At 62.5% G+C, this 461,373-nt stretch carries 405 protein-coding genes, 5 tRNA genes, 1 other RNA gene, 1 pseudogene and 1 riboswitch; of the genes and pseudogenes, 285 read left to right on the forward strand and 127 right to left on the reverse strand.

Annotated elements, in window-relative coordinates:
• Positions 1–21 precede the first annotated feature (21 nt).
• Positions 22–1,203: a hypothetical protein gene (locus KP003_RS03525; RefSeq protein ID WP_217300370.1), complete on the forward strand. Its 1,182-nt coding sequence runs from the start codon at positions 22–24 to the stop codon at positions 1,201–1,203.
• Positions 1,204–1,338: 135 nt separating this feature from the next.
• On the opposite strand, the gene hpnH is transcribed toward KP003_RS03525, so the two are convergent.
• The 4 genes from hpnH to shc all read right to left on the reverse strand — a co-directional run bounded on the left by hpnH (position 1,339) and on the right by shc (position 7,472).
• Positions 1,339–2,337, reverse strand: a complete 999-nt coding sequence (gene hpnH / locus KP003_RS03530) for an adenosyl-hopene transferase HpnH (protein ID WP_216500399.1) — start codon at positions 2,335–2,337, stop codon at positions 1,339–1,341.
• A gap of 123 nt (positions 2,338–2,460) precedes the next feature.
• Complete coding sequence (gene dxs, locus KP003_RS03535) at positions 2,461–4,368, reverse strand: 1-deoxy-D-xylulose-5-phosphate synthase (RefSeq protein ID WP_217300371.1); 1,908 nt, start codon at positions 4,366–4,368, stop codon at positions 2,461–2,463.
• A gap of 59 nt (positions 4,369–4,427) precedes the next feature.
• On the reverse strand, positions 4,428–5,420 hold the full coding sequence (hpnA, locus tag KP003_RS03540) for a hopanoid-associated sugar epimerase (protein ID WP_217300372.1): 993 nt from the start codon (positions 5,418–5,420) through the stop codon (positions 4,428–4,430).
• 9 nt (positions 5,421–5,429) lie between these two features.
• On the reverse strand, positions 5,430–7,472 hold the full coding sequence (shc, locus tag KP003_RS03545; RefSeq protein ID WP_217300373.1) for a squalene--hopene cyclase: 2,043 nt from the start codon (positions 7,470–7,472) through the stop codon (positions 5,430–5,432).
• A 232-nt stretch (positions 7,473–7,704) separates the two neighbouring features.
• Between shc and KP003_RS03550 the strand changes: the two genes are divergently transcribed.
• The 3 genes from KP003_RS03550 to hpnI all read left to right on the forward strand — a co-directional run bounded on the left by KP003_RS03550 (position 7,705) and on the right by hpnI (position 12,236).
• Positions 7,705–10,353 carry an MMPL family transporter gene (locus KP003_RS03550; protein WP_216500395.1) on the forward strand — a complete coding sequence of 883 codons (2,649 nt, stop codon included), beginning with the start codon at positions 7,705–7,707 and terminating at the stop codon, positions 10,351–10,353.
• Between the two features lie 144 nt (positions 10,354–10,497).
• Positions 10,498–11,085, forward strand: a complete 588-nt coding sequence (gene mnmM, locus KP003_RS03555; protein ID WP_239027606.1) for a tRNA 5-(aminomethyl)-2-thiouridylate-methyltransferase MnmM — start codon at positions 10,498–10,500, stop codon at positions 11,083–11,085.
• Entirely contained in the window at positions 11,085–12,236 is a 1,152-nt protein-coding gene (gene hpnI, locus KP003_RS03560) for a bacteriohopanetetrol glucosamine biosynthesis glycosyltransferase HpnI (protein WP_216790581.1), read from the forward strand. Before mnmM ends, hpnI begins: the two co-directional genes overlap by 1 nt.
• A 90-nt stretch (positions 12,237–12,326) precedes the next feature.
• Here the strand turns inward: hpnI and KP003_RS03565 are convergent, their stop codons facing one another.
• The 3 genes from KP003_RS03565 to KP003_RS03575 all read right to left on the reverse strand — a co-directional run bounded on the left by KP003_RS03565 (position 12,327) and on the right by KP003_RS03575 (position 15,156).
• On the reverse strand, positions 12,327–12,539 hold the full coding sequence (locus KP003_RS03565; RefSeq protein ID WP_217300374.1) for a DUF2905 domain-containing protein: 213 nt from the start codon (positions 12,537–12,539) through the stop codon (positions 12,327–12,329).
• A gap of 239 nt (positions 12,540–12,778) precedes the next feature.
• Positions 12,779–13,309 carry an epoxyqueuosine reductase QueH gene (locus KP003_RS03570; RefSeq protein WP_216500389.1) on the reverse strand — a complete coding sequence of 177 codons (531 nt, stop codon included), beginning with the start codon at positions 13,307–13,309 and terminating at the stop codon, positions 12,779–12,781.
• Positions 13,310–13,317: 8 nt separating this feature from the next.
• Complete coding sequence (locus KP003_RS03575; RefSeq protein WP_217300375.1) at positions 13,318–15,156, reverse strand: cytochrome C; 1,839 nt, start codon at positions 15,154–15,156, stop codon at positions 13,318–13,320.
• 245 nt (positions 15,157–15,401) lie between these two features.
• On the opposite strand from KP003_RS03575, the gene KP003_RS03580 reads away from it, so the two are divergent.
• From KP003_RS03580 to KP003_RS03660, 17 genes are all read left to right on the forward strand, one after another.
• Complete coding sequence (locus tag KP003_RS03580) at positions 15,402–16,706, forward strand: OprO/OprP family phosphate-selective porin (protein WP_217300376.1); 1,305 nt, start codon at positions 15,402–15,404, stop codon at positions 16,704–16,706.
• A gap of 66 nt (positions 16,707–16,772) precedes the next feature.
• Complete coding sequence (locus KP003_RS03585) at positions 16,773–17,132, forward strand: cytochrome C (protein ID WP_216500383.1); 360 nt, start codon at positions 16,773–16,775, stop codon at positions 17,130–17,132.
• Between the two features lie 5 nt (positions 17,133–17,137).
• Positions 17,138–19,342, forward strand: coding sequence for a methyl-accepting chemotaxis protein (locus KP003_RS03590; RefSeq protein WP_216790587.1), 2,205 nt, complete (start codon positions 17,138–17,140; stop codon positions 19,340–19,342).
• Between the two features lie 187 nt (positions 19,343–19,529).
• A complete protein-coding gene (gene trpA, locus KP003_RS03595; RefSeq protein ID WP_216790588.1) occupies positions 19,530–20,336 on the forward strand; it encodes a tryptophan synthase subunit alpha in 807 nt (268 codons plus the stop codon).
• A gap of 133 nt (positions 20,337–20,469) precedes the next feature.
• A complete protein-coding gene (gene accD / locus KP003_RS03600) occupies positions 20,470–21,321 on the forward strand; it encodes an acetyl-CoA carboxylase, carboxyltransferase subunit beta (protein ID WP_216790590.1) in 852 nt (283 codons plus the stop codon).
• 202 nt (positions 21,322–21,523) lie between these two features.
• Positions 21,524–22,150 (forward strand): LysE family translocator, encoded by a 627-nt coding sequence (locus tag KP003_RS03605; RefSeq protein ID WP_217300377.1) that lies wholly within the window; start codon positions 21,524–21,526, stop codon positions 22,148–22,150.
• A 63-nt stretch (positions 22,151–22,213) separates the two neighbouring features.
• Entirely contained in the window at positions 22,214–23,488 is a 1,275-nt protein-coding gene (locus tag KP003_RS03610) for a bifunctional folylpolyglutamate synthase/dihydrofolate synthase (protein WP_216500374.1), read from the forward strand.
• Between the two features lie 140 nt (positions 23,489–23,628).
• Positions 23,629–25,758, forward strand: a complete 2,130-nt coding sequence (locus KP003_RS03615) for an LPS-assembly protein LptD (RefSeq protein WP_217300378.1) — start codon at positions 23,629–23,631, stop codon at positions 25,756–25,758.
• A 135-nt stretch (positions 25,759–25,893) separates the two neighbouring features.
• Entirely contained in the window at positions 25,894–26,961 is a 1,068-nt protein-coding gene (gene rfbB, locus KP003_RS03620; protein ID WP_217300379.1) for a dTDP-glucose 4,6-dehydratase, read from the forward strand.
• A 162-nt stretch (positions 26,962–27,123) separates the two neighbouring features.
• The gene (gene rfbD / locus KP003_RS03625; RefSeq protein ID WP_216500371.1) at positions 27,124–27,957 is read left to right on the forward strand and encodes a dTDP-4-dehydrorhamnose reductase; all 834 of its coding nucleotides are present in this window, start codon (positions 27,124–27,126) and stop codon (positions 27,955–27,957) included.
• 93 nt (positions 27,958–28,050) lie between these two features.
• Positions 28,051–28,443, forward strand: coding sequence for a phosphomannose isomerase type II C-terminal cupin domain (locus tag KP003_RS03630; RefSeq protein WP_216500370.1), 393 nt, complete (start codon positions 28,051–28,053; stop codon positions 28,441–28,443).
• A complete protein-coding gene (locus KP003_RS03635; protein WP_216500369.1) occupies positions 28,444–29,595 on the forward strand; it encodes a Na+/H+ antiporter NhaA in 1,152 nt (383 codons plus the stop codon).
• Between the two features lie 62 nt (positions 29,596–29,657).
• Positions 29,658–30,731 carry a mannose-1-phosphate guanylyltransferase gene (locus KP003_RS03640; protein WP_217300380.1) on the forward strand — a complete coding sequence of 358 codons (1,074 nt, stop codon included), beginning with the start codon at positions 29,658–29,660 and terminating at the stop codon, positions 30,729–30,731.
• A 137-nt stretch (positions 30,732–30,868) separates the two neighbouring features.
• The gene (locus KP003_RS03645; protein ID WP_217300381.1) at positions 30,869–32,608 is read left to right on the forward strand and encodes an aldehyde ferredoxin oxidoreductase family protein; all 1,740 of its coding nucleotides are present in this window, start codon (positions 30,869–30,871) and stop codon (positions 32,606–32,608) included.
• A 63-nt stretch (positions 32,609–32,671) separates the two neighbouring features.
• A complete protein-coding gene (locus KP003_RS03650; RefSeq protein ID WP_217300382.1) occupies positions 32,672–33,850 on the forward strand; it encodes a class II aldolase/adducin family protein in 1,179 nt (392 codons plus the stop codon).
• A 151-nt stretch (positions 33,851–34,001) separates the two neighbouring features.
• Complete coding sequence (gene murJ / locus KP003_RS03655) at positions 34,002–35,570, forward strand: murein biosynthesis integral membrane protein MurJ (RefSeq protein ID WP_216500364.1); 1,569 nt, start codon at positions 34,002–34,004, stop codon at positions 35,568–35,570.
• A 123-nt stretch (positions 35,571–35,693) separates the two neighbouring features.
• Positions 35,694–36,257: a methylated-DNA--[protein]-cysteine S-methyltransferase gene (locus tag KP003_RS03660; protein WP_216500363.1), complete on the forward strand. Its 564-nt coding sequence runs from the start codon at positions 35,694–35,696 to the stop codon at positions 36,255–36,257.
• 256 nt (positions 36,258–36,513) lie between these two features.
• Here KP003_RS03660 and mazG read toward each other — a convergent pair whose 3' ends face one another.
• From mazG to tgt, 3 genes are all read right to left on the reverse strand, one after another.
• Positions 36,514–37,308, reverse strand: coding sequence for a nucleoside triphosphate pyrophosphohydrolase (gene mazG, locus KP003_RS03665; protein WP_216790605.1), 795 nt, complete (start codon positions 37,306–37,308; stop codon positions 36,514–36,516).
• Positions 37,309–37,526: 218 nt separating this feature from the next.
• A complete protein-coding gene (locus KP003_RS03670) occupies positions 37,527–37,883 on the reverse strand; it encodes a c-type cytochrome (RefSeq protein WP_239027607.1) in 357 nt (118 codons plus the stop codon).
• The gene (gene tgt, locus KP003_RS03675) at positions 37,883–38,989 is read right to left on the reverse strand and encodes a tRNA guanosine(34) transglycosylase Tgt (RefSeq protein ID WP_216790607.1); all 1,107 of its coding nucleotides are present in this window, start codon (positions 38,987–38,989) and stop codon (positions 37,883–37,885) included. The genes KP003_RS03670 and tgt overlap by 1 nt, the downstream gene beginning before the upstream one ends.
• A gap of 437 nt (positions 38,990–39,426) precedes the next feature.
• Between tgt and KP003_RS03680 the strand changes: the two genes are divergently transcribed.
• The 6 genes from KP003_RS03680 to KP003_RS03705 all read left to right on the forward strand — a co-directional run bounded on the left by KP003_RS03680 (position 39,427) and on the right by KP003_RS03705 (position 45,935).
• Positions 39,427–40,092, forward strand: a complete 666-nt coding sequence (locus KP003_RS03680; protein WP_216500360.1) for a succinate dehydrogenase cytochrome b subunit — start codon at positions 39,427–39,429, stop codon at positions 40,090–40,092.
• Between the two features lie 9 nt (positions 40,093–40,101).
• On the forward strand, positions 40,102–42,015 hold the full coding sequence (locus tag KP003_RS03685) for a fumarate reductase/succinate dehydrogenase flavoprotein subunit (RefSeq protein ID WP_216500359.1): 1,914 nt from the start codon (positions 40,102–40,104) through the stop codon (positions 42,013–42,015).
• A complete protein-coding gene (locus KP003_RS03690; protein ID WP_216500358.1) occupies positions 42,015–42,755 on the forward strand; it encodes a succinate dehydrogenase/fumarate reductase iron-sulfur subunit in 741 nt (246 codons plus the stop codon). The genes KP003_RS03685 and KP003_RS03690 overlap by 1 nt, the downstream gene beginning before the upstream one ends.
• A 143-nt stretch (positions 42,756–42,898) precedes the next feature.
• Positions 42,899–43,204, forward strand: a complete 306-nt coding sequence (locus KP003_RS03695) for a hypothetical protein (RefSeq protein ID WP_216498562.1) — start codon at positions 42,899–42,901, stop codon at positions 43,202–43,204.
• Between the two features lie 230 nt (positions 43,205–43,434).
• A complete protein-coding gene (locus KP003_RS03700; protein ID WP_239027608.1) occupies positions 43,435–45,186 on the forward strand; it encodes a sensor histidine kinase in 1,752 nt (583 codons plus the stop codon).
• Positions 45,187–45,197: 11 nt separating this feature from the next.
• The gene (locus KP003_RS03705) at positions 45,198–45,935 is read left to right on the forward strand and encodes an alpha/beta hydrolase (protein WP_217300383.1); all 738 of its coding nucleotides are present in this window, start codon (positions 45,198–45,200) and stop codon (positions 45,933–45,935) included.
• Between the two features lie 154 nt (positions 45,936–46,089).
• Here KP003_RS03705 and KP003_RS03710 read toward each other — a convergent pair whose 3' ends face one another.
• Entirely contained in the window at positions 46,090–46,590 is a 501-nt protein-coding gene (locus tag KP003_RS03710) for a rubrerythrin family protein (RefSeq protein WP_216498560.1), read from the reverse strand.
• 222 nt (positions 46,591–46,812) lie between these two features.
• On the opposite strand from KP003_RS03710, the gene KP003_RS03715 reads away from it, so the two are divergent.
• Positions 46,813–47,397 (forward strand): exopolysaccharide biosynthesis protein, encoded by a 585-nt coding sequence (locus KP003_RS03715; RefSeq protein ID WP_216790612.1) that lies wholly within the window; start codon positions 46,813–46,815, stop codon positions 47,395–47,397.
• A gap of 3 nt (positions 47,398–47,400) precedes the next feature.
• Here KP003_RS03715 and KP003_RS03720 read toward each other — a convergent pair whose 3' ends face one another.
• Positions 47,401–47,730, reverse strand: coding sequence for a cupin domain-containing protein (locus KP003_RS03720; protein WP_216790613.1), 330 nt, complete (start codon positions 47,728–47,730; stop codon positions 47,401–47,403).
• Between the two features lie 112 nt (positions 47,731–47,842).
• Complete coding sequence (locus KP003_RS03725) at positions 47,843–48,319, reverse strand: tRNA (cytidine(34)-2'-O)-methyltransferase (protein ID WP_216790615.1); 477 nt, start codon at positions 48,317–48,319, stop codon at positions 47,843–47,845.
• A 264-nt stretch (positions 48,320–48,583) separates the two neighbouring features.
• On the opposite strand from KP003_RS03725, the gene trpB reads away from it, so the two are divergent.
• From trpB to KP003_RS03745, 4 genes are all read left to right on the forward strand, one after another.
• A complete protein-coding gene (trpB, locus tag KP003_RS03730; protein WP_216498556.1) occupies positions 48,584–49,774 on the forward strand; it encodes a tryptophan synthase subunit beta in 1,191 nt (396 codons plus the stop codon).
• Positions 49,775–50,014: 240 nt separating this feature from the next.
• The gene (locus tag KP003_RS03735; RefSeq protein ID WP_216790618.1) at positions 50,015–50,707 is read left to right on the forward strand and encodes a lytic transglycosylase domain-containing protein; all 693 of its coding nucleotides are present in this window, start codon (positions 50,015–50,017) and stop codon (positions 50,705–50,707) included.
• A gap of 99 nt (positions 50,708–50,806) precedes the next feature.
• On the forward strand, positions 50,807–51,301 hold the full coding sequence (locus KP003_RS03740; RefSeq protein ID WP_216498554.1) for an LEA/WHy family protein: 495 nt from the start codon (positions 50,807–50,809) through the stop codon (positions 51,299–51,301).
• A gap of 126 nt (positions 51,302–51,427) precedes the next feature.
• Complete coding sequence (locus KP003_RS03745) at positions 51,428–53,326, forward strand: ABC-F family ATP-binding cassette domain-containing protein (protein WP_216790621.1); 1,899 nt, start codon at positions 51,428–51,430, stop codon at positions 53,324–53,326.
• 162 nt (positions 53,327–53,488) lie between these two features.
• Here the strand turns inward: KP003_RS03745 and KP003_RS03750 are convergent, their stop codons facing one another.
• The 7 genes from KP003_RS03750 to KP003_RS03780 all read right to left on the reverse strand — a co-directional run bounded on the left by KP003_RS03750 (position 53,489) and on the right by KP003_RS03780 (position 61,105).
• On the reverse strand, positions 53,489–54,196 hold the full coding sequence (locus KP003_RS03750; protein ID WP_217300384.1) for a DnaA/Hda family protein: 708 nt from the start codon (positions 54,194–54,196) through the stop codon (positions 53,489–53,491).
• Between the two features lie 7 nt (positions 54,197–54,203).
• Complete coding sequence (ruvB, locus tag KP003_RS03755) at positions 54,204–55,217, reverse strand: Holliday junction branch migration DNA helicase RuvB (protein WP_216498551.1); 1,014 nt, start codon at positions 55,215–55,217, stop codon at positions 54,204–54,206.
• A 69-nt stretch (positions 55,218–55,286) separates the two neighbouring features.
• Complete coding sequence (locus KP003_RS03760) at positions 55,287–57,626, reverse strand: hybrid sensor histidine kinase/response regulator (RefSeq protein WP_217300385.1); 2,340 nt, start codon at positions 57,624–57,626, stop codon at positions 55,287–55,289.
• 104 nt (positions 57,627–57,730) lie between these two features.
• On the reverse strand, positions 57,731–58,603 hold the full coding sequence (locus tag KP003_RS03765; protein ID WP_236026848.1) for a transglutaminase-like domain-containing protein: 873 nt from the start codon (positions 58,601–58,603) through the stop codon (positions 57,731–57,733).
• A gap of 371 nt (positions 58,604–58,974) precedes the next feature.
• Positions 58,975–59,574, reverse strand: a complete 600-nt coding sequence (gene ruvA, locus KP003_RS03770) for a Holliday junction branch migration protein RuvA (protein ID WP_216790629.1) — start codon at positions 59,572–59,574, stop codon at positions 58,975–58,977.
• Positions 59,575–59,657: 83 nt separating this feature from the next.
• Entirely contained in the window at positions 59,658–60,152 is a 495-nt protein-coding gene (ruvC, locus tag KP003_RS03775) for a crossover junction endodeoxyribonuclease RuvC (protein WP_216498547.1), read from the reverse strand.
• Between the two features lie 209 nt (positions 60,153–60,361).
• Positions 60,362–61,105, reverse strand: a complete 744-nt coding sequence (locus tag KP003_RS03780) for a YebC/PmpR family DNA-binding transcriptional regulator (protein WP_216498546.1) — start codon at positions 61,103–61,105, stop codon at positions 60,362–60,364.
• Between the two features lie 144 nt (positions 61,106–61,249).
• Here KP003_RS03780 and KP003_RS03785 point away from each other — a divergent pair, with 144 nt between their 5' ends.
• The 3 genes from KP003_RS03785 (at position 61,250) to KP003_RS03795 (ending at position 63,481) form a co-directional block, all read left to right on the forward strand.
• Positions 61,250–61,618 carry a hypothetical protein gene (locus tag KP003_RS03785; RefSeq protein ID WP_216498545.1) on the forward strand — a complete coding sequence of 123 codons (369 nt, stop codon included), beginning with the start codon at positions 61,250–61,252 and terminating at the stop codon, positions 61,616–61,618.
• 127 nt (positions 61,619–61,745) lie between these two features.
• Entirely contained in the window at positions 61,746–62,735 is a 990-nt protein-coding gene (locus KP003_RS03790) for an NAD(P)H-quinone oxidoreductase (protein ID WP_216498544.1), read from the forward strand.
• Between the two features lie 134 nt (positions 62,736–62,869).
• A complete protein-coding gene (locus KP003_RS03795; protein WP_216790631.1) occupies positions 62,870–63,481 on the forward strand; it encodes a MarC family protein in 612 nt (203 codons plus the stop codon).
• A 272-nt stretch (positions 63,482–63,753) separates the two neighbouring features.
• Here KP003_RS03795 and KP003_RS03800 read toward each other — a convergent pair whose 3' ends face one another.
• The gene (locus KP003_RS03800) at positions 63,754–65,388 is read right to left on the reverse strand and encodes an ABC-F family ATP-binding cassette domain-containing protein (protein ID WP_216498542.1); all 1,635 of its coding nucleotides are present in this window, start codon (positions 65,386–65,388) and stop codon (positions 63,754–63,756) included.
• A 274-nt stretch (positions 65,389–65,662) separates the two neighbouring features.
• Here KP003_RS03800 and KP003_RS03805 point away from each other — a divergent pair, with 274 nt between their 5' ends.
• Genes KP003_RS03805 through KP003_RS03820 form a run of 4 tightly spaced genes read left to right on the forward strand, consistent with a single transcriptional unit; the run spans position 65,663 to position 68,222 of the window.
• Positions 65,663–66,535, forward strand: coding sequence for a methylenetetrahydrofolate reductase (locus tag KP003_RS03805; protein ID WP_216498541.1), 873 nt, complete (start codon positions 65,663–65,665; stop codon positions 66,533–66,535).
• A gap of 59 nt (positions 66,536–66,594) precedes the next feature.
• Positions 66,595–67,206 (forward strand): DUF4124 domain-containing protein, encoded by a 612-nt coding sequence (locus KP003_RS03810; RefSeq protein WP_216498540.1) that lies wholly within the window; start codon positions 66,595–66,597, stop codon positions 67,204–67,206.
• A 38-nt stretch (positions 67,207–67,244) separates the two neighbouring features.
• Positions 67,245–67,898 carry a CBS domain-containing protein gene (locus KP003_RS03815; RefSeq protein ID WP_216498539.1) on the forward strand — a complete coding sequence of 218 codons (654 nt, stop codon included), beginning with the start codon at positions 67,245–67,247 and terminating at the stop codon, positions 67,896–67,898.
• A 15-nt stretch (positions 67,899–67,913) separates the two neighbouring features.
• Entirely contained in the window at positions 67,914–68,222 is a 309-nt protein-coding gene (locus KP003_RS03820; RefSeq protein ID WP_216498538.1) for a hypothetical protein, read from the forward strand.
• Positions 68,223–68,317: 95 nt separating this feature from the next.
• Here KP003_RS03820 and KP003_RS03825 read toward each other — a convergent pair whose 3' ends face one another.
• From KP003_RS03825 to KP003_RS03835, 3 genes are all read right to left on the reverse strand, one after another.
• A complete protein-coding gene (locus KP003_RS03825) occupies positions 68,318–69,994 on the reverse strand; it encodes a methyl-accepting chemotaxis protein (RefSeq protein WP_216790633.1) in 1,677 nt (558 codons plus the stop codon).
• A gap of 334 nt (positions 69,995–70,328) precedes the next feature.
• Positions 70,329–71,009, reverse strand: a complete 681-nt coding sequence (locus KP003_RS03830) for a response regulator (protein ID WP_216790635.1) — start codon at positions 71,007–71,009, stop codon at positions 70,329–70,331.
• Positions 71,006–72,454 carry an ATP-binding protein gene (locus KP003_RS03835; protein ID WP_216498535.1) on the reverse strand — a complete coding sequence of 483 codons (1,449 nt, stop codon included), beginning with the start codon at positions 72,452–72,454 and terminating at the stop codon, positions 71,006–71,008. Before KP003_RS03835 ends, KP003_RS03830 begins: the two co-directional genes overlap by 4 nt.
• Positions 72,455–72,690: 236 nt before the next feature.
• Between KP003_RS03835 and KP003_RS03840 the strand changes: the two genes are divergently transcribed.
• Positions 72,691–73,314 carry a hypothetical protein gene (locus tag KP003_RS03840; RefSeq protein ID WP_216498534.1) on the forward strand — a complete coding sequence of 208 codons (624 nt, stop codon included), beginning with the start codon at positions 72,691–72,693 and terminating at the stop codon, positions 73,312–73,314.
• Positions 73,315–73,550: 236 nt separating this feature from the next.
• The gene (locus KP003_RS03845; RefSeq protein WP_216790636.1) at positions 73,551–74,975 is read left to right on the forward strand and encodes a DEAD/DEAH box helicase; all 1,425 of its coding nucleotides are present in this window, start codon (positions 73,551–73,553) and stop codon (positions 74,973–74,975) included.
• A 77-nt stretch (positions 74,976–75,052) separates the two neighbouring features.
• On the opposite strand, the gene KP003_RS03850 is transcribed toward KP003_RS03845, so the two are convergent.
• From KP003_RS03850 to KP003_RS03860, 3 genes are all read right to left on the reverse strand, one after another.
• Positions 75,053–75,241 carry a hypothetical protein gene (locus KP003_RS03850; RefSeq protein ID WP_216498532.1) on the reverse strand — a complete coding sequence of 63 codons (189 nt, stop codon included), beginning with the start codon at positions 75,239–75,241 and terminating at the stop codon, positions 75,053–75,055.
• A gap of 366 nt (positions 75,242–75,607) precedes the next feature.
• Positions 75,608–76,525: a universal stress protein gene (locus KP003_RS03855; protein WP_216790638.1), complete on the reverse strand. Its 918-nt coding sequence runs from the start codon at positions 76,523–76,525 to the stop codon at positions 75,608–75,610.
• A gap of 5 nt (positions 76,526–76,530) precedes the next feature.
• Positions 76,531–77,826 (reverse strand): Nramp family divalent metal transporter, encoded by a 1,296-nt coding sequence (locus KP003_RS03860; protein ID WP_236026835.1) that lies wholly within the window; start codon positions 77,824–77,826, stop codon positions 76,531–76,533.
• Between the two features lie 256 nt (positions 77,827–78,082).
• On the opposite strand from KP003_RS03860, the gene KP003_RS03865 reads away from it, so the two are divergent.
• Both KP003_RS03865 and KP003_RS03870 read left to right on the forward strand, forming a co-directional pair.
• A complete protein-coding gene (locus KP003_RS03865; protein WP_216790639.1) occupies positions 78,083–79,690 on the forward strand; it encodes a HEAT repeat domain-containing protein in 1,608 nt (535 codons plus the stop codon).
• Positions 79,683–81,053, forward strand: coding sequence for an HD-GYP domain-containing protein (locus KP003_RS03870; RefSeq protein ID WP_216498528.1), 1,371 nt, complete (start codon positions 79,683–79,685; stop codon positions 81,051–81,053). The genes KP003_RS03865 and KP003_RS03870 overlap by 8 nt, the downstream gene beginning before the upstream one ends.
• Positions 81,054–81,141: 88 nt before the next feature.
• Here KP003_RS03870 and KP003_RS03875 read toward each other — a convergent pair whose 3' ends face one another.
• Positions 81,142–81,516 carry a desulfoferrodoxin gene (locus KP003_RS03875; RefSeq protein ID WP_216498527.1) on the reverse strand — a complete coding sequence of 125 codons (375 nt, stop codon included), beginning with the start codon at positions 81,514–81,516 and terminating at the stop codon, positions 81,142–81,144.
• Between the two features lie 67 nt (positions 81,517–81,583).
• A complete protein-coding gene (locus tag KP003_RS03880; protein WP_236026834.1) occupies positions 81,584–82,288 on the reverse strand; it encodes a DUF4350 domain-containing protein in 705 nt (234 codons plus the stop codon).
• Positions 82,289–82,521: 233 nt separating this feature from the next.
• Here KP003_RS03880 and KP003_RS03885 point away from each other — a divergent pair, with 233 nt between their 5' ends.
• The gene (locus KP003_RS03885) at positions 82,522–82,812 is read left to right on the forward strand and encodes a Dabb family protein (protein ID WP_183349410.1); all 291 of its coding nucleotides are present in this window, start codon (positions 82,522–82,524) and stop codon (positions 82,810–82,812) included.
• 33 nt (positions 82,813–82,845) lie between these two features.
• Positions 82,846–83,337 (forward strand): YchJ family protein, encoded by a 492-nt coding sequence (locus KP003_RS03890; protein WP_216791894.1) that lies wholly within the window; start codon positions 82,846–82,848, stop codon positions 83,335–83,337.
• 319 nt (positions 83,338–83,656) lie between these two features.
• Here the strand turns inward: KP003_RS03890 and KP003_RS03895 are convergent, their stop codons facing one another.
• Complete coding sequence (locus KP003_RS03895) at positions 83,657–84,940, reverse strand: O-acetylhomoserine aminocarboxypropyltransferase/cysteine synthase family protein (protein WP_216790641.1); 1,284 nt, start codon at positions 84,938–84,940, stop codon at positions 83,657–83,659.
• Between the two features lie 179 nt (positions 84,941–85,119).
• Here KP003_RS03895 and KP003_RS03900 point away from each other — a divergent pair, with 179 nt between their 5' ends.
• The 6 genes from KP003_RS03900 (at position 85,120) to KP003_RS03925 (ending at position 91,576) form a co-directional block, all read left to right on the forward strand.
• Complete coding sequence (locus tag KP003_RS03900; RefSeq protein ID WP_216498524.1) at positions 85,120–86,313, forward strand: pyridoxal phosphate-dependent aminotransferase; 1,194 nt, start codon at positions 85,120–85,122, stop codon at positions 86,311–86,313.
• Positions 86,314–86,324: 11 nt separating this feature from the next.
• On the forward strand, positions 86,325–87,698 hold the full coding sequence (locus KP003_RS03905) for a sigma-54-dependent transcriptional regulator (RefSeq protein ID WP_216498523.1): 1,374 nt from the start codon (positions 86,325–86,327) through the stop codon (positions 87,696–87,698).
• A gap of 9 nt (positions 87,699–87,707) precedes the next feature.
• A complete protein-coding gene (locus KP003_RS03910) occupies positions 87,708–88,103 on the forward strand; it encodes an FxsA family protein (protein WP_216498522.1) in 396 nt (131 codons plus the stop codon).
• Positions 88,104–88,227: 124 nt separating this feature from the next.
• Positions 88,228–89,433 carry a methionine adenosyltransferase gene (locus tag KP003_RS03915; RefSeq protein ID WP_216498521.1) on the forward strand — a complete coding sequence of 402 codons (1,206 nt, stop codon included), beginning with the start codon at positions 88,228–88,230 and terminating at the stop codon, positions 89,431–89,433.
• A 120-nt stretch (positions 89,434–89,553) separates the two neighbouring features.
• Positions 89,554–90,054: a chemotaxis protein CheX gene (locus tag KP003_RS03920; protein ID WP_216498520.1), complete on the forward strand. Its 501-nt coding sequence runs from the start codon at positions 89,554–89,556 to the stop codon at positions 90,052–90,054.
• Between the two features lie 217 nt (positions 90,055–90,271).
• Positions 90,272–91,576 carry a hemolysin family protein gene (locus KP003_RS03925; protein WP_216498519.1) on the forward strand — a complete coding sequence of 435 codons (1,305 nt, stop codon included), beginning with the start codon at positions 90,272–90,274 and terminating at the stop codon, positions 91,574–91,576.
• 152 nt (positions 91,577–91,728) lie between these two features.
• On the opposite strand, the gene KP003_RS03930 is transcribed toward KP003_RS03925, so the two are convergent.
• The 3 genes from KP003_RS03930 to KP003_RS03940 form a co-directional block, all read right to left on the reverse strand.
• On the reverse strand, positions 91,729–92,655 hold the full coding sequence (locus KP003_RS03930; protein WP_216498518.1) for a TerC family protein: 927 nt from the start codon (positions 92,653–92,655) through the stop codon (positions 91,729–91,731).
• Positions 92,656–92,667: 12 nt separating this feature from the next.
• On the reverse strand, positions 92,668–93,507 hold the full coding sequence (gene htpX / locus KP003_RS03935) for a zinc metalloprotease HtpX (protein ID WP_216790643.1): 840 nt from the start codon (positions 93,505–93,507) through the stop codon (positions 92,668–92,670).
• A gap of 248 nt (positions 93,508–93,755) precedes the next feature.
• Positions 93,756–94,331 carry an ANTAR domain-containing response regulator gene (locus KP003_RS03940; protein ID WP_216498516.1) on the reverse strand — a complete coding sequence of 192 codons (576 nt, stop codon included), beginning with the start codon at positions 94,329–94,331 and terminating at the stop codon, positions 93,756–93,758.
• 297 nt (positions 94,332–94,628) lie between these two features.
• On the opposite strand from KP003_RS03940, the gene KP003_RS03945 reads away from it, so the two are divergent.
• From KP003_RS03945 to KP003_RS03955, 3 genes are read left to right on the forward strand one after another with little or no spacing between them, the layout of a single operon-like run.
• Positions 94,629–97,424, forward strand: coding sequence for a PAS domain-containing hybrid sensor histidine kinase/response regulator (locus tag KP003_RS03945; protein WP_216498515.1), 2,796 nt, complete (start codon positions 94,629–94,631; stop codon positions 97,422–97,424).
• A 2-nt stretch (positions 97,425–97,426) separates the two neighbouring features.
• Entirely contained in the window at positions 97,427–98,554 is a 1,128-nt protein-coding gene (locus KP003_RS03950) for a hybrid sensor histidine kinase/response regulator (protein ID WP_216498514.1), read from the forward strand.
• Positions 98,555–98,597: 43 nt separating this feature from the next.
• Complete coding sequence (locus tag KP003_RS03955; protein WP_216498513.1) at positions 98,598–99,014, forward strand: (deoxy)nucleoside triphosphate pyrophosphohydrolase; 417 nt, start codon at positions 98,598–98,600, stop codon at positions 99,012–99,014.
• Here the strand turns inward: KP003_RS03955 and KP003_RS03960 are convergent.
• The gene (locus KP003_RS03960) at positions 98,996–99,826 is read right to left on the reverse strand and encodes an HDOD domain-containing protein (RefSeq protein ID WP_216498512.1); all 831 of its coding nucleotides are present in this window, start codon (positions 99,824–99,826) and stop codon (positions 98,996–98,998) included. The two genes, KP003_RS03955 and KP003_RS03960, sit on opposite strands and share 19 nt — an antisense overlap.
• A gap of 220 nt (positions 99,827–100,046) precedes the next feature.
• On the opposite strand from KP003_RS03960, the gene mnmA reads away from it, so the two are divergent.
• Positions 100,047–101,126, forward strand: coding sequence for a tRNA 2-thiouridine(34) synthase MnmA (gene mnmA / locus KP003_RS03965; RefSeq protein WP_216790647.1), 1,080 nt, complete (start codon positions 100,047–100,049; stop codon positions 101,124–101,126).
• Between the two features lie 161 nt (positions 101,127–101,287).
• On the opposite strand, the gene rdgC is transcribed toward mnmA, so the two are convergent.
• Positions 101,288–102,481, reverse strand: a complete 1,194-nt coding sequence (rdgC, locus tag KP003_RS03970) for a recombination-associated protein RdgC (protein ID WP_216498510.1) — start codon at positions 102,479–102,481, stop codon at positions 101,288–101,290.
• A 372-nt stretch (positions 102,482–102,853) separates the two neighbouring features.
• Here rdgC and KP003_RS03975 point away from each other — a divergent pair, with 372 nt between their 5' ends.
• The 15 genes from KP003_RS03975 to KP003_RS04045 all read left to right on the forward strand — a co-directional run bounded on the left by KP003_RS03975 (position 102,854) and on the right by KP003_RS04045 (position 116,456).
• Positions 102,854–103,135, forward strand: a complete 282-nt coding sequence (locus KP003_RS03975; protein ID WP_216498509.1) for a DUF503 domain-containing protein — start codon at positions 102,854–102,856, stop codon at positions 103,133–103,135.
• A 77-nt stretch (positions 103,136–103,212) separates the two neighbouring features.
• Positions 103,213–104,430: an efflux RND transporter periplasmic adaptor subunit gene (locus KP003_RS03980; RefSeq protein ID WP_216790649.1), complete on the forward strand. Its 1,218-nt coding sequence runs from the start codon at positions 103,213–103,215 to the stop codon at positions 104,428–104,430.
• A 2-nt stretch (positions 104,431–104,432) separates the two neighbouring features.
• Complete coding sequence (locus KP003_RS03985; RefSeq protein WP_216498507.1) at positions 104,433–105,122, forward strand: ABC transporter ATP-binding protein; 690 nt, start codon at positions 104,433–104,435, stop codon at positions 105,120–105,122.
• Positions 105,123–106,289 (forward strand): ABC transporter permease, encoded by a 1,167-nt coding sequence (locus KP003_RS03990; protein WP_216790651.1) that lies wholly within the window; start codon positions 105,123–105,125, stop codon positions 106,287–106,289.
• Between the two features lie 30 nt (positions 106,290–106,319).
• On the forward strand, positions 106,320–107,477 hold the full coding sequence (locus KP003_RS03995; RefSeq protein ID WP_216498505.1) for an ABC transporter permease: 1,158 nt from the start codon (positions 106,320–106,322) through the stop codon (positions 107,475–107,477).
• Positions 107,478–107,679: 202 nt separating this feature from the next.
• Positions 107,680–108,423, forward strand: coding sequence for an MJ1433 family protein (locus tag KP003_RS04000; RefSeq protein WP_216498504.1), 744 nt, complete (start codon positions 107,680–107,682; stop codon positions 108,421–108,423).
• 93 nt (positions 108,424–108,516) lie between these two features.
• A complete protein-coding gene (gene pheA / locus KP003_RS04005) occupies positions 108,517–109,596 on the forward strand; it encodes a prephenate dehydratase (protein WP_216498503.1) in 1,080 nt (359 codons plus the stop codon).
• A 12-nt stretch (positions 109,597–109,608) separates the two neighbouring features.
• A complete protein-coding gene (locus KP003_RS04010; protein WP_216790653.1) occupies positions 109,609–110,469 on the forward strand; it encodes a prephenate dehydrogenase in 861 nt (286 codons plus the stop codon).
• Positions 110,470–110,671: 202 nt separating this feature from the next.
• Complete coding sequence (gene aroA / locus KP003_RS04015; protein WP_216790655.1) at positions 110,672–111,961, forward strand: 3-phosphoshikimate 1-carboxyvinyltransferase; 1,290 nt, start codon at positions 110,672–110,674, stop codon at positions 111,959–111,961.
• Positions 111,958–112,659, forward strand: a complete 702-nt coding sequence (gene cmk / locus KP003_RS04020) for a (d)CMP kinase (protein ID WP_216498500.1) — start codon at positions 111,958–111,960, stop codon at positions 112,657–112,659. The genes aroA and cmk overlap by 4 nt, the downstream gene beginning before the upstream one ends.
• Before the next feature lie 2 nt (positions 112,660–112,661).
• A complete protein-coding gene (ispH, locus tag KP003_RS04025; protein ID WP_216498499.1) occupies positions 112,662–113,513 on the forward strand; it encodes a 4-hydroxy-3-methylbut-2-enyl diphosphate reductase in 852 nt (283 codons plus the stop codon).
• Positions 113,514–113,581: 68 nt separating this feature from the next.
• On the forward strand, positions 113,582–115,336 hold the full coding sequence (locus KP003_RS04030; RefSeq protein WP_216498498.1) for a 30S ribosomal protein S1: 1,755 nt from the start codon (positions 113,582–113,584) through the stop codon (positions 115,334–115,336).
• A 53-nt stretch (positions 115,337–115,389) separates the two neighbouring features.
• Complete coding sequence (locus KP003_RS04035) at positions 115,390–115,671, forward strand: integration host factor subunit beta (protein WP_216498497.1); 282 nt, start codon at positions 115,390–115,392, stop codon at positions 115,669–115,671.
• 23 nt (positions 115,672–115,694) lie between these two features.
• A tRNA-Leu gene (locus tag KP003_RS04040) sits at positions 115,695–115,781 on the forward strand.
• 75 nt (positions 115,782–115,856) lie between these two features.
• Entirely contained in the window at positions 115,857–116,456 is a 600-nt protein-coding gene (locus KP003_RS04045; protein ID WP_216790657.1) for a DUF3109 family protein, read from the forward strand.
• 223 nt (positions 116,457–116,679) lie between these two features.
• On the opposite strand, the gene KP003_RS04050 is transcribed toward KP003_RS04045, so the two are convergent.
• Positions 116,680–117,102, reverse strand: a complete 423-nt coding sequence (locus tag KP003_RS04050) for a pyridoxamine 5'-phosphate oxidase family protein (RefSeq protein WP_216498495.1) — start codon at positions 117,100–117,102, stop codon at positions 116,680–116,682.
• Between the two features lie 224 nt (positions 117,103–117,326).
• On the opposite strand from KP003_RS04050, the gene KP003_RS04055 reads away from it, so the two are divergent.
• A complete protein-coding gene (locus tag KP003_RS04055; RefSeq protein WP_216790658.1) occupies positions 117,327–117,686 on the forward strand; it encodes a VanZ family protein in 360 nt (119 codons plus the stop codon).
• Positions 117,687–117,702: 16 nt separating this feature from the next.
• On the forward strand, positions 117,703–117,876 hold the full coding sequence (locus KP003_RS04060; RefSeq protein ID WP_216498493.1) for a hypothetical protein: 174 nt from the start codon (positions 117,703–117,705) through the stop codon (positions 117,874–117,876).
• A gap of 91 nt (positions 117,877–117,967) precedes the next feature.
• Here the strand turns inward: KP003_RS04060 and KP003_RS04065 are convergent, their stop codons facing one another.
• The gene (locus KP003_RS04065) at positions 117,968–118,408 is read right to left on the reverse strand and encodes a BON domain-containing protein (RefSeq protein ID WP_216498492.1); all 441 of its coding nucleotides are present in this window, start codon (positions 118,406–118,408) and stop codon (positions 117,968–117,970) included.
• A gap of 220 nt (positions 118,409–118,628) precedes the next feature.
• Between KP003_RS04065 and fusA the strand changes: the two genes are divergently transcribed.
• On the forward strand, positions 118,629–120,701 hold the full coding sequence (gene fusA / locus KP003_RS04070; protein ID WP_437178064.1) for an elongation factor G: 2,073 nt from the start codon (positions 118,629–118,631) through the stop codon (positions 120,699–120,701).
• Between the two features lie 8 nt (positions 120,702–120,709).
• Here the strand turns inward: fusA and KP003_RS04075 are convergent, their stop codons facing one another.
• Positions 120,710–123,514 carry a hybrid sensor histidine kinase/response regulator gene (locus tag KP003_RS04075; RefSeq protein ID WP_239027609.1) on the reverse strand — a complete coding sequence of 935 codons (2,805 nt, stop codon included), beginning with the start codon at positions 123,512–123,514 and terminating at the stop codon, positions 120,710–120,712.
• A gap of 313 nt (positions 123,515–123,827) precedes the next feature.
• Between KP003_RS04075 and KP003_RS04080 the strand changes: the two genes are divergently transcribed.
• From KP003_RS04080 to KP003_RS04140, 13 genes are all read left to right on the forward strand, one after another.
• On the forward strand, positions 123,828–124,013 hold the full coding sequence (locus KP003_RS04080; RefSeq protein ID WP_217300387.1) for a hypothetical protein: 186 nt from the start codon (positions 123,828–123,830) through the stop codon (positions 124,011–124,013).
• A gap of 85 nt (positions 124,014–124,098) precedes the next feature.
• Positions 124,099–125,055: a YbgA family protein gene (locus KP003_RS04085; RefSeq protein ID WP_217300388.1), complete on the forward strand. Its 957-nt coding sequence runs from the start codon at positions 124,099–124,101 to the stop codon at positions 125,053–125,055.
• Between the two features lie 94 nt (positions 125,056–125,149).
• Positions 125,150–127,171 (forward strand): heterodisulfide reductase-related iron-sulfur binding cluster, encoded by a 2,022-nt coding sequence (locus tag KP003_RS04090; RefSeq protein WP_217300389.1) that lies wholly within the window; start codon positions 125,150–125,152, stop codon positions 127,169–127,171.
• 123 nt (positions 127,172–127,294) lie between these two features.
• Positions 127,295–129,106, forward strand: a complete 1,812-nt coding sequence (locus KP003_RS04095) for a transporter substrate-binding domain-containing protein (RefSeq protein WP_217300390.1) — start codon at positions 127,295–127,297, stop codon at positions 129,104–129,106.
• Positions 129,103–130,509, forward strand: coding sequence for a sigma-54-dependent transcriptional regulator (locus tag KP003_RS04100; RefSeq protein WP_216498485.1), 1,407 nt, complete (start codon positions 129,103–129,105; stop codon positions 130,507–130,509). The genes KP003_RS04095 and KP003_RS04100 overlap by 4 nt, the downstream gene beginning before the upstream one ends.
• 399 nt (positions 130,510–130,908) lie before the next feature.
• Positions 130,909–132,222 carry a dicarboxylate/amino acid:cation symporter gene (locus tag KP003_RS04105; RefSeq protein ID WP_216790667.1) on the forward strand — a complete coding sequence of 438 codons (1,314 nt, stop codon included), beginning with the start codon at positions 130,909–130,911 and terminating at the stop codon, positions 132,220–132,222.
• Between the two features lie 135 nt (positions 132,223–132,357).
• A complete protein-coding gene (locus KP003_RS04110; RefSeq protein ID WP_216498483.1) occupies positions 132,358–134,607 on the forward strand; it encodes an NADP-dependent malic enzyme in 2,250 nt (749 codons plus the stop codon).
• 497 nt (positions 134,608–135,104) lie between these two features.
• Complete coding sequence (gene sucC / locus KP003_RS04115) at positions 135,105–136,274, forward strand: ADP-forming succinate--CoA ligase subunit beta (RefSeq protein ID WP_216498482.1); 1,170 nt, start codon at positions 135,105–135,107, stop codon at positions 136,272–136,274.
• 10 nt (positions 136,275–136,284) lie between these two features.
• Positions 136,285–137,157: a succinate--CoA ligase subunit alpha gene (gene sucD, locus KP003_RS04120; RefSeq protein WP_216790670.1), complete on the forward strand. Its 873-nt coding sequence runs from the start codon at positions 136,285–136,287 to the stop codon at positions 137,155–137,157.
• A 40-nt stretch (positions 137,158–137,197) separates the two neighbouring features.
• Entirely contained in the window at positions 137,198–137,359 is a 162-nt protein-coding gene (locus KP003_RS04125) for a DUF6290 family protein (RefSeq protein WP_216498480.1), read from the forward strand.
• A gap of 59 nt (positions 137,360–137,418) precedes the next feature.
• A complete protein-coding gene (gene nifJ / locus KP003_RS04130; protein ID WP_216790672.1) occupies positions 137,419–141,003 on the forward strand; it encodes a pyruvate:ferredoxin (flavodoxin) oxidoreductase in 3,585 nt (1,194 codons plus the stop codon).
• 198 nt (positions 141,004–141,201) lie between these two features.
• Positions 141,202–141,792 (forward strand): DUF4124 domain-containing protein, encoded by a 591-nt coding sequence (locus KP003_RS04135; RefSeq protein WP_216790673.1) that lies wholly within the window; start codon positions 141,202–141,204, stop codon positions 141,790–141,792.
• The gene (locus tag KP003_RS04140) at positions 141,789–142,727 is read left to right on the forward strand and encodes a M28 family peptidase (protein WP_216790675.1); all 939 of its coding nucleotides are present in this window, start codon (positions 141,789–141,791) and stop codon (positions 142,725–142,727) included. Before KP003_RS04135 ends, KP003_RS04140 begins: the two co-directional genes overlap by 4 nt.
• Here KP003_RS04140 and KP003_RS04145 read toward each other — a convergent pair.
• Together KP003_RS04145 and KP003_RS04150 are read right to left on the reverse strand one after the other, a co-directional pair.
• The gene (locus KP003_RS04145) at positions 142,672–143,631 is read right to left on the reverse strand and encodes a CHAD domain-containing protein (protein WP_216790677.1); all 960 of its coding nucleotides are present in this window, start codon (positions 143,629–143,631) and stop codon (positions 142,672–142,674) included. The two genes, KP003_RS04140 and KP003_RS04145, sit on opposite strands and share 56 nt — an antisense overlap.
• Positions 143,632–143,766: 135 nt before the next feature.
• Positions 143,767–143,931 (reverse strand): hypothetical protein, encoded by a 165-nt coding sequence (locus KP003_RS04150; RefSeq protein ID WP_216790678.1) that lies wholly within the window; start codon positions 143,929–143,931, stop codon positions 143,767–143,769.
• A 183-nt stretch (positions 143,932–144,114) separates the two neighbouring features.
• Between KP003_RS04150 and KP003_RS04155 the strand changes: the two genes are divergently transcribed.
• Positions 144,115–144,477, forward strand: a complete 363-nt coding sequence (locus tag KP003_RS04155; protein ID WP_216790680.1) for a hypothetical protein — start codon at positions 144,115–144,117, stop codon at positions 144,475–144,477.
• 328 nt (positions 144,478–144,805) lie between these two features.
• Positions 144,806–145,774: a peptidylprolyl isomerase gene (locus tag KP003_RS04160; protein ID WP_216790681.1), complete on the forward strand. Its 969-nt coding sequence runs from the start codon at positions 144,806–144,808 to the stop codon at positions 145,772–145,774.
• A 98-nt stretch (positions 145,775–145,872) separates the two neighbouring features.
• On the opposite strand, the gene KP003_RS04165 is transcribed toward KP003_RS04160, so the two are convergent.
• A complete protein-coding gene (locus tag KP003_RS04165) occupies positions 145,873–147,369 on the reverse strand; it encodes a sigma-54-dependent transcriptional regulator (RefSeq protein WP_216790683.1) in 1,497 nt (498 codons plus the stop codon).
• A gap of 714 nt (positions 147,370–148,083) precedes the next feature.
• Between KP003_RS04165 and KP003_RS04170 the strand changes: the two genes are divergently transcribed.
• The 12 genes from KP003_RS04170 to KP003_RS04225 all read left to right on the forward strand — a co-directional run bounded on the left by KP003_RS04170 (position 148,084) and on the right by KP003_RS04225 (position 161,752).
• On the forward strand, positions 148,084–148,575 hold the full coding sequence (locus tag KP003_RS04170) for a tetratricopeptide repeat protein (RefSeq protein ID WP_216790685.1): 492 nt from the start codon (positions 148,084–148,086) through the stop codon (positions 148,573–148,575).
• Between the two features lie 42 nt (positions 148,576–148,617).
• Complete coding sequence (locus KP003_RS04175; protein ID WP_216790687.1) at positions 148,618–150,633, forward strand: PAS domain-containing protein; 2,016 nt, start codon at positions 148,618–148,620, stop codon at positions 150,631–150,633.
• Between the two features lie 186 nt (positions 150,634–150,819).
• Positions 150,820–150,895, forward strand: a riboswitch (cyclic di-GMP riboswitch).
• A 197-nt stretch (positions 150,896–151,092) separates the two neighbouring features.
• Positions 151,093–152,877, forward strand: coding sequence for a putative bifunctional diguanylate cyclase/phosphodiesterase (locus KP003_RS04180; protein ID WP_216790689.1), 1,785 nt, complete (start codon positions 151,093–151,095; stop codon positions 152,875–152,877).
• 24 nt (positions 152,878–152,901) lie between these two features.
• Positions 152,902–153,618 carry a hypothetical protein gene (locus KP003_RS04185; protein ID WP_216498469.1) on the forward strand — a complete coding sequence of 239 codons (717 nt, stop codon included), beginning with the start codon at positions 152,902–152,904 and terminating at the stop codon, positions 153,616–153,618.
• Positions 153,590–154,186: a DNA-3-methyladenine glycosylase I gene (locus tag KP003_RS04190; protein ID WP_216498468.1), complete on the forward strand. Its 597-nt coding sequence runs from the start codon at positions 153,590–153,592 to the stop codon at positions 154,184–154,186. The genes KP003_RS04185 and KP003_RS04190 overlap by 29 nt, the downstream gene beginning before the upstream one ends.
• Positions 154,187–154,362: 176 nt before the next feature.
• A complete protein-coding gene (pyk, locus tag KP003_RS04195; protein ID WP_216790691.1) occupies positions 154,363–155,811 on the forward strand; it encodes a pyruvate kinase in 1,449 nt (482 codons plus the stop codon).
• 329 nt (positions 155,812–156,140) lie between these two features.
• Positions 156,141–157,121: a UDP-glucose 4-epimerase GalE gene (galE, locus tag KP003_RS04200; protein ID WP_239027655.1), complete on the forward strand. Its 981-nt coding sequence runs from the start codon at positions 156,141–156,143 to the stop codon at positions 157,119–157,121.
• A 27-nt stretch (positions 157,122–157,148) separates the two neighbouring features.
• Positions 157,149–158,027: a YicC/YloC family endoribonuclease gene (locus tag KP003_RS04205; protein ID WP_216790692.1), complete on the forward strand. Its 879-nt coding sequence runs from the start codon at positions 157,149–157,151 to the stop codon at positions 158,025–158,027.
• Between the two features lie 72 nt (positions 158,028–158,099).
• Positions 158,100–158,708: a guanylate kinase gene (gmk, locus tag KP003_RS04210; protein ID WP_216498465.1), complete on the forward strand. Its 609-nt coding sequence runs from the start codon at positions 158,100–158,102 to the stop codon at positions 158,706–158,708.
• Between the two features lie 30 nt (positions 158,709–158,738).
• Complete coding sequence (gene rpoZ, locus KP003_RS04215) at positions 158,739–158,945, forward strand: DNA-directed RNA polymerase subunit omega (protein WP_085813544.1); 207 nt, start codon at positions 158,739–158,741, stop codon at positions 158,943–158,945.
• A gap of 122 nt (positions 158,946–159,067) precedes the next feature.
• Entirely contained in the window at positions 159,068–161,218 is a 2,151-nt protein-coding gene (locus KP003_RS04220) for a RelA/SpoT family protein (RefSeq protein WP_216498464.1), read from the forward strand.
• 153 nt (positions 161,219–161,371) lie between these two features.
• A complete protein-coding gene (locus KP003_RS04225) occupies positions 161,372–161,752 on the forward strand; it encodes a RidA family protein (RefSeq protein WP_216498463.1) in 381 nt (126 codons plus the stop codon).
• A gap of 73 nt (positions 161,753–161,825) precedes the next feature.
• Here KP003_RS04225 and rpmB read toward each other — a convergent pair whose 3' ends face one another.
• Entirely contained in the window at positions 161,826–162,017 is a 192-nt protein-coding gene (gene rpmB / locus KP003_RS04230; protein WP_012531640.1) for a 50S ribosomal protein L28, read from the reverse strand.
• A 105-nt stretch (positions 162,018–162,122) separates the two neighbouring features.
• On the opposite strand from rpmB, the gene KP003_RS04235 reads away from it, so the two are divergent.
• On the forward strand, positions 162,123–162,713 hold the full coding sequence (locus tag KP003_RS04235; RefSeq protein ID WP_216498462.1) for a YdcF family protein: 591 nt from the start codon (positions 162,123–162,125) through the stop codon (positions 162,711–162,713).
• A gap of 189 nt (positions 162,714–162,902) precedes the next feature.
• Here the strand turns inward: KP003_RS04235 and metG are convergent, their stop codons facing one another.
• From metG to tmk, 4 genes are all read right to left on the reverse strand, one after another.
• Entirely contained in the window at positions 162,903–164,432 is a 1,530-nt protein-coding gene (gene metG / locus KP003_RS04240; protein ID WP_216498461.1) for a methionine--tRNA ligase, read from the reverse strand.
• The gene (locus tag KP003_RS04245) at positions 164,429–165,367 is read right to left on the reverse strand and encodes a PSP1 domain-containing protein (RefSeq protein WP_216498460.1); all 939 of its coding nucleotides are present in this window, start codon (positions 165,365–165,367) and stop codon (positions 164,429–164,431) included. The genes metG and KP003_RS04245 overlap by 4 nt, the downstream gene beginning before the upstream one ends.
• A gap of 172 nt (positions 165,368–165,539) precedes the next feature.
• A complete protein-coding gene (gene holB, locus KP003_RS04250) occupies positions 165,540–166,502 on the reverse strand; it encodes a DNA polymerase III subunit delta' (RefSeq protein WP_216790694.1) in 963 nt (320 codons plus the stop codon).
• Positions 166,503–167,150, reverse strand: a complete 648-nt coding sequence (gene tmk, locus KP003_RS04255; protein WP_216498458.1) for a dTMP kinase — start codon at positions 167,148–167,150, stop codon at positions 166,503–166,505.
• 246 nt (positions 167,151–167,396) lie between these two features.
• Between tmk and rnc the strand changes: the two genes are divergently transcribed.
• The 6 genes from rnc to KP003_RS04285 all read left to right on the forward strand — a co-directional run bounded on the left by rnc (position 167,397) and on the right by KP003_RS04285 (position 174,819).
• Entirely contained in the window at positions 167,397–168,095 is a 699-nt protein-coding gene (rnc, locus tag KP003_RS04260) for a ribonuclease III (protein WP_216790696.1), read from the forward strand.
• On the forward strand, positions 168,092–169,144 hold the full coding sequence (locus KP003_RS04265; protein ID WP_216790697.1) for an elongator complex protein 3: 1,053 nt from the start codon (positions 168,092–168,094) through the stop codon (positions 169,142–169,144). The genes rnc and KP003_RS04265 overlap by 4 nt, the downstream gene beginning before the upstream one ends.
• A gap of 140 nt (positions 169,145–169,284) precedes the next feature.
• Positions 169,285–170,181: a GTPase Era gene (era, locus tag KP003_RS04270; RefSeq protein ID WP_216790699.1), complete on the forward strand. Its 897-nt coding sequence runs from the start codon at positions 169,285–169,287 to the stop codon at positions 170,179–170,181.
• Positions 170,182–170,454: 273 nt separating this feature from the next.
• Positions 170,455–171,978, forward strand: a complete 1,524-nt coding sequence (locus tag KP003_RS04275) for a NapC/NirT family cytochrome c (RefSeq protein ID WP_216790701.1) — start codon at positions 170,455–170,457, stop codon at positions 171,976–171,978.
• Between the two features lie 157 nt (positions 171,979–172,135).
• Positions 172,136–172,813, forward strand: coding sequence for a PTS sugar transporter subunit IIA (locus tag KP003_RS04280; RefSeq protein WP_216790702.1), 678 nt, complete (start codon positions 172,136–172,138; stop codon positions 172,811–172,813).
• A 2-nt stretch (positions 172,814–172,815) separates the two neighbouring features.
• A complete protein-coding gene (locus KP003_RS04285) occupies positions 172,816–174,819 on the forward strand; it encodes a proton-conducting transporter transmembrane domain-containing protein (RefSeq protein WP_216790704.1) in 2,004 nt (667 codons plus the stop codon).
• A 270-nt stretch (positions 174,820–175,089) separates the two neighbouring features.
• Here KP003_RS04285 and nrfD read toward each other — a convergent pair whose 3' ends face one another.
• From nrfD to KP003_RS04300, 3 genes are read right to left on the reverse strand one after another with little or no spacing between them, the layout of a single operon-like run.
• Positions 175,090–176,337, reverse strand: coding sequence for an NrfD/PsrC family molybdoenzyme membrane anchor subunit (gene nrfD / locus KP003_RS04290; protein WP_216790706.1), 1,248 nt, complete (start codon positions 176,335–176,337; stop codon positions 175,090–175,092).
• A 2-nt stretch (positions 176,338–176,339) separates the two neighbouring features.
• Positions 176,340–177,122, reverse strand: coding sequence for a 4Fe-4S dicluster domain-containing protein (locus KP003_RS04295; protein ID WP_216790708.1), 783 nt, complete (start codon positions 177,120–177,122; stop codon positions 176,340–176,342).
• A complete protein-coding gene (locus tag KP003_RS04300) occupies positions 177,119–177,595 on the reverse strand; it encodes a cytochrome c3 family protein (protein ID WP_216790709.1) in 477 nt (158 codons plus the stop codon). The genes KP003_RS04295 and KP003_RS04300 overlap by 4 nt, the downstream gene beginning before the upstream one ends.
• Before the next feature lie 398 nt (positions 177,596–177,993).
• Here KP003_RS04300 and KP003_RS04305 point away from each other — a divergent pair, with 398 nt between their 5' ends.
• The 9 genes from KP003_RS04305 to KP003_RS04345 all read left to right on the forward strand — a co-directional run bounded on the left by KP003_RS04305 (position 177,994) and on the right by KP003_RS04345 (position 189,353).
• Positions 177,994–179,970 (forward strand): proton-conducting transporter transmembrane domain-containing protein, encoded by a 1,977-nt coding sequence (locus tag KP003_RS04305; RefSeq protein ID WP_239027610.1) that lies wholly within the window; start codon positions 177,994–177,996, stop codon positions 179,968–179,970.
• Between the two features lie 101 nt (positions 179,971–180,071).
• Complete coding sequence (locus KP003_RS04310; protein ID WP_216498448.1) at positions 180,072–180,980, forward strand: respiratory chain complex I subunit 1 family protein; 909 nt, start codon at positions 180,072–180,074, stop codon at positions 180,978–180,980.
• 4 nt (positions 180,981–180,984) lie between these two features.
• Positions 180,985–181,626, forward strand: a complete 642-nt coding sequence (locus tag KP003_RS04315) for a hydrogenase (RefSeq protein ID WP_216498447.1) — start codon at positions 180,985–180,987, stop codon at positions 181,624–181,626.
• 4 nt (positions 181,627–181,630) lie between these two features.
• On the forward strand, positions 181,631–183,064 hold the full coding sequence (locus KP003_RS04320; RefSeq protein WP_216498446.1) for a proton-conducting transporter transmembrane domain-containing protein: 1,434 nt from the start codon (positions 181,631–181,633) through the stop codon (positions 183,062–183,064).
• Positions 183,061–184,572, forward strand: coding sequence for a hydrogenase large subunit (locus KP003_RS04325; RefSeq protein ID WP_216498445.1), 1,512 nt, complete (start codon positions 183,061–183,063; stop codon positions 184,570–184,572). Before KP003_RS04320 ends, KP003_RS04325 begins: the two co-directional genes overlap by 4 nt.
• A gap of 247 nt (positions 184,573–184,819) precedes the next feature.
• Positions 184,820–185,578 carry an NADH-quinone oxidoreductase subunit B family protein gene (locus KP003_RS04330; protein ID WP_216790711.1) on the forward strand — a complete coding sequence of 253 codons (759 nt, stop codon included), beginning with the start codon at positions 184,820–184,822 and terminating at the stop codon, positions 185,576–185,578.
• Positions 185,579–185,677: 99 nt separating this feature from the next.
• Entirely contained in the window at positions 185,678–188,215 is a 2,538-nt protein-coding gene (locus KP003_RS04335; protein ID WP_216790713.1) for a response regulator, read from the forward strand.
• Positions 188,216–188,286: 71 nt separating this feature from the next.
• Positions 188,287–189,015, forward strand: coding sequence for a hypothetical protein (locus KP003_RS04340; protein ID WP_216498442.1), 729 nt, complete (start codon positions 188,287–188,289; stop codon positions 189,013–189,015).
• A gap of 137 nt (positions 189,016–189,152) precedes the next feature.
• The gene (locus KP003_RS04345) at positions 189,153–189,353 is read left to right on the forward strand and encodes a cold-shock protein (RefSeq protein ID WP_135870683.1); all 201 of its coding nucleotides are present in this window, start codon (positions 189,153–189,155) and stop codon (positions 189,351–189,353) included.
• Between the two features lie 307 nt (positions 189,354–189,660).
• Here KP003_RS04345 and KP003_RS04350 read toward each other — a convergent pair whose 3' ends face one another.
• Positions 189,661–189,948: a hypothetical protein gene (locus KP003_RS04350; RefSeq protein WP_216498441.1), complete on the reverse strand. Its 288-nt coding sequence runs from the start codon at positions 189,946–189,948 to the stop codon at positions 189,661–189,663.
• Between KP003_RS04350 and KP003_RS04355 the strand changes: the two genes are divergently transcribed.
• Both KP003_RS04355 and KP003_RS04360 read left to right on the forward strand, forming a co-directional pair.
• Positions 189,947–190,639 carry a PilZ domain-containing protein gene (locus tag KP003_RS04355; RefSeq protein ID WP_216790715.1) on the forward strand — a complete coding sequence of 231 codons (693 nt, stop codon included), beginning with the start codon at positions 189,947–189,949 and terminating at the stop codon, positions 190,637–190,639. The two genes, KP003_RS04350 and KP003_RS04355, sit on opposite strands and share 2 nt — an antisense overlap.
• Before the next feature lie 136 nt (positions 190,640–190,775).
• Complete coding sequence (locus tag KP003_RS04360) at positions 190,776–193,274, forward strand: ATP-binding protein (RefSeq protein ID WP_216790717.1); 2,499 nt, start codon at positions 190,776–190,778, stop codon at positions 193,272–193,274.
• Here the strand turns inward: KP003_RS04360 and murB are convergent.
• The 3 genes from murB to KP003_RS04375 form a co-directional block, all read right to left on the reverse strand.
• Positions 193,271–194,236: a UDP-N-acetylmuramate dehydrogenase gene (murB, locus tag KP003_RS04365; protein ID WP_216498438.1), complete on the reverse strand. Its 966-nt coding sequence runs from the start codon at positions 194,234–194,236 to the stop codon at positions 193,271–193,273. The genes KP003_RS04360 and murB overlap by 4 nt on opposite strands.
• A 127-nt stretch (positions 194,237–194,363) precedes the next feature.
• Positions 194,364–196,058: a methyl-accepting chemotaxis protein gene (locus KP003_RS04370; protein ID WP_217300391.1), complete on the reverse strand. Its 1,695-nt coding sequence runs from the start codon at positions 196,056–196,058 to the stop codon at positions 194,364–194,366.
• 422 nt (positions 196,059–196,480) lie between these two features.
• Positions 196,481–197,683, reverse strand: a complete 1,203-nt coding sequence (locus KP003_RS04375; RefSeq protein WP_236026829.1) for an exo-beta-N-acetylmuramidase NamZ family protein — start codon at positions 197,681–197,683, stop codon at positions 196,481–196,483.
• A gap of 162 nt (positions 197,684–197,845) precedes the next feature.
• Between KP003_RS04375 and KP003_RS04380 the strand changes: the two genes are divergently transcribed.
• The 3 genes and pseudogenes from KP003_RS04380 to KP003_RS21255 form a co-directional block, all read left to right on the forward strand.
• Positions 197,846–198,133: a hypothetical protein gene (locus tag KP003_RS04380; protein ID WP_239027611.1), complete on the forward strand. Its 288-nt coding sequence runs from the start codon at positions 197,846–197,848 to the stop codon at positions 198,131–198,133.
• 28 nt (positions 198,134–198,161) lie between these two features.
• The gene (locus tag KP003_RS04385; RefSeq protein ID WP_216498576.1) at positions 198,162–198,356 is read left to right on the forward strand and encodes a hypothetical protein; all 195 of its coding nucleotides are present in this window, start codon (positions 198,162–198,164) and stop codon (positions 198,354–198,356) included.
• Positions 198,338–198,403: pseudogene (locus KP003_RS21255) on the forward strand (hypothetical protein); the annotation flags it as partial. The gene KP003_RS04385 and the pseudogene KP003_RS21255, both read left to right, overlap by 19 nt.
• A 97-nt stretch (positions 198,404–198,500) precedes the next feature.
• On the opposite strand, the gene KP003_RS04395 reads toward KP003_RS21255, so the two are convergent.
• Both KP003_RS04395 and KP003_RS04400 read right to left on the reverse strand, forming a co-directional pair.
• Positions 198,501–199,706, reverse strand: coding sequence for a M20 family metallopeptidase (locus tag KP003_RS04395; RefSeq protein ID WP_217300392.1), 1,206 nt, complete (start codon positions 199,704–199,706; stop codon positions 198,501–198,503).
• A complete protein-coding gene (locus KP003_RS04400) occupies positions 199,703–200,215 on the reverse strand; it encodes a GNAT family N-acetyltransferase (RefSeq protein ID WP_216498435.1) in 513 nt (170 codons plus the stop codon). Before KP003_RS04400 ends, KP003_RS04395 begins: the two co-directional genes overlap by 4 nt.
• 502 nt (positions 200,216–200,717) lie before the next feature.
• Between KP003_RS04400 and KP003_RS04405 the strand changes: the two genes are divergently transcribed.
• Together KP003_RS04405 and KP003_RS04410 are read left to right on the forward strand one after the other, a co-directional pair.
• On the forward strand, positions 200,718–202,487 hold the full coding sequence (locus tag KP003_RS04405; protein ID WP_216498434.1) for an autotransporter assembly complex protein TamA: 1,770 nt from the start codon (positions 200,718–200,720) through the stop codon (positions 202,485–202,487).
• Positions 202,484–206,932: a translocation/assembly module TamB domain-containing protein gene (locus KP003_RS04410; RefSeq protein ID WP_239027612.1), complete on the forward strand. Its 4,449-nt coding sequence runs from the start codon at positions 202,484–202,486 to the stop codon at positions 206,930–206,932. The genes KP003_RS04405 and KP003_RS04410 overlap by 4 nt, the downstream gene beginning before the upstream one ends.
• Positions 206,933–207,040: 108 nt before the next feature.
• Here KP003_RS04410 and KP003_RS04415 read toward each other — a convergent pair whose 3' ends face one another.
• The 17 genes from KP003_RS04415 to KP003_RS04495 form a co-directional block, all read right to left on the reverse strand.
• Entirely contained in the window at positions 207,041–207,553 is a 513-nt protein-coding gene (locus KP003_RS04415; protein ID WP_216498433.1) for a lipocalin family protein, read from the reverse strand.
• A gap of 111 nt (positions 207,554–207,664) precedes the next feature.
• The gene (locus tag KP003_RS04420; RefSeq protein ID WP_216498432.1) at positions 207,665–208,063 is read right to left on the reverse strand and encodes a hypothetical protein; all 399 of its coding nucleotides are present in this window, start codon (positions 208,061–208,063) and stop codon (positions 207,665–207,667) included.
• Positions 208,064–208,159: 96 nt separating this feature from the next.
• Complete coding sequence (locus tag KP003_RS04425; RefSeq protein WP_217300393.1) at positions 208,160–209,065, reverse strand: MBL fold metallo-hydrolase; 906 nt, start codon at positions 209,063–209,065, stop codon at positions 208,160–208,162.
• A gap of 14 nt (positions 209,066–209,079) precedes the next feature.
• Complete coding sequence (locus KP003_RS04430; protein ID WP_216498430.1) at positions 209,080–209,682, reverse strand: transglutaminase-like domain-containing protein; 603 nt, start codon at positions 209,680–209,682, stop codon at positions 209,080–209,082.
• Positions 209,683–209,700: 18 nt separating this feature from the next.
• The gene (locus KP003_RS04435; protein ID WP_217300394.1) at positions 209,701–210,939 is read right to left on the reverse strand and encodes an MFS transporter; all 1,239 of its coding nucleotides are present in this window, start codon (positions 210,937–210,939) and stop codon (positions 209,701–209,703) included.
• Positions 210,940–211,146: 207 nt separating this feature from the next.
• The gene (locus tag KP003_RS04440) at positions 211,147–211,620 is read right to left on the reverse strand and encodes a nucleoside 2-deoxyribosyltransferase (RefSeq protein ID WP_216498428.1); all 474 of its coding nucleotides are present in this window, start codon (positions 211,618–211,620) and stop codon (positions 211,147–211,149) included.
• A 180-nt stretch (positions 211,621–211,800) separates the two neighbouring features.
• Positions 211,801–212,460: a hypothetical protein gene (locus tag KP003_RS04445; protein ID WP_216498427.1), complete on the reverse strand. Its 660-nt coding sequence runs from the start codon at positions 212,458–212,460 to the stop codon at positions 211,801–211,803.
• A gap of 46 nt (positions 212,461–212,506) precedes the next feature.
• A complete protein-coding gene (locus KP003_RS04450) occupies positions 212,507–214,201 on the reverse strand; it encodes a hypothetical protein (RefSeq protein ID WP_217300395.1) in 1,695 nt (564 codons plus the stop codon).
• Between the two features lie 25 nt (positions 214,202–214,226).
• Complete coding sequence (locus KP003_RS04455) at positions 214,227–214,364, reverse strand: hypothetical protein (RefSeq protein WP_216790727.1); 138 nt, start codon at positions 214,362–214,364, stop codon at positions 214,227–214,229.
• 311 nt (positions 214,365–214,675) lie between these two features.
• Positions 214,676–215,092, reverse strand: coding sequence for a hypothetical protein (locus KP003_RS04460; protein WP_217300396.1), 417 nt, complete (start codon positions 215,090–215,092; stop codon positions 214,676–214,678).
• A gap of 73 nt (positions 215,093–215,165) precedes the next feature.
• Complete coding sequence (locus KP003_RS04465; RefSeq protein ID WP_217300397.1) at positions 215,166–215,933, reverse strand: M23 family metallopeptidase; 768 nt, start codon at positions 215,931–215,933, stop codon at positions 215,166–215,168.
• 25 nt (positions 215,934–215,958) lie between these two features.
• Positions 215,959–216,405 (reverse strand): hypothetical protein, encoded by a 447-nt coding sequence (locus tag KP003_RS04470; RefSeq protein ID WP_216498422.1) that lies wholly within the window; start codon positions 216,403–216,405, stop codon positions 215,959–215,961.
• Between the two features lie 59 nt (positions 216,406–216,464).
• Positions 216,465–217,118, reverse strand: coding sequence for a hypothetical protein (locus tag KP003_RS04475; protein WP_216498421.1), 654 nt, complete (start codon positions 217,116–217,118; stop codon positions 216,465–216,467).
• 29 nt (positions 217,119–217,147) lie between these two features.
• On the reverse strand, positions 217,148–217,498 hold the full coding sequence (locus tag KP003_RS04480; protein ID WP_217300398.1) for a hypothetical protein: 351 nt from the start codon (positions 217,496–217,498) through the stop codon (positions 217,148–217,150).
• Positions 217,477–218,646, reverse strand: coding sequence for a DUF819 family protein (locus tag KP003_RS04485; protein WP_216498419.1), 1,170 nt, complete (start codon positions 218,644–218,646; stop codon positions 217,477–217,479). Before KP003_RS04485 ends, KP003_RS04480 begins: the two co-directional genes overlap by 22 nt.
• Positions 218,643–219,749, reverse strand: coding sequence for a dipeptide epimerase (locus KP003_RS04490; RefSeq protein ID WP_216498418.1), 1,107 nt, complete (start codon positions 219,747–219,749; stop codon positions 218,643–218,645). The genes KP003_RS04485 and KP003_RS04490 overlap by 4 nt, the downstream gene beginning before the upstream one ends.
• A 164-nt stretch (positions 219,750–219,913) precedes the next feature.
• Positions 219,914–220,324 (reverse strand): YbjN domain-containing protein, encoded by a 411-nt coding sequence (locus tag KP003_RS04495; protein WP_216498417.1) that lies wholly within the window; start codon positions 220,322–220,324, stop codon positions 219,914–219,916.
• Positions 220,325–220,952: 628 nt separating this feature from the next.
• Between KP003_RS04495 and KP003_RS04500 the strand changes: the two genes are divergently transcribed.
• Entirely contained in the window at positions 220,953–221,411 is a 459-nt protein-coding gene (locus tag KP003_RS04500) for a DoxX family protein (RefSeq protein WP_216790738.1), read from the forward strand.
• 38 nt (positions 221,412–221,449) lie between these two features.
• Here the strand turns inward: KP003_RS04500 and KP003_RS04505 are convergent, their stop codons facing one another.
• From KP003_RS04505 to KP003_RS04515, 3 genes are all read right to left on the reverse strand, one after another.
• Positions 221,450–222,205 carry a substrate-binding domain-containing protein gene (locus KP003_RS04505; protein WP_216790740.1) on the reverse strand — a complete coding sequence of 252 codons (756 nt, stop codon included), beginning with the start codon at positions 222,203–222,205 and terminating at the stop codon, positions 221,450–221,452.
• 159 nt (positions 222,206–222,364) lie between these two features.
• Positions 222,365–223,354, reverse strand: a complete 990-nt coding sequence (locus tag KP003_RS04510) for a M23 family metallopeptidase (RefSeq protein WP_217300399.1) — start codon at positions 223,352–223,354, stop codon at positions 222,365–222,367.
• 253 nt (positions 223,355–223,607) lie between these two features.
• On the reverse strand, positions 223,608–226,313 hold the full coding sequence (locus KP003_RS04515) for an MSCRAMM family protein (RefSeq protein ID WP_217300400.1): 2,706 nt from the start codon (positions 226,311–226,313) through the stop codon (positions 223,608–223,610).
• A 223-nt stretch (positions 226,314–226,536) separates the two neighbouring features.
• Between KP003_RS04515 and KP003_RS04520 the strand changes: the two genes are divergently transcribed.
• The 10 genes from KP003_RS04520 to KP003_RS04565 all read left to right on the forward strand — a co-directional run bounded on the left by KP003_RS04520 (position 226,537) and on the right by KP003_RS04565 (position 235,775).
• Positions 226,537–227,454 (forward strand): PLP-dependent cysteine synthase family protein, encoded by a 918-nt coding sequence (locus KP003_RS04520; protein WP_216498408.1) that lies wholly within the window; start codon positions 226,537–226,539, stop codon positions 227,452–227,454.
• A 161-nt stretch (positions 227,455–227,615) separates the two neighbouring features.
• Positions 227,616–228,257, forward strand: a complete 642-nt coding sequence (locus tag KP003_RS04525) for a hypothetical protein (protein ID WP_216498407.1) — start codon at positions 227,616–227,618, stop codon at positions 228,255–228,257.
• Between the two features lie 184 nt (positions 228,258–228,441).
• Positions 228,442–229,317: a L,D-transpeptidase gene (locus tag KP003_RS04530; RefSeq protein ID WP_216498406.1), complete on the forward strand. Its 876-nt coding sequence runs from the start codon at positions 228,442–228,444 to the stop codon at positions 229,315–229,317.
• Between the two features lie 236 nt (positions 229,318–229,553).
• The gene (locus KP003_RS04535) at positions 229,554–229,853 is read left to right on the forward strand and encodes a DUF3553 domain-containing protein (protein WP_217300401.1); all 300 of its coding nucleotides are present in this window, start codon (positions 229,554–229,556) and stop codon (positions 229,851–229,853) included.
• Between the two features lie 159 nt (positions 229,854–230,012).
• Positions 230,013–230,237: a hypothetical protein gene (locus KP003_RS04540; RefSeq protein ID WP_216498404.1), complete on the forward strand. Its 225-nt coding sequence runs from the start codon at positions 230,013–230,015 to the stop codon at positions 230,235–230,237.
• Positions 230,238–230,415: 178 nt separating this feature from the next.
• Positions 230,416–231,303: a Rossmann-like and DUF2520 domain-containing protein gene (locus KP003_RS04545; RefSeq protein ID WP_217300402.1), complete on the forward strand. Its 888-nt coding sequence runs from the start codon at positions 230,416–230,418 to the stop codon at positions 231,301–231,303.
• A gap of 2 nt (positions 231,304–231,305) precedes the next feature.
• Entirely contained in the window at positions 231,306–232,379 is a 1,074-nt protein-coding gene (locus tag KP003_RS04550; RefSeq protein WP_217300403.1) for a PAS domain-containing sensor histidine kinase, read from the forward strand.
• An 18-nt stretch (positions 232,380–232,397) separates the two neighbouring features.
• Positions 232,398–233,048: a response regulator transcription factor gene (locus KP003_RS04555; RefSeq protein ID WP_216790754.1), complete on the forward strand. Its 651-nt coding sequence runs from the start codon at positions 232,398–232,400 to the stop codon at positions 233,046–233,048.
• A 123-nt stretch (positions 233,049–233,171) separates the two neighbouring features.
• Entirely contained in the window at positions 233,172–233,807 is a 636-nt protein-coding gene (locus KP003_RS04560) for a response regulator (protein ID WP_217300404.1), read from the forward strand.
• Between the two features lie 258 nt (positions 233,808–234,065).
• Entirely contained in the window at positions 234,066–235,775 is a 1,710-nt protein-coding gene (locus KP003_RS04565) for a methyl-accepting chemotaxis protein (protein WP_217300405.1), read from the forward strand.
• A 380-nt stretch (positions 235,776–236,155) separates the two neighbouring features.
• Here KP003_RS04565 and KP003_RS04570 read toward each other — a convergent pair whose 3' ends face one another.
• From KP003_RS04570 to KP003_RS04580, 3 genes are all read right to left on the reverse strand, one after another.
• Entirely contained in the window at positions 236,156–236,650 is a 495-nt protein-coding gene (locus tag KP003_RS04570) for a chemotaxis protein CheW (protein WP_216498399.1), read from the reverse strand.
• A 267-nt stretch (positions 236,651–236,917) separates the two neighbouring features.
• A complete protein-coding gene (locus tag KP003_RS04575; protein WP_217300406.1) occupies positions 236,918–238,954 on the reverse strand; it encodes a HAMP domain-containing methyl-accepting chemotaxis protein in 2,037 nt (678 codons plus the stop codon).
• Between the two features lie 61 nt (positions 238,955–239,015).
• Positions 239,016–239,519 (reverse strand): chemotaxis protein CheW, encoded by a 504-nt coding sequence (locus tag KP003_RS04580; protein WP_216498397.1) that lies wholly within the window; start codon positions 239,517–239,519, stop codon positions 239,016–239,018.
• A gap of 286 nt (positions 239,520–239,805) precedes the next feature.
• On the opposite strand from KP003_RS04580, the gene KP003_RS04585 reads away from it, so the two are divergent.
• The 6 genes from KP003_RS04585 to KP003_RS04610 all read left to right on the forward strand — a co-directional run bounded on the left by KP003_RS04585 (position 239,806) and on the right by KP003_RS04610 (position 246,575).
• Positions 239,806–240,273 carry a pyridoxamine 5'-phosphate oxidase family protein gene (locus KP003_RS04585; protein WP_216498396.1) on the forward strand — a complete coding sequence of 156 codons (468 nt, stop codon included), beginning with the start codon at positions 239,806–239,808 and terminating at the stop codon, positions 240,271–240,273.
• Between the two features lie 19 nt (positions 240,274–240,292).
• A complete protein-coding gene (gene buk, locus KP003_RS04590; protein ID WP_217300407.1) occupies positions 240,293–241,378 on the forward strand; it encodes a butyrate kinase in 1,086 nt (361 codons plus the stop codon).
• Entirely contained in the window at positions 241,362–242,852 is a 1,491-nt protein-coding gene (locus KP003_RS04595) for a phosphate acyltransferase (protein WP_217300408.1), read from the forward strand. The genes buk and KP003_RS04595 overlap by 17 nt, the downstream gene beginning before the upstream one ends.
• Positions 242,853–242,939: 87 nt before the next feature.
• Entirely contained in the window at positions 242,940–243,701 is a 762-nt protein-coding gene (locus tag KP003_RS04600; RefSeq protein ID WP_216498393.1) for a glycerophosphodiester phosphodiesterase, read from the forward strand.
• Positions 243,698–245,878, forward strand: a complete 2,181-nt coding sequence (locus KP003_RS04605; protein WP_216498392.1) for an alpha/beta fold hydrolase — start codon at positions 243,698–243,700, stop codon at positions 245,876–245,878. Before KP003_RS04600 ends, KP003_RS04605 begins: the two co-directional genes overlap by 4 nt.
• 40 nt (positions 245,879–245,918) lie before the next feature.
• On the forward strand, positions 245,919–246,575 hold the full coding sequence (locus KP003_RS04610; protein ID WP_216790774.1) for an HAD family hydrolase: 657 nt from the start codon (positions 245,919–245,921) through the stop codon (positions 246,573–246,575).
• On the opposite strand, the gene KP003_RS04615 is transcribed toward KP003_RS04610, so the two are convergent.
• The gene (locus KP003_RS04615; RefSeq protein WP_216498390.1) at positions 246,524–246,961 is read right to left on the reverse strand and encodes a GSU0071 family protein; all 438 of its coding nucleotides are present in this window, start codon (positions 246,959–246,961) and stop codon (positions 246,524–246,526) included. The two genes, KP003_RS04610 and KP003_RS04615, sit on opposite strands and share 52 nt — an antisense overlap.
• Before the next feature lie 298 nt (positions 246,962–247,259).
• On the opposite strand from KP003_RS04615, the gene rsgA reads away from it, so the two are divergent.
• Positions 247,260–248,180 carry a ribosome small subunit-dependent GTPase A gene (gene rsgA, locus KP003_RS04620; RefSeq protein WP_217300409.1) on the forward strand — a complete coding sequence of 307 codons (921 nt, stop codon included), beginning with the start codon at positions 247,260–247,262 and terminating at the stop codon, positions 248,178–248,180.
• Between the two features lie 18 nt (positions 248,181–248,198).
• Positions 248,199–248,921: a spermidine synthase gene (locus KP003_RS04625; RefSeq protein ID WP_216498388.1), complete on the forward strand. Its 723-nt coding sequence runs from the start codon at positions 248,199–248,201 to the stop codon at positions 248,919–248,921.
• Positions 248,922–249,058: 137 nt separating this feature from the next.
• On the opposite strand, the gene KP003_RS04630 is transcribed toward KP003_RS04625, so the two are convergent.
• The gene (locus KP003_RS04630) at positions 249,059–249,340 is read right to left on the reverse strand and encodes a hydrogenase maturation nickel metallochaperone HypA (protein ID WP_216498387.1); all 282 of its coding nucleotides are present in this window, start codon (positions 249,338–249,340) and stop codon (positions 249,059–249,061) included.
• 219 nt (positions 249,341–249,559) lie between these two features.
• On the opposite strand from KP003_RS04630, the gene KP003_RS04635 reads away from it, so the two are divergent.
• The 15 genes from KP003_RS04635 (at position 249,560) to hypE (ending at position 266,627) form a co-directional block, all read left to right on the forward strand.
• A complete protein-coding gene (locus KP003_RS04635; RefSeq protein ID WP_217300410.1) occupies positions 249,560–251,404 on the forward strand; it encodes an MEDS domain-containing protein in 1,845 nt (614 codons plus the stop codon).
• 27 nt (positions 251,405–251,431) lie between these two features.
• Complete coding sequence (locus KP003_RS04640; RefSeq protein WP_217300411.1) at positions 251,432–252,799, forward strand: sigma-54-dependent transcriptional regulator; 1,368 nt, start codon at positions 251,432–251,434, stop codon at positions 252,797–252,799.
• A gap of 358 nt (positions 252,800–253,157) precedes the next feature.
• Complete coding sequence (locus KP003_RS04645) at positions 253,158–254,078, forward strand: sensor histidine kinase (protein ID WP_216498384.1); 921 nt, start codon at positions 253,158–253,160, stop codon at positions 254,076–254,078.
• Between the two features lie 64 nt (positions 254,079–254,142).
• Complete coding sequence (hypA, locus tag KP003_RS04650; protein WP_216498383.1) at positions 254,143–254,475, forward strand: hydrogenase maturation nickel metallochaperone HypA; 333 nt, start codon at positions 254,143–254,145, stop codon at positions 254,473–254,475.
• 215 nt (positions 254,476–254,690) lie between these two features.
• Complete coding sequence (locus tag KP003_RS04655; protein WP_216498382.1) at positions 254,691–255,800, forward strand: hydrogenase small subunit; 1,110 nt, start codon at positions 254,691–254,693, stop codon at positions 255,798–255,800.
• Positions 255,784–256,710 carry a hydrogenase 2 operon protein HybA gene (gene hybA, locus KP003_RS04660; protein WP_217300412.1) on the forward strand — a complete coding sequence of 309 codons (927 nt, stop codon included), beginning with the start codon at positions 255,784–255,786 and terminating at the stop codon, positions 256,708–256,710. The genes KP003_RS04655 and hybA overlap by 17 nt, the downstream gene beginning before the upstream one ends.
• A complete protein-coding gene (hybB, locus tag KP003_RS04665) occupies positions 256,710–258,041 on the forward strand; it encodes a Ni/Fe-hydrogenase cytochrome b subunit (protein ID WP_216498380.1) in 1,332 nt (443 codons plus the stop codon). The genes hybA and hybB overlap by 1 nt, the downstream gene beginning before the upstream one ends.
• 34 nt (positions 258,042–258,075) lie before the next feature.
• Positions 258,076–259,755 carry a nickel-dependent hydrogenase large subunit gene (locus KP003_RS04670; protein ID WP_216498379.1) on the forward strand — a complete coding sequence of 560 codons (1,680 nt, stop codon included), beginning with the start codon at positions 258,076–258,078 and terminating at the stop codon, positions 259,753–259,755.
• Positions 259,756–260,044: 289 nt separating this feature from the next.
• A complete protein-coding gene (locus tag KP003_RS04675; RefSeq protein WP_216498378.1) occupies positions 260,045–260,530 on the forward strand; it encodes a HyaD/HybD family hydrogenase maturation endopeptidase in 486 nt (161 codons plus the stop codon).
• A gap of 164 nt (positions 260,531–260,694) precedes the next feature.
• Positions 260,695–260,877 (forward strand): twin-arginine translocase TatA/TatE family subunit, encoded by a 183-nt coding sequence (locus KP003_RS04680; RefSeq protein WP_216498377.1) that lies wholly within the window; start codon positions 260,695–260,697, stop codon positions 260,875–260,877.
• Between the two features lie 18 nt (positions 260,878–260,895).
• Positions 260,896–261,753, forward strand: a complete 858-nt coding sequence (hypB, locus tag KP003_RS04685) for a hydrogenase nickel incorporation protein HypB (RefSeq protein ID WP_216498376.1) — start codon at positions 260,896–260,898, stop codon at positions 261,751–261,753.
• Between the two features lie 21 nt (positions 261,754–261,774).
• Complete coding sequence (hypF, locus tag KP003_RS04690; protein WP_216790790.1) at positions 261,775–264,042, forward strand: carbamoyltransferase HypF; 2,268 nt, start codon at positions 261,775–261,777, stop codon at positions 264,040–264,042.
• A gap of 176 nt (positions 264,043–264,218) precedes the next feature.
• Positions 264,219–264,449 (forward strand): HypC/HybG/HupF family hydrogenase formation chaperone, encoded by a 231-nt coding sequence (locus KP003_RS04695; RefSeq protein ID WP_216498374.1) that lies wholly within the window; start codon positions 264,219–264,221, stop codon positions 264,447–264,449.
• Positions 264,446–265,537: a hydrogenase formation protein HypD gene (hypD, locus tag KP003_RS04700; RefSeq protein ID WP_216790792.1), complete on the forward strand. Its 1,092-nt coding sequence runs from the start codon at positions 264,446–264,448 to the stop codon at positions 265,535–265,537. The genes KP003_RS04695 and hypD overlap by 4 nt, the downstream gene beginning before the upstream one ends.
• 79 nt (positions 265,538–265,616) lie before the next feature.
• A complete protein-coding gene (hypE, locus tag KP003_RS04705) occupies positions 265,617–266,627 on the forward strand; it encodes a hydrogenase expression/formation protein HypE (protein ID WP_216790794.1) in 1,011 nt (336 codons plus the stop codon).
• A gap of 54 nt (positions 266,628–266,681) precedes the next feature.
• Here the strand turns inward: hypE and KP003_RS04710 are convergent, their stop codons facing one another.
• On the reverse strand, positions 266,682–266,954 hold the full coding sequence (locus KP003_RS04710) for a PilZ domain-containing protein (RefSeq protein ID WP_216790795.1): 273 nt from the start codon (positions 266,952–266,954) through the stop codon (positions 266,682–266,684).
• A gap of 199 nt (positions 266,955–267,153) precedes the next feature.
• Between KP003_RS04710 and KP003_RS04715 the strand changes: the two genes are divergently transcribed.
• Complete coding sequence (locus tag KP003_RS04715) at positions 267,154–268,455, forward strand: aspartate aminotransferase family protein (protein ID WP_217300413.1); 1,302 nt, start codon at positions 267,154–267,156, stop codon at positions 268,453–268,455.
• Positions 268,456–268,508: 53 nt separating this feature from the next.
• Here the strand turns inward: KP003_RS04715 and KP003_RS04720 are convergent, their stop codons facing one another.
• Entirely contained in the window at positions 268,509–269,354 is an 846-nt protein-coding gene (locus tag KP003_RS04720; protein ID WP_217300414.1) for a response regulator, read from the reverse strand.
• Positions 269,355–269,487: 133 nt separating this feature from the next.
• Complete coding sequence (locus tag KP003_RS04725) at positions 269,488–270,708, reverse strand: ammonium transporter (RefSeq protein WP_216498368.1); 1,221 nt, start codon at positions 270,706–270,708, stop codon at positions 269,488–269,490.
• 239 nt (positions 270,709–270,947) lie between these two features.
• Between KP003_RS04725 and KP003_RS04730 the strand changes: the two genes are divergently transcribed.
• From KP003_RS04730 to KP003_RS04780, 11 genes are all read left to right on the forward strand, one after another.
• Positions 270,948–272,105 (forward strand): acetoin utilization protein AcuC, encoded by a 1,158-nt coding sequence (locus KP003_RS04730; RefSeq protein ID WP_217300415.1) that lies wholly within the window; start codon positions 270,948–270,950, stop codon positions 272,103–272,105.
• Complete coding sequence (locus KP003_RS04735; RefSeq protein ID WP_216790803.1) at positions 272,083–272,886, forward strand: hypothetical protein; 804 nt, start codon at positions 272,083–272,085, stop codon at positions 272,884–272,886. The genes KP003_RS04730 and KP003_RS04735 overlap by 23 nt, the downstream gene beginning before the upstream one ends.
• 20 nt (positions 272,887–272,906) lie before the next feature.
• Entirely contained in the window at positions 272,907–273,851 is a 945-nt protein-coding gene (locus KP003_RS04740; RefSeq protein WP_216498365.1) for a tetratricopeptide repeat protein, read from the forward strand.
• Positions 273,852–274,107: 256 nt separating this feature from the next.
• On the forward strand, positions 274,108–274,512 hold the full coding sequence (locus KP003_RS04745) for a CoA-binding protein (protein ID WP_217300416.1): 405 nt from the start codon (positions 274,108–274,110) through the stop codon (positions 274,510–274,512).
• Positions 274,513–274,554: 42 nt separating this feature from the next.
• Positions 274,555–274,989, forward strand: a complete 435-nt coding sequence (locus KP003_RS04750) for a hypothetical protein (RefSeq protein ID WP_216498363.1) — start codon at positions 274,555–274,557, stop codon at positions 274,987–274,989.
• 183 nt (positions 274,990–275,172) lie between these two features.
• Positions 275,173–276,006, forward strand: coding sequence for an ABC transporter ATP-binding protein (locus tag KP003_RS04755; RefSeq protein ID WP_216498362.1), 834 nt, complete (start codon positions 275,173–275,175; stop codon positions 276,004–276,006).
• Positions 276,007–277,008: a DmsE family decaheme c-type cytochrome gene (locus tag KP003_RS04760; protein ID WP_216790805.1), complete on the forward strand. Its 1,002-nt coding sequence runs from the start codon at positions 276,007–276,009 to the stop codon at positions 277,006–277,008.
• 14 nt (positions 277,009–277,022) lie between these two features.
• Positions 277,023–279,281, forward strand: coding sequence for a porin family protein (locus KP003_RS04765; protein WP_216498360.1), 2,259 nt, complete (start codon positions 277,023–277,025; stop codon positions 279,279–279,281).
• Between the two features lie 101 nt (positions 279,282–279,382).
• Entirely contained in the window at positions 279,383–280,261 is an 879-nt protein-coding gene (locus tag KP003_RS04770) for an ABC transporter substrate-binding protein (protein WP_239027613.1), read from the forward strand.
• Positions 280,262–280,277: 16 nt separating this feature from the next.
• A complete protein-coding gene (locus tag KP003_RS04775; RefSeq protein WP_216498359.1) occupies positions 280,278–280,664 on the forward strand; it encodes a response regulator transcription factor in 387 nt (128 codons plus the stop codon).
• A 145-nt stretch (positions 280,665–280,809) separates the two neighbouring features.
• Positions 280,810–281,199, forward strand: coding sequence for a hypothetical protein (locus tag KP003_RS04780; protein WP_216790806.1), 390 nt, complete (start codon positions 280,810–280,812; stop codon positions 281,197–281,199).
• Here the strand turns inward: KP003_RS04780 and KP003_RS04785 are convergent.
• Positions 281,196–281,660, reverse strand: a complete 465-nt coding sequence (locus KP003_RS04785) for a metallophosphoesterase family protein (RefSeq protein WP_216790808.1) — start codon at positions 281,658–281,660, stop codon at positions 281,196–281,198. The genes KP003_RS04780 and KP003_RS04785 overlap by 4 nt on opposite strands.
• Positions 281,661–282,136: 476 nt before the next feature.
• Between KP003_RS04785 and sppA the strand changes: the two genes are divergently transcribed.
• From sppA to KP003_RS04845, 12 genes are all read left to right on the forward strand, one after another.
• Entirely contained in the window at positions 282,137–283,018 is an 882-nt protein-coding gene (gene sppA / locus KP003_RS04790; RefSeq protein WP_216498356.1) for a signal peptide peptidase SppA, read from the forward strand.
• 147 nt (positions 283,019–283,165) lie between these two features.
• On the forward strand, positions 283,166–283,702 hold the full coding sequence (locus KP003_RS04795) for a DUF177 domain-containing protein (protein ID WP_216790810.1): 537 nt from the start codon (positions 283,166–283,168) through the stop codon (positions 283,700–283,702).
• A 13-nt stretch (positions 283,703–283,715) separates the two neighbouring features.
• Positions 283,716–283,898 (forward strand): 50S ribosomal protein L32, encoded by a 183-nt coding sequence (gene rpmF / locus KP003_RS04800; RefSeq protein WP_015721360.1) that lies wholly within the window; start codon positions 283,716–283,718, stop codon positions 283,896–283,898.
• A gap of 53 nt (positions 283,899–283,951) precedes the next feature.
• On the forward strand, positions 283,952–285,004 hold the full coding sequence (gene plsX, locus KP003_RS04805; protein ID WP_216498354.1) for a phosphate acyltransferase PlsX: 1,053 nt from the start codon (positions 283,952–283,954) through the stop codon (positions 285,002–285,004).
• On the forward strand, positions 285,001–285,981 hold the full coding sequence (locus KP003_RS04810) for a beta-ketoacyl-ACP synthase III (protein WP_216498353.1): 981 nt from the start codon (positions 285,001–285,003) through the stop codon (positions 285,979–285,981). Before plsX ends, KP003_RS04810 begins: the two co-directional genes overlap by 4 nt.
• A 102-nt stretch (positions 285,982–286,083) precedes the next feature.
• The gene (gene fabD, locus KP003_RS04815) at positions 286,084–287,016 is read left to right on the forward strand and encodes an ACP S-malonyltransferase (protein WP_216498352.1); all 933 of its coding nucleotides are present in this window, start codon (positions 286,084–286,086) and stop codon (positions 287,014–287,016) included.
• A complete protein-coding gene (gene fabG, locus KP003_RS04820) occupies positions 287,016–287,756 on the forward strand; it encodes a 3-oxoacyl-[acyl-carrier-protein] reductase (protein ID WP_216498351.1) in 741 nt (246 codons plus the stop codon). The genes fabD and fabG overlap by 1 nt, the downstream gene beginning before the upstream one ends.
• A 137-nt stretch (positions 287,757–287,893) precedes the next feature.
• The gene (gene acpP, locus KP003_RS04825) at positions 287,894–288,127 is read left to right on the forward strand and encodes an acyl carrier protein (protein ID WP_012531540.1); all 234 of its coding nucleotides are present in this window, start codon (positions 287,894–287,896) and stop codon (positions 288,125–288,127) included.
• An 84-nt stretch (positions 288,128–288,211) separates the two neighbouring features.
• A complete protein-coding gene (fabF, locus tag KP003_RS04830) occupies positions 288,212–289,444 on the forward strand; it encodes a beta-ketoacyl-ACP synthase II (protein WP_216498350.1) in 1,233 nt (410 codons plus the stop codon).
• A gap of 2 nt (positions 289,445–289,446) precedes the next feature.
• Positions 289,447–289,893, forward strand: coding sequence for a ribose 5-phosphate isomerase B (gene rpiB, locus KP003_RS04835; RefSeq protein WP_216498349.1), 447 nt, complete (start codon positions 289,447–289,449; stop codon positions 289,891–289,893).
• 123 nt (positions 289,894–290,016) lie between these two features.
• Positions 290,017–291,264, forward strand: a complete 1,248-nt coding sequence (glyA, locus tag KP003_RS04840; protein ID WP_216498348.1) for a serine hydroxymethyltransferase — start codon at positions 290,017–290,019, stop codon at positions 291,262–291,264.
• A 91-nt stretch (positions 291,265–291,355) separates the two neighbouring features.
• Positions 291,356–292,243, forward strand: a complete 888-nt coding sequence (locus KP003_RS04845; RefSeq protein ID WP_216498347.1) for a radical SAM protein — start codon at positions 291,356–291,358, stop codon at positions 292,241–292,243.
• Positions 292,244–292,247: 4 nt separating this feature from the next.
• On the opposite strand, the gene KP003_RS04850 is transcribed toward KP003_RS04845, so the two are convergent.
• A complete protein-coding gene (locus tag KP003_RS04850; protein WP_216498346.1) occupies positions 292,248–292,703 on the reverse strand; it encodes a hypothetical protein in 456 nt (151 codons plus the stop codon).
• 369 nt (positions 292,704–293,072) lie between these two features.
• On the opposite strand from KP003_RS04850, the gene KP003_RS04855 reads away from it, so the two are divergent.
• From KP003_RS04855 to hisS, 3 genes are all read left to right on the forward strand, one after another.
• Positions 293,073–295,430, forward strand: a complete 2,358-nt coding sequence (locus KP003_RS04855; RefSeq protein WP_216790812.1) for a DNA internalization-related competence protein ComEC/Rec2 — start codon at positions 293,073–293,075, stop codon at positions 295,428–295,430.
• A 75-nt stretch (positions 295,431–295,505) separates the two neighbouring features.
• The gene (locus KP003_RS04860) at positions 295,506–296,885 is read left to right on the forward strand and encodes a GGDEF domain-containing response regulator (protein WP_216498344.1); all 1,380 of its coding nucleotides are present in this window, start codon (positions 295,506–295,508) and stop codon (positions 296,883–296,885) included.
• 240 nt (positions 296,886–297,125) lie between these two features.
• Positions 297,126–298,379, forward strand: coding sequence for a histidine--tRNA ligase (gene hisS, locus KP003_RS04865; protein ID WP_216498343.1), 1,254 nt, complete (start codon positions 297,126–297,128; stop codon positions 298,377–298,379).
• A 246-nt stretch (positions 298,380–298,625) separates the two neighbouring features.
• Here the strand turns inward: hisS and KP003_RS04870 are convergent, their stop codons facing one another.
• Positions 298,626–299,324 carry a pirin family protein gene (locus KP003_RS04870; protein ID WP_216498342.1) on the reverse strand — a complete coding sequence of 233 codons (699 nt, stop codon included), beginning with the start codon at positions 299,322–299,324 and terminating at the stop codon, positions 298,626–298,628.
• Positions 299,325–299,574: 250 nt separating this feature from the next.
• Between KP003_RS04870 and dnaE the strand changes: the two genes are divergently transcribed.
• On the forward strand, positions 299,575–303,051 hold the full coding sequence (gene dnaE / locus KP003_RS04875) for a DNA polymerase III subunit alpha (RefSeq protein WP_216498341.1): 3,477 nt from the start codon (positions 299,575–299,577) through the stop codon (positions 303,049–303,051).
• A gap of 51 nt (positions 303,052–303,102) precedes the next feature.
• Complete coding sequence (locus tag KP003_RS04880; RefSeq protein ID WP_216790813.1) at positions 303,103–304,062, forward strand: acetyl-CoA carboxylase carboxyltransferase subunit alpha; 960 nt, start codon at positions 303,103–303,105, stop codon at positions 304,060–304,062.
• Positions 304,063–304,465: 403 nt separating this feature from the next.
• Here KP003_RS04880 and KP003_RS04885 read toward each other — a convergent pair whose 3' ends face one another.
• Entirely contained in the window at positions 304,466–305,728 is a 1,263-nt protein-coding gene (locus KP003_RS04885) for a DUF445 domain-containing protein (RefSeq protein WP_217300417.1), read from the reverse strand.
• 100 nt (positions 305,729–305,828) lie between these two features.
• On the reverse strand, positions 305,829–306,800 hold the full coding sequence (locus KP003_RS04890; protein WP_217300418.1) for a beta-propeller fold lactonase family protein: 972 nt from the start codon (positions 306,798–306,800) through the stop codon (positions 305,829–305,831).
• A 219-nt stretch (positions 306,801–307,019) separates the two neighbouring features.
• On the opposite strand from KP003_RS04890, the gene KP003_RS04895 reads away from it, so the two are divergent.
• Positions 307,020–307,808: a pseudouridine synthase gene (locus KP003_RS04895; protein ID WP_216498337.1), complete on the forward strand. Its 789-nt coding sequence runs from the start codon at positions 307,020–307,022 to the stop codon at positions 307,806–307,808.
• A 187-nt stretch (positions 307,809–307,995) separates the two neighbouring features.
• Here the strand turns inward: KP003_RS04895 and KP003_RS04900 are convergent, their stop codons facing one another.
• Complete coding sequence (locus KP003_RS04900; protein ID WP_216498336.1) at positions 307,996–308,502, reverse strand: Ros/MucR family transcriptional regulator; 507 nt, start codon at positions 308,500–308,502, stop codon at positions 307,996–307,998.
• 193 nt (positions 308,503–308,695) lie between these two features.
• On the opposite strand from KP003_RS04900, the gene KP003_RS04905 reads away from it, so the two are divergent.
• The 9 genes from KP003_RS04905 to hrpB all read left to right on the forward strand — a co-directional run bounded on the left by KP003_RS04905 (position 308,696) and on the right by hrpB (position 316,277).
• Complete coding sequence (locus KP003_RS04905; protein WP_216498335.1) at positions 308,696–308,899, forward strand: 4Fe-4S binding protein; 204 nt, start codon at positions 308,696–308,698, stop codon at positions 308,897–308,899.
• Between the two features lie 142 nt (positions 308,900–309,041).
• Positions 309,042–310,112, forward strand: coding sequence for a 3-methyl-2-oxobutanoate dehydrogenase subunit VorB (locus KP003_RS04910; protein ID WP_216498334.1), 1,071 nt, complete (start codon positions 309,042–309,044; stop codon positions 310,110–310,112).
• A gap of 22 nt (positions 310,113–310,134) precedes the next feature.
• Positions 310,135–310,872: a thiamine pyrophosphate-dependent enzyme gene (locus KP003_RS04915; RefSeq protein WP_217300419.1), complete on the forward strand. Its 738-nt coding sequence runs from the start codon at positions 310,135–310,137 to the stop codon at positions 310,870–310,872.
• A 193-nt stretch (positions 310,873–311,065) separates the two neighbouring features.
• Entirely contained in the window at positions 311,066–311,620 is a 555-nt protein-coding gene (locus tag KP003_RS04920) for a 2-oxoacid:ferredoxin oxidoreductase subunit gamma family protein (RefSeq protein WP_216498332.1), read from the forward strand.
• Positions 311,621–311,661: 41 nt separating this feature from the next.
• Positions 311,662–311,735: transfer RNA gene (locus KP003_RS04925), tRNA-Gln, on the forward strand.
• Between the two features lie 38 nt (positions 311,736–311,773).
• A tRNA-Glu gene (locus KP003_RS04930) sits at positions 311,774–311,848 on the forward strand.
• A gap of 138 nt (positions 311,849–311,986) precedes the next feature.
• Positions 311,987–312,889, forward strand: coding sequence for a phosphatase PAP2 family protein (locus KP003_RS04935; protein ID WP_216498331.1), 903 nt, complete (start codon positions 311,987–311,989; stop codon positions 312,887–312,889).
• A 228-nt stretch (positions 312,890–313,117) separates the two neighbouring features.
• Positions 313,118–313,792, forward strand: coding sequence for an HAD family hydrolase (locus tag KP003_RS04940; RefSeq protein ID WP_217300420.1), 675 nt, complete (start codon positions 313,118–313,120; stop codon positions 313,790–313,792).
• 4 nt (positions 313,793–313,796) lie between these two features.
• Positions 313,797–316,277: an ATP-dependent helicase HrpB gene (gene hrpB, locus KP003_RS04945; RefSeq protein ID WP_217300421.1), complete on the forward strand. Its 2,481-nt coding sequence runs from the start codon at positions 313,797–313,799 to the stop codon at positions 316,275–316,277.
• Between the two features lie 64 nt (positions 316,278–316,341).
• On the opposite strand, the gene KP003_RS04950 is transcribed toward hrpB, so the two are convergent.
• Complete coding sequence (locus KP003_RS04950) at positions 316,342–317,085, reverse strand: peptidoglycan DD-metalloendopeptidase family protein (RefSeq protein WP_216498328.1); 744 nt, start codon at positions 317,083–317,085, stop codon at positions 316,342–316,344.
• 387 nt (positions 317,086–317,472) lie between these two features.
• Here KP003_RS04950 and KP003_RS04955 point away from each other — a divergent pair, with 387 nt between their 5' ends.
• The 3 genes from KP003_RS04955 (at position 317,473) to glnA (ending at position 321,684) form a co-directional block, all read left to right on the forward strand.
• Positions 317,473–319,521 (forward strand): glutamine synthetase III family protein, encoded by a 2,049-nt coding sequence (locus KP003_RS04955; protein WP_239027614.1) that lies wholly within the window; start codon positions 317,473–317,475, stop codon positions 319,519–319,521.
• A gap of 373 nt (positions 319,522–319,894) precedes the next feature.
• Complete coding sequence (locus tag KP003_RS04960) at positions 319,895–320,233, forward strand: P-II family nitrogen regulator (protein ID WP_012531513.1); 339 nt, start codon at positions 319,895–319,897, stop codon at positions 320,231–320,233.
• Between the two features lie 38 nt (positions 320,234–320,271).
• Positions 320,272–321,684, forward strand: a complete 1,413-nt coding sequence (gene glnA, locus KP003_RS04965; protein WP_216498326.1) for a type I glutamate--ammonia ligase — start codon at positions 320,272–320,274, stop codon at positions 321,682–321,684.
• A gap of 79 nt (positions 321,685–321,763) precedes the next feature.
• On the opposite strand, the gene KP003_RS04970 is transcribed toward glnA, so the two are convergent.
• Positions 321,764–322,438, reverse strand: coding sequence for a hypothetical protein (locus tag KP003_RS04970; protein WP_216790821.1), 675 nt, complete (start codon positions 322,436–322,438; stop codon positions 321,764–321,766).
• Positions 322,439–322,677: 239 nt separating this feature from the next.
• Between KP003_RS04970 and KP003_RS04975 the strand changes: the two genes are divergently transcribed.
• The 3 genes from KP003_RS04975 to gluQRS all read left to right on the forward strand — a co-directional run bounded on the left by KP003_RS04975 (position 322,678) and on the right by gluQRS (position 324,399).
• A complete protein-coding gene (locus tag KP003_RS04975; protein WP_216498324.1) occupies positions 322,678–323,025 on the forward strand; it encodes a hypothetical protein in 348 nt (115 codons plus the stop codon).
• Between the two features lie 72 nt (positions 323,026–323,097).
• Entirely contained in the window at positions 323,098–323,409 is a 312-nt protein-coding gene (gene ppnP, locus KP003_RS04980) for a pyrimidine/purine nucleoside phosphorylase (protein WP_216498323.1), read from the forward strand.
• Between the two features lie 54 nt (positions 323,410–323,463).
• A complete protein-coding gene (gene gluQRS, locus KP003_RS04985) occupies positions 323,464–324,399 on the forward strand; it encodes a tRNA glutamyl-Q(34) synthetase GluQRS (protein WP_216498322.1) in 936 nt (311 codons plus the stop codon).
• On the opposite strand, the gene KP003_RS04990 is transcribed toward gluQRS, so the two are convergent.
• The 3 genes from KP003_RS04990 to KP003_RS05000 form a co-directional block, all read right to left on the reverse strand.
• Positions 324,390–324,587, reverse strand: coding sequence for a hypothetical protein (locus KP003_RS04990; RefSeq protein WP_216498321.1), 198 nt, complete (start codon positions 324,585–324,587; stop codon positions 324,390–324,392). The two genes, gluQRS and KP003_RS04990, sit on opposite strands and share 10 nt — an antisense overlap.
• 8 nt (positions 324,588–324,595) lie before the next feature.
• On the reverse strand, positions 324,596–325,030 hold the full coding sequence (locus KP003_RS04995; protein WP_216498320.1) for an acyl-CoA thioesterase: 435 nt from the start codon (positions 325,028–325,030) through the stop codon (positions 324,596–324,598).
• A 100-nt stretch (positions 325,031–325,130) separates the two neighbouring features.
• Positions 325,131–325,754, reverse strand: coding sequence for a hypothetical protein (locus KP003_RS05000; RefSeq protein ID WP_216498319.1), 624 nt, complete (start codon positions 325,752–325,754; stop codon positions 325,131–325,133).
• Between the two features lie 130 nt (positions 325,755–325,884).
• On the opposite strand from KP003_RS05000, the gene KP003_RS05005 reads away from it, so the two are divergent.
• Positions 325,885–325,959: transfer RNA gene (locus tag KP003_RS05005), tRNA-Gly, on the forward strand.
• Between the two features lie 84 nt (positions 325,960–326,043).
• Positions 326,044–326,382, forward strand: coding sequence for a zinc ribbon domain-containing protein YjdM (locus KP003_RS05010; protein ID WP_216498318.1), 339 nt, complete (start codon positions 326,044–326,046; stop codon positions 326,380–326,382).
• Positions 326,383–326,525: 143 nt separating this feature from the next.
• Here the strand turns inward: KP003_RS05010 and mobB are convergent, their stop codons facing one another.
• Both mobB and mobA read right to left on the reverse strand, forming a co-directional pair.
• The gene (gene mobB, locus KP003_RS05015) at positions 326,526–327,029 is read right to left on the reverse strand and encodes a molybdopterin-guanine dinucleotide biosynthesis protein B (RefSeq protein ID WP_216790836.1); all 504 of its coding nucleotides are present in this window, start codon (positions 327,027–327,029) and stop codon (positions 326,526–326,528) included.
• The gene (mobA, locus tag KP003_RS05020) at positions 327,026–327,622 is read right to left on the reverse strand and encodes a molybdenum cofactor guanylyltransferase (protein ID WP_217300422.1); all 597 of its coding nucleotides are present in this window, start codon (positions 327,620–327,622) and stop codon (positions 327,026–327,028) included. Before mobA ends, mobB begins: the two co-directional genes overlap by 4 nt.
• A gap of 205 nt (positions 327,623–327,827) precedes the next feature.
• Here mobA and KP003_RS05025 point away from each other — a divergent pair, with 205 nt between their 5' ends.
• The 20 genes from KP003_RS05025 to KP003_RS05120 all read left to right on the forward strand — a co-directional run bounded on the left by KP003_RS05025 (position 327,828) and on the right by KP003_RS05120 (position 348,836).
• Positions 327,828–328,331, forward strand: coding sequence for a type VI secretion lipoprotein TssJ (locus KP003_RS05025; protein ID WP_217300423.1), 504 nt, complete (start codon positions 327,828–327,830; stop codon positions 328,329–328,331).
• Entirely contained in the window at positions 328,328–329,728 is a 1,401-nt protein-coding gene (gene tssK / locus KP003_RS05030) for a type VI secretion system baseplate subunit TssK (RefSeq protein WP_217300424.1), read from the forward strand. The genes KP003_RS05025 and tssK overlap by 4 nt, the downstream gene beginning before the upstream one ends.
• A gap of 2 nt (positions 329,729–329,730) precedes the next feature.
• Positions 329,731–330,396 (forward strand): DotU family type IV/VI secretion system protein, encoded by a 666-nt coding sequence (locus KP003_RS05035; protein WP_216790842.1) that lies wholly within the window; start codon positions 329,731–329,733, stop codon positions 330,394–330,396.
• A gap of 15 nt (positions 330,397–330,411) precedes the next feature.
• A complete protein-coding gene (locus tag KP003_RS05040; protein WP_217300425.1) occupies positions 330,412–333,870 on the forward strand; it encodes a type VI secretion protein IcmF/TssM N-terminal domain-containing protein in 3,459 nt (1,152 codons plus the stop codon).
• 9 nt (positions 333,871–333,879) lie between these two features.
• A complete protein-coding gene (tssA, locus tag KP003_RS05045) occupies positions 333,880–335,199 on the forward strand; it encodes a type VI secretion system protein TssA (RefSeq protein WP_217300426.1) in 1,320 nt (439 codons plus the stop codon).
• A gap of 21 nt (positions 335,200–335,220) precedes the next feature.
• A complete protein-coding gene (gene tssB / locus KP003_RS05050) occupies positions 335,221–335,745 on the forward strand; it encodes a type VI secretion system contractile sheath small subunit (RefSeq protein WP_217300427.1) in 525 nt (174 codons plus the stop codon).
• Between the two features lie 13 nt (positions 335,746–335,758).
• The gene (tssC, locus tag KP003_RS05055; RefSeq protein WP_217300428.1) at positions 335,759–337,243 is read left to right on the forward strand and encodes a type VI secretion system contractile sheath large subunit; all 1,485 of its coding nucleotides are present in this window, start codon (positions 335,759–335,761) and stop codon (positions 337,241–337,243) included.
• A gap of 36 nt (positions 337,244–337,279) precedes the next feature.
• Positions 337,280–337,777: an Hcp family type VI secretion system effector gene (locus KP003_RS05060; protein ID WP_217300429.1), complete on the forward strand. Its 498-nt coding sequence runs from the start codon at positions 337,280–337,282 to the stop codon at positions 337,775–337,777.
• 28 nt (positions 337,778–337,805) lie between these two features.
• Complete coding sequence (tssE, locus tag KP003_RS05065; RefSeq protein ID WP_217300430.1) at positions 337,806–338,306, forward strand: type VI secretion system baseplate subunit TssE; 501 nt, start codon at positions 337,806–337,808, stop codon at positions 338,304–338,306.
• 6 nt (positions 338,307–338,312) lie between these two features.
• Positions 338,313–340,091, forward strand: a complete 1,779-nt coding sequence (gene tssF, locus KP003_RS05070; protein WP_217300431.1) for a type VI secretion system baseplate subunit TssF — start codon at positions 338,313–338,315, stop codon at positions 340,089–340,091.
• Positions 340,088–341,089 (forward strand): type VI secretion system baseplate subunit TssG, encoded by a 1,002-nt coding sequence (tssG, locus tag KP003_RS05075; RefSeq protein WP_216790858.1) that lies wholly within the window; start codon positions 340,088–340,090, stop codon positions 341,087–341,089. Before tssF ends, tssG begins: the two co-directional genes overlap by 4 nt.
• Positions 341,090–341,102: 13 nt before the next feature.
• Positions 341,103–342,212 carry a Tle-like phospholipase domain-containing protein gene (locus KP003_RS05080; protein ID WP_216790860.1) on the forward strand — a complete coding sequence of 370 codons (1,110 nt, stop codon included), beginning with the start codon at positions 341,103–341,105 and terminating at the stop codon, positions 342,210–342,212.
• Positions 342,213–342,256: 44 nt separating this feature from the next.
• On the forward strand, positions 342,257–343,027 hold the full coding sequence (locus KP003_RS05085) for an ankyrin repeat domain-containing protein (protein WP_239027615.1): 771 nt from the start codon (positions 342,257–342,259) through the stop codon (positions 343,025–343,027).
• Positions 343,028–343,037: 10 nt separating this feature from the next.
• Positions 343,038–345,083 carry a type VI secretion system Vgr family protein gene (locus KP003_RS05090; protein WP_217300432.1) on the forward strand — a complete coding sequence of 682 codons (2,046 nt, stop codon included), beginning with the start codon at positions 343,038–343,040 and terminating at the stop codon, positions 345,081–345,083.
• A gap of 42 nt (positions 345,084–345,125) precedes the next feature.
• Entirely contained in the window at positions 345,126–345,692 is a 567-nt protein-coding gene (locus tag KP003_RS05095) for a DUF4123 domain-containing protein (protein WP_217300433.1), read from the forward strand.
• Positions 345,668–346,066: a hypothetical protein gene (locus KP003_RS05100; protein ID WP_217300434.1), complete on the forward strand. Its 399-nt coding sequence runs from the start codon at positions 345,668–345,670 to the stop codon at positions 346,064–346,066. Before KP003_RS05095 ends, KP003_RS05100 begins: the two co-directional genes overlap by 25 nt.
• 268 nt (positions 346,067–346,334) lie before the next feature.
• Positions 346,335–347,081 (forward strand): DUF3793 family protein, encoded by a 747-nt coding sequence (locus tag KP003_RS05105; protein ID WP_217300435.1) that lies wholly within the window; start codon positions 346,335–346,337, stop codon positions 347,079–347,081.
• Between the two features lie 47 nt (positions 347,082–347,128).
• Positions 347,129–347,419 (forward strand): DUF2325 domain-containing protein, encoded by a 291-nt coding sequence (locus KP003_RS05110; RefSeq protein WP_216498314.1) that lies wholly within the window; start codon positions 347,129–347,131, stop codon positions 347,417–347,419.
• 88 nt (positions 347,420–347,507) lie between these two features.
• Positions 347,508–348,155 (forward strand): phosphatase PAP2 family protein, encoded by a 648-nt coding sequence (locus tag KP003_RS05115; RefSeq protein WP_216498313.1) that lies wholly within the window; start codon positions 347,508–347,510, stop codon positions 348,153–348,155.
• Between the two features lie 237 nt (positions 348,156–348,392).
• Positions 348,393–348,836 (forward strand): hypothetical protein, encoded by a 444-nt coding sequence (locus tag KP003_RS05120; RefSeq protein ID WP_216498312.1) that lies wholly within the window; start codon positions 348,393–348,395, stop codon positions 348,834–348,836.
• A gap of 107 nt (positions 348,837–348,943) precedes the next feature.
• Here the strand turns inward: KP003_RS05120 and KP003_RS05125 are convergent, their stop codons facing one another.
• On the reverse strand, positions 348,944–351,220 hold the full coding sequence (locus tag KP003_RS05125) for a Tex family protein (protein WP_437178059.1): 2,277 nt from the start codon (positions 351,218–351,220) through the stop codon (positions 348,944–348,946).
• Positions 351,221–351,293: 73 nt separating this feature from the next.
• Entirely contained in the window at positions 351,294–352,928 is a 1,635-nt protein-coding gene (locus KP003_RS05130; protein ID WP_216498311.1) for a sigma-54-dependent Fis family transcriptional regulator, read from the reverse strand.
• Positions 352,929–353,168: 240 nt separating this feature from the next.
• On the opposite strand from KP003_RS05130, the gene KP003_RS05135 reads away from it, so the two are divergent.
• From KP003_RS05135 to KP003_RS05195, 13 genes are all read left to right on the forward strand, one after another.
• Positions 353,169–353,522: a cytochrome c3 family protein gene (locus tag KP003_RS05135; protein ID WP_217300436.1), complete on the forward strand. Its 354-nt coding sequence runs from the start codon at positions 353,169–353,171 to the stop codon at positions 353,520–353,522.
• A gap of 71 nt (positions 353,523–353,593) precedes the next feature.
• A complete protein-coding gene (locus KP003_RS05140) occupies positions 353,594–355,129 on the forward strand; it encodes an FAD-dependent oxidoreductase (RefSeq protein WP_216498309.1) in 1,536 nt (511 codons plus the stop codon).
• An 89-nt stretch (positions 355,130–355,218) separates the two neighbouring features.
• The gene (locus tag KP003_RS05145; RefSeq protein ID WP_216790870.1) at positions 355,219–356,400 is read left to right on the forward strand and encodes a hypothetical protein; all 1,182 of its coding nucleotides are present in this window, start codon (positions 355,219–355,221) and stop codon (positions 356,398–356,400) included.
• Between the two features lie 263 nt (positions 356,401–356,663).
• Complete coding sequence (locus KP003_RS05150; RefSeq protein WP_216498307.1) at positions 356,664–357,074, forward strand: hemerythrin domain-containing protein; 411 nt, start codon at positions 356,664–356,666, stop codon at positions 357,072–357,074.
• 5 nt (positions 357,075–357,079) lie between these two features.
• Positions 357,080–358,345, forward strand: coding sequence for an MFS transporter (locus KP003_RS05155; RefSeq protein ID WP_216790872.1), 1,266 nt, complete (start codon positions 357,080–357,082; stop codon positions 358,343–358,345).
• Between the two features lie 54 nt (positions 358,346–358,399).
• Positions 358,400–358,855, forward strand: a complete 456-nt coding sequence (locus KP003_RS05160; RefSeq protein ID WP_216498305.1) for a deoxycytidylate deaminase — start codon at positions 358,400–358,402, stop codon at positions 358,853–358,855.
• On the forward strand, positions 358,852–359,304 hold the full coding sequence (nrdR, locus tag KP003_RS05165; RefSeq protein WP_216498304.1) for a transcriptional regulator NrdR: 453 nt from the start codon (positions 358,852–358,854) through the stop codon (positions 359,302–359,304). The genes KP003_RS05160 and nrdR overlap by 4 nt, the downstream gene beginning before the upstream one ends.
• Positions 359,305–359,476: 172 nt before the next feature.
• Positions 359,477–360,568, forward strand: coding sequence for a bifunctional diaminohydroxyphosphoribosylaminopyrimidine deaminase/5-amino-6-(5-phosphoribosylamino)uracil reductase RibD (ribD, locus tag KP003_RS05170; protein ID WP_216790874.1), 1,092 nt, complete (start codon positions 359,477–359,479; stop codon positions 360,566–360,568).
• Between the two features lie 176 nt (positions 360,569–360,744).
• Positions 360,745–361,389, forward strand: a complete 645-nt coding sequence (locus tag KP003_RS05175) for a riboflavin synthase (RefSeq protein WP_216790876.1) — start codon at positions 360,745–360,747, stop codon at positions 361,387–361,389.
• Between the two features lie 136 nt (positions 361,390–361,525).
• Positions 361,526–362,728: a bifunctional 3,4-dihydroxy-2-butanone-4-phosphate synthase/GTP cyclohydrolase II gene (locus tag KP003_RS05180; protein ID WP_216498301.1), complete on the forward strand. Its 1,203-nt coding sequence runs from the start codon at positions 361,526–361,528 to the stop codon at positions 362,726–362,728.
• 305 nt (positions 362,729–363,033) lie between these two features.
• Positions 363,034–363,501: a 6,7-dimethyl-8-ribityllumazine synthase gene (gene ribH / locus KP003_RS05185; RefSeq protein ID WP_216498300.1), complete on the forward strand. Its 468-nt coding sequence runs from the start codon at positions 363,034–363,036 to the stop codon at positions 363,499–363,501.
• A complete protein-coding gene (gene nusB / locus KP003_RS05190) occupies positions 363,502–363,939 on the forward strand; it encodes a transcription antitermination factor NusB (RefSeq protein ID WP_216498299.1) in 438 nt (145 codons plus the stop codon).
• A gap of 273 nt (positions 363,940–364,212) precedes the next feature.
• Entirely contained in the window at positions 364,213–365,520 is a 1,308-nt protein-coding gene (locus KP003_RS05195; RefSeq protein ID WP_216790878.1) for a homoserine dehydrogenase, read from the forward strand.
• 290 nt (positions 365,521–365,810) lie between these two features.
• Here KP003_RS05195 and KP003_RS05200 read toward each other — a convergent pair whose 3' ends face one another.
• From KP003_RS05200 to KP003_RS05210, 3 genes are all read right to left on the reverse strand, one after another.
• Entirely contained in the window at positions 365,811–366,359 is a 549-nt protein-coding gene (locus KP003_RS05200) for a hemerythrin domain-containing protein (protein WP_216498297.1), read from the reverse strand.
• A gap of 3 nt (positions 366,360–366,362) precedes the next feature.
• Entirely contained in the window at positions 366,363–366,821 is a 459-nt protein-coding gene (locus KP003_RS05205) for an iron-sulfur cluster-binding oxidoreductase (protein ID WP_216498296.1), read from the reverse strand.
• Between the two features lie 64 nt (positions 366,822–366,885).
• A complete protein-coding gene (locus KP003_RS05210; RefSeq protein WP_216498295.1) occupies positions 366,886–367,122 on the reverse strand; it encodes a hypothetical protein in 237 nt (78 codons plus the stop codon).
• A 211-nt stretch (positions 367,123–367,333) separates the two neighbouring features.
• Between KP003_RS05210 and KP003_RS05215 the strand changes: the two genes are divergently transcribed.
• The 7 genes from KP003_RS05215 to KP003_RS05245 all read left to right on the forward strand — a co-directional run bounded on the left by KP003_RS05215 (position 367,334) and on the right by KP003_RS05245 (position 375,363).
• Positions 367,334–367,975 carry a peroxiredoxin-like family protein gene (locus KP003_RS05215; RefSeq protein WP_216790880.1) on the forward strand — a complete coding sequence of 214 codons (642 nt, stop codon included), beginning with the start codon at positions 367,334–367,336 and terminating at the stop codon, positions 367,973–367,975.
• 289 nt (positions 367,976–368,264) lie between these two features.
• The gene (locus KP003_RS05220) at positions 368,265–369,350 is read left to right on the forward strand and encodes a 6-phosphofructokinase (RefSeq protein ID WP_217300437.1); all 1,086 of its coding nucleotides are present in this window, start codon (positions 368,265–368,267) and stop codon (positions 369,348–369,350) included.
• 100 nt (positions 369,351–369,450) lie between these two features.
• A complete protein-coding gene (locus KP003_RS05225) occupies positions 369,451–371,442 on the forward strand; it encodes a methyl-accepting chemotaxis protein (protein ID WP_216498292.1) in 1,992 nt (663 codons plus the stop codon).
• Between the two features lie 400 nt (positions 371,443–371,842).
• Positions 371,843–372,646, forward strand: coding sequence for a 3-methyl-2-oxobutanoate hydroxymethyltransferase (gene panB, locus KP003_RS05230; protein ID WP_216498291.1), 804 nt, complete (start codon positions 371,843–371,845; stop codon positions 372,644–372,646).
• Positions 372,643–373,482, forward strand: coding sequence for a pantoate--beta-alanine ligase (panC, locus tag KP003_RS05235; RefSeq protein WP_216498565.1), 840 nt, complete (start codon positions 372,643–372,645; stop codon positions 373,480–373,482). Before panB ends, panC begins: the two co-directional genes overlap by 4 nt.
• Positions 373,483–373,486: 4 nt before the next feature.
• Entirely contained in the window at positions 373,487–373,891 is a 405-nt protein-coding gene (gene panD / locus KP003_RS05240) for an aspartate 1-decarboxylase (protein ID WP_216498290.1), read from the forward strand.
• Positions 373,892–374,121: 230 nt separating this feature from the next.
• A complete protein-coding gene (locus KP003_RS05245) occupies positions 374,122–375,363 on the forward strand; it encodes an amidohydrolase family protein (RefSeq protein WP_216790882.1) in 1,242 nt (413 codons plus the stop codon).
• 33 nt (positions 375,364–375,396) lie between these two features.
• Here the strand turns inward: KP003_RS05245 and KP003_RS05250 are convergent, their stop codons facing one another.
• Positions 375,397–377,784: an ATP-binding protein gene (locus KP003_RS05250; RefSeq protein ID WP_217300438.1), complete on the reverse strand. Its 2,388-nt coding sequence runs from the start codon at positions 377,782–377,784 to the stop codon at positions 375,397–375,399.
• Positions 377,785–377,869: 85 nt separating this feature from the next.
• Positions 377,870–379,057, reverse strand: coding sequence for a cache domain-containing protein (locus KP003_RS05255; RefSeq protein WP_216790886.1), 1,188 nt, complete (start codon positions 379,055–379,057; stop codon positions 377,870–377,872).
• A gap of 299 nt (positions 379,058–379,356) precedes the next feature.
• Here KP003_RS05255 and smpB point away from each other — a divergent pair, with 299 nt between their 5' ends.
• The 7 genes from smpB (at position 379,357) to KP003_RS05290 (ending at position 387,772) form a co-directional block, all read left to right on the forward strand.
• A complete protein-coding gene (gene smpB / locus KP003_RS05260; protein ID WP_199391107.1) occupies positions 379,357–379,830 on the forward strand; it encodes an SsrA-binding protein SmpB in 474 nt (157 codons plus the stop codon).
• Between the two features lie 20 nt (positions 379,831–379,850).
• Positions 379,851–380,201, forward strand: a transfer-messenger RNA (tmRNA) gene (gene ssrA / locus KP003_RS05265).
• A gap of 855 nt (positions 380,202–381,056) precedes the next feature.
• Positions 381,057–381,296 carry a GIY-YIG nuclease family protein gene (locus KP003_RS05270; protein ID WP_216790914.1) on the forward strand — a complete coding sequence of 80 codons (240 nt, stop codon included), beginning with the start codon at positions 381,057–381,059 and terminating at the stop codon, positions 381,294–381,296.
• Between the two features lie 103 nt (positions 381,297–381,399).
• Positions 381,400–382,776, forward strand: coding sequence for a chloride channel protein (locus KP003_RS05275; protein ID WP_217300439.1), 1,377 nt, complete (start codon positions 381,400–381,402; stop codon positions 382,774–382,776).
• A gap of 278 nt (positions 382,777–383,054) precedes the next feature.
• Positions 383,055–383,489 carry a hypothetical protein gene (locus tag KP003_RS05280; protein WP_217300440.1) on the forward strand — a complete coding sequence of 145 codons (435 nt, stop codon included), beginning with the start codon at positions 383,055–383,057 and terminating at the stop codon, positions 383,487–383,489.
• Positions 383,490–383,555: 66 nt separating this feature from the next.
• A complete protein-coding gene (locus tag KP003_RS05285) occupies positions 383,556–383,945 on the forward strand; it encodes a GmrSD restriction endonuclease domain-containing protein (RefSeq protein WP_217300441.1) in 390 nt (129 codons plus the stop codon).
• Positions 383,946–384,016: 71 nt separating this feature from the next.
• Positions 384,017–387,772 (forward strand): hypothetical protein, encoded by a 3,756-nt coding sequence (locus tag KP003_RS05290; protein WP_217300442.1) that lies wholly within the window; start codon positions 384,017–384,019, stop codon positions 387,770–387,772.
• A 783-nt stretch (positions 387,773–388,555) separates the two neighbouring features.
• Here KP003_RS05290 and KP003_RS05295 read toward each other — a convergent pair.
• Both KP003_RS05295 and KP003_RS05300 read right to left on the reverse strand, forming a co-directional pair.
• Positions 388,556–389,563 carry a WG repeat-containing protein gene (locus tag KP003_RS05295; RefSeq protein ID WP_217300443.1) on the reverse strand — a complete coding sequence of 336 codons (1,008 nt, stop codon included), beginning with the start codon at positions 389,561–389,563 and terminating at the stop codon, positions 388,556–388,558.
• Positions 389,529–389,699, reverse strand: a complete 171-nt coding sequence (locus tag KP003_RS05300) for a hypothetical protein (protein ID WP_217300444.1) — start codon at positions 389,697–389,699, stop codon at positions 389,529–389,531. Before KP003_RS05300 ends, KP003_RS05295 begins: the two co-directional genes overlap by 35 nt.
• 560 nt (positions 389,700–390,259) lie before the next feature.
• On the opposite strand from KP003_RS05300, the gene KP003_RS05305 reads away from it, so the two are divergent.
• On the forward strand, positions 390,260–390,523 hold the full coding sequence (locus KP003_RS05305; protein ID WP_217289324.1) for a hypothetical protein: 264 nt from the start codon (positions 390,260–390,262) through the stop codon (positions 390,521–390,523).
• A gap of 245 nt (positions 390,524–390,768) precedes the next feature.
• Positions 390,769–391,443 carry a hypothetical protein gene (locus KP003_RS05310; protein WP_216500832.1) on the forward strand — a complete coding sequence of 225 codons (675 nt, stop codon included), beginning with the start codon at positions 390,769–390,771 and terminating at the stop codon, positions 391,441–391,443.
• A gap of 237 nt (positions 391,444–391,680) precedes the next feature.
• Here the strand turns inward: KP003_RS05310 and KP003_RS05315 are convergent, their stop codons facing one another.
• Positions 391,681–392,058 (reverse strand): hypothetical protein, encoded by a 378-nt coding sequence (locus KP003_RS05315; RefSeq protein ID WP_217300445.1) that lies wholly within the window; start codon positions 392,056–392,058, stop codon positions 391,681–391,683.
• Positions 392,059–392,226: 168 nt separating this feature from the next.
• Between KP003_RS05315 and KP003_RS05320 the strand changes: the two genes are divergently transcribed.
• Positions 392,227–393,087 (forward strand): AraC family transcriptional regulator, encoded by an 861-nt coding sequence (locus KP003_RS05320; protein ID WP_217300446.1) that lies wholly within the window; start codon positions 392,227–392,229, stop codon positions 393,085–393,087.
• 250 nt (positions 393,088–393,337) lie between these two features.
• Positions 393,338–393,925: a hypothetical protein gene (locus tag KP003_RS05325; protein WP_217300447.1), complete on the forward strand. Its 588-nt coding sequence runs from the start codon at positions 393,338–393,340 to the stop codon at positions 393,923–393,925.
• Positions 393,926–394,006: 81 nt separating this feature from the next.
• On the opposite strand, the gene KP003_RS05330 is transcribed toward KP003_RS05325, so the two are convergent.
• Positions 394,007–394,906, reverse strand: a complete 900-nt coding sequence (locus KP003_RS05330; RefSeq protein ID WP_217300448.1) for a YceI family protein — start codon at positions 394,904–394,906, stop codon at positions 394,007–394,009.
• 11 nt (positions 394,907–394,917) lie between these two features.
• Positions 394,918–396,009 carry an ADP-ribosylglycohydrolase family protein gene (locus KP003_RS05335; RefSeq protein ID WP_217300449.1) on the reverse strand — a complete coding sequence of 364 codons (1,092 nt, stop codon included), beginning with the start codon at positions 396,007–396,009 and terminating at the stop codon, positions 394,918–394,920.
• A 312-nt stretch (positions 396,010–396,321) separates the two neighbouring features.
• Between KP003_RS05335 and KP003_RS05340 the strand changes: the two genes are divergently transcribed.
• The 3 genes from KP003_RS05340 to KP003_RS05350 all read left to right on the forward strand — a co-directional run bounded on the left by KP003_RS05340 (position 396,322) and on the right by KP003_RS05350 (position 403,293).
• Entirely contained in the window at positions 396,322–396,816 is a 495-nt protein-coding gene (locus KP003_RS05340) for a cytochrome P460 family protein (protein WP_216500826.1), read from the forward strand.
• A 293-nt stretch (positions 396,817–397,109) separates the two neighbouring features.
• A complete protein-coding gene (locus tag KP003_RS05345) occupies positions 397,110–399,758 on the forward strand; it encodes a putative bifunctional diguanylate cyclase/phosphodiesterase (RefSeq protein WP_217300450.1) in 2,649 nt (882 codons plus the stop codon).
• A gap of 367 nt (positions 399,759–400,125) precedes the next feature.
• Complete coding sequence (locus KP003_RS05350) at positions 400,126–403,293, forward strand: PocR ligand-binding domain-containing protein (RefSeq protein WP_217300451.1); 3,168 nt, start codon at positions 400,126–400,128, stop codon at positions 403,291–403,293.
• A 24-nt stretch (positions 403,294–403,317) separates the two neighbouring features.
• Here the strand turns inward: KP003_RS05350 and KP003_RS05355 are convergent, their stop codons facing one another.
• Positions 403,318–403,644, reverse strand: coding sequence for a hypothetical protein (locus KP003_RS05355; protein WP_217300452.1), 327 nt, complete (start codon positions 403,642–403,644; stop codon positions 403,318–403,320).
• 190 nt (positions 403,645–403,834) lie between these two features.
• On the opposite strand from KP003_RS05355, the gene KP003_RS05360 reads away from it, so the two are divergent.
• Positions 403,835–404,557, forward strand: coding sequence for a YkgJ family cysteine cluster protein (locus KP003_RS05360; protein WP_217300453.1), 723 nt, complete (start codon positions 403,835–403,837; stop codon positions 404,555–404,557).
• A gap of 57 nt (positions 404,558–404,614) precedes the next feature.
• Positions 404,615–404,965: a toxin gene (locus tag KP003_RS05365; protein ID WP_216790959.1), complete on the forward strand. Its 351-nt coding sequence runs from the start codon at positions 404,615–404,617 to the stop codon at positions 404,963–404,965.
• 63 nt (positions 404,966–405,028) lie between these two features.
• Here KP003_RS05365 and KP003_RS05370 read toward each other — a convergent pair whose 3' ends face one another.
• Both KP003_RS05370 and KP003_RS05375 read right to left on the reverse strand, forming a co-directional pair.
• Positions 405,029–407,647 (reverse strand): CHASE domain-containing protein, encoded by a 2,619-nt coding sequence (locus KP003_RS05370; protein ID WP_217300454.1) that lies wholly within the window; start codon positions 407,645–407,647, stop codon positions 405,029–405,031.
• Positions 407,648–407,770: 123 nt separating this feature from the next.
• Positions 407,771–410,380 (reverse strand): response regulator, encoded by a 2,610-nt coding sequence (locus KP003_RS05375; protein WP_217300455.1) that lies wholly within the window; start codon positions 410,378–410,380, stop codon positions 407,771–407,773.
• Positions 410,381–410,669: 289 nt separating this feature from the next.
• Here KP003_RS05375 and KP003_RS05380 point away from each other — a divergent pair, with 289 nt between their 5' ends.
• The 3 genes from KP003_RS05380 (at position 410,670) to KP003_RS05390 (ending at position 412,415) form a co-directional block, all read left to right on the forward strand.
• Positions 410,670–411,152: a VOC family protein gene (locus KP003_RS05380; RefSeq protein WP_217300456.1), complete on the forward strand. Its 483-nt coding sequence runs from the start codon at positions 410,670–410,672 to the stop codon at positions 411,150–411,152.
• Positions 411,153–411,232: 80 nt separating this feature from the next.
• Entirely contained in the window at positions 411,233–411,538 is a 306-nt protein-coding gene (locus tag KP003_RS05385) for a hypothetical protein (RefSeq protein ID WP_217300457.1), read from the forward strand.
• A 37-nt stretch (positions 411,539–411,575) separates the two neighbouring features.
• Entirely contained in the window at positions 411,576–412,415 is an 840-nt protein-coding gene (locus KP003_RS05390) for an SDR family NAD(P)-dependent oxidoreductase (protein ID WP_217300458.1), read from the forward strand.
• 9 nt (positions 412,416–412,424) lie between these two features.
• On the opposite strand, the gene KP003_RS05395 is transcribed toward KP003_RS05390, so the two are convergent.
• The 6 genes from KP003_RS05395 to KP003_RS05420 all read right to left on the reverse strand — a co-directional run bounded on the left by KP003_RS05395 (position 412,425) and on the right by KP003_RS05420 (position 417,612).
• Positions 412,425–412,679, reverse strand: a complete 255-nt coding sequence (locus tag KP003_RS05395) for a DUF6504 family protein (protein ID WP_217300459.1) — start codon at positions 412,677–412,679, stop codon at positions 412,425–412,427.
• A 3-nt stretch (positions 412,680–412,682) separates the two neighbouring features.
• Positions 412,683–413,120, reverse strand: a complete 438-nt coding sequence (locus tag KP003_RS05400) for a phosphate-starvation-inducible PsiE family protein (RefSeq protein WP_217300460.1) — start codon at positions 413,118–413,120, stop codon at positions 412,683–412,685.
• Between the two features lie 70 nt (positions 413,121–413,190).
• Positions 413,191–413,697 carry a peroxiredoxin family protein gene (locus KP003_RS05405; protein ID WP_216500515.1) on the reverse strand — a complete coding sequence of 169 codons (507 nt, stop codon included), beginning with the start codon at positions 413,695–413,697 and terminating at the stop codon, positions 413,191–413,193.
• A gap of 139 nt (positions 413,698–413,836) precedes the next feature.
• Positions 413,837–414,418, reverse strand: a complete 582-nt coding sequence (locus KP003_RS05410; RefSeq protein WP_216790968.1) for a PEP-CTERM sorting domain-containing protein — start codon at positions 414,416–414,418, stop codon at positions 413,837–413,839.
• A 173-nt stretch (positions 414,419–414,591) separates the two neighbouring features.
• Positions 414,592–416,037: a lipase maturation factor family protein gene (locus KP003_RS05415; RefSeq protein WP_216500511.1), complete on the reverse strand. Its 1,446-nt coding sequence runs from the start codon at positions 416,035–416,037 to the stop codon at positions 414,592–414,594.
• Positions 416,038–416,187: 150 nt separating this feature from the next.
• Positions 416,188–417,612, reverse strand: coding sequence for a phytoene desaturase family protein (locus tag KP003_RS05420; protein ID WP_216790972.1), 1,425 nt, complete (start codon positions 417,610–417,612; stop codon positions 416,188–416,190).
• A 682-nt stretch (positions 417,613–418,294) separates the two neighbouring features.
• Here KP003_RS05420 and KP003_RS05425 point away from each other — a divergent pair.
• The 3 genes from KP003_RS05425 to KP003_RS05435 all read left to right on the forward strand — a co-directional run bounded on the left by KP003_RS05425 (position 418,295) and on the right by KP003_RS05435 (position 420,784).
• The gene (locus KP003_RS05425) at positions 418,295–419,059 is read left to right on the forward strand and encodes a PDDEXK-like family protein (protein ID WP_216790974.1); all 765 of its coding nucleotides are present in this window, start codon (positions 418,295–418,297) and stop codon (positions 419,057–419,059) included.
• 8 nt (positions 419,060–419,067) lie between these two features.
• Complete coding sequence (locus KP003_RS05430; RefSeq protein ID WP_216500507.1) at positions 419,068–419,697, forward strand: hypothetical protein; 630 nt, start codon at positions 419,068–419,070, stop codon at positions 419,695–419,697.
• Between the two features lie 214 nt (positions 419,698–419,911).
• Entirely contained in the window at positions 419,912–420,784 is an 873-nt protein-coding gene (locus KP003_RS05435) for an FtsZ/tubulin family protein (RefSeq protein WP_216790975.1), read from the forward strand.
• Between the two features lie 163 nt (positions 420,785–420,947).
• Here the strand turns inward: KP003_RS05435 and KP003_RS05440 are convergent, their stop codons facing one another.
• The 3 genes from KP003_RS05440 to KP003_RS21465 all read right to left on the reverse strand — a co-directional run bounded on the left by KP003_RS05440 (position 420,948) and on the right by KP003_RS21465 (position 425,514).
• A complete protein-coding gene (locus KP003_RS05440) occupies positions 420,948–421,244 on the reverse strand; it encodes a MoaD/ThiS family protein (protein ID WP_216500505.1) in 297 nt (98 codons plus the stop codon).
• A gap of 265 nt (positions 421,245–421,509) precedes the next feature.
• Positions 421,510–424,407 (reverse strand): FAD-binding and (Fe-S)-binding domain-containing protein, encoded by a 2,898-nt coding sequence (locus KP003_RS05445; protein ID WP_216790977.1) that lies wholly within the window; start codon positions 424,405–424,407, stop codon positions 421,510–421,512.
• An 18-nt stretch (positions 424,408–424,425) separates the two neighbouring features.
• On the reverse strand, positions 424,426–425,514 hold the full coding sequence (locus KP003_RS21465) for an enolase C-terminal domain-like protein (protein WP_216790979.1): 1,089 nt from the start codon (positions 425,512–425,514) through the stop codon (positions 424,426–424,428).
• Between the two features lie 361 nt (positions 425,515–425,875).
• Here KP003_RS21465 and KP003_RS05455 point away from each other — a divergent pair, with 361 nt between their 5' ends.
• From KP003_RS05455 to KP003_RS05475, 5 genes are all read left to right on the forward strand, one after another.
• The gene (locus KP003_RS05455) at positions 425,876–426,556 is read left to right on the forward strand and encodes a response regulator (protein ID WP_216500501.1); all 681 of its coding nucleotides are present in this window, start codon (positions 425,876–425,878) and stop codon (positions 426,554–426,556) included.
• The gene (gene pnpS / locus KP003_RS05460; protein ID WP_216790981.1) at positions 426,553–428,304 is read left to right on the forward strand and encodes a two-component system histidine kinase PnpS; all 1,752 of its coding nucleotides are present in this window, start codon (positions 426,553–426,555) and stop codon (positions 428,302–428,304) included. The genes KP003_RS05455 and pnpS overlap by 4 nt, the downstream gene beginning before the upstream one ends.
• Positions 428,305–428,436: 132 nt before the next feature.
• The gene (locus tag KP003_RS05465; protein ID WP_216790983.1) at positions 428,437–431,277 is read left to right on the forward strand and encodes a cation-translocating P-type ATPase; all 2,841 of its coding nucleotides are present in this window, start codon (positions 428,437–428,439) and stop codon (positions 431,275–431,277) included.
• A complete protein-coding gene (locus KP003_RS05470; protein ID WP_216500496.1) occupies positions 431,274–431,924 on the forward strand; it encodes a potassium channel family protein in 651 nt (216 codons plus the stop codon). Before KP003_RS05465 ends, KP003_RS05470 begins: the two co-directional genes overlap by 4 nt.
• Before the next feature lie 12 nt (positions 431,925–431,936).
• The gene (locus tag KP003_RS05475) at positions 431,937–432,611 is read left to right on the forward strand and encodes a potassium channel family protein (protein ID WP_216500494.1); all 675 of its coding nucleotides are present in this window, start codon (positions 431,937–431,939) and stop codon (positions 432,609–432,611) included.
• Here the strand turns inward: KP003_RS05475 and KP003_RS05480 are convergent.
• Together KP003_RS05480 and KP003_RS05485 are read right to left on the reverse strand one after the other, a co-directional pair.
• Positions 432,608–435,622 carry an ABC transporter substrate-binding protein gene (locus KP003_RS05480; protein WP_216790985.1) on the reverse strand — a complete coding sequence of 1,005 codons (3,015 nt, stop codon included), beginning with the start codon at positions 435,620–435,622 and terminating at the stop codon, positions 432,608–432,610. The two genes, KP003_RS05475 and KP003_RS05480, sit on opposite strands and share 4 nt — an antisense overlap.
• Positions 435,623–435,667: 45 nt before the next feature.
• Positions 435,668–436,060, reverse strand: a complete 393-nt coding sequence (locus KP003_RS05485; RefSeq protein ID WP_216790986.1) for a PilZ domain-containing protein — start codon at positions 436,058–436,060, stop codon at positions 435,668–435,670.
• Between the two features lie 429 nt (positions 436,061–436,489).
• Here KP003_RS05485 and KP003_RS05490 point away from each other — a divergent pair, with 429 nt between their 5' ends.
• From KP003_RS05490 to KP003_RS05535, 10 genes are all read left to right on the forward strand, one after another.
• A complete protein-coding gene (locus KP003_RS05490; protein ID WP_216790988.1) occupies positions 436,490–436,867 on the forward strand; it encodes a DUF1294 domain-containing protein in 378 nt (125 codons plus the stop codon).
• Positions 436,868–436,954: 87 nt separating this feature from the next.
• A complete protein-coding gene (locus KP003_RS05495; protein ID WP_239027616.1) occupies positions 436,955–438,598 on the forward strand; it encodes a PAS domain-containing hybrid sensor histidine kinase/response regulator family protein in 1,644 nt (547 codons plus the stop codon).
• Between the two features lie 298 nt (positions 438,599–438,896).
• Positions 438,897–440,792, forward strand: coding sequence for a methyl-accepting chemotaxis protein (locus KP003_RS05500; protein WP_216790990.1), 1,896 nt, complete (start codon positions 438,897–438,899; stop codon positions 440,790–440,792).
• A gap of 158 nt (positions 440,793–440,950) precedes the next feature.
• Positions 440,951–442,564 (forward strand): ammonia-forming cytochrome c nitrite reductase subunit c552, encoded by a 1,614-nt coding sequence (locus KP003_RS05505; RefSeq protein ID WP_216500487.1) that lies wholly within the window; start codon positions 440,951–440,953, stop codon positions 442,562–442,564.
• 279 nt (positions 442,565–442,843) lie between these two features.
• Positions 442,844–443,452: a CheR family methyltransferase gene (locus tag KP003_RS05510; protein WP_216790992.1), complete on the forward strand. Its 609-nt coding sequence runs from the start codon at positions 442,844–442,846 to the stop codon at positions 443,450–443,452.
• A gap of 3 nt (positions 443,453–443,455) precedes the next feature.
• Positions 443,456–444,052 carry an MBL fold metallo-hydrolase gene (locus KP003_RS05515; protein ID WP_216790993.1) on the forward strand — a complete coding sequence of 199 codons (597 nt, stop codon included), beginning with the start codon at positions 443,456–443,458 and terminating at the stop codon, positions 444,050–444,052.
• 75 nt (positions 444,053–444,127) lie between these two features.
• The gene (locus tag KP003_RS21595; protein WP_216790995.1) at positions 444,128–447,829 is read left to right on the forward strand and encodes an MCP four helix bundle domain-containing protein; all 3,702 of its coding nucleotides are present in this window, start codon (positions 444,128–444,130) and stop codon (positions 447,827–447,829) included.
• A gap of 57 nt (positions 447,830–447,886) precedes the next feature.
• On the forward strand, positions 447,887–448,249 hold the full coding sequence (locus tag KP003_RS05525; protein WP_216790997.1) for an STAS domain-containing protein: 363 nt from the start codon (positions 447,887–447,889) through the stop codon (positions 448,247–448,249).
• On the forward strand, positions 448,246–450,357 hold the full coding sequence (locus KP003_RS05530; protein WP_216500478.1) for a chemotaxis protein CheA: 2,112 nt from the start codon (positions 448,246–448,248) through the stop codon (positions 450,355–450,357). The genes KP003_RS05525 and KP003_RS05530 overlap by 4 nt, the downstream gene beginning before the upstream one ends.
• A 174-nt stretch (positions 450,358–450,531) precedes the next feature.
• Positions 450,532–454,398 carry a PocR ligand-binding domain-containing protein gene (locus KP003_RS05535; RefSeq protein ID WP_239027617.1) on the forward strand — a complete coding sequence of 1,289 codons (3,867 nt, stop codon included), beginning with the start codon at positions 450,532–450,534 and terminating at the stop codon, positions 454,396–454,398.
• A 147-nt stretch (positions 454,399–454,545) separates the two neighbouring features.
• Here the strand turns inward: KP003_RS05535 and KP003_RS05540 are convergent, their stop codons facing one another.
• Positions 454,546–455,508 (reverse strand): Tim44 domain-containing protein, encoded by a 963-nt coding sequence (locus KP003_RS05540; protein ID WP_216500476.1) that lies wholly within the window; start codon positions 455,506–455,508, stop codon positions 454,546–454,548.
• 28 nt (positions 455,509–455,536) lie between these two features.
• A complete protein-coding gene (locus KP003_RS05545; protein WP_216500474.1) occupies positions 455,537–455,812 on the reverse strand; it encodes a ribbon-helix-helix protein, CopG family in 276 nt (91 codons plus the stop codon).
• Positions 455,813–456,230: 418 nt separating this feature from the next.
• On the opposite strand from KP003_RS05545, the gene KP003_RS05550 reads away from it, so the two are divergent.
• The 3 genes from KP003_RS05550 (at position 456,231) to KP003_RS05560 (ending at position 457,473) form a co-directional block, all read left to right on the forward strand.
• A complete protein-coding gene (locus tag KP003_RS05550) occupies positions 456,231–456,776 on the forward strand; it encodes a class I SAM-dependent methyltransferase (RefSeq protein ID WP_216790999.1) in 546 nt (181 codons plus the stop codon).
• A 95-nt stretch (positions 456,777–456,871) separates the two neighbouring features.
• Positions 456,872–457,249, forward strand: a complete 378-nt coding sequence (locus KP003_RS05555; protein WP_216500471.1) for a response regulator — start codon at positions 456,872–456,874, stop codon at positions 457,247–457,249.
• A gap of 149 nt (positions 457,250–457,398) precedes the next feature.
• A tRNA-Gly gene (locus tag KP003_RS05560) sits at positions 457,399–457,473 on the forward strand.
• Between the two features lie 280 nt (positions 457,474–457,753).
• Here KP003_RS05560 and KP003_RS21470 read toward each other — a convergent pair.
• The 3 genes from KP003_RS21470 to KP003_RS05570 all read right to left on the reverse strand — a co-directional run bounded on the left by KP003_RS21470 (position 457,754) and on the right by KP003_RS05570 (position 458,921).
• Positions 457,754–457,879 carry a hypothetical protein gene (locus tag KP003_RS21470; protein WP_268899015.1) on the reverse strand — a complete coding sequence of 42 codons (126 nt, stop codon included), beginning with the start codon at positions 457,877–457,879 and terminating at the stop codon, positions 457,754–457,756.
• Between the two features lie 153 nt (positions 457,880–458,032).
• Positions 458,033–458,173: a hypothetical protein gene (locus tag KP003_RS05565; protein WP_216500470.1), complete on the reverse strand. Its 141-nt coding sequence runs from the start codon at positions 458,171–458,173 to the stop codon at positions 458,033–458,035.
• A 229-nt stretch (positions 458,174–458,402) separates the two neighbouring features.
• Complete coding sequence (locus KP003_RS05570; RefSeq protein WP_217300461.1) at positions 458,403–458,921, reverse strand: Spy/CpxP family protein refolding chaperone; 519 nt, start codon at positions 458,919–458,921, stop codon at positions 458,403–458,405.
• Between the two features lie 564 nt (positions 458,922–459,485).
• On the opposite strand from KP003_RS05570, the gene KP003_RS05575 reads away from it, so the two are divergent.
• Positions 459,486–461,333 carry a carbon starvation CstA family protein gene (locus tag KP003_RS05575; protein WP_216791003.1) on the forward strand — a complete coding sequence of 616 codons (1,848 nt, stop codon included), beginning with the start codon at positions 459,486–459,488 and terminating at the stop codon, positions 461,331–461,333.
• The last annotated feature ends 40 nt before the right edge of the window (positions 461,334–461,373 follow it).

Raw genomic sequence — 461,373 nt, forward strand, 5'->3', positions numbered from 1 at the left:
CAAGCATCGAGAGGGTAACCTATGAAAAAAAGTTTGAGGCTTATGGGCACGGTGTTCACTATGCTTATGTCAATCTCAACCATCGCTCTTGCGGAACCGGTCACCTTTCCCAAGGGGGCCGCAACCCCGTCGGAGACCTGCGGAGAGTGTCACCAGGTGCTCTTTAAGGAATATGCCCTGGGCGTCGGCAGCGATAATCATTCCGCGAATCACTCGATACCCGCGACGGTTTCTTCAGCGGCGACCGCCCATGCCACCTCGAAATTTACGCCGCTTGCCTCCGGCGGATCAGTCGAATGGTGCCGTTCCTGCCATTTTGCCGGGTCTTTCAACATCCCCGGCAAGAATGAGGTCGGGAAACAGATGCCGAACGTGGTGAATGCGGGAGAGATCTCGATCACCTGTGCCACCTGCCACCTAACGCCCGAGGGGAAGGTACGAAGCGTCCGCAATTCGAAAAATGCACCCCATGCCTCGGTTGTCGAGCCTGCTCTGCAAACCTCGGCGGTATGCGCTCACTGTCACGTTGATACAACGAACACCAGGATCGTGGGGGGACAGTACCAGACCTATCTGGAGTGGCGTGACGACTTCCACAAGCCGGGCCTCGGCGCACAAGAGTGCCAGGATTGCCACATGCCTCGTACCTTGCGTAAAGTTGCCGAGGACTCGGATGGTGCTCCTGTCGCAGTCGGGCGGCACCTCTGGACCGGTGGTCACTCCACGCAGCGCCTGGGCGGTTCGTTGAGCCTCTCGATCATCCAGCGCGACCAGGACAAAGCCATCCTTTCTTTCAGCGTGACGAACATCGGCGCCGGACATTCGGTCCCGACCGGCCCCAATGCCCGCGGCGTGTATCTTTCGGTGGATGTGCTGGATCGTCAGGGAGTGAGCCGGGCCCGGAAAGAATGGCTCTTCGCGCCCAATTTCAGTGGCCGTCCCGACGACAAGGCGTTCCTGGAAGAGGATAAGAAGCTTTCCGGTTATGAGGCGTATGCGCAGACACGAGCTGACGCACAGGGGGTGCATGAGCCTCCGGTTCGAGCCGGCGAAGAACGTCTGCTGGACTGGAACCCGTCTTTGGCCCCTGGTTTGTACACCGTCAAGGCCAGGCTGAGGTACACGACCGATCGCTTCAGAACACCCGCAGCCGACGACGAGAAGGAGATGGGAAATGCGGCACTGCTCATAACGAACAAGTAACCGTAGGGCAGGGAACAGACACGCGGGGCGTTCTTCAGATTTCGAGATTTGATGCGCCGTCTGTCGCAAACGTAGAAGGGGCAGCCGTGAGGCTGCCCCTTCCTGTGTTTTACGGGCTGATTAAAGCTGCTGATCTCAGGTCAGGTTCCACAGGAACATTTCCCACATCTCTTTCCAGCTCTTGCCGATCTCCTCGACGACGCTCGGCTCGAAGCCGCAGTGCATCATGCATTGGGCGCAGCGCGGGTCCTTGCCTACGCCGTACTTGTCCCACTGGGTCTTCTCCATCATCTCGGCGAAACTGCCGTAGTGCTCGTCGGTGATGAGGTAGCAGGGGGCCTTCCAGCCGCGCGGGTTCCGGGTCGGGTTGCCCCACGGGGTGCATTCCAGTTCCTTCTCCCCCTTCAAAAACCTCAGGTACATGGGGGTGGAGAAGAAGCGGTACCGCTTGCTCATCTCGTAAACCGCCTCGAACTTCTTCTGGATCTCGCGCCGCTCGAGGAACAGCTTCTCCCCGACCGCCTCGTAGCCGAATCCGGGGGCTACCAGGAAGCCGTCGACGCCCAGGTCCTTCAGGTGCGAGAAGAGCATCTCGATCTCGATCAGGTCGGTTTCCTTGAAGATGGTGGTGTTGGTGCAGAGCCGGAAACCGAGCTGCTTCGCCTTTTTGATGGCGGACATGGCGATCTTGAAGGTGCCGGGGCGCTCCAGGATGCGGTCGTGGGTCTCTTCCATGCCGTCCAGGTGCACGTTGATCACGAAGTTCGGGTGCGGCTTCAGGGTGTCCAGCGCCTTCTCAAGGAGCAGGGCGTTGGTGCAGAGATAGATGTGCTTTCCCCTCTTCAGCACTTCATCGATCAGTTCGAAGATGTGGGGATAGAGGAACGGTTCGCCGCCGGTGATGGTGACGACCGGTGCCGGGCACTCGTCCACTGAGTCGAGGCACTCCTTGAGGCTCATCATCTCCTGTATGGTGTCGGCGTACTCCCTGATCCGGCCGCAGCCGGAGCAGGCGAGGTTGCAGAGGTGGGTCGGCTCCAGCATGAGGACCAGGGGGTACTTCTCCTGCTTCTTCATCTTGTTGCCCATGATGTAACGGGTGAGGTCGTAATTCAATCGCATCGGAAAACGCATTGTAGAGGTATCCTTCCGGCTGTTCTTGGGTTGAGGCTGATAAACATGGCTGCGGGACAGGCCGAGGAGATGAAGCCTTCAGCCTGTCCCGCGTCTAGCTGCCTGACTGAAACGAAAATGCTGCTACTTGACTACGGTTAGTTGCGGATGAACGCTGCCGGCACCCTTCAGGAAGGCCTGGCAGGCGGCGGCGATCCCGGCGCCGTCGAGGCCGAGGTCGGTGCGCAGTTGGGCCTGGCTTCCCTGTTCGATGAAGCTGTCGGGGATGCCGATCCGCTTCACCCGTATCCCGGTGAGCCCCGCATCGGCGACCGCTTCCAGGACGGCGCTGCCGAACCCGCCCAGAAGGGCGTTCTCCTCCACGGTGATGACGCAGCCGGTGCGCCCGGCCTCGGAGAGGATCAGCTCGCGGTCCAAAGGCTTCACGAAGCGCGCGTTCACCACGGAGGCGAAGATCCCCTTCTGCTTCAGGAGCGCGGCGGCTTCCAGCGCAGGGTAGACGGTGGAGCCGACGGCGACCAGGGTCAGGTCGGTGCCCTGGACCAGCAGTTCACCCTTGCCGATCTCGAGCGATTTGAGCTCCTTGTCCATCTCGACTCCGTATCCGGCACCGCGCGGGTAACGCAGCGAAACGGGGCGGCCGTGATAGATGGCGGTCTTCAGCATGTGCTGCAGCTCGTTCTCGTCCTTGGGGGCCATCACGGTGAGCTCCGGGAGGTGGCGCAGGTACGAGATGTCGAAGGCGCCGTGATGGGTCGGGCCGTCGTCGCCTACCAGACCGGCGCGGTCCAGGGCCAGGGTCACCGGCAGCTTCTGCAGGCAGATGTCGTGGAAGACCTGGTCGTAGGCGCGCTGGGTGAAGGTGGAGTAGATGGCGGCGACCGGGCGGAACCCTTCCACGGCGAGCCCGGCCGCGAAGGTCAGGGCGTGCTGCTCGGCGATGCCGACGTCGAAGAAGCGCTCCGGGAACCGTTCCGCGAACGGGGTGAGGCCGGTGCCGTCGGGCATGGCCGCAGTGATGGCCAGGATCTTCTCGTCCTTCTCCCCGAGCTTCACCAGGGTGTTGCCGAAGACGCTGGTGTAGGAGGGGGGACCCTGCTTGCTCGCGGTGGTGCTGGCGGGCTTGGTGGGGGCCACGCCGTGGAACTTGTCGGGCATGTCCTCGGCCGGTCCGTACCCTTTCCCCTTCTTGGTCATCACGTGCAGCAGGATCGGTCCCTCCAGCCGCTTCACGTTCTCCAGGACGCCCAGGAGGGTGGGGATGTCGTGCCCGGCGATGGGGCCCACGTACTCGAAGCCGAGCGCCTCGAAGAGGGTCCCCGGGGTGAGAAACCCCTTGAGCGAGTTCTCCGCCTTCTTGGCGAAGTGCAGGATGTTGCCGCCGATGGCGGGGATCCCGGCCAGAAGGCCTTCCATTTCCTTTTTAAGGCTGCGGTAGTAGGTGCCGGTCATCTTCCTGGAGATGAAGGAGGAGAGGGCGCCCACGTTCTTCGAGATGGACATCTCGTTGTCGTTTAGGACCACGATCAGGTTCTTCTTCAGGTGCCCGGCCTGGTTGAGCGCCTCCAGCGCCATGCCGCCGGTGAGGGAGCCGTCCCCGATCACCGAGATGACCCGGGCGTCGTCCCCCTTGAGCGCGTGGCCCACGGCGAGGCCGAGCCCCGCCGAGATCGAGGTGGAGGAGTGACCGGCACCGAAGGCGTCGTGGGGGGACTCGGAGCGCTTGGGAAAGCCGCTGATCCCCTTGTAGCAGCGCTGGGTGTGGAAGCTGTCGCGCCGCCCGGTGAGGATCTTGTGGGTGTAGGCCTGGTGGCCGACGTCCCAGACGATGTTGTCCTTTGGGGAGTCGAAACAGTAATGCAGCGCGATGCTGAGCTCGACCACACCCAGGTTGGAGGCCAGGTGTCCGCCGGTCTTCGCCACCGTATCCATGAGGAAGCCGCGCACCTCGTCAGCGAGCAGCACCAGCTCCTCGGCATCCAGCTTCTTCAGGTCGTCGGGACCGTTTATCTTGCTGAGCAGTGTGTACATGGATCTCCTTGAGAACCCGTAACGATTAAAGAACAGGGGGCTGCAGGGAAAACGTTGGGCTAACGGTTTTGGGCATAGCCGTTGTCCTTGAACCACTTCACCGCGCGCTCCAGCGCGTCTTCCACGGGAGTCTGCGGCAGCCCGAGCTCGGCCTGGGCCTTGCCGGAATGGAAATACATGAACTTCTTCGCCATCTGCACCCCCGCCAGCGGGATGAGCGGCTCGCGACCGGTGATGACGGAGAGCGCGTGGTTCGCGTAGGCCGCCATGAGGACCGGGTAGTAGGGGAGCTTCACCCGCGGCGCCTTGAGCCCTGTGAGCGCCGAGAGCATCTCGAAGATCTGCGCCATGGTCAGGTTGCGGTTCCCGAGGATGTACTTCTCCCCGACCCTTCCCTTTTGGGCCGCCAGCAGGTGTCCGCGCGCGCATGCCTCGACGTCGATCAGGTTCAAGCCGGTGTCGAGATAGGCGGGCATCTTGCCGTTCAAGAAGTCGACGATGATCTTCCCGGTCGGGGTCGGCTTCACGTCCATCGGTCCGACCGGGGTCGACGGGTTCACGATCACCAGCGGCAGCCCCTTGTCCAGGTACGACTCGGCGGCACGCTCGGCCAGGAACTTGCTCTTCTTGTAATCCCCGACCATGTCGCCGAAGTCGACCGGCGTCTCCTCGTTGCCGGGTGTGCCGTCGCCCGGGTTCCCCAGTGTTCCCACGCTGCTTGTGTAGACCACCTTGCCGACGCCGGCGGCGAGGGCCGCCGAAAGCATGTTGCGGGTGCCGAGCACGTTGGCGTCGTACATCGCCTGGGGCGTCCGGGTCCAGAGCCGATAGTCCGCCGCGGCGTGGAACAGTGCATCGCACCCCGACAGCGCCCTGACCAGCGGCTGGCGCTCGGAGAGATCACCCTCGTGGAGCTCCAGGTCGAGACCCGCCAGGTTGCGCCGGTCCGAGCCGGGACGCACCAGCACGCGCACCCGCCAACCTTCCTTCAATAGCTCGCGTACGATGCTCGCGCCTATGAAACCGGTAGCCCCGGTGACGAACGCCTTCATACCCGCCCGCTACTCCGCGCCGCCGGTGAGGGTGCGGTAGGTCCCCAGCGCCATGAGCGGGAAACAGTTGCGGTAGATGTGGTACTTGATCATGAAATACTTCGGGAACCCGGTCCCCGTGTACTGGGTCTCGTCCCAGGTCCCGTCCTGCCTCTGCGTGGAGATCAGGTACTGGATGCCGCGCACCACGGTGGAGGAGTCCGCCTCGCCGGCCGCCATGAGCCCGAGGAGTGCCCAGCCGGTCTGCGATGCCGTGCTCTCCCCCATCCCGGCCAGGGTGGCGTCGTGGTAGGATTCGCAGGTCTCACCCCAGCCGCCGTCGATGTTCTGGCGCGACTTGATCCAGTTCACCGCCTTCTTGATGTACGGCAGCTCCATGTCCTCGCCGATGGCGGCAAGCCCGCAGAGCACGCTCCAGGTGCCGTAGAGGTAGTTCACCCCCCAGCGTCCCCACCAGGGACCTTCCGGTTCCTGGTTCTTCTTGAGGAACTCCAGGGCGCGCTGCGCCGCCGGGAAGGTCTTGGCGTAGCCGAAGGTCCCCATCAGCTCCAGCATCCTGCCGGTGAGGTCGGCGGTGGGCGGATCGATGAGCGCCTCCAGGTCGGCGAACGGGATCTTGTTCAGGATGTGCCTGGTGTTGTCCTTGTCGAAGGCGCCCCAGCCGCCGTTTTTGCTCTGCATCCCCAGGCACCAGTTGATGCCCCTTTTCACCGCGTCGTTCATCGACCTGCGGTCCTTCACCTCGATCCCCTTCAGGGCGATCATGACGAAGCCGGAGTCGTCGACGTCCGGGTACCAGTCGTTCAGGAACTCGAAGGCCCAGCCGCCAGGCTCGAGCTCCGGCGACTTTATCTTCCAGTCCCCCGGCTTTCTCACCTCGCGCTCCAGGAGCCACTGCGCACCCTTCACCAGGGAGGGATGGTCCGACGGCACCCCGGCGTCGATGAGTGCCTTGAGGGCGAGCGCCGTGTCCCACACCGGCGAGACGCAGGACTGCAGCACGAGATGGTCGTCGGTCTCGATGCAGAAGTGCTCCAGCGCCTTGAGCCCCTGGGACACCGCCGGGTGTTCGTTTTCGTAGCCGAGCACGCTCAGCGCCAGTACCGCGTTCAGCATGGCGGGCTGGATCCCGCCCCAGTCCCCGGACTCCTCCTGGTGCTCCAGCACCCACTCCTCGGCCTTGGCCATGGCCCGCTTCCTGAAGGGGCGGAGGGGGCTCCGCTCGTAGACCTTCAGCATGTGGTCCAGGCCGATGAAGAAGTTCTTCCAGGTGAAGATCCCTTCTTCCTTGGTGAAGGTGTAGTCGATGGCGCGCGGCGGCCGGACGAAAAGTTCCTGCACCCTCTGCGCGGGGGGGAGCTTGTGCACCGGCCGTTTGAACATCACGATGGAGAGCGGGATGATGGTGGCCCTGGCCCAGCTGGAGAACTCGTAGATGTTGATGTAGGCCCAGTTCGGGAGCAGGTTCAGCTCGACCGGCATGCTGGGGACCCCGAGCCAGTCGAACTCGCCGAAAAGCGCCAGGAAGATCTTGGTGAAGACGCGCGACTTGATCACGCCCCCCTTCCCCAGGATGAAGGCCCGCGCCTTCACGAGCGCCGGGTGCTCGGCCGGGTACCCCGCGAGCTTCAAGGCGAAGTAGGCCTCGACGGTGGTGGAAAGGTCGCCCGGGCCGCCGTAATAGATGGTCCAGAATCCCTCCTCGGTCTGCTTGGAGAGGAGGTAGTTGCTCATCTTGCGCTCGCGCTCGTGATCGACCAGCCCAAGGAAGTGGAGCAGCATTATATATTCTGCGGTTATGGTGACATTGGATTCGAGCTCGGCCCACCAATAACCTTTGGGGAGCTGTTCGCGGAAGAAGAAGTCGCGGCTACCTTCAATGGCGAGGTCGAGGGGGCTCTTTGCCTTGCCCGGCTTACTCTTCCAGAGAGCGGGGGGGAACTGGTGGACCGTTGCCCCTGCCTTGTGTTCGACGTTCAATTCCGGCTCACTAGCGATGCCGTTGAATGAGGTGAGTGCATGTGATATGGGGTGTTTGAAGGGGGAGGTCACCACATACTCCTTTCTGCCGGATTGGGACGATTTAACCCAGTGTAGCTGGATTGTACATAGTTACAAGGGTGGAAATCTACCATGTATTTGTGAAAAGGTACACTGTTTTTTCCTGGGTTGAGTTTTTTTTCTTAATGAAAACAATGATTTGCTCTGGTGCTGTTGATTGTGCGCCCGGGGTGTGCTAGGTTGCATGCGCTTAATTTATTGTGCGGAAAAGGCCAATGATCTTATGAATGAAGCTCCGAAAACAAGTCTGCTGTTCTCCCTGGCGGCGCGCCGCCCCTGGCTGGTGCTGGCCCTGGCGCTGCTCCTGTCCGTGCTCTCCATCTGGCTCACCGCCCAGCGCATGGAGTTTCTCACCGGTCGCGACGACCTGATGCCGCAGAACACCTCCTTCAACCGCGACTATCGCGCCTTCCGTGCCGAGTTCGGCAGCATGGAGGACATCGTGGTGGTGATCGAGGGGGGCGATGCCGATAAGGTGGGGAGTTTCGGCAACCGCCTGCACGACGCGCTCGCCAGGGACAAGGCGCACTTCTCCGATGTCTTCTACCCTTACGCGCTCCCCTATTTCCGGGACAACGGCCTGCTGTTCATGCCCCTGGAGGACATCAGGGAGCTGCGCCGCAACCTGACCCTGGCGGCGCCGGCACTGCGGGCGCTCTCCGCGTCACCCTCGGTGCAGACGCTCTTCACCCACATGACCGGCAGCATAGAGCGCTACCTCGCCGGCGACCGGAAGGAGCTGCCGGGGATACTGTTCATGCTGGACAAGCTGGGAGCCGGCTTCACCAGCTTCGGGACCGGGAAGGGGAGCGTCCCCTCCATGGAGAGCGTCTTCATGAACCCGAATTCCGCCTTCGCGCGAGCGGGGCGCCAGCAGATACTGACCGCGCTCCCGGTGCGGGACATGGCGGGCTTCGTCCCGGCCCAGGCGGCGATAGCCGTGGTCCGTGCCGAGGTGGCCCGCCTGAAGGCCCTCCCCGAGTTCAAGGGGGTGAGCGTGGGGCTCACCGGGACCCCGGTCCTGGAGCACGAGGAGATGACCACCAGCGAAAAGGACATCACCCTGGCGACGGTGGTCTCCCTGGTGCTGACCGTGGTCCTGCTCCTCTTCGCCTTCCGCGGCGTGCTGAACGTGGCGGCGGCCATGGTGTCGCTGCTCGTCGCCATCTCGCTCTCCTTCGGGTTCGCCACTGTCGCGGTGGGGCACCTGAACATACTTTCCATGGTGTTCGCCGTGATGCTGATCGGCATCGGCATCGAGTACGGCATCCAGGTGGTGCTGCGCTACCAGGAGGAGCTGAAGCTGGGGGCGGGGGAGATGGTCGCCCTGGAAACGGGGATGACCAGGAACGTCTGGGCCATCGTGATGGCCGCCGCAACCGTCGCCGCCGCCTTTTTGACCTTCGTCTTCACCGACTTCCGCGGCATCGCCGAACTGGGCGTCATAGCGGCAGGTGGGGTGGTCATCTGCGTCCTGGTCACCTTCACCGTGCTCCCCGCCCTGCTGGTGCTCCTTGCCCGGTACCGCGGGTCGCGTACCCGCGCAGCGGCGGTCCGCCTAAGCGAGCACGGCGTGCTGTCCCGGCTCCTCTTCGGCCGCCCCAGGCTGGTGATCGGCCTCACCCTCGCCCTTTGCGCCGCCTCCTTCTACCCCCTGTCCCGGGTCTCCTTCGATTACAACCTCATGAACCTGCAGGCCAAGGGGCTGGAGTCGGTCACCTACGCCTACAAGCTGATGAGAAGCAAGGAGAACAGCGGCTACTTCGCCGTGGTGACGGCCAATAGCCCCGCGGAAGCGCAGGCGAAGACGGCAAGGCTGGAGCGGCTGCCAAGCGTTGACCACGTGGTGAGCCTGAGCACCCTGGTGCCGGATCATCAGCAGGAGAAGCTCGCGGAGCTGGCCGCGCTGCGCAGGGAGCTTGCCGATGTGAAGCCGGTCCCCTACGAGGAGAGCCTCTCGCTGATGGAGCTCCCCAAGGTTTTCGAGGCCTTCCGGAACGCCGCGGTGGCGCTCAAGGCGCGGCTGGAGCAGGAGCGGCTCCCGGAGGCGAAAGAGGCCGCCGCGTTCGTGGCGACCCTCGACAGGTTCTTCGCGGGACTGGAGAAGGAGAGGGACAAGAACGCGGTGGGGATGCTCCAGGATTTCCAGGGGGGGATGTTCAAGGAACTCCCCGGGAAGATCGAACTGTTGAAGCAGAGCCTGGCCGCCAAGCCGGTCACCGAGGCGGACGTGCCCAAGGAGCTTCGTTCCCGTTTCGTGGGTAAGAGCGGGAAGTTGATGCTGCAGGTGGCTCCCAAGGGGGAGATCTTCAACCGCGAGCCGCTCAAGGCCTTCGTGGACGAGGTGAGGAGCGTCGATCCGCACGCGACCGGGGAGCCGGTGATGGTCTACGAGTCGATGACCATCATGCGCGACTCCTACCGCCTTGCCTTCATCTACGCCTTCGTCGCCATCGTGGGCATTCTCCTTGTTGCTTTCAGGAGCGTCAAGTACGCACTGATCGGCCTGGTGCCGCTGCTGGTGGGGCTGCTCTTCATGGTGAGCGGCATGTGGCTCTTCGGCATCAGCTTCAACTCGGCGAACATCATCGTCATGCCGCTGGTCCTCGGGATAGCGGTCGATTCCGGGATCTACATCATCAACCGGTACCGGCGCGAGGAGGGGAGTGCGGCAGGCGTGGTTCTAAGTTCCACCGGCGTCGGGGTCCTTTTGAACACGCTGACCATCATGGCCAGTTTCGGGGCGCTCATGGTGGCGCGGCACCAGGGGGTGTTCAGCATCGGCGCCGTCATGTCGCTCGGGATGGTCGCCTGCCAGATAGCGTTCATGGTCACCCTCCCGGCGGTGCTGACGCTGGCTGCCAAAAAATAAGATCCGTAGGGGCGAATAATCATTCGCCCGTCCGCTCTTCATGTGAGGGATTGTCTTGGCCACAAGGGGCGGCCTTCGCGGCCGGGCCCTCACCCCTGCCCCTCTCCCGGAGGGCGAGGGGATATGTGGTCGTTTGGGGGACATGTGGGGAAGGCTGGCAACAAGGCTGAATCTTTGCGCGGGGCGGTGCCGCTTTCGCACTACTTCCTAAAAGAGCGGGTGCGCCCGGGAGACCTTGTGCTGGACGCCACCTGCGGCAACGGCCTCGATACCCTGCTGCTCGCGGAACTGGTCGGTGAGGGGGGGACGGTCTGGGCCTTCGACGTTCAGCCGCGCGCAATCGCGGCCACGCGCGAACTGCTTGAGCGGGAAGGACGGCTGGCGCAGGTGCGGCTGATAGAGGCCGGACACGAGCGGCTCGCCGACTTCGTGCCGCAAGGAATAACGGCGGTCGCCTTCAACCTCGGCTACCTTCCGGGAGGTGACACCGGTCTCGTCACCGACCCGGCCAATACCGTGGCCGCGCTGGGGCAGGCGGCGGAACTGCTGGTACCCGGCGGCATCGTCACCATCGCCCTCTACACCGGTCACGCCGGCGGCCCGCAGGAAGCGGCCGCGGTCGAAGGTTGGGCCGCCTCCCTGCACCCGGGGCGGTTCAACGTCTGGCGCCACCGGCAACTTAACCGCCCAGACACCGCACCGTACCTGGTGCTGGTGGAAAGGATCCGCTGATGCTGCGCGAAGCCCTCCCGTTCCTTGCCGTCACCCCTTCCCTCGCCTACGCCGCGATCACGCTCCACTGCGGCCGCAGCTTCTTCGCAAACCCCGCGGCTCTCCCCGACCACGCGCCGCCGGTCTCCATCCTGAAGCCGGTGCGCGGCGTGGACGGCGACAGCTTCGAAAACTTCTCGTCCTTCTGCAGACAGGACTACCCCCGTTACCAGATCGTCTTCGCCGTCGCCTCTCACGAGGATCCCGTGCTCCCCATCATCGAACGGCTGATGCAGGCCTACCCGGAAACGGACATCGAGCTGGTGGTCGACCCCGGCATCCACGGGGCCAACTACAAGGTCTGCAACCTGATGCACGCCTACGCCAAGGCGAAACACCCGCTGCTGGTGGTCTGTGACAGCGACATCAGGGTGGGGGAAGGGTACCTGCGCCAGGTCTGCGCCCCCTTCGCCGATCCGGAGGTGGGGCTGGTAACCTCGCTGTACCGCAGTTCGCAGGTTCGGGGCACCGGCTGCGCCATCGAGGCGCTTGGCTTTTGCTGCGAGATGATTCCGAACGTCATGGCCGCGTTGAAGCTGGAGGGGCTTTCCTTCGCGCTGGGGGCGTCGATGGCGGTGCGCAGGGAGGCGCTGGAGCGGATAGGGGGCTTCGAGGCGCTGGTCGATTACCTCGCCGACGACTACCAGTTGGGTAACATGATTCATCGGGCCGGCTACCGGTTGGAGCTCTCGCCGTACTTCGTGGAGAGCGTGATGCGGGGTGACGAGAAGCTTAGCGAGCTCCTGTCGCGGCAACTGCGCTGGGGGCGCACCATGCGGGTCTCCCGCCCGGGAGGGTACCTCGCTTCGGGGATCACGCTCCCCTTTCCGGGGGCGGTGCTCGCCCTGCTGCTTTCGGGGGGAGGCGCCGCCGGCTGGCTGGCCGCGGCGCTGCTCTACCTGGTGCGTTCGGTGGTGTCGACGATCTACAGCCGCCAGTTGGTGCAGGACCGGCTGTTGCCGCGCTGGCTCTGGCTCCTGCCGCTGCGGGACGCGCTTTCTTTCGGCGTCTGGGGGCTGTCGCTCATCGGCAACCGGGTGCGTTGGCGCGGCGATCTATTCCGCCTGGAGAAAGGTGGCAAGATCGTTGCGATGGGCGGGGCATCCGATTAACAGCGCATCTTGAGCCTGCAACCCCGTTCGTGGTCCCGCCCCCGGAGGGGGAGAGGGGCGGAGCGGAGGAGTTGAGGGAGCGCAAGAGGGCTATCTGCGGAACAGCCAGAGGATGAAGGAGAGCACCAGCGAGATGATGATGCTGGTGGCCAGCGGGAAGTAGAAGGTGAAGTTTTCCTTCTTCACATAGATGTCGCCGGGGAGCCGCCCAAGCCACTGGATCCGGCCGGCGAGGGTGAAGAGCGCGCCGATGGCGGCGATGATCAGCCCCAGGATGATGAGGGATTTGCCGAAGGAAGGCATGGGAGAGTCCTCGTGCGGTGTCGTGAAGACGAGGCGGGTGGCGCGAACCTGTAGGGGCGAATAATCATTCGCCCCCGGTGCCGCGGCGCCCAGGTCACCACAGCGGCAATAAGGGCATGAGCGGCTGGGCAAATGATTATTTGCCCCTACAACCTGTGACCGCCTTCCGCTGTCGCGTTGGTGGTAAAAAGGGGACTGGCACCTGCTGAGCCAGTCCCCTTGTAATTTCGCCTGGCTCGCTACTTCCTGACGTAGCGTTCCTTTTCGCTGTAGATGCAGCCGCAGTATTTCTGGCGGTACAGCCCCATCTCCTTGGAGAGGTTGATCCCTTCCTGCCAGCCGGTACGGAAGTCCTGGTAGTGGAACTCGACGCCGTAACGCTCGCCAAGTTTGACGCCGAATTCGCGGATCATCTCCTGGTTTTGGTAGCGGCTGTAGAGCAGGGTGGAGGTGAACCTTTTGAAGCCGAGCTCGGCCGCGCTCCTGGCCGCTTCCTCCAGCCGGGAGCGGTAGCAGTAGGCGCAGCGCCCGTCCGGCTCCCCGGCCACGTTGGAGAGAAACTCCTCCAGCAGGTATTCCTCCCGGTAGTGCACCTCCAACTCCACCAGCTTCGCGTAGGTCTTCAGCGCTTCCATGCGCAGCCTGTACTCGGTGTACGGGTGGATGTTGTGGTTGAAGAAGAACCCCGTGACATCGAGCCCGGCGGATCTCAGTTCCTTCACCGGGTAGATGGCACAGGGCGCGCAGCAGATGTGCAGCAGTATCTTCATGCTTTCCCTTACGGGCGTCCCCCACCGGGGCCGCCCAACAGCCAGTTAATGGCGTCCGCTTTCACCTTGGCGAAGGCCGCTGCGTATGCGACACCGGGAGCCTGTGCCGCAATGTAATTTCCTCCCATGATGGGATTGCTGAGCGAGACTTTTCCGGTGCTGCTGTTCACGGCCAGCGTCGCGTTGTTGATGGCAGCTTCGACGTCGTTGTCAAGCACACCGTTGTTCAGCCAGTCGATGGAGTCGTAGATGAGCCGCTTGGTGTACTGGGGGTTGTGCGCGAACGCGCAGGGCTCGTTTTGCAGCAGGCTCGCGTTGAAGAAGGCACCCATGGTGTTGGCACCGCCGCCGGGGAAGGCCGCGTTGTAGTCGGAGTTCTTGTTGGCCAAGGGACGCACCTTCGAACGCGAGGGGTTGAGCGGGTTGGCCGGCAGCGTCGAATCCGTCTTGAGGACGTTCAGCATGGCTATTGCCGCGGCGTAACCTTCCTTCTTGGTTTGCAGGACGGCCGGAGTAAGTTGCAGCGGGTCGCCGGTGTGGCAATGGGCACACGCCGTGCTGGCGATGGAGGTAATGGTACCGGTGCTGTCCTTCACCACCGGTTGGAAATCGTGCGGCGTGGGTGTCTTCATGTGGCAGGTCGCGCACGGTCCGGCGTTGCCGGTGCCATGCTCGTTGGCCACGCCGATCTTGCCGTGGAGGAACCTCGCCGGAACATAGTTCCTGCCGATGAACTCGTACCCTCCGGTACGGAAGATAAGGGTCGCTGCGGCGCGGTCGTGGGCCCCCGGCGTGGAGGTGTTGCTAAAGTCCATCCCCGCGGCCTGCGCGTCATAGATCATCGAGCCGAGGCCGCGGCCGGAATGGCAGGGGATGCAGACGTTGGAGTCGCTGAGGTCGGGATAGACGGTCACCTTGTTGTTGAGTTTCACCGTCGGGGAGCTGTTGGAGGACGAGAAGTTGTAGTAGCCGCGGTAAGCCGGTACCGCGCGGGTGGCCCAGTTGTAGGCACGGCCGGCGCCGTTGTCATGGCAGACGTTGCAGGCGGTGACTTCCTTGGTCTTGTCCGGTGAGGGGGCGTCTGCCGGCTGCGCGGCGCCGGGTGCGACTTTGACCGGATAGTTCTGCACCACCGCATAGCCGGGGCCTGCGAAGGGTTTCACGTCGGAGAAGCCGCTGGTCACGAAGTTGATGTAACCGGTGGAGGTGTGGCACCGAACACAGTAGTACTGGAAGGTCAAGTTGTACGGTTCGTAGCTGCCGCGGGTCTTGAATTCGTAGCGGGTTCTCGCGCCGGAGAGCACGTTGCCGTGCCCGGACTCGGCCCACTCCGCGTTGGCCGACATCGCCGTGGTCGGATCGTGCGGGTTGTGGCACTTGCGGCAGTTGCCCACGTAATTGGAGCTAAGGTAGGAGGCGCGGTAGGTGCTGTTGTTGATGCTCGCGGTCATGTTGCCGAAGTGCTGCGGCGCGAGCCTCACCTGGATGTCGTTGGGGTGCGAGAGCCCGTGGCACTTGTCGCACTTGCGGCTCGCGTCGGGATTCTGCGTCGCCACGCCGCTTCCTCCGCCGTGACATTTGGCACAGGACTCCGGGTGGCCGGGGTGGGGTTCGTGACAGTCGGCGCATCCCGCACCGTTGTTCGTGTTGTGCGTGGAATTGAGCCACTCCTGGACGATCAGGGCGCCCGTTCCCGGCGAGACGGAGCCGGCGTGGCAGCTTGCGTCCATGCACTTTTGGGACTGGGCAAGCTTCGAGACTCCAGTGGCGTTGTCGGCGGAACCACCTCCGCACCCCGCCACCAAGAGCGTAGTGAGAACGAGGAAAACAAGGCTTTTTAGCAGCATAGCAGGCCCTCCCAAAGATTTAAGACGCTACCTTATAGCATTTTCTACAGCAAAAAAGTAGAGAAAAATGAGTGTTAGCTCACTGCCGGCCAATTCCCTTTTTGTTAAGTTGACTTCACTTCTGCAATATTGTATTAATCATCAGTCCGATTGCGTCAAGTACGACATTTGGCGAGGGATTGAGCCGCTCTAATAGTGTTAGTGTAATCTAATTTAAACGCTGGTTGCAGTGTAGGAGACCAACTATGTTTCTGAAAAAGCATACTGTAGCGCTCATGTTCCTTCTTGGCATCTCCTGTGCCCCCCTGTTGGCCCCGGGCACGGCCAACGCCATCCCGGCTTTCAGCCGGCAGCACAAGACCGAATGTTCCACCTGTCACACCATTTACCCGGAGCTCAACGAGTTCGGCGACGCCTTCCTGAAAAACGGCTACGTTTACCCCCACAAGAAGGAGGGGGCAAAAGCGGCGGCTAAAGCCACCGAGCCGGGCAACGAGTGGTCGATCATCTCGGGTTTGCCCCAGCAGATACCGCTCTCGCTTACCGCGAGCGCCGACCTCGCCTATGACGAAGATGCGGCGGATGGCAACAAGCTCGATCTTTCCGCCAGGTCGATCACGCTGCAGGCAGGGGGCTCCTTCCGCGACCTGTTCGGGTTCTTCGCCACCTACAACCTCTACTCCCAAGGGATGCAGCGCGCCTCCTCGCTCTCCAATCCCGCCAACAACACCAACGTTCCCCCGGGCAACGACCCCGACCTGGACGAGTTGTTCCTGATCTGGCGTCAGGCCCTGGGCTCCCCGGTCAACGTGAAGGTGGGGCGCTTCGAGCCGAAACTTTCGCTGTGGAAGAAGAGTAACCGCATCCTTCCGGTCCCTTCCTATGCGTCGACCACCTACCGTGTCGGTCTCTCCCCTTTCAGCAGCGATGCCACCGAGGATGGCGTGGAGCTGAACGCCCTGCTGGGTAACCGTATCTTCGTCGCCGGCGGGGTCGTGGACCGCAACGGCCAGGACCGGGAAGACGGCTACGGGCACATCTCCTTGAAGATCGGCGGCACCGACCTGAAGGGACAGGAGCCCGAAGTCGACCTGGAGAAGGATAGCCTGTGGGACTACCTGAGTGTCACCCTCGGGTCCTTTGGCTACTGGGGACAAAACGGCGAGTTCAACGCCAACGGCGTCGCGCAGAACCTGAACAGCTTCAGAAGGATCGGCGCCGAGGCGGACATCCTTTACCAGCGGCTGCACTTAAAGGGAAGCGGCAGCTTCGGTCGTGATTCCAATCCTGAGTTCGCAGTTGTGAAGTCGGTCATCAACAGCAAGGTCTACACCCTCGAGGGCGAGTACTACCTGGGCGCGCCGGTGAACCTCGTCCCGATCTTCCGCTACGAGTACCTGAACGCCGGCGACGGCACCATCAAGCGCCTGACCCCGGCCATCGCCTACACGCCGCTGCAGAACGTGCGCATGTCGATTGAATACACCCACAGCATTGCCCCGGAAGGAATCGGCAACATCGCCTTTGCTTCCATCGCCTTCAGCATGTAGCTGACGGTCCGGACATGCCAAACGGCGGCGGCCGCCGCCGAAAAAATTTGGAGGATTCATCGTATTATGAAAAAGCTCCTCGTTACCATGCTCCTTGTTGCAGCAACCGCAACCAGCGCCCACGCCGGACTCAAAGTCGTCGGCAGAGGCGACGCCATGCGTCTCGACCCTTCCGGCTTCCCGCCGGCCATGAAGGCCAACTACGAGATCGTCAGGGTCAAGTGCGTGAAGTGCCACACCCTGGAGCGCACCATCGTTGCCATCCAGACCGGCGTGGCCCCCATCTCCGGCCAGCCTTTCGACCGTAACGCAACCAAGGCCTACGGCATCAAGATGCTCAGAAAGCCGGACTCCAACATGAACAAGGCCGAAGTGAAGGCCTCCGTGGACCTGATGAACTACCTCCTCTCTGAAGCGGAGAAGTAATCATAATGAAAGACCTGACCTTGCGTACCCGCCTGATCGGGTCCTTCCTGATCATGGCCTTGTTGGTCGCCTTCACCGGCGGTTTCGGTGCCCTCAACATCAAGAGGGTCGGCGGCCAGATCCAGAACATCCTCGAACAGCTCTCGAAGCAGCAAAAACTGGTGCTCCTCATGGGGGTCACCCAGAAGTACTGCCACGTGAGCCTGATGCAGGCGGCCCTGGTTCCCAACGATCCGGAAAAGCTCCAGGAGTACATCGACGACTACCAGATGAAACGGGACACCCTCTTGAGCCAGGCCCAGATCATCCTGGAGGGGAACAAGAAGCTGGGAGTGCTCCCGGCGACCAAGGGGAGCGTGGTCGAGAAGCGGACCCGCCAGTTCCTGGTGAGTTGGGCCGAGTTCGAGAAGGTCGCCGACGAGCTGATCGCGCGCAAGCAGACGCTCATGAAGGGGGTTCCCCCCGGCGCGGTGAGCCAGGCGGCCAAGGATGCGCTGGCGGACCAGCGGCTGAACCAGCTGGCCAACGAGGAGATCGCCACCGCCAACGATAAGGCCAAGGAGGATCTGGACGACATACTGGTCGAGGTCGGCAACCGGATGACGGCGGCGAACAAGCAGGTCAGCGACATCCAGCAGTCCGCGGGGATCACCTTCACCGCCGTGATCGTGGTCGCGGCGGCGCTGGCGGTCGCGTTGGGGCTCCTGATCACGCGCAACATCGTCTCCCGGGTCAGGGTCATGGCCGAGGCGGTCAACAGCGGCGCCGAGGGAGACCTGACCGCCACGGTCGAGATGGGAAGCCACGACGAGATCGGCAAGCTGGGGATCGACTTCAACGAGATGGTTGGCAAGCTTTCCGGGATGATCGGCAAGGTTTCCCGCTCCTCCAACGAGTTGGCGGGGATCTCGGACACCATGGCCAAGGCGTCCCACTCGGTGGTCGGCTCCGCCAGGACCCAGGCCGAGAGCGTCTCCAAGACCTCCGCTGCCATCGTGCAGATCAACACCTCGGTGAAGGGGGTGGCCCAGGGGGTCGACTCCCTCTCCATTTCCGCCTCCGAAAGCTCCTCCTCCATCCTGGAGATGGCCTCCAGCGTCGAGGAGGTGGTGCAGAACATGGAGAACCTCGCCCTGTCGGTGAACGAGGTGAGCTCCTCCATCGTCGAGATGGGGGCATCCATCAAGCAGGTCGGCAACGGCGTCGTGAGCCTCATGGAGGTCTCCACCGCCACCGCCTCCTCGGTCATGGAGATGGACAGCTCCATCAAGCAGGTGGAAAGAAACGCAAACGAAACCGCGGCGATCTCCAAGGCGGTGCGCATCGACGCCGAGACCGGCCGCGAGGCGGTGGACGCCGTGATCAACGGCATGCACGAGATCAAGCGCGCCTCCCAGATCACCAGCGAGGTCATCGCCACCCTCTCCGAGCGTGCCGCCGACATCGGCGACATCCTCTCCGTCATCGACGAGGTGGCCGAGCAGACCAACCTCCTGGCGCTCAACGCCGCCATCATCGCCGCCCAGGCCGGCGAGCACGGCAAGGGATTCGCCGTGGTGGCCGACGAGATCAAGGAACTCTCCGAGCGCACCTCCAGTTCCACGCGCGAGATATCACTGGTGATCCGGGGTGTACAGGAGGAGACCCAGCGTGCCGTCGACGCCATCGACCAGGCCGAGCGCTCCATCGCCGACGGGGAGCTGTTGTCGCAGAAGTCGGGCGAGGCGCTCAACAAGATCGTGGTGGGCGTCACCGAGGCGACCGCCCAGGTGACCGAGATCGCCCGCACCACGGTCGAGCAGGCCAAGGGGAGCCAGATGATCCGCGAGGCCATGGAGCAGGTCTCCGAGATGGTTGCCCAGATCGCCAAGGCGACCCGGGAACAGGGGCAGGGGAGCGAGCTGATCATGGCCGCCGTCGAGAACATGAAGAGCCTCACCTCCCAGGTGCTCTCCTCCACCCGCGAGCAGAACAAGGTGGGGAACCTGATCGCCCAGTCCACCGAGAGCATCACCGAGATGATCCGCCACATAAAGCGCGCCTGCGACGAGCAGACCCGCGGTTCGGAGCAGATCGTCATGTCGGTCGAGGACATCCAGCAGGCCACCGATGCCAACCTGGAGGCGACCCGGGTCATGGACGAGGCGGTCTACAAGCTGTTCCGCCAGACCGAGATGCTGAAGCAGGAGATGGAAGCGTTCAAGATCTAGGACGCCCGAAGCGCACTTTTTTGCAGTACCGACCAATCCCCCTCTCCCCGAGGGGGACTTTTTTTGTTATAAGGGGAGACCGGCCGCACGCCGGAAACGACCCAAAAGCTCGGAGCTGACGTTTGCACTCTCACGTTCAACGTAGAACGTAGAACGTAGAACGTTGAACGGGTGTTAAGGAGTGACTATGAGCAGGATTGCAGATAGATTCGCAGCATTGAAGGCGCGCGGGGAAAAAGGGCTGGTGACCTTCGTCACCGCCGGCGACCCGGACCTCGCCGGCACCGAGCAGGTCGTGCTGGAACTGGAAAAGGCGGGCGCCGACCTGATCGAACTGGGGGTTCCCTTCTCCGACCCGATGGCCGACGGGCCGACCATCCAGCTCTCCTCCGACCGAGCCCTGGCGGCGGGTACCACCCTGCCCGGGATCCTGGAGATGGTGGCCCGGCTGAGAACCCGGACCCAGATCCCCATCGTCCTCATGGGGTACTTCAACCCGATCTTCGCCTACGGGCCCGAGCGCTTCGCTCGCGACGCGGCCCAGTCGGGCGTGGACGCGCTCCTCGTGGTCGACCTCCCCCCCGAGGAGGCGGCGGAGCTCAAGGAGCATACCGACCGCTGCGGGCTCGACCTGATCTTCCTGCTGACCCCCACCTCCGACGCCTCCCGCGTCGATTCCGTCGCCCGCCAGGGGTCCGGTTTCATCTACTACGTCTCCGTGACCGGCGTGACCGGCGCGCGGACCGCGGTCGCCGATACGCTGGCCGACCGCGTCACCGAGGTGCGCAACGCGCTGGACCTCCCCCTCGTGGTGGGCTTCGGCATCTCCACCCCGGAGCAGGCGGGCCAGGTCGCCCGCGTCGCCGACGGCGTGGTGGTGGGTAGCGCCCTGGTGAAGTTTTTCGAGAAGTACCAGGGGGAGGAGCTGCTGCGCGAGCTATCTTCCTTCGTCTCCGCTTTAAAACAAGGGGTGCTGCAGGGCGCCCAGAAATAATAGATATTTTTTCAATGGTTTAGCGGCGAGCCTGCACCGTTTTGTTTGACATAGCAGGTGCGATCTGCTAAGAATCAGCGCTGATTTACGACTTAATAAAACAGCTTGGGGCTTTCCCCAAAAGAGGGCACATATGGCTTGGTTCAAAAGGGATAATCCGCCGATGGCGAGAGGGGCGGAGCACAAGGTAAAGGTTCCGGAAGGGCTCTGGACGAAGTGCGTCAGCTGTAATGAGACCATCTATACCAAGGACATCGAGAGCAACCTGAACGTCTGTCCGAAGTGTGGCCATCACTACCGCATCTCCACCAAGAAGAGGATCGAGCTGCTCATCGACGAGGGGACCTTCACCGAGTTCGACGCCGGCATGGTCTCGGTCGACTTCCTCGAGTTCAAGGACAGCAAGAGCTACCAGGACCGCATCGACCAGGCCCTCGCCAAGGGTGGCAGCAAGGACGCCATCGTTTGCGGCTCCGGCAAGATCGAAGGGACCCCGGTGCAGCTGTGCGTCTTCGACTTTTCCTTCATGGGCGGTTCCATGGGTAGCGTCGTCGGCGAGAAGATCACCCGCGGTATCGAGCGCGCCCTGGAGCAGGGCACCCCGTGCATCATCGTCTCCGCCTCCGGCGGTGCCAGGATGCAGGAGAGCATCCTGTCGCTGATGCAGATGGCCAAGACCTCGGCGGCGCTGGCGAAGCTGCGCGAAGCGGGGCTTCCCTTCGTCTCCATCCTGACCGACCCGACCACCGGCGGGGTCACCGCGAGCTTCGCGATGCTGGGCGACGTCAACATGGCCGAGCCCAAGGCGCTGATCGGCTTCGCGGGTCCCCGCGTCATCGAGCAGACCATCCGCCAGAAGCTGCCCCAGGGGTTCCAGCGTTCCGAGTATCTCCTCGACCACGGCATGGTGGACGTCATCGTGGAGCGCTCCAAGATGAAGGCGCAGCTTTCCAGCATCCTTAAGATGCTTTACAAAGCAGCTTAAGACTAAGATTAAGATTAAGACTTTTGGTGCCGGCGTGATGTCGGATCAACTATGAAAGGTTAAGGCAGCGAAAGGAATCTCTTTCAACGTTTTAACCTTTCTTTTTGCCGACTTTTGATTTCAATCTTTACCTTTACCTTTACCTTTACCTTTATCTTTATCTTTATCTTTATCTTTATCTTTATCTTTATCCGGAGTTGCCATGGTCTCCCTTTCCCAATTGGCCCTGTTCGCCGTCGCCTCAACCGTGCTCATCTTCACCCCCGGTCCCGACATCATCTACGTGATGACCCGCGGTGTCGCGCAGGGGAGAAAGGCGGCCTTGGCCGCGGCGGCAGGCTTTGCCCTGGGGAACTTCGCGCACACCTTCTTCGCCATCGTCGGCCTCTCCGCCCTGATCACCTCCTCGGCGACCGCGTTCGCCTGCGTCAGGTATGCCGGCGCCGCCTACCTCATGTACATCGGCTACAAGATGCTGAGAAGCCGGGCGTCCCTGGTGCCCGACGGCGCGGCCGGGCAACTGCAGAGCCGGGTCATCTTCCGGCAGAGCATCCTGGCCAACATCATGAACCCCAAGGTGGCGCTCTTCTTCCTCGCCTTCTTCCCGCAGTTCGTGGACCGGGGGCGCGGCGGGGTGCCATTGCAGATGCTCATCCTGGGGAGCACCTTTGTCGTCCTCACCATGCTCGGCTTCGGCGTGGTCGCGCTGCTGTCCGGCGAGATCGGGCGCTGGCTGGACCGCAGCGCCGGCGCCGGCAACCGGATCGGCCAGGCCGCCGGCTGCATCCTCATCGGCCTCGGACTGCGCCTCGCCTGGCCGGAGCGCTAGCCCCCCAGGCTCCGGGATTAATATGGACTTTTTCACCTTCTTTACCTATAATCCCGGCCTGTCATGACCTATGCCGAAACGCTTGCGCACATCTATGCCCTCGGTCGGTTCGGCATAAAGCCCGGACTGGAAAGGATCACACGTCTCCTTGCCAACCTGGGCAACCCGCAGGACGCCTTCAAGGCGGTCCACGTAGTCGGCACCAACGGCAAGGGGTCGACGGCCTCCTTTCTCTGCTCCATTCTCAAAGCCGGCGGGTACCGGACGGGACTCTTCACCTCACCTCACCTGATCTCCTTCACCGAGCGCATCCAGATCAACGGGGCCGAAATCGGGGAGGAGGACGTGGTGCGTCTCACCGAGGCGGTGATGGCCGCCGCGCCCGACGAAACCACCTTCTTCGAGATCGTCACCGCCCTCGCCATCCTCTATTTCGCGGAAGCCGGGGTGGAGATCGCCGTGTTCGAGGCGGGGATGGGGGGGCGGTTCGACGCCACCAACGTTTTGCAGGGGGTGCTCTGCGCCATTGCGCCGATCACGCTGGAACATACCGACTATCTTGGTAAAACTATCGAGGATATCGCCGCCGAGAAGGCAGGGATCTGCAAGCCCGGAGCGCCGGTCCTGTCCGCGCGCCAGGACCGCGACGCGCAGTTCATCATCGAGCACCGGTCCGCCCAGCTCGACGCGCCGCTTTACCGCCAGGGGGAATCCTTCGACGCATTCTGGCTTGACGGCCTGCTCAACTACCGAGGCGTCGGCGTCACGCTGGACGCGCTTTCCTGCGGCCTTTTCGGCCGTTACCAGAGCGGCAACGCGGCCCTGGCCCTCGCCTCGGCCGAACTGCTGCGGGCGGTGGGATTCCCGGTGACTCCCCAGGCGATGATCGCCGGCGTGGCCAACGCCCGCTGGCCCGGGAGGATGGAGTTCTTCCCCGGGCCGCCCCGACTGCTGCTCGACGGCGCCCACAACCCGGCGGGGGCGGCCGCCCTGGCCGAGGCGCTCGCCGATGTCCCGCGCCGGCAGCTCTTCCTGGTGGCCGGCGTCATGGCCGACAAGGAGCTCGCCGGGATACTGGCGCCGCTCTTGCCGCTGGTCGACCGCGTATTCGCCGTCGCTCCCGCCCTGGAGCGTGCCCTTCCCGCCGGCGAAATTGCCGCCTACTGCTTCGGCGTCGGGGTGGAGGCGATGGAGGCGGGGAGCGTGGCCCAGGGGATCGAGCTGGCGCGGAACCTGGCCCAGGACGACGACCTGATCCTGGTCTGCGGTTCGCTGTTCACCGTGGGTGAGGCGCGCAGCCACCTGAAGTCCCGAAGCTTCGAGCCATTCAGAGGGTGAAAAGGGGTGACGGCCGAACGGCGCCGAGTCCGGCGTATCGCCCAAGCCGAGGGCTGCATCGAGGGACGCAGGCCGAGAAGAGCAGTTAACGTAGAACTTGGAACGTAGAACTTAGAACGATTTTGGTTTTCTGGAGTGCGATGAAACCTGCAAGAGCCTTGTGGCTCCTTACCTACCTGCTGTTCTCGGCGGCGCTTGCCCATGGCAAGGAGAAGGCGATCTTTTCCAGCAAGCCGGTCTCCCCTGTCAGCGCGACTCCTGCCGACAAGGCCGCCTCCCCCGAGAAGGTGACCTTGCCCGACAAGGAGGCTACCCTCAAGGCCGACTCCCTGTTCGTGGACAGCCCCACCGATAGCTACCGTGCCGAAGGGAACGTTCAGATCCTGCAGGGGGGGGCCTCCCTGCTCGCGGACAGCGTCATCTACCGCCGCCTCACCGGCGACACCCTTGCCGAGGGTGACGTGCTGCTGGAGCGCGGCGGCGACACCATGAAGGGCGATCGGCTCTCTCTTAACCTGCTCACCCAGAACGGCGAGCTCACCAACGGGGAGCTGTTCATCAAGAAATCGAACTTCAGGCTGCGCGCCCCGCGGCTTTTGAAGACCGGCGAAGACGACTACCGTGTCGAGCAGGGGACCTTCACCACCTGTGACGGCGAGCATCCGAGCTGGCGCTTCGAGGCGAAGAAGGTCGACGTCACCCTCGACGAGTACGCCACGGCGAGAAACGCCGTCTTCTACGTGGACGACTTCCCCATCTTTTACACGCCGTACCTGGTCTTCCCGGCCAATACCGACCGGCAGTCCGGCCTCATGATACCCAAACTCGGTTTCTCCTCCAAGAAGGGGTTCTACCTGGACCAGCCTTACTACTGGGCCATCGACCCGAGCCAGGAGGCGACCTTCGACCTCGACCTGGAGAGCTCGCGCGGCGTCGGCACCGGTGTCGACTACCGCTACCTGAGGCCGAACGACAGCCAGGGGCGCCTGCGCGCCTTCGGCATCTACGACACTAACGAGTCCAAATTCCGTGGTGAGTTGCAGCAGAAGCACCTGGAGCTGCTGACGCCGGAACTGACGCTGGCCTCCACCGTCCACCTGGTCTCCGACCGCAGGTACTATCTCGACTACGGCGAGTTCTCCGGCGAATACAACCGCCAGCTCCTGGAGTCGTCGGTCTCCTTCGACCGCCGCTGGGAGCGCTACGGCCTGAGCGGCGCGCTGCGCTACGACCAGGACCTCGAGGCGGCCAACAACCGCGCCACGCTGCAGCGCTTGCCGACCTTCGGCTTCATCGCCGCCGGAGAAAAGGTGGGCCCGCTCTTCCTCTCCATGGATTCGAGCCTTACCAACTTCGAGCACGCCGTGGGTCCGACCGGGCAGCGGCTCGTCCTGCACCCGCGCGTCAGCTACTATGCCAAGCCTGCGGGGATCCTGGACTTCTCGCTCTTCGGGGCGTTCCAGCAGCGCCTGTACAACGCGGGGGGCGACACCCCCGAGACCGGTTGGCGCCAGATCGGTCAGGCCGACGGCGGCGGGTCTCTTTCGCTGCCGCTGGAGCGGATCTACGACGGGACCCTGCGGCACCTGCTGGTTCCCTCCCTGCAATACAACTACGTGCAGCGGCGCAGCGACGAGGACCTGCCTTTCTACGACTACGGCGACCGGGTGCTGGGGCAGAGCATCGCCTACTGGTCCGTCGCCAACACCTTCACCCGCAAGTACGCCCGGGAAGGGATGCCGGACGAGTACCGTGACATCCTCTACCTGAAGCTTTCCCAGGGGTACCAGTTCTCCGGGCAGCGTCGCGACCTGCTGACCCTGGTGGACGAAGGGAACCGTCTCACCGACCTGATGCTGGAGAGCGTGGTGAGCCCGCTGCAGGAACTTTCCCTGCTGGTCGACGGCCGCTACAACACGACCGACAACCAGCTCTCCACGGCGAACCTGGGCGTGCAGTTCAAGGGGGAGGGGCGCAACCAGGCCACCGTAACCTACCGGCACAGCCGGGACCAGCTGGACTACCTCGGAGCCGGCGTTACCTTCCCGCTCACCAGCCAGCTCACGGCGGATCTATTGGGGCGTTACTCCTTCGACAAGGGGGGCTTCCTCGAGTCGCGCTACGCGGTGGAGTACCGCCAGCAGTGCTGGAGCGTGGTGCTCGCCTACTCGGACCGCGTGAGCAGTCACCAGGTAAGCGGCGAGAAGCAGTTCACCATCAACTTCTCCCTGGCCGGGCTGGGGTCGCTGGGGCCGCTTCAGACCTTCTAACGAGGTGTTAAGCCCACGCGCCAAAGTTGCTAAGGAGTTGACACTTTTGCTTTTTCCGGTGTATCTACAATAGTCGGCTGAAAAGAGGGCACCGCCTGGTCGAGGGGCCCGGACCAAAAGCCGACCGGAGGCCTTATGCAGGATACGTTCACCCCTACCTCTTTACTTGTTACGGGAGGGGCGGGGTTCATCGGTTCCAATTTCATCAACCACTTCATGGCGGGGAACCCGCGGTGCCGGGTGATCAACCTGGACCTGCTGACCTATGCCGGGAACCTGAAGAACCTGACGGCGGTGGAGGCGAACGCCAACTACCGCTTCGTGAAGGGTGACATCTGCGACGCCGAGCTGGTGGCGCGCCTGCTGGCCGAGGAGAAGGTGGATGCCGTCGCGCATTTCGCCGCCGAATCGCACGTCGACCGCTCCATCACCGGCCCCGACATATTCGTGAGAACCAACGTGATGGGGACCCAGACCCTCCTGGAGGCGAGCCGTCTGCACGCCGAGACGCTCCCCGACTTCCGCTTCCTGCAGGTCTCCACCGACGAGGTGTACGGCAGCCTAGGGCCCGAAGGGTACTTCACCGAGGAGACGCCGCTGGCGCCCAACTCCCCGTATTCCGCGAGCAAGGCCGGTGCCGACCTCCTGGTGCGCGCCTATTTCGAGACCTTCGGACTGCCGACCCTGAACACCCGCTGCTCCAACAACTACGGTCCCTATCACTTCCCCGAGAAGCTGATCCCGCTCATGATCCACAACATCCTCAAGAAGCGCTCCCTGCCGGTCTACGGCGACGGGCTGAACGTGCGCGACTGGCTGCACGTGAAGGACCACTCCGCAGCCATCGAGCGCGTGCTCAAGAGCGGCAAACCGGGGGAAATCTTCAACGTGGGCGGCAACAACGAGTGGAAGAACATCGACATCGTGAATCTGGTCTGCGACCTGATGGACGAGCGGCTGGGGCGCGCCCCGGGGGAGAGCCGCGAGCTGATCACCTTCGTGAAGGACCGCAAGGGGCACGACAGGCGTTACGCCATCGACGCCTCCAAGCTCAAGCGCGAGCTCTCCTGGGAGCCGAGCTACACCTTCGAGCGCGGCATCGCCGAGACCATCGACTGGTACCTGGCCAACCAGGGGTGGGTCGAGGAGGTGGTGAGCGGCGCCTACCGGGAATACTACGAGATGCAGTACGGAGCGGCGTAAGGAAAAAACAAGTTCTACGTTCTATGTTCTACGTTCTAAGTTAAAATCTTTGCTTGTCTCTGGTCGCCCCAAGGCTGGGGTGTCGGTGCCACAAGCGCACGAGCTCGATGTTTGGTGTCAACGTAGAACCTAGAACGTAGAACAGGTTTTAAGGGGTTTGAGATGATTCTGGTAGTTGGCAGCAAAGGGATGCTGGGGCAGGAGTTGATGGCGCTCTATGGCGACGCCGCACGCGGGGTGGACGTAGACGACATCGACATCACCGACCTCGAGTCGGTGCAGCGGGTGCTCCTCACCTTGAAGCCCTCCGTGGTGATCAACGCCGCCGCCTATACCGACGTGGACGGCTGCCAGTCCAACACGGAGCTGGCCATGCAGGTCAACGGCGAAGGGGTCGCCTTCCTGGCCATGATCAGCAAGGAGATCGGCGCCAAGCTGGTCCAGGTGAGCACGGACTACATCTTCGACGGCAAAAAGGGCTCCCCCTACCTGGAGGACGACCTGGCGGCCCCCCTCAGCGTCTACGGTGAGTCCAAGCTCGCCGGCGAGATGAACACCTGGTTCAACCCGGACCACCTGGTCGTGCGCACCCAGTGGCTCTACGGCCATGGCGGGAAGAACTTCGTGGAGACCATGCTGAAGCTGGGCGCGGAGAAAAAGGAGCTGACCGTGGTGGACGATCAGATCGGCTCCCCCACCTGGACCCGCGACCTTGCCTTGGCCATCAAGGCCCTGCTGGACAAGGGATGCCAGGGGACCTACCACGCGGCCAACTCGGGGTTCGTGTCCTGGAACGGTTTCGCGAAGGAGATCTTTCGGCTGGCCGGACTCGACGTCGCGGTCCTGCCGATGACCACGGAGCAGTTGAATCGCCCGGCGCCGCGGCCGCTTTATTCCACCCTGGACTGCGGCAAGCTGCAGCAGGACACGGGCTTCGTGCCCCAGCCCTGGCAGGACGCGCTCAAGCGCTACCTGGAACTGAGGCCGGCACGATAAATCCCGAAGCTGGGCGAATGATTATTCGCCCCTACAGACCCGAATGCACCGGGAGAGGTTGAACAACCACCACCGAAAGACATGGAGGCAATCATGGAACGCGGAGAGCGTCCCTGGGGAACATATACCGTCCTGGACGAGCACAACGGCTATAAGATCAAGCGCATCGAGGTGTTTCCGGGGCAGAGACTTTCGCTGCAGATGCACCACCATCGCAGCGAGCACTGGATCGTGGTATCCGGTACGGCCAAGGTTACCTGCGGGGATACGGTGAAGATCGTCAACATCAACGAGTCGACCTTCATCCCGATCGGCTCGACGCATCGACTGGAGAACCCCGGCGTGATCCCGCTGGTGATCATCGAGGTGCAAAGCGGCGAGTACCTGGGCGAGGACGACATCGTCCGGTTCCAGGACGACTACCACCGTGTGGAAGCTCCTGCCGCGGAGAGCGCCGACGATACCGCCGTGGAGCCGATCGTATAGATGAACAAACAACTGAACCTGCTCAGGGAATTCTCTGTTCCCCTGGCGGCCGGCGTGATCGCCGCGCTGTTTTGGGCGAACCTGGCCCCGGAGCAGTACCACCACTTCCTGCACGACCCGCTTCTTGCGGGTCTTTCTGTTCACTTCGTCACCAACGACCTGTTCATGGCGTTCTTCTTCGGCATCGCCGCCGTCGAGATCACCCAGAGCTGTCTGCCGGGGGGCGATCTGCACCCCCTGCGGCGCGCCGTCAACCCGCTTCTTGCCACCGTCGGCGGGATACTGGGGCCGGTCGCGCTCTACCTGTTCCTGAACGGGCTCTTCGGGGAGCCCTCCCTGTACCGGGGGTGGGGCATCCCGACCGCGACCGACATCGCGCTCGCCTGGCTCGCGGCACGTTTCATTTTCGGCAGGGGGCATCCGGCCATCTCCTTCCTGCTGCTGCTGGCCATAACCGATGACGCGGTAGGGCTATTGATCATAGCGCTTTTTTACGGCGACCCCCTTGCCCCGGTGCAACCCGCATGGCTGGTTCTGTGCGGCGCCGCGGTCGCCCTTTGTTACCTGCTGCGCCGCTTGAGGGTCAATAGTTACTGGCCGTACCTCGTCTTCGGGGGGGCGCTCAGCTGGTTCGGTCTGCACGAGGCGCACCTGCACCCGGCCCTGGCGCTGACCCTCGTGGTACCCTTTTTGCCGCACCCGCCGGTGGAGAAGCGCCACATGTTCGACATGGACCCCAACGACCTGACGCCGCTCTCCCGCTTCGAGCATGACTGGAAGCTCTTCGTGGACCTGGGGCTCTTCGTCTTCGGGCTGGTCAATGCCGGCGTCGCTTTCAGTTCCGTCGGCCCCGCCACGTGGCTGGTGCTTCTTTCCCTGATCTGTGGCAAGACGACCGGCATCGTGGGGTTTGCGCTCTTGGGGAGCAAGCTCGGCTTTCCGCTTCCCATCGGCGTGGGGTTGAGGGAGCTGTTCGCGACCGGCCTGATCGCGGGGATCGGTTTCACCGTTGCGCTCTTCGTAGCCGGGGAGGCCTTTTCCGACCCCGCAGCGAGCTCTGCCGCCAAGATGGGAGCGATGCTGAGCCTGTTCGCCTTCTTCCCCGCGGCGCTCGTCATGAAGCTGCGCAGGCCCATGCAGGGAACAAGCTGATTTTGCAGTTCCTCCCCCTCCTTTGCGGAGGGGCATCTATCCGTCGCTTTGGAGGAATAACCATGTACATCGTCATCCTGGCAGGAGGCTCCGGCACCAGGTTCTGGCCGCTGTCCCGCAAAAGCACGCCCAAGCAGCTGATGTCCGTCTTCGGCGGCAAGTCGATGCTGCAAAGGACGGTGGAACGCGTCCTGCCGCTCTATCCCAAGCGGGTAATGGTGATCACCAACGCGCTGCAGGCGGCCGAGACCAGGAGCCAGCTGGCATATATCGAGGGGGTCTCGGTCGACGTGATCGAGGAACCGGTGGGGCGCAACACGGCACCAGCCATCGGCCTGGCCGCCTCCATCATCGCCCGCTTCGACCCGGACGGGATCATGGTGGTGCTGCCGGCCGACCACTACATCGTCGACGAGGAGACCTTCCGCGCCACCCTTGCTGCCGCACGCTCGGTAGCGGTGAGCGGCGCGCTGGTGACCCTGGGGATCACCCCGACCAGGCCCGAGACCGGTTACGGCTACATCGAGGCTTCAGATCCTGCCGGTTCCGGCGCCGCCCCGGTCAAACGCTTCGTGGAAAAGCCCAACCTGGAGCGCGCCCTGGAGTTCCTCGCCTCCGGGCGCTTCTACTGGAACAGCGGCATGTTCGTCTGGGGCGCCTGCGCCATACTGGACCAGATCGCGCAGCACATGCCCGAGCTCTCCCAGGCCTTGGCCAAGCTCACCTTCGAGACCGACGTGTGGGAAATTTCCGATCTGAAGCCCCAGATAGCCGACATCTACGGCGGTATCAAGGGGGAGTCGATTGACTTCGGGGTCATGGAGAAGGCGCAGGACGTGCAGGTTATTCCGGCCTCCTTCGGGTGGAGCGACGTGGGCTCCTGGAGCGCGCTCCCCGAGGTGATGGAGGCGGACGCTGCGGGGCATGTGGTGATCAACTCGAGCGGAGCGGTGTCCGTCGGGGCCAAGGAGTGTCTTGCCTATGGCAACGGTAAAATGGTAGCCTTTGTCGGCGTCAGCGACCTGATCGTGGTGGACACCCCCGATGCGCTGCTGGTCTGCTCCAAGGGGGCCGCGCAGGATGTGAAGAAGGTGGTCGAAGAGCTGGAGCGGCAGGGGAAGCAGGAACTGCTTTAGAAACCGTTCTGAGTTCTACGTTCCAGGTCCAGCGTTGACGGCTCTAACCACCGTGTTGGGTGCTGAGTCGAAGACGGGGAGACTTACCACGTAGAACGTAGAACATAGAACGTAGAACAGTTTTTTCGGGGTTTCGTATGTTTGGCTGGACCGGAAAGTTGCTGCATGTCGATCTCACCCGCGGCACCTGCGAGCGCAGGGAGATCCCCACCGAGATTCTGCACGCCTACCTGGGGGGGCGCGGGCTGGGGGTCAGGCTGATGCGGGACTACTTCCGCCTCGGCCCCTTCGAGCCGGACCTGCCGCTCATCTTTGCCGTCGGCCCCCTGTGCGGTACCAATTCCCCCACCGCGGCGCGCCTTGCCTGTGTCTCCCGGTCGCCGCTCACCGGCACTATCTACGACTGCTCGGCTGGCGGGCGCTTCGCCTGGCGGCTCAAGGCGGCCGGGCTGGACGCACTCTTCATCACGGGCAAGAGCCCCCAACCGGTCTTTCTCTGCGTCGAGGGGGAGCGTGCCGAACTGCATCCGGCCCAGTCGCTGTGGGGCAAGGGGGTGAAGGAGACGGTCGCTGCGCTCAAGGTACACGGCTCGGTGACCGCCATCGGCCCCGCCGGCGAGAACGGTGTCCTCTTTGCCAACATCATGATGGGGGAGGGGAACTCGATCGGGCGCGGCGGCCTCGGTGCCGTCATGGGGGCCAAGGGGTTGAAGGCGATCACGGTGCAGGGCGACGGCGTGACCGGGGTTGCCGACCAGGAGCGCTTCGACGCCGCCCGCGCCGACGTCATGCGCCTGTTCCGGGCCTCACCGGTCATCTTCGGCGAGCTGGGCATCGCCGAGTACGGCACCCCGGCGCTGGTCGACCTGATGGCGCAGCGGCGCATGGCTCCCACCGAGAATTTCCGCTCCACCTTCTTCGCGGAGTCCGGCAACTACTCCGGGCCGGCCATCCGCAAGGAGTGCGGAGCCAGGAAGGAAGGGTGCTACGGCTGCCCCATCCAGTGCAAGAAGGCGAGCGCTGCCGGGGAGCCGCTGCCGGAATACGAAACGGTGAACCACTTCGGCGCCCTGAACGGCATCTCCGACCTGCACGCCATCGTGAAGGCCAACTCGCTGTGCAACGAGCTCGGCCTCGACACCATCTCCGCCGCGGCCACCCTGTCGGCGTTCGGCGAGGCGCGCGGGCGTTTCCCGGATGCCGCGGAAGTGGCGGGCCTCCTCGCCGACATCGCCTACCGCCACGGCCAGGGGGAGCTCCTGAGCCTCGGTTCCCGGCGCGTAGCCGAGATTTTGGGGAAGCCCGAACTCTCCATGAGCGTGAAGTCCCTGGAGCTGCCCGCCTACGACCCGCGCGGCGCCTACGGGATGGCGCTCGCGTACGTGACCTCCAACCGCGGCGGCTGCCATCTGCGCGCCTATCCCATCTCGCACGAGATCCTGAGAAAGCCGGTCCCCACCGACCGCTTCTCCTTCTCCGGCAAGGCCAGGATCATCAAGATCGCCGAGGACGTCAACGCTGCGGTCGACTCCCTGGTCGCCTGCAAGTTCGCCTTCTTCGGCGCGACCCTGGAGGAGTACGGTGAACTCCTCTCCGCGGTGACCGGCGTGGAGTACGGCCCGGAGTCGCTCAAGGCGATCGGCGAGCGGATCTACCTCACCGAGCGCTTCTACAACTGCGCCAACGGGTTCGGCCGCGCCAACGACATGCTGCCGCAGCGCTTCTTCGAGGAGGCCGGGAGCGCCGGCGAGGGGATCGACGTTCCCCCCATCGACCGGGCCCGCTTCGAGGAGGAGCTGCAGAAGTACTACCGCATCCGCGGTCTCGACGAGCGGGGATGCTTCGGCGGCCGGGACCTCCTTGCGGAACTGCCCTGATCGGGTGCGGGGGACGAAGACCCGGGCCTCCCCTTTACTGAAACCAACATGAAACTGTGAGAGATGCGAGACCAAATCGATAAATACACGGGAAAACTCGTTGCCGACCGCTCCGCCTGTGCCGACGGCATCGCCTTCGCGGCGCAGGACGACGTGCTCATCACGGCGGGGGCGCCCGAACTGGCGGCCCTGGCCGGGAACACGCTGTCGCGACTCAACTCCCTGGCGCTCGTGGCCGCGCGTCCGTCCCTCCCCTTTGCCGACTTCCTGATCGCCCGGGCCGGTGCTGGGGAGGAGTGCATCGTGCCGCAGGACACCGAGACCCGGACCTTCCTGCACGACATACCCTTCCTGCGCCGCCGGGACCTTGCCGGGGACCCCGCCCCCATCCTTGCCAAGCTCCTCGGCAACAGGAAAGGGGTCATCGTCGAGGGGGTCGGGATCGTGGCCGTCGGTGCCATAACGGTGGAGCAGGCCTTCATCAACTACTCCTCCGTGTTCCATTCCACCTTCGTCAAGTACCTGCAGGACGTCCTCGCCGACGGCTTCAGCCTGGCCGGGGAGCGGGAGGCCTTCGATGCCTTCCGCCAGCAATGGCTGAGGCCGCTGTCGGCCGCGGGGCTTGACTTCGTCGGCGCCCTTTCCCTGGAGAAGGAGGAGATCCTCGCCGAGATCGAGCGGGTGGGGCGCTACACCGTGGAGCGGGGGCTGGTCGATTCCTTCTTCGGCAACATCTCCGCATCGGCGGGGGAGCTGATCTACATCTCGCAGACCGCCGCGAGCCTGGATGAACTTAAGGGGTGCATCGACCCGGTCCCCGCCGACAACTCGTCCACCACCGGGATCACCGCCTCCAGCGAGCTGTTGGCGCACCGGAAGGTCTACGAGCAGACCGGCGCCCGCGTCATCCTGCACGGGCATCCGAAGTTTTCCGTGGTGATGAGCATGATCTGCGACCGGAAGAAGGAGTGTGCCATCAAGGACTGCTGGAAGGACTGCCCCCACGTGCGGGAACTGGGGGGGACGCCGGTGGTCGCGGGAGAGATCGGGGCGGGTGGGCTGGCCAGGCGGGTCCCGCCGGTGATAGGCGCCAGCGGTTCCGCCATCGTCTACGGGCACGGCGTGTTCACCCTGGGGCGGGAGGGGTTCGGCGAGGCCTTCGCCGCCATGGTCGACGTCGAGAATTTCTGCCGGGAGGACTATTTCCGGCAGGTGGACAGGAAACAGGGTCAAAAGCCTTAACGCTAAGGCGCTAAGGCGCTAAGGCGCTAAGGCGCTAGGGCGCGGAGGAGCTTCAGGTTTTTGCTTTTCACCCTTTGGGTGTTTCCGGTTTTCTTTGCGACTCTGCGCCTTTGCGCCTTTGCGTTGAAGCTTTTATGTTTTAGGAGGTTGTTTGTCTGAAAAGAAGAACATAGCCCGCGCCGCCGGCGTCTTGGGCGCGGCCACCATGCTCTCCCGCATCATGGGCATGGTCCGGGACATGGTGGTCTCCCGCCTGTTCGGCGCAGGCCTCTACACGGACGCCTTCTTTGCCGCATTCCAGATCCCCAACATGCTGCGCCGCTTCTTCGCCGAGGGCGCTCTCACCTCCGCCTTCGTCCCCACCTTCTCCGAGTGGCACACCAACAAGGGGGAAGAGGAGACCCGCGCGCTGGCCAACGTCTGCTTCACCGCGCTCACCATGGTGATGGCCGCCATCACCGTCCTCGGCATCATCTTCTCGCCGCAGCTTGTGCACCTGATGTTCCCCGGCTTCTCGTCCAATCCGGAGAAGCTGTCGGTGACCATCCTCCTGAACCGGCTCATGTTCCCCTACATCTTCTTCGTGAGCCTCGTTGCCCTGTGCATGGGGATACTGAACACGCTGCGCCACTTCTTCACCCCGGCGATCTCCACGGTGTTCCTCAACATCTCCATGATCCTGTCCGCCTTGCTGCTGCACGACCGTTTCCAGGTCCCCATCGTCTCGCTGGCCGTCGGCGTGCTGATCGGCGGGGTGCTGCAACTGCTCCTGCAGTTGCCGGTGCTCTACCGGATGGGCTTCCCGCTCAAGCCGGACTTCAACCTGGACCATCCGGCCCTGAAGAGGATCACGCTGCTCATGGGCCCCTCGGTGTTCGGGGTGGGGGTCTACTACCTCAACATAACCGTCGGCTCCATCCTGGCGTCCATGCTCCCCGAGGGGAGCGTTTCCTACCTCTACTACGCGCAGCGGCTCTTCGAGTTCCCCCAGGGGATCTTCACCGTGTCGGTCGCGCAGGCGGTGCTTCCGTCCATGAGCCGGCAGGCCGCCGCGGGGGACATGGACGCGCTCAAGGAATCCCTCTCCTACGGCGTCCGGCTCACCCTGTTCATCACCATCCCCGCCATGGTCGGACTCATCTTCTGCGCCACCCCCATCTTCTCCCTCTTGTTCATGGGGGGCGCCTTCGACTACGCCAAGGCGACCAACTGCGGCATCGCCCTCCTGTACTACTCCCTGGGGCTCTCCTTCGTGGCGCTGGTGCGCGTGCTGGTCCCCGCCTTCTACGCCCTCAAGGATACCAGGACCCCGGTGCTCACCGCCTTCGCCGCTTTCGTGCTCAACCTGCTGTTCAGCCTCATCCTGATGGGGCCCATGAAGCATGGCGGCCTGGCGCTCGCCTCGTCGCTCTCCGCGCTGGGCAACATGCTGCTCCTGCTCTGGTTCCTGAGAAAGAAGATTGGACCCTTCGGCGGTCGGGCCATTTCCATTGCCGGGGTGAAGGGGATCATCGCCTCCGTCCCGATGGCGCTGGTTGTGTATTGGATCATGCGTCTCATCGACTGGTCGCCGGCCGGGAAACGGCTGCTCAAGGGGGGCGTGCTGGGCGGAGCGGTGCTGGCGGGAATGGCCATCTTCCTGGTGTCGGCGCACCTGCTGCGCTGCGAGGAGGCCGGGGACGTGATCGCCCTGGCGAAGAGAAAGCTGCTTAAAAAATAGACGGAGGCAAAACCGCGCAGGGTTGCAGAATCCGCTGGAAAGGCACAGGAACAACATGGTATCGTTTCTGCTGCGTTCTTCGGATATCGGCAATCTTGCGCGGTTTTTTTATAGGAGAAAGGTATGAGCGATCGGGCGGCAGTTACTGCGTGGACCATATATGAGACCTCCGTCGGGTACGGGGTGCTTGCGGCGAGCGGGAAGGGGGTGGTGGCCCATCATCTCCCCTACGGCACGGCGTCCGCCGGCGACGCGCTGGAACTTGCGGCGACCCTGTACCCGCAGGCAAGCGGCGAGAGCGCGCTGACCGCGCAGGGGGCGGCCTTGCTGCAGCGCTACTTCGCGGGCGAGCGTGTGGTCTTCGACCTTCCCTTGGACCTGGATGGCTGCACCCCGTTCCAGAAAGAGGTCTACCGCGTGGTGGCCTCCATCCCTTACGGCAGCGTGTTCAGCTACCAGGAGGTGGCCGACGCCTGCGGCTCGCCCAGGGGGGCGAGGGCGATCGGGGGGGCCATGGCGAGGAACCTCTTGCCGATCATCATCCCCTGCCATAGGGTGGTCGGGGCCAGCGGCGTCATGACCGGTTTCACCGCTCCGGGAGGGACGGATTCGAAGCGGGGGCTGTTGTTGATGGAAGGGGTGAATTTTGATGCCAAGGGAGGGGTGGCGCGGGCGAAAATCAGGTAGTTATGCACAGGATTTCCACCGGCCCCGTCGACTAATTAGGTTGGTTTAACTTATCGTGGGGTCGATAGACCCCGAATGTATACAATCCGGTGTAAGTTGTTGATTTTTCGTTCGAATATCGTCGTGGCGAATATTTATGCAGAACGCGGAAAGTGCTTAAAAGCCGCAGGTTTCTCAGTTTGTCAACATCGTTATCCACATCTTATCCACACAAAATGTGGATAAGCCGCTGGTCTCCCAAAAAAATTAATTAGATTCAACGTTTCTCTAATTTCTTGGCTTCTTCCCAGAGCAGATCCATCTCCTCCAGGGTGGCATCCTGCAGCTTCCGCCCGGCTCCGTGCAGGGTCTCCTCAATGTGGGTGAAGCGCCGGGTGAAACGTTTGATCGTCTTCCTGAGGGCCTCCTCCGGGTCGAGCGCCAGGAAGCGCCCTAGGTTCACGATGGCGAAGAGGAGATCCCCAAGCTCCGACTCCATCTCCTGCTGGTCCTCGGCGGCCATCGCCTCCTGGAACTCGTGCAGCTCCTCCATCACCTTGGCGAACACCTGGTCGGTGTGTTCCCAGTCGAAGCCGACCCGGGCCGCCTTTTCGGTGATCTTCTGCGCCTTCATGAGGGCAGGGAGGTGCGGCGGGATGCCGGAAAGCGCCGACTTCCGCTCGTCTCCCTTCTCCCCCTTCTTGATCTTCTCCCAGTTCTCCACCTGCGCCGCGCTGTTCTCGATCACCTGGTCCCCAAAGACGTGGGGGTGGCGACGCACCAGCTTGTCGTTGATGGCGTCGAGCACCTGGTCCATGGTGAAGGCCCCGCGCTCCTCGGCTACCGCCGCATGAAAGACCGGCTGCAGGATGAGGTCGCCTAGTTCTTCCTTCAGGAGCGCGTCGTCCTTGGCGTCGATCGCCTCGATCACCTCGTAAGACTCCTCCAGCAGGTATCGCTTGAGCGACTCGTGGCTCTGTTCGGCGTCCCAGGGGCACCCTCCCGGCGCGCGCAGTCTGCGCATGGTCTCCATGAGGCGGTCGAAGCGGTTTTGCGTGGTTTCAGTGGTCATGGCTGGGTTCTCCGGGAAGAGTGGATTGTGATCATGTGGTCCAGTGCCCCCTCTCCCCCTCGGGAGAGGGGCGGAGGGAGGGAGTCGCCACGTGCACCAGTCGCTGCGTGCAACAACCCCTCACCCCCCCTTCGGATCCCCTCTCCCGGGGGGGGAGAGGGACTGGACTGGGCAGGGGAGCAAGGGACGTGGTGACGAGCTGTGAAGGATTAAAAATATTACTTGAGCCCGCTCAGGTAGTCGACCAGTGAGTCGATCTGCTTCTTCGAGAAGGTGTCGTAGGGAGGCATGGCTGTTCCGGGGTAGACCTTGGCCGGTTCCCGTATCACCTGCTCGAGGAAACGGCGGTCCCGCTTGCTTCCGACGTGGGACAGCTCGGGGCCGACCACGCCCCCCTTGTCGTTCACGATGTGGCAGTCCCGGCAGCGTTCGTTGAAAAGGGCCTCGCCGGTCAGCTCCATCTGTGCCGGGGGGCGCTTGGCCTCGGGGGGGTGTTGCTGATCTTTCTTGGAGCAGCCGGCAAGGAGCGCCAGCGCCAGCGTCGCAATGAGATATGGGCGTTGCACGAGGTTCACTATTTCCCCTTCAGGTACGCGGCGAGGAAGTTCTGCTTGTATTCGAGGAACCGCCCCTCCTCGATGGAGGTCCGGATCTCGGCCATCATGTTCAGGTAGAAGTGCACGTTGTGGATGCTGGCCAGGATCGCCGAGAGCACCTCGTTCGAGGTGAACAGGTGGTGCAGGTAGGCCCTGGTGAAGTTGCGGCAGGTGTAGCAGCTGCAGTTGGGCTCCACCGGGTAGAAGTCGCGCCGGTAGTTCTTGTTGGTGAGCCGGATCCGGCCGCGGTTGGTGAAGAGCGTGGCGCTTCTCGCGTAGCGGGTCGGGATGACGCAGTCGAACATGTCGATGCCGCGCTCGACGCTCTCCAGGATGTCCTCGGGGAGCCCCACCCCCATCAGGTAGCGCGGCTTGTCCTCCGGGAGGTGCGGCGCGGTATACCCCACCACCTGCTTCAAAAGCTCAAGCCCCTCGCCCACGGATACCCCGCCGATGGCGTAGCCGGGGAAATCCATCTTCACCAGCGCCTTGGCGCAGCGCTTTCGCAAGTCCTCGAACACGCTCCCCTGCACGATGCCGAACAGGTACTGGTTCTCGCGCGAGTGCGCCTCTATGCACTGCTTCGCCCAGCGGATGGTCTTCTCGGTGGAGCGCTCCGCGTACGCCTTGTCGCAGGGGTAGGGGATGCACTCGTCGAAGTTCATGATGATGTCGGCCCCGAGGGCCTCCTGGATGGCGACGGCCTTGGCCGGGTCGAGGAAGATCTCCTCGCCGGTGTCCTCGTGGCGGAAGAAGACCCCTTCCTCGGTGATCCGCTTCTTCGGGAGCGAGAATACCTGGAACCCGCCGGAGTCGGTGAGGATCGGGCCGTCCCAGCACATGAACTTGTGCAGGCCGCCCGCTTTCTGCACCAGGGCTTCGCCGGGGTGCAGGTGCAGGTGGTAGGTGTTGGAGAGGATGATCTGGGCGCCGGTCTCCTTGACCTGCGCCGGGGTCATCGCCTTCATGGCAGCGTGGGTAGCCACCGGCATGAATATGGGAGTCTGGATCTCGCCGTGAGCGGTGGTCACCACGCCGCGGCGCGCCCCGGACTTGGGGTCCTTCTTGAGCAGTTTATAAATCATGAACCTTCCTGGCTTCCTAATGTTTTATTGAGGGTCGCTATCCTAATTAGCAGAGCGGGGTAAAAAATGCAACATAACGCCCGCGTAAGCATTATTTCAAAACATGGTTACTGCAGTTTAGAAGGGGCTAAGGTCGCTGAACCATTAATTGTATGCTGTATACAAAAAACTGTTGCATTTTCGTATAACGGCATTTAATATGCGCGTCTATCAACCCGCCGATTTTTATGCTATACATACCATCCACTGTTGCTAATGTGAGATTAATAAAGGAGAGATCGAATGCAGACACTGAGCCCGTGGCGTGGTCCCCCATCCTCCCCAAGCGGAAGCCGCGAGTCCGCCCCGTGATCGGGTCTTCGGGACTTGTACTCCTCCGGTGTACGCAGGCAATCCAACCCAACTGATTAATCGAAAAAAGGCAAAGGGACAAAAACATGCGAATCTTATCTAGCTCTGTGGGAAGAAAGATCCTGATGTCCATCACGGGTCAGCTCCTGATCATCTTCATCCTGATACACCTGATCGGAAACTCCACCATTTTCTTCGGCCCCAACGGCATCAACGCCTATGCCGAGCACCTGCATAGCCTGCCGCCGCTGGTCTGGGCCTTCCGCCTGTTCATGCTGGCAGCCATCGCCGTTCACATCTGCTACGGCGTCACGCTGACCCTGGAGAACAAGGCGGCCAACCCCGGCGCTTATGCGGTGAAAAGGAACCTGAAGGCGAGCTTCGCCTCGGAGAACATGATCTGGACCGGCCTGCTGGTCGCTCTGTTCATCGTGTACCACCTGGCCCAGTTCACCATTCATGGTACCCCCGACGTTGTGGTCGGCCTCGACTCCGCCAACCGTCCGGACGTGTTCAGGATGGTGGTGACCAGCTTCGGCAACGGCCTGATCGCCCTGGCCTACATGTTCGCCATGCTGATGCTGTTCCTGCACCTCTCCCACGGTATCCCGAGCTTCCTGCAGACCATGGGGTGGAACAACGAGAAGACCATCCCGGCCTTCGGTACCGGTGGCAAGGTTATCTCCGCCATCCTCATGCTCGCATACATCTCGATTCCTGCCGTCATCCTGGCCGGCTTATTGAAACTTTAGGGGGTTCAAGTGATACTCGACGGAAAATGTCCGAAAGGACCGATTCAGACCTCGTGGGACAGACACCGCTTCGACCTGAAGCTGGTTAACCCCGCAAACAAGCGTAAGTACAAAGTTCTCGTTGTAGGCACCGGCCTGGCCGGTGGCGCAGCCGCGGCTACCCTGGGCGAACTCGGCTACAACGTCGAAGCCTTCTGCTACCAGGACAGCGCGCGCCGCGCCCACTCCATCGCAGCGCAGGGCGGCATCAACGCCGCGAAGAACTACCCGAACGACGGCGACAGCATCTACCGCCTGTTCTACGACACCATCAAGGGTGGCGACTTCCGTGCCCGCGAGGCGGACGTCTGGCGTCTGGCCCAGGTGTCCAACAACATCATCGACCAGTGTGTCGCCCAGGGCGTTCCGTTTGCCCGCGACTACGCAGGCTACCTGGACAACCGCTCCTTCGGTGGCGCCCAGGTCTCCCGTACCTTCTACGCCCGCGGCCAAACGGGTCAGCAGCTCCTTCTGGGCGCCTACTCGGCTCTTTCCCGCCAGGTGAAGGCCGGCACCGTGAAGCTCTTCGCACGCACCGAGATGCTCGACCTGGTCGTGGTTGACGGCGAGGCGAAAGGGATCACCATCCGCGACCTCATCACCGGCGAGATCCGTACCCACGTGGGCGACGCGGTCGTACTCGCCACCGGCGGCTACGTCAACGTGTTCTATCTCTCCACCAACGCGATGGGTTGCTCGGTCACCGCGAACTGGCGTGCCCACAAGAAGGGCGCCTTCTTCGCCAACCCCTGCTATACCCAGATTCACCCGACCTGCATCCCGCAGCACGGTGAGCACCAGTCGAAACTGACCCTCATGTCCGAGTCGCTCAGAAACGACGGCCGCTGCTGGGCTCCGAAGAAGAAGGGGGACAACCGTCACCCCAACGACATCCCGGAAGACGAGCGTGACTACTACCTGGAGAGGAAATACCCCTCCTTCGGTAACCTCGCCCCCCGCGACATCGCCTCGCGCGCCGCTAAAGAGCAGTGCGACGACGGGCGCGGCGTCGGCCCCGGCGGCCGCGGCGTGAACCTCGACTTCTCCGACGCGATCAAGCGCGTGGGCGAGCACACCATCCGCGAGCGCTACGGCAACCTCTTCGAGATGTACGAGAAGATCACCGACGAGAACGCATACAAGCAGCCGATGCGCATGTACCCGGCACCGCACTACTCCATGGGCGGCCTCTGGGTCGACTACAACTGCGAGAGCAACGTTCCCGGCCTCTTCGTGCTTGGCGAGGCGAACTTCTCGGTCCACGGCGCGAACCGCCTGGGTGCTTCCGCGCTCATGCAGGGCCTCGCCGACGGCTACTTCGTCATCCCTTACACCATCGCGAACTACCTCGCGAAGACCAAGCCGGGCGCGGTCAAGGCGGACCACCCCGAGTGCAAGAAATCGGTCGAGGACGTGAAGTCTTACAACAACCGCCTCCTCAACATCAACGGCAAGAAGACCGTCTCCGAGTTCCACCGCGAGCTGGGCAAGATCATGTGGGAGAACGTCGGCATGGCGAGGAGCGAAGAGAGCCTCAAGGACGCCATCAAGCGGATCCCGGCCCTGCGCGAGGAATTCTGGAAGAACGTCAAGGTCACCGGCAAGGGAGAGGAGCTGAACCAGCAGCTGGAGAACGCCGGCCGCGTGGCGGACTTCCTCGAGTTTGGCGAGCTGATGGCGAAGGACGCGCTGCACAGGAACGAGTCCTGCGGCGGTCACTTCCGCGTCGAGCACCAGATGCCCGACGGCGAGGCGAAGCGTGACGACGAGAACTACTGCTACGTTGGAGCCTGGGAGTTCAAAGGTGTCGACAAAGAGCCCGAACTGCACAAGGAGCCGTTGACGTTCGAGAACGTTCATCTGGCGGTAAGGAGTTATAAATAATGAACCTCACACTACACGTATGGCGCCAAAGTGGTCCCAATCAGCCGGGCAAGCTCGAGCAGTACGATGCCAAAAATGTAAGTCCGGATCAGTCCTTTCTGGAGATGCTCGACGAAGTGAACGAGCAGCTGATCAAGGAAGGGAAGGACCCGATCGTATTCGACCACGACTGCCGCGAGGGTATCTGCGGCATGTGCTCCCAGGTCATCAACGGCGTGCCCCACGGCGGCCAGGAGCGTACCACCGTCTGCCAGCTGCACATGAGGAACTTCAGCGACGGCGACACCATCTACATCGAGCCGTGGCGCGCACTTGCCTTCCCGATCCTCAAGGACCTGATCGTCGACAGAAGTGGCCTCGAGAAGATCATGCAGGCCGGTGGTTACACCTCCTGCCACACCGGCGGTGTCGCGGACGGTAACGCCATCCTCGTCCCCAAAGTGGACGCCGACTACGCCATGGACGCCGCCGAGTGCATCGGCTGCGGCGCCTGCGTCGCCGCCTGCCCCAACGGTTCGGCGATGCTCTACACCTCGGCCAAGGTCGCCCAGCTGGCCGCCCTGCCGCAGGGCAAGGCAGAGGCAGCCGAGCGCGTCTGCGCCATGACCGAAGCGATGCAGGAAGCGGGCTTTGGCAACTGCTCGAACCACTACGAGTGCCAGGCCGCCTGCCCGAAAGGGATCAACGTCAAGTTCATCGCAAGGCTTAACCGCGAGTACCAGAAGGCCCTCTTCAAGTAAGAAAGGGCGCAAAGCTGCAAGCGGGGCGGAAGGGAAACCTTCCGCCCTTTTTTCGTCCCTGACGCACCCGTTTATTCACTTGATTCCGGCCCCGATTTGTCTTACTTTCTGGCGGCATCCGGCTTCAGCCGAGGGGAGTTGATATGGATCTGCTGACCTGCGCCTTCGTGGCCAACATATTTCTGACCTTCATCGATGCCACCATCGGGTACCACGCCGCACCGGCGCTGGCCGCGCTGGTGGGGAGTGATGCAGAGGAGGGGGAGGTATCGGCGAGGGGCATCCGCCGGCTGTTGTCCTTCGTGGTGGCCCTGTACATGTTCTTCAACTGCCTGGCCTACTTCGACCGCACGACGTGGCTTTTGTATTTCACCACAGCCGTCCTTTTGGTCGACATCACCGCACAACTGGTCATCTACCGCAAGGTGACCGGGTTCAGGGGGCGCTGAGACGGAAACGGTGATGGCCCAAGAGGTCGGTAACTCCCTCGGACGCACCGCGTCAACAGTCATCACGCAAACCCTGCCATACTATCCATCCAGTGCACTGCCCATGTCTTCCCGCGGAGTCTTCACTCTAGTTGCGGCGGCGACGAAAAAAGTGTTTATCAGTCTCGGCTAATGTGTTATTTTTAGCGCTCGCGTTTTCCGCTGCAGTCCGGCAGCGTACGAGGTAACACATGAGCGAGATGCGATCTCTCGTCGCGAGGTTCAAGTCCTGCATATGGAAAAGGGGGGGCTCCACCATGGAGCAACACCTCTTCGTGCTGCTGTGCCTGACAGCCGCCGCCGCCTCGTTTTTTGTCGTCATTCCGACCAACTACCTGCAGCACCTCCCCGCCTACGTCAACGTCTGCGTCGCCGTCTTTGGTGGGCTCGCACTGCTGCTTTTGATCGAGTCCACCCGGGAGCGCTATCACACGACGACGCTCTTCTTCATGTTCATGGCCCTGCTGAACCTTATCTGGTTTCCCAACGGCGCTTCGGAGGGGAGCCTCCCTTGCTATTTTTTCTGCCTCTTGATGTACCTCCCCATCTTCTTCAGGGGACGTGCGCGTTGGCTGCCTTCGTTGCTGACGCTCGTGGATGCCGTCGCCCTCATGGTGCTTGAGTTGCTGTTCCCCGAATGGGTCACGCCGTTTCACTCCGAGCAGGACCGCATCGCTGACAACATGGTCGGATTTGCAGTGACTGCCTTGTGTTGCGCAGTGATGCTTCGGACCCTGCTGAGAGGCCACGAAACCGAGCAGAACCGGCTGGTTGCCCTGAACGAAGAGCTGCAGCGCGCCGTCGTGGAACGCACCGCGGTGGAAGGGGCGCTGCTGCAAAATCAGGAGCTGCTCAACTCGGTGATAGATGGGACGACCGACGCGGTCTGGGTCAAGGACATCAGCGGACGCTACCTCCTTTTCAACGCGGGGGCCTGTTACATGACCGGAAGGAGACTCGAGCAGGTGCTTGGGATGGATGACCATGCGGTGTTCCCCCCAGAGGTGGCGCTCGCGGTCATGCAGGGGGACCACGAGGTGTTGAACGGCAACCAGGCGCTGACGATGGAGCGGGAGTTGAAAAAAGGCAATGGCGACTCCCTGGTTTTGGAAGTGATCAAGGGCCCTCTGCACAACAATCAGGGAGAGGTCGTCGGGCTGTTCGGCATCGGGCGTGACGTCACGCAGAGCCGACGCATGGCGGAGGAACTGCGACTTTTGAACGAGGAGCTCGAGCGGCGGGTGTTGGAGCGGACGGCGCGGCTGGAAGCGGCCATGCGGGAGCAGGAGGCATTCAGCTACTCCGTATCCCACGACCTGCGCGGTCCTTTGCGGCACATCAACAGTTACGGATCGATTCTGCTCGAGGAGTTCGGCCCCGCCCTGGTACCCGAGGCGCGGGGGTACCTGGAGCGGATACGCACCTCCAGCAAAAGGATGGGGGACCTGATCGACGACCTGCTGGAGCTGTCGCGCATCGGGCGCTCGGAGCTGAGGCGGGTCGAGGTGAGCCTGAGCGAGCTCGCCTTCGGCATCGGGTGTAAGCTGCAGGATGCCGATCCGGCGCGGCGGGTCGATTTCCTGATCGAGCCCGGCTTGAAGGTCGAGGGTGACCGGCTGCTTCTGGAGCTGATGCTGGAGAACCTTGTCGGCAACGCCTGGAAGTATTCGAGCATCCGGGAGCGGGCCATGATCGAATTCGGGCGCCGCCTGCATGACGGCGACGAAGCCTTTTTCATCAAGGACAACGGCGTGGGGTTCGACATGGCATACCAGGACAAGCTGTTCGGGGCATTCCAACGGCTGCACGGCTCCGAGTTCGAGGGGACCGGCATTGGGCTCGCCACGGTGAAACGCATCGTAGAGCGCCACGGCGGCACGGTCTGGGCAAACGGCGTCGTGGACCAGGGGGCGACCGTCTACTTCACCCTGCCGCGGGGCTAGGGGGGGATGTCATGGCACGGCTTTGCCTTTTGTTGCTGGTCTGCCTGGTGGCTCTCTTGCTGAGTGCTGCAGCCTGGCAGCGACGGCTGCTCTATTTCCCGACCCACCATGACCGCAGCAACGGGTTGGAAAACTGGCGCGCCCAGGGGGAACTGATCGGCTTCGCTCGGACCGTCCCCGCGCCGAAGAACGTCTGGCTCATGCTGCACGGCAACGGCGGGCAGGCCAGCGATCGCGCCTACGCGCTCCCCTCGTTTGCCGGCGACGACAGCGTCTATATCCTGGAGTACCCGGGGTACGGCCGACGCCCCGGGACCCCTTCGAAGGAGACGCTGAACAGGGCTGCCCAGCAGGGGTACCTGCTGCTGCGGCAGCAGTTTCCGGCAACGCCGGTCTGTGTCGTGGGGGAGTCCCTTGGCAGCGGCCCCGCCTGCTCCCTGGCCGCCATGGTTCCGCAGCCGGACAAGATCGTCTTGGTGGCGCCATTTGACAAGCTGCACCGGGTGGGTCAGTACCACTACCCGTTCCTGCCGGTGCGCCTGCTCCTCTCCGACGATTGGGACAATATCGAGGCGCTCAAGGGGTATCGGGGGAGGGTGGAGATCTTCGGCATCACCCGCGACGAGGTGATTCCGATGAAGTTCGCGAAGACCCTGGCGGAAAGCCGGCCAGCCGCGACGTTCCGGGAGATCGAGGGGGGGCACAACGACTGGGCGACGCCGGGACGGGTCAGCATAAGAAACCCGTAAGTCCCCGGGCTTTTCACGCAAAGGCGCGAAGGCGCAAAGAAAGGCGAAGGACGAAGTTTTCCCATGCCCCACGTTTTCTTTGCGCCTCTGCGTCTTTGCGTTGAGATCTGATAAAAGGAAGGGCGCCGCCGATTTCGGCGGCGCCCTTTTCATGTCAGGCGATCCTGGTGAACTTCTCTTTCGGCACCAGGCAGACGGCGCACTTGTCGGGCGCCTCGTCGTAGACCGTGTTGCCGCAGACTTCGCAGACGTAGACGGGGCGGTCGGCGAGGTCGACGCCGTTTTGTACCGCCGCCAGGGCCTGCTGGTACAGGTCGTGATGTACCTCTTCCACTGCCAGGGCGAACTTGAAGGAAGTCTCGGCGGCGCGGTGTCCCTCCTGCTTCGCCTGCTCGAGGAACGGCGGGTACATCTTCTGGAACTCGAAGCCTTCTCCCTCGATGGCCTCCTTCAGGTTGTCGACGGTGCTCTTGATCCCGTCCATGGCGCGCAGGTGCGCGTGGGCATGCACCGTTTCGGCGTGTGCCGCGGCGCGAAACAGTTTCGCCACCTGCGGCAGCCCCTCCGCTTCGGCCTTCTTGGCAAAGGCGAGGTACTTACGGTTGGCTTGACTCTCTCCGGCAAACGCCTCGGCAAGGTTATCCCTGGTCGACATCTCTTCCTCCTCGTTATGTGAAAATGTGCAGCTTGAATATAACGAGGCATCTGTCCCAGTCAAGGCGGGGGATACATTATATTTGTCTGATATGTATACGTTTTTTGGCTCAGCTCGGTGGAGCTGGAAGCCTTCTTGACATTAAGATATGCCAATGTAATCTTCGTGGGTGTTGCGGCAAGGGTGTCGGTATTGCTTGCGGCGGCACCAAAGAGGGGCAAGATGGCGCGAGAGATCACCACCCTTCAGGAGATGCTCGACCGGATCGGAGACTCCGCTGACGAAGTAGGGCGCGTTTCTTTGGGGAAAATAGTGGAATCGGTGGGGAACCGATCCTTCGGGCCGCTGCTGCTCATGGTGGGGGTGATCGCCGCTTCCCCGCTGAGCGGCATGCCCGGCGTGCCCACCGCCACCGGGGTCCTGATCCTGCTGATCGCGGGGCAGCTGTTTTTCCGCAGGGACCATTTCTGGCTGCCGAAGTGGTTGCTGCGACGCTCGTTGGCTCAGGAAAAGGTGCATAAGGCGGTCAGATGGCTGCGCCCCGTGGCGCGCTTCATCGACCGGGTGATGCGCCCACGTCTACCGGCGTTGATCAGGGGGGGGAGCATCTACCTCATCTCATTCGCTTGCGCGGCCATAGCGGTCGTCATGCCGGTCATGGAACTGGTCCCCTTCTCGGCACACGGCGCCGGGCTCGCGCTGACTGCGTTCGGGCTGGCCCTGATCTCGCGCGACGGCCTCTTGGCCCTGATCGCGTTCGCGGTTACGGCGGTCAGTTTCGCCCTCGTGATCTACCAGTTCAGCTGAGCCTTAAGGCTCAGGAAGGTACTCCTCACGCACCGGAGAGAAGACCTCGATGGCAACGGAATCCTCGAGAATCTCGGCGTTGTGCTCGGCGCCTCCTGCGATGCACCAGCTGTCCCCAGCCAGTATTTCTTCCTTGTTTCCGCCGATGTCGAGCCGGATCCGTCCGCTCACCAGGTACCCGGTCTGTTCGTGGGGGTGGCTGTGCAGCGGCAGCAGGGCCCCTTTGTCCAGCAGGAACTCCACCATCAGCGTCTTATCCCCGTGCACCAAGGTCTTCTGCCGGATTCCCGGCAGCACCTGCCGGTAACCTGCGTCGCTTCTCTTTTTGAACATGCGTTCTCCTTTATCGTGATTCCCCCTCCCCTTGCGGGAGGGGGAACGGGGGCTCGGGCCAAGAGAGAGTGGCATCAAGGAGAGATTGCCAAGGCTCCCTTCGCTTCCTCGCCTACGCCCCCTCCAGCGCGCCGGTCTGGCGTAGCGCCTCGTACAGCACGATGCCGGCTGAGGTGGAGAGGTTCAAGCTGCGCACCTTGCCGATGATCGGGATCCGCACAGTGGTCTCCGGGTTCGCTTCGATGAGCTCCTCCGGGAGTCCCTTGGTTTCCTTCCCGAAAACGATGAAGTCGCCGGGACGAAAGCCCAACTCCAGGTAGCTTTTGGGCGCCTTCTTGCTGGTGTAGATGAAACGCCCCTGGGGGAACGCCCCTCGCAGGGCCTCCAGGTCGTCCCAGTAGCGGATGTCGACTTCGCTCCAGTAGTCGAGCCCGGCGCGTTTCAGGTAGCGGTCGTCGGTGGAGAAGCCGAGCTTGCCGACCAGGTGCAGGACGGTACCGGTGGCCCCGCAGAGCCTCGCGATGTTTCCGGTGTTAGGCGGAATCTCGGGCTCGACCAGCACTATGTGAAAGGGTTGCTGCAAGGACATCGGTTACCTCGTGACGGTTACTTTTCAGGAGCAAAAAAAGACCTCTGTCAGAGAAAAAAATGGCACAGAATGAGGCCGATTTCGTGCCCGAAAATGAGCTTCCGGAACAGGTGATATTTGTAGCTCAAAGCAGAAAATAAGGCAAAGATAAACGGCTAAAAGTGTGTAACGGCGGGGGGTTGTCCGGGGGGGTGGCTCTGTAAGCTTGCAATTTATCGACAAATAGTCTATAATGCTTCCCTCATACACCTACCGGAGGCAACTTTGGATACGCCTGACAACAGTGGACACTTCGGACGTTTCGGCGGCAGATACGTCTCGGAAACGCTCATGCCGGCGCTGCTCGAACTCGAGCAAGCCTACCACCATTTTCGCAACGAAAAGGGGTTCCAGGAGGAGTACGCCTACTACCTGCGCCAGTATGTCGGCCGTCCCAACCCGCTCTACTTCGCCGAGAAACTGAGCCGGAAAATGGGGGGCGCGAAGATCTATCTGAAGCGCGAGGACCTGAACCACACCGGCGCGCACAAGGTGAACAACACCATCGGCCAGGGCCTGCTCGCCAAGCGGATGGGGAAGAAGAAGGTGATCGCCGAGACCGGCGCCGGTCAGCACGGTGTGGCGACGGCGACCGTCGCGGCGCTCTTCGGCATGGAGTGCGAGGTGTTCATGGGCGTGGAGGACATCCGTCGCCAGTCCCTGAACGTTTTCAGGATGAAGCTTCTCGGCGCCAAGGTCACCCCGGTCAGTTCCGGCACCGCGACCCTGAAGGACGCCATGAACGAGGCGATGCGCCAGTGGGTGACCCACGTGGATGACACCTTCTACATAATCGGCACCGTCGCCGGCCCCCATCCCTACCCGGTCATGGTGCGCGACTTCCAGGCCATCATCGGCCAGGAGGCGAGGGCGCAGCACCTGGAAGCCGAAGGGAGGCTTCCCGACTACCTGGTCGCCGCGGTCGGGGGAGGAAGCAACGCCATCGGGCTCTTCCATCCCTTCGTTAAAGATGAATCGGTGCAGATGATCGGCGTCGAAGCGGCCGGCTACGGCATCGACAGCGGCAGGCACGCGGCGCCTCTGTCCGCCGGCAGCGTCGGGGTACTGCACGGCAACAAAACGTATCTCCTGCAGGACGAGTTCGGTCAGATCGCCCACGCCCATTCCATTTCGGCCGGATTGGACTACCCGGGCGTGGGACCGGAACACTCGTACCTGAAGGAGATTGGACGGGCCAGCTACGTCTCCGTCACCGATGACGAGGCCCTGGACGCCTTCCAGGTGCTGACCCGCGAGGAGGGGATCATCCCCGCCCTGGAGTCTTCCCACGCAGTCGCCCATGCACTGCGTCTGGCTCCGACACTTTCCGCCAATGAGAGCATCGTCGTCTGTCTGTCGGGCAGGGGCGATAAGGACATCCATACCGTGGCCGATGTTATGGGGGTGCAGCTTTAATATAGAAAATTCGAGGCTTTAGTGGGGGAGGTCCGCTGGGCGGGGCTCCCTTTTTATTCGGCATGATTGCATAAAATTAATGTAACAGTTGCAATGCAGTCGGATTTGATTACACTAACAGGACCTCAGATTGGCGACGAGCCAATGCGATTCTAATGAAAGGAGATGATTGGCGCGGGCTTCACTACCGACATTTAGTATCTCTACCTAAAGCCGGCAAAAGCCATTCAACAGCGATCTATGAAAAGAAAACTTGCACTGCTGGTCGCGGTGCTCATGATGACGGCATCGTGCGACCAGTCCCACCTGCAGCAGGCGCAGGTCCCGGTGACTCCCTCGGTGTCGGAGTCGGACCGGGCGCTGCTCACCTGGGCGGAGGGGAGCGAGAAGCAGGGAGAGAAATCCCCCGCTGCGCCCCCGGCTGTGCAGATGGATCTGCCCAAGGCGGCAGAACTTGACGGGAGGAAGAAACTGGTTCCCGCCATCTACGCCACGTTCGCCCGCCGGACCACACCGGCCCGGGCCAAGTGGCTCGCGGAAATCTGCTACGAAAAGACGGAGGGAACGAAATTCACACCGCTGGACCTGGCTGAGATAGCCCTGGCGGAAACAGGCGGTCACAAGCTCTCATCGAGAGCGGTATCCACCAAGGGTGCCCTGGGGGTCTGGCAGTTGATGCCGGAGCGGGCGGAAAGCCACGGCTACACCCCGCAGGAGATGTGGGACGACGAGAAGTGCGCGGAGGCGGCCGTGAAGGAGCTCTACGAGAAGCTGGACATGGCCCGGGGCAACATGGCCCGCGCCAAGAGGCTCTACTGCGGCACCGGGCCGGCGGCGAGGGCCTATGACAAGATCCGCAAGCGCTTCAGGACCGAGATACTGCGGGAAATGCAAAGGGGCATGCTGATGCAGCAGGTGGCGGTCAACGGATAGTCCTTTTGCTGTTTGAGTTGAGGTTGTGCTATAGTGGGCGGGTTCTTTCGGGGACCCGCCCGCTTTGTTTTGCGGGACATATTTTTTCAGGAGAGAGTTGTGAGGAAAATCGCCTGCCTTTTGTTACTTGTCGTCCTTCTTTCCGGGTGCAGCAAACTGGTCAACGCCCCGCTGGTGACCGTGCAGGATCTCAACGTTGTGTCGGTGGACCCGACCGGCGCAGGGATGGAACTGTACCTCAGTGTGCAGAACACCAACAGCTTCGACGTGAAGCTGCAGGGGTACAGCTATGACATCAGGATCATGGCGCTGCCCCTGGCCAAGGGGGGGGCGCGGGAGGAGATCAACTTCCCCGCCAACGAGGAGACCGACGTTCGCATACCGATCCGCATCACCTATTCCGACCTCTTGGAGATCTTCAAGCGCAGGCCGGACCCGGACAAGATCCCCTACCAGCTGGCGGCGGGGCTCGACCTGGAGACCCCGGTGGGGCAGATGACCATCCCGGTCAAAAAGAGCGGCACCTACGCCATCCCCAAGAAGTACCGCCCGGCAGCCATCTTCGGCAAGCTCGCCGACTTTTTGAAATTCTAGCCACATTACGGACGAATCTTCCGCTGGTCCCCTCTCCCTGTGGGAGAGGGTGCCCGAAGGGAGAGGGGATTGTGGACGCCTGTGGCGTAAGATCACCGCCTACTAGAGAGACTTGTTGGAGATTTTATGAACGTTGTTGATATCACCGGACTTTCCAAGAGCTTCGGCTCCCGCGTCTTGATGGACGGCGTCACCTTCGCCGTGGGAGAGGACGAGCGGGTAGGGCTGATCGGCGCCAACGGTGCCGGCAAGTCGACGCTCCTCACCATTCTCGCCGGTGCCGAGGACCGCGACGGCGGTTCCATCGCCATGAAACGAGGGGCGTCGGTCGGCTATCTGAGCCAGGAGCCGGTGCTCGATGACGCGGCCACAGTCGCCGCCGAGATCGAGAGCGGCCTCACCGCCATCCGTGCCGCCATGGCGAGCTTCAACGAGCTCTCCGAGAAAATGGCGGGGAACCCACCCGACATGGACCGCCTGCTCGCCCGCCAGGGGGAACTCACGGTCTGGATCGAGCACCACGGCGGCTGGAACACCGACCACCGCGTGCTGGAGATGATGACCCATCTGCAGCTTCCCGATCCGAACCAGGTGATAGGCACGCTTTCCGGCGGCACCAAGCGCCGGGTCGCCCTGGCCAAGCTCCTTTTGCAGGCGCCCGAGCTGCTGCTCCTGGACGAGCCGACCAACCACCTGGACGCCGACACCACGCAGTGGCTCCAGGAGCACCTGAAGGCCTACCCGGGTGCGGTCATGCTGATCACCCACGACCGCTACTTCCTGGACCAGGTGGTGACCCGGATGCTGGAGCTCGAGCGCGGCGCCCTCGTCTCCTACCAGGGTGGATACTCCACCTACCTCACCTTGAGAGAAGAGCGGCTCATGAACGAGGCGAGCCGCCGCTCGCGCCTTTTGAACCTGCTGCGCACCGAGACCGACTGGATTCGGCGCGGCCCGCCGGCGCGATCCACCAAGCAGAAGGCGAGGATCGACCGCTACCACGCGCTCGAAGAAAGCGTCTCCGGCCCGGCGCGCCGCGACCTCAAGATCGGCTTCAACACCGAGGAGGGGTTGGGCGGGACCATCCTTGAACTGGACGGCGTCGTCAAAGGGTACGGCGAGAGGACACTGGTGAACCGGCTCAGCTTCGGCATGAAGCGCGGCGACCGGATCGGCGTGATCGGTCCCAACGGCTGCGGCAAGACCACCCTGATCCGGATGATCATGGGGGAGGAGGAGCCCGACCAGGGGAAGGTCGTGGTCGGCAAGAAGACCAAGATCTCCTACTTCGACCAGCTGCGCGAGGTGCTCGATCCGAACCAGACCATCTACGACTTCTTCGGCGAGGGTGACTACGTGACCACCGCCAACGGCGAGAAAAGGCACAAGATCGGCTACCTGGAGGACTTCCTGTTTTCGGGCGAGGATCGCAGGCGGCCGGTGGGGAGCCTCTCCGGCGGCGAGAAGAGCCGGCTGATCCTGGCGAGACTCATGCTGCAGGATTCCAACCTGCTGGTGCTGGACGAGCCGACCAACGACCTGGATATCCCGACCCTGCAGCTTTTGGATGCCTCCATCTCCGCCTTTCCCGGCTGCGTCCTCATGGTGACCCACGACCGCTTCTTCCTGGACAAGGTGGCCACCGCGATATTGGCCTTCGAGGGGGATGGTGAGGTGGTCTTCTACGAGGGGAATTACAGCAACTACCGGGAGCGCAAGGAGGCGGACCGGGTGGCGGCAACCGCGCAGCGGGTCGAGAAGAAGGAGGCCCAGGCGGTCAAGGTGGAGAAGCCCAAGAAGGGGCTCACCTACGCCGAGCGGATCGAACTGGAAAAGCTGGAGGGGAGCATCGAGGTGCTGGAGCAGGATTTCGCCGGGGTGCAGGAACTGTTGGGGGATCCCTCCCGCTACGACACGGTCGAGGGGGGCGTCGCCGCCATTACCGCCGATTACGGCAGGCTCGAGGCCGAACTCGCCTCGGCCTACGGGCGGTGGGAGGAGCTGGAGACGAAGAAGGGCGGTTGATCCATTGACGATCAACAATCTAAAATTGAACCAAAACCGGTGATGGCGAGCAATCGTTGTTGATACGGCAAAGGCTTCTGGAGACGCTCTCTCAGAAGCCTTTGCTTTTCGCTTTGCGGTACCGTTAAGGGGACTGGCACCTGGCGGAGCCAGTCCCCCTCGTCAATTGCTTTTGAATATTTCCTTGGCCAGCCTGAGGCTCACCTTCCGCTTGGTGGCGATGGCGGTGCGGTTGATGGTCTCAAGCGCGTAGACGAGCGACGGGATGTCGCGCCGCGCCTTCAAAAGCATCTCGTCGATCACTTCGTCGGGCAGGGTCATCTGCCGGTCTTCGGCGAGCTTCTTCAGGATCATGCGCCTGGACTCGTCGTCCGAAACGTCCATGCGCGCCACCAATCCCCACAGCAGACGGCTGGTCAGGTGCCCGTCCAGATGCGGCAGCTCCTTCGGGGGAGTAAGGCCCGATATGGCGATCTTTCTCCCCGAACTGTAGAAGGCGTTGAACAGCTCCCAAAGCTCGACCCTCAGCTCCTGGCGATCCGGCAGCAGGTCCAGGTCGTCGAGGATGAGGGCCTTGGCGCCGGCGAAGTGCTCGGCAAGACGCGAGGGGCCTTCGCTGCCGTAGCTCTTGCCGTAAAGGGCATCGGCGTCGCGGAAGGAGAAATACCTGCCGTCGATGGTGCTGGAGAGGGCGGTCAATAGGTGGGTCTTGCCGGAGCCTTCGGGGCCGTAGATGTAGAGGAGGTTCTCGGCGTCGCTGCCGCTGGCGATCCTCTGCGCGAATTGATAGGCGGTCTTGTTGCCGCCGCAGACCACGAAGTTCTCGAAGCAAAAGCGCGGCACTACCGGGAAATCGAAGATAAGCTGCATAGAACCCCTAAAACAGTCTTCCCTGAGGCGGCTCCGGAGCGACCCTGCCGAAGTGGTGGTAGGCGGCGGCGGTGGCGACGCGTCCACGCGGGGTGCGGTTCAAGAAACCGTTCTGGATCAGGAAGGGCTCGTAGACGTCCTCGATGGTGTCGCTCTCCTCGCTGATGGCCGCCGCGATGGTGTCCAGCCCCACCGGTCCCCCCCCGAACTTGTCGATGATGGTCAAAAGGATGGCGCGGTCCATGGTGTCGAACCCCATGTCGTCGATCTCGAGGAGCGCCAGCGCCTGGTCCGCCACTGCGCGGGTGATCACGCCGTCGGCGCGCACCTGGGCGAAGTCGCGCACGCGACGCAGCAGACGGTTGGCAATCCTTGGGGTGCCGCGGCTTCTGCGCGCGAGTTCCAGGGCGCCGTCGGGCGCGATCTCCATCCCGAAGATGCGCGCGGAGCGGGTGATGATGAAGGCGAGTTCGTCGTGGGTGTAGAACTCGAGCCGCGAGATCACGCCGAAGCGGTCCCTAAGGGGTGAGGAGAGGAGGCCTGCGCGGGTGGTGGCGCCCACCAGAGTGAACTTGGGGAGGTCGAGCTTGATGGTGCGCGCGCTCGGTCCCTGGCCGATGATGATGTCGAGCTGGAAGTCCTCCATGGCGGGGTAGAGGATCTCCTCCACCACGTGGGAGAGACGGTGGATCTCGTCGATGAAGAGGACGTCGTGCGGTTCCAGGTTGGTCAGGATGGCGGCCAGGTCGCCCGGGCGCTCGATCACCGGCCCCGAGGTGGACTTGATGTTCACCCCCATCTCGCAGGCGATGATGTTGGCCAGGGTGGTCTTTCCAAGTCCGGGGGGGCCGTACAGCAACACGTGGTCCAGCGCCTCTCCCCTGCCGCGCGCGGCGTCGATAAAGAGCCCGAGGTTACCCTTGGCCTTTTCCTGTCCCACGTAGTCCGCCAGCGCCCGGGGGCGCAGCGATGCCTCAAGGAGGTCGTCTTCGGATCTCTCGGCGCTGATAAAACGGGTCATACCTCTCCTTGCCGGCGGCTTGAGCCGCCCGAATGCAGGGAGCCAAATTATAACAGTTGAAGGTAAAGGTCAAGGGGCATGCCCGGCTGGCGCAGTGGACTGCATCAGCTCGTGGGTCTTGGCAAGCAGGGTGCTCGCGGAGAAGGGTTTGGCGAGGAAGGGAGCATCCCATTCGAGGATGTCCTGGAGGGAGACCGACTTCGCCGGGTAGCCTGAGATGAACATCACCCTGAGCTTTGGCTGCCGTTCCCTTATGGCCTGGTACAGCTGCGGCCCGCTCATTCCCGGCATGACCACGTCGGACACCATGAGGTCGAAGGTGGTGCCGGCGCATGCCTCTATCGCCTCTGGTCCGCTCCCAACGCTGGTCACGCTGTAACCGTTATCCTGCAGCGCACTTTCCAGGAAGTCGCGCACCGCCTTTTCGTCCTCGACCACCAGGATTTTCCCCTTCCCGCGCGGTATCGGTGCCGCCTCGGGCGCCGCCTGGGCCGCCTCGATCCTCTCGACGCGGGGCAAGTAGATGCGGAAGGTGGTTCCCTTGCCCGGTTCGCTGTACACGGAGATGCTCCCCTGGTGCTGCTTGACGACGCCGTGAACCGTGGAGAGACCGAGACCGGTCCCCTCGCCGGGCCCCTTGGTGGTGAAGAAGGGCTCGAAGATGCGGGACTTGGTGTCCTCATCCATCCCCATACCGGTGTCGCTCACGGAGATCACGGCGTAGCGCCCCGGAGGCATCCCCTCCTCAAGCCAGCGGTCCGAGCGCTGCAGCATCACGGCTCCCGTTTCTATGGTGAGAGTACCTCCGGGAGACATGGCATCTCGGGCGTTGACAGCCAGGTTGAGCAGGACCTGCTGCAGTTGCCCTGCGTCCGCTTTTATGCAGAGCTCCTCGGGGGTCAGCTTTACCTGGAACTTGATGTCCTCGCTGATCAGGCGCCTCAGCATCTTGGTCTGAGAAAGCACCTCGTCGTTGAGGTTCAGCTCCTTGATGGAGAGGACCTGCTTACGGCTGAAGGCGAGGATTTGCCGGGTGAGATCGGCGGCACGGGTGGCGGCGTCCATCACCCCGTGGATAGCCTTCGCCCCCTTCGATCCCGGCGCGATGTCGTTAAGGGCAATCTCCGCACCGCCGATGATGGCGGTAAGCAGGTTGTTGAAGTCGTGGGCGATTCCCCCCGCCAGTACCCCGATCCCCTCGAGCTTCTGTGCCTGGAGCAGTTGCCTCTCGAGCATGGCGCGCTGGGAGATGTCCAGGAAGGTGACCACGCCGCCGACCAGCTCCCCGTCACGCTGGATTGGGTGGGACCAGTATTCTACGGGGATGGCGGTGCCATCCTTTTTGCGAAAGGTCTCGTTGACGGTGTGGCTGCCGCGGCCGTCGTTGAGCATCCGGCAGATGGGGCAGTCGGCTTCCTCCAGCGCGCTTCCATCGGAGGCCGCGTGCCCCAGGAACTGGTGCATCCGGCTGCCGACGATCTCTTCGGGGTGTTCGTAGCCAAGGAGTCTCACGCAGGCGGGGTTGCAGAAGGTGCAGGTCCCCTCGCGGCTGACGGCGAAGATCGCTTCCGCGGTGGAGTTGAACAAGAGCCGGATGTGCTCCTCCCGTTCGGCCAGCGCCTCGCGCACCCGGATCTGGTCATCCAGGGCCTGCTGCAGTTGGGCCGTGCGCTTGGCCACCGTCTCCTCCAGTTCGTGTTTGAAGATGAGGGTCGTGGAAAAGCGTTCCGCCATCTCGTTGAAGGCCGCACCGATCTCCGCGATCTCCCGGTGCGGATCGGGCTGCACCCGGCTGGAAAAGTCTCCGGAACTGATCTCGCGGATGCCATTGAGCAGGGGAGTGATGGAGCGGTTAAGCAGCCTGCGCACGATGGCCAGCCCCAAAAGAAGTGCGATGAACGAGCCGAGGATCACCGCAAGGACGGTCCTGATCACCAAAGCACGTTCAGCTTTTCTGATCGGTTCCAGGTCGACGCCGACGGCAACCGTCGCGATCTCTCCGCCGTTCGCCACTGAGGTCACCGTTCCGAACGCCAGCTCGCTGCGGGCGAAGGTCTCGTGGGACTGGGCCCGTACCGGGAAGTGGTACTCCTTGACCCCGCCTGTCACACTGCTCATCCAGCGCGCCGCTATCACCTCACCGTCCAGAGACTTGACCATGACGAAGGCCACATCCCGATCGACGGTGGCGGCTTCCAGGATCCGCCCCAGGTGATGGATCTCCCCTTGCGCCAGTGCGGGGTACACCTCGCTGGTTACCTGCTGGCCGAGCAGGTTTACCCGGTGCTCCAGGTCCTCGTGCAGGTCGAGCTTTTGCTGGGAAATGAAGAAGGCGCCTATGGTGCTTCCCAAGGCGAGAATGACGGCAAGCAGGATGAGGTTGATTGAGATGTTGAGGCTAAGGCGCATGCATGGAACTCCTGGTGCGCCACTCCGGGGACGCAGGGGCGATTTCTTCACAGCGGTGCAGCGGGGGAAGGGGACGGCGGCGGCCGTCCCCCAAAAAAACGGTGTCAGCGTTCACGGAAGGTGACCGTATAGGCGAAGCTGGCCGGGCGGCAGTAGTCGAGTGCGTGGCCGTCCACCTCGGCGTAGGGGTACATGAAGTAGTTGACCGTTTCCTTGTTACCCTCGCTGAAGACGATGCCCCGCCCCCCTTTTTGCAGCACGATGCGGAACTCATCCACGGCGCCGAAGTAGTACTCGCGGTAGGGCTTGGCACCCGCCTTGTCCAGTTTCTTCGCCAACACGGCCTTGGTGACGTCGGCCGGGTCCACCGGGACCCAGCCCGTGCCGGGGAGGTAGAATTCGGCCCAGCAGTGGTGCCCGTCGGTGATGTCCGTCTGCCCCGGCCGCCCCAGCCTCAGCCCGAAGACCTCGCGGGCCGGCACGCCGGCGGCGCGGGCCAGCGCCACGTACAGCGTGCTGAGGTCGGCGCATTTGCCGCTGCGGGCTGCCAGGGTGGCCTGCACGTTTCCAACGCCGCAACCCGGCACGTTGGGGTCGCGCCGGGTGTTGTCGACCACCCAGTCGTACACCGCCCGCGCCTTGGGCAGGATCCCCTTCTTGCCCTTGGTGATCTGGCGCGCGAGCGCCTTCACCTTCTTGTCATTCGAGGGTATCCAGAACTCGGATTGCACGTATTTGGTCACCTCGGGCGGGATGGGGACAGCTTTCTCCTCGAGCCTGGTCACCTTGCGCTCCTTGGCCGTGGCTTCGAAGGTCACCGTCAGGCGACGCTCTTTTTGAGGCCCGCGCCATTGGGTGTAGAGGTAGAGCGCGCCGCTTTGTGGTTCCCTGGACAGGGTGAAGGTGGAATAGTTGCCGTTAAACTGCAGGTTGTCGATCTTTTGGTTTAGGTCTGAGGTGGGGTAGGGGAACCACATCTTCACATCTTGAGCTTCCTGGGGTGAGGTCACCGTTATGGCGAAGGTCACGGTACCGCTTCGCTGTTTGCTGGGGGCACAAACAGCTGTCAGTGGAATTGCCAGGACCATCAAGAATACTGCTGTCGCCGTTATTGCTGCGCGCATGGATTCTCCTTTCCTTGATCGAGACTCAAAACCTCGGATTGGATCAATACTCGGCTAGTATATCTCGTGGCTTTCTACAATCAATGAGCATCAGTGTTTACAGTGAAGGTCGTGGCTGGAAACATTTGAGGGGAGAACTTTGAGTTGGTGACGGAGATGAGAGTGAGGACGGGAGGAACTGCAATTGTCAGAGCCGGAGCGGTTTTTCATGCTCCGGCTCCATTTTATTTCATCAATTTCTTGAGTGCCTGCTTAAGAAGCGACTCAACGGTGGCATCCTCGGGAAATTTGAGCTCTGCCAGTGCTTTTTGTACTACATTCTCCTTGTAGCCCAGGTTGATCAACGCGGACAGGATATCCTCGCGTATCTCCGGCTTGGCCGGCGCGGCAGCAACCCCCGTGGCAGCGTGTGTCATTCCCAGCTTCATCATCTTCTCCTTGAGTTCCAGCACCAGGCGCTCGGCGGTTTTCTTGCCGATACCCGGAATGGCGGAAAGCCTGGCGATGTTGCCGCTCACCAGCGACTCGGAGAGCTCCGCCGGCTCGCTGTTGGAGAGGATGCTGTTGGCAAGCTTGGGACCGACCCCGGAGACGCCGATCAGCAGCTGGAACAGCTCCTTTTCCTGCTGGGTGCGGAAGCCGTACAGGTTGATGGCGTCCTCCTTCACGGAGGTGTGGACCTGCAGGGTCGTCGTGCTCCCTTCGGCGGGAAGGGCGTAGTAGGTGGAGAAGGGGATGAAGACCTGGTAGCCCACGCCGTTCACGTCCAGGATGACGTAGTCGGGGGCCTTGTGCGCGATCTTGCCGGTGAGAAGGGCGATCATCTAAACCTCTTGCTTCAAGTGACAATTGACGATGGTTAATGGACAACGGGACGTTGCCGGACGCACGGCCCGCCGCCGGTTCCCTACCTGAGGCTTTTCAATAAGCTACCTATGCCGGCGGAGTGGGCGTGGCAGATGGCGACGGCCAGGGCATCGGAGGCGTCTTCCTGGGCCACCTCGGGGAGGTTCAAGAGCGCCTTGATCATCTGCTGCACCTGGGTCTTTTCGGCGCGTCCGGTGCCGACCACCGCCTGCTTCACTTGCATTGCGGTGTACTCGTGGACGGGGAGCCCCACGTTGACGGCAGCGACGATGGCGGCTCCGCGCGCCTGCCCCAGTTTGAGGGCGCTCATCGCGTTCTTGGCCAAAAAGACGTCCTCGACCGCCACCACTTCCGGCTGGTACTCGGCGATGATCGCGGAGAGGCCGGTGAAGATCTTCTCCAGACGTTGCGGGAAGTCTTTTGCGCTCTGGGTGAAGATGGCGCCGTTGTCGATGTGGACCAGGCGGTTTCCCTGCTTGGAGATGAGGCCGTAGCCTGTCTTGCGGGAGCCGGGGTCTATGCCGAGAATGATCATGTCAAAACCTTAAAACCATTAGCCACGGAGAAAATCTGAGAACTTCGAAGAAACCCAAAAGCAAAAGGCTCTAAAGATGTTTTAGTTTGTTTCTCAAGACTTTGCCTTTCTCAGATATCCTCAGATTTTCTCCGTGGCCAGTGGTTTGATTCAATAAAAAAAGCGCGGGGAGTGCCCGCGCTCTTAGTACCACAAACAACCTGCTTTTGCTACATCATCTTTTCCATGTCCTCGGCGGAGATGTCGAAGTTGGCGTAGACGTTCTGGACGTCGTCGTTGTCCTCGAGACGGTCCATGAGCTTCAGCATGTTCTCGGCGTTCTTCCCTTCCAGTTTGACCATGGTCTGCGGGATCATGGTGATCTCCGCGGACTCCGGTTTGAACCCTGCCGCTTCGAGCGCGGTCTTCACCTGGTGGAACGCGGTCGGGTCGGTCAGCACTTCGTACTGCTCTTCTTCATCCACGACGTCGTCGGCGCCGGCCTCGATGGCGGCTTCGAAGAGTTTGTCGAAGTCGGTGCTCTTCGGGTACACCAGGAGCCCCTTCTTGTCGAAGAGCCAGGAAACGCAGCCGGTCTCGCCCATGTTGCCGTTGCACTTGGAGAAGGTGCTCCTGACATCGGAAACGGTGCGGTTGCGGTTGTCGGTCATGACCTCCACCAGCACCGCGGTGCCGCCCGGACCGTACCCTTCGTAGGTGGTCTCCTCGTAGGTCACGCCTTCCATCCCGCCGACGCCCTTCTTGATGGCGCGCTCGACGTTGTCCTTGGGCATGTTCTCGCCTTTTGCCTTATCGATAGCAGTTCTCAGGCGCGGGTTCCCATCGGGGTCGCCACCGCCGAGCTTCGCGGCAACGGTGATTTCCTTGATCAGCTTGGTGAATATCTTGCCGCGTTTGGCATCCGCGGCGCCTTTCTTGTGCTTGATGGTACTCCATTTATTATGACCTGACATGATCCGCTTCCTTTCCGATCAGTTTGTGAATGAAACGCGAAATACTAGCACGGCCAAAAGAGTGTTGTAAAGTGGGAAAATGGCAGTTAAACTGTGTGGCTGCACCCGCATGAAGCGGGGATTCAACTCCGTCAGGGAGAGATCATGGACCTGTTCTACCGCACGCTTAAACACTTCTCGCCTCTGTTTTTGCTGCTTTGCCTCATGCTGTCCGCCCTCGGCTGCACCAAGCTGGCCATCAGACGCGATGCCCCGCCCGTACTGGCACAGGACGAACTGCTGCGCCCCTACAAGAAGGTGGGGACCATCGAGGTGCACCGCGTGCGCTACGGCGACAAGGAGGACCTCACCCCTGCCGATTACAGCTGGGCCAACGACGCCCTGCGTGCCGAGGCGGCGAAGATCGGAGCCGATGCCGTGATCCTGCCCGAAGTCAAAGTGGAGATGGACACCTACATCTTCTTCCCCAAGAGCGAGATTACCGCCCGGGGGACTGCCATAAAATTCCGCTGACTTTTTCCTCCTCCTGAGAAAATTCCATTGATAAAGGGCGCACATTTTTGAGATAGTGTGCGCCGTATACACTATCGTGGCCGAGTGACTCGGCTGCCATGAATTCAATCGATACAGGAGGAAGGCCATGAAAGCGGTACTGATGGAAGGTTTCGGCGGCGTCGAGGTGCTCAAGGTGGGCGAGGTGGACAGACCTGCCCCCAAGGAAAACGAGGTGCTGATCAAGGTTCACGCCACCTCGATCAACCGCCCCGACCTGGTGCAGCGTGAGGGGAAATATCCCCCCCCGCCCGGCGACTCCGAGATCCTGGGGCTCGAGGTGGCCGGCGTCGTCGAGGAGCTGGGGGCCGGTGTCACCGGCTGGAAAGTGGGCGACCGCGTGGTGTCTCTGGTAGGGGGCGGCGGTTATGCCGAGTACGCCGTGGCCTACGCCAACCACCTGATGCCGATCCCGGAGACGGTCAGCTTCGAGGAGGCGGCCTGCATCTGCGAGTCCTACATCACCGCGTTTCTCAACGTGTTCATGATCGGCGGGCTCGAGGATGGCCAGACCGCGATCCTGCATGGCGGCGGCGGGGGGGTGAACACCGCGGCGATCCAGCTTTGCAAGGCCCTGGTGCCCAACGCGAAGCTGATCGTGACCGCATCCCCGGAGAAGCTCGAACGAGTCAAGGAGCTGGGCGCGGACCTGGTGATCAACTTCCGCGAGACCCCTGACTTCAGTGAGGCGGTCAAGGAGTTCACCAACAAGAAGGGGGTGGACGTGATCCTCGACCACGTCGGTGCCAAGTACCTGGCCCCCAACATGAACTCCCTGGGGTACAAGGGGAGGCTGGTCGTCATCGGCGTCATCTCCGGCATCAAGGCGGAGCTGAACCTTGCGCTCATGATGGTCAAGCGCCAGCAGATCATCGGCAGCGTGCTCCGCTCCCGTCCGGTCTCCGAGAAGGGGGAGATCGCGGCCGAGTTCGTGCGTCGCGCCATGCCCAAGTTTGCGGACCGCACCATCGTGCCGATCATCGAGAAGGTGTTCCCCATCGACCAGGTGGTCGAGGCGCACCGGATGATGGAAGAAGACAAGCACTTCGGCAAGATCGTGCTGAAGATAGCGCAATAGCGGACCTCCCCTTGGTGGGGGCAGGCGTGCGGGTGTCTGTAGGGGCGAATAATTATTCGCCCCTACCACTTTGGCCCTGCCGACTGCTTCCACTACCACGGCGGAGTCCGTAATAAAGGAGAGTTAGTTACAGGATGGAAGCTTATTCGGATTTTTTCTTCACCGTGTGGATCAGGTTCTTCTTCCTGCTCACCCCCTTCTTCGTACTCTCCACCTTCCTGGCCATGACCCCCGAGCTCACCGCCCGTGAGCGGCGCGCCACCGCCCTCAGGGTGACCCTCGCGGTCCTGGTTGCCTGCTTCGTCCTGTACTCCTTCGGCAACACCCTGTTCTCCCTGTTCGGGATCACGCTCGACTCCTTCAGGATCGGGGCGGGGAGCCTCCTCTTCCTCTCGGCGGTGCACATGGTGCACGGCGATGACAGCGCGCCTCCCAGCGAAAAGCGCGGCGCCATCTCGGTGGTGCCCTTGGCGATCCCCGTCACGGTCGGCCCCGGGACGACCGGTGCGCTGCTGGTCATGGGCGCCGAGGTGCAGCACAACTGGCAGGTCATCGTAGGTCTCGCCGCCCTCGCCATGGCGGTCCTCTGCGTCGGCATCCTGCTGGTGTGCGCCTCCTTCATCGAGCATATCGTCGGTAAGAAGGGGATCACCATCCTGAGCAAGCTGACCGGCCTCTTCGTCGCGGCGCTCGCCGCCCAGATCGTCTTCACCGGGGTCCGCAACTTCCTGAAGATCGGCGCCTAGATATTTCCCCCTTAGCCCTCCCCCTCCGGGGGAGGGTGCCCGCAGGGCGGGTGAGGGCCATGCCACGAAGGGAGATCTCGCATACTGCAGCGCCCTCACCCCTGCCCCTCTCCCGGAGGGCGAGGGGAGCCAGACAGAACACTCCGCGTCCTATGCCCCTCCCCCCGGAGGGGGAGGGGGGAGTGGGGAAGATCTTGGCGCACACAACACAAAAAAGGGGGCTCCGTTTACCGGAGCCCCCTTTACCTCTTTCCTTATCCCTTTTATCCCTGTTACAGGCTCAACTCCGCGTGACCGTTGCAGAGTCTATCGCGCTCGGCGATGACGTCGGCGTCCTCGAGGTAATCGTCGAAGTTCATGTCGCGGTCGATGATGCCGCCCGGCGTGATCTCGATGATCCTGTTGGCCACGGTGGAGACGAACTCGTGGTCGTGGGAGGCGAAGAGCACCACCTCGGTGTAGGAGATGAGCCCGTTGTTCAGGGCGGTGATCGACTCCAGGTCCAGGTGGTTGGTGGGTTCGTCCAGGATGAGGGCGTTGGCGCCGGTCAGCATCATCCTGGAGAGCATGCAACGCACCCGCTCGCCACCGGAGAGGACGCTGGTCTTCTTGGTCGCCTCGTCGCCTGAGAAGAGCATCCTCCCCAAAAAGCCGCGTGCGAAGCTCTCTCCCTCGGTGGGGGGGGAGTACTGCCCGAGCCACTCGATGAGGTTCAGGTCACTCTTGAAATAGTCGCCGTTCTCCTTCGGGAAATAGGCGCTGGTGATGGTCACGCCCCAGCGGAAGGTCCCCTCGTCCGGCTCCACTTCGCCGGCGAGGATCTGGAACAGGGTGGTCTTCGCCAGTGAGCTGCTCCCGACAAAGGCGATCTTGTCGCCCTTTCTCACGATCAGGTCCAGGTCCTTGAACACCTGCACGCCGTCCACCGCCTTTGAGAGGCCTTTCACCTCGAGAATGATGTCGCCGCAGGGGCGCTCCGGTTTGAACACCACCCACGGGTACTTGCGGGAAGAGACCGGCATGTCCTCGATGGTGAGCTTCTCGAGGAGTTTCTTCCTGGAGGTCGCCTGCTTCGCCTTCGATGCGTTGGAGGAGAAGCGCTGGATGAACTCCTTCAACTCGGCGGCCTTGTCCTGGACCTTGCGGTTCTCGTCCTGGCGCTGCTTCAGGTTCAGCTGGCTTGCCTGGTACCAGAAGTCGTAGTTGCCGACGTAGACCTGGATGCGGCTGAAGTCAATGTCGGCTATGTGGGTGCAGACCTGGTTCAGAAAGTGGCGGTCGTGGGAAACCACGATCACGGTGTTCTGGAAGCGGTACAGGAAATCCTCCAGCCAGGCGATCGATTTCAGGTCCAGGTGGTTGGTCGGCTCGTCCAAAAGGAGCACGTCCGGATTGCCGAAGAGGGCCTGTGCCAGGAGCACGCGCACCTTCTCGCCCGCTTCCAGTTCCTTCATCAGCTTGCCGCGCAGCTCCTCCGGTATCCCCAGGCCGTTCAGGAGCACCGCCGCCTCGCTCTCGGCTTCGTAGCCGTTCATCTCGGCGAACTCCGCCTCCAGTTCGGCGGAACGGATGCCGTCCTCCTCGCTGAACTCGGGTTTGGAGTAGATGGCCTCGCGCTCAGCCATCACCTCGTAGAGCTTCTTGTGCCCCATGATCACCGTGTTGAAGACGGTGTGCTCGTCGTAGGCGAACTGGTCCTGCTTGAGGACCGCGACCCTCCCTTTGCCGACCGAGATCTCCCCCTTGTCAGGATCGATTTCCCCGGAAAGGATCTTGAGGAAGGTCGACTTGCCGGCGCCGTTGGCCCCGATCAGGCCGTAGCAGTTGCCCGGGGTGAACTTTATGTTTACGTCTTTGAACAGAACCCTCTTGCCATAGGACAGGGTGACGTTTGATGCGCTGATCATGCTTGCTCCTTCTGCGAAAAATGAAAAGACCACAGGATAGCCTGTGGTCGTGAGCTTCGTATTTATACCATTGCTGCGACTGGCTGAGCAACGTCTTTTTTCTCTTCTGACACGATTTTAACCGTACCCGTGCCGCAGTACGGCGCAGTCGCTTTTCTTATAAAAAAATGCTAAAGTCACGCCCAGCGCTGTCGAGGAGTCAAAGATGCCTGCCTCGGTCGATCCGGCCGGTGCCGAAACGCCGTCCAAGGCCTGGGCAACCCGTGGAGCATACATGAAGATAGTCGACAAGATGAACTGCGGTAGTCAGTTCATCTCTTTTGAGTTTTTCCCGCCCAAAGACAAGAACGAATGGCCCGGCTTCTTCCAGGTGGTCGATCGCCTGGCCCAGCTAAAGCCGCTCTTCGCCTCGGTTACCTACGGTGCCGGCGGCAGCACCCAGGGGGACACCCTCGAGATCGTGAGCCGGTTGAAAAGTGAGCACGGCCTGGACACGATGGCCCACCTGACCTGCATCGGCGCCTACCGCGGCGACCTGCAGCTCTTCCTGGACAGCCTCGCCGAGGCCGGGGTGAACGACGTCCTGGCCCTGCGGGGAGACCTCCCCAAGGACGCTCCCCCCGAGTTCTCCGCCTGCCGGACGCTCTTGCACGCTTCCGACCTCGCCGCTTTCATCAAAGAGTCCCACCCCGGCATGGGGATCGGCGTGGCGGGGTATCCCGAGGTGCATCCTGAGGCGGTCGACGCCGAGCACGATCTGGGGTACCTGAAGCTGAAGCTGGACCAGGGGGGCGACTTCGCCATCACCCAGCTCTTTTTCGACAACAAGCTCTACTTCGATTTCGTCGCCAAGGCCCGTTCCATCGGCATTGACAAGCCTATCATTCCCGGTATCATCCCGGTGGTGAGCCTCAAGGTGATCCAGCGCATCATCTCCCTTTGCGGAGCGAGCCTCCCGGCGGCCTACCTGGCCGAGCTGGAGGCTGCCGACCGGGCGGGGGGGGCAGCCGCCGTCCAGAAGGTCGGGGTGGCCCACGCACGGAGGCAGGCCGAGGAACTGCTGGCGGCCGGCGTCCCCGGGGTGCACATTTACACGCTGAACCGAGACCAGGCGGTGCTCGACCTGGTGCAAGGACTGCTGCCGTAGGACCTGCGATGCAATTACATTGAAATGGCGGCGGCCACCCGTCGCTGCAAGGGGGGAAGGTGAACAAGTCACTGCTTTTCCTGCTGCTCGGTGCGCTCATCATCTGCGCACTTCCCTCTCGGCTCCTCGCCGACTATTACAGCTACACCGACAACCGCGGTACTGTCCACATGACCAACAAGCTGCAGGCTGTCCCGGCCAAGTACCGCTCCACCATGAAGGTGACCCGCGAGGATCCCAAAAAACAACCCGCCGGACAGGCGCCAGATGCCTCTCAAGCGGCGCCGGAGAGCCCGTCCGCGCAGCAGGAGGCGCCGGCCGCGCCGCCGGGACGCTTCGCCCAACTTACCGCGCGCCACCTCTGGCTCAAGCCGCTGCTGGTGGTCGCCGCTATCGCCGCCCTCTTCGTCGGGGTCGGCAAACTCGCCTCATGGCTCTCTTCGCCCATGCTCTCCAGGGTGATCTACATCTCCTTTTTCGTCGGCGTCATGGTCTTTCTTTACAAGAGCTACGTGGACTACATGGTGGAGAGCAGCATGAAGATCAAGGAGCGCGCGGTCAGCATGATGAAGAAAGCCTCGAACCGCGAGCTCCCCGGTCCGGCCGCCGGAGAGCCGGCCGAGCCCCAGGCGGTACCGATGCCAGCTTCTGATTCCATGAACCGGCAGTGACGCCGGCTGCAGCACAACAAACCTAGGAGGGTGCCACAATGCTTGTACGAGACAGGATGACTCAAAACCCGATAACCATCATTCCCGACATCTCGGTGACCGAGGCGTTGCGTCTGATGGGCGAAAAGAAGATCCGGCGCCTCCCCGTAGTAGACCGCTCCGGGCTGTTGGTGGGTATCGTTTCCGACCGCGACCTGCTCCAGGCCTCACCGTCGCCGGCTACCTCGCTGGCCATCTGGGAGATCCACGACCTCTTGGCCAAGCTCACCGTGGAGAAGTGCATGGCGAAGGACGTGATCACCGTCTTCGAGGACACCCCGCTCGAGGAGGCTGCCCGCATCATGGTGGATCGCAGGATCGGCGGCCTGCCGGTAGTCAAAGAGGGCAAGCTGGTCGGGATCATCACGGAATCCGATCTGTTCAACATCCTGCTTGAACTCCTGGGCGGCCGCCGCCAGGGGGTGCGCATCACCGTCGCCACTACCGGTGCCAAGGGGACCCTCGCCGACGTGACCAAGACCATCTACGAGGCAGGCGGCAACATCGTCGGCCTTGGCTTCAGCGAGGTCGACGGCAACCAGGCCGACACCTGGGTGAACACCTTCAAGGTGCAGGGGGTCTCCAAGGAAACGCTGGTGGAGGCGATCCGGCCTCACGTGCGCGAGATCATGGACGTGCGCGAGACCTCGTGACGGCAGGGGAGTGAAATGCACCTGATACAGATCCTGCTGCCGCTTTACGACAACGAGGGTAACCAGTTCACCCAGGACGAGTTCCTCAAGGTGCGTGACGAGCTCTCGGAGCGCTTCGGCGGCATCACCACCTACATGCGCTCCCCGGCACGCGGACTCTGGAAGGAGACCAAGGAGACCACGGTCCAGGACGACATCATCATCTACGAGGTGATGACCAGGGAGCTGGACCGGGCCTGGTGGAGGAAGTACCGGCAGCAGTTGACTGCCGATTTCCGGCAGGCGCTGCTGATCGTGAGAGCGAGCGAGGTGGAGCTCCTCTAGCCGCGGGAACTGCAAGGCGTAAAAAAAAAGCCGGGTGCTCAGGCGACCGTCATGGTCGCCGGGCACCCGGCTTTTTCGTCGATGCGTGACGGGTCCTAGAAGCGCTCGAAATCCTCGTCCATTTCCAGGTCGGCGCCGACGGCCTTACCCATATGACCGGCACCGACGTGGGCCGCGGGTGCCTTGGCAGCAGTTATCTGCTTCATGCCCGGCCTCTCCTTCGCCTTCGTGGTGCGGACCGTTCTCGCCTTCGCCGTACCTTCATCGCCGGTCTTGAAGAAGGCGATGGTGCTTTGCAACTGCTCGGCCTGCGAGGCGAGCTCCTCGGCGGTGGAGGACATCTCCTCGGAGGCGCTGGCGTTTTGCTGGATGACCTGGTCGAGTTGCTGGATCGCCTTGTTGATCTGCTCGGCGCCGGTATCCTGTTCGCGGCTGGCGGCGCTGATTTCCTGGACCAGTTCCGCGGTCTTCTGGATGTCCGGAACCATCTTGGACAGGAGTTCGCCTGCCTTCTCGGCGATGTTCACGCTGTTGGCGGAGAGCTCGGAGATCTCACCGGCTGCTTTCTGGCTCCGCTCCGCGAGTTTCCTCACCTCGCTTGCCACGACCGCGAAACCCTTGCCGTGCTCGCCGGCGCGGGCCGCCTCGATGGCCGCGTTCAGGGCCAAGAGGTTGGTCTGGCGCGCGATCTCCTCGATGATATTGATCTTGCTGGCGATCTCCTTCATGGCATGGACGGTTTCCTGTACCGCCTTGCCCCCTTCCTTGGCGTCTTCGGCGGACTTCACCGCGATCTTCTCGGTCTGGATCGCGTTGTCGGCGTTCTGGCGGATGTTGGACGTCATCTGCTCCATGCTGGAAGAGGCTTCCTCGGCGGCCGCCGCCTGCTCGCTCGCCCCCTGCGACATCTCCTCGGAACTGGAGGAGAGTTCCTGGCTCCCCTGCGCCACGTAGTTGGTGGCCGCTTTCACCTCGGTCACCACCTCTTTGAGCTTGTTCAGCATGGTGCGCATGGCGGCGAGCAACTGTCCCGTCTCGTCCTTCGAGGTCTGGCCGATTTCGAAGGTCAGGTCACCATCGGCAAGACGGTTGGCGGTGTCGACCCCCACCTGCAGCGGCTTTTTGATGCTGGCGGTGACCAGGAAACTGAGGGCGACTGCAAGCAGCACGGCAACTATGGAGATGGTGATTAACAGGAAGACCACCCGCTGGGTCGCTTTCAGGACCATTCCTTTTTCCTGCTGCATGGCCTTGTTTCCTTCCTGAGCCAGCTCGACAGCAGTATTCTCCATCTTGTGGGTTTCATCCTTGAAAGCGCCAACGGCGGCGTTGGCCTCGGCCGGTGTCTTCACCTTCCCATCGAGGATGGAGCCGGCCACCTTCGCAAAGCCTGCCTTATAGAGGGCGAAGTTTTCCTTTATGATCTTGGTCTTCTCCACGTCCTCCTTGTCCCGTACCACTTTCTCCAGATCCGCTACGCGCTCTACCGTCTTGCCCGCCTCCTCGTTCCACTTGGCGTAATACTCCTCGACCTTTTTAGCATCGGTGATGTTCAGGAACATGTCCTTTTCATAGCGTCTCATCCCCAATACGTTGGCCCTGGCCCTGGCTGCGTGCTCGGCGATCTTGGCTTCTCCGTCAAGGACTGTGACCATGGTGTTTTCGCCGTCTTTGACCCCCCAGTAACCGGTGCCGGCAACTCCGACCAACAGCAGGACAACGAGCCCGAAGCTGAGCATCAACCTGGTACCAATCTTCATGTTCTTGAGCATTTTTATTCCCCCCTTAGGCAGAGCGCCTATCTGTAACGTCGCTGTTAACTGACATATCGACTCTTGCATCGTATACGGAATGGTACTGATGGAATCAGTATTTTCGAAATGTCCCGTTTGGTCGGGGCGTACAAGATCAGCACATTGCCACTTTTCACGTGGGCTTATGTGAATATCGGAGCCTGTGGGATTTTCTTAAATAAAGAATGGTTTGAGAGGAAATAGGGACAGCTCTCCACAGAGAGGAGGGACACAACTCCGGCGGAAGTGACGGATGGGGCACTTTTTAGAGAAAGGGCGGAAGACAGTGAGTGTGGGGGAGGGAAGTCTCCCCCTAATTCTGGCTGGGTGGCTCGTACTTGTAGCCCGCGCCGTAGATGGAATGGATCAGCTCCTGGTCGGGGGCGACGGCGGAGATCTTCTTGCGCAGCTTCTTGATATGACTGTCGATGGTACGGTCGCTCACGATGCGCTGGTCCGAGTAGATGCGGTCCATCAACTGGGTCCGTGAGTAGATGCGTCCGGGGTTCTGGTAGAGAAAGTGCAAGAGCTTGAATTCGACCACGGTCAGGTCGAGGTCGCGCCCCTTGAACTGGGCCGAGTAGCGGTCGGGGTCCAGGGTGAGGCCGCCGGCCGAGGTGGCGGGCTGTTCCACGCTGCGGCGCAGCACGGTTTTCACCCGCGCCACCACCTCGCGGGGGCTGAAGGGCTTGCAGACGTAGTCGTCGGCGCCAAGCTCCAGGCCGAGCAGCCGGTCGATCTCCTCGACGCGGGCCGTGATCATGATGATGGGAAGCTGCGAGAAGGTGCGTATCTCCTTGCAGATCTCCAGCCCGTCGCGCCCGGGGAGCATCAGGTCGAGCAGCACGAGGTCCGGCTGCCGCTCCCGCACCCGCGGCACCACCTCGGTACCGTTGGCGATCCACACGGTCTCGAAGCCGGACTGCTTCAGGTAATCCCCCAAAAGGCTCGCCAGCTTTTCCTCGTCCTCGACGATCATGATGGTCTGTGTCATGTCCTGCTCCCCGTAAGTGGCAGTTCTATCCTGATCAGCACCCCCCCCTTGGGGGAGGGGAGTGCGGCGATGGTCCCCTCGTGCGCCTCCACGATGTTCTTGCAGATGGCCAGGCCGAGCCCGGCGCCCCCGAGGGCACGGTTCCTGGAATTCTCCACCCGGAACAGCCGGTCGAAGAGCTGGGCCAGTTCCTCGGGCTGCACCCCGGGCGCAGAGTCGGCGAATTCCACGATGGCACGGCCGCCGTCACGCTTGAGCCGCACCGAGAGCTCACCGCCTGGGTCGGTGTACTTGAGCGAGTTGCCCAAGAGGTTGCTGAAAAGCTGGTTCAGGCGCCCCCCGTCCGCGAAGACGGTCAGCTCCTCGCGGGGGAGCAGCTGCCGCAGCGCGATGCTCTTCTGGCGGAACTTCGCGGCGAACGGCTCCAGGGCGTCCTCCAGGAGTTCGGTCAGGTCGACCAGTTCCTTTCTGTAGTTGAGCGCGCCGATGTCGGACATGGAGATCTGGTACAGGTCCTCGACCAGCCGCCCCAGGTGCATAACCTCGGCGTGCAGCGACCGCATCGACTCCGGTCCAAGCGGGCGCACCCCGTCCTGCAGCGCCTCGATCTCGCCGCGCAGGATGGATAGTGGCGTGCGCAGTTCGTGGGAGATGTCGGCCAGGTAGCGCCGGCGGGCCCGCTCGTTGTTTTCCAGGGAGAGGGCGAGGGTGTTGAAGTCGCGGGCGAGTTGCCCAAGTTCGTCGCTGGATTCCACCGGCACCCTGGTGTCGTATTCGCCCGAGGCGAGTCGGTGCAGGGAGCCGGCGAGCCTCTTGATCGGCTCGACCAGGCGGTGCGCAAGGGGGAGCGAGAGCGCCGCCGACACGAGCAGCATGACGACGGCGACCAGCCCCATGGTGAGCTTTTGCTGCTGCACGAAGAGGAGCTGGTAGGTGTCGGTGAGCCGCTGCCTCGGACGCAGCGCCAGGTAGCCCACCACCTCGCCGTCGCTGGTCAGCTTCTTCACCTGCGCCGTGTCCAGGTTCCCCTGGGTCCCCTGGAGCAGGCGCTTGCCGGCGTCGAGCAGCACCACGCGCCCTTCGAAACGGTAGAGGAAGCGCTGCGGCAGGTGCTGCCCCTGGCTGCTCAGGTTCATGAACCCGCGCCGTCCCATCCTGTGCTGGGCGCCGTCGCTGTCGCCGCCTTCGCGTCCTTCGCGTGTCGCGGCAACGATGTCGAACCAGGTGGAGGGCTCCTGCTGCAGGAATTCCCAGCTGCCGTTACTGCCGTAGGACTGCTCCAGCACGCGTGCCAGCCGCTGCAGCCGGTCCTTCTCCATGGTGTTCACGTAGGCGAGGAAGCCGTGCCCGATGCTCCATTGCATGATGAGGAACATGGAAATCACCACCGCGCCGGTTGCGGCAAGCATGGTGAATAAGAGCCTGTATTTGATCTTTACCTTCATGGCATCCACCGTTTAAGTCAATCGTACAGCTTTGTATTAGCATAGTTGTGGTTAATGTGCCATTGCATCTTTGAGCCGGAAGGAAATTCCACATTTGCTCCACAATTGTTCCTTATTGTACTGTTAGCTTGATACTCAAATAATGATTGGAGCGGACCGGGAAGTCATGGCCGCCACTGAAAGCACGGCAACGATCATCTGAAAGAAAGACGGCCTGAGGCCGCAAGGAGAAGATCATGAAAAAGCTTATCGCACTGGCATTTGTCATCGTACTTGCCGGAGCCGCCACGGCCCAGGCAAGGGTGGATTTCAGCGTTAACATCGGCATTCCGGTCGCCCCGGTCCCCGTAGCCCCGCCACCAGTCGTCTACCCCGCACCTGCCCCGGTGGTCTACCCGCCCCCTGTGGCCCCGGTGGCCTACGCCGAACCGCCCAGCTTCATCTACTCGCCTGCCCTGGGGTTCTACGTGTCGGTGGGGCTACCCTACGACGTGGTCTACATGGACAACGGCTACTACCAGTACCGGGACGGCTATTGGTACGTGGCGAACAGCTACCGCGGACCGTGGACCTACGTCGCCCCGCGCCGGCTCCCCTACGGCCTGCACCAGCACCGCTACGAGCAGATCCGTTACTACCGCGACCACGAGTATCGCACCTACCTGAGCGATCGCGACCACTACCGTGGCAACTGGTACCGCCCGGTGGCGGAGCGCCGCGACGGTCGCTGGGGCGAGCGCAAGGATTACTACCGCGACGGGTACAGGGATGGCCGCCGCGACAACCGCTGGGATGACCGCAGGGACGACCGCAGGGACAACCGCAGGGACGACCGCCGCGACTACAGGGATCGCCACTGATCCCGCGGCCGGCAACCTCCTCCCGTGCCCGGGCTTCCGGGCTCTCCTCCTTCTCCTGGAGGGACGGGACGGGAGGGGGAAGCCTTTCCCACGGCGGCTGTGCAGCATTAGAGAAATTTGAGCCGTCTTTTCTCCCGTTTCGTGGTATAGTCGCAACTCTAATGAGTCACGGACCCCATGGGCCTTTCAGGCTTCTGGGGTTTTTTGTGGCGTCACACCAAGAAACAGGAGTACCAGTGGATTTCAAACAGTTTAACTTGCACCCCAAGGTCCAGGCAGGCGTAGAGGCCGTGGGGTACCAGACCCCGACCCCCATCCAGTTGCAGGCCATTCCCACGGTGATCGCCGGACAGGACGTGCTCGGGCTGGCCCAGACCGGTACCGGCAAGACCGCCGCCTTCGGTCTTCCCATGCTGCACCGCCTGGTGGAGGGGAGCCGCGGCCAGGTGCGTGCGCTCGTGCTTGCCCCCACCCGCGAGCTCGCCGAGCAGATCAACGAATCGCTCACCGCACTGGCGCAGCAGACCCGGCTGAAAAGCATCACCGTCTACGGCGGCGTCAACATCAACACCCAGATCAAGAAGCTCAGGGAGGGGGCCGACATCGTGGTCGCCTGCCCCGGGCGCCTGCTTGACCATATCTCCCAGGGAACCATCGATCTTTCCAAGGTCGAGGTCCTGGTCCTGGACGAGGCGGACCAGATGTTCGACATGGGCTTTCTCCCCGACGTGAGGAAGATCCTGCGGGTGCTCCCCGGCAAGAGGCAGAACCTGATGTTCTCCGCCACCATGCCCGACGACATCCGCCGCCTGGCGCACGAGATCCTGTGCCGTCCGGTCACCGTGCAGGTGAGCCGCACCGCCCCGGCGGCGACCGTCTCGCATGCCCTTTACCCGGTGGGGCAGCACCTGAAGACCCCGCTTCTCTTCGAGCTCTTGAAACACACCGACACCGAGAGCGTGCTCATCTTCACCAAGACCAAGCACCGCGCCAAGAGGGTGGGGGAGCAGCTCGAGAAGGCGGGCTACAAGGCGACCAGCCTGCAGGGGAACCTGTCCCAAAACCGCAGGCAGGCGGCCTTGGACGGCTTCCGGGACGGCACCTACCAGATCATGGTTGCCACCGACATCGCCGCCCGCGGCATCGACGTCTCCCTCATCTCCCACGTCATCAACTACGACATCCCCGACACCCCGGAGGCCTACACCCACCGCATCGGCCGCACCGGCCGCGCCGCCAAGACCGGCGACGCCTTCACCCTGGTGACCGGCGAGGACGAGGCGATGGTTAAAAGCATCGAGCGCGTGCTCGGCTCCAAGATCGAGCGGCGCCGGGTGGAGGGGTTCGACTACACCGTGCCGCCGCCGAAAAAGGACGCCGAGTTCGCCCGCGCCCCGCGCGAGCCGCAGCGCAAGAAGCAGCCGGCCGCCGCGACCCAGGGCAAGCCCGCCGAAGCCAAGAGCGCGCAGGGAGCGGGGAGACCCGCCCAGCCGGGCAGCAGCCGCGGTCCCGGTGCATCCCGTCCCGGCGGCAGCCGCCAGCAGGCCGGGCAGCGCCAGGGCGGCAACCGCCCGGCCGGTGCCAGTGCCGGTGCCGGTGAAGGGCAGCGCGCCGGCGCGCAGCGTCCCGGCAACCACGCCGCCCGGCGCAGCGGCAGGTAGGCTGCAGCGGCAATCAAGCGCAAAAGAAAAGGGGAAAGTCTCGCGACTTTCCCCTTTTTTCATGGTGGCTGCCGGCTTCAGTCTCCCAGCCACCCCGCTTCGGGAAGCTGTACCGGATCGCATACAGCGTCGACGTCCCTGGCCTTGGCGCCGCAGTTGCCGCATTCGACGGTAGGTTGCAGCGTGAGTTGGTGAACTTTGTCTATCTCTCCTCTCGCGGTAAGGGCGCAGATGTGCTCGCTGTGCCCCTCTTTGTTGCATGCCATGATTGCCACCTCCTAGTCAGAAATGTCATAGCCGCTTCGCCCGATGGAGCTGCATTATCTTTGTTGAGATGTTACTATTCCATTTTACCCTTTTTTGCTAAAATTGTTGTCACAGAAGAAGATAGCTACAGGCTGAGGAGGTAACCCATGCTCGCATCGAGATGCCCCAAATGCAACGGCAGAGGAAAAATCCTGATGGCTTCCCGGCAGTCCGGATATGATGTCGAGGAAGTTCCCTGCACCATGTGCAAGGGGTCGGGACGGAAATAGCAAAGCGCAGCCAGGAGAGACGAAAAGAGGGGGAGGCCACTGCGGCGTCCCCCTTTGCTCGTTACACGGAGCGTTGCCTCGGCGGACGCCGCAGGCTCAGTCGACGGGGGACGGCTCCGATATCGGCACCAGCAACAAGGGGCACCTGCTGCGACTGCAGATGCCGTGGGCCACGCTTCCGGTCCAGAAGGCTGCCATGCCGGTCTTGCCGTGGGTAGGGAGCACCATGAGGTCTATCTTCGCCTCCTGGGCGGCCCGGGCGATGGTCTCGGCCGGATCCCCCCTGAGGACGTGGGCCGAGGCACGGATCCCCTCCCGTACCAGTTCCTGCACCACCCCGTCCAGGTGCTCGGAGGCGTCCCGCGCCTCCAGGTCCAGGATGCGCGACGCCGTGGCCGGCAGGGTCCGCGCCGTCACCTTCTCGTCCGGGGGGAGCGACTCGTAGGTGGGGATCACCGTGGTGATGTGCAGGTCGGCGTTGCAGATCCTCGCCACCGCCTTGACCACCGGCAGACCCTTCTCGTGCTCCGGGTCGGTGTCCAGCGGCAGGAGAATCTGGCAGCAGCAAAACGGCGGCGGCTCGCCGCGCTCGTCGGGGTGGGTGATCAGGACCGGGAGGGTCCCCCCGGCGATCACCTTCTGCGCGATGGAGCCGAACAGCAGGTGGATTGCCTTGCCGCGCCCGTGCGAACACATCACCACGAGGTCGTGGCCGAGTTCCGCGGCATGGGCGACGATGCTCTGGGACACGAGCTGGGTCTCGGTCTCGTGTACGTGGCACTCGACCCGCGGGATGCCATCAAACCACTGCCGCGCCACTTCCTGCAGGTAGCGCTGCGCCTCTTCGAAACCGGTCAGGTGCTTCTGGCCGTGCACCTGGCTCGGCGCGTCCTTCTCCACCACGTGGAAAAGGGTCACCTGGGCGCCCAGCTTTTCGGCCATGAAGCGGGCGGCCGGGAGGGCCGCCTCGGCGAGTTTTGATCCGTCCATCGGGACGAGAATGTGCTTGAACATGGTAATCATCCTGGGAAAAAGGTCGCGTAGATCAGGTAGATGTTGAGGGCGACGATGAGGCTCGCCGCCACGCCGGCAAGGACCGTGGTAGCCCCCTTGTTGACCAGGTCTCCCATCAGGTCGCGGCGGCGGGTGAAGAGCACCAGCGGGACGATGGCGAAGGGGAGCCCGAAGGAGAGCACCACCTGGCTGATCACCAGGGTGCGGGTCGGGTCGAACCCCATGGCGATCACGAACAGGGAAGGCGCCATGGTGACGAGGCGCCTGATCCAGGGCTTTATGTGGCGCTGGATGAACCCCTGCATGATCACCTGACCTGCGCTGGTCCCCACGCTGCTGGAGGAGAGACCGGAGAAGAGCAGTGAGATGCCGAAGATGTACTTCGCCGCCGAGCCGAGGAGCGGCTCCAGGGTCCGGTACGCCTCCTCGATGGTGGCGACCGAGGTCTTGCCGGTGGCGTAGAAGGTGGCCGCTGCCATGATGAGCATGGACATGTTCACGAAGCTCGCGATCCCCATGGCGATCACCACGTCCATGATCTCGTAGCGGAACAGGGTGCGCAGCTTCGCCCTGTCCTTCACCACGATCCTCCCCTGCATGAGCGACGAGTGCAGGAAGATGGCGTGAGGCATGACGGTGGCGCCGATGATGCCCGTGGCCAAGAGGATGCTTTCGCGACCGGCGAAGGCGGGGCGCACCACGTGGCCGGCGATGTCGCCCCAGTCCGGGCTCGCGATGAAGATCTCGGCCACGTAGCAAAGGGCGATGACGGCGACCATGGCGGAGATCACCGCCTCCAGGGGTCTGAAGCCGAAGCGCTCCATGCCGAGGATGCCGATGGTGGTCAGGGCGGTGAGCAGGGCTCCTGCCAAAAGCGGGATGCCGAACAGGAGCTGGAAGCCGAGCGCCGCTCCCATGAACTCGGCCAGGTCGGTGGCCATGGCCACCGCCTCCATGATGATCCACATGGTGATCGATACCGGCTTGGGGAACTGGTTGCGGCAGTGCTCCGCGAGGTTCTGGCCGGTGGCGAGGCCCAGCTTGGCGGAGAGCGTCTGGATCAGCATGGCGATCAGGTTGCTGGTGATGATCACCCAAAGCAGCAGGTAGCCGAACTGCGCCCCCCCCTGGATGTTGGTGGCGAAGTTGCCGGGATCGACGTAGGCGACGCTGGCGATGAAGGCGGGGCCGAGGAAGGGGAAGACGCGGGCGAGTCTGGATTTCTTCGTTTCGCGCGACAGGGCCTCCAGGGCGGACTGGACGGTCCTCGAATCAAGGTTGCTGGCGCTGTTTTTGGGCAATGTGACCTCGCGGGCTGGCTCGTGGGCCGGAACGTCACCTAATTCTATCTGCGATGGCTTGAAGAGCAACTCCTGGCTTTGAAAAACATGGTCTGGCGCTGTAAGGCTGTAAAATGAGTTGGCAGCGCACCAAAGAGCATGGTAAAAGCGACGGTGAAGTAGTATAGCCGAGGCGGCCATTGCGGTCGCTGCAAAATTGTTTGATAATTATCATTATCTCGGCTAGAATCTGGCGTCCTATCAACGGGAATGGAAAATGCCGGAAGACCAACGAAATCTACTAGAAGACAGTGAAGATCTCGGCGCCGCCTGCCAGAAAGCGCTCGCCGAAACCTCCAAGGCATTGAAGGCCTTTTCCTTCTATCCCGATAACCATCCCCTGCGTTCGCAAATACTCACCTCTGCCTACGAGGCTCTTGCCAATCTGGTCAGGCGCGGCCCCGTCACCCTGATCGTGCAGCGCGGCGGTTTTGCGATCGCCGGCCGCAAGGACGCCATCGAAAACAACCCGATGACCAAGGCCCTGGCCCAGGAGCTCTTCGCCCGCGAGCTGCAGCGGCTCACCTTCCTCCCGGAGCTGTCCCCGGCGGATCTCTCCGCCCTCCTTTCTGCACTGGCGGTGTCGCCGCAGAAGATCGCCGAGGACGGTGGCGTGGCAGGCATGCTGTCCCGAAACGGCATCTCCGCCGTAATAGTGAACCAGATCGACGTATCGGCCGTGTACACCAAGAAGTCGGCGGGACAGGCCGAGGAAGAGGAGGGGGACGGCGGCGCCGAGGTGCCCGAGGAGCGCCCCCTCGAGCCTTCTCCGGCACAGGGGAGCGTGGCCGGTGAGGGAGCCGAGCCGGGCGTCGACGAGCTCCTGGCCGCGCTGGCCGCCGAGACCGATGATGAACGCTACCGGCAGCTTGCGCGCCTGCTGTTGAAAAAGGCCCTGCCGCTTAAGCTGGAGGGTAACTTCGACCGGCTCTACGTGGTGCTCGCGCGCCTGTTGGAACAGCAGGCGGACCCGGCCAGGAGTACGGTCTGCCGCGACGTGGCGCACACGGTGCTGCAACAGCTCATCCTCGGGGAGATGGCCGAACACCTGCTGAACCACCTGGAGGATGTCGATTTCCCCGACAAGGAGGCGATCTGCCGCATGCTCAGGCTCGGCGGTGCCGAGGTGGTGGACGCGGTGGTTCGGCGCTTGACCGCCACCGGGAGCAGGGGCGCTCGCAAGGCGCTCGGCACCGCCCTGGTCCGCATCGGGGTGCAGGCGCAGCCCCAACTGCTCACCCTCCTCAAGGACGGCCGGGTGCAGGTGGTGCAGATGGCGGTGGCCATCCTCGCCGAGATCGGCAACCGCGATGCGGTCAAGGGGCTGGTGCTGACCGCGTATCACCCGGAGGGGCGGGTGCGCATGGAGAGCATCCGGGCACTGGCGCGGATCGGCGGGATGGAGGCCACCGGCGTGCTCCTCTCCCTGGTGCAGGAGGGGGACGAACCGACCGCTCTGCACGCGATCTCCTGGCTTGGGACCTGCCGAAACCAGGCGGCGCTCGAGCCCCTGCTCAGGCTGGTGGCGAGGCGCGACCTGAGGGGGAAGCTGCAGGCGCTGCAGCTGGAGGCGCTAAGGGCCGTAGGACACATCGGCGACCGGCGCGCCCTCGCGGCGCTGTTCAAGGTGGTCCGCAGACGCTGCCTGCTCGGCACGACCCGCCGCCGGGAGCAGAAACTCGTCGCCCTCGAGGCCATCGCCGCGCTGGGAGGGGAACAGGCGCGGGCGTTCCTGCAGGGGTACGCCTCGGGCAACGGAGAGCTGGCCGGCCCAGCGGCGGCGGCGCTGCAGACAATGGCGCAGAAGGAAACAGGGCATGAGTGAGATCACCAAAAACGAGGTGCAGCGCGCGGCGATGCTGTTCACCGCCTCGATAAAGTCGGTGCTGCTCTATCCCCTGGCCCATCCGGCGGTGCGCCAGCCTTTGCAGGAACTGGTCGGGCTCATGGGCGAGATGATGGGGGAGCGGCATGAACTGCACCTGGGCGTGGTGGAGGGGACCTTCTTCATCGAAGGGTGCCTGCTGGTCTCCCCCAACGCGGCCGTCGCCGAACTGGTCGAGCGCCTGCTGCAGAAGGGGGTCGACGCCGTCACCATCTACCCCGGGGTCACCCCCGACGACCTCTTCGGCTTCGCCACGCTGCTGGCGAACCGGCAGGTCGGCGCGGAGACCTTCGCGGCAGAGCTGGAGAGGAAGGGGATCAGCAACGTCCGGCTGGGGATCGACGAGGTCGTCGCCGGCGAGGGGGAGGGGAAAGGGGAGGCCCTGGTCCCCGCCGCCATCTACCGCGACGCGCTGAAGGCGGTGCGCGACACCATGCGCGAGATCGATAACGGTCGGATCCCAAGCGGCGAGTGGATCAACGGTGTGGTGGAGAACATGGTCACGGTGACCATGGAGGAACCGACCACCCTGCTCGGCCTCGCCATGATCAAGGACTACGACAACTACACCTTCAGCCATTCGGTGAACGTGGGCATCCTGGCGCTCACCCTGGCCGCCTTTCTCGGCCTGGAAAAGGAGGCGCTGCACGAGATCAACACCGCTGGGCTTTTGCACGACATCGGCAAGACCAGGATCGACAAGACCATCCTGAACAGCCCGGGCAAGCTCTCGGACACCGAGTTCAAGGAGATGAAGCGCCACGCCGAGGAAGGTTCCGAGATCGTCAAGAAGATGAAGAACATCCCCACGGCGGTGGCGGAGGCGGTGCTTGGCCACCACATCCGCCACGACCGCACCGGGTACCCCGAGTGGGCCCGGGAGATGCACTTCGGTCTGTACACCGAGATCGTCTCCGTGGCCGACTGCTACGACGCCATCACCACGCTGCGCACCTACCAGAGGCCGACCCTGCCCAAGGAGGCCATGCAGATCATGCACCGCCTGGCGGGCTCCTCGCTAAACGGCGAGCTGGTGGAGCAGTTCGAGGCGATGATGGGGGAATACCCGGTGGGAAGCCTGGTGCGCCTGGATACCAACGAGATCGCCCTGGTGCTGAAGCCGCATCCGATGGAGTGCGCGGAGCCGTCGGTGAAGATCCTGATCGGCGCCCAGGGCGAAACGCTGGAGACGCCCCGGCTGGTGAGCCTCGCCGAACAGGGGGGGAGGCGCTACGCCACCATCATCGCCCCCGTCGACCCGCTCCTTAAGAACATCAACCTGGCCAATCACCTGCTCGCCTGATAAGGCAGGTTGAGGTTGAAAGGGATAAAAGAAGGGGGGACGGCTTTGGCCGTCCCCCCTTTCTGCATCTAAAGCGTGGCGTGCGTGCCTAGGCGGACCACTGGCCGTGCAGGTTGCAGTACTCGCGGACCTTGATGTCGGCGGCGCTGATCGGGAAGGTCGCTTCCGGGGCCTGGCCCGGCTGCAACTGGGCGCGGTAGACCTTGCCGTCGGCGATCACTTCGATCCACTCGATGTAGTGGGCGCTTTCCATCGGGTGCGGGATGCTGCCGACCTTGACGGTGACGGTTCCTGCGCCGCGCTCGATGACCGGTACGTGCTTCTCTTTGGAAGCGTCCACGGTGTTTTCCTTCTGCAGCTTCATCTCCTCGCCGCAGCAGACCAGTTGGCCGCCGCCGGCATGGAACACCTCGACTATATTGCCGCACATTTCACACTTGTAGATTTCCAGAGCCTGAGCCATTGAATCCCTCCTGTTTTTGTTGGTTGGTATTTTGTTGCCGCTGTATGCCGGTCGGTATTTGGTGCCGCTATTTGAACCAGGCGGCGAGGTTTGCCGCCAAAGCCCGGTTGTTCCCTTGCAGGAACTTGTTCTGAAAGATGGCGTCGTCGCCGAAGACAAGGAAGGAGCCCTTCCCCATGTCGCCGGCCACCACCACGCCGAAGGAGGCCGTTTCCTCCTTGGACTGCTTCTGGTCCTGGTCGACGTCGATCCAGGCCTGGAAGCCGGTGGCCGCGATGACCTCGGCGCCGTCGCCTTGGTTGATGAGCCCCCAGGCGCCGTGCACGCTAAAATCCTTGATGCCCCGGAAAAGCGGGTGCTCCTTCAGCCGGACGACCCGGAACCTGAGGAGGTCACCCTCGATCACGTTCTCGCGCTCCTGGATCACCCCCATGGTGTGGCTGACCTGCAGCCGGTCCAAAAGGGAAGCCATCGGGGGCGCTACGTGGAGCATCACCGCCACGCGGCCGCCGTTTTGGATGAACCGCGTCACGGCCTCGATCTCGTTGGGGTGCAGCGGGGTGAAGCCCCCGCTGATGACCAGGGCGCGCGCGCCGGCCAGCGTGGCATCGGTGAGCGGCTGGTCCACGGTGCCGACCTCGAGGCCCGCCCCCTGGAACACCTCGGCCAGCCCCGAGAGCTGCAGCGGCCCTTGTTCCTTCACCTGGAAGCGTTCGCCGTGCCCGTTGTCGAAGAGCACCTTCCCTGCGGCCAGCACGGGAGAGGTCATCATTAAGAACGCCAGTACAATTATACTCATGAATCTCAAAGCGCCAGTCATTAAATCCTCCATTGCATGAAATTTTAAAAAAGACCTTTTTGATCTTGTTGGTCCTTATAGCAGCATTGTTCCGGCCACGCAATAACTTTTTTTCGGTCTACGGGACTGCCATCGTTGACAGGGGGGCGGGCGCCGATGTATTACAGGTATCCGGAGAACGTCATCACTGATTCTGGGGGCTACACATGATCGTGCATATAGTGCTTTTCAAGCTCAAAGAGGCCACCGCTGAGAACGTCGAGGCTGCCAGGCAGCGTCTTCTGAGCATGGATGGCAAGGTGGAGCTGCTGCGTCACCTCGAGGTGGGGGTGGACCTGATCCGCTCGGAGCGGTCCGCGGACATCGCCCTGTACACCAAGTTCGACTCACTGGAAGACCTGCAGGCCTACCAGGTGCACCCGTACCACGCCAACGAGGTGGCCGCCTACATGAGGAGCGTCTGCTCCTCGGTGGTCGCCGCCGACTATGAAGTCTGATCGCAAGCAACACCAAACAACGAGGAGGAGTAACTGATGGAGCTGTGTGCCTGTGGCAGCGGTTTGGCTTACGCCGAATGCTGCCGCCCTGTCATCAAGGGGGAGCGCCGCGCTGAGACGGCAGAGGCGCTGATGCGCGCGCGTTACGCCGCGTACGCCAACGTCGAGACCGATTTCCTGTTGGAGAGCACCCACCCAAAGCACCGCGAGGGGTACGACGCTCAGGGGACGCGCGAGTGGGCCGAGAAGTCCGAATGGCAGGGACTGGAGATCGTCTCCACCAAGGACGGCGGCAAGGATGACGCCACCGGCGAGGTGGAGTTCATCGCCCGCTGGAAGGAACAGGGGGAGGACCGGGTGCACCACGAGCGTGCCCTGTTCAAGAAGGAGAAGGAGGGGTGGCTCTTTACCGACGGCAAGCCGGTGACCCGGCAGCCGGTGGTGAGGACCTCGCCCAAGATAGGGCGCAACGATCCCTGCAGCTGCGGCAGCGGGGTGAAGTACAAGAAGTGCTGCGGCAAGTAGACCGGCCGGAGCGGGAATAGGAAAGGGGCGAGTGGAATTCCACTCGCCCCTTCTTTTTTTGGCGTTGGTGCGGCAGCTGCGGGTGCCCTCATCCGCCCCTTCGGGGCACCTTCTCTCGAGGGGAGAAGGGGAAGGACTATCCTTGCCACCGGGAAACGGTGGCTGACTACCCTTGTCACCGGGAAAAGGTGGCCGACTACCCTGCCACCGGCAAACGGTGCCGACTACCCTCGCCCTCCGGGAGAGGGTGGCCGAAGGCCGGGTGAGGGCCCCCCTTTTTGCGAATGGGGTGCAGGGGGATTTCCTCCGGGCGGATCACCTACTCCTGGCTGGCCAAAAGCGCCTGGTTCACGTCCTCGATAAGGTCGTCGATGTGCTCGATGCCGACCGAGAGCCGGATCAGGTCGGGCGTGACCCCCGAGGCGACCTGCTGCTCCTCGGAAAGCTGACGGTGCGTGGTGCTGGCCGGGTGCAGGACGCAGCTCCTCGCGTCACCCACGTGCACCACCAGGGCCACCAGCTGGCAGCTCTCCATGAACTTCTTCCCGGCCGCTGCGCCCCCCTTGATGCCGAAGGTGAGCACGCCGCTCGCCCCCTTCGGGAGGTACTTCTGCGCCCGGGCGTAGCTCTTGTGGCTCTCGAGACCCGGGTAGCTCACCCAGGAAACAGCCTCGTGCTTCTCCAGGAACTTCGCCATGGCGAGCGCGTTCTCGGAGTGGCGCTGCATCCTAAGCGGCAGCGTCTCAAGCCCCAGGTTGAACAGGAAGGCGTTCATCGGGGCCGGGCAGGGGCCGATGTCGCGCATGAGCTGCACGCGCGCCTTGACGATGTAGGCCAGCTTGCCGAAGGTCTTCAGGTACTGCAGGCCGTGGTAGCTCTCATCCGGCTCGGTCATCTCCGGATACTTCCCGTTGCCCCAGTCGAAGTTGCCGCTGTCCACGATCACGCCCCCCACGCTGGTCGCGTGTCCGTCGATGTACTTCGTGGCGGAGTGGATCACGATGTCGGCGCCGAGCTCGAGCGGCCGGCAGAGGTACGGCGTCGGGAAGGTGTTGTCTATGATGAGGGGCACCTGCATCTTCTTCGCGATGCGGGAGAACTTGTCGAAGTCGAGGATGTTGAGGCCGGGGTTGCCGATGGTCTCGCCGAAGAGACAGCGGGTCTCGGGGCGGAAGGCTGCGACGATGGTCGCCTCGTCCGCCTCGGGATCGACGAAGGTCACCTCGATCCCCATCTTGGGAAAGGTGTTGGCGAAAAGCGAGTAGGTGCCGCCGTACAGGGTGCTGGCCGCGACCACGTGCTGGCCGGAGCGGCAGATGTTCATCACGGCGATGGTGGAGGCCGCCTGGCCGCTCGAAGTCGCCATGGCAGCGATCCCCCCCTCCATTGCGGCGATCTTCATTTCGAACCCTTCCGCCGTCGGGTTGGAAAGCCGGGTGTAGAAATGCCCCCCGACTTCGAGGTCGAACAGTTTGGCTACGTGCTCCGCGCTGGAAAACTTGAAGGTCGTGCTCTGGTAGATGGGCAGGATGCGGGGATCGCCGTCCTTGGGGGCGAAGCCTTCCTGGATCGCCTGGGTCTCTATGCGCCAATTCTTCTTCATGGTTCCCTCCTCCGTGAGTCTGTATAGCAAGGCAAGGCGCGTACTATAGCAGAATTGTCACCGCGTTTGCAGGGAAATATTAGAATGGCGCCTGGGTGGCCTGATCGCCGGGGGAATACGCCTTGCCCCGGTTCCGGTAATGTGCTAATAAAACGAGACACCAAAAAAGGAGGGGATGCATGCCCGTCGCTGATAAGATCGCCGGATTTATAGCGAAATCGTCGTGGATCAGGAAGATGTTCGAGGAGGGGGAGAAGCTCAGGAAGGAGTACGGCGCCGACAAGGTCTACGACTTCACCCTCGGGAACCCCGACGTCGAGCCCCCCGAGGCGTTCCAGGCCGAGTTCCAGAAGCTCGCCAATGCGCCGGTCCCGGGCATGCACCGCTACATGAACAACGCCGGCTACCTCGAGACCAGGAACGCAGTGGCGCGCATGCTTTCCGCCGCCTCCGACCTCCCGGTGCAGGGTGGCCAGGTGGTGATGACCTGCGGCGCCGGCGGGGCCCTCAACGTGGTGCTGAAGACGATCCTGAACCCCGGCGACGAGGTGATCCTGCTCACCCCGTTCTTCGTGGAGTACCGCTTCTACATCGACAACCACGGCGGCGTCCCGGTCGAGGTCTGGACCGACCGCGAGACCTTCCAGCTCGACATCCCGGCCATCGCTGCCGCGGTCACCGCCAAGACCCGCGCCATCATCATCTGCTCCCCCAATAACCCGACCGGCGTCATCTACCCGGCCGAGAGCCTCAAGGCGCTGGGCGAGATGATAGCCGCCAAGGAAGAGGAACTGGGGAGGCAGATCCTGGTCATCTCCGACGAGCCCTACGCCCGCATCGCCTACGACGGCAAGAGCGTTCCCAGCATCTTCCGCTACGTCCAGAACTCCGTCATCGTCACCTCGCACTCCAAGGACCTGGCCCTCCCCGGCGAGCGCATCGGCTACCTGGCCGCGAGCCCGCGGATGAAGAACGTCGACCAGTTCATGGAGGGGGCGGTGTTCTCCAACCGCGTACTCGGCTTCGTGAACGCGCCGGCCCTGATGCAGCGCCTGGTGGCCGGGCTGCAGCACGTTTCGGTGGACATCGACGCCTACCGCGTCAAGCGCGACCTGCTCTACGACTCCCTCACCGGGATGGGTTTCTCCATGGTGAAGCCCGACGGCGCCTTTTACCTCTTCCCCAAGTCGCCGCTGGCCGACGACGTCGAGTTCGTGAAGATGGCGCAGAAGCACCGCATCCTGCTGGTGCCCGGCGCCGGCTTCGGAGCCCCCGGCTTCTTCCGCATCGCCTACTGCGTGGACAAGGGGATGATCGAGAGAAGCATCCCCGCCTGGCGCGAGCTGGCCAAAGAGGCGGGCCTCCCCGGATAGAAGGGACCACCATGACCGAGACCATTCTGATAGTCGACGACGAGGAGGGTATCCGCTCCTCCCTGGCCGGCATCCTCGAGGACGAGGGGTACCGCACCGTCTGCGCCGCCGACGGCACCGAGGCGCTGGCCCTGTGCCAGAAGGAGCTCCCGGGGCTCGTGCTCCTGGACATCTGGATGCCCAAGATGGACGGCATCGAGACGCTCAAGCGCCTGAAGGAGCTGCACCCGGCCCTCAACGTCATCATGATGAGCGGCCACGGCACCATCGAAACCGCGGTCAAGTCGACCAAGCTTGGGGCCTACGACTTCATCGAGAAGCCGCTCTCCCTGGAGAAGGTGGTGGTCACCGTGGAGAACGCCCTCTCCATGAACCGCCTCAAGGAGGAGAACGCGGCGCTCAGGGGGCAGGTGCAGCAGGGGCACGAGATGATCGGCAACTCGGCCGCCATGCAGCAGCTCGCCGAGCAGATCCGGCTGGTCGCCCCCACCAACGCCTCGGTCCTCATCACCGGCGAGAACGGCACCGGCAAGGAGCTGGTGGCCCGCTCGGTCCACTACCACAGCCAGCGCCGGGACAAGCCCTTCATCGAGATCAACTGCGCCGCGATCCCCGAGGAGCTGATCGAGAGCGAGCTCTTCGGCCACGAGCGGGGCGCCTTCACCGGCGCGGTCGCGCAGAAGAAGGGGAAGTTCGACCTGGCCGACGGCGGCACCCTGTTCCTGGACGAGATCGGCGACATGTCGCTCAAGACCCAGGCCAAGGTGCTGCGCATCCTGCAGGAGAAGAAGTTCGAGAGGGTGGGGGGGACCAGGACCCTCGAGGTGGACGTCCGTATCGTCGCCGCCACCAACAAGCTCCTCGAGGAGGAGATCAAGAACGGCACCTTCCGCGAGGACCTCTACTACCGCCTGAACGTGGTCCCCTTCAAGGTGCCGCCGCTGCGCGAGCGCCGCGAGGACATCCCGCTTCTGGCCGGCTATTTCCTGGACGCCTTCTGCGACCTGGAGGGGCGCGAGCACAAGCGCATCGTCCCCGAGGCGATGGAGTCGCTCAAGCGCTACGACTGGCCCGGCAACGTGCGCGAGTTGAAGAACATCGTGGAGCGCCTGGTGATCATGACCCCCGGAGGCACCATCACCATGAACCACCTCCCCGACGATTTCGTCTCCGCCGGGGGGCGGGAGGGGGGGGGCGGCAAGCTCGACAGCGTGCTGGAGCTCTCAAGCCTCAGGGAGGCGCGCGAGGAATTCGAGCGCGAGTTCATCATGCAGAAGCTCGAGGAGAACGACTGGAACGTCTCGAAGACCGCGGAGGCGATCGAACTGGAGCGGAGCAACCTGCACCGGAAGATCAAGAGCTACGGCATCGACATGAAGAAGTAGCGGGGCGCCATGTTCTTCAGACTGTTCCTCATTTTCCTGATCGTCCCGGTCATCGAGATCTACCTGATCATCAAGATCGGGCAGGTGATAGGCGGCGTCGCCACCGTCGCCTCGCTGCTGTTCATGAGCCTTCTGGGGGCGTGGCTCATGCGCCACCAAGGGGGGAGGGTGCTCGGGGAGATCCGCGACGAGCTCTCCCGGGGTAGGCTTCCCGCGGCGCAGCTTCTCGACGGGGCCCTCGTCTTCGTCGGGGGCGTCCTGCTCACCACACCCGGCTTCTTCACCGACTTTTTGGGTATCTTCTTCCTCATCCCCGCCACCAGGCGCTACATCAAGCTCTGGCTCGGGCTCTGGCTGCAGGCCAGGATCGCCCGCGGCGGCTTCGTGATGCGCCGACACTTCTGATCCCTGCTTCGTCCCGGCGGCACCCTCCGTTTCCCGCTCCAATTGCACCCCCACCTTTTTGGGCTACTATTTCCCAGTGTCCGCGCGGCCGTCGGTGCGCCTGCTGCGGGGAAAGGGGAACGCCATGCTGGTCGTGGAAGAGTTTCACGGTACCCAGGTGATGCAGCAGCGGGTCGAGATGGTGGAGCGCAAGGGGACGGGGCACCCGGACCAGATCTGCGACTGCATCATGGACTCCATCTCGGTCGCGCTCTCCCAGGCGTACCTCGCCGAGTTCGGTACCATCCTGCATCACAACATCGACAAGGGGCTCCTGGCGGCCGGACGCGTGGGAAAGCGCTTCGGCGGCGGCGAGGTGCTCGAACCGATGGAGCTCACCATCGGCGACCGGGCCACCTTCACTCTGGCAGGCAAGGAGATCCCGGTGCACGACATCGCGGTCGCCGCCGCCAAGGGGTGGATCGCGGGCAACCTGCGCCACGTGGACCCGGAGCGCCACGTAACCTACCGCCTGAAGCTCGCCCCCGGTTCGCAGGAGCTGACCGACATCTTCGCGCGCCCCGGCGAGGTGAGGGGGGCCAACGACACCTCGGCCGCCGTGGGGTACTACCCCCTGAGCCCGACCGAGCGTGCGGTGCTGACCCTGGAGCGGGAGTTGAACAGCGGGCGGTTCAAGGCGCTCTTTCCGGAAACCGGCGAGGACGTCAAGGTGATGGGGCTTAGAAACGGCAAAGAACTGGACCTGACCGTCGCCATGCCTCTTCTTGCCGAGCGGATCACCTCTGAGCGCGACTACTTCGAGCGAAAGCACGCCGTCGAAACAGAGATGCAGCAGTTCCTGGCGGGGGGGTGCCGCGGCTTCGAGCGGGTCCGGGTGCACTACAACACCCTGGACCAGGCCGGGCGCGGCCTTAACGGCGTCTACCTGTCGCTATTGGGGACCTCCGCCGAGGACGCCGATTCCGGTCAGGTGGGGCGGGGCAACCGCGTCAACGGCCTGATCCCCATCGCGCGTCCGATCGGCACCGAGGCCGCCGCGGGGAAGAATCCCATGAGCCATGTCGGCAAGATCTACAACGTGCTGTCGCACCGGATCGCGCGGGAGATCTGCAAGTCGGTCGCCGGCGTGCAGGGTGCCTACGTCATGCTGCTGAGCCGGATCGGGGACCCGGTGGACCGGCCGCAGATGGCGAACGCGCAGCTCGTCATGGAACCCGGGCGCAGCGTGGCCGAAGTCGAGGGGGAGGTGCGGGAGGTCATGCAGCGGCAATTCTCCGGCATCACGGAGTTCTGTTATGCCCTAGCCCGGGGCGCCTACCCGGTCTGTTAAAAATTCGCTAAAGAGCGGCGCATTTCTGCCGAATGCAATTATACGGATCTTTATCAGCCTGCTCTTCTTTGTCGGGTGCTGGAAGACGTACCTAATCGATGCGCGTGAGGAGGACGGAACATGGGGCTTGATGCAGCGGTGCTCAGCGAGGCCAACACAACCGAGGACGAGGTAAGAAAAACCATTGCCGAGATCACCAAGGGGGTCTTCTCCACCATGGTGATGCTGGACGTGGTCGACGAGCCCCCCCTGGAGGAGCCGGTCCTGACCTTTCATGAAACGGTGACCAGCATGGTCGGGCTGGCCGGAAGCCACTCTGGGATCCTGGCCATCCACTGTCCCAAGAGGCTGGCCCTCCAGGTCACCTCGAGCATGCTGGGAATGGACGTCACCGAAGTCGACGACGATGTCAACGACGCCATGGGCGAGATCGCCAACATGGTGGGGGGGGACGTGAAGCACATCTTCTCCCCCAAGGGTGCCGACATCAACCTCTCCATACCCACCGTGATCTACGGCAACGACTACGCCCTGGAGAGCATCTCCAGTGCCGAATCGCTGGTGATGCCTTTTACCTGCGGCGATGAGCGTTTCCTGCTCTCGTTCAAGATCGGCAAGTAGCTTTTCTCTCCGAATTCGTCCCACTGGCAGCGGTCACCAACGAGGTGGCCGCTTTCTGTTTGTGGTCCCCCCGTCAAGCCGGACCATGCCCCGTGTCCAGGCTCAGTCGATACAAAAGGTTGACAAGACACCGGTTACCGTTGAAAATGAGCAACTGTTGAACTTTGGACGCCTGCGGAGCAACTGCGGGCGACCCATGAACTAACCTGGAGGGTAATTGGACACCGTCTTCGTCGAACTGCTGGTCATCGCCGTCCTCATTCTGCTGAACGCATTTTTCTCCTGCGCCGAATTCGCCATCATCTCAATTCGTAAGAGCAGGGTCGCGCAGCTGGTCGCCCTGGGGAACCAGCGGGCCGCGCTGGTGGAGTCGCTGCAAAGGGACCCGCACCGCCTGCTGGCCATCGTGCAGATCGGCGTCACGGTGGTCGGCTCGACCGCGTCCGCGGTGGGCGGCGTCATCGCCGTGGATTACATCCGCCCTGTGCTGCAGGTGTCCTCCGTCGCCATGGTCCGTAACGCGGCAGAGCCTTTGGCCATCGGCATCGTCGTGAGCGCCATCTCCTACCTGCAGCTCATCCTGGGCGAACTGGTCCCGAAGACCATCGGCCTACAGTACGCCGAGCCGGTAGCGTTGCGGGTGGTCCACACCATCACCTTCCTGGCGCGGGTGGCTGCCGTGCTGGTCTCCGTGCTCAGCTTCTCCACCAAGGCTACCCTGGCCCTGTTCGGCCTCAGGGGCGAGGGGAAGGCCTTCATGACCCGCGAGGAGGTGCAGCACATCGTCGCCGAGGGGCACGAAAGCGGCATCTTCAGCGAGACCGAGCACACCTTCATCGACAACCTCTTCGACTTCACCCACACCGCGGTACGCGAGGTGATGGTGCCGCGCACCCGCGTGGTCGCTTTCGACCTGAACCTCTCCAACGAGGAGATCCTGAACGGCGTGCTGGACAACCAGTACTCCCGCTACCCGGTCTACCTGGGGAGCATCGAGGAGACGGTCGGGTTCATCCATGGCAAGGACCTTTTGGGGCGCATGGTGCGCGAGCCCGACTTCGACATCCGTTCCATAGTGCGTCCGCCGGTCTTCGTCCCCGAGGGCAAGAAGGTGAGCGAGCTGTTGAAGGAGATGCAAAAGACCAGGGTGCATATGGCTTTTGTGGTGGACGAGTACGGCAGCATCAGCGGCATCGTGACCACCGAGGACCTGCTCGAGGAGCTGGTCGGCGAGATAGAGGACGAGCATGACGTGGGGGAACCGAGCCGGGTGCAGGTGCTGGCGGACGGGAGCTTCCAGGTCGACGCCCTCATCTCCATCTCGGATCTCGAGGACCTGTTGGAGGTCGACCTGGGCGAGGATCTTCCTTACGACACGCTGGCGGGGCTGATCCTTGACAGGATCGGGCGTTTCCCCGAGCAGGGGGAGAAGGTGCAGTTGGGCGAGTACCAGCTCACCTGCGAGGAAGTGACCCGCACCGGCATCAGCCAGGTACGGATCGTCAAGAAGGACGAGGACTAGGACTAGGGACTAGGGACTAGGGACTAGAACTGGGGACTAGAACTGGGGACTAGAACTGGGGACTAGAACTGGGGACTAGAACTGGGGACTAGAACTGGGGACTGGAACTGGGGACTGGCGGGCATTAAGCCCGCCTTTGTCGTTTTCAGCTCCTACACCCTGCCTTTATGCTTTCCGGCCAGGAAGATCGAAGTCAGGATGGAGATGGTCAGGGCGCCCACGATGACGCCCAGGGAGAGCTGCAGCGGGATCTCGACCAGGTCAGCCAGGAGCATCTTCGTCCCGACGAAGGCGAGGATCACGGAAACACCCAGCTTCAGGTGGACGAACATCTCCATGACGTGGGCCAGCAGGTAGTACAGCGAGCGCAGCCCCATGATGGCGAAGATGTTGGAGCTGTACACGATGAACGGGTCATGGGTGACCGCCAGTACCGCGGGAATGGAATCCACCGCGAAGATCAGGTCGCTCGATTCGACCACGATCAGGGTCAGAAAGAGGGGCGTCGCAGCCCAGATGCCGCGCCTCTTTATGAAGAAGTGGTCGCCCCGCGCCCTCTTGGTGATGGGGATGAAGCGCCGGACCAGCCGCACCAGCGGGTTGTGCTCGGGGTGCACCTCGTCGTCCCCGCCGAAAGCCATCTTGAACCCGGTGTAGATCAGCACCGCCCCGAAGACGTAGACCATCCAGTGGAAACGCTCGATCAGCTCGATCCCCAGCAGGATGAAGATGCCGCGCATCACCAGCGCACCGATGATTCCCCATTTCAGGATCTTGGGCTGATGCGCCCGGGCCACCTTGAAGTACGAGAAGATCATGATGAAGACGAAGAGGTTGTCGACGGAGAGCGACTCCTCGATGATATAACCGGTAAGGAATTCCAGGGCTTTGGCCGGCCCCAGGACCTGCCAGACGCCGAGGTTGAACGCCATGGCGAGGCCGACCCAGACCAGGGTCCAGGCCAGCGCCTCACGGAACTTTATCTCGTGGCTCTTCCTGTTGAACACGAAGAGGTCCAGGATGAACATCACGGTCATGATCCCCGCGAAGGCGATCCACATCATCTCTCTGTCGGTCAAAACTCCCTCCGGTTAATGCCCCATCTGCTCCAGCCGGGCGATACGCTCCTCCATGGGAGGGTGCGTGGAAAAAAGCCTCATCAGCATCCCCGCGGTGAGCGGGTTCACGATGAACATGTGCGCCGTGGCCGGCCTGGCCTCGTACATCGGCAGCGCCCGGGAAGCCTGGTCCAGCTTCCTCAGCGCGCTGGCCAGGGAGCGCGGTTTGCCGCAGAGTCTGGCGCCGCTTTCGTCGGCCAAGTATTCGCGGCTTCTGGAGACTGCGAGCTGGATCAGCATGGCGGCGATGGGCGCGATGATGGCAAGTGCCAGGCCGCCCCAGCCGCCACCTTCCTCGTCGTCGCTGCGGCCGCCGAAGATGGCGGCCCACTGCACCATGTTCGCCAGCATCGAGATGGCCCCGGCGATGGTGGCGGCGATGGTGGAAATGAGTATGTCGCGGTTGGCGACGTGGCTCAGCTCGTGCGCCATAACCCCCTCCATCTCCTCGGGGGTGAGGATGCGCAGGATCCCCTCGGTCGCGGCGACCGCGGCATGTTCCGGGTTCCTGCCGGTGGCGAAGGCGTTGGGGCTCTCCGAGGGGATGATGTAGACCCGGGGCATCGGGAGCCCCCCTTGGACCGCGAGCCTTCTGATCATGCCGTAGAAGGCTGGATTCTCCGCCTCGGTGATCTCCTGGGCCCCGTACATGCGGAGCACGATCTTGTCCGAGAACCAGTAGGAGAAGAGGTTCATGGCACAGGCCATGAAGAAGGCGAGGTACATGCCGCCCCTGCCGCCGATGGCGCTACCAAGGGCCACCATGATCAGCGTGAGCGTGGTGAGCAGGACCGCTGTCTTGAATCTGTTCATGACGTTACCTCCTTGCCGAGTCGCCTGGTCAAATAAAAAGACCTTTACCCAGGCACAGTCGCACTGGATAAAGGTCTTGCCTGCTCTGACAGGATTGTCATGCCCCATGTCCGGGCCTTGGCGGCCGTCTTGACGAACACGGGTCGGTTGCCGTGTCAACCGATAGCTACTCCCCTTTACCATGATGAAATATAGGTAACGGAAGCACGGGTGTCAATCGTTTCTTTTACCCCACTACGGACGGGGGCTCACCCGGCGATGCTCTCGGTGAGCAGGATCGCGTCGGCAAGCTGCCGCATCGATATCCTGCGGTCCATGGCGAGCCGCTGCATCCTGCGGAAGGCCTCCGCCTCGGAGAGCTTGTCTCGCTCCATGAGCCGTCCCTTCGCCTTCTCGATCACCTTCCTGCTTTCGATGCTCTCCTTGAGCGAACAGACCTCCTCCTTGAGCCGCTCCACCCGTCGCGCCGCGGCGATGGAAAGAAACAGCGCCGCCACCAGTTCCTCCTCGCGGACCGGCTTGGCCAGGATGGTGGACACAGCCGCCTCTCCCCAGGTCTGCACTTCCTCCAGGTCACGGCTCTCCGCGATCATCACGATCGGGAGGCTGAGCTTGTCCCAGAGCTTTTTCACCGTACCGACGATCTCCTGGTCGCCCGCGCGGAATTCGACGACGGCCACCTCCGGATGGTTAGCCAGAGCCTCGCTCAGCAGCTCGCCCGACCCCCCGGACGCTATTATTTCAGCAAAACCTCGCTCCCTCAGCCTGTTTTTTAGGCTCTCTAGGAGATCCTCGTCGCGAATGTACAGGACCGCTTTTCCCATGAATTTCACCTCCTTACGACGATTGGAACTGCCACGGACGGGCAGGTTGACTGGTAAAAAGCATAGAGCGTTCCAAAAAGCGGTGTTTGGCGAGGCAAGCGCACCGGTGCAGGGTGCCGGCCGTTGCTTGCCGGCGCGTGACCCGGCTCACCCGTCACTGCTAATTTCATTAATGTTTTGGACGATGCAGCCGATAACGTGGCTATGCCCCTGCAAACGGTGGGGTGACCGCTGCGTCAACCTTTGAAAAGGATGCCGCGGGATACTGTGAGCCTCTCCGGTAGTTAAAGGAGCCCCATGCTTTTTGCCACCCGATCCGCAGCAATCCATAGCCGAAGCACGTTGGCCCTTGGCATCTGCGCGTGTCTGCTGCTGGTCCTGGTCGCGGCCGTCTGCCGTCCCCAGGCCGGGTCGGTGGGAGCCCTGGCCATGGTTTTCGTGGGGGGGCTGCACGCCCTGCGCCTCAAGTGGCGCCGGCAGTCGGAGGAAGAGTTGAGGCGCAGCGAGGAGCAGTTGCGCATCTCGCAGCGCATCGCCCATATCGGGAGCTGGGACTGGGATGTCGCCAGCGGCCGCCTGGACTGCTCCGAGGAACTCTGCCGCATCTTCGCCATCCCTTTCGAGCAAGCGCCGGAAAACTTCCCCGACTTCCTCGACCTGCTCCCGGTTCCGGTGCGGGAGGCGGTGACGGCCGCGGTAGAAAGGGCGCTGTTCGGTGACGATTCCTTCACCGTGGAGTATGCCCTGGTCCGCCCCGACGGCGGCGAGCGTTACCTCTCCGAGGTGGGCGAGGTGTTCCGCGACGATGCCGGAACCGCTCTTCGCGTAGTGAGCGTGGTGCACGACATCACCGAGCGCAAAGAGGCGGAGAGTGCCCTGTTCTTCGAGAAACGCTACCGGGGGCTGATCGAGAACCTGCCTCAACGCATCTTCCTCAAGGACTGCAACCTGGTCTACCTCTCCTGCAACTCCAGCTTCGCCCGCGAACTGGGGCTCGAGCCCAGTGACGTCTTCGGCAAGACCGACTACGAGCTGTTCGAGGAGCCGCTGGCGCGCAAGCGCCAGGAGGAAGACGAGCGGGTGATGGCGGCAGGGACCGCCATAGAGCGCGACGAGCAGCGCGAGCGTGACGGCAAGTGGGTCAGCAAGGCCCTCATCCCACTCAAGGACGACCATGCGCGGGTGTATGCCCTGCTCGGCGTCCTGACCGACATCACCTTCCGCAAGAAGGCAGAGGAACAGCTGAAGGAGAGCGAGGAGCGCTTCCGCAACACCTTCGAACAGGCGGCGGTGGGGATCTGTCACATCGCCCTGAGCGACATCCTGATCCGGATCAACCGGCGCTTTTGCGACATTCTGGGCTACAGCCAGGAGGAACTTTTGGGGTGGACCCTGGAGCAGACCATCCACCCGGACGACCGCGCTGCCGAACAGGGACAGCTCTCCCGGCTGGTCAACCGCGAGATCGACAACTACAGCATCGAGATGCGCCAGCTCAGGAAGGATGGTTCCGTGGTGTGGGTGAACCTCACCAAGTCCCTGGTCTGCGGACCGAAGGGGGAGCCGAAGTATCTGATCGGCGTCATCGAGGACGTGACCGCCAAGCGCGAGGCCCAGGAACTGCGCCGGGAGCGCGACCTGGTGCAGGCAGCCAGCCAGGCCAAGAGCGAGTTCCTGGCCAACATGGGGCACGAGATCAGGACCCCCATGAACGCGGTGATGGGGTTGAGCCGTCTTGCCCTGAAGACCGAACTCATGCCCAAGCAGCGCGGCTACCTGGAGAAGATCTGCTCCGCCAGCAGGACCCTCTTGAACATCATCAACGACATCCTCGACTTCTCCAAGATGGAGGCGGGCAAGCTGGAGCTGGAAAAGACCGAACTGAACCTGCAGGAGATCCTTGGCAACATCTCGGACATGCACCACCTGAAGGCGCAGGAAAAGGGGCTCGACTTCAAGATGCGGCTCGCCCCGGAACTCCCCGGGAAACTCCTGGGCGACCCGCTGCGCCTCACCCAGGTGCTGAACAACCTGATCGGCAACGCGCTCAAGTTCACCAACCGGGGCGAGGTGGTGGTCGCGGTAAAGCCGGTCGGTCAGGAAGACGGGGCGGTGCAGGTCAACTTCTGCGTCCAGGATACCGGCATCGGCATTACTCCCGAGCAGATGGAAAAGATCTTCACCCCCTTCACCCAGGCGGACAGCTCCACCACGCGCCAGTACGGCGGCACCGGCCTCGGGCTCTCCATCAGCCGCCAACTGGTCGAACTGATGGGGGGGGAACTGAAGGTGCAGAGCGTGCCCGGCTCGGGGAGCAGTTTCTCCTTTACGGTGGGATTCGCGATCCCAGCCGCCGGCAAGCCGGTGTCTGAAGCCCGGGAAGATGAGTTGCGCAACCTGAGGCTCCTGGTCCTGGATGGCAATCCCGCCGCGGTGGAGGGGCTTGCGGAGATGTTGCAGGGGCTGCCGGTCGAGCTTCAGGCGGTACCGACTTTCGCCGCCGCCTGCGAGGCGCTCAAGGAGCAGCCGGCGGCGGACCAGATTCCCTTCGACATGGTGGTGATTGACGGTGTTACCGCCGGAGAGGAGGGGCTGGAACAGCTTTCCCGCAGCATCTCGAGCCGGTACCGCAGTGAGGTCGCGGTAGTGGCCACGGTTCCTGCGGACCAACTGGAGACGGTGCAGCAGCTCGGGGACGAGTGGGGGGTGAGCGCCGTCTACGCGGCTCCGGTGCGCCCTTCGCTCCTCGTGGACGGGATGATCCGCGCCTTGGCCCGTACCGCGGCGCACCAGGCGGAACGCGCACCGGCTGTCCCCCCCGTGGCGCGGGCGGTACCTTCGGCACCCGAAGGTCACTTCCTGCCCGACCATTTCGCGGCCGAAAAGACGAAGCTCGAACGCCTGCTGGCCAGGAACAGCCTGGACGCCAAGCGGCAGTTCGACAAGTTCTGCAGACAGGTGCCGAGCGGCCGCTTCACCAAAGAATTGCAGGCGCTCCAGGCCTGCATGGAAAAACTGGACTTCAGGAAGGCACGCCAGCTGTTGGCCATCTTTCCGGCAGGGCAGGAGCACCATCCGGATAACAGGGAGTAGCTATGAAACGCCAGACAGTGATGATAGTCGACGACACCCCCGCCAACATCGAGATCCTGAGCGAGAGCCTCGGGGACGACTACGAACTGTTCTTCGCCACTAGCGGGTTGGACGCCCTGGAACTGATCCGTGCCGACAAACCGGACCTGATCCTTCTGGACATCATGATGCCGGGGATGGACGGGTTCGAGCTCTGCGCCATCCTTAAGGGCGATCCCTCCACGCGCGACATCCCGGTCATCTTCGTGACCGCCATGATCGAGGAGGAGCAGGAGATCAAGGGGCTGGAACTGGGGGCGATCGATTACCTCACCAAGCCGATCAGCCCGCACATCGTCCGGGCGAGGGTGAAAAACCACCTGGAACTGAAGCGATACCGCGATCTTCTCGAGCAGCTGGCGAGCGCGGCGGAGCGTGCCAAGAAGGAGTTCCTGCGCAGCGTAAGCCACGAACTGCGCACGCCGCTCACACCGATCATAGGCATGACCGACCTGGTGCTCAACCAGGAAGAGGATGATAACAAGCGCAAGTATCTGGGGATGGTGCAGAAATCAGCCCTGAGGCTCCTGGGGATCGTGGAGGACCTCATCGAGACCAGCCGGCTGGAAGGGGAGGGGGGAGCGCCCGAGAATGCCACGTTCCACCTGAAGAGCTTCCTCGATATCGTGGTGATGGAGGCCCGGGCCATGGCCGATACCAAGGGGCTTGCCTTCAAGGTCCACCTGGACCCGGCGCTGCCGGAAGCGGTGGTCACCGACCAGGGGATGCTGCACAAGATCCTCGTCATGCTCCTGGGGAATGCGGTCAAGTTCACCCCCCGCGGTGCCGTGGGGCTTGAGGTGCGCCAGCAGGAGGTCGCGGGCGAGCCTATGCTGCAGTTCGCGGTTTCCGATACCGGCGTGGGGATCGACGAGGCGGACCTTGAGCGCATCTTCGGCGACTTCACCCAGTCCGACGGTTCGATCACCCGCTCCTATCCGGGGCTGGGGCTCGGGCTCACCCTGGCGCGGCGCATGACCGAACTGCTGGACGGCAGCATCTGGGCCGAGAACTCCCCCGACGGCGGCTCCGTTTTCCAGCTGCAGATCCCGCTGGTGCTCCCGGACGCCAATAGCATCCCCGCAACTTGAAAAATAGGGACTGCCGGATCATTTGGTGCTATAGTCCGACGCCATGAATACGCAAGAAAGAAAACATGTCCACGTAGCCTGCGCCATCATCGAGCGCGACGGGCTGGTGCTGTCGGCCCGGCGCAGCGCATCCATGAACCTGCCGCTTCGGTGGGAGTTTCCCGGTGGGAAGATAGAGCCCGGCGAGGGGCGCGAGGAGTGTCTGAAACGCGAGCTTGTCGAGGAGATGGGGGTGGAGATAGCGGTGGGGCGCCCGCTCACTCCGACCACCCACCGGTACCCCGGCTTCGATGTGACCCTGTACCCTTACGTCTGCAGCATCGCATCCGGCGAGATCACCTTGTACGAGCATTCCGCCCTGACATGGCTCCCCCCGGAGAGGATGCTGGAGCTGGAGTGGGCCGACGCCGACCTCCCCATCATTCTGGAGTACCAGAACTCTTACAACACCAGTTCCTGAGAATCCTCCAGGACGTCCAGAAGATCGTCCATCTCTTCCTGGCTGAGTTGCAGCATGGCCGCTTCGGTCTGTTCGAAGAGGTCGATCTCCGGGTCGTGCAGCAGGCCGATCCCCTTCATCCGGCACGCCGTGTTCACGAGCCTCACCACTGTCAGCACTATGTCCTGGGTGTCGAAATTCTCGTCGTGGTGGTTGGCGACCACGTTGTAGTACCCCTTGGGCATGTTCCAGTGCTCCATGAGCCGGCACCCCTGCTCGACGTGCAGTTCGGCGAAGATCTCCAGCAGCAAGTCCTCCTCGAGCGCCGCCTGCGCCACCCCCATCTGGTTCAGCCGCTCCAGCGCTTTCAAGAGGTACAGCTTTCCGATGTCGTGCAGAAGCCCCGCCATGTAAGCCTGGTCGCCGTGCTGCGGATAGCCGGCCCGCCGCGCCAGCCAGCGACTGCCTAGGGCGCAGGCATGGCTGTGCAGCCAGAGCGACTGCATGAAGCTGTTGATCGTTCTGTTTTCCGAGGTATGCAAACTCGCCTGCGATGCCGCCATGGAAAGGTTGGCGATCTCCTGCCCCCCAAGCCTTACCACCGCTTCCTTGATGGTCTCGGTCCGGACTCGCCCGATGTACATCGGGGAGTTGGCCATCTTCAGTATCTGGCCGGCCAGCGACTGGTCCTCGTTAGCAAGATCGGTGATCTGGGTCATGGTGAAGTCGGGAGTCTGCAGCAGGTGCAGGATCCTCACCGCGATGGGGTGGAAGACCGGGAGGTCGATCGGCTGCGTACTCAGCAGGCGTCTGATGGTGAGCGACAGGGGCATGGCGATTCTCCTTCGACGGGTACGGACCCGGAAGACAGTTTAATCCACAAAAACCAGGCATCACAATACAAATCGGTCGGCGGCCGTGGAACTTAAGTGGGATCCCGCCCCGGTGGAGACTTCTCGCCGCGACAGGAGAAAAAGGTTGCCTTGGAGCGGCGATTCGGTCAAGTATGGATGCGCAGCAAACCGCAGTAACCCGCAGCATAACGGAGCAGATATGTCAGCAGAGTACAAAGGCAAGAAGGTAGCCGTCGCCATGAGCGGCGGCGTGGATTCATCGACGGTCGCGGCGCTTCTCAAAGAGCAGGGGGCGGAGGTGATCGGCATCAACATGAAGCTGTTTCGGCGCGATGGAGAGGACCCCCAGGCCAAGGGGGACGCCCAGGTCGTTGCCGAATATCTCGGCATAGGGTTCCATCAGGTGCACCTGGAGGAGGAGTTCGGTCGCCTGATCATGGATGATTTCCGCGCCCAGTACCTGGCGGGGGAGACGCCCAACCCCTGCGTGCGTTGCAACAGGTACGTGAAGTTCGGGCTGTTGCTGGACAAGGCGTTGGAACTGGGCGCCGATTACCTCGCCACCGGCCATTACGTGAGGACCAGCAAGGACGAAGGCGGGACCTGGCACCTGCTCAAGGCGGCCTATCTGGCCAAGGACCAGTCCTACTTTCTCTACACCCTCACCCAGCGGCAACTGGCCCGCGTCATCTTCCCGCTGGGGGATATGCCGAGCAAGGACGAGGTGAGAAGGCTGGCCGCCGGCTTCGGGATCCCGGTGGCGCAGAAGAGCGACAGCCAGGAGATCTGCTTCGTCCCCGGCGACGATTACGTCGCCTTCCTGGAAAAGGGGGGCGGGCTCCAGGGGAGAAGCGGCGAGATCGTGCATGTGAACGGAACCGTGCTCGGGCGCCACAACGGCACCCACCGCTACACCATCGGGCAGAGAAGGGGATTGGGGATCGCCTGGAAGGAGCCGCTCTACGTGGTCGCCATCGACGCGGCCGACGCCAGGGTCGTGGTCGGCGAGGTCGGGGGGTTGCTCGCTGCGGGACTTGTGGCCTGCGATCTGAACTGGGTGGTCCCCGTCGCGGGGGACGCGGTGCAGACCACGTGCAAGATCCGTTACCGGCAGCAGCCCGTCGACTGCCGGGTGAAGCTTTTGGGGGAAGGGATGGGCGAAGTTTTTTTTGCCGAGCCGCAGAAGTCGGTGACCCCGGGGCAGTCGGTGGTCTTCTACCAGGGGGATGAACTGGTGGGGGGCGGCCGCATCGTGAAAGCGCTGCATGTAGGGGAGTAGCCGACCTCGGCAGGTATCTGGGAACTGTAGGGGCAAATGATCATTGCCCTGCGCTGCCCCGCAGATCTGCACCATGGCTACCGCACCGGATGCACGAAGGGCGCAGGGGAGATTCCCCGGCGCCCTTTTGCTTTACCCGTGATGCAATTCCGCCGCAGCGGTTAGGCGAGTTGGCTGTTGCAGAAGCTGCAGACGTTGAGCCATTTCTGGATGGCCTCCGACTCCTCCGCCCATCCGTTCCCCAGCCTCAGCTTCAGGAAGGTCGCGAACACCGAGTTGAAGAGCTGGGTCCCTTTCTCAAGCAGCAGCATCCTCTCGAAGAAGACCGCCTCCCGCTCCATCGCCTCGTCCACCGTGCTGTCCTTCTCCAGCTTGACCGCCGGAGACTTGAAGGACGCGAAGTGGAACAGCTCACCCTTCAACGTCAGCTTGTAGTGGTCGTCCCCCGCCTCCAGGTGCAGCGTCGCCTCGGTGATCTGCTTCTTGTTCAAGAGCGCGCTTCTCACCTCGTTGAAGTGGTCCTGCGGACCGGCCACCGTGATCTTCTGCGCGCCGTTTTCGCCGGAGCCAAGCAGCACCACGCGGTCGTCCAGGTACGACACGAAGGGCTCCTGGGCGAGCAGCACGCCCGGCTGGTTCACGCTGTACTCGGAGGACTCGTTCATGGTCTGGTACATGAGCCAGAGCATGAAGTCGGTCCCCAGCCACTGGTTCTCCTTGATCAGTTCCAGGTAGTTGTCGCCGCCGGCCTTGTTGGCCTGCTGCAGCAGTACCTTGTTCCCCTCGTCCAGCACGCTCTCGGCACGGGCGTAGGGATGGAAGGCGGAGACCCTGAGCCCCTCGAAGGTCTTCTTGAACATCTCCTCGAAGAGCTCGATGACCTTGGGAGAGAGCGAGCTGAAGGTGAGGATGCCGCTCTTCGTGTCCCAGACCGCGTCGTAGGTGGCCGGGGTGGGGAGTGTCTGCGACAGGAGCATGGCGTGCACCGCCTCCTTCAGGTCCTCCCGCTTCTGTTTGGGGACCTTGGCGAAGTTCGGGTTCTCCGCGAGGAACTCCTCCTTGGCCTTCTCGAGGTGCGCCTTCAGGACCGCGGAGGGGACGGAGCGCTTGTCGCGGCGCAGCGTGAACATGAAATAGTGCTCGCGGCAGCAGGCCGCGGGGGAGTCGAAGTCGGCTATTCTGGGGTCGTCCAGATGCGCCCAGCCGACCGAGGTTTCCTCGGTTCCCTGGTCGATCGGGTTGAACCTGTTCGCTGCCAGCTGCTTGGTGACCCAGGCGTAAAGCTCTTCCTGCGGCGGTAGATCTCCCTGGACCTTGAAGTGGCAGACGCTTACTGTGTTGGCGAGGATGCCCATCGATGTTTCTCCTTCGGTTTGCGTTTCTTGTTTCCCGCGCGGGCGGGACAGCATGGATACACCTTTTGCCTTTGAGGGGCAAGTTAAAAAGGGTAAAAGCCAACGGTTCCCGCTTCCGGCTCGGCTTTTTGGGCCGGGTAGGGGACGCCACCGGAACTCATGGTGATCCCGACGGAAGGACGGCAATCAGGATCAGTACGAACTTCTTCATGTCGCCTCCGTTTAGAGCGGCGCCAGTGTACTCAATTTGCCGCGCCAAAACAACACGTAACCGGCCCCCGTCACCACACGAGCCGCATACCGGGTCGCCTGCTCCAGCAATTACTCCGATGTGGTAGAATCGCTGCATTGTCTTTGTCAAAGGAGGACCCGATGCACGTTGCGCTGCTGCAGATGAGGCTGTTGCTGCCAAGCCGCACGCTCAAGGAGAAGAGGGCGATCGTGAAGAGCGTGCTGGCCCGTGCGCGCAACCGGTTCAACGTCGCCTGTTCCGAGAGCGCCCTGAACGACCAACCAGCCGATGCCGAGCTCTGTTTCGTCACGGTCGCCCCAAACCCCACCCGCGCCAGGCAGCTCCTGCAGGAACTTGAGTACTGGCTGGTCTCGGAACGGCCGGACCTGCAGATCATCGACCTGCAGGTCGAAGAGCTGTAGCAGCATTGTGGCTTTCCACCCATTCGAAAATGTGTTAGCTTCCGCTTCTATGAAATCGCTAATCGGGGTGACCCTGCATGGCACAAGATGACCTGAACAGACTGACCATCGACAAGCAACGCCACACCCCCGCCGGAGGCGCCGGCAAGAAGCGGCGCACGCAGGTCGTGACGGTGCTGGTGCTTTTGGCCCTGGTGCTGGCGATCTGGACCGTGGCGGCGAGGCGCAGCGTCGAGGTGGAAGTGGCCACCGTGTCCCTCATCTATCCCTCGCAGACCATCTCCCTTTTGAACGCGAGCGGCTACGTGGTGGCCCAGAGAAAGGCGGCGGTGGCCTCCAAGGCAACCGGTAGGCTGGAATGGCTCGGGGTGGAGGAGGGGAGCGTGGTGCGGGCGGGGCAACTTCTGGCACGGCTCGAAAACCGTGATGTGGCTGCCGAAAAGGGGCAGGCCTCGGCGACGCTTTCGGCTGCGCGGGACAACCTCGATCAGGCCAGGGTGGAGCAAAAGGATGCCGCCCGGGCTCTCTCACGGGCGAAGGAGCTGATCGGCCAGGGGATCATCGCCCAGGCGGATTACGATACCGCCGAGGCCCGCTACCAGCGCGCGGTCGCCGCAGTCGCCGCAGCCCAGGCCAATATCAGCGGAGCGCAGAGCGCCCTGCGGGGTGCGGAGGCGTCCCTTGACTACACGCTGATCCGCGCCCCCTTCGACGGCGTGGTGCTCACCAAGAACGCCGACGTCGGCGACATCGTCTCGCCGCTTGCCGCCTCTGCCAACGCCAAGGCTGCCGTCGTCACCATGGCCGACATGGGGTCGCTGCAGGTGGAGGCCGACGTATCCGAGGCCAACCTGGCCAAGGTCAAGGTGGGGCAGCCGTGCGAGATCCTCCTCGATGCCCTGCCGGACGTACGGTTCCGCGGCGCGCTCTACACCATAGTCCCCACGGCCGACCGCAGCAAGGGGAGCGTCATGGTGAAAGTCCGCTTCCTGGACAAGGACACGCGCATCCTCCCCGAGATGAGCGCGAAGGTCGCCTTCCTGGAGCGCGAGATGAAGCAAGGGGAGGGGACCCCGCGCGTCGCCGTCTCCCCGACGGCCGTGGTCCGCCGCGACGGCAGGGATTACGTCTTCAAGGTGGTGCAGGGCCGGGTGCAGCTGACCCCGGTGGTCCTTGGGGGGAAGATGGGCGACCTGGTGCAGGTCGCATCCGGCGTCAAGGCCGGAGAGCGGATCGCCACGAAGCCCCTGGACAAGCTGCGTGACGGCAGCCGCGTCAAGACGGCGGAAAAGTAGCCATGGCCGAAGCGAGCGAGCCGATCGTCCGTATCAGGAACCTCTCCAAGGCCTACCGCCGGGGCGCCCAGATCATCCCCGTCCTCACCGGTATCAACTTCGACATCGCCCGGGGCGAATTCGTCGCCCTCATGGGTCCTTCCGGCTCCGGCAAGAGCACGCTCCTCAACCTGATAGCCGGCATCGACAGCGCCGATGAGGGCTCCATCCAGGTGGCCGACGTCGAGATCACGACGCTTGGTGAAAGCGATCTCGCCAGCTGGCGCGCCGGCAGCGTCGGCTTCATCTTCCAGTTCTACAACCTGATCCCGGTGCTGACCGCCTTCGAGAACGTGGAGCTCCCCCTTTTGTTGACCCACCTGAACCGGCGCGAGCGGCGCGAGCACGTCGAGGCGGTGCTGGACGTGGTCGGGCTCGCCGACCGGATGGACCACTACCCCTCCCAGCTTTCCGGCGGCCAACAGCAGCGGGTCGCCATCGCCCGCGCCATCGTCACCGATCCCGAGATCCTGGTGGCGGACGAGCCGACCGGGGACCTGGACCGTGTCTCAGCCGAGGAAATCCTTCAGCTCATGGACCGCCTGGTGCGGGAGTTCGGCAAGACCGTGGTCATGGTGACCCACGACCCCCGCGCCGCCGAGAAAGCCCACATCATCCGTCACCTGGAGAAGGGCGAACTGAGCGTGACCTAGATGGGCATTCCCTATTCCTACAGCTTCCGCAATCTTTGGACCAGGCGCCTCACCACCGTCCTCACCGCGAGCGGCATGGGGCTCGTCGTCTTCGTCTTTGCCGCGACCCTCATGCTGACCGAGGGGCTGCAAAAGACCCTGGTGCAGACCGGATCCAGCGACAACGTGGTGCTGCTCAGGAAATCCTCCAACTCCGAGGTGCAAAGCGCGGTGGAGAGGGACCAGGCTTCCCTGCTGGAGAGCCAGCCCGAGATAGCCGTGGGGGCGGATGGGGAGCCGCTGCTGGCCAAGGAGCTGGTGGTTCTGATCAACCTGAAAAAGCGGGTGGGGGACAAGCCTTCCAACGTGATCATCCGCGGCATCGACCCGGCCTCGTTGAAGTTGCGCCCTGCGGTCCGCCTGAAGGAGGGGCGCATGCCGCGTCCCGGTTCCGCCGAGGTCGTCGCCGGAGAGAGCGTGGCGCGTCGCTTCAAGGGGTGCGGTCTTGGTGAGGCGCTTCGTTTCGGGATGCGCGACTGGCGTGTCGTCGGCGTATTCGATGCCGGTGCCACCGGGTTCTCCTCCGAGATCTGGGGGGACCGCGACCAGATGATGCAGGCGTTCAGGCGGCCGGTGTATTCCTCGATCATATTCCGGTTGCGCGACACCACCGCCTTCGACGCCTACAAGGCGCGGATAGAATCGGACCCGCGGCTCACCGTCGAGGCGAAGCGGGAGACCCGCTACTACCTGGACCAGTCCGAGGCCATGGCGAAGTTTCTGCGCATCCTGGGGCTCGTGCTCACCGTCGTCTTCTCCATAGGCGCGGTGATCGGGGCGACCATCACCATGTACGCCGCCGTCGCCAATCGGGTCACGGAGATCGGGACCTTGCGGGCCCTTGGCTTTCAGAGAAAGAGCATCCTCTCCGCGTTCATCGTCGAGGCGCTCCTGCTCGGGTTGTGCGGAGGGGTGCTGGGGTTGTTTGCCGCCTCCTTCATGCAGCTCATAACCATTTCCACCATGAACTGGGCCTCTTTCTCCGAGTTGGCGTTTTCCTTCACGCTCAACGTCAGCATAGTCTGGAAGTCGCTGTTGTTTTCAGCCGTCATGGGATTGGTGGGCGGGGTGTTGCCCGCCTTCCGGGCCTCGCGGATGAAGATAGTGGAGGCGCTGCGGGCCACGTGAAAAAACGTGGTGGGTGGTTTTGAGGTTTTGATGTTTATCCTGAAATACATCCTCAGGAATCTCTTCCGGCACCGGCTCCGTTCCATCCTCACCGTCGTGGGGGTGGCCGTGGCGGTGCTCGCCTTCGGCCTCTTGCGCACCCTGGTCGGCCTTTGGTACTCCGGCGCCGAGCACGCCTCGGACACGCGGCTCGTCACCCGTAACGCCATCTCCCTCGTCTTCCCGCTCCCCATCTCCTACCTCGAACGTATCCGGGGCGTATCCGGGGTCACCACGGTCTCCTACGGCAGCTGGTTCGGCGCCTACTACAAGGAGCCCAAGAACTTCTTCGCCAACTACGCCATCGAGCCCAAGGGGTACATGGAGCTCTACCCGGAGTTCATCCTCTCTCCCAAGGAGAAGAACGATTTCCTCCTGGACCGCAAGGGGTGCATCGTCGGGGAGCGCCTGGCCCGCACCTACGGCTGGAAGGTCGGTGACCTGATCACCCTGAAGGGGACCATCTACCCGGGTCAATGGGAGTTCGTGCTGCGCGGCATCTACCACGGCAAGGAGAAGGCGACCGAGGAGCGCATCCTCCTCTTCCACTGGAACTACCTGAACGAGACCATGCGCCAGACCGTTCCCCGGCGCGCCGACCAGGTCGGCTACTTCATCGTCGGGGTGAAAAAGCCCGAACTCGCCCCGGATGTGGCCCTCGCCATAGACTCGCTTTTCAAGAACTCGCTGGCGGAGACCCTGACGGAAACCGAGAAGGCCTTCCACATGAGCTTCGTGTCCATGACCGAGGCGATCATGATCGCCATCCAGATCGTGTCGTACATGGTGATCGCCATCATCATGGTGGTGGCGGCCAACACCATGGCCATGACGGCGCGCGAGCGGATCGGCGAGTACGCCACCCTGAAGACCCTCGGCTTCAAGGGGGGGCACCTGGCGGGGCTGATCTTCGGGGAATCCGTCGCCATCTCCTTTCTCGGTGGCGTACTCGGCGTCGTCGCCACCTTCCCGGCAGCGAGCTGGATCGAGACCGAGCTCGCCCAGTTTTTCCCCTACTTCAGCGTTTCCAGCGAGACGCTGCTGCTCGAATTGCTGGCCGCCCTCTCGGTCGGCGTCGTTTCGGGCATTTTCCCCACCTGGCGCGGCGCCACCATCCGCATCGCCGACGGCCTGAAACGGATCGGGTAAAGCTCGAAAAGCTGCAACGCAAAGGCGCCGAGCCGCAAAGGCGCGAAGAAAAACCAATTTCTTGTAATTACCCCCGAAAAACAGTATAAGAACTCCCCTCTGAGGTGCGTCCCCTGTCGCCGGACGTACTCTTTGCGGCTTTGCGCCCTGGCGCCTTTGCGTTAGGCTTTTGCCTCACCGCTTTTGATCCTAGGAGGTTTGTTTGAGATTCTTGCGTCTGCCCAAGGACCGCATCGTCTGGCTGCTGCTCCTGGTCTCCCTGATCCTGTACCTCGCCGACTATTTCCTGTTCCCCCGCGCCGAGGAGATCGGTTTCAACTTCATGTCCAACGTGGCCTTCCTCCCGGTCTACGTCCTCTTCGTGACGCTGATGATCGAGCGGGTGCTCAAGGAGCGCGAGCGCGAGGCGATGATCAAGAAGCTCAACATGGTGATCGGGATCTTCTTCAGCGAGGTGGGGTCCCCGCTGCTGCGCGACCTGCACGACTTCTACCCCGACGGCGAGGAACTCTCCAAAAAACTCGGGGTCACGGTGCGCTGGCGCGAGGAGGATTACCGCGCGGCCAGGGAATTCCTCAAGCAACACGAAATCCGTCCCGATTCCCGCGCCGGCGACCTCGCCGCCCTCAGGGCTTTCCTGTCCGAAAAGAAAGGGGTCATGCTCTCCCTCATGGAGAACCCGAACCTGTTGGAGCACGAATCCTTCACCGACCTGCTTTGGGCTGTTTTCCACCTGATCGAGGAACTGCAGGCTCGCCGCTCCCTTACCGGACTCCCCGCCAGCGACATGGACCACCTGAGCGGCGACATGAAACGCGTACATACCTACCTCCTCATGGAGTGGCTCTCCTACATGGCGCACCTGCAGAAGGACTACCCCTACCTCTTCTCGCTCGCGGTCCGCATGAACCCGATGAACCCGGAGGCGCACCCCGAGGTGACCTGAGAAAGAGAAAAAAGTTGCATATTTGCGACGGGTGCCTTATAAATATCAGCTCCGCAAAAAGCCACTATCCCTCCTGAAAGGTGACCGAAAGCTTTGAAAGAAAAGCAGACTCTGGCAAAACTCCGTCAGGAAATAGATGCGGTGGACGATCGCATCCTGGAACTTCTCAACGAGCGGGCCAAGCTCGTGATGCAGGTCGGCGCGGTAAAGACCGAAAACCGCAGCGACTTTCACGTGCCCAGCCGCGAGAGGGAGATCTACGAGCGTCTCGCCGCTGCGAACCCCGGCCCCTTCCCGGCCGAGGCGGTGCGCGGCGTTTTCCGCGAGATCATCTCGGCGTCGCTGGCGCTGGAAAAGCCTTTGAAGGTCGCCTTCCTGGGGCCCAACGCCACCTTCAGCCACCTGGCCGCCATGCAGCATTTCGGCCTTTCCGCCTCGCTTTCGCCGGAGCGTTCCATCCCGGCCGTGTTCGAGGCGGTGGAGAAGGGCGAGGCGTACTACGGCGTGGTCCCGGTGGAGAACACCACCGAAGGGATGATCTCCCACACGCTCGACATGTTCATGGAGAGCGAGCTGAAGATCAACGCGGAGGTCCTTTTGGAGGTGTCTCACTTCCTGCTCTCCAGGACCGGCCGCTTCGAGGACATCAAGAAGGTCTACTCGCACCCGCAGCCCCTGGCCCAATGCCGCAAGTGGCTCGCCGAGAACCTCCCCAACGTCCCCCTGGTCGACGTCGCCTCCACGACGCTCGCCGCCCAGATCGTGGCCGAGGACTACACCGCTGCGGCCATCGCCAGCGAGTACGCATCCTCCATCTACAACCTGAAGATCGTCAAGGCCCGCATCGAGGACCAAGTGAACAACTTCACCAGGTTCCTGGTCGTCGGCCGGAAGATGGCCGACCGCAGCGGCGACGACAAGACCTCGCTCATGTTCTCGGTGCGCGACGAGCCGGGGATTCTGCACCGGATGCTGGAGCCCTTCGCCAAGCGCGGCATCAACCTCTCCAAGATCGAGTCCCGCCCGCTCAAGAAGAAGGCGTGGGAATACATCTTCTACCTCGACCTCTCCGGGCACATCTCCGATCCCGCCGTCGGCGAGGCGGTGCAGGATCTCTCTACCTGCTGCCAGTTCGTGAAGGTTCTGGGATCGTACCCCCGGGCGCGTCAGTGAGGGGGGCGTAGCATGGTCTATTTCAAGAAAATGGCCGTGATCGGCGTCGGTCTCATCGGCGGTTCCCTGGCCCGCGTCCTGCGCGAGAAGGGGGCTGTGGGCGAGGTGGTTGGCGTCGGGCGCGGCGAAGCGAACCTTAAACGCGGCGTCGAGCTTGGTGTCCTGGACAGCTACACCACCGATGCCAGGGAAGGTGTAGCCGGGGCCGATCTCGTCTTCGTCGCGACGCCGGTCTGCACCATACCGAACGTGGTCGCCGAGATAGCGCCCTGCCTGGCCCCCGGATGCATCGTCACCGACGGCGGCAGCGTCAAGGAGACCGTGGTGTCGGCCTGCGAGTCGCTCATGCCGGAAGGGACCTTCTTCGTCGGCGGGCATCCCATCGCCGGGACCGAGCATTCCGGCGTCGAGGCCTCCTTTTCCACCCTGTACATGGGAAGGCGCTGCATCGTTACCCCCACCCCCAACACCGATCCGGTCGCGTTGGAGAAGGTGGTCGAGCTCTGGAAGATCGCCGGTTCAACCGTGCCGCTGATGGATCCCGTGCAGCACGACCTGGTGGTAGCCGCGATCTCGCACCTGCCGCACATGGTAGCCTACTCTCTGGTGAACGCGGTGGATGGTTACGACCGTTTCGGCGGCGATCTCCTCTCCTTTTCCGCCGGCGGTTTCAGGGATTTCACCCGGATAGCCTCCTCGGATCCGGTCATGTGGCGCGACATCGCCCTCACCAACCGTGAGGCGATATTGGAGATGATGGACTTCTTCTCCGTGTACCTGGAGAAACTGCGAACCCTCGTTGCCGAAGGCGATGCCGACGGCCTGCAGGCCTTCTTCCTGAACTCGAAACAGAAGCGGGACGCGATTCTTTAACGGCAGGGGCTGGTGACTGGTGACTGGTGACTGGTGACTGGTGACTGGTGACTGGTGACTGGTGACTGGTGACTGGCAGGTCGGACTAGCGGCTGGGGATAAATAACCGACGTGGGTAGGGTGAGTTGGAACTAGAGGAGCCGGCGTATGTTTTCGCTAGTCCCTGGCCCCCAGCCCCTAGCCCCGCCTTTGAGGTGTTCACATGCAAAGCTACACCGTTCAACCCGCCAAGGGAGTGCGCGGCGAGATCCGCGTCCCCGGCGACAAGTCCATATCGCATCGCTCCATCATGTTCGGCTCCATCGCCAACGGCGTGACCAAGGTCTCGGGCTTTTTGCGCGGCGAGGACGCCCTCGCCACCCTGGAAGCCTTCCGCGCCATGGGCGTCCAGATCGACGACGACGGCGAGACGGTAACCATCGTGGGCAAGGGTCTGCACGGGCTCGAGGAGCCGACCGACGTGCTGGACTGCGGCAACTCCGGCACCTCTATGAGGCTCCTCACCGGGCTTCTCGCCGGGCAGAGCTTCTTCTCGGTACTTTCGGGCGACAAGTACCTGCGCGCCCGCCCCATGAAGCGCGTGGTCGGGCCGCTCTCCAAGATGGGCGCCCGCATCGGCGGCCGCGCCGGCGGCGAAAAGGCCCCGCTCGCCATCCAGGGGTCGCAACTCAAGGGAATCGAGTACGACTCCCCGGTCTCCAGCGCCCAGGTGAAATCCGCCATCATGCTGGCCGGGCTCTATGCCGACGGCGAAACCGTGGTGCGCGAGCCGCACCTCTCCCGCGACCACTCGGAGCGGATGCTGCGCGCCTTCGGGGCCAACGTGGAGACCTTCCCGGGAGGCGTGAAGGTTCGCGGCGGCGCAGAACTGACCGGACGCGACATCGTCGTTCCCGGCGACATCTCCTCGGCCGCCTTCTTCATGGTCGCCGCGCTGATCGTCCCGGGTGCTGAACTTGTCATCCGCGGGGTCGGCGTCAACCCGACCCGCACCGGCATCATCGACATCCTCAAGGGTATGGGCGGCGACCTGGAACTTTTGAATGAGCGCGACGAGACCGGCGAGCCGGTGGCGGACATCCGGGTGCGTTACTCGCAGCTGAAGGCCATGGAGATCTCCGGGGAGGTGGTGCCCCGCGCCATCGACGAGTTCCCGGCCATCTGCGTGGCGGCATCGCTCGCACAAGGGACCACCGTGGTGCGCGGCGCCTCCGAATTGCGGGTCAAGGAGACCGACCGGATCGCCGCCATGGCGGACAACCTGAAACGGGCCGGGGTCAGCGTGGTGGAGACGCCGGACGGGATGGAAATCACCGGCGTGCCCGCCCTCAAGGCTTGCGCCGCCGACAGCTTCGGCGATCACAGGATCGCCATGTCCATGATGGTGGCAGGACTGGTCGCACAGGGGGAGACCACGATCTCCGATGTCGACTGCATCGCCACCTCGTTCCCCGGCTTCCGTGAACTTCTCGAGGGGGTAGTGCAGCGTTGAGTGCAGTGAGAGAAAACGGAGTAATCGTAGCGATAGATGGTCCCTCCGGGGCCGGGAAAAGCAGCCTTACCAAGCTTTTGGCCCGGCGCCTCGGCTACATCCACATCGATACCGGCGCCATGTTCCGCGCCGTCGCCCTCATGTCCAAGCGGGCCGGCATCGCAAGCGATGACGATGCGGGACTGGCCGAGCTTTGCCGCGGGTTGGAAATCACCTTCGTGAGGGACGGCGAGAACTGCCGGGTGCTGGCCAACGGCGAGGACGTCTCCCGGGAGATTCGCAGCGAGGAGATCGGTCTTCTTACCTCCGCCATCTCGGCAAGAAAGCCGGTTCGCGAGGCGCTTTTGATCATGCAACGCGCCATGGGGGCGAAGGGGGGCGTCATCCTCGAGGGGCGCGACATCGGCACCGTGGTATTCCCGGACGCCGAAGTGAAATTCTTCCTCTCCGCGAGCGCCGAGGAACGCGGCCGGCGCCGCTACCTCGAACTGGCCGCCCGAGGCGATCAGGCAACCCTCGAGGAGACCATCGCCAAGGTGATCCAGCGCGACCGTCAGGACGAGGGGCGCGAGCACGCACCGCTCAAACAGGCCGAGGACGCGCTCCCCATAGACTCAACCAGCCTCTCCATCGATCAGGTGCTGACGGTCATGGAGAACGCCGTGCGCGAGCGCTTGGTGCAGGGCGACAAGGGGTAACTATGGAAGTGATACTGGCCAAACACGCAGGTTTTTGCTTCGGCGTCAAAAGGGCCACCCATCTGGCTTTCGACGCGGCCGACAAGGGGGGGGACACCTACACCCTTGGGCCCATCATCCACTCGCCGCAGGTGGTGCAGCGGCTCGAAGAGATGGGGGTGAAGTCGGTCGAAGACGTGGGGGAGATCAAAAACGGCAGTACCGTGATCATCCGCTCCCATGGCGTCGCCGCCGAGGAACTCGAAGCCGCGGTGCGCGCCGATCTCGCCATAGTCGACGCCACGTGCCCCTTCGTGAAGAAGGCGCAGGAACACGTGGCGACGCTCTCCAGGGAAGGGTACGACGTGGTCGTGGTGGGGGACGCCGTGCATCCCGAGGTGCAGGGGATCGTTTCCTACGCCACTGGCCGGGTCTACGTGGTCAGCTCCGGCAAGGACGTGGAGAGGCTGCCGCGCATGGCCAAGATGGGTGTGGTGGCTCAGACCACCCAGTCCTTCGAGCACCTGAACGAGGTTGTCACCGCCTGTCTGGCCCGCGGCGGCGAGACCCGGGTCTACAACACCATCTGCGACGCGACGGCGGTGCGCCAGGAAGAGACGAAGAAGCTGGCCGGCGAGGTGGATTGCATGATCGTGATCGGCGGCTTCAACAGCGCCAACACCAGGCGCCTGGCGCAGATCTGCCGCGAGCTTTTGCCGCGCACCCACCACATCGAGACCGCCGGCCAGATCGACCCGGCCTGGTTCGAAGGTGTGCAGCGGGTCGGGGTTACGGCGGGGGCCTCGACGCCGAAGTGGTTGATCGACGAGGTGACGGAAAGAATTTCGGCTATCGACAAAGATAAAATAGGTTGATATTTTTGGTCGATGTGCTAAATTAGCTCGATTTTATATGGAGATTACACGAGGGGGTAACGGTTTCAATGGGTGAAGAAAAACGTACGTTCAAGAAAAAAGATATGCCGATTAGGCGGTTACACGATAATGACGAGGAGCTGGACCAGGCAGAAATGGGTGGCGAGTTCGCCGACCTTTTCCAGGACAGTCTGAGGCAGCCGCAGAGCGGCGAAGTCGTCAAGGCGGTCGTGGTTCAGATCGAGCAGGACGTGGTGCTGGTTGATGTCGGCTACAAGTCCGAAGGCGCCATCCGCATCGCCGAGTTCATCGACGAGAACGGCGAGCTGACCGTCAAAGTCGGTGACGAAGTCAACGTCTACTTCGAGCGCGGCGAAAACATCCGCGGCCACATGGTCCTTTCCAAGAAGAAGGCCGATTCTCAGGTTGCCTGGGAAGCCATCGCCGCTGCCGGCGAAGGCGGCGTCATCGAAGGCAAGATCACCGGCAAGGTGAAAGGCGGCATGACCGTCGACGTCGGCGTCGAGGCGTTCCTCCCGGCTTCGCAGGTTGACCTGCGTCCCGGCGGCAACATGGACCGCTTTGTCGGCCAGACCTACCAGTTCCGCATCCTCAAGCTGAACAGGAAGCGCGGCAACCTGGTGCTGTCCCGCCGCGTGCTGCTCGAGGAGGAGCGCGACAAGGCAAGGACCGAGACCCTGGCAACCCTGAAGGAAGGCGACATCGCCAACGGCGTAGTGAAGAACATCGCCGAGTACGGCGCATTCGTCGACCTGGGCGGCGTGGACGGCCTGCTGCACGTCACCGACATGTCCTGGGGCCGCCTTGGTCACCCGTCCGAGATGGTCAAGGTGGGCGACACCCTGAAGGTGATGGTGCTCAAGTACGACCGCGAGAAAGGGAAGATTTCCCTGGGCCTCAAGCAGACCGTGCCCGATCCGTGGCTCAACGTGGCCGAGCGCTACCAGGAAGGCGAGCGCGTGCGCGGCAAAGTGGTGAGCCTCACCGACTACGGCGCATTCATCTCCCTCGAGGACGGCATCGAAGGCCTGGTGCACGTCTCCGAGATGTCCTGGACCCGTCGCGTGCGTCATCCGTCCGAAATCCTCAAGGTAGGTGAGGAAGTCGAGGCGGTGATCCTGGGTGTGGATCCGGGCAACCGCAGGATCTCCCTTGGTCTCAAGCAGACCGAGGTGAACCCCTGGACCGTGATCGGCGAGCGTTACCCGGTCGGCACCAAGATCGAAGGGCAGATCAAGAACATCACCGACTTCGGTGTCTTCATCGGCATCGAGGACGGCATCGACGGCCTGGTCCACGTCTCCGACATCTCCTGGACCCGTCGCGTCAAGCATCCGGGCGAGCTGTTCAGCAAGGGGCAGACCGTGCAGGCCGTGGTTCTCAACATCGACGTCGAGAACGAGCGTCTCTCCCTGGGCATCAAGCAGCTGGTTCCGGATCCGTGGGAAGAGATCCCCAGGAAGTACAAGCCGGGCTCCAAGGTCAAGGGCAAGGTGACCTCCGTGACCGACTTCGGCATCTTCGTCGAGATCGAGGAAGGCATCGAGGGGCTGATCCATGTTTCCGAGATCTCCTACGAGAAGGTGGCTTCCCCGAAAGACTTCGCCAACGTGGGCGACGAGCTCGAGGCAGTTGTGCTGAACGTGGATATGGTCGAGAAGAAGATCGCCCTTTCCATCAAGGCGCTGCAGACCGCAATGGAGAAAGCCGAGATGGCTTCCTACATGGGTAGCCAGGGCGAGGCAACCTCCAGCTTCGGCGATCTCCTCAAGGAGAAGCTGAAGAAGAGCACTGAAGAATAGACCAGTCACTTCGCCGACTGAATAATCTTATAGTTTAGTATTTGAGGTGTTAAATGACTAAGAGCGAACTGATCGACAAACTGGTGGAAGTACGCGGTGCTCTGACCCGCAAGGACTCCGAAGCTGTGGTCTCCATGGTGTTCGACGCCATGAGCGAGGCTCTGACCGCCGGTGACAAGGTGGAGATCCGCGGATTCGGCAGCTTCACTATCCGTGACCGCGAGCCGCGCGAGGCGAGGAACCCGAAGAGCGGTGAGATCGTCAGCATCCCGAGCAAGAAGACCCCGTTCTTCAAGACCGGGAAGGACCTGCGGGAGCGCGTGAACAACATCTAGCAGGTTGACACCGACGAGAATCGGCCCGGATGGCGGAATTGGTAGACGCAACGGACTTAAAATCCGTCGGCCTCACAGCCGTGCCGGTTCGACCCCGGCTCCGGGCACCACGGTAAACCAAAAAGAAGGGCTATGCTCACCGCATAGCCCTTTTTCCTTTCAAACCTATGAAAAGTGAAGTGTCGATGCGTGTCAAAGGGTGCGATCCGGCGGGATGCCAGGGGCTTTGTTGCTACGACGGCGTCTACCTGCTGGCGGGGGAAGATGAGCTGATACGGGCCGTGGTACGAAAATACCCGGATCATTTTAAGGATCTGCCCGCCGATTACCTCGTCGACGGCGCGTGGCCGGATGGCACCAAGGGGGTTAAGAGCGCGACCAGGCCCTTTACTTTCACAACTGCAGATTTTCCCCGCCACTTTAACAACACCAAGTGTGTTTTCGCTACCAGCGACGAGAGGTGCATGTTGCAGTCCCTTGCCGTGGAACTCGGCGTCCACAAATGGACCTTCAAGCCGACCGCGTGCTGGCTCTTCCCCTTGACCATCAAGGACGGGGAACTGGCTCCTCCACCCCTGCCGGGCGAGCCAGATCCGGACTACGTCGATGACTCCTATCCCGGCTACGTCACCTTCGTGCCGTGCGGCAAGCTCGCTCCCGGTGGTACCCCTTGGGACGAAGCATTCGCCGGCGAGATCGCTTTTTTCGATACCGTCGACCAACTCCCCCTCTGGGCCAACCGCGGACTCTCCCTGGAGGAGATTATCGAACGGGCAAAGATCTAGCCCGCTGATATCCCACCAACCCCTCGCACGCCCAGCCATCGGTTCCCTCCTGAGAACATGCGAGAGCGGGAACACGGCTTCCGGGTCAGGGGGATAGCCGCGCCGTTGCGGGACCGTGGTCGCAGATGCTGGCTTTTATTCCGAAGCAGCGATGAGCGGATATTAGAAAGGCGTCCTCCTAGTGTGGGAGGACGCCTTTTTTGTGGCCGGGAAGAATCGCATGTTAGAGCTGGATGAACTCCTTCGGCTCGGTATTGGTCGCCATGGTCCATACCGTAGCGGTACCCTTCTTAAGCACGTACACCGCCAGTTGCTCGTAGCCCACCTTGTCGATCCACGGCTTCAGGAAATCCCGCTTGCTAACGATCTCCTTTTTAAGCTCCAGGTCCTCGAGCGCCTCGACCGTTCCGGCAATCCGGACCTGGATCAGGTTCTCGAAGATGCCGTTGCTGAAACAAAGCTCGACCTTGGGGTTCTTGGTCAACTGGCGGTACAGATCCTTGATCTTGCCGGTGTTGAAGACGATGCCGTTCTCGTCGGCCCGGTACAGCAGCATACCGCGCACGTGAGGGGTGTCCCCGTCCACTGTGGCCATATGAAAGATAGGATTCGAGTTCACGAATTCAAGGATCTCTTTTCTGTTCATATATACTCCTTCCAAGCCTGGTAAGTCGCTGTCGGTTGCGACAAGGGATATTATACAACAATGGCGGATGCTGCAAGGGTAGCGTATGTCGATTGGTGCTGCCTAATAAAAAAATGAGATGCGGGTGGTTATTAACCGGCAATCCGGTAGAATGTTGCCCTGTAGCGGCTTTCCTGTAGGCATAGTGCAATCGTTCGCAGCACGAGTTACAGGAGGTTTCAGCGATGAAAGCAGCCGTCGTTCTTCTCACCCTACTGTTAGCCCTGCCTGCTTACGCCCTCGACAAGGACAAGATCTCCCACTTCGGCGGCGGCGCCATCTTGGGCTTGGCATCGGACACGGTCTTGTATCACGCTACGGACCTGGAACGGCCAAAGCGGATGATAGCTGCCACGGGGCTTGCCATGATCCCGGGCTTCGCTATCGAAGTGGCAGACGAGTTTACAGGAACACACTTCAGTTGGTATGATCTTCTAGCAGACGGCCTGGGCTCGGCGACCGGCATGTTGGCGGGTGAACTCATCAACGGTCGGCTGTGGGTGAAGGCTTCGGCGCGCCAGGTGCAGTTGACCGGGCGTTGGTGATGTCGAGGTGGGAAACATGAAGGAAGAACGCGATACAGATCCCGCGGAACGCTGGGTTGCCACCTTCACCTGGGAAGACAGGCTCATCGCACGGTTTTTCCCCAGGTTCTTTAAGCGCTATGCGCCGGAGGAGGTTCAGCGCCAGTGGGAGCTCCTCCTGGCACGCAAGCAGGAGCGTCGCAACCGCTAGGATATGCCGGCTGCCCCGGCCACGGCAAAGGCCAGGCTCCCCTGGCAGCCTGGCCTTTGCGATACGCTTTCGTTACGCGTCTTTTACTCCGTTATTTCTGCTCTTTCTGCTCCTTCTTTTCCTTCTTTTCTGTCTTATCCTTGGGGGGCGCAACCTCCAGTTCGTTGCTCACCTTCCCCTTGCCGACCACGGCTACAGCCGCCTTTTCCACCGCCTTCTTCTCGTCTTCGCTCTTGACCGGGCCTTTCAGGATGACGCGCCCGTCCTTGGTTATTATCTTTACGTTGTGAGCCGTGATGGACAGCGACTTGTCCTTGACCACCGTGCGCCGGATCTCCCGGGTGATCTCCCGGTCGGTCTTGTTCTCCTTCTGCTGGTCGGCGGTCGCCCCCTTGTTCTCTTCCCTGTTCTTCCTGGTGTTATCGGCCTTGGTGGTGTCGTTCTTGTCCTGGGCGGCCTGCAGCACATGCGGTGCGCCCAAGGCGATGGCGGTTGACAGTGTGGCGGCGAGTAGAAGATTGAGTGTTTTCATCGTGGTAACTTCCTCCTTTGGTTTGTGTTATTGGGGATTGCTCTTTTTTGATTGGTAAAAATTAATGTAAAGCGTGCAGGATGTCAACCCATCGCGCATGCAAAGTAACAGAGAGGGAACGGCAATACCTGGGATTCCCTTTTTGACTTCTGCAGAATGTCGGATATTATTAGACTTTTCCGGCCACAGTTCGATGATCACGATGCAAAGGAGAACGACGATTCCATCCCCCGACGTTTCTCACATCCGAAATATTGGCATCATCTCTCATATCGATGCGGGGAAGACTACAGTCACCGAGCGTATCCTCTTCTACAGCGGTGAAACGCACAAGATGGGGGAAGTGCACGACGGCCAGGCGGTCATGGACTGGATGCCTCAGGAGCAGGAGCGGGGCATAACCATCACCGCAAGCGCCACCTCCTGCCGCTGGGGAGAGCACCGGCTCAACCTCATTGACACCCCGGGGCATATCGACTTCACCATCGAGGTGGAGCGGAGCGTCCGGGTGTTGGACGGAGCGGTGGCCATCTTCAGCGCGGTCGAAGGGGTACAGCCCCAGAGCGAGCTGGTATGGCGCCAGGCGGATCGCTATCGCGTACCCCGGATCTGCCTCATCAACAAGATGGACCGTCTGGGAGCGGACCACGGTCACGTGCTGCAGCACATGGCGGAGCGATTGGGGGCACGGGCCGTTTTGCTGCAGCTCCCCATGGGAACGGAGGCTGCTTTTTCCGGAGTAATAGACCTGGTCGGCGAGGAGGCGCTCACGTTCTCCGAGCAGGATCTGGGACGGACGGTGCTCCGTGCACCGGTGCCGCCCGAGTATGCGGACTCGGTACTGAAGGCGCGCCTGCAGTTGACGGAGGTGGCCGCAGACTTTGACGACCAGGTGATGGCGGACTTCCTGGAGGGGCGCAAGGTGGCGGCGAAAGATCTGCACCGGGCACTGCGCAGGGGGACGCTCTCCTGCGAGATCTTCCCGGTGCTGCTGGGGTCGGCCTTGCGCAACAAGGGGGTGCAGCCGGTCCTCGACGCGGTCTGTCTCTACCTGCCGTCCCCGACGGACCTCCCGGCCATGGTGGGGAGGCATCCCGGCAACGGTGAGGCCGAGGTTTTCAGGTGCGATCCCGACCAGCCCCTGCGCGCACTGGCATTCAAGGTCATGGCCGAGGAGGGTAGGCGCCTCACCTACCTGCGCGTCTACTCCGGAAGGGTGAAGACGGGGGCCACCCTGCTGAACGCAAGCCGCGGCGGCAACGAGCGCATCAGGCACCTGTTCCGGATGCACGCACACCGGAGGGAGGAGGTCGCCGAGGCGCTGGCGGGGGACATCGTGGCGGTGACCGGCTGCCAATCGACCCTGACCGGCGACACCCTTTGCGATCCAGGTCACCCCCTGCTCCTGGAAGGGGTGAGCGTGCCCGAGCCGGTGGTTTCACTGGCCGTGGAGGCGAAGGGGGTGGAGGACCGGGCGCACCTCCTCGGGACGCTCGAATTTTTCCAGTGGGAGGACCCGACCTTCCGGGTGCACGAGGATAAGGAGACCGGACAGACCATCCTGACCGGAATGGGGGAGCTGCACCTGGAGATCATCATCGACCGCCTGCGTCGCGAGTACGGCGTGCAGGTGAAGACGGGGCGCCCGAGGGTGGTGTACCGCGAGACGCTGCGGCGCGAGGTGTCCAGACGCGAGTTGTTCCAGGCCATGGCGGACAAGCACCCTGAACCCGCCGAGCTTTTGCTGCGCCTGGTTCCGCTCCCCCGGGGGGGCGGGGTGAGGACCGTGCTTCCGGCCCCGGCGGCGCCCATCACCCCCGAGCTCCTGGCGGCCGTGCAGGAGAGCCTGCTCGATGCGTGCCGCGGCGGCTGCCTGACCGGGTATGCCCTGACCGACCTGGAGGTGCGGGTAGAGGAGCTCCCGGTTGAGCCGGGTGCGCCGGCCCCTTCCGAACTCGCGCTGCGCGGGGCGGCCCAGCGTGGCGTGGTGCTGGCGGCACGCGAGGGCGCCCCCATGCTGCTGGAGCCGATCATGAAACTGGAGCTGGAAACGCCGACGGAGCACCTGGGGAAGGTGCTTGGGGGGCTGCAGCAGAAAAGGGGGCGGGTGGAGGGGCTGGACCGGCGCGGGGAGCTCGAGCTGGTGAAGGCCACCGTTCCCCTGGCGGAGATGTTCGGCTACATGACCGAGCTGCGCAGCGCCACCAAGGGGCGGGGCAGCTACACCATGGAGTTCCAGGGATTCGAAGAGGCTCCGGCGGAGGTGCAGGAGCGCTTCGGGCTGCTCCGGTAGGCCAACGCTCAGCGTTTCGGAACCCTGCGCCGGGTGTCGCAGCGCTTCATCACCTCGGAGAGCGCCTGCATGCTGTACGGTTTTTGAATGAAGGCGAGGTAGCCGGCGCCTGCAAGCTTCCGGGTCACCTCCTGCTCGCTGTAGCCGCTGGAGATGATCACCTTCACCTCGGGGTCGAACTTCCGCAGCTCCTGGTAGGTCTGTTCCCCGTCCATCTGCGGCATGGTCAGATCGAGGACCACGAAGCGCACGTCCCCGCGCTCACGGTACAGTTCCACGGCCCTGCTGCCGCTGAGCGCGGTCACCACCTGGTAGCCCAACTGCTCCAGCATGGAAGCCCCCACGCTGCAGATGAACTCCTCGTCGTCCACCAAAAGCACGGTCCCGCTCCCCTGCCAGCTTTCCTCCGGCGGCGGCTGACCTGCCTGGTCCTGGATGGGGAGGTCGCTGGCGGGAAGGATCACGGTGAAGGTGGTCCCCTTGCCCGGCTTGCTCTCCACCTTGATGGCGCCCCTGTGCCCCCTGATGATCCCGAGCACAGCCGACATCCCCAGGCCGCGGCCGGTGAACTTGGTGGTGAAGAACGGGTCGAAGATGCGCGACAGCGTCCCGTCGTCCATGCCGCAGCCGTCGTCCTCCACCTGCAGGAACATGAAATCCCCTTCCTTTATCTCCTTTTCGGACCACGCCCCTTTCAGGTACTGCTCGTCGAAGTGGCGAAAGCCGCTACGGATGGTGATGGTCCCCCCTCGGTCGCCGATCGCCTCGGAGGCGTTGATCACCAGGTTCATCACGATCTGGCGCAACTGGGTGGAGTCCGCCTGCACCGGAGGGAGCTCCTGCGCCAGTTCCATTACCAGCCGGCACTTCTTCGAAACCGAGACCTCCAGCAGGTGGACCATCTCGGTCAAGAGGCTGTTCAGGCTGACCGGCTCGACCACGAACATCCCCTTGCCGGAGTAGGCGAGCATCTGCTTGGCGAGGTCGGCCGCCCTGACCGCCCCCTTCTCTATGTTCTGCAGGTTTTCCACCGCCGGCGAGCCGGGGTCGATACGCATCAGTCCCAGGCTGGAGTTGCCGAGGATCCCGGTGAGGATGTTGTTGAAGTCGTGGGCGATCCCCCCAGCCAGGATCCCCAGGCTCTCCAGCTTCTGGGCGTGCAGCAGCTGCTGCTCAAGCCTCAGGCGTTCCTCCTCGTGGATCCGGCGCTCGAGTTCCGCCGCGGCCCGGCCGCTCACCATCTGCAGGATCTCTTCCGCCAGCTCCCGGTTCAAAAGCGGTTTGTGGCCGATGGTTGCGATCAGCCCGATGGGGACCCCCGTTGAGCCCCAGAGCACCACGCCCAGGTAGCTCTCGGCGTTTAAGTCCTGCAGCACCTGGTCGTTGGGGAACAGCTGGCGTACCCCCTCGCGGTAGCAGCAGATGTTGCGTCCCACAACCTCGCCGCAGGGCGTGTCCTTGAGCGTGTAACGGACGTTCTCCTCGAAGCTGCCGTTGTAGTAGACCGCCACCGTGCGGGCCCAGAGGTTTCCCTCCTCGAGTTGGTCGATGCAGATGAAGTCCATGTCCAGGGTGCCGGCCAGGTAGCGGGCCAGGCGGTGGAAGAACTGCTCGTCAGGGGTGGCGGTCGCGTTGGACTGTGCCAGGAAGGCGAGGCACTCTTCGGTCCGCTTCCTCTTGGTGATCACCTCAAACACGATGACGAAGCACCCCGGCTCGGGGCTGTAAACCGACACGGAGAGCCACTCGCTTATGGCGTTGACGTAACACTCCATCTGCTCCGGCTTCCCGCTCAGGGCCACGCGCCGGAAGGCGGCCAGCAGCTCGGGGTCCGACTCCCACACTCCGGGCAGGATCTCGCTCATCCGCTTTCCCCCCACCGCACGAAGCCCGGTGAGCCGCTCGAAGCTCTGGTTTACCTCAAGGAATACGAAATCCAGAGGCCGCGAGGAGTCCAGGATCATCCTGCAGTAGGCGAAGCCGTTCAGCATGTTGTCGAACAGGGAACGGTAGCGTTCTTCGCTTTTTTTCAGGCTCTCCTCGGCATGCTTGCTCCTGGTGATGTCCATGCCGGTCGCCTGGAACTCCACCACCTGTCCGGTGTCGTCCACGATGGCGCTATTGTTCCACTTCTGCCATACCAGGCGGCCGTCGGGGAGCCACGCCCGTACCTCCAGCGACTGCCCCTGGTTTTCCTCGGTCATGGTCTCGACGCCGCGGATCAAGGCCTCTCGGTCCTGCAGGAAGAAGAAGACATAGAAGTTCTGCCCCAGCAGTTCCTCCTGCTCCTTCTGCAGGTATCGACAATAGGTGTCGTTGGCGAAGGTAAGCATGCCGCCGCGCCGGTAGCGGACCACGAACTCCCCCTGGGTCTGCACCATGGCCCGGTAGCGGGATTCGCTCTCGTGAAGCGCCCTTTCCGCCTCCTTGTTTTCCCTCAAGACGACGCAGACGTGGGAGGGGACGGCTTCGTCCTGAGCCCTGAGCGGCATGACGTCGATGCAGACCGGCACGGGGCTCCCCCTGCGGCGGTTGTGGATGGAAAGGTTGACGTCGCGCGCGGCCTTGCCAAGGCGCAGGGCGGCGGTGGCGGGATGCTGGTCGGGCGGAAGAGGGGCGCCCTGCGATGTGCACAGGTGCCATTGGGGGTGCTCGGGGCTGTGCTGCAGGAACAGGTCCCGCTCCATCCCGAAAATCTCAAGGGCCGCCGCGTTCACCGCAAGCGGGGTGCCGTCCGAGCGTTGGATGAACATTCCCACAGGCAGTTCGTCGAACAGCACACGGCATTGCTCCAGCGAGTCGAACATCGGCATGTCTCCGCTTTTCGTTTAGCCGGTAAGGATGGAGAAGACCACAGATAGGGTTATATCAGATAGCGCAGAGAGTTCAATTGAGCGAGACTCTACCTGCCAAGTGAAAGTGTGAAACACTTGATAGCGGCATGACCGCGGTCGACACTGCCTGCTGTCAATGTCTCGGCACTCCGTGACGGTATTCTGGATGGTTGTCGTATTTGTTGCACCGCTTTGTCATGGGCACCAGCGATAAATCGGCATCTTATGACTTTGGTTGGATTATTGCAATGAGGTGCAGGTTTGCAGATACTGTCTAAAAAGGAGCAAACTCGTGTTCTTGATCCTCAGATCCACACCCGACCGCAGGGAGAACCGCCCGCCCAAGCAGCGGCCTCTGCTGGACCGCAACGCCCACCTCGTTCCCCGGCACGACCTGAGGATGTCGCTGCCTTCCCGGCAGGTGCGGATCTTCGTCGGCGAAGGGCTTTTCTGCCAGCAGGAAGCGCCGCTACTCTGAAAACCCGGCCCTTTGCGCTGGCGCAGGGGCGGGTTTTCTGCCACAATGTCTACCGCCCCGCAAAGGGGTACTGGGGAGGTATTCCATGTCCGGATCCGGCGCGCCCATCAGGATTGGCGTCAGCTCCTGCCTTTTGGGTGAGAAGGTACGCTACGACGGCGGCCACAAGCACGACCCCTACCTCACGGAGGTCTTGGGGAGGTTCTTCAGCTTCGTGCCGGTCTGCCCCGAGGTTGAGTGCGGCATGAGCATCCCGCGCGAGGCGATGCGCCTGGAGGGGGACCCGGACCAGCCGCGGCTCATGACCCACAGGACGCGCGTCGACAAGACCGAACAGATGCTCAGCTTCTGCCGTGACAAGGTGGAGCAGCTCGCGGGCGAGGATCTCTGCGGCTTCGTCTTCAAGAAGGGTTCCCCGTCCTCGGGGCTGTTCCGGGTCAAGGTGTACCGGGAGGGGATGCCCCCCGCAAGCGGCAGCGGCCTCTTCGCCGCGGCGGTGGCGCGGCGCTTCCCGCAGCTTCCCTTGGAGGAGGAGGGGAGGCTGAACGATCCGGTGCTCCGGGAAAACTTCATCGAGCGGGTCTTCGCTTTCCGGCGCTGGAAGGATTTCCTGGCCCATGAACCCGACCTCGGCAAGCTGGTCCGGTTCCATACCTGCCAGAAGCTGCTGGTCATGTCACACAGCACCCAGCTCTACCGCGAGCTCGGGGCACTGGTCGCCAAAGGGAAGGAGCTCCCGTTCCCGGAACTGCTGGAGCGTTACCAGGGGCTCTACATGAAGGCACTGGAACTGCACGCGACGGTGAAGAAGCAGACCAACGTGCTGATGCACATCATGGGGTACTTCAAGAAGGAGCTCACCACCGAGGAGAAGCAGGAGCTCGTGCAGCTGATCGGCCAGTACCACGACGGGCTGGTGCCGCTGGTGGTGCCCATGACTCTCCTCAGGCACTACATCGCCAAGTACCGGCAGCAGTACCTGCAGCAGCAGGTGTACCTTTCCCCCCACCCGGCGGAGCTGATGCTGCGCAACCACGCCTGATCGACCCGCCGAAACACCCCCCATTAGTTTTTCTCTATCCTGGAGCGCCCGCTTCGGCTATAGTTTGCCAATTCCGCAACTGCAGAGGTGCCGTATGGAAGCGACACGCGAGATCTACTGGAATGTCAACCATGGTCTTATTTGGGTCATGTACCTGTTCGCCTTCCTGGCCCTGGGAGGGTGCGCCTGGGGGTTCCGGTCGCGCTTGCCGCTCTACCGGCAGGGCAAGCCCCTGGACCGGTTGGACCGGCTTTCGCTGCGCATGAAGCTCATGGCGCGCGGCGCCCTTACCCAGGCCAAGGTGCTCCGGGTTCCCGTGCCGGGGACGCTGCATGCCTTCTTCTTCTGGGGCTTTCTGCTGCTCTTCATCGGCACCCTGCTCATCATGCTGCAGGCGGACTTCACCGCTCCGCTTTTGGCCATAACCTTCCTGAAGGGGACCTTCTACAAGGCATACTCTCTGGTCCTCGACCTCGCCGGCATCATCGCGATCCTGATGCTCGGGGGGCTGTTCGTGCGCCGCTTCCTGGTCAGGCCCCCGGCGCTCCCCACCAAGAGGGACGACTACCTGGCGCATGCGCTCCTCTTCACCATCCTCGTTACCGGGTTCGTGGTGGAGTCGCTGCGGATGGCCGCCACCGAGGTGACGGTGAACCCGGAACTGGCCCGGTTCTCGCCCGGTGGGCTGCTGCTGGCTCCCCTGTTCTCCGGGATGGACCTCGGCAGCATCTCGGTCGCGCACAAGGCCCTCTGGTGGGTTCACTTCTTCCTCGCCATGGGCTTCATCGTCGCCATTCCCTTCACCAAGTTGAGGCACCTGTTCACCGATCCGGCCAACTATCTGTTCACCGACCTGCGCCCCAAGGGTGCCATCGCCACCATCGACCTCGAGGACGAGAGCGCGGAGCAGTTCGGCGCCGCCAAGGCGACCGACCTCGCCTGGAAGGACATCTACGACGCCGACGCCTGTACCTTGTGCAAGCGCTGCCAGGACCGCTGCCCGGCCTGGAACACCGAAAAGCCGCTCTCACCCATGAGGGTGGTGCAGCAGGTGGGGGAGATGGCGCTCAACGACCCGCAGGGGGATCTCTGCCGCTACGTCACCGAGGAGGTGCTCTGGGACTGCACCACCTGCCGCGCCTGCCAGGAGATCTGCCCGGTGGACATCGAGCACGTCAACAAGATCCTCGAGATGCGCCGAAACCTCGCCCTCATGGAGGGGAGCTTCCCGGGAGACGAGGTGCGGACCGCGATGGGCAACTACGAGGTGAACGGCAACCCGTTTGGCCTCGCCTGGGCCGAGCGCGGCGCCTGGGCCGAGGGGCTCGACGTGGTCACCCTGGAGAGCGGTGAGCCCTTCGACGTGATGTACTTCGTGGGTTGTTACGCCTCCTTCGACCGCAGGAACAAGGAGGTGGCCAAGGCGTTCGCGAAGATCTGCTCAGCGGCCGGGATCAGGCTCGGCATTCTGGGTAAGGAGGAAAAGTGCTGCGGGGAGCCGCCGCGGAAACTGGGGAACGAGTACCTGTACCAGACCATGGCGCAGGAGAACATCGAAAGGATCAAGGGGTACGGGGTGCGGGAGATCGTCACCACCTGCCCGCACTGCTTCAACGCGCTGGCGCGCGACTACCGCGACCTCGGCCTGGAGATCCCGGTGCGCCACTACACCTCGTTGCTGGCGGAGCTCCTGGAGCAGGGGCGCCTGAAGCTGGACCCCGGCGAGGGCTTCGACTGCACCTACCACGACTCCTGCTACATCGGCCGTTACGCCGACATCTTCGAGCCGCCGCGCGAGATCCTGGAACGGATGGGCGGGAACATCGCCGAGATGGACCGAAACCGCAGGGAGAGCTTCTGCTGCGGCGGGGGAGGGGGGCGCATCCTGGCTGAGGAGAAGGTCGGCACCCGCATCAGCACCGCCCGGGTGCAGATGGCCGGAGCGACCCGCGCGCCGATGCTGGTCTCCAACTGCCCGTTCTGCCTCACCATGTTTGAGGACGGCATCAAGACTGGCGGACTGGAGGGAAACCTCGCGGCGCGCGACCTGGCCGAACTGGTGGCGGCGCGGCTTTCGGGGAGCGGCCCCGGAGGTGCCTGTCCCCTTGCCTCGTAGCTCGGGACATTTTTCTCATGAGCTTCATTGACTTGTGCGCTTCAGGCGTGCGATAGTGTGATGGGCCTTCCCGCTGCCGTCCGGCGGCGGGGGAGGCCGCACCCCAGCTTTAAGGATGGAGCAGTGGTCCACCACGCCTTGACAGGCAAAAAGCAGCGCTTCGGCAAAAGTTTTCGGCCCCGCTTCCCCCAGCTCCGCTCCGGCATCACCCTGCTCGCCCTCTTCCTGCTGCTGGTCCCGCTGTGTCTTGCCGCCTTCGCCGAGTTCATCCCCGATCCCGCGCACCAGGCTCCCGCGACCGTCGTGGTGGGGGGGGACCGCGCCTATCCCCCCTATGAGTTCATCGACAGGGACGGCAACCCCGCCGGCTACAACGTCGACCTGACCCGCGCCATCGCCGAAGTGATGGGGATGAAGGTCCGCTTTGTCTTCGGCAACTGGTCCGAGATGCGCGCCGGGCTGCAAAACGGCAGCATCGACATCCTGCAAGGGCTCTCCTATTCAGCGCAGCGCCTGAACTCGGTCGAATTCTCGCCGCCGCACACCATCGTGCACCACGCCATCTTCGCCCGGCGCGACGCCAAACCGGTCAAGAGCCTGGAGGAGCTGCGCGGCAGGAAGGTGCTGGTCTTCCAGGCCGGCATCATGCACGAGCGCCTGAAGCAGATGGGGTTCGAAAAGGACCTGGTGCTCACCCCCACGCCCGCCGAGGCGCTCAGGCTGCTCGCCTCGGGGCAGGGTGACTACGCGGTGGTGGCGCAACTTCCCGGGATCTACCTGATCCGCGAACTGCGCCTCACCAACCTGGTTCCGGTCGCGAAGGCCGTGGTGAGCGAGCAGTACTGCTACGCGGTCGAGCGCGGCGACAAGGAGCTCCTGGCCCGCTTCAACGAGGGGCTCGCCATCGTCATCAAGACCGGCCAGTACGCCCAGATCTACAACCGCTGGCTCGGGGTGAACGATCCACCCAGGGTGACCCGCGAACTGGCCCTCAGGTATGGGGCGATGGTCCTGGTTCCCCTGCTGATCATCCTGGCGGTGACGGTGCTCTGGTCCAAGACCCTGCACAAGCGGGTGGCGGAGCGGACCACGGCGCTGGCCCAGGAGGTGGCCGAGCGCAACAAGGCCCTGGAGGAGTTGAAGCGCCACCAGGACAAGCTGATCCAGGCCGACAAGATGACCTCGCTGGGGACCCTGGTCTCCGGCGTCGCGCACGAGATCAACAACCCCAACGGCCTGCTCCTTCTCGATATCCCGGTGCTGAAGCGGGTGCATGACGACGCGGAGGAGATCCTGGAGGCGCATTACTGCGAGCAGGGGGACTTCATGCTCGGCGGGGTCCCCTACTCGGAGATGCGCGACGAGATCCCGCGCATCCTGGACGAGATGCAGGACGGCGCCCAGCGCATCAAGCGTATCGTCAACGACCTGAAGGACTTCGCCCGCAAGGACATGGGGCAGAAATCGCTCATCGACCTGGATGCGGTGGCGAGGACCGCGCTGCGCCTGGTGGACCCGACCATCCGCTCCTCCACCGACCACTTCCAGGCCGTCTTCCACGGGTCGCTGCCGCAGATTTCGGGCAACGGCCAGCGCATCGAGCAGGTCATCGTCAACCTGGTGCTGAACGCCTGCCAGGCACTCCCCAACCGCGAGTGCGGGGTGTTTCTCGGCACCAGCTACGACGCGGAGCGCGGCCAGGTCCTGCTCCAGGTCACCGACCAGGGGGTGGGGGTGGCGCAGGAGCACCTTCCCTACCTGCTCGATCCCTTCTTCACCACCAAGAGGGAGAGCGGCGGCACCGGCCTCGGGCTCTCCGTCTCCGCGGGGATCGTCAAGGAGCACGGCGGGGCCCTGCAGTTCCAGTCCAACCCGGGGGCGGGCACCACGGTGACCCTCTCTTTTCCCGTCCCCGACAGGAGTCCGTCGACATGAAAAAGACCCTTTTCCCCGCCTTTGGCATCCTTCTGGTGGACGACGAGCCGGCCTGGCTCAAGTCGTTCGCGCTCACCCTGAAGAGCTGCGCCGGGATCAACAACATCGTCACCTGCCAGGAGAGCCGGGAGGTGATGGGGCTCCTCGACCAGGGGGGGATCGGGCTGGTGCTTTTGGACCTCACCATGCCGCAGCCCTGCGGTGAAACGCTGTTGCAGCAGATCGGGGAGAGCCACCCGGGCATCATGACCATCATCGTGAGCGGCATGAACCAGCTGGAGACGGCGGTGCGCTGCATGAAGCTGGGTGCCTTCGACTACATCGTCAAGACCGACGAGGAGGACCGCCTGGTGAGCGGGGTGCTGCGCGCCGTCCGGATCCTCGAACTGCAGCAGGAGTTCCGCACCATGTCGGACCGGATGCTGTCGCGGGAGCTGAAGCACCCCGAGGCCTTCGTGGACATCGTCACCTGCGACCCCCGCATGCACGACCTGTTCAACTACGTGGAGGCGGTTTCCCCCAGCCACCAGCCGCTTTTGATCACCGGTGAGAGCGGGGTGGGGAAGGAACTGGTGGCCCGCGCGGTGCACACCCTGAGCGGCTGCTCCGGGCCGCTGGTCGCCGTCAACGTGGCCGGGCTCGACGACACGGTCTTCGCTGACACGCTGTTCGGCCACGTGCGCGGCGCCTACACCGGCGCCGACCAGGCCCGCCCCGGCATGATCGAGCAGGCCGGCAACGGCACGCTGTTTCTGGACGAGATAGGGGACCTGAGCATCGCTTCCCAGGTGAAGCTGTTGCGCCTGCTCCAGGAGGGGGAGTACTTCCCGCTGGGCGGCGACCGCCCCAAGAGGATGAACGCGCGCATCGTGGTGGCGACCCACCGCGACCTGGCCGCCAGGGAGGCGGCGGGGGAGTTCCGTCGCGACCTCTATTACCGTCTCTGCACCCACCGCATCAGCATTCCGCCGTTAAGGGAGAGGGTTGGGGACATCCCGCTGCTGCTCGATTACTTCCTGAACGAGGCGGCCAAGTCGCTGGGGAAGAAGAAGCCCACCCCCCCAAAGGAGCTGGCCCAGGTGCTTGCCACCTACAGCTTCCCCGGCAACGTCCGCGAGCTGCGCGGCATGGTCTACAACGCGGTCAGCCTGCACAAGGATCGCATCCTTTCCATGGAGAGTTTCCTCAAGGCGATCGGGCAGAGCCGCGACACGGCCAACCCGCCGCTCCAGAGTCAAAACCCGTTTGCGACTTTCGAGCGCCTCCCCACCTTCGTCGAGGCTGCCGAGCTGCTGGTGGAGGAGGCCATCAGCCGCTCCAACGGTGTGCAGGCCATTGCGGCGCGGCTTTTGGGCATCTCCGCACCCGCGCTCAACAAGCGTCTCAAGATGTCGCGCAAGTAGGCTACGCGGCGGAGAGCCACCTTCCTCTCCGCCGCGGCCGCCGCGACTTTTTTTTTCTCCACCCGCCCCGAAATACACTTTGTCCGCGCCTCATCCCCCGCTGCAGCACCAATGGTCTTAACCTAGGTTAACTCCTTAACCATGGTTAAGCGCCTGCATCTTCCCGAAACGTAGACACTTCCCCGATTGCAACAACAAAGGTATTCACTTTGGTTAATACCTTTTTGGGCCACTTTCGTTCGTAAAACATTATTTTCCGATGTAAAATCGACGACTTGCATCCGTATACGGCCTCTTGGTACCGCTCTTGCTGATATGGAGTGTCAAACAGTGTTATCGGCTAACGCCTTTGTCGGATCTATAATCCAGGTTCACGAGAGCCAATCAAAAGGAGAGACCATGAAAACGAAGAAGTTCTACCAGGTTCTGTACTTCCAGGTGCTGCTGGCGATATCCATCGGTGTCGCGCTTGGCTACTACCTGCCTGACACCGGAGCGGCCATGAAGCCTTTGGGCGACGGCTTCATCAAGATGATCAAGATGATCATCACCCCGGTTATCTTCTGTACCGTGGTAACCGGCATCGCCGGCATGGACGATATGAAGAAGGTGGGACGCGTGGGAGGCAAGGCGCTGCTCTACTTCGAAGTGGTCTCGACCGTGGCGCTCGGCATCGGCCTTTTGGTGATCAACGTGATCCAGCCCGGTGTGGGCATGAATGCCGACGTCACCAAGCTGGATACGAAAGGACTCGCCACCTACACCGCTACCGCGGCCAAGTCGCACAGCTTCGCCGATTTCGCCCTGAGCATCATCCCCAACAGCGTGGTCGACGCCTTCGCCAAGGGGGAGATCCTCCAGGTGCTCTTCTTCGCCATCTTCTTCGGCCTGGCCCTCGCCGCGCTCGGCGAGAAGGGAAAGCCGATCTACAAGTTCATCGATGACGTCTCCCACGCACTGTTCGGGGTGGTCAACCTGATCATGAAGTTCGCCCCCATCGGTGCGTTCGGGGCCATGGCCTTCACCATCGGCAAGTTCGGCCTGGGCTCGCTGGCGAAACTGGGGATGCTGATGGGTAGCTTCTACCTCACCTGCCTCTTGTTCATCTTCGTGGTGCTCGGCACCATCGGCAAGATCTGCGGCTTCAACATCTTCAAGTTCATCTCCTACATCAAGGAAGAGCTCCTGATCGTACTGGGGACCTCCTCCTCCGAATCGGCGCTGCCGCGCATGATGGCGAAGCTCGAGAACCTCGGCTGCACCAAGTCCGTCGTCGGCCTGGTCATCCCGACCGGCTACTCCTTCAACCTGGACGGCACCTCCATTTACCTGACCATGGCCGCCATCTTCGTGGCGCAAGCCACCAACACCCCGCTCACCATGACCCAGACCCTGACCATCCTGGGCGTGCTGATGCTCACCTCCAAGGGTGCCGCAGGCGTCACCGGCAGCGGCTTCGTGACGCTGGCCGCGACCTTCGCCGCCATCCCGACCATCCCGGTGGCGGGACTGGCCCTGATCCTTGGGATCGACCGCTTCATGTCCGAGGCGCGCGCCCTCACCAACCTGGTGGGCAACGGTGTCGCCACCGTGGTGGTATCCCGCTGGGAGAACGAGCTCGACATGGAGCGTATGTCCCGCGTGCTGAACCACCAGGAGATCGAGGAGGAGCCCGAGATGGGGCTCTTGGAGCCGGAGCCGGAAGAGGCATAGCGTTTTCACGGGGGCGGCCGGGCCGCCCCCTTCATTTCGCCCCGAGAGGGGCTTCTCGAGAGAGGGCTAGCACCATTGTTGCTGCTGCCCTCTTTTTTTGAACCAAAAAATGGCTGAACGAGGAGGAATGCATAGATGAGTAAGAAACTGGGAGCCCTCGACTACCACTCAAACGGCAGGAAAGGGAAGATCGAAGTCGTCGCCACCAAACCGTGCCAGACCGCGGCAGACCTGTCGCTTGCCTACTCTCCGGGGGTCGCCGAGCCCTGCCTCGCCATCCAGCAGAACCCGGATGACGCCTACAAGTACACCGCCAAGGGGAACCTGGTGGCCGTCGTTTCCAACGGCACCGCGGTCCTTGGCCTGGGCAACCTGGGGGCGCTGGCCGGCAAGCCGGTCATGGAGGGGAAAGGGATCCTCTTCAAGCGCTTCGCCGACATCGACGTCTTCGACATCGAGCTCAACACCGAGAACCCGGACGAGATCATCAAGGCCTGCCAGCTCCTGGAGCCGACCTTCGGCGGCATCAACCTCGAGGACATCAAGGCCCCCGAGTGCTTCTACATCGAGGAAGAGCTCAAAAAGACCATGAACATCCCGGTCTTCCACGACGACCAGCACGGCACCGCCATCATCTCTTCGGCGGCCCTTTTGAACGCGCTGCAGCTTACCGGCAAGAAGATCGGGGACATCAGGATCGTGGTGAACGGCGCCGGCGCCTCGGCCAACTCCTGCGCGAAGCTCGCCATCGCCCTGGGTGTCAAGCCGAACAACATGATCATGTGCGACACCAAGGGGGTCATCTACAAGGGAAGAGTCGAGGGGATGAACCCTTACAAGGAGCTCTTCGCCGCCGACACACCGTTTCGCACCCTGGAGGAGGCAGCCAACGGCGCCGACGTCCTCTTCGGCCTCTCGGTGAAAGGGGCCTTCACGACGGAGATGATCCGGAGCATGGCGCCCAACCCGATCATCTTCGCCATGGCCAACCCCGACCCGGAGATCACCCCGGAGGAGGCGCACGCGGTGCGCGGCGACGTGATCATCGCCACCGGCCGTTCCGACTATCCGAACCAGGTGAACAACGTGCTCGGCTTCCCCTTCATCTTCCGCGGCGCGCTGGACGTGCGGGCCACCGCGATCAACGAGGAGATGAAGCTTGCCGCGGTGCACGCGCTGGCGCGGCTCGCCCAGGAGGAGGTACCCGACTCGGTCTCCAAGGCCTACGGCAACGAGAAGTTCTCCTTCGGGCCGAACTACATCATCCCCAAGCCGTTCGACCCGCGGGTCCTGTTGCACGTGGCGCCGGCCATCGCCCAGGCCGCCATGGACACCGGCGTGGCACGCCAGCCCATCGAGGACATGGCGAAGTACATCGAGCAGTTGGAGTGTTCGCAGGGGCGCTCCAAGGAGATCATGCGCATGGTCATCAACAAGGCGAAGAGCGACCCCAAGAAGGTGGTCTTCCCCGAGGGTGACAACGAGAAGATCCTGCGCGCGACCCAGATCCTGGTCGAGGAGGGTATCGCCCAGCCGATTCTGGTGGGTGACCGCAAGAAGATCCAGCAGAAGATGGACGATCTGAACCTCGACCTGGAGGTCCCCATCGTCGACCCGACCGAGTCGGAGTTCACCGAGGAGTACGCCGAGGAACTCTACCGGCTGCGGCAGAGGAAGGGTATCACCAGTTCCGAGAGTAGCCGCATCATGCGCAGAAAATCGAGGACCCACTTCGGCACCATGATGGTGCACAAGGGGCACGCGGACGCGCTTTTGGGAGGTATCGACACCCACTACCCGGAGACGATCCGCCCGGCCCTCGAGGTGCTCGGCAAGCAGGCCGGGCTTTCCAGCGTGCACGGCCTGTACATGATGGTGTTCAAGAAGGGGGTCTACTTCCTGGCCGATACCACGGTGACCATCGATCCGACCGCGGAGGAGCTGGCCGAGACCGCCATCCTCGCCGCGGAGAAGGTCGCCATGCTCGACATCGAGCCGAGGATCGCCATGCTCTCCTTCTCCAACTTCGGTTCGGTGGACCATCCGCAGGCCAACAAGGTGAAGCGCGCAGCGGAACTGGTCAAGGAGCGTGCGCCGCACCTGGTCGTGGAGGGTGAGATGCAGGCGGACACCGCCGTGGTTCCCGAGCTTCTGGACGGCTTCACCTTCTCGAAGCTTAAGACCCCGGCCAACGTGCTGATCTTCCCGGACCTCAACTCAGGCAACATCTGCTACAAGCTCTTGCGCCGCCTGGGCGGCGCCGAGTCCATCGGCCCCATCCTCATGGGGATGAATAAGCCGGTGCACGTGCTGCAGCGCGGTGACGATGTGAACGACATCGTGAACATGGCCGCCATCGCCGTGGTGGACGCCCAGAATCCCTAGCCGCGGGACCGCGTGTCCCGGTCCCCCATTCCTCCCGTTCAGGCGAGGAGTGGGGGATTTTTTTGTGTCGGGACCATGAGATGTTTACGCTGTGTTTTATTTTCGCGCGTGAACGTTTGTCCCCTTGGTTGGTGGTGAATATCGCTGTATTACAATGTAACCAAATAACGTTGCCGGCTCTGTTCTAGGATCACGCTCCCGTCCCTTCGCCCCTTCTGCTAGTCCTTTTATTTGACTGTAAATACCGATAATTCAAACATTCGTTCGATTGAATTGCAGAAGGTGGATGACAAGGATGTGTCTTGGATCCTGGTTGTAATCTTGGTCTTACCAATTTTTTTATCGAAGCATTATAAAAGTGTTTGCTAAATTTTTGTCAGGGGAGTATATGAGTGTGGTGCGACGTTGACCCCCGTTTTTCGGTCAAAATAAAACAAGAATCGGTTAATGTTGTACCCTTGGCAGGTTTGCTAAAACAGAGGCTTTAAGGAGGGAGTATGAACGTCCACGAGTACCAGGCCAAAGCGATCTTGAGGAAATTTGGTGTGCCGGTTCCCGACGGCCATGTCTGCTACAACGGCGCGAGCGCCAGGGAATGGGCCAAGCGCCTGGGCGAGGGCCCTTGGGTGGTGAAGGCGCAGATCCACGCAGGCGGACGCGGCAAGGGTGGCGGCGTCAAGCTGGCGCGAACCTCCAGCGAGGTGCAGATGATCGCCCGCGACATGCTGGGGATGACCCTGCGCACGCACCAGACCGGCCCGGAAGGGAAGGTGGTGCACCGGGTGCTGGTCGAGAACGGCTGCAACATCGCCAACGAGCTCTACGTGAGCTTTCTGGTGGACCGCGGCAGCTCCCGCGTCACCGTGATGGCCTCCACCGAAGGGGGGATGGACATCGAGGAGGTGGCAGCCAACACCCCGGAAAAGATCGTCACCGAGGCGGTCGATCCCCTGGTCGGGCTCACCCAGTTCCAGTGCCGCAAGATCGCCTTCAGCCTGGGATTGAAGGGGAAGCTGACCGGCAAGGCGGTCAAGGTACTCACCAACCTCTACGCCACCTTCATCGCCTGCGACTGTTCGCTGCTGGAGATCAACCCGCTGGTGGTCACCGCGGAGGGGGAGCTGATCGCCCTGGACGCCAAGTTCGGCTTCGATGACAATGCCCTCTTCCGGCACCTGCAGATCGGCGACATGCGCGACTTCGACGAGGAGGACCCCAACGAGATCGAGGCCTCCCAGCACGACCTCTCCTACATCTCCCTTTCCGGCAACATCGGCTGCCTGGTGAACGGCGCCGGTCTCGCCATGGCCACCATGGACATCATCAAGCATTACGGCGGCGACCCGGCCAACTTCCTGGACGTCGGAGGCGGGGCCACCATCGAGCGCGTCACCGAGGCGTTCAAGATCATCCTCTCGGACAAGAACGTGAAGGGGATCCTGGTCAACATCTTCGGCGGCATCATGAAGTGCGATGTGATCGCGACCGGCGTCATCGAGGCGGCGCGCCAGGTGGGGATCCAGGTGCCGCTGGTGGTGCGCCTGGAGGGGACCAACGTGGAGCTGGGCAAGAAGCTTCTGGCCGAGAGCGGCCTCAACATAGTAGCCGCCGACGGCATGGCCGACGGTGCGCAGAAAATCGTGGCCGCCGTCGCGGCCGCCGCCTAGGAGGGACGCCATGAGCATATTGATCGGCAAGGACACCAAGGTCATCACGCAGGGGATCACCGGCGCGACCGGCCTGTTCCACGCGCAGGGCGCCCGCGAGTACGGCACGCAGATGGTGGGTGGGGTCACCCCGGGCAAGGGGGGGACGGTGATCGACGGCTTCCCGGTGTTCGACACGGTCGCCGAGGCGGTGCACGAGACCGGCGCCACCGCGAGCGTCATCTACGTCCCGCCGCCGTTCGCCGCCGACTCCATCATGGAGGCGGTGGACGCAGGCGTCGAGCTGGTCTGCTGCATCACCGAGGGGATCCCGGTCCTCGACATGGTGAAGGTGAAGCAGTACCTGGTGGGCAAGAAGACCCGGCTGGTTGGCCCCAACTGCCCCGGCGTGATCACCCCCGGCGAGTGCAAGATCGGCATCATGCCCGGCTACATCCACAAGCCCGGCAAGATCGGCGTCGTTTCCCGTTCCGGCACGCTCACCTACGAGGCGGTCTGGCAGCTGACCAGCATCGGCCTCGGGCAGTCCACCTGCGTTGGGATCGGCGGCGACCCGGTCAACGGCACCAGCCACATCGACTGCCTGCGCCTGTTTCAGGAGGACCCGGACACGGAGGCGGTGATCATGATCGGGGAGATCGGCGGCAGCGCCGAGGAGGAGGCGGCCCGCTTCGTCAAGGAGAACATGTCGAAGCCCGTGGCGGCCTACATCGCCGGGGTCACCGCCCCCCCGGGCAAGCGGATGGGGCACGCCGGCGCGATCATCTCCGGCGGCAAGGGGACCGCGACCGAGAAGGTGGCGGTCCTTAAGGAGTGCGGCATCAGCGTCGCGGCGACCCCGGCCGAGATGGCGCAGGCGCTGCTCAAGGTCTACACACCGTAGCGAGAAAGGGCGCCACCGCGAGGTGGCGGCGGAGATCGTCATGAAAAAGAAAGAAAACGCACGTTACCACGTGCTCTCGGTGCGGGTGAGCCGCGAGGAGCGCGAGACCATCGAGAAGATTTCCAAGGAAGTGAACATGAAGGTGTCCGACCTGATGCGGGAGGCCCTGCAGGACATGGTTCCCTGGCAGGGCGCGCCGTAGCGCCGGCTCGGGAGATGGGACCAGAACTTCACTGCATTTATGTAAAGAGGAGCTAGAGCATGAGCAGAAAAATGGTAACCATCGACGGCAACACCGCGGCCGCCCACGTGGCCCACGCCACCAACGAGGTCATCGCGATCTACCCGATCACCCCTTCCTCGGTCATGGGGGAGATCTCCGACGCGAAGAGCGCCGCGGGTGAGAAGAATATATGGGGGACGGTACCGCTGGTCTCCGAGCTGCAGTCCGAAGGCGGCGCCGCCGGCGCGGTGCACGGCGCACTGCAGGCGGGCGCCCTCACCACGACCTTCACGGCGAGCCAGGGGCTCTTGCTGATGATCCCGAACATGTACAAGATCGCCGGCGAGCTCACCTCCACCGTCTTCCACGTCTCGGCCCGGGCGCTTGCCACCCAGGCTTTGTCCATCTTCGGCGACCATTCGGACGTGATGTCCTGCCGCGCCACCGGCTGGGCCATGCTCTGCTCCAACAACGTGCAGGAGGTGATGGACTTCGCCCTGATCGCCCAGGCGGCGACCCTGCGCTCCCGGATCCCGTTCCTGCACTTCTTCGACGGCTTCCGCACCTCCCACGAGGTGCAGAAGGTCGAGGCGCTCTCCCGAGACGACATGCGCGCCATGATCGACAACGAGCTGGTCAACGCGCACCGTGCCCGCTGCCTCACCCCGGACCGCCCGGTCTTGCGCGGCAGCGCCCAGAACCCGGACGTCTACTTCCAGGGGCGCGAGACGGTGAACCGCTTCTACCCGGCCACCATCGACATCGTGGAGAAGGAGATGGAGAAGTTCGCGGCGCTCACCGGACGCGCATACAGCGTGGTCGAGTACGCCGGCGCGCCGGACGCCGATCGGGTCATCGTGATCATGGGCTCCGGCGCGGACACCGTGCAGGAAACGGTGGCGACCCTGAACGCGCTGGGCGAGAAGGTGGGCGTGGTCAAGATCCACCTGTACCGCCCCTTCCCGCTCAAGGCCTTCGTCGAGGCGCTCCCCGCCTCGGTGCGCAGGATCGCGGTCCTCGACCGCACCAAGGAACCGGGGGCGCTGGGCGAGCCGCTCTACCTGGACGTACGCACCGCCATCGGCGAGGGGATGGCCGCCGGCTTCAGCAACTTCGTCGGGTACCCCACCATCGTCGGGGGGCGCTACGGCCTGGGCTCCAAGGAGTTCACCCCGGCCATGGCCAAGGCGGTGTTCGACAACCTGAACGAGGCGCAGCCCAGGAGCAACTTCGCGGTCGGCATCAACGACGACGTGACCGGCGCGAGCCTCGACTACGACAGCTCCTTCAGGACCGGGATGGAGGGGACCTACGAGGCCATGTTCTTCGGCCTTGGCTCCGACGGCACCGTGGGGGCCAACAAAAACTCCATCAAGATCATCGGCGAGGCGACCGACAACTTCGCCCAGGCCTATTTCGTCTACGACTCCAAGAAGGCCGGGACCATCACCACCTCGCACCTGCGCTTCGGGAAGAAGCCGATCAACGCGCCGTACCTGATCGACAACGCCGACTTCGTCGCCTGCCACAACTTCACCTTCCTGGAGAAGTACGACATGCTGGGCAAGGCGAAGCCTGGCGCCACCTTCCTGCTCTGCTCCCCGTTCGAGCAGAGCGAGGTCTGGGACAAGATGCCGGTCGAGGTGCAAAAGCAGATCATCGATAAGAAGCTCAAGGTCTACACAATCAACGCCATCAAGCTGGCCGAGGAGCTCGGCCTGGGCGCCCGCATCAACGTGATCATGCAGACCGCCTTCTTCAAGATCTCCGGCATCATTCCGCTTGAGAGCGCCATCGCAGAGATCAAGGGGGCCATCAAGAAGAGCTACGGCAAGGCGGGCGAGAAGGTGGTGGCCATGAACAACGCCGCCGTCGACCAGGCGCTTTTGAACATCCACGAGGTGGCCGTCCCCGCGGTAACCTCCAGCACCATCACCATGCCGCCGCCGGTAGGGGCGGGCGCTCCCCACTTCGTGAAGGAGGTCACCGGCCGCATCATAGCCGGCTTCGGCGACGACCTCCCGGTCTCCGCCATGCCGATCGACGGCACCTTCCCGACCGCGACCTCGCAGTACGAGAAGCGCAACATCGCGGTGGAGATCCCGGTCTGGGACGAAAAGCTCTGCATCCAGTGCGCCATCTGCTCCTTCGTCTGCCCGCACGCAGCCATCCGGGTGAAAGCCTACCCGGCCGAGGCACTCGCCGGCGCGCCGGCAGGGTTCAAGTGCGCCGACTCCAAGATGCCGGAGCTGAAGGAGCACAAGGTGACCTTCCAGGTCGCCCCCGAGGACTGCACCGGCTGCGGCGCATGCGCCCACAACTGCCCGGCCAAGGACAAAGAGAACCCGGGGCACAAGGCGCTGGACATGCGGTTCCAGCCCCCCTTACGCGCGGCCGAGGCCGCCAACTACCACTTCTTCCTGGGGCTTCCCGACCTCGATCCGGCGGTGGTAAAGCTGGACACCCTGCGCGGCAGCCAGCTGGTGCGCCCCCTGTTCGAGTATTCCGGCGCCTGCGCCGGTTGCGGGGAAACGCCGTACCTGAAGCTTCTCTCCCAGCTCTTCGGCGATAGGGCGCTCATCGCCAACGCGACCGGCTGCACCTCGATCTACGGCGGCAACCTCCCCACCACGCCGTGGGCGAAGCGGGCCGACGGGCGCGGCCCGGCCTGGTCCAACTCGCTCTTCGAGGACAACGCTGAGTTCGGCTACGGCATGAGGCTCGCGGTGGACAAGTTCAGCCAGGCGGCCCGGGAGCTTTTGGAGCAGCTTCTTGACTGCGGCTGCGGCTCCTGCACGACCATCGCCCCCCTGATGCGGGAGATCCTGGACGCCGAGCAGTCCGGGCAGGCCGCCATCGAGGCGCAGCGGCTGAGGGTGGCCCGGCTCAAGGAAGCCCTTGCCGGCTGTGACGAGGAGGCCGCGGCGCAGCTCCTTCCCATCGCGGACTACCTGGTGCAGAAGTCGGTCTGGTGCGTGGGCGGCGACGGCTGGGCCTACGACATCGGCTACGGCGGCCTGGATCACGTCATCGCCTCCGGCAAGAACGTCAACATCCTGGTGCTGGACACCGAGGTCTATTCCAACACCGGCGGGCAGGCCTCCAAGTCCACCCCGATCGGCGCGGTGGCGCAGTTCGCCGCCGGCGGCAAGTCCATGGCCAAGAAGGACCTCGGCATGATGGCCATGGCCTATGGCCACGTCTACGTGGCGTCCGTATCCCTGGCGAACCCCGGCCAGGTGGTCAAGGCCTTCATCGAGGCAGAGGCCCACGACGGACCTTCGCTGATCATCGCCTACTCGCACTGCATCGCGCACGGCATCGACATGACCCGCGGCGTGGACGAGCAGAGGAAGGCGGTCTCCTCCGGCTACTGGCCGCTGTACCGCTACAACCCGGCACTGGCCGAAAAGGGGAGGAACCCGCTGCAACTGGACAGCAAGGCCCCGACGACCAGCTTCGAGGAGTACGCGGGGGGCGAGAACCGCTACAAGGTGCTCAGGAAGATGAACCCCGAGGTGGCCGAGCAGTTGATGCAGAAGGCGAGCGCCTGGGCCGCGGACCGCTTCGACTACTACACGAAGCTGGCGGCTCTGGATTTCGGCGGGGAAGGAAAGCAGTAACGGCAACCGATGCTGCGGCAACAGAGAGGGCCGGGTTTTCCCCGGCCCTTTTGCGTCTGCCGGCACGCCACGCTCCACGGGAGCGGCCGCCCTGCGATCTGAAAAGATGAGACGCGGCAAAAGAAAATTGACAAACGCGGCTACTTGCATATTATCTTCACCCTTGGACTGCACCTTTTTGCCATTCCCGGAGGGGACATGCGACGAACGACGATGGTTGCCACGGTTTTTCTCCTTGCAGCGCCCCCGCTGGCCTTGGGCGGCACCTACCAGTGGCGCGACGATGCCGGAACCGTTCACTTCACCGACGACTCCGACCGCATCCCGGACAAGTACCTAAAGCGCGCCCGGGAGGTCGATCCGGCGAGCGCCGCGAAGCCCGCGGCGACCGTGCCGAAGCCGGAAGCTCCGGCGGCGCCCCCGGCAGCAAAGGAAGCTGCCGCCGCGGCAACCGCTGCCGATGCCGAGAGCACGCAGCGGGCGCGTGTTGCCGCCGAGCTCGCCCAGGCTCGAAGCGGCCTGGAGGGGAAAAAGCAGGAGCTACAGAAGCTGCATCACAAGTGGATGGTGACCAAGGGACGCACCCCGACCCCGGACGAGGCCAGGGAATTCCAGAAACAGCTTGCCGAGGGGAAGACGACCGACGAGAAGAATCCCTACGTCAGTAAGAACCGCGCCTTGTCTTCGTCGAGCGCCGCCCGTGCCGCCTACTACAAGAAGTTGGAGGAAGTGCGCGAGGACGATGCCCGGGTGCAACGGCTGGAGCGGGAACTCGAGGCGCTGAAGTGAGCACCCCGCCTGGAGCCGCCGGTAAGGGAAGGTCGCTGTCTGCAGTCTCCAGGGACCGGATCGAGCAACACCTGAAGTTCCTCGTGGGGGTCCGGCATCCCGTGGCGGCACCCGCCGCCCTGCAGCGGGCCTGCTCCTACCTGGAAGACACGCTGCGCGCACTGGGGTACGCCGTCGACCTGCACGGTTTTTTCGACGGCGGACAGGAGTACCACAACGTGGTCGCCACCAGGCTGGGGACGCGCCGCCCTGAAAAACGGGTCCTGGTGCTGGCCCATTTCGATACCGTCGCCGGTTCTCCGGGGGCGGACGACAACGCAAGCGGCGTCGCGCTGCTTCTGGAGCTGGCCACGATGTTCAAGGAGTGGCGGCCGGAACTGACGCTGCAGTTCGTCGGGGTGAACCTTGAGGAGAATTCGGACCGGGACGGGCACGGGACCGGCCTCAGGGGGAGCCGTGCCCTGGCCGCTTTCGCGCTGCAACAGGGGTGGGAAATTGAAGCCGTGGTGGTGCTGGAATCGGTGGCGTTCGCCGGCGGCTCGGTGCGCCAGGCCGCTCCGGCAGGAGTGCCGCTGCAGGTGCCGCCCAACGGTGATTTTCTGGCCGTGATCGGCAACGAGCTCGCGCAGGGGGTGGTGGCACGCTTTGCGCTGGCCGCGGACAGCTTCGATATCGCCCTCCCCGTGGTGCCCCTGGTGGTGCCGGACAACGGCGAGCTCCTGCCCGATACCCGCAGATCCGATCACGCACCCTTTTGGGATGCCGGCTACCCCGCCATCATGCTGACCGATACCACAAACTTCCGCAATCCCCACTACCACGAGCCAAGCGACACCTTGGAGACCCTGAACCTCGCCTTCGCCGTGCGCGTCTGCCAAGCTACGGCCGCGTTCCTGCTGGGGATGGCTGGTGGGGAAGGCGCAGCTCCAAGCTGACCCGCCTCGTCAGGGGCTCGAGCGGCTGCTCCCGGCTCGTCTGAGCAAAGCCGGCGAAGAGCGCGCCCCGGTGGGCCGCCAGCAGTTGCAGCAGCTCGTCCCGTCCCGTCCCCGGCGCTAAGCGCTGCTCTGCCATCTCCGCAAAGACGTCCAGGTCGTGCAGTTTCCCCAGGAGGTCCTGGTAGCGCTTGAGGAGCCGGCGCAGCTCTTCCCCCCCGTCCTCCAGAAGCGGTGCCAGGATCTCCAGCCGGTAGCGCAGCTTCTTGAAGGCGATGCGCAGTCTGTGCTGTGCCACCGTGTCCTCTTCGCGCAGCGCCGCCGGGAAGAGTTCCTCGACCAGTTCGACCCGCTCGGCAAACGCCCCTTCGGCAAAGAGACCGACCTCGGTGAAGGGGTCGAACCCGGGGGCTTCGCGTTCTTGGAACGGGTTCAGTCTCTTCGCCAACCCGCCCAGTTCCTTTTGCAGTTTCCCCGCGCCGAACCCCGCCAGCGTCCCGGACAGCCCCTCTCGGGTGATCTCCCGCTCCTTTGATAGCGATCGCAGCAATTCCTCGCGCTCGGCGCGGCAGCCGCTCGTCTCTTCCGGTTCCAGCCCTGAGAAAAAGAGCAGCGCCTCGTCTATGTTGCGCAATTCTCCCAGCAGGGTGGTGAGCCTTTTCACCCTGCGCGACAGCCGTGCCACCTTCTTGCCCGGCAGCAGGGGGGCAAAAAGGGCAAGCCCCTCGCGCAGTCGGCGCGAGGCCACCCGCAGGTCATGCACCTCGTCCAGGTCGAAGCCACGGGCTGCCCCGCGCCAGTGGGCGAAGAATTCCTCGCGGAGCATGGCAAGCAGGTAGGATGCGGCAAACCAAAGGCGTGTCGGACGGAGTTGCAGGGAAGCGGTGCTATGGGCGGGAATACTCATAAGCCTTCACCAGGACTGACAGTATTATAGCATCATTGCATAAAGGATATCACTGCCGGTCCAAAGGCAAGGCTGTAAGGTCGCGCACACTGGATACCGCCGGGCGCTGCATGCGTCCCTATGGAGAAACCCCGCTCAGTGCGGTTTGTGGATGGAGATCAGGAATTCCATGACTGCCAGGAGGTTGGTGAGCCTTCTGAAGAGGATGTTCTTTTCCCGCAGGTCCTTGGTGGTCTTGAACTTCGCCATCAGCAGCTGGTACTGTTCGTGGGCCAGATCGAAGGGTTTCATCTTTTTCAACGTGCCGCTCTCCTTTGTGTGATATTGAATTAGAAATTTATAACCATGTTGAAATAATATGTCAAGCGGCCATGGTCAAAAAACGCCGGGTGTATGGGTAGCGGGAAAAAGCGACTGTCAATTGATAAAAATTAATGTTGTGCTATAGTGTGGCGGTTGTTTACCAAATTCGGGAGGCTGACTATGAATAGAGTGCTATCCACCATCGTAGCCACACTGGTAGCCGTATCCTTCGCTGGAATGGTCTGGGCGGCAGACACGACCGGAACCGATACGGGGTCCTCTGTCGGCCCGGGGACCGGCATGTCGACCGGGACCCAGAGCGACCAGGGGAGCGCCGAACCTGCCAAGCCGGAGACGAAGAAGACCAAGAAGAAAAGAAAGAAAAGCGGCAAGAAGTCCAAAAAACAGACCAGGAGGAGCACCGGGACCGGCGTCACCGGCACCCAGCCTAACTACGGCACCCCGGCCATGGGCGGCCCAAGCGGCAACATGGGGAGCAGCCAAGGCACAGGCGCTGGAAGCACCGAAGGAAGTGGACGCTAGGGATCCGCAGCAGCTCGGCCGCGCCGCAAGGTGCGGCCTTTTTCGTCGCGAAAGCTTCCCGCGCATGTCGACTAAGGCAAGGTGACCGCTTTCCCCACGTGTGTGCGATATGCCCCACCCCCTCCCGGGCAGCGTCACGGCACCCCGGGCTCAGCCGCGTTCAAGGAGAACCGGTACCCGGCAAACCATCGCAATTACATGCCATTACATGAATCCCCCCGGTGCGGCAACGTGGCGAGGCGCCCGGCTCGGGTTCCGGTCCCTTCTGGGTACGGCTCTTGCTCTTTCACAGCAGTTTCAGGCGTACATTTCATAAAAGGAGATTTTCATGTCTGCGTTGAAGAATTGGATCCCGGCCACAATGGCCGTACTGGCCCTGTGCGTGCTTCCTGCCTGTTCTGACAAGGGGGGCGGCGGTGCCCCCGTCGTCAAGGTGAACGGAACCGCGATCACCAAGCCGGAGCTGGACCGTGCCGTGAAGACCCTCCTGGCGCAAAACCGGGTTAACCAGGCCCTGCCGCCGGAACAGATGAAGAAGGCGACCGCCGTCGCCCTGGAACAGCTGACCTCGGCGGAGCTTCTTTACCAGGAAGGGAAAAAGCTGGAAATCAAGAACCTGGACCAGCTGGTCGAGCAGCAATACCAGAAAAACCGGGCCGCCTTTCCCACCAAGGAAGAATACGAAAAGGCGCTGCGGGCAGCCGGGATGACCGAGGCCGAGGTGCGCGAGTCGATGCGCAGGGAGATCGTGGTTAACCACTTCGTGGACCAGCAGTTTTCGGCCAAGGCGACCTGCTCCGACGACGAGGCCAGGAAATTCTACGATGACAACAAGGCGAAACTGTTCCAAAAGGGTGAGCGCCTGCGGGCCAGCCACATCCTGGTGAGCGTGGACCAGAAGGGGAGCGCCGAGGAGAAGAAAAAGGCGCGTGAGAAGGCGGAAGCGCTGCTGAAGAGGGTGCAAAAGGGGGAGGATTTCGCCGCTGTTGCCAAGGCAGAGTCGACCTGCCCCAGCCGCACCAAGGGGGGAGAGCTGGGCGTCTTCGGCAAGGGGCAGATGACCCCTCCCTTCGAGAAGGCGGCCTTCGCCCTGAAAAACGGGGAGATCAGCAAGGTGGTGGAGACGGAGTTCGGCTATCACATCATCAAGCTGCAGGAGCGGATCGCCCCCTCCACCGACCGCTTCGAGGACGTGAAGTTCCAGATCGTGCAGTACCTGAAGATGGAGCAGACCCGCAAGGCGGTGGCAGCCTTTCTGACCGAGCTGCGCCACAGGGCGAAGATCGAGAAGGTCTAGCCCGGGCAGCCCGGACGCAGAACGGCCCGAAGGGAGCTTCCCTTCGGGCCGTCTTTTTGCCTTTGCCTGGGGTGTCGCTGGGGGTGAGCCGGGTGGGGTCAGGCCCACCTCAGGCCGTCGGCGGAGGCGTGGGGCACGCCGCTGCCTGCGACCGGCGTCTCCAAATTCTCGTTCTCCCCTTCCTTGCCCGAATCGGAAAGCCCGAACTTCTTCATCCGGTAACGCAGGGTGTCCCTGCTGGTCTTCAGGAACTTGGCGGCCTTGGACTGGTTCCCGCCGGATTTCTTCAAAGCCAGCTGGATCAGCATTTTTTCCAACTCTTCCAGGGAGATGCCGGTGGAAGGAAGCACGATGTGCTCGCCGGCGAAGTCGGTGCTGATCACCCCGGAGGATTCGGGGTCCTGCGCCGCGACCCTGCTCTGTTTGATTTCCGGGTTCAGGAACTCCGGGGTCAGCACCTTCCCCTGTTCCAGCATCATCAGGCGCTCGATGCAGTTGCGCAGCTCGCGGACGTTGCCGGGCCAGTCGTACCTGGTCAGGTACTCCAGTGTGTCCGGCGCCGCATGCGTTATGCTCCTGCCGTACTCCTCGTTGAGCGTCTCGATGAAGTACTGCACCAGCGACTCGATGTCCTCCTTGCGCTCCCGAAGCTTCGGGAGGCAGATGTTCATCACGTTGAGCCTGAAGAAAAGGTCGCCGCGGAACTTCCCTTCCTTGACCATCCGGGGGAGGTCCTGGTGGGTCGCGGTGATGATCCGGACGTTGGCCTCGACGTCTTCCTGGCCGCCGAGTCTCCTGAAGCGCTTGGTCTCGGTCGCCTTCAGGATCTTGGCCTGCATCTGGTAGGGCATGTCCCCGATCTCGTCCAGGAACACCGATCCCCCTTCGGCCAGTTCGAAAACACCCTTCTGCCGGCGCGAGGCGTCGGTGTAGGCCCCCTTCTCGTGGCCGAAGAGCTCGTTTTCCAACAGGTTTTCGGGGATGGAGGCGCAGTTCACCTCGATGAAGGGGGCGTCGGCCCGCGCGCTGTGGTAGTGGATCGCCTTGGCGACCAGCTCCTTCCCGGTCCCGCTCTCGCCGGTGATGAGCACCGTCTTGGCATCGGCGTCGGCGCAGATCTTGATCATCTTGAAGACTTCGATCATCTTGGGGCTGTTGCCCACCATCTTCTCGTGGTCCGACTTCCTGCGCAGCTCGTTTCTGAAGTAGTCGACCTCCTTCTTGAGCCGACGTTTCTCGAAGGCCCGCTCGACCACGTGCTTGACCGCCTCGAGGTTGAAGGGCTTGCCAAAGTAATCCTCCGCGCCGTCCTGCAGCGCCTGCACGGCGGAGTCCGCGTTGGCGTAGGCGGTGATCATGATGACGTAGAGGTCCTCGTTGGCCGCCTTGAACCGTTTCAAAAGCTCGAGACCGCTGGTGTCGGGAAGGCAGATGTCCAGCATGACCAGATCCGGTTTGAAACTCCCGAATTTCTGCACGGCCTCCGCACCGGAAGCCGCCGTGTCCACCTCGTAACCGTCCTTTTTGAGGCTGGCGGCGAGGGACCAGGAGATCAGCTTTTCATCGTCGACGACCAAGATCCTGTTTTTACTCATGTTGAACGTTCCTTCCTGGACCTGCTGCGGGAGCGTCCGCAGGTTCTCGATGGGCTGAGACCGGTATCGGTCGGGTTGGGGGGACGGCTCCCCATGCCGGTCAGCAGGCGGCCGGACTTTATCATTTATTTAATAATTTGTGTATCGTTTTTTTCGCATGTGACGTGATCCCTGCAGACGACAGCAGAGGCTGACCTTCCCGGGCCGAAACCCGGATCCCACCCAGGTGATGGGTGATATCACCCACTTTTGCGGCATTTGCCCCGCGTCGTCCGCCGCTGAGGAGGAGAACGGGCGGTCTCGCGGCCCTCCGGGGCAATTTTCTCGTCGCTGCGCGATTTGACGCAAAGAAGTGGGGCTTTTGCAGCAGCAATGCCCTCCCGGGACGAGTCCGGGCCCCCTGCTGCCCATCCGCGACGGCGGTGCAGGTGTCAAGCCCCCCCGTGGGGCAAATGACCAACTTCCCTTGCGTTAGCGCGTAGACAGCACCGCTTCGAGCGGGAGAGGGGGTTCGTTCCCGCATTTTACACCGGCCAATGTGCCATCGGCGGGGGTTACCGTAGCAGGATGCGTGCCGAGCCTTCCCTGTCGTCGCCGCACCCCCGCCCCTTCACCACACCGCTCCCCCCGGGGCGCCGAGCCGCCACCTCGTCGTGCGTTCTGGCAAGTAAAATGCATAGAAACGATTCTATTTCCATGCGAAAGGTGGGTGCCATGAAATTGAAACAGGTGGTGTTATGGATGTGCTTGATGGTCGTCGTCGGCGCCGGGCCGGGGTACGGGTACGACGGCACCGATCTGAAGGCCATAAGGACGCTGGCGGAGCAGGGGAACCCCGAGGCCCAGATGAAGCTCGGGGTGATGCTCTCCTCCGGGGTGGGGGTCCCGCTGGACAAGCAGGAGGGGCTTAAATGGTACGAGAAGTCGGCGAACCAGGGGTACGCACCGGGGCTGTGGAACCTGGCCTTCGTCTACATTCGGGGGGACGTGGTACCCCAGGATTTCAAAAAGGCGTTCGATCTGCTCCTGAAGGCCGCAGACGCCGGTTATGACAGCGCCCAGTACGACCTCGGCATGATGTACCTGCAGGGGCTCGCCGTTCCGGCGCCAGATCAAGAGAAGGCAGAGGTCTGGTTCCGGCGGGCGGCCGCCCAGGGGAACCGGGATGCCAAGAAGATCCTGAAGGATCTGGCCGCGAGCAGCTGACCTCGGCGGCCGGTCCGCAGCCCAACATTCCAGGAGTATTACATGTCTAACACATTCAATTCTCAGAACGCGGCCGCCGGGGAAGAGCCCGCCTCCCGAGCCTGCTTCGATTTCAGCCACGTCGCCGGAGAACTGGAGGAGAGCCGCAAGCGGCTGAGCGCCGTCTTCGACACCGTCCAGGTCGGCATCGTCATCATCGATGCCGAAACCCACACCATCGTCGATGCCAACCCCAAGGCGGTGGAGATGATCGGTACCGGGAGGGAGGAGGTGGTCGGCTCCGTCTGCCACTGCTTCATCTGCCCCGAACAGGACGGTCACTGCCCCATCACCGACCAGGGACAGCGCATCGACAACGCCGAGCGACAGCTGCTAAGGCCCAACGGCGCCTCCATCACAGTCGTGAAAACGGTGGCGCGGGTGAAACTGTACGGGCGGGACCACCTGATCGAGAGCTTCCTGGACATAACCGACAGAAAGCGGGCCGAGGAGGAACTGCGGGAGAGCGAGGAGCGTTATCGCGACATCCTGGAGAACGCCAACGACCTGATCCAGAGCGTGGACGCCAAGGGGAACTTCATCTACGTGAACAGCGCCTGGAAGAAGACCATGGGGTATTCCGACCAGGACCTCGCCTCGATGAACATCTTCGACGTGATCAAGCCCTGCTGCCAGAGCCACTGCGCCACCATGTTTGACCAGTTGAAGAGCGGGGCCAGGATCCCCCGCGTAGAGGTGGAGTTCGTCGCCAAGGACGGGCGGAGCATCATCCTCGAGGGGAGCATCAACTGCAACACCAGTAACGGGCAGGCGATCAGCACGAGGGGGATCTTCCGCGACATCACCGAGCGCAAGAAGATGGAGGCCGAACTGACGCAGAGCGAGGACCGTTACCGCAAGCTGTTCGAGAACGCCCCGGAAGCGATCCTGGTGCAAAGCGGCGGGCGCTACCTGTGCGCCAATAAGCAGGCCTGCGTGCTTCTCGGTGTGGACCGCCCCGAGGAACTGGTCGGCCAGTCGATCTTCTCCTTCGTCGATCCTGAATTCCACGCCATGGTGCTCGAGCGCATCCAGCGCATCGAGGAAACCGGTGAGCCTTCGCCGCTGCGGGAATCGCGCATGGTGCAAAAAGACGGGACCGTGATCGACGTGGAGGCGGTGGCGACGGGGATCGTCTTCCAGGGACAGCAGGCGATCCAGGTCATCATCCGGGACATCACCGAGCGCAAGCAGGTAGAGGAACAGCGCAGGGAGCTGAACAGCCGCCTGGAGAAGATGGTGGAGGAGAAGACCCGGCACCTCAAGGAGGCCCAGGCCAAGCTGATCCAGTCGGAAAAGATGGCGACGCTGGGCGAGGTGATCGCGGGTGCCGCGCACGAGCTCAACAACCCGCTGGCGGGGATCCTGGGTGCCATCCAGATGCTGCGCAGCAACGCCTTGGCGAATCCCATCGACCCGGACCTGATGGAAGGGATCGACGTGCTGGAGAGCATCGAGAGCGCCGCGGTCCGCTGCCAGAAGATCGTCGAGGATCTGGTCCGCTTCACCACACAGGCCCGCTGCAACTTCAGCGACATGGACATCAACGAGGTGCTAAAGGACACCCTCGATATCATGTCGGGGCCCTTCGAGGAGCAAAAGATCGATGTCAGTCTGGATCTGGACCCGGAGGTGCCCCGGATCGAGGGGGACTTCGTGAAGCTGCTGGAGGTATACGTTAACCTCCTGCAGAACGCTAAGAGCGCTCTCCCCAACGGCGGCCGGATCGACATCAGCACCGGCCTCGTGAAGAAATACGGGGAGCCGCTGCAGGTCTCGGTGGTGATCCGCGACGACGGCTGCGGCATTCCGCCGCAGAACCTGGCCAAGATCTTCGACCCCTTCTTCACCACCAAGCCGGTAGGGAAGGGGCCCGGGCTCGGACTCACCGTCTGCTACGGCATCGTCAAGCGGCACGGAGGTGATATCGACGTGCGTTCCACTGTGGGGAAGGGGACCGAGGTGACGGTCACCGTCCCGGTCCGGCAGCAGAAAATGACCGCCTACCAGGCCTCATGACCTGGCGAGGGCGGCGTCTGCCCGGCCTCTCCCTCATGATGAGCTTAATTTCATTTGACATTTCCCTCCTCATCTGGTTAAACCTTCTACTCGATGGCAAGGGTAGTAACGGTTGCCGGAGACAATCGGAGGGGCTAACGAGCCCGGCTCTAAGCGTGCCAGAACGGACAGCACCGGAAAAAAGATAAACGATAATACTAAACCATCCGCGAGGGTGGGACGGAAAGCCCAAGGGTCTCCCTGAGACAGCCGGGTTGCCGAAATATCTAGCAAAGGTCCAGCTAAGATACCGGCAACCCGTTTTTTTTTGCCCGCTTCTAATGATTTTCTCCCAAACATTTCCCTCTTCGCCGGCGTGATCGGCGCGGTCGGGCAGCCGCCTTCTCCCCATCGACTTTTTCCGTCAATCCCAGATATTCATGCCGAGGCCACAGCAGGCCGGCGGCAGGAGAGACCCTCATGCACGATGCGGCTATCGACCCACCACGGAGCTTGCAGCCGGGTTCCTGCTCGCTGCAGTCGCTCGATCAACTGCAGCAGGACGAGGAGCGCCTTGCGATGCTGAAGGAAACCATCGACTTCCTTCCCATCGGTGCCGGGATCACCATCAGCGACAAGGAAGGGAAGATCGTCTACGTGAACCAGGCGGAGGCGGCGATGCATGGCTACGCCTGCATCGAGCTGATCGGCAGGCCGGCCCGCATGCTGGCCCCAGAGGCCAAGGCTGGGGGGAAACGGATCAACCACCGGACCGCGGGACTGTGGAAACGCGAGTGCCTGAACGTGTGCAAGGACGGCAAGATCTTTCCGGTTCAGCTGACCTCTCTTCCGATCAGAAACGCCGGCGGGGACTACCTCGGCTTGTTGACCGCCTGCGAGGACATGACCCAGCGCAAGCTCTGCGAGCAGCAGCTCGAGACCCTCGCCTACTACGACAGCGTCACCAAGCTCCCCAACCGGGCGCTCCTCATGGACCGCCTGCACCAGGCCCTTGCCCTCGCCCAGCGTGAGCGGCGCGAGCTGGCCCTGCTCTTTCTCGACCTGGACAACTTCAAGGACCTGAACAGTTCCAAGGGGCACGAGGTGGGGGACAAGTTCCTGCAGGAGGTGGCGGCAAGGCTCGCCGGTTGCCTGTGCGATTCCAACACCCTGGCACGGCTCGGCGGGGACGAGTTCGTCATCGTGATCAACCCGGTCCCGGGTGAGGAGGGGGTGGCGGCAACCGCCGCCAGGCTGCAGGCCCTCTTCGCGGAGCCCTTCATCATCGACGGGGAGGAGCTCTACGGCAGCACCAGTATCGGCATCGCCCTGTACCCTGAGGATGGCCGGGACGTGGAGAGCCTCTTGCGTTGCGCCGACGCGGCGCTCTACCAGGCCAAGAGCGAGGGGAAGGCGGGTTACCAGTTCTTCTCGCAGGAGATGAACCAGGTCACCATGCGCCGCGTGGCGCTGGAAACGGGGATGCGCCAGGGGCTGGCCCGGGGTGAGTTCTACCTCTACTTCCAACCCCAGTGGGACCTGAAGACCCTGCGACTGACCGGCGCCGAGGCGCTTTTGCGCTGGCACAGCGCCGAGTTCGGCATGGTGGGGCCGGACGAGTTCATCCCCATCGCCGAGTCCTGCGGCTTCATCTTCGACCTGGGGGACCTGGTGCTGAGGGAGGCCTGCCTGCATGCGGTGGCGTGGGACGGCGTCTGCCCGGGGCTCAAGGTCGCCGTCAACATCTCGGGGCGGCAGTTCCGGCAACCCGACTTCCTGCAGACGGTCGCCAGCGTCATCGAGGAGACCGGGGTCCGCCCAAGCTCCCTTGAGCTCGAGTTCACCGAGAGCGTCATCATGGAACGTGCCGAGAAGAACATCGACGCGCTGCAGGCGCTGAAAAAGATGGGGGTGAGGCTCAGCATCGACGACTTCGGCACCGGTTATTCCTCGCTCAACTACCTGAAACACTTCCCCATCGACGCCATCAAGATCGACCGCTCCTTCATCGCCGACCTCGTCACCGACAGCGATGACGCGGCAATCGCCGAGGCCATCATCTCCATGGCCCACAGCTTGAAGCTCAAGGTCATCGCCGAGGGGGTCGAGAGCGACGACCAGCTCGATTTCCTGGCGGACCGGCGCTGCGACGAGGCACAGGGCTTCTACTTCGCCCCCCCCATGCCCGGGGAGGATTTCACCAGCTACGTCAAGCGCTTTTCCGGGCTTGAAGATGATTCCAAACCGTTGAGTGTCGCAGGCTGACCTCATCATCCAAGGAGGAACTAGATGTCAACGATACAACAGATAGCGCGTGCCCTCGTGCTGCAGGCCGTGGCCCTGCCGCTCATGCTCGCCCAGGCCCAGGCAGGCAACGTCGGAGTGGACGTCAACATTCATCTGGGCAACGAGCCGCGACCCGTGGTGGTGGCCCCGGCTCCCGCCCCCCGCCCGGTCGTGGTGGCGCCGGCCCCGGTGCCGGTGTACCAGCCGGAGCCCTACTACGACGAGCCCGAGGAGGACGTCGAGTTCATCTACCCGCAGCCGCTTGGCTTCTACGTGGCGGTGGGGGTCCCCTACGACCTCTTTTACCTCAACAACGTCTACTTCGTCTTCCGTGACGGGCGCTGGTACCGCTCTCCCAACAACCGCGGCGGCTGGGTCCCGGTCGGGTACCGCGAGCTCCCCTCGCCGCTGCGCCGCTACCGCATAGAGCGGATCCGGGAGTACCGTGCCCGCGAGTACGCAGTCTACCAGCACGACCGCGACCACTACCACGGCAGGCACCGCAGCGACCGGGGGTACTGGAAGGCGCGCCACGAGCACCTAAAGGACGAGAAGAGGTACGCCAAGGAGCAGAGAAAGGAAGAGAAGCGCTTCGAGAAGGAGCAGAGAAAGGAAGACAAGCGCTTCGATAAGGAGCAGAGAAAAGAGCAGAAACACCGCGAACACGAGCAGCGCAGGGAGGAGAGGGACCTTGACCGCGACCGTCACGGCCGCGACTAGCCCGAACCGCTGCGGCTGGGCCGGGAACGATCCCCTTTACTGTGCCTATCATGACCTCGAATGGGGGGTGCCGGTGCACGACGACCGCCTCCTCTTCGAGTTCCTCACCCTGGAGGGGGCGCAGGCGGGGCTTTCCTGGATCACCATCCTGAGAAAGCGCGAGGGGTACCGCCGCGCCTTCGCGGGCTTCGATCCCGAGCTCGTGGCCCGCTTCTCCGACGCGGACACGGCCCGACTCATGGCCGACCCCTCCATCGTCCGCAACCGCCTGAAGATAGGTTCGACGGTGGACAACGCGCGCGCCTTCCTCGCGGTGCAGCAGGAGTTCGGCTCCTTCGACGCCTACCTGTGGCGCTTCGTGGACGGCGTCCCCGTCCAAAACGCCTGGCGCAGCCTTTCCGAGGTGCCCGCCGCGAGCGGGGTCTCGGAAAGGTTGAGTCGCGACCTCAAGCGGCGCGGCTTCCGCTTCGTGGGGAGCACCATCTGTTACGCCATGATGCAGGCGGTAGGGATGGTGAACGATCACACCGTCGACTGCTTCCGCTGGCGCGAGCTGCAAAACGGCTGACCGCCAAAACCCCCAGCAAAAACCTGCCGATACACATTGCGCCCCGCCCCGATTTCGGGTAATTATTTAGGGTCGTTCCTCAAACCGCACATCCCCCTTTCGCGAGCCGGCGGCGCGCGGCGGATGGTCCCTATGGACCGTCCCCCCGCGCTCGTCCGGCTCGACCAGGAGAACCCATGTTCCGTCGCACCAAGATCGTAGCCACCGTCGGCCCCGCTTCCGATTCCGAACAGATGCTGGACGCCCTGATCCACGCCGGCGTCGACGTCTTCCGTCTCAACTTCTCCCACGGCGATTACGCCTCCAAGGCCGCGGTGATCGGCCATATCCGGAAGCTTTCCCAGGAGCACGAGCACGCCGTGGCCATCCTCGGCGACCTGCAGGGACCAAAGATCCGCACCGGCCTCATGGTCGGCGGCTCGATGCAGCTTGTTGCCGGCAGCGAGGTGGTCGTCACCACCCGGGAAGTGCTGGGACAGGACAACGTCATCCCCACCATCTACAAGGGGCTGCCGCGCGACGTGAAGCCGGAGGACCGCATTCTGCTGGACGACGGGCTGATGGAGCTGAAGGTGCTCGCCGTCTCCGGGGAGGACGTGCGCTGCCAGGTCGTGACCGGCGGACTGCTCAAGGACCGCAAGGGGATCAACCTCCCCGGCGCCAAAGTATCCGCCCCCGCGCTCACCGACAAGGACAGGGAAGACCTGCAGTTCTGCATGGACCAGCAGCTCGACTACGTCGCCCTTTCCTTCGTGCGCGAGGCCTCGGACGTGACCGAGCTCAAGGAGATCATTGACCGGGCCGGTTCGTCGCTGCGCATCATCGCCAAGATCGAGAAGCCGGAGGCGGTGCTCAACTTCGCAGCCATCCTCAGGGTGTCCGACGGCATCATGGTGGCGCGCGGCGACCTGGGGGTGGAGTTGAACCCCGAGAAGGTGCCCCTGATCCAGAAGCGCATCATCCGTAGCTGCAACGATGCAGGAAAGCCGGTGATCACGGCGACCCAGATGCTGGAGAGCATGGTGAACAACCCGCGCCCGACCCGCGCCGAGACCTCGGACGTGGCCAACGCGATACTCGACGGCACCGACGCCATCATGCTTTCCGCCGAGACCGCCTCCGGCAAATACCCCATCGAGGCGGTCTCCATGATGGTGCAGGTGGCGCGCGACATCGAGAACGACCCCCAGCTCATGGCGCAGTGCTGCAAGGCGCCCAACGGGCAGGGGATCCTTCCCGACATCTCCGAGGTGATCGGCATGGCGGCCTGCCGCGCGGCGGAGAGCGTCAATGCCTCGGCCATCCTCGCCTTCACCCAGACCGGAAGCACCGCCGCGCTGGTTTCCAAGTACCGCCCTGCGCAGCCCATCATCGCGGTGACCCCCTCGCAGCAGGTGCGCCGCCGGCTCGCTCTCTACGCCGGGGTGCACGCGCTGCGGGTCGACATCGAGGGGGACACCGAGTCGCAGATCCTCTCGGTGGAGGCGGCGGTGCTTGCCATGGGGTGGCTGGATAAGGGGGACCTCGTGGTGATCACCATGGGGAGCCCGCTGTCGAGCCCCGGCACGACGAACCTGATGAAGGTGCACCGGCTGGAGGAGCCGGGGGCGCTGCCGCAGAGCTGAAAACCACCGCCGCTTCGCTCACCGCTATTCAGGTTCCTTTTTTCAGGTGACGTTTTGGCACAGAAGGTCAGAAGGGGGAACTATTGGTGGCAGTGCCAGTAGCCTAGTGCCGGAAGCGCTCAGGCAAACCGGCGATTTAAGCGTTGCGCTGTGTTGGGGTAGGTGTTATAACTTTACGCGATCGCTTGCACAAGGATCGGCGCTGCGCTTGAGTCTGGGACAGGGGAACTGTCAGCATCCGTACCTGCCCCGTTGCCGCGTGTCGAGGGTTTAGTCCAATGGCTAGACCCTCTTTCATTATCTTTGTGATGGAGGGAATTGCTTTGAGTATGATCCTCGTTACCGGCGGCGCCGGCTATATAGGAAGTCACGTGGTCAGACAGCTCTCCGAGGCGGGGCACGAGGTGGTGGTTTACGACAACCTCTCCACCGGCTCTGCAGACGCGCTGGTGCACGGGGAGCGGCTCGTCAACGGCGACCTGGCCGACCAGGACGGGATAAGAAAGATCCTCAGGGAGACGGGCGCCAAGTCGGTACTCCATTTCGCCGCTGCCATCATCGCCCCGGAGTCGGTGACCCTGCCGCTCAAGTACTACGGCAACAACACGAGAAACACGCTGAACCTCCTGCAGGCCTGCGTCGAGCACGGCGTCGAGCGTTTCATCTTCTCCAGCACCGCCGCGGTCTACGGCATGCCCGAGGAGGGATGCGCCTCGGAGGATAGCCGCACCGCCCCCATCAACCCCTACGGCACCTCCAAGCTGATGAGCGAGTGGATGCTGCGGGACGCCGCCTTCGCCCACGGCTTCTCCTACGTGGCGTTGCGCTATTTCAACGTGGCCGGCGCCGATCCGCAGGCGCGCATGGGGCAGAGAACGCCTGAGGCGACCCACCTGATCAAGGTCGCCTGCCAGGCGGCACTGGGCGCTCGCGACGGCGTCTCCATCTTCGGCACCGACTACGCCACCCCCGACGGCACCGGGATCCGCGACTACATCCACATCGAGGACCTCGCCTCGGCGCACCTGGCGGCCTTGCGCTACCTCGAGGGGGGCGGGACTTCCGACGTCATCAACGTGGGGTACGGCAAGGGGAGCAGCGTACGCGAGGTGATCAAGGTGGTGAAGGAGGTGAGTGGCGTGGACTTCAAGGTCAACGAGGCGCCGCGCCGTCCCGGCGACCCCGACAGCCTGGTCGCCGTCGCCGACAAGATCCGTACCGTCCTTGGGTGGAGTCCGTCCTACAACGACCTGCACACCATCGTCGCCGACGCGTGGCGCTGGGAACAAAAGCTTTGGCAATCCCGCTAGCTTGAAGAGCGGGGACAAGGAGAAGGCATGATAAAGAGCATGACCGGGTATGGGAAGGGCGAGGCCGTCCACGAAGGTGGACGTTTCATCGTCGAGGTGCGCTGTGTGAACCATCGCTACGGCGAGATCACCGTGAAGCTCCCGCGCGTGCTGCTGCAGTTCGAAAACGAGATCAAGAAGCGGGTGGGTGAGACGCTGGTCCGCGGAAAGATCGACGTCTTCATCCAGGTGGAGAACGCGGTGGCGCTCGGGGTGCCGACGGCCAACCTGCCGCTGGCGCGGGGGTATCTCAAGGCGTTCCAGGCCATCGGCGAGGCGCTTGGGCTCTCCGGCGAGGTCGATCTCGCCCTGGTCGCGTCGCAGCGTGACGTGGTCACCGTCGCCGCCGAGGCCGAGGCGACCCTCGAGGAGATCCCGCAGGAACTGGTGAGCGCCCTGGAGGACGCCCTGCGCCGGGTGGACGAGATGCGCCTGTTCGAGGGGGAATCCCTCTACGCCGACTTCCAGAGGCGCCGCGAAACCTTGGCCCGGCTGATCGGCAGCGTGGCCGATCGCGCCCCGCAGGTGATCGCCGAGTACGGCCAGCGCCTGAAGGAGAGGATCGCGCAGCTCCTTGGTGAGGCATCCCTTCCGGAGGAACGCCTGGTCCAGGAGGTCGCGGTCATGGCGGACAAGTGCGACGTCACCGAGGAACTGGTGCGCCTGGAGAGCCACCTGCGCCAGTTCGACGAGACGCTGGCCAAGAGCGAGCCGGTGGGACGAAAGCTCGACTTCCTGCTCCAGGAGATCAACCGCGAGGTGAACACCATCGGCTCCAAGGGTAACGATGCCCAGATGGCGGCCTTGGTGGTGGAGCTGAAGGCGGAGCTGGAGAAGATCCGCGAGCAGGTGCAGAACATAGAGTAGGGGAACTTTACAGTCTGGGGGTTCCGCTTGCCTCTTTTCGTAGCGGATCCCGACAACGGCAACGGGTGAACTATGAAACGTGAAGGCGTACTGTACGTGATTTCGGCCCCTTCGGGGGCGGGCAAGACCTCGCTCTGTAAGGAAATAATTGACATCTTTCCTAACTTGCGGCATTCTGTCAGCTACACGACGCGCCCTCCCCGGAACGGAGAGGTGCACGGGCGTGATTATTTTTTTGTGGGTAAGGAAGAGTTCGACCGGATGGTTGAGGCCGGGGAGTTTGCCGAGTGGGCCGAGGTGCACGGCAACTTCTACGGGACTTCGCTTGCCACCCTCAAGGAATCCCGTTCCGAGGGGATCGACCTTATCCTTGACATCGACTGCCAGGGTGCGCGGCAGCTGAAAGGGCGTTTCGAAGGAGGGGTCTACGTCTTCGTACTCCCGCCCAGTATCGAGGAGCTCAGGCGCCGCCTGGACAACCGCTCCTCCGACTCGCAGGACGTCATCGAGCGCAGGATCCACAACGCCGCCGGCGAGATCAAGGAAGCGCGCTGGTACGATTACATCATCGTCAACGACAAGTTTTCCGTGGCCCTGGACCAGCTGAAAAGCGTGCTGATTGCCGAGCAGTGCCGCACCACCCGCCTGCTGCAAGGCCTTTCCAGGATCTTCACGATTTAGATGTTTAATATCACAAAGGGGATTTCACTTATGGCAAGGGTTACCGTAGAAGATTGCCTCGAGAAGGTGGACAACCGCTTTCTCCTGGTCATGCTCGCCTCCAAGAGGGTGAAGCAGCTTTTCAAGGGCGCGAAGCCGCTCATCGACAACAGGGGCGCCAACAAGAACGTGGTCGTTTCCCTCAGGGAAATCGCCGCCGGCAAGATCGGCTGCGAGATCGGCAAGAAAGGTCGTTAACAGATCGAGAGGGAGACGCATGCACGGGTCTCCCTTTTTTTCAAACCGGCTGGGGCTATCGGCTGACGGGGCATCTGCCCCGGTGCTGTTAGCCCCTTCTTTTTCCGGATGAAACGGGCGCGATGATAAGACTCAACGACATACTCGACAAGGTTTCCTCGTACAACCCGGGCGCGGACCTGGACCTTTTGCGCAAGGCCTACGTCTTCTGCGCCAAGGTGCACCAGGGGCAGACCCGGCTCTCGGGGGAGCCGTACCTGATCCACCCGATGGAGGTGGCGGGGATCCTGGCCGACCTGAAGCTGGACCTCCCTGCCGTGGTAACCGGTCTTTTGCACGACACCGTCGAGGACACCCTGACCACCCACGAGGAGCTGGAGTCGCTCTTCGGCGCCGAGGTGGCGCGCCTGGTGGACGGTGTCACCAAGATCGGCAAGATCCATTTCAAGACCAAGGAGGAGAGCCAGGCGGAGAACTTCCGCAAGATGCTGCTCGCCATGGCCACCGATATCCGGGTCATCCTGGTGAAGCTCGCCGACCGCCTGCACAACATGCGCACCCTGCAGTACCAGCCCGAGCCCAAGCAGCGCACCATCGCCAAGGAAACGCTGGACATCTACGCCCCCATCGCCAACCGGCTCGGTATCTCCTGGGTCAAGGGCGAACTGGAGGACCTCTCCTTCCGCTACCTGGAGCCGCAGCTCTACTACGACTTGGCGGGCAAGGTCGCCAAGAAGAAGCAGGAGCGCGAGTCCTACGTCGCCACGGTCAAGGACATCATCAAGAAGCAGCTCGAGGAGCACGGCATCAAGGGGGACGTCTCCGGCCGCTCCAAGCACCTCTACTCCATCTACAAGAAGATGCAGAGCCGAAACGTCGACATCGACGAGATCTACGACCTGATCGCGATCCGGGTCTCCGTGGACGACATCCGCGAGTGCTACGAGGTGCTGGGGATCATCCATTCCACCTGGAAGCCGATCCCCGGGCGCTTCAAGGACTACATCGCCATGCCGAAGGGGAACATGTACCAGTCGCTGCACACGACGGTCATCGGCCCCTACGGCGAGAGGATGGAGGTGCAGATCCGCACCGCCGAAATGCACCGCGTGGCCGAGAGCGGCATCGCGGCGCACTGGAAGTACAAGGAAGGGAAGGGGTACGACGAGAAGGAGGTGCGCCGCTTCACCTGGATCCGGCAGCTTCTCGAGTGGCAGCAGGAGCTGGACGACTCCAAGGAGTTCATGGACACGGTGAAGGTCGAGCTCTTCCCGGAGGACGTCTTCATCTTCACCCCGAAGGGGGACGTGAAGGGGTTCCCGAAAGGGTCCACCCCCATCGATTTCGCCTACTCGGTGCACACCGACGTCGGCCACCGCTGCGTAGGCGCCAAGGTGAACGGCAAGCTGGTCCCCTTGAAGTACGAGTTGAAGACCGGCGACATCGTCGAGGTGATCACATCGCCGCACCACACCCCGAGCAAGGACTGGCTCAAGATCGTCAAGAGCTCGCGGGCGCGCAACAAGATCAGGGCCTGGGTGAAGACCGAGGAACGGATGAGGAGCATCACCCTCGGGCGCGAGATCTGCGAAAAGGATTTCCGCCGCTACTCCTTGAACTTCGGCAAGCTGCAAAAGACGGGCGAGCTGAAAAAGGTGGCCCAGGAGTTCGGCTTCCAGACCGAGGACGACCTGATGGCCTCGGTCGGCTACGGGAAGCTCTCCGCGAACCAGCTGGTCGGCAAGCTGGTTCCGGCCGACAAGATAGAGGCGGCCAAGGAGCAGAAGGAAACCCGCATCGGCAAGGTGATCGGGGCGCTCAAAGGGAAATCCTCCTCCGCCATCCAGATCAACGGCGTCGAGGACGTGCTGGTGCGCTTCGGCAAGTGCTGCAATCCCCTTCCCGGCGACGAGATCACCGGCTTCATCACCCGCGGGCGCGGCGTCACCGTGCACACTGCCGACTGCCCCTTCGCCATGGCGCTCGAGCCCGAGCGGCGCATCGAGGTGGCCTGGAACAAGGGGAAAAAGAGCGCGCTCCCGGTCAAGATCCGGGTGGTGTGCAACGACGAGAAGGGGATTCTCGCCAACATCGCCACCGCGATCACCAACTGCGAGGCCAACATCTCCAGCGCCTCCATCCAGAGCACCCTGGACAAGCGTGGAGAGAACCTCTTCGAGGTGGACGTGACCGATCTCGATCACCTGAAGAAGGTGTTCGCCGCCATCATGAAGGTGAAGGGGGTCATCAAGGTGGAGCGGTTGAAGAGCTAGCTTCCTTCTACCCCTCGCGCTCCGGGAGAGGGGCAGGGGGGAGGGCGCTGCGAAGAGGCAGGGTGGTGCGTGGGGGCGATCCCCTCACCCCGACTTATCCCAAAGGGAGAAGAAGCGTTTGCAGGAGTTGAAGACAGCATCAAGGAGGAAGGCATGAAGGAAATCATCAGCACTGAAAACGCACCCAAGGCGATCGGTCCCTATTCCCAGGGTGTGAAAGCCGGGGGCTTTCTCTTTCTTTCCGGCGCCATAGCGCTCGATCCGGCCACCGGCGAGGTGGTGCAGGGAGGGGTCGTGGCGGAAACCGAGCAGGTGATGAAGAACATCGGCGCACTGCTCGCGGCCGCCGGCCTCGGCTTTCAGGACGTGGTCAAGACCACCATCTACCTGGCCAACATGGGCGACTTCGCCACCGTGAACGGCATCTACGGGGCCCACTTCCAGGAAAACCCGCCGGCACGCAGCACCGTCGAGGTCAAGGGGCTGCCGCGCGGCGTCCTGGTGGAGATCGAAGTCACCGCCCTTTGCCGCTAGTGAAGGCGCGGACAAAAATAAAGCCGCAGGCGCTATTTGCGCCGCGGCTTTAGTGACTGTGCGGAAGATCTTCTTAGAGAGCCTTGGTGACGTGACCGGAGCGGATGCAGCGGGTGCAGACCTTGATGCTCCTGACGGTACCGTTTTTCACGGCCTTGATCTTCTGCAGGTTCGGGCGCCAAATTTTGCTGGTCTTGTTGTTGGCGTGGCTAACGTTGTTCCCGAAGCTAGGGCCTTTACCGCAAATCTCGCATATTCTGGACATTTCTTTGTACCCTCCGGTGATTACTGAAGTCGTAACTAATAGCAGAAACGCGTCACGCTTGCAAGCAAAAAGTGGCGGTCTTCTTGTTTTTTCAGGTGCTAAATCATGGCTTTATTGAAGGGGCTGTTTTCCCTATTTTTGCTGATACTGATCGTATTGAGTGTTCTCTTTGTGGACTTCGTCTACAAGACCTTTTCCCTCACCCCGCGCGACGTGAAGAGCGACGCCATCGTCGTGTTGACCGGCGGCCGCGGCCGGGTTGAGGAGGGGGTGCGTCTGTACCGGGCCGGGCAGGGGAAGAAGCTGTTCCTGATCGGCGTCGATCCCGCGGTGAAAAAGCGCGAACTGTACCAGGGGGCGGGGGCGGCGGACGTCTACCTGGAGCAGAACTCACGCAACACCCTGGAGAATGCCATTTACGCCCGGGATCTGATCATGAAGTACAAGGTCGGCTCAATCAAGCTGATCACCTCGCGCTACCACATGAAACGTTCCACCATCCTGTTCAGGAACGCGCTCCCGAAGGACGTGGCCATCTACCCGCACCCGGTCGATTCCAGCAACCTCAAGGAGGAGTGGTGGAGCCATTCCGGGAGCTTCAAGCTCCTCTTCTCCGAGTTCTACAAGTACTGCATCCTGCGTTTCTTCTTCATGTTCGCGCCAGGGGAGCTGAGGCCGCTTCCGGGGAACAACTAAGGCGCCTCACGCAAAGCCGCAAAGGCGCAAAGAAAGAACCAACTTCACAAACAAACAGGGATGAAGGGGATGAACGGGATGAACCAAACCAAGTCCTGGTTGGTAATCCCCTTTATCCCTTTCATCCCTGTTAATGTTTTGCCTCGCTTGCTTTGCTTGGCATCTTTGCGTCTTTGCGTGAGGCCGGTTTTACTCCCCTTTTTCCTCGATCCTCGGGAAGAGCGCCTCGGCTTTGGCGATGGCGGTGCCCGGCTTCAACCCTCCCCAGGCAAGCCCTTCGGCTGTGGCTTCCTCAGGCCACCCAAGGCAGCTCAGACCCTTCTGTGCGGTCTTGGGCATGAACGCGGAGAGAAGCGTGTAGACCACCCTCTGGCTCTCCAGCATGTAGTACATGACGGTGGAGAGACGCTCGCGCTTTTCCGGGTCCTTGGCCAGGGTCCACGGGGCGGTCTCGTCGATGTACTTGTTGCCGGCGGAGATCACTTCCCAGATCGCCTGCAGGGCACGGCTGAAGGCGAGTTCGTCGATGAAGCTGTCCACCTGCCCGATCATGGCCACGGTCTTCTCCCGGTAGGCCTGGTCCAGCTCGGTCTCCTCGCCCGGCGCCTGCAGCACGCCGCCGAAGTACTTGCCGAGCATCGCGGTGGAGCGGTTCAAGAGGTTCCCAAGGTCGTTGGCCAGATCCGAGTTGATGCGGTGGATGAGCGCCTGGTGCGAGAAGTCGCCGTCAAGGCCGAAGGGGACCTCGCGCAACAGGAAGTAGCGCACCGCGTCCACGCCGTACTTGTCGACCAGCATGTTCGGCTCGACTACGTTCTGCAGGCTCTTGCTCATCTTCTGCCCCTCGACGGTCCACCAGCCGTGCGCGAACACTCGCTTCGGGATGGGAAGTCCGGCCGCCATCAGGAAGGTCGGCCAGTAGACGGTGTGGAACCTCAGGATGTCCTTGCCGATCAGGTGCACGTCGCAGGGCCAGTACTTCTCGAAATTGCCCCCCTCCTCGGGGTAGCCGAGCGCGGTGATGTAGTTGGTGAGCGCGTCGAACCAGACGTAGACCACGTGCTTGTCGTTGCCCGGGACCGGGATGCCCCACTGGAAGGTGGTGCGTGAGACGGAGAGGTCACGCAGCCCTTCCTTCACGAAGGAGATGATCTCGTTTCTGCGGCTTTTGGGCTGGATGAAGTCCGGGTTGGCCTCGATGTGGGCCAGAAGCTGCTCCTGGTACTTGCTCATCCTGAAGAAGTAGGACTCCTCCTTGAGCTTCTCGGTGGGGCGGTTGCAGTCCGGGCACTTGTAGTCGATCAGCTGGGTCTCGGTCCAGAAGGTCTCGCACGGGGTGCAGTACCAGTCCTCGTACTCGCCGAGGTAGATGTCCCCTTTCGCCATGACGCGGTCGAAGAGGACGGAAACACCCTTCTTGTGCCGTTCCTGCGTCGTTCGGATGAAGTCGGTGTAGGAGATCTCCAGCTTCTCCCAGAGCGACTGGAAGCGCTTCATGACCCGGTCGGCCAGCTCGAGCGGGGTTTCCCCGGCGGCGGTGGCGGCCTTCTCAACCTTCTGGCCGTGTTCGTCGGTGCCGGTGAGGAAGAAGACGTCGAAACCCTTAAGCCGTTTGTAGCGCGCCACCACGTCCGCGGCCAGGGTGGTGTAAGCGTGCCCTATGTGCGGGACGTCATTTACGTAGTAGATGGGGGTGGTGACGTAAAAAGCTGGTTTCATTGTGGTTTCTCCTTTTTCCTTTCCTTGACGTCGACGGGCCTGTTGCGGCGCTGCTTGCCGGGGCCCTGGGATTTCCCCTTGTCGCCCCCCTGCTGTTCACCCTTGCCCTGCGGCGGCTTCTTCACGCGGTCGCTGATGTTCTCCGGGGCGATGTCCTCACCCTTCAGGACGACCAGCGAGTCGTCGGCCGTCTTCAACGTGACAGTCTGCTCCAGCACGTTCACCTTGACCACCTCTCCGTCGTGGCAGCCGCACTGCACCCGCTTGCCGCACTTCGGGAGCCCCTTTCTGAGCGAGCAGTAGGTGTCGAACTCGTAGGAGAGGCAGCAAAGGAGCCTGCCGCACTGCCCGGAGATCTTGCTCGGGTTGAGCGCCAGGTTCTGCTCCTTGGCCATCTTCACCGAGACCGGCTCGAACTCGCGCAGGTACGAGGAGCAGCAGAGCTCGCGGCCGCAGATGCCGATGCCCCCCACCATCTTCGACTCGTCCCTGACCCCGATCTGGCGCATCTCGATCCTGGTGTGGAAGGCGTGGGCCAGGTCCTTGACCAGCTCCCGGAAGTCCACCCGGCCGTCCGCGGTGAAGTAGAAGATCGCCTTGGAACCGTCGAAGAGGTATTCGACCTTGACGAGCTTCATGTCCATGTTCCGCTCCTTGATGCGGGCCAGGCAGAACTTGTGCGCCTCCTTTTCCTTTGCCGTGTTGGCGGCCAAGGTCGCCAGGTCGGCCAGTTCGGCCAGACGCTGCACCGGTTTGGTCCCCTCCGGGACCAGCGCGTCGTCCACCTCGATCGGCCCCGCCACGACCTGTCCTATGCTTTTACCCCGTTCGGTCTCCACGATGACCCGGTCGCCCGCCTTGACGTTTGCCTTGCTGGCGGTGAAGTCGTAGAGCTTGCCCGCGGTGGTGAATTGAATCCTTACGATCTTTGCCAAAAATGCCTCCAAGGAGAAACAGGTTGAGGTCGAGGTTAAGGTTGAGCAGAACCTCTACCGACCTGGGGTTGCAATGTCTTTTTTACTGCCGTCGTGTCAAAAAGGTGGGGCTGGGCCTTTCTTAACCTCAACCTCAACCTCAACCTTAACCTTAACCTGCTCGCGAAGCGAGCTACCGCTCCGCCAGGTGCATGAAAAAGATTTCCAGCGCGAGCCTCGCGTTCACGTTGCGAACGAGCAGACGGCGCATGCTGACGAGCTGCTCGATCAATTCGATGCTGCGCTCCTCCGTGCAGCGCTCCGCCTCCCTGGCCACCAGGTGCGCGAGGTCCGCGTTGGCCAGCGCGTCCGGCGTGGAGCGGTAGATGAGCACGTCCCGGAGAAAGGATAGGAGCAACTCGAGAAACCCCGGGAGCCCTTCCTTGTCCGCGGCGAGTTCCTCTGCCGTGGCGAACAGGGCGTTGATGTCCTTCAGGTTGAGGGCGAGCACCCGCTCCAGGAAGCTCACCCGGCCTTCGAGGACGCCGTCCCCGGCGATCTCGAGTGCCCGGCTCAGGCTGCCGCCGGACAGCGAGGCCGCCACCCGCGCCACCTCTGCCGGGAACTGATCCCGCACCAGGCGCCCCTCGATCAGCTCCGCCGGCAGCGGCTGGAAGTCGAGCGTCTGACAGCGGGAGAGGATGGTCTGCAAGACGGCGGAGCGCTCGGCGGTAATCAGGATCATCAGCGCGTTGCCGGGGGGCTCCTCGAGCGTCTTTAGCAGGGCGTTTCCCGAGGAGAGGTTCAGCTTTTCCGCGCCGTCGATTACGCACGCCTTTTTGGGCGCCTCGAAGGGGCGGTAGGAGAGCTCCTTTTGCAGTTCCCGGACCTGGTCGATCTTGATGAAGGCGCCGTCGGGCTCCAGTATGTGCAGGTCCGGGTGCTGGCCGCTCGCGATCTTGCGGCAGGATGAACAGACGCCGCAGGCCTCTTCCTTGCCGCAGAAAACCGCCTGCACCATGGCGAGGGCGGTCTTCTTCTTGCCGCACCCGTCGATGCCGGAGAATAGGTAGGCATGCGCCACCCGCTCCAGCGCGATGGAGCGCTTCAGCACCGAGATGGCACGGTCCTGTCCGATGACGTCCGAGAAGGGCATCTAGCGCCTGCCCGCCGGGAGCCGGTCCATGAGCGCCGCCGTAACCAGTACCTCGGTCCGGGCTACGTCGCCGGAGCCGTCCACCACCACGAAACGTTCGGGGAAGGCGCGCGCCAGCGACAGGTACCCTTCGCGCACCCGCTCATGGAAGCGTATCGATTCCAGCTCGAAGCGCTCTTCCCGGGCGCCGCTGGTCGCCTCGATGCGGGACAGCGCCCGCGAAAGACCTGTCTCCACCGGGCAGTCGATGAGCACGGTGAGGCCCGGCTGCACCCCGCCGGTCGCCAGTGCGTTCAGCTGGCGGATCACGTCGAGGTCCAGCTCCCTGCCGTGCCCCTGGTAGGCCAGGGTGGCGTCGGTGAACCTGTCGCAGAGCACGGTTTCGCCCCGCTCCAGCGCCGGGACGATCACCTCCTGAACGTGCTGGGCCCGCGCCGCGGCGTAGAGCAGCAGTTCGGCCAGCGGCGTGATCGCGCTGTTCTTGGCGTCCAGCAGGATGGCGCGCATCTGGTCGGCGATCGGGCATCCCCCCGGCTCGCGGGTCGCCACCACCTTCTCTCCGGCCGACTCCATACGCTCCTTGAGGAGCCTCAACTGGGTCGTTTTGCCGCACCCCTCAACGCCTTCAAATGTAATGAAAAAGCCCATGTCTATGGTCTCATGATCCCCTATAAAATCACTGAATTATATGGGAGGGGTGATTATTATGCAAGATTTAAATGCCCCCGCGAAGCCGCGCCGCGCAGGCCTTGGCCGCCACTGGTGCCGGTTTGCGCAATGCCTCCGGACCAGGTCCCTCTCCTGGCAGGGCGGCCGCCGCGGAGAAGCCTATTGCCATGCCGCGCCCCTTTGTCTATATTTGGCTCAAATTAAGAATGGGCACGGACTTTTATTATGAAAGAGAAGCAGGATGACAACCTCACCGGGGTTGAAGCACGGATCAAGTACCGGTTTCTTAATCGTGAGCTCCTGGAAGAGGCGCTGACCCACCGCACCTACGTGAACGAGTCGGGGGGGAAGGACAACCAGCGCCTGGAGTTCTTCGGCGACGCGGTGCTCGATTTCCTGCTCTCGGACCTTTTGCTGCGACGTTTTCCGGAGAGCCGCGAGGGGGAGCTGACCAAGATCCGGGCGGCGCTGGTGGACGAGGTGAGCCTGGCGCGCATAGCGGCGGAACTGGAGCTTGGGGCGTCGCTGCGCCTTGGACGTGGCGAGGAGAAGGGGGGAGGGAGGCAGAAACGCTCGCTTCTGGCCGACGCCTTCGAGGCCCTGCTTGCCGCGCTCTACCTGGACGGCGGCATCGAACCGGCGCGGCTAGTGGTGCACCGGCTGTTCGAGCCTCTGCTTGACTCACCGGAGCAGCTGTTCGGCCGGGACGCCAAGACGGAGCTGCAGGAGCGGGCCAGGTTCCTGCGGCGGGAGCTGCCGCGCTACGAGCTGAAAGAGGCGACCGGCCCCGACCACGACCGCCGCTTTACCGTGCAGATCTACCTGGGCGAGGAGATGATGGGGGAAGGGGTGGGGAGGACCAAGAAGGAGGCCGAACAGGATGCCGCCCGCGCCGCCACCCTCCTGCTCAAGGGGGAGAGTTGAGGCCGCTGCTGGTCCCATTTTTCATACCGCACCAGGGGTGCCCGCACCGCTGCGTCTTCTGCGACCAGGAGCGGGTGGCCGGGGTCGGGGGGGGGCTGCCCACCGCCCGGCAACTGCTGAGCCGCATCGAGGAGTACCGGTTGGGGGCGCCGGCGCGGACACTCGAAATCGCCTTTTACGGCGGCACCTTCACCGCGTTGCCCCGCCGGGACCAGGGGGCGCTGCTGTTCCCCTTGCAGCCGCTGCTTGCCGCAGGCGTTGTGCAATCGGTCCGGCTTTCCACGCGCCCCGACGCCGTCGACCCGGACACTGCCGAGTTCCTGAATGCGCACGGGGTCGCCACCGTCGAGCTGGGGGTGCAGTCCCTGGACCCCGAGGTGCTCCTGCTCTCGGGGCGCGGCCACGGGGCGTCCGAGGTGGAACACTCCGTGGCCACCCTCAAGAAGGTGGGGATCGAGGTCGGCATCCAGCTCATGCCGGGGCTCCCCGGCGACACGCCGCAGGCCGCGCTCGCCTCGTTGCGGCGCGCTCTCGACCTGAAACCCGCCTTTTTGCGCATCTACCCCACCCTGGTGATCGAGGGGACCGAACTGGCGCGACGCTACCGTGAGGGAAGCTATCACCCCCTCGACCTGCCGCAGGCGGTGACCTTGTGCAAGGAGATGCTGGAGGCCGCCGGGCAGGCCGGCATCCCGGTGATCCGCTTCGGCCTGCAACCCACCTCCGAGCTGGACTCGCCCGGCGTGGTAGTGGCCGGTCCCTACCATCCCGCCTTCGGACAGCTGGTGGAGTCCGAGCTCTGCTTCGACCGCATGTGCGGCCTGCTCGAGGGGATCCCCCCCGGAAGCCGGGTCAGTTTCGGCGCTCCCCCGGGCAGGGTTTCCGACCTGGTGGGGCAGAGAAGGGGAAACCTGCAGCGGCTGGCGACGTGCTACGGCGTGGCTGCCTCCGTGAGCGAGGACCGCGAACTCCTCCCCGATGTCATCTCCCTGCAGTGGGGCGAGCTGAGCCGGCACGCCCGCCTCTTCGAGTCTTGCCCCCGCCACTAGGCAGAACGCCTGTTCGAGGTATACTCTGTCGGTGCGCCTTACACCGGTGCGGATGCGAAGTAACGCTTTCCTTGCCGTACCAATTCCCGTATGTTGTAACGCTTTGATTACCGCAACAAGAGCCAGGAGGGCATTTAGAGATGTCTGAAAAGATATTCCGTTCCGGTTTCGTCTCCATAGTGGGGCGGCCGAACGTCGGGAAATCCACGCTGTTGAACCGCATCCTGGGTGAGAAGCTGATGATCACCTCGGACAAGCCGCAGACCACCCGCAACCAGATCAAGGGGATCCACAACGTGCCGGGAGGTCAGATCGTCTTCCTGGACACCCCGGGGATCCATCGGGCCAAGACCCGCCTGAACAAGTTCATGGTGGAAGAGGCCCTCTCCTCGGTGCAGGGGGTGGACCTGATCCTGTTCCTGGTCGACGGCGCCTTCGATCCCGAGAAGGAGGCGGGCATGATCAGGGAGGTCCTCTCCGGGGTCGAAGCACCGGTGATCCTCGTGCTGAACAAGATCGACCTGATCCCGAAGGGCGACCTTTTGGGGCGGATGGCCGTCTACGGCGAGACCTATCCCTTCAAGGAGATCATCCCGGTTTCGGCCGCTTCCGGCGACGGCGTCGAGCAGCTGGTGCAGCTGGTACACACCCTGCTGCCCGAAGGCCCCTGCTACTTCCCCGACGACATCCTGACCGACGTGCCGGAGCGCTTCATCGTGGCCGAAATCATCCGGGAGAAGATCTTCAGGCTGACCCACGACGAGGTCCCCTACTCGACGGCGGTGGTGGTGGACAGCTTCAAGGAACGGGAAACCGGGGTGGTGGCGATCCAGGCCACCATCAACGTGGAGCGGGACTCGCAGAAAGGGATCATCATCGGCCGCAAAGGGGAGATGCTCAAGAAGATCGGGACCCAGGCGCGCCAGGAGATCGAGCGGCTGCTGGATGCGAAGGTGTTCCTGGAACTGTTCGTGCGGGTGAGCGGCGAGTGGAGCGACAACAGCCGCATGCTCAAGGAGTTCGGCTACGAGTCGTGAGGGGGGCGGGAAAGTCCTCCGGGCTCTCCTCATGAGTAGTTGCTTGCATTCTATAAGTTTGTCTGATAGTATAACATCGTTTTTTATTTCCGGGGAGCCGGTCCGGACGCTCACCACGTATTCCGCATGATTTCTGCGGGTTTTTAGTAGATAGCTGTTTTAAAAAGCAGCGTATACATTAACATAGTTTTTTTTGACATAAGTCATGTCGGATAGTAAGGTTCTGCCCTATTTTCCCTGGAACCATACGAAAACACGCAAGGAGACGACACTATGGCACTTAGAAAGTATGCCGGCTACGCCTGGAACCTGATCAGTCTGGTCGGCATGATCCTGGCCGTCACCGCGACGGGCCTGATCATCGGCTTCCTCTCCTACGAGGGGATAACCGGCGTCGAGAAGCCCTACCTCGGCCTGATGACCTACTTCCTCTTCCCGGGCATGCTCATCATGGGCCTCATCCTGGTCCCGCTGGGCGCCTACATCGTGAGGGAAAAGAGGCGCAGGCATCCGGACGAGGTGATCCCCCCCTTCCCGCGGGTGGACTTCAACGACGCGCACAAGCGCCATCTGTTCCTCTTCTTCGTCGTTGCCAGCATCGGCTTCGTGCTCATCGTCTCCGTCGCCTCCCTGAAGGGGTACGAGTTCACCGAATCGACCACCTTCTGCGGCGAGCTCTGCCACCAGGTCATGGAGCCCGAGCATGTGGCGTGGGCCAATTCCCCGCACGCCAAGGTGAAATGCGTCGAGTGCCACGTGGGCCCCGGCGCCGCCTGGTACGTGAAGGCGAAGATCTCCGGCATGAGGCAGCTCTACGCGGTCGCCTTCCACACCTACCCGGAGACCATCGAGACCCCGATCGACAACCTCCGTCCGGCGCGCGATACCTGTGAGCACTGCCACTGGCCCGAGAAGTTCTACGCCGGACGCCAGAAAGTGTTCTACCACTACGCTCCCAACGAGGCGAACACCCCGCGCGAGATCAACATGCTGATCAACATCGGCGGGACCCCGAAGAGCGAGCACCACAGGGGCATCCACTGGCACATCGGCCAGGAGGTTTCCTACATCGCCCTGGACAGGCAGCGCATGAACATCCCGTACATCGCGGTCAAGGAGAAGGACGGTTCCGTGACCGAGTACATGGACACCGAGAAGCCGCTCTCCAAGGATGACGTCGCCAAGGCCCAGAAGAGGGTCATGGACTGCCTCGACTGCCACAACCGTCCGGCGCACGTCTACCGCTCCCCTGGCGTGGAGATGGACGAGGCCTTCGCCGCCAGGCGCATCGACCTCGGCCTGCCGTACCTGAAGAAGACCGCGGTGGAGATCCTGACTAGGCCGTACAAGAACAAGGAAGAGGCCAAGGCGACCATCGCCAAGGAACTTCCCGAGTACTACGCGAAGAACTACCCGCAGGTGGCCAAGGACAAGGCGAAGGAGCTTGCCCACGCCGTGACCGTGGTGCAGGACATCTACAACAGGAACTTCTTCCCGGCCATGAAGATCACCTGGAACACCTACCCGAACCACATCGGGCACTTCTACAGCCCGGGTTGCTTCCGCTGCCACGACGGCAAGCACAAGACCGCCTCCGGCAAGGTGATCTCCAAGGACTGCAACATGTGCCACACCGTGCTGGGCCAGAAGCAGGAGAACATCCCGGCCGGCACAGTGGTGAAAGAGTTCGTTCACCCGGTCGATATCGGCGACGAACTGCACAAGGCAAACTGCAGCGACTGCCATGCGGCAGGGGGCCAGGACGTCCCCGGCGGCGAGAAGCACGCCAAGAAGTAAAGCGGCAACAGAAAGCCCCCGGAGCGATCCGGGGGCTTTTTTGATGGCCGGGCCCGGCAACCGGCCGGTACGATTCGCTTTTTCAACATTAACGCCGTTGCATCTTCATCTTAACGGTGCTATACCTTTCCCTGTTCAGCAATGGGGGTAACAGTCGATGTTGATGAAGGCTTCAGAAGTGGCCGCGCTGCTGCACCAGGATGAGGGGACGGTCCTCAAGTGGATCAAGAAGGAAAAGCTTCCCGCCACCCTTGTGCACGGCACCTACCAGATCAACCGGGTGGACCTCCTTGAGTGGGCCACCGAGCACGGCATCAAGGTCCCCCCCGAGCTGTTCGAGGCGGTGCAGGCGGACCTGGACCTCCCGACCCTGGCCCAGGCCCTGGAGGCGGGGGGCATACACTGCGGTGTGCCCGGAGACGACAAGCTCTCCGTGCTGCGCAACGTGGTGAACCTTCTCAGGCTCCCGGCGCAGGTGGACCCCGAATTCCTGCTCCAGGTGCTGCTGGCCCGCGAGGCCCTCGGCACCACCGCCGTCGGCGACGGCATCGCGATACCCCACGTCCGCAACCCGATCCTGCTGCAGACCAAGCCGCAACCCGCCATTTCCCTCTGCTTCCTGGAGCACCCGATCGACTTCGGGGCCCTGGACAACATCCCGGTGCGCATCCTGTTCCTGATAACCAGTCCCACCGTGAAGGTGCACCTGCACCTTCTGTCCCGGCTCGCCTACGCCCTGCACGACCAGGAGTTCCGGGGCATCCTCAACAACGCCTGTGATCCCGCGGCCATCATGGAGGCCGCCCGGCGCTTCGAGCGCGGCAAGAGGAGCTGATCATGACCTTCTCCGGCGAGCCTGCGACCTCTCTTGGGCTGTTGTTGCTCGCCGCTTGCTGCCAGGGCGCGTCGGGGCTGCCGCTGCTGCTGCGCAGGGGATCGAGCACCGCCCAGCGCGCCGGCGTCGTCCTCATGGCCGCAGCGTCGCTCATCGGCTGCGCCGGTGCCTTGGGCGCCGTCTTCCTTCCCGGCGCCGGAACCTGGCTCATCCCTTCCGGGCTTCCCTTCGGAAGGCTCGAGGTCGGCGTCGACGCGCTTTCCGCAGTATTTCTCCTCCCCGTCTTCATCGTAACCGGCTGCTGCGCCGTCTACGGCGCCGGCTACTGGCCGGTGGCGCGGCACCCCGAGCACGGCGGCAAGCTCGCCTTCTTCCTGGGACTGCTCTCCGCGGCCCTCACCATGGTGCTCGTTGCCAGGAGCACCATGCTCTTTCTCATGGCCTGGGAGGTAATGGCCTTCGCCGCCTACTTCGTCCTCACCACCGAGGATGAAAAACCACAGGTGCGTGAGGCGGGGGTGCTCTACCTGATCACGGCCCACCTGGGCGCGCTGGCGCTTTTCGCCACCTTCTCGCTCCTCAACTCGGCGACCGGCGCCTACCTTTTTCCCTCCCCCGGCTCCCTTACTGCCGCAGGTCCCATCGCCACGACCATCTTCCTGACCGCCCTCTTCGGTTTCGGCATGAAGGCGGGGGTGATGCCGCTGCATGTCTGGCTCCCCTCGGCGCACGCCAACGCCCCCAGCCACGTCTCCGCGATCCTGTCCGGGGTGGTGCTGAAGACCGGCATCTACGGGATGATGAGGGTCTTTTCCGCTTTCAGCGATCCGCCGCTTTGGTGGGGAGCCGTGGTGCTCGTGCTGGGAAGCGTCTCCGCCGTCCTCGGGGTCGCCTACGCGATCGGTCAGCACGATCTGAAAAGGCTCCTGGCCTACCACAGCATCGAGAACATCGGCATCATCATGATGGGGCTGGGCATGGCGCTGATCGGCGCGAACCAGGGATGGGAGGCGCTCGTCGCCCTCGGCGCGGCGGGTGCGCTGCTGCACGTCGTGAACCACGCCCTGTTCAAGTCGCTGCTCTTTCTTTCCGCAGGTTCCGTGATCCATGCCACCGGCACCAGGGAGATCGACCTCTTGGGAGGCGTGTCGCGCCGGTTGCCCCGCACGTCACTGTTTTTCCTGGTAGGCGCCGTTGCCATCTGCGGCCTTCCCCCCTTGAACGGCTTCGTCAGCGAGCTGATGGTTTACCTGGGAGCCTTCCACGCGATCGAGGCCGCGGTAGGCCTGGCGCCGTCGCTCCCAGCGCTGGCCGCGCCGGTGCTGGCGTTGGTGGGGGGGCTGGCGGTAGCCTGCTTCGTGAAGGTGTACGGGGTGGTTTTCCTGGGGGTGCCGCGCTCGAAGGAGCACGAGGGGGGGCATGAGGCGGGAGCGGGGATGCTGGTGCCCATGGGTGTACTTGCCGTCTGCTGTGCGCTGATCGGGTTGGCGCCTGGCCTTTTCGTCGAGGTCCTGAACGCGGCCCTGGGCGATTACGGCGGGTCGCTCGCGTCGCAAGGGGTTGCGAGCCTGGTTCCCTTCTCATGGATCTCGATCCTGGGGGTGGGGCTGCTTCTGCTCCTGGCCCTGCTCTGGATCGTCTTCGCCAGGCGCGCCGCCAGGTTGCCGGTGCCGGTCGCTCCCACTTGGGGCTGCGGCTATTTGAGGCCCGCACCCAGGATGCAGTACACCGCCTCCTCGTTCGGTGCCATCCTGGTGCACTGGTTCGCCGTGCTGCTCCGCCCCGAGCAGCACCGGGAAGGGGTGAGGGGGCTTTTCCCCGGCCCTGCCCGCCATGAAAGCCACCTTCCGGAGACGGTACTCGAGAAGGGGTATCTCCCCTTCCTGGAGTACCTGTTCGAAAAGGCACAGCCGGTGCGTCGGTTGCAGCACGGCAAGCTGAACATCTACATCTTCTACACCTTCGTGACCCTGGTGCTGTTGCTCGCGCTGACCTCCGGGCAGTAGCGGCCCGTTGCCCTTCAAACAAAAGCGGGCGAATAATTATTCGCCCCTACGGATGTCCCCTTCGGGAAATACCCGGGGTACTGTAGGGGCGAATAATCATTCGCCCGCCTCTGTTTTTACCGTACCGCGCGGCGGCGCCCAACTGCCTTTCCCTCAAGCCCCTCATCCCCAGCCCCTCTTCCACCTACGCCGAGGCCTTGGTGGACAAGCCCGGAGGGCGAGGGGGGCAACGTAGAACTAGAACGTAGAACCTAGAACGTAGAACCGCCGTTAATGCGTTTCCTTGAACACCGGCATCACCTTGTTCAGCAGGTAGAAGATGCAGAAGGGGGTCCCGGCGACGATGAGGGCGCCGACCAGCCCTTCCTTCAGCGTTTCCATGCTGTCCGGCCACAGCGGCAGGACGTAGTGCATGAAGCCGGAGAAGGATGAGGAGAAGGCCTGACCGCCGATGACGACGTTCCAGCGCATCATGAAGACGCCGAGGAGCACCAGCACGGTCCCCACCACGGCCCGCCGGATGGTCAACCCCGGGATCAGGAACAGGACAAAGGGAACCAGGTTCCCAAGCCCATACTGAATCACGAAGATGTTCACGAAGTCCCGCTCGTAGATGACGCTTCTCAGGATGTCCCACGACTTCACCGCGGTGTACCCCCTGAAGATCAGGTCCAAAAGTTCCAGCGTGATCGCCGCCACCATGAACATGAGCAGGTAGCGCGAGGTCATCGCCACCACGTGCGACTCGGCGCTCTTCAATTCGTCCATGGAGGGGAGCTCCGGGTGGGCGAGCCTGTGCCGAAGCGCCAGCTGCTTCCTGATTTCCATGGTGAGGATGTAGGTCAGGATGCAGAGGGCGATACCGGATACGACCGCGGAACAGATGAAGATGACCGGCATGAGCGGCGTCATCCAGAGCGCGTTCGCCTTCACCGAGCCGAAGATGAAACCGGCGTAGCCGTGCAGGAAGCATGCGACCGGGATGCCGGCTCCGGCGAGCTTCTTGACCGCCCGCTCGTCGGCCTCGAGCGCCTCGTGCGAGATGTCCCATGCGCCAAGTGTCAGGATGCTGAACAGCAGGTACTGCGCCTGCTGCAGCGCGCTGCGCCCCTCGATTGCCTTTAGCGACTGCGCGGTCTCCACGAAGTGCTTGCGGTACATGAACCAGAGCTCGGAGGCGACGATCATGCCGTAGGTGCTGAAGACGATGCCGAAGGCGGCGATGGCTGAGGTGAAATGCGGCGTCAGCATCACCTCGATGCCGCGCAGCGGCTGCTGCAGGTGCATCAAAAGGGGCAGCATGGCGACCGGCAGCAGCGCGAACGAGAAGACCAGCGAGAAGCGCGCGATCCCCTTCAACTGCTTCACCCCGAAGACGTGGTACAGCGAGGAGAGGACGAAGGCTCCGGCCACGAGGCCGGTCATGAAGGGGTACATGACAATCTGGATGGTCCAGTAGATGTACTCGTTGGGATAGGTGAAAAACTCCTTTATGGTCCAGGCTTCTCCGTGCACCATGGCTATTTCACCTCCTTGGACAGGCCGAGGTAGAAGACCTGCGGCTTGGTGCCGTACTCTTCTTTAAGCACGTTGACCCGCTCGGTCATGATGATCTTGGTCACCGGGTCTTCCGGATCCCTTAGGTTCCCCACGCGCCGGGCACCGAAGGCGCAGCTGTCGACGCAGGCGGTCTGCATCCCCTTGGTGATGCGGTGGTAGCAGAAGTTGCACTTCTCGGCCACGTGGAAGACCGGATGGAAGAAGCGCACCCCGTAGGGGCATCCCATGATGCAGTAGCCGCAACCGATGCACCAGCTGCGGTCCACCAGTACCACGCCGTCCGCGGTCTGGTAGGTGGCGCCTACCGGGCAGACCTGGACGCAGGGCGGGTTGTCGCACTGGTTGCAGAGCTTGGGCACGAAGAAGGCCTTCTCGATATCCTCGTCCCTGATCTCTTCCAGCTTGCCGTGGCCGATGTCGATCCCCTTGTTGGGGAAGCCGTCGCGCGCCCCCTTCGGGGAGTCGATATGGGTCTTGCCATCTTTGGTCACCACGTAGCGTTCCACCCAGGTGCGGGTCACGTTGGCGTCGTAGGGGACCTCGTTCTCCACCTTGCACCCCTTGACGCAGAAGCCGCACCCCACGCATTTCCGGGTATCCACCAGGAAGACCCAGCGCGGCCCCTTCTCGTCCTTCTCGGCCAAAAGCCGCTTGGGATCGAAGAGTTCCAGGCAGGATAGGGGAATCGCCAGACCGCCCGCGATGAGCAGGGATTTCTTGCAGAAGGATCGTCTCGAAATCATCTCTTGTGCCCCTCCTTCCTGGGATCGTGCGGCCAGTGGCAGGTGACGCAGTCCAGACCGACGTTGTGGCTCTTGGGATCGATCCCCTTCATCGCGCCGCGGCTGCTGTTGGGGTAGGGGAGGCGGGTGTGGCAGCGGGCGCAGAGCTCCCGGCTGCGGTCGATGGTGAGCGACTTGGGATCGTCCGGGTGGTTGAGGGCGGGGCCGTGACAGTTCTCGCAGTTGATGTTGCGATGCGGCGACTCCTTTATCTCGTCGTACTTGTCGCGGTGGCAATCCTTGCAGAACGCGGCGGTCTTGTACTTCACCTTCACCTCTTTCCACTGCTGCTCGTTGCCGGGGCGGTGCCAGCCGTACATGTACCCCCTCGCGCCGATCCCGAAATCGGCGGGGACCAGGAACTTGCGGGCCACCAGCACCACGGCGATTACCGCCAGCACCACGACTAGCGGGCGCCAAACATGACTCTTCACAGCCTCCCTCCTTTCATCCAGTGGTAACAGTTCTCGACAGCGCCGCAAAAAAACATCGCAGTCCTTATTCCTATAACAATGTTCGAAACAAAAAAGAGATCCGTGCTCAATGATAACGTCAGACCGCTTGAAAACAAGGTACTCCGCCAGTATTGTTGTTCTATCTGCCTTCCTAGCGAGATTAACAATCTTTTTTTGACAAATCGATTTTCAGGGAGTATGGTGAGGTCCCTGTCGCCCCTGTATACCGTATCGACACCCAGTCGCTGCGGTTGAAGGGAAAAGTGGCAGCTCTGGCAGCCTTGCTCCCCTCCCGCACCGCCGGCATCCCGGCCGGGCGGGAGGTTGAAACTCGATGGGCAGATTGAAGATCCGTTCCTGGTTCGAAAGGGTGGGTTATGTTGTTTTTTGACATGATGCGGGACCCGGCTTCCCTGGTCCTTTGCTCAATAGCTCTAGCCGGCTGTTCGGGGCTCCCCGGTCTTTTGTTGAGAGACGGGACACTCGGACAACGGCTGGCCTCGGTAGCCGCGCTGACAAGCTCTCTCCTCGCGTTACCGTCTCTTCTCTACCTGCTGCTCGGGGGAGGAGAAGCAAGCTTCCTCCTGAACTGGAACCTCCCCTTCGGCCCCTGCGAAGTCGCCCTAGACCCTCTCTCTCTATTCTTTCTGATCCCCATCTTCCTGATCTTCCCCGCCGGCTCCCTCTACGCCCTCGGTTACTGGCCTGCCGCCTCGCACAGCTCCCAAAGAAGCGTCACCTTTTTTTACGGTTTGCTGGCCTGCGCCATGGCGCTGGTGGTGGTGTCCCGCAACGGAGCGCTGTTCGTGATGGCGTGGGAGATCATGGCGCTTTCCGGCTACTTCCTGCTGGTCGCGGAGCACCGCGAGGGAGAGGTGCGCGGCGCCGGGACGGTCTACCTGGTGGCGAGCCACCTGGGTGGAGCGGCGCTTTTGCTCCTGTTCGCCTCTTTGTTCATGATCACCGGCAGTTTCGGCTTTCCCGCGGCCGGCTCCCTCGCCGTCGGCGCGGGGCTTGCCGCCACCCTGTTCTGGCTCGCCCTGGCCGGTTTCGGCTCCAAGGCGGGCATCATGCCGCTGCACCTGTGGCTCCCCTCCGCGCACGCCAACGCCCCGAGCCACGTCTCGGCCATTCTCTCCGGCGTCATGCTGAAGATCGGGGTGTACGGCATCCTGCGCGTGATCTCCTTCTTCCCGGAGCGCCCCCTCTGGTGGGGCGGGGTTCTCGTCGTGGCGGGCCTCGCCTCGGCCGTGATGGGGATCTGCGTCGCCTCTGCACAGAAGGACATCAAGCGCCTTTTGGCCTACAGCAGCATCGAGAACCTCGGCATCATCAGCGCGGGTATCGGGATGTTCCTCCTGGGGGAGGGGACCGGGAACCAGCGGCTCGCCTTCCTGGGGCTCGCCGGTGCGCTCTTCCACGTGCTGAACCACGTCATCTTCAAGCCGTTGCTCTTTTTCTGCGCCGGGAGCGTCATGCACGCCGCCGGCACCCGCGACCTGGACCGGATGGGGGGGCTGGCGCGTCGGCTTCCCTACACCGCATTCTTCACCCTGTGCGGCGCCATCGCCATCTGCGGACTCCCCCCCTTCAACGGCTTTGCCAGCGAGATGCTCCTGTACCTCGGTTTCTTCGGAGAGGCGCGCGCCGGCCAGCCCTTTTTGGCCCTCGGGGCGCCGGTGCTGGCCCTGGTGGGGGGCGTCGCGGTGATCTCCTTCGTGAAGCTCTACGGCATCGCGTTCCTGGGCGAGCCCCGCACGGCCGCCGCAGCCAAGGCCCACGAGGCGACCGGGACCATGCTCGCCCCCATCGCCCTGCTGGCATGCCTCGCCCTCACCGGAGGCCTTTTCCCGCAGCTCTTCCTGGCCCTGGTGCAGCCCGCAATCAGGGGGCTCGCCCCCGATCTGGCACGCTCGATGGCGCTCCCCATAGCACCGGTCTGGTTCACGCTGGCGGGGGGGAGCGTGATCTGTTTGGCAGCGGGGCTGTTCCTGTTCCTGCAGGGGAAGACCAAGGGGCGCACCGCCACCGCTTCGACCTGGGGGTGCGGCTATCTGCGCCCTTCGCCGCGCATCCAGTACACCGGCAGCTCTTTCGGCGCCTTTTTCTCATCGCTGTCCGGCGCCCTGATCCGCACCCGGATCACCGTGGACCCAGTGAGCGGCCTTGCTCCTGCCGTGGCGCACTTCACGTATCACCCCGAAGAGACCCTGTTGCATCGGGTGGTGCTGCCGGTTCTGAGCGTCGCCGGGATCGCCTGCGCCTTCGTGAGACGTCTGCAGCACGGCGAGGTGCAGATCTATATCCTCTACATCTTCGTGACGCTGATGCTGCTCCTTTTGTGGGTGCATTAAGATGAGAGTGCCCTCTCCCAGGGGGAGAGGGAGAGCATGGGGAAGGCAACAAGAACGCAACAACGAAACCCTGAGCGACTCTTACTCAATAGGAGTTGGACATGATCGACACAATCTTCCACGTGGTGCTGGTGCTGGCCATGCCCCCGCTGTTGCTGGGGGTGATCGGCAAGACCAAGGCGGCCTTCGCCGGGCGGGTGGGCGCTCCCTTCCTGCAGCCCTACTACGACATGGCTCGGCTCATGAAAAAGGGGATCGTCCTCTCCGACAGCACCACCTGGATCTTCCGCGCCGGGCCGGTGGTCACCCTTGCCGCCACCTTGTTTGCCGCGCTTTTGGTGCCGCTGGGCAAGCACCCGGCCCCGGTCTCCTTCGAGGGGGACATGATCCTCTTCGCCTACCTCTTCGCCCTGGGGCGTTTCTTCACCACGACGGCGGCGCTCGACACCGCCTCCAGCTTCGAGGGGATGGGGGCGGCACGCGAGGTGAGCTTCTCCTGTCTTGCCGAGCCGACGCTCTTCTTCGCGCTGATCACCCTGACCAGACTCTCCGGGACCATGAGCCTCACCCCCATGCTGCAGCACGTGACGCTCCCGGTCTGGATGGCGACCGGCGCCTCGCTCCTCCTGCTTCTGGCCGGCCTCTTCGTGGTACTTTTGGCGGAGAACTGCCGCATCCCCTTCGACGATCCCAACACCCACCTCGAGCTCACCATGATCCACGAGGTGATGGTGCTGGACCACAGCGGCCCCTACTTCAGCTGCGTCCTCTACGGCGCCGCGCTGAAGCTCTACCTTTTGGGCGCCCTCTTCGTGAACATCGCGCTCCCCTTTGCCTCCGGCAACCCCTATGTCGACTGGGTGGTGTTCGCGGCGGGGATGCTCCTCCTCGCCGTGGCCATCGGGGTGGTCGAGTCGGTGATGGCACGCCTGAGGCTGATCCGCGTGCCGCAGCTTTTGGTGGCGGCGCTGATCCTGACCGCATTCTCCCTGGTTCTGGTTGTGAGGTGACCCTATGAATTCCCTGGCCGACCAGCTGCTGGTACTCTGCCTTTTGATCAATTTCGCCGTCCTCGGCACCAGCCGGCTCGCCTTCTCGGTGCGCTGCGTGGCGGTGCAGGGGGTGCTGCTCGGGACGCTCCCGGCGCTGGTGCACCCCTTCTCCTGGCACGTCAGCTTCATCGTCGTGAGCATCATCCTGGTCAAGGGGGGGCTGATCCCGGTCCTGATCATCCGTGCCATCAAAAAGGCCGAGATCGAGCGCGAGTTCTCTCCCTTCATCGGCTACATCCCCTCGCTGGTGCTGGGGGCGCTCTTCACCTCGCTCGCCTTCATCTTCGCCGCCAGGCTCCCGCTCGCTCCTGAGCACGAGGGGCTCCTGATCGTGCCGGCCGCCGCCGCGACGCTCATGAGCGGCTTCCTGGTGCTCATGGGGAGGCGTAAGGCGATCTCGCAGGTGCTGGGGTACCTCCTCATGGAGAACGGCATCTTCCTGTTCGGCCTGCTTCTCGCCGACGCCATGCCGGTCATGGTGGAGGCGGGGGCGCTCCTCGACCTCCTGGTCGGCATCTTCGTCATGGGGATCGTCATCAACCACATCAGCCGCGAGTTCTCGAGCATCGACACCTCGAGACTCTCCGCGCTGAGGGAGGAATAGCGACATGATGTGGGCCCTGGTCCTTCTTCCGCTTCTTGGCGCCGCATTTTCCTGGCTCGTTCCGGACAACCGCAGGCGCGTCTGGGTGCTCCCCGTCTTTTCCCTGGCGCAGCTCGGGGTGAGCGTCGCGCTCCTGGTCCACACCCCCCCCGCTTCACCAGCGGGATGGATACTGCTCGACGCCCTGGGCAAGCTGGTGCTCATGGCCAACAGCATTCTCTTCACCATCTGCTCCTTCTACGCGGTGGGATACCTAAGCTACCGGCTCAAGCGCCCCAACCGGGTCCTCTGCGCTTCGCTGCTGGTCTGCCTCTCCGCGACCTCGCTGGTGGTCGTCTCGCAGCACCTGGGGCTCCTCTGGATCGCGCTGGAGGCCACCACCCTGACCATGGCGCCGCTCATCTACTTCAACCACAATGCCCGCTCCATCGAGGCGACCTGGAAGTACCTCCTCATCTGCTCGGTGGGGATCGCCATCGCCCTTTTGGGACTCTTCTTCCTGGCCTACTCCACCATCGTGGCCAAGCAGGAGGTGAGCCTGCTGCTCCCCTCCCTGATCCGGGACGCGGCTGCGCTGCACCCGGGGTGGCGCCACGCCGCCTTCATCTTCCTGCTGGTCGGCTTCGGCTCCAAGATGGGGCTCGCACCCTTGCACACCTGGAAGCCAGACGCCTACGGCGAGGCCCCGGGGCTTGTGGGGGCGCTCCTTGCGGGGGGGCTCGTGAACTGCGCCCTCTTGGCGCTGTTGCGGGTCTACCAGGTGGCCGCCGCCTCCAGTGAGGGGGCACTCTTCCAGCAGGTGCTCCTGACCATGGGGCTCGTCTCCATGGCCTTCGCCGCCGTATTCATGGCGCGCCAGAGCGACTTCAAGCGGATGCTCGCCTACTCAAGTGTGGAGCACGTCGGCATCATCGCGGTGGCGCTCGGGCTGGGGAAGGGGGCGCTCTTCGCGGGGCTTTTGCACATGATCAACAACTCCCTCACCAAGGGGGTGCTCTTTCTCTCCTGCGGCAACATCCACCGCGCCTTCAACTCCAAGAGCACCCAGTTCGTGCGCGGCGCCCTCCGGCGCACCCCCTGGTCGGCGGCGCTCTTCCTGGCCGCCTTCCTTGCCATCACCGGGTCGCCACCCTTCGCGCCCTTCGTCAGCGAGTTCCTGATCGTCTCCTCGGCCTTCGGGCAGGGGAACCACTGGACGGGCGGGCTGTTCCTCCTCTTCCTGGCGCTGATCTTCATCGGTATGGCCTCCACGGTGCTCCCGGTGGTCCTGGGAGAGCTGCCGCCGGACCTCGAGCGGACCCGCTACCGCGATGCCGCTCCTACCGTACTTCCCCCCCTGGTGCTGATGGGGCTCGTGCTGTTGCTGGGGGTGTGGATCCCGTCGCCGCTGCAGGAACTCCTGCACGAGGCGGCGCGGCTTTTGGGAGGTGAGGCATGAGTCCGGCCATGGTCTTCACCCAAAACGGCGGTGTCTTGTCGCGCCGGGAGATCCCGCAGCACGCGCCGGAGCGTTTCGCCCAGGCCCTTCTCACCGCGCTTACCGGCGGCTGGCGGGTGGTCTCCTACTTCGGCATGCAGGAGGAGGACGGGGTGCGCCTGTTCTGCCTCCTTTCCTTCAAGAGCCACGCAACCATTGGCGTCATGAGCACCCTGGTCACCGGCAAGAGCTTCTACTCGCTGGTGCCCCAGGCGCCGCAGCTGCACCTGTTCGAGCGCGAGATCGCCGAGCAGTTCTACCTGAACCTGGAGGGGCACCCCTGGCCCAAGCCGGTTCGCTTCGCCCCCCCCCTGGGCTCACTTCCCGGAGAGACCCCCGAGCCCCCACCCACCATCGGTGTGATGGACTTCTACCGGGTGGAGGGGCAGGAGGTGCACGAGGTGGCGGTCGGCCCGGTGCACGCCGGCATCATCGAGCCGGGTCATTTCCGCTTCCAGTGTTTCGGCGAGGAGGTGATGCACCTGGAGATCTCGCTCGGCTATCAGCACCGTGGGGTCGAGCGGATGATGCAGGGGCGCCCGGGCGAGCGGATGCGCAAGCTCATGGAAACCGTGGCGGGCGACACCAGCATCGGCCACGGCACCGCCTACGCCATGGTCGTCGAGGCGCTTTCCGAGACGCGGGTGCCTGCCAGGGCCCAGGTGGTGCGCGGCATCGCCCTCGAACTGGAGCGGCTGGCGAACCATACCGGCGACCTGGGCGCCATAGCGGGGGACGTCGGGTACCTCCCCACCGCCTCCTTCTGCGGCAGGATCCGCGGGGATTTCCTGAACATGACCGCGGGGATCTGCGGCAGCCGCTTCGGCCGCGACCTGGTCCTTCCGGGTGGGGTGCGCTTCGATCTCGCCGCCGACGGGGCAGGGCAGCTCTCGGACCGGATCAAGGTGGCCCGCGAGGAGGTGCAAAACGCGGTCGATCTCCTCTGGGACACCCCGTCGGTGCTGGCCAGGTTGGAGGGAGCCGGGGTGGTGAGCGAGCAGACGGCGATCGAGCTGGGGCTGGTAGGACCGGCTGCCCGCGCCAGCGGCCTCAACCGGGACATCCGCCGCGACCACCCCTTCGGCATCTACAGCATGAGCCAGATCCCTGTGGAGACCGCGAAGAGCGGCGACGTCTACGCGAGGACCCTGGTGCGCTGGCTGGAGATCGAAAAGTCGCTCGACTTCATCGAGGAACAGCTCTCCCAGCTTCCCGGCGTCTCCGTGGCGAACCCGGTGCGCGAGGTGGCGGGGGACCATCTCGCCGTGGCGCTCACCGAAGGGTGGCGCGGCGAGATCTGTCACGTGGCGGTTACCGACGCGCGGGGACACTTCCAGCGCTACAAGGTGACCGACCCCTCCTTCCACAACTGGACCGGGCTCGCGCTGGCGCTCCGGGGGGGGCAGATCTCGGACTTCCCGCTGTGCAACAAGAGCTTCAACCTTTCCTACTGCGGGTTCGACCTTTAATCTCCCTCTCCCTTGGACGGGACAGGGAATCGCACCTTCCCTCCCTTGAACGCGAGGGGATCTTACCCTCCCCGGTGGGTGGGGAATCGTAACCCCTCTCCCTCCGGGAGAGGGTGCCCGAAGGGCGGGTGAGGGCGTAGCCACGAAGTGCTGTCCTCCCCGGGCAAGGCCCCTCACCCCGCCCCTCTCCCAAAGGGAGAGGGGGGATGAATCGACGTTTTGGTTATCAGAAGACAGGAGTCGCATCATGATCAAGGCCATACTCGCCCGCATCAAGCAGGGGCACCGCACCATGGCGTACCCGAAGGAGCCGCTGCCGCTGCCGGAGCGCTTCCGTGGCTACCCAGAGCTGAAAAGCTCCCTCTGTCCGCCCGACTGTCGCCTCTGCGCCGACGCCTGTCCGGTGGGGGCGCTTGGGTGTGGGGATGGGCTTTCCGTCGACCTCGGTAAGTGCCTGTTCTGCGCCGAGTGCGCCGACGCCTGCCCAAGCGGCGCCATCTCCTACACCAACGACCCCCGGTTGGCGGTGAACCGACGCGGGGACCTGGTGGTGCGGGGAGGGGAGGAGCGCAGGCTGGCGCAGGCCCTGGACCAGAAGATGCTGGCCCTTTTCGGCCGCTCGCTCAAGTTCCGCTCCGTGGTCGCCGGCGGCTGCAACGCCTGCGAGGCCGACAGCAACGTCCTCTCCACCATCGGCTGGGACATGGGGCGTTTCGGGCTGCAGTTCGTCGCCAGCCCGCGCCATGCCGACGCCCTCTGGGTCACCGGCCCGGTTACCGAAAACATGCGCGAGGCGCTGCTGCAGACCTACCAGGCGATCCCTGCCCCCAAGCTCGTGGTGGCCTGCGGCGCCTGCGCCATAAACGGCGGCCCCTTCATAGGTTCCCCCGCCGCCCACGACGGGGTGGACGCCCTGCTGCCGGTCGATCTCTACATCCCGGGATGCCCGCCGCACCCGGTGACCATCCTCGACGGACTGTTGCGCCTTTTGAACCGGATGGGCTGAAACGGCGGCCTCTGAAAAGGCTTGCACTCCGGCGAAGTTTCGGCTATTCAAGATGTTGCAGCTTTTTCCGCCGTATTGCACCCGTTACAGTGAGTTCCCATGTACAATGCGCACATGAGCCCTGCGCCGACCGCATCACCCTCCTCCCCCCCGCCCCGCTCGGACAGCGTCCGTGTCTGGAGCATCGCGCTCCTCGCCTTTCTGATCGGCCTGTTACTCTCCGGCTCCATCATGCTGCTATATGAGACCAAGCGCCAGAACCTCCGCCGCCAGGCGGTCACCGACCTCACCATCAAGGCGGCCCACGACATCCAGGAGCAGCTGAACCGCTCCCTTTCCTCCACCTATGCACTGGCCTCGGTCATCCGGCAGGGCAACGGCAGGATCGACAACTTCCAGGAACTGGCCAAGGAGATGCTCGAGCTGTACCCGGGACTGTCGGCCCTGCAACTCGTCCCCGGGGGGGTGATCACCGAGATCTATCCCCTAAAGGGAAACGAGAAGGCAATCGGCCTGAACCTCCTGGACAAATCCAACACCAACAAGGAGGCCCTGTCGGCGTTGCGCCACGGTTCGCTCACGTTGGCGGGGCCGTTCGAGCTGGTCCAGGGGGGACTGGCGCTCATGGGAAGGCTCCCGGTGTACGTGAAGGGGGCCGAGGGGCAAAAGCGCTTCTGGGGCTTCACCGCGGCCATGATCAGGCTGGAGGCCTTCTTCGACACGTTGCAACTGCACCGGACCCTCAGCGCCGACTTCAACTACCGCATCTCCAGGATCAAGCCCGACACCGGGACGCTCGACCTCTTCTGGAAACAGGGGGGGGAGCTGACGCGACCGGTGAGCCAGAAGATCGTGATCCCCAACGGCGAATGGAACCTTTCGGTGGAGCCGGTGGGGGGGTGGTACCAGTGGCGGGTGCTCCTTGCCGAGGGGGGAGTGGTCCTCGTCCTTAGCACCCTCGCCGCCCTGACCGCCTACTGGCTCGCCCGCCAGCCCGTCGTCCTGCGCCGCATGGTGGAGGAGAGGACCCGCGAGTTTTCCGAGATAAACGACAGGCTTAAGAGCGAGGTGGTCGAGCGCAGGCACGCCGAAGAGGCGCTGCAGGCATCGGACTTGAAACTGCGCTCCATCTTCGCCTCGCTCACCGAGGTCATCCTGGTCCTGGACGCCGAGGGGCGCTACCTGGAGATCGCGCCCACCAGCACCAAGAAACTGTATCTCCCCCCCGACGAGCTGTTGGGGAAGAAGATCCCCGACCTCTTCCCCAAGGAGCAGGCCGACCTCTTCGTCTCCACCATCGGCAAGGCCCTTGCCGCCGGGACGACCGTCACGGTTGACTACAGCCTCAACATCGAGGGGGAGGAGGTCTGGTTCACCGGCAACGTCACTCCCATGCCCGGCGGGCGCGTGATCTGGTCCGCCCACGACATCACCCAGAGAAAGAGGGCCGAAGAAGAGCGCCTGAAGCTGGAAAAGCAGATGCTGCACGCCCAGAAGCTGGAGAGCCTCGGTGTGCTGGCGGGGGGCATCGCCCACGATTTCAACAACATCCTCACCGTCATCGTCGGCAACACGGACCTGGCCCTGATGCGGCTCACCCCCGACTCCCCCGCGGTCGAGAACCTGCGCCGCATCGAGATGGCGGCGACCAGGGCTTCGGACCTGGCACACCAGATGCTCGCCTACTCCGGAAAGGGGCATTTCATAACCGAGGAACTGGACCTGAACCGCCTGGTTGAGGAGATGGGGCACATGCTGAGCGTCTCCGTCTCCAAGAAGGCCCGGCTCTCCTACCACCTGAGCCGTCCCCTGCCGGCCGTCACCGCCGATGCCACCCAGATTCGCCAGGTGCTGATGAACCTTGTAATCAACGCCTCCGAGGCGATCGGCGACCAGAACGGGGTCATCACCGTCTCGACCGGCTGCGTGCAGTGCACCGAGTCCCGCCTCGACGGGGGGTGGCTCTCCGATCCGGTCCAGCCGGGGCCCTACGTCTACCTGGAGGTGTCCGACACCGGCTGCGGCATGGACCGGGACACCATGGCGAAGATCTTCGAGCCGTTCTTCACCACCAAGTTCACCGGGCGGGGGCTGGGGATGGCGGCCGTGCTCGGCATCGTGCGCGGCCACCTTGGCGCGATCCGGGTCCAGAGCGAACCTGGGCGGGGGAGCACCTTCAGGGTGGTACTCCCCGCGGGCGACGCGCCGGCCCGACTTCGGTACGCTGAGTCCGAGTCTGGTGAGAATTGGCGGGGGAGCGGGACCGTCCTTTTGATCGACGACGAGGACAACATCAGGGCCCTCGGCAGCGAGATGCTGGGGGAGCTTGGGTTCCAGGTGGTGAGCGCCGCGGACGGCCGGGAGGGGATGGAGATTTTCTGCAGCCGCAACGACATCGTCCTGGTGCTGCTCGACCTGACCATGCCGCAGATGGATGGGGAGCAGTGCTTGAGGGAGCTACGCCGGATCGACCCGCGGGTGAGGGTGGTCATGTCCAGCGGGTTCAGCGAGCACGAGGTCTCCGGCAAATTCCTGGGCAAGGGGATCTCCGGTTTCGTGCAAAAGCCCTACAAGCTCTCGGCGTTGCGGGAAGTGCTCTCCTCGCTGAACTTGGAGAGCTCCCCCCCGCGCCGTTAATCCTCTTGTCAACGCCCCTTTCTTTGCGTACTATCCGGGCTTTGCCCAATAATCCCTGAGCGAGGCATCTCATGAAGTCCTCTTTCTTTCGCGCCCTTTTGCGGACGGTCCCCTTGTTGCTGGTTCTCGGCATCGCCGGCTGCGGCGATATCGAGTGGTTCCCCCCCTACGTGAGACAACCGACGACCCCGGATTCCTTCTCTTTCCAGCCAAAAACAAACACTGAAATAAGCGCACCGGTTACCTCCGATGCCATCACCGTCACAGGTCTTACCGGTGCATCCAGCCCCGTATCCATAACCGGCTCTGCCTGGAGCAACAGCACCTTCTCCATCGACGGCGGCGCCGCTGCATCAAGCGGCTCCGTCAGTAACGGCCAGAAAGTCACGGTGACCCATACCTCGGCAAGCACCCCCGGAACGTCCACCGTGAGCACGCTCACGATTGGCAACGTGAGCGCCAACTTCGTCAGTTCCACTAAAATCCTCGGGGATTTCAGTACACCGGTCACGGTGGGCTCCTATCTCCAGGCCGATGCGGAAATTCGCAGTGTTGATAATATCGCGGCATCCCACACTATCAGCATCAAGGATTCCGCATCCGGTAGCGCCATCTTCGCTCTTACCGAACCGGGTGTGGTCAATCCCGATTCCACGGTCATCTTTGGCAGCGTCACGCAGACACAGACTTTCATCACGAAGAAAATTTTCGTGCGCAACTTCACCAGCGTCGTCAACGCAGGGGCTACCACTACCCTGACCATCGACGGCATCGACTATCCGGTGAAGCTGACCCCGTAGCCGGCGAGGAGATCGCTGCGAAAATGCCGAAAACTTAAATAGCTTGCTTTGTCAGGGGCAAGCTGCTAAGGTGGCCAAGGTTCGGAATGACCCGGCCAATAAATAACAAGCAGAAAGCATGGAGAAGGTAAAAGTAAATGGTTAACGGAACTGTGAAGTGGTTTAACGACAGCAAGGGGTTTGGTTTCATCGAGCAGGAGAACGGCGACGACGTGTTCGTGCACTTCTCCGCCATTACCGGCGACGGGTTCAAATCCCTGGCTGAAGGCGATAGCGTCACCTTCGAAGTGGCAAAGGGCCCCAAAGGGCTGCAGGCCGCCAATGTGAGCCGCGTCTAAAAGGTCATCCTCAGCGCTGCAAAAAAGTCCCGGAGCAATCCGGGACTTTTTTTTGTCCCGTTCCTCCGCAATACCCTCCTCCTCCCCGCGCCCCTGGCGCCGTCGCCGTCGTTGACAACCTCTCCCCCTATGATATCCATTATTGGTCAAAATTAATTTAAACGGGGGGCTCGTTCATGAAGATCAACCGGAAAACGAGGTATTGCTGCATCGCGGTCATTGTGGCTGGCATCGCAGTGGTGGGACACGCGGTCGTCAGGGACCGGGGCATGACGACGTATCACGGGGGTGTGACACAAACACAGCACTAGAAAGGACCGAGTTCCGGGGCCGTCAGCTCCGGCTCTCGCTGGAAGGTGCGGCGCTCCAGGTCGACGATGAGGCCGCTGCCTCCTACTACGGCAAGGAGGTTTCCCACCCAGGACATCATGGCGGGCAAGGCCGGCAAGAGGCTCGCGGCGAGCAACCGGCTGCGGCAGGAGCTGAGCAGGGCGACCGAGGAGAAATAGGCGCCGGTGCGGACTTTACCTGCGGTGCCCGGGGGGGCGCTCCCCCGGGCACCGGCTTTTCTGGGACAGAGGCTATCGGACGTCATGGAAGATCCAAGGATACTGATGGTGGTGCGCGAGCCGGAGGCGAGATCGGCCTACGAACAGATCCTGGACCGGATCGGCGTCAGCTACCACACCGCCGGCGATTTCAACGAGGCGCTCCGCATGACCGTGCAGTCCGCCTACAACGGGCTGCTGATCGACATCCTGACCCTGGTGCGCTGCTCCAAGGAAGAAAAGAGCATCGCCTACGATTGCATCAACTTCTACCCGACCTTGCGCATCAAGTGGGACTCCAGGCAGCAGAGCATCACCCTGGGGCCGCAGGAAAACTCCCCCGCCGCGGCCGACACCGACGCCGCGCTCGCCCGCTTCGTACAGGACCGCTGCGGCAGCTTCTCCGCCCGCTGCCTGAGGCGTTTCGCCAGGAAGGACAGCTACCTGAGCCTGCTGCTTTCCTCCAGCACCGCCCTTTGCGCCGCCGCCCCCCTCAAGACCTTCACCGTCAACATCTCCCAGGGAGGCGCCTTCGTGCACACCACCCACCCCTTCGCCAAGGGCGACCGCGTCCGGCTCCGCTTCCCTGAGTTGTCCGGCGAGGCGGCGATCGAGGCCGGCGTCTGCTGGTGCATCCCCTGGGGCCGGTGTCGCAGCATCCCCGGGATAGGTGTGATGTTCGACCAGGGGATGTCGCCGCGCCAGGTCGAATGGCTGAAACAGGTCGCGCCCGACTGAAACCTCGCCGATAATGTTTTGCCGAAGCATTTGGTGCTAAAGAATCCGCGCCCGATGCCGAGTAATCAGCTAAGGATTAAAAGCTCCCCGGGACCCCGCGGCCTGCGCTGCGCTCCCCGGCACCACGGGATAGTAGATGATCAACCGGCTCCGCGACCTCTCCATCCGACGAAAACTCATCGCCATGCTCCTTTTCACCAACGCCGTGGTGCTGGCGCTGGTTTCGGCTGCGTTCGTGGTGAACGAGGCGGACCGCTTCCGCAGCGAGATGCAGACCGAGCTCACGGCGCTCGCGGAGGTCATCGGCAACAACAGCTCCGCCGCGGTGGCCTTCAACGACCGGCAGGCCGCCGGGGAAACCCTCGCCGCCCTTCGGGCCAAACCGTACATACGCACGGCCCTCATCGTGCTGCAGGACGACACGGTGCTGGCCCGGTACCTGGCGCCGGGGAGGCAGGCACGTCCGCTCCCCTTTGCCGTAATCGACGGCACCCGGATCAGCATCGACCAGAACAGCTTCCGCTCCACCCTGCAGCAATCCCGTTCACCCCTGGCCATAGGCGAAGACATCTACGGCGTCAACCACATCCTGCTGGACGGCCAGCAGATCGGCACCGTGGTGCTGCAATCCGACCCCCGCGAGTTCACCGACCGGCTGGCGCGTTTCTTCCTCCTGGTGACCGGGGTGATGCTGAGCGCCCTGCTCCTGGTGTACTTCCTTGCGTCGTGGCTGCAGCGCCTGATCTCGGCGCCCATCACGCACCTGGCGCAGGTGATCAAGGCGGTCTCGGCGGAGAAGAACTACTCGATGCGGGCCAAAAAGCAGGGGAACGACGAACTGGGGACCTTGATCGAGGGGTTCAACGAGATGCTTGTCCAGATCCAGCGGCGCGACCAGCAACTGGAGGCGCAGCGACAGGAACTCGAGGGGGAGGTGCAGCGGCGCACCGCGCAGCTCTCCGCTGCCAACCGTGAATTGAACCAGACCGTGGCCGAGCTGATGGTGTCCAAGGAGGCGGCCGAGGCCGCGAGCCTCGCCAAGTCCCAGTTCCTTGCCAACATGAGCCACGAGATTCGGACCCCGATGAACGGCGTGCTGGGGATGACCAGGGTGCTGCTGGAAAGCGGGCTGGCCGGCGAGCAGCGCCGGTTTGCGGAAGCGGTACGCAATTCCGGCGAGTCCCTTTTGTCCATCATCAACGACATCCTGGACTTCTCCAAGATAGAGGCCGGGCGCATGGAACTCGAGCCCGCCCCCTTCGACCTCCATGACATTCTCGGGGGGGTGCTGGAGATGTTCGCCGCGGTGGCGCAGCGCAAGGGGGTGGGGATCTCGCTGCAACTCGACCCGGCCCTGCCGCGCTACGTGGTGGGCGACCCGGTCCGCCTGCGCCAGATCCTGGTCAACCTGCTGGGCAACGCGGTCAAGTTCACCAGCCGCGGCGAAGTGCGCCTGACTGCGGCACGCCTCGCCGAGCAGGGGGAGGGATGGCTCAGGTTCGAGGTGGCCGATACCGGGATCGGCATCCGGCCCGAGGCGCAGGCGCACATCTTCGAGAGCTTCTCCCAGGCGGACTATTCGACCACCAGGACCTTCGGCGGCACCGGGCTGGGGTTGGCCATTTCCCGGCAACTGGCCCAGTTGATGGAAGGGGAGCTCGGGCTTACCAGCGAGTACGGCGTCGGCTCCACCTTCTGGTTCAGCGTCAGGCTCGAGGTGCTCAAGGAAGTACCGGAAAGCCTGGCGAACCAGCAGGCTCCGCTGGAAGGGGGGACTAAGCCCTGCTTCGACGCCCTCATCCTGGTGGCGGAGGACAACCCGGTGAACCAGGACGTGGTGCGGCATATGCTGGGGCAGTTGAACTGCCGGGTGGACATCGTCGCCAACGGAGAGCTTGCCGTCGCCGCATCCGGCGAGGGGAAGTACCACCTGGTCTTCATGGATTGTCAGATGCCGCACATGGACGGCTTCGCCGCGACCCGCGCCATCAGGGATCGGGAGGAGAGCGAGGGGGGAGGGCACCTGCCGGTGGTGGCGCTGACCGCCAACGCGCTGGCCGGCGATCGCGAGCTCTGCCTCGCCGCCGGGATGGACGACTACCTCAGCAAGCCCTTCGACTGTGGCCAACTGGCCGAGGTGCTGCTGCGCTGGATCCCCGAGCGTGCCACCGTCTGCCCAGATGACTGCACCGCGCCGGGGCCATGTGACGGCGTCGCGCGGGGGGGGGAGGAGCAGGCGGGTCCGATGCAGGCCGGCTCGCCAAACACCGGTTCGCCCAGCGCCGGCTCGCCGGAGCAGGTGGAGGTTCCCGTCTTCGACCGCAAGGGACTGGTGCGGAGGCTGGGTGATGCCGAGTTCGTGGAGATGTTCGTGGAGAAGTACCTTGAAAGCACCGATAAACTGATGAAGGTCTTGCAGCGGGCGATCGAGGCGGAGGACTACCCGGAGGTGCGCCTGCAGGCCCACAGCATCAAGGGAGCCGCCGCCAGTATCGGGGCCGAGGTGATGCGCGCGGTGGCGCTGCTGATTGAGGAGTCCGCACAAAAGGAACAGGAGCGGGCGGGACTGCCGGAACTGTTCGGGGTGCTGGAGCAGGCCCTGGCGGATTTCAGGCGCGTGGCCTCGCCCGTTTAGATGACCACCCCGAGGGGGCTCACCTCCTCCCTGAGTACGACCCCCAGTTTCACCTGCACTTCCTTGCGCACCTGTCTGGCCAGTTCAACGATTTCCGCCGCCGTGGCCGCTCCCGTGTTGACCAGGTAGTTGGCATGCCGGTGGCTCACCGCCGCTCCCCCCACCCTCAGGCTGCGCAGCCCGGCCTGGTCGATGAGCCAGCCTGCGGGGATGCGGCATTCCCGGCAGCGCACCCCCTGGTCCTCCTCGAACCTCCTGATCAGCCCCGCGTCGTCCACCACCGGATTCATGAAGAAGGAACCGGCGCTCAGGTCGCAGGAAAGCTGTTTCGCCTCCCGCTTGGCCAGGGTTTCCGCGACCTTCGTCCCGATCTCGTCCCGGTCTCCCGGGGTGAGCGCCAGCAGCGCCCCTACCACGATCAATCCGGGATCCCGCTTGAAGCGGCTGTCCCGGTAGCCGAAGGCGCATTGGTCGCGGCGCAGCGTCACCGAATGGAGCGTGGCGGCGTCCAGCGCCGAGACCGTGGCCAGCGCATCAGCGATGGCGCCGCCGTAGGCCCCGGCGTTCCCCCGCACCGCGCCTCCCACCGTCCCCGGGATGCCCGCCAGGGATTCGAGTCCCGACAGCCCCCATCCCACCGTCCGGTGTACCAGGGCGGTCAGGTCGAAGCCTCCCTGGACCCGGACCATGCCGCCCGACCGGGTGACCCGGTTCATCAGCAGCCGTATGGCGACCCCCGGGAAGCCTTCGTCGCTCACCAGGAGGTTGCTCCCCCCACCCAGGATGCAGAAGGGGAGTTTCATCCTGTCAGCGAAGCGCAGCGCTTCCCGGAGCTCGCGCAGGGTCCGGGCACCGATGAGGAAGCGGGCCGGCCCGCCGACCCGGAAGGAGGTGAACGGCGCCAGCGGCACGTATTCTTCGATGTTGAGGCGGAATTGTCGGTCGAGGTCGGATTTTGGCATAGCGAATATGATACACGAGTTAGCTGGAATGCCAATTGGTGGTGAGGATGATGAACGGCGGACCGGTCGGAGTGGGCGGACGGCCCGGCGGTGCCGATGGAACGCCGGGCCGTGCCAGTGGTGCGTTTTAAAGCCTGAACCTCTGCACCATCTCCTGCATCTCGCCCGAGAGGGTGGAGAGGCGCTCGGAGGCCGCCGAGATCTCCTGCGCCCCCCTGGCGCTTTGCTGTACGGTACCGGATATCTGGTGGATGTTGTTGGTGATCTCCTGGGTGGTGGCGGTCTGCTCTTCTGCTGCCGTCACGATCTGGTTGATCTGGCTGGTCACCTCGTTGATCTGGGTCAGGATGTCTTCCAGGGCCTCGCCGGAGCGGGCCGCCTCGCCGGTGCCGCGGGTCACCTCCTCGACCCCTTCCTCCATGGCCCGCACCGCGAGCTTGGTTTCCTGCTGGATGTTCTTGATCATGGTGCCGATCTCGCGGGTCGCCTTGGTGGTCCGTTCGGCCAGCGCGCGGACCTCGTCCGCGACCACGGCGAAGCCGCGCCCCTGCTCTCCGGCGCGGGCGGCCTCTATGGCGGCGTTGAGCGCCAGGAGGTTGGTCTGGTCCGCGATGTCCTCGATGGTGGCCACGATCTCGCCGATCTGGTCGCTGCGGGTCCCCAACTGCTCCACCACGCCGGCGGAATTGCGCACGTGGTCGGCGATCCTGTTCATCCCCTGAACCGTTTCCTTGACGATGGCGGCACCGCTTTGCGCGGAAGTGCTGGCTCGCCCGGAGCTGCCGGCGGCCAGGTGGCAGTTGCGGGAGATGTCGTTGCTGGTGCAGGACATCTCCTCGCTGGCGACCGCCACCGTCTCGGCCTGGTTCACCACGGCGCCGGCGTCGTCGGCCATGCTGCGGGCGTTGGCGTTTAGCTCCCCCGCCGCGGCCGAGACGTCCAGGGCGCTGCGGTTCACCTTTTCCATCACCTCCCGAAGCCCCTCGACCATGCGGCGCATCGCCTCGTAGATGCCGGTTCTCCCCGGCTCCAGCCGCACGGTCAGGTCGCCCGACGCCACCTGCTGGGCGATCTCCTCCAGTTCCTCCGGCTCGGTGCCGATGTGGGCGATCAGCCTGCGCACCACCAGGACCGCAGCCAGGCAGATGATGGCCAGGATCACAACGGTGAGCGCCACCACCAGGTAGACGTCCTTTAGGATCAACTGCTTGTTCGCGTCTGCGGCCTTGGCCACCAGGTTGTCCAGGTCGTCCACGTAGGTGCCGGTGCCGATGACCCAGTCGAAGGGGGGGAAGTAGAGCGAGTAGCCGCGCTTGGGGGCGGCCGTGTCGCTGCCCGGGCGCGGGAAATGGTAGTCGGTGAAGCCGCCCCCCGGCTGTTTGCCGTTCTTGATGATCTCCCGGATCAGGTATTTCCCCTTGGCGTCCTGGAGGTCCATGCGGTTCTTCCCTTCGGCGGGTTTCCCGAGCAGTACCACGTTGGTGCCGTCGGAGGTATCGGCCCAGAAGTATCCGTCCTTGCCGAACTTCAGCCCCCTGAGCAGGTCCGCACCCTGCTTCTTCGCCTCCTCAACGGTGATCTCGCCCCTTTGCTGCCGGTCGCTGATCTGCTGCAGCAGGCTGACAGCGGTCTGTACCTCGGCCTTGGCAAGCAGGTCGGAGTTGGCGTAGAGGGACTCGCGGTAGGACTCGTTGAACCTGGTGGTAAGGTCATAGAACTGCTTCATAACTGTCAGACCGGTGGGGGCGCCAAGTACGCAGCAGCTTACCAGTACCAGTAGGAGGATCTTTGCTTGAAAGGACAGCCGATATTTTGTGCTCATGTGTGTTACCTCATCCAATGGCGACGTCGCCTTACTCTTTTCCATCGCCTTTCCGTATCGGCAGATCGAGCAATAGATTGAGGACTTTTTGAACGGGAACCCGCGCCGATTGCAGTTGCAGCGCGCTCGAGGCGGATCAGGTCCGGCTGCAGGCGTGCCCAGCAGAAATCTCTCAAGTAGTGCCGAACCCTGGCGATAAGGTCACAGCGTTGACATGGAGGGGATGCCAGGCACAGAAGTGCGCAGGCCGGGCTAGGGCCGGCCCCGGTGCCAGAACGGCGCCCGCGGCAACACTGTCCCTTCTGCCATGTAATCGGTGCTCTTTGGCGGCCGATACCGATGAGAGTCGCACCGAGGGGTACCCGAGAGGGTACCCCTGCTTTTTTTCCGGGGGAGTCCGGGCGGGAAGTGGTGAGGAGGGATCAGTAGAGGAGGTAGGGCTTGCGCAGCTCCAGGAAGCTTTTCACTCCTGGCGCCCAGCGGGCTTCGATGGCGGCCGGCGTCTCGCCCGCCTGCAGCCCCTTGCGCAGCTCAGGCGAACCTGCCATGTCGTCGATCCCCCCCCGGAAGAACAGGGGACGGGCCTGGTCGGGGAGCGCCGCCTGCAGCGCGGCCAAAAGCGCGACACCGGTCTGCACCGGCAAGACCTTGCGGTAGTCGGTGATCTCGATGCTCACCCCCGCCACCTCGCGGTCGCGGTACTTCGGCGCGCTGGAGATGCCGGGGAGCCGGACCGGGGTGAACTGCAGCGGATCGAAGTGCAGTCCCGGGAGACGTTCTTCGTTCAGACGCAGGGCGAGGGCCTTGGCGTCGATGCCGGGCCAACCGGCGATCTGGAACGGTCTCGTGCTGCCGCGTCCTTCCGAGGCGCCGGTCCCCTCCAGCAGGCCGGTGCCGGGGTAGAGCAGCACCGAGTCGATGGCGGCCAGGTTTGGGCTGGTGGCGACCCAGCGCAGCCCCGTATCCGGCCAGCGCATCTCCCGCTGCCACCCATGCATGCGCACCACCTGCAGGTCGAGCTTCTCCAGGTCCGGCAGCATCCCTTCCCCCTTGATCATCCCGGCCAGCTCCCCTACCGTCAGGCCGTGGGCCAACGGGATCGGGTAGAGCGAGGTGAAGCTCCCCGGGATCTTCTCCCTCACGAAGCCGGCGACGTAGTCCCCCCCAAGGGGGTTGGGACGGTCCAGCACCAGGAAGGGGATGCCGGCCTGGGCGGCGGCCTGCATGGCGAGCCCCATGGTGGAGATGTAGGTGTAGAAGCGCGCGCCGGCGTCCTGGATGTCGAAAACCAACAGGTCGATACCCTTGAGGTCGTCCGGGCGCGGCTTCTTGCTGGCGCCGTACAGGCTCTTCACCGGTATGGCCGCCGCGTTGTCGTCGGCCAGCTTGACGCCGTCCTCGGCATTCCCCTTCAGGCCGTGCTCGGGAGAGAAGATCACTACGGGCTTCACCCCTTTTTGCTCCATCAGCGTCAGGACGTGGGTGTCCCCCACCATGGCGGACTGGTTGGTGATCAGGGCGAAGCGCTTTCCCTGTAGCGGCGGGAACCCCTGCTCGCTCAGGATCTCGGCGCCGGTCTTGACGGGTTCGGCCCGGGAGGAGAGTGGGAACAAAAGGAACAGCATCAGGGTCACTGCGAGAACGGATGGTGCAACTCGAAACACGATGTACCGCCTTCTGGTTCAGATGATGGCAGAGCTTACTCCACAACTTTCTGCGAAGGCAAGCCCTATGCGGTTCTTCGGTGAGTTGCATCACAATTTGTCTCGGCCGGGGGTCTGTCAAACGTGAAAGGCGCGATCGCGACTGCCATGCTGGTACTGGCCCTGGCACAGCCGGTTTGGGCCGAGGAGGCCTGGCAGGCGACCTTCGATGATACCTGCTCCAAGAGCAACCAGGCCATGACCATGTCGGTGCAGGAGCTGCGCGACCTGTTGGCCAAGTGCGACGCGCTGCAGAAGGTGATCGAGACCCAGGAGGAGTCGGTACGCAAGGTGTACCTGAAACGCCTGTCGCTGTGCCGCAACCTTTACGCGTTCATGCTGGAGTACAAGCAGAGCAACCAGGCCAAGTAGACCTGTTCGGGGTGGGGGGAGTGCCAGGATGGAGTCGGTGGTGCTGGGGAAGGGGATGAGGATGCTGTTGCGTGCCGTGCCGGCGTGTGCCCTCGTGCTCGTCCTGAGTTCCGGAGGGGCGGCCATGGACCGCAGCGAGCCGGCCAAGGTTTCTCCCACCAGGAACATTTCGCCGAGCTCGACTGCTCCAGCTGCCACCCCGACATCTTCAACATCAAGGTGAAGTCGACCAGCGCCTTTACCATGGACACCAACATCTACGGAAACTTCTGCGGTGCCTGCCACATGCTGGTCGCCTCCCCTATGAACGACTGCAAGCGCTGCCACAAAGGGATGAGCGACAGCTTCGGCAGTAGCGCCCCTCCCGCTAGCACCCCACCCAGCTCGCCTGCCGATCGAAGCAGTTCAGAGACCCCCTGCGCTCCAGGGCGAGCCCCGCGTACTGGTCCATCCCCAGGCAGAGCGCCGCATAGATCCTCGCCGCCGCCAGCACTTCCGGGAAGCTTACCTGCTCCTCGGGGGTGTGGGAGATCTCCAGCGCGCCCGGCCCAAGGATGAGCGGCCGGCATCCCGCCGCGTGGAACAGGTTCCCGTCCGAGTGCGACCGGAAGGCCTCGAACTTCAGGGTGAGCCCGAGGCGCTGGTAGGTCTGTTCCAGGATGCGGGCCAGCGGGTTGTCGGTCCCCAGGTTGTAGCCGGGGGAGGCGAAGTCGAAGGCGACCGAGAGGTCGAGCCCCGGTATGTACTGCCCGGCGCCGGCGGTGATGCGGCGGATGGCCTGCTCCACGGATCCCGGATCGCGCTCGGGGGGGAGGTGCAGGTCGATCCACGCCTCGCAGCGGTCCGGCACCACGAATCCCTTCTGGGAGGAGCGCATCTCCCTGATCGAGTAGACGATCTCGGATTCGCCCCGCTTGAACAGGGAGTCCTTCCCGAGGTGAAGAAGCACCCGCAGCATCGACTCCACGGCGTTGTGCCCCAACTCGGGGAGCGAGGAGTGGCTGCGCACCCCCCGGGTGACGAACCCCGCTTCCAGGTAACCGAAGTGCGCGAAGCAGGCGGAGAGGCCGGTCGGTTCCCCGATCACGGCCCACGGGGCGCTGCACCGCTTGAGAAAGGCGGCGCTGCCGTCCCCGTTCTCCTCTTCACCCACCACCAGCAGTAGCCCAACGCTCGGGCGTCGCGCAGGTTTGAGCGCCTGCGCCAGAGCGAGCCAGGTCTCCAGCATGGCGGCGCAGCCACCCTTCATGTCGGCGCTCCCCAGCCCCCGGACCAAGTCCCCATCCTCCCGCGCCCCGAACTCCTCCAGGTCCCAGGCGGGAACCGTGTCCACATGCCCCACCAGATAGAGCCTCGGTTCGTTCTCTCCCATGGTGACGCGCAGGTTGTAGCGCTCTTCCTCGACCTCCTGGCGCTCCACGGAGAATCCGGCGCGGGAGAGGAGGTCCTCAAGGTAGAGCTGGATGTCCTCCTCCTTTCCCGAGGGTGAGTATATGTCGAGCAGGTCGGTGAGGGTCCCCTTGAGCCGTGCGGGGGCGATGGCGGCCATGACCTCTTCGAGTCGGCCGCTCATGGCTTTTTCACCGGCTTCTTCTTTTGCCGCTTGGAGAGGTTGAGCGTCATGTAGAGGTGCTCCTGCACGTTGTCGAAACCGTGCTTCTTGAAGAACCGGATGGCCGGTTCGTTGTCGGCCGAGGTGTCGATGATGATCATGCGTACCCCCTGTTCCTTGAAGCGCCTTTTCAGTTCCTTGAAGAGCCGGGCGCCGACCTGCACCTTCTGCAGCTCGCGGCGCACCCCGAGCCAGACCAGGTAGCCGTACTTCCAGGGCGAGTGGTGCTTCTTGACGGTGGTGCCCAGGGCGAACCCCAGGATGCGGTCCTCGTGCTCGGCCACGATGCAGAGCTCGTTGTCCGAGTTGAACAGCGTGGTGATCTCGTATTCGTCCCAGGTGCGGTAGAGGCTTTGCGAATATTCCGCGGTGAAGACCTCCTCCCCGATGTGAAACACCTCCGGCAGGTCCTCGATGATCATCTGCCGGATGCGGGGGGCCTCCTCTTCGTGCTGGTCGTTGTGCGGCATGACCTACCTCGTGAACGGCTTAGTTGGCTGCTGCTGACATTATAACAGAGTTGCGACTCGGGGGACTGAGACAGCAGTCCTCCCTTCTGGCAAGGGGGATGCGGGGTGACAAGACGGTAAGGCGTCGATGGCATCAAAAGCTTCTACGCTAAGAGGCGGAGCCGCAAAGGCGCAGGGAATATGAGATTCGAACCCAGCTCCACCTTCTTCTCCCAGGACGTCGCGGGGCGGGGGAGAGCGTAACTTCAGTTGCGGCGATGCTTTTCAAGTTCAATCCGTGGTCGCGTGCTCATAGGCAGAAAACTCTGTCGTGGTTTTGCTCCCGCATCTTCGCTCTGCCTGCCGGATATTGTTGAGGAAACAAGAACATCGTCGTCCGACATGGTAAACTTCATGGGTTCGTAATCTGGAAAGGTTAGGCGTTTCCTATCTCGATCTGCAGCTCCTCCGGCGCGAGGAGGGGCGGGGGCGAAAAAGGGAAAGCCGACGCGCCTGGAGCCTCATGTCCCGATCCCTTGCCACACACTTTCGTATCGCCCTCTGCCTCGCCTGGCTCTTTTGCCTTGCCGCACCGCTTCGTGCCGCCGAGCCGGTAGAGGTCGCCGTCTCCGGCGTCGAGGGGGATGCCCAGGACAACGTGCGCCGGGCGCTGGAACTGCCGCATGGCCTGGTGCGCGACGGCAAGGTCGACCGGCTCTGGCTGGAGCGCTTTGCGCGCCAGGCGCCGGAAAAGGCGCGGGTGGCCCTGCAGCCTTACGGTTTCTACCGCGCCAAGGCGACTGCCACGGTGCGGGAAGGGAAGGGGGGAGAGGGGAGGGTGGAGGTGGTGGTCGATCCGGGCGAACCGGTGCGGGTCGTCGAGGTCGACCTGAAGCTCGAGGGGGAAGGGGCGCAACAAAAGGAGTTGCGCCGCCAGGCCGCCTCCTTCCCGCTTGCCGCCGGGGGGGTGCTGTTGCAGCCCGACTACGAGCGGGGCAAGAGTGCACTACAGGCGCAGGCCCAGACCCTTGGCTACCTGGATGCCGGCTTCCCCCGCCACGAGATCCGGATCTCCCCCGATCTTGCCACCGCCCGTATCCACCTCACCCTGGATACCGGCGCCCGCTACTACTTCGACGGCACCCGCATCGAGGGGGGCGCCGAATATCCGGATATCTTCCTGAAGCGGTTCATCGCCTTCAAGGAAGGGGAGCCCTTCTCCTACGCCAAGCTCGGCGAGACCCAGCTCAACTTCGCCAATGCGGAGCGCTTCCGGCAGGTGGTGGTGACGCCGCAACGTGAGGAGGCGAAGGGGCACAAGGTCCCGATCCTGGTTCGCCTCACCAGTGCGCCGCGGCGCACCCTGCGTCCCGGCATCGGCTACGGCACCGATACCGGCGGCAGGTTCTCGGTGCACTACCGCGATCTCAACCTCGCCCACGAGGGGAACGATCTCGACCTGAGCCTCTACGTGGCGGAGCGCCTGCAGGGGTTTGCGGGGCGCTACACCGTACCCAGCAAGAGCGATCTCAGGAGCTCCACCTCGATCCAGCTGAACCTGCAGCGCGAGACCGTCTCCACCTATCAAAGCCGGCTGGCGGCCATCGAGGTGGACCGCAACTTCGGCCTGGGGCGCGGCGAAGTCGCCACCCCCTACCTGAAGATCCAACAGGAAAACTACAAGGTGGCGAACGTGAACTCCCAGTCTCGGCTGGTGCTCCCGGGTTTTCGCTTCTCCAAGGACAAGTTCAACGACCTGGTCCGCCCGACGAGCGGTTACCGCTTCTCGGTCGACCTGCGCGGCGCCCACCAGTACCTCGGCTCGGATACCGGACTGGTCCAGGCCATCGGCAACGCCAGCGTGCTGATTCCCATGCCCGGGCGCCTCACCTTCCATGCGCGCGCCAACACGGGGTACAGCCTCCTCACCGACCCGCTTGCGGAACTCCCTCCCTCGATCCGCTTCTTCGCCGGCGGCGACCAGAGCGTGCGCGGCTACGCCTATCAAAGCCTCGGTCCCAAGGACGCGGCCGGCAGGGTGGTGGGGGGAAAACACCTGCTGGTCGGGAGCGTCGAGCTGGAGCGGGCCCTGTTCAAGAACTGGGGCGTCTCGATATTCGACGACATCGGCAACGCCTTCAACGACTTCGGCAACATCGATCTGATGCAGGGGGTGGGGGTGGGCGCCCACTACTACACGCCGGTGGGGGGGCTTAACCTTTACCTGGCCCATCCGCTGGCAGCCGGCGCCCCCCCCGTTCGCATCCATTTCTCCGTGGGGTTTGAATTTTGAGACGGTTCGCGTTCTACATAGGGCTCCCCCTGCTGGGGCTCCTCCTCGCCATGGTCCTGGGGCTCTTCTGGCTTCTGGGTACCAGCTCCGGCGCTCGTTTCGCCCTGACCACCCTCGGGGGGCTCTCAGGCGAGAAGGTCTCGGTGCGGCAGGTCGAGGGGCGGCTTTGGGACCGGCTGCGGCTGACCGGGGTGCGGCTGGACCGCCCCAAGGTGGTGCTGCAGCTGGAGCGCCTGGAGCTTTCCTGGGAGCCCGTGCGCCTTTTGCACGGCAAGCTCCTGGTGCACGATCTTTCCCTCACCGCGCTGCGCATCCAGGACGACACCCCGCTGGTCGCCAAGACGCCGGAGCTGCGCTGGCCGCAGGTGAGCGAAACGGTGCGGCGCCTGGAGGCGCGGGTCGAGCGTTTCAGCCTGAAGGGGATGAGCTACCGCCACCTCCAGGGCGAACCCTTCCTGTTGAGCGAGCTGGCGGCCGGGCTGACCCTGCGCGCCGGCGTCCTGGCCGTCTCCGGGGGGAGCGTTTCCGCGGCGCAAGGGAGCGCCTCGGGGGAACTCACGGCAGGGTTGCGGCACCCATCGCTGCATCTCGAACTGCACCTCGCCCCGTCGCAGCCGATGGCCGACCTGGACGCCTTCTCGGTGCAGGCGCGCCTCGAATCGGGGGGGGAGCCCGAGCAGCTGGCCGGGCCGGTCGCGCTCACCGGCAGCCGCGACGGAGGGAAACGCCTCGACATCACCAGCGAACTCGGCATCACCCGTGCCGGTTTCAATTTCAGGAGCTTTCGAATGCTGCGCCCCGGCCGCCCCGGGCTTCTCACCGGCAACGGCAGCATGACCCTCACCACGGACGAGCCCCTCTTAGCGCTCGCCCTTCACGCAGACAATCTCGACCTCGGGCGGGAGTTCGCCCATCCAGCCATCCTCGACGGCGACCTCACCTTCTCCGGCAGCCCCGCCCGCTACCTCGGTACCTTCTCCCTCACCAACCGCGGCCCCGGCTGGGAGAGCATGGGGCTCGCCGCACGTTATCGCGGTGGCAAGAACGGCGTGCGCCTGGACCCGCTCTCCGGCAACTGGCTCAAGGGGAGCGTGCGCGGCGCGCTCGACGTGGACTGGAGCGGCGGCTGGCGGGTGAGCGGCAAGCTGACCGGCCGAGGACTTGACCCGGAAAGCCTCGCCGCCGACTGGAAAGGGAGGGTGAACCTCGACCTCACCGGGGTGGTGGGGCAGCGGGACCGGGGGGCGGTGCAGGGGAGCGTTCAGGCGCGGCTGCTGCAGAGTAGGCTCAAGGGGCGGGATCTGACCGGCGAGCTCGAGGGTAGCTTCGCCGGGGCCAAGGTCGCGGTGAAGCGCCTGATGCTGGCGGGTAAAGGGTTCCGGCTCCGGGGGAGCGGCGAGCCTGACCGGCGCTTCGACTTCACCGCCGACGTGACCGATCTCTCCGGTCTGCTGCCGGGAAGCGCGGGTGCCGTTGCCGCGGACGGCTGGCTGCGCTGGCGCGATGGGATGCTCTCCGGCGCGGCCGCTGCCAGGGGACGCAACCTTGCGGCGGCCGGCGTCCGTACCGGTGCCGTCGATCTGCAGGCAAGCCTCGGGGAGGGTAAGGATTACCCGGTCTCCCTGCGCGGGACGGCGAGTACCGTGCGCGCGGGAGAGCTTGCTGTGGACGCGGCCACCTTCGCGCTGCGCGGCACCTCGAAGCGGCACACCATCGAGGCGCAGCTCACCTCCGGCGTCGCCAAGGTCGATCTCCTCGCCTCCGGCGGCTACGCCGACGGCGTCTGGCGCGGCGAACTCTCCCGCTTCTCCGGCAACGACGGCGTGGGCCCCTTCGCGCTCGCCGCCCCGGCGCGGCTCACCGTCGGGCAGGGGCGCTTCAGCACCACGCCGCTGGTCATCGACGGGGCGCCCGGCGAGCGCATTGAGCTGGCCGGTAACCTGAACCGCGACCGCTCGGGCGCCTTCCGGGGGAGCTGGAGCGGCCTCAACCTCGCCCGGGCCGGCGTCTGGCTCCCCAAGGGGGAACTCTCCGGCGCCTCTTCCGGCAGTTTCGACCTGAGGCTCGCCCCCGGTGGGCGAGCCACCCTGAACGCACGTGCCGAGGCGAGCGGCGCCGTTGTCGCCGACGGCAGGCGGGTCGGGTTGGAGCGGCTGCTGGCCACGCTGCAGGGAGGGGAAGGGGGAGTCGACGCCACCGCCGATCTCGCGCTGGAAAAAGGGGGCGGCAGCGCCCGTCTCACCTTCCATTCCGGCGAGCACGCCGCCCTGGCGCTGCCGCGGCGCGGCGACCTTACCCTGAACTGGGCGAATCTCGACCTGGCGCTGCTGCGCCCCTACCTCTCGCCCGAACTGAGCCTGGAGGGGAGGCTTGCCGGAGAGGTGAAGGGGCGACTCTTGCCGGGACGGCGCATGGACCTGGCCGGCAACACCTCCCTTGCCGGCGGCAGGGTCATCTGGCGGGCCAAGGGGGACGAGTTCGACGCCTCCATCGACCGGGCGGAACTCTCCTTCCAGCGGCACGACACCGGGAAGCCCGGGGGGGAGCTGGTCCTGCACGGCAGTGCCGACGCCACCGGGGCCTACCAGTCCAAAGGGGAAAAGGTGATCGGGAGCCAGTTCACCGTCCGCATCGATGCCGACGGCAAAGGGACCCGTGCCGCCGCCGACCTCTGGCTCGACACCGGTGGCAGCCTCAGGGGCGTGCTCTCCTCCGACTCTCCCGCCGGCAGCGCCCTTCCCGAGACCGGAGACTTCAGCGTCGAGTGGAGCGACATCAAGCCGGCCCTGCTGCGTCCCTGGCTCCCGGGGACCATGGACCTGCAGGGGGAGCTCCACGGCAACGCCAAGGGGAGGCTCCTTCCCGGCAAGCGGCTGGATCTGGCGGGCGAAGCCGGCTTCTCGCAGGGAAGCGCCCGGTGGCAGGGAAGTACCGGCGAGGCGAGCGCCGCGATCCGCTCGGCCCTGGTGAGCTTCGCCTGGCACGGCGAGAGCCTGACCGGAAACCTGGACCTTTCCCTCGCCGACTACGGGCAGGCCAAGGGCGACTTCCTCCTGCCGATCCCGGCCCGGCTGCCGGTGACTCCGAACCAGGCCGGCGCGGTGCAGGGGCGCTTGTCGGGGACGCTGCAGGAGCACGGCTTCCTCACCGCATTCTTCCCGGGGGTGGTGCAGGAAACCCGCGGCACGCTCAGCGTCGATATCAAGGCGGCGGGAACCTGGGGCGATCCTACCGTGAACGGGACCCTGGAGCTCGCCGATGCCGGTGCCTATCTCCCCAGTGCCGGGATCACCCTCACCGGGGTGCAACTCCTGGCGCGCCTGGACCACGATGAGATGCGCATCGAGAGGTTGAGGGCGCTCTCCGATGGCGGCGAACTGACCGGCACCCTGCTGATGAGGCTCAAGGGGTGGCAGGTGCAGGATTACCGGGGCACCCTGAGCGGGCAGCGTTTCCAGACCGTGTACCTGCCGGAACTCACCATGTACACCTCGCCGCAACTCACCTTCGAAGGCGACGCCAAAAAGGCCACCATCAACGGCGAGATCGGGGTCCCCGAGATGCTGATCTCCGGCTCCCCCACGCAGCACGTGGTCGCGCCGAGCGAGGACGTCGTCTTCGAGGGCGCTCCCCCCAAGGGTAAGGAGCCCCGCATCCCGTTGCTCGTGGAGGGGAGGGTGAAGGTGGTGCTCGGGGACAAGGTGCAGGTGGAGGCATCAGGAATCGACGCGCAGCTCGGGGGGAGCATGGACCTTGTGCTGAACGGGATCGACAAGATCGAGAGTTCCGGGGAGATCAAGGTGATCAAGGGATGCTACCGCGCCTACGGCATGAACCTGGAGATCGTGCGGGGACGGATCTACTACGTGAACGACCCGGTGACCCGGCCCACCCTTGACGTCCTGGCCCTGCGCACCGTTGGCGACGTCAAAGCGGGGGTCACCGTGGGCGGGTTCCTGAACGCACCGGTGGTCAAGCTCCACTCGGAGCCCACCATGCCCGAGGTGGACATCCTTGCCTACATGGTGCTCGGACACCCCATGGGGACCAGCGGCGAGCAGGGGAGCGCGCTGGCCACCGCTGCCGCCGGCATCTTCTCCTTCGGGAAGTCGGAGTCGTTGCAGGAGCAGATCAAGGACCGGCTCGGCCTGAGCACGCTGGGACTGGAGTCGGTCGACACATCGAGCACCGGCCGGATGGGGTACAAGGAGATCGCCACCACCCCGACCGGTGCGATTTCCGCCAAGACGCCCGTAGCCGGCGAGTCCGTCTTCTCGGTGGGCAAGTACCTGGCCCCGGATCTCTACCTCAGCTACGGCAGGTCGCTGATCACGGGACAGAACCTTTTCCGGCTGCGCTACGACATCTTCAAGCGCATGCAGATCGAGACCCAGAGCGGCTCCGAGTCCGGCGTTGACCTCTATTACAAGCTGGAATTCAGGTGATCCCGGAGTTTCATTCCACTTCTCGTTACCGGTTAGCGGGGATCTTCCGCTAGTCCCTCTTCCTCAGGGAGAGGGTGCCCGAAGGGCGCACCAGCCATTTCGTCTCGGCTACTCCTGGATGACATTTATCAAGCGGCTTGTATCGAACCCCAGTACCGCAGCCTTGGAGATTAAACTACTTTTTACCTCCGGCTGCATCGTCGGAGTTCTGGACAGAATCCACAAATACGACCGGTCCGGCCCGCAGACGAGGGAATACTGGTACTGATCCTTATCAAGATCGATGATTACGTAGGAGCCGTAAAAGGGTCCGAAGAATGAAACCTTCAGGTACCCCTTGGTCGGGTCTTCCACGAAGTAAGCCTTCCCGATGGCTTCCTTCGACTTGTTATCCTTTGCTGAATAGCCGCGATTTATTACCTTCAGCCCGCCATCCTCTCGTAAAGCGTACTCTGCGCTGACATGTGTCAGCCCCCGTTCAAAGGAATGATCCAGTCGCGCAATCTCGTACCACTTGCCCAAGTACCGCTGAACATCGAAATTATCGACCGGTTTCACCCCTTCTGGTATTCCCACGCAACCGGTAAGGAGCACGGTCAACAATAGTGACAGCTTTTTCATGGCGGGAGGTCCTTGCGCGATAATGGATATTTTGCACGTAGGTCTGCAGTTTGTCTGCCTTGCCCAATGCAGTGCGTAGGGGGGGGCAGGTCTTGTCGAATGGTTACGGCGTCACTTTGTAAAGGTGTATGTCACCCTGTTGGATGATCCGGCTACCATGTTAGAGATGTACACCGTCAATGTATAGGTTCCGGCGGCAAAACCGGCATAGCTTTCGGAGAAGGTCAGGATACCGCTGCGCTGTGCTGGTGCGTCCACCCCCGGTTGTTCTCGAAAGACTTCAATCCCCTGTGCATTCGTGAAGTAGGCCGTACGGGCTGCGAGATCGTCGACTGGGGCATTGAATCCGAGGGTCACATCGATTTTTTGCCCGGCGGTGTCATTGACGAAGTTCGAGGAGGTGATGGTGGGATGGGTTGCGGGCTGCGGAACTATCGACAAGTCGTCGCTTCCGCAACCTGTGATTAGCGTCATCAGCAGCAATGTACATGAGAAAAATACATTCTTCATCGGAGCTACCTCCGTTGTGAGGGCGGTTCACTTGAAAGAAAAGGGAACAGGCTGCATTACCTCCTTTTACTCTCGCATTTGATCTGGTAAATGCCGCTACTTCTTCGCGAGGTAGCGGCTCTTCACGTTGTAGGTCACCATCCATTCGGCCATGGTGCGCTTGGGGAGGGTCTTCAACAGTTCGGCGCTGATGGCGTCGGCATCACTTGTCTTCGCCGCCAGCTCGGTCGCCTTCTTGTCGAAGAGCCGGATGTACTCTTTCATCTCCTTCAAATCCTTCTTTCCGGAAAGGGGACCGTGACCGGGGACGACCTTTTCAACGTCCATGGCCAGCAGGGCGTCGATGGTCCGAATCCAGCCGCCGAAGTCGCCGTCGGCCAGGAAGGGGTGGAAGTCGGTGAAGAGGATGTCTCCGGCAAAGAGGATCTTCCTCGCCGGGAGGTACACCACGAGGCTCCCTGCGGTGTGGGAGGGGGCGGTCCGGATCAGACGCACTTCCTCGCCGCCCAGGTCGAGCAGCATTTCGTCGCTGAAGGCGAGGGTCGGCACGGCTATTTCGGTCCCCGCCATGTCCTCGGGCTTCAGGCCGTAACTCGCGGCCCTCTGCAACAGTCCGGCGCCGTTGGCGGCGAGATAGTTGCGGTCGGCTTCGTGGGAGATGACGGTCGCGCCCAGCTTGGCGAAGACGCAGTTGCCCAGCGCATGATCCAGATGGGTGTGGGTGTTCACCACGTACCTGATCGGCTTGTCGGTGACCTTCCGGATGTCGGCCAGGAAGCGTTGCCCTTCCTTAGCGGAGATCAGGGTGTCGATCACCAGCACGCCGTCCTTACCGATTACGATGCCGGCGTTGGCGGCGAAGCTGTTGGCCGGGGAGGCGTCTTTGGAGCCGACGTAGGAGTAGACGTTGTCGGCGAGTTTGGTGAGTTCCGCACAGGCACCCTGGGCCAGCAGCAGGGTAAGGGCCAGGACGAGTGCGGTCAGTATCGCGGGGCGTTTCATCGCGTGCTCCTTTTTCAGAAAGTGATGGTTTCGGAACCGAAACCGACCAGTTCGATGTCTGGCAGGTTCTGGCAAACCTCGGCGACGGTCTTGTGGGTGGTGAGTGCGCGGATAACGACCGGCAGCGGCTCGGGCCAGATCTCGGGGAGGTCTGCTTCCAGGCGTTCGCTGATCGTGAAGGCAAGGTGCTCATCCGGGGGGCTGAACTGCGCGTCGACACCGGGCTTGTTGCCGCGGGGATCGACCCGGTACCAGCCGTGGTCCGGCAGCCAGATGGCGTTCAGGCCGTGCAGGCAGTATGGGGGACCGCCGTCGTGCAGGGACAGCCGCTGGTAGCAAAGGCCGGCGGCAATCCCGTTGGCGCGCAGCAGGGCGGCCAGCAGATGGCTCTTGGCGTAGCAGTAGCCGGTGCCGTGTTCGAGCACTTCGGATGCGCGGCAGGTCACCGGTTCCAGCCTGTAATCCCAGCTGTGCTTTATCCGGTCGCGGACAAACTCGAAAGAGCGCCTGGCGATCTCCGTCTTGTTGAGCCCGCCGGCAGACAGAAGCTGCGCCTTTTCAAATACGGCGGGATGATGCCAATCGATGTATTCCGTCGCCTCGAGGTATTGATCCATGCTCCACCCTTTCCTGCATCATCTCTGTGCTTGCTGATCCTGCATTTTCAGAGTCAACATACTATCACGGTATAGATAAGAGAAAAGCACCGCCAGGATAAAAGTGACGGCGCCGGCGGTGAAAAAGCCGGTGGAGAAGCCCGCCGCTTTGATGACCATGCCCATGGTGGCGGAGCTGAGCATCATGCCCAGGTAGATACAGCTGTTGTACAGTCCAAGCCCAAGACCGCGCTGTTTGGGAGGCATCACGACAACCACCAGGGCGCTCAGCGCAGTGAATCCGATCCCCATGCCGGCCCCGAGGACGCAGGCGCAGATGAGGAGCGTCGCCATGCCGTGGGCCAGCCCGGCGGCGCCCACGGCGAGCGCGCAGAGCACGAGGCCGATGCCGGACATGACTCCGCGGTCCACCCGGTCGCTCAGGTGGCCGAACGGGATGCGCAAAAGGACGTTCACCAGTGCCTGTGCCGCGAAGATGATGCCGATCTGCCCGACGTTGAGGCCAAGGGCGCGGGCATGCAGGGGAAGAAAGGAGATGAACATGCCGAAACCGAAGCATCCCCCCAGCGTTCCCACCAGCGCCGCCAGGAGACGGCGGTTGGCGAGGATGCCGGTGGGGAGCTGTTCGGCGTGCTCGTCGTGGGGTTGCTCCTGCGGGGTCGGGAGGAAGCAGAGGACGGCCGCGAGCGCCGCCACGATGAGCCCTCCGGAGACGAAGAAGACTTCCCGGATTCCCAGCGCCTTGCCGAACCAGCCGCCGCTGGCGGGACCGAAGGTCATGGCGAGATAGACGGCCGTGGTGTACCAGCTGTAGGCGCGTCCGACGTGGGAGCGCGGCACGACCCGGGCCACCGAGGACATCATGGTGGGGGTGAAGGCGGAGAGCCCCATTCCGAAGATGAGATAGACGGAGCCGAGCAGCAGCGGCGTATAGCAGAAGGGGATCAAAAGGGAGGCGCAGCTCATCAGGGCTAGGCCGGTGATGAGGACGGGCCTGATGCCGATCCGGTCCGAGAGCAGGCCGGAGGGGACGGCGAGGATGCCGGCGGAAAGCATGAAGGCGGCGTTGATGAGCCCGATCTGAGCGGTGCCGGCGCCGATACTGCTGGCCAGCAGCGGGAGCACTGGGATGCGCATGTAGGCCCCGAGGAAGCAGATGAAGCCGATGACGCAGCAGGTGAGCACCTGGATGCTCTGGCGATGGCCGGGCGTCCGGTATTGCCGGGTGAGGTCGATGTCGAGGTCGGTATCGCTCATGATCCGGCCAAGCTAGCCGCAACGATGAGCGCTGTCAACATTAAACCCGCGGGAGAGAGGCTCCGGAGGTTCGCTCGCACGGAATTCCCCTCACCCTGACCCTCTCCCGGAGGGAGAGGGGAGGTGGACCTTTTTCGGAGGGGGAGGGAGCGGATCTCTTCCGAAGGGGGAGTGGGCTTCCATCGCGGGGATGGTAACGTGCGGCTGCTACAGGTCGATCTCCTCGATCCTTCTGAACAGCCGGCCGCCGCTCTCCTCGATGAAGTAGAGGACCTGGAGGTTCAGCGGTACGCCGGGGAAGTCGCCGCAGTCCCTGAAGTCGGTGCGCAGTCCGTAGCACTTCTTTCCGATCCCGCAGCCGTAGCCGAGTTCCGCCACGGTGCCGCTGTCGGGCTCGGTGCCGTCCAGGACCGCCAGCACCAGGTCGCTCCCTTTGAGTCCCTGTGCATTCACCGCGCCGGTGAACCGCGCCGCCTCCTTGATCGCCCGCACCCGCTCGGCCCCGTCCTCGACGGACATCGCCTCCTTGATCCGCTGCGCCACTTCCTCCTGCTCCCAGGGATCGAAGACGCTGCAGCCCAGCTCCCCCAGGCGCCTCTTGATCCGCTCGCGGTACGGGTTGTTTTCCCGGCTGAAGCCTAAGGGGGAGGCGAGGTAGATTGTGGCTCGTTTCTCGGTCATGGCCTTCTCCGTCTGCGCCGCCTGCGCCGGCGCACCTTCGGGTGGTGTGGTGCAAAGGTAGGGAGAATATAGGTCGAGACGGGTGCGGTGTAAATGAAAAAGGACCCCCGGCATGGTGCCGGGGGCCAAATTCCGTCGCTGCGAACAGCGCCGGAGGAAGACGTTACGCCTTCCCGCTCGTTACTGGGGTGAGAGCCCGACCTGGATCGTTCCGCGCTCCAGGCTTACCAGGAAGGCAACTTTCTTGTACTGCACCTTGCATTCTCCGGGGGAGGGAACCCGCGACCAGGCATTCTTGTCGTTTACCAGAAGGGCGCGCAGTTCCTCGCTGTCCGTCTGCACCGAGAAGTCCGGGGGCGCGCCGGCGTCGTAGCTTGCGGTGATCCGGACCTTGGCCCCGGCGAGCCGCTCCCGCTCCGCTGCGGCGAGCTTTCCTTCCAGCACCTGGCGCATGGCGAGCCCCGCCACCTGGAGGTAGCGGCGCGTGTTGTACATCATTTCCTGTGCGTGCCATGCCCCGGCGAAGGCACGGCTGATTTCGGGGGCGACTTGTGCCTGCTGCGGCTGTACCTCGCCGGCAGCCGTCTCGGCGGCTATCGCCTGCGCCGGTTCCGGCTTCGCCTCGACAGTCTCGGCCACGTCTTCCTGTACCACGGCCGGTTCGACGGGTGGTTCGATCCGCGCTGCCGGCGGTTCCGGGGGGGAGGCTGCGTCGAAAGTCGCCAGGTCCACGTAGAGGATGGGCGGCCTGACCGCCGGCTTGGTCTCGCTGTAGCACCAGATGGCCGCGCCGAGCGCCAGGTGCAGCAGTGCCGATATGAGCAGAGGTGTTGATTTCATGGTCGCACCCGAGAGCGCCCCTTCCCCGGGGAAAGGGGCCGTATCCCTAGTTAGCGTTTGGCTGCAGCATCAGCTTGATGATCGCCTTCTTCTCGGCGGAGCTTGCCGAGGCTCCGCCGGCCTTGGTGGCGACGATTTTCCCCTCGATGACGCCGAGCCGGGTCATGAAGTCGGAAGCCGCCTGCATGCGCTGTTGCTGGGTCGGCTGGTTGTTGTTATCCCAGATGGAATTCCGGGCCATGTCCACGATGTTCACGTCCTGCTGCATGGCGAGGTAGGCGTTGAAGGCCGTGGACGGGGTGTCGAAGGTGCTGCGCTGCGAGGTCCAGGTGCCGCCGTGACCGGTGCAGCTCTGCTGGTCCCAGTACTGGGTGTTGGAGCAGGAGCCGAGCCATTGCTGCATCATGGGCGGGATGGGGGTGGTGTCCCGGGTGTAGCTGATGCTGCCGCCCCCCTGGATCAGGTTCAGCATCCAGTTCACCATGACTACCTGCTGGATGGGCCAGTTGACCTGGGTCTGCGGCCCGATGTTGTTGGTCCCGAAGTCGGGCGGAAGCATGATGCCGGGGAAGGCGCTCGTGATAGTGGCCTTCAGGGCGGTGATGTCGGCGTTGCTGGAGGCGATGGCGTTCTGGAAGGTGGTCCAGGCGTTCTGGAAGATGGTGTTGATCGCCTGCTGTACCGTCTGGGCGTCGGTGCCGGGGTGGGCGGCCAGGTAGGCGGCGGGATCGCGGAAGAAGTCGCCGTACTGGGCGTCTACGCCCGCGGTCGACACCGCCATGGCCTGGGCGGCCGAGATGAAGGTGGAGACCTGGGTGCCGCTTGCCTGCAGCGTGTTGAGGGCGTTGGTGTAGTCGGTCACCATCTTGACCATGCTGATCTTGCGGTTGAAGGTGGACATGGACTGGTCGATGGAGTCCCTGAGGTTGGTGGAGATCCCGCCGGGGCCGCTGAAGAGGCCGGTTGCGTCGGCTGCGGCTCCGGCTGCCTCATGGGCGTTGGTGATCTGTTCCAGTTCCACGTCGGCACAGGCCGCAGCGTTCATGAAGACGTCGGCCATGAGTCCCCCGGCCTTCTGGGTCTCGCTGGTTTCGGTGGCGGTGCTGCCGCTTTGCACTGCTGTGTAGTAACCCTTGGTGAAGTCACGCAGGGTTGCCTTGGTGCTGTCGGGGTTGTAGACGAGACAGCTCTTCAGGGCGGCGAGCTTGGCGTCGGAGACGCCGTTACCCAGCAGGTAGTCCTCGAAGCCGCCTTGCCCCTTGATGGCGCCCTGCCCCAGAGACGCAAGTTTTAGCAGGTCGCCCGCCTGGAGGTCTGGAGAGCGCAGCAGGGTCAGCAGGTAAGCGGCCAGGACGGGATCGTCGGTGCCGGCAAGCTCGGCCGCCTTCAGGAAGGTGGCGGCCTGGACGGTGGCCAGGTCGTTGATGCCGAGTTGGTTCACGTCGCCGTCGGGAGGCGCGGGGGCGACGCCCTGGCGTACGATGGTGCCCGCGGCGTCCTTGATGGTGAACGCGATGAAGTTGACCTCGGCGTTGGTGGGGAGGGTGGTCAGGGTGAAGGTCAGCTTGCCGTCCGCGTCGGTCACCGCGGGCTTTGTCTCGATGGTGGCCAGCTTGCCGTCGCTTTTGAGCTTGCTGGTGGTGATGGTGTAGTTGCTGTTGGCGGTGAGGGCGAAGCAGGTGCCGGCCCCGAAGCTGAGCAGGGTGGCGGCGGCAAGTATGGAGCTGGAAATTTTCTTCATGGCACTTCCTCCTTGATCGGTTGGGTTACTTGGCGCTCCCCTGGATGGTGCCGCTGGTGCCGCCACCGGGGTTTTGTTGCGTGCCGCCGCCACCGCCGCAGCCGGTCAAGCCAAGGGCCATCACTGTCACCATTGCCACTATCAATGCCGTTGTCTTCTTCATAGTTCCTCCCTCCTCTTCGTTTTCACTCGCTGATCAACGAGCTTATAGATGAAGTCATGATGGCCGTGTTAGCAGATCGCGTGCCAGTTGTAACTGGCTGATGTTAGGCTGAAATCTGCCGGGGGAGAGGTGCCGTGCCTGTGCAACTGCTGAACAGGGAGTGCAAGAAATGGAATAGCACTAGTGTGGATGGTGTGCCGAGACAGAAGGAGGACGAGCTATGAGAGTTGTTGCCGGTAAGACGGGAAGGGGCAATCGGGCGGGAGAAGGGGGGGCGACCGGCGGGTGCCGGTCATCCCTTTAAGTGGTGGTCAGCGGTTGGTGTCCTTGGCGTTGTCGTAGACCTTGGCGCCGCGGATGCGCTGGTCGCCGATCTTGTTTTCCAGGTCGTGCCGCTCGACCTTGTTGTTCACCACGAGTTCCTCGTACCCCATGTAGCCGGCCTTGGCCAGGTCGGCGACGATCTGTACGAATTGTTCCTTGTCCTGGGGGGAGAGCTTGTGGAAGGCGTCGAAGCGGTTGGACTTGCCCAGGTTGAAGAAGCTGTCGACCGCGCTGAACACGTCCTGCGAGGTGGATATGTTGACCAGGTCGGCCTCGGCTGCCCGGTTTTCCTCGGCGCCGTCTGGCATAGAGCCGGCTGCGGCGGACTCCTTCTCCTTGGCCGGGCTCTTGGCGCCGGCTGATTCCAGAATCATCGCCTTGTATGCCGAAAGTGCTGAGATCATCAAGACACCTCCTCAGTGTGCTGAATCGACCATTATCTTACCCGATACTGTGAAAAAAGCGCCAGAGAAAGAATCAGTCAGTCAACCGGCCCGTTGACAGTGCGCGGTAGGGATTCCTGGCGACCGGGAGGCCGCCGGCGACGGAGAGAAGGGTCAGGTGCAGATGGGTGGGGGATCTTCTCTTGTGGGCGTTGAGGCCGGTCCTGCCGACTTCGGCGATGGCGTCGCCCGGCCGCACCAGGTCGCCCACCTCCACGTGCAGTGCCCGGTTGTGCGCGTAGTAGACCAGCGACTCGGTGGCCGGATCGAAGATCCAGAGGTATTTCCCGCCGCGCAGCCGGCTGCCGGGCTGCCACTCTTTTTCCTCGGCGACCACCACTCCCCCGGTCATGGAGAGCACCTGCACCGGTTCTCCGGTGCGGTCGTCGAGCCCCTCCTGCCTCTTGTCATGGATGAAGATGTCGTGCGAGGGGTGTCCCGTGTGCCTGTTGCCGGCGAAGTAGTCGTACCCCCCCAACTGGTAGCCGTTGCCGCGGACCCCTCCGATGGCTCGGTAGCCGTATCCCTTGAGCGGAAAGCACCAGCTCTTTTCCGGGTACTCCACGCCGCCCGCCGCGCGGTATTCCCGCGACAACGCCTGGATCATCCCCCTGAAGCGCTCCTTCGCCTCGGCCCGGGGGATTTCGTTGTCGCGGATCTGCGTGTTCAGCGCGTTGAACTCCCGGGCCAGGGCGCGCAGCCTTTCCGTGTTGCCCCCCTGCGCTTGCGTGGAGGGCGCGGCGAAGAGCACGAGGGTGATGAATAGGGGGGCCAGGCGCCGGAACGAGAAAAGTCGGGTCATGTTGTAAGGGCTCCGTGGGGGGGGCTTAGCGGCACTGGCCGGCGAGCCGCACAAACCCCTCCAGGAGGGTCTGCGCCGCCTCGCGGTCCGCAACGTTGATCACCGTGGTGCTGACGGAGAGGGTGTCGGTCAGCGACCGGTAGCTGAAGGGGTTCTGGAACCTCAGCACCACGTAGTCGGTGTAGTCCTGCCCCGTCTTGGAGGCGGCGACATCGAGGGCGGAGAAGTCGAGGTCCTGGAACTCTATGGTGTAGAGCCCTCCGGAAGGGTAGGTGCCGGAGACGGTATAACCGAGGCGGCATCCGTCGAAATGGATGGACTGGTAGCTTTCCTTGCGTGCAGACGAGGTGCTGCTGCTCATGGTCGCGGCGATGGAGTCTGCGGTCTGCTGCACGGCGCGGGGAGAGCCGGCGCCGGCCGGCGCGGCAAGGAGCGCGACGAGCGCGACCGCGGGAATCAGGTGTCTTTTCATGGTGGGTGCTGCCTTTTCAAGGGATCCAGTTTATGGTCTGTGTGTTGCCAGGAGTCTCGTCACTTCTGCCCCTTGGCCGGGTTCATCAGGTACTGGCGGACCTTGTATGGATCGAGCGCCGGTTCGCCCAGTTCCTTCTTCTCTTCGTTGATCAGCCTGGTCAGGTTCTTCTGTTTGCCGAGGTTTTCCAACTGGTCCGGAAGCGCCGGCAGGTTCCTCAGCTTCTCGTCCTTGGTGGCGAGCCTCGGGAGTTCCACGATGCCGGCACCGCGCAGCCTGATCTTGTACTTCCCGCTCAAGACCGGGTCGTACCAGGGGGAGAGCTCGCGCTCGGCGGTCGTTTTTCCGGTGAAGTGGTTCTTGAGGGGGAGCAGGACGCTCGCGTAGCCGGGCTTGTAGATCAGGAAACCGGTGCGGTCCTGCCGGGTGAAGGGCTGTGCCAGGATGGTCGTGTACGAGGGGATGTGGAACTTCCCCTCCTTGTCGGTGAGCGCCTCCTTGATGTTGATCACCGCGGCGGACTGTCCCGCTCCGGCGCCGATGGACCTTTTGTTGTAGATGGCGACCACCACCGCCCCCTCGACCGGCTGCTTGGTATCGATGTCCAGCACCTTCCCGTCGAAGGCGGGTTCGTGGTAGACGGGCCACACGGCCTGGGAAGCCGTTGCCGTCACAAGCATCAGGGAGAACGCCGCGAATAGAATCCTGACCATGTGCATGTGCGCACCTCGATGTTTCGGAATCACTGGAGCACCACGAAAGCGAGCCACCCTGCGGCAAGAAGCACAGGCGGGAGCAGCACGTCGGGAACCAGGTGTTTCCAGTAACGCGCCGCAGAGCCGAAATGCTCACGCTGCCTGGCAAACAGGGCCAGCAGTACCGCCGCCACCCAGAGCAGGAAGAACAGCATCAGGCTGAGCGCGATAATGCTGTTCCAGAACGCGAACCGGTCCAGGTCGCCGAGCCCGCTCATCTCCATCGACGCGTGTGCCTGCCAGGCGGCCGTCAGCGACGCCGCGACGCAGACCAGTTCCGCTGCGGAGAGCAGCAGTTTCAGGCGGCGCAGGGTCGTCATGCTGTGAAGAGGCGGCAAAGCTGAGCGGCCAGGATGCCGAGCCAGGTGCCCACGATGTTGCCCAGGATCGCGAGCAAGAGCCCCACCGAGGCGAGTCCCGGATGGTACACCTCGGCCACGACCGGTGCCGAGGCGACCCCTCCCACGTTGGCCTGGCTGGCGGCCGCGACCAGGAACATGGGCGCCTTCAAAAGGCGTGCGCCGACCAGCAGGAAGAGCGCGTGGATGGCGACGATCAGGAGCCCCGCGGCGATCAGCACCAGGGCGGAGCCGATGCTCGCGACCGAGGCCTTGGCGCCGATGGCGGTCAGCACGAAGTAGAGCAGGTCGTAGCCGGTGCGGGAGGCGCCGGCGCGCTCCAGTTTGCGGACCGGCGAGAAGGAGAGCAGTATCCCGAGCAGGGTCACGATCATGATGGTCCAGGTGTAGCGCGTGATCACGTCCGGGACCTGCGGCAGTTGCCCGGCCAAAAGGTGCGACAGCACGCCTCCTGCCAGGGCGATGCCAAGGGAGGCGGCGATCCCCCCGAGCGTCCTGCGCCCTCCTTTGCTGGCCAGGTGCTGGACCGCCTGTTCACCCAGGTGCTCCAGGACCCCGCGCTCGGACCGGTTCCAGCGGTCGAAGGCCGGCTGCAGCCCCACGATGGCGATCATGAAGCCCATCCAGAGGTAGGGGACCACGGTGTCCACGATGACCATCGGGGCGAAGACCGCGTCGGGAATCGAAAGCGCCTCCTTCACCGCGATCATGTTGGCGCTCCCCCCGGTCCACGACCCGGAAAGGGCGCCGAAGCCGGACCAGAACTGGGAGCCGATCACGGGGCGGAACAGGGCGAAGGAGAGCGCCGCCCCCGCGATGATGCCGGCTGCGCCGATGAAGAACATGGCCAGCGCGGTCGGCCCGAGCCTCAGGATCGCCCTCACGTCCACCGGCAGCAGCAACAGCACCAGGCTCGCCGGCAAAAGCCAGGTCCTGATCAGGGCGTAGACCGGGCTCTCGGTGGAGATGATGCCGAAGGTCGCGGCCAGCATGGGGAGGAAATAGATCCAAAACACCGCGGGCAAAAGGTCGAAGTAGCGCGCGGTGCGCTCGTGGCGCGAAAGCCACAGCACCACTGCCTCGATACCGAGGAGGGAGGCGACGATGAGCAGCGGGTTGCTGATCATGGCAGTTCAGGCACCACGCCTATGCCGCTGCCCGCGCCGGTCAGGTCGAACCTGCCGCTGTCGTCGAGGTAGGGGGAGCGGGACAGGTCTCCCTTGAGGAAGAAGGTGGTGTCGAGGTCGATGAAGTCAAAACAGCCAAGGCCCGCGGCGAAGTGGGCCGAGGCGGTGATGGCCAGGGCGCTTTCCATCATGGCCCCCAGCATGAGCCGCTTGCCGTTGGCCGCGGCGAGCCGGGCGATTTCGACCCCCTCCAGGATGCCGCTTTTCATGAACTTGATGTTGATGGCGCTGACCGCGTTGGTTTCGACGGCGCGCCGGGCCGAGGCGAGCGAGCCGACGCTTTCGTCGGCGCAGACCAGGGTGCCGCTTCCCTCAAGCGCCGCGGTGATCGCGGCGAGCCCCTCCCAGTCCTGCTTGGGGACCGGCTGCTCCAACAGCAGGGGGCGCGCCCCCCCGGCGTCGAGCCGGTCCAGGAAGGCGAGCATGCGCTGCGCGCTGAAGCCCATGTTGGCATCGAGGATGAGCGTGCAGCCCGGCGCCATCTCCCGTACCGCCAGGACGCGCTGCAGGTCCTGTTCTTCGTCTTTGCCGATCTTGATCTTGAAGGAGTCGAAGCCTCGCTGTGCGAACCGCCGCGCCGTGGCGCGGGCTTCTTCGACCGAGCCGATCACCACGGTGATGTCGGTCTTGAAGGTAAGCCGCGGCTGCCCCGCTATCGGCGTGAAGAGCCGGTAAAGGGGGATACCCTGCACCCGGGAGGATAGATCGAGCAGCGCCATCTCCAGCGCGGCCAGCGCGGCGTGGTTGTCGGCGAAGGCGGGGGCGAACTCGCGGCAGACGGCGGCCGGGTCGGTGATCCTGCGCCCGCGCAGCGCCGATGCCGCGCTCTGCAGGTTCTCCAGGGTCTCGGCCACGGTCTCGCCGGTTATGTGCGTCGCGACGGCCGCCTCTCCGAAACCGCAGGCGCCGTCGCTTGCGTGCAGCCGGATGAAGACGTTTTCCAGTTCGTCGTGCTGGCCGGTGGAGATCCTGAACGGCGTCACCAGCGGCGCCCGGACGATGAACGCCAGCGCATCGTCGATTACAAAAGAGACCTTCTCCATATCAATGTTCCTCCGGGGGCGATCGCTTTCCTATCGAAGCTCGTGGTATTGCGGAACATAAAAGTCTAAGGCAACTGACAACGGATTATTGACGATTGACGATGAAAGGCCGGCCTTTCTTTCCTCGTCCCGCAGCGCTCCTCCCCCTGGGGGGGGCGCGGCGATTACTGCAAAGCCTTCAGGATGCGCGGGTGTTCTTCCTTCATGGCGCGGAAGATGAGTGCGATCATGTCGACGATCACTTCACTGGAGAAGTTGTCATGGAAGGGAACCACTACCTGGATAGAGAGGGCATTCCCGGCTTCCACGTACTTCACCATGGTGTACTCGGCATTGAGGGTGTTGATCATCTCGAGCATCGCCGGTTTCTTCTCCGACGGGAACGCGAAATACTTGTAGCAGATAAGTGTAACATACCTGTCGCTGTCATTGAAGAGGGCCATGAGAGAAACCGGGCCGACTTCTTCGATATTCTCCCGGATAACGTACAGGGTGTTGTCTTCGTGGGTGTTCTTCTCCAGGGTGATTTCCTGCCCCTTCAGGTATTGCTCAAACGCAGATGCGTTTTGTGCCATCTTTTTCCTCCTGGAATGCCGCAGTACGGTCGATGGCGGGAAATATATGTGAATATTTATGTGATGTAAATTAAAAAGAGCCGGTAAAAGCGCGTCTATGACAGTCGAGGCGGGGCTTTGGAGAGTGCCTTTTCCAGGATTGCGTCATCGGAGGAGCCAGGCATGGGGAGGAGCGGAAAGGCAAGGGGAGGGGAGCCAGGGGCGGAGGTCCCCCCCTCCCAACCTCCCCTTTGGGGGGTGGAGCCTGCCCTGAGGTGCGACAGGGCGTGCGGACCTCAGGCTACCCAGCAGGCACGTGGTCACCTGGAGCAGCTGTTCCTAGCTCTCGTCGAAGAAGAGCTGGTGTAATTGCGCCAGGTCGACCACGGGTCACCTCCTCTTTATCTGTCGGCCAGGTACTGCTCGATCGTGTAGTTGATAATGCTTCTTTAGTTGTGGGTGTGGTGCTACTTCTAATGAGTAATTTCGCGCAGGATAAGTGTTTTTAGTGACTGTTTTCGCTGGCGACGCGACAAAATTATGTGACAGCGCCAAGGTTATGTTGGAGAGGGGAGGAGGGTCGGCTTGCAGGCTGCGGTGAGAATGATATCGTTGACCGGTTTTTAATCGCGTGGGGCAAGGAGGCGCTATGTTGGTGAGAGTGTTGGCAACGGAGGAAACGGCGAGCCTGGCGGTTTTGAGACTGTTCCTTGCGCTGGTGATGTTTCCTCACGGCGCGCAGAAGGTGCTCGGCTGGTTCGGCGGCCCCGGTTTTTCCGGCACCATGGACATGTTCACGAAGATGATGGGGATCCCCTACCTCTTCAGTCTGATGGCGGTGCTGACCGAGTTCGTGGGGCCGCTGCTGCTGGTCGCCGGGCTTGCCACCAGGATGGCGGCCCTGGTGATGGGCATCGAGATGGCGGTGGCGGCGATCCTGGTGCACCTGCACAACGGGTTCTTCATGAACTGGAGCGGCAAGCAGGCCGGAGAGGGGTTCGAGTACCACCTCCTGGTGCTGGGGATGGCGCTCGCGCTCTTGATAGGCGGGGGGGGGAGCTGGTCTCTGGACCGGCTCATCTCGCGGCGGGTCGAGGCGAGCCGGTAAGGTTACGGCCGGGAGCGCGGGTGCGGCCGCCCGGGGGGCTACTTCAGGAAGCCGTACTCGGTCTTGTAGAAGTCGATCACCGTCTGCACCTTGGCGCTGGGAGCCCCTTTGGTGAAGGCGTAGATCGGGCTGGCTATGGCAATGGTGTCGATGGAGCGGGTGGCGGCGGTGGTCATTTCGTGGGAGACGACGCCGACGCTCCCCGGGACCCTGGCGACCGTTTCCGCTATGTCGCGGTAGGTGGCGGCGGGGTGCCTGGTCGCGGTGACCGGCTCTCCGTCCAGCGCGATGCGGGTGAACTGGACGTTTTGTCCCTCCGTCTCCTTCCCCCAGACCACGACGACGGGGAGGTTCTTGCCTCCGACCTCCTTCCAGTTGCCGATCTTCCCCGTGAAGACCCCTTTCAGCTGCTCTTTCGACAGCTGACGCACGTCGCTGTCGCGGTTGGCGATGACCACCAGCTCGTTGTCCCCTATCTGCGTGGACACGAACGTGGACGGATCAATGACGACCCCGTCCTTCGCGGCGCCGGCGACGATGTCCTCGAGCGGATGGGCACCGGTCGCTATGTCCACCTTGCCCTCGTTGAGGGCGATCAGCCCTTTGACCGCCGAGGATTGCACTATGGTGAGGTAATCCCCGTGCAGCTTCTCATACCTTTTCTTGATGGGGAGGAAGACCGTGTTGATCGCCGTCCCGCCCCCCTCGATCTTTATCTCATCGGCAAAAGCCGGCACACTCAACGCAATACACAACGCCATACTCAACGCGACCGCGACAACTATTCCCTTCATTGCTCCCCCGTCAGCAACCAATGATACTGTGATCAGCGGACTATAGGTTAATGTTCATGTAATGTAAAACAGAAAAACCATCAGCAAGTAAGATACGAGTGGCGGTACTGATACAATACGGACCCTACGAAAGAGCATGGAGGGCATGGCTGGTCCCGATCACGATTTTCCCCGGCCCCGCGATTTTGCCTTTGCCGCGGGAACAAAAGGCACCGGCTGGTTCTTTGTCAGGACGGAGCAGGTGCCGGTGTCGGTGCAAAATTCGACCGGAAAGGAGACCGAGGAGAATCCCAGGGAGGAGTTCTGCGGCGCGGCGCCGTCAAAATGCTGCGGTTCCGGGCGCCAGACCACGAAATGCAGGTAAGAGTCACCGCTTTTGCCCATGGGACTGAGCACGCCGAGCGGGTCTCCTGCCGAAACGACTTTCCCTTCGGAGATCTCTGCGCCGATCCTGCCGATATGCTGGTAGGTGGCGATGGTGGAGTCGTCGTGGAGGATGTCGATCGTGTGGTTTTCCTTGATCCTGCTGATGACACCCTTGCGCGCTGCCAGGACGGTGGTACCTGCGGGCATGGAGAAGGTGATGGCAAAGCGGTCGGGGGGAGGCTGCTCCCCTTCGGCCAGGCTGGCAAACGCTTTCACCTTGCCGCCGAAGGGGAAGCGGTAGCGCTCAGGGCAGCTGTGCTTCGCGGTGTAGACGCCGATGCCCCAGGAGTACGAGTACCTTGCCCGGTAGGAGCTCCCCCTTTGTTCCGGCCTGGCCCGAAAAAGAACCTGTTCGCTGTTGGGAGGGACCACCGCGTAAAGCGGCCCTTCGCCGTCTATCCTCAGGTTGTCCGATCGGTCCCTGTCAATATCCAACACGACCGACACCGGCGCCATGCCGTGGTTGACCGCGGTGATGGCGTGCGTCGTGTCGACCGACCCGTCGGGTACGTAGCCGGGGGGGACGTTCTTGACGTCGCGCACGGTAAAGTCGTAGATTTTCTTCGACCTGGCAGGAGCCGGTTCCTCCGGCAAGGAGCGGGTGGTGTCCGCCGCCTTGGCGAAGGGAGCGCCTTTCTCCTCGGAGATCCGTTCCGGGAGCGCGATGTTCTCGGCGCTTGCCGCCTTGCCGGCCGCAGGAGGCGGATCCCCAAACTTGGCCACCGCGCCGCTGACGCCGATGTAGTTTCCCGTCCGGGCTTTCCCGTAATCCCCGTCATAATCCCACGGCCATGACCCCCTGGAGGGGGAGAGGCCACCGGCGCATCCCACCAAAGAAAAAAGGGACAGCGCTACCATCCATCTGCAATCTTTCACCCTGTACAAGCTCCCTTGTCGCATCCTGACTCTGGACTTTGCCCCGACACCGGCCGTCCTTTCCCGCTTCGCGCTACCGCTGCTACTGCTACTGCTACTGCTACTGCTTGCCGCGCACGCCCCTGTCGTCTATCACCAGCTCCATGCCCGATATCTCGCCGACGGCGGGGAGCTGCTGGGCCTCCTCCTGGCTGTTTCCGCCGTACCAGACGACCTGGCCGTGGCGCTCCACCCGGAGCCGGTACATCCCGCCGGGTACCGGGGTGTGGAACTCGCCGGAGCACTCGCAGATCCTCTCGTCGGCGACGGCGGCCCCGCTCAGGGCGTCGATCGCCGTTAACCAGGCCTGTCCGATCTTCTTCCCTTCCGGATTCATCAGCTTGCCGGAGAACTTCCCCCGGGCCGGCGCCAGGGCGACGGACAGCGGCGGGAGGGCTCCCTCCTTGACGGCCAGCCGGGCCGCGTTCCTGCGGTCGCTCCCTCCATACCACCTGGAGACGTGGTCGCTGTGGCTGAAGAGGATGCGGTAGCTGCCGGGAGCCAGCGAGGGGATGGTGAAGGAGCCCTGGAAATCGGTGCGCGTGTCGGAGAAGGGCTCGTCCTCGCTGCCGCCGTAGACCTCGATCTTGGCGTTGGCGAGCGGGACTCCGCCGGTGTCGGTCACCACTCCGGTGAGGGAGACGCCGGGCTGCAGCACCGCGTCGAGGCCGCCCAGCGTGGCGGTGCCGCTCACCTCCACCCGTGCCGAATCCTCGCGGCGGTACTTCCCTTTGTGCCACTGCACCGGGTACTTCGAATCGCTCTTCTCGAAACGGATGGCGTAGCTCCCCTCCGGGAGGCCGCCGATCTTGTAGTCGCCGGAGATCCCCGTGTAGGCGCTGCCGACCTCGTCCCAGGTGGCGGGGTCGTAGGCGGCGACGCTGACCGAGGCCAAGGGGGCGCCCGCGGGGTCGGTGACCTTGCCCGAGAAGCCCCCCCCCGGGGCGAGCACGATGTTGATGTTCTCGGCGCCACCCGGCGCCGTGACCTGGACCGGCTGCGGCAGTTTCGCCTCCATGTACCCCTGCTCGCTGCCGTCGGCTTTGAGCCGGTAGGCCCCCGACTTGAGCCCCTGGATGGTGAACTTCCCACCTTCCTCGGTGACGGCCGATTCGCCCCTGTCCCCGGTGGCGGCATCCCTGGCGGAGACCCGCACCCTGGCTATCCCCGCCCCTGTGCGGTCTTTGACCGTGCCCGATATCGAGGCGCCCCGTTCCAGTACCACTTCCAGCGGCTGGGAGCCCTCCTTCCCGGAGACGGTCACCGGTGCCGCCTCACCCCTGGTGGCGGCTTTGCCTGACCACTGGGGGAGGTAACCCGGCGCCCGGACTTCCACCAGGTAGGCCCCGTCCGCCACCGCCATGGAAAAGGTGCCGTCGGGTTGGGTGGTCCCGTATTCCGCGCCGCTTTCCTCCTTCGCCTGGGCGGGGTAGACCATCACCGCGGCCTGGACCGGTTCTCCGGAGGAGTCGGAGACCTTCCCGGTCAGGAGTACCCCTTGCCGGAGGAACTGGTTCACCCCCAAAACCGTCTGCGGTGCGGTGACCTCCACGACCTGCGCCTCCTCCTTTTTCGCCGCATCCCGGTAGTAAAGGGGGAGGTGGTGGGTCGAGGTGGCGCGGAAGGAAAGGTGGTAGTGGGCCGAGTCGAGCCCGTGAATGGCGTAGGAGCCGGTCTGGTCGGTGACGGCGCTGCCGCCGCGGGAGTTGCGCTCCAGCGGTTCGGCTATCACGATGACCTCGGGGATGGCCTTGCCGCTTTCGTCGGTGACCATGCCGGCGATCCCGCCGGACTGGCGCAGCACCCCCTTGATCCCGGAGACCGTTGCGGGCGCCGTCACCGTGATGACGGTAGCCTCGTCCGGGTTGGTCTTGCCGTCGTGCCACTGCAGCAGGAATTTCTGCTCCCGGTCTCCGAAGGCGATCCTGTACTTGCCGCTCCCCAGGCCGTCGAGGACGAATTTGCCGGAGGAGTCGCTGCGCGCGAAGACCGGCAGGACGTTCGTGTCGGTGGAGTAGGCGACCGCGTAGATGCCGGGGAGCGGCTTGCTGCCGTCGGTCACGCTCCCAGCGATGCGCCCCCCTTTGGCGAGAGAGCCGTTGATGCCGCTGACCGTCTTCCCCTTGGCGGCTTCCACCACGGTGGGTTCCGTCGCGGACTTGCCGTGCAGCTTGGTGACGTACCCCTTGCGGGCGAAGACCACGATGCACTTGCCCGGGAAGATGCGTACCGAGAAGGCTCCCTTGTCGTCGCTGCGGCCGTCGCTCACGGAAGGTCCGCTCTCCGTGCCGCTGTTTTGGATCACCGTCACCCAGGCGCCGGCCAGCGGCGTTCCCTCGGTGGACGTGACGCTGCCGGTCAGAACCGCCCCCGCCTCGGAGAGCTTGCCGTCGATCCCCTGCTGCTGGTCGCCGCTGACCGTCACCTCCGCGCAGTCGTCCTTCAGCTGTTTCCCGCCGTGCCAGGAGGATTCGAGATCGTTGCCGCTGAAGCGGACCCGGTAGCAGCCGTCGACCACCCCCTTGATCAGGTATTCGCCGTTTTGGTCCGTGACGGCGGAACCGGCCAGGGTGTCGTCGGCGGAGCAGGGGAAGGCCTCCGCAGCGGCCCCGGCTATCGGAGTCCCGGCTTCGTCGGTGATCCTTCCCGCGATGGCCCCGTTCGCTTTGGGGGCGGCGGGCTTTTCCGCGGCGACTGCGGGGTGAACCGCGGCGAGGTGGAAAACGAAAAACAGCAACGCTACTGCCAGTTTCAGCAACTTGATCATCATTCCTCCGGACGGTAAGGAGTCGGCTGTGCTGCCGGAATATATGGGAATACTCATGATCTGTAAATAAAAATAGGATTGGATGGGGCGGCGGCCGTCGGCGGCGGCGACTGGATCAAGAGCCAAAATTATCGGTTGTTGATTGCAGAGCTGCCGTGCTATGCTCCCGAGCTGTCCGTGAAACCGGTATAGTTCGATACGTTGATAGAAAGCGAGGCGCATATTGAAAGGGCAAAGCTTGATCGATTCCATCGGCTCCACGCCGCTCATCGAGATCGACTCTCTCTGTGACAACCCCGCCGTGAAGATCATGGCGAAACTCGAGGGGAGCAACCCCGGCGGCTCGGTCAAGGACCGCCCGGCCCGCCACATGATCCTGGCGGCCGAGAAAAGCGGCGAGCTGACGGTGGACAAGGTGATCCTTGAGCCGACCTCGGGCAACACCGGGATCGCGCTGGCCATGATCGCCGCGGCCAGGGGCTACCGCATCAAGCTGGTGATGCCGGCCTGCGTCAGCATGGAACGGCGCAGCGTGCTGGAGGCCTACGGCGCCGAGATCGTCCTTTCCCCCGGGTGCGAGGCGACCGACGGTGCCATCAGGCTGGCGCACAAGATCTTCGAGGAGCACCCCGGGAAGTACTACATGCCCAACCAGTACGCGAACCCGAACAACGTCCTCGCCCATTACGAGACGACGGGGCCCGAGATCTGGCGGCAGACCGGCGGCGCCGTCACCCACATGGTGGCCGGCATGGGCACGGGCGGCACGCTCATGGGGTTGTCCCGCTTCTTCCGTGAGACGTCGCCGCAGGTCCGGGTGGTCGGCGTCGAGCCGGTGCTGGGGCACAAGATCCAGGGGCTGAAGAACATGCAGGAGGCCATCGTCCCTCCCATCTACGACCCAAGCGCCTACCACCGAAAGCTCGTGGTGGAGGACGACGACGCCTTCGAGACCGCGAGGCTCCTCGCGGCGCGGCACGGCATATTCTGCGGCATGTCCGGCGGGGCCGCCGTTTTCGGCGCGCTCAAGCTGGCGAAGGAACTGGAGTCCGGCACCATCGTGGTCATCCTCCCCGACCGCGGCGACCGCTACCTGAGCACCAACCTCTTCAAATCGATGTGCGCGCAGTGCCCCCCCTGATACGGGACGTCTGCGCTGCAACCACCGAGCCCCGAGGCTATTGCAGCCGCGGGGCTTTTTTCGTGGTGCCGTCTCGGGGCATGATCGGAAAACGTTAAAGTGACCGTCCGCTTTTGCCGATATTTCACTTTGTTAGCCACGACAAAGTCAGGAGGCGGGGTATGCAAGTTGCGACGACGCAAAGCTCGACGGCTCTTCCACTTGTAGGGCAGCCATTTAAACGCAGCGAGACCGTTGGCGCCGAGACCGTTCCGGGTGCGGCTGCAACGGACCGGGTGGACGTCTCGGACCAGGCGCTGGCAGCATCCAGGGAGGCCGGTGAAAAAACGTCGGCAACCGGGGACGCGACGCTGCAGCTGCTGGGGGACCTCCTAACCCGGATCACCGGCGGCGACGTCCAGCAGTTGAGTTACCAGCAGACCGAACTCTCCGCGGAGCAGGCCTCGCTTTCCTTCAGCGGAACCATCTCGACCAAAGACGGCAAGGAAGTGAGCTACGGTCTGGAACTGCAGTATGATCATTTCTCCGTCGAGCAGCGCTCCGCCACCCTCCAAAGCGGTGCCGAGGGCATCTCCCTCGGCTACCAGGGGAGCACCGCCGAGCTTACCGACAGGAGCTTCGGCTTCACCCTGGCGGCAACCGCAGGGGGCGAGGTGTCGACCGGAAAAGGCGTGTTTCATCTGAACGACGAGGTGAGCCGGATCGCCAAGGAGATGAAACCGGCGGTGAAGGAGTTCCTGGCCGCGACCGGCGCCCATGGGGGGTGGGGCCAGGTCAACCGACTGCTGCGCTCGACCGTCTGACCTGGCCACAAACTGTACAAGACCAAAGCCCCGGACACAGTCACGGGGCTTTTTATTTGATGAACGTGGGGAGCCGCTCCCTGATGAGCAGGTGCTCCCTTTCCCTTTCATGAGTGTTTTGGTACAATGTACTCGTCTCCCGACCGGCTGCCAGCCGCTTCACTGGCCCAGGAAGAGGCGCACAATGAGACCGCTGCACATACTGCTTACCGTCCTGATACTCCTGGGTGCAACCATCCTCCCCTCTTCTGCATCCGAAAAGATACGATCCCTATGCGAAATCCACTATCCCACCGACTACCTCTATGAGTGGGACTGCGTCAAGGTCACCAGCAAGGACTCCCCCTACAAGATCTTCGGCAAGCAGTGGCAGGACGGCCTGCGCTTCAACCGCATGGACCGGCGTCATTTCCTGGCCGGCATGTCCGTCAAGGTTCCCAAGCACATGGAGGACATCAAGGAGTTCAACCCCATGCCTCCCTTCTACCACGATGCGGAGAAGGAGCCGCAGTTGATCCTCATCGACCAGAACGAGATGTTCCTGGGAGCCTACGAGTTCGGCACCCTGGTCTTTTCGGCCCCGGTCGCGGTCGGGGTGGAGGAGTACCGCCTCAGGAACGGCAGCTACCGGGTGGATGCCGTCGATCCGGTGCACGAGTCGAGCCTCTTCCCGGTGGAGGGGACGGATCGCCCCTACCCGATGCATTACGGGCTGCGCTTCCACGTGGACAAGAAGGATGACGGCTGGACCTCCTATTGGATCCACGGCCGCGACCTCCCCGGCTATCCCGCCTCCCACGGCTGCATCGGGCTAACGGACGAGGAAATGCAGCTTGCCTATTACGGGGAGCCTGCCAAGCCCCTGCTCATGGACGCGAAGACGCTCTACCGCTGGGCGGTCGGCTCGCGAGACACCGGCAGGCTGCAGAGGTTGCGCGGACCCGCTGTCATCATCATGGGTGAGCCGCAGGTGCCTCCCGACCAGCTGCAGCCGCTTGCCGAACCGGCGGCTGCGCCTCCTGCCCAGGTTGGGCCGTCGGGTCGGGCGCCGGGACCGTAACGCTTCTGCCGGAAAAATTGCCGTCCCGCTGTCCATTTCCCGTTTCCGGTGTATATTCTCATGGTGCCCAGGTTCCGGGGCGTCGCTCCCTGCAGCAGCAGTCGCCACATCTCTTGATCAGTTGATCTGTCTTTCCAACAATCGATCCAAGTTCGCAGCCAGCAGCCTCGACCCTTCCGGCCGAGCGTGTCGACGCGTCCGCCCTGGACCGAAAACGTCACAGCGAGGGTAAAAATATGATCGTCAAGCGCGGCAGCGTGGTGAGTCATGCAATGGCGCAGCAATGGGGAATCGGCAAGGTGGTCGAGGTGGACGACATCAGGGCCACCATCCGCTTCAGCGACGGCATGGTCCGCAAGATCATCTCCTCGCACTTCAACGACCTCCATCCCGCCGACCCGGCCAGTTACCATCCGCCGGTGAAGGAGCAGAAGGCGCGAGAGAAAGGGCGCACGGGGACGCCGCGGGCCAAGACGCCCCGTGCTGCTAAGGCGCCCCGCGGCAAGAAGGCCGCGGCCGGGGCGACCCCGCAGTAGGGCTCGGAGGCGGCAGCGGGTAGTCGAGCTGCGCAGTGCCGGTTCCCGTCGGTGCAGGGGACGGCGGGTCGTATAATTGTCACTTGCCACGGGGGGAAATGCCGTCATAATTTCTCTCATGAGATCAGCGACCGCAGTTGCCGCGGGAGGAGGAGAGCCATGCAATGCCCGGTATGTAAGAACCATGCGCAGGTCGACACCAACCTACATTCGGAGGGGTTCAAAGAGGGGATCACGGAATGCAGCGTCTGCGGCACGGTCTGGTCCGCAAACCACGGCGTCATCGAGATCGTCAAGGACCCCCAGGCGGAATCGTTTCTCCAGGCCGCGAGCGAGCCCGTCGAGGGGGACGATTACAGCCTCACCCTGGACGGCAAGTCCTGAGTCCCCGTTCCTGCTATTCTCCCAAAGAATCCCCCTCCCCCCGGAGGGGGATTCTCTCTTTCAGCGGCTTTTTCCTCATCCTTTTCGCAACTCCTCTCCTCCCGGTGCCGGTAGCGTTGACACCCCCGTTTGATTTAGCGTAACCTGTGCGAGTTGTCCGGACTCAGGGGGAGAGGCGATGAAAACCTTCAGCATCATCGGTTGCGGCGCAGTGGGTAAGACTGTGGGACGCCTGCTGCGGCAGTCGGGCACCGTGGAACTCAGGGACATCCTGACCCGTTCTGCGGCCAGCGCGCAGGCGGCGGCCGATTTCATCGGGGGGGGGCGCCCGGTCGCCGATTTCGGGGAACTCGAGCGCGCCGACCTGTACCTGGTGGCCAGTCCCGACGACGCCATCGCCGGCTGCGTCCGGGGGCTCTGCCGCACCGAGCTCCTCGACCGGCACACCACGGTGTGTCACCTAAGCGGCGCGCTGGGGAGCGAGGTGCTGGGACCCGCCGCGGCTCTGGGGGCGCAGGTGGCGAGCGTTCATCCGGTGAAAAGCTTCGCCGACCCCGCCGTCTGTGTCGGGGATTTCGCCGGGACCTGGTGCGGTATCGAGGGGGACCGGGAGGCGCAGGAACTCCTGGGAGCTCTTTTTAGCGGCATCGGCGGGAAAATATTCAGCATAGACCCCCGTTTCAAGACCGTTTACCACGCCGGCTCCGTGCTGGTCTGCAACTACCTCACCTCCCTGCTGGAGGCGGGGCTCAGGGCCTACCAGAAGGGGGGGGTCCCCCGCGAGACCGCGCTGCAGGTCATGGAGCCGCTGGTGCGCAGCACCGTCGACAATGTCTTTCGCGTAGGCACCGCCGGGGCCCTGACCGGCCCCATCGCCCGCGGCGACGCGGGAGTCGTGGCCCGGCAACTGGACGCACTGGAGAGCTTCGACGGCGAACTGGCGTCCATCTACCGCGCCCTGGGGAGCGTCGCGCTCGAATTGTCGCGCGAGCGAGGGCAGGCATCGCCCCCCGGGCTGGCGGCGATCGAGGACCTGCTGGCGGCGCGAAGGGTGGGAGTGTCGTAGTCATGTCTTGCTGCCTGAAGCACGAGCCGCGGAAAACCCGGGAACTGCTGGATGCGGTGGTGAACGGGACCTCGGATCTGATCTACGCGAAGGACCTCGAGGGACGTTACCTGCTCATCAACCGCGAGGCGGCCGAGTGGTACGGCAAACCGGCCGAGGAGATCCTGGGGCTGGACGACAGCGACCTCTTCCCGGATGAAGTGGTGCAGGTCCTGCGCGAAAACGACCACCGGGTGATGGCCTCGGCCGCCAGTTCGACCCTGCAGGAACGGGTCGTCGACCGGCTGGGGCGCCCCTGCGTCTTCCTCTCCACCAAGGGACCCCTCTTCGACGCCAACGGCCGTGTGAGCGGCATCTTCAGCATCTCCCGGGACATTACCGAGCTGGTGCAGGCCCAGGAACTGCTGCTCGCCAACCAGGAGCAGCTAAGTGCGCTGGCCATCGAGCTGTCGTTGGCGCAGGAAAAGGAGCGCCGCCGCATCGCCGCGGACCTGCACGACGAAATCGGGCAGAACCTGGCCCTGGCCAAGTTGAAGCTCAGCGACTGCCGGCAGGATTTCAAGCTTCCCGCCGCCGCGACCCGGACGGTCAGGGAACTGGAGCTTCTGCTCGAGCGGACCATCCAGGAAGTCCGCACCCTCACCTTCCAGATCAGCCCTCCGCTGCTGTACGAGGTGGGGTTGGAGGCGGCGCTGGACTGGCTTGCGGAACAGTTCCAGGCAAAGCACAAGTTGCAGGTGACGGTCGAGAGCGACCTCCGCTCCCCGCTGCACGAGGAGCTGGGGGCGGCCCTCTACCACGTGGCGCGCGAACTCCTGGTGAACGTGGTCAAGCACGCCCGGGCCGGGAAGGTCTCCATAACCCTCAGCGAAACGTCGCAGCGGCTCGAACTCAAGGTTTCCGACGACGGCAGAGGCTTTCCCACCCAGGCCGACGAAGGTGGGGTGAGGTCCGGGTTCGGCCTCTTCAACATCAGGCAAAGGGTGCAGCATCTCGGCGGCCAATTGGAGTTCTCTTCAGGCCCCGGCGGCACCGAGGTCACGGTCCGCGTCCCCCTGTCCGACGCCGACCATTAACAACGCAGGGAGTTCGCGATGATACGCGTGATGATAGTGGACGACCACAGCATAGTCCGGGAGGGGATACGGATCCTGCTGGAGAAATTTCCGGACATCATGGTGGTAGCAGACGCCGACAACGGCCGGTCCGCCCTGGAGATTGCCGGGGAGGCCTCGCCCGAAGTCGTGCTGATGGATACCAGCATGCCGGGCATGAACGGGATCGAGGCGACCCAGCGGCTCGGCGTGGAATGCCCGTCGGCGCGGGTACTGATCCTCTCCATGCACAAGGACAAGCGCTTCGTCGCCCAGGCCTTCCGGGCGGGGGCGCGCGGCTACCTGCTCAAGGACTGCACCTCCGCCGAGCTGGTGCACGCGGTGCGGGCGGTGGCGGCGGGCGAGATCTACGTCTGCTCCGGCATCATCGGCGTGGTCATCGACGACTACATAAAGAGGATCCCCGATTCCTTCGGACAGAGCGATGCGGCGCTGACCCCGCGGGAAAGGGAGGTACTGCAGCTGATCGCCGAGGGGAACAACGCCAAGAACATCGCCTTCCTGCTTAAAATCAACGTGAAGACCGTCGACACCCACCGTCAGCAGATCATGAAGAAGCTGAAGCTGTACTCCATCGCCGAACTGACCAAGTTCGCCATACGGGAAGGGGTCACCAGCCTGGAGAATTGACAAGATCAGGAAAATTTCCGCTTCACCTCATATAAACCCTGATATCGAGACCGGTTTCTATTTGTTAGAGTTGCCTTTCATTTGCGATCTTAAACCACCTCGCGAAAGCAACTACCGGGACCGATGCGGACTACAAAAATCCTCCTTGCCGACGACCATACGCTGATCCGAGAATGCCTGATCGCGATGCTTGAGAAATCCCCCGAACTCGAAGTCGTGGCCCAGGCCGCGAGCGGGATGGAGGCCGTGCGGCTCACCTACGATCTGCAACCGGACATCGTCCTCATGGACCTCATGATGCCCGACGGCAACGGCATCGAAGCGAGCCGCTGCATCCTCAGCGCCTTTCCCGAAATGAAGGTGCTGATCCTCTCCATGTACGGCGATGCCCGCTCGGTGCGGCAGGCCCTGGACGCAGGGGCGCGCGGGTTCCTGGTCAAAAGCAGCCCGTCCGACGAGATCATCGAAGCCATCCGCATCGTTTCTGACAACGGTTTCTACCTGAGCTCCCACGTGCAGGGGGTCCTGGAACACGAACTTGCATCGGCAGCCGGGAGGTTGCCGCTCACCTCGCGCGAGGAGGAGGTGCTGGTGCTGATGGCCCAGGGGAGGAACTCCCGGGAGATCGCCGTCCTGCTCCAGATCAGTCCCAAGACGGTGGAAACCCACCGCATGCACCTCATGAAAAAACTGAACCTCACCAGCATCGCCGGCCTCACCAAGTACGCCATCAGGGAAGGACTGCTGCCGCTCGATTGATCGCCGGCCGCACGCCTGCCTGTCCTGCCTCACCCCTCTTCTGATGTTCTTCACATGCTCCCTCGTCTTTACGTGTCCGCGCCGCCGCCCGCGACTCGTCGCCTCTTCCGCGACTAGGCCAAAATGCCGCCCGAACCTGGCCTTTTTCTGATTCACGGCGTGCCTTTTCTGTCGATGAAGCATGGGACGGTCGGCGAGGATCCCACACGCAGCGGGTGACTCGCAAAGCGACAACCACACCCAGAGGACGGAGCGAACATGAAATGGTTCACCAATCTGAAAGTCGGCACTAAGCTTGTTGCGGCGTTTGTAGCGGTATCGGTCATAACCGCCGTGGTAGGCATCATCGGCATCCGCAACATGGGGACCATCAACGAGAAGGCAGATGAGATGTACCTGAGGGAACTGATGGGGGTCTCCTACATCAAGGAGGCCAACATCAACCTGATCTACGTCTCGCGGGCCGAAAAGAACTTTCTCCTTGCCACCAACCAGCAGGAGCGGGAGAAGTACGTCACCAACATAAACAAATACAAGGCCGGCTATAAGGAGTGGCTGGACAAAGCGAGGCCGCTGTTTTATTCGGAGAAGGGGAAGCAGATCCTGAAAAAGCTGGAGACGGCGAACGACGAGTGGTTTGCCCTGCAGCAGAAGGTGATCGAGCTTGGGATGCGTGACAAACTCAACGACAGTTCGCCCGCGGTGGCTCTTTCCTTCGGAGAGGCGCACATAAAGCAGAATGCGGTAGACGACACACTGACGGAGTTGGCCCGGCTTAAGGAGGAAAACGCAAAGGATGCGTCCGTGGAAACCACCAGGATCTACAAGGCGAGTCTCACCCTGATGGCGGCTCTGGTGGCGGGAGGCGTCCTGATAGGCCTGGCACTGGGAATAATCATCTCGCGCATGATCAGCGTACCGCTCAGGCGCGGCGTGGAGTTTGCGGCCGCCGTGGCGGAGGGGGATCTTACCCAGACAGTGGACGTCGACCAGAAGGACGAGGTCGGGCAACTGGCGGCGGCCCTGAATATCATGGTGGCGCGCCTGAAGGGAATCGTCGCGGAGGTGAAGAGCGCCTCGGACAACGTGGCGGCGAGGAGCCAGCAACTCTCCTCCGGGGCAGAGGAGATGTCGCAGGGGGCCACCGAGCAGGCGGCCTCCGCCGAGGAAGCCTCTTCTTCCATGGAGCAGATGTCGTCCAACATCCGGCAGAACGCGGACAACGCGATGCAGACCGAAAAGATCGCGGTGAAGTCTGCCCAGGATGCCCGGGAAGGGGGACAGGCCGTCCAGGAGACGGTAGGCGCCATGAAGGAGATCGCCGGCAAGATCGGCATCATCGAGGAGATCGCACGCCAGACCAACCTCCTCGCCCTGAACGCGGCCATCGAGGCGGCCAGGGCGGGGGAGCACGGCAAGGGGTTCGCCGTTGTCGCATCCGAGGTGCGAAAGCTTGCCGAGCGCTCCCAGAAGGCGGCCGCGGAGATCAGCGAGCTTTCGGCGAGCAGCGTGGATGTCGCGGTCAAGGCGGGGGACCTGCTCGTGAAGATGGTTCCGGACATCCAGAAGACCGCCGAACTGGTACAGGAGATCAGCGCTGCCAGCAAGGAGCAGGATACCGGGGCGGATCAGATCAACAAGGCGATCCAGCAGCTGGACCAGGTGATCCAGGCCAACGCGGGTGCGTCGGAAGAGATGGCCTCGACCGCCGAAGAGCTGTCCAGCCAGGCCGAGCAGCTCCAGACCGCTGTTTCCTTCTTCAAGATCGGCGACGAGCGCACGAGAAAGGCGGCTTCTGTGTCCAAGGCGGCGCCCACCGCCCAGCCCGGCGCGGCGCACGGCAAGCAGTTCACCCGTTCCAAAACCGCAACACCCGGCGGTACAAATGCAGCGGTGAAGAAGGTCGTGGGACACGACCTCGACCTGAGCGACAAGAGCGTGAGCGACGCCGATTTCGAGCAGTACTAGCCTTCACTTGATCGGCGTCCTGAGGGACGCCTGCGGTGCCATGCCATCAAGCGCCGTCCTCCGGGACGGCGCTTTTTTTTACGTTTCCCCTCCCCCCGGGAGAGGGTGCCCGAAGGGCGGCCGAGGCAGATGGCAGAAGCGACAGCGGTGCCGACAGCGGTGCCGACAGCGGTGCCGACAGCGGTGCCGACAGCGGTGCCGACAGCGGTGCCGATGGCGGCGCCCTCACCCCCAGCCCCTCTCTCGGAGGGAGAGGGGGGGCATGGCGTTCGGTGGGAGGGGGGAGAGACGGAGAAAAGAAAAGCCTGGAGTACGCGCAAAAAAAAGGGCAGCCGCTCGATGCGGCTGCCCCCCTTTGTTATTCTATGCTTTTCACCCCGCTAGGCCGCGGCCCCTTCCAGCTCCTGGACCATTTCCAGTTCGCCGCCGGTAAAGACCTTGTCGATGTCCAGGATGATGATGAACTGCTCGTTGTGCTTGCCCATCCCCTTGATGAAGTCGGTGTTCAGCTTGGTGCCGATGCGCGGCGGCGGCTCGATCTGGTCCGGCTCCAGGTCCATGACCTCCTGGACCGCGTCGGCCATGGCCCCCATGACCACCTTCTCGCCCTCCAGCTCCACCTCGACGATGATGACGCAGGTGTTGACCGTCTGCTCCGCCATCGCCATGCCGAACTTCAGACGCAGGTCCACCACCGGGACCACGCTGCCGCGCAGGTTTATGACACCGCGCATGTAGTCCGGTGTCTGAGGCACCTTGGTGATGGACGTGAAATCCAGCACTTCCCGTACCTTGCCGATGTCCAGGGCGAAAAGCTCGTCCTCCAGCTTGAAGGTCAGGTACTGGGTGGTTTCCGTGATTGTCTCGACCGCCATGTTTGCTCTCCTCTCTCAGTGTTGACTATCGGTGCGCCCCGCTATGAGTAACGACGAAATAAGGGGTTGGCTCGAACCGGGCCCGCGGCCGTGCAGCCGGAACCCATTGACTATATCGACACTTTCTCATGCAGGTTGAGCCAAAAAAAACGTGCTTAGTAACTTATAATCTGTCCGGGACTTCCATGACCGGGGGGAGAGGGGCGAGGGGAGGAGGTGGCGCAGCGGTCCCAGGCAGGATGCCGCTGCGCCGGCGGGAATCGGTTGCTAAAAGCTCTCGAAGGCCTCGTCGCTCAGGTCCAGTTCGACGGCATGGCCCGCCGCACGGGTGAGCGGATGAGCCTGCGCGGCCACCTTCTTAGCCGGCTTGGGTGCCGCCTTGCGCGGGGCGGTCGCCGTCGAGGCGGAGTGGGCCACCCTGAAGAAGCTGATGGTGTGCTGCAGCTGTTCGGACTGCGAGGCGAGCTCTTCCGCGGTGGCGGACATCTCCTCGGCTGCAGAGGCGTTCTGCTGGATCACCTGGTCCAGTTGCTGGATCGCCTTGTTGATCTGCTCCGCTCCGGTGTCCTGTTCCCTGCTCGCCGCGGTAATTTCCTGTACCAGCCCGGCCGTTCTCTGGATGTCCGGGAGCATGGTCGACAGCATGGCGCCGGCGGTTTCGGCCACTTCCACGCTGGAGGAGGAGAGCTCCGAGATCTCGGCTGCCGCCTTCTGGGAGCGCTCGGCAAGCTTTCTCACCTCGGAGGCGACCACGGCGAACCCCTTGCCGTGCTCGCCGGCACGTGCCGCCTCGATGGCAGCGTTCAGGGCCAGCAAGTTGGTCTGGCGCGCGATTTCCTCGATGATCGAGATTTTGCCGGCGATCTCCTTCATCGCGGTCACCGTCTGAGCCACCGCCTTGCCCCCCTCCTGCGCGTCCGCCGCTGATTTTACCGCTATCTTCTCGGTCTGCAGGGCGTTGTCCGCGTTCTGCCTGATGTTGGAGGACATCTCTTCCATGGAGGAGGAGGCTTCCTCCGCGGCGGCGGCCTGCTCGGTGGCGCCCTGGGACATCTGCTCGGCGCTGGAGGACATCTGCTGGCTGCCGGCCGCCACGTTGTCCGCCGCGTTCTTGACGTCGTTGACCACCTCGGACAGCTTGCCGACCATGTTGGCCAGCGAGCGCATCAGCTCGTCTTCGGCGGAACGTTCGGTGATGGTCACGGTGAGGTTGCCGCCGGCCACCTCCCTGGAGGCGGCGGTGATGGTTTCGGTGGCCCGGATCAGCACGTTCAGGTTGTTCTTGATCTCGTTGAAGTCACCCTTGTACTCTTCGGTGATCTCGGGGGGCATGTTCCCCTTGGAGATGCGCTCCACATATTCGGCCGCCACGTTGAGCGGGCCGATCACCGCGTCGAGGGTGCCGTTCACCCCTTCCACTACCTCGCGATAGGCGCCCTGGTGCCGGGAGACGTCCGCGCGGCTGGCCAGTTTCCCTTCCATGGCGGCAGATGAGAGAGCCATGGTGTCCGCCACCAGCCCCTTGATGCTCGCCACCATGGTCTGCATGGCCCGAAGAAGCTGCCCCGTCTCGTCCTTTCCCGTCTCGGGGATGCTGACGGAGAGGTCCCCCCGCGCCAGCTTTTCGGCAATGTCGACCCCGGTGCCGAGCGCGCGGCTGATCATGCGGGAGACCAGGACCGCCAGGAAGGCCCCGATCAGGACCGCGGCCACCAGGGCGGCGATGATCATCCAGCGGGAACTTGCATAGGTCCGGGTGGCGCGGTGCGCCGCCTCCTCGGCCCCCTTGTCGTTCATGGCCACACCCTTCTCGATGGAAACCACCGCCTCGTTGAAGCTCTTGGCGCCGTCACCCTGCAAAAGCGCCAGGGCCTGCTGCTTCTTGTTCTGGCGGGAAAACTCGATGACCTTCTGGTGGTCTGCCAGGTACTGGCCCCACTCGGCGGTGAACTCCTGCAGGCTCCTTTTCTCCTCCGGGGTATCGGCCACCTTCTCGTACTGGGCCGTCACCTTCCTGATGCCGGCGATCTCCTCTTCCAGGGTCTTCTCGCATTTTTTCATCTCTTCCTGCGTGGTGGCCAGGACGTGCTGGAATTCGGTGTTGCGCACGTCCCCCATCCCTATGCGCATGTCGTCCAGGGCGTTTACGCCTGGCAGCCACTGTGTGGTGACCTCGACGGTGTCCTGGTTCAGGCGTGCCAGCTGCCAGATGGAGAAGAGTCCCAGTGTCGTGGCGAGCAGCAGTACCGACGCTACGACCGCCAGGATCTTCCCGCCGATCTTCATGTCATTGAACCATTTCATGTCTCACTCCTCTTCTTGGTTGGTGTCAGGGCCGCTGCCGCGGCCGGTCGTGCTGCCGGGGTTACGCGTTCACCGCAGCCGCATCCTCCATCTCCTGGACCGCATCCAGGTCGTGGCTGCTGAAGATCCGGTCGATGTCCAGGATGATGATGAACTGTTCGTTGTGCTTTCCCATCCCCTTGATGAAGTCGACGTTCAGGTTGGTGCCGATGCGCGGGGGAGGCTCGATCTGCTCCGGCTCGAGGTCGAGCACCTCCTGGACCGCGTCGGCCATGGCTCCCATGATCAGCGTTTCCCCTTCCAGTTCAATCTCGGTGATGATGACGCAGGTGTTTACGGTCTGCTCGGTGCCGTTCATGCCGAACTTCAGGCGCAGGTCGAGCACCGGCACCACGCTGCCGCGCAGGTTGATCACCCCCCGCATGAAGTCAGGCGTCCCGGGCACCTTGGTGACCGAGGTGAAATCCAGCACCTCCCGGACCTTGCCGATATCGAGCGCGAACAGTTCCTGGTCGAGGTTGAAGGTCAGGTACTGAATTGTCTCAGTGATGGTCTCAACTGCCATGGGACGTCCTCCTGTTTCTGTTAAGATACTGGTGTGACCCTAGCTGTTGGGGAGGTCTATGTCAGAGGCGGGGTGGGATCGGTTGAACTATCTGTATATATCGGCCTCATTGCCGGCGGATTAAGAAAAATTTTCGATGAGCCGTAGGAAAGTTGGATCTGCTGTGTTCTGAAAGTCCTAGACTTCGTCTCTCGTTCGATGCATTATGTGCCCCTTTGTGTGAGATATGATTGAACTTATTGACCTGCGGCTATGAATGGGGGTACAGGAAATACAGGAGGATGACATGGATGACACGATGAGAAGAAAAGACCGGCAACTTTCGGCGCGGGCCGCCAACGAGATCCTGGCACAGGGGAGCATCTGCCAGTTGGCAATGGCGGCGCAGGGGGAGCCCTACCTGGTGACGCTGAACTACGGCTACCGGGACTCCGCCCTGTATTTCCACTGCGCGAAGGCGGGGCGCAAGCTGGAAATTCTGGAGCAGAACAACCGGGTCTGCTTCACGGTAGTCGAGCACGGCGCAGTCCTGCCCGCGGACAAGGCCTGCGATTTCACCATGAAGTACCGCAGCGTGGTCGGGTACGGCACCGCGCGGGTGATCGACGGCTACCGGGAAAAATGCGAGGCGCTGGGTATAATCATGGCTCAGTACGCCCCCGGTGACAGTTTCGAGTTCCCGGAGGCGACCCTGGCCGCAACCACGGTTTTCGTCGTGGACATCTCGTCCATGGCTGCCAAGAGCAACCACTGACCCCAAGAAAGAGGTCTTCATGAACATCCTGGCCATCGATCCCGGCTCCACGTCGACCAAGGTAGGGGTGCTGCGCGCGGGGAAACTCGTCAAGGCGACCATCGAACACCCCCGCCTCGAGATCGAGAGTTTCCACGCCGTGATGGAGCAGTTGGACTACCGGATGGAACACCTGGTCCGCTACCTGCGTGAAACCGGTGCCGAGCAGCTGCGTTGGGACGCGGTGGTCGGGCGCGGCGGCCTGGTCCGCCCGGTGCCGAGCGGGGTCTACCTGGTGGAGGAGCCGCTGCTTGGGGACCTGATGCGGGGGGTGAACGGCGAGCACGCGGCGAACCTGGGCGGGGTCATGGCCCACGCGGTGGCGGCGCGCCAGGGGGCACCGGCCTTCGTGGTGGACCCGCCGGTCATCGACGAGATGTGGCCGGTAGCCCGCATCTCCGGCATGGCGGGGATCGAGCGGCGCAGCATGTTCCACGCCCTGAACCAGAAGGCGGCGGCGCGCGAGGTGGCGCGGGAGCTGGGGAAGCCGTACCAGGAGCTGAACCTGATCGTGGCGCACATGGGGGGCGGCATCACGGTGGGAGCGCACCGCAAGGGGCTGGTGGTGGACGTGAACAACGGCCTCAACGGGGACGGCCCTTTCTCCCCCGAGCGGACCGGCGGCCTCCCGGTGATCGGGGTGTTGCAGCTCGTGGAGCAGGGGGCCTTCACCACGGAGCAGCTGAAGAGCATCGTGGCGCGCAAGGGGGGCGTCTTCTCCTACCTCGGGACGGTGGACCTGCGCGAGGCGGAGGAAAACGCCCAAAAGGGGGACCGGTGGGCGGCCCTGGTGCTGGAGGCCATGGTCTACCAGGTCGCCAAGGAGATCGGCGCCCTGGCCGCCGCCCTTTCCGGGGAGGTGGACGGCATCGTCTTGACCGGCGGGCTCGCCTTCAGCGACGCCGTGGTGTCGGGAGTGCGGCGGCGGGTGGCCTTCATCGCGCCGCTATTCGTGCTGCCGGGGGAGTTCGAGATAGAGGCGCTGATCGGGGGGGCGTCAAGGGTCCTCTCCGGCGCCGAAGAGGCGCGGCGTTACCCGGGAGGAACCGATGAAGATCGGACCTAATCTGAGGGCCGTGGTCGCGGCCAAGGGCGTGCCGATGGACGAGGTGCGCGAGGCGCTTGGGTGGGACCGGGAGACCCTGGACCGGGTGCTCGCCGACCGGCTCTCCCCCGGCATCTCGGAGCTCTTGAGGCTCGCCACCTTCCTGGGGGTCGGCATCTCCCGGCTTTTGGGGGGCGACCAGGAGTCGGGGCGGCGCGCGGTGAAGACCGGCAAGGACGAGCGGGTCGGGGTGGACCGGCGCAACGCCCTGCACTACGAGAGTCTGGCGCAGGCCTTCGCCGGCCGGCACCTGGAGCCTTTCGTGGTGGACCTGTACCGCGCCCCGGAAACGGAGCCGGATCTGAGCCGCCACCCCGGCGAGGAGTTCCTGTTCGTCCTCTCCGGCGAGCTCGAGGTCACCGTGGACGGCGAACCCTTCCACCTCGAGGAGGGGGACTCACTGTACTTCGACTCCCTGCTGCCGCACGTGCTGGTCTCCCTCAGCGAACACACCCGGCTGATGGCGGTGCTCTACCGGGGCGAGTCCATGCTGCAGCTCACCAAGGGGCACGGCATGAAGAGCCTCATCGAGGCGGCGAGGCTCGCCCCGCGCCAGAACGTGGTCCTGGTCTGCCCCGACCCCTGTTCCCTCAAGGCGGTGAACAAGGGGATCGAGGAGGGGATCCTGGAGACCGCCTTCCTGGTGGGGGATCCGGTCCAGGTGCGCGCATCCTGCGCCGACCTCATGATCTTCGAGAAGCAGTACCGTTTCGTCACCGTCCCCGCCGGAGCCGACCACGAGCGGGAGGCGGCGCTGGCCGGCGTGGAGCTTGTGGCTGGCCGGCAGGGGGACCTCCTCATGAAGGGGGGGATCAACACCGCAGTCCTGATGAAGGCGGTCCTCGCCAAGAAGACCGGGATCGGCACCGGCAGGAGGCTCTCCAACGTCAGCATCTTCGAGCTTCCGGGCGTGGAGCGGCTCATCTTCCTGACCGACCCCGCCATCAACCCCGAACTCTTCGCGCACCAGGAGGCCGCCTCGGCCATCGACATCATCGAAAACGCCATCCACGTGGCGCGCGCCCTGGGGGTCGAGCGTCCCAAGGTGGCGCTTTTGGAGGCGAACGAGGTCCCTTCCGCCAACATCCCCACCACGCTCCTGGAACAGGAGCTTTCCCGGCGCCAATGGCCGCAGGCCGACGTCTACGGTCCGCTCTCCTACGACCTCGCCCTCTACCCGGAGTCGGTGCGCAAGAAGGGTCTTACCGGGAACCCCGTGGCCGGCCAGGCCGACATCATCGTGGTGCCGCACATCTCGGGGGGGAACTTCCTCTACAAGAGCTGGGTCTTCACCATGGGGGCCGAGGTTGCCAACGTGGTGTTGGGCGCCCGCGCCCCCATCATCCTTACCTCCAGAAGCGACAGCGACCTCACCAAGTTCCTCACCATCTGCGCCAGTTCCCTCTACGGCCACTACCTGCGCCGGGAAGGGTGAAAAGGGGGAGATTCCCTTTGCCGTTTGCTTTCCCCACGGCGGCCGGGTATGCTAATGAACGTTTGATCACTCCGACGCGAGGAAAGCATGCCCAGCATCCCGCTCATCATCGGCCACCGTGGCGCCTCCCGTGACGCTCCCGAAAACACCCTTGCCTCGTTCAGGCTCGCCTTCGCGCAGGGGGCGGACGGCATCGAGGCCGATTTCCGGCTCACCCGTGACGGCCGCATCGTCTGCCTGCACGACGCCGGCGCCTCCCGCACCGCCGGCAGCGACCTCGAGGTGGCCGAGGCGACCCTGGCCGATCTGCAGCGTCTCGACGCCGGGAGCTGGAAGGGGGGGGAGTGGCGTGACGAGCGCATCCCGACCCTGGCACAGGTGCTCGAGACGCTCCCCGCCGGCAAGAGGCTCTTCATCGAGCTCAAGTGCGGGGCCGAGATCCTCCCCCCCCTGGCCGCAGACCTCGCCCGCGCCGGGGTCCCGGCGGAACGGATCCGCTTCCTCGCCTTCGACCACCTGCTGGTGGCCGCGCTCAAGAAGCGCCTTCCCGACCATCGCGCCTGCTGGCTCTGCGACTACCGCTGGCGCGGCGGCTGGCATCCCTCGGCCGGAGAGGTACTCTCCCGGCTGGACGAGATCGGCGCCGACGGCCTGGCCAGCAGGGACCGCGCCATACTCGACGCCTCGCTGGTGGGGGGGGTGCGGGAACGCGGGCTGGAAATCCACGTCTGGACCGTCGACTCCGCACGGGACGCCAAAAGGCTCTGCGACCTCGGCGTCGACTCCATCATGACCAACCGCCCGGGATGGCTGCGCCGTGCCCTGGAGCTGCCGCAGGAGAGAGCATGAACCGCAAGGCATACCTCGCCACCGGCCGCATGATCGCGATGCTCCAGGGGTTCTCCAAGCTGCGGGTTAACGTCCACGGCAAGGAGCACATCCCCGAAGGTCCCGTCGTCTTCGTGGTGAACCACTTCACCCGCATCGAGACGGTGCTGCTTCCCTACCACATCTACCGCCTGACCAAAATCCCGGTCTGGTCCCTGGCCGACGCCTCGCTGTTCGCGGGTCCGCTGGGGCGCTTTCTGGACCTGATGGGGGCGGTCTCCACCAAGAACCCGGACCGCGACCGGGTCATCGTCAAGACCCTGCTCACCGGCGAGGCGAGCTGGATCATCTTCCCGGAGGGGAGGATGGTGAAGGACAAGGAGCTGTTCAAAAAGCACCTGCTCCTTCCTCCCAGCGGGGTGCGTCCCCGTTCCGGCGCCGCCACGCTCGCGCTGCGCACCGAGTTCTACCGGCAGAGGATGCTGAGGCTGCAGGGGGTGGCGCCGGAGGAGGTGGCGAGGCTCCAGGGGATGTTCCAGATCCCCGACCTCGGGCCGCTCAAGAAGGTAAAGTGCCACATCGTCCCGGTGAACATCACCTACTACCCGCTGCGTGCACGGGAGAACGCGCTCAGCAGGCTCACCGAGCTCTTCCTTGGGGAGGCCCCCCTGCACCTGAAAGAGGAGATCCTCACCGAGGGGAGCATGCTCCTCTCCGGCGTGGACATCGACATCCGCTTCGGCAGCCCCATCGACCCTTCCGCCTATCTCACGAGCCGGGGCGTCGAGGCCGACATCGTCTCCACGGCAAGCTACGGCTTCGACGATAACCTCCCCTCGCTGAGCGAGATGAAGCACGCGGCCAACCGCCTCATGCAGCGCTACATGAGCAGCATCTACAGCCTCACCACGGTGAACCACGACCATCTCTTCGCCTCTCTTCTGAGGGCCTATCCCTTCAAGGCGATCGACGAGGACGACTTCAGGCGCAGGGTCTTCCTGCTGACCAAGCTCTGCCTGAGGGACACCGCCTGCAGGCTGCACCAAAGCCTCAGTACCGACCAGGTGTCGCTGTTGACCGACGACCGCTACCATAAGTACCGCGAGTTCCGCGAACTGGCGCTGGAGAAGGGGGTGGTGGTGCAAAAGGACGGCGAACTGGTGAAGGACCGGGCCAAGTTCTCCGCTCCCTTCGAGATGCAGCGCGCCAGGATCGACAACCCCATCGGCGTCATCGCCAACGAGGTGCTCCCGCTCACCCCGCTGCAGCGCGAGGTGCACCTGATGGCGTGGCTGCCGGTCTGGCTGGTGCGCAAGAAGGTGGCGCAGATCCTTGAAACCCAGGCGCTGGAGGAATTCGACGCCGACTATCGCACATACTTCCGCGAGGGGGAGAGCAAGGAGAGCGAGGTGGGGATGCCCGTGCTCCTGAAGGGGACCTCGCGCCGCCTGGGAGTGGTGCTGGTGCACGGCCTTCTCTCGGTACCGGCGCAGATGCTGGAGCTCGCCCGCTACCTGCAGGGGAAGGGGCTCTGGGTCTACCTGGTGCGCCTGAAAGGGCACGGCACCTCCCCGGAGGACCTCGCCCTCAGAAACGGCAACGACTGGGTGGCATCGGTGGATCTCGGCTACGCCCTGATGAAGGCCCTCTGCGACCGGGTCGTCGTCGGCGGCTTCTCCTTCGGAGGGGGAGTGGCGCTGGACTGCGCCAGCCGGGTGGGGGACGCGGCGGGAGTCTTCGCCGTCTGCCCGCCGCAGCGGCTTTTGGACATCTCCTCCCGCTTCGCGCCGGCGGTCACCGTCTGGAACCGGGTCATGGACGTCTTCAGCTACCAGTGGGCCAAGAAGGAGTTCGTGGAGAGCGTCCCGGAACGCCCGGAGCTGAACTACACCAGGATCCCGGTCAGCGCGCTGCGTGCCATGGAGCGTTTCATGAGCGAGCTGGAGCCGAAGCTGGCCGGGATCCGGACGCCGGTCCTGGTGCTGCAGTCCGAGGGGGACCCGGTGGTCGACCCGCGCGGCTCGCAGCGGCTCTTCGAGATGCTGGGGAGCGAGCACAAGAGCTACCGGAGGTTCCCGCTCAAGCGCCACGGCATCCTGGCCGGCGCGGGCTCCGAGGAGGTGCACGCCGCGGTGGGCGCTTTCCTCGACGCCATGCCGGGGGCTCGGGGCGTCGGGGAGGGACCGCAGCAGGGGTAGCGGGCTTTTCAGATCTGTCGGGATCTGCTACAAGGGTGGTATGGGAAACGACAACTGGCAGGGGATATTGCAGAAGAGGCACTGGGTCTTCGACCTGGACGGCACCCTCACCGTGGCCATCCACGACTTCGTTCACATAAGGAGCGTGCTGGGGGTCCCCCAGGGGAGCGACATCCTGGGGCACCTGGACGGGCTACCCGAGGCGGAGGGGATACGGGCGCGGGCGCTTTTGCAGTCGATCGAGGAAGAGCTGGCGGGAAGGACGGAACCGGCCGAGGGGGCGCTGGAGCTTTTGCAGCTGTTGCACGAGCGCGGCACCCGGATCGGGGTCCTCACCCGAAACACCAGGGAAAACGCACTGGCCACCCTGTCGCGCATCGGGCTCACTCCCTTCATCGGGGCAGGGGACGTGCTGGGGCGGGACGACGCCCGGGCCAAGCCCGACCCGGACGGCATCCACAAACTGGCGTGCCGCTGGGGAGTCTCCCCGGCGGCACTGGTGATGGTCGGTGATTATGCCTTCGACCTGCAGACCGGTCGCGCGGCCGGCGCCGGCACCGTTCATGTCGATCCTGCCCGCGCCTTCCGCTGGCCCGAGCTCACCGACCTCGCGGTGGGGAGCCTGGCCGAGCTGGCGCAGGCGCTTCAGGCCAGCGTCTCCAGCTCATGGTCGGCTATCTGCACGATCTCGTCGTAAATGGCCAGCATGACGTGCATGTCGCACCACTTCCTGGTCATGGCGTGGATCAGGTAGCCTCCGTTCACCAGGGTTCCGGAAAGGAGCGCGATGCCCAGCATCCTCTGCTCCTCGACCGACAACAGGAAGCAGGCGTAGACCGCGATGTTCACCATGGAGAAGAGCCACGCCACCTCGGGACCCTTGAACGGGTTGAGCATGACCTTGGTGAGGTCCATGTAGTAGCGGGTAAGCCCCCGCACCCTGCGCATGCAGTCGATGATCCCTTCGCTTTGCTCCTTCAGGTACAGGCTGGCCAGGAAATGGGTGCTCGCCTTCTCTTTGCCCTTCGCCATCCGTTCCTTCACGTACATGTCGATCGCTTCGTCCACTGTCTCTTTGCTCATGGCTGCCACCTTTGGATGCCTGTTCCTGCATCCGGTCGGATCTCTATGTGAGGGGCGTTCATTCGCCCTTCGGATCAAGTAGGGGGAAAGGGCTCTGGCATCGGCGGAGGTCGAGCCTTGCATAAGGAAAACTATGGTGCAAAAGAGCCTAGGTGTCAACAGCTCTCCCCTTGCGTATCTGTCCCATTTATCGGCGCAACTTTGCTTTAGTTGACAACTTTCTGCTCCTGCCGTACTCTCGGAGCCTGTCTTGAAGGGAATCGCGGCGCAACTGCCTGAAACTTCGATCTGGAGGGGTATGGGGAACAAACATCAGCACGGGAAAGGCCTGGCCGAGCAGGGGCTCATCGTCTCCCATTTCGGGGTTGCTGTAGAGGTGCTCTTTGAGACGGGCGAGCGGCGCATGGTGAAGGTGAAGCGCAACTCGGGGCACGTGGTCGGCGACGGGGTCACGGTGCTCGGCGAGGTGCTGCACAGGCTCCCCAGGAGGACCGAGCTGAGCCGGCGTGACGCCCGCGGGGGCATCCACCTGGTCGCCGCCAACCTCGACGTGCTCGGCGTGGTACTCGCTCCCGGCACCCCCTCCGGATTCCTGGACCGCGCCATCGTCGCCGCCCGCACCGCCGGGTTGGCCCCCTTCGTCGTCCTCAACAAGTGCGACCTTCCCGAGGCCTTAGAGCTTGGCAGGGTGATCGGCTCGGTCTACGACGGCATCCTTCCCTTGTTCCCCTTGAGCGCCGTCACCGGAGCCGGCATCGAGCCGCTGCGGGACTTTCTGCGCCAGGGGCACCGGGGCGCCTTCGTCGGCACCACCGGGGTGGGGAAGAGCTCCCTGATGAACGCGCTCTGCCCCGAGCTCAACCTGAAGGTCGGGGCGCTCTCCGACTACAACTGGACCGGCAGGCACACCACCACCGTTTCGTCCCTGCACGCCCTTCCCGGCGGCGGCGAACTGGTGGATACCCCGGGTTTTAGGGACTTCGGCCTCGTGGACATCACCGTGCAGGAGCTTGCCGCCTGGTTTCCCGGCTTCGAGTCGCTGCAGGACCACCGTTGCCGGTTCAACGACTGCCGCCATCGGCAGGAGCCGGGATGCGCGGTGCGCGACGAGGTCACCTCGGGGGGGATCAGCGAGGAACGCTACCAGACCTACCTGGTGCTCCTGGGCGAGGTCGAGGCGCTGGAAGAGGAGGCGCTGCGGCGCAACTGGAAGAAATAGAGAGTAAAGAGGAGATACATGGCCGTACCCTGGAAAGTATTGCAAAGCGTGAGCACCGGCGACGGGATCTTGGAACTGAGACAGCGCGGCGAGCGGGATTTCCTGATCACCGTGAACGGACTGGTGCTGATGAACAGCTCTCTGCACCGGTCGGAGGTGGCGCTGGGGGAGGTGGCCTGCGGCCATCTGAAGCACGAGGCGGCGCCCCGGGTGCTGGTGGGGGGATTGGGGATGGCGATCACCCTGCGGGCGGTGCTGGACCAGTTGCCGGAGAAGGCGAGCGTGCTGGTGGCGGAACTGAACCCGGTGGTCCTGCAGTGGTGCCGCGGACCGCTGGCGCCGCTCACCGCCGGGGCGGCCGACGATCCCCGGGTCGAAGTGGAGATCGCCAACGTGGCCGACGTGATCAGGCGAAGCGCCATGCAGAAAAGCAGCTTCGACGCCATCGTGCTCGATCTCTACACCGGCCCCCATGCCAAGACGGACAAGATAGCGGACCCGCTCTACGGCGAGATCGCCATCGAGATGAGCAAGGGGGCCCTAAAGCCCGGCGGCGTGTTTGCCGTCTGGGGGGAAAACTACGACCAGGGCTTCGACAAGCGCCTGCGCCAGGCCGGTTTCTCGGTCACCTGCGACCGTCCCGGCCGCGGCGGACTGCGGCACGTCGTCTACCTGGCCCGCCTGGCGGCCCGTCCTGAATCTCGTCCGGAAGGGCGCCCGAAACGGCCGTCCCGCCGGTGACAGGTACCTCCAGCTAACAATTCCAACCGCCCCCGACTCTCCCGCGCCCTCACCCCCACCCCCCTCTCCCTGAGGGAGAGGGGAGGCGAAAGTCTCCCTGCCAGCCGCAGGGCACCGCCCACCGCTGCCCCCTATCCTCAGGCGGCCGCGCCGAAATCGGCGCCCGCGTACTGCACCGCGGCGGGATCGTTCGCCCTCGGGGGGGACACCGCGTGCACGCCGCCGCAGGAGGGGCACCCCTGCACGAACGTCCGCAGCACGAACTCCCTGCCGCATTCCTGGCATCGTACCTCCAGCGCGTTGGGCAGCGGCGAACATGCCACCCGCCCGCCGTGAGCCGCCAGTACAAACTCAACCAGTTCCCTTCCCGTAGCGTAGGGGCCACCGCTCCTGGAGCTACCCGAACCGCAATCGCACATCCTTCCTCCCTTGTTTCTTTTTGGTTCACCAGCGTGCCGCAGGCTAGCACGGCGCCGCTCCCGCCTTCCTTGACCTCGGTCAAAAAACCGCGCTTACCAAACGATTTCCACCCCCGACAGTCGCTAAATTCGCCCCTCGGCTTATTGCAAAGGCGCCCGCTTCCAGTATATTGTGTTGGTGTTTTTTAATGTAAATCCGCGAGCGAGGAGACGACCCAGATGGAAGAAGAGAAACCGAGCGTGGAAATCGCAGACATCGGAATCGTCAACAGCCACGATCACCTCTGCCTGCTGTACCAGGAAGAGACAGAGGTGCTGAACCTGGTGCTCCACTTCATCCAGAAGGGGGTGGCGATAGGGGAGCGCTGCGTCTACCTGAACGCCGCCCAGCAGAAGCTGGAGCGGCTGCTGCAAAACGTAGTCGAGGTACAGAAACAGGACTCAGGCGCGCTGGTCCTGCTGCCGGTGAAGCAGACCTGGCTCAGGGGAGGGACGTTCAGGCAGGAGCGGGTCTTGGAGCTTTTGCGCAACATCTGTGCTGGCGCCGCGGCCGAGGGATTCAGCGGGACCCGGATCATCTGCGACATGGCCTGGGCGGTGAAGGACGCCAAGTCGCTGGAGCTTTTGAACCGGTTCGAACGCGACCTCACCTCGTTTGCAGCGGAACACGATACGGCGTTGCTCTGCCTGTACGACCGGCGGCTGTTCAGCCCGGAACTGCTCCTGGAACTGGCCCGCATCCACCCGGGGGTGGTCAGCGGCGGCAGGGTCTGCGGCAACCCGCTGTTCATCCCGCCGGGGGCGCAGCCGCGCAAGAAGGCTGCGGTGTGCGAACTGGACGTATTTTTGGCCGCCTCCCAGCGCATCACCATGGTGGAGGCGGAAACGGAGCGGCTCAAGCAGGAACTGGAGCAGGCCTATGCGGCCCTGGCCCGCAAGATCTACGAGAACTGGCAGGAAGAGGACACCTTGCGGGCCAGCGAACAGGAGATCCACGAGAAGGACGAGGCGCTCCTCGCCAACCGCAGGCGCCTGCAGACCATCCTGCAGCATCTCCCGGCGGTCATGATGGCCTTTGACAATGCCGATCGCCTGGCCGCCTGCAACCACGAGTTCGAGCGGGTGACCGGCTACCGGGGCGAGGAGGTGATGGGGAAACCGATGCTGGAGCTGCTCCAGGTCGACGGTGCGCTACGCGAGGATGTGGTGTCGGCGCACCCGCCGCAGGGGGGGGACTACCGGGGGCGGGAATGGAATCTCCGCTGCAGGGATGGCTCCCCCAAACTCATCTCCTGGTCCAACATCTCGCGCTACGTGCCGATCACGGGGTGGGTGAACTGGATCATCGGGCTGGACGTGACCCCGAGGGTGCAGGCGGAGAACGGGCTCAGGGCGCTAAAGGGAGAGCTGGAGGCCCGCACCGCGGAGCTTGAGGCCATCGGACAGGCGGTGTCCCAAGATCTGGGGGCGCGGCTGGCACGGATCAGCGGGGATTGCGGCAGGTTGCAAAAGCTCAACAAAAGCCAGCTCGACCCTCCCTGCCGCGAGCTTTTGGAGGACATCGGCGCCGCGGCGCGGGAGCTTTCCGGGGCCGTCGCCGCCCTGGAGCGCATGACCGCGCTGACCGCGGCGGAGCTGCAGCCGGTGGAGGTGGACCTGAGCGCCATGGCATCGGAGATCGCGGCCCAGCTAAGCGACCACGCCCAACGCCCGGTCGATTTCCGGATCGAGGATGGGGTGACGGTCACCGGCGACAAGGACATGCTGCGGCTGGCGATGGAGCAGCTTTTGGGGAACGCCTGGCACTGCACCATCGGCGTCAAACACCCGGTGATCAAGTTCGGCACCGCGCAGGTCGAGGGGGAGCGCAGTTGCTATGTGAGCGACAACGGCCCCCGGCTGAGCGCGAGCCTGTGTGAGGCGACCGGCGGCGGGAGCGGTCCGGAAGGAAGTTGCCGCGGCATCGGATTCGCCACGGTACAGCGCATCATCAACCTGCATCGGGGGCGGATTTGGAGCGCGGAGCAGGCAGGGAAGGGGGGGACCCTCTACTTCCAGGTCTAGCGACGCCTTAAGGCAGAGAGGCTGGTCATGAAAAGCAACGAAGCGACGCCGGCAGTAGTGGTGGTGGATGACGACCAGGAGATGCTGCAGATCTACCGGGCGCTTTTGCAGGGGCACGGCGTCGGGCCTGTGTTGACTTTCGACGACGGCGAGACGCTGGTTCTCTACCTGCGCCGCAACGAGGCGGCCCTGGTGGTCCTGGACCTGGCGCTTCCCACCGTAACCGGGCGTGATCTTTTGCCCCGCCTGGTCGAGGAATTTCCGCATCTGCCGGTGTTGATCATCACCGGCCTGGCCGAGGTGGGGCAGGCGGTTTCCTGCATGCGTGCCGGGGCCTGCGACTACCTGTTGAAGCCGATCGACAACGCGCTCTTCCTCGCTGCCATCGAACGCGCGCTGGGGCTATCCGAGGACGAGAACCGGCTGCGTCGGCGGCGCATGCCCTTCCCCGACATCGTCACCGAGGACCCGCAGATGCTGCGGCTCATGAAACGGGCCCAGGCGGTCTCCCATACCGGGCAGCCGGTGCTGATCACCGGGGAAACCGGCGTCGGCAAGGAGCTCTTCGCCGAGGCGGTGCATCGTTGCTCGGGGAAAAAGGGGGCGATGGTCACGGTGAACGTGGCGGGGCTTGACGATGCCGTCTTCTCCGACACGTTGTTCGGCCACCGCAAGGGGGCCTTCACCAGCGCCCAGGAGAACCGCGAGGGGCTGATCAGGAAGGCTGCGGGGGGGACCCTCTTCCTTGACGAAATCGGCGACCTGCGCGAGGGCGCCCAAGTCAAACTGCTGCGGCTGATCCAGGAGCACGAGTACCTGCCGCTTGGTTGCGATGTGGCGGCGAAAACGGACGCTGGCATCGTGGTGGCCACCAACCGGGACCTGAAGCAGCTTCTGGAGCAGGGGAAGTTGCGCGAAGACCTTTACTACCGGCTGAGCTGCCACCGGCTCCACATCCCGCCGCTTAGGGAGAGGCAGGGGGACATCCCCTTGCTGCTGGAACATTTCGTGACCCTGGCCTCCCGGCAGATGGGGAAAAAGCGACCATGGTACCCTTCCGAGCTGCCGCGGCTGTTGCAGCGGTACCACTTCCCGGGGAACGTGCGCGAGCTGCAGGCCATGGTCTACGACGCAGTCGCCCTGCACGAGAAGGGCCCCCTTTCGCTGGCGGCCTTCCGCACCAACATGAGCGCCCCCTCCGGCAAGGGACTCACCGTTGAGGGGCACGAGATCGTCACGGTCATCTTCAACGGGTTTCCCAGCATAAAGGAGGCGCAGTCGCACCTGATCAGCGAGGCGCTGCGGATGTCCAACGGCAATCAGGGCGAGGCCGCGACTCTGCTGGGGATCTCCAGGCAAGCCCTCAACAACCGGCTCAGGAGGAGGTCGGCCTGAACCGGTTGCAACGGAAGTTGCACCTGCCACAAACGTTGCCTGCCTCCGATCCGCCGCCAGCAAGGCCTCGGCGCCCTCAGCCACCAAAACGGTAAACCTTTGTTGCCTGTCCCAGCGCCGCGCTTGGTACCCGGCATGGGTAAGTGGCCGGAATGTCGCGGGCAGATCGGGAGGGGGGCATGGGCACGGTTGCTGCTGATGTACCAGGACGGATCGAGTCGCAATGGCGAAAAATGGGATCTTTACAGGGTAGCAGGGACGTCTGTTCGGGGAAGCGGCCGCGGCCGCTTCCAGGTGCACCGGGAAAGACGTCACATGGCGAGCCCCGCAAGGGGGCAAGGTCAACAGGGGGTGCCCCATGACCGACACGTACAAGGCAAAGAGGAACAACGGGGAGGGGCGTTTTTTGAGCATAGACAAGGAAATAGCGTCGAGCATGCTGAACGCGTCTTACGCGGTCGATCTCAAGTCGGCCGTGCATAACTCGCTGGAGACCATTCGCAACATGCTCCTTGAGCGCCCTAACAACGAGGAGATCAGCCTGCTGACCCAGCAGGTGGAGCGCCTGCTCACCGAGCAGACCGAGCGGCTGGAATCCATCAACCGGGACCTTGAGGCTTTCAACTACTCGGTGGCCCACGACCTGTGCGCGCCGCTCAGGAGGATCTGCGGCTTCACCCGCGCGCTGCAGGAGCAGTACGCCGGACGGCTCGACCTGGAGGGGATGGATTACCTGGAGCGCATCTTCAAGTCCAGCCAGCACATGAACGACCTGATCGAGGCACTTTTGCAGCTCTCCCAGCTTTCCTACCTGAACCTGAAGCGGGAGGTGGTGGACCTCTCCGAGATAGTCAGCGACACCGCGGCCGACCTGGCCCAGGGAACCCCGCAGCGCAAGGTCGAATTCGTGATCCAGCCCAGGATCCGCACCTTCGGCGACCATAACCTGCTCGAAATCGCCATGAAAAACCTTCTGAGGAACGCCTGGAAATTCACCCAGATGCGGGAGGCCGCCCGCATAGAGTTCGGGGCGCAGGAGAGCGCCTCGGACAAGACCTGTTTCCTGAAGGACAACGGCATAGGCTTCGACATGGCCAACGCCGAGCGGATGTTCCACGCCTTCCAGCGCCTGCACAGTTCGAGCGAATACCCCGGAAACGGCATCGGCCTCACCACCGTGCAGCGCATCATCAACCGCCACGGCGGGCGCATCTGGGCCGAAGGAGAGATCGACAAGGGGGCCACCTTCTACTTCACGCTGCAGTCGTGCATAACCTGAAAAGTCCCTTTTGCTGCGCGGCCCGATCTGCTATCATCCCTTCACATTAAAATCGGAGGCGGGCATGCACGAGATGAGCATAACCCAGAGCGTGGTGGAGATCTGCGAGGGACACGCGGCGGGGCGCAAGGTGGTGGAGGTGGTTCTCGAGATCGGGGAGCTATCCGGTGTGGTGCCGGAGAGCGTGGAGTTCTGTTTCGAGGCCTGCAGCAAGGGGACCCTGCTGGAGGGGGCCAAGCTGACCATCGAAGAGGTGCCAGGGCGCGGGAGCTGCCCTGCCTGCCACGGCGAATTCCCGCTGCAAAGCCTCTTCTCCCCCTGCCCCGGGTGCGGTGCCTTCGGTCTCTCCGTCGTCTCGGGTGAGGAGCTGAGGGTGAAGGAACTGGAGCTTGCCTGATCCGTTTTGTATCACGCTCGGGACAAAATGATACAAAACCGGGACAGAAGTACCCAACAAAATGAAGCAACCAAAGGCGCAGCGCGGAGGACCTCCGCGGGCGCCATTTTTTTTGGCCAATGATTCCAGTGTATTACATTTTCAAATTTTGTTTACTCGATTGGCACGGGTGTTGCCGTATACGTGCGGTTTGATTTATCTCGAGGAGGCTTGTTATGAAAGAAGAGATGTTTTGCGAAGGGGTCACCCGCAGGAGTTTCATGAAGGCCTGTGTCACCGCCACCGCGATGATGGGGCTTCCCTTCGCCATGCATACGCAGGTGGCCGAGGCCGTTGAGAAAAACGGCAACCCTGCGGTGATCTGGCTTCACTTCCAGGAGTGCACCGGCTGCTCGGAGTCGCTGTTGCGTTCGTCCCACCCGACCATTTCCACGCTGATCCTGGACATGATCTCGCTGGACTACCACGAGACCCTCATGGTCGGCGCCGGCCACCAGGCCGAGCAGGCGCTGCACGATTCCATGAAGGCCAACCACGGCAAGTACATCCTGGTCGTGGAGGGGGCCATCCCGACCAAGCAGAACGGCATCTTCTGCAAGGTTTCCGGCAAGACCGCCCTCGAATCGCTGCAGCACGCGGCAGAAGGCGCAGCCGCCATCATCGCCATCGGCACTTGCGCTTCCTACGGCGGCATCCAGTCCGTCTCCCCGAACCCGACCGGCGCGGTCGGCGTGAAGGACATCATCAAGGACAAGCCGATCATCAACATCCCCGGCTGCCCCCCCAACCCCTACAACTTCCTGTCCACCGTGCTGTACTACCTGACCTTCAAGAAGGTGCCCGAGCTCGATCAGTTGGGCCGCCCGAAGTTCGCCTACGGCAGGAGGATCCACGAGCACTGCGAGCGTCGTCCGCACTTTGACGCCGGCCGCTTCGCCAAGGCCTACGGCGACCCGACCCACGCCCAGGGGTACTGCCTCTACAAGCTGGGTTGCAAGGGTCCCGCCACCTACGCCAACTGCTCCGTGCAGCGCTTCAACGACGTCGGCGCCTGGCCGGTTTCCATCGGTCACCCCTGCATCGGCTGCACCGAGCCGGATATCCTCTTCAAGACCGCCATTGCCGAGAAGGTGCAGATCCACGAGCCTACGCCGTTCGACAGCTACGCCCCGGTCGACCTGAAGGAGAAAGGGAAGGGTCCGGACCCGCTGACCACCGGCTTCGTCGGACTCGCGGCAGGTGCGGCACTTGGCGCCGGCGCAATGCTCGCCAAGAAGCTTCCGGGCGGTGAGGCGCAGGAGGATGCCCATGAAAAAGACAAGTAGACGCGACTTCCTGAAGCTGGCCGGCGCCACCAGCGCGGGGCTTCTCGCCTGCGGCGCGGGTAACGCCCTGGCCAACGAGGGACTCCAGGTCAACAACGAGGAACTCGGCATGCTCTACGACGCCACCAAGTGCGTCGGCTGCAAGGCGTGCATGTCGGCCTGCAAGAGGGTCAACTCCGACTACGGCTCACTCTCCTACGAGAAGGCGAAGTTCGACGAGGACGGCCTGTGGGATGCCCCGAGCGATCTCTCCGGCTCGACCCGTACCCTGATCAAGCTCTTCAAGGAGAGCGAGAAGCGCTGGAGCTACGTGAAGTACTCCTGCATGCACTGCCAGAAACCCTCCTGCGTTTCGGTCTGCCCGGTTTCAGCCATGACCAAGGAGAAGATCTCCGGCATCGTCGATTACAACAAGAACACCTGCATCGGCTGCCGTTACTGCCAGATCGCCTGCCCGTACAACATCCCGAAGTTCCAGTGGGAGAAGGCGGTGCCGCAGATCGTGAAGTGCGACCTGTGCAAGGCGACCAACCTGCGCGAGAAGGGGATCACGGCCTGCGCCGAGACCTGCCCGGCGGGCGCCATCAAGTTCGGCAAGAGGAAGGATCTCCTGGAGGAGGCACACCAGAGGCTGAAGGACGCGCCGGACAAGTACGTGGCCCACGTCTACGGCGAGCATGAAGGGGGGGGCACCAACCACCTCTACCTGGCCTCCATGCCGTTCAACAAGCTCGGTCTTCCCGAGATCAAGCCGGAAGCGCCGGCCGAGTTCTCCGAGAAGATCCAGCACACCATCTACAAGGGCTTCATCGCCCCGGTTGCCCTGTACAGCACCCTCTGCTTCATCGCGGTGAAGAACATGAAGAAACACCAAGGGCACGACGACGATCACAAGAAGGGGGATAAGTAATGGGACACAGCGAAGAATTCCAAAAGCTGGAAGGTAAGATCTTTACCAAATCCTTCTTCATCCTCCTCTCGGTCGTGCTGCTCGGTTTCTACTTCGTGGGCGTGCGCTACGTGAAGGGGATCGGCGCCGTCTCCAACATGAGCGACGGCTACCCCTGGGGCATCTGGATCACCTACGACGTCGCCACCGGCACCGCCATCGCCTGCGGCGGCTACGCGGTCGCCATCCTGGTCTACATCCGGAACCGGATGCAGTACCACCCGATGATCCGCTCCGCGATCCTCACCTCCATGTTCGGCTACGGCCTGGCCGGCTTCTCGGTCATGGTCGACCTCGGCCGTCCCTGGAACGCCTACAACTTCTTCATCCCGAGCAAGTGGCAGGCCAACTCCGCCATGTTCGAGGTTGCCCTCTGCGTCATGGCCTACTCCACTGTTCTCATCCTGGAGTTCCTCCCGGCGATCCTCACCTCGATCGAAAAGAGCAAGTGGGACCGCATGAACGCGATCCGCAACTGGCTGCACCCGAAAATCGCGCCGGACAAGAAGACCATGGAAGACAAGCTGGAGATGGTGCGCCTCGGGGCCGCCTGGCTCAACCCGCGACTGAACAAGGTCCTCATCTTCTTCATCGTTTTGGGCATCACGCTGCCGACCATGCACCAGTCCTCGCTGGGGAGCCTGCTCCTCATCGCCTCGACCAAGCTGCATCCGCTCTGGCACACCGGCTTCCTGCCGCTTTTGTTCCTGTTGAATTGCGTCTTCATCGGCTACTCCATCGCCATCCTCGAGTCGATCATCTCGAGCTACTCCTTCAAGCGTCCCTTCGAGATCGAGGAACTCTCCGGCCTGGCCGGCCTGATCCCGTTCGTCACCGTGATCTGGCTTACCGTCGTGATCGGCGACCTCTCCTACCGCGGCCAGATTCACGCGGCGCTGAAGGGCGACTTCTACTCCGGCTGGTTCATGACCGAGTTCCTGCTGGTCGCCGGCGGCTCGCTGATTCTATTCTTCAAGAAGTGCAGAAGGTCGGCGCGCTGGCTCTTCATCTCGGCATCCATGATCGTTCTGGGCGGCGCCCTGTACCGCTTCAACGTCTACCTGATCGGCTTCAACCCGGGCCAGGGCTGGAAGTACTTCCCCTCCTTCGCCGAGGTGATGATCACGGTCGGCATCGTGGCCCTGGAGATCCTGGGCTACAAGGTCTTCGTGGCACTGTTCCCGGTCCTCCCCAACATGGACCTGCACGGCGGACACAAGAAGAAGGGGCATGCGAAGAAGCACAAGGGGGCGGAGAAGCCGCTGCCGCAGACCGAGGCGCACGCGCACTAACATTAATTAAGCAATTAGCCTTTTGGAGGAATAAATGTCTAGAATCACGCTTGATCCCATCACCCGAATCGAAGGACATCTGAGGATCGATGTCGAAGCAAACGGCGGCAAGGTCACCAATGCCTGGTCCTCCGCCCAGATGTGGCGCGGCATCGAGGTCATCCTCAAGGGGCGCGCCCCGGAGGACGCCTGGAGCTTCGTGCAGCGTTTCTGCGGCGTCTGCACCACCGTGCACGCCATCTCGTCCATCCGCGCCGTCGAGCACGCCCTCGACGTCGAGGTGCCGCTGAACGCACAGTACATCCGTAACATCATGATCGCGCAGCACTCGGTACAGGACCACATCGTCCACTTCTACCACCTCTCGGCTCTGGACTGGGTCGACATCGTCTCCGCGCTGAAGGCCGATCCCAAGAAGACCGCGCAGATCGCGCAGAGCATCTCCGACTGGCCGGGCAACTCCGAGAAGGAGTTCAAGGCGGTCCAGGACAAACTGAAGGCCTTCGTCGCAGGCGGCAAGCTCGGCATCTTCGCCACCGGCTACTGGGGTCACCCGGCCATGAAACTCTCCCCGGAAGTGAACCTGATGGCGGTCGCCCACTACCTGAAGGCGCTCGACTACCAGAGAAAGGCCTCCCAGGCCACCGCGATCCTCGGCGGCAAGAACCCGCACATCCAGAACCTCGTGGTCGGCGGCGTCGCCACCGCGATCAACACCGAGAACATCGCTACCCTGAACATGGAGCGCCTGATTTACCTGCGGACCCTGATGGAAGAGACCCGCGACTTCGTCCAGAAGGTCTACTACCCGGACCTCCTCGCCATCGCCGGCGCCTACAAGGACTGGTTCAAGTACGGCGCGGGCGTCACCAACTACATGGCGGTGCCGGAGTTCCCGGAGGACACCAAGAACACGAAGTTCATGCTTCCGGGCGGCGTGGTCATGGGCGGCAACATCGGCGGCATCAGGATGGTCAAGGATCACCGCGACGACTACCTGATCAAGAACATCAAGGAGAACGTAACCCACGCCTGGTACGAGGGTAACGGCACCCTGCACCCGTGGGACGGCGAGACCAAGCCGGACTACACCGACTTCAAGGAAAACGGCAAGTACTCCTGGTGCAAGGCTCCGACCCTCGACGGCAAGCCGGTCCAGGTCGGCCCGCCGGCCCAGATCATGGCGGCCTACGCCGCGGGCAACCCGAAGGTGAAGAAACTCGTGGACGGCGCGGTATCCACCCTGGGGATCTCCCTGAAGGACATCCACTCCACCATGGGCCGTCTCTTCTGCCGCGGCGCCCGCGCCCACGTCATGGCCGACCTGTCGCTGGAGAACCTGGACAAGCTGATCGCCAACATCGCGTCCGGCGACCAGACCTACGCGAACCACACCGTGATCCCGAAAGGCGAGTACCGCGGTGTCGGCTTCCACGAGGCACCGCGCGGCACCCTGTCCCACTGGATCGTGATCAAGAACAAGAAGATCGAGAACTACCAGGCCGTCGTTCCCTCCACCTGGAACGCGGCGCCCAGAAACGACAAGGGCGAGATGGGGCCGTACGAGGCGTCCCTGATGGGGAACCCGATCGCGGACGCCAGCAAGCCGCTCGAGGTGCTCCGTACCATCCACTCCTTCGACCCGTGCATCGCCTGCGCCGTCCACACCGTGGACCCGGAAGGGGCGGAAATCACCAAGGTGAAGGTGCTGTAGAAAAACAGGGGCTGGGGAGAGGGGGCTAGGGGCTGGAAAAGGCGACTGGTTCCCGCTCCCCGGCTCCCCGAATCAAGGGCCGGGACGGGAAGACAAGCGGTTAGGGATGTTCGGGTTGGGGGCGGTAAAGACAGGGCAAAATCAAAAGGCTTAAGGGGTGCGCAGCAGCGAAAAAAGCTTGTGCCGCCGCCTTTACTCGTTTAATTTAGAGCCTGGTTTTGCTAGCCCCCAGTCCCTAGCCTCTAGCCCCTGGTTTTCCCCCCGGCCTTTCTTTTTTTCTGGAGGTTACATGCAGGTCCTCATCTATGGCGCCGGCAACCTGATCCTCTCCGACGAGGGGTTCGGCGTACATTTCGTCAGACATTTAGAGCAGCACTACCAGATACCGGACAACGTCGAACTCTACGACGGCGGGACCCTCGGCATCATGGTGCACTTCAAGTTCGAGGAGGCCGACAAGGTCATCCTGGTGGACGTGGTGCAAGCCAAGGGGGAGCCGGGCGACATCTTCCGCTACGAGCGCGAAGATATCATGCTGAAGAACATCCCGGTGAAGATGTCGCCGCACCAGATCGGGCTGCAGGAGATGCTCCTGATCTCCGAGATGCGCGACGCCCCTAAACCCGACCTCACCTTCTTCGGCATCGTGGCGAAGTCGCTCGACCCGGGCGACCAGCTCACCCCGCCGCTTCAGGCCGGGCTCGAGAAGGTGGCCGCGCTCGTCGTTGAAGAACTGGCGAAAGTCGGTGTGGAACTCAGAAGAAAAGCTGCTTAGCTCTCGTCCCTCTCCCTCCGGGAGAGGGTGCCCGAAGGGCGGGTGAGGGCTCTGTCGGCTGTGTTCCCTCACCCTGACCCTCTCCCAGCGGGAGAGGTAATGTGGACGGATGTTGGGAAAACAGTTGATTCGGTCAGCGGATCAGCGTGAAAAGGAGAAACGATATGTTTGGATTTGGTTTGCCCGAGTTGTGCATCGTCGCCGTCATCCTCCTGGTGGTGGCCGGTCCCAGCAAACTGCCGCAGTTCGGACAGGCGCTGGGGAGCAGCATCAGGGGCTTCAAGAAGGCCATGAACGGCGAGGACGTGGTCCAGATCAACGAGAAGAACGAGAAGAAAGAAGGCTAGACCGGAGGTTGAACCGATATGTGCGTAGACTGCGGCTGCGGCCCGAACCACGACCACGATCATGACCACGATCATGACCACGACCATCACGGACACGGCCATGGGCACCACCACGGTCACGACCACCATCACGGGCATGACCATGACCATGGCCATCAGCACGGAGAGGGGCATAAACACCAGCATGACCACAAGCATGCCGGCGAGGAGCAGCCTGCCCGAAAGGTCGTGATCGAGACCGACATCCTTGCCAAGAACAACAGGATGGCTTCGGGCAACCGCGCGCTGTTCCGGGAGAAGGGCCTGTTCGTACTGAACCTCGTTTCCTCACCCGGTTCGGGCAAGACTACCATCCTGGAGCGGACGCTGAAGGATCTCTCCGACACCTGCCGCTGCGCGGTGGTCGAGGGTGATCAGCAGACCGATAACGACGCCATGCGCATCGCCGCCACCGGCGTCCCGGTGAAGCAGGTCAACACCGGCGCCGGCTGCCACCTCGATGCACACATGGTGCTGCACGCCGTGGAGAGCTTCGACCTGGACCACCTGGACCTGCTCCTGATTGAGAACGTCGGCAACCTGGTTTGCCCCGCCTCCTTCGATCTCGGCGAGCACCACAAGGTGGTGGTCCTAAGCGTCACCGAGGGCGAGGACAAGCCGCTCAAGTACCCGCAGATGTTCCATGCCGCCGACATCATGCTGCTCAACAAGGTCGACCTGCTCCCGTACCTCGACTTCGACGTCGAGAAGTGCAAGGAGATGGCGCGCCGCGTCTCCCCGGGTATCCATATCCTCGAGGTCTCCAGCAAGACAGGTGAGGGGATGGACGAGTGGTACGCCTGGCTCAAGAAAGGGATGGAGCGGTCCAAGGCCTAGCCCGGACCTTTCGGTAACGAGATGACTTCACGCGAGCGCGCCAGCCTGGAGATCGACGGCATCGTGCAGGGGGTGGGTTTCCGCCCCTTCGTGTACCGTCTCGCCCTGCGTTTCAGGCTCTCCGGATGGGTGCGCAACACCGGGCAAGGGGTCCAGATCGAAGCGGAAGGGGAGGGGGGCGACCTGCTCGCCTTCTGCCACGCCCTGCGCGACGAGGCGCCCCCGCTGGCCGTGATCGGATCGCTCAAGATCGAGAACCTCGCGCCTGCAGGTGGGGAGGGATTCGTCATCCTGGACAGCGCCAAGGCGGGGACGGGGGGCGAGATCTCTCCCGACTGCAACGTCTGCGACGACTGCCTGGCCGAACTCTTCGACCCCGGCAACCGGCGCTACCTCTACCCGTTCATCAACTGCACCAACTGCGGCCCGCGCTACTCGATCATCACTGGCATCCCCTACGATCGCCCTGCCACGACCATGGCCGGCTTCGCCATGTGCGACAACTGCTTGGCCGAATACCACGATCCCCTGAACCGCCGCTTCCATGCCCAGCCCAACGCCTGCCCGGTCTGCGGGCCCCGCCTGAGTCTCGTCGATCGCGCCGGCGCCGTAGTCGCCGGCGATCCTCTTGAGAGGGCACTTGCCGCGCTCAGGGAAGGGCGCATCGTCGCGGTGAAAGGGGTGGGGGGGTACCACCTGGCGGTCGATGCCTGCAACGAGGCAGCGGTGGGGCTGTTGCGCCATCGCAAGAAGCGGGACGAAAAACCGTTCGCAATGCTGGCGGCCGACCTCGACTCGGTGCGCAGCTTCGTGCAGTGCTCCGAGCTGGAAGGAAGGCTCCTGTCGGGCGTGGAACGTCCCATCGTCCTGATGCGGAAGCGGCCGCAGACGCCGATAGCGGAACCAGTGGCACCCGGCAACGGCTGGTTCGGCTTCATGCTCCCGGGGAACCCGCTGCAACACCTGCTGGCGCACGGCTTTGGCGGACCGCTGGTGATGACCAGCGGCAACCTCTCGGACGAGCCGATCGCCTATCGCGACGACGAGGCGCTCCGGATGCTCTCGGGGATCGCGGACCTCTTTCTGACCAACGATCGCGAGATCCACACCCGGACCGACGACTCCGTAATCCGCCTCTACCGGGGCGAACCACTCTTTTTGCGCCGCTCGCGCGGTTACGTGCCGCGGGCGCTGGCGCTTCCGGGCGAACAGGCGAGCGTGCTGGCGCTGGGGGCGGAGCTGAAGGCGACCCTCTGCCTCACCCGGGGAAACCGGGGCTTTCTGAGCCAGCACATTGGTGATTTGAAGAACGCAGCCACCATGTCCTCGCTGGAGGAAAGTGCGGTGCACTTGCAGCGTCTTCTGGAAATCGGCCCCGAACTGGTCGCCCACGACCTGCACCCGGACTACCTCTCCACCGTCTATGGACAGGGGCTGGGACTGCCCTGTGTCGCGGTGCAGCACCACCACGCCCACATGGCTTCCTGCATGGCCGAAAACGGTCTGGACGGAGAGACCATCGGGGTGATCCTGGACGGGACCGGCTACGGCAGCGACGGCACCATCTGGGGGGGCGAGTTCCTGGTGGGAGGCTACCAAGGCTTCGAGCGGCGTGGGCACTTCGCCCAGCTCCGCATGCCCGGGGGTGACGCGGCGGTGAAGGAGCCGTACCGCATGGCGCTCTCGGCGCTGTACCGGTTGCACGGCGACGGGTTGTTCCGCCAGCCGCTCGCCGTCTGCGGACAGGTGCAGGAGGGTGACCGCCCGCTGTTTCTGAAGATGCTGGAGAAGGGGATCAACGCCCCGCTCACTTCGAGCTGCGGCAGGCTCTTCGATGCCGTCTCGGCACTCCTCTCGGTACGGCACCGGATCAGCTACGAGGGGCAGGCCGCCATCGAGCTGGAGGCGCTGGCGGAGACGGGGAGTCCGAGCGAGCCGTACCCGTACCTGGTGACCGATGGGGGAGTCTTGGATTTCGGCCCGGCCGTCGCGGCGATTTGTTCCGATCTTGCCACCGGCAGGAACCGCTCCGATATCGCCCGCGCCTTCCACCGCACCGTCGCCGCGGGAATCGTGGAGGTCTGCGGTGGGATCAGGACGGCAAGCGGGCAGGATCGGGTGGTCCTCTCCGGCGGTGTGTTTCAGAACCGGCTGTTGACCGAAGATGTGGCGGACAAGCTTGCCGCGTCCGGGTTCAAGGTTTATTGCCACCGGCTGGTGCCACCAAACGACGGCGGTCTTGCCCTGGGCCAGGCGGTCATCGCCGCCAGGTTTCTTCAGGAAACATAAGGGATGGCCCAGCCGCCCGTTCCCCGACCACCGCGCATGCCATGAACGGCGCAGGTGCGACTAAGGGGGGCGAATGATTATTCGCCCCTACAGGGACGCGCTCCCCTCCCTTGACGGGAGGGGGGATCTACAACGATATTTTGCCGGTTCAGCCATTTGTAAAAAGGAGTCTGAAGATGTGTGTAGGTGTACCGATGCAGGTGATCAGCATTGATGGCGATTTCGCCATGACCGAGGTCGACGGCGTGAAGCGCGAGGCGAGCCTCATGATGCTGGACCAGGAAGTGAAGGTCGGCGATTTCGTTATCGTGCATGCCGGCTTCGCCATCTCGAAACTGGACGAGGAGGACGCCAAGGCGACCCTGGAACTGATGCGTGAAGTCTACTCGCCGGAGTTGATGGGATGAACTATTCGGACAGCTTTCGCGACAAGGAACTCGTGCAGGGGCTGGCGCGTCGCATCGCCGAGCTGACCAAAGGCTTGGACAAGCCGCTGGTCTTCATGGAAGTTTGCGGCACGCACACCATGGCGATCTACCAGTTCGGCCTGAGAAGCCTGCTCCCCCCGCAGGTGAAGCTCATCTCCGGCCCGGGGTGCCCGGTCTGCGTCACCCCCAACAGCTACCTCGACCGGGCCATCGCCCTGTGCCGTCTCCCGGACGTGGTCATCACCACTTTCGGCGATATGCTGCGCGTGCCCGGCTCCAGCTCCTCGCTCATGGAGGAGCGCGCCAAGGGTGCCGACATCAGGGTCGTTTATTCGCCGCTGGACGCCGTGCAGATTGCGGCCAGGAACCCGGGGAAGCGCGTGGTGTTCCTGGGCGTAGGCTTCGAGACCACCGCCCCCACCATCGCCGGGAGCATCCTGGCTGCCGAGGCGCAGGGGGTGACGAACTACTTCGTGCTCGCCTCGCACAAGACCATGCCCCAGCCGATGGCCATCCTGTCGGCCGACCCGGAGCTCCAGGTCGACGGCTACATCTGCCCGGCCCATGTCAGCGCCATCATCGGCGCCGACGCCTACCGTTTCCTGTGCGAGGAGTACAAGGTCCCCTGCGTTGTGACCGGATTCGAGCCCGCCGACGTGCTGCAGGGGGTGGAGCTGCTGGTGCGCCAGGCGCTTGCAGGCGAGAGCAAGGTGGAGATCCAGTACTCGCGCGTGGTGCGCTGGGAAGGAAACGCCAAGGCGCAGGCCATGCTGGCCGACGTCTTCACCCCGTTCGACGCCCCTTGGCGCGGCATCGGCGTGCTGCCGGGGAGCGGCCTGAGGATCGCCGACAAGTACGCCGCCTTCGACGCCGAGCTGGCCATACCGGTGCAGGTGGAGGAGTTGAAGGAGCACAAGGGGTGCCTGTGCGGCGAGATCCTGAAGGGGAAGGTTTCCCCCTTCGACTGCCCCCTTTTCGGCGGCAAGTGCACGCCCGAGTCCCCCGTCGGCGCCTGCATGGTCTCCTCGGAAGGGACCTGCGCCGCCGCGTACAAGTACGGCCGCTAGGCCGGCAAAAAAAGTCCGACTCTGACCTGTCCGACTGGTCAGACCCGTCAGACAAGTCCGACAGAAAAAGGAGAACCTCTTGAACAACGACCTCATCCTCCTGGGCCACGGCAGCGGCGGCAGGCTTTCGCACCAGCTACTGGAGGAACTGATCATCCCGCAACTCTCCAGCGTGCCGGTGGCAGGACAGAACGACGCGGCACTGCTCAACATCGGCGGCATCAAGCTCGCCTTCAGCACCGACTCCTACGTGGTCGATCCGATCTTCTTCCCCGGCGGCAACATCGGCGATCTGGCCATCAACGGCACGGTCAACGACCTAGCCATGATGGGAGCGCGTCCGTTGTGCCTGTCCGTCGGCTTCATCCTCGAGGAAGGTTTCTCCAAGGAGGAGCTCGCCCGCATCCTCGCCTCCATGCGCGAGGCGGCTGAGGCCGCCGGGGTCGCCATCGTCACCGGCGACACCAAGGTGGTCCCGAAGGGCAAGGGGGACCGCATCTTCATCAACACCAGCGGCATCGGGGCTATCGAGCACAACCTGCAGATCGACGGCGCCTCGGCGCAGGTCGGCGACAAGGTCATCGTCAACGGCTGCATCGGCGACCACGGCATCGCCGTCCTCTCGGCCCGGGAAGGGCTCGAGATCGACAGCGGCATCCAAAGCGATTCGGCCGCGCTCAACGGCCTTGTGACAAGCCTCTTGCCGCTGGGGAGCGCGCTGCACGTGCTGCGCGACCCCACCCGCGGCGGCGTGGCGACCACCCTTAAGGAGATCGCCCTGCAGTCGGGGGTGACCGTTACCCTGGACGAGAAGAGCCTCCCCATCAACCCGGGGGTCAAGGGGGTCTGCTCCATCCTCGGGCTCGACCCGCTCTACGTGGCGAACGAAGGGAAACTGCTGGCATTCGTGGCGCCGGAACGGGCCGAGGAGGCCCTGGCGGTGATGCGCCGGCACCCTCTCGGAGAGGATGCCGCCGTCATCGGCGAGGTCACCGGGACTTCGTCCGGCAAGGTGCAGATGGAAACCGTCGTTGGTGGAGTGAGGGGAGTGGAGATGCTGGCAGGGGAACAACTGCCGCGCATCTGCTGAGGCGCTACGTCTCGACCAACTCCCCCTTTGCAGGCAGGTATATCGGGACCCTTCTCAGTCGAGAAGGGTCTTTTCAAATTGGAGTCCCATCCCCTGGTCGGTGACCCTGACCACCTTCGCTTTCAAGTCACAGAGCACCTGCGGCGTCAGCGTATGATAGATGGTAACGGCCACGGTGTCGTTGAGTTCCAGCTTCCGTGCCGCCGTCACGAACACACCCTTCATACTGAGATTTTCGACCTCTCCCTCGATGGTGCGCTCTCCCTGGTGGAGGTTCGCTTTCGCGTGTAAGGCCAGCCTGGCGAAGTTTCTTTTTTCCTTGTACATCGCCCCTCCTTTTTTTGTCCTTCATTGGTTTTTTGACCGGCGTTTTTGGCACAGACGTTAGTGTAGTCTAATCTTTTCTGTTTGCAACAGCCGCGAAAAAAGTTCTCCGTAGGGATTAAGGGTGGTGTTGCGCACCCTCATGACTCTGCTATCATCTACTCTTCATTTGTCTTCGTTAATGTTGATTCGGGGGTGCACGATGATCGAGGACGACAGGCTGGTTCAAAGGGCATTGGCTGTCATGGCGCCGCCGGCGCATCACTATTACCCGATCACCATTGCCCACGGCAGCGGGACCGAGGTGGTATCCAAGGATGGCCGGCGCTTCCTCGATTTCTCCTCAGGGCTGGCCGTGCTCAACCTGGGACACAACCACCCCAGGGTGATACAGGCCGTCCATGAGCAGACCGATCGGTATCTCCATGCCGGCGGCATCTACTACAGCGAAGCCACCATCGCGGCAGCGGAAGAACTCGTCTCGGTCACGCCCCACGGGTTGAACATGCTTTTCTTCGGCAATTCCGGTGCCGAGGCAGTCGAGGGAGCCTTGAAGGTGGCGCGCTACACCAGCGGCCGCCAGGCCATCATCTCCTGCACCGGCGCCTTCCACGGCCGCACCATGGGGGCACTGTCACTTACCAGCAGCTCATCAGCCTACCGCAGGCGCTACCACCCTTTGTTACCTTCCGTGTACCAGGTCAGCTATCCAGCCTGCTTCATCTGTTCCTGTGGCATGAACGCCGAGGCCTGCGGCGGGAAATGCCTCGAGGAGATCGACCGGCTCTTCCAGCGCCAGATACCCCCCGAGGAGGTTGCTGCCATCATCGTCGAGCCGTTTCTGGGCGAGGGGGGGTACTACCCGGCTCCCAGGACCTACCTCAAGGGGTTGCGAAAAATCTGCGACGAGTACGGCATCCTGCTCATCTTCGACGAGGTGCAGTCCGGGATAGGCCGGACCGGGAAGTGGTTTTGCTGCGAACATGCCGGGGTGCACCCGGACATCCTGGTCACCGCCAAGGCGCTCGCCTCCGGTCTGCCGCTGGGGGCGGTGGTCGCTTCTAAAGAGCTCATGACGAAATGGGATTCCCCCTCCCACGGCTCGACGTTCGGCGGGAACCCGGTCTCCTGCGCCGCCGCTCTCGCTACACTGCGGGTGATCAAGGACGAGGGGCTCCTGGATCGCGCCTGTGTGGCCGGCGCCAAGATGGTTTCCTACCTGCAGGAGGTGGCCATGCACAACCCGAGCGTCGGCGAGGTAAGGGGGATGGGGTGCATGGTCGGGGTGGAGTTCGTGGACGAGGCGGGTGCCGCTGACGGCAGGCTCTGCCAAAACCTGATCGACGAGTGTCTGGCCAAGGGGGTGATCCTGATCGGTTGCGGTTTGAAACGCAACGTGGTCCGTCTGATACCGCCTCTGAACGTGAAAGACGCAGAACTGAAGGAGGCGCTGGGGAAATTTTCCGATGCGTTGATCGAGCTGACCAGGAGAAAGAATTCCTAGGAAGGGATCCCGGCAGCAACAGGCGGTGCTGCCGGGAAGCTGGGCGAATCTGCTCAGGCGGGGGGAGCCGGTTGAGGCTCGCGGTACTTGTCCATGATCTCGAAAGCACGCTTGACGCGGGAGACCACGCGGATGGTCATCACCGGCTTGGCGATGAAGTCATGGAACCCGGCCTTGAGGGCACGGTGCTCCTCTTCGGGAGATGCCTTTGATGTGAGCAGGATCATCGGGGTTCCGGCGCTGGCTGGGTTGGCCTTGATGGCGCGCATCAGGGCGTAGCCGTCCATCCTCGGGGAGGTGGCGTCGCACAGGATCAGGTCGGGTTTCTGGGAGAAAGCGATCTTCAGCCCCTCCACCCCGTCCCGCGCGATGAAGACCTGGTATCCCTCCTTCCTGAGGGCCCCTTCAACATCGCAGTTCATGGCCGCCGGGTCGTCCACCAGCAGGATCTTCATTTCCGCGAGCGCCTGGGCCTGGCGGTAATACAGCTTCACCGCGTTCTTGATCTCGTCCGGGGTAGCCAGCAACTGCACGATGCGTCGCGAGCTGCCGCGCTCCAACTGCCGCAGCGTCGCGCCGTCCAGCGGGTCCCCCACCGCGACAAACAGTGCCCCGTCCTGCTGCCTGAGCGGAAACAGCTGCTTCGCCATGGCGAGTTCGCCGGGAACCAGGGCCAGGAGCTCCGGCGAGAAGTGGTCGAGCGGGATCCTCTTAACCGTCTCCAGTCCCGACTGCTGGCCCAGCGCCTCGAGCAGTTCCTCATCGGTAATCACTCCCATCTCCAGGAGCACTCCACCAAGCCTCAGGCCGCAGCTCTTCTGCCGCGACAAGGCCCGATCCAGTGTCTTTACCGTTATGATGCCGGATTGAACCAGCAACTGCCCCAAGGGTATCTTCATGATAAGGTACGCCTTTTACGGTAATTAGAATTTATTAACATCGCAAATAATACATTCTTCCCGTGAAAATACAAAACAAAAAAAAGAGGCCCCTTTTGGGGGCCTCGATCTTAGCGGGAACGTCCGTACCGGGTTAGCGGATGTGCTCCTCCGGGTAAGCGCCGATGCTGTGGATGGAGAGGTCGGCACCGGCGAATTCTTCCTCCTGGCTGAGTCTGATCCCCACGGTCTTGGCGAGAAGGCCGTAGACGATGAAGCCGTTGATCAGGGCGAAGGCGATGGCGCAGAGCGAGCCCAGGAACTGCGAGACGATGGTGACGCCACCCAGGCCGCCCAGCGCCTCCTGCCCGAAGATGCCGGCGGCGATACCCCCCCAGGAGCCGATGATGCCGTGCAGCGGCCAGACGCCCAGGACGTCGTCGATCTTGAGTTTCTCCTGCTCGATGTGGAAGCCGTACACGAAGATCACCGAGGCGATGGCGCCGGTCACGAAGGCGAAGAGGGGGTGCATGATGTCCGAGCCTGCGCAAACGGCGATGAGCCCGGCGAGTGCTCCGTTGTGCACGAAGCCCGGGTCGTTTTTGCCGGCGATGAGGGCCGCCAGCACCCCGCCCACCATGGCCATAAGCGAGTTGACGGCGACGATGCCGGAGATCTTGTCCAGGTGCCCGGCGCTCATGACGTTGAAGCCGAACCACCCTATGGCGAGTATCCAGGAGCCAAGGGCCAGGAAGGGAATGTTGCTGATCGGGATCGGGTGGGATTTACCCTTGAGGTAGCGCCCCATGCGCGGCCCGAGGATCAGGACCGCGGGAAGGGCCAGCCAGCCGCCGATGGAGTGCACCACCACGGAGCCGGCGTAGTCGTGGAACTCGGCGCCGCCGAATTGCTTGAAGAGCCCCTGCAGCGCGGAGCAGTTCTGGCCCCAGATGAGAGATTCGAAGAGAGGGTAGGTGAGGCCGGCGAAAACGGCTCCTGCCACTACCTGCGGCCAGAACTTGGCGCGCTCGGCGATGCCGCCGGATATGATGGCCGGGATGCAGGCCGCGAAGCAGAGCAGGAAGAAGTAGTGGGTGATGTCATAGCCTTGGTTCGGCCCGAGGAGCTCTTTCACCGGCTTCAGGAAGCTGATGCCGTAGGCGATGGGGAAGCCGACCAGGAAGTAGACCACGGTGGAGACGGACCAGTCGGTCAGGATCTTCACGAAGGCGTTGACCTGGTTCTTCTGACGCACCGTTCCCACTTCGAGGAAGGCGAATCCAGCGTGCATGGCGAACACCATGACCGCCCCGAGCATCAGGAAAAGTACATCGCTACTGTTGGCAAGAGTCGTCATCGTTGACATCCCGTTCATTTACTACCTCCGTTGGTATCTCGCTCCCCGTCGTTGGAGAACGCCAGACACAAGCAAGCAGTCTGCCAAGCCGTTATGCCCTTGAAATTACGAGCGGGACGGTCCGGGGCTAATGAGAGTGCGGCGGAAAGATGCCCGGAAAATAGGCATTGGTGCTTAAGGCGTGGGCAGGATTTAAAGGTTGACCTGTAAACGGTCAGCAGGTAAATTTGTGCAGAATTTTCGCCGGAGGTGGACAGTTGCCGCGCAAGACCGCACTCATCGCCTGTACCGACCTGTCCGGGTACTGCTACGGCGAGCAGCACCCGTTCAAGGTGCAGCGCTACCGTCTGGCGCGCGACCTGATGGACGCCTACGGACTGCTGGACTTGCCCGCCATGACCGAGGTGCGTCCCCGCCCGGTGAGCGAGCCGCAGCTGCTGGGCGCCCACTCCGCCGAGTACCTGGAGCGGCTGCGGGAGTTCAGCGCGGCCGGCGAGCCCAGGGCCGACTTCCGCTACGGGCTGGGTGACGTGGAGAACCCGGTCTTCCCCGGCGTCTACGACTGGGCCTGCCTTGGGGTCTCCGGCACCCTGGAGGCTGCGCGGCTGGTCTCCGAGGAGGGTTACGCCGCCGCCTTCAACCCGTTGGGAGGGTACCACCACGCCCAGGCCGGGCGGGCCTCGGGCTTCTCCTACTTAAACGATGCCGTGGTCGCCATCAACCACCTGCTGGAGCAGGGGAAGACGGTGGTCTACCTCGACCTGGACGCCCACCACGGCGACGGCGTGCAGAACGCCTTCTACGCCGACGACCGGGTCCTCACCATCTCCCTGCACGAGAGCGGGGTCTACTTTTTCCCGGGGACCGGTTTTGAAAACGAGACCGGGGAGGGCGCGGGGCTGGGATACTGCGTGAACCTCCCCCTTTTGGCCCACACCGACGACGCTTTGTTCATGAAGGCCTTCGACGAGGTGGCCTTCCCCCTGATCGCGGCCTTCGACCCCGACGTCCTCTTCACCCAGCTCGGCGCCGACACCTTCAGGACCGATCCGCTCACGCGTCTCGAGGTGACCACCCACGCCTACTCCTACATCATGAGGAAGCTGCGCGCCCTGGAGATCCCGTGGGTCGCCGTGGGGGGAGGCGGCTACGACCAGATGAACGTGGCCAGGGCCTGGACCATCGCCTGGGGCATCATGAACGACCGGGAACTCCCCCCGCGCCTCCCCGCACCGTTCGTCGAGCTGATCTCGCAGCTTGGCTACCCGCACCGGATGCTGCTCGACGCCATGCACTGGGCGGAAGAGGACGACCGCAACCGAGCGCTCGACGCGGTGGAGAAGAGCATCGCCTACGTGCGCGACAACATCTTCCCGGTCCTTATCGGCGACTATGGCAAACGATACCAGACATGAGGTATTGAGGGACAGCGGGGGGAGGCAGCTCTTCTCCCTTTACGACATCAACCGGTTGCCTGCCTCGGAGAAGGAGGCGATCTACGGCAGACTTCTGCCCGAGCGACTGCTGGAGCTGATCCGGGGCAGGGGGAGCGTCGAGGTGATCGCGCCGCAGGGGCTTCGCTTCCTGCGCCTGGTGGCCCGCCGCGCCCCCGAGGACCGTGACCCGGTGTTCTTCCTGGAGCTGTGCGACACACACCACGGCCAGATGGAACTCTCCTTCTGCACCATAGCGGACCCGACGGCGCCCCGTTTCGACGTGGACCTCGACCAGCATGGCAAAAACAACCTCTTCGCGACGCTTGGGCGCAACCTGGCGGAGGAGAAGCGCGCCATGGACGCCGGGCTGTTCCCGAACCAGACCCGGCGCGGCCTGAGGATGTTCGGGGAGTTTCTGCCGCTTCTGGAGCGGTTCACCGCGGCGTTGGGGATGCAGCTCATCGTCGGGGAGCCCCTCACCTACGACAACGCGATCCGCTACGAGAAGTACGGCTTCGACTACACCGTGGGCAAGAGGCTGATGCAGGAGATCGACTCCGGCTTCGCCCCGGGCGGAGTCTTGTACCAGAGGCTGGACGGCTCCACCCCTTTCCGTCGGCCGGGGATGGAAAAAAGCGTGCAGGGGCGCAGTTGGGCCATCCACGACGGCATCCTCGACGAACCATGGGACGAGGTGCGCATCTACAAGACCATCGGCGTGCACGCCGGTGTCAACACGTTCCCGGGACGGGAGCGTTAGCGGAAAAAGGAGTGCGTTTCATGGAAAGAGAAATGACCCCCCTCACGGGCATAACCTACTATCGCCCCCCCCAGGGGACGGAGGTGAGCGGGCTGGACGGCAAGGTCGTCTTCACCGTCGGGCCGGAGCCGATTCCGCTTCTGGACGACGACTACAAAGCCCTCGAGGGGCAGCTCCCCGGCTACGACGCCGTGGGGCGAGGGGTGTACCAGGCCCTGCGCATGGATCCCGGCTGCCGTTACTGCGAACTCTACGCGGAGATGCTCAAGGGGTATCCCCATTACGTGTCCGAGCTGGCCAGCCACATCCTGATGCTCGGGGAAAAGGACGTGGAGGTTCCCTACCTGGAGCGGCGCGTGAAGCTTTTGCGCATCTTCGCCCTGATGGAGCCGGAGAACGCGCACTTCCCGCTGGAGATCGGTGCGACCCTGCTGGAGCAGGCCTGCCGCTTCTCGGCGCTGCACCTCTCCACGGTCACCCTGTTCAAGGCGGAGGGATACCTGGACCGGGCGCGCCAGCTAGGGGGCGACCAGCCCCGTTGCCTGACCACCCTGGCGGAGGTTTCTTTCCTCCTGGGCAAGTACGACAAGGCTGCCTCCCTTTGGAGCGCGCTGATGCCGCAGGTCGAGGCGACCGCCCAGGCCGAGCTGAGGGCGCGCCTGGAGAGGATCGAGCGGGGCGAGGTGCCCCGGGTGCCCGCCGTCGATTACCTCGAAGCCATCGCGGGCGCCATGGCCCTGCGCGAGGACGGCGGCTACCAGGAGGCGACCGCCATCCTGAACGATGTCATGGCCGACGCCTGGTTCGCCCTGGAGTTCCCCATGGCCGAGATCCCGTACCTGCTGGCGCTATGCTGCAAGGATCTCGGCGCCGCAGGGGATGCACGTTTTTACCTGCGCCAAGCCTTGAAGATCAACCCTGACTTTGAAGAGGCGAAGACCACGCTGCAGCAACTGGAACAGTAGGAGGAACTATGTTCGGATTGACCCCGGCAGATTGGATCTTCATCGCCGGCGTAATGGTGGTAATCTTCTTCTTTGTCGCCGTGAGCGGGATGCGCAAACGGTGAACTGACAAAAGCGGTCACGCGAACGCAAGACAACCGCGAAGAGCGCTGATAAGGACAAGAGAAGGGGCACCGCTTAGCTTTCAGCGGCGCCCGCGGTCAGTGCCGCGCAATCTCAACAACGCATCCTGACTCTGGTCTCAAGGGAGGTGCCCATGCAAGTTCCGGATATCAAGGAAATTCTGACCAAGTACCGTACCGTCGCCGTGGTGGGGCTCTCCCCCGACGCCGGCAAGCCCAGTCATGAGGTCGCCGCCTATCTCAAGCGCGCCGGCTACCGCATTATCCCCGTGAACCCGGCCGTGGACGAGGTCTTCGGCGAGAAGAGCTACCCGAGCCTCGCCGAGATACCCGAGCCGGTCGAGATCGTCGACGTGTTCCGCCGCTCCGAGTTCGTGCCGGAGATCGTGGAGCAGGCCATCGCCAAGGGGGCCAGGGTGATCTGGATGCAGGAAGGGGTGGTCCACGAGGAGGCCGCGCGGCGCGCCCGCGAGGCCGGGCTCGAGGTGGTCATGGACCGCTGCATGCTGAAGGAGCACGTCAAGGTGGTGAAATGTTGAGCTGCTCGTTGCGCTTTGGTTTCGGAAACGGCGGGGTGATCCATGTCGTATGAAAGCGGCAGGCGCCCCGCCTCGCTCTGGCCCCTGGTCCTGCTCACCTCCTTCTCGCTGATGCTCTGCTTTTCCAGCTACGGCAACCCCTTCCCCTTCATGGGGACCCTGTACCAGGGGGGGACCGCCCAGCGCTTCGTCCTCGCCGACAGCCTGATCTCGCTGTACCTGCTGCTCGGGGTGCTCAAGCGGCAGCGGCTCACCGTCTGGCTGCTGATCGGCTACAACCTGTTCGACATCTGCAACGCCTGGGCGAACCTCTACCTGATCCCCGCGGCCGAGTACGCCCGTCTGGCCGACTCTCCCGTCCCCGAGGGGGATCTCCTTTCCTCGACGCTGCTCGCGTCCATTGCCCTGATCCTCATGAACTTGTACATCTTCAGGATCAGGCGTGAATTCGACAATCCTTCTCCCTACCTTTTCTGATTCTCACGCGTCCGACGAAGATTGTGTAAACGTTAAGTGTCCTCAAATATTCCCCCTTGCCAGCGGCCTCACAACTCTGGTAGTATGTGCGCGCTTCTTTGCAACGGCAGGTGGCAGAATTTACTGGCAAAGCCGGTCTTATCGCGGTGGCCGGTATGACACTTCGTTCTCAAAAGGATACCGATGTTCGAGAAGCTAAAACACGGCCTTCCCGGGTCTTTCTTTCACTCCGAGAACGGCCAGCAGCCGGTCAACCTGCACGACACCAGGGGCGTGGGGATCAGGATCGAGCAGTTGAACAAGTCCTTCGGGCCCAACCACGTGCTCAAGGACGTGAACCTCGAGATCCAGGCGGGGGAGACCTTCTGCATCATCGGACCGTCGGGTACCGGCAAGAGCGTTCTGCTCAAGCACATCGTGAAGCTTGAGACCCCGGACAGCGGCGAGATCTACATCGACAACCTCCCCATCTTCGGGGCGGGGGCCAAGCCCGCGGCGCACGACTACCGCTACAGCATGGTGTTCCAGTCCTCGGCCCTGTTCAACTCGCTGACCGTCGGGGAGAATGTGGGGCTCTGGCTCAGGGAGAAGAGGGTCTGCAAGGAATTGCAGGTCCGCGAGATCATCAAGCAGAAGCTGGAGATGGTCGGGCTGGTGGGGAAGGAGGAGCTGCGCACCTCCGAGTTGTCCGGCGGTATGAAAAAGCGCGTGGCCATCGCGCGATCGTTGGCGATGAACCCGGACTTGATCCTTTACGACGAGCCGACCGCGGAGCTCGACCCGGTCACCACGGACGAACTGGCGAACACGATCCTGAAGCTCAAGGAAAGTACCAGGAACACCACCGTGATCGTGACCCACGACTTGAACTTCGCGTTGTACATCTCGGACCGGATCGCCATGATGCACGGCGGCTCCGTGGTCGAAATCGGCACGCCGCGCGAGATAAAGAACAGCGAGAATCCCATCGTGCGCGGCTTCATCTACACCACGACCAAGGGGATAAGGGGGGAATAGATGTCAGCACGTCTTCTGCGCCGCGGCAAATTCTTGATCCTCATCGCGCTTTTCCCCCTTTTGTCGGTCTCCTGCGCCGAGCTCAAACAGAGCAAACCCATCCTCCCCATTCGCGACTACGAGAAGATGATCGTAGGCCGCCTCGATGCCGAGTACGTCGGCACCAACAACTGCGTCTCCAAGTGCCACGCCCACGACAAGATAACCGACGACTTCAGCCACAGCGTCCACGGTGAGCAGATCAAGCCCGAGACCGGCCTGCCGCTGGTCAACTGCGAATCGTGCCACGGCCCCGGCAGCCTCGCCATCGCCCATCTGGGCGACGACCGCGAGGAGAACACCCGCCTCAAGAAGAAGTGCGACACCACGACCTTCCTGGACATCATGCACCTCCCGCCCCAGGCCCAGTCCCTGATCTGCCTGAAGTGCCACTCGGCCGCCTCGATCCCCGTGCTCTCCCACTGGAACGCCAGTCCGCACGCGCTGCACGACGTGAGCTGCTTCGATTGCCACAAGCTGCACCAGGGGCCGCAGCAGAAGGTGAGCCGGCAGCAGATGTCCGAGATGTGCTTTACCTGCCACCCCGAGGTAAAGGCGGAGAACTCACTGTTCTCGCACCATCCGTTGCGGGAGAAGAAGATGTTCTGCGTGGACTGCCACGAGGTGCACGGCTCGACGCAGGACCGCCTGCTCAGGGGGAACACCCCGAAGGAAACCTGCACCAGGTGCCACATGGAAAAGCAGGGCCCCTTCGCCTTCGAGCATGGCGACGTCACCGAGAACTGCATGAACTGCCACACCCCGCACGGGTCGGTTAACAACAACCTCCTCAATGCCGCGATGCCGTTTCTGTGCCTGCAGTGCCACACCGGGCACCTGGCCACCAGCACGCCGGGGCTGAAGCAACTTTTCGTCAACCGCTGCACGGACTGTCATTCCCAGGTGCATGGCACCGATACCCCCTCCCCGGCCATAACCGGCAGGGGCACGCTGCGCCAGTAAAGGAAAGGAGCCGGATGGTGGAAAAACCACTCATATCAACGTTCGTCTCGCCTCTGCTGCTTCTGCTCCTGGCCGTGGGGGGCGTGGCTGCGGCGGAACTGGAGCCGGTTCCGGCCGCGAACCTGGAGGCGGCTACGGCGGCGGAAAAGGACGCTCCCGCCGACGAACCGGCCGGCACCGCTGCGGGCCAAGAGGAGCAGGGGGATGCCGTCGCTCCCGTGCCTGCGGACCAGCCGCCTGCCGGAGGGGAGGCGTTGCCGTATCCGGCAGTCCAGGGACCCGAAGTGCAGCCGCACGTAATCGAGGGGGGACCACTTCCCGAGGACGAGCGCCAGGTGGAGGTGCTGGAACGAAAGGGCGGGGCTTTGGGCTACAACTTCGTCTTCGGAGAGGGGGAGCGCGCCCGGGCCCTGGAGTACGGCTTTCTCAAGTCCAGCCGCAGCGGCGGGCTCTTCTACCGGCACATGGAGAAGGACACCAACCTCGAGCTGGAAGGGTTCTACCTGAACGAGAACGACTACCACGGAGACCTGCTCATGGACTACCGGGGGGACTACCGCCTGCATCTGAGGACGGAATCCCTGTACCACAACATGGACCGGGAGCTCCTGTTCACCCCCAGTTTCCAGGCTGGCAGGAACGACGGGCCTACTCCGGCCACCTACAGTGCGGTTCAGGATCCCGTGCGAGATTACGGGGTGAGCGTGGTTCAGGACCGGGCCGACTTCCGTTACCGGCTGCACAACTTCCCCTTGCACGTGAACCTCGGCTACTGGCGCTACGTCAAGGAGGGGACCATCCAGCAGCGCTTCGCGGACACCGCCTTTGAGGGAACGACCAACACCCTCTATGCCCAGCCGCGCAGCGTTGACCACCAGATCCAGGAGGGGCGCGTGGGGCTCGACTCCCACCTCGGCCCGGTCGATCTGGTCTACGACTTCAAGGTGCGCTACTTCGAGGACCGGCTCTCCACCCCGGTAGCCTCCTACGAGCCGCGTAACGCCATCGACAGCACACCGGACTTTCTGGGCGGATTGCGGCAGCACAACGAGAACCCCGACAGCAGCTTTTTTTCCCACACGATCAAGCTGCACTCCTCCCTGGCGGGCGGTCTGGTCGGGTCCGGTTCTTACAGCTTCGAGCAACGCGAGAACCTGACCGAGTTGAGCGATACCACCGGAGTCCGGCGCATGAAGGTCTATCTGCAGAACGCGGCCGGTGACCTGGTCTACACGCCGTGCCGGACCTACACCTTCGCCCTCAAGTACCGGCGCCAGGAGATCGATCACGGCAATCGCGGTCCGCTGACCAACAACTCCTACGTGGATCCCGTGCTGGCGAAACCGGCCGTGGAGACCACCCGCGACTTGGTAACCGGCACCGTATCCTACCGGCCGAGCCTCAAGCTTGCCCTGGTCGGCGAGTACCGCGGCGATTTCCAGAGGAGAAGCGAGGTCAGCCCGGTCCCCTCGTCGACGACCTGGGCCCTGCCCGACAGCACCGCGACGCATACCGGGTCGCTGTCGGTCTATTACCGCCCCGTGAAGGGGCTCAGAAGCAGCGTCCATTACAGCTACGCCACCACCGACAACCCGAGCTACGGCGCTTCCTTCCAGAACCGGCAGGAGGCGAAGGTCCTTTTGACCTACGCGCTCAACAACCGCTGGGGGCTCACCAGCCACGCCGTCCTGCGCCGGGATGAGAACAAAGATATCGATAAGTTCCTGATAAACTACCCCTTCCAGCCCCTCAGCTACTCGCTCGCCCCGCTGACCTCCCGTAGCGGCAACAGCGAGAACGCCAACATCGGCGTGTGGTGGGTGCCCATCCCGAAACTGACCGTGGGGGCCAACTACTCCTACCTGCACCAGGAGGTGGAGCAGGGGATCCTCTTTACCGGCGTCTTCAACGGCAGCGAGGCCGCCTCGCAGTTCTCCAGCAGGTCCCACGTCTACGGCGTGAACGCCTCGTACACCCTGGGAGAAAAGTGCGACCTCGCGGTAACGGCGCAGCAGATCAGGTCTGCGGCCGCCTTTACACCGAGTGATACCACCTTCACGGTGATCCCCGGCAGCACGACGGGAATCAAGGCGATAACCGAACAGGACACCGTCATCAGCTCCCTTTCCGCACGGGGTGAGTACCGCTTCTCGAGCGTCCTGTCCACGACGCTTGAGTACACGTTGAACGACTACAACGAGCTAAAGTCCGCGTACAAGAGTTACAGCGGCACCGTCCACGCCATCGTAGCAGGCCTGGCGGCCAAGTGGTGACCAAGGGGTAACGTATCAAGACACTGGTCCGTTCCATACTTCTGCTCCTGCTGCTTTGCGCGGTGATCCCCGCGGCGGACTCCCGTGCGGCCGGAAAACTGGTGGCGGCATTGCTGACCTGCGACCTGCCGCGCTACCGGGATGCCCACAAGGCCTTCGTGAAGGCGTTGGTGCAGAAGGGATACGATCAGAGCAACGTCGAGGTCATCACCCAGACTCCGAACCCCGACCTCATCTCGTGGTCCAACAGCGTAAGGAAATTCAACGCCATCGGCGCGGACGTCATCGTCGCCTACGGTACCTCCGCCACCCTGGCCGCCCTGCGCGAAGCCCAGGACATCCCGGTGGTCTATGCCGACGTCTACGGCCCGGTGGAGACGGGGATCGCCAAGAGCATGACCTCCAGCGGGCGCAACAGCGCCGGGGTCAGTTCCAAGGTTCCCTTGGTCACGCTGATCAAGACGGCCATGGAGCTCAAGTCGATCAAGACCCTGGGCATCATCTGCGCCAACCGCGAGGAAGGAGCCCTGGCGCAGCTAAAGGAGGCGCGCAAGATCGCGGCCCAATCGGGGGTGGTGCTGGTGGAAACCAACGTCGGCTCTCCGACCGCCTTGGATGCGGCTTTGGCCACCCTCTTCGCCACCAGGGTCGATTGCGTCTACGTTACCGAATGCACCGCCGGCAGCCGCTACTTCGAGAAGATCGTCCATCGCTGCAACGAGTTGAAGATCCCGGTGATATCGCAGATGCCGGGGGCGGCGCACAAGGGTGCCGTCATCTCCCTGGAGGCAGACCCTGTCGAGCAGGGGCAGATCGCGGCCGAGTACGTGGCGCGCATCCTGAGCGGGAAGAAGGCGTCGCACCTGCCGGTCGCCACGCCCAAGCGGGTGGACCTGATCGTGAACCTGAAAGCCGCGCGGCTGCTTGACCTGAACGTCCCCTTCCCGGTGCTCACCGCTGCGACCCGGGTGCTTAAATAGATACATAGAGGTATGGATGGGAAAAATTCTGATCGTTGATGACGACGCCGCTTTCGTGGGAGCACTGAGGGATAAGATACATGCGCTCTACCCGCTGTTGGACGTGATAACGTGTACCGAACCGCTGTTGGCCTTGACCATACTGAAGCAGGGGAAGGTCGACCTGTTGCTGGTGGACCTGGAGATGCCGACCCTCGACGGTTCCAAGATTTTCAGCTACGCCCTGTCGGTCGGGATGGACAAGAACCGGATCGTGATCCTTTCCGGGCGGGACTCAGATTACCTGCACGAGCAGTTTCCCATGGGTACCTGCCTGGCGGTTCTCAACAAGTACGAGGCAAAGCAGAAGGCGGTGCTGGATATGATCTTCAGCTCGATGCAGCGAAAGGCCGCGGGGAGTTGATTGCAGGGACTAGGGACTAGGGACTTGGTTGATCGCTGCAGCGGGAGAAAAAATATTACAGGGACAGGCGTTGAGAAGGTAGGGGATGGTTTTCATCAGTCCCTGGCCACCACCCCTGGCCCCTTGGTTTTAGGAGTTACACAGCATGGCAAAACAGATGAGACTGACCTGCTACGGACGCAGCAAGAGCAAGCCGGAGTGGGAAGCGATCCTTTCGGGATTTACCTTCGATATCTTCTTCGCCGAGTTGGCCCAGGAGCTGGAGCGCTTCGGCATCACGCTGGAACTGGGGGAGGGCCCCGGGCAGGTGATCGAGGTGAACGGCTACGGCGACCTGTTGAATTCGATTCGCATCGCCTCTCCGTCGGACGGCATCAGCAACATCTGCATCGGACACGTCATCGGCCAGAGTCCGCGCCTTGACCTCCAGGAGGACATCCGGCGTGCGGTGAACCGCATCGCTTTCGCGCCGGAGACCGTCGCTCCCGATGCCGAGAACCGGAAAGTCTGCCACAACTGCGGCTGCGGCTGCTAGAGAGGGAAGATCTCGGCCTTTGCCGTGCCCCCTTCGATGGTGACGATGGCGTAGCTCCCGGGCAGCCCCTCCTTCAGGGCTCCCGGGTTCACCAGCAGCATGCCGTCGGTTGAGTGGACCGCGGCGCAGTGGGTATGGCCGTACAGCACCACCGACGCTCCCAGTTGCATTCCCCTGTTAATCAGAAGGGACAGTCCGCTCTTCACGTGCTGACGGTAGCCGTGGGTCAGCAGGAACCTGCATGCCCCCAGTTCAAGGGTGAGTTCCGCCGGTACGTGCCGATCCAGGTCGCAGTTCCCCGCGACCCGGTGTACCGGCACCTCCAGCACTTCCTCCATCATGCGAGCATCCTCGCAGCCATCCCCGAGATGAACGATGTGATCCACCGGACCGGCGAGTTCGTGCGCCCTGAAGGCGTGGGCGTAGTTGCCGTGGCTGTCGGAGATTACCAGTACTCTCATAGTGCCTCTTCGTTCCGCATCTCTTTAAGGCGAACACGGCATAGCGACGGGTCCGCCTGAAGTCATATTTGCTTTTGCGCAGTCGCCTGCATAGTGTAGAGTTGTTGGCGTTGCGCCTACCGGTTTGTCCTGTCTCTACTGTTCAGATATAGGACAGAGTAATGGCAAAAGACAAGCAAAATAAGCTGTAAACGTTTGATCCTGTAGGGGCGAATAACCATTCGCCCTTGTTCATTATCCCGCTCATCACTTTCATCGTGACAGTGAGCAGAGGCCGGGCGAACGATATTCGCCTCTTGTATATATAGTTCCCGTGGTGGTTGAGTTGTTGTAGGGGCACATAATTATTTGCCCAGCACCGTTGCCCGGTCACTTCCGATGGCGTGAGATGCCGAGGTTATCATATGCGGTAAAGGCGGGCGAATGATCATTCGCCCCTACAGTGAACGGCTGCAGATGGAAGAGACGGAGGAGTCATGAAGAAATTGTTACTGTGGATCGCCGCCTTCGTTTTCGGCCTGGTCCTTCTTTTCGGCGCCTGCGTCGCCATCGTCAACTCCCTGGTCGGCGACCATGACACCCTCGCCGGGGGGGACGGGGTAGGCGTCGTCGAGCTGAAAGGGGTCATCGTCGACGGGCAGGAAACCATACGCCAGTTGCGGGCCATGAAAAAGGACGAGCACGCGAAGGCCGTGGTGTTCAGGGTGGATTCCCCCGGAGGCGTGGTCGGCCCGTCGCAGGAGATCTACGCGGCGGTAAAGGACCTGGCCAAGGCGAAGAAGGTGGTCGTCTCCATGGGAAGCGTGGCGGCCTCGGGCGGCTACTACGTCTCGGCACCTGCTTCCCTCATCTACGCCAACCCCGGCACCATCACCGGGAGCATCGGGGTGCTGATGAAGTTCTCCAACTTGCAGGGGCTGATGGACAAGGTCGGCATGAAGGCCTTCACCATCAAGACCGGCAAGTTCAAGGACACAGGCTCCCCCGCGCGGGCCATGACCGACGAGGAAAAGGCGATGCTGCAGGGGGTGATCGACTCCACCCACGGCCAGTTCGTGAAGGCGGTGGCGCAGGGGAGGAGGCTCCCGGAGGCCCAGGTGCGGAGCATCGCCGACGGCCGGATCTTCTCGGGGGAGCAGGCGCTTGCCCTGAAGCTCGTGGACCGGATCGGCTCCATGCAGGACGCGATCGACGAGGCCGCCCGGCTGGGAGGGATCGAGGGCGAGCCGAGGCTGATCCGGCCGGCCAAAAAGAGAGGGCGTGCCCTCGACTACCTGGTGGAGAGTGCGGCCCAGCGGTTGGGGGTGCTGTCTGATTCGGACAGCGGTGTGAGCGTCGACTATCGGCTCGGTTGGTAGGGCGAAGAAGGCAAAGAGAGCCCCTTTTTGCCGGCTCTGTCAGTGGCTGAAGCCTTGCCTGTGGCCCCGCCGCTCTCTTTAGATTTACCTTGACAAAAAAACCGCCATCTATATACTGGGAAACTTTGAAAAAGGGGAGATCTTCCTTTGAAGATAGAGATTGAAAAGGTGAAAAAGAAGCAGCTCGACCTCTCGGAGTCGGAGCCTGCCTCACACTTCCCGACCCTGGTAGCGATGGAAAAAGCCGGTGAATGTGTCTTCACCGCGCCGGTGAACGCCCGGGTCGCCGCGATCTGGGAATACGACCATGTGAGGGCCGCCGGCAAGGTGGAGAGCGCTGTGCGCCTCACCTGCTCCCGCTGCCTCGTCGAGTACGATCTCCCCATCTCCTCGGACTTCACCATCTTCTACACCGAGAGCAAGGGTGAGGAGCTGGACGAGGAAGTCGAGCTTTCCGACGAGGAACTCGTTTCGGCCACCTACAGCGGCGACGAGATCGAAATGGATCCCGAGATCGCCGAGCAGGTCATGCTGGAAGTACCCTATAAACCGTTATGCAGCGAGACGTGCCGCGGCCTGTGCCCCGAGTGCGGAGCTGACCTGAACGCCGGAGAATGCGGCTGCGATCGCGGCGGGATAAATCTGAAAATGGCCGCCCTGAAGAAGATCATGATAGAAAAGTAAAAAGGAGAACACCATGGCTGTACCTAAGAAGAAGACCTCCAAGTCGCGCAAGAACATGAGGCGTGCACACGATTTCCTCACCGCTCCCACCGTCTCGACCTGCCCGCAGTGCAAGGCCCCGAAGCTTCCGCATTGCGTCTGCCCGTCCTGCGGCACCTACAAAGGGCGTCAGGTGCTGAAGGCTGAAGAGCTCTAGGATTTCGTTCCATCTAAGCCGTGACTGTTCGGAATCCGCTCCCTAGGGGAAATATGAGAGTTGCTGTCGATGTAATGGGGGGCGACAACGCCCCTCATGTTGAAGTAGAAGGTGCAGTAGCTGCGGCCAGAGAGTTCGGCATCCCGGTAACTCTGGTTGGAGACGTTGAAAAAGTGCAAGCCGAGCTGGCCCACCACGACTGCAAGGGGCTGGACATCGAGGTCTGGCATGCCTCCGAGGTCGTGGGCATGCACGACTCCGCCTCCGATGCGGTGCGCAAGAAGAAGGATTCCTCGATCCGCGTCGCCTTCGAGCTGGTAAAGGGAGGCGAGGCCGTCGCCGTGGTAAGCGCGGGGAACTCGGGCGCCACCATGGCGGCCGGCATGTTCGTCCTGAAAAGGATGAAGGGGATCGACCGCGCTGCAATCGCCCAACTTTTTCCTACCGTTACCGGTAAGACCCTCGTTCTCGATGTCGGCGGCAACGTCGACTGCAAGCCTATCCACCTGGTCCAGTTCGCCGTCATGGGTGAGGTGTACGCCAAGTTCGTGATGGGAGTCGACCAGCCCAAGGTCGGCCTGCTCTCCAACGGGGAGGAGGATAGCAAGGGGAACGAACTCACCCGGGAAACCAGCGCCCTCCTGCGCGAAAAGCCAATCAACTACATAGGTTACGTGGAAGGGCGGGATATCTTCAACGGCTCCGTCGACGTCGTTGTCTGCGACGGCTTCGTCGGCAACGTGGCGTTGAAACTGTCCGAGGGACTCGCCGAGGCGGTGGGCAAGATGCTCAAGGCCGAGATCAAGCGCAGCTTCCTCTCCCAGATCGGCTACCTGCTAAGCCGCAAGGCTTTCAATAATTTCAAGAAGACCGTAGACTATGCCGAGTATGGCGGTGCGCCTCTGCTTGGGATCAACGGCGTGGGGATGATCTGCCACGGCGGTTCGAACACCAAGGCAATCAAGAACGCAATCCGCTTTGCCCATGAATACGCACTCAAAGGGGTAAACGGCCGCATGGCCGAAAAACTCAACGAGAGTTTCCCCGGCGAGCCTCGCGAGCGTGCCGGCCAAAATCCGGACGCCACAGAAAGGGTTGCTTCATGATTAGACCGAGAATCACCGGTACCGGTTCCGCCGTGCCGGAGAAAGTGCTGACCAACTTCGACCTGGAAAAGATGGTGGACACAACCGACGAGTGGATCGTCACCAGGACCGGTATCCGCGAGCGCCGCATCGCCTCCGAGGGGGAGTACACCTCGACCTTCGCCATCGCCGCCGCCGAGCGGGCCATGGCCGCCGCCGGGGTAAAGGCGGAGGAGATCGACATGATCGTGGTGGGCACGCTCACCCCGGACTTCCCGTTCCCCGCCACCGCCTGCATCGTGCAGCAGGCCATCAAGGCCACCAACGCCTTCTGTTTCGACCTTTCCGCCGCCTGCTCCGGTTTCATCTACGCCCTCGCCACCGCCCAGAAGTTCATGGTCTCGGGTCAGGTCAAGAAGGCCCTGGTGATCGGCGCGGAGGTGCTCTCCCGCATAGTAGACTGGAACGACCGTAACACCTGCCTGCTTTTCGGCGACGGCGCCGGCGCCGTGGTGCTCGAGGCGCAGGAAGGCGAGAACGGCATCCTCTCCACCCACATGCACAGCGACGGCAACTACTGGGAAATCCTGTACCAGAAGGGGGCCGGCAGCCGCAACCCGGCCACCCACCAGAACGTGGACGACGGCTTGGTCTTCCTGACGATGCAGGGCAACGAGGTGTTCAAGCTGGCCGTCCGCTCCATGGGCGAAGTGGCCATGGAGGCACTCGAGGCCAACGGTCTCACCCCCGCCGACGTCAACCTGTTCATCCCGCACCAGGCCAACCAGAGGATCGTCGACTCCGTCGGCAAGCGCCTCGGCATCACCGGCGACCGCGTCTTCGTCAACCTGGACCGCTACGGCAACACCTCGGCTGCGTCGATCCCTATCGCGCTGGACGAGGCGGTACGCGCCGGGCGTCTGAAGGAAGGCGACCTACTGCTGCTCGACGCCTTCGGCGGCGGCCTCACCTGGGGCTCCGCGCTGGTGCGCTGGTAAAACGCCTCCCCTCGCCCTTCGGGAGAGGGGCAGGGGTGAGGGCGCCGGCAGCTGTGACACGCTGTCCAAGCCGCGCTGTTAATTAAAGAAAAGAGGTTACCTATGCAATCCTATGCATTCATCTTCCCGGGGCAGGGGTCCCAGCACGCCGGGATGGGGAAGGATCTGGCGGATAACTTCAAGACCGCCAAGGTCGCCTTCGAGGAGGCCGACGACGCGCTCGGCTTCTCCCTTTCGAAACTCTGCTTCGAGGGGCCCGAGGAGGATCTGAAACTCACCGCGAACACCCAGCCGGCCATCCTGGCGGCCAGCGTGGCCGCATTCAGGGTGCTCAAGCAGGAATGCCCCATCGCACCGTCCTACTTGGCCGGCCACTCGCTGGGCGAGTACTCGGCCCTGGTCGCCTCCGGCGCGCTGGACTTCGCAGATGCGCTCAGGACGGTTAGGGCACGCGGCAGCTTCATGCAGGACGCGGTGCCGGTCGGGGTAGGGGCCATGGCCGCCATCCTCGGAGCCGAGGCCGACGTGCTCAGAGAAATCTGTGCCGAGGCAGCGCAGGGCGAGGTGGTCTCCCCGGCCAACTTCAACTCGCCGGGACAGATCGTGGTCGCCGGCCACACCGGTGCCGTGAACCGCGCCATCGAGATCGCCAAGGCGAGGGGTTTCAGGAAGGCGATGCTGCTTCCGGTCTCCGCACCCTTCCACTGCGCGCTGATGAAGCCGGCCGCCGACCGCCTGGCCCAGACGCTCGAGTCGGTGCAGGTGGGCGCGATCACCGCCCCGGTAGTCAGTAACGTCGAGGCGAAACCAAACTCCGACGCCGCCCGCGTGAAGCCGCTCCTCGTCGAGCAGGTGTGCGCCCCGGTCCTTTGGGAGCAGATCATCCAGAGCATCGTCGCGGCAGGCGTCACCAACTTCGTCGAGATCGGCCCGGGCAAGGTGCTGGCCGGCCTGGTGAAGAGGATCGACAAGGAAGCTGCCTGCTCCAACGTGCAGGACGCAGCAGGCGTAAAAGCCATGACGGAGGTCGCGTAATGAGCCTGAACGGACAGGTAGCAGTCGTCACCGGTGCCTCCCGCGGCATCGGCCGGGCCATCGCCCTGAAACTCGCCGCAGAGGGCGCCGCCGTGGTGGTAACTGCCACCAGCGAGCAGGGCGCTGCCAAGACCGCCGATGAAATCGTCGCCGCGGGCGGCAAGGCCCTGGCGGTCAAGGTCGACGTCTCGGTGGTCGCCGAGGTGGAGAACCTCTTCAAGAAGTCGGTGGAGGCGTTCGGCAAGGTAGACATCCTGGTCAACAACGCCGGCATCACCAAGGACGGCCTGCTCCTGCGCATGAAGGAAGATGACTGGGACGCGGTCCTCGACGTGAACCTCAAGGGGTGCTTCAACTGCACCCGCGAGGCGGCGAAGCTGATGTCCAAGGCTCGCTTCGGCCGGATCGTCAACGTCTCCTCCGTGGTGGGCGAGATGGGGAACCCGGGTCAGGCCAACTACTGCGCCTCCAAGGCCGGCATGATCGGCCTCACCAAGTCGGTGGCGAAGGAGCTCGCCAGGAGAAACGTCACCGTCAACGCGGTGACTCCCGGCTTCATCGAGACCGACATGACCTCGGAGCTCTCCGAAAAGACCAGGGAAGCGCTCCAGGAGCAGATTCCCATGGGGAGGCTCGGGAGTGCGGACGACATAGCTGGGGCGGTCCTGTTCCTCGTATCCGACGCCGCGGCATACGTTACCGGCCATGTTCTTTCGGTGAATGGTGGCATGTACATGTGAGCCGGGTAGCGGCGTTGTTTTTACTTTCAGCGCCAAAAATACCTTTTGCAAATTCTACGTTTCATGCTATGAAATAGCAGTCTTGGGCATAACAAATCAAATAACGTCTAACGTTACAATCAAATGGAGGTAATTGAATGGCTTCGATCGAGAAACGCATTAAAGAGATAGTAGCTGAGCAGCTTGGTGTTGACGAGGCTCAGGTGACCAACGAGTCCTCCTTCATGGACGACCTGGGCGCCGACTCCCTGGATACCGTTGAACTGGTGATGGCCCTTGAAGAGGAATTCGAAATCGAGATCTCCGACGAGGACGCCGAGAAAATCCAGTCGGTTCAGGACGCAATCGACTACATCACTGATCACACCTAGTAGAGAGGGGGGAGTTATGCTTCCCCTTTTTCATGCCGCCTCCGGGCGGCCATGAGTCAACAGTACCTAAGGAGAGTTCAGAGTATGAGAAGAGTTGTTGTCACGGGGGTAGGCGTGGTCTCCCCGCTGGGGACCGGTAACGGCAAGAACTGGGACGCACTGGTGTCCGGCACGTCCGGCATCGCTCCCATCACCCGTTTCGATGCCTCCGACCTGCCGGTGAGGATCGCTGGCGAGGTTAAGGACTTCGTCGCTGAGGATTTCATCGACAAGAAAGAGATCAAGAAGATGGATCTCTTCATCCAGTACGCGCTGGCCGCGGCTCACTTCGCCATGGAGGATTCCGGTCTGCAGATCACCGAGGAGAACGCCGAGCGCGTTGGCGTCCTGGTGGGCGCCGGCCTGGGCGGGCTCCCGGCCATCGAGCGTTACCACTCCGCGCTGCTGGAGGGGGGGTACAAGAAGGTCTCCCCGTTCTTCATCCCGATGCTGATCATCAACCTGGCTCCGGGGCACATCTCCATCAAGTACGGGGCGAAAGGCCCGAACGTCTCTTCCGTCTCCGCCTGCGCCACCGGCACCCACTCCATCGGGGACGCCTACCACATGATCCAGCGCGGCGACGCCGACGCCATGATCGCGGGGGGGACCGAATCCACCGTGACCCCTCTGGGTATCGGCGGCTTCTCCGTCATGAAGGCGCTTTCCACCAACAACGAGAACCCGGCTGGCGCCTCGCGCCCGTTCGACAAGGGTAGGGACGGTTTCGTCCTCTCGGAGGGAGCCGGCATCGTGGTGCTCGAGGAGTACGAGGCGGCCAAGGCGCGCGGCGCCAAGATCTACGGCGAGATCGTGGGCTATGGCCTTTCCGGCGACGCCTACCACCTGACCTCCCCCGCCCCCGGCGGCGAAGGGGCGGCGCGCTGCATGAAGATGGCGCTCCGCACGGCGGGCGTAAACCCGGAGCAGGTCGACTACATCAACGCCCACGGCACCTCGACTCCGTTCGGGGACGTCGGCGAGACCACGGCCATCAAGACCGTCTTCGGCGATCACGCCACCAAGCTGATGGTTTCCTCCACCAAGTCGATGACCGGCCACCTCCTTGGTGCCGCCGGCGGCGTGGAGGCTGTCTTCTCCCTGATGGCGATGACGAACTCGGTCGTGCCCCCGACCATCAACTACACCGATCCTGACCCCGAGTGCGACCTGGACTACGTACCGAACACGGCGCGCGAAGCGAAGGTCGAGTACGCCATGAGCAACTCCTTCGGCTTCGGCGGCACCAACGCGTCGCTGCTCTTCAAGAAGGTGTAAGGATGATAGTTCTCGGTAGTGATCACGGCGGCCTGGAGCTGAAGAACGAGATAAAGAAGCTGCTCGAAGAACGAGGGCTTCCCTGCGAGGACCTGGGGACCCACAACGGCGATTCCGTCGACTATCCCGATTTCGGGGTGGCCGTGGCGCGCCGCGTCTCAGAGGGTAGCGCCGAGAAGGGGATCCTGGTCTGCGGCACCGGCATCGGGATGTCCATCGTGGCCAACAAGTTCCCCGGCATCCGGGCGGCGCTGGCCACCGACGTCTTCATGGCGACCATGGCCAAGGAGCACAACAACGCCAACATCCTGGTGCTGGGCGGCCGCGTGCTGGACACCCAGAAGGCCCGCGAGATGGTGACGGCTTGGCTTGACACCGCGTACGCCGCCGGCAGACACCAGAACCGCCTGGACAAGATCACCCAGCTGGAGCGCGAACTGAAGGGATGATGCTGCTTTCCAAGGCGGTTCGGCGGCAGCACGGGTAAGACACACGATCTAAGCAAAGAACGGGACTCCCAGAGTCCCGTTTTCTCATTTCACCAGCAATTTCAGATTAGGGAGAAATCAGACATGTCAGTACTGGAAACATTCGACCCGGCAGTGGCGGAAGTCATCAGGCACGAGACTGAGCGCCAGGAGTACAACCTCGAACTGATCGCCTCTGAGAACTTCGTTTCCCCCGCGGTGCTCGAGGCGCAGGGCTCGGTTCTCACCAACAAGTACGCCGAGGGGTACCCCGGCAAGCGTTACTACGGCGGCTGCCACGAGGTCGACAAGGTCGAGAACCTCGCCATCGAGCGCGCCAAGGAGCTGTTCGGCGCCGACCACGTCAACGTCCAGCCGCATTCCGGTTCCCAGGCCAACATGGCCGTCTACTTCTCCGTGCTGAAGCCGGGCGACACCGTGCTGGGGATGAACCTCGCCCACGGCGGCCACCTCACCCACGGTTCCCCGGTCAACTTCTCCGGTAAACTCTTCAACATCGTCCCGTACGGCGTCTCCCAGGAGACCCAGACCATCGACTACGAGGAGTGCGAGCGTCTCGCCGTCGAGCACAAGCCGAAGATGATCGTTGTGGGGGCGTCCGCCTACCCGCGCATCATCGACTTCGAGGCCTTCCGTCGTATCGCCGACAAGGTGGGCGCGGTGGTCATGGTGGACATGGCACACATCGCCGGCCTGGTTGCTGCCGGCCTGCACCCGAGCCCGGTTCCCTACGCCGAGTTCGTGACCACCACCACCCACAAGACCCTGCGCGGACCGCGCGGCGGCATGATCATGTGCCGCGAAGAGTGGGCCAAGACCCTGAACTCCAACATCTTCCCGGGCATCCAGGGCGGCCCGCTCATGCACGTGATCGCCGCCAAGGCGGTCGCCTTCAAAGAGGCGCTCACTCCGGAGTTCAAACAGTACCAGCAGCAGATCGTTAAGAACGCCCAGGCGCTCGCCGCCGGCCTCACCAGCCGCGGCTTCAAGCTCACCTCCGGCGGCACCGACAACCACCTGATGCTGGTCGATCTCTCCCAGACCGAGCTGACCGGCAAGGTCGCCGAGGAGGCGCTCGACCGCGCCGGCATCACCGTGAACAAGAACGGCATACCGTTCGACACCCGTTCGCCGTTCATCACCTCCGGTATCCGCATCGGCACCCCGGCGGCCACCAGCCACGGCCTGAAAGAGGCCGAGATGGAGCAGGTAGCCGGCTTCATCGCCGATGTTTTGGGCAACGTCAACGACGAAGCCAAGCTCGCCGCGGTCAAGACCCAGGTGAACGCGCTGATGAAACGCTTCCCGATGTACGCCGACCGCCTCGCCTAGAAGGCGGCCGGTTTCATATTGGAAAAAAGGGAAGGGGGGCGACGTGAGTCGCCCCCCTTTTTGCAAACCTCATTTTTCAGGCGGAGCTTCGATGTACTTCTTCAATTACGATGAGCCCCTCTTTCGTCCCCCCTCCGAGGCGCACAGCCTCATCTTCCAGATCACCATCGGCTGTTCCCAGAATCGCTGCAAGTTTTGCGGCATGTATAAGATGAAGCGCTTCCGGGTGCGACCTCTGGACGAGGTCATGAAAGAGATCCGCTCAATACCTCCACGCTACCGGGACGCGGTCCGGCGCGTCTTCCTCGCCGACGGCGACGCGCTGATCTACCCCCAAAACGGGCTGGAGCGGATCCTTGAGGAACTGAACGCCGTCTTTCCCTCCCTCACCCGGATCGGCGCCTACGCCTCGCCGAACAGCCTGAGCGGCAAGAGCCTCGAACAACTGCAGGTGCTGCGCGCGGGGAAGCTGCGCATCCTCTACTACGGCCTGGAAAGCGGCGACGCCGAGACGCTCAGCCTGGTGGACAAGGGATTCACGCCGGAGGAGATGCTCGAGCAGTGCCGAAAGGCCATGGCTGCCGGGATGAAGCTGTCGGTCACCGCGATCCTGGGGCTTGCCGGGAGGAAGCGGAGCGCCGAACATGCCGCCGCAACGGCACAATGGATCACCGCCCTTTCACCTGAGTACTTTTCGCTGCTCACCATGTTCCAGCGTCACAACGACGACTTCCTCAAGCTGATCGAGCCTTTGAGCCACGGCGAGATCCTGCTGGAGACGAAGGTGCTTCTCGAGGGGCTCGAGCCGCAGGGGACCATCCTGCGCTCAAACCACGTCTCGAACTTCCTCGAGCTCGCCGGGAGCTACCCGAAAGACCGGCAGCGCCTGATCGATACGGTCGACGCAGCAATCGCACAAGCAAAAAGGGACCCCCGCTGGTGTGCGGAAATCCCTTCTTATCAAGAGGAATACTACTAGCGGACTACCTGGAGACGCCGCAGAGTCTCAACTCGTTTTCCAGCTTCTCGCGGGAGATGCCGAGCACGCGGCAGGCCGTCTCGCGGTCGCTTTGATAGCGCTCCATGACCATCAGCAGCAGGGCCTTCTTCAGCGAGGCCGAGAGCTTGTCCATGACCCCCTGCCCATGGGTTGCGGCCAGGGAAGAGACCAGCGGTTCCAGGTTCTTCTGGAAGAGCTCGGCGCTTTCATTCACGGTGTGGCGCACCGGTTCGGTCCGCTTGAGCCGCACCACGTTCCCCACGCACTGATCCATGTTGTCCTGCACGAAACGCAAGGTGTCCCAGTGGCTGTCCACGGTCATGAAGCGGAGGTCATCCTTGGTTCCCTCCGGTGCTCCCTTCTTCCTCAGGCGTACTTCCATGATGGTATAAGCGTAAGATCCGGACCTTTCATTGGTGCTGCGATCTCTGTGTGCCATGATGTCCTCCCGGTAGTCGTGCCGTTTTCCTCTTCTTTTTCAACTGGCGTACCAAAAGTGTCCCGGGGTGGTTTCTTGCAGTAAGTCATTGAAATTTCATAGTAAATTCTTTGCTTGCAGCGCATTCCCAGCGAGGCATCGAGATGCCTTGTCTGTGCTAAACCTGCACAAGACTGTCTTTGCGTTGTGAAATTCTATAGCAATTACGGGTGGTTGAGGACGTTGCGAAGTCTGAACAGCAGGAGTGGAATGCACAGGCTTCGTTGTGCAACACGTGCCATCTGCTATAACGTGTGTTGTTTTTAATTTTTTTGTGATGGTGCTCACAACCCTGAAGCGGGGAGGTGACCTCTGGAGAGACCTCTGCTGGTGCCCCTGGCTGCATCGCTTGCAGGTTTGGCCACCACACACCTGCTCAATACCTTCCCGCCCACCTGGGTCCTGCCAGCCCTCCTTGTCGCGGTTCTCGCCGCCTCCTTCGTGAGTTCCCGGTTCCCCTTTTTGCTCGCCCTCGCCCTGCTCTTTTTCGCGTGGGGCCAACTGTCGCTGCAGCCGCTTCTGAGGCCGCGGCCCGGCCTGGAGCGCTTTGCCTCCGACCGGCCGGTGGCGATCGAGGGGGTGCTGGATTGCCGGCCTGAGCCGACCATGACCGGAGGGAGCAGGGTTTATCTGCAGGTAGAAGGGGTGAGCGTTGCCGGCCAGGAACAGCGGGCATCGGGGCGTCTGCTGGTCTACGTGAAAGAAGGGCGGGCCGAACTCAGCACCGGTGACAGGATAAGGTTTGCTTCGCGGATCAGGGTGCCGCGCAACCTTGGGCTGCCCGGCGAATCCGACTCGGTGCGCAGACTGGCCTACCAGCAGGTGTACGCCACCGGTTTCGTCCTTGCCGCGGAGGACCTGGTGCTGCTGCGCCCGGGAGCGGGGTGGCTGCACGACATCGACCTGCTGGCGGCGAGGCTGGGGAACTTCGTCACCAGGGTGGAGCCGTGGACAGAAGGGGGAGTCCTGAAGGCGCTCCTGCTGGGAGACAGGCGGGACGTTCCGGAGCAGTTGCAGGAGGCATTTGCGCGCTGCGGGGTGAACCATATCCTTTCCATTTCAGGTTTCCATGTCGGCATCCTCTTCCTGTCCCTGTGCCAATTCCTCCATTACCTGGCCCGGCGTTCGGAGTGGCTCGCCCTGCATCTCAAGTTGAGGCCGCTCGTCATGCTGGCATCCCTGCCGATGGTGGTCTTTTACCTATTCCTTTCCGGGCAGGCTCCCGCTACGCTGCGCAGCGTCTTGATGATCTGTATCGTGGTGGCGGCGCTGCGATTGAAGCGCGAAGTGGATCCGGTCCACACCATCATGCTGGCCGCCTGCGCCATGCTGTTTTGCGCACCCCAAACCGCCTTCGACGTCTCATTCCAACTCTCCTTCCTGGCCATCTGGGGGCTGTCCGTCCTGACGCCGACCCTCGCCCACCCCGAAAATAAGGCGGGAAGGGTTGTGTGGTGGCTGCTGCTGCTTTTCATCGCTTCAGTGGCTGCCATACTGGCCACCTCGGTCCATGTTGCCTACTACTTCCAGCGCATAGCGCTGGTGGGACTGGTTGCCAATCTCCTGGTCGTGCCGCTCATGGGCTACGGCGCGGTTGTTCTCGGCTTCAGCGCCCTGGTTGTAAGTTGCCTGTGGGAAAGGCCCGCGGCCGTGCTGCTGCACCTTGCCGCCGCCCTGGTGCGCTGGTCGGATCGGCTGGTCGAGCAGTTGTCCCGGGCGCCGGTTATCACCGGGTACATCCCGGACCGCCTGGACCTCCTGCTGGCATGCCTCGTCCTCTGCGCGATCACCTTCTTCAAATCGAAACGTTGGCGTGCAGCGATCGGGATTCCGCTGATGGTCGTCCTCGTGCTTCGTGCGGTACCCCCCGCCCGGGCGACGGAAGGAACCCTCCGGCTGTACTTCCTCAGTGTGGGGCAGGGGGATGCCACGCTGGTTCACCTTCCGGACGGCAAGTGGATGCTGGTTGATGGCGGCGGCAACGCCACGGACTCCGGTACCCCTGTGGGATCGCGCCTGTTACTGCCGGCCTTGAGGGCACTCTCGGCGCGGCGCATCGACTACCTGGTGTTGTCCCATGGACACCCGGACCACCTGCAGGGTGTGCTGTACCTGGCGGCCAACTACGAGGTCGGTCAATTCCTCGTCCACCCCCTGACGCTGGCTTCTCCCGAGCTGCAGCAGCTCAAATGGGTTCTTGCCGCGCGCGACGTCCCGGTGCGGGAGCTTGGAGCGGAAAAGGCACCCCTGCAGGTGGGGGGCGTGCAGCTGCAGACGCTGTGGCCGGTTGCCGGTACGGCGCTGCAGGCGGACGCGAATGCCGCATCTTTGGTGTTCAGGCTGACCTACGGCAGGACATCCGTACTTTTCACCGGCGATATCGGCGTCAGGGAAGAGCAGGAGCTTCTTGAGCGGGGAGGCTTGCGACGGTGCAGTCTGTTGAAGGTGGCGCACCATGGCAGCAGGTACTCATCCTGCGAGCCGTTCATAGCCGCGGTGCAGCCGACTGCCGCGGTCATTTCCGCAGGGTACCGGAACGCTTTCCATCTCCCTGCGCCAGCAACGCTGTACCGACTGCAACGCCACGGTGTCAGGATCTGCCGCACCGACCTTGAAGGCACGGTCGAGGCGGACTGCAAAGCGGACGGTGTTGTTATATTATCGACCCCTTGGGGGCATTTTAATTGACACTCAAGAGTCCTATCTGCTAGTTTATGCTGGCATTGTCCCGCGTATAACCCGACATTCCAGGAGATCCGTTGCATGGAGAGGATTCTTTTAGTCGAAGACGACAGCTTTTTCCGGGAGGTCTATACAGATCTGCTCAAGGAAGACGGCTATAGCGTCGAAGTGGCCGCCTCCGGGGAAGAGGCGCTGGAAATGATCGGCAAGGGGGGGTACCACCTGGTCGTCACCGACCTGGTGATGCGCGACGTCTCGGGCCTCGACATCCTCTCCGAAGTGAAGAGGCTCGATCCCGCTACTGCGGTGATCATGGTCACCGGGCATGCAAACGTGGAAACCGCCATATACGCCCTTAAAAACGGCGCCACCGACTATCTCATCAAGCCCATCAACCAGGACGAGTTCCGCCACATAGTAGCCCACTGCATGGAGCAGCGCAGGCTCCTGGACGAGAACCTCGAGCTGAAGGGACTGGTCAACCTGTTCCAGGTGAGCCAGAACATCGCCAACTGCCTCGAACTCGACCGTATCTACTCGATGCTCACCGATGCCGTGGTGAAGGAAGTGGGTGTCACCCGGGCGCTCGGCTATTTCAGCGACAACGGTCAGCTCATGCTGCGCGAGCTGAAGGGGATCGAGGAGCTGAACGCGCACCTGCTGGGACAGGCGGTGATCAGCGAGTGCGATCTTAGGGATGACGGCAGCTCCAACCTGCTGCTCCTGAGGAACTTTCTCCCGGGGGACGCCGACTATGGCAACGGAGTCACCGAGGCCATGTGCGTTTACCTGCGGCAGAAGGCCGAGCTGCAGGGGGTGATCATCCTGTTCAACGACCCGGGCGTCCTGCTGCCCAGGGACATCAACCGCAAACACATCTCCTTCCTGCTCGACCAGGGCTCGCTGGCCCTGGACAACGCGGCACGTTACAACATCGCCAAGGATCTCCTTTACATAGACGAGTTGACCGGCCTGTACAACTACCGCTACCTGGACGTGGTGCTGGAGCGGGAACTGAAGCGCTGCGAGCGCTACGGTTCCAACCTCGGCATCCTCTTCCTCGACATCGACCTGTTCAAGTCGGTGAACGACAATTTCGGCCACCTGATCGGCAGCCGCGTGCTGCGCGAGGTCGGTTCGCTGGTCAGAAAGAGCGTGCGTGACGTCGATGCGGTGATCCGCTACGGTGGCGACGAGTACACCATCGTGTTGGTGGAGACCGGGATGGACGGGTCCGCGATCGTGGCCGAGCGTATCAGGAAGACCATCGAGGCGCATACCTTTGCCAAGGCCGACGGTCTCGCCATCAAGCTCACCGTGAGCCTCGGTTACGCCTGCGCCCCCGATGACGCCACCAGCAAGGCGGAACTGCTGGAGATGGCGGATCAGGCGATGTACCGCGGCAAGAGCGCCGGCAAGAACCGGGCCTTCCATGCGGAACGGCTGTCCACGCCTCCCTGACCTGCGCGGTGGCGACAAAACGTTGCAACGGACCGGACAGTAGTCTACGCCGGTTTTTTTTGTTTCCAAAAAGACTGAACGCAAAGACGCAGGGGCGCAAAGTCGCAAAGGTGAACCCAACGCTTTAGGTTTGATTTCCCCCCCCCCCAGCGTCAGTTTTTCTTTGCGCCTTGGCGGCTTTGCGGCTCTGCGTTAAGTCGTTCGGTTTTTTTATTTCGTGAGTGAAGAGAGGGATTAATCGTGGCAATCACCGGCATTAAAGGTTTCAACGACATCCTCCCGGGCGAGGTCGAGAAGTGGCAGCACATCGAGGCCACGGCGCGCCGGGTTTTCGAGCTTTACGGGCTTTCCGAGATCAGGATCCCGATCCTGGAGAAGACCGAGCTGTTCTGCCGCTCCATCGGCGACGCCACCGACATCGTGGAAAAGGAGATGTACTCCTTCGAGGACAAAGGGGGCAACAAGGTCACCATGCGCCCGGAGGGGACCGCGTCGGTGATGCGCGCCTACGTCGAGCACAAGATGCACGCCCTGGACCCGGTTGCGCGCCTGTACTACATGGGGCCGATGTTCCGTTACGAGCGCCCGCAGAAGGGGCGCTACCGCCAGTTCCACCAGATCGGCGCCGAGATCACCGGTGTCGCCGCTCCGACGGTCGACGCGCAGGTGCTCACCATGCTGACCCATTTCTTCCAGGAACTGGGGCTTACCGAGCCTTCGCTGCAGATCAACTCGCTGGGCTGCCCTTGCTGCCGTCCCGCTTACCGCGAGGCGCTCAAGAAGTTCCTGCTCGACCGCATCGACAAGCTCTGTGACGACTGCAAACGTCGCTACGATACCAACCCGCTGCGGGCGCTGGACTGCAAATCCGCCGGCTGCCAGGAGGCGACCCAGGGGGCGCCTTCGATGCTTGACCACCTCTGTGCCGAGTGCAGCGACCACTTCGACAAGACGAGGAAACACCTGGAACTGGTCGGCACCCCCTACAGCATCAACCAGCGCATGGTGCGCGGCCTCGACTACTACACCAGGACCACCTTCGAGATGGTCACCACCATGCTGGGGGCGCAGAGCGCCGTCGCCGCCGGCGGTCGTTACGACGGTCTGATCTCCTCCATCGGCGGTCCGCAGATCCCCGGTATCGGCTTCGCCATGGGCGTCGAGCGCGTGGCGCTCCTTTTGGCCGAGAAGGATTTTTCGCGCCGTCCGGATCTCTTCATCGCAGCACTTGGGGACGAGGCGCATCCCGAGGCGTTCCGACTGATGAGCGCCCTGCAGCGCCTGGGTTTTGCCGTCGAGATCGACTACGAAGGCAAAAGCCTGAAGAGCCAGATGAGGCGCGCCGACAAGTTCAACTCCCGCTTCACCCTGATCATCGGCGGCGACGAGTTGGCTCGCGGCACCGCGCCGCTGAAAAACATGGACGGCGGTACGCAGGACGAAGTGGCGCTCGATGCGGCGAGCATCCAGGCCGCCATGACCGGCGGGGCCTAATCTTTCAAGGGCAGTTTTACCCGACAGCAAACTCCCCCTCCTGCCCCCTCTCCCTCTACCGCTGGGAGAGGGGTGGGGTGAGGGCGGTGTACCAAGATAGTGCTGCAGTGCCGGCTCCCTCACCCGGCCATCGGCCACCCTCCCCCGGAGGGGGACGGGGTCCCAAAACAGAACGCGGCAGGACTGGCTTCCCGACTCGATCAGGGGGCTGTCCTGCCGCGTTGGTGTTTGCATCGTACCAGCCGCTTACGGCAGTTCGAAAAGAAGCAACTCGCTCGCCTCCTTCCCCGTCAGGCGCAGCAGTTCTTCGCTGTTGACCGCCGCCCCGTCTCCTGCCTCCAGAAGATGGCCATTCAGCAACACCTTCCCCCGCGCCAACTGCACCCAGGCGTGCTGTCCCGCCGGTAGGCGATGCACGATCTCGTCGCCGGCGTCCAGGAGCGTGGCGTACAGCCTGGCATCCTGGTTGATGGTGACGGAACCGTCGCGCCCATCCGGTGAGGCGATCAGCCTGAGGCTCCCCCGTTTCTCCTCATCCGAGAAGAACTTCTGCTCGTAGCTCGGGGTGATCCCGGCCCGCTTCGGCAGTATCCAGATCTGGTAAAAGTGCAGCGGCTCCTCTTTGCTGTGGTTGAACTCGCTATGGGTGATGCCGGTGCCTGCGCTCATCCGTTGCACGTCGCCGGGGCGTATCACCGAGCCGGTCCCCATGCTGTCGCGGTGCGCGAGCGCACCTTCCAGCACGTACGAGATGATCTCCATGTCGCTGTGCGGGTGGGTGGGAAAGCCCACGCCCGGCCTGACGCGGTCCTCGTTGATGACTCGCAGGTTCCTGAACCCCATGTGACGCGGGTCGTAATAGTCGGCGAAGGAAAAGGTGTGGTAGGTGTTGAGCCAACCGTGGTCGGCGTGGCCCCTGTCGTTTGCTCTTCTGATGGTGATCATGGCGTCCTCCTGCCTAAGTTTCACGAATCCTTACGAAAGCCAAACTGTTTGACCTTGTATGATTTGATATTAAATTATATCCTCCCTGTTTGTCAACAGGGGCGCATACTTTGGCCTTTACATCGACAGCCGCCTAGTGCTAAAACTTCCCTTATTTTTATTGTTCATCAGCAACTGGAGCCCGCTGAGTCACGGCTCCTTTTGTCTTTTCAAATCAATCAGTTTCGCTTTTAGTTAGGGCCTTCGATTTATGGATGCACCAGCCAATTTCGTACATCTCCATCTCCACTCCCAGTACTCCCTGCTGGACGGCGCCATCCGTATCGGCGACTTGGTCAAAAAGGCCAAGGAATACCACATGCCCGCGGTGGCCGTTACCGACCACGGCAACATGTTCGGCTCACTCGAATTCTTCCTGAAGGCCCAGGATAAGGGAATCAGGCCGATACTCGGGTGCGAGGTCTACATCGCCCCGGGCTCCCGCCTGGACAAGAAAGCCCCCACCGCGGCTGATCCGGTCACCAGCTACCACCTCATCCTGCTGGCCGAGAACATGACCGGCTTCAAGAACCTCTGTTACCTCACTTCCGCCGGTTACAAGGATGGCTTCTACCGCCGCCCCCGCATCGACAAGGAACTGCTGGAGAAGCACCGGGAAGGCCTGATCTGCCTCTCCGCCTGCCTCCAGGGCGAGATCGCCTATCTCGCCGGCAGGAACAAGATGGACGAGGCCAAGGCCGCCGCCATCTGGTACGCGGACATGTTCCCGGGGAGCTACTACCTGGAGATCCAGGAGAACGGGCTCCCCGAGCAGACCATCGCCAACCGTCGCGTGATGGAGATCGCGCGCGAGCTGAACCTGCCGCTGGTCGCCACCAACGACTGCCACTACCTCAACAAGGAAGACGCCAAGGCGCACGAGATCCTGCTCTGCATCCAGACCGGCAAGACCATGAGCGACCCGAGCCGGATGCGTTTCACCACCGAGGCGTTCTACGTGAAGAGCCCCGAGGAGATGGCGCGGGACTTCCACTACTGCCCGGAGGCGCTGGAAAACACGGTCAAGATCGCCGAGCGCTGCCACTACGAGTTCGACTTCAAGACCTACCACTTCCCGGCTTACGAGGCGCCGCCGGGGGAGACTCTCGACCAGCAGCTGGAGCGCGAGTCCATCGAAGGTCTCAAGCTGCGCCTCGAGAAGATCAAGATCAAGTACCCAAACCTGACCCCCGAGCAGGAGCAGGCCTACCACGACCGCCTGCGCATCGAGCTGGACTGTATCAAGCACATGGGGTTCCCGGGCTACTTCCTGATCGTTGCGGACTTCATCAACTGGGCCAAAGACCACGGCATCCCCGTCGGGCCTGGCAGGGGCTCCGCGGCCGGCTCGCTGGTCGCCTTCTGCATCAGGATCACCGACATCGATCCGATGCCGTACAACCTGCTGTTCGAGCGATTCCTCAATCCCGAACGTATCTCCATGCCGGATATCGACGTCGACTTCTGCCAGGACCGCCGCGAAGAGGTGATCCAGTACATGGTCGAGCGCTACGGCAGGGAGAAGGTGTGCCAGATCGCCGCCTTCGGTACCATGGCCGCCCGCGGCGTCATCCGCGACGTGGGGCGCGCCCTGGACCTCACCTTCGCCGACGTGGACAAGATCGCCAAGCTGGTCCCCGAGGTTTTGGGCATCACGCTGGACAAGGCGATCGAGCAGGAGCCCAAGATAAAGGAGCTGATGGCGGCCGACGCGAAGGTGAACGAGGTCATGACCGTCGCCCTGCGTCTGGAAGGACTCGCCCGCCACATCTCGACCCACGCCGCGGGTCTCGTTGTCGCACCGAGGCAGATGGAGGAATTCTGCCCGGTCTACAAGGACCAGAAGACCGGCTCGCTGACCACCCAGTACTCGATGAAGTACGTGGAGAAGGTCGGCCTGGTGAAGTTCGACTTCCTCGGCCTCAAGAACCTGACGGTCATCGACAACGCCTGCAAGCACATCCGTAACGGCAAGGATCCCAACTTCGACATCACGCTCTTGACGGACGACGATCCGGAAACCTACAAGCTTCTGCAGGCCGGCAACACCACCGGCGTCTTCCAGCTCGAGTCCAGCGGCATGAAGGAGCTCCTGGTCAAGCTGAAGCCCTCCTGCTTCGAGGACATCATCGCGGTCTGCGCCCTCTACCGTCCGGGCCCGCTCGGCTCCGGCATGGTGGACGACTTCATCGAGAGAAAGCACGGCCGCAAGCAGACCGTCTACGACCTGCCGCAGCTCGAACCGGTCCTCAAGGACACCTACGGCGTCATCGTCTACCAGGAACAGGTCATGCAGATCTCCCGTTCCTTAGCCGGTTACTCGCTGGGCGGCGCGGATCTCTTGCGCCGCGCCATGGGTAAGAAGGACGCCGAGCAGATGGCGAAGGAGCGCCTGAAGTTCATGGAGGGGTCCGAAAAGCTGGGCCTCGATTCCAAGAAGTGCGCCGCCATCTTCGACCTCATGGCGAAGTTCGCCGAGTACGGCTTCAACAAGTCGCACTCCGCCGCCTACGCGCTCGTCGCCTACCAGACCGCGTACCTGAAGGCGCACTACCCGGTCGAGTTCATGGCAGCCCTCCTTACCGAGGACATGAGCAACACCGACAAGGTGATCAAGAGCATCGGCGATTGCCGCGAGATGGGCATCGAGGTGCTTCCGCCTGACATCAACGAGTCGCTGCGCTCCTTCCGGGTGCTCGACACCGCGATGCGCTTCGGCCTTGGTGCCGTCAAGAACGTGGGGGAGGGGGCCATAGAGGCCATCCTGGAAGCCCGCGGCAACGAGCCTTTCAAGGACATCTTCGATTTCTGCGAGCGGGTCGACCTGCGCCGTTGCAACAAGAGGGTCATAGAAGCGCTCATCAAAAGTGGCGCCTTCGACTGCACCGGGGCCAAGCGCTCACAGCTCACGGCAGTCCTGGATGACGCCGCAGCTCAGGGACAGCGCGTGCAGCAGGAGCGCGAGAGCGCCCAGGTCTCCCTCTTCGGCATGGCCGAAATCCAGCGCGGCTCCACCGGGTCGGGTAACCGGCTCCCCGACATCCCGGAGTGGGACGAGAAGTACCGGCTCGGCTGCGAGAAAGAGGCGATCGGTTTCTTCATTACCGGCCACCCCCTGGACCGCTACGTGGCCGACATGCGCCGCTTCTCCACGGTGGACTGTTTCACCATCAACGAGGCGAAGGACAAGAGCGAGGTGAAGATCTGCGGAGTACCGGCGAGCCTTAAGGAGATCATGACCAAGAAGGGGGACCGGATGGGTTTCGTCACCCTCGAGGATCTGATCGGTTCGCTGGAGGTGGTGGTATTCTCCGACGTCTATGCGCGCTGCTCGGAGTTCCTCAAGGGCGACGACCCGGTGCACGTAACCGGCACGGTCGAGCACGGCGAGAAGGGGGCCAAGATCATGGCCAGCGACATCGTTCTCTTGCGCGACCTGGTCGAGCGCGAGACACGCAGGGTGAACTTCACCATCGACGCCAAGGAGGCCGATCCCGGGAAGCTCAAGACGCTCAAAGAGATCATCTCCCGGTACCAGGGGATCTGCCGCAGCTTCCTGCACCTTGACATTGAGAACAGTTCGCGAGTCACCATCCGGCTCTCCGATGTATACAAAGTGGCGGCCAGCGAAGAATTAACAGTGGAAGTGAGTAACCTCTTCGGCTATAATGCCGTGTCCTTCGAGTAGCCTCAGGACGTATGTGGTTATTTTTATTTGAAACCAAGGAGATAGAGATATATGGCACTGCAGCAAAGCTATCTTGATTTTGAGAAGCCGCTGGCGGAACTGGACAAGAAGATCCAGGAACTGCTGGCATTTTCCACCGAAGGGGTCGATCTCTCCGCCGAGGTCGCCAAACTCGAGGAGAAGGCCGAGAGGATGCGCCAAGAGATGTTTGCCAACCTTTCCCGCTGGCAGACGGCCCAGGTGGCCCGCCATATCAACCGTCCCTTCACCCTCGACTACCTGAGCCTCATCTTCACCGAGTTCGTCGAACTGCACGGCGACCGCAACTTCGGCGACGACCACGCCATAGTGGGCGGCCTGGCCAGGCTCGACGGCGAGCCGGTCATGGTGATCGGGCACCAGAAGGGACGCGACACCAAGGAGAAGGTGTTCCGCAACTTCGGCATGCCCAACCCGGAAGGGTACAGAAAGGCGCTGCGCCTGATGGAGATGGCCGAGCGCTTCAAGCTCCCGATCATCACCTTCGTCGACACCCCGGGCGCCTTCCCCGGCATCGGCGCCGAGGAGCGGGGCCAGGCCGAGGCGATCGCCAGGAACCTGAGGGAAATGTCCCGCCTCACCGTGCCCATCATCGTCGTGATCACCGGCGAGGGTGGCTCCGGCGGCGCGCTCGCCATCGCCGTGGGCGACCGGATCCTGATGCTGCAGCACTCGGTGTACGCCGTCATCTCCCCGGAAGGTTGCGCTGCGATCCTCTGGTCCGACGGCACCAAGGGAGCCCAGGCCGCCGAGGCGCTCAAGCTCACCGCCAAGGACATCAAGGATCTCGAAGTCATCGACGAGATCGTTCCCGAGCCGGCCGGCGGCGCGCACCGTGACCACGAGGCGATGGCGAAGAATCTGCACGAGGCCCTTTCCAGGAACCTGAAGGAGCTGAAGGCGATTCCCGCAGAGGAACTGATCGAGCAGCGTTACCAGAAGTTCAGGAAGATGAGCCGCTTCGCCGAGTAGTTGTCTGTTTAAATAACTTAAAAAAAGGCGCACCCCGTAAACGGGGTGCGCCTTTTTTGTGGTCTATCGGCGCCCCAAATGCTGGTGTCGCGAATTGCTGCGTCTACTCCTGGTTCATTGTCAGAGTACATCTCCGGCCCGCCAATTCTGGTTCGGTATGCATATCTGGAGAGGTCGGTTGGTTCAACGTAGCAGATTGCGGTCGGACTGGGTATTTGCCCTGGAGCAGCATGACGCGATGCTGTAGTGAATTGAAGTAATGAACTGATGATGTGATGTGATGATGGAATGAAGGGGGCATGGCCATGTTAGCCGTGCCCCCTTCTTTACTTCGTCTCTTCGTGTGGCCGCTCCGCTTGAAAGGCCTGCAGCTTTGGCCTTTTGGGTGCCGCGATCAGAAGGGTCAGTCGAGAAGCAGCGATGCTGCATGCAGCAGGATGCCGATCATGCCCCCTACCAGGGTTCCGTTCATCCTGATAAACTGCAGGTCCGACCCGATGCTGAGCTCGATCTCGTTCACGAATTCCTCGTTCTCCCACTCCTTCACCGTCCCGGAGATGTGTCTGGCGAGGCCGCTTCTCAGATCGCCTGCGTACCTTTTCACCACCCCCTCCAGGTGCTCGTTGATGGAATCTTTCAGCTCGCCGCTATGGGAAAGCGTGTTTCCCAGCGCCACAGCCGCGTCGGCAACCTTCTTCTGGATGTTGGAGTGCTCCCGATCCAGGTCCTGCACCATCCAGTTCTTCAGGTCGCCGACTAAACTCTTCGCGTAGTGGGAGATCTGCTGGTTGTTGGCCAGTTCCAGCTTCAGTTCTGCCACCTTGGTCCTCATCCCCTCGTCGTGTTTCAGCTTCACGATGAAATCGCCCACTGCACGGTCGAATTCGTGCCGCAGTTCGTGGGTCGGGTCAGCGTTGACCGCGTCCAGGAACCCGCTCACCTTCTGCACGATCTTTTCGCCGGCGTTGCGGGAGAACTGGGGACGGTTCGGAATGAACTTGCTCAAAAGGGGGTACTCGGCATCCACCCAGTTGTCGAGGGCAACCGCAACCTTCTCCTGAGATTCCGGCGTCGCCAGCCACCCCCCCAGGCGCTTCAATAGCTCGTCGAGCACCACCTGGTGCCTGCTCTCCTTCCTCAGGCCCTCCAGGAGGTTGCCAGCCGAGGTGGCCGCGTCGAATTTATCGATGCGCTCGCCTAGGGCCGCGCTCACCACCTTGTTGACACGCTCGTCCTCGAGGAATTCGATGGACTCCGAGAGGACGCGGGAGATGCCCCTGGCCATCCCCTCGGCGTTGTCACGGCAGAGGAGGTAGTTGCAAAGGTGCCCGGCCGGATCGAATTCCCGCATCCGCTCTACCAGGACATCGGTGGCGAGAAACTTCTCCTGGATGAAGCGCCCCATGTTGTCGGCGATGCTCTCCTTCTTTTCCGCCACGATGGCGGTGTGCGGTATGGGGAGCCCCAGCGGGTGCCGGAACAGCGCGACCACGGCGAACCAGTCGGCGAGAGCGCCTACCATGGCGGCCTCCGCGAAGGCGGCGACCCAGCCCCAGGCCCCTGTGCCGTGGTTGAGCCGTGCCACGATGAAAAGCAGCGCGGCGCCCACCAATAGGGCGCCGGCAATGGTCTTGTTTCTTTTAAGTGCTGTGTGTCTGGTATCCATCTGTTGCTACTCCTTGTTTCCTGGCGTTTCGGTTGCCGATGGCGGCCCACCTTTTTATCAGGTTGCCGGAAACAAGGCAATAACCAGAATTGCACTGATCTCAAATGGTGATGCCTCCTGCCGGTCCGGTAACCGTGACGTGGTTTGCCACTTCGGGCGGGTGCATGGTCATGTCGAAGGTTACCAGCTCGTTGCCGCTCACCATGTACAGCCGCGCCCCATCAGCGCTGAAGGTCATCGGCCCGGGCGCATAGGCGCTGGTGAAAAAGAGGCCGGTGCCCAAGGGGATGGTCGAGACGTCATAAACCGCGTAGTTCCCTTGTCCCCCTGCGGGTTCGGCATAGCCCATGAGAAGCAGGCGTCCGTCGGGGCTCAGCGCCGAGCCGTTCACCTCGCCGCTGCCTACCGTCGACAGCAGCACCGGCGGGGTGGCGGCCGCATCGAAGACGTTTACCCCCCCCTGCCTGAAGCTCGCGATGGCAAACGAGCCTGTCGGGTTGACGTAGACGAATTCCGGACTTTCGTTCTGCCCGGCCACGGCGGCTATCAGTACCGGCGTGCTGCCGGTGATGTCGTAGACTGAGAGGCTGTCGTTGATGGTGTCGTCCTTGAGGCCGCCGGCTACGAACAGGCGTTTGCCGTCAGGCGACACTGCCATGCCTCGGAACACTATGCCCCGCACGGGCGTGGTGCTTCTCAGCACCGGGGGGGTGACGGTCAGGTCGACGATCTTGATGCTGCCGGCATCCATCGGTCCGCAGCTGACGAATACCCTGGTCTGTTCGGGGTCCACCGATACCGCGTAGGGTTCCGCCCCCAGCGACAGGGTGGCAATGATCCCCATGGGGGCGGTCGTCGTGTCTATTATGCTGATACTGTCCGATCCCCGGTTAACGACATACAGCCGCGTCTTGCTCCTGTTGGTGACGAGCCGTTCCGGCTGGATGCCCACCTTGATGGTCTCCACCAACCTCGGCCTGTCTTTGCCGATGTCCATGACGCACACGCTGTCGCCTGTTTTCTGGGAGAAGTAGAGGTACTGCTGGCCGTTTCTTCGGTAGGGATTGGTCATGTGCGGGAGTCTCCTTTGTGATGGGTAAGTCGTGGCGCCGCGACGCCGGGGTATCCGATCTCAAACCAAGCAAGGGTATCAAAGTGTGATTGGAAATCTATAATCTTTGGCGGCGATGGCAGGCACGGGCATCGAAGGCTTAAAGCTTGCGGTTGCTACAGCACCATGTTATGAGTAGCTTCGTTTAGTAAACCGGGAAGATCCGGGTAAGGAGAACAGATGCAGGAGCGTTTGCAAAAGATACTTTCGCAGGCCGGAATCGCCTCCAGGCGCGAGTCTGAAACCATCATCGCCGCGGGGAGAGTGGCCGTGAACGGCGTCGTGGTCACCGAGCTGGGAACCAAGGCCGATCCCGACAGCGACACCATCACCGTGGACGGCAAGCCCATTTTGGTGACCGAGATGCGGGTCTACCTGCTCCTCTACAAGCCGGTCGGCTACATGACCACCATGAAGGACCCCGAGGGGCGTCCCATCGTCACCGACCTCCTGAAGGGGATCAAGGAACGCGTCTACCCCGTGGGGCGTCTGGATTACAACACCGAAGGTCTGTTGCTTCTGACCAACGACGGGGCGTTCGCCAACATGCTGATGCACCCGAGCCACGAGGTTGACAAGGGATACCTGGTGCGGGTGAGCGGCCGCGTCTCCGCTGAGCAGATCCGGAAGCTCACCGAAGGGGTGCAGCTTGAGGACGGCATGACTGCCCCCGCCAAGGTGCTTCCGGTGAGCGAAAGCGAGAACAACTCCTGGATATCGATCACCATCCACGAGGGGCGCTACCGCCAGGTGCGGCGCATGTGCGAGGCGGTGGGGCTGAACGTGGTGCGTCTGAAGAGGTCGCGCTACGACTTCCTCGAGATCGGCGACATGAAGCCCGGGGAGTTCAGGCATTTGAGCGCCGAAGAGGTGGCGAAACTCAGGCGGAAGACTGTCCCAAGCGGCACCGGACGCGGCCCCAGGAAAACGGGAGTAGTGGCAAGGAGAAAGACCGCACCGCGCAGGTGAAGCTTCTCTTGAGCCGGCAGTCCAACAGAAGAAAAGCCGCCTGGGAGGCGGCTTTTTTCACATATATTCAAAGCTGCAAGCACGGGGAGTCGTCAGACCGGGCAGCTCCCGCCGGAATCGTCCCGTTCCGGCTCCGGAAAACCCGAACCGTCCCACTGAAAGCAAGCAGGCATCATCGCATGTCGTGTCACGCGCTCATCTGCTGCTTTTGTTTCGGCGCGCGCGGCGTCTTCGCGGGCTTTTTTTCGGCACCACCTTTGGCGGCCAACTTCGCCGCCCGTACGGCGCGCGCTTTCGCCAGGTTGTCCGCCAGCCCCTTCTCTTGCGCCATCCTCCTGCGCGCCTCGGAGAAGTTCTTCGCGGTCAAGGCCTGGTTGCTGGGAATACCGAACTGCTTGCGGTACTCGCCGGGCTTGATGCCATGCACCTGTGCCAGGTGGCGTGCGAGGGTCTTCATGCCGCTCTTGCCGCAGAGCATGCAGCTCACCTGATCAGGCTGGAACGCCTTTTTCAGGGGAACGGCAGGCCCTTTGCCCTCGCCCCTTTCCACCCCCTCACCGGTTTCCACTTCGAGCTTCTGCAGGGCGCCGTGCACCTTCTGCAGTTCAAGAAGCAAATCTTCGCCTGACATCTCTGTAACCGAGGCATGTGAAGAGACTATGCTTGCCGTCAATTCGAGCAGTGATGATGCCATCGTTTCGCTCCTCCTTTTAGAGTTTTAAGGTGCGCAAATTAGACGCTTATTATTAAACTATACACAGGTTCAAAAGCAAGTGATAAATCACAAGTGTAAACAAAAAAGTTGACTGGCTTCACAAATTTCTGCTAGTTTCCAGCGCTGATTGCATGGTCGGAGTAGGCCAGGAGACAATGAGGGGATTTAAGGCATGGGGAGAATTGTAATAGACGAAATGCGCTGCAAGGGGTGCGGTATCTGCACCATTGCGTGCCCGAAGAAGCTGATCAGGCTTTGCGAGAAGGTCAATATCCAGGGGTATGCTCCGGCCGAGGCTCCCGATCTGGAGCAGTGTACCGGGTGTGCTCTCTGCGCCGAAATCTGTCCCGATGTTGCCATAACCGTGTTCAAATAATCATTTCCGCTAACACTTTAATAATCAGTTTTACCTGCTGATTGAGCGACCGGCCGCCGCGCGGGCAGCGACCGTGCCGCGTTGACCTCGGTGTTCCACCTCGGTGCTTCACCTCGGTCGGCAGGATCCGTGGGAGGGTCAATTGTCTAAACGGCTTTTTGTCAAGGGAAACGAGGCCGCTGCCATGGGCGCAGTAGAGGCCGGCTGCCGTTACTACTTCGGATATCCCATCACACCGCAAAGCGATATACCGGAATACCTTTCCCGCGAACTGCCCGGGCTGAACGGCGAGTTCATCCAGGCCGAGAGCGAGATAGGGGCTATCAACATGCTGCTGGGTGCCTCCGCAACCGGTGCGCGCGCCATGACCTCCTCCTCGAGCCCCGGCATCTCGCTTAAGCAGGAAGGGATCTCCTACATGGCCGGAGCCGAGCTCCCCGGGGTCATCATCAACATATCCCGTTCCGGTCCCGGTCTCGGCGGCATCGACGCCTCCCAGTCGGACTACTTTCAATGCGTGAAAGGCGGCGGCCATGGCGGCTATCACATCCCGGTCCTCGCCCCCAACTCCGTCCAGGAGATGTACGACCTCACCATGCACGCCTTCGACCTGGCCGACCTGTACCGTACCCCGGTCATGCTCCTCGGCGATTCCGTCATCGGCCAGATGAAGGAGGCGCTGGTTCCCAACCCGCGTCCGGTTCGCGAGCTCCCGGCCAAGGGGTGGGAGGTGCGCGGCAAGAGCGGGGCTGAGCAGCGCGTGGTCAAGTCCCTGTTCCTGGGCGACGGGGAGCTGGAGGCCCACAACTGGCACCTGCACGCCAAGTACCAGGTGATGAAGGAGAAGGAGTGCATCTCGGAGGAGTACGAGACCGCAGACGCCCGCCTCATCGTCGCCGGATTCGGCTCCGTCTCCCGGATCGCCCACACCGCAGTGACCATGGCGCGCGCGGAGGGGATGAAGGTGGGGCTGTTCCGTCCGGTCACCCTGTTCCCGTTCCCCGAGAAGGCGCTGGCGCAAGCCGCGGGACGAGCCGGCAAGGTGCTCGTCGTTGAACTCAACACCGGACAGATGGTCGAGGACGTCCGTCTCAGCGTTGGTGCCGCAGCGCAGGTCTCCTTCTACGGCAGGCCGCCGGGAGCGGGCTCCCTTCCGTCACCGGAGGAGCTGCTCGAAGTGATCAGGAAGAACTACGAGGGGACGGCGCGCTAGGCCGGGAGAGGGGTTGATCCATATGCAACAGGTTTTCAAAAGACCGCAGAGTTTGAAGGACGTGCAGACCCATTTCTGCCCCGGCTGCCACCACGGCACCATCCACCGCCTGGTGGCCGATGCGATGGACCTCTACGGGGTGCAGGACCGGACCATCGGCGTGGCATCGGTCGGCTGCTCAGTCTTCTTGTACGGCTATTTCGATATAGACGTGGTCGAGGCTCCCCACGGCAGGGCGCCCGCGGTGGCCACCGGCGTCAAACGCGCCAAACCGGAGAGCTTCGTCTTCACCTACCAGGGGGACGGCGACCTGGCCGCCATCGGCACCGCCGAGATCATTCACGCCGCTAATCGCGGCGAGGACATCACCGTCGTCTTCGTGAACAACACCACCTACGGCATGACCGGTGGCCAGATGGCCCCGACCACCCTGGTGGGGCAGAAGACGTCAACCTCCCCCTACGGCAGGGACAAGTCCAAGGACGGCTCCCCCATCAGGATGGCGGAGCTGCTGGCGCAGTTGGGCGGCGTCGCCTACTCCGCTCGTGTAGCAGTCGATTCCCCCAAACACGTCCTGGAGGCCAAGAAGGTGATCCGCGAGGCATTCGGCTACCAGGTCGAGGGCAAGGGGTTCTCCTTCGTCGAGGTCCTCTCCGCCTGTCCCACCAACTGGGGCATGAACCCCTTGAAGGCCAACGCCAGGGTAGGGGAGGAGATGATCCCCTACTTCCCGCTGGGCGTGTTTAAGAAGGAAGAGTAGGGGGACGGGACTTCCTCCCTCTCCCCTTGGGTGAGGGGCGTGGTGAGGCGCTGCAATCGGCTGACCCGCTGCGCGTGGCCCAGCCCTCACCCGGCCTGCGGCCACCCTCTCCCGGCGGGAGAGGGGGATCTGATGAAGCGAATGAGAACGCAGAAGAAATGTCATACCTTGAACGAGGTTCGGAGGGACGCGGATGCGTAAAGATGTCTTGATAGCGGGGTTCGGTGGCCAGGGGGTGCTTCTGGCCGGCAACCTGCTTTCCTATGCGGCGCTAGATGAAGGAAAGAACGTCAGCTACTTCCCGGCGTACGGGGTCGAGAAGCGCGGCGGCTCCGCCACCTGCACGGTGGTGATCGCCGACGGCGCGGTCGGCTCTCCGGTGGTGGGGCAGCCCTCGGTGCTGGTGGTGCTGAACCAGGCGTCGCTGGAGCGTTTCGGGGCGCGGGTTCGCCCGGGCGGCGTCCTCATCGCCAACTCGTCCCTGGTCGACGTCTCTTCCCTGGGGCGCACCGACATAGAGATCGTGTCGGTCCCCATGAACGAGATAGCAACCGAGTTGGGCGATCCCAGGATGGTGAACATGGTGGCTCTGGGTGCCTACGCCGCCCTTACCGATGCGGTGCAGGTCACGTCCCTGGCTGCCGCCTTGTCCCAGGCGCTCCCGGAGCGCAACCACAGGTTCATCCCGGCCAACGTCAAGGCGATAGAAACCGGAGCCGAGGCGGCCAGGGCGAAAAAAGAAGCTTGACTTTGGCGTCTCAGTTCTGGTATTAAACTGGTCTCTCGCGATGGGGTATCGCCAAGCGGTAAGGCAACGGACTCTGACTCCGTCATCCAAGGTTCGAATCCTTGTACCCCAGCCATACCATCCCCAGCTTCATTGCAAGCTGCTACATAATCAGGTCCCATCGTCTAGTGGTTAGGACACCGGCCTTTCACGTCGGTAACAGGGGTTCAAGTCCCCTTGGGATCACCACCTTAAAAACAGCGCCAGAAGCAGGGCGCTGTTTTTTTTTAAGCTGTACCCCGCGGACCAGGCTGCCGTAGCGTCAGTGGTCGCCGTCCCCTCCCAAGTCGCTCGAAGAGTGAGATAAATACAGAACGGAGAAAGTCGATGACCAGGACAGGGACCGTTACAGGAAGCACCTCGCCAGCGCAGCAGTCTGAACCAAATCTCCGCACCGTTTCTCGCCGCCTCCTGGCTGGCGCATTACCCGTCCTGCTCCTTTTCTGGCTCGCCATCTGCCAACTGGTGCTCGTCACGCCGCTTTATGCCGCCGAAAATGTCTTCACCAGCGTGACCGCCATCAAGGAAGAGGCCGGCCGCTTCGCAGGTGAGGGGAAACTCTTTCTGAAAGGGCCGGTCGATCCCTATCTCACCGGAACCTTCGTGACCGCCGGTCTCTTTGGTCTTACCTACATCTTTGATGAGGACATCAGGGAAGAGTTCTCCGGTTCACATCACGGGGTGATGAGGGGGATCACGGATGCCGGCAACGCGGTGAGCAACCCGCTGCTCCACCTGGGCGTCGCCGCGGCCTTCTACGGCACCGGTGCCTTTACGGACCAGGTGAAGGTCATGCAACTGGGCGAGGAGATGGGGGAGGCGCTGCTGTTGGCCGACGGCGCCACCTTCGTTCTCAAAGGAGTCATCGGGCGGGGACGCCCGTACCAGACCGACAACAACTCGAGCTACCGCCCCTTCCAGTTCAAGGACGGCTACGACTCGCTGCCCTCGATGCACACGGCGAGCTCCTTCGCCCTGGCCCATGTGGCTGCCTCCAAAATTGACAGCTTCTACGGCAAGGCGGCCTGCTATGCCGCCGCCGGCCTGGGAGGATTTTCGCGGGTGTACCAGGGCAAGCATTGGGCGAGCGACGTGGTCCTGGGCGCGGCCATAGGGGAGCTTGCCGGCGCTGCCGTCACCAGGTATCGTTCCGCCCCCGCCGGAAGCGTCACCGTGGCACCCTTCTCCATGGACGGCGCGCCCGCGGTCGCGCTGGTCGGCAAGTTCTAGACCCGGCCCCGGCCCTCTGCCCCCTCCCGCAGGGGATGAGGACAAGGCCGATTAGCGACAATCTTCCGCTACCTGCCGCTTCCCCCTTTGCAAAGGGGGGGATTTGTCTTTCCCCAAGCAAAAGCAAATCCCCCTAAACCCCCTTTTGCCAATGGGGTACTTTTACAGCGGAAAGCTGCTAACCGGCATTTTTTTAACATCTCGCTGTTCACCTTTAAGGAGCTTCGCATGCTGAAGGCAGTCATCTTCGACTTCGACGGGATCATCGTGGATACCGAGCCGCTGCACTACAAGGCGTTCCAGGAACTGCTGGTACCGCTCGGCCTGGGCTATTCCTGGGAGGAGTACCTCGATCTCTACATCGGCTTCGATGACCGCGACGCCTTCCGCGAGGCCTTCCGGGTGCATGGCCGGGCGCTTGCCGACCAGGAACTCAAGGAGCTGATCAAGGGGAAGGCCGAGGCCTTTCTGAAGATCGTGTCTGGCGGCGTTGCACCGTACCCGGGCGTTGTTGAGCTGATCCGCTCCATCTCCGGCAACCTCCCCCTTGCCCTTTGCAGCGGCGCCCTCAAAAGCGACATCGAGCCGATCCTGGGCCAGCTCGGATTGACCGAGGCGTTCGACGTCAAGGTGACCGCCGACGAGGTCGCGGCGAGCAAGCCCGATCCCGAAAGCTACCGCCTCGCAGTGCAGCGGCTCCAGGAAAGCTTCCCCGGCAAGGTCGATGCGGCGGGTTCGATCGCCGTCGAGGACACCCCTGCCGGCATCGCCTCGGCGACCGGGGCCGGACTGAAGGTTCTGGCGGTGACCAACAGCTACCCCAGGGAGCGCCTGACCGGTGCCTGCCGCGTGGTCAACTCGCTCTCCGGCGTCGACCTCGAGGGGCTGCGTCTGCTCGTCTGATCCCATGTTGAAACCGGCCGTCATCGACACCATACTCCCGGAACTGCTCGCGGCACTGCAAAAAGGGAACGTCGCCGTGCTGCAGGCGCCTCCCGGTGCGGGCAAGACCACGCGGGTACCGCTGGCCCTGCTCAGGACGCCGCTTCTGGACGGCGGCCGCGTTATCATGCTGGAGCCGCGCCGCCTGGCCGCCGTCAACGCCGCCCGCTACATGGCCCAGTGTCTGGGCGAGGAGGTGGGGAAAACGGTCGGCTACAGCATCCGTTTCGAGCGCAAGGTCTCCAAGGCGACCCGCATCGAGGTGGTGACCGAGGGAATCCTGGCCCGCCGGCTGCAGAGCGACCCGCTTCTGGAAGGCGTGGCGGCGGTCATCTTCGACGAATTCCACGAAAGAAGCCTTACCTGCGACCTCTCCCTCGCCCTGTGCCGCGACGTTCAGCTCGGGCTGCGCGAGGACCTGCGCCTGCTGGTCATGTCGGCGACGCTCGACGCCGATCCGGTGGCGAGGCTCCTGGGGGGCGCGCCGCTGGTTACCAGCGAAGGGCGCCAATTCCCCGTCGACGTCCGTTATCTCAAGACCGAGCCCGCGACGAGGCTGGCCGAAACGGCCTGCGCGGGGGTGATGAAGGCACTGGCCGAGACCGAAGGGGACGTCCTGGTCTTCCTGCCGGGGGCGGGGGACATCAGGCGCTGCGAAAGCATCCTGCAGGGGCAGGTCGGCTCGCAGGTGATGATCGCGGTCCTGTACGGCGACCTCCCCTTCGCCGCCCAGGAGCGGGCCATCCTTCCAGGAGACCGCCGCAAGGTGGTGCTCGCCACCAACATCGCCGAAACCAGCCTCACCATCGAAGGGGTGCGGGTGGTGGTCGATACGGGCTATTCCCGCCAGCTCCGTTACGATCCTTCCACCGGCCTCAACCGCCTCGACACCATGCGCATCTCCGCCGCCTCTGCCCAGCAGCGCGCCGGTCGTGCCGGCAGGGTCGCCCCCGGCGTCTGCTACCGCCTCTGGAGCGAGCACACCCAGAACACGCTCCTTCCCTTCACTCCCCCCGAGATCAAGGTTTCCGACCTGGCTCCCCTGGCGCTCGACCTGGCGCAGTGGGGGGTGGCCGACCCCGCCTCGCTGAGCTTTCTCGATGCCCCGCCGCCCGCCCATCTTGCCGAGGGACGGTCGCTGTTGAAAGCGCTGGGCGCTCTCGATGAGCGCGGCACGATCACCGAGCTCGGGCGCAAGATGGCGGCGCTCCCCATGCACCCGCGCCTAGCCGCCATGCTGATCGGCTCCATCGCGACTGGCCAGGCGCAGATCGCATGCATGCTGGCTGCCGTCCTCTCCGAGCGTGATATCATGCCGCGCGGCAGCGCAAGCGTCTCCGAAAGCGACCTGCTGGACCGGCTGGACGCGGTGCACGAACGACGCGACCCGCAGGGTGCGCGGACGGTTGAACGCCTGGCCGCCTATTTTCGCGGCGCCCTCGGCGTGCCGGACGGTTCCTTGCGTGCCGATGCGGCGATCGTCGGCAGGCTGCTCCTCATGGCCTACCCGGATCGGGTGGCGCGCGAGAGGAGTTCCGGCTCCGGACGCTACCTGATGGCCAACGGCACCGGTGCCAAGCTCTCTCCGCGCAGCAACCTGAGGGCGCAACCTTTCATCGTTGCCGTCGAGGTCGAAGGGGGAGCGGGCGAAGGGGACATTCACGTGGCCAGCGCGGTTTCGCTGGAGGCGGTCCGCTCGGGATGCGCGGGTGCCATAACGCGGGAACGCAGGGTGTTCTGGGACGAGCGCGAGGGGAGGGTGGTGGCACGCGACGAGGAGCGGCTGGGTGCCGTCGTCCTTTCGGAGCGGGTGGCGGTTCCCGAGAAGGAAGAGGTTGCCGCGGCGCTTTTGCAGGGGATTCTCTCGGGGGCCGGCATCGGCGGGTTGAACTGGAGCGACCAGGCCGCCCAGTACCGGAACCGGGTGCGGTTCCTGGCCCGGGCGCTGCCCGAAGAGGACCTTCCCGACCTCTCCGATCAGGTCCTCGCCGAGAGCGCCGGACAGTGGCTTCTTCCATACCTGCAGGGAGTGCGGAACCTGGCCCAGCTTGCCAAGGTAGATCTGCTGCAGCCTTTGAAGGCCCTCCTCGACTACCGGCAGCAGCAGCTCGTGGAACGGGAAGCGCCCACCCACCTGCAGGTCCCCAGCGGGTCCCGCGTTTCACTGGAGTACCCGGCGGAGGGGGAACCTTTTCTGGCGGTGAAGCTCCAGGAGATGTTCGGGCTGGCCGAGACGCCGAGGCTGGCGCGGGGAAGGGTGCCGGTCCTGATCCACCTGCTGTCACCGGCCAGGCGTCCCATCCAGGTCACCGCCGACCTGAAAAGTTTCTGGAACGGGGCTTATCGTGAGGTATGCAAGGAGCTGAAAGGTCGCTACCCGAGGCATCCCTGGCCTGACGACCCCTGGAACGCTCAGGCGACGAGGCATGTGAAGAAGAGAATGTGAGAGGGGATGTGGACGCATGTGGCGGAAGGTCACGCCTGAGGAAAAGTGGCTCTGGTCAATTGCCTCAGTTGATATTGGTGAAGACCAGTGAGCCGTCCTTGTGGAGGTAGCTTCTGATGCTGCCGGTCACCTCGGGTATGCCGGCGCCGTTGTCGAGGTAGTTCCGCGTCACGTTGATGCCGTTTTTCCAGAGTTCGAAATGCACGTGGGGCCCCGTCGACCTTCCGGTGGATCCCGACAGCGCCACGGTCTGCCCCGCCTCCACCTGGTCCCCTATCTTGACCTCGAGCTGCGAGTTATGCCCGTACATGGAAACCATGCCGTCGGCATGTTGGACGGTGACGAGGTTTCCATAGCCGCCGTGCACTCCGCTCTCGATCACCCTCCCCGCCGCAATCGCCTTCACCCTGGTGCCGGTCGGCACTGCGATATCCACGCCGTTGTGATGCCTCAGGCCGCCATCGATCGGGTCGTGCCGCATGCCGTACCCCGACGTGATCACCCCTTGCACGGGAAGTTTGGCATCCAGCCCGCCAAGGTCCGGAGCTTCCTTGCCGGACGCGGAAACGGGGGGAGCCTGCTGCATCCTGGCCTTTGGCTTTGGCTGCTTAGCTTCGCGCAGCACCCGGACCGCGCCGCTGGTGGTGGGGGTGTTGGTGAAGACCTCAACTCCGCTCTCGTCGGTGTAGCGGAAAAAGTCCGCCTGCGCAGGGGAGACGGAGAGCGCGCAAAGAAAGGATGCAGGCAGCAGTACACCCGCCAGCCGTGATCTTCCCTTCCACCGTAGTGCGATTGCCTGTTTCTTCACCTAAATCCTTTGCCTAAACTCTGGGCTGCCTGCTCTCGTGCTTACAGCAAGCCGTACTATAGTATGCCAGCCGGCTCTTGGCAAGTGGTGACTAGGTTCACCCGCTCGCCGCTCATTGTCTGGTAGGTGCCGCCCCTGAACTGCCGCGAGAACGCGGAATAGACATCAGCTGCGCCAGCGGTCGCAGTGGTGTGTAAATATTAATCAGGAGGGTGTTGTACTGGGCACTTCTCTTGCTACAGATTGAAGACCTGACGCAATGATCCTGTAAGTCATTGGAACCTCATTCTGCTTGATAAGCATTCTGCTTATTTTTTAGACACCGCTGCATAAAAAGGAGGCTGTACCGTGGAGATGTTTGGGCAAAACGTGTTTAACCAGTCCGTTATGAGAGACAAACTGCCGAAAGCTGTTTTCAAGAACCTCAAGAAAACCATCGACGAAGGTCTGCCGCTGGATCCCTCTATCGCGGATGTTGTCGCATCGGCAATGAAAGAGTGGGCAGTTGAAAGAGGCGCAACGCACTTCACTCACTGGTTCCAGCCGATGACCGGCATCACCGCGGAAAAGCATGACGCTTTCCTTTCGCCCACAGAGAACGGGGCACTGCTGGAGTTCTCCGGCAAGGAACTCGTCAAGGGTGAGCCGGATGCCTCCTCTTTCCCGAGCGGTGGCCTGAGGGCGACCTTTGAAGCCAGGGGCTACACCGCCTGGGACTGCACCTCCCCTGCCTTCCTGAGGGAAGAGGCCGACGTCGTCACGCTCTGCATCCCGACCGCCTTCTGCTCCTACACCGGCGAGGCCCTGGACAAGAAGGTCCCTCTGCTCCGTTCCATGGAAGCGCTGTCCACGCAGGCAGTGCGCGTTCTCAAGATGTTCGGCAATAACGATGTCACCAGGGTTACCTCGACTGTCGGCGCCGAGCAGGAATACTTCCTGGTCGACAAGTCTTTCTACCTGCAAAGGCCCGACCTGATGATGGCCGGCAGGACCCTCTTCGGTGCCATGTCCTCGAAAGGGCAGGAATTGGAAGACCACTACTTCGGCAGCATCAAGGAAAGAGTGCTGGGGTACATGAAGGAAGTGAACGAAGAGCTGTGGAAGCTCGGCGTTACCGCCAAGACCCAGCACAACGAAGTGGCACCTGGCCAGTTCGAGATCGCGCCGATCTTCGAAAATACCAACATCGCTACCGACCACAACCAGATGGTCATGGAAGTTCTCAAGCGTGTCGCCCTCAGGCACGACATGGTCTGCCTGCTGCACGAGAAGCCGTTTGCGGGCGTCAACGGATCCGGTAAGCACAACAACTGGTCCATGAGCTCCAACGACGGCCAGAACCTGCTCGAGCCGGGTCACACCCCGCACGAAAACGCCCAGTTCCTCACCTTCCTCATGGCCACCATCAAGGCCGTCGACACCTACGCCGGGCTGCTGCGCTGCTCCTGCGCCAATGCCGGCAACGACCATCGCCTTGGCGCCAACGAAGCGCCTCCGGCGATCATTTCCGTGTTCCTCGGCGAGCAGCTTGCCGACATCATCGACCAGATCGTTAAGGGCGTAGCGAAATCGTCCTCCATGAGCGGTCACATGGACATCGGCGTAAGCACCCTTCCCGCGCTGCCCAAGGACGCCACCGACAGGAACAGGACCTCGCCGTTCGCCTTCACCGGCAACAAGTTCGAATTCAGGATGCTCGGTTCCTCCTTCTCCATCTCGGGCCCCAACATCATCATCAATACCATCATTGCCCAGGCGCTGAAGGAATTCGCCGACGTGCTGGAGAAATCCACCGACTTCGATGCCGACCTCGACAAACTGCTGCAGGAAACCGCGAAAAAACACCAGCGCGTGATCTTTAACGGTAACAACTACTCCGACGAGTGGGTGCAGGAAGCCGCGAAACGCGGCCTGCCGAACATTCCCAGCACTCCTGACGCGCTCAAGGAGCTCGTTTCCAAGGAAGCGGTCGAGGTGTTCGCTGCTCACAACGTCTTCAACGAAAAAGAGATTCATGCACGTTACGAGATCATGGTCGAGCAGTACGTCAAGACCCTGAACATCGAAGCCCTGACCATGATCGACATGGCCAACCACAGCATCATCCCCACCGCCCTCGAGTATGCGACAACTGTGGCATCGTCGATCAATGCGGTTACCGCCGTTTCCGGCAAGCTGGATGTCTCCACCCAGAAGGAACTGCTGGAAGAGCTCAGCGACAAACTGGCCGCGATGAGCGCCAATACCAAGGCGCTTGAGAAGGCACTTGAAGACGCCCTGAACATTGCCGATGCCGAGAAGCAGGCAGCCGCATTCAGGGCAAACGTATTTACCAAGATGCTTGAACTGCGTGCCACCGGCGATGCGCTGGAGAAGATCATAGCTGCCAAATACTGGCCGCTGCCGACCTACAGGGAAATGCTTTTCGTTCTGTAATCTCTGGATCTTGACCTGGCTGATAGTAGGAGCCTCTTTACGGGGGCTCCTATTTTAGCTTTGCCACAGTCGGGTACCTCGCTAGAACTGTTCTTAACAAGAAACGTTTAATAAGCCCGAGGGCTCACCGGATATATTGTAAGCAACTGTTTGCCTAGTTTTTCGGCAGCGGCCTTGCTCTCTTCGATATCGGATAGTGAACCTGGTTGGCTAAGTTGATGGAATGTCACGCAGGTGCTGGCATCCTGCCGATTGGCCGAAGTCTTGCAGTAGAGTTACCAACCATCAGCCCGCGGTTTATTAAAACTTGCAATTCCACGGCAAGGTATCTATAATTCGCGGCGCACTGAACGACAAGCGGAGGATAACTGCCTTGAAAAAAGTCGAAGCAATCATAAAACCTTTCAAGCTTGATGAAGTGAAAGAAGCACTCAATGAGATCGGCATCCAGGGGATCACCATCGGTGAGGTGAAGGGCTTCGGTCGCCAGAAAGGGCACACGGAGCTTTACCGCGGCGCCGAGTATGTCGTTGACTTCATTCCTAAGATCAAGATGGAGATCATCGTCTCTGACGAAGTGGTTGGCAAGGTCGTTGACGCCATCGAGCAGGCCGCGAAGACCGGGCGTATCGGCGACGGTAAAATCTTCGTCACCCCCGTTGAAGAGGTAGTCCGGATCAGGACCGGTGAGAGGGGCGAGGACGCTCTCTAATTGGCTGATTCTTTACTTAATTCGAAAGGAGACAGTAGATGACACCAAAACAAGTAGTGGAGTTCGCCAAAGAAAACGGCGTGCTGATGGTCGATTTCAAATTCATGGACTTCGTCGGCATCTGGCAGCACTTCACCGTGCCGATGAGCGAGTTTGGCGAGGACACTTTCGAGGAAGGCCAGGGCTTCGACGGCTCCTCCATCCGTGGCTGGCAGCCGATTCACGCCTCCGACATGATCATCCTCCCGGATCCGACCACCGCAAAAATGGATCCGTTCACCGCGGTGCCGACCCTCTCCCTGATCTGCGACATCTTCGACCCGATCACCAAGGAAAGCTACTCCCGCGACCCGCGCAACATCGCGAAGAAGGCGGAGAACTACCTTAAGTCGACCAGCCTCGCCGACACCGCATACTTCGGACCGGAAGCCGAATTCTTCATCTTCGACGACGTCCGTTACGACTCCAACTCCAACTCCTCCTTCTACGCAGTTGACTCCGTGGAAGGCGCCTGGAACACCGGCCGCGAAGAGTTCCCGAACCTCGGCTACAAACCGCGCCACAAGGAAGGCTACTTCCCGGTAGCTCCGACCGACTCCCAGAACGATCTCCGTAACGAGATGGTGATGGAGCTCCAGAAGGTCGGCATCCGCGTCGAGTGCCAGCACCACGAGGTCGCCACCGGCGGCCAGGCCGAGATCGACATGCGCTTCTCCTCGCTCGTCGACATGGCTGACCAGCTCCAGTGGTTCAAGTACGTCATCAAGAACGTCGCGAACCGCAATGGCAAGACCGTAACCTTCATGCCGAAACCGCTCTACGGCGACAACGGCTCCGGTATGCACTGCCACATGTCTCTGTGGAAAGACGGCACCAACCTCTTCGCCGGCGACAAATACGGCGGGCTTTCCCAGATGGCTCTGTACTACATCGGCGGCATCATCAAGCATGCCCGCGCTCTCTGCGCCTTCACCAACCCGACCACCAACTCCTACAAGCGTCTGGTGCCGGGCTTTGAGGCTCCGGTGAACATGGCTTACTCCAGCCGTAACCGTTCCGCCTCCCTGCGTATCCCGATGTTCTCCAACAACCCGAAGGCGAAGAGGATCGAGTATCGTACGCCGGATCCGTCCTGCAACGGCTACCTCGCCTTCGCCGCCATGCTGATGGCGGGCCTCGACGGCATCGAGAACAAGATCGATCCGGGCCAGCCGCTGGACAAGGACATCTACGGTCTGTCTCCGGAAGAGCTCTCCACCATCCCGTCCGCTCCGGGCAGCCTGGAGGAGGCGCTCAACGCGCTCAAGGACGACCACGAGTTCCTGCTCAAGGGCGACGTCTTCACCCCGGACGTCATCGACAAGTGGATCGAGTACAAGACCGAAGCCGAAGTCAACCCGGTTCGTATGCGTCCGGTACCGCTCGAGTTCGCCCTGTACTTCGACATCTAAGCAGTTTGCTCACACGGGCAGCAAAAAAGGCGGGGGATTTTCCCCCGCCTTTTTTGCGTCTGCTCTTTGCTGACTTGGCTCAGTAGCCCAGGCTGTCGAAGACGGCTTTTGTGGTTTTGGTGGCGACGTACGGACCGTAGCTCGGCCCCACGTTCTTGATGAACTCGGGGGTGAGATCATCGTCATAGCCGGTGAAGGCGATGCCACCGATGAGCGGGATGATCCCGACTTCGAACCAGCCGACCTCGGTCCAGGTCCTGTCGATTTCAGCCTGCCTGAACTCGTAATGTGCGGGGACGGATAGCTGTTGCGACTTGCCGTTCTTCAGATTGGTGATGGTGGCCTCGGTGCTTATGTCGGCGGTATAGCCGTAGCCCCAGATGGCGGGTGCGAAGATCAGGAAGCCCGGCCAGTTCACGAAGAAGTTCGAGCCCTTGCCGTCGTAACGAGGGTTGACGGACAGGTCGATGACGGCATCGGCTTGGTCCTTGTTCGCCGCGGTGTATGGATAGATGACCCTCTCGACGGCACTGTTTCTCTGCAAAGCATCGACTATGGCGGAAATGTACCGGCTGTTCTGGGGCTGACTGCTGTTGGCCGAAGTCACGCCGAGCTTTACTGTCTGCTTAGGCACAGCGGCGGGAGGAATGAAATAGTCATCGGCATTGGTGATCCTCATGTTGTGAGTGCAGCCGCTACTCATCATCACGAGAAACGACATGGCCAAGGCGGGTACTGTTTGCTTCTTAAGCATTCAAAGGCTCCTTACAGTAACGGTAAGCTAATTAGGCGGGACTATACAGGTCGTCTTAATTCCTGTCAATGCAATAGGAAACCCAGTAACCGCAGGATTCTGGGTGTGTGATTACCTGTGGAGTAGGACGACTCAAAGGCAGCGGGTGGAGTCTTTATCCTTGAAGACACAGGGAAAAACTGCTACCTTCAGCCTTCGCGGTCCGGCAGACGAGAGGCCGCCATGTCCGGGAGGAAGGGTTGCAGCAGCATGAGAAGGTGACAAAGCTGGTGGGGTGGTTTGCCAAGGCGGCCGTGCGCCATGCCGAGGCCCTGGAAGTCATGGCAGAGGACCTGGCCGCCGCCGAAGTCGCCGATCTCACCCGCTACTACCGCGCTCTGCAGCGTGAAGGTGGGGTGGCCGAACTGCTCCGCCTGCTTGAAGACCCCGATCCCGTCGTTGCCGGCATGGTGGCCGTCTACGCCATGGGGGAAGCTCCCGAGCGCTGCGTGGCGACGCTCACTGTCATCGCCCGCGAGCCAGGACTGATGGGCTTTCGTGCCCAGGCCGCCTTGGAGCGTTGGGAGAGCGGCGAGTGGGAGAAGTAGAGGCGGCTAGCCTCCGCCGGAGTGCGTACTACAGGGTTTGCGCCCGATTTCATACCATTGAGGGAGGTTACTGTGTCTGAGTTCAACAACGTAACGGTCGTCAAAGAGGCCAATGTCTATTTCGACGGTGGGGTGACCAGCCGTACCATTTTCTTCGCCGACGGGTCGCGCAAGACCTTGGGCATCATGATGCCGGGCGAGTACACTTTCAACACCGGTTCCGCTGAGCTGATGGAGATCATGTCCGGCGAGATGACCGTGCTGCTCCCCGGCTCCCCCGACTGGGTTACCGTCAAGGGTGGCGAGGCCTTCGAGGTTCCTGAAAACTCGAGCTTCAAGCTGAAGGTCACCGCCGTCTCCGATTACTGCTGCTCTTTCCTCTAATAAAGCTGCCCCCGCCCCGGCTTTCCCTGGGGCGGGGGCGCTCCTGGTGAACCCTTGACATCCACCGCATCAGACACGGAAAAGCAGGTCGGCCGTTTCGCGCCGTCTCCAACCGGACCGCTGCACCTGGGCTCCCTGGTCGCCGCCTTGGGCAGCTACCTGGTCGCCAAGAGGGCGGGGGGGCTGTGGCTGTTACGTATGGAGGACCTGGACCTGCCCCGCGTGGTGCCGGGCATCGCCGACGATATGCTGGCGACCCTCGAGAAGCTCGGCTTTCAATGGGACGGCGAGGTGCTGTACCAGAGCAGGCGGACCGAGCATTACCGGGCCGCCGCGGAGCAACTGCAGCGACGCGGTCTCGCCTATGCCTGCGGCTGCACCAGGAGCGAAATAGCCCAGATCGCCTCGGCCCCCCACGAAGATGGGCTGGTTTACCCGGGGCTGTGTCGCAATGGACTGCCGCTCGAAAAGGTGGAACGTGCGCTGCGGATCAAGGTCTACGACGAGGTGATTTCCTTCGATGACGGGATCATGGGGCGCTACAGCCAGCATCTCACCGCATCCTGCGGCGATTTCGTGATCCACCGGGCCGACGGTCCCTACGCCTACCATCTGGCTGTCGTGGTCGACGACGCCGCCTCAGGGGTGAACCAGGTGGTGCGGGGGGCTGACCTGCTGGCCTCGACGCCGCGCCAGATCTACCTGCAGCGCATCTTCGGCTTCCCCACCCCTTCCTACTACCATCTGCCGCTGGTAACCGGCCCTGATGGCGCGAAGCTCAGCAAGCGGGACAACGCGGTTTCCCTCGCTGCCGGCCGTGACCTGGATCGGGAGGGGGGGCGCCTGCTGTTCGCGGCGCTCCGTTTTCTCGGGCAAGCTCCCCCGCCGGAATTGCAGGATGCGGCGCCGGCGGAGCTTCTGGAGTGGGGAATCGCCCATCTCGACGTATCCGCCATCCCCCGCACCCCCGCGCCTTTTGTCTACCCCTGATCCATAAAGGGGGGTGGGGTTTCCTGAGGTCTCGCCGTCGGCGGTGCCTGTTCCCGTTTCTTCAGTCCTTCTCTGATCTGGTCGCTGATCCTCCCGCTCAGTCCTGGTTCTTTGAGCGTGTACCGGATCATCGCATCGTTCAGCGTTTCACATCCAGGCAGAAACAGCAGCATCAGCAGCAGGGACATCCGGAAACTCACCCTTTTTTTCTCCTTTTCTCCACCTCGCGCCATTTTTCCAGTTCCGCCTCGGTAACCGGCTGCCATTGAGGCACCGGTGCCGGATGCCAGTTTTCGTCGACCGCAACCATGGTGAAGACGCCGCTGGCGGCAAGCCGTTTGTTGCCGTCGGTGACATTCTCCGCTTCCACCTCCACCTCGACCTCCATGGAGGTGCGCCCCACGTGGATGATGGTGGCCCGGGAGTAGATCACCTCGCCGACGTTGATCGGCGTGTGGAAGGTGATGCGCTGGGCGCAGGCGGTCACCACCCGCTTGCGGGAATAACGCCAGCAGACCACGCCGGCGGTCTTGTCCATGATGCTCATGATCACGCCGCCGAAGATGTTACCGTAAGAATTGGTATCCTTGGGGAGCAACGTTTCGATCAGCTCCGCTTTTCTGTTCTCCATGGGGTCTCCTTTTCAAATCTGATTTTATCTGCAGGTGAAGGACTCACTCGAGCGCTCCGATGTCTGCCCTTTCGTAATCGGTCGCGGCAGGGCGCGGGAATCAGGCCTCGTTCGCGCGGGCAGTCGCGCCGATGAGCTTTCTGAGCTGAGCGGCGCTGGCCCGTTCCATCGCTCTCCCCGTGATGCTGCTTTTGGTGCGGTTGCGTCGTTCATCCGCCGGGTACACCGAGCACTCGATCTCGACTCCCTGGTCCTCGAGGTAGATGTGCGTGTAATCCCTGATCACCCCTCCCTTCCTGATGGGGACCGTTTCCGTCTGGAACGGGATGTCGCTTTGCCGCAGGAGGCTTTCCACCGCTTCTATGGAGTCGGAGAAAAGGTGGATGTCGATGTCGCTGCGTTCGGTGACCGCGCCGGATAGGACCGAGCCGACCAGGTAGGGCGAGAATTCCTCGAACAGCTCCAGGTAGGAGAGGGCGGTGACCCTGAGCCCCAGCAGCCGCTGAGGCAGGACCTCCTCCTCCCTGGTCGCGATCAGGCGGGCGAGTTCCTCATGGATCTCGGCGTTGGTCGGGAGATGGGAACCCAGGGAGAGCGCCTTCTCAGGGCCGAACCGCTTGGCCGCCTTTCGTTTTGCGTCGCGGTATTCACGGACTCCATCCTCGTACATGAGCCGGGCCGCCTCGCTAGCAATCATCCCACGTATCTTGTCATCCTTTCTCATGTGACGAGTATAGCTGATGGTGTGCGATATGATACGACTTTTAGCGCATTGGCGGATGAAAATTTTCGTGTCATTAAAAAAAGGGATTGACTGTGGAGGCGGCTTTTGCTATAAACAGGATCTCTGTTGAGCGGGAATAACTCAGTGGTAGAGTGCAACCTTGCCAAGGTTGAAGTCGCGGGTTCGAACCCCGTTTCCCGCTCCAATTAATCACCAGAACCCCGGTAGCCCGAAAGGCAGCCGGGGTTTTTCTTTGGTCCAGCACATCAAAGGTTTGAAGAGGAATCACATGACAACCCTACCCGAATGCCCCTCCTGCAGTTCCGCATATACCTACGAAGATGGCGCGCTCTACATCTGTCCCGAGTGCGGCAACGAATGGTCCCAGGCCGAGACGCACAGTGCGGATACGGAGAGCGTGGTTCGTGACGCCTTCGGCAACGTGCTTCAGGACGGAGATTCGGTCACCGTGATCAAGGACCTGAAGATCAAGGGCTCCTCGTCGGTCGTGAAGGTCGGGACCAAGGTGCGCAACATACGTCTCGTCGACGGCGATCACGACATAGACTGCAAGATCGACGGCATCGGCGCCATGCAGTTGAAGTCCGAGTACGTGAAGAAAGCATGAGTCCTAACGTGGTAAAGCTTCAACGCACGGGGGCGCTCTAGTTTCGGGGGAGAGGCCGGCGCCCTCGTGGGATACACACTATGGGAAAACAAAAAGGGGGGACCTGCTGGTCCCCCTTTTTGCGTCAGTTCCTGGAAGGGGTGTTACTGGAGGAAGGTCTCTTCGATGAAATCGGTGACGGCGCAGGGATCGTTCAGGTCCAGCACCGGGACGTCGAGCTCGAGCTCGGCGTCGCTGGCGACCGCGATCAGGGTGGCATCGTAGTTTTCGCCGCGGCAGAGTAAGGAGGTGCTCCTCTCCTGACGGTTCACCTCGATCTTGGGCATGCCGCTCTTCTTGAAACCTTCGGTAACCACGATGTCCATGTCGCCGAAATAGGTCTCGATCAGCTCCTCGATGGGGGGGGACTGGGTGTGCTTCTTGATGATGGCGAGCTTCTCCGGTGAGGAGATAAGCATGGTGTCGGCGCCGGCGGCGGTGAGCCGGTAGCTGTCCTTGCCGGGATGATCGATATCGAAACGGTGCGCGTCATGCTTGATGACCCCCACCTTGTATCCGCGTTCTTTCAGGTGAATGATCACCTTCTCCAGCAGGGTCGTCTTGCCGGTGCCCGATTTTGCCACAAAGGATACTGCCTTTACCGTCATGTGATTCCTCCTGTATTGATAACGTCTTCCGGTGTGTTGAGATTCAGGAAGGCGGTGCCGGCCGGGTCGAGATGCGCGATGGCTTCAGGGTCAACCTCCTTCACCCTCGCCTGCGGATACCAGGCGTAGGCGCAGCATTCGCCCCCCTCCAGCAGTTCCCTTATCGGCTCCAGGCATCTCTTGGAATACAGCGCGAAGAGCGGCTCATACCCGTGCCTGGTTTTCGGGACCACGGCGTCGTACCCCTGTCTGAGTGAGCAGAGGTGCTGCAGGATCGCCTTGCTGGGGAAGGGGAGGTCGCAGGACGACACGAAGATCCACTCGCTGTCCGCGCCGGACAAGCCGGTGTAGACCCCGCCCAGGGAGCTGCCGGGGATGAGGTCGGGGATGACGTCGAGGGAGTAGCCTGCGAAGCGCTCTCCCCGATCGCCTACCAGCATCACCTTGGGAAAACATTCCCGGAACAGGTCGAGCACCCGCTCGAAGAGCGGCCTCCCCTGCAGTTCCAGAAAAGCCTTGTCCCGTCCCATGCGGCGGCTTTTGCCCCCCACCAGGATGATCCCCGTTATGTCGTCCGCCAACAAACCTGGCATCTCTGCTGACTCCGCTTTACAACCCCTTTCCTTACCTCCCAAACCAGCATCGTTTATACCATACCAGCTGTTCGTCGTGGCAGAAATTAAAATCCTCCCCCGGTGTTTGCAGTTATTAAATTTATGCTAACCTCTCCGTTGTCCTTGGGCGCGACATCGGAAGCGTGCCGTCCGGGCATGCCCACGCGCGCGATGGGGGGTGGCCATGTGCAGGATTCTACTCGCTGCTTCAGTCCTTGGTTTGCTGGCAGGCTGCACCATGAACATGCGGCTGGCGGAAAACGGTGCGTCCGCGTCGCCCGGTGGGGTGATCCGGCTCAGGGTCCAGGCGGATGCCCAGCTCAACCGCTACGACAGGAGCTCGCATGCCCTGCTCCTCTGCCTGTACCAGCTCAAGGAGCCGGATGGATTCAGGCAGTTGGCTCAGAACAAGGATGGCGTCCCGAAACTTCTCGAATGTGGCCGCTTCGACGCTTCGGTGGTGAACGCAAAACTCCTGGTTGTACAACCGGGGCAGGCCCTCAGCCAGAGCTGCGACAAGGGGGAGGGAACTCGCTACCTGGGACTCGCGACCGGCTATTACAGCCTCGGCAAGAGGAAGGTTACTGAACTGCTCGCCGTACCATCCCGCGACGCTGCCGAAGCGCTGCAGGGGTTACTGCACCTGGACCTTGGAGCCCAGGAAATAACCAATGCGAGGGTGGAATGAACACGGCGCAGCGAGGCGTATTCTGGCACCAGGGTATGTTCCTGCAGCCGCAGCACTTCCAGCTTGCCGAGCGCGGCATGCACTCCCTGTTTATCCCGTACCAAAGGCATCTCGCGCCGCACTTCTGGGGGGTGTGCCGGGCCGAGGTCCGGATCGTCTCCAAGGGGCTCCGTTCTCTCGAACTGACCAGCGGCGCCTTCCTCTTTCCCGACGGCACCTATATCGAGCTACCGGGCAACGCGGTTGTCGAATCGCGCCTGCTCCCCGAGGAGGGGGTAGGGAAGGGAGCCCCGGTGGCCGTCTATCTGGGGCTGAAGAAATGGCAGGAGCAGGCGGAAAACGTTGCCGTTCGTCATCAGCAGGGTCGTTCCTCGGCGACCTCCGAAACCCGGTACCAGGTCGCGGTCGATGGAAGCCCCTGCCCGGACCTGCACGGTGGCGGTCCAGCCGCGGAAGTTAGGCAGCTGGACCACGTTCTGAAGCTGTTCTGGGAGAGCGAGCTGGAGCTTCTGGGGGACTACCTGCTGATCCCCCTCACCAGGCTTGAGATGCGCGGGGACGAGATCGAAATCTCACCCGCTTTCATCCCCCCCTGTCTTACCATTGCTGCCGTTCCGCTACTGGCGGACCTGGTGCGGGTGATACGGGACCTGGTCGCAGCTCGCTCCCGCCGGTTGGAAAGCGGCAAGAAGCAGCGCGGCGTCCACAGCGCGGAATTCGGGTCCAAGGACATGGTCTACCTCTTCGCCCTCAGGACGCTGAACCGTCACCTCGCCCAGCTCGACCACCTCATCCAGGCCCGCGACATCCACCCCTGGCACCTGTACGGTGTTCTCGCGCAACTCGTTGCCGAGCTCTCCTGCTTTTCCGAGTCCGTAGCCTGCTCAGGCGAATCGGGGGGCGAGCGGAGCCGGTTTCTGCCGGAGTACAGCCACCTCGACCTGGCGGACTGCTTCTCGCAGGCCCACGATCTGATCCTGAAGCTCCTGGATCAGGTCTGCGCAGGACCCGAGTATGCCCTCAGGCTCTGCCACGACGGCAGCTATTACTGTGCAGACCTCAGGCCCTCCCATCTCCAGGACAAAAACCGCTTCTATCTTGCCATTACGACCGAAGCAGACCCCGCCTCGGTCCAGGAATCCCTCACCGGCCTTGCGAAGCTCGCCGTCCGTGAACGCCTTCCTCTCCTGATCGCCCAGGCACTGCCGGGCATCCCCCTGGAGCCCCTGCCCAACCCGCCCCAGGAACTGCCGCGCCGCTCCACGTCACTGTACTTCGCCATCGACAGCCGCTCCGAACATTGGGAGCTGGTGCAAAAATGGAACAACGTCGCTCTCTTCTGGGATCAGGCACCGGACGACCTTGAGGCAGAGTTGATGATCGTCACCAGGGGCTGACCATGAGAGTGATCGATTGCTTCATGCCATTGCTGGCCCATGTCGTCGAGTTCCGTAACGCGCTGCCGCAATGCCCAACCGAGTATGCCCGGTTAAAGGGGGAGATAAGGCAGCTATTGGCGCAATCGGAAGCGCTCTCACAGGGGGCGGGGTGCGATCCCGAGCAGTTCGACCAGGCGCGGTTCATCGTCTGTGCCTGGGTCGACGAAACACTGCTCGCCTCTGAGTGGCCCGACCGGCAACTTTGGCAGCATGAGCAGTTGCAGCGGCTTTTTTACAAGACCACCGACGCCGGCGTCGAAGCGTTCGAGCGGTTGGACGCCCTGGGGGAGCAAAAGGAGGCGCACGAAGTCTATTGCATCTGCCTCGCCCTGGGGTTCCGGGGGCGCTACATCGGCGAGCAGGGGGAGTATTTGCTGGAGCAGTTGAGGACGGCTCATCTGAAGCGTTTTCTGGGTGGAGCGGACACCGTTCCTGCGCTGGATGGCCTTACGCTCTTTCCCGATTCCCTGCCGGGCCTTCCGGCCACCGCAGTCAGGGCGCGACAGCCCGTCTTTGCCACCACCCCGTGGTCGGCGGTGCTGGTAGCGGCACCCGTCATCCTGTTTGTCGTCCTGTACCTCGTGTACCGATACGTGCTGAACGGTCTGGTCCTTCCGAACCTCTAGCGGAGGAGGTGCGTCGTGAAGTACACCGTGCTCACCTACTGCAAATACGTGCTCTTCGGCGCGGCGCTGCTCCCAATCACGCTGATAACCATCGTAATGATTCCTCTGCTTCCCTGGACGTGGCGCATAGGTATCCTACTTCCGTTTATCGTGCTGCTTTTGTGGGGGGCGCTGGAAGGGCTCAAAAAGCTCCTGCAGCGGGGGAAACAGCGCCCCGCGCAGCAGGAACCGGCTTCCGCCGAGGCGCAGCCGGCGCGGGAGGAATCGGTCCGCATTGACCCGTCGTCGGCGGAAACGGTGCGTCAGGACCGGATCCTCGATCTGCAGCAGAGCTTTCGGGCGGCGGTCCGTACCCTGAAGTCTTCACATCTCAAGCAGGAGGGAGATCCTCTGCATGTCCTCCCCTGGTACCTGCTCCTGGGTGCGACCGGTTCTGGCAAGACCAGCGCCGTGCGGGGGGCGCGCCTGCTCTCTCCGTTCTCCGAGGGGACTGAAGAGGGGGCGACGGCCAACTGCTCCTGGCACTTCTACGACCAGGGGATCGTGATAGACACCGCGGGGCGCTATGCGGTCCCGGTTGATCCCGGCACCGACCGGGAAGAGTGGTCCGCCTTCCTGTCGCTGCTGAAAAGGTACAGAAGGACCGAGTACCTAAACGGCGTCATCGTGACCGTCGCTGCCGATAGGCTTGCGGCCCGCGAGCAGGGGGAACTGGAGGAGCTGGAGGAACAGGGACGGCAGTTGCGCTGTCGCATCGAGGAGTTGATCCGCTACCTGGGCGTCACCGTTCCCGTCTACTTGCTCATCACCAAGTGCGACCTGGTAAGCGGCATGAGCGAGTTCTGCGGGCAACTGCCGCCGGAGAGCCTGGACCAGCCCATGGGGCTTTTGAATCGCGAGCTCGATGCCGATGTAACGCGCCTGCTGGAGAGGTTCTCGCTGTCGGTGGATCGAGGGTTAGGGATGTTGCGGCTATTGCTGCTGCATCGCCATTCGCCCACGCCTCCGACGGGGCGCCTGCTGCTCTTACCTGACCGGCTGCGATCGCTGCGCCCAGGTCTCGATCTATTCATGCCTGCCGCCTTTGGTCGGAACCATTACCAGGAAACCCCGCTTCTGCGCGGCATCTACCTGTGCAGCGCGCTCCCGCTCCGAAGCTCCTCACCCGCCGTCGCCGGCGAGATGCACTCCGCCGGGGTTGCTCGCGCCCCTTTTCTCCACGATTTCTTCGAGAAAGTCCTGCCGCGGGACCGCGGGCTCTGGAGCCCAAGCGCCCGCGCTTTGAAATGGCGGCATCTCTCGGGCAACCTGGCCCTGGTCGGCTGGCTGCTGGTCGGCGTCTCACTTTGCGCCATGCTCACCTGTGCCTTCGTCAAAAACATCGGCGTCCTGCGGCAGGCTTCGGCCGCTGCAGTCGGCGCTCCTCAGCTCAAAGGCGACACCGCCGCCGATCTTGCCGCCCTTGAAACCATGCGCCGTGCCATCGTCGAAGTGGAGCAGAAGAACCGGAACTGGTGGGTGCCGCGCTTCGGCCTGAGCCGCAGCGACCAGGTCGAGCAGGCACTGAAGGGGCGTTACTGCCAGCAATACCGCAGCTACTTGCTGGCGCCGTTCGACGCGGAGATGACGGCCACGCTGGACGCTCTTTCTCCGGCCCTCCCTGATTCCGCCTACGGCGGGCTGGTCCTGCACCTGAGCCGGCGCTGCAACCTCCTTAAAGCACGGCTTGCCGGAGAGGATCCGTCCGATATGGCGGCCCGACCGGTTCCGCAATACCGGGTGCTGGCATCGCAGGCACAGGGGTGGTCGGATCCCGCCGGCGGGACTCTTTACCTCTCCTACGTCGCCTGGCTCGTCGATCCCGCCCAAATCGCGGAGGAGTTGCAGCGGCTGCAACTGCTGCTCAAACGCCTGGTGCTGTTGAAAGGGGGGGATTTCGGCTGGGTCATCGGGTACGTGAACCAGGAGGAAAAGGGCGCGCCGATTTCCCTGAGGGATTTCTGGGGAGGATCGAGGTCTCTTCCCGACGAGTTCGCCCTGGCGCCCTCCTTCACCCGCAACGGAAGGGAGCGCATCACGGCCCTGCTCGGGGAACTCGGCGCGGCGTACCCGGACCGGAGTGCGGTGGAACGGGCGCGGGGGGCATTCTGGCGCAGCTACCGCCAGGCCGCTTTTAACGCCTGGCAGACCTTCGCGGCACAGTTGCCCAATGGCGCCCACCGCCTGCTCGCGCCCAGGGAGTGGCAAAGCGCGGCGGCCGCCATGGCGGGGGAGCAGGGGCCCTACTTCAGTTTCATGCGACGCGCCCTCTCCGAGCTGCAGCCCTTCGACGGCTCGGACCCCCTGCCGGTGTGGATCGCGGGGCTGTACCGTTTCCAGGCCTTGAAAGGTGCCGGCCCGGGCGGGGTCGCATCCTCCCTCGCGGGACAGGCAAGCAGGGTAGCCGGTTCCATCGGCAGGCTGGGTGGGAAAAAAGACGGCCTTCCTGACGGTGATCCCGGGGCAAACCCGGCCAGGGAGTATCTGAACGCTGTGGCGCGGATTGCACCGGTGGCTAAATCGAGGGCTCTGGCACACCGGATGGCGCTGCAGGCCTTCAGCGATTCCAGTGAAGGCGGCAAGTCACCCCTGTTCCAGGCGGCAGAAGCCGCGCAGCGGCTGAACCAGCTCCTCGTGCAGGGGCAGGGGGACGACACCTTCGCCCGTCTCGTCTACGGCCCCATAACCTTCTACGGTACCTACATCCGCATGGAAACTGCCTGCGCTCTCCAGGCGCAGTGGGAACAGACGGTGCTGAAGGAGGTACAGGGAAGCCGCGACCCCCAGACCCTTCAGTACCTGCTCGGCAAGGACGGGCCGGTCTGGAAGTACGTCGGCGATTACGCCAACCCCTTTATCGCCTGGAGCCCTGCACGCGGCTACTATCCGAAGTCCGCACTCGGAGGGGCGATTCCGTTCAAGCCTGAGTTTTACTCGTTCCTGGCGCAGGGGGGGAGGGCCAAGGTTGCCGCCGCTGCCGGCACTCCCAAGCCGGTGTACCAGGTCACCATCAAGGGACTGCCGACCGATGCCAATGCCGAAGCACGCATCAAACCCCAGGGGACGCGGCTCGAGCTGCACTGCGCCACCGGCGTGCAGGCCATGGTCAACATGAATTATCCGGTGAGTAGGCCGTTCATTTACATGCCTGAGGCCTGCAGCGATGTCGTGCTGCAGATCGAGGTAGGCGACACCACCCTCACCAGGAGATATTCCGGCAGCCGCGGTTTTCCCGAATTCCTTCGCGACTTCCCGGCCGGACGGCACACCTTTTACCCGCGCAATTTCCCGCGCGAAAAGGAAGTCCTGGAACGGTTGGGGGTGCGGTTCATCAAGGTCAACTACCAGCTCTTCGGTGCAGGCGACCTGTCGGCACAGCAGGCCGAGCCGTTGCCGGCAAGGGTTCCGGTGAAAATCGCGGAGTGCTGGGACTAGGAGGAGCCGATGATCAGGGATCTTTCCGTCGAGAAGCTGTTACTGCCCATCTCCTCAGAAAGCCCCGCCGGAAGCGACCTTCGCTACACGACGGTTTACGAGGAGATCATGGAGGCGCGCCGCTGTGAGGATGCAGTCGCCATGGGAGACTGGCAGCACGACGTCAAGCAGGCGAACTGGGACAAGGTGATCTCCCTGGCGGCCACAGTCCTCGGCACCAGGAGCAAGGATCTGCAGATAGCGGCATGGCTGGCCGAAGCCCTCACGGTGACCGAAGGCTTTGCCGGTCTGGAGTTGGGACTGGAGCTGACCACCGGGCTTACGGAGCTCTTCTGGGAAACCGTTTATCCGCAGACGGAGGAGGGTGATCTCGAGTACCGGGCCACTCCTTTTCGATTCCTGGACGGGAAAGTCGCCTTGCAGGTCAGGCAGATCCCGCTTACCGACCCGGAGCTCACCCCGGGATACTCGTGGCATGAATGGCGGCGGTCACGGGAGGTAGGCTCCGAGGCGGATGTGAGGAACCGCTATGGCGAGGTCGACGAGGACAAAAAGAGCCGCCGGGAACAGTTGCTGGCGGAGTCCGCCGTAAGTCCCGAAGAATTCGATGCCGCAGTCGCACGCTCCAGCGGGGGGTATGCCGCGGCGCTCTGCGAACGGCTCGCCGCGTGTAGCCAAAGAGTTCAGCGCCTGGCAAAGGTGCTCGATGACAAATTTCCGTCGGCACCGAGTCTTTACGAGCTTTCCTCTGCCGTAGATGACTGCAGGATGCTCGTCGACACGCTGTATCGGGAACAGGCAGAGAATCACGCAACCGCCCCGATGGCAGGGGGGGCGGAGGCGGCGATCACCGGAGATTTGAACGACCTGCACGCGGAGAAGGCAGCGGTTCGGCAAGTGTCGGATCTTCCCGCAGCCGCTTCAGTGGCATCGGTGGCGGGGCTGCCCGAGCACTCCCTGTGGGGAGAGGCGCTGGCCAGGTTCGAGTCGGGGGGATTGCAGGAGGCCTTGGCAATGCTCCTTTACTCCGGCAACGGCGCCGACTCGATCCGGGATCGAAACCGGGTCAGGCTCCTGATGGGCAAGCTGTGCCTCAAGGCAGGTAGGTCCGACCTGGCCCGCCCCATCATAGAGGAGCTGCACGGGATTATCGAGGAACTGCACCTGGAGCGTTGGGAGTCGCCGCTTTGGGTCGCGGAGGTGCTGGTCGCCTACTACCAGTGCCTTCAGGCAGGCGGTCCTCGTGAGTGCGACCTCGATCTCTCGCAGGCGCTGTTCCGTCGCATCTGTCTGCTCGACGTCACCAAGGCGATGCCGTACTCCCACTAGGAGGCGGCAGAAGGAGAGACCATGGCTATTTCGGAAAGTGTGCAACACAGGCTGGAGCGGGTGAGGGCGCCTCGGGTCCGCATCACCTACGACGTCGAGGTCGACGACGGCGTGGAGGTAAAGGAGATCCCCTTTGTCGTGGGAGTGCTCTCCGATCTGTCTGGTATGCCGGACAGCCCACCGCCCAAGCTCAGGGAAAGGAAGTTCGTGGAGATAGACAGGGACAATTTCAGCCGGGTGATGGAGGGGATGAGGCCGCGGCTCGCCTTCAAGGTCGACAACACGCTGTGCGGCGACGGATCGCAACTCGGTGTGGAGCTGCGTTTCTCCAACCTGGATGACTTCCACCCCGAGAGCGTGGTTCAACAGGTGGAGCCGCTTCGGAGACTGGTCGAGGCGCGACGTCGGCTTTCCGACCTTTTGCTCCGTCTGGACGGCAACGACCGGCTCGATGAGCTGCTGCAGGACCTGCTCGCGGGCGACGCCCTCAAGTCTATCTGCCACCGCCCCGACAGCGGCGGCGGAACCGACGGCGAGAGCGCCTGAAAAGGAGGGAGGCATGGAAGAGCTCACTAGAGAGAAGCAGGTGCAGTTCGACGCGCCGCAGCCAGCCCCGCAGTTGCTCGAACTCATCGCCACCGAAGGGCGCCTTGCGCGCTGCGAAGAGCAGCGAGGATACGCGCAGGAGATGCTGGTCGAACTGGTACAGCAGGTGCTGGCAGGGGAGATGGTGTTCAGCGGTGACACCGAGCGGATGCTCCATGGGAGGATCGCCGAGATCGACCGACTGATCAACGACCAGGTGAACGAGATCATCCATCATGCCGAGTTCCAGAAACTGGAGGCTTCCTGGCGCGGCCTCACCTACCTGGTGCACCAGGCGGAAACCGGGACCAATTTGAAGATCCGGGTGCTGAACGCGTCCAAGCAGGAGCTGGCCAAGGACATGGAGAAGGCGGCCGAGTTCGACCAGTCGACGCTCTTCAAGAAGGTCTACGAGGAGGAGTTCGGCAGTTTCGGTGGCGCCTCGTATGGCTGCTTGGTCGGGGACTACGAGTTCGGCAACACGCCGCAAGACCTGTCGCTGCTGACCCGGATGTCGGAGGTTGCCGCGGCGGCGCATGCTCCGCTGATCACCTCGGCCGCTTCGACCCTCTTGGGGGTGGAAAGCTATGCCGGACTCGACGGACCGAGGGATCTGGCCAAGGTGTTCCAGGGAGCCGACTACGCCCGGTGGCGTTCCTTCCGGATGTCCGAGGACGCGAAGTACGTAGCACTTTGCCTGCCGCATGTGCTGATGCGGCTGCCGTACGGACCGGATAGCGATCCGGTCGAGTCGTTCCAGCTCGAGGAAGTTACCGGCGGCGACCACGCCAAGTATCTCTGGGGCAACGCCGCCTACTGTCTTGCCGGCCGCATCACCGACGCCTTCTCGAGGTACGGTTGGACCGCGGCGATCCGCGGCGTGGAAGGGGGAGGGGCGGTTGCCGATCTGCCGATCCACACCTTCGATACGGGGGAAGGGGAACTGGCAGCGAAGTGCCCGACCGAGATCGCCATCACCGACCGGCGCGAGAAGGAACTCGCCGATCTCGGCTTCGTCCCCCTGGTGCACTGCAAGGGGACCGACATGGCGGCGTTCTTCAGCGTCCAGAGCGTACACAAGCCCAAACTCTATGATACCGATGCCGCCAACGCTAACGCGAGGCTTTCCGCCCAACTCCAGTACATCCTGGCAGTCTCCCGCTTTGCCCATTACCTGAAGGCGATGATGAGGGACAAAGTCGGCAGCTTCGGGACCAGGAAAAACGTCGAGGATTATCTGAACCGCTGGATCAGCAGGTACGTGCTGCTGGACGACGATGCGGGACAGGAGATGAAAGCCCGCTTTCCGCTGAGAGAGGCCCGCGTCGAGGTATTCGATCAGCCGGGGCGGCCGGGATGCTACCGGGCCGTCGCTTTCCTGAAGCCGCACTATCAGCTCGATGAGCTCACCATTTCTCTAAGGCTCGTCGCAAACCTGCCCTCGCCCCGGACGGGCTGAACTGAGTCAAGACCACCATGAAAAGGAGGATGCCTCATGGCTTTCGATGCGTTTTTGAAGATAGAAGGGATCCCGGGAGAGAGTAACGATGACAGGCACAAGGAGTGGATCGAGGTCCTTTCCTACAACTTCTCCGTCAGCCAGCGCTCCTCCGGCACGGCGAGCAGCGCCGGGGGAGCCTCCGCCGAGAGGGCGAGCTTTTCCGACTTCAGCATCGTCAAGGTGCTGGACAAGGCGAGCCCCAAGCTGTTCGAGGCCTGCGCCACCGGCAAGCATATCCCCAGTGTCACCCTGGAAATCTGCCGCGCCGGCGGGGACAAGCTGAAATACATGGAATACAAGCTCAGCAACGTCATCATCAGCCTGAACCGCCCGGGCGGCAGCGCACACGGCGGCGAAGCCATTCCCGTCGAGGAGATCGCCTTCAACTACGGCAAGATCGAACTCGCCTACACCCAGCAAAACCGCTCCGACGGCTCCGGCGGTGGGCAGGTGGCGTCAGGGTGGAACCTCGAGACCAACAAGAAAGTGTGATGCAATCTGCCAGATGGCTGGAGGGTGCATGCGATACCACCCGGAAGCAGTGAAGTCCTTATTGGACAGGCTCACCGACGGCGATCCGGATTGTCCGGCTGACATCGCCTGCTCCTCCCGCAGCAGCGTGAAGTCGTTGATTGACTCGGTGCTGCGCGATCTGGAGAACCTTTTCAATACCAGATCCTTCCGGGCTCTGAACCCGCACAGGGGGCTGGCCCCGCAAGTGCCAGTCCCCCTCGTTTCCCACCTGCAGTACTCGATTCTTGGTTATGGCAGCCGTGACTTCAGCCTGGAGAACCCGCGCTCACACCGTGTGCAGCAGGCGATTCGCCTGGAAATCATAAGGCTCCTTGAGTGTTTCGAGCCGCGACTGAAGGACGTGACGGTGTCTTTAGGACCGGCGCAGGGAGAGCGGGCCCTGAACTTCCGGATCGAGGCGTTACTGCAAGTCGAGGCGGTAGCACTCCCGACAGCCTTTGACACCCATTTCGACATCAACAGCGGCAGCTATACCATCCTTTCGTGATCGACTATGCCCGATAACATCCTCAACTACTTCGAAAGAGAGCTCAGCTACCTGCGCGACATGGGAAGCTGTTTCGCCAGGAAGTATCCCAAGGTGGCGGGGAGGCTCCTGCTTGAGCCGGGCAAGTGCGAGGACCCGCACACCGAGCGGCTGATAGAGGCTTTCGCCTTTCTCTGCGCCCGCATCCAGTGCAAGATCGACGATGGGCTGCCGGAGATCACCCAGGCGCTTTTGCAGGTTGTCTATCCGCAACTGACGGCTCCGATCCCGTCCTGCGCGGTGGTGAAGTTCGCGCCACTCTTCAGGAACGTGCCGCAGGGGGGGTACGAGATCGCCAAAGGGACGCCTCTCTTCTCCAAACCGGTTGACGGCGTGCCCTGCCAATTCAGGACTGCCTACCCTGTCGTCCTTCGGCCCGTTGAGGTCATCGATGCGTCGTTGGAGACGCCTGTAAAGCTGGTAAAAGGCGCACAGCAGGTGGTGCGGGTTCGGTTGTTGCTGCACGGCGCCGCCGGCTTTTCGTGCGACACGCTGCGCTTTTACCTGAACGGCCAGCCCCAGCACGTCTTCCCGCTGTACCAGCTACTGCTGAATCACCTTTGCCGTGTTGAACATGTGCCGGCCGGTGCATCGGTCGCTGATTCCCTGCAACTGTCACCCGGTTGTCTGCAACCTGTCGGTTATGCTGCAGACGAGGACCTTCTGCCGTACCCTGAGCAATCTTTCCCGGGGTATCGGCTGCTCCTCGAGTACTTCGCCTTTCCGCACAAGTTCCTTTTCATCGATCTCAGCGGGCTGTCGGTGCTATGGAAAGATGCGGCCCTCGGTGATGCGATTGACCTGCTTTTTTACCTCGACACCGCTGCGCCGGAGTCCATGGCGGTCGGGGCAGAGACTTTCTGTCTCTATGCGACCCCCGTCGTCAACGCTTTCCAGAAGATAGCGGAGCCGATCAGGCACAACCACGGCAAGAGCGAGTACAGGATCGTTCCCGACCTGAGACGTGAGGGCGCCCTCGAGGTACTTAGTGTAGATGAAGTCACGGCTACCGAGGCAACTTCCCCCGGTGAGGTAAAGCAGTATCGCCCCGTATTCTCAGGGGACGGCGGGGAGGATAGTGCAGGCTTATGGCAGATGCAGCGGCGGCCGGCATCGCGCCTGCACGACGGCGGAACCGACGTGTTTCTTTCCGTTTGCGAGCTTCTCCAAACTGCGATTGTTCCGTTGGAAGAAACGCTTCTGGTCCGAGTCACCTGCTCCAACCGCAACCTCCCAGTTAGGCTTCCTTTCGGGGATCCTGCCGGAGATTTCGACACCGAATCTACCGCACCACTCGCCTTCATCAACTGCCTTCTCAAACCGACGCCCTCTCTACGTCCGTTCCTCGATGGGGGGCAGCAACGCCGTCTGATCTCCCATCTCTCCCTGAACTACATTTCCCTTGTCGAAGGAGGTGCCCGAGCGCTGAGGCAACTCCTGTCGCTGTATGACTTTGCCTCGTCCTCTGCCACCCGGCACCAGATAAGCGGCATCGTGTCGGTAAGGTCCCGAACGGTTACCAGGAGAATAGGAGCAGGATTCTGCCGCGGGTTGGAAGTGACCGTGGTCTTCGACGAAGAGAGGTACGTCGGCAGCGGCGTTTACCTGTTCGCCTCCATTCTCGAGAGGTTCCTGGGGCAGTACGTGGCGGTCAACTCATTCGTGCAGCTTGTGGCCGTGAGCGCAAGCAACGACGCGGTCATCAACCGGTGGCCTCCCCGAACCGGCGACAAGGTGCTGCTGTGAAAGGGACTGCGCCGAATCCGACTGGCAGCGGTTTCTTTGCGACCGTCCGCCTGCTCGAAAGGATGTATCGGGGCCGCCACGAGGTAGAAGCACCCTCATCGCCAGACACGGAAAAGATTCGCTTCACAGTTAGGAAAGGTTTTGCGTTCCCGACAGGCGACGTCACCGGGATTACCTTTGGTGAGGACGGATCTGCCAAAGTTGAAGTTGCCCTGATGGGGCTGATCGGTCCGTCCGGAGTGTTGCCGCATTGGTACCATGAACTGCTTTTGGAGCGGGAGAGGGTGAACGATCACGCCATGGGCGACTTCTATGACCTCTTTCATCACCGCCTCATCTCCATCTTTTACCGTGGTTGGAAGCGCAACTCGCTTTTGTCACAGAAGAAAAGCGATAACAGCGATGTCGTCCCCAATCATCTCTTCAGCTTTCTTGGACTCGGGACCGAGGGACTCCGGGAAAAGCTCTCAGCATCGGAGGAGGCATTGCTTCACTTCTGCGGCCTGGCAAGTCGGCAGACGGCGTCAGCCGGCACGATCGCCCGAATCGTGCAAAGTCTGCTCGGCGTGGATGCCGAGGTCGAGCCTTTTGTGCCGCGTACAGTCAACCTGGAGCCGTCGGACCAGACCATGCTGGGCCAGAACAATTGCCTCCTAGGTGTCGACGCCGTCTGTGGCGGCCAGACCTGCGACATTCAGTCCACCTTCCGGCTTTGTCTGGGGCCTATGGCTTTCCAAGACCTTATTGACCTGTCGTCACACTTGAGACTGAAGCAGCTGGTTTCACTGGTCACGTTCCTGGTGGGACCCGAATGCGAAATCGAGGTCCGGCTCATTTTGAGGAGAGAGGAAGTTCCCGGGTGCATACTCGGCGCGGCAACTACCGATGCAGCAAGGCTTGGCCGTTCCACCTGGCTCAAAGCACCAGGCTCCGTGCTCGATGCGGACCCGTTCGTGACCATCGATCCCGACGAAGTCTCGAATTTGACAGCTTCGTAAAAGTGGGGAAGCCATGTATGCAGATGCGATAAAGAGGGCACTGGCGCCAGAGTTAGCGCGCAAGAAGTCGCAGGAACTGCAGGAAGCCGCTGCCCGGAAAACCGATGCCATGCGCCAGCACGAGTACATGGTGGCACGACAGTCCATACTTGGTGATTTTTCCGCACTGCCGATCTCTGCCAGTCAGGAATGCATAACAAACGCAAAGGCTGCACGCCGCAGAGAGCGTCTGCAATTGGTAAGTAGTGAAATCGTCGCCTGCCCAAGGCATGCGGCTCAAGCCGCGCGCCTACGTAAAGACATGGATGAAGTGGAAAACATGCGGTGCGCGAAGCACGTGTACCTGGCAAATGATCCGGAAGCCCCCCGGGAACTACGAGATAACCCGCCGCCGGGCTTCCTGAAGCCAACGGCGGAGCAACTTGAGGCGATGGGGCTATCCGAAAACATGCTGACGCCGGAAGGAAGCCAATTCAGAGCAGCTGTTTATATTAAGGACCCTGCGGTGTGGGGGGCGTTCTCGAAGCCTCCTGCTGTATTGGCTTTCAGAGGGTCAACTGCCTCCGCTGAAGACTGGGAGAACAACTTCAACCAAGATGCAAATCAAGAAGCCCCTTATTACCGCCAGGCTGTAAAGATTGGAAACAGATTGTCTGCGAATGCTGCAGATATGCAGATCGTCGGGCATTCGCTGGGCGGAGGCTTAGCCAGTGCAGCCCAAGGTGGAAGCGGTCTTATTGCTTCAACGTACAATGCTGCTGGCTTACATCCCGCTACCGTAGCACGATACTCGCAGGACGCGAACCATGTGGCAGCGGAGGCTGGGAAAATCACTGCGATAAGAATTAAGGGCGAAGTGCTTACTACCACTCAGGAAGATCTAATAGGGTCGCAAGGGCTATCACTCCTAGCAAACGATGCCGTCGGGGTCAAAAAATATATTCTACCGTCTCATAACAAATCTTATTTTCACCAGCTTCAACATGAAAAGAAGGTTGATCCTAACGATGATTACGCAACTTACTTACACGGAATGGATGAGATAATTAATTCAACTGAAAAGAATAAGGCGTCAGATGAAGCAGCAATCAACAGTTGCAGGGGCAAAAGGAGGGCCCAATGACGAAAACTTCGTTCATTTTACTGTTGACTATAGGAGTAATAGCCATGCTGACTACAACCGCACAAGCCGCACCGACGTTTAAATTGAAGGCGCCCGCCTATTATTTCTCAGACAAAAGAACATTGGCCTTGGTCGATGCAGCCTTGGCAGGGGATCTACGTTCAGCCAAACTTGCAGTGGCCCAAGGGGCAAATCCAAATGATGAGGGGCCTCTGCAGAACAAGTACAATCGCTTGCGTCCGCTTCATTATGCGATTGCTGCAAACAATAAGGATGCCGTGAGAGTTCTGGTTTCAGTAGGTGCAGACCCTGAATTGAGTGCATTGGGATACGGAAGATCTTTCCTGTTTGCGATGACTCTAGAAAACCTCGACATCATTTCTCTGTTATTGGATCTGAGGCCGATTACTTCCCTCCGCAAAGAAACCATCGAGTACATCCTTTTCGGATCTGTGAACCAGCAATGCTGGAAATGCTTAGAACTCTTTCTGAAGCGAGGCGCTCCTATAGATTACCCCGATGGCCCAGGTTATACGGTGATGATGGCCGCAATGGATTGCCAGGACTATGAAATGGCTGAGAAGTTGCTCCAACACGGCGCATCCGTGCATGTAGAAACCAAAAATGGCGTGACGCCTGCATACTCCGTAGAGTTCCACCTAAAGAAGTTCATCCCCGGCAGCCCCACGTACAAAAAGGTGCTTCATCTGAAGGAGATGATGGCTGCGCGCGGCGCGGTTTTCCCTGCGTCGAGCCCGGAAGAGGTGCGGGCCAGACGCGAAAAGCAAAATGGGTCGTTGTCGCATAACAGGTGAGGTGTAGCGCATGGCGTTCACACAGCGTGACAGGCTCATTTCCATATGCACCTCACTGGGTGAAGATGCCCTTCTCTTGACGGATCTAACGGGAGAGGAGGGGATCTCCCGCAGTTTCAACTTCGAGCTGTCTTTGCTGTCTGAACGTCACGCGATTCCGCTCGAAGCCCTGCCGGGCAGCAACGCAACTGTCTCCATAGCCTTGGCCAACGGCAGCAAAAGGTACCTGAACGGGATCATTTCAAGCTTCTCACACGTCAGATCGAGCGGCGAAGACGTAGAAGATCGCCGTTTCTCTTTTTACAGGTGCACCCTGGTTTCCTGGTTCTGGACCCTCAGCAAGTGCGCCGACATAAAGATCTTTCAAAACCGCTCAACCCCGGAGATCGTGGAGCAGGTATTCGACACCCTTGGTTTTTCCTGGTACCGCTTCGATCTGCGGGGGAGTTACGACAAAAGAGAGTTCTGCGTCCAGTACCGCGAAACCACCTTCAACTTCGTCTCCAGGCTTCTTGAGGAAGAGGGGCTCTTCTATTTCTTCCGGCATGAAGACGGCAAACACACCATGATCATCGCTGATTCCCCGGACGCAAACCGCCCGTGCCCGTTTCAGCAGCACGCTTCATCGCGTCCTAACGCAACGGGCACAAGGCATGAAGACGTCATCACCTCTTTGGAGATCACGCGGCACATGCATCCCGCCAAATACGCCTTGAACGACTACAACTTCACCATTCCCAACACCAGTTTGAAATCGGAGGCTCCCGGTGCAGCCCAGGCAGAGGCGGCTAAATGCGACATCTACGACGCCCCCGGATGCTTTGGTGACAAGGCGACCGGCGATCGACTGGCAAAGATCCGCATGGAGGAAGAAGAAACCTTCGCAACGGTCCTGGTTGGCAGTAGCGACTGCCGTGCCTTTGCCAGTGGCTACCGTTTCCAACTCAGGGATCATTGCGGTCCCGATCTCGACGGAAAGGAGTTCCTCCTGGTGTCGGTAAAGCACGAGGCAGTGGAAGGCTACGCCACCGACTGCGTATCCAGTTACCAGAACAGCTTTAAGTGCATCCCTCATCCGACGCCGTACCGTGCTGCGCGTCTGACGCCAAAGCCCGTGGTCCAGGGGGCGCAAACCGCTGTCGTCGTCGGGCCTCCCGGGGAAGAGATCTGGACCGACCGGCATGGCCGGGTGAAGGTCCACTTCCACTGGGACCGTGCGGGGAAACGGGACGACAGCTGTTCGTGCTGGATAAGGGTGAGCCACCCTTGGGCCGGCAGCGGCTGGGGCGCCTTCTTCGTACCGCGGGTGGGGCAGGAGGTCGTGGTGGAATTCCTGGAAGGCGACCCGGACCGGCCCATCATCATCGGCCAGCTCTATAACGGTATGAATCTGCCGCCGTACCAGTTGCCTGAGCAAAAGACCAGAAGTTGTATCAAGTCGTTTTCGACGCCGGAGAGACGAGGGCACAACGAACTGCGCTTCGAGGACAAAAAAGGAGAAGAGCATCTGTACCTTCACGCCGAACGGGAGCAGGTGAACCTGGTAAAGGTGGACTCACTGGAGTGGGTGGGACAGGACCGCCACCTGGTAGTGGACCGGGACCGGCTGGAGAAGGTGTCCCGCGATCAGCACCTGCAGGTCGCAGGAGATCTGCACCAGAAGGTTGGCGGCGACCTTTCCCTGTCGGTGGGCGCCGACGTTCACTTGAAGGTGACAACAAAGTACGCCCTGCAGTCAGGGGAGGATATACACATTCAGGCGGCGAAAAGCGTGGTGTTGGAGTCTTTAACCCAGGTGTCGCTGAGGGTGGGCGGCAACTTCATCACGGTAAGTCCCGCGGGAGTTACCATAGTCGGCAACATTCTGACCAGCGGGGCGCCGCCGGCCTCTTGCCTCGGCGCATCACCGGAGCAGCCGAAGCCGCCAAAAGAAGCGGGAAAACCCGGCATGGACGACATGGGCGCCGGGAAGCCGGAGATGCCGATCCAGGCTGGACCGCAAACCAAATCATTCCAGAGAGCGGCTGCGGAACATAATCCTTTGTGCGAAAGGTGACCGTCTGTGTGAAGGCCGGTCGGCCGCTTTAGGAGAATGATGATGCAACGCCTAAACGAGTTACTTTTCAGCACGGGACACAGCAGCGTCTTCGGTATCCTCGATGGGGCGATGGTGCCGGATCTCCCTGACATTCTTTCGTCTTTCGCTCCACAGTACTTCTGCCTCATGCGAGGCCCGCTGCAACCTGATCTCGCACAGGTCGCACCCTACCTGGTATATCTCCGGCGGGGCTGCCCTTTCACCGACTGGCTGCTGGCCAAGGGGTGGGGCAGGCATTGGGGGATCTACGGCGGGAGTAACGGCAGTATGATGGAGCTGCGCAAGCATTTTCGCCGCCTGTTCCATGTGTCGGACGAGACCGGCAAGGCTTATTACTTCAGGTTTTATGACCCGTCGGTCCTCAGAAATTACCTGCCCAGATGCACAGACGAGGAGACGGCAGAGTTTTTCGGACCGCTAGAGTGGATCGTTGCAGAGGAAAATGACCCGGGAACGGCAAGAAAGTTTTTCCTTACCGACACCGCCTCGCGTGATGACAGAAGGAGCATCACCTGGGGCTATCAGAGGATTGGGGAGGTGTCATGGAAATCAGAACTGAGCAAGTAAACGACGTGGCGCGGGCTGCGTTCTTGGAGCGACTGGACGCCGCTTTGATGCGGGACTTGAACGATTACCACAAGATCGAGCGCGGCCAGCGCTGGCAATTCCTTGCCGGCGCCACCGAACTGGCGGAGAGCAAGGGGTTCAAGTCGGAGCAGGGGATAGCCTCGTACGTCCTGGCCCTGTGGTATCTCGACATCGACTTCGAGGACAAGAGCTCGGAACTGGAGTCGCTGCTCACGTCCTCCCTGCCCGAGGTGCGTCGTATTCATGGTTTGAACCAATGGGTTGAGGCCCTCCTGGGCGAACCTGACGACGTCGCCGCTGCGGATGACGCTCTGAAAAGGGCGCTGCAGCTCACTGAGCCTTGGGGCAACTGACATAAAAGGCCCACGCCTCGGTCTCTGGCGGCAGCAGAGGTCGGGGCGACTTTCATAACGGGAGTCCCACCTTCACCCTGCTGTATCCATCCCATCCCGCTCCAAAAAAACTTCCTCAAATTTAGCTGTTGACATAAGGCGGGATCTTCTTTATAAAACTGATAACAGTTTTCATTATCGCCGCGGTGACCATTTGAAAAGATTCAGTCAGTGCGGGTAACGTGTTGTGAATCAGGCGGAAGCCACTGTCAGGGGCTGTGGAGGGGATATGAGCGGTGCTGTTGGGGTTAAAGAGGATTTGTCAGCGGTAAACGGCGTCGGCTCATCCGATTCGACCCGCCTGTCGAGGGCCGCCTGGCAGGATTTTGCCGGACTTTACCCGACCGACGAAGAATGTCTCGCCTCCTTCCTGGCGCTGGAACTTGCCGAGGTGCTGCAGGGCGCCAAGCCGGCAAACCTCGTCTGCCTTGCCAACAAGAACCGTTCCTGCGGTCGCAACCTCTATCTCCTCTGGAAAGAACATGGTGCTGTACTCCTCGAACAGAGCGGGCTCAAGGTGCGTGTCCTCGACGACCGCGGTTCCTCCATCCTGCTCCTGCTCTACTCGCAGGAGGCACTGGGCGGCCTGCTCGCCCAGAAAAGCGTGCGCATCATCCTGGGAAAGGCCGGCTACCGCAACGTCGATGAGTTCGACGAGGTTCTGGACGAACTGCAGACGCGCGTGGTGGGGGAGGGGTTCCCTCACGAGATCGGCGTCTTTCTCGGCTATCCGCTGAAAGACGTGGTCGGCTTCATGGGGTGGGCGCAGCTTGCCTTCACCTGCCAGGGCCCTTGGAAGATCTTCGGCAAACCGGAGCAGAGTCTGCGCCTTGCGGAATGCCACCGCGAGTGCCGCAGCAGGATGTCGTCGCGTCTGGCTGCCGGGTGCAGCCCGCTCGATTGCCTGAGAAACAGCTCCACCACTGTTGCAGATTCGTACCTGCAGGAGCGGCCCCCTTTTTTGGCAGTATCGTGAAAGTGAATATCAAAACCGAGGCGTGCGCGCCTCGGGGGGAGGGCGAGATGTGCATAGCTTTGATCGGCGGGATGGACCGCCTGGGAAAACACTACATGGAGGAGGCCGAACGCGCCGGCATGACGCTGCAGTTTTTCAGCACCTCCGAAACGAACATAGCCGCAAAGCTCAAGAAGGCTGACGCGATGGTGATCTTTACCAACAAGGTGTCGCACCGCGTGAAGATCGAGGCGATGCAGGTGGCCAAGGCAAACAACATCCCGGTGCTGATGGAACATGCCTGCGGCGTGTGCACCTTCAGGAACTGTCTCCAGTGCCTCGCTCGCAACTGTCAGTGAGCAGCTGATGCAAATTCGGCTTCATATCGGATCGCATCTGTGTTAGGTGTAGCCGTGTTCGACATCAAGACGATACGGCAGGATCCGCATGACCGATGTGAATGACAGGACATCCCGCAGGCTGGCGGCGATCGGGGCTCTTCTGGTACCCTGGACGGTCCTTTGCGTCTTTTACCTCGACATACCGGTTGCCGTTTTCGTCAGGGATTATCTCTATGCCAACCGGCATTGGGTCAGGGCCACTGCCGAGCTTCCCGACTTGTTGCTCGCCGTGGTCGTCGTTGCCACGGTCGGCTCCTGCCTGCTTTACCTTTTCCGCTACGGCAGGGGCATCCTCGACCGTGCCACAATGCTCGCCAAAGAGGTGGTCTGGCTGGCGCCGGTCTCCTACCTTGTCAAGGCTCTGTTGAAAATCGCCTTCGGGCGGTCCAACACCCGTTACTGGCTGCACGAGCCGGGCGACTACGGCTTCCACTGGTTCCAGATGAAGGAGTACTGCGACGGGTTCCCCTCCGGTCACATGCTGGTCATCGTGGCCCTTTTGGCCGCTGTTTGGCGCTTCTACCCAGAAAGCCGCCCCATCGGCATCGTAACCGCAATCCTGCTCGCCGCCGCGCTCGTTGCCACCAACTACCATTTCTTGAGCGACGTCGTCGTCGGGGCTTACCTCGCCATCCTGCTCGAGGTGATGGTCTCCCGCCTGATTTTTTGCAGGCGCCGCACCTCTGCCAACTGACGGGGGTTCCCGTAGTGGCGCGCCCAGCGTGGCTTTGCTTCGGGTTTTTTCCCTTGCATCGCAGGCCGAAATCCCTTATATTTCAACAGCACATTGACGATAGAAGGAACGCTTAAACCAACGATTCGTAACAGATGAGCGGGGGACTGTCACCGCGATCAGATAACGCATGGGAAGGGTTTAGCCGCCTACGGTTAAGCCCTTTTTGTTTGAGCATAAAAAGGTCAGGGAGGCCCAATGGAAAGAAGAGCTTTAACGGCAGGAGACATGGTCGACTCGCAATGCACGCGTTGCAAGGCACTGCTGAACCACACCATCGTCGCGATGGTGGCGGGTCAGGTGGTGCGGGTGAAATGCAACACCTGCGGCAGCGAACACAACCATCGTCCTGTAAAAGAACCTAAGGCCGCCACCGTGAAGGGAGCAAAGGCTGAAAAAGAGGTGAAGACGCCGCGGACAAGGGCGGCCAAGGCACCGGCGATATCGGACGAGGCGATCTGGGACGAGATGATCCGCCCTCTCGATCCGGATCTCGCGGTTCCCTACAGCATGGAAGGGAAGTTCAAGTCCAACACGTTGATCAGCCATCCCACCTTCGGGACCGGGGTGGTGGCATCCTGCCAGGCGGGCAAGGTTGAGGTGGTCTTCAAGACCGGCCGCAAGCTTTTGAGAAGCGCCTAGCTAGATAGCATCGGAAAGAGCAAGAAAAAAGAAGGGGCTGCCGGTTTTCATATCCGGCAGCCCCTTTTTTATTCAAAAAAACAACGCATCGGCCACGGAGAAAATGATTATTTCCTGACCCTGAACCCGGCACGCTCCCACGCCGACAGGTCGTTGGCAGGCTTTTGTTCCTTCGCCTTCGGCTGGTTCTTCGGCGCCGCACTCTTCGGTGTCTTCTCCGGCTCGGCCTGCTTGATGGATAGGGAGATGCGCTTGGTCTGCGGGTCGGCGGAGAGGACCTTCACCTTGACGATCTCGCCGACCTTGACCGCCTCGTTGGGGTCCTTGCAGTAGCGGTGCGACAGCTGGCTTACGTGCACGAGCCCGTCCTGGTGCACCCCGATGTCGACGAAAGCGCCGAAGGCAGCGACGTTGGTCACCACCCCCTGCAGGATCATCCCTTCCTTCAGGTCGGCTATGGTCACCACGTCCTCACGGAACGTCGCGGTCTGGAACTGCTCGCGCGGATCGCGCCCCGGCTTCTTCAGCTCGGCCAGGATGTCCCGCAATGTGGGGAGGCCGATGCTGTCGGTGACGTAGCGCTCCAGCTTGATCCCGGCGGAAAGGGCGGGGTCGGAGGCGAGCTGGGCCACGGTAACGCCGAGATCGCCCGCCATCCGTTCCACGACCCCGTAGTTCTCCGGGTGCACCGCACTGTTGTCCAAGGGGTTTTCTCCGCCGCGGATGCGCAGGAAGCCCGCCGCCTGCTCGAAGGCCTTCGGGCCGAAGCGCGGCACCTTCAGGAGCGCCTGCCTGGTCGGGAAGGCGCCGCTCTCGTCGCGGTACTTCACGATGGCGCGTCCCTGGCTCTCGGAGAGACCGGCCACGTAGGAGAGGAGCGCCCAGGAGGCGCTGTTCAGGTCGACGCCGACGTAGTTGACGCACGATTCCACCACCGCGTCCAGCGCCTTCTTCAAGAGCGACTGATTCACGTCGTGCTGGTACTGACCGACCCCGATGCTCTTGGGATCGATCTTCACCAGTTCCGCCAGCGGGTCCTGCAGCCTGCGGCCGATGGAGATGGCGCCGCGGATGGTGAGGTCCAGCTCCGGGAACTCCTCGCGCGCGATCTCGGAAGCAGAGTAGACCGAGGCGCCCGCCTCGTTCACCATGACCGTCTCGGCCTTGACGCCCGCCGAACGGAGCGCCTCGCGCACGAAGACCTCGGTCTCGCGGCCACCGGTGCCGTTGCCGATGGCTATCAGGCGCAGGTCGTGGCGCTCAACGAGCCGCACCAACTCGGCGCCGGCGCTCTCCGCTTTCGGCCCGCCCGTGTGCGGGTAGATGGTCGTCTGCTCCAGGAAACGTCCGGTCTCGCTGATGGCGGCCAGCTTGCACCCGGTCCTCAAGCCCGGGTCGACGCCCAGCACCCTCCTGCCGCCCGCCGGGGGGAGGAGCAGCAGGTTTCTCAGGTTCTGCGCGAAGACCGCGATGGCGGCCTCGTCGGCCCTGGTCTTCGCTTCCAGCCTCAGCTCGACCTCGATGGACGGAGCGATGAGCCGCTTGTAGGCATCGGCGGCGACTGCGGCGAGCAGTTCCTTGAAGATGCTTTCCCGCTTGATGAGCCCCCCCCTGAGCCGCGCCACGATCTCCTCTTCCGGCGCGAGCAGGGTGAGGCGCAGCACCTCCTCCTTCTCCCCGCGTCTCATCGCGAGCATGCGGTGCGACGGTATCGTTTTGAGAGGCTCCTGGTACTCGTAGTACATCTTGAACTTGCCTTCGCGATCCGCCCCCTCGCTCAAAAGCTGCGACGCGAAGATCCCCTCGGCGCGGGTGAGGTCGCGCACCATGGCGCGCCGGTCGGCGTCCTCGGAAAGCTGCTCCGCGAGGATATGCGACGCTCCTTCCAAGGCAGCAGCCGCGTCGGGGACCCCCAGTTCGTCGCTGACGAAGGGAGCGGCGGCATCAGCCGCCGAGCCTGCAGTCAACTCCTGCGCCAGTACCAGTTGGGCCAGTGGTTCCAGGCCGCGTTCCCGGGCGATGGTCGCCTTGGTGCGGCGCTTGGGCTTGTAGGGGAGGTAGAGGTCTTCGAGTTCGGTCTTCTTGCGGCAGGTCGCGATGCGCGCGGAGAGCTCCGGGGTCAGTTTCCCCTGCTCCTCGATGCTTTTCAGCACGGTCGCCTTGCGTTCGGCAAGTTCGCGGTGGTAGTTGAGCAGGTCCTCGATCTCGCGGATCTGCACCTCGTCCAGTTCGCCGGTCTGCTCCTTGCGGTAGCGCGCTATGAAGGGGACGGTGCCCCCCTCGTTCAAAAGCGAGACCGTGGCGAGCACCCCGCCGCGCGGCAGCCCGCTTTCTTCAACAACGATTTCAAGAAGTTGTGGTGTGTCTGTTGCGTGAATAGTCAAAACGGTCTCCTCCAAAAAAAGAGGTACTTCTTACACTCTTTGGGCGCCGGGGGCAAGAACTTTCCCGCCCCGCCTAGTGGGGGAGGAACCCCTGCTTCTCGTACTCGGCGAGCTTTCGGTACAAGGTTGCGACGCCGATGTTCAACTCCGCCGCCGTGCGCGACTTGTTGTTTCCGGTCGCCCTCAAAGCCGCCAGGATGTACTCCCGCTCCACCTCTTCCAGCGGGCGCACCGACTCAACGATCCCCGGCCTTGGCAGCGCGGACCTGAGCTCTTCCGGCAGGTCCTCGAGGTCGGCTCTCGTGTCCAGGCAAAGCGCCACGGCATGCTCCACCGCGTTTTGAAGTTCCCGCACGTTGCCCGGCCAGGTGTAGCGCAGCAGCTGGTCGGCCGCCTTGGGCGTGAACCCGGTCACCTTGCGCCCGGCGCGCTTGGACGCCTGCTCCAGGAAGATGCGCGCCAGGGGGAGGATGTCCTCGTTTCTTTCCCTCAGGGGAGGGACCCGCACCTCGATCACCCTCAGCCGGTAGTACAGGTCGCGCCGGAAGTTCCCCTTGCTCACCTCGTCGGAGAGGTTCCTGTTGGTGGCGGCGACCACCCTGATGTCCACCTGCCGCGACCGGTTCTCCCCGACCCGTCTCACCTCCCGTTCCTGCAGCACCCGTAGCAGCTTCACCTGCATGGACTGGGAGACCTCCCCGATCTCGTCCAGGAACAGGGTGCCGCCGTTTGCCGCCTCGATGAGCCCCATCTTGTCCCGATCCGCCCCGGTGAACGCCCCCTTGGCATGGCCGAAGAGCTCGCTCTCCAAAAGGGTTTCGGTAAGCGCGCCGCAGTTCACCGCGACGAAGGGGCGCCCGGCGCGGGCCGATTCCTCGTGGATCAGCCGGGCGATGCGCTCCTTACCTGCGCCGCTTTCGCCGGTCACGATCACCGATGAATCGACGCGCGCGATGCGCCGGGTCAGCTCGACCACCTGCCGCATGGCGCTCGAGCGCGCGGTGATGCAGCCGAATTCCTCCGCCCCCGCACTCAGGCACGACATCTGGCGCCGCTGCTTCTTCAGGCGCTCTTCGGTATCGCGCAACGCCTTGGCCAGGTTCTGGAACACCTCGTCGCCGGTCTCGGATTCGAAATAGGGGAGATACGGTTCCAGGGCCTCGCCCCACTGTTCCCTCGTTCTCCCCTCGACGTGGCAGACCGCGTCCCCCTTACCGCAGCAGCGGTCCTCGATGAAGTACACCTTTTCGCCCCTCCAATAGGAGACGTAGCCGCTGGCGAAACCGGTAAGGGTCCAGCAGACTGACTCTTCGGAAAGCCCCAGGTGCAAAAGGTGCTGCTCCACCTCGTAGGAGTCGTACCAGAAGGACTGGACCAGGGGCTGGTCGTCGTTTCCGTCGCTGCGCCTGTTTTCCTCCACCCGGACCATCCCCTGCAGCATGTGCAGTTTCGGCCCGGTCCAGCTGTCCGCGAAGAGGTCGGGGAATTCCTGCTTCAGGCTTTCCGCCGTCATCCTGCCGTGGGCATAGCCGAACCTGGTCAGGATGCTGCGCGCGGCAGCCACGCCGAGCGAGCTGATCAGTTCCTTGCGCAAAAGTCCCAGCGCGACGGCATCGAAGATGATCGCCCTGCGCCCCATGAAGAACATGGTCCCCCCGTCGGGACGAAAGGAAAGTAGCTCCCGTAAATCCAGATCCGCCGATTGCATCCCCGCCTCCTAGCTGCCTACCAGAATAATAAAGCACACTATCATAATGATAGGCATTTTTCACGCTGTATACGTGACTTTGTTGCAAGTTGCCGTTTTCGCATTTCTTTTCTGGTGGCACGCTCGCTGCTATTCACCCATGCAAGGCGAGTTTTTTTGCCGCCCGTCGACACAACGGGGCCCGCTCCGCGGCTCTGGCCCCCGCGAGTAAAGGCGCACAACACGAATAGGAGGTTCAAGGTGGGTAAGAAATTTTTCGTATCGCTGGCGCTGCTGGCTGCCCTGGGGGCGGGGCTGTTCCGGACCCGGAGCGAGGCCTTTGCGGCGGACATCAAGGGAAAGCATGCCTCCGAGGGGCTTGGCTGCGCCGACTGCCACAAGACGGACAAGCCGACGGCGGCGGCAGGGATCGAGGCGTGCCTCGACTGCCACGGCGGCTACGACAAGGTCGCCGAGCGCACCAAGGGGATGCACAACAACCCGCATGACTCCCACCTGGGAAGGATGGCGTGTCTCAAGTGCCACCGGGTGCACGCACCTTCGGAATACCTGTGCCTGGAGTGCCACAGCGACTTCGAATTCAAGGACAAGTAGCTCGAACTGTTCAGGACGCGGCGACCCCGCGTCTCACCAACCCCTGAGGGGAAATCAAAGAGGAGGAATCGATGAGGAGAGTTCGAGGTATGGCGGTGGTGTTCGTCGCCCTTTTCGCCTTCGCCGCTCCGGCGATGGCAGAGAAGGAGATGAAGACCGACGTAGTGGTGGTGGGCGCAGGCACTTCCGGCCTGGCGGCCGCGGTACAGGCACTGCAGCAGGGCGCCAAGGTGGTGGTGCTCGAGAAGCAGGCCAAGGTCGGCGGCACCGGCAGCTTCTGCGAAGGGGTCTTCGCAGCCGAGAGCAAGCAGCAAAAGCGCATCGGCATCGACGTCAGCAAGGATTTCGCCTTCAAGCTGATCATGAACTACAGCCACTGGAAGGCCAACGGCGCCCTGGCCAAGAACTTCGTGGACAAGTCCGCCGAGACCATCGACTGGCTCGACGACCTGGGTGTGAAGATCGAGTACGTCGGTGTCGGCGGCTTCGGCGGCCCGCTCACCTGGCACGTCATCGCGCCGGGGCCGGACTACCCGGACAAGAACCCCAGGGACTTTCACTGCCAGAGGATGATCAACGTCTTCGAGAAGTACGTGCAGGATCACGGCGGCAAGATCCTCCTGGAGACCCCGGGCACCGACCTGATCACCGACAACGGCAAGGTGGTCGGCGTTGTGGCCAAGGATAAGTCCGGCGAACAGCTGAAGATCAGGGCCAAGGCCGTGATCATCGCCACCGGCGGCTTCGCCAACAACAAGGAGATGATGAAGAAGTACGTCGCGTACCCGGAGGTGATCCCGGTCGGCAACATCGGCAAGGACGGGGACGGCATCAGGATGGCCGAGAAGGTCGGCGCGCAGCTTGAGGGGATGGGGACCGTCGAAGCTTACCGCCCGGGCCTCCCCGGCTTCCACCCGGCCGACCAGATGATCGCCCTCGCGGTGCAGCCCTACTTCTGGGTCACCCCGCGCGGCGAGCGCTACGTCGACGAGTCCAGCGTCGAGTTCTGGCCCTACGCCGGCAACGCCATCACCAGGATCGGCGGCACCGCCTACTCCATCTTCGACGAGGCCACCAGGAAGCAGGCCGTCGAGAAAGGGATCGAGATGCCGCTGGGCGAGTGGGTGCTCCAGGGGACCAAGCTCGCCAAGTTCGACGAGTCCTTCAACAAGGAGCTGGCCAGAAAGCGCGGCTTCGCCTTCAAGGCCGACTCCATCGAGGAACTGGCCAAGCAGCTCAACATGGATCCCAAGATCCTGAAGGTGAGCGTTGAGACCATGAACAAGTCCGCCTCCGTTCGCGAGGACAGCCAGTTCAACAAGAAGTCCAAGTACCTCCGCCCCATCGCCACCGGTCCCTTCTACGCGGTCAAGCTCCTGCCGCGTCACCTGGGCACCCTTGGTGGTGTGAAGATCTCCGGCAACACCGAGGCGCTCAACGCCAAGGGCGAGCCGATCCCGGGCCTCTACGCGGTCGGCACCGACTCCGGCGGCATGTACGGCGACAGCTACGACCTGCTGTTGGGAGGCGGCACCGCGGGCTACGCCATCAACTCCGGGCGCATCGCGGCGGAAAACGCCCTCAAGTACGCAGGCATGACCAAGTAGCGCTTTTCCTGCCGTGGCGGTGACCCCGCCACGGCAGACGCAGGTATTGCAACTAAATCAACGACTACCAATCGAAAGGGAACAGTACCATGAAGAAGATGAACTTAGCCGCCATGACCTTCGCTGCCGCCATGGCGTGCTCCGCACCCGCCCTGGCCATCGACCTCAACGCCTACGGCAACATCAAGCTGGGGACCTTCTGGACCCAGAACTCCTTCTACAGCCCGGCCACCGGGGCCGCCAGACACGACAGCGACTTCAGCCTGGACAACTTCGGCGACAGCTTCGTCGGCGTCAAGGTGAAGGACGGGGAATACTCTGGTGTGGCCGAGATCGGGCTTTACAACCCGAAGGCGTACTCCAAGGGGGTGGAAGTGCGGCTCCTCTACGGCGAGTGGGATTTCGGCGAGGGGAAACTGCGCATCGGTAAGACGCCGAGCCCCTACGTGTTCCGCTCCCAGCAGGTCTGGGACAGCGACGGCGGCTTCAACGGCTACGGCTCGCTCTGGGACGGCCGCTACGCCAACATCAAGGTGACCATGAACAACGGCTTCTACGTCGACGCCATGCAGCCGCGCGTCGGCAACCAGGCCAACAACACCACCAACGTCTCCCCCAACGCCGACGTGACCGCGGCCTACAGCCAGACCGGCAACAGCTACGCCGCGACCTACACCGACTACGACACCATGCTCCCCAAGATGGTGGTCGGCTACGAAGGGAAGCTGAACAACTGGACCTACGGCGGCGGCGTCGCCGGCAACTGGTACAAGGTGACCAGCTCGACCAACAACTCCACCCCGTTGAAGCATGACATCTACTCCTACCTCGCCTTCTTCCACGGCAAGGTGGATCTCGCCCCGGTCGAGTTCAGCTACAACGTCTTCACCGGCCAGAACACCGGCGACCTCATGAGCACCGCCACCGGCAACGGCACCGGCAACACGCTTGCCAACCCGGGCCAGGCCAACGGCGCCTACTACGACACCCTGCACGGCAAGAACTCGCACACCTACGGCGGCTTCGGCCAGGTGGGGTACCGTGCGAGCGACCGGGCCATGCTCTACACCGGCGCGTCCTACGTGATCGACGACAACCCGATCGCGCATGCCGACGCCCGCATGGCCGCTTTCGTGAACATGAATTATGCCCTGGGCAAGCACATCAACATCGTCCCGGAGGTCGATTACCTGAACGACTTCAAGAACTCCCTGGGACAGAAGGAGCCGCGTTCCCTGATCGCCGGCGCCAAGTGGCAGATGACCTTTTAACACCCGGATGCTCCGGCGGCGGCCGGACATCGCAGCAGTGGCGGCGGGGGGTGTGCTCCCCCCGCCTTCATGAAACCCGATTGGCGATGATCTCCCGCTGGTCCCTCTCCCTCCGGGAGAGGGTGCCCGAAGGGCGGGTGAGGGTTCTGCCCGCCGCGGTTATCTTGCCCCTGGCAACGCCTCACCCTGACCCTCTCCCAGGGGAAGAGGGGAGGTGGACGCATGTGCGAAGCCCATGCTCAATAGTCTAATGGAAGAAAACGATGGAAAAGAACAGCCAGCTCCTCACTCCGACCGTGCGTGACCCGTCCCAAGAAGCGCGGCAGTGGGACAGCCGCTACCGCAGCATCATCGACCGCCTGAACCGGATGTTGGAGCAGTTGCGCCGACAGCCGAGCTGCGACGTGAGCGGGGAACTCGACCAACTGGTGACGGCGACTCTCACCCACATCGGCCCGGAGGAGAGCTTCATGGAACTGGTGGCCTTCCCGAAGGCCAGGGAGCACCGGCTGTGCCACCAGTCGATCAGCATAGGGACTGCGAAGCTGCGCTACCGCCTGGCGATGGGGAAGGGGACGCCGGCCGACGAATTGGAGCAGATCCGCCGTCTCTGGCTGGAGCACATCGACGTGCACGACCGGGCCTTCGAGGCGTTTCTGACCGCACGGGGGTGAAAACGATGCGAGGCCGCAAGCTTTTGGGCACCCTGTTCCTGGTGAACTTCGCCGTAACGCTCGGCTTCGGCATCGCCGACGCCTTCTTTTCGACCTATCTCTTCAGCCTCGGCGCCCGCGGCCTCATGCTCGGGCTGCCGCTGGTCTGCTATTCCCTCTCCAAGATAGCGTGCGGCCCGGCGCTCGGCGCCTGGTCGGACCGGGTCGGCTACCGAAAGGCCGTGCTCTTGAGCCTCGCCCTTTACCTGCTGGTGTCGGTCGGCTACCTGTTGAACCTCTCGGTTGCGGCGCTCACCGTGCTGCGCCTTTTGCAGGGGGTGAGCTGCGCCCTGTTTCGCCCGGTGCTCCTGTCGCTGGTGGGAAGCTGCGCTGGGGAGGAGGAGCGCGGCACCGTCCTCGCCACCTTCGACATCTCCTTTTACGGCGCGCTCTGCCTTGGGCCGCTTGCCGGCGGCATACTCAAGGACTGCGGGGGCTTTGCGGGGGTCTTCGCGGCGGTCGCGCTCTTGTGCGTGATCGCCCTCTTTGCCGCCCTGCGCGGCATCCCCGGCGGCGGGCGCTTCGCCGGCAACGCCCCGCGCCATGCCCGGACCGGCGCCCCGCAACTTTGGCGCAGTGGTGCCCCCGGCAGCTACCGGGCGCTGCTGGCCTTCATCTTCGGCAGGGCCTTCGGGATCTCGCTTACCGGCGCCTTTCTTCCCATCCTGCTCACCGGCAAGCTGGGGTTGACCGGAGTGCGCAGCGGCCTGGTCCTCGCCTCGGGCACCGTCGCCATGACGCTGCTCCTGCGCCCGATGGGGATCCTCTCGGACCGCGCGCCGCGCCGATTGCTGGTGCTGGCAGGGGGGAGCGCCGTATCCCTGCTCTATTTCCTCATCCCTGCGGCACCCGGTTTCTACCAGATGCTGCTCCTCACCCTGGCCATCGGCGTCTGCAGCGTGGTCTCGCAGCCGGCGAGCAGCGCGCTCCTGGTGGAGGAGGGGGCGCGGCACGGCATGGCGGTGACGGTGGGGACCTTCAACGCCGCCCTCAACCTGGGTTTCGCCGCGGGGCCGCTTCTCGGCGCGCTCCTGCAGGGGGCCTTCGGACTGGTCGCCGTGTTCCATGCGGCGGGGACCATCGGGCTTGGCGCCGTCGCCCTCTTCGCCCTCCACACAAGCCAGGGCGAACCGGAGGTCGCTCTCGCCGCGTCCCCCAAAACGCTGGCGGTTGCCTCCGCGACGGCATCGTCCTCATGTGAATCGGTCCCTCCGTACTCTCACGCCGCTTGACCGGGCCCGCGAAAACGGCTATTCTGGCCAAATTTCACATGAGAGGGGCTAGTTATGGTGCGTCCGAGTTGGGATGAATATTTCATCGAGATCACGCGTCTGGTCGCCAAGCGCTCCACCTGCCTGAGGAGGCAGGTCGGTGCCGTGCTGGTGAAGGACAAGAACATACTCGCGACCGGCTACAACGGTGCGCCATCCGGTACCGCCCACTGCCTGGACATCGGCTGCCTGCGGGAGAAAATGGGAATCCCGTCCGGTGAGCGCCACGAACTCTGCCGCGGCCTGCACGCCGAGCAGAACGCCATCATCCAGGCCGCAAAGCACGGCACCTCCATCGAAGGGGCCACCCTGTACTGCAACACCATGCCCTGCATCATCTGCTCGAAGATGGTGATCAACGCCGGGATCAAGCGGGTCGTTTACCTCTCCGGGTACCCGGACCAGCTGGCGGAGGAGATGATCCGCGAGTCTGGGGTCATCGTCGAGAAGTACGAGGAGCCGCAAGCATGAAATGTCCCTTCTGCAGTTTCAGCGACAGCAAGGTAGTCGACTCCCGCCCCGACAAGGGGGGCGCCGCCATCCGCCGTCGGCGCGAATGCGAGTCCTGCGGCAAGCGTTTCACCACCCACGAGCGGATCGAGGAAGTGCTCCCCCTGGTAACCAAGCGTGACGGCCGGCGCGAGCCCTTCGACCGCCTGAAGCTGGTGGCCGGTCTGCAGAAGGCGTGCGAGAAGAGGCCGGTTTCGGTGGAGACCATCGAGAAGCTGGTGGACCGCCTGGAGACCCGGATGCAGGAGAGCGGCGAGCGCGAGATCCCGACCACCACCCTGGGCGAATGGATCATGAACGAACTTCACGGCATCGACCAGGTCGCCTACGTCCGTTTCGCTTCCGTGTACCGCTCCTTCAAGGACATCAACGAGTTCATGGTGGAGCTGCAGGACCTCCTCAAGAAATAGCTCCCGGTGTCCCGGCCACGTCCGATCACCCCTCTCCCCCCGGGAGAGGGTGGCCGAAGGCCGGGTGAGGGAGATCGCCATAGAGGAAAGCGTAGCGGCCATTGCAGCGCCCTCACCCCGCCCCTCTCCCAGGGGGAGAGGGAGATTAGAGATACCGAGTGCCAGGAGCGAAATGTCTGCTCACCACCTGAAAATGATGCGGCTGGCGCTTACCGAGGCGAGAAAGGGAGTCGGCAAGACCGCCCCCAACCCGGCGGTCGGCTGCGTCATCGTGAAAGACGGCACCATCGTCGGCAAGGGGTGGCACAGAAAAGCCGGCACCCCGCACGCCGAGGTCCATGCCCTGAGGGAGGCCGGTGCGCTCGCCCAAGGCGCCGACGCCTACGTGACCCTCGAGCCCTGCTCCCATTTCGGCAAGACCCCCCCCTGCGCCAAGGCCCTCATCGAGGCCCGCGTGGCCCGCGTCTTCGTCGCCATGGTCGATCCCAACCCGCTGGTGTCCGGCCGCGGCATCGGGATGCTGCGGGAGGCCGGCATCGAGGTCGAGGTGGGGCTTCTGGGGGACGAGAGCCGCGAGCTGAACCGTCCCTTCATAAAGTGGATCCAGAGCAGGCGTCCCTTCGTGGTCTTGAAGAGCGCCCTCACCCTGGACGGCATGAGCGCCACGGCAAGCGGCGATTCGAAGTGGGTGACCGGCGATGCCGCTCGGCGCGAGGTGCACCGGTTGCGCGGCAGGCTGGACGCCATCATGGTCGGCGTCGGCACCGTGATCAAGGACGACCCGCTCTTGACCTGCCGGGTCCCCGGAGGCAAGGACCCGCTGCGCGTCGTCGTCGACTCTACGCTCAGGATTCCGCGGCACGCGGCCCTGTTCAGCCTGAAGTCGCAGGCGCAGACCGTGATCGCCACCTGCTGCACCGATCCGGCGCGGATCGACGCGCTCACGGCGCACGGGGTCGAGGTGCTGGTCTGCAAGGAGCGCGAAGGGCGCGTCGACCTGGACGACCTCCTGGTCAAGCTGGGCGAGCGCGGCGTGCAGTCCGTCCTGCTGGAGGGTGGCAGTCACCTGGCCGGGGCCTTCCTGAGGGAAGGGCTGATCGACCACTGCATGCTGTTCCTGGCGCCGAAACTGGTGGGCGGCGCCGGCATGGGGCTCTTCGCCGGCGAAGGAGTCCGTCTCATGGCCGACGCCATCCGGCTGGAAGACGTGAAGGTAAAGCGGATAGGTGTGGACCTCCTGGTGGAAGGAACGCCCAGAGGATGAAACGCCCAGAGAAACATGTTCTACGTTCTACGTTCTAAGTTCTGGGTTCTAAGTTCTAGGTTCTAAGTTACGTGTTTGCCATGCACGTCATGATGTCTCCTGCGGATGTCACGAATGGGTTTGGTTTAAACGTAGAACATAGAATGTAGAACGTAGAACTGCCGTTAAGAGGTTTTATGTTCACAGGTTTGATTGAAACAGTAGGCGAGCTGGTATCCATCGAGCGCCGCGGCGCGTCGGGGAGCCTCACCGTCAAGACCTCGCTCCCCCCGGACGAGATCCGGATCGGCGATTCCATCGCCGTCAACGGCGCCTGCCTTACGGTGGTCCGCAAAGGGGGCGGTGCCGTCACCTTCGACGTCTCCCCCGAGACCATCGACCGCACCGCCTTCAAGAACCTCAAAGGCGGGGCGCCGCTCAACATGGAGCGGGCCATGCGCCTGTCGGACCGGCTGGACGGCCACCTGGTCTCCGGCCACGTCGACTGCGTCGCCACCATCACCGAGCGCCGCGAGGTGGCGAACAACATCGTCTTCTCCTTCAGGTTCCCCGCGGAGTTCGCGAAATACATCGCGGCCAAGGGCTCCGTCGCCATCGACGGCATCAGCCTCACCGTGAACGGCGTCGGCCCGGACAGCTTCAGCGTCAACATCATCCCGCACACGGCCGCGAAGACGACGCTTCTCTCCAAGAGGGTAGGGGACGAGGTGAACATCGAGACCGACCTGCTCTGCCGCTATCTCGAACGCCTTCTGGCAGGAAGAGAGGAGAAAGAAGGCGGGGTTACCCTGGACCTGCTGGCTAAAAACGGCTTTATCTAGCTGCTTTTGCTTCCACTTGGACGAAAATTTTGTTATGGTCTACGCCCTAAGGTTTGTTGTCCAACCAAATCGGCGCCGGGACCGTGACAGCCGTCGCTTCCACGGCGACCGATACTGAACGAGGAGAGGTTACATAATGTCTGTAGCAAGCATAGAGGAAGCCATTGAGGAAATCAGAGCCGGGAGGATGGTGATCCTGGTAGACGACGAGGACCGCGAGAACGAAGGCGACCTCACCATGGCGGCCCAGTGCGTGACCCCGGAGGCCATCAACTTCATGGCCCGTTTCGGCCGCGGTCTGATCTGCCTCACCATGACCGCGGAACGCTGCGATCGGCTCGACCTGCCGCCCATGGTGCAGGACAACACCTCCTCCTTCGGCACCGCCTTCACCGTCTCCATCGAGGCGAAGAAGGGGGTCACCACCGGCATTTCCGCCGCGGACCGCGCCCACACCATCCTGACCGCTGTGGCGCCCAACGCCCAGGCCGCCGACCTGGCGCGCCCGGGGCACATCTTCCCGCTGCGCGCGAAAAACGGCGGTGTCCTGGTCCGCTCCGGTCAGACCGAGGGATCGGTCGACCTGGCGCGCCTGGCCGGCCTGGAGCCTGCAGGCGTCATCTGCGAGATCATGAACGAAGACGGCACCATGTCGCGCATGCCGGAGCTTAAGAAGTTCGCCAAGGAGCACGGCATCAAGGTCTGCACCATCGCCGACCTGGTTGCCTACCGCTTGAAGCACGAGTCGCTGGTGCGCCGTTCCGTCGACGTGGCGCTCCCCAGCTCCTTCGGCAGCTTCCGCGCCGTCGCCTTCGAAAACGACATCGACAAGCTCGAGCACCTGGCCCTCGTGAAGGGGGACGTCAAGGGTGACGAGCCGATTCTGGTGCGCGTGCACTCCGAGTGCCTGACCGGCGACGTCTTCGGTTCCGTGCGCTGCGACTGCGCGGAGCAGCTGCACGCCGCCATGGGGCAAATCGAGAAGGAAGGAAAGGGGATCGTCCTCTACATGCGCCAGGAAGGGCGTGGCATCGGCCTCACCAACAAGCTCAAAGCATACGCGCTGCAGGACCAGGGTCACGACACCGTCGAGGCGAACCTGGCGCTCGGCTTCAAGGCCGACCTGCGCGACTACGGCATCGGGGCGCAGATCCTGGTCAACCTGGGTGTTAAGAACATCCGTCTGATGACCAACAACCCGAAGAAGCTGATCGGTCTTCAGGGGTACGGCATCAACATCGTCGAGCGCGTGCCCATCGAGATCAAGCCCTCCAAAGCCAACGAAAAGTACCTGAAGACCAAGCGGGAGAAGATGGGGCACCTGCTGGAAAACATTTGAAAAGCAGATAAAGATAAAGATTAAGATTGAGGAATCTTGAAAAGCAGATAAAGATAAAGATTAAGATTGAGGAATCCTGAAAGGCAGATAAAGATAAAGATTAAGATTGAGGAATCCCCTCTGTAACTTGGTCTTCATCTTTATCTTTATCTTTATCTTTATCTTAGTCTTAGTCTTAGTCTTAGTCTTAGTCTTAGTCTTAGTCTTAATCTTAATCTTAATCTTAGTCTTAATCTTAGTCTTAATCTTAGTCTTAGTCTTAGTCTTAATCTTAATCTTAATCTTAATCTTTGATTGGAGTCATTATGCCTAAATATTTAGAGGGAAAGCTGAACGCCGAAGGGCTCAAGTTCGCCATCGTGGTCGGCCGCTTCAACAGCTTCATCGGGGAAAGGCTCCTCGAGGGGGCGCTGGACGCCCTGGTGCGCCACGGCGCCGATGACCAGCAGATCACCGTGGTACGCGTGCCGGGTGCCTTCGAGATCCCGCTTGCCGCGCAGAAGCTGGCCAAAACCGGCAGCTACGACGCCCTGATCTGCCTGGGTGCCGTGATCCGCGGTTCCACCCCCCACTTCGACTACGTTTCCTCCGAGGTATCCAAGGGGATCGCCCACGTCTCCCTGGAGACCGGGGTTCCCGTCGCCTTCGGCGTACTGACCACTGACACCATCGAGCAGGCCATCGAACGTGCCGGGACCAAGGCCGGCAACAAGGGATTCGAGGCCGCCGTGACGGTGATCGAAACCGCAAACCTGTTCAGGGAGATGAAATAATTGACCACACGCAGAGAAGGTAGAGAACTGGCGCTGCAGGCGCTCTACTCCAAGGACCTGGTGACGCAGGACCCGAACATCACGCTCAAACGCATCGTCGAGAGCTTCGGCGAAGGTGAGGACCCGACCCTTTCGGCCAACTCCAAGGCCTATGCCTTCGCGTCCGAGCTGGTCGCCGGGGTTGCCAGCCACCTGCAGGAGATCGACGGCCGCATCGCCGAGAAATCGAAACACTGGAGCATGGCCCGCATGGCGCGCGTGGATCTGAACATCCTGCGCCTGGCCGTGTTCGAGCTTTTGTTCCGTCCGGACATCCCGAAGAACGTCACCATGAACGAGGCCATCGAGGTCGCCAAGAAGTTCGGCGCCGACGATTCCGCCTCCTTCGTGAACGGCATCCTGGACGAGATCGCCTCCACGGTGACCGACAAGGAATAAACCGGATAAACAGGAAAACATAAATAACAGGGATAAAAGGGATAAACGGGATAAACCATGAACCGGATAACCCGTTCAAGCATAAAACGGGTTAAACCGAAACCGGATAAACTGGAACCCGGGATGAGAACTCTGCCTAACGTCCCCCCTTTTGCGAAGGGGGGACAGGGGGGATTTGCTTCAGGTGATGTGCTTCAGTTGTTATCCCTTTGATCCCTTTTATCCCTGTTCAATGCCTTTGAAATTAAATCTGAAATCGATCAAAGAGGGAATATGGAAGAGATTAAGGTAGGCCTGCTTGGTTTCGGCACCATCGGTGCCGGCGTCGTGAAGCTGCTCAAGGAAAACTCCACCCTCCTCACAGAGAAGACCGGCACCCGGATCTCTCTGAAGACCATCGTAGACCTGGACATCACCACCGACCGCGGTGTCTGCACCGAGGGGATCACGCTCTCCCGGAACGCCGACGACGTGCTCACCGACCCGGAGATCTCCGTGGTGATCGAGCTGATCGGCGGCTACGAGCCGGCACGCAGCTTCGCCCTCAAGGCGATCGGCAACGGCAAGCACGTGGTCACGGCCAACAAGGCGCTCTTGGCGGTGCACGGCGAGGAGATCTACGCCGCGGCCAAGAAGAACGGCGTCGAGGTCCTCTTCGAGGCGGCTGTGGGTGGAGGCATCCCGGTTCTCTCCGCGATCAAGGGGAACATGGCGGGCAACCGCTTCTCCACCGTGCTCGGCATCGTGAACGGCACCTGCAACTACATCCTCACCCGGATGACCCAGGAAGGCGCCGACTTTGCCGAGGTGTTGAAGAGCGCGCAGGAACTGGGGTACGCCGAGGCCGATCCGACCTTCGACATCGAAGGGGTCGACACCGCGCACAAGCTCTGCCTGCTCTTGTCGCTTTGCTTCGGCACCAGGATCGACCTCAAGGACGTCTACTCCGAGGGGATCACCTCGATCACCTCCGAGGACGTCGACTTCGCCCACACCTTCGGTTATCGCATCAAGCTTCTGGCCATCGGCAAGATGGACGGCGGCCAGATCGAGGCGCGCGTCCATCCGACCATGATCCCCATCGACTACCCGCTGGCCGACGTGCATGGCGTCTTCAACGCCATCAGGCTCACCGGCGATTTCGTCGGTCCGGTCATGTTCTACGGCCGCGGTGCCGGCATGGAGGCCACCGCGAGCGCCGTCGTCGGTGACGTGGTCGATCTCGCCCGGAACCTGTGCGCCGGCATCACCCGCCGCTGCTCGCCGCTGGGCTTTTTGGACGACAATGTCACCACGCTGCCGATCAAGCCGATCGGCGAGATCGTCAACAAGTACTACATCCGTTTCCAGGCCCTTGACCGTCCGGGCGTACTGGCCCGCATCGCCGGAGCCTTGGGGGCGCGCGGCATCAGCATCGCCTCCATGCTGCAAAGTGCCAGGAGCGCCGACGAAGTCCCCATCGTGATCACCACCCACGAGGCGCGCGAGGAGGATGTGAGGAAGGCACTGGCCGAGATCGACACCTTCGAGGTGATCCGAGCCAAGAGCACCTACATCAGGATCGAGGACAACCTCGAGTAACGGACTTGTAGCAGCCAGGACAAAGAAAGGGCGGGGATATCGAATCCCCGCCCTTTCTTTTTTAAGGCGTTACCACAGATGACACCGAGGCCACAGAGGCCACAGAGTAAAGGCAGTTCAGGGGGGGACCGAACTATTTCCTTACTCCGTGACCTCCGTGGTTTCTCCGTGTTCCGTCTTCAGGTCTGCGTTTAACGTAGAACCTAGAACGTAGAACCTAGAACGTAGAACCTAGAACGTAGAACCTAGAACGTAGAACATAGAACATAGAACTTAGGCTTAGATGTCCGTCAGCCTCTCTCGTACTTCTCCACCACGCTCCGGTAGTGCTCCTCGAATCCCGTCTCCGACTTCTGCTCAGCCTTCTGATACCCGGCGACGATGCCGTGACGGACACCCTCGGGAAGGATCCGCTCGGCGAGCGGGTAGAGGATGTCGTCCTCCTTGGCGATGTGCTCGCGCAGAAGGTCCAGGTACCCCCTGGCGTTGGCGACGATGGCCTCTTCCTGCCCGGCCTCGCCCTTCAGCGCCCTTGTCGCCGCCTCTTCCATCCCCTTCACGTAGGAGCGCCCCAGGTCGTGTTCCATCAGCATGGCCGCCACCGGGCTGTTCTCCCGGGGCATGCCGTTTGCCACCAGCGCTTCGAACAGGACATCCTCCTCCTTGGCGTGGTGGAAACGGTCGGCGTAGTTCCTGATGAAGTCCACACCGTCCAGGTAGAACTGGTAATTCTTGAAGCTTCCTTCCTCGGTGAGCCGCGCGTTTTTCTCCAGAAGGGCGAGCATCCTCAGTATCAACTGGTGCTCGTCCTTTAGCCTTTGGGTGATGTCCTGTTTCATGACCTAGTTTCTCCTCTCACCGTTGATGCCGATCACCGCGGTCTCAAGCGGGATCTCCTTGCCGGACTGGGCCAGCGCCTGGCGCACCATCACGTCGAGGCCGCGGCAGCAGGGGACTTCCATGATCGCGACGGTGATGCTCTTCACGTTGTTCTCGCTGAAGATCCGGGCCAGCTTCTCCACGTACGGGGCGGTGTCGTCGAGCTTCGGGCAGGCGATCGCCAGCGCCTTGCCCTTCAACAGGTCGCTGTGGAAGCTCCCCAGGGCGAAGGCCACGCAGTCGGCGGCGATCAGTATCTCGCTGTCCTGGAACCACGGTGCGGTCGGCGGGACCAGGTGCAGCTGCACCGGCCACTGCCTGAGCTCGGAAGCCGCCTTCACGGTGCTCTCGTTCTCGGTTGCCTCGTTCCTCTCGATAACCCTTGCCATGCTGCCGGGGCAGCCGCATCCTGCATGTGCCATTTTCGTTTCTCCCTTTTATATGGTTGTCTTCGTTTTGGTTGTGGCGTGTGCCGTTTCGATTTTTCTAGGCGACCCTGCGATTTTCCTCTTTTGCGTCCAAATAGTCATTTATCTCTTTTTCCACCGCCGTCTCCTGCTCCGGAGTCAGACCATGGATGGAAACCACATCTTTGAGAAGGCAGATGCCGACCTTGCAGGTGACGCATCCGATCTCGTAGCGGTTCAGGATCTCCCCGATCTCCGGGTGGTTCGCTATCACGTTTTGAATCGCCGTATCGCCCAAGCCGTTTTTGAATTCCATCTGCTTCCTCCCGTGTTCTTGATGATCTGACAATACCCCTCCCGCCTCAAATTGTTTATGACCTGCGTCAAAAATATTCGATTGTCTGAATCTGTGCCGCTGCCGCCGAATTGCGGAGAAACATTGACGTTTTGCCGAATCCGCGTACAATGGATCGCTGGCGCGGCTGGTAAAAAGCGGGCGACAGCGGGAAAAAAATCGGAGGTGCAGCATGGAGCAGGACCTCAGATCTCAGATCGAACGACTGGAACAGGGCAAGGGGTTCCTCCCGGAGGTGAAGGCGCAATTGGAGCGTGCCTACGCCGAGATCGCGCAGAAGGTGATCACGGCCGAGGTTCCCAAGGGGGGTGAAACGGCCCCCGACTTCGTGCTTCCCAACGCGGTGGGGATTCCGGTCGCGCTGGCCGACGCGCTCGCGCACGGCCCCGCCGTGGTCACCTTCTACCGGGGGATCTGGTGACCCTACTGCAGCCTTCAGTTGAGGGCCTACCAGAAGATCCTCCCGCAGATACTGGAGCGCGGCGCTTCCCTGATGGCGATTTCGCCGCAGGGCCCGGACAAGTCGCAGGCGACGCTGTTGAACAATTTCCTGCAGTACGAGGTGTTGAGCGATTTGGGCAACGTGGTGGCACGCCGCTACGGTCTCGTGTACCGGCTTCCCGAATGGGTGCGCGATCTTTACCTGGGGCTTGGGGTGAACCTTCCCGAGTTCAACGCCGACGAGTCCTGGGAGCTCCCCATGCCCGGCACCTTCGTGGTGGGGCGGGACGGCAGGATCATCACCAGCTATGCCGACAGCGATCCCCGCAACCGCCTGGAGCCGCAGGCCATACTCGATGCGCTGAAGGCGTAAAAACAAGGCTTTAACGCAAAGGCGCAAAGCCGCGGAGACACAAAGAGATAAACAATACGTTTTGGATTTTCCACCAGTTGTTTCTTTGTCCTTTGCGTCTTTGCGTTAACAAAAAGAAGTTCCTTTTTTGGGGTCTTTGGGTTCCAATCCCGATTTTCTGCTTAGCGTCTTGGCGCCTTTGCGCCTTTGCGTTAGAGCTTTTGGCCTTGGATCTCATCTGTTTCACAGCTTTGCGCCTCTGCGGCTTTGCGTTACCAATTCCAGTTTTTGACTTTCTGTAGGGGGGACGATGACCACGAAGATAGGTATTTTGACCGGAGGCGGGGACTGCCCGGGGCTGAACGCGGTGATCAGGGGGGTGGTGAAGGCGGCGGTCGGGCGCGGCTGGGAGGTGGTCGGCATAGAGGACGGCTTCGACGGTTTCCTCCACCCGGAAAAGTGCCGGCCTCTGGGACTCGAAGAGGTGCGCGGCATCCTGCCGCGCGGCGGCACCATCCTCGGCACCTCCAACCGCGGCAACCCCTTCGCCTTCCCCATCATGCGCGAGGGGAAGGTGGAACTGGTCGACGTCTCCGACGAGGTCCGCTCCCGGATCGTCAAGCTCGGCCTGGACGCGCTGGTCGTCGTGGGGGGGGACGGTTCCCTCAAGATCGCCCAGGAGATGATGAGGCGCGGCATCCCCATCGTGGGGGTGCCAAAGACCATCGACAACGACCTTCTGGAGACCGACGTCACCTTCGGCTACAACACCGCCCTCGAGACCGCGACCGACGCCCTCGACAAGCTTCATTCCACCGCGGAAAGCCACCACCGCGTCATGGTGCTCGAGGTGATGGGACGCTACGCCGGCTGGATCGCCCTCGAATCGGGCATCGCCGGCGGCGCCGACGTCATCCTCATCCCGGAGATCCCCTATGACATCGACAGGATCCGCGACGCCATCATCGAGCGCTGCAAACGCGGCCGGCGCTTCAGCGTGGTCGTGGTCGCCGAAGGGGCCTATCCCAAGGGTGGAAACCGGGTGCTCAAGGAGACGGCCGGCGGCAAATCCGTGGTGGAAAGGCTGGGCGGGGTGGGGGAGGCGCTGTCCCGGGAACTGGGCGGCGTCCTCGAGATGGACATCAGGGTCACCGTGCTGGGGCATCTGCAGCGCGGCGGCACTCCCTCCACCTTCGACCGCTGTATCGGCAGCAGGTTCGGGGTGAAGGCGGTGGAATTGGTCGAGGCCGGTTTGTTCGGGCAGATGGTCTGCCTCAAGGGGCGGCGCATAACCTCGGTCCCCATCGAGGACGCCGTGCGCAGCCTGAACCTCATCGATCCCGCCGGTGAGATGGTGCGGCATGCCGAGGCACTGGGAATCATGCTGGGTAGATAGCTTTAAGGATATGGTTGACTTTGCCTAATCTCTGAACTAGACTGCGGAAAATTTCTCCGGCCGCACCCAGCGGCAAAGAACGCAACGAGGTGGTTTACATATGAAGAACCCGATCGCCGGAGCCAACAGGAGCCAGCTCTACGCGCTTGCCGGCTTTTTTATGGGGTCCATGGCCCCCCTGGGATGGATCATCCTGCGTCTTTTGCTGTTCTCGGACCCCAACCTCCCCCTCAGCTCCCAGCTCTTTTCGGAGATGACCCACAGCGCCCAGGGCATGGCCCTTTACGTCTACATGGGCGTTGGGACCGCGGTCGTGCTCGCCGTCGTCGGCTTCTTCATCGGCCGTGCCATCGACGAGCTGCACCTAAAGGGTCAAAAGCTGGACCAGCTGGTCCAGGAAGTCGACGGACAGAAGAAACTCTTCGAGAACCGCTACAAGGTGCTCGACAACAACATCAAGAACTTCCACAAGATCGGCAGCCGGATCCAGAAGGCGATGCGCAGCGACGACGTGCTGGCGCTCTGCGTGGAGGGGCTGCACGAGGTGCTTGGGTACGAGCGGGTCAACGTCCTCATGGTGGACGCCGAGCGCAAGAACCTCTACTTCGCCGTCAGCGCCGGCAACGAGAGCGCCGTGGGACCCGAGGTCACCGTCCCGCTCGACGCCCGTTCCGGCGTCATCTACAAGAGCTTCCAGGAGAAGCAGGTCTACTTCGTGGAAGACATCTCCAAGTACCCCGCCGAGTACCTGCTGCAGTCCCCCTACGATTCCATCGAGCCTTTGCGCTCCTCCACCTTCATCCTCTGCCCCATCATCCTCAAGGGTGAGACCATCGGGGTGTTCGGCCTGGACAACAAGAAGAGCCACCGCGCCCTCAACGATACCGACGTCGACACCATCCGCCTGTTCGCCGACCAGGCGGCCGCGGCCCTGATGCGCATCAGCCTCTTGCAGTCCATCGACCGGCTCACCCTGGAACTGGGAAGAACCTTCTCCGATCTTGCCCAAAAGAGGGAGAACTTCTCCTCCAATCTCTACCGCCTGATGAACGCGGCCGAGTCCCTCTCCGGGGGCGCCATCAAGATCGACGCCGCAAGCCACGGCGTCATGGAATCGGTCGACAGCGCCAGCGTCTCCGCCGCCCAGATCTCCGTTGCCACCGACCAGATCACCCAGAACATGGACGCGCTCTCCGACTCGGTGTACAAGTCGGTTTCCGCCATGGAACAGATCACCTCGACCCTCAGGCAGGTGGAGAAGAGCACCGGGCACTCCCACAGCCTCTCCAGCCGGGTCAAGGAGCACGCCGAGCAGGGGACCCGCATCGTGCAGGAGACGGTAGGCGCCCTGGCCGAGATCCAGCGCTCCGTCGATCTCTCCTACGAGGGGATCAAGCGCCTGAGCGCCAACAGCGGCAGGATCGAAGGGTTCGTCAGCGTCATCAACGACATCACCAAGAGGACCAACCTCCTGGCGCTCAACGCCTCCATCATCGCGGCGCAGGCAGGCGAGTACGGCAAGAGCTTCGGCGTCGTCGCCGACGAGATCAGGAACCTCTCGCTGCAGACCGGCCTCTCCACCGGCGAGATCACCGGCATCATCGAGGAGATCATGTCCGAGTCCCGCACCGCGGCCGACAACGTGACCAACACCAAGGAGCTGGTCAAGAAGGGGGTCAAGCTCGGGCAGCAGACCGGCGCCTCGCTGGGAAGCATCCTGGAGAGCTCGCAGAAGGCGCTGGACATGACCGAGCAGATCAAGCTCGCCACCGAGGAGCAGGCGACCAGCGTGCAGCTGGTGACCCGTTCCATCGAGGACGTGAGCTCCATGACCATGCAGATCTTCAAGTCCTCCAAGGAGCAGGGGCAGGCGACCAAGGCCGTGGCGAGCGCCCTCGAGGATGTCAAGGATATGAGCCACGACATGGTCAACGCCGCCGGGCGCCAAAGCGCGGACAGCGGCGAGATCAAGGGGAGCATCGACTACGTCACCAGGATGGCCGAGGCGATCTTCGACGGCATCGAGCAGCGCCAGCAGGAGAGCAGCCAGGTGGTCAGGGACCTCGAGCAGATGAGGGCGAGCGCCGAGTAGGCAGAAAAGTCTGGACTTTGCCGCAACGGTTGTGTTAGTTTCTAACGGCGTTTGGCCCGCTATCGACAAGTGGAGCCGCCAAGAGCGCCGACATCACGTACATACCGCCTGGATTTCGCAAGGAACCGGTACGGGAAGCGATAAGCTGAGTGAAGCTGCGCCATAATCGTGTGCGCACGCTCCTTTATACAGCGTCTTCCCTGCCGGAGACGTTTTTTTTTGCCCGAAAGGCGGGACAGGGCTCAGGACGGCTTGGCCGGCTCGCCCCGAATCCGCCGGTACCCTGTTCTGTTTACCCGTATACGGAAATGCCGGCCAGGGCGAGTGACCCGCTGTAGGGGCGAATAACCATTCGCCCGGCTTTTCCCGGATCGCCATTACCACAGGAGCCGCATAAACGATGCAAAAGACCAAAACCGTTCTCGACTTTCACAGGATGAAGGCGGAAGGGGAAAAGATAACGGTCCTCACCAGCTACGACTTCCCGATGACCGGGCTCATCGACGCCGCAGGCATCGACATGATCCTGGTCGGCGATTCGGTCGGGGTCGTGGTGGCGGGTTACGACAACACCCTGCCGGTCACCATGGAGGACATGGTCTACCATACGAGAGCCGTGATGCGGGCGCGCCCCAAGGCGTTCGTGGTGGCCGACATGCCCTTTCTCTCCTACCAGACCGACCTGAAGAGCGCCCGCCTCAACGCGGGGATGCTGGTGAAGGACGGCGGTGCCGCCGCGGTCAAGATCGAGGGTGGCGTCAACGTCGCCGAGACCATCGCCGCCATCACCGCCATGGACATCCCCGTGATGGGGCACATCGGCCTCACCCCGCAGTCGCTGCACCGCATGGGGGGCTACAAGGTGCAGGGGAAGGGTGACGCACAGGCGGAGAAACTGGTCGAGGACGCCCGCGCCGTGGAGGCGGCAGGCGCCTTCGCCGTGGTCCTCGAGGGGATCCCGATGGCCCTTGCCAAGCGGATCACCGAGGAACTCACCATACCGACCATCGGTATCGGTGCCGGTCCCCATTGCGACGGGCAGGTGCTGGTGATCCACGACATCCTGGGGCTTTGCAGCAAGTACTCCCCGAAGTTCGTCAAGCGCTACGCCGAGCTCGCGCCGATCATCGGCGAGGCCGTCGCCAACTACATCGCCGACGTCAAGGGCGGCGCATTTCCCGAAGAAAGGCATTGTTTCAAATGATAATCATCGAATCCGTCGCCGAGATGCAGCAGTTTGCCCGGCAAAGGCGGGGCGAAATCGCCCTGGTGCCCACCATGGGCTACCTGCACGAGGGGCACGCGTCCCTCATGGTGGAGGCGCGCAAGCGCGCCAAGACCGTCGTGGTCAGCATCTTCGTGAACCCGACCCAGTTCGGCGTCAACGAGGACCTGGACAGCTACCCCCGCGACTTCGAGCGCGACCGGAAGGTCGCCTCCGCAGCCGGGGTGGACGTGATCTTCGCGCCCAAGGCCGCTGACATGTACCCCGCCGGCTACCAGAGCTACCTGAACGTCGAGGGGCTCACCACCGAGCTTTGCGGCGCGAGCCGTCCCGGCCATTTCCGCGGCGTGACCACCGTGGTCGCCAAGCTCTTCAACATCGTGATGCCGAGCGTCGCCCTCTTCGGCAAGAAGGACTTCCAGCAGCTCGCCGTGATCCGGCGCATGGTGCAGGACTTCAACTTCGACGTCGAGATCGTCGGGATGCCCATCGTGCGCGAGGCCGACGGTCTGGCGCTCAGTTCCCGCAACGCGCGGCTCGACCCGGAACAGCGCCGGCAGGCCCTCTGCCTCTCCCGCTCCATCGCGGCCGCCCGCGAGGCCTTCCGGGGCGGCGAGCGCGCAGTGGCGGTCCTGCGGCAAAAGGCGCTCGCCCTCATCGAGGCCGAGAGCGCCGCGGAGCTCGATTACCTGGAGTTCAGGGATCAGGATACCCTGCTCCCGTTGCAGATAGCGGATGAGAGAACGCTGCTCGCACTGGCCGTGCGGGTCGGCCCGGTAAGATTGATCGACAACTGTGTACTAGGGGAGGAATAAGGATATGGACAGGAAGATGCTGAAGAGCAAGATTCACCGCGCCACCGTCACCGGTGCCGACCTGCATTACGAGGGGAGCATCACCATCGATCTCGACCTCATGGAAGCGGCCGACATCATACCCTACGAGGCCGTCTGCATCTGGGACGTCACCAACGGCAGCCGTTTCGAGACCTACGCCATCGAGGGTGAGCGCGGTTCCGGCGTGATCTGCATCAACGGCGCGGCCGCGAGGCTGGTGGCGCCGCAGGACCTGGTCATCATCGCGAGCTTCGTCAACATGGAAAACGCCGAGGCGATCGCGCACGAGCCGAAACTGGTCTTCGTCGACGAGAAAAACAGGATGCTCCCCACCCGCAAGGAGGCCGCAGGCCAGGCGACCCTGAAGAGCGTGCACTGGAAGAACTAGCAACCGCTTTGAAGAAACGACAGGGACGCTGACGAAGGTAATTCGTCAGCGTCCTTTTTATTGGTCCGGTCTGGAATAGAAGAGAAGGGGGGACGGGGGGGATTTGGGATTTGCTTCGCGCACCTCCCTCTCGCCTAACCTCCCACTACCTGTTAAACTGCTTCTGTTGCAAGTTCACGGGGCACATGTTCCTCTGTGTCCTCTGTGGCAAGAGCTTTTGGGGGGTCCGAATGAGAATCTACGCCGCTTCCTACCTGCTGCCGATTTCGTCTCCGCCGATAGCGGGCGGTGCCCTGGCCGTGAAAGACGGGCGCATCGTCGCGGTCGGCAAGGTCCACGAGCTCCGTGCGCAGTTTTCCGCTCCGGTCACCGACCTGCACGAGTCCGTGATCATGCCGGGCCTGGTGAATGCCCACACCCACCTCGAACTCACCCACTTCCCCGCGTGGAAGCTGCGCAAAGAGCTCGACTACCTCCCCAAGCGCTACGTCGAGTGGATCCAGCAGGTGGTGAAGATAAAGCGGGCCCTGGAACCGGGAGATCTGGAGCATTCGGTCCGGGAAGGGATGCGGCTTTGCCTGGAATCCGGCACCACCGCCGTGGGCGACATCCTCTCCGACCTCTCGCTCGTTCCCCTGTACCGCGACACACCGCTCACCGGGAGGCTCTTCCTGGAAGCGATCGGCCACGACCCGCTTTTGTGCGACACGCTGGTGGCGCGGATTGAAGCGACGCTCGAGACGTTGCAGGGGGGACTCCTCCCGGGCCTCTCCCCGCACACCCCCCACACCGTTTCCGGAAAGCTGTTCCGCTGCCTGCAGGCCCTCTCCGAGAAAATCTCGGCGCCCAAGGCGGTGCATCTCTCCGAGACGGCCGACGAAGCCCTCTTCATGCACGACAGCAGCGGCGCCATCGCCGAACTGCTCTACCCCATGGCGCATTGGGAGCAGTACCTGCCGCACCCGATGCGCACCACCTCGACGCGCTACCTGGACGAGCTGGGCGTCCTGGATTCCGCGACCCTGGCGGTGCACGCCGTCCACGTCACCCCGAACGACGTCTCCATCCTCAAGGAGCGCGGGGTAAGCGTCGTCCTTTGCCCGCGCAGCAACGACCGTCTCTTCGTCGGCTGCGCTCCGCACAAGCTCTTGAAGGAATCCGGGCTGCAACTGGCCCTCGGCACGGACTCGCTTGCCAGCAACGATTCGCTCTCCCTTTGGGACGAGATCAACTTCCTCCAGCAGGTTGCCCCCGGCGTCTTCAGCTGCCAGGAGCTGCTCACCATGGCAACGCTTGGGGGGGCGCGGGCGCTGCGTATCGACGCCGACACCGGGTCGCTGCAAGCCGGCAAACGAGCCGACTTCCAGGTCCTCGGCGGCTGCAACCACGACGCCGGCGCCGGGATCGAGTCCACCGTCCTGGCCAGGGGGCGCCTGGAGCAGGTTTACCTCGCCGGAACAGCGCGGCCGTAAGGCACTCCATGCGGGGTGAGGCGCCGCGCCTTTTCATGCGTCCAGGACCTCCCGTACCGTCCGCAACAGCTCCATCGGCTGAATCGGCTTCATGATCAGGTCGATCCCCTCCTCGGGCACCCCGCGGTTCTTGATGAAATCCGCCGTGTAGCCGCTGGCGTACAACACCTTTACCTCAGGGTCCAGCCGCGCTATCTCGTCGTAGGCTTCCTTGCCGTTTTTGCGCGGCATGATCAGGTCCATGAGTATCATGGATATTTCGTTCCGGTGCGCGCTGTACTTCTCGACCGCATCCTGGCCGTCCACCGCCTGGATCACGCGGTACCCGAAGCGTGTCAGCACGGACAGGACCAGGTTTCGTACCCCCTCGTCGTCTTCGGCGAGCAGTATGGTCTCGCTCCCCCCCCGCGGCGGCGCGGCCTGCTTGGCGCTCTCCTCGTCCATGACCCGTTCGGCATGGTAGATGGGGAGATGGATTCTGAAGGTGGTGCCATGTCCCGGTTCGCTGTAGACGTTGATGAAGCCGTTATGCTGCTTGACGATGCCATAGACGATGGCCATGCCCAGTCCCGTTCCCTTGCTGATTTCCTTGGTGGTGTAGAACGGCTCGAAGATCCTCTTGCAGGTCTCCGCGCTCATGCCGCAGCCGGTATCGGTGACGGTCAATACCGCGTAGCTGCCGGGCCTGATCAGGCCCGATTCCTGGTCCAGCGGTGACTCCACCACCTGGCTCCCCGTTTCGATGGCGAGTACCCCGCCTCTTGGCATGGCGTCGCGTGCGTTGGTAGCCAGGTTGAAGAGGACCTGCTCCAGCTGTCCCAGGTCGGCCATGACGTACAGGGGGGCCTCGCTCGGGGTCGTCTTCAGGTGGATGTCCTCGCCTATGATCCGCGCCAGGAATTTCCGGACGTTCTCGACGATGTCGTTCAGGTTGACGGGGGAGAGCGTGATCACCTGCTTGCGGCTGAAGGCGAGCAGCCCCCTGGTGAGTTGTGCCGCCTTCTCTGCCGCGGAGAGGATATGGTCGATTTCCTCCTGCTGCCGGTCGTCCAGCCTCTCATCCAGCTTCAGGATGCTCCCGTAGCCGCTGATCACCTGCAGGATGTTGTTGAAGTCGTGGGCCACCCCTCCGGCCAACTGCCCGACGGCCTCCATCTTCTGCGCCTGACGCAGTTGCTCCTCCAGTTTCACGCGCTCGGACACGTCGAGGAAGCTTATTACGGCGCCTTCGATCACCCCGTCGTTGAGGATCGGGTAGGAGGAGTATTCCACCGGAAAGGAGGTGCCGTCCTTGCGCCAGAACACCTCGTCGCGCACGGTGCACCCTTCTCCTTCGCTGTAGGCCCGGAAGATCTTGCATTTGGCCACCGGCGCGGGCATCCCGTCGGGGAGGGTGTGGTGGATCGTGTCGTGCATGTTCCTGCCGATCAACTCGTCCAGGCTGTAACCGGTGAGCTCAAGGCAGGTCTTGTTGGCGAAGGTGCATCTGCCCGTGGTGTCTATGCCGTAGATGGCGGCATGGGTGGAATCCATGATGAGCCGCAGCTTCCTCTGGTTGGCCACGGCCTCCTCCTGGGCCGCCTCGCGTTCCGCCACTTCCTCCTCCAGGAGGACGGTCTGTTCCCTGAGCTGTTCCTGGGTGATCTCCCGCTCGGTCACCTCGTGCAACAGTTCTGCGTTCTTCTCCTCCAGCCGGGCCGAATCCTTCGAGACCCGGGAGGCCCCGGCCAGGATCAGGCCGACCCCCGCGATGCCCATCAAGAGGAGGGTGGCCGTGGTAGTGGCAAGTATGCGGCTGGAGCCTGCCGAGACGATGGCCAGCGGCACGGTCACGCTGATGCCGCCGCGGATGTCCCCCTTTCGGTAGCCCTGCGAGGCATGGCATCTCAGGCAGGAACTCTCCACCTTGAAAGGCCGCATGAGCCTTACGAAGCGGTGCCCCTCGACGGAGACCACCTCGCTCACCTCCTGCTCCCCCTTTTCGAAGGCCTCCAGCGCCTTTCGTTCCCAGGGGTCGGGGGCGTTTGCACCCCTGATCGGGTTCAGGCTGGTTATGTGTCCCTTGGCGATCTGTTTTTCGGTCTCGGCCAGTTCGAAGACCTGACGGGTCATGTAGGCGGGGTTGATGAGGGTGAGCTCCTTCCCCGAGGGGGTCTTGATGTCTCGCTCCGGGATGTCGGAGAGGTACGGGTTGGGCGGAGTCGCGGGGGTGACGGGGACGTAGACGCCGCCGCGTTGGGAAGCCCACTTGCGGTAGAGGAGGTCCTTCTCGAAGGCGATGCGGGCCTGCGCCTTGGCGAGTTCAAAGAGGTTGTTTCTGTACTGTACGTAGAACCAAGCCAGCGAGACGGCGATGAAGAGCACCCAGAAGAAGCTTATTGCCAGCGCGTATCGTCGGGTCGTGAAGAGTCGGGAAAGCATCTAGTAGCACCGCCTGGTCTGAGTCGGTATTGTTTCGAGTGATCACCGCTATAGGATAGTAATTCGGCAGGTTGCCGATACAGGTTTAGTGATAATCGTTGGGGTCCTTTTTGGAAGAGGCCGCCTCGCGAAAGATCCTCTGCTGCTCTGCCGCGCAATCGGGGCACATGCCATGGCTGAACATGGCGTCGGAATGCTCGCTGAAGTACTTTTCGAGCTGTTCCCATGATTGTTCCTCGGTGCGTATCTTCTTGCAGTAGGAACAGATGGAGATGATTCCTTCCAGGCGTTTGACCCTCGAGATTGCCGCGTTCAGTTCCTCGTTTTGTTGTCTCATCTCGTCGCCGTAGCGCTTCGCCTCCGCGTGGAGCAGGGCATTGACCTTGCTCTTGTACAGAAAGCGCGCCGAAATCAGCGTCATGGAGGTGAACAGCAGCAACAGTACCAGCCCCCCGACGGCTTCCTTGCGCCAGGAGGTCATGTAGTCGACGGGTGAGAGGGTGGCGAAGATGTAATAGGGGTATTTGGCAGCCTTGCGGAAGGTGACCATGCGTTCCATGTTGTCCCGCGCGAACACGGTCTTATAGGTAGCGGTGACCGGATTCGCACGAACCATGTCGCGCGTCTTTTGCGACACCACGTCGGAGCCGATCTGGCTGGCGGCCTCTTTCCCCTTCGGGTTCAGGGCGATCAGTTTGAACTCCGCGTCCCTGATGCCGACCGCGCCGTTTTTGCCGATATCGAGGTGAGAGAAAAGTTTGTCGAAGAAGGTGACGTCGAAGGTCCCTATCGCCGCGCCCGCGAAGGTGCCGTCGGGGTTGTTGACGCGTCTGGCGACGGCGACTCTCCACTGGCCCGTGACTTTTCCCTTGAGCAGGTTCGACACCACGAGTTGCAGGTCGGGGTCGCTTCTGAGTCTGCTGAAATACTGGCGATCGCTTAAGTTAACCGAGTTCGCCGTGTTGTCGCTGCCGCAAAGCACCGTTCCGGAACTGTCGGCGATGACAATTCTATCCAGTTCCGGCAGCACCCGGATCTGCTCCCTGGCGAACAAGCTCAACGACGCCTTGTCGATGCGGCGCGAGGAGAGGTGCCTTTCCGTCTCGGTGGCGACGGAAAAAAGGACGATGTTCATCTTGTCGAGGATGTCGGAGACGTTGGCTTCGAGAGACTTGGCGAGGTTTTGAGTAGTGACTTCAGCCAGCTTGTCGTAGTGCTTGCGGCTGTTGTAGAGGGAGGTTCCGACGATGAGGTAGACAAACAAATTGACCAATATGATTCCGGCGACGAGGCTACTGAAGAAACTGTCCTTCTCTTGTCCTGGTTCGCCTGCTGGTAGTGGTCTATTCATTCCGGATCTGCCCAGTGAGTGATGTTTAAATTTTGATGCCGAATTCAGACTCAGATTATACAGCACTTCCCGTCACTGTCATTGCAGAAGGGGTAGGATTCTTCACCTTCACGTCTGCTTGTTGTCACTAAGCCGTGGTCCGGAGGGGGGTGTCTCGCCCGGATTTTGTACCGGTTTTTCCCCCTGTCCATTTGCGGGGTAATCTGATATGATGTCCCCTTATGGGTGAGAAGCTGATTTGCAACAACAAGAAGGCCTTCCATGATTACTTCATCGAAGAGCGTTACGAGGCCGGCATGGTGTTGCAGGGGACCGAAGTTAAGTCTCTGCGCAACGGCAAGGCCAACCTGAACGACTCCTTTGCCATGGTGAAGAACGGCGAAGCCTTTTTGCACAACTTCCACATCAACCCGTATGACTTCGGCAACCGTGAGAATCACGATCCGGACCGTATGCGGAAGCTGTTGTTGCACAAGAAAGAGATCGTCAAGCTCTTTTCCAAGATTCGGGAGCAGGGCTACACGCTGATTCCGCTCAGAGTTTATTTCAAAGATGGCAAAGTAAAGACCGAGTTGGGTCTGGCGAAGGGCAAGAAGAACTACGACAAGCGTGAAGTCATGAAGGAGAAGGACATGCGGCGCGACGTCGTGGTCGCGCTGAAAGAAAGAAACCGAGGATCCAGGGACAGGGACTAAGTTAAAATTTTAGGTTTTACGGGGGTGTAAAGGTTTCGACGGGGGTAAGAAGCTAAGGTTGCATGCCGAGGTCCGGGTGGCTCGTTAAACAATCCGGGACGCATTAAGCGCCGACAATTACGATTACGCTTTAGCAGCTTAATAACCTGCTAACGTTCTACCTACCATCTCCCACGTGGGAGGATAGAACGTCATTCAGTGGGATAGTTTCAGGGAGAGTCCGTGGCCCTGCGGCGAAATTTAGCGGAATCGGCAATCGGGAATCCCGGCCTGTGGAGTCCCGAGCGGCTAAAGTAAAAACAGGTATAAGCATGTAGACGCCTTATGTGTACGATTCTCGGACGCGGGTTCGATTCCCGCCACCTCCACCAACCTCCGCCAAGGCTCCGGTTGGCTCTAACGAGCCGACCGGAGCCTTGTCTTTTGCGGAGGTTGACCACCGTAGTTGCCTGGCCGTGCCAGGCGTTTAACGAAGGTGGGCCTCCGACCTTTTGCAGTCTTTTATTACACGCGGGCGTGATGTTACGCCCGCCGTCTTTCTGCCTATAGTCCACCGTAGTTGCCTGGCCGTGCCAGGCGTTTAACGAAGGTGGGCCTCCGACCTTTTGCAGTCTTTTATTACACGCGGGCGTGATGTTACGCCCGCCGTCTTTCTGCCTATAGTCCACCGTAGTTGCCTGGCCGTGCCAGGCGTTTAACGAAGGTGGGCCTCCGACCTTTTGCAGTCTTTTATTACACGCGGGCGTGATGTTACGCCCGCCGTCTTTCTGCCTATAGTCCACCGTAGTTGCCTGGCCGTGCCAGGCGTTTAACGAAGGTGGGCCTCCGACCTTTTGCAGTCTTTTATTACACGCGGGCGTGATGTTACGCCCGCCGTCTTTCTGCCTACAGTCCACCGTAGTTGCCTGGCCGTGCCAGGCGTTTAACGAAGGTGGGCCTCCACCTTTTGCAGTCTTTTATTACACCCGGGCGTGATGTTACGCCCGTAGTCTTTCTGTCTAAAGTCCACCGTAGTTGCCTGGCCGTGCCAGGCGTTTAACGAAGGTGGGCCTCCGCTGGTTTCCAACTCCATTACCTTCGGGCGTGTCTCCACGCCCGTAGTCTTTTCCTGACTATAGTTCACCGTAGTTGCCTGGCTGCGCCAGGCGTCTAACGAAGGTGGAATTGCCATCCCCAAAGATCTAAGATAAAATCTCCCTAATCCCCCCTGCGTGGAGGCCCCCCCCATGAAATACGTCTACTACCTCCAAAGCATCCCCCACCCCGACCAGCACTACATCGGCCTCACCACCGACGTCAACGCAAGACTCTCCTCCCACAACGCCGGCCAATCCCCCCACACCTCCCAATACCGCCCCTGGAAGATCATCACCTACCATGCCTTCGCCGACGAAGCCAAAGCCGCAGCCTTCGAAAAGTATCTGAAATCCTGCTCCGGCCTTGCCTTCAGGAAAAAGCACTTCTGATTCCCGCGACGCCCCTCCCGGCCCCCTTGACTTTCTGAACAAAAGAAGCAACACTATCCGGCCGCGTCGGCGTCGCGACACTACTTACCGCCGAAGGAGCTGCATGCAGGCTAAAACCATTCTGACTCAGAAGGTTTCGACGATGAACAAAGAAGAACACGACGGGGCAGGGGAGAACGAGCCCCTTGAATCGAAGGGCTACCTGCACTACCTGAGGAAGCTGCGCGAGAAAAGCTTCATGCAGGCCACGATCTGGACCGCTGCGCTTCTGGTCGGATGTGCTGCCGTTCTTTTCGCACGTCTCATTTCCGCTTCGCAGTCCTTCTTTTTCACCTTATTTCACGGTCATTCCTATCTCATGACCGCTGCCACACCGCTGTTGTTCGTCGCTGCGACCTTGATCGTCCAGAAATTCGGACCGGAGGCTCGCGGCAGCGGCATCCCCCAGGTACTGGAAGCCATAGACCGGGCGCACGGTGACGACAAACATGAACCCCCGTGGCACAGCCCCCTGGTCTCGTTACGTACGGCAGTGGTAAAGGTGATATCAAGTTGCGTAGGCATCATTGCCGGAGCTTCGATCGGGCGCGAGGGCCCTACGGTTCAGATTTCAGCCTCTGTCTTTGCTTTTTTCGGGCGGGTGACACGGAAGGTCCTCCCCCAAGTCGATTTTCAGATCTTCCTGACGGCAGGTGCCGCGGCGGGAGTCGCGGCGGCGTTCAATGCGCCTCTCGCTGGTATTGCTTTTGCGCTGGAGGAAGTGACCGAGGGGGCGTTCGGGCGTTTTCGGGAAATGGTGATGTTAGCCGTCATCATTTCCGGTATCGCGGCGATGGCCATAGCCGGGAACTACCTCTATTTCGGTCATCCCGCAGTCATGCTCACGCCGACCCTGCTGGTTCCGGAAACGCTCATCTTCGGAGTTGTCGGAGGGATCATGGGCGGCGCATTCGCCCGGCTGCTTGCCTTCCCGGAGGTGTTCGGCCTCCCTCCTCAGCCGTGGAAGAGGGCGCTCTATTGCGGCTTTGTCTGCGCTGCAATCGGCCTGTTGACCGACGGCGCCTCGGCCGGATCGGGCTACGAAGTCACCCGTAGTTTCCTCGAAAGTTCCTCCATAGAACAGTGGCCCGCCGGACTGGGGATAGCGAAGTTCGCAACCACTGTCCTTTCCTACCTTTCCGGAATTGCCGGCGGCATCTTTTCTCCCTGCCTTTCCATCGGGGCCGGTTTCGGATTCACCGTTGCAAAACTACTCCACCTACAGAACTTCAAGGTTTGCGGACTTCTCGGCATGGTCGGCTTCTTCTCCGGGGCCATCCAGGCACCGCTCACCGCAGTGATCATCATCATGGAGATGACCGACGAGCACACCCTCATTATTCCTTTCCTGCTGGCGGCATTTCTTTCCCGCAGAATCGGGAAGATCTTCATGCCGGTTCCGCTGTACCGGTTCCTTGCCAGCAAGAATCGGAAGGGGTGACCGCCGTTACCCCTTCCGGCAAGATCACTTCCATCGGTTGCACACCGCGTTTTATCCCCACCATTCCTGTCTTGACACCCACGATCCCTCCCTCAGAAATAGTACAAACATCTGAAATCCCTGATTGCTTGTGCATTAGAAATCTGCTAAATTCTCCGATTGGTTAAAGGTCTCTGTTTAAAGCGCGCAGAGAAGATGAAACTAGATGCAGCTGAGAGAGTCTGGCGAAGTCCGCTAAGAGTACGATCATATCGCCCTGACCATAGAGGTACTGGTAAATGCGAAAACTTTGGCTGTTTCTGTTGACGATCTTTTGCAGCGGCTGCACGACGCACAGCGATGTGAACAGTGAACGGTTGAAGTCCCTGCCGTATCACTATTCACAGTTCGACATGACCTTGGCGTGGGAGATCAAGCAGGCGGGAATGGAAACGGTAGTGGAGGGAGTGGCGAAAAATCTCCGCTATGCCTTCATGGAAGGAATCGAGATCTGGGTCGCGGCAGTCGATGCAGCGGGCCAAACAAGAGCGCGCAACGTCTGCTTCGTCATCCCGCGCCAGGTCAAACAGGATGGGATCTTTCCCTTCAGCGTGAAGCTACCGATACCTGTGGAACCAGGCATGCAGCTGAAGTTCACCTACAAGTACAACGGTTCGGACGGAGGTGACGGAGGCGTGAACTGGATGCAGAGCTTCGAGTGGACTGTGCCTTAACAGACGAGAGATGAGGACGGGGAGTCGTACTCAGGGGAAGAAACTTATATTCTTATACGTGTCCCCTTGGTCTTGCGAGCTTGGATTAAAGAGTTTAGAAGTGCAGGGATAAGCTCCGAGGAACGCAAAAACTACACTGCCACCCTCGGCAACCTGTTGCTGCTTTCAATGGCTATCAACTCTTCTCTGCAAAACGACACCTTTTCTGAAAAGAAAAGAGTGAAAACTAATGCTGCAGGCCAGAAGTCCAGAAACGGGTACTCAGATGGATCTCATTCTGAGATTGAAGTATCACAGCAATCAACGTGGGGGCCGAAGGAGATATATGAAAGAGGTATGAAGTTACTGACCTTTATGGAGAACAGGTGGGGTTTTAAATTTAAGAACGACAGAGAAAAAGCAGAACTGTTGTTCATAGACTTTGAAAAAGATGGAGACACCGCACGGGCGTCTTGAGACTTTGTTTAATTGCGTATTCAACGTTCTCTTTTTTTGACATTTTGCAATATGGTCGTTAGGAGGATTTTGTGGCAACACTTTTCCATGTTGAGTCTACTGACATAGTTAGCCTGAATGACATACAATTGACACGACTGCTCAAGATGCTACTTCACCTCGAAGCGAGGGCGGCAGGCATTACTGAGAGAGCTGTTGAAGTTGCTTTAAACATAACAGTGGCAGACGGTGGTGAAGACGGTCGAATTCGATGGAATGCCGATCCCCAAAACACCGACTTTCTTCCCTCCTGTTTCGTCCAATTTCAAAATAAAGCGACTTACATGCCACCGGCAGAATGCGGAAAAGAAATTTTAAGACCTGATGGATCTATAAAGCCTATGGTTGAAAATGCTCTTGGCAATGGAGCCAGCTATGTAATATTCCATAACTTTGAGCTTAATCAGCAGCAAAAAGAAATGAGAATTGAGAATATAAGAGAAACATTGAGGCATTTAGCGAAGCCGTACGCTGATACAGCTACAATTGATATATATGACGCCGCTAAAATTACAGGTTGGGTCAATAAATACATCGCCGCAATAGTTGCAGTTCTTAACTGGGTTGGTCGTCCACTGGAAAGAGGCCTGAAAACGTGGGAGGATTGGAGTAAGCATAGAGAGTATCAAAGCTTTCCATTCGTCGGGGACGAGGACCGCAGCAGGGACATTAATAGCCTGCGTACCTTACTTGCCATTCCGACAAAATGTGCACGCATTATTGGACTTTCTGGCCTAGGAAAGACTCGACTCGCACTTGAAATATTCAGGAATTGCGAGGAGCATGATGATTTAAGTGAAAGAGTAGTCTACGTAGATTCAGGCGCAAACCCTGGAATTCTTGGCCTTGTAACAGATTGGGTCCAGTGCAGACTTGAGGGTATTGTTGTAGTTGATAACTGTGATATTTCCTTGCACGAAAAGTTAAGACGAGAAATTCAAAGGACTGATAGTAAATTAAGTTTACTCACACTTGATTATAACTTTGATCGAGCCAATCAAACTGCTGTGGTGCAAGTCAAGCAGATGTCAGATGAACACATTAAGCAGATGCTAGAGCCAGTCTATGGTGATCGAATTTCTGACCTAGATCGAATAATTAGTTTTGCTCAAGGCTTCCCTCAAATGGCAGTCTTGCTAGCAGATGCACGACTAGAACAAGAGCCGGAAATGGGGAGACTTTCGGACGATGACCTAGCTCATAAAATGTTGTGGGGAGGTCGAGATTACAACGATAGGGATGAAAGAATTCTAAAGGGTTGTGCATTGTTCGATCGTTTTGGCTTGGATGATGAGGCTTCCCCGGAATTTCAATTTATTGCCCAAAACATTGTAGAAGTTGACCTGGACCAATTCTTTGACTGTATCAAAAGATTCGAGGAGCGCGGCCTTATCGATAGAAGGGGCCGATACGCAAAGCTGGTACCAAAGCCTCTGGCAATAAGGTTAGCAGCTGAATGGTGGCGAAGAACCCGACCTGAAAGACAAATGGCATTGGTGAATTCTCAAATGCCTGGCTCTCTCCTTGAAAGTTTTTGTGACCAGGTAGCACGTCTGGATTTTCTTCCAGAGGTAAAGGCCTTAACGGAGGGACTCTGTGGTTCACAAAGCCCTTTTGGGCAAGCGGAAGTGATCCTATCTGATCGGGGTTCACGTCTCTTTCGCTCCTTTGTGGAGGTGAACCCTGAGGCCACTAGTAAAGCTTTGCATGAAACGCTTAAAACCATGACGGAAGAAGAATTGGTAGCAATAGACGGTGATGTTCGTCGCAATCTGGTATGGGCGTTAGAAAAGCTGTGCTTTCATGAAGCGTGCTTCGAGGAATCAGCCCATTCACTTCTTCTGTTGGCAGCTGCAGAAAATGAAAGTTGGAGCAACAATGCCACCGGACTGTTTAAACAGTTATTCAGGTCTTTTTTGTCGGGAACTGAAGCTAATCCAGATCAAAGACTATCAGTTATTGATTTTGCTCTTTCGACAGGCAAAGATGTCTTCATGCGGCTGGCTATTGGAGCGTTAGATAAGGTAATCGACACACATGGTGGATCTCGGATGTTAGGAGCTGAATATCAAGGCAGCGGAGAACCTCTAAAAGAATGGAAGCCAAAAGTCTGGGGCGAGGTTTATAACTACTGGGAGCAAGCTCTGGTACGTTTATGCAGAGTTGTCGAAGAAGGCGGATCACTCGCTTCAGAAGCAAAAGATGCTATAGCTCACAACATCCGCGGACTAATGATGAACGGAAGAGTTTCGATTCTCGACACTGCCATAAATACAGTTGTAGCCGCTCAAGGGCCAGTCTGGCCTCAAGCGTTAGAAAACATAAAAGACAGTTTGCGGTATGAAGGTGGTACGATGCCTGCTGAGGGAAAGGCAAAACTAGAAGAGTGGATAGGTATTTTAACCCCTTCCGATTTGGCCCAAAAGTTGAGTCTGCTCGTAACAAATGCACCTTTTGAACACGAAGCACTTGAAGATGGTCATTACGTTGATGTAGCGGCAGAAAATGCGAAAGGGCTTGCAGTAGAGCTGGCTAGCGAACTAGTGACCTTACTTCCGCATATAGACAATCTAGTTACTGGCGAACAGAGGCAAAGTTACCTCTTCGGACTGACTCTGGTCCAGGCAGCAAACCGGTGGGAGCCTGTATTAACTCAAGTTATACAGGCAACAGAAAGTGCAAGCACACCTAACCTTAGTCTATTGCAAGGAATTTTGACTGGTATTTTTCAAAACGATGCAAAAGAGTGGAAAGCTATTGTTGAAAAGTTGTACGACATGGATAACTGGAAAAAATTCTATCCACAACTGCTCACGTCAGGTCAGGCAGACGAAAAGCAACTGCTTCAAGTCGTCGAGCTAATAGCTACTTCGAAGATACCCGCTGCAGCTGCTAACATTTTCAGCTATGGACGGCCGCTTGAGCATCTCACTCATGATTCCGTTTGTTCATTTGTTCTCAGTCTTGCTGCTGTATCACATGAGAGTAAATGGGTGGCATTTGACATTCTGTCGATGTATTGTCTCAACGACAAGGAAAAGTGGAGATATTGCAAACAAACATTTTCTACATTCGCAAAAGATCTAAGCTTGAATAATAAGAATAGGCAGATTCGCCTAGAAATGCATCATTGGCAGACAATGGTCAATCATCTATTGAATACTGAAGGAGACGAATTTGCTAAGTCTGTAATAAAAGCGATTATGAATAGCTGTAATGAAAAGATGGATTATGGCGATCTCCTGCATTATGTAAAACCTGTGATGCGAAAAATCTTCCAGCTTTATGGGCGAGAGGTGTGGCCACTTGTGGCTGATGCGATAAAAAATGCCAACAGGTTGATGAGATATCAGTTGCTGCAGCTTTTCGAGCGAGGCGACCGTTTTGAAGAAAAAGAGTCCAGCATCCTTACCGAACTACCCGAGGATTTGTTAATAGAATGGTGTAATGGTAGCCCCGAAATTGCCCCAGAGTTTGTTGCAATGGCAACAGAGGTAATCATGGAATGTGAGGGGGATTATTTGATTACACCAAATACAAAATACCTGCTAGACAACTTTGGCGATGATGACAAGGTTCTGTCTGCATTGTCGGCGAATATGGGATCCTTTGGGTGGACAGGTTCACTAGTTCCACATTATGAAATGGAACGAGCCGCTCTCGAAACTGTAAAATCTCATCCACGAGAAAAGGTACGAGATTGGGTAAGTAGGAGAATTGACTACCTAGATAAAATGGTAGAAAAAGAAAAGCTACGAGATGAGGAGAGCGATTGGGGAATTTACTGATCCCGCAATGGGGTAACCTCTGTGACTATTAGAACTTCCTGAGTGTCTGCAGGTGGCCAGTCTTGTTGGTGCTGTACTGACTTTGCCACCCAATACCCGGGTTGGACAACTACCGGTCTTGCAACTGGTTCTGCAGCCCCTCTGCGCCACATAAAACTAGTAGCCTTCAGCTTGCCTGCATCGGGTGGAAACCCTTCGCGCTGCAGAGCGCGCAGCGTGGAAAAAATGTGGGGACAAAAAAGACTCCGGTTCCGGGTTGGGTTCCCAAATTGAAGCGGATTGCAGCGGCGGAAATTGGGGGTATCTGGGGGTACAAATTTTGGCATTTTTTTGATTTTTCCTGAATTATTTCAACATAATAATGTAGAGTGAGATTCCCGCCACCCTCAACAACCTTCGCCAAGGCTTCGGTTGGCTCTTATGAGCCGACCGAAGCCTTTGTTTTTAGAAAGGTTGCCCACCGGTGCGCGAGGGTGACGTTCTTCAGATTTTAACATTTGACGCCCTCGCTGGTTGGTTATGAAGACGGTAGGGCAGGACATGGGAACGCGTTATTGGGATTTTGACTTTTGTTTTGCTGGCCGTCGGAATGACGATTGAACGACTTTCCTGCAAGCACAACCCTCTGCTCAAATATCAAAATCACAGCAACGTTCCCTCATGGCTTTAAAATAATGTGTTACTCATTTCCACAGTCTCGGAAGAAACGCATAAAATCATGGGCGTCCCTATGTCAATCAGCGCCAGTTCCAGTTGCTGGTGCAGACCGCTACAGCGCATACCTTACTGTTTGGGCCAGACCCATTCAAGCTTGCTATTTAGGAGCTGTTCCTTCCCGTTTATGGTGACCAGCAGCACTCCATCTTCAAAGGTATCGAAAACGTATTCAAAGATAACTTTTGATACCAGCTTTCCTGTCAGATCAATAATGCCCCAAAGAGCCCCAATCTGCACTGGTGAAAGCCCTCCCGAAAAAGGGCGTGCATCGTCGTACTTCGGCTCTATAATGATTTCCCCTTTCGTATCCATATATCCGTACTTACCTTCAGACTCAATCACCATTAACCCTTGAGCAAAGCCTTGGGCAGTGAAGTTCAGTTTGCATGGTTTCTTTACCCATTTTCCGTCAAGACGAATAACTCCCTTTAAGTTATTGACAGTTACTAGGGCATAACCATCTGGTGTCAGTGAAATGTCATCGTACTTAAAAGGAATCACTGTTTTCCCAGAAGAGTCGACAACTCCCCACTTTTTGTGAAATTTTACAGGTAGCGCCTTGTCAGAAATATTCGTATACACTGCATCTTCGTACACTGCGGCTATTTTAATGTTGCCGCGTTGGTCGATTACGCCGTATTTGCCTTTCTTCTTGAAGAAGGTCAAGCCGCTCTCAGTGCTAGAGAAAGTCGGCAGGTCGAATGCCGCGGGAACCAAAATCTCTCCTTTACTGTTGACGATACCTGACTTACCTTTGAACGTGAATACAGCCCTATTGTTGGAAAATATAGACATCTTCTCATATACAACAGGCACAATAATATTGCCTGTAGAGTCTATTGCACCGTATTTATCGCCCACCTTTACCGCGTAGGCGCTGCTCTGGTCGTACATTGAATTGCTTTCAATCTCCATCTTGCTCGGGGCGACAACCCAATCCCCACGTCTGTCGATCAATCCGCATACTTGATTGTTAGTATTGCAGTACACGTAATTGCTTCCAGTAAATTTTCTGTAGCTTCCAGGCGCCTTGTCTAGCTTAATCCCCCAAAGCCTGCCCATCTTTGTTGACAAGTACTCGCGTATCAGCTGAAGAAAAAGGTTGCACGTCATTTACCAAATAGAGGATTCCGCCATCATTGGCATAAGCGTCAGACGATAGGAAAAGCAGCTGCAGGCAACAAAGTATTGGCAAAATCATTTTGTTCATAGGATCTCCTGTAAGTCTGGCTGAATTAATGCCTGACGCAGATGGTGTCACCCTCTCATATCGGCACAATTCCCCTATTCTTGAGCTCTCTAAGAGGTACATGGTGCAAGCGCCAAATTGATGTGGCTTCAGCCCGGCTCAGTCACAAGGGGCATCTTTAGGAGCATCTACAGGCAGGAAGGACGGACGTTCAATAGGCGGGGGAGGCGGATAACTTTCTGCGCGGTCAGCATTCTTATGATTTTGTCTTAAGCCACCTGGACAAGTGGTACCAACCCAACAATGAGCCTCCCAAACCGAGCTGAAGGCTCCTGCCAGCAAAACTGCATGGCTGCTGAAGCCGCTGCAAGGGCACCGTTCCGCTTACCGCTGATACGTGTCTGCAGGCACAACCCCTTTGCTCAAATATCCAAATCTCAGCAATGCCCCCTCACGGGACTCATGGGATTGGCTGTCGGGGATGCTGTGCAACTGGTCGACTGGCCGTAGTAGAGATATACTATTCTGCGGGTGCTGAAGTCCTGCTTGGCGAGTTAAATACACTTTTGAAGGGGGACGACATGGCAGGTAGCAAATCAATTCTTACTAGCATCTTGGCAACGAAACTATCACCTGCCGAGCGCTCAAGGTTCATAGAATGGTCTAACGGCGTAACTAATGAAGAATTTGATGATGGCTTGAGCCTGTTTTTCAAAATTGAAGAGGTGCAGGATGCAATAGGTGACTACGCAATTGAACAAATTCAAGAAATCGAGAATCATTGCAACATCAAGATATCAGCCGTGATAAGGGTTGACGGTAGCACGTATAAATACCGCCAGTGACCTAAACGGAATGAGGATCCGGGCGGACTCCCAGGTGGGAAGGGAACCGGCGATCACGACCTCTGCAAAAAAGGCTTCAGCTTCGCCCGTTGAAAAACGGCGGCTGGAGCCTTTCATATTCATGGGCATCCCCCTCCCGCCCGGAGCGTGGGAGGCCGGATGATGAGGGAATAATTTTCGGCGCTTGACGAGATTACAGCCTTTGCTATATTGGACAAAACTAATCTTTTGTTCGGGAGGCTACTATGGTCGAGGAGTACGATTCAGTCGATACCAATCTCCGAAAGCAGACTTTCCCCCAGTTGTTCGTCACCGTTACTGAGCTCGCTGATTCCCTGGATGCCAGTTCGCTCTACAACGAAAACCGGCCCGCACACGTCTGTTGCGGACAAACGTTGAGGGAGCATGTGCTGGCCATGAAGGAACTGAGCGCCGGGGCCGACAGGGGAGACGTCCTGTTCAGGGAACAGCGCCAGAAAGTGCGGGATTTTTGCGAGCTCGACGTGCTGGGCTCGGTCAGTTACATGAAGACCATCGCGATCCACCGGAGGGATCCCAGCATCCTCCACACCATCAAGCTGCCGCCAAAGGAAACCGCCCACAAGAATTCACGCAAGGCGCACTCCTCCCGGCAAAATGTGGAGATCCGTCTCGACGTGAAACATGTGAAAGGGAAAACGGGATGGATTCTCGTCCAGGGCAGTCACGTTCGGGGGGGCGGGCCGTACCTGATCAATCTCTGTAAAGGTGAACCGACTTCTGAGGCGAGCTGGTACAACCCTGGAGGACACCACGCCAGTTGCGCCAAGATCATCCTCAAAAACCTCGAGCCGGCCAACAGGTACTACGTCAGGATGAGGACCGATGGGCCGGAGGGGCCTGGGCCGTGGTCACAGGCTGTTTCGATAATCGTGTTGTAATTACCTTTCCCAATTCCCCGCTTCGGTCTGCCGGCTTGCGGCAGACCGAAGCTGCTTGTCCTTCCAAAAAGCACATCCGCCCTGTCCCCGCTTCGCAAAGGGGGGAACTCGAGTTCTCCTGCAACACTTCCTGGCCAACAGCAGCCAAAAGGCCCCGACTCCTTCGCAAAGACAGGACCTTGAGTTTATCGCCAGGTTTCCACTTAAAAAGTGGTGCATAACTTCACAAAATATTATTCAAGACATTAAAATTGAAGTTCTCGCGCAAAAAAAAAGCGACAACTCTCGGGCGCGGCGTTTCAACTTCAAAAAACCGTGCACAACTTCCAAAAATATTTTTTGGAACATTAAAATCAAAGTTCTCGCACAAAAAAAATGCGACAACTCTCCGGCCCGGCGTTTCAACTTCAAAAAGCCGTGCACAACTTCTAAAAATAATTTTTGGAACATTAAAATCGAAGTTCTCGCACAAAAAAAATGCGACAACTCTCGGACGCGGCGTTTCAACTTCAAAAAGTCGTGCATAACTTCCAAAAATATTTTTTGGAACATTAAAATCGAAGTTCTCGCACCAAAAAAATGCGACAACGCTCCGCCGCGACGTTCCAACTTCAAAAAGTCGTGCACATCTCCTCAAATTTTCTTTTGAAACTCGGGAATTGAAGTTCGCGCGCCAAAAAGAGGGGACGGGTGCTATATTCGCCGCATTGAGCAATTCCGGTCAGGATTTCTCTCCGACTCTCGGGTAGGATCACCTGCGAATCGAGAGGGGACGGTAGGCACATGGACAAGGCACAGGCATACGCGCAACGCTTTGACAGGGTCGTTCGGTACATCGAGCGGCACCTTGACGAGCCGTTGACGGTCGAGGGACTGAGCCGGGTGGCGCATTTCTCGAAATTCCACTTCCACCGGCAGTTCACGCTCTACACCGGCATGGGGGTCTTCGCCTTCATCCGTCAGATGCGGCTGAAGCACGCCTCGTACCGGCTCTGCTACCGCCGCGAGGAGCGGATCATCGATATCGCCCTGGACGCTGGCTTCGAGAGTCCCGAGGCCTTCTCCCGCGCCTTCAGGCAGGTGTTTGGCCAGTCCCCCTCTCAATTCAGAAAATCACCGAAATGGCAGCCCTGGAAGGAACGCTTCCGGCCGCCGCCCATGCAAAGGAGAGAAGACATGGAAGTAAAAATCGTGGAGTTCCCCGAGACCCGGATCGCCGTCCTGGCCCACCGCGGCGCGCCGGAGAAGCTGAACGATTCGGCGCTGAAGTTCATCGAGTGGCGCAAAGAGAGCGGGCTTTCGCCGGTGAAGCAGGCGCTTACCCTCGGCATCGCCTACGACGATCCCGCGGTGACCGAGCCCGAACGGTTCCGCTTCGACATCTGCGGCACGGTGTCGGAACCGGTGCCGGAGAACCCGCAGGGGGTAGAAAACGGCGTGATCCCGGGCGGCCGCTGCGCGGTTGTGCGCCATCTCGGATCCCATGACCGGATCGGCGACACCATCTATCCCCTCTGCCGCGACTGGTTCCCCCAAAGCGGGGAGGAGCTGCGGGACTTCCCGATCTTCTTCCACTACCTGAACCTGGTTCCGGACGTCGCCGAACACGAACTGGTGACCGACATCTACCTGCCGCTGAAATAGCCGGTGAGGCCGCTGCAAAAGCGTAAAAGGCTCCGGCCGGGATATGCCACCTCCCGGCTCGGAGCCTTTGCTGTTTACTTATTAAAGGAAATAGTGTATACGCTATCGGCAAGGCGAGAGGGAACCTGCACCTTCCGATGCATCCAGGCAATTCCCCTACGCGAAGAATCGAATTACATGGGGCCCGGACCGGGCCTGCGGTTCTGCAGCCGTCGACACGCGAGGTGGCGCGACGGCGTTTAGGGATGCCATGATGCGTTCTCTGCGATTGTACGCCGCCATGCAAGCGGCCCTCAAACAGGCCCACATGCTCTCCTCAGCAATCCTCGCCGGAAGCGGCGCCTCTCTTCTCTACCTGCTCCACATCTACACGACGTCTTCCCAAAGGGTCGAGGCGGCCGTCCTCAACCAGTCGACCATCGAACTGGTCCAATACCTCGTTCTTCCCAGCGCCGGTTTTTCCATCGTCACCGGTGCCATCATCTGCCTGGCGGAGCGCCGCGCCGCCTTCTCCTGCCATTACATGGTTACCAAGGGCATGAACGCGTTAACGGCTGTCGCCCTGGGCACCATCCTCTATTTCGGGCTTGGGAAACTCGCCGCAGCGGCCTCGGACCTACGCGGGGTATCGCTGGCGGGACATGTCTTCCAGGCCGAGGACGTCCTGGGCGGAACCAACCTCCTGGCCGCCGTGCTCATGGGGACCATCCTGTTCGTGCTGTACAACGTGGTGCATCGCCCCTGCGCCGATGCGGGCGGCTGCAAGCTGTGCAGCTGCAACGGGGTTCGGGGTGCCGAAGCGGATGCCTCGTTCAGCGATCCTAGCGACGCGCAGTAACAGGGCAACTTCGAGCTGATTTTGCCGAGGCAAATCCCCCCTGTCCTCCCTGTCCCCCCTTCGCTATTCCTTCCTTCCCTATCATTTCTTAACCGCCAGGACGAACAGCTCCAGCGTGACCAGGTCGTGCACGAGATGCATGCCGAGGCGCTCGAAGAGCTTTCCCGAGCCGTACCCGGCATCCCAGAGGGTTCGGTCGATGTCGAGGTGTGCATGCGCCTTGATGCTGCCGTCTTCCTGGGGCGCCACTATGGCGGGGAAGCCCACCGGACGGGTGACCCCCCTGATGGTGAGTTCTCCGATGGCGGTTCCTTCGGGCGCCTCGGGCGCTCCAGTACTTTCGGGCTCCCAGCGGGTGAGCCGGAACGAGGCGGTGGGGAAGCGCTCGACGGCGAAGAAGTCCTCCGACTTAAGGTGCCGCACTAGGAGATCGAGCCAGTACGGGTCCTGCAGGTCGCGGTTCTGAATGCTGGTCATGTCCAGCACGATGGACCCGGAAACCAGCCTGCCGTCGCTCATGACCAGCTCACCCCCCTGCACGTCGATGGTGCCGTGGTGGCGGTTGTTCAGGTTGCGCCCGATCCATTCCAGGGAACTTTTTTCCTTGTCGATCGAGTAACTGCCATGCGCGACGCCCGCCTCGGGGCATGGGTCCGTCCCGGTCTCGACGGGGAGTCCCGCCGCTTTCAGGGCCGCGAGCCCTCCTTCCAGGACCGAAACGTTTCGATATCCCGCCTGTAACAGGCGGTCCCGCGCGACCTCGGCGGTGAGCCTGCTCCCGGTCGCGTCGTACAGGATCAGCTCGGTGTTCCGGTCGGGAACGAGCTCCGCGATGCGGTCCAGGAACACCATCTCGTAGATGCAGGCGTTCTGTGCGCCGGCCAGATGGCAGGCGGCGTAATCTTCGGGCGTCATGACGTCGATGACGAGGGCGCCGGCGGACAACAGTTCACTCAGTTCGGCACAGGTGGTCGTTTTCATGGTTTCACCCCTCAGGTCCGATCAGGACCGTTCGCGTCCGCGGCCAGCCTGGCTGCAAGGCTGCACAGTGTGGTGCAATCGGTGAGGCCGTCCAGAAAGCGTTGCGGAATCTGCGACAGCCCCACCTGCGCCCCAACCAGCGCTCCGGTCAGTATGGCGCGCGCCTGGTTTTGGCCGCCGCCGTTGACGGCGTGCAGCAGGGCGGACTCGAAGTCGTCCTTAAAACGCGCCGCCAGGTAATAAGCGGCGGGAAGTTGGTGGTAGATGGCGCAGGGCATGCCGTAGACGATGGAGACCTTCCAGGCGGGCTCGATGCGTATCTCCGGATCGGCGGCGGCCGCTGCCATGTAGGAAGGGGTCAGCAGCGCATCGGGCGAGGCGAACTTACCAGCGCGCGGTGGGTCCGGGGCTCCGGCGCGGGGCGGCTGCAGATCGTCGCCTGTGACGGCATGGAAGGGGAGGGCGCCGTCATGGACCAGCTTCATCAGCCGTCCCGAGAGCTTGGCGTCCAGCGCTTTCCCCTGGACCAGTTGTCCCAGTACGGCGCCGTAGGCTACGGTCATCGATAGGATGGTGGCGTCGTTCTGGGTGAGGGCGGCATTGTCGGCGATGGTGACGGCGAGCCGGGACGGGTCCAGCGCATAGCGCACGGCAAGGGCCAGTGTTCGTTCGATCGCTTCGGTGGTGTCGGCGTGCCCGCCGGTTTGCCCCCAGGGGAGCTGCTGTTCCACCCGTCGGCGCCACAATTCCCGGATGGACTGGCTTGTGTAGCCTCCCGGCCCGCTCATCGGAGTCCCGTCCAGAAGCGGCAGCAATTCCTCGTCCATGCGGCGGCAGAAGTCGGACTGGTCGTATTTGCCGCAGTGAACCAGCGATTCCAGAAGCAGTTTGAGGATGAGTCCCGCCTGGGACAATTCCCCCGCCTTGAGCCCTTCATGGTAGCGCCCGGGGCGCGGGTCGGTGTAGCCGCTGATCCATTCGCCGTAGTCTTTATGCAACTCGGTTAGATCGTAGTACCAATGGGGGCCGAGCCCGATGGCATCCCCTATGAACGCGCCCATGATGGCGCCGGATGCCCGGTCGCGGAGTGTCGTGTCAGTCATGGTGCACCTCGTTATCCCGCACCAATCGAGTTCAGGTGCGAATGTATCTTCGTATTTTAGCACCTTGAGCAAAATACGCTCAACTTGCGACGCAGAGCGCGACCCGGCGAAGAGATAGCCCGGCTGGATCAACTCAGGAATCCTCGCGGAAACGGCCGTCACTGTGTCATGCGCCAGCTGAATCGACTGCGTCTTCTTTACGCGGGACAACTTTTTGCTATTGTTTCCAAGTCGCCTGTGTCTGCCGGGTCCGGTCCAACTTGATCACCTGTGTCAGGTGCACGCTGATCATCTTGCATGAAGGAGGAAGCTATGAGGAAAAAGTTGCTTGCCTGTGTCGTGGCCCTGTCGGTAGCCGGTTCGGTCACGGCAGCGGACCGTCCGATCGCTCCCAACGGCATCGCCCTCTATCCCGACTATATGTCCTGGAAGGTAGTCGGTCCCTCCTACCGGGAGGACAAGGGGCAGATCCGGATCATAACCGGGAACGAGATCGCTGTGGCAGCCTTGAAAGCCGGAACCAAACCGCTCCCTGATGGCACTGTCCTGGCCAAGGTGGCTTGGAAGGCGGAGAAACACCCGTCGTTCCCCGTGGCTACCGAGCCGGGCGATTTCGTGCAAGTCGAGTTCATGGTGAAGGATGCCAAGAAATACAAGGACACGGGAGGGTGGGGCTTCGCCCGCTTCGTCGGCAACAATTTGCAGCCTTACGGCAAGGATAAAAGCTTCGTCGCCGAGTGCTTCGGCTGCCACACGCCGGTGGCCGCCAACGACTACCTCTTCACCAAGATCGTCAAGACGCCGTAAGGAACTCCGCGGTGGAAAGAGTTCGTGGCGCCCGGCCTTGTGCTTCGACGCGGGGCTGGGCGCTTACGTGCGGAGAACCTGAACCGAGGCAAATCCCCCCTGTCCCCCCTTCGCAAAGGGGGGGGCGGGGGCGTGCGGCGGCTTGTGGACCCGCAAAAAATTGCGGAACGTCGCAACTCTTTTGAGATATCCACTTAGCATGATTGCTGAATATAGGAATTTCTTGCTATGAGCCAAGTCGCGTGATATAAACCTTTCCAGTTTCAAATAAGACAAAAAAGGTCCTGTTTAAATTGGAAAACGTATCCTGTATCGCCATCGAAGAAAATTGTGAAGTCCCGGAGCTGCAGTCCTGCGCATCAACCACCGAGGTCAGCCGCGGTTTCCGGCTCTCCCTGAGAACCTTCATCCTGGCATCGTCCCTCGCCGTCTCCTTCATCAGCTTCGCTTCCGTCCTCGGCATCTCCTCGCTGGTCTACCTCGACACCGTCAAACGCAGCGCCACGAGGCTCGCCTACGACCAGGCGCAGCAGTTCCAGCACTCGATTCCCCTGCTGATGGGGAAGGGGGCCACCCGGCAGGAACTCCTGAGCCTCTACAACATGCCGAGCGGGACCGGTGCGCTTGGGAGCCACTCGGTCGAGCTGTACCGCACGCCGGTCGTAGAGGCGCTTTACGGGCGGGTCGAGCTTCCCCCGGATCCGGGCGTGGAGCAGGTGTTCCAAAGCGGCACCGTCCTCGAGCGGGGCGAGGGGCGGGTGGTAGAGGCGATCTTTCCTCTCTTCGCCGCTGAAAACTGCCTCGGCTGTCACGGCAACGCCCGCACCGGAACCCTGCTCGGCGCGCTGAAGGTGCGTCAGGATATCGGGCCGATGCTGCGGCAGGCACGGCACAAACTGTTCTTACTCTTCCTCTTGCTTTCCCCCATCCCGGTGCTGATGGCCCTTTTCATCGCGCGCCTGGTAAACGCCCGGGTGGTCCCTTCCATCAACGAGCTCGGGGACAAGGTGATCCAGGTGAACAGCATCCGCGACCTGACCCGCCTCGAGTTCTCCGACGTGGCCCCCGGCTTCACCGAGCTGGACCGGATCTTCGGCGAGGTCTCGAAACTGGTGGACAAGATACGGGCGGTGTCGGTGGACAAGGAGATCCTGGAGCTGGAGATCCGGATGCTGGAGAAGTTCATCATCACGTCCGAGGTGATCCGGGACTGGAAGGAGCACGTCGCCTGCCTCCTCCTCGAGATCAACCAGGTGGTGGACGCCTACATGCTGTTCTGCATCTTCCAGGTCGGCGAGGAGCTCTACGACATCGAGGTCTTCTGGCGCGCCCGGCCGAGCGAGGAAACCAGGAAGCGGGTCGAGCTGGAGGTGTTGCGCAAGATACGCAGCGAGAACGCCCGCCTGGCGGAGAGCTCCACCCTGCAGGTGATCCACAATATCGCATCCGACCATACCGAGCTGGTCCTGGAGCAGGGCACCCTGGACCTGCAGACCAAGTCGCTGATCCTCGATTCCCCGCAGATCGGCGGCGTGGTGGGGATCGGTGTCCAGTCGGAGTCGGCGTGGAACTCGACCCGCTGCCTGGTGATCGACAGCATCCTGACCACGCTCCTGAACGTGATCGGCTCCATTAAGGCGATCCACAAGTACACCAAGGACCTCGAGTACTACGCCACCCGCGACCCCCTCACCAACCTCTTCAACCAGCGGGTGTTCTGGGAGCTGATCTCCTACGAGATCGGCCGGGCCGACCGGCACGGCTACAGCTTCGCGCTGCTCGTGATAGACCTGGACAACTTCAAGCACATCAACGACACCTGGGGGCACTCCATCGGCGACCGCTACCTCGCCGCCTTTGCCGCGGCGGTCCAGCAGGCACTGCGCAAGGGGGACATCTTCGCACGCTACGGCGGGGACGAGTTCGTGATCCTGCTTCCCGAGGCGGACGAGGAGCAGGCCGCCCTGGTGGCCGCGAGGATCAGGAACATCACCGAGGACCTCTACGTGACCACCCCGGATGCGGCAAAGGCCAGGGCCACCGCCTCCATCGGACTCGCTCTCTTCCCGCTGCACGCGGTGACGGAAAAGGACCTGTTCCTGTTCGCGGACAACATGACCTACAAGGCGAAGGGGGAGGGTAAAAACCGGGTCAGCATCCCCACCGCAGAGGACGTCGTCGAGGTGTTCCGGATGGTCGGGGAAAAGGCGAGGATGGTGCAGGAAGCGGTCGACGGGCGCAGGGTGATGCCGTATTTCCAGCCCATCGTCGCGCTCGGACCGGGCCAGCCCGAGTGCTGCGAGGTGCTCTGCCGCATCGAGGTGAACGGCGAGGTGATCGCCGCCAGCGACTTCATCGAAACCGCCGAGAGCCTCGGTATCGTGGGGAGGCTCGACGCGATCCTCCTGGAGAAGGCGTTCGCCACGGTCGAAGAGCAGGGGTACCAGGGGAACCTCTTCGTGAACCTTTCCCCGAAGTCGATGATCCTGAGCGAGTTCCTGCCCAACATCATCGCCCTCGCGGACAGGTACCACATCGACCGCAGCAGGGTGGTCTTCGAGTTGACCGAGCGGGAAACGGTGAAGAACCTGACCCTTTTGGAGAAGTTCGTCTACGACCTGAAGTCCCAGGGGTTCAAGTTCGCCATCGACGATTTCGGGTCGGGTTTTTCCTCGTTCCAGTACATACGGCAGTTCCCCATCGATTACGTGAAGATCGAGGGGGTCTTCGTGAGGAACATGCTCAACGACTACCGGGACATGGCCTTCGTGAAGACGCTCGCCATCCTCGCCAAGGAGTTCAACATCAGCACCATCGCCGAATACATCGAATCGGAGGAAATCCTGGAGGCGGTGCAAAGCGTCGGCATCGACTACGCACAGGGGTACCACCTCGGTTGCCCCTCGCCTGAACTGGGACAAAAAGCAAGACAACAGGGATAAAAGGGATAAAAGGGATAAAAACGATAAAAACGATAAAAACGATGCAAGGGATGAAAGCGAAAGCGATAAAAACGATAAAAACGATGAAGAGATGAAAGGAATAAAGCAATGAAAGGCATCGTGCTTTGGGGTGAACCAGAATCCTTTGCTTAGGCTTGCATCCCCTTTATCCCTTTTATCCCTGTTTGCATCCCTGTTCCTTGAATCCTGCCTATTTTTCATCAGGAAAGGCGAACTCTCTTTACGAGTTCGCTTTCTCTGTTATCTTATCTTGGTCTTTCATTAATTGACGCACTGCAGCTTCTGTCAGTTCCCTGAGACAGCGAATTATCTAACCCTAAGCCTCACGTCGACCAAGGGACCGGGAATGCTCAAACGTCTGATCATCCTCATCGTATGCCTCATCGCCTCCGTTGCAACGGCACCGGCCGCCGACCACCCTCAGAAAACGCTCGTGGTAGGAAGCGAGGAGAATTTTCCTCCCTTCTCCACCGGCAGTACCGACGATACTGCGGGCGGCTTTGCCGTGGAACTCTGGAAAAAGGTCGCCAAAGAGGAGGGACTCAAATATACCCTGAGGGTCAGGCCGTGGGGCGAACTGCTCCAGGAGTTCAAGGACGGCAAGGTCGACGTCCTGGTCAACATCGCCACCTCGGAGGAGCGGCATCGCTACACCGATTTCAGCGTCCCCCACGTCACCGTCAACGGCGCCATCTTCGTGCGCAAGGGAGACTCCCGCATCAACTCAGAGGCGGACCTGGCGGGTAAGTCCATCATCGTGTTCAAATCGGACCTGGCCCACGAGTACGCCATCTCCAAGGGATGGCAAAAGCAACTGGTGCTGGTCAACGACGCCCGGGAAGGGCTCACGCTCCTTGCCTCGGGCAAGCACGACGCCATGCTCCTCAGCAAGCTGGCCGGACTCCAGACGCTGCGGGAACTCCGCATCGACAACGTGCGGGCCCTGGAAGCCAAGGCGGGCTACGCACAGAAGTTCACCTTCGGGGTGCACAAAGGGGATTCGGACCTCCTCGCCTTGCTGAACGAGGGGCTCGCCCTGACCAAGGCTGACGGCGACTATGACGAGCTGTACCAGAAGTGGTTCGGCGTCTACGAAACCAAGGAGCCGACCTTCCAGGACGTGTTGAAGTACCTGCTCCCCTTCGCGCTCCTGGTAGCGTGCCTCGCCACCTATTTCTTCTACAGGCGCAGCTGCGAACGCAAAGCGTCCGAGGCCGCCTTGCGCGAGAGCAAGCTGCGCCTGGACACCATCCTCGACAACGTCGGCGCCTACATCTTCATAAAGGACACCCAGTACCGCTATACCTACGCGAACCGCCAGGTCTGCGAACTGTTCGGCCAACCCGAAGACAGGATCGTGGGGAAGACCGACGCCGCGTTCTTCTCCCCGGAATCGGTCCGGGAGATAATCGTCAGCGATCGGCCGGTGCTCGAGGAGGGGCTCACGGTCAAAAGGGAAGAGACCAACCTGGCAGCCGAAAACGAGCAGCCGCGCAGCTATTGGACCGTCAAGCTCCCGCTTAAGGACGAGGAGGGGGCCGTATACGGCCTTTGCGGCATATCCACCGACATCACGGAACTCAAGCATCTCGAGGACGAGCTGAAGAAGAAGAGCGTCGAGCTCGAAGAGCAACTGCAGGAGCGGGAGATCGCCCAGGAATCGCTGCAGGAGCAGACGGCGCTCCTCGAGGAGCAGACCGCGATGCTGGAGGAGGAGGTCGAGGAACGCAGAAGGGCCGAGGTGGCGCTCAAACAGAGCGAGGAGACCGTCCGGCACAAACTGAAGGCGATCCTGGAACCGGAAGGTGACATCGGCACCCTGGAGCTCTCGGATATCATCGACTGCGACATGCTCAAGGCCATGATGGAGGATTTCTACAGGATAACCGGGATGCTGGGGGCGGTCCTCGACGTCTCCGGCAAGGTGCTGGTCGCGGTAGGGTGGCAGGACATCTGCACCAAGTTCCACAGGGTCCATCCCGATGCCTGCAAAAACTGCCTGGAAAGCGACACCGTTCTTTCGGCGGGGGTGCCCGTGGGGACTTACAGACGCTATCGCTGCAAGAACAACATGTGGGACATGGTGACCCCTATCGAGGTGGGGGGAAGGCATGTCGGCAACGTCTTCATCGGGCAGTTCTTCTACCAGGACGAGCCGCCCGACGTGGAGCTTTTCCGCGAGCAGGCCAGGCGCTTCGGGTTCGACGAGACGGAGTACCTGGCCGCCCTTGACCGGGTGCCCCGTTTCACGCGCGAAGCGGCTGACGCGGGGATGAAATTCTACGCCGAACTCACCAAGATGGTTTCCACGCTCAGTTTCACCTCGATAAAGGTCTCCAGGATGCTTGCCGAGCGCATCCACCTCGAAGAGCAGCTCCGTCAGTCGCAGAAGATGGAAGCGGTGGGGCAGCTGGCCGGCGGCGTCGCCCACGACTTCAACAACATCCTGCAGGTGATCACCGGCTACGGGAACATGCTCAGGATGAACGAAAGCCTCGGCAAGGCAGAGCTGGAATGGGTAGACCATATCCTGTCGGCGTCCGAACGAGCGGCGCAACTTACCAAGGGATTGCTGGCGTTCAGCCGCAAGCAGGTCATCCACCTGGAACCTGTGGACTTGAACGAGGTCATCGAGAACTTCAAGAAATTCATCCTCAGGGTCATCGGGGAGGACATACACCTGAAGACGGTAACCTACGGAGACCAGCTCATCGTGCACGCCGACGTGGGGCAGCTCGAGCAGGTGCTGATAAACCTGGCGACCAATGCCCGCGATTCCATGCCCAAGGGGGGACTGCTGACCATCGAGACGGGGCTGCAGGCGGTGGAGTCACCCTTCGACCACGAGTCTGGGCGGGCCGAATCGGGAAGCTACGCCGTGGTAACGGTGTCGGACAGCGGCGGCGGCATGGACGAGGAGACCCGCAAGAGGATCTACGAACCGTTTTTCACCACCAAGGAGGTCGGCAAGGGGACCGGCCTCGGCATGGCGATCGTCTACGGCATCGTCAAGCAGCATAGCGGGATCATCAACGTCTACAGCGAGCCCGGGCACGGGACCACCTTCAGGATTTACCTGCCGGTGAAGGAGGCCGGACCGGGCGAGGCGGATGACCAGGTAGTGCATGGGCAGGCCCCGACGGGGGGGAGCGAAACCATCCTGCTGGCCGAGGACGATTCCGAAGTCCGCAGGCTCGTGGTATCCATCCTTAGCCAGTACGGTTACCAGGTGATCGAGGCGGTGGACGGGCAGGACGTCGTCGAGCAGTTCGCTGCAAACAGGGAAAAGGTGGCCATGATCCTCATGGACATGATCATGCCGAAAAAGAACGGCAAGGAGGCCTACGAGGAGATCTCGCTGCTGCAGCCGGGGGTGAAGGTGCTGTATTCCAGCGGATATACCGCGGACTTCATCCAGAACAGAGGGGTGTCGGAAGAGGGGATCGAACTGATCATGAAACCGGTGCAGCCGATGGAGCTGCTGCGCAAGGTCAGGGAGATACTGGACCACTGAGCAGGCGAAAGGGGGCTGGCCGCGTCAGCGGGGTGACCGGTGTCGATGAAGCACGCTGCCCTGCTCAGCTGCGCGCCTGGCGGCACGGTCCTTCGTCATTTCCCTCTCCTTCTCCGCCTTGGCGTCGTGGAGCTGCTCGTATGCGGTGGCGCAGGTGTAAAAACAGTTCGTCGAACCGCCGTGGATATACCTCTCCTTGAGCCTTTCATACTGCTCCATTTTTGCCTGAATCTCACTCACGGGCATGGTCATCAGTTGCTGGTACTCGATGGGCCGACAGTCGCAGTCGTCGGCACGCGCAGGTCCGTACCAAAACAGCAGCAGCAACATCGACAGAGCCACTTTTTTCATGACGTCCCCCCCGTAGCGAAACGACCTTTAACATTAACTGCTGCAAATGTTATCAGACGCCAGCGGTATCGCAAGAGGGTGTTCACGCCACTTGCCCAATCTGCCACGATATGCTATGAGCTGAAGCTCTGCGGCAATGTCCGCGGCAGAAGCAGATGTTCTGCCAGTATGGCGACAACGAAGGGATGCTATGACTGTCACAAGCGAAACCTTGACCCAACTGCTCGACCAGGCAAAGCAACAGCAGATGTTCCTGGAAATGTTCGTCCGCTCCTGGGTTGACGACTACCGCTCCGGCGGGGGCAGCGTCTACTGCGGCAAGGGATGCCGCAACTGCTGCAGCCTCGCGGTGCACACCGGTTTCGCCGAGGCGCTGGCCGTGGCCAGGCACCTGGATGAGGAACAGGGGAAGGGGGTCGAGAAGTACGCCGTGACGTTGCGCGACCTCGTGCAGGGGGTACGGGAACTGCCGCAGTACCTGCGCCTGCACCGGGACGAGATGGGGTTCTGTCCCCTGCTGAACGCCGAGGGGGGGTGCAGCGTTTACCCGGTTCGTCCCCTGACCTGCCGCTCGCTCATCTCCACCCGCGAAAGCGCCTGGTGCGGCGCCGATTTTGCGAAGATCGCCCCGGGGGAGCGGGAGGCATTTCTCGCCGGACTGGATCGAAAGGTGGTCTCGTTCCCGAGCCACTACGTCGGCGTGCTCCAGGAAAGCGGCAAGGAGTTGGAGGAGGCGGGGGCGCAGCAGATGCGCGCCCGCCTCGGGTTCGCTCTCTACGGCAACCTCGGGGTCCTGGTGCACCTGTGCCGAAAGCATGATCTGGCCGGGGCCGCGCTGCAGGGAAGCGCCCAGGCCCTTCGCGTCATTTCCGACGCGGGCTTCGATCATCCGCTGCTCGTGACCATGACCTAGCTTTTTGCCTTCAGACCCCAAAATAAACGACCGGCACCCCCGCCGGTAGAGGAGATCATGCCTCCCTTTTCCTTTTTTCCTACCCCCGGCTTCGCGGCCAAGATGGACAAGATTCAAAAACATGACCCCCCCGGCCACGACCGAATTCTTCACGTCATCGACCGGCTCCTGGACAACCCCGGCGACGCCGACGGGTGGATGCACGGGGAGTACCAGGGGAAGCTCAAGAAGTACGTCGGGCGCCGTGACTACCGGCTCATCTACCATTGGTGCGAACAGTGCAGGAAGGAGGGGAAGAAGCTGGAGGATAAATGCGGCTTCTGCCGGGAGGTCGGGGACAACAGCGTGATCTTCTTCGATGTCTATCACAAGAACGAGGCGAACCGGGTCAAGCATCCCAGGGGGTGAGCCTCGCCGGCGCACCGGCGGCCTACGAGAAGGGCATTTGCAGCACCCCCATTCGATGTTGCACTATGGGGCTTTCCGCATCACTTCCCTCAACACTTTCAGCGTGTACGGCTTCTGGATGAAGCCGACCAAGCCCTTGCCGTCGAACTTCTGCACCACGTCCTGCTGGCTGAAGCCGCTGGACATGACCACCCGCACCTTCGGGTCGATGAGCTGCAGCTGCCGGAACGCCTCCTCCCCATCCATCCCGGGCATGGTGAGGTCGAGGAGGACCGCCTTTATGTCGGGATTCTCCCGGTAAAGCGACAACGCTTCTTCCCCGCCCGAGGCCGTCAACGGGGTGAAACCCAACTCCCTCAACATCCGGATGCCGATGCTGCGCACCGTCTCCTCGTCGTCCACGAGCAGGATCTTCCCTTCACCCCTCCAGTCGTCAAGGACCGGTTCCGCCGCGACCGCTTCGGCGGCCTCGGTGGCAGGCAACAGCACCTTGAAGGTGGTGCCCCTTCCCGGTTCGCTGTAGATCCGGATCCCCCCCTGGTGCCCGCGGGCGATGCCGTGGACCGCGGCGAGGCCGAGACCGCGGCCGGTGAACTTGGTGGTGAAGAAGGGATCGAAGATCTTTTTCAGCACCTCTTCTTCCATGCCGGCACCTGTGTCGAACACCTCGAGGAAGACGTAACGCCCCTCCGCCATGTTCTCCCCGAGGATAAGGTTCTTCAGACTCTCCTGGTCCAGAATCGCGGAACCGGTGCGGATTATGATCTCTCCCTTTTGGTCCCCTATCGCCTCGGCGGCGTTTTGTACGAGGTTCATCAGTATCTGGCGTATCTGGTTCTGGTCCGCCTCTACCGCGGGGAGCGACCGCGCCAGGTCCAGCTTCAATTCGGCATTGGGGGCGGCGGTTTCCAGCACGTGGCGCAGCTCCTCGATCAGCCGGTTCAGGTCCGTCTGCTCGATCATGAACCTCCCCTTTCCGGAGTAGGCCAACATCTGCTTGGCGAGGTAGGCGGCGCGGTTTGCGGCCGTTTCTATGTTGCGCAGGTTTTCAGCGACGGGTGACTCCTCGGGAAGTTTCATCAGCGACAGGTCGACGTTGCCGATGATCGCCATGAGGATGTTGTTGAAGTCGTGGGCGATGCCGCCGGCGAGGACGCCGAGGCTTTCCATCTTCTGGGCGTGCAGCAACTGCTGTTCGTAACGGATGCGTTCCTCTTCGGCCTTCTTGCGCTCGGTGATGTCCTGACCGACCGCCTGTACCTCGGCGAGCCTTCCCTGCTCGTCGAAGATCCCCCTGTTGGTCCATTGATGCCAGATGACGCCGCCGCCGGGGCCGAAGATGGCGAGTTCCATGGTCTCGGTCGGCTGTTCCGGGGTCAGGTCGTTCAGGGCTTCCTGTACCGGCAAGCGGTACTCCGGGAGCAGGAAATCCAGGAAGTTTCGCCCTTCCAGTTCAGCCTGGGCCCTGCGCGCATTTTTGGCGAGCGCCGGATTCACGTAGGTGAGCGTGCAGTCGGGTAGAAAGGTGCAGATGTAGGCGGGGCTGTCCTCGGAGATCTTGCGGTAGCGCTCCTGGCTTTCCCTAAGGGCCTGCCCAGCCCTGATGGCGCTGGTGCGGGCGTTGCGGAGCATGAAGGCGATCACGGTCAAAAGGGCGCTGACGACGAGCCCGCCTGCAAGGTAGCTGCGGGATTGATTTTTTCCCTGCTCCAGCGCGAAGTTCGGGAGTGACTGGAAGGTGAAGAGCCATTCGCGGCCGAACTTTTTCACGGTGCGGCTGGCCCGGAAATCCGGGCGGTAGTTCCGGGGGAGGTTCACCTTCCAGTCCGAGACGCTGTCGAAAAGCAGGGCCGAGGCCGTGGCCCTGCTCTCGGTGTAGATCCGGAAGCCGATGTCCTGCGACGGCCTTGGGAAGGTGGCCCACATGAAGTCCCTGATGCGGATCGGGCTGTAGGCGTAGCCCTTCAGCGCGTCCCTGCGCTGTTCCAGGGTGGCGGTCGGCAGCATCCGGTCATACACCGGGAGGTACATCAGCACCCCTTTTTGGCGGTCCCGCTCCGTTTCCTGCACTAGGAATACCGGGTTGGTCAGCGCCGCATCCCCGGTGTCGCATGCCATGGCCATGGCATCGTGGCGGTTGGGCTCGGAAAACATGTCGTAGCCGAAGGCCCGCTGGTTGCGCCAGTCGAACGGTTCCAGGTAGACGATGGCGGTGTAGACCGGCCGTTCCCCTTCGGGCCAGATCCGGTAGCTGGGAAAACCCGCCGCCTGCATGCGCCGGATATGGCGCTCCTTGTCCTTGGGAAGCACCACTTCCGTGAAGCCGAGCCCCTGCAGGCCGGGATAGTTCCTGTCCAGGGAGAGCGATATGGAGTAGCGGTGCCACTCATCGCGGGTGACCTCGTCGCTTGCGTTGAAGAGACCGACGGCTCCCCGCAGGACCTGCTCGTCATCGATCATCCGGTTCAGGAACCGGACCATGATCTCCTCGGTTCTGTCCTGGAAGGCGGTCTGGAAACGGGAAGTGAGGCTGCGGTCGTATTGGCGCCAGAAGAACAAGGTCATGAGGAGGGAGAGGGTCAGGACCAGGTAGGGGAGCAGGTTCACCGCTTTGCCCCAGGAGGCCCCCCCCTGAAGCGACGCGACTGCACTTTCCTTTGGCTGGATGCTGTCTGTCGGCATCTGTGTTCCCCGGTTCGCTGAGGTGCGCTCCCGGCCCGGCGGGCTGGATGATTAACTTTACAGAAATTATTGCCGAATTCAATGCGCGCGGAAGAGGCAGGCGCGATTCGGACGCGGAGGCCGTCACGCAGGGCCCCCCCCAGGGGAGGCGGCCCTTAAGACCTCGCGCAGCGAGGAGAGCTTGTAAGGTTTTTGGATCAGCCCGGCCAATCCCTTGCCCGCGAATTTCTGCGACACCTCGTGCTCGCTGAACCCGCTGGACATGATGACCCGTACCGCCGGGTCTACCTGGCGCAGCTCACGGAAACACTGCTCGCCGTCCATGTGAGGCATGGTGAGATCCAAGAGCACCAGCGCGATGGCCGGGTGGTTGCGGTAGATCTCCAGCGCCTCGCAGCCGTCGGCGGCAGTGATCACCTCGAAGCCGAGCTCGCGCAAGAGCTCGCTGCCGGTGCTCCGGATGCTCTCCTCGTCGTCCACGAGGAGCACGACCCCTTCGCCCCGCCAGAGGACCGGCTCCGCTTCCACGACGCCCTCCGAGGGCTCCCCTGCCGCCGCCGGAAGCAGCACCTTGAAACAGGTTCCCTTCCCCGGTTCGCTGTAAACCTTGATGGCACCCTTGTGGCTGCGGATGATGCCGAGCACCGCCGCCATCCCGAGGCCGCGGCCGGTGAACTTGGTGGTGAAGAAGGGATCGAATATCCTGGCCAGGGTCTCCTTGTCCATGCCGCAGCCGGTATCGGAGACCTCGAGGGAGACGTAGGAGCCTTCAGGGATCGGGTCTATCAGCCAGGCGTCCTTTAGGTACTCCTCCCTGCATTCCAGGCAGCCGGTCGAGACGGCGATGACGCCGTCGTGGTCGCCGATGGCCTCGGAGGCGTTGATGACCAGGTTCATGACGATCTGCCTGATCTGGGTGGCGTCCACCTCTATCGCCGGCAGTTGTTCCGCCAGGTGGTACTTCAGCACGACCTTCTTCGAGATGGCGACGTGCAGCATGTGTCCCATCTCCTGGAGCAGGCGGTTCAGGTCGATGGACTCGATGACGAACCTTCCCTTGCCCGAATAGGCGAGCATCTGCCGGGCCAGGTCGGCGGCGCGCACGGCCGACGCCTCGATGCGCTGCAGGTTCTCCAGGGCGGGAGATGACGGACCGAGGCGGAGATGGGCCAGCTCCGCGTTTCCGATGATGGAGGTGAGGATGTTGTTGAAATCGTGGGCTATTCCGCCGGCGAGGACGCCGAGGCTTTCCAGCTTCTGGGCGTGCAGCAGCTGCTGTTCGAGCCTGATGCGCTCCTCCTCGGCTTTCTTTCGCTCCGATATGTTCCTGGCCACACCGATGACGGCGGGACGTTTGTCGAACTCGATCCGCCTCACCTTCACCTCCGCCGGGAAGGTGGTCCCGTCGCTGCGGCGGTGCACTGTCTCGAAGGTGACCGGCGCGGACGCGGGGAAAGCCTTGATCTGGTCGGCCACCTTGTCGGCGTCGCAGTTGACGGCATCGAGGTCGCCGACGTTCATGGCGAGCAGTTGTTCGTGCGAGAAGCCGTGCTCGAGGCTCGCCTGGTCGTTGGCGGCCAGGATCTTCCCGGTCTGGTCGGCGATGTAGACGGGGTCGGCCACGTTCTGGAACAGCTGTCGGAAGCGCAATTCGCTCGCGGCGACCGCCTGCTCGGACCTGGTCCGCTCCGCGATCTCCCTTTCGAGGTCCGCGGTGCGCGAGCGGACCCGGTCCTCGAGCTCTACCGACAAGCCTTTCAAGGCCTCTTCCGCCTTTTTCCGTTCGCCGAGCTCCTCCTGCAGCGACGCGGTCCGGCTGCGTACCACCTTCTTCAGCGCGTAGTTGGCCCAGGCGGCTGCGGCAAGGAGCAGGGCGAGCAGGGCCGCGACGACTCCGATGACGAAGGTCCTGCTGGGGGCCCAGTGCAGGTCGTCGACATAGAGCCACTTTTGCAGGGCGCCGCTGCGCTCTTCCTTGCCGATGGCGGCGAGCCCCTTGTTGAGAATTCCCTGCAGTTCCGGCCAGTCCTTGCGTATCCCGATCCCCCAGCGGTAGTCGAAATCGGTCTTCCCGGCCAGTTGCAGGTTGGTGATGCCGGCCTGCTGGGCATAGAAGGTGGCGTTGGCCATGTTCTCCACGTAGAAATCGACCATGCCCAGGGAGGTCTTGGCCAAGGCGGTGGAGACATCGGGAACCACTTCGAGCCTGATGTCAGGGAACCTGGTGCGGAGTATGTCGTGGGAGGCGTAATTGGAAACGACGGCGACCTTTTTCCCCTTGAGGTCGGCGAGGGTGAGGTTGGTCCGCGAGCCGCTGCGGGCGAAGATGCCACCCGGGACGGCGACCAGTGTGTCGGTGAACAGGGCGAACTTCTCCCGGTTCGGGGTCCGCACCATGGCACCCAGGAGGTCCACCTGGTGAGCCTTGAATTTCTCCAGCACCTCGTCCCAGTTGCTCAGGTGGACCACGGTGATGGTGATGCCGAGCTTTCGTTCCAGGAGCCGGATCATGTCGGCGGAGGCGCCCTGGTACTGGCCATTTTCGTCGAAGAACTCGATCGGTTTGAAGTCGGGGTCGGGGGCGAGTTTTATGATGGGATGCCGCTGGAGCCACTGCTGCTCCTCGGCGGTCAGTGCGACGCCCGTTTCGGCTTGTCCCGCGGTGCAGATGAGCGTCGACAGGACTGTTACGAGCAGAAAGGCAGCTGTTGCAACCAATCGGATACAAGTCATCTCGCCATCCTTAATCGGGTGATAGATGCGTCAACTGGGGCGGGTAACAGTTAATAACTTTTCGGCAGATGCCGGTCAACCTTTATATATGATTTGGCGGGTGGGTTAGTTGCGGCCGTGTCGTAGTGAACTGCCGGAAGCTGTACCGGATCCGGAGCCGCCCCGGCGCACGGCAAACCGGGACGGTGCAGTCTGGACCAGGGGGGCTCGGCTATTGACATCGCCTGGGCCGAATCCTATCCTGAGAGGGTCGGGTAGGTGGAAATACCTGACAGATAGGAGGTTTATCATGATAAGACCCATTCCGGAAGGATTTAACAGTGTCACAGCGATGTTCATGTTCAAGGACTGCCGCAAGGCGATCGACTTTTACCGGAACGCCTTCGGAGCCGTGGAGAGATACGCCATGCCGGGACCGGACGGGGAGGGGATCATGCACGCCGAACTCCTCATCGGGGACTCCATCATTATGATGGGGGACGAGTGTCCCGGTGAAAACTGCAAGAGTGCGGAAACCCTGGGAAGTTCGACGATCAGCTTCTATCTCTACGTGGAGAACGTCGACGCGGCCTTCAGGCGCGCGCTTGAAGCGGGAGCCACCGAGAAGATGGCGGTCCAGGAAATGTTCTGGGGAGACCGGGCCGGAGCGCTGCAGGACCCGTTCGGCTACAACTGGATGCTGGCGACCCACACCAGGGACCTGAGCCCCGAGGAGATCAGGGAAGGCGCCAGGGCAGCTTTCGCGCAGATGCCCAAGGAAATCAAATCGTAACACATGTGCTTCCGGCACCCCGGGGGCGCGGATTGCTGCGTCGCCGCGGGTGCCGGAAGCGACAGGAAAGGTTGTGAATCATGAAGAGCATGTTACGGATACTCGCCATCATCGCGCTCCTGGGAGTGCAACTCGCCGCTGCCGAAACGAAGTGGTACGTGGGGGACGAACGCTGCCGGCCTCCCAAGGACGACGGCACCTATTCGGCACCCTACGATGCCAGGGAGCACCCCGGCGACTTTCCGACCTTTCCCGGCGCCGACAAGCCGGGATGGTTTTGCAGCTACCAGCGGGAGGACGGGGTCCTGGTCCAGCACGGCAACAGCCTGACGCCGCAGCAGCAGTGGCTGGCGGTCTGGGCGGCCGGCGCCAACGCCATGAATTGAGAACAGGAGAACAGTAGGCCTCACGAGGAGGTCCGCCATGAAGGACCTGGAAGGATACGTCATACTGATCACGGGCGCGACCGACGGCCTTGGTGAAAAGGTCGCCACCGATTTTGCCCCCCTCGGGGCGACGCTGTTATTGCACGGCAGGGACCCGGAGAAAGGGCGCCGGGTGGTCGCCGCCATAAGCGAGGCTACCGGCAGCGACCGGCTGCACTATTACAACGCCGACCTCTCCTCGCTGGGCGAGGTCGAGGCTCTGGCCGACTCGATCGCCGCCGACTGGCGCGGGCTCGACGTACTGATCAACAACGCCGGGGTGGGGGCCGGGCCCGAACCGAAGCGGCGCGAGCTGAGCGCCGACGGCTTCGAGCTCCGCTTCGCGGTCAACTACCTGGCGCCGTTTCTGCTCACGTACCGGCTTTTGCCGCTGCTGCGGCGGCGGGCGGACGAGGTCGGCTGCGCGCGGGTCGTCAACGTGGCCTCGGTCGCACAGCAGGAGTTGGTGTTCGACGACGTGATGCTGGAGAAGGGGTATGACGGCATGCGCGCCTACGCCCAGAGCAAACTGGCGCTGATCATGTTCAGCTTCGACCTGGCGCACGAGCTGGCCGGGACCGGCATCACGGTCAACGCAATGCATCCCGCGTCGCTGATGGATACCAAGATGGTGCGGGAGTGGTTCGGAGCGGCGAGGACCACGGTCGAGGAGGGGGCGCGCTACCTGGAACGGCTGGCGGTGGACGACGAGCTGCAGGGGAAGAGCGGGCTCTACTTCGACCAGGGGAGCCCGAAACGGGCGGCGGAGCAGGCCTACGATGAAGAGGCGCGCAGGCGGCTTAGGGAGCTGAGCTTGAAATGTATAAGCCGGAGATGACGGGGAACGTCATTCGTCACGGGGCGGCAACAACTCCCAACGGTCGTCATTCAGGTCGTGCCTCAACTGGTGCTGCCCACCATCTTCAACCTGCACTTTGAAGTAATTGCCGTCTCGGTCGTACCAACGATCGAGGATCCCGGTGACGGTGAAGGTCCGGTCCCGCCACGTGAACGAGGTGGGACGCTCGTCTGCCTTGTAGCCGGCATAGCAGCTGACTTTTACCGGCTCTCCCCTGCGCTTGACGTTCGGTTCCTCTCCCATCCGCTACAGCTCCCTGCGTGCGCCCGCCGGCGAAAACCTTACCGCCACGATCCGGATCAAGGCCAGGGAAAGCACCAGGGCGATGGTCATGGCAACTTCCTGCCAGTCGATGTCCTTGTACCAGAAAGCCATCACTTCGGTCAGCACGGTGACGATGACGGTGTCGATGATATAGGTCACCTTCACCCGCCCTTCGGTGGAATAGGCGAGCGCGGTGCGCAGCACTTCGATGATGGCGAGCACGGTCAAAAGGTCGACCATGATCTGCTTCGAGGCGCCGTGAAAGTCCTCCTGGAAGACCAGGCGCAGATCATAGAGCGTGCACCCCACACCGGCTACGATGGCAAGCAGGATGGCGATGATCAGCAGGCACAGCACCGCGCGCGCGGACATCTCGTAAAACCGGTTCAGCTTCAGGTCGACACTGTTTTCTCTCCACATAAGTCAATCTCCTCTGGTTACGTTTGCGGCGAACATACCAGAGGGAGGTTACAGGCTTTTGTGCCCAATTCTACAATCGCGTGACATCCCCTTCTTCCTGCAGCTTGGCAAGCCGCTCCAAAAGCTTGGCGGTGTCGGGAAAGCCCCGATGGATGTAACGGATCACGCCGCTCTTGTCGATGACGAAGGTGGCGCGCCCCGCACCGTAAAGCTTCTGCAGGTCGCCCTTTTCATCGGACAGCAGGGGGAAGGAGAGACCGTGCTCCCGGGCGAACTCCCGGTGTGTTGCCAGCGTGTCGCTGCTCACGCCCAGGACCTGGGCGTCCTGCTTCTCAAAAAGCGGCAACTCCTTTTGAAAAGCCTGCATCTCGCTGGTTCAAACCGGGGTGAAATCCGCGTAGTAAAAGGCGAGGAGCACGTGCTTTTTTCCAGCGAAATCGGCGAGTTTTACCGCCCCCTCGGTGGAGTCCGCCTCGAACTCCGGCGCCTGCTCGTCTATCCTCGGCAGCCGGGAGCCGATACTCCCTATGGCGGCGAGCGCCGAGGTCGCCATGCTTCCCAAAATCGATCGTCTCATCTCAAAACCCTCCCCGTGAAATGCCGGACAGCGCGCCGGGCGACGGCGCCACCACGCGAGTGTACCAGAAAACACAAAAAAACCAGCTCCCCCGGAGGGAAACTGGTCAGAAACTACTTCGGTTTCGTCGCGGACTTTTTCAGCGCGTGCTTTTTCTGCGCCACCAGGTGGCCCCGCACATCCCGGCCACGCCTGCGGCCATCACCAGTGCCGTGGAGGGTTCGGGGACGGGACTGGGGTCGCCGCACTTCACGGACACGGTCCAGGTCCCGTCGTTGAAATTCCGGCCGAAATCAGCACCGTTCATGCCGATGTCGTAGGAGCCGTCCGGGGAATTCTCGGAGTACACGGTGTTGCCGACGGCGCGCAGGTCGTCTTCCAGCCAGATCCACCAGCCGATGGGGGTCCCGTCAACTTTGAGTCCGTCGAAGATCTGCAGCTCCGAGCTGCAGTCGTCGCTAAGCTTCAGGGTCTGGTAGCCGTCCGACATGATGAAGGAGATCATCTCCGAGCTCTGGTTTTCGGCGAAACCTCGCTCGCCATAGCTCAGGGGATGGTCGGTGAGAAGCGAGATGGTGACGTGGTTGGCGGGGCTGTAGGTGGTTCCGCCGAACCAGTCGAAGGGGACTCCCACGTACTCGTAATCGTAGAGATGGGCCTGCGAGGATACCGGCAAAAGCAACAGCATCAGAACTGCCGCGGCGAGAATTCTGGTCCTCATCGATGACCTCCTTTGCTGCCGTCAGTCGTGCACCGATAAGGTGATTATATTTTGTTAATACAACGCCGGCAACGGCTAAGGCATTAGCCGGTAACATTTTCTGCGCTACAAGAGAGGCCGGGTCCAGGGGAGATCACCCCCCGTGCAACTTGGCGGTTGCAGCGAGCCGGCGGCTAGCTTTCCAGCCTTCTTCGATACCTTTCAAGCACTTGCTTCAAAACCGGGTGCTCCAGGGAAACCGGCACCAGGTATTCTCCGACCAGTTCCCGGTCCCACCACTGCCTGTCACCGAAGCTGTAGCGGTAGTAAAGGGCGCGGATGAAACGCGGCGGCGCCTCCGGAAAGGGGTTGTGTCGCAGGAGCCCCAGGGTCTGCGGGTCCCCCTGGAGCAGCTTGATGACCAACTGCACGAACCAGCGCGAGTGCCCCCCTTGCGACGGCATCGCCTCGAACCACATCAGCCAATCCAGGCGCAGGTGGTATGGTGCCACGAACGGCGGCATGCGGGATGGGGCGCCGGGCTTACCGCGGAACTCGTAGGGCCGCCACTGCGACTCCTCCCGGGCGTCTTCCGCTGCGGTCCCCTCCAGCACGATCTCGTAGCGTTCCTTGGTGATGCTGCCGAAGGCGCCGTAGGTATTGACCAGGTGGAAGGGGTCGAAGGAGGTGTTCATGATCTGCCGCCTGGAGAAGAGGTTGCGGGCCGGCTGTACGCTCTTCGCCGCGACCAGGAGCACGAGCCCCCAGGTGAGCGCCTGGAACAGCGGCGGCTGGGGGAGAAGCGGAGGGGGGCGCACCGCGAGGAGGGTTGCGATGAGGGAGCCGTCCAGGGGAGTGAGGCAGATGACGGCGGTAAGCCAGTTGAGCCAGGCAAAGTTGCCGCTCACGATGATGGAGAGGAGAAAGAGGAGCGAGCCTGCCGCGGCGATCCCGGCGACGGGTTGGGGGGCGAAGAAGAGAAAGGGGAGGATCAGCTCGGCCAGGTGGTTGAAGAGCACCCCCGCCTTGTGCACGGGGGGAGGGAGGCGGTGGAAGAGCCGGCTGAGCGGGTTGGGCATGGGCTGCGTCTCGAAATGGTAATCGAGGCAGGTGAGGTCGTGCCAGCAGCTGTCCCCTCTCATCTTGATCATCCCCGCGCCGAACATGACGCGGAAGGCGAGCCAGCGGTAGAGCCAGATCACCGCCCACCCCGGCTCGACTCTGGAGGGGCCGAGGAAGGCGGCCAGAAACCCGGCTTCCAGGAGCAGCGATTCCCAGCCGAAGGCGTAAAAGGTCTGCCCGATGTTCACGAAGGAAAGGTAGATGCCCCAGAGCAGTAACCAGACCGCCATGGACCAGACGGTGCCGCCGGCCTCGGAGATGCCGGTCACCGCGAGCAGCGACAGGAAAACGCCGAGCAGCGAGAAGAGGAGGTAGGCGCGGTCGCCGCGCAGGAAGTAGAAGAGGCTCGGCGCTTCGCGGAAGGGGACCAGGCGCATGAAGGGGAGCGCCGGTTCCAGGCCGCGGTCGCCGCACAGGGCGCGGAACTGGTTCAAGGCTGCCAGGAAACCCATCAGGTAGATGACGCCCAGTCCCCGCTGCAGCATGAGCCGGATGATCCAGTAACCGTCGTCACTCATAAGTCCTCCGCGGGAGGAAAGAAACCAGAAGCGGTTGCGCAAAGAACACGGAGTATCCGCAAAGCACGCGGAGAAAAATCCTTCGCGAGGAACTGCAAAACCTGCCGGTTTCGCCTTTCTTTTGGCGCTCTTCGCGTAACCGCTTTCGGGTTACTTCAAATCCGCGAGAGCGAGGCGCGCTGCATGGTAGCCGCACATGCCGTGCACGCCTCCGCCGGGGGGCGTTCCCGAGGAGCAGAGGTAAACGCCGGGAAGCGGCGTCCGATACGGCGCCAGGAGCGTGGGGCGGGCCAGGAACTGGCGCAGGTCCTGTACCCCGCCGTTGATGTCCCCTCCTATGATGTTGGCATTGTATGTTTCATACTCCAGGCAGTTGCGGGTGTGGCGCCCGAGGATGAGGTCCCGGAATCCGGGTGCGAAGCGCTCCACCTGGGACTCGATGCGGTCGCTCATGTCGAAGGTGGAGCCGTGGGGGACGTGGCAGTAGGCCCAGGCGGTGTGTTTTCCGTCCGGCGCGCGCGAGGGGTCCACCAGGGTGGGCTGTGCCACCAGCACGAACGGTTGCTCGGGATGGATCCCCCGCCAGATCTCTTTCTCGCCACGGGCGACCTCCTCCTCGGTCCCGCCGACGTGGACGGTGGCAGAGCGCCGGCAGCCGGCCGCCGTCCAGGGGATCGCCCCGTCCAGTGCCCAGTCGATCTTGAAGACGCCGGGGCCGTAGCGGTAGCGCTGCAGCCTGCGACGGTAGCCGGCCGGAAGGCGTGACCCGGCGATGGATTCCAACTGGCGCTCGCTGACGTCGAAAAGGATGATGCGGGCCGCGGGGAGGTCGGCGAGGCTTTTGATCGGGCAGCCGGTGACGATCACACCCCCGAGCGTGCGGAGGCAGGAGGCCAGGGCGGCGGCGATGCTCTGCGAGCCCCCCTTGGCGACCGGCCAGCCGGCCACGTGCCCGAGCGTCCCGAGGATCAGGCCGAAGGCCGCCGAGAGCGGTTGCTGCAGCGGCAGAAATGCGTGGGCGGACATCCCGGCGAAGAGGGCGCGGGCGGGGGGATCCTTGAAGGCGAGCCGGGCCAGCAGCTGCGCGGGGAGGAGCGCCTTCATGCCGAAGAGCGCGAAGGGGACGGGGTACCGGGGGACGTGCAGGGGGGCCAGCAGGTCCGGGGCAAGGTCGTCCCAGCGCTCGATGAGCGGTGCGAACAGCCGGCGGTAGGAAGAGCCGTCCCGTCCCAAGAGGGAGGCGGTCTCGTCGAGGTCCCGAAACAGCAGGGCGGCCTCCCCGTCGGGGAGGGGGTGGGCGAGCTGCACCTGCGGGTATATCCATTCCAGGCCGTGTTCGGACAGGGGAAGCGACTTGAAGAAGGGGGAGGCGACGCCGAGGGGATGGATTGCGGAACAGACGTCGTGCAGGAAACCGGGAAGGGTGAGTTCCTCGCTGCGGGTTCCCCCGCCGATGGTGGCGGATCCCTCGACGACGGTGACCGAGAGGCCGGCTTTGGCCAGGGTCAGGGCGGCGGCCAGACCGTTCGGCCCGGAGCCCACCACGACGGCATCCATCTCGCTACCCTTGGGCATGTCGGCACCTCATGCGACCGGAATCAAAAACACGAGGTTCAAGTCTAGCAAAGGGAGAACCGTTGGCCAACGGAGAAAATCGCAAGGTTGCGGGGTTCCGCTTGGGCACGACTGACAGAAAATCCGGGGAAGTCACCAAAACAGCGGATTAATGGGGAAGTCTTCTCGGAAAAAGGAGGCAGGGGGCAGAGGATCAGCGGACGGCGAGGAGGGTCTCGCTGGTGAAGGTCTCACAATGGTTGCGGTTAGCGGGTATTCCTTGGGGAGGCAGGTGGGACAGATGAGATGCGGGACAAGAAACGTCTTCATGGGCAGCAACGGTACCACAACACGGCGAACGACCAAAGACGCAAACCATTAGCCACGGAGAAAATCCGGGGAAATCTGCAATTCTAGCAAACCGAAAACCGTTGGCCACGGAGAGAATCTGAGGAAATCCGGCGAGGCCACATGCATCCGTCGCGGTCCCGCCATCACTACTTGAGGAGCGGGTGGGACGGATGAGATAACGCAGAGCATTTCATAGATGGCAGAGACCTAACCTTATCAAGCCACTGACCTTTTTCCGCAGGAGGCAGGGCTAGAATAAAAGTTAAGCCGTTCGGGTGATGAGACGATGAGATAGTGACCGGCACCCTGCCTCGTGACAAAGCCGCCTCAGCCTGCAATTCATGGAGGGTCAATGATTCAAGCGGACCTCACTGTTTTCCTCGATCAATGGAAATCACCGCGGCAAAAAGATGATCTTTATTCCAGCCTATCGAACTTTGTGGAACAGTGGAACTCGTGTCAGCGACGGCACTTGGATGCACCAGTCAGACCGCTGAACATGGCTGCTCTAAAAAGCTTTCTCTCAGATTTTGCACCCCTCTTAAGGGAACTTCAGGTCCAACGAAGGGATGGCAAGGCTGCTAACGTGTGGGAAGCCGCAGGCCTTGGGGCTGACGAGGTGCGTGTCAGTTCGGTTCTGGCTTGGTTTCTCGACTGTCATGCAGCGCACGGACAAGGCAACCAGTTGCTCTCTCTTATACTTGATGCCGTTGTTGATATGCCTGCCGGGTTCCCTTCTTCAGAGAAGGTCCGTGCAAAACCGTATTGGGTGCATGTGGAATCATGTGCGTCCGGCGACCGCACCAGCAGGGTGGACATAGAAATTGAGGGGGAAGCTTTCCTCCTGTTTATTGAGGTGAAGGTTTACGCTGCAGAGACTAACGACCAGTTGAAGCGTTACCTCAAAATCGCGCGACAAAAAGGAGGAGGGCGCCCTTACGGAGTGTTGTTTTTGACTCTGCCAGGGAAACGGGCCAGTATCCAAGACCCATTCCTAGTCAATATCACCTGGCAAGATGTTGCGCATGTCTTTAGGGCACAGGCGAGGTTGCTTACCCCTGGCAGCAATTCAAGGTCATTACTTTCCCAGTTTGCACAACATATTACCGGATTCTAGGAGGTCCCATGGGCAGCAAAGAAGCTGGAAGTCTCATCATTAAGAGCATGTTTGTCTTTGAAGAGGTCTTTCGCGAATATTTAGACAGTGTCGGACCAGCGGTTTATTCTGAGATCAGCGCCCTGATCGAAAAGCCCGCCCAGCATGAAAAGTGGACGGGTAGTTTCGACCTCTGGGAGGAAGATGAGGTGTGGTTCGCTCCGCTGGAGTGGGCGGAGGATGGAACCAAGGAAGACTTCAAAGCTTATTACTGCCTTGACTATATTAACGATGGGAAAGTGCTCGATGAATACCTGTACCACATTTCTCCGATTTTGGGGATAACGGCGACGCAGGCCGGGTTCAGCTTTGCCCTCGAAAGAAAGTACATAGGAAATCCGAAGGTCGGGGACTTGAAGAAATTCTGCCAGAATCATCGGAACTACGACAGCCTGATCGGGATAGGTTTCAGGCAGACGAGCAATGGTAAGTTATTTATACCGTTTAAGGTTGATGCAACGGCCCTGGCTGATGCTTACGCAAATGATACGATCGTAGACGCCTTGCAGCCGATAGCAGATGCCTTGGAAAAGCTGCGCAACGCTCATCCCTTATTTGCTGAACTTGTTGCAGATGCCGAGAGGAGTTTTCTCAAGTAGCGCCGGCTAGGGTACGGTCCCTCTGGGTTCCCAGCGCAACTGCTGGCTCTATGCTAGCCCAGTTATCAAAAAGAAGCGTCCCTCTGGGAGCCGTTGTAGCTCCTGCTGCGGGGATTGTGACGCTGGGGTTTGGGCGCTCCGCACCTTCGGCGCCTGGTGCGACGTTTCTTGACGTATGGGCAGGATATCCTGATCGTGACAAGGAGGCGTCGAGATGAGGATAGAGCCTGAAACGGAGCTGGGGGCACGCGTCGGGGTGGCCGCAGCGGGGCCCAGCGGCCTACGGATGATCGGCAGATTGATGCAACGGCTCCCACTCCTGGAGCCGTTGTCGTACCTCGCGGCTGAGGAGCGGGCCATGCCACCGGTGGACCTGGTCGTGGTGGTGAGCGGGATGGATGATGTCACTGTCGCCGGTGATACCCTGCGTGCCGCAACCGTCGCACGTGGGTTGTCCTCTGTGCGCTTGTGCGTGGCCGTGGTGCCCAGATCATCTCTGGCTTCCACTCCGGAGGTGTTGGGAACCCTGCGGGAGGTGGGGCAACTGGTCGATGCGCTGTTCCTCGTTTCGCACCGAAATCTGAAACCGCTGTACCCGGATGCCCCCCGGATGATGGCGGAGCTTGCCCTGGAGGAGTTTTTGTCAACCACCATGATCGAGGACTTAACGCGGATCATCGCCGAGCGCGGCTTGATCTGCATCGACTTTGCGGATGTGGTGGCGATACTGCGCGACGGCAGCAGCGAGACTTGCCTCGGTGTGGGACTGGCCGGCGGGAAAGGGGGGGCGGCACTGGCTGCAGAAAAGGCCGTGCAAAGTATCCGGGAACAGGGGGGGGAGCCGAGCCAGCACGGCGCTTTTCTGGTCTGCGTGAAAGGTTCCACCAATATCACCATGGACGATTTCGACGATGCCTCGAGAGTGGTGCACGAGAATGTCCATCCCGACGCCAACATCATCATAGGGCTGCTGCTGGACGATGATCTGGGCTCCAACGTCAGGGTGTTGATCATGGCGAAGAAGGATGCCGTTCCGGTCGCTCCCGTGGTTGACGAGCGGGTGCGCCGCTTCCTCGGGCAGACATGACTGCTTGCGCCGGGAAGATCGATGAATCTACCGGGGGGGTGGATGAACCGCGGGAGATGTCGCAAGCAGTGGCTGTGAAAAGAATCGGAGATGAAAGAAGGGGGCGGCCGCGATTGCTTTCGGCGCCCCCTGTCAAGAGAAGCGGATGTGACTGGGGAGTGAGCTAGTTCTGCTGGGCGTGGCGGATGCCGAGCATCATGCGGCCGGGGCCGGGGACTCCGGTGGGGACGAAGGCAACCTGGTCGCCCGGATGCACCTCGTGCTCCAGGCTGTAGGCCTTGTGGTTAACGAAGACCGCCTCGATCTTCTCCATGGGAAGCCCGAGGTCGCGGGCTATCGCCTCCGCCGGACATCCCTCCTCGGGAACCGTCACCTCGGCCTGGGAAGGAAGACCGCGGTCTTTCCTGAAGGTGTGCAGCAGGCCGAACATCCTTACCGTCGTGTTTGCTTTCGATGGCATGACTTACTCCTCTCTTTCGTTGTGACATTGCGGGCGGGTGCTTCACCGTTTCATGCTGCAACTGCCGGGAGTGAGGCATCAGTCCTTTAGTGGCCGAACGATCGTTCGGTAAAAAAAGTTTACACTATAAATGGGGCGATGGGAAGCATGAGAATCGTGACATGGGAAGAATGGGAAGAATGGGTAATGGAGACGGGGAATCGATAAGGTGGACGGGAATAGGGGAGGGATGCGGACCGCACGGCCCGCATCCCAGGTGGGGCGGTTACCGGCGGCGGTTTAGGGCGAGAAGAAGCAACTCGGCCAGGTGCAGCGGCTTTCGCTCGGTCGCCTGCAGAATCTGGGTGCGGCAGCTGAAACCGTCGGCAACGATGTAGTCGCCGGACGAGGCCTGCCTGACTGCGGGGAGAAGCCCCATCTCGGCGATGCGCATGGAGATGTCATACTTCCCTTTCTCGAAGCCGAACGAGCCCGCCATGCCACAACACCCCTGCTGCGGCTCGACCACGGTAAGCCCCATCTGTTTGAACAGTTCGTGGGCGGCCTCCGGTTTCAACAGCGCCTTCTGGTGACAGTGGGCCTGGTACACGATGGTCCCGGAAAGCCTGGGCGGGGTGAGACTTTCCTTCTTCATGAACTCCGAGAGGGTGACGGTGAGGCCGGTGACCCTCTTGCCATCCTCGTGCTGCGGGTAGAGCTCGGACAGCTCGTCCCGGAACACGGCGGCCGTGCTCGGCTCCAGGATCAGCACCGGGATCCCCTGGCGCACGTAGGGGCTCAGCAGTCGCACCGCCTCGAGGATCTTCTTCCCGGCGTAGGCCAGCATGCCGTAGTCGATGGGGGGGCGCACGACGGGGGGGCGCTTTTTCGGGACGATTACCTGGTACCCGTAGCGGGTCAAAACCTCGAAGGCCGCCTTGAGGGTCTCGGGAAAGAAGCAGTCGTTGAAGATGTCGGGGTAGAGGACGACGCGCCGCCCCTCGCTGCGGCCGCCGTGCCTGCCGCTTTTGTACCAGGAGGTGAAGCTTTCATCTGCAAAGCGGGGCATGCTCCGCTCCGGGGCGATGCCGCCCAACGCCTTGGTGATCCCCGAGAGCACCGGTGCCTGTCCCATGAAGTTGGCGAGCGCCGGCATCTTCGCGCCCAGGGAGCCCCAGATGCCGAAGAGCCCCATGGAGTAGGCGGGGAGCGGGCGGAGCCGGTGCCGGTAGTGGTGGTGCAGGAACTCCGCCTTGTAGGTGGCCATGTCGACGTTGACCGGGCAGTCGGTCTTGCACCCCTTGCAGGAGAGGCAGAATTCCAGGGATTCGAGCACTTCCCTGCTGTGCCAGCCGTCGGCCACGAAGTCCCCCCGGAACATCTCGAAGAGCAGGTGCGCACGCCCCCGGGTGGTGTGCTTCTCCTCCAGGGTGGCCAGAAAGCTCGGGCACATGAAGGCGTCGTGGGTGCGGCGGCATTTGCCCACCCCCACGCAGCGCAGAACCGCGCGGGGGAAACTGCCGTCGTCGTTGGGGAAGCGGAAGCGGGTCTCCGGCTGCCAGGGGGTGTATTCGGGGCCCAGCCGCAGGTTCTGGTCGGGACGGAAGGGCTCCACCACCTTGCCCGGGTTCATCTTCCACTCCGGGTCCCAGAGCTCCTTGAAGCGCCGGAACGCCTCCAGGAGTTCGGGGCCGTACATCTTCTCCAGGTACATCGCCTTGGACTGTCCGTCGCCGTGCTCGGCGGAGAAGGAGCCGCCGTAGCGGACCACGAGGTCGGTCGCCTTGTCCAGAAAGCCCAGGTAGTTCTGCACCCCCTGGTGCGTGAAGAGATCGAAGGAAATGCGGCAGTGGATGCAGCCGTCGCCGAAGTGGCCGTAGAGCGAGGCGATCAGGCCGTGCTCCTGCAACAGGGCGTGGAAATCGCGCAGGTACGGCCCCACCTTTTCCGGCGGGACGGCGGCGTCCTCCCATCCCGGCCACCCAAGCGGCACCCCCGGGACGTTGGCCGTGGCGCCGAGTCCCGATTCCCGCACCTCCCAGACCATCTTCTCCTCCTTGCTGTCGGAAAAGAGCTTCATGCTGGGAGGGTCGTCCCGCTTGCCGATCTTCTTCATGGCCTGGCGCGCCTTGCGGTCTGATTCCTCCCTGGTGTCGCCGCCGAACTCCGCCAGGAGCCAACCCTTCCCCGGGGGGAGGAGCTCGATGTCCTCGGGGTGCAGTTTCTTCTTCTTCATGAACTTGATGAGGAGCTCGTCCAGCCCCTCCAGACCGACCGGTGCGAATTCCATCAGGGCCCCGATGTCGTCGGCGGCGCTGTAGACGTCCGGGTACCCCAAAACGAGCAGGGTGCGCGACGGCGGGCTGTGCACCAGGCGCACGGTCGCCTCCAGCACGGTGACGCAGGTCCCCTCGGTTCCCACCAGCGCCCGCGCCACGTTGAACCCGTTTTCGGGGAGGAGGTCGTCCAGGTTGAAGCCGGAAACGCGGCGCGGGATCCTGGGGTAACGGCGGCGGATATCCCTGGCGTAGCGGTCGCGGATCTCGCGCAGACCGGCGTAGATCTCCCCCCGCCTCCCCCCCTCTGCGATGATCCTTTCCAGCTCCTCTTCGCTGGTGGGGCCGACGGTCATGCGCACCCCGTCGTAGGTGACCAGGTCCAACTCCAGCACGTTGTCCGCCGTGCGCCCCGCCATCACCGAGTGGATGCCGCAGGAGTTGTTGCCGATCATGCCGCCGAAGGTGTTGTGGTCGTGGGTGGCGGGGTCGGGCCCGTAGGTCAGGTGGAACTTCTCGGTCTCGTCGCGCAACTGGTCGAGGACCACGCCCGGCTGCACCCGTGCGATCCTCTTTTGCGGGTCGATCTCGAGGATGCCGCGCAGGTACTTCGAGTGGTCGATCACCACGGCGACGTTGCAGGTCTGGCCGCACAGGGCGGTGCCGCCGCCGCGCGAGACCACCGGGGCGCCGTGCCGGCGGCAGACCTCGATGGTCTTGACCACGGCGTCGGTGGTTCTCGGTAGCACCACGCCGACCGGTACCTGGCGGTAGTTGGAGGCATCGGTCGCGTAGAGGGCGCGGCTCGTGCTGTCGAAACGGACTTCGCCATCAACCACGGCGCGCAGGTCGGCCTCGAGCGCCTTCGCGTTCAGCATCTGGTCTCCCTTTCTTTCTGCTTCGCTCATCGCTCCTCCTCTGGGGCGTCAGATCTCGAACCTCTCGGCCTCCGCAACCCTGAGCGCGAGGCCGTGGCCCGGCCGCTCCAGGTCGGGCGCAAGCGTGCCGTGCCACGGCTCGATCACCCCGTCGAAAAGCATCCGCTCGATGCGGACATGATCGTGGAAGTATTCCAGGTGGCGAATGGGGGGCGCGGCACAGCAAAGGTGCAGGTGCAGGGCCGGCGCGCAATGGGACGACATGGGGAGGCCCCAGGCGCTGCAGAGGGCGGCCGCCTCCAGGAACCCGGTCACCCCGCAGCGGGTCGCGTCGGCCTGGAGCACGTCGACGCAGCCGTCCCGCAGGATGTCCAGGAAGTAGCGGAGGTCGAAGCCGTACTCCCCCGACGAGATCTCCATCCCCTCCGGCGCCAGGTCGCGCACCAGGCGCAGCCCCTCCCGGTCCCGGTGCGGCACCGGCTCCTCGAACCAGGTCACCCCGTCGGCGGCGAAGCCTGCGGCGAGGGCGAGGGCCTGTTTGCGGCTGTAGCCGCCGTTGGCGTCCACCATGAGCTCCGCCTCCGCCCCGATCGCCTGTCGGGCCGCCCTCACCCGTTCCGGGTCCGCCTTGGCGTCGCGCCCCACCTTCATCTTGACCCGGGAGATCCCCTGTCCCACCCAGCCCGATAGCTGCCGCTGCAGCTTGTCGACGGGATACGAGGTGAAGCCGCCGCTGCCGTAGACCGGCACCCGCTCGCGCGCCTCCCCCAGGAGGGAGACCAGCGGCACCCCGAGGAGCCGGGCCTTCAAATCCCAGAGGGCGGCGTCGAGTGCCGAGACCGCCAGCATGCCGATGCCGGACTGGCCCAGGTTGCGCAGCGCCCCGGTCAGGGCGACCCAGCAGCCGGCGATGTCCAGCGCGTTGCGCCCGCGCAGCAGGTCGGCCAGCTTGTCCTTGATCAGGGTGGCCGCCGCGGGGGAGGCGTAACTGTAGCCGAACCCCTTCTCCCCCCCGGAGTACAGGTGGGTCGCGACCAGGACGGTATCCTCCCAGCGGTAGGTCCCGTCGGATTCGCGCTCCTCGGTGGGGATGCGATAGCAGTTGACCTCGATCCGTTCCACGCTCGCCTGTCTCATGCCGGGTCCTCCAGATCTCACGCTCCTTGCGCCGCGGCGGTGCCGCGAGCGGGTTGGCTCTGGCGTTGCGGTTCTCCCTGGAGCCGCCAGTCGTACTCCGCGTACTCGATGGCGAACGATTCCGGGCTCATGGGCAGCCTCGCTCGGAAAAACACATTGGTGCAGTATAACCGAGCAAAGTTAAAAAACACCAATTTAACCGCGGGCGCCTGATCCCATGCGGGGGACCCGGCCCCTCCCGGGCGGGCTTTCTCTGCGTCCTCCGCGCTCCATGGGTGCATAATCGTTGACATCCCGTGCGGAGTCGTTAAATATGCTGCTGTCTGCCAATTCACATGAGAGCCCGCGAGAGGAACCACGCATGCCGACAGTACTGGTGATAGAGGACGAGAGGGACCTGGCCGAACTTGTGGCCTTCCACCTGGAACAGGAGGGGTACACCTGCCTGATCGCGGGGGACGGAAACTCGGGGCTCAACGAGGCACGCCGCCACAGGCCCGACCTGATCCTGCTCGACCTGATGCTTCCGGGGATGCTGGGGACCGAGGTCTGCCGCCTGCTCAAGGGGGGGGAGCAGACCGGCTCCATCCCCATCATCATGCTCACCGCGAAGGGGGAGGAGATCGACCGGGTGGTCGGTTTCGAGATGGGGGCCGACGACTACGTGGTGAAGCCCTTTTCCACCCGGGAGCTGATGCTCAGGGTGCGCGCCGTGCTGCGCCGCAGCAGCGAGCAGGCACCAAAGTCGGCGCAGCTCACGCTGGGCGTGCTCCACATCGATACCGAGGGGCACCGGGTCGAGGTCGCCGGCGAGGAGGTGCAGCTCACCTCCACCGAGTTCAAGCTCCTCATGAACCTGGCCGAGCGGCTGGGGAGGGTGCAGAGCCGGGAGCTCCTGTTGCAGAACGTCTGGGGCTACAACTACCTGGGAGACACCCGCACCGTCGACACCCACATGACCCGACTGCGCACCAAGCTCGGGGCGGCCGGCGAGATGATCAAGACCGTGCGCGGCTTCGGCTACAAGCTGGAGGAGGCATGAGAGGGGGCTTCCGCTGGAAGCTGATGGCGTCCTACCTGGCCCTCGTGTTTTTCCTGGGCGCGGGGCTCTACCTCTACCTCTCCGGGAGCCTGGAACGCTCCATGACCAAGGACACCCGGGAGCACCTCCAGGACCAGGCGCGGGTGGCCTCGCTCATGGCGCTCAAGGAGATCCGCGACCTCGACCGCGACGCGCCGGCACTGACGACGTCGCTGGCCAAGGCGATCCGATCCCGCGTCACGGTGATCGCCGGCGACGGGCGCGTGGTGGCCGATTCCGGGCTCGAGCCCGGCCAGTGGTCCGGGCTGGAGAACCACGGGCACCGCCCCGAGGTGATGGCGGCCTTCCGGGAAGGGATCGGCAGCGCCGTGCGCTACTCGGCGACCCTGCACATCGACATGCTCTACGTCGCCGCGTCCTTCGGCGACCAGGGGGTGATCCGCCTGGCGCTGCCGCTCTCGGAGCTGGAACTGGCCAAGGAGCGCCTGAGAAGGAGCCTCGGCGCAACCCTGGCGGTGGCGGTGCTGGCCTCCCTGCTCTTCTCCTATTTCCTCTCCAACATAAACTCCCGCAAGCTCACGAAGCTCGCCGCCGGCGCCAACCGGATCGGGCGCGGCGAGTTCGGCACCCGGATCGCCATCAGCAGCAACGACGAGTTGGGCGAACTGGCGCGGGTCATGAACGAGATGTCGGGCAGGATCAGGCAGCAACTGGAACAGATCTCCTCGGAGAAAGGGCGCCTGGACGCCATCCTGGAGGGAATGGGGGAGGGGGTGATGGTGACCGACCCGGATGCGGTGGTCACCCTGGTGAACCCTGCCTTTCGCGCCCTGTTCGGCACCGGGGAGCAGGTGCAGGGGAGGCCGCTGCTGGAGATCAGCCGGCACCCGGACCTGCACGCCGCCTGCCGGGAGGTCCTCTCCGAGCGGCGGGAGCGGCACCAGGAGATCTCGCTTCCCGGCGGGAGGGAAACCCTGGTCCACTGGGTGCCGCTGCTCGACGAGGGGGAGCTTGCGGGCGCGGTGGCGGTCTTCCATGACATCAGCGCCCTGAAGCGCGTGGAGCGGATCCGCCGCGACTTCGTCGCCAACGTCTCGCACGAATTGAGAACGCCGGTCACGGTGATCAAGGGGTACGCCGAGACCCTCCTCTCGGGTGCCCTGGCCAGCGACCCGGCGCGGGGGGAGCGCTTCCTGCAGATCATCCTGAACCACGCCGAGCGGCTCTCCGGCCTGGTGCGCGACCTACTGGCCCTCTCGGAGCTGGAGAGCGGCGAGGTGGCCCTGAAGCCCGAGCGGATCGCGGTGGCGGACGCGGCGCGGCACGCCATGCTCCTCGTGGCGCAGCGCGGCGAGGAAAAGGGGGTGGCGCTGGGCTACTCGGATGTGGCGGAGGGGCTGCAGGTGCAGGCCGACCGTGCCCGGCTGGAGCAGGTCCTCATCAACCTGCTCGACAACGCCATCAAGTACAGCGAGGCGGGAGGGAAGGTGGAGCTTTCCGCCTCCCGCGAGGGGGACCTGGTGCGCATCTCGGTGCGAGACAGCGGCATCGGCATCCCGGAGAAGGACCTGCCGCGCCTCTTCGAGCGCTTCTACCGGGTGGACGAGGCGAGAAGCCGCGACAACGGCGGCACCGGCCTCGGGCTTTCCATCGTGAAGCACATCGTGCAGGCCCACGGCGGCACGGTGCGGGTGGAGAGCGAGCAGGGGAAGGGATCGGTGTTCAGCTTTACCCTCCCCGCGCCCTGAGAGGAGGCGCCCCTTTCACATGAAAGCCCATTTGACTCCCCTCTAATTGCCATTACAGTTGAAGCGTCCGCTTTCTTTCTGACATGTCCCTGTGATCTCGGCCCCGGAACGGCGGTGGGCCGGGGCGTGACGATGAACGGCGCTCAAGACAAGCTTCCCGAAAAACTCCCCGACAACCTCCCCTGGCACGAGCTCGCGGTGCCGGAGCTTTTCGCCGCCCTCGGCACTTCCGCCGCCGGGCTCTCCTCGCAGGAGGCCGCGGCGAGGCTCGTGCGCTACGGCCCCAACGCGATCCGCGCCGCCGCGGCAAAACCCCTCTACCTGAAACTTCTCTCCAATTTCACCCACCTGATGGCGCTGCTCCTTTGGGGGGGCGGCGTCATGGCCTACCTGGGCGGCATGCCGCAGCTCGCCTTTGCCATCTGGGCGGTCATCTTCATCAACGCGGTATTCTCGTTCTGGCAGGAGCACCGCGCCGAGCAGGCGGTGGAGGCGTTGAAAAGACTCCTGCCGGCCCAGGCGAACGTGCTGCGTGACGGTGAGGAACGCCAGATACCGGCGGCGGAGCTGGTCCCGGGGGACCTGGTGCGGGTGATCCAGGGGGACCGCATCTCGGCCGACGCGAGGCTGGTCGAGGAGTGGGACCTGCGCGTGGACCAGTCCACCCTCTCGGGCGAGGCGCATCCCGCCAGGAAGACCGCGGACCCGATTACCGGGCAGCCCCTTTCCCGCACCGAACTCCCCAACCTGGTCTTCGCCGGCACCTCCGCCGTCGCCGGGACCGGTAGCGCCGTGGTATGCGCCACCGGGATGAGCACCGAGTTCGGCCGCATCGCCCACCTCGCCACCACGACCTCGGACACCCCCTCGCCGCTGCAGGTCGAGATCGACCGGATGACCCGCGTGGTCACCGCGCTGGCGCTTGCCGTCGGCACGCTCTTCTTCGTGCTCTCGGTCGCGGTGCTTGGGCGCGAGCTGCACACCTGCTTCATCTTCGCGGTCGGCATGGTGGTCGCTTTCGTGCCGGAAGGGCTCCTCCCCACGGTCTCGCTTTCCCTGGCCATGGCCGTGCAGCGCATGGCCAAGCGCAATGCCCTGGTGAAGAAGCTCTCCTCCGTCGAGGCCCTTGGCTGCTGCACCGTGATCTGCACCGACAAGACCGGGACCCTGACCCAGAACGAGATGACCGTGCGGGAACTCTGGGTGGACGCAGCGGTGCAGGAGGTCTCCGGGGTGGGGTACGCCCCGCGGGGGGAGATCGGCGGGGGCGGCGCCCCCGCCGCAGGCCTCAAGCGCCTGCTCACCGCCGCGGCCCTTTGCAGCGACGCCCGCCTGGTCGAGCCGAAGGAGGCGTCGGAGCCCTGGTGCATCATCGGCGATCCCACCGAGGGGGCCCTCATCGTCGCCGCCCGCAAGGGAGGGATCGATCCCGAGGCGCAGGGGGCGCTCCTCCCCCGGCTGCGCGAGCTTCCGTTTGATTCCGTGCGCAAGAGGATGACCAGCGTGCACCGCGAGGGGGAGGGGGAGACCGCCTTCGTGAAGGGGGCGCCGGCCGAGGTGGCGGCCCTTTGCAGTTCGTTGGCCCGGGACGGGGCAACGCTCCCCCTGGAGCCTCCCCTGTTGCGGGAGGTGCTCGGGCAGGTGGATGCCTACGCACGCCAGGGGTACCGCGTGCTGGCCGTCGCCGAGCGGAGCCTGCCGGGGGACCTCACGGATTACACGGCGCAGAGCGTGGAAAGGGAGCTCACCCTGCTGGGGCTGGTCGCCATGAACGATCCTCCCCGCCCCGAGGTGGCCAGCGCGGTGCAGAAGTGCCACAGCGCCGGGATCAGGGTCGTGATGGTGACCGGCGACTACGGCCTTACCGCGGAGAGCGTGGCTCGGCGCATCGGCGTGCTCGGGCGGGACGAAACCTGTCGGCTGGTGAGCGGAGTCGAGCTGGACGCCATGGACCAGGGCGCCCTGGACCAGGTCCTCGCCGGGGAGGTGATCTTCGCCCGCGTCTCCCCCGAGCACAAGCTGCGCGTGGTGAGCGCGCTGCAGCAAAGGGGCGAGATCGTGGCGGTTACCGGCGACGGTGTCAACGATGCCCCGGCCCTCAAGAAGGCGGACATCGGCGTCGCCATGGGACTTTCCGGGTCGGACGTCGCCAAGGAGGCGGCCGACATGATCCTCCTCGACGACAACTTCGCCTCCATCGTCAACACCATCGAGGAAGGGCGGGCCGTCTATTCCAACATCAGGAAGTTCGTCACATACATCTTCACCAGCAACATGGTCGAGGCCTGGCCCTTCATCCTGCAGATCACGCTCAACGTGCCCCTCGCCCTCACCGTGATGCAGGTGCTCGCCATCGACCTCGGGGCCGATCTCCTCCCGGCCCTCGCCCTCGGCACGGAGCCCCCGGAGCCGGGGATCATGGAGCGGCCGCCGCGCCCTCGCAGCGAGAGGCTGGTGAACCGGGCGCTGCTGCTGCGGGCCCTCGTCTGGCTCGGGTCGCTGATGGCCCTGTTTTGCTTCACCGGCTTCTTCCTGCTGTACGGGAGCTACGGTTATAGCGATCTGAGTCACCTGCCGCGTCTGGATCTCGTCCCCTACCATGAGCGCCTCGCCTCCCACGACGGCAGGGTCTACGTGCTGGCCGGCACCATGTTCTTCGCCGGGGTGATCGGGGCGCAGGCGGGGAACGCCTACTGCTGTCGCAGCGAGCGGTTCTCCGTGTTCCGCATCGGCCTGTTCGGCAACCGCTTCCTGCTGGCGGGGATCGCGTTCCAGCTTCTATTCTGCCTTGCCCTGGTCTACCTTCCCCCGCTGCAGCGCCTCTTCGAGGTGGCGGCGCTTCCCCCCCGCTTCTGGGGGGTGATCGCCTGTTACCCCCTGCTCCTCTTCCTCGCCGAGGAGGGACGCAAATGGTGGCTAAGAAGCAGGGAGGCGAGGCGTGCGGCCAAGGGGACACCTGGAGGTGCAACATGAAAATGATAGTGATCGGCTGCGGCAGGCTGGGGGGTGCGCTCGCCGAGGCGCTCTCCCGGCGCGGGGACGAGGTGGCGGTGGTGGACCGCGACGAGGCGGCCTTCGAGAGGCTGCCCCCCTCATTCGACGGGACCAGGGTCGTCGGGGCGGGGTTCGACCGGGAGGTGCTGCTGCGTGCGGGGATCGAGAGGGCCGACGCCCTGGCCGCGCTCACGGCAAGCGACGAGGTGAACGTGGTGAGCGCGCGGGCGGCGCGCCTCTTGTTCAAGGTCCCCCGGGTGGTGGCGCGCCTGTACGACCCGGGGAAGGCCGAAGCCTACCGGCGCCTGGGGCTCCCCACCATCTCGCACGTCACCTGGGGGGTGAGCCGCATCGTCGAGCTCCTCTGCTACTCGCCGGTCGAACCGGTGCAGAGCCTGGGAGGGGGGGAGGTGGAGCTGGTGCAGGTCGACCTGCCGCCGCTTCTGGCGGGTCGCAGCGTCCGGGAACTGGCCCTCGTGGGGGAGATCCTGGTCGTCGCCGTCACCAGGGAAGGGAGGACGCTCATCCCAACCCCGGGGACCCTGTTCCAGCATGGGGACCGGGTGCACCTGGCCCTGCTCACCTCGTCGTCGGGGAGGTTGAAGCACCTGCTCGGCCTGCCGTAAAAGGAGGGGACCATGTTCGTGATCATCGTTGGGGGTGGCAAGGTGGGGGCGCACCTGGCGCGGCTGCTGGCCCGGGGGGGGAAGAGGGTGTGCCTTGTCGAGGAACGGCGCGAGCTGATACCTGCGCTGACGCGTGCGCTCGAAGGGGTGCAACTGTTCGAGGGGAGCGGCAGCAACCCGCGCACCCTGGAACAGGCGGGGGTGCGGGAGGCGGACGTGGTGGCCGCGGTGACCGGCAGCGACGACGCGAACCTGGTCGTGGCCGGGCTCGCCCGAGCGGAGTTCAAGGTGAGGCGGGTGATCGCACGGGTGAACGACCCGGAGCACCTCTGGCTCTTCACACCGCAGATGGGCGTGGACGTGGCGCTGAACCAGGCGGACATCCTCTCCCACCTGATCGCTGAGGAGCTGTCGCTGGGGGAGATGACCACCCTCTTGAAGCTGAGGACGGGGGAGTACTCCCTGGTGGAGGAGAAGGTGCATCCCCGCTCGGGTGCGGCGGGGCGGGCGATCATGGCGCTCCCGCTTCCGGCCGAGAGCGTGATCGCCGCGGTGATCAGGGGGGGGAGGCTGATCGTGCCGCGCGGCAACCTGGTGCTCGAGCCGGGGGACGAGGTGCTGGCTCTGGTGCACGCCCGGGAGATGGGGAGGCTCTCGGCGCTTCTGGGGGCGCCGGAGGGGGGCTAGCCGCCGGCGGGGATCACCCCCGTCAGCACCCGCGCGATCTCCTTCACCGTGTAGGGCTTCTCCAGGGTGGCGCTGAAGCCGTGCTTTTTGTAGTCGGACATGATCGGGTCGTTGGAATAGCCGCTCGACACGATCAGGCGGGCCTCGGGATCCAGTTCCAGGATCCGCTGTGCCGCCTCCTTCCCCCCCATCCCCCCCGGGATGGTCAGGTCCATGATCACCGCATCGTAGCCCTCCCCCCTCTCAAGCGCCGCCCGGTACAGTTCCACCGCTTCGGCCCCGTCGCAGCAGGCGGTGGCGTGGTAGCCGAGCTGGACCAGCATGGCGCAGGCGAGATCGCGGATCAGCTCCTCGTCGTCCATCACCACCACGCTCCCCCCCCCGGCAGGGCTCTCATCCGTCTCCTGCTCCCGGACCAGGTCGGCGGCGCTCTCCCCCAGTGAAGGGAGGTAGATGGTGAAGGTGGCGCCCCGTCCCGGGGTCGAGTCCACCAGGATCACCCCGCCGTGCCGGGTGACTATGGAGTGGGTCGAGGCGAGTCCCAGCCCGGTGCCGCTGGCCTTGGTGGTGAAGTAGGGGTCGAAGATCTTCTTCTGGTCTATCTCCGAGATGCCGCACCCCTCGTCCCTGAAATCGAGCCGCACGTAGTGCCCCGGCGCGAGCCCCAGCCGGTTCTCCTGCTCCATGAGCTCGTTTCTTCCCGCTACGGTCAGGGTGCCGCCGCCGGGCATGGCGTGCACCGCGTTGATGATGAGGTTGTTGAAGGCCTGGTTCATCTGCCCCTCGTCCGCCTCGACGATGTCGAGCGTATCCGGGATCTCGATCCTCCCCTTGACGTTGGTCCCCCGCAGCACCAGGGAGAGCGATTCGCCGGCGAGCTGCTTCACGGAGAAAACCTTCTTGATCGGCTGCCCGCCGCGGGCGAAGGTGAGGAGCTGCCCGGCAAGCTCCGCCGCCCTCTGGCACGCCTTCTCCGCCTTGTCCAGCGGCCCCTTCGCCTTGTGCGCCTGCTCCAGCACCATCTGGGCGAAGCTTATGTTCCCCACGATGCCGGTCAGGATGTTGTTGAAGTCATGGGCGATGCCCCCCGCCAGGACCCCGAGGCTCTCCAGCTTCTGCATGTTGAGCATCTGGGTCTCGATGCGCTTGTTCTCGCGGTCCAGGCGCTTCTCCTCGGTAACGTCCTGCACCAGGAGCAGCAGGTGGTGGCGCTGCTCCACGTCGAAGCGGGCCAGCTGGAAGCGCAGGGTGACCTCCCGGCCATGCGTAGTGGTGACTTCGCTTTCCAGCGGGCACGGTTGGCCGTCGGCGAGGACCCGTTCCGCCGCCTCGACGATCCCCCCCTCGCACAGGGGGACGATCTTCCGGAAGTTCTGCCGCAGCAGCTCCTCGACCGTGCCGCCGGTTATGTCGGCGACCGCCTGGTTCGCCCTGACGCAGTCGCCGCTTTCCCCGTCGTAGACCAGGATCCCCAGCGGCGACTGCGCCAGCAGCGTCTCCACCAGCATGAGCGCTTTGCCGCGCGCCTCCTCGGCCTCGATCCGGTCCGAGATGTCGGAGATGATCCCCACCAGCGCCCGCAGCTCTCCGTCCGGCGCCTCGAGCCTTCTGCCGGAGAGGTACCCCCAGAATCCCCCCCCCTTGCCGCACAGGTAGTGGCGCTCGGTGGTGATCCCCTTCAGCTCGCCGGTCATTATGCGGCGCATCAGCTCGCTCCCCGTCTCCAGCTGGTCGGGGTGGAGGTGGCTCGTGTAGCCGGAGCCGATCAGCTCCTCCATGCGGCAGCCGAACATTTCCGCCATGCGGTTATTGGCGAAGCGGATGATCCCCTTCGGGTCGACCAGGATGATCCCGGCCTGCGAGGTGTCGAAGATCACCCTCAGCTGCTCCTCGCTCTCCTTTAGCGCCGCCTCGGCCGCCTTGCGCTCCCTCACCTCACCCTTGAGCACCGCGTTCAGTTGCCGGAACTTCATCACGATGACAAAGAGGACGGCGATCACCGCGGTGCAGATCAGTAGCGCCCCCCAAAGGAGCGTGTGGCTCGCACCGGGTCCCGATTCGTAGATGATTCCCGACGGGTCGAACCCCTCGGGGAGCATCCCGATGCTGGAGAAGGTGTCGGCGATGTGGCGCCAGCGGGTGGGGCTTTGGTAGCCGAGCTCGACCAGGGTGGGCTGGATCAGCGTCTCCATCTGGTTCGCCTCGAACAGGAGCCAGTCGCGGCTCCGCTCGCGTGAGTACTTGGCGAGGATGAGGTCGGCGATCTCCTCCTTGTGCGACAGGGCGTAGCGCCATCCCTTGAGGGTCGCCTCCCGGAAGGCCTTGACCAGCGCGGGGCGGGAGGTGAGGTTGGCGCGGGTGGTGAAGAAGTTGTCCCCGTAGAAGTCGATGCCGTAGGTGAGCGGGGAGAAGGTCAGGTAGGGCTCGCCCGCCTGCTCCAGGATGTAGGGCTCGTTGAAGCTGTAGGCCATCATCACGTCGGCCCTGCCGGCGACGAGGTCGCGGGCGTCGCCTCGGTGCTCCACCTTGACGATGTCCTTCTCCTCGATGCCGTTCTTCTTGAGGAGGGCGAGCATGTCGCCGTGCTGGTTCGAGTACATGAAGCGGCGACCCTTCATGTCGGCCACCTTCTGTATTCCGGTCTTGCGGGGGGTGAGCAGGATGGCGGGGGAATGCTGGAAGATCTGGCCGAGCACCACGAGGTCGTCGCCGTGGGCCCGATGCAGCAAAAGCGCCGAGGTCCCGACGCCGAAGTCGGCGCGTCCCGAGGTGACCGCGTCCTCGACCTCGACGTCGGGGCCCCCCTCGCGGATGGTGACGTCGAGCCCGGCTTCCCGGTAGAACCCCTTGTCCAGCGCCGCGTAGTAGCCGGCGAACTGGAAGTGGTGCAGCCACTTGAGCTGGATGGTGGCGTGCTCCAGCGCCAGGGCGGGGTGCGCGAGCGCCAGGGAGAAGGCCAGCGCGAGCAGGGTGCCCCACCCCTTGCGTCTGGCTGCTTGGGCAGGTTTCATGGTGCGCTCCTCGTAGGGTAGCGTGACAAAGCGTCCTGCGCGGGGTCAGGGGGTGTTGCAGTAGTCGGCGAGGTAGCCGCGGATGCGGTCCAGGTCATCCCGGTCCTGGTCAGGTTCTTCCCGCATCAGTTCCATCAGGAGCGCGATGCAGCCGCTGCCGTCCACGTCGTGATCCACGAACTTCACGCCCAGGAGGTCGTCGTAGCCGTGCACCACCTCGGTCCAGATCTGCAGGGGGGGACGGGGCTCGGGGTCGGGGTCGAGATGAATGCGCAAGAGGCACCCCGTCCCGCCGGGAAGCCCGGGCGAGTGGCACAGGTGGAGCAGAGCGCCGTTGAACGAGATGTTCTCCAGGATCCCGCTGAGGCACTCGCCGTGGTGCACCAACTCCACCTTCTTCGATGATGGGGCCCGATAAAACTGTCGCAGCTCTGTCATAGGATGCAGACCTTTGGCAAACAGGATGAAGTGTTTAGTTTCATCATCGGAAGGAACGCTCCGTCCTTGAGAACTTTTCGCGGAACCTTCTTCGTCGCACCGTGAGAACTTCAGTCAAGAAAATCACCAGGACATGGGGAGGCATTATGCCATGCATTGGAGTTTTTTAGCTATTGGAATTTTATCTAACCCGGACGGGGAACCACGCTTCTCCTTTTTTCATAGGTGAAGAACTCCTTCAATAGTGCTTGAAAGTGGTGGTGCCATCTTGTATAAGTAGCGTGACCTGTCTATCTCTCCCACAGCGTGGCAGGCTCCCCGTTTTCACCCACCTTCGTCCGACGCAACCGACTGCGGACGCCTCATGACCGGAAACACGTTTGATTGACGGCTCTGCCGCAGGTGCGGCTGCAGCCTGGAGCACCGTCGATGGGATACGCCGAGGCAAAAGAGCACCGGAAGCCACCCTCCTACCTGTGGGGCCCCTCCTTCTTGCTGCTGCTTTGCGCGCTGGTCCGGCTGGAGCTCCTCCCGGCGCCGCTTCTTAGCGCCTACCTGTTGTCGAGCCTGGCCGCCTTTTTTCTCTACGCCGCGGACAAAAGTGCCGCCATACGGGGGGCGCGCAGGATCAGCGAGCGTACCCTGCACCTGGCCGGGCTCTTCGGGGGGTGGCCGGGCGCGCTCCTGGCGCAGCGCCTCTTGCACCACAAGTCGCAAAAGGGTTCCTTCCAGTTGGCGTTCCGGTTCACGGTCCTGGCCAACTCCGCGGCGCTCGCCCTCTACGCCTATGGGCGGCCGGGAGGGTAACGCGGGATTTTCTCTGTTCCATTCGGGTGCCGACGCAGGCGCCCTGCCTTTGTACTTCAATGAAATGAAGGTCGTCGTGGAGGGATAGTGCCAGGTTCTGATCAGCAGGGGATGGAATACGGGATGTTCTCGTACCCGGTGCACGGGGAGGCGCGGTCGCTGTACCAGGAACTGGTGCTGGTGAACCGGACGCTGGAGCAGAAGGTCCAGGAGCTGAACCGGGCGCAGCAGCGGCTCATGGAGTACCGCAAGGTGTTCGAGTGCACCGGCGACCTCATCTACGTCTTCGACCGCGACTACCGCTACCTCATGGCCAACGAGGCCTACCTCGAGTGCCGCAGGAGCCGCTTTCCCGACCTGATCGGCCGCACCCTCCCGGAGGTGATCGGGGAGGAGACCTTCGCCCGGATAAAGCCGCAGATCGACGCCTGTTTCGCCGGCAACGAGCTAAGCTACGAGGACAGCCACCACTACGCGGACAAGGGAAAGCGCCACCTGCTGGTCACCTTCTCCCCCGTCTTCGACGGCGACCGCGTGGAGCGGGTGGCCTGCCTCATCAAGGACGTGAGCGAGCGCAAGCTTTTGGAGGAGCAACTGCGCCAGTCGCAGAAGATGGAGGCGGTCGGCACCCTGGCCGGCGGAATCGCACACGACTTCAACAACATCCTGACCGTCATCGCCGGATACGCCTCGCTGATCCAGATCAACACGGAGGAAAGCGAGACCGCCGCCATGGCCGGCGAGATCATGATCTCGGTGGAGCGGGCCGCGGAGATGACCCGGAGCCTTCTCGCCTTCAGCAGAAAGCAGGAGGTGCACCTGGAGACGGTGGACCTGAACCAGGTGGTGGCGGAACTGCACAAGAGCCTGTCGCGGCTGATCAGCGAGGAGATCGAGCTCGTGGTGCGGGTCTGCGGGGAGGAACTCTGCTGCCTGGCCGACCGCGGCCAGCTGGAGCAGGTACTCATAAACCTGGCGGTGAACGCCCGCGACGCCATGCCCGGGGGAGGGGTGCTCGACATCTCCACCGGCGTCGCCGAGCCGGAGGGGGAGGACCTTCCCGCCGGCCGCTGCGCCGTGATCACCGTCTCGGACAACGGCACCGGGATGGACAAGGAGGTGCAGGAGCGGGTCTTCGAGCCGTTCTTCACCACCAAGGAGGTGGGGAAGGGGACCGGGCTCGGGCTCTCCTCAAGCTACGGCATCATAAAGAAGCACAACGGGGCGATCCGCATGCAGAGCGCGCCAGGTGCCGGCACAAGCTTCAGCATCTACCTCCCCCTGTCCGGCGAGCGCCCCTGCCGGGAACGCGGGGACGCCGAGGGGCGCTGCGGCGCGGGGAGCGGCACCGTGCTCCTGGTCGAGGACGAGGAGACGGTGCGCAACATGACCCGGCTGCTTTTGGAGCGGCACGGCTACCGCGTGCTGACGGCCTGCAACGGCCAGGAGGCCCTGGAGCTGTTCCGGCAAAACCTGGGGAGCGTGCAACTGCTGCTAAGCGACGTGGTCATGCCGCGCATGAACGGGAGGGAACTCTGCGAGCGGGTGCGGCAGCTCGCCCCGGGCCTTCCCGTGATCTTCATGAGCGGTTATCCCGCCGACGTCATGTCCGAGAAGGGGATCGGCGGCGGCGGCGCCTACCTGCAAAAGCCGGTCAAGCCCGAAGAGTTGCTGGGGGCGCTGCGACAGGCGCTGATCCCCGCAGGGGGGAGGCTGGCGCCGCCAGGATGATCCCTTCTGCCCCTGCGGTCCGCCCCCCCTGTCCGGCCCCTTCCCGTCTGCCCGGTATCCCTTCCCTTGCGCGTTGGTTCCTGCTAACTTCTAAAGCCGCAGATACTGGTACAAGCCCGTCACTCACCGTCTCAGTCCCACCTCTTTTTGTCATTACCCCCAGCGCCGCGGCATAATGCCGTGTTGCATCTGACCATTCCACCGCTAAATCTGAATGCGTTCTCAAGTAACAGACCCTCCAACCGATAGGGCACTAGGTTAACTCCTTCATCGCAATCCGTCCAAACAAGGAGAGGTCATGAACCTTAGAACGAAAGTGAACCTAACGGTGGTCGCTGTATTCGCCATTGCCATCACGTCTCTTGTCGCGGCAGCTTTTGTCAGTTCCAGCCGGATCATGTCCCAGATGCTGCAGGACAAGATGATCGTGCTGGCCCGGGAGAACGCGGCCAACCTGGACACCTGGATCCAGGCAAAGCTCGCGGTGGTGGAAGCCGGTGCCAAGGACCTGGCCCGCCACCCTGCCGACCCCGCCTACATCTCGAACGTCATCAAGACCAACAACGCCGCCGGCGGCTTCTCCAAGACCCACCCCGGGTACGAGGACGGCACCGTGATCTACTCCGACGACTGGAAGCCCCCCGCCGACTACGATCCGCGCAAGCGCCCCTGGTACATGGAGGGGAAAAAGAAGCTGAAGACGGGCCTGACCGAGCCTTACATCGCAGCCTCGACCGGCAAGGGGATCATCACCTTCATAAGCCCCATGGTGGATGGGGGCACCCTGGTCGGGGTCTACGGCTCCGACGTCACCCTGGACTTCATCACCAAGACCGTTCTCGGCGTCAAGTTCGGGGAGACCGGGTACGCCTTTCTTTCCGACGCGGCGGGAAGGATCCTCGCGCACCCAAGCCCCGACTACGCCATGAAGAAGAAGCTGCAGGAGCTCTCCCCCGACTTTTCCAACATCGAGAAGGAGTTCGGCGGCAAGGCGACAGGGGAGCTCTCCTACCGCCTGAACGGCAAGAAGATGGTGATGTCCTTCGCCCGGGTCCCGGCCACCGGCTGGTATCTCTGCGTGGCAATGGATCACGAGGAGGTGGCAGCGCCGGTGCGGCGCCAGTTCGCGGTGCTGGCCCTGATCGGCGCACTCTTCCTGGTGGTCGGCCTGGCGGTGATGGTGGTGTTCCTGAAAAGGCTCCTTGCCCCGCTTGGACTCCTCTGCCAGCGGGTGTCGGAACTCGCCGAAGGGGAAGGGGATCTCACCGCGAGGATCGACGTGGGGGCGAGGCGCGACGAGCTCGGGGAGCTCGCCGCGAAGCTTAACACCTTCATAGCCAGCGTGCGGGGGATCATCCAGCAGATCGCAGACGCCTCGGGGCGCCTCGCCGGGGGGGCCGTCACGCTGACCGAGACGGCCGGCTCCATCTCGCTGGCAGTGGAGGAGGCTGCGGCTCAGAGCGTCGGCGTGGCCACCGCGAGCGAGGAGATGGCCGCCACCGCCTCGGACATCGCCCGCAACTGCCATCTTGCCGCCCAGAGCTCCAGGGAGGCCACCGGCACCACCCGGCAGGGGTTCTCGGTCTTGACGGCCACCGTGCACGGGATCAGGGAGCGCGGCGAGCTGACCCGGAGCAACGCGGAGGCGATCTCCTCGCTCGGGGAGCGTTCCGAGCAGATCGGCGCCATCGTGGCCACCATCGAGGACATCGCGGACCAGACCAACCTGCTGGCCCTGAACGCCGCCATCGAGGCGGCCCGCGCCGGGGAGCAGGGGAGGGGGTTTGCCGTGGTGGCGGACGAGGTGCGGGCCCTGGCGGAGCGCACCACCCGCGCCACCAAGGAGATCTCCGAGATGATCCGGGCCATGCAGACCGAGACACGCACGGCGATCCTCTCCATGGAACAGGGGGTGGAGCAGACCGAGCGCGGGGTCGAGGAAGCGGCGCAGCTCGAGGAGGCGCTCAGGCGGATCCTCGAGCAGGTCGACGCGGTCACCGGGCAGGTGAACCAGATCGCGACCGCGGCCGAGGAGCAGACGGCGACCACGGGCGAGATCAGCTCCAACATCCACAACGTCACAGCGGTCGTGCAGCAGGCGGCCCGCGGATCGCAGCAGAGCGCCGACACCGCCGGCCAGCTGGCCAACGTCGCCCGCGATCTGCAGGGGATCGTGGGAAGATTCAAACTTTAACGGGAGGCGTCCGAGGGTTTTTGCGGAAAATTGACTTCCGTCAAATATTTTCCCCACCATTTCGTGCATGAATGGGGCGCGTTTTTGCGGTGCGGGCCATGAGGGGCTGTAATCGGTGCAGGCGGCCGGAAACCCATACACTACTGAAGGAGGAAACGATGCTCAAGAAGAATGTGGCTGTGACGGCGGCAATCGCCGGGGCGATCGCTTTGTTGTCGATCCCCGCCCTGACCACCGCGGCGAAAACCAAGCCGGTGCAGGTGGCCAACGACGGCAGGGCCAAGTGCTACGACTGTCACGACGAGGTGAAGGCGCTCAAGGAAGGGTCCAAGCACGCCAAGCTCTCCTGCAAGGTGTGCCACGACAAGCTGGACGCCCACATGAGCGACCCGGAGAAGAACAAGCCGGTCACCGTCATAGACGCAACGCTGTGCGGCAAGTGCCACAAGGCACAGTACGACAGCTTCTTCGAGGTGAACTACGAGGCGGCGGCGAGGAAGGAGAAGGGAACCCCCACCGGCCGCTCCCCGATGCAGGACAAACTCCTCGCCGGGCACGGCTTCACCATCGAGCATAACGAGCCGCGCGGCCACGCCTTCATGGTCATCGACCAGTTCGTGGTGGACCGTTTCCAGGGTGGGCGCTTCCAGTTCAAGGAGGGGTGGAAAGGGGTGACCTCCACCGGCAAGACCTGGGACGTCTTGACCGACACCGGGAAGAAGCTCCCGGAGACCGCCATGGCCGGCAACCCGACCTGCATCCAGTGCAAGACCTCCGACCACCTCCTGAAGTGGAAGTTCATGGGTGACAAGGATCCCAAGGCGAAGTGGGACCGCACCTCCAACATCGTCGACGTCGCCAAGGACACCAACAACCCGGTCGGTTGCGTGCACTGCCACGACCCGCACGGCACCCAGCCGCGCGTGGTGCGCGACGCCCTGATCCAGGCGGTCGAGAAGGACCCCAAGGGGAACATCTTCGCCAAGAACGGCGCCACCGACCTGAAGGTGATCGACTTCCGCGGCTTCAGGAAGATCGGCGTGATGCAAAAGACCGACTCCAGGATGATGTGCGCGCAGTGCCACGTCGAGTACAACTGCAACGCCGGCACCCAGTGGAGCGACGGCAAGCCGGTGAAGTACGACGACCTGCGCACCAACCACTTCCCGCTCAAGAACTCGCTGCAGCTTTTAAAGCACTACCAGGATCTCAACTTCTTCGACTTCAAGCACGCCGTGACCGGCGCGCGCCTGATCAAGTTCCAGCACCCCGAGGCCGAGACCTACGCGGGGAGCGTGCACGACAAGGCGGGCGTTCAGTGCCACCAGTGCCACATGCCGCAGAAGAAGGACAAAAACGGCAAGAAGTTCTCCTCCCACGGCGTGATCCGTCCCAAGAACCACGTCAAGGAGGCGTGCCTTGGCTGCCACCCCAAAGACAGCGTGGCCAAGAAGGCTTACGAGATCGACGCGGTGCAGAACTACGTGAAGGGTAAGATGCGCAAGGCCGAGTACTGGCTCGGGCAGCTGATCGACACCTACGCCGCCGCGCAGCGTATGGGGGTTGCCCCGACCGTCCTGGACCAGGCGCGCGCGAAGCACGAGGAGGCGCACGTCCTCTGGGAATACTGGACCGCCGAGAACTCCGACGGCTTCCACAACCCCGACCTCGCCCGCGAATCGCTGACCGGCTCCATCGCCGCCTCCAAGGCGGGGGTCAAGGTCCTCACCGACGCCATGGCGGCAGCCAAGAAGGAAGAGCCCAAGAAATAGCGGCGAAGACAACCGCGGCAAAAAAGGAAAGCCCCGCCTCCGCATGGAGACGGGGCTTTTTTCATGTATCGGACCGCCCGGCGACAGTCACAGGCGGTTTTTTTCTGTCACTGGTTGCGGTTTCCATGCGAAAACCGGCCTTCTGTCAGTGCGATTAGAAAAAAATAACCGAAAAGTGTAAACACAACATTCAAGGAATAGAACCGGGTTCCGATAAATGACACTGATGGGAGTTATGGTAGCGGTCGTTTCGCTAACCTTTATAGTCAGGAGCGTTCCATGGCATTCACGTTCTTCATGCGCGACCAGCCCACACTTGAGCACGCGGCCGACCACATGATCGGCTACGCGATGGGGCGAAGCCGCATCAAGGTCTGGGACGCCGGCTGCGCGCTGGGGCAGGAAACCTACACCATAGCCATGATCTTCGCCCAGAAGATGAACTCCTTCGGCTTCAAGAACCTGCGCATCGACGCTACCGACTATGACAGCGCCAACAACTTCGGCGACGTGGTGAAGGCGGCGACCTATCCCTACGAAGAACTGCAGCGCACCCCGGTGGAACTCTTCGAAAAGTACTTCGAACCAGCGGACAAGCCGGGCCATCACCGGGTGGTGCCGCTTTTGCGCGACCGGATCAACTTCCAGTACCACGACCTCCTCTCACTCAAAGCCCCCGGCAGCGACTACTGCCTCGTGGTGTGCAAGAACGTGCTGCTCCATTTCCAGTACCGGGAGCGAGTCGAGGTCTTCAAGATGTTCCACGAAGCCCTCGCCCCCGGCGCCTACCTCGCCACCGAAAACACCCAGAAGCTCCCCCAGGAAGTCGCTCATCTCTTCGAACAGGTGGTGCCGGACGCCCAGCTGTTCAAGAAGGTCGGGGGCTAGCCGATGAAGATCGTCCCCCTGAAGAAGAGTCCCGCGACCTACAGCTGCAACTCGTACCTCATCCTGGGGGACTGGAACCGGATCGAGGACGTCAATACCCTGATCGATCCCGGGGTGGACGATTTCATCCTGGCCGAGATCCGGGAGCTCTCCACGGGGTTCGGCAAGGAGCCGGTGCAGCAGGTGGTTCTCACCCACAACCACTTCGACCACACGGCCGGGGTCGCCGCGCTGAAGGAGGCGTTCGGTTGCAGGGTCCTGGCCTACGGTCACGGTCCCCTGGTTGATGAGGTGCTCCACGACCGGCAGTTCATCAAGGCGGGGGATGACTTCCTCGAGGTGCTGCATACTCCCGGACACTCGGACGATTCCGTCTGCCTCTACGCCCGCTCGCTCCAGGCGCTGTTCTCAGGCGATACCCAGATAAGGGTGCTGGCGGCGGGGGGGAGCTACTGCCGGGAGTACATCGAGGCCCTGAAGAGGCTCACCGCGCTGAAGATACAGAGGATATATTCCGGTCACGACCAGCCGGTAGTGGAGGGGGCGCACGAGATGCTGCGCAAGAGCCTGGAGTTCGTGCTGGGGGCGGAGATGAACTGAGACGACGGCCCCTCCGCGCTGGCGGGGGACACCATTGGGATCTGTGAAATAACGCAAGGCACAAGGGAGGTAGGCATGAAGTGGTTCTACGATTTGAAGCTGGGCGCCAAGTTGATGACGGGCTTTATCGCGGTCGCCATCGTAGCGGGCGTGGTAGGGTACTTCGGCATCAGGGAAATCCGGGTGATCGAGCAGGCCGACGCCAAGCTGTACGAGAAGGTCACCGTTCCGATGGCACACCTGCAGGACATCTCCACTTCCTTCCAGAGGATGCGGGTGAATCTCAGGGACATGATGGACACGACCGGCACGGAGCAGCAGGAGAAGATCGGGCGTATCGCGAAGTTCCGCGAAGAGATCAACACCGTCTCGGCGGAGTTCGAGAAGACCATTATGACGGACGAGGGACGCAAGCTCTTCGAGGAATTCAAGCGCACCCGCTCGGTCTACGGCCCCATGGTGGACCAGATGATCGCGCTGGCCAAGGCGGGGAAGATCCCTGAGGCCCAGGCGGTCATGAGGGGAGCGGGGAGCAAGGCCTCGCGTGAGGAGCAAAACGCAATCGAGGCCCTGGTAGACGCCAAGCTCAAGCAGGGCAAAGCGACCGCCGCCGGCAACGCCGAGGTGGCGGCAACCGCCACGACCACCATGCTGATCTTCATCGCCGTCGGCATACTGCTCGCCGTCGGTCTCGGACTCTTCATCACCAGGATCGTCCAGAAGCAGCTGGGGGCCGACCCGAAAGAGGTGGGCGAGGTGGCCAACCGCGTCGCCGCGGGCGACATGAGCGTCGCCATCGACCTCAAGGGGGTCTCCAGCGATTCAGTCATGGCCGCCATGCAGAAGATGGTCGATTCCATCAAGGCCCTGGTCGCCGACGCCTCCATGCTCTCCGACGCGGCCATCGCTGGAAAGCTCGCCACCCGCGCCGACGCCGGCAAGCACCAGGGAGACTTCCAGAAGGTGGTGGCGGGGGTGAACGACACCCTGGACGCCGTGATCGGCCCGCTGAACGTGGCCGCGGAGTACGTGGATCGCATCTCCAAGGGGGACGTGCCGCCGAAGATCACCGACAGCTACAACGGCGACTTCAACGAGATCAAGAACAACCTGAACGTCTGCATCGACGCGGTGAACGCCCTCGTTGCCGACGCCGCGATGCTCTCGCAGGCGGCGGTGGACGGAAAACTCGCCACCCGCGCCGACGCCACCAGGCACCAGGGCGACTTCAGGAGGATCGTCTCGGGGGTGAACGACACCCTGGATGCGGTGATCGGGCCGCTTAACGTTGCGGCCGAGTACGTGGACCGCATCTCCAAGGGGGACATCCCGCCCAGGATCACCGACAGCTACAACGGCGACTTCAACGAGATCAAGAACAACCTCAACGTCTGCATCGACACGCTGGATGCGCTGATCGCAGACATGAACAACATGTCCAAACAGCACGACCTGGGCGACATCGACGCGCAGATCGCCGCCGGCAACTACCAGGGGGTCTACCGCGACATGGCGGCGGGCGTGAACAACATGGTGAACGGCCACATCGCGGTGAAGAAGAAGGCGATGGCCTGCATCGCCGAGTTCGGGCGCGGCAACTTCGAGGCGGAGTTGGAGAAGTTCCCGGGCAAGAAGGCGTTCATCAACGACACCATCGAGCAGGTGCGCACGAACCTGAAGGCGCTCATCGCCGACGCGGACATGCTGGTGCAGGCGGCCGTGGCCGGGAAACTCGCCACCCGCGCCGACGCGACCAAGCACCAGGGTGATTTCCGCAAGATCGTGGCCGGGGTGAACGAGACCCTGGACGCGGTGATCGGGCCGCTGAACGTGGCGGCGGAGTACGTGGACCGCATCTCCAAGGGGGACATCCCCCCCAGGATCACCGACAACTACAACGGCGACTTCAACGAGATCAAGCTGAACCTCAACAACTGCATCGACATCATGAACAACCTGCTGATCGAGGCGAACAAGGTGGTGAAGGCGGCGGCCGACGGGCAGCTTGACGAGCGTGCCAACGCCGAGCTCTTCATCGGCGGCTGGAAGGAGCTGGTCATGGGGGTGAACAACATCGTCACCAACATCGTGAACCCGCTCATGGTGACCGCCGACTACGTAGACAAGGTTGCCAAGGGTGTCATTCCCCCCGCCATCGTGACCGAGTACAAGGGGCAGTACAACATCATCAAGGAGAACCTGAACGCGGTGGTGAAGATGATGAACGAGCTATTGCAGCAGACCGACATCATCATCCAGGCGGCGGCAGAGGGGAGGCTGGACCAGCGAGCCGACGCCACGCTCTTCGTCGGGGGGTGGCACAAGCTGGTTTCCGGCGTCAACGACACGGTCACCAACATCGTGAACCCTCTCATGGTGACCGCCGACTACGTGGACAAGGTTGCCAAGGGTGTCATTCCCCCCGCCATCGTGACCGAGTACAAGGGGCAGTACAACATCATCAAGGAGAACCTGAACGCGGTGGTGAAGATGATGAACGAGCTATTGCAGCAGACCGACATCATCATCCAGGCGGCGGCAGAGGGGAGGCTGGACCAGCGAGCCGACGCCACGCTCTTCGTCGGGGGGTGGCACAAGCTGGTCTCCGGCGTCAACGACACGGTCACCAACATCGTCAACCCGCTCATGGTGACTGCGGACTACGTGGACCGCATCGCCAAGGGTGACATGCCCCCGGCCATCGTGACCGAGTACAAGGGGCAGTACAACCTGATCAAAACCAACCTGAACGTGCTGATCGAGGCGATCAACAAGATCACCGACGCTGCCAAGGAGGTCTCTAACGGCAACCTGATGGTCTCCCTCAAGGAGCGGAGCGCCCAGGACGAGCTGATCCACGCGCTCTCCGCCATGGTCGGCAAGATCACCGAGGTGGTGACCGAGGTGAAGGTGGCGGCGGACAACGTCGCCAGCGGCAGCGTCCAGCTCTCCGCCAACGCCCAGTCCATGTCGCAGGGGGCATCGCAGCAAGCGGCCGCGGCCGAAGAGGCGTCCTCCTCCATGGAGGAGATGAGTGCCAACATAAGGCAGAACGCGGACAACGCGCAGCAGACCGAAAAGATCGCGGTGAAATCCGCCGACGACGCCAAGGAAGGTGGCAAGGCGGTCGCCGAGACGGTGCAGGCGATGAAGGACATCGCCGGGAAGATCTCCATCATCGAGGAGATCGCGCGCCAGACCAACATGCTGGCCTTGAACGCTGCGATCGAGGCGGCCCGCGCCGGGGAGCACGGCAAAGGGTTCGCGGTGGTGGCTTCCGAGGTGAGAAAGCTCGCCGAGAGGAGCCAGGTCGCCGCGGGCGAGATCTCCGAGCTCTCCGTGTCGAGCGTCGAGGTCGCCGAGCGGGCCGGCGAGATGCTCTCCGCCATCCTCCCGGACATCCAGAAGACGGCCGAGCTGGTGCAGGAGATCAACGCCTCCAGCAAGGAGCAGGACACCGGCGCCCAGCAGATCAACAAGGCGATCCAGCAGCTGGACCAGGTGATCCAGCAGAACGCCTCGTCCAGCGAGGAGATGGCCTCCACCGCCGAGGAACTCTCCTCGCAGTCGGAGCAGCTGCAGTCGACCATCTCCTTCTTCAAGGTCGACATGGCGGCGCGGGAGCACCATGCGGCGCCCAAGCAGCTCACCAGGTCGGCGGCGAAGAGCGAGGTGAAGCAGCTGAAGCAGAGGTCGGGCGCGCAGGCCAAGAAGGCCATGGGGCACGACCTGGTCCTGGCCGACATGGACGGCGACAGCGACTTCGAGAGGTTCTAGCAGCGACAATCCCCGGGCGGCCCGAACAGGCCGCCCGGGACTTTGGGTGAGGATGCTATGGAAGCGGCACAAGTGAAGATCTCCAAGAAGAAGGAGCGCACCCTGGTCACCTTCTCCGGGGAGATGACCATAGCCAATGTCGGCGAGCTCAGGGAGCGGCTGCTGCAGGCGTTTGCGGCGGGAAAGACGGTGGAACTTTCCCTGGTGGGGCTCACCGCCATCGACGTGACCGGTCTGCAGCTTTTGTGCAGTTGCCACAGGACCTCGGTGGCGCAGGGGATCCCCTACCTGTTGACCGGCCGCAACGAGGCCCTCGCGGCCATAGCCGAGGTGGCGGGGCTGCCCCGGCTCAAGGGGTGCGTCCAGGACGTGGACGGGACCTGCATCTGGCGCATCGATACGGACAAGGTGACGGTATGAGTGATGCTTTTGCCCAGGCGTTCAAGGACGAGGCCAGGGAGCTGTTGGCGGACCTGGAGGAGGCCCTTCTCGAGATGGAGGAGAACCCGGACGATCTCGGCATCGTCGGCCGCGTCTTCAGGACCATGCACACCATCAAGGGGTCGGGGGCCATGTTCGGCTTCGACGACGTCGCCTCTTTCACCCACAACGTCGAGACCGTGTACGACCTGGTACGCAACGGCGAACTGGCGGTGAGCAAGGAACTGGTCAACCTGAGCCTCGCCGCCCGGGACTGCATCCTGGACATGCTGGAGTCCGCCGAAAGCGGCACACCGGCGGATTTGCAGCGTAACGACGAGGTGATCAGAGGCTTTCGCGCCCTGGTTCCGGAGCAGGAGGACGCGGAGCCGAAGCCGGGGCGGCAGGGCCCGCCTGAGGAGCAAGCCGACCCGCCGGCGCCGACGGTCACCTACCGCATCCGCTTCCGCCCCGAGCCGGAGATCTTCACAAGCGGCGGGAACCCGCTGACCCTGTTGCGCGAACTGCAGGAGCTCGGGCCGTGCAACATAGTCGCCAACACCTGCGAGATGCGGCCCCTGGACGCCTTGGACCCGGAACTCTGCTACATGTACTGGGACGTGATCCTCAGCACCAGCGCCGGCAGGAACGCGATCGACGACGTCTTCATCTTCATGGCAGACTCCTGCGAGCTGAGCGTCGCCGTCATCGACGACGGCACCGGCGTCGAGCCGGAGGCGGGGTACAAGAAGCTGGGCGAGATCCTGGTCGAGCGCGGCGACCTGACAAAACAGCAGATGCAGCACCTGCTGGGGAAACAGAAGAAATTCGGAGAGCTTGCGCTCGAGGCGGGGATGGTGGACGCGGCAACCATCACCTCGGCCCTGGTCGAACAGCAGCACGTCAAGGAGATCCGCCAGGAGCGCCATGCCCAGACCCAGACCCAGGAGGCCGCCTCCAGCATCCGGGTCAGCGCCGACAAGCTCGACCTCCTGGTGAACCTGGTGGGCGAACTGGTGACGGTGCAGGCGCGCCTGAGCCTGGTGGCCCAGGAGCTGAAACGACATACCGAGCTGGTCTCGGTGGCCGAGGAGGTGGAGCGGCTCACCAACGACCTGAGGGACAACGCCCTCGACATCAGGATGCTCCCCATCGGCGCCACCTTCTCCAAGTTCAAGCGGCTGGTCAGGGATCTCTCCGCGGAGCTCGGCAAGGAGATCGAGCTGACCACCGAGGGGGCCGACACCGAGCTGGACAAGACCGTCATCGAGAAGCTGAACGATCCCTTGGTGCACATCATTCGCAACAGCATCGACCATGGCGTCGAGACGCCGGAACAGCGCCTGGCCAAGGGAAAACCGAGGGTCGGCAGCCTCCACCTCGCCGCGGTACACTCCGGCGACAGCGTGCTGATCACCATCCGCGACGACGGCGCCGGGTTGAACGTCGACGCGATCCGGGCCAAGGCGATGGAGCGCAAGATCATCCCCGCCGGCGCGGAGCTGTCCGACCGGGAGATCTGGCAGCTCATCTTCGCCCCCGGCTTCTCGACTGCGGCCAAGGTCACCAGCGTCTCGGGGCGCGGCGTCGGCATGGACGTTGTGAAGCAGGCCATCGAGGGGCTGCGCGGCAGCATCGACGTGAAGAGCGAACCGGACCGGGGCACCTCCATCACGCTGAAGATACCGCTCACGCTGGCCATCATCGAGAGCCTGCTGGTGCAGATCGGCAAGGACCGCTTCGTGATGCCGCTGGCCATGGTGGACGAGTGCATCCTCCTCACCGAGAAGGAGATAGAGCAGGGGCACGGGCGGGACATACTGCTCGTGCGCGAGAAGCTGGTCCCCTACGTCCCGCTCCGGAAGATGTTCCGCATCGAGGGGAAGGCCCCGGCCATCCAGCAGGTGGTGATCTGCCAGTTGGAGGGGAAACGCGTGGGGCTCGTGGTGGACTGGGTGATCGGGGAGCACCAGACGGTGATCAAGTCCCTGGGGCGGATGTACCAGCAGGTCGAGGGTATGTCCGGCGCCACCATCCTGGGGGACGGGTCGGTGGCCCTCATCCTCGACATCCCCGCCATCTTCAAGTCGGCCGAAGAGGCGCCCTGACGGCGCCCCGGGCGAGGGGCGGGGAGCGGGGAGCGACAACGCTCTCCCTCTGGACAACCGACCCGGCGCCGTTGTATGATCGCTTCGCCCTAAATAGCCGGTTTCCCTTGTGACGGGAGGGAGGCCGGGACCGCAGTCCTTCCGTCTCGTGGCATCGGTTACTCCGGAGTTCGTGTGCAGTTCGTTACCCGACGCTTTTTCATCCTCCTTGCCGCGTGCCTGTTCGGCATGCTCTCCCTCCAGATCCGCCTTGCCGCCGCTACCCAGCAGACGGTGCGCGTCGCCGCGTTCAACTTCTACCCCGGCATCTTCCAGGCCAAGGATGGCAGCATCCAGGGCTTCTACGTCGACACCCTTGCCGAAATCGCGCGCAGGGAGGGGTGGCGCATCCAATACGTCTACGGCGACTGGGCCGAGGGGATCTCCCGCATCAAAAACGGCGAGGTCGACCTCTTGACCAGCGTCGCCTGGACCAGCGAGCGGACCCAGTTCCTCGACTACGGCAAGGTGCCGCTGCTCACCGTCTGGGGGGAACTCTACGTCCCGCGCAGGGCGAACCTGAACAGCATCAAGGACGTCGAGGGGAAGCAGATCGCCGTGATGAAGCGTGACTTCAACGGGGCGAGCTTTCGCAACATGGTGGAGAAGTTCGGCATCAACTGCCGCTTCGTTGAGTACGGCAACTTCGAGGAGATCTTCCAGGCGGTGGCCGCCGGTCGGGTCGATGCCGGCGTCGTCAACAACACCTTCGGCGCCGCCAAGCAGTACCAGTACGGCCTGGTTTCCTCCGGCATCATCTTCAACCCCTTCGACATCTTCCTCGCCACGGGGAAGGGGCGCAACGCCGACCTCCTCGCCACACTGGACCGTTACCTGACGGGATGGCGCGGCACCGAGGGCTCTCCCTACCACAAGGCCCTGGATCGCTGGTCTCACGGCGACGCCGCTTCCCTCCACGTGGTGCCCGGCTGGCTGACCCCGACCCTTACCGGCCTGATCCTGTTCCTTGCCGCTGCCGGCGTCTTCATCGTGCTGCTCCGCCTCCAGGTGCGGAAAAAGACGGCCGAGCTCGTCAAGCAGGCGGCGGACCGGAAGATGATCGAGGAGACGCTCTTCTTCATCAACGAGTGCGGCGCCAGGCAGCGCGCCGACGAGCTCCTTTACGGCATCAACCGTTACCTGGCCAACTGCCTCGACGTCGACTACGCCTTCGTGGCCCAACTGACCCCGGATGGGGGCTCGGCCCGGACCCACGGCTTCTACGCCCGGTCGGGGGGCGGCAGCGACATCACCTACCGGCTGGCCGGCACCCCCTGCGACAACGTCATGGGGAAGAACGTCTGCGTCTACCCCCGGGAGGTGAGCGCGCTGTTCCCGGAAGACGGGATCCTGCGGGACCTGGCGGTGCAGGGGTACGCGGCGGCTCCGCTTTGGGATGCCCAAGGAAAGGGGATCGGCCTGCTCGGCATCATGAGCCGCTCGCCGCTGCAAAACCCCGCCCTGATCGAGACGCTGCTCGGCATCGCCAGCTCCCGAATGGCCCAGGAGCTGGAGGCGATGAACCACCTCGAGGAATTGAACCTCAAGAAGTTCGCCATGGACAACATGAAGGACGCGGGGTACTGGATCAGCCCCGACGGCAGGATCTGCGAGGTGAACGGGGCCGCGACCGCCATGCTCGGCTACACCGAGGCCGAGTTCAGGTCCATGCGGATCGGCGACCTGCGCCCGGGGTGCGATGCCGAGCGGTGGCGGGAAACCTGGGAGACGCTCAAGGAGCGGGGGAGCCTCCAGTTCGAGGGGACGCACCTGGCCCGGGACGGCCGCCTGGTGCCGGTGGAGGTCACCGCCAACTACTTCAGCTACGCCGGGACCGAGTACGACTACGCGGTCGTGCGCGACATCACGGAACGCAAAAGGATGGAAGAGGCGCTGGAGCACCGGCTGGCCGTGCTCACCGAGCCGATGGTGCACATCGAGGCGATCTCCATGGAGGACCTCTTCGACCTGGACGAGCTGCAGGCGATCCAGGACGCCTTCGCGCAGGCCTCCGGCGTCGCATCGATCATCACCGACGCCGCGGGGCGCCCGGTCACCCGCCCGAGCAACTTCTGCTCCCTGTGCAGCGACATCGTGAGAAAGACCGAGCGCGGCCTCGCCAACTGCACCCGCTCCAGCTGCTATCTCGGCAGCGCCAGCCAGGACGGCCTCGGCATGCAGCCCTGCCTGAGCGCCGGGTTGTGGGACGGCTGCGCCACCATCAGCGTCGGGGGGCACCACGTCGGCAACTGGCTCGTCGGCCAGGTGCTTGACGAGGACGCTGACCTGGAAAAGATGGCCGCCTACGCCGACGAAATCGGGGCCGACCCCGCCGCCTACCGGGAGGCGCTCTCCCTGGTGAACCGGATGTCCCGGGAAAAGTTCCGCAAGGTCTGCGAGGCGTTGTACCAGATCGCGGGGCAGCTCTCCCGCATGGCCGTGCAGAACGTGCAGCAGGCGCAGCATATCTCCGAGAAGAAGCGCTCCGAGGAGCGGCTGCTCGAGTACCTGAAGGTGATCGAGTGCTCCCGCGACCTGATCTGTGTCCTGGACCGCGACTACCGCTACCGCATGGCCAACGGCGCCTTCCTGCGCTACCGCAATCTCACCATAGAGCAGGTGGTGGGGCGGACCGTGCTCGACGTCGTGGGCGAGGAGCATTTCGCCCAGATCAAGAACCACCTGGACGCCTGTCTGGCCGGGCAGTCGGTGCGCTTCGAGATGGAGCAGGCCTTCCCGGAACGCGGGGTGCGTTCGGTGACCGTGACCTACACGCCGGTCGAGGACCAGGGGGGCAACACCAGGATCGCCTGCGTGATCAGCGACCAGACCGATAAGAAGCACCTCGAGGAGCAGCTCAGGCAGTCCCAGAAGATGGAGGCCATCGGGCACCTGGCGGGGGGGATCGCCCACGATTTCAACAACATCCTCACCGTCATCGTGGGTTACGGCAACTTCCTGGGGCTGGACGGCTCGCTCAGCACCCAGCAGCACGAGCAGGTGGACCAGATCATCGCGGCCGCCGAGCGGGGCTCGCAGCTCACCCGCGGGCTGCTCACCTTCAGCCGGAAGCAGGTCATGAACCCGCGCACCCTCGATCTGAACGCGCTGGTGGGACAGGTGCAGAAGTTCCTGCTGCGCATCATCGGGGAGGACGTCGAACTGCAGTTCAACCCGGCACAGGATCAGGTGCACGTCTGCGCCGACGGGAGCCAGCTGGAGCAGGTGCTGATGAATCTCGCCACCAACGCCCGGGACGCCATGCCCGACGGCGGTACCCTCACCATCCAGACCTGCTGGCAGCAGGTGGACGAGGCCTACGCCAGGTCCCAGGGGTACGGGGACCCGGGGCGTTACGCCTGCATCATCGTCTCCGACTCCGGCAACGGCATGGACCGGACCACCCGCGACAGGATATTCGAGCCGTTTTTCTCCACCAAGGCGGTCGGCAAGGGGACCGGGCTCGGGATGTCCATCGTGTACGGCATCGTCAAGCAGCACAAGGGATTCATCAACGTCTACAGCGAGCCGGGTGAGGGGACCACGTTCAAGATCTACCTCCCCGAGGCCGCCGCCGAAGCGGGGGCGCTTGCCGGCGAGCCGCATCTGGCCGCGCCGGTGCCGGGGACCGAGACCGTCCTGGTGGCGGAGGATGATGCCAGCGTCAGGGGGCTGGTCGAGTCGCTGCTGAAAAAGTACGGCTACCGGGTGGTGCTGGCGGTGGACGGCGGCGACTGCGTGCAGAAGTTCCTGGAGCACCGCGGCAGGATCGACCTGGTGCTGATGGACGTGATCATGCCGGGGAAAAACGGCAGGGAGGCCTTCGAGGAGATCAGGAGGATCGATCCTGCGGCCAAGGTCCTCTATTCCAGCGGCTACACCGCCGACTTCATGAAAAAGCGCGGCGTCTTCGACGAGAGCGTCGACCTGATCATGAAACCAGTGCAGCCGATGGCGCTGCTGCACAAGGTCAGGGAGGTGTTGGACCGAAATTCAGATTAAGATTTAGATTAAGAGAGACTGGAGTAGCAACATAGCGGAATCGAAAACAGGCAATAGTGTCAAAAATAGAAGGGCGCCCCCGGATGGGGGCGCCCTTTTGCATCTTTGCTCTATCTAAATCTCAATCTTGATCTTATTCTGCTGGCCCTATTTCTGGTTGATCGCCGCGAGGCGCCAGCTGTTGTTGCCCACCGGCCTCGTGAAGGTCCAGTACTCCTCGAACTTGACCGGCTCGGTCTTGCTCCCCTCGAGCACGCTGCCGCGCTCGTCGGTGGTGTAGTCGAGCAGGTTGGCGTAGATGAGGGCGGTGACGTAGTCCTGCCCCGCCTCCTGCCAGACCTCGGCGAGCTCCACGCTGCGCACCGCGATGTTCTCCAGCCGGTTCACCCGCCCCTCGCGCAGCAGACGCTCGATGTCCTCGCGGAAGACCCCCTGCATCTCGGGAGTGAGCAGGGGCGAGAGCGCCTGCAGGTCGCGGTTCATCCACCCCCCCTGGATCTTGAAGAAGTTGTCCATCACCAGGTCCTTGAAGCGCCCCTCGTCGAAGCCGGGGTCCATCTGGCGCAGGTGCGACAGCCCGGTCTGGACGTCGTCCCGGGCCGGTTCCTCCACGCGGTAGGAAGCCGGGACGCTCTGCTGGTAGGCGTCGTACCCCTGGGAGCCGTAGCCTGTCGAGACGCTCTGCAGCTGCGCCTCGCCGCGCCGCCTGCGCACCATGCGGTAGATCAGGTAGCCGATGCCGGCCAGCAGCAGGATGTCGAAGAGCCCGATGCCACCGCCGCCGTATCCCATCCCGCCTGCGCCGGCGAGCCCCCTGAAGAGCATGCCGCCCAAAAGACCGCCCGCGATGCCGCCGGCCATGCTGCGCAGGAAGCCGCCACCTGCGGAGGGTTGCTGCATCTGCGGCTGCTGCATGGGGGAGGGGGTCGACTGCTGGGACGGGGTGGACTGGCGGTACGTGGTACCCGGGGTCGAGTAGCTGCGGGTACCGCGGCTCCCGATGGAGCGTCCTCCGGCTGCGCGGGCATGGGCGCTGGTTTCCAGCACCGTCGAGCTGAGCAGCAATACTGCGGCAAAGAGTGCAAAAGCCTTGGCGATGTTCCGTTTCATGTGGTTATTCTCCTGTGTGTTGGTTGGTTCAGTTGCCGGCCAGTTGCAGCGGCTGCACCGGGATCCTTCCTGCGGTACTGCGGATGCGCCCCTTCGGGAGCCCCTTGGCGAGCCAGAAGCCGATCGCCTCGCGCACCAGGTCCGATACGTTGAGCGAGGTTGCCTTGGTGAGACGCTCCAGCAGGCGCTTCTCCTGGTCACTCACCCTGAGCGACACCACGTTCTTCAGTACCGGCTCCTTGGGCTCCTTTTTCTTCCTGGCGGATTTTTTCTTTACTTGGGTCATGTATTGTTTCTGTTCCATTTTTCCCTCTCCTTTCAGGTCTTTGCCTGTTGCAAAGGGCGCCGTTGCAGCACGGCGGCGCCGAGTGCCGATAAAAAAAAAGACCTTTACCCGGGGCGACTGCTCGCTACAGGTAAAGGTCTTGCTGTTATTAAGAATTATCCTCGGGCCCGGGTGTTGCCACCGTCTTGACGAACCAGAAGTCGGCCATTTCTCCGGCCGATAGCTACTCCCCTTTACAGGGCATGATAATAATAACGCGCCGACCGGGTGTCAACCCATTTTTGATAAAAATCGTAAACGGCTGTGTCGCGGAAAAGAAAATTTGAATCGATTAATCTTTTTCCGGATTGCTATACAATTGACCGGGTGAAAAAACGACACCGGCCGCGCAGGTTGCTGGAGTATCGGCAGCTGCGGCCGGTTCCCGGGAGGCGACATGATCAGACCAGCCAGCAGTGTGATCCGATACGCACGCTTCTTCAGGCTCGCCCAGGTACGCAGGGTGCTCGACTACGGTGCGGGTCGGCTGCGCAACGCGCTCTATCTCACCGGGGAGGGGTTCCAAGTGTATGCGGCCGATGTCCCTGAGCAGGTGAAGGCGCTCGCGGTCCATCCCGAGGCGGGGAGACTGGCGGGGATTCTGACGGTCGGTGAATTGCCGCGGGCGGGGCTTTGCGTGGACCTGGTGCTCTCCACCTTCGTCTTCAACATCCTCGCCACGCGGAACAGCAGAAAGCAGTACTTGGAAAACGTCGTGGCCAATCTGCGTCAAGGAGGTTTATTCCTCATCGAAGTCAACAGCAGGCATGACGATATAGTTCCTTGTGCATCGCTGCTACAGCATTATTACAGTTGTGACTGCAATGCTAGGAGCTACACCCATGATCAACTCGACAGGGAATTAACGCCCTTCCGTTTCGAGCGCATCTGCCACTATTACGGCAGCCACGCAGTGGCGGCACTGTACCGGCTGACAGATTGAAAAAAAGTGAGACAGCATTTTGACTTTTGACTGTAAAAAAAGTATAAGAGGATGCTAAATAGAAGTGGCTGTGGAATCAGCGTGCGGAGGTCGGCATGGCTTTGAAGGACGTGAGGATTCTCATCGTCGATGACGAAATGTTTTTTCGCCAGGTGTTGCGCGCCGTGCTGGAGAAGATCGGCTTCACCGTAGTCGGGGAGGCCGGTGACGGCGCCGAGGCCCTGGAGAGGTACCGCGCCCTGCGCCCGCACATCGTGATCATGGACATCTACATGCCAGACAAAAACGGCATCGATGCTACCAAGGACCTGCTCGCCCTGGACCCCAACGCCCGGGTTCTGATAGCCAGCGCCTCCGATTTCGATTGCGACACCCAGGCCGCTCTCGATGCGGGAGCCAAGGGTATCCTGATGAAGCCCTTCGTGCCCAAGGAAATCTACGAAAGTATCCGCAAGCTGCTCACCGGCAAGTAGCGCGGTACCGCGAACCCGCCAGGAGAGCCGATCCGCGAAAGATGCCGATGCAGCGGCCTTTTTCCGAGCCGGCGAAAAAAACCGCCCGAAGGCGGAATTTTTGGGTTGACTGCGCAAACCCGTTTTGCTATAAAGCTGATCTCTGCTGAGCGGGAATAACTCAGTGGTAGAGTGCAACCTTGCCAAGGTTGAAGTCGCGGGTTCGAACCCCGTTTCCCGCTCCAATTAACGACAACAGGTTCAGGTGTTTAGAGCGAACCTTTCGAAACTGTCCCCGGTTCCGTCCCAAACGGAATCGGGGATTTGCTTTTCCGGGGTATAACGAAGTCGCGCCCCAGGTAGTCGAAGACTCTCTCCCCGCCCTCTTGCAGCCCTTCCACGTAATTCCCGTACACCTCATAAACCATCTGTTTCGAAGCATGTCCCATCAGCTTGACGAGTCGTAGCGGGTTGATGCCGACTAGGAGGCTCCATGCTGCGAAGGAGATGCGATTTGTATATGGTCTATTTACCTTCGAATCGCGCCCAGTAGGCCGTGCTCTGCTTGGATTGGCGGTCCATCGGCCCCTTGTTCAGGAGGGCGAGGGCCGCGGCACAAAAGACACAGGTAACCACTATTGCGAGGATCATGATTTCTCCTATTGTTATAGACGGTTTGTTACGTGAAGAGCAGGCTGGAGGAGACCCGTTGCGTGTGAAATTCGGAGGGAAGAAGAGCGGCAGCGCGGTGGCTGTCAAGAGGCGGTAAAGTACCGCGGACTGTCGCTGTCTTCGATAACAGTATCAAGACGGACTGTGTACGATCGTGAGCTTTACGCCAGAGGTTTTTTCCTCTTTTTTGAGCCGTTTGTCGGCCTTCTTTTCTTTTTGTGTTTTTGCCGGCTCCTTTTTGGATGATTTCTTGCTGTCTTGGCCTTTACTCATGATGTTACTCCTTGTAGTAAGGTTGCATTACGTAAAAGTTCTATTCCTGTTCCATACCACGATTATACGGCAGATGTACTTTTATTACTAGAACGCCCACGGTGCTGAGGTAACGGTTGAATTCCTGAACCGGAAAACGAAAAAGCCCTTGGCGGTACCAAAGGCCTTTTAGGGGGATCACCCCTTCACTGGTTCGAGTACCAGGCCGCCCACGTTAGCGGCTTCCGGGCTACCTACGTTTCTTCATGTGTTTCGCGCCGGGTTTCCCCTCGCCCATCTTCATCTTCATGGGCGCCATCTTCATCATTTCCTTAAACTGCTGGTCCGTCAGGATCGCCCGCATTTGCTTCATAGCCGACAGCATTTCCAGATGATGGGATGTTTTTATCCCTTCAATCTTTTTGACAGCTGACGTGGCCTTCTCCAGATCGAAATCCTTTACCTCCATTATTTCAGCGAGTTCGATTTCCGCAATTTTCAGGTCCGCCATGAACCGTGCCTGCTTCTTTTGCATTTCCCGGTGCAGAGGCTTCATCTTCATGGTCTGGTCATCGGTGAGGCCGAGCTTCTCCGCATGCTCGAGGCACATCGCCGTCATGTCGCCCATTTTGCCGGGCTCCATCATCCGTCCATATCCCGGTCCTTGATCGTCCATCGGCATATGCTTCATCTGGGCGAAGGCCGTGGAGATACTAAGTGCCATCAAAGCGACGGTTGCCAGCAAGATGGATACGGTTCTTGTCTTCATGGTTCGTTTCTCCTCTCGTTGTGGTTACTGAAGCTTAGGCAATACCTTTTTATATCGGGTTCTTTACAACTAGCATGCCAGAGAATCCCCGTGGACACTCTGCCTGCAAAGGTTTGAAACTGCAGGCATGATCTCAATCCGGCGGAGGGAGGGGAGAACGTCCGCGCTACCTGGGACCGTCGTGTTTGACATAACTGCCATATATGGCGGGTCGTGGTGCGGCAGAAAACACCGGTATTATCAAAACCCCCTCCAAATCTGCAACATCCTGCGCCAGAACCTGCTCTACTCTCCCACATGGTTTGAAGTTTAGGGGTAACAGTTTAAGTTTTCTCGGCGATGCCCCGATAAAATACATGCTGGAGATGTGGGGCTCTCCGCAGGATCTCTTTCGTGTCCCGACCCCGAAATGTCGGATACGGTCTGCGAAACCAGCTTCCCGATCGATTCATTCCGGATGCTCGACTTAAACAACAAGGCCAGGGCGACGGCTCAACCATTTCGGTCGGGATCAAATCGGTAAAGAGCACCGCACAATATGCTTCCAACTGACGGAGAGATCCAATGAACTCGTTGACCCTGATTTTTGCAGCAGCGTGCCTCTTCGCCATTGCGTACCGATGCTACGGGCTGTTCCTTGCCAACAAGGTCATGAACCTGCGCGGGGAGCGGGAAACTCCCGCCGTTTTCTGCAGGGACGGTCACGACTACATGCCGACCAACAAGTACGTCCTCTTCGGACACCACTTCGCCGCCATTGCCGCGGCCGGTCCTCTGCTGGGGCCGGTGCTTGCGGCCCAGTTCGGCTTCCTGCCCGGCGCGCTCTGGATTCTGATCGGTGCAGTCCTGGCCGGCGGGGTGCATGACATGGTTGTGCTGTTCGCCTCGGTGCGGCACAAGGGGAAAAGCATCTCGGTTATCGCCGAAGCCGAGATCGGCAGGGGCGCGGGAAAGGTGGCTTCGGTAGCCGTTCTCTTCATCCTGATCCTTACCCTGGCCGGGCTCTGCATAGCCGTGGTCAATGCCATGTTCAACAGCCCCTGGGGGACCTTCACCGTTTTCGCCACCATGCCGATCGCCATGATCATGGGGATCTACATGCAGAAGATCCGCCCCGGGGACATAAAGGGGGGGAGCATCATCGGCGCTGTGCTATTGGCGCTATCCATCTATGCCGGCCCCTACGTGGCCGCCGACCCGACCCTGGCGGGACTGTTCACCTTCTCCAAGAAACAGCTCGCCCTGATCCTGCCGGCCTACGGCTTTGCCGCCTCGACCCTGCCGGTCTGGTTCCTGCTGGTGCCCCGCGACTACCTCTCCACGTATCTCAAGATCGGCACCATCGGCGCCCTTGCACTGGGTATCGTCTTCGTTCACCCCGATCTGCACATGCCTGCCATTACGCCGTACTTCTTCGGTGGGGGTCCCATCATCCCCGGCGCCGCCTTTCCGTTTCTGTTCATTACCATTGCCTGCGGCGCCCTGTCCGGTTTCCATGCCATCATCGGCACCGGCACCACCCCGAAGATGATCGCCAACGAACGCGACGTCCTCTTTGTCGGCTACGGCGCCATGCTGGTGGAAGGCTTTGTCGCCGTTATGGCCTTGATCGCGGCCTGCGTACTGTTGCCAACCGATTATTTTGCCATCAATGCCGCCCCAGCCGCGTACGCCAAGCTTGGCCTCATTCCGGTCAACCTGCCGGAGCTGTCACGGGAGGTCGGCGAGCAGGTCCAGGGACGACCCGGCGGCGCCGTATCCCTGGCGGTGGGGATGGCCTACATCTTCTCGTCCGTGCCGTTCATGAAGAGTATGATGGCGTACTGGTATCACTTCGCGATCATGTTCGAGGCGGTCTTCATCCTGACCGCCGTGGATGCCGGCACCCGCGTGGGGCGCTACCTGCTGCAGGAAATGCTCGGTAAGATCTATGCCCCCTTCGGCGACAACGGGTGGACGCCCGGCATTATCCTGACCAGTGCCCTGTTTACCTCCGCCTGGGGCTACCTGGTCTACACCGGAGACATCTCCACCATCTGGCCGCTGTTCGGCATGAGCAACCAGCTGCTGGCCACCTGCGCCCTGATTGTTGGCACCACCATGCTGATCCGGCTCGGCAAGGCAAAATACGCCTGGATCACCGCCGGGCCAGGCCTGTTCATGATGCCGATCTGCATGTGGGCGGGATATCTCAACATCACGCGGAACTTTCTGCCCAAGGGGCTCTATCTTCTGGCAAGCCTGTCCGTCATCCTGATGCTGCTGATGGCGATCGTCTTCATCGAAGCCTTCCGGCGCTGGTATGCCCTCGGTAAAATCGACACCATGGTCGCGGACAGCTACGGCGACCCGGTGCTGGCGCTGGCCACGGAGCGGGAAGACGCGGTGGTTCCCACGCCCCTAGAGAAATAACGGCAAAGGGACCTCCTTACCAACAAAACTGAGGTGATCT

The sequence above is a fragment of the Geomonas diazotrophica genome, from assembly GCF_019063885.1.
In the GTDB taxonomy this organism is placed as follows: domain Bacteria; phylum Desulfobacterota; class Desulfuromonadia; order Geobacterales; family Geobacteraceae; genus Geomonas; species Geomonas diazotrophica.

Coding starts and splice junctions, on each gene's coding strand:
- KP003_RS03865 (WP_216790639.1), top strand. CDS start 78,083: ATGCCGGAAGACCAACGAAATCTACTAGAAGACAGTGAAGATCTCGGC.
- hrpB (WP_217300421.1), top strand. CDS start 313,797: ATGTTGAAACCGGCCGTCATCGACACCATACTCCCGGAACTGCTCGCG.
- KP003_RS04940 (WP_217300420.1), top strand. CDS start 313,118: ATGCTGAAGGCAGTCATCTTCGACTTCGACGGGATCATCGTGGATACC.
- KP003_RS04030 (WP_216498498.1), top strand. CDS start 113,582: ATGGGTGAAGAAAAACGTACGTTCAAGAAAAAAGATATGCCGATTAGG.
- KP003_RS05105 (WP_217300435.1), top strand. CDS start 346,335: ATGAGCGGTGCTGTTGGGGTTAAAGAGGATTTGTCAGCGGTAAACGGC.
- murB (WP_216498438.1), bottom strand. CDS start 194,236: ATGCCAAAATCCGACCTCGACCGACAATTCCGCCTCAACATCGAAGAA.
- KP003_RS03815 (WP_216498539.1), top strand. CDS start 67,245: ATGCTTGTACGAGACAGGATGACTCAAAACCCGATAACCATCATTCCC.
- KP003_RS03910 (WP_216498522.1), top strand. CDS start 87,708: ATGTTCTTCAGACTGTTCCTCATTTTCCTGATCGTCCCGGTCATCGAG.
- KP003_RS04490 (WP_216498418.1), bottom strand. CDS start 219,749: ATGGAGAAGGTCTCTTTTGTAATCGACGATGCGCTGGCGTTCATCGTC.
- KP003_RS05080 (WP_216790860.1), top strand. CDS start 341,103: ATGTATGCAGATGCGATAAAGAGGGCACTGGCGCCAGAGTTAGCGCGC.
- KP003_RS03795 (WP_216790631.1), top strand. CDS start 62,870: ATGGAAGCTTATTCGGATTTTTTCTTCACCGTGTGGATCAGGTTCTTC.
- KP003_RS05325 (WP_217300447.1), top strand. CDS start 393,338: ATGATGCGTTCTCTGCGATTGTACGCCGCCATGCAAGCGGCCCTCAAA.
- KP003_RS03915 (WP_216498521.1), top strand. CDS start 88,228: ATGCTGGTCGTGGAAGAGTTTCACGGTACCCAGGTGATGCAGCAGCGG.
- KP003_RS04135 (WP_216790673.1), top strand. CDS start 141,202: ATGCGACGAACGACGATGGTTGCCACGGTTTTTCTCCTTGCAGCGCCC.
- KP003_RS04580 (WP_216498397.1), bottom strand. CDS start 239,519: ATGGCAGTTGAGACCATCACTGAGACAATTCAGTACCTGACCTTCAAC.
- KP003_RS05155 (WP_216790872.1), top strand. CDS start 357,080: ATGCGAGGCCGCAAGCTTTTGGGCACCCTGTTCCTGGTGAACTTCGCC.
- holB (WP_216790694.1), bottom strand. CDS start 166,502: ATGCCCTTCTCGGACGTCATCGGACAGGACCGTGCCATCTCGGTGCTG.
- KP003_RS05430 (WP_216500507.1), top strand. CDS start 419,068: ATGGGCAGCAAAGAAGCTGGAAGTCTCATCATTAAGAGCATGTTTGTC.
- tssA (WP_217300426.1), top strand. CDS start 333,880: ATGATCAGGGATCTTTCCGTCGAGAAGCTGTTACTGCCCATCTCCTCA.
- KP003_RS04720 (WP_217300414.1), bottom strand. CDS start 269,354: ATGAAGATACCCTTGGGGCAGTTGCTGGTTCAATCCGGCATCATAACG.
- KP003_RS04275 (WP_216790701.1), top strand. CDS start 170,455: ATGGCACTTAGAAAGTATGCCGGCTACGCCTGGAACCTGATCAGTCTG.
- KP003_RS03615 (WP_217300378.1), top strand. CDS start 23,629: ATGAAACCTGCAAGAGCCTTGTGGCTCCTTACCTACCTGCTGTTCTCG.
- mnmA (WP_216790647.1), top strand. CDS start 100,047: ATGTCAGCAGAGTACAAAGGCAAGAAGGTAGCCGTCGCCATGAGCGGC.
- KP003_RS04680 (WP_216498377.1), top strand. CDS start 260,695: ATGTTTGGATTTGGTTTGCCCGAGTTGTGCATCGTCGCCGTCATCCTC.
- KP003_RS03635 (WP_216500369.1), top strand. CDS start 28,444: ATGAACAAACAACTGAACCTGCTCAGGGAATTCTCTGTTCCCCTGGCG.
- KP003_RS05480 (WP_216790985.1), bottom strand. CDS start 435,622: ATGAAACCTGCCCAAGCAGCCAGACGCAAGGGGTGGGGCACCCTGCTC.
- KP003_RS04630 (WP_216498387.1), bottom strand. CDS start 249,340: ATGTGCGATTGCGGTTCGGGTAGCTCCAGGAGCGGTGGCCCCTACGCT.
- KP003_RS03875 (WP_216498527.1), bottom strand. CDS start 81,516: ATGGCTCAGGCTCTGGAAATCTACAAGTGTGAAATGTGCGGCAATATA.
- KP003_RS05555 (WP_216500471.1), top strand. CDS start 456,872: ATGGCTTTGAAGGACGTGAGGATTCTCATCGTCGATGACGAAATGTTT.
- KP003_RS05120 (WP_216498312.1), top strand. CDS start 348,393: ATGGAAAGAAGAGCTTTAACGGCAGGAGACATGGTCGACTCGCAATGC.
- KP003_RS04900 (WP_216498336.1), bottom strand. CDS start 308,502: ATGGCATCATCACTGCTCGAATTGACGGCAAGCATAGTCTCTTCACAT.
- KP003_RS05095 (WP_217300433.1), top strand. CDS start 345,126: ATGCAACGCCTAAACGAGTTACTTTTCAGCACGGGACACAGCAGCGTC.
- KP003_RS04455 (WP_216790727.1), bottom strand. CDS start 214,364: ATGAAGAAGACAACGGCATTGATAGTGGCAATGGTGACAGTGATGGCC.
- KP003_RS04285 (WP_216790704.1), top strand. CDS start 172,816: ATGACCTTCTCCGGCGAGCCTGCGACCTCTCTTGGGCTGTTGTTGCTC.
- KP003_RS04640 (WP_217300411.1), top strand. CDS start 251,432: ATGAAAAGCAACGAAGCGACGCCGGCAGTAGTGGTGGTGGATGACGAC.
- KP003_RS04175 (WP_216790687.1), top strand. CDS start 148,618: ATGTCTAACACATTCAATTCTCAGAACGCGGCCGCCGGGGAAGAGCCC.
- KP003_RS03870 (WP_216498528.1), top strand. CDS start 79,683: ATGAGTGAGATCACCAAAAACGAGGTGCAGCGCGCGGCGATGCTGTTC.
- KP003_RS04710 (WP_216790795.1), bottom strand. CDS start 266,954: ATGTACAAGGAAAAAAGAAACTTCGCCAGGCTGGCCTTACACGCGAAA.
- KP003_RS03895 (WP_216790641.1), bottom strand. CDS start 84,940: ATGAAGAAGAATTGGCGCATAGAGACCCAGGCGATCCAGGAAGGCTTC.
- tssK (WP_217300424.1), top strand. CDS start 328,328: ATGAACACGGCGCAGCGAGGCGTATTCTGGCACCAGGGTATGTTCCTG.
- KP003_RS03785 (WP_216498545.1), top strand. CDS start 61,250: ATGGACCTGTTCTACCGCACGCTTAAACACTTCTCGCCTCTGTTTTTG.
- KP003_RS04075 (WP_239027609.1), bottom strand. CDS start 123,514: ATGCCGATGTTCGACTCGCTGGAGCAATGCCGTGTGCTGTTCGACGAA.
- KP003_RS05550 (WP_216790999.1), top strand. CDS start 456,231: ATGATCAGACCAGCCAGCAGTGTGATCCGATACGCACGCTTCTTCAGG.
- KP003_RS05145 (WP_216790870.1), top strand. CDS start 355,219: ATGAAGAAGATGAACTTAGCCGCCATGACCTTCGCTGCCGCCATGGCG.
- galE (WP_239027655.1), top strand. CDS start 156,141: ATGATCCTCGTTACCGGCGGCGCCGGCTATATAGGAAGTCACGTGGTC.
- aroA (WP_216790655.1), top strand. CDS start 110,672: ATGCAAAGCTACACCGTTCAACCCGCCAAGGGAGTGCGCGGCGAGATC.
- KP003_RS04585 (WP_216498396.1), top strand. CDS start 239,806: ATGGATGACACGATGAGAAGAAAAGACCGGCAACTTTCGGCGCGGGCC.
- KP003_RS03945 (WP_216498515.1), top strand. CDS start 94,629: ATGCTTTTTGCCACCCGATCCGCAGCAATCCATAGCCGAAGCACGTTG.
- KP003_RS05090 (WP_217300432.1), top strand. CDS start 343,038: ATGGCGTTCACACAGCGTGACAGGCTCATTTCCATATGCACCTCACTG.
- KP003_RS05365 (WP_216790959.1), top strand. CDS start 404,615: ATGCCTCCCTTTTCCTTTTTTCCTACCCCCGGCTTCGCGGCCAAGATG.
- KP003_RS04085 (WP_217300388.1), top strand. CDS start 124,099: ATGTCCGGATCCGGCGCGCCCATCAGGATTGGCGTCAGCTCCTGCCTT.
- KP003_RS05180 (WP_216498301.1), top strand. CDS start 361,526: ATGTCTGTAGCAAGCATAGAGGAAGCCATTGAGGAAATCAGAGCCGGG.
- KP003_RS04725 (WP_216498368.1), bottom strand. CDS start 270,708: ATGAACGGGATGTCAACGATGACGACTCTTGCCAACAGTAGCGATGTA.
- KP003_RS03765 (WP_236026848.1), bottom strand. CDS start 58,603: ATGTGGTTCCCCTACCCCACCTCAGACCTAAACCAAAAGATCGACAAC.
- panB (WP_216498291.1), top strand. CDS start 371,843: ATGCAAAAGACCAAAACCGTTCTCGACTTTCACAGGATGAAGGCGGAA.
- KP003_RS04425 (WP_217300393.1), bottom strand. CDS start 209,065: ATGAAACGCCCCGCGATACTGACCGCACTCGTCCTGGCCCTTACCCTG.
- KP003_RS03720 (WP_216790613.1), bottom strand. CDS start 47,730: ATGTTCAAAAAGAGAAGCGACGCAGGTTACCGGCAGGTGCTGCCGGGA.
- KP003_RS03565 (WP_217300374.1), bottom strand. CDS start 12,539: ATGCCTTCCTTCGGCAAATCCCTCATCATCCTGGGGCTGATCATCGCC.
- KP003_RS05250 (WP_217300438.1), bottom strand. CDS start 377,784: ATGCTTTCCCGACTCTTCACGACCCGACGATACGCGCTGGCAATAAGC.
- dnaE (WP_216498341.1), top strand. CDS start 299,575: ATGGATGCACCAGCCAATTTCGTACATCTCCATCTCCACTCCCAGTAC.
- KP003_RS03570 (WP_216500389.1), bottom strand. CDS start 13,309: ATGAAGATACTGCTGCACATCTGCTGCGCGCCCTGTGCCATCTACCCG.
- KP003_RS04395 (WP_217300392.1), bottom strand. CDS start 199,706: ATGAGCGGCCGACTCGAAGAGGTCATGGCCGCCATCGCCCCCGCACGG.
- KP003_RS05375 (WP_217300455.1), bottom strand. CDS start 410,380: ATGACTTGTATCCGATTGGTTGCAACAGCTGCCTTTCTGCTCGTAACA.
- KP003_RS03900 (WP_216498524.1), top strand. CDS start 85,120: ATGCCCGTCGCTGATAAGATCGCCGGATTTATAGCGAAATCGTCGTGG.
- KP003_RS04895 (WP_216498337.1), top strand. CDS start 307,020: ATGCAGGAGCGTTTGCAAAAGATACTTTCGCAGGCCGGAATCGCCTCC.
- KP003_RS05205 (WP_216498296.1), bottom strand. CDS start 366,821: ATGGCACATGCAGGATGCGGCTGCCCCGGCAGCATGGCAAGGGTTATC.
- KP003_RS03830 (WP_216790635.1), bottom strand. CDS start 71,009: ATGACACAGACCATCATGATCGTCGAGGACGAGGAAAAGCTGGCGAGC.
- KP003_RS04340 (WP_216498442.1), top strand. CDS start 188,287: ATGAAGTCCTCTTTCTTTCGCGCCCTTTTGCGGACGGTCCCCTTGTTG.
- era (WP_216790699.1), top strand. CDS start 169,285: ATGTCTGAAAAGATATTCCGTTCCGGTTTCGTCTCCATAGTGGGGCGG.
- glnA (WP_216498326.1), top strand. CDS start 320,272: ATGACACCAAAACAAGTAGTGGAGTTCGCCAAAGAAAACGGCGTGCTG.
- KP003_RS04155 (WP_216790680.1), top strand. CDS start 144,115: ATGAATAGAGTGCTATCCACCATCGTAGCCACACTGGTAGCCGTATCC.
- KP003_RS04320 (WP_216498446.1), top strand. CDS start 181,631: ATGATGTGGGCCCTGGTCCTTCTTCCGCTTCTTGGCGCCGCATTTTCC.
- KP003_RS05275 (WP_217300439.1), top strand. CDS start 381,400: ATGCAGGCTAAAACCATTCTGACTCAGAAGGTTTCGACGATGAACAAA.
- KP003_RS03710 (WP_216498560.1), bottom strand. CDS start 46,590: ATGTCGACCAGGGATAACCTTGCCGAGGCGTTTGCCGGAGAGAGTCAA.
- KP003_RS05390 (WP_217300458.1), top strand. CDS start 411,576: ATGAAGGACCTGGAAGGATACGTCATACTGATCACGGGCGCGACCGAC.
- KP003_RS04450 (WP_217300395.1), bottom strand. CDS start 214,201: ATGAAGAAAATTTCCAGCTCCATACTTGCCGCCGCCACCCTGCTCAGC.
- KP003_RS04760 (WP_216790805.1), top strand. CDS start 276,007: ATGTCAGCACGTCTTCTGCGCCGCGGCAAATTCTTGATCCTCATCGCG.
- KP003_RS05420 (WP_216790972.1), bottom strand. CDS start 417,612: ATGCCCAAGGGTAGCGAGATGGATGCCGTCGTGGTGGGCTCCGGGCCG.
- tssC (WP_217300428.1), top strand. CDS start 335,759: ATGGAAGAGCTCACTAGAGAGAAGCAGGTGCAGTTCGACGCGCCGCAG.
- KP003_RS05505 (WP_216500487.1), top strand. CDS start 440,951: ATGCTCAAGAAGAATGTGGCTGTGACGGCGGCAATCGCCGGGGCGATC.
- hypD (WP_216790792.1), top strand. CDS start 264,446: ATGAACTATTCGGACAGCTTTCGCGACAAGGAACTCGTGCAGGGGCTG.
- KP003_RS03680 (WP_216500360.1), top strand. CDS start 39,427: ATGCGAATCTTATCTAGCTCTGTGGGAAGAAAGATCCTGATGTCCATC.
- KP003_RS04905 (WP_216498335.1), top strand. CDS start 308,696: ATGGGGAGAATTGTAATAGACGAAATGCGCTGCAAGGGGTGCGGTATC.
- KP003_RS03990 (WP_216790651.1), top strand. CDS start 105,123: ATGGGCATTCCCTATTCCTACAGCTTCCGCAATCTTTGGACCAGGCGC.
- KP003_RS04505 (WP_216790740.1), bottom strand. CDS start 222,205: ATGAAGGGAATAGTTGTCGCGGTCGCGTTGAGTATGGCGTTGTGTATT.
- hpnI (WP_216790581.1), top strand. CDS start 11,085: ATGCTGCGCGAAGCCCTCCCGTTCCTTGCCGTCACCCCTTCCCTCGCC.
- KP003_RS03760 (WP_217300385.1), bottom strand. CDS start 57,626: ATGCGCCTTAGCCTCAACATCTCAATCAACCTCATCCTGCTTGCCGTC.
- KP003_RS04205 (WP_216790692.1), top strand. CDS start 157,149: ATGATAAAGAGCATGACCGGGTATGGGAAGGGCGAGGCCGTCCACGAA.
- KP003_RS05470 (WP_216500496.1), top strand. CDS start 431,274: ATGAAAATGATAGTGATCGGCTGCGGCAGGCTGGGGGGTGCGCTCGCC.
- sppA (WP_216498356.1), top strand. CDS start 282,137: ATGAAGAAATTGTTACTGTGGATCGCCGCCTTCGTTTTCGGCCTGGTC.
- smpB (WP_199391107.1), top strand. CDS start 379,357: ATGGGTGAGAAGCTGATTTGCAACAACAAGAAGGCCTTCCATGATTAC.
- KP003_RS04295 (WP_216790708.1), bottom strand. CDS start 177,122: ATGATTTCGAGACGATCCTTCTGCAAGAAATCCCTGCTCATCGCGGGC.
- KP003_RS04555 (WP_216790754.1), top strand. CDS start 232,398: ATGATACGCGTGATGATAGTGGACGACCACAGCATAGTCCGGGAGGGG.
- KP003_RS04445 (WP_216498427.1), bottom strand. CDS start 212,460: ATGAAATCAACACCTCTGCTCATATCGGCACTGCTGCACCTGGCGCTC.
- KP003_RS04845 (WP_216498347.1), top strand. CDS start 291,356: ATGTACTTCTTCAATTACGATGAGCCCCTCTTTCGTCCCCCCTCCGAG.
- KP003_RS04125 (WP_216498480.1), top strand. CDS start 137,198: ATGAAAAAGAAAGAAAACGCACGTTACCACGTGCTCTCGGTGCGGGTG.
- KP003_RS04775 (WP_216498359.1), top strand. CDS start 280,278: ATGGGAAAAATTCTGATCGTTGATGACGACGCCGCTTTCGTGGGAGCA.
- fabD (WP_216498352.1), top strand. CDS start 286,084: ATGCAATCCTATGCATTCATCTTCCCGGGGCAGGGGTCCCAGCACGCC.
- KP003_RS04745 (WP_217300416.1), top strand. CDS start 274,108: ATGCAAGTTCCGGATATCAAGGAAATTCTGACCAAGTACCGTACCGTC.
- htpX (WP_216790643.1), bottom strand. CDS start 93,507: ATGAACAGATTCAAGACAGCGGTCCTGCTCACCACGCTCACGCTGATC.
- KP003_RS05565 (WP_216500470.1), bottom strand. CDS start 458,173: ATGAGTAAAGGCCAAGACAGCAAGAAATCATCCAAAAAGGAGCCGGCA.
- KP003_RS03525 (WP_217300370.1), top strand. CDS start 22: ATGAAAAAAAGTTTGAGGCTTATGGGCACGGTGTTCACTATGCTTATG.
- KP003_RS03585 (WP_216500383.1), top strand. CDS start 16,773: ATGAAAAAGCTCCTCGTTACCATGCTCCTTGTTGCAGCAACCGCAACC.
- KP003_RS03880 (WP_236026834.1), bottom strand. CDS start 82,288: ATGATGACCTCTCCCGTGCTGGCCGCAGGGAAGGTGCTCTTCGACAAC.
- KP003_RS05335 (WP_217300449.1), bottom strand. CDS start 396,009: ATGACTGACACGACACTCCGCGACCGGGCATCCGGCGCCATCATGGGC.
- KP003_RS03805 (WP_216498541.1), top strand. CDS start 65,663: ATGAAGATAGTCGACAAGATGAACTGCGGTAGTCAGTTCATCTCTTTT.
- KP003_RS04345 (WP_135870683.1), top strand. CDS start 189,153: ATGGTTAACGGAACTGTGAAGTGGTTTAACGACAGCAAGGGGTTTGGT.
- KP003_RS04645 (WP_216498384.1), top strand. CDS start 253,158: ATGACCGACACGTACAAGGCAAAGAGGAACAACGGGGAGGGGCGTTTT.
- KP003_RS04525 (WP_216498407.1), top strand. CDS start 227,616: ATGCAAGTTGCGACGACGCAAAGCTCGACGGCTCTTCCACTTGTAGGG.
- nrdR (WP_216498304.1), top strand. CDS start 358,852: ATGAAATGTCCCTTCTGCAGTTTCAGCGACAGCAAGGTAGTCGACTCC.
- KP003_RS05115 (WP_216498313.1), top strand. CDS start 347,508: ATGACCGATGTGAATGACAGGACATCCCGCAGGCTGGCGGCGATCGGG.
- KP003_RS05300 (WP_217300444.1), bottom strand. CDS start 389,699: ATGAACAAAATGATTTTGCCAATACTTTGTTGCCTGCAGCTGCTTTTC.
- KP003_RS03605 (WP_217300377.1), top strand. CDS start 21,524: ATGGTCTCCCTTTCCCAATTGGCCCTGTTCGCCGTCGCCTCAACCGTG.
- KP003_RS04675 (WP_216498378.1), top strand. CDS start 260,045: ATGCAGGTCCTCATCTATGGCGCCGGCAACCTGATCCTCTCCGACGAG.
- KP003_RS03985 (WP_216498507.1), top strand. CDS start 104,433: ATGGCCGAAGCGAGCGAGCCGATCGTCCGTATCAGGAACCTCTCCAAG.
- KP003_RS05575 (WP_216791003.1), top strand. CDS start 459,486: ATGAACTCGTTGACCCTGATTTTTGCAGCAGCGTGCCTCTTCGCCATT.
- KP003_RS04170 (WP_216790685.1), top strand. CDS start 148,084: ATGAAATTGAAACAGGTGGTGTTATGGATGTGCTTGATGGTCGTCGTC.
- KP003_RS04880 (WP_216790813.1), top strand. CDS start 303,103: ATGGCACTGCAGCAAAGCTATCTTGATTTTGAGAAGCCGCTGGCGGAA.
- dxs (WP_217300371.1), bottom strand. CDS start 4,368: ATGTACACACTGCTCAGCAAGATAAACGGTCCCGACGACCTGAAGAAG.
- KP003_RS04225 (WP_216498463.1), top strand. CDS start 161,372: ATGAAGGAAATCATCAGCACTGAAAACGCACCCAAGGCGATCGGTCCC.
- KP003_RS03790 (WP_216498544.1), top strand. CDS start 61,746: ATGAAAGCGGTACTGATGGAAGGTTTCGGCGGCGTCGAGGTGCTCAAG.
- KP003_RS04035 (WP_216498497.1), top strand. CDS start 115,390: ATGACTAAGAGCGAACTGATCGACAAACTGGTGGAAGTACGCGGTGCT.
- rnc (WP_216790696.1), top strand. CDS start 167,397: ATGAAAGAGAAGCAGGATGACAACCTCACCGGGGTTGAAGCACGGATC.
- KP003_RS04575 (WP_217300406.1), bottom strand. CDS start 238,954: ATGAAATGGTTCAATGACATGAAGATCGGCGGGAAGATCCTGGCGGTC.
- nifJ (WP_216790672.1), top strand. CDS start 137,419: ATGAGCAGAAAAATGGTAACCATCGACGGCAACACCGCGGCCGCCCAC.
- panC (WP_216498565.1), top strand. CDS start 372,643: ATGATAATCATCGAATCCGTCGCCGAGATGCAGCAGTTTGCCCGGCAA.
- hypA (WP_216498383.1), top strand. CDS start 254,143: ATGCACGAGATGAGCATAACCCAGAGCGTGGTGGAGATCTGCGAGGGA.
- KP003_RS03580 (WP_217300376.1), top strand. CDS start 15,402: ATGTTTCTGAAAAAGCATACTGTAGCGCTCATGTTCCTTCTTGGCATC.
- KP003_RS04735 (WP_216790803.1), top strand. CDS start 272,083: ATGGCAAACGATACCAGACATGAGGTATTGAGGGACAGCGGGGGGAGG.
- KP003_RS03780 (WP_216498546.1), bottom strand. CDS start 61,105: ATGTCAGGTCATAATAAATGGAGTACCATCAAGCACAAGAAAGGCGCC.
- KP003_RS04050 (WP_216498495.1), bottom strand. CDS start 117,102: ATGAACAGAAAAGAGATCCTTGAATTCGTGAACTCGAATCCTATCTTT.
- tssE (WP_217300430.1), top strand. CDS start 337,806: ATGCGATACCACCCGGAAGCAGTGAAGTCCTTATTGGACAGGCTCACC.
- KP003_RS04600 (WP_216498393.1), top strand. CDS start 242,940: ATGCCCAGCATCCCGCTCATCATCGGCCACCGTGGCGCCTCCCGTGAC.
- ribH (WP_216498300.1), top strand. CDS start 363,034: ATGCCTAAATATTTAGAGGGAAAGCTGAACGCCGAAGGGCTCAAGTTC.
- KP003_RS04670 (WP_216498379.1), top strand. CDS start 258,076: ATGTCTAGAATCACGCTTGATCCCATCACCCGAATCGAAGGACATCTG.
- KP003_RS03630 (WP_216500370.1), top strand. CDS start 28,051: ATGGAACGCGGAGAGCGTCCCTGGGGAACATATACCGTCCTGGACGAG.
- KP003_RS04330 (WP_216790711.1), top strand. CDS start 184,820: ATGATCAAGGCCATACTCGCCCGCATCAAGCAGGGGCACCGCACCATG.
- plsX (WP_216498354.1), top strand. CDS start 283,952: ATGAGAGTTGCTGTCGATGTAATGGGGGGCGACAACGCCCCTCATGTT.
- KP003_RS05465 (WP_216790983.1), top strand. CDS start 428,437: ATGAACGGCGCTCAAGACAAGCTTCCCGAAAAACTCCCCGACAACCTC.
- KP003_RS04335 (WP_216790713.1), top strand. CDS start 185,678: ATGTACAATGCGCACATGAGCCCTGCGCCGACCGCATCACCCTCCTCC.
- KP003_RS04375 (WP_236026829.1), bottom strand. CDS start 197,683: ATGCTGTTCCTTTTGTTCCCACTCTCCTCCCGGGCCGAACCCGTCAAG.
- KP003_RS04010 (WP_216790653.1), top strand. CDS start 109,609: ATGGTCTATTTCAAGAAAATGGCCGTGATCGGCGTCGGTCTCATCGGC.
- hybB (WP_216498380.1), top strand. CDS start 256,710: ATGGGACACAGCGAAGAATTCCAAAAGCTGGAAGGTAAGATCTTTACC.
- KP003_RS03725 (WP_216790615.1), bottom strand. CDS start 48,319: ATGTCCTTGCAGCAACCCTTTCACATAGTGCTGGTCGAGCCCGAGATT.
- KP003_RS04610 (WP_216790774.1), top strand. CDS start 245,919: ATGGGAAACGACAACTGGCAGGGGATATTGCAGAAGAGGCACTGGGTC.
- KP003_RS05435 (WP_216790975.1), top strand. CDS start 419,912: ATGAGGATAGAGCCTGAAACGGAGCTGGGGGCACGCGTCGGGGTGGCC.
- KP003_RS04625 (WP_216498388.1), top strand. CDS start 248,199: ATGGCCGTACCCTGGAAAGTATTGCAAAGCGTGAGCACCGGCGACGGG.
- KP003_RS04100 (WP_216498485.1), top strand. CDS start 129,103: ATGAAAAAGACCCTTTTCCCCGCCTTTGGCATCCTTCTGGTGGACGAC.
- KP003_RS05380 (WP_217300456.1), top strand. CDS start 410,670: ATGATAAGACCCATTCCGGAAGGATTTAACAGTGTCACAGCGATGTTC.
- ispH (WP_216498499.1), top strand. CDS start 112,662: ATGGAAGTGATACTGGCCAAACACGCAGGTTTTTGCTTCGGCGTCAAA.
- KP003_RS04180 (WP_216790689.1), top strand. CDS start 151,093: ATGCACGATGCGGCTATCGACCCACCACGGAGCTTGCAGCCGGGTTCC.
- KP003_RS05485 (WP_216790986.1), bottom strand. CDS start 436,060: ATGACAGAGCTGCGACAGTTTTATCGGGCCCCATCATCGAAGAAGGTG.
- KP003_RS04750 (WP_216498363.1), top strand. CDS start 274,555: ATGTCGTATGAAAGCGGCAGGCGCCCCGCCTCGCTCTGGCCCCTGGTC.
- KP003_RS05140 (WP_216498309.1), top strand. CDS start 353,594: ATGAGGAGAGTTCGAGGTATGGCGGTGGTGTTCGTCGCCCTTTTCGCC.
- KP003_RS03825 (WP_216790633.1), bottom strand. CDS start 69,994: ATGCTCAAGAACATGAAGATTGGTACCAGGTTGATGCTCAGCTTCGGG.
- rpiB (WP_216498349.1), top strand. CDS start 289,447: ATGATAGTTCTCGGTAGTGATCACGGCGGCCTGGAGCTGAAGAACGAG.
- KP003_RS04915 (WP_217300419.1), top strand. CDS start 310,135: ATGCAACAGGTTTTCAAAAGACCGCAGAGTTTGAAGGACGTGCAGACC.
- KP003_RS04360 (WP_216790717.1), top strand. CDS start 190,776: ATGATCAACCGGCTCCGCGACCTCTCCATCCGACGAAAACTCATCGCC.
- KP003_RS04065 (WP_216498492.1), bottom strand. CDS start 118,408: ATGAAAACACTCAATCTTCTACTCGCCGCCACACTGTCAACCGCCATC.
- metG (WP_216498461.1), bottom strand. CDS start 164,432: ATGAAACCAGCTTTTTACGTCACCACCCCCATCTACTACGTAAATGAC.
- KP003_RS05085 (WP_239027615.1), top strand. CDS start 342,257: ATGCTGACTACAACCGCACAAGCCGCACCGACGTTTAAATTGAAGGCG.
- tgt (WP_216790607.1), bottom strand. CDS start 38,989: ATGATTTATAAACTGCTCAAGAAGGACCCCAAGTCCGGGGCGCGCCGC.
- KP003_RS04110 (WP_216498483.1), top strand. CDS start 132,358: ATGAGTAAGAAACTGGGAGCCCTCGACTACCACTCAAACGGCAGGAAA.
- KP003_RS04430 (WP_216498430.1), bottom strand. CDS start 209,682: ATGGATCAATACCTCGAGGCGACGGAATACATCGATTGGCATCATCCC.
- rsgA (WP_217300409.1), top strand. CDS start 247,260: ATGGGGAACAAACATCAGCACGGGAAAGGCCTGGCCGAGCAGGGGCTC.
- KP003_RS05175 (WP_216790876.1), top strand. CDS start 360,745: ATGTTCACAGGTTTGATTGAAACAGTAGGCGAGCTGGTATCCATCGAG.
- KP003_RS04615 (WP_216498390.1), bottom strand. CDS start 246,961: ATGAGCAAAGAGACAGTGGACGAAGCGATCGACATGTACGTGAAGGAA.
- mobB (WP_216790836.1), bottom strand. CDS start 327,029: ATGACGGTAAAGGCAGTATCCTTTGTGGCAAAATCGGGCACCGGCAAG.
- KP003_RS03955 (WP_216498513.1), top strand. CDS start 98,598: ATGAATACGCAAGAAAGAAAACATGTCCACGTAGCCTGCGCCATCATC.
- KP003_RS05370 (WP_217300454.1), bottom strand. CDS start 407,647: ATGCCGACAGACAGCATCCAGCCAAAGGAAAGTGCAGTCGCGTCGCTT.
- KP003_RS04535 (WP_217300401.1), top strand. CDS start 229,554: ATGATCGTCAAGCGCGGCAGCGTGGTGAGTCATGCAATGGCGCAGCAA.
- KP003_RS04995 (WP_216498320.1), bottom strand. CDS start 325,030: ATGGAGAACAGAAAAGCGGAGCTGATCGAAACGTTGCTCCCCAAGGAT.
- KP003_RS05160 (WP_216498305.1), top strand. CDS start 358,400: ATGGTGCGTCCGAGTTGGGATGAATATTTCATCGAGATCACGCGTCTG.
- pnpS (WP_216790981.1), top strand. CDS start 426,553: ATGAGAGGGGGCTTCCGCTGGAAGCTGATGGCGTCCTACCTGGCCCTC.
- KP003_RS04475 (WP_216498421.1), bottom strand. CDS start 217,118: ATGGTCAGGATTCTATTCGCGGCGTTCTCCCTGATGCTTGTGACGGCA.
- KP003_RS04160 (WP_216790681.1), top strand. CDS start 144,806: ATGTCTGCGTTGAAGAATTGGATCCCGGCCACAATGGCCGTACTGGCC.
- KP003_RS04405 (WP_216498434.1), top strand. CDS start 200,718: ATGTCCCGATCCCTTGCCACACACTTTCGTATCGCCCTCTGCCTCGCC.
- KP003_RS04605 (WP_216498392.1), top strand. CDS start 243,698: ATGAACCGCAAGGCATACCTCGCCACCGGCCGCATGATCGCGATGCTC.
- KP003_RS05195 (WP_216790878.1), top strand. CDS start 364,213: ATGGAAGAGATTAAGGTAGGCCTGCTTGGTTTCGGCACCATCGGTGCC.
- KP003_RS03645 (WP_217300381.1), top strand. CDS start 30,869: ATGTTTGGCTGGACCGGAAAGTTGCTGCATGTCGATCTCACCCGCGGC.
- sucC (WP_216498482.1), top strand. CDS start 135,105: ATGAACGTCCACGAGTACCAGGCCAAAGCGATCTTGAGGAAATTTGGT.
- KP003_RS04485 (WP_216498419.1), bottom strand. CDS start 218,646: ATGATCAGCAACCCGCTGCTCATCGTCGCCTCCCTCCTCGGTATCGAG.
- KP003_RS05350 (WP_217300451.1), top strand. CDS start 400,126: ATGCTCAAACGTCTGATCATCCTCATCGTATGCCTCATCGCCTCCGTT.
- KP003_RS04740 (WP_216498365.1), top strand. CDS start 272,907: ATGGAAAGAGAAATGACCCCCCTCACGGGCATAACCTACTATCGCCCC.
- hypB (WP_216498376.1), top strand. CDS start 260,896: ATGTGCGTAGACTGCGGCTGCGGCCCGAACCACGACCACGATCATGAC.
- KP003_RS03840 (WP_216498534.1), top strand. CDS start 72,691: ATGAAAAAGCTTATCGCACTGGCATTTGTCATCGTACTTGCCGGAGCC.
- KP003_RS04695 (WP_216498374.1), top strand. CDS start 264,219: ATGTGTGTAGGTGTACCGATGCAGGTGATCAGCATTGATGGCGATTTC.
- KP003_RS03750 (WP_217300384.1), bottom strand. CDS start 54,196: ATGCAGCTTATCTTCGATTTCCCGGTAGTGCCGCGCTTTTGCTTCGAG.
- KP003_RS21595 (WP_216790995.1), top strand. CDS start 444,128: ATGAAGTGGTTCTACGATTTGAAGCTGGGCGCCAAGTTGATGACGGGC.
- KP003_RS05200 (WP_216498297.1), bottom strand. CDS start 366,359: ATGAAACAGGACATCACCCAAAGGCTAAAGGACGAGCACCAGTTGATA.
- KP003_RS04325 (WP_216498445.1), top strand. CDS start 183,061: ATGAGTCCGGCCATGGTCTTCACCCAAAACGGCGGTGTCTTGTCGCGC.
- KP003_RS05340 (WP_216500826.1), top strand. CDS start 396,322: ATGAGGAAAAAGTTGCTTGCCTGTGTCGTGGCCCTGTCGGTAGCCGGT.
- KP003_RS04545 (WP_217300402.1), top strand. CDS start 230,416: ATGAAAACCTTCAGCATCATCGGTTGCGGCGCAGTGGGTAAGACTGTG.
- KP003_RS04105 (WP_216790667.1), top strand. CDS start 130,909: ATGAAAACGAAGAAGTTCTACCAGGTTCTGTACTTCCAGGTGCTGCTG.
- KP003_RS04755 (WP_216498362.1), top strand. CDS start 275,173: ATGTTCGAGAAGCTAAAACACGGCCTTCCCGGGTCTTTCTTTCACTCC.
- KP003_RS03650 (WP_217300382.1), top strand. CDS start 32,672: ATGCGAGACCAAATCGATAAATACACGGGAAAACTCGTTGCCGACCGC.
- KP003_RS03820 (WP_216498538.1), top strand. CDS start 67,914: ATGCACCTGATACAGATCCTGCTGCCGCTTTACGACAACGAGGGTAAC.
- tmk (WP_216498458.1), bottom strand. CDS start 167,150: ATGGGCTTTTTCATTACATTTGAAGGCGTTGAGGGGTGCGGCAAAACG.
- KP003_RS05415 (WP_216500511.1), bottom strand. CDS start 416,037: ATGAGTGACGACGGTTACTGGATCATCCGGCTCATGCTGCAGCGGGGA.
- KP003_RS03940 (WP_216498516.1), bottom strand. CDS start 94,331: ATGGGAAAAGCGGTCCTGTACATTCGCGACGAGGATCTCCTAGAGAGC.
- KP003_RS04515 (WP_217300400.1), bottom strand. CDS start 226,313: ATGATCAAGTTGCTGAAACTGGCAGTAGCGTTGCTGTTTTTCGTTTTC.
- KP003_RS04220 (WP_216498464.1), top strand. CDS start 159,068: ATGATAAGACTCAACGACATACTCGACAAGGTTTCCTCGTACAACCCG.
- hpnA (WP_217300372.1), bottom strand. CDS start 5,420: ATGAAGGCGTTCGTCACCGGGGCTACCGGTTTCATAGGCGCGAGCATC.
- panD (WP_216498290.1), top strand. CDS start 373,487: ATGGACAGGAAGATGCTGAAGAGCAAGATTCACCGCGCCACCGTCACC.
- KP003_RS04355 (WP_216790715.1), top strand. CDS start 189,947: ATGGAAGATCCAAGGATACTGATGGTGGTGCGCGAGCCGGAGGCGAGA.
- KP003_RS04440 (WP_216498428.1), bottom strand. CDS start 211,620: ATGACCGAGAAACGAGCCACAATCTACCTCGCCTCCCCCTTAGGCTTC.
- KP003_RS05475 (WP_216500494.1), top strand. CDS start 431,937: ATGTTCGTGATCATCGTTGGGGGTGGCAAGGTGGGGGCGCACCTGGCG.
- buk (WP_217300407.1), top strand. CDS start 240,293: ATGAACATCCTGGCCATCGATCCCGGCTCCACGTCGACCAAGGTAGGG.
- KP003_RS04560 (WP_217300404.1), top strand. CDS start 233,172: ATGCGGACTACAAAAATCCTCCTTGCCGACGACCATACGCTGATCCGA.
- KP003_RS05455 (WP_216500501.1), top strand. CDS start 425,876: ATGCCGACAGTACTGGTGATAGAGGACGAGAGGGACCTGGCCGAACTT.
- KP003_RS05515 (WP_216790993.1), top strand. CDS start 443,456: ATGAAGATCGTCCCCCTGAAGAAGAGTCCCGCGACCTACAGCTGCAAC.
- KP003_RS03885 (WP_183349410.1), top strand. CDS start 82,522: ATGATCGTGCATATAGTGCTTTTCAAGCTCAAAGAGGCCACCGCTGAG.
- fabG (WP_216498351.1), top strand. CDS start 287,016: ATGAGCCTGAACGGACAGGTAGCAGTCGTCACCGGTGCCTCCCGCGGC.
- gmk (WP_216498465.1), top strand. CDS start 158,100: ATGAAACGTGAAGGCGTACTGTACGTGATTTCGGCCCCTTCGGGGGCG.
- KP003_RS05225 (WP_216498292.1), top strand. CDS start 369,451: ATGAAGAACCCGATCGCCGGAGCCAACAGGAGCCAGCTCTACGCGCTT.
- KP003_RS05100 (WP_217300434.1), top strand. CDS start 345,668: ATGGAAATCAGAACTGAGCAAGTAAACGACGTGGCGCGGGCTGCGTTC.
- KP003_RS03980 (WP_216790649.1), top strand. CDS start 103,213: ATGGCACAAGATGACCTGAACAGACTGACCATCGACAAGCAACGCCAC.
- KP003_RS04495 (WP_216498417.1), bottom strand. CDS start 220,324: ATGGCACAAAACGCATCTGCGTTTGAGCAATACCTGAAGGGGCAGGAA.
- KP003_RS05280 (WP_217300440.1), top strand. CDS start 383,055: ATGCGAAAACTTTGGCTGTTTCTGTTGACGATCTTTTGCAGCGGCTGC.
- nrfD (WP_216790706.1), bottom strand. CDS start 176,337: ATGGTGCACGGAGAAGCCTGGACCATAAAGGAGTTTTTCACCTATCCC.
- hybA (WP_217300412.1), top strand. CDS start 255,784: ATGAAAAAGACAAGTAGACGCGACTTCCTGAAGCTGGCCGGCGCCACC.
- KP003_RS03660 (WP_216500363.1), top strand. CDS start 35,694: ATGAGCGATCGGGCGGCAGTTACTGCGTGGACCATATATGAGACCTCC.
- KP003_RS04315 (WP_216498447.1), top strand. CDS start 180,985: ATGAATTCCCTGGCCGACCAGCTGCTGGTACTCTGCCTTTTGATCAAT.
- ribD (WP_216790874.1), top strand. CDS start 359,477: ATGTCTGCTCACCACCTGAAAATGATGCGGCTGGCGCTTACCGAGGCG.
- KP003_RS04935 (WP_216498331.1), top strand. CDS start 311,987: ATGACCAGGACAGGGACCGTTACAGGAAGCACCTCGCCAGCGCAGCAG.
- KP003_RS04715 (WP_217300413.1), top strand. CDS start 267,154: ATGATCGAGGACGACAGGCTGGTTCAAAGGGCATTGGCTGTCATGGCG.
- KP003_RS05410 (WP_216790968.1), bottom strand. CDS start 414,418: ATGAGGACCAGAATTCTCGCCGCGGCAGTTCTGATGCTGTTGCTTTTG.
- KP003_RS05510 (WP_216790992.1), top strand. CDS start 442,844: ATGGCATTCACGTTCTTCATGCGCGACCAGCCCACACTTGAGCACGCG.
- KP003_RS21465 (WP_216790979.1), bottom strand. CDS start 425,514: ATGAGACAGGCGAGCGTGGAACGGATCGAGGTCAACTGCTATCGCATC.
- KP003_RS05545 (WP_216500474.1), bottom strand. CDS start 455,812: ATGGAACAGAAACAATACATGACCCAAGTAAAGAAAAAATCCGCCAGG.
- hypF (WP_216790790.1), top strand. CDS start 261,775: ATGACTTCACGCGAGCGCGCCAGCCTGGAGATCGACGGCATCGTGCAG.
- KP003_RS03705 (WP_217300383.1), top strand. CDS start 45,198: ATGGCACGGCTTTGCCTTTTGTTGCTGGTCTGCCTGGTGGCTCTCTTG.
- KP003_RS05060 (WP_217300429.1), top strand. CDS start 337,280: ATGGCTTTCGATGCGTTTTTGAAGATAGAAGGGATCCCGGGAGAGAGT.
- KP003_RS04860 (WP_216498344.1), top strand. CDS start 295,506: ATGGAGAGGATTCTTTTAGTCGAAGACGACAGCTTTTTCCGGGAGGTC.
- KP003_RS04635 (WP_217300410.1), top strand. CDS start 249,560: ATGGAAGAAGAGAAACCGAGCGTGGAAATCGCAGACATCGGAATCGTC.
- KP003_RS05540 (WP_216500476.1), bottom strand. CDS start 455,508: ATGAAACGGAACATCGCCAAGGCTTTTGCACTCTTTGCCGCAGTATTG.
- KP003_RS04540 (WP_216498404.1), top strand. CDS start 230,013: ATGCAATGCCCGGTATGTAAGAACCATGCGCAGGTCGACACCAACCTA.
- KP003_RS03850 (WP_216498532.1), bottom strand. CDS start 75,241: ATGGCATGCAACAAAGAGGGGCACAGCGAGCACATCTGCGCCCTTACC.
- KP003_RS04235 (WP_216498462.1), top strand. CDS start 162,123: ATGGCTTTATTGAAGGGGCTGTTTTCCCTATTTTTGCTGATACTGATC.
- KP003_RS04990 (WP_216498321.1), bottom strand. CDS start 324,587: ATGTCCCTGCTGCTGATGCTGCTGTTTCTGCCTGGATGTGAAACGCTG.
- KP003_RS04460 (WP_217300396.1), bottom strand. CDS start 215,092: ATGATCTCAGCACTTTCGGCATACAAGGCGATGATTCTGGAATCAGCC.
- KP003_RS05270 (WP_216790914.1), top strand. CDS start 381,057: ATGAAATACGTCTACTACCTCCAAAGCATCCCCCACCCCGACCAGCAC.
- KP003_RS04305 (WP_239027610.1), top strand. CDS start 177,994: ATGTTGTTTTTTGACATGATGCGGGACCCGGCTTCCCTGGTCCTTTGC.
- KP003_RS04350 (WP_216498441.1), bottom strand. CDS start 189,948: ATGACGTCCGATAGCCTCTGTCCCAGAAAAGCCGGTGCCCGGGGGAGC.
- KP003_RS05360 (WP_217300453.1), top strand. CDS start 403,835: ATGACTGTCACAAGCGAAACCTTGACCCAACTGCTCGACCAGGCAAAG.
- sucD (WP_216790670.1), top strand. CDS start 136,285: ATGAGCATATTGATCGGCAAGGACACCAAGGTCATCACGCAGGGGATC.
- pyk (WP_216790691.1), top strand. CDS start 154,363: ATGTTCCGTCGCACCAAGATCGTAGCCACCGTCGGCCCCGCTTCCGAT.
- KP003_RS04370 (WP_217300391.1), bottom strand. CDS start 196,058: ATGAGCACAAAATATCGGCTGTCCTTTCAAGCAAAGATCCTCCTACTG.
- mobA (WP_217300422.1), bottom strand. CDS start 327,622: ATGCCAGGTTTGTTGGCGGACGACATAACGGGGATCATCCTGGTGGGG.
- KP003_RS04850 (WP_216498346.1), bottom strand. CDS start 292,703: ATGGCACACAGAGATCGCAGCACCAATGAAAGGTCCGGATCTTACGCT.
- KP003_RS04565 (WP_217300405.1), top strand. CDS start 234,066: ATGAAATGGTTCACCAATCTGAAAGTCGGCACTAAGCTTGTTGCGGCG.
- KP003_RS04885 (WP_217300417.1), bottom strand. CDS start 305,728: ATGGATACCAGACACACAGCACTTAAAAGAAACAAGACCATTGCCGGC.
- KP003_RS05525 (WP_216790997.1), top strand. CDS start 447,887: ATGGAAGCGGCACAAGTGAAGATCTCCAAGAAGAAGGAGCGCACCCTG.
- tssF (WP_217300431.1), top strand. CDS start 338,313: ATGCCCGATAACATCCTCAACTACTTCGAAAGAGAGCTCAGCTACCTG.
- KP003_RS04280 (WP_216790702.1), top strand. CDS start 172,136: ATGTTGATGAAGGCTTCAGAAGTGGCCGCGCTGCTGCACCAGGATGAG.
- KP003_RS04785 (WP_216790808.1), bottom strand. CDS start 281,660: ATGAGAGTACTGGTAATCTCCGACAGCCACGGCAACTACGCCCACGCC.
- rdgC (WP_216498510.1), bottom strand. CDS start 102,481: ATGGGCATCCTCGCCAACACAGTAAGCGTCTGCCACTTCAAGGTCCAG.
- KP003_RS03590 (WP_216790587.1), top strand. CDS start 17,138: ATGAAAGACCTGACCTTGCGTACCCGCCTGATCGGGTCCTTCCTGATC.
- KP003_RS03920 (WP_216498520.1), top strand. CDS start 89,554: ATGGGGCTTGATGCAGCGGTGCTCAGCGAGGCCAACACAACCGAGGAC.
- tssB (WP_217300427.1), top strand. CDS start 335,221: ATGGCTATTTCGGAAAGTGTGCAACACAGGCTGGAGCGGGTGAGGGCG.
- KP003_RS03745 (WP_216790621.1), top strand. CDS start 51,428: ATGAACGTTGTTGATATCACCGGACTTTCCAAGAGCTTCGGCTCCCGC.
- KP003_RS05150 (WP_216498307.1), top strand. CDS start 356,664: ATGGAAAAGAACAGCCAGCTCCTCACTCCGACCGTGCGTGACCCGTCC.
- KP003_RS04060 (WP_216498493.1), top strand. CDS start 117,703: ATGAAGGAAGAACGCGATACAGATCCCGCGGAACGCTGGGTTGCCACC.
- KP003_RS05570 (WP_217300461.1), bottom strand. CDS start 458,921: ATGAAGACAAGAACCGTATCCATCTTGCTGGCAACCGTCGCTTTGATG.
- KP003_RS04185 (WP_216498469.1), top strand. CDS start 152,902: ATGTCAACGATACAACAGATAGCGCGTGCCCTCGTGCTGCAGGCCGTG.
- KP003_RS04420 (WP_216498432.1), bottom strand. CDS start 208,063: ATGAAGAATGTATTTTTCTCATGTACATTGCTGCTGATGACGCTAATC.
- KP003_RS05530 (WP_216500478.1), top strand. CDS start 448,246: ATGAGTGATGCTTTTGCCCAGGCGTTCAAGGACGAGGCCAGGGAGCTG.
- KP003_RS05500 (WP_216790990.1), top strand. CDS start 438,897: ATGAACCTTAGAACGAAAGTGAACCTAACGGTGGTCGCTGTATTCGCC.
- KP003_RS05440 (WP_216500505.1), bottom strand. CDS start 421,244: ATGCCATCGAAAGCAAACACGACGGTAAGGATGTTCGGCCTGCTGCAC.
- KP003_RS04145 (WP_216790677.1), bottom strand. CDS start 143,631: ATGAGTATTCCCGCCCATAGCACCGCTTCCCTGCAACTCCGTCCGACA.
- trpA (WP_216790588.1), top strand. CDS start 19,530: ATGAGCAGGATTGCAGATAGATTCGCAGCATTGAAGGCGCGCGGGGAA.
- KP003_RS04045 (WP_216790657.1), top strand. CDS start 115,857: ATGCGTGTCAAAGGGTGCGATCCGGCGGGATGCCAGGGGCTTTGTTGC.
- KP003_RS05110 (WP_216498314.1), top strand. CDS start 347,129: ATGTGCATAGCTTTGATCGGCGGGATGGACCGCCTGGGAAAACACTAC.
- KP003_RS04090 (WP_217300389.1), top strand. CDS start 125,150: ATGGAAGCGACACGCGAGATCTACTGGAATGTCAACCATGGTCTTATT.
- KP003_RS04810 (WP_216498353.1), top strand. CDS start 285,001: ATGATTAGACCGAGAATCACCGGTACCGGTTCCGCCGTGCCGGAGAAA.
- KP003_RS03735 (WP_216790618.1), top strand. CDS start 50,015: ATGAAAAGAAAACTTGCACTGCTGGTCGCGGTGCTCATGATGACGGCA.
- KP003_RS05000 (WP_216498319.1), bottom strand. CDS start 325,754: ATGAGAAAGGATGACAAGATACGTGGGATGATTGCTAGCGAGGCGGCC.
- KP003_RS03715 (WP_216790612.1), top strand. CDS start 46,813: ATGGCGCGAGAGATCACCACCCTTCAGGAGATGCTCGACCGGATCGGA.
- KP003_RS04870 (WP_216498342.1), bottom strand. CDS start 299,324: ATGATCACCATCAGAAGAGCAAACGACAGGGGCCACGCCGACCACGGT.
- KP003_RS05010 (WP_216498318.1), top strand. CDS start 326,044: ATGACAACCCTACCCGAATGCCCCTCCTGCAGTTCCGCATATACCTAC.
- rpmF (WP_015721360.1), top strand. CDS start 283,716: ATGGCTGTACCTAAGAAGAAGACCTCCAAGTCGCGCAAGAACATGAGG.
- KP003_RS04780 (WP_216790806.1), top strand. CDS start 280,810: ATGGCAAAACAGATGAGACTGACCTGCTACGGACGCAGCAAGAGCAAG.
- KP003_RS04890 (WP_217300418.1), bottom strand. CDS start 306,800: ATGACCAATCCCTACCGAAGAAACGGCCAGCAGTACCTCTACTTCTCC.
- rfbB (WP_217300379.1), top strand. CDS start 25,894: ATGCAGGATACGTTCACCCCTACCTCTTTACTTGTTACGGGAGGGGCG.
- KP003_RS05245 (WP_216790882.1), top strand. CDS start 374,122: ATGAGAATCTACGCCGCTTCCTACCTGCTGCCGATTTCGTCTCCGCCG.
- KP003_RS04055 (WP_216790658.1), top strand. CDS start 117,327: ATGAAAGCAGCCGTCGTTCTTCTCACCCTACTGTTAGCCCTGCCTGCT.
- KP003_RS04500 (WP_216790738.1), top strand. CDS start 220,953: ATGTTGGTGAGAGTGTTGGCAACGGAGGAAACGGCGAGCCTGGCGGTT.
- KP003_RS04385 (WP_216498576.1), top strand. CDS start 198,162: ATGGAGTCGGTGGTGCTGGGGAAGGGGATGAGGATGCTGTTGCGTGCC.
- KP003_RS03960 (WP_216498512.1), bottom strand. CDS start 99,826: ATGCCCCTGTCGCTCACCATCAGACGCCTGCTGAGTACGCAGCCGATC.
- KP003_RS03695 (WP_216498562.1), top strand. CDS start 42,899: ATGGATCTGCTGACCTGCGCCTTCGTGGCCAACATATTTCTGACCTTC.
- KP003_RS04465 (WP_217300397.1), bottom strand. CDS start 215,933: ATGACCCGACTTTTCTCGTTCCGGCGCCTGGCCCCCCTATTCATCACC.
- KP003_RS04570 (WP_216498399.1), bottom strand. CDS start 236,650: ATGGCGGTCGAGACAATCACGGAAACCACCCAGTACCTGACCTTCAAG.
- acpP (WP_012531540.1), top strand. CDS start 287,894: ATGGCTTCGATCGAGAAACGCATTAAAGAGATAGTAGCTGAGCAGCTT.
- KP003_RS03690 (WP_216500358.1), top strand. CDS start 42,015: ATGAACCTCACACTACACGTATGGCGCCAAAGTGGTCCCAATCAGCCG.
- KP003_RS04765 (WP_216498360.1), top strand. CDS start 277,023: ATGGTGGAAAAACCACTCATATCAACGTTCGTCTCGCCTCTGCTGCTT.
- KP003_RS04550 (WP_217300403.1), top strand. CDS start 231,306: ATGTCTTGCTGCCTGAAGCACGAGCCGCGGAAAACCCGGGAACTGCTG.
- KP003_RS04165 (WP_216790683.1), bottom strand. CDS start 147,369: ATGAGTAAAAACAGGATCTTGGTCGTCGACGATGAAAAGCTGATCTCC.
- KP003_RS03700 (WP_239027608.1), top strand. CDS start 43,435: ATGAGCGAGATGCGATCTCTCGTCGCGAGGTTCAAGTCCTGCATATGG.
- rpmB (WP_012531640.1), bottom strand. CDS start 162,017: ATGTCCAGAATATGCGAGATTTGCGGTAAAGGCCCTAGCTTCGGGAAC.
- accD (WP_216790590.1), top strand. CDS start 20,470: ATGGCTTGGTTCAAAAGGGATAATCCGCCGATGGCGAGAGGGGCGGAG.
- KP003_RS05395 (WP_217300459.1), bottom strand. CDS start 412,679: ATGGGAGAGGAACCGAACGTCAAGCGCAGGGGAGAGCCGGTAAAAGTC.
- KP003_RS05355 (WP_217300452.1), bottom strand. CDS start 403,644: ATGAAAAAAGTGGCTCTGTCGATGTTGCTGCTGCTGTTTTGGTACGGA.
- ruvA (WP_216790629.1), bottom strand. CDS start 59,574: ATGATCGCCCTTCTCACCGGCAAGATCGCGCACAAGGCCCCCGACTAC.
- KP003_RS03995 (WP_216498505.1), top strand. CDS start 106,320: ATGTTTATCCTGAAATACATCCTCAGGAATCTCTTCCGGCACCGGCTC.
- mazG (WP_216790605.1), bottom strand. CDS start 37,308: ATGACCACTGAAACCACGCAAAACCGCTTCGACCGCCTCATGGAGACC.
- KP003_RS04595 (WP_217300408.1), top strand. CDS start 241,362: ATGAAGATCGGACCTAATCTGAGGGCCGTGGTCGCGGCCAAGGGCGTG.
- glyA (WP_216498348.1), top strand. CDS start 290,017: ATGTCAGTACTGGAAACATTCGACCCGGCAGTGGCGGAAGTCATCAGG.
- KP003_RS05330 (WP_217300448.1), bottom strand. CDS start 394,906: ATGAAAACGACCACCTGTGCCGAACTGAGTGAACTGTTGTCCGCCGGC.
- KP003_RS05385 (WP_217300457.1), top strand. CDS start 411,233: ATGAAGAGCATGTTACGGATACTCGCCATCATCGCGCTCCTGGGAGTG.
- KP003_RS03905 (WP_216498523.1), top strand. CDS start 86,325: ATGACCGAGACCATTCTGATAGTCGACGACGAGGAGGGTATCCGCTCC.
- KP003_RS05425 (WP_216790974.1), top strand. CDS start 418,295: ATGATTCAAGCGGACCTCACTGTTTTCCTCGATCAATGGAAATCACCG.
- KP003_RS05320 (WP_217300446.1), top strand. CDS start 392,227: ATGGACAAGGCACAGGCATACGCGCAACGCTTTGACAGGGTCGTTCGG.
- hpnH (WP_216500399.1), bottom strand. CDS start 2,337: ATGCGTTTTCCGATGCGATTGAATTACGACCTCACCCGTTACATCATG.
- KP003_RS05130 (WP_216498311.1), bottom strand. CDS start 352,928: ATGCAATCGGCGGATCTGGATTTACGGGAGCTACTTTCCTTTCGTCCC.
- KP003_RS05400 (WP_217300460.1), bottom strand. CDS start 413,120: ATGTGGAGAGAAAACAGTGTCGACCTGAAGCTGAACCGGTTTTACGAG.
- KP003_RS03800 (WP_216498542.1), bottom strand. CDS start 65,388: ATGATCAGCGCATCAAACGTCACCCTGTCCTATGGCAAGAGGGTTCTG.
- KP003_RS05305 (WP_217289324.1), top strand. CDS start 390,260: ATGGCAGGTAGCAAATCAATTCTTACTAGCATCTTGGCAACGAAACTA.
- KP003_RS04470 (WP_216498422.1), bottom strand. CDS start 216,405: ATGAAAAGACACCTGATTCCCGCGGTCGCGCTCGTCGCGCTCCTTGCC.
- KP003_RS05025 (WP_217300423.1), top strand. CDS start 327,828: ATGTGCAGGATTCTACTCGCTGCTTCAGTCCTTGGTTTGCTGGCAGGC.
- ruvC (WP_216498547.1), bottom strand. CDS start 60,152: ATGATCATTCTCGGCATAGACCCCGGCTCCCGCAAGACAGGCTACGGC.
- KP003_RS04530 (WP_216498406.1), top strand. CDS start 228,442: ATGAGACCGCTGCACATACTGCTTACCGTCCTGATACTCCTGGGTGCA.
- KP003_RS04310 (WP_216498448.1), top strand. CDS start 180,072: ATGATCGACACAATCTTCCACGTGGTGCTGGTGCTGGCCATGCCCCCG.
- rpoZ (WP_085813544.1), top strand. CDS start 158,739: ATGGCAAGGGTTACCGTAGAAGATTGCCTCGAGAAGGTGGACAACCGC.
- KP003_RS04955 (WP_239027614.1), top strand. CDS start 317,473: ATGAGAGACAAACTGCCGAAAGCTGTTTTCAAGAACCTCAAGAAAACC.
- KP003_RS03575 (WP_217300375.1), bottom strand. CDS start 15,156: ATGCTGCTAAAAAGCCTTGTTTTCCTCGTTCTCACTACGCTCTTGGTG.
- KP003_RS03950 (WP_216498514.1), top strand. CDS start 97,427: ATGAAACGCCAGACAGTGATGATAGTCGACGACACCCCCGCCAACATC.
- KP003_RS04920 (WP_216498332.1), top strand. CDS start 311,066: ATGCGTAAAGATGTCTTGATAGCGGGGTTCGGTGGCCAGGGGGTGCTT.
- rfbD (WP_216500371.1), top strand. CDS start 27,124: ATGATTCTGGTAGTTGGCAGCAAAGGGATGCTGGGGCAGGAGTTGATG.
- KP003_RS03855 (WP_216790638.1), bottom strand. CDS start 76,525: ATGTTCAAGCACATTCTCGTCCCGATGGACGGATCAAAACTCGCCGAG.
- KP003_RS05490 (WP_216790988.1), top strand. CDS start 436,490: ATGGGATACGCCGAGGCAAAAGAGCACCGGAAGCCACCCTCCTACCTG.
- KP003_RS03835 (WP_216498535.1), bottom strand. CDS start 72,454: ATGAAGGTAAAGATCAAATACAGGCTCTTATTCACCATGCTTGCCGCA.
- KP003_RS03550 (WP_216500395.1), top strand. CDS start 7,705: ATGAATGAAGCTCCGAAAACAAGTCTGCTGTTCTCCCTGGCGGCGCGC.
- fabF (WP_216498350.1), top strand. CDS start 288,212: ATGAGAAGAGTTGTTGTCACGGGGGTAGGCGTGGTCTCCCCGCTGGGG.
- KP003_RS04970 (WP_216790821.1), bottom strand. CDS start 322,438: ATGCTTAAGAAGCAAACAGTACCCGCCTTGGCCATGTCGTTTCTCGTG.
- KP003_RS05210 (WP_216498295.1), bottom strand. CDS start 367,122: ATGGAATTCAAAAACGGCTTGGGCGATACGGCGATTCAAAACGTGATA.
- KP003_RS05220 (WP_217300437.1), top strand. CDS start 368,265: ATGACCACGAAGATAGGTATTTTGACCGGAGGCGGGGACTGCCCGGGG.
- KP003_RS03975 (WP_216498509.1), top strand. CDS start 102,854: ATGCACGTTGCGCTGCTGCAGATGAGGCTGTTGCTGCCAAGCCGCACG.
- KP003_RS04400 (WP_216498435.1), bottom strand. CDS start 200,215: ATGCCGCACAACGACCAGCACGAAGAGGAGGCCCCCCGCATCCGGCAG.
- KP003_RS05445 (WP_216790977.1), bottom strand. CDS start 424,407: ATGAGCGAAGCAGAAAGAAAGGGAGACCAGATGCTGAACGCGAAGGCG.
- KP003_RS03640 (WP_217300380.1), top strand. CDS start 29,658: ATGTACATCGTCATCCTGGCAGGAGGCTCCGGCACCAGGTTCTGGCCG.
- KP003_RS04415 (WP_216498433.1), bottom strand. CDS start 207,553: ATGAAAAAGCTGTCACTATTGTTGACCGTGCTCCTTACCGGTTGCGTG.
- KP003_RS05310 (WP_216500832.1), top strand. CDS start 390,769: ATGGTCGAGGAGTACGATTCAGTCGATACCAATCTCCGAAAGCAGACT.
- KP003_RS21470 (WP_268899015.1), bottom strand. CDS start 457,879: ATGATCCTCGCAATAGTGGTTACCTGTGTCTTTTGTGCCGCGGCCCTC.
- KP003_RS04655 (WP_216498382.1), top strand. CDS start 254,691: ATGAAAGAAGAGATGTTTTGCGAAGGGGTCACCCGCAGGAGTTTCATG.
- ruvB (WP_216498551.1), bottom strand. CDS start 55,217: ATGACCCGTTTTATCAGCGCCGAGAGATCCGAAGACGACCTCCTTGAG.
- KP003_RS05035 (WP_216790842.1), top strand. CDS start 329,731: ATGAGAGTGATCGATTGCTTCATGCCATTGCTGGCCCATGTCGTCGAG.
- KP003_RS04435 (WP_217300394.1), bottom strand. CDS start 210,939: ATGAGCGATACCGACCTCGACATCGACCTCACCCGGCAATACCGGACG.
- KP003_RS03610 (WP_216500374.1), top strand. CDS start 22,214: ATGACCTATGCCGAAACGCTTGCGCACATCTATGCCCTCGGTCGGTTC.